The sequence below is a fragment of the Nocardia sp. CA-135953 genome, assembly GCF_050955735.1.
Classification (GTDB): Bacteria; Actinomycetota; Actinomycetes; order Mycobacteriales; family Mycobacteriaceae; genus Nocardia.
Map to the genome: position 1 here is coordinate 1,257,603 of NZ_CP192082.1, position 457,440 is coordinate 1,715,042.

Annotated in this window: 423 protein-coding genes, 3 tRNA genes, 12 pseudogenes and 1 riboswitch (2 of these 439 running past the window's edge); of the genes and pseudogenes, 220 read left to right on the plus strand and 218 right to left on the minus strand. The window is 66.0% G+C overall.

What is annotated here, in order from left to right:
• Nucleotides 1-1,002: the 5' portion of an amino acid permease gene (locus tag ACQPXH_RS05655; RefSeq protein ID WP_433601266.1), read on the minus strand. 534 nt of this gene lie to the left of the window's left edge; the window shows 1,002 of its 1,536 coding nt (coding positions 1-1,002); the start codon lies at nt 1,000-1,002; its stop codon lies off the left edge, out of view.
• 233 nt (nt 1,003-1,235) lie between these two features.
• On the opposite strand from ACQPXH_RS05655, the gene ACQPXH_RS05660 reads away from it, so the two are divergent.
• Nucleotides 1,236-1,889 carry a TetR/AcrR family transcriptional regulator gene (locus ACQPXH_RS05660; RefSeq protein WP_433601267.1) on the plus strand — a complete coding sequence of 218 codons (654 nt, stop codon included), beginning with the start codon at nt 1,236-1,238 and terminating at the stop codon, nt 1,887-1,889.
• A 117-nt stretch (nt 1,890-2,006) separates the two neighbouring features.
• Here ACQPXH_RS05660 and ACQPXH_RS05665 read toward each other — a convergent pair whose 3' ends face one another.
• From ACQPXH_RS05665 to ACQPXH_RS05695, 7 genes are all read right to left on the minus strand, one after another.
• Nucleotides 2,007-3,431, minus strand: coding sequence for a TerD family protein (locus ACQPXH_RS05665; RefSeq protein WP_433603319.1), 1,425 nt, complete (start codon nt 3,429-3,431; stop codon nt 2,007-2,009).
• A 63-nt stretch (nt 3,432-3,494) separates the two neighbouring features.
• On the minus strand, nt 3,495-4,025 hold the full coding sequence (locus ACQPXH_RS05670) for a hypothetical protein (protein ID WP_433601268.1): 531 nt from the start codon (nt 4,023-4,025) through the stop codon (nt 3,495-3,497).
• Nucleotides 4,026-4,104: 79 nt separating this feature from the next.
• The gene (locus tag ACQPXH_RS05675) at nt 4,105-4,905 is read right to left on the minus strand and encodes a family 1 encapsulin nanocompartment shell protein (RefSeq protein ID WP_063036943.1); all 801 of its coding nucleotides are present in this window, start codon (nt 4,903-4,905) and stop codon (nt 4,105-4,107) included.
• On the minus strand, nt 4,902-5,930 hold the full coding sequence (locus tag ACQPXH_RS05680; RefSeq protein ID WP_433601269.1) for a Dyp-type peroxidase: 1,029 nt from the start codon (nt 5,928-5,930) through the stop codon (nt 4,902-4,904). The genes ACQPXH_RS05675 and ACQPXH_RS05680 overlap by 4 nt, the downstream gene beginning before the upstream one ends.
• A gap of 60 nt (nt 5,931-5,990) precedes the next feature.
• Complete coding sequence (locus ACQPXH_RS05685; protein WP_040695490.1) at nt 5,991-6,317, minus strand: cupin domain-containing protein; 327 nt, start codon at nt 6,315-6,317, stop codon at nt 5,991-5,993.
• Nucleotides 6,318-6,470: 153 nt separating this feature from the next.
• Complete coding sequence (locus tag ACQPXH_RS05690; protein WP_433601270.1) at nt 6,471-7,019, minus strand: dihydrofolate reductase; 549 nt, start codon at nt 7,017-7,019, stop codon at nt 6,471-6,473.
• Entirely contained in the window at nt 7,016-7,822 is an 807-nt protein-coding gene (locus tag ACQPXH_RS05695) for a thymidylate synthase (RefSeq protein WP_433601271.1), read from the minus strand. Before ACQPXH_RS05695 ends, ACQPXH_RS05690 begins: the two co-directional genes overlap by 4 nt.
• Nucleotides 7,823-7,864: 42 nt before the next feature.
• Here ACQPXH_RS05695 and cobF point away from each other — a divergent pair, with 42 nt between their 5' ends.
• The gene (cobF, locus tag ACQPXH_RS05700; protein ID WP_433601272.1) at nt 7,865-8,605 is read left to right on the plus strand and encodes a precorrin-6A synthase (deacetylating); all 741 of its coding nucleotides are present in this window, start codon (nt 7,865-7,867) and stop codon (nt 8,603-8,605) included.
• Here the strand turns inward: cobF and ACQPXH_RS05705 are convergent.
• Nucleotides 8,581-9,549, minus strand: a complete 969-nt coding sequence (locus ACQPXH_RS05705) for an Lrp/AsnC family transcriptional regulator (RefSeq protein ID WP_433601273.1) — start codon at nt 9,547-9,549, stop codon at nt 8,581-8,583. The two genes, cobF and ACQPXH_RS05705, sit on opposite strands and share 25 nt — an antisense overlap.
• A gap of 135 nt (nt 9,550-9,684) precedes the next feature.
• Here ACQPXH_RS05705 and ACQPXH_RS05710 point away from each other — a divergent pair, with 135 nt between their 5' ends.
• Together ACQPXH_RS05710 and ACQPXH_RS05715 are read left to right on the plus strand one after the other, a co-directional pair.
• Complete coding sequence (locus ACQPXH_RS05710) at nt 9,685-10,548, plus strand: NAD(P)H-binding protein (protein WP_433601274.1); 864 nt, start codon at nt 9,685-9,687, stop codon at nt 10,546-10,548.
• Nucleotides 10,549-10,750: 202 nt separating this feature from the next.
• Entirely contained in the window at nt 10,751-11,620 is an 870-nt protein-coding gene (locus ACQPXH_RS05715; protein WP_433601275.1) for an Fpg/Nei family DNA glycosylase, read from the plus strand.
• Nucleotide 11,621: 1 nt separating this feature from the next.
• Here ACQPXH_RS05715 and ACQPXH_RS05720 read toward each other — a convergent pair whose 3' ends face one another.
• From ACQPXH_RS05720 to ACQPXH_RS05735, 4 genes are all read right to left on the minus strand, one after another.
• Nucleotides 11,622-13,127: a carboxylesterase/lipase family protein gene (locus ACQPXH_RS05720; RefSeq protein ID WP_433601276.1), complete on the minus strand. Its 1,506-nt coding sequence runs from the start codon at nt 13,125-13,127 to the stop codon at nt 11,622-11,624.
• A gap of 14 nt (nt 13,128-13,141) precedes the next feature.
• Nucleotides 13,142-14,572: a dihydrolipoyl dehydrogenase family protein gene (locus ACQPXH_RS05725; RefSeq protein WP_433601277.1), complete on the minus strand. Its 1,431-nt coding sequence runs from the start codon at nt 14,570-14,572 to the stop codon at nt 13,142-13,144.
• Complete coding sequence (locus ACQPXH_RS05730; RefSeq protein ID WP_433601278.1) at nt 14,569-14,814, minus strand: DUF2630 family protein; 246 nt, start codon at nt 14,812-14,814, stop codon at nt 14,569-14,571. Before ACQPXH_RS05730 ends, ACQPXH_RS05725 begins: the two co-directional genes overlap by 4 nt.
• A gap of 505 nt (nt 14,815-15,319) precedes the next feature.
• Complete coding sequence (locus tag ACQPXH_RS05735; RefSeq protein ID WP_433601279.1) at nt 15,320-16,738, minus strand: PLP-dependent aminotransferase family protein; 1,419 nt, start codon at nt 16,736-16,738, stop codon at nt 15,320-15,322.
• A gap of 126 nt (nt 16,739-16,864) precedes the next feature.
• Here ACQPXH_RS05735 and ACQPXH_RS05740 point away from each other — a divergent pair, with 126 nt between their 5' ends.
• Complete coding sequence (locus tag ACQPXH_RS05740) at nt 16,865-17,497, plus strand: pyridoxamine 5'-phosphate oxidase family protein (protein WP_433601280.1); 633 nt, start codon at nt 16,865-16,867, stop codon at nt 17,495-17,497.
• Nucleotides 17,498-17,569: 72 nt separating this feature from the next.
• On the opposite strand, the gene ACQPXH_RS05745 is transcribed toward ACQPXH_RS05740, so the two are convergent.
• From ACQPXH_RS05745 to ACQPXH_RS05760, 4 genes are all read right to left on the minus strand, one after another.
• Nucleotides 17,570-18,511, minus strand: a complete 942-nt coding sequence (locus ACQPXH_RS05745; protein WP_433601281.1) for a sigma-70 family RNA polymerase sigma factor — start codon at nt 18,509-18,511, stop codon at nt 17,570-17,572.
• A 10-nt stretch (nt 18,512-18,521) separates the two neighbouring features.
• The gene (locus ACQPXH_RS05750; protein ID WP_433601282.1) at nt 18,522-19,712 is read right to left on the minus strand and encodes an NAD(P)/FAD-dependent oxidoreductase; all 1,191 of its coding nucleotides are present in this window, start codon (nt 19,710-19,712) and stop codon (nt 18,522-18,524) included.
• 232 nt (nt 19,713-19,944) lie between these two features.
• Entirely contained in the window at nt 19,945-21,495 is a 1,551-nt protein-coding gene (locus ACQPXH_RS05755) for a hypothetical protein (RefSeq protein WP_433601283.1), read from the minus strand.
• Nucleotides 21,496-21,497: 2 nt separating this feature from the next.
• The gene (locus ACQPXH_RS05760; protein ID WP_433601284.1) at nt 21,498-22,271 is read right to left on the minus strand and encodes a crotonase/enoyl-CoA hydratase family protein; all 774 of its coding nucleotides are present in this window, start codon (nt 22,269-22,271) and stop codon (nt 21,498-21,500) included.
• Nucleotides 22,272-22,325: 54 nt separating this feature from the next.
• On the opposite strand from ACQPXH_RS05760, the gene ACQPXH_RS05765 reads away from it, so the two are divergent.
• The 5 genes from ACQPXH_RS05765 to ACQPXH_RS05785 all read left to right on the plus strand — a co-directional run bounded on the left by ACQPXH_RS05765 (nt 22,326) and on the right by ACQPXH_RS05785 (nt 26,313).
• Nucleotides 22,326-22,955, plus strand: a complete 630-nt coding sequence (locus tag ACQPXH_RS05765) for a TetR/AcrR family transcriptional regulator (RefSeq protein ID WP_433601285.1) — start codon at nt 22,326-22,328, stop codon at nt 22,953-22,955.
• Nucleotides 22,942-24,561 (plus strand): acyl-CoA dehydrogenase family protein, encoded by a 1,620-nt coding sequence (locus ACQPXH_RS05770; RefSeq protein ID WP_433601286.1) that lies wholly within the window; start codon nt 22,942-22,944, stop codon nt 24,559-24,561. The genes ACQPXH_RS05765 and ACQPXH_RS05770 overlap by 14 nt, the downstream gene beginning before the upstream one ends.
• A gap of 161 nt (nt 24,562-24,722) precedes the next feature.
• A complete protein-coding gene (locus tag ACQPXH_RS05775; protein WP_433601287.1) occupies nt 24,723-24,905 on the plus strand; it encodes a hypothetical protein in 183 nt (60 codons plus the stop codon).
• 222 nt (nt 24,906-25,127) lie between these two features.
• On the plus strand, nt 25,128-25,808 hold the full coding sequence (locus ACQPXH_RS05780; RefSeq protein ID WP_433601288.1) for a nucleoside/nucleotide kinase family protein: 681 nt from the start codon (nt 25,128-25,130) through the stop codon (nt 25,806-25,808).
• Between the two features lie 82 nt (nt 25,809-25,890).
• Entirely contained in the window at nt 25,891-26,313 is a 423-nt protein-coding gene (locus ACQPXH_RS05785; protein ID WP_433524767.1) for an SRPBCC family protein, read from the plus strand.
• A 3-nt stretch (nt 26,314-26,316) separates the two neighbouring features.
• Here the strand turns inward: ACQPXH_RS05785 and pgi are convergent, their stop codons facing one another.
• On the minus strand, nt 26,317-27,990 hold the full coding sequence (pgi, locus tag ACQPXH_RS05790; RefSeq protein ID WP_433601289.1) for a glucose-6-phosphate isomerase: 1,674 nt from the start codon (nt 27,988-27,990) through the stop codon (nt 26,317-26,319).
• Between the two features lie 195 nt (nt 27,991-28,185).
• Between pgi and ACQPXH_RS05795 the strand changes: the two genes are divergently transcribed.
• Nucleotides 28,186-29,640 (plus strand): NAD-dependent succinate-semialdehyde dehydrogenase, encoded by a 1,455-nt coding sequence (locus ACQPXH_RS05795; protein ID WP_433601290.1) that lies wholly within the window; start codon nt 28,186-28,188, stop codon nt 29,638-29,640.
• A 118-nt stretch (nt 29,641-29,758) separates the two neighbouring features.
• Here the strand turns inward: ACQPXH_RS05795 and ACQPXH_RS05800 are convergent, their stop codons facing one another.
• Entirely contained in the window at nt 29,759-30,049 is a 291-nt protein-coding gene (locus tag ACQPXH_RS05800; protein ID WP_433601291.1) for a chorismate mutase, read from the minus strand.
• Between the two features lie 380 nt (nt 30,050-30,429).
• On the opposite strand from ACQPXH_RS05800, the gene pcrA reads away from it, so the two are divergent.
• The 3 genes from pcrA to ACQPXH_RS05815 all read left to right on the plus strand — a co-directional run bounded on the left by pcrA (nt 30,430) and on the right by ACQPXH_RS05815 (nt 34,040).
• The gene (pcrA, locus tag ACQPXH_RS05805) at nt 30,430-33,057 is read left to right on the plus strand and encodes a DNA helicase PcrA (protein WP_433601292.1); all 2,628 of its coding nucleotides are present in this window, start codon (nt 30,430-30,432) and stop codon (nt 33,055-33,057) included.
• 52 nt (nt 33,058-33,109) lie between these two features.
• Nucleotides 33,110-33,535: a hypothetical protein gene (locus ACQPXH_RS05810; protein WP_433601293.1), complete on the plus strand. Its 426-nt coding sequence runs from the start codon at nt 33,110-33,112 to the stop codon at nt 33,533-33,535.
• 265 nt (nt 33,536-33,800) lie between these two features.
• A complete protein-coding gene (locus tag ACQPXH_RS05815) occupies nt 33,801-34,040 on the plus strand; it encodes a hypothetical protein (protein WP_433601294.1) in 240 nt (79 codons plus the stop codon).
• A 159-nt stretch (nt 34,041-34,199) separates the two neighbouring features.
• Here the strand turns inward: ACQPXH_RS05815 and ACQPXH_RS05820 are convergent.
• Both ACQPXH_RS05820 and ACQPXH_RS05825 read right to left on the minus strand, forming a co-directional pair.
• Nucleotides 34,200-34,916 (minus strand): annotated as a pseudogene (locus ACQPXH_RS05820) (M23 family metallopeptidase); the annotation flags it as partial.
• Between the two features lie 1,389 nt (nt 34,917-36,305).
• Nucleotides 36,306-37,388: a M23 family metallopeptidase gene (locus tag ACQPXH_RS05825; RefSeq protein ID WP_433601295.1), complete on the minus strand. Its 1,083-nt coding sequence runs from the start codon at nt 37,386-37,388 to the stop codon at nt 36,306-36,308.
• A 712-nt stretch (nt 37,389-38,100) separates the two neighbouring features.
• Between ACQPXH_RS05825 and sucC the strand changes: the two genes are divergently transcribed.
• The gene (gene sucC, locus ACQPXH_RS05830) at nt 38,101-39,267 is read left to right on the plus strand and encodes an ADP-forming succinate--CoA ligase subunit beta (RefSeq protein WP_433601296.1); all 1,167 of its coding nucleotides are present in this window, start codon (nt 38,101-38,103) and stop codon (nt 39,265-39,267) included.
• Between the two features lie 11 nt (nt 39,268-39,278).
• Nucleotides 39,279-40,193: a succinate--CoA ligase subunit alpha gene (sucD, locus tag ACQPXH_RS05835; RefSeq protein WP_433601297.1), complete on the plus strand. Its 915-nt coding sequence runs from the start codon at nt 39,279-39,281 to the stop codon at nt 40,191-40,193.
• Between the two features lie 56 nt (nt 40,194-40,249).
• Here the strand turns inward: sucD and ACQPXH_RS05840 are convergent, their stop codons facing one another.
• Nucleotides 40,250-41,191 (minus strand): undecaprenyl-diphosphate phosphatase, encoded by a 942-nt coding sequence (locus ACQPXH_RS05840; RefSeq protein WP_433601298.1) that lies wholly within the window; start codon nt 41,189-41,191, stop codon nt 40,250-40,252.
• 325 nt (nt 41,192-41,516) lie between these two features.
• Between ACQPXH_RS05840 and ACQPXH_RS05845 the strand changes: the two genes are divergently transcribed.
• From ACQPXH_RS05845 to purH, 5 genes are all read left to right on the plus strand, one after another.
• Entirely contained in the window at nt 41,517-41,699 is a 183-nt protein-coding gene (locus ACQPXH_RS05845) for a hypothetical protein (RefSeq protein WP_433601299.1), read from the plus strand.
• A gap of 321 nt (nt 41,700-42,020) precedes the next feature.
• Nucleotides 42,021-43,088 carry a DUF5336 domain-containing protein gene (locus tag ACQPXH_RS05850; RefSeq protein ID WP_433601300.1) on the plus strand — a complete coding sequence of 356 codons (1,068 nt, stop codon included), beginning with the start codon at nt 42,021-42,023 and terminating at the stop codon, nt 43,086-43,088.
• Nucleotides 43,089-43,171: 83 nt separating this feature from the next.
• Nucleotides 43,172-44,725 (plus strand): cell division protein PerM, encoded by a 1,554-nt coding sequence (locus ACQPXH_RS05855; protein WP_433601301.1) that lies wholly within the window; start codon nt 43,172-43,174, stop codon nt 44,723-44,725.
• 116 nt (nt 44,726-44,841) lie between these two features.
• Nucleotides 44,842-45,474 carry a phosphoribosylglycinamide formyltransferase gene (gene purN, locus ACQPXH_RS05860; protein WP_433601302.1) on the plus strand — a complete coding sequence of 211 codons (633 nt, stop codon included), beginning with the start codon at nt 44,842-44,844 and terminating at the stop codon, nt 45,472-45,474.
• Complete coding sequence (gene purH / locus ACQPXH_RS05865; RefSeq protein WP_433601303.1) at nt 45,471-47,045, plus strand: bifunctional phosphoribosylaminoimidazolecarboxamide formyltransferase/IMP cyclohydrolase; 1,575 nt, start codon at nt 45,471-45,473, stop codon at nt 47,043-47,045. The genes purN and purH overlap by 4 nt, the downstream gene beginning before the upstream one ends.
• A gap of 561 nt (nt 47,046-47,606) precedes the next feature.
• On the opposite strand, the gene ACQPXH_RS05870 is transcribed toward purH, so the two are convergent.
• Nucleotides 47,607-48,065 (minus strand): hypothetical protein, encoded by a 459-nt coding sequence (locus ACQPXH_RS05870; RefSeq protein ID WP_433601304.1) that lies wholly within the window; start codon nt 48,063-48,065, stop codon nt 47,607-47,609.
• Nucleotides 48,066-48,264: 199 nt separating this feature from the next.
• On the opposite strand from ACQPXH_RS05870, the pseudogene ACQPXH_RS05875 reads away from it, so the two are divergent.
• A pseudogene (locus tag ACQPXH_RS05875) lies at nt 48,265-48,426 on the plus strand (LysM peptidoglycan-binding domain-containing protein); the annotation flags it as partial.
• A 72-nt stretch (nt 48,427-48,498) separates the two neighbouring features.
• Here the strand turns inward: ACQPXH_RS05875 and rpsR are convergent.
• The 4 genes from rpsR to rpmB are packed head-to-tail and all read right to left on the minus strand — an operon-like array spanning nt 48,499 to nt 49,545.
• Nucleotides 48,499-48,753, minus strand: coding sequence for a 30S ribosomal protein S18 (gene rpsR, locus ACQPXH_RS05880; protein WP_355176510.1), 255 nt, complete (start codon nt 48,751-48,753; stop codon nt 48,499-48,501).
• 33 nt (nt 48,754-48,786) lie between these two features.
• Nucleotides 48,787-49,092: a 30S ribosomal protein S14 gene (rpsN, locus tag ACQPXH_RS05885; RefSeq protein WP_433601305.1), complete on the minus strand. Its 306-nt coding sequence runs from the start codon at nt 49,090-49,092 to the stop codon at nt 48,787-48,789.
• The gene (gene rpmG, locus ACQPXH_RS05890; RefSeq protein ID WP_387293449.1) at nt 49,092-49,262 is read right to left on the minus strand and encodes a 50S ribosomal protein L33; all 171 of its coding nucleotides are present in this window, start codon (nt 49,260-49,262) and stop codon (nt 49,092-49,094) included. The genes rpsN and rpmG overlap by 1 nt, the downstream gene beginning before the upstream one ends.
• Nucleotides 49,263-49,272: 10 nt before the next feature.
• Nucleotides 49,273-49,545, minus strand: coding sequence for a 50S ribosomal protein L28 (gene rpmB, locus ACQPXH_RS05895; RefSeq protein ID WP_433601306.1), 273 nt, complete (start codon nt 49,543-49,545; stop codon nt 49,273-49,275).
• Nucleotides 49,546-49,647: 102 nt separating this feature from the next.
• Here rpmB and mrf point away from each other — a divergent pair, with 102 nt between their 5' ends.
• Genes mrf through rpmF form a run of 3 tightly spaced genes read left to right on the plus strand, consistent with a single transcriptional unit; the run spans nt 49,648 to nt 51,414 of the window.
• Nucleotides 49,648-50,967 carry a ribosome hibernation factor-recruiting GTPase MRF gene (mrf, locus tag ACQPXH_RS05900; RefSeq protein ID WP_433601307.1) on the plus strand — a complete coding sequence of 440 codons (1,320 nt, stop codon included), beginning with the start codon at nt 49,648-49,650 and terminating at the stop codon, nt 50,965-50,967.
• Nucleotides 50,964-51,239 carry a type B 50S ribosomal protein L31 gene (locus tag ACQPXH_RS05905; RefSeq protein WP_063036839.1) on the plus strand — a complete coding sequence of 92 codons (276 nt, stop codon included), beginning with the start codon at nt 50,964-50,966 and terminating at the stop codon, nt 51,237-51,239. The genes mrf and ACQPXH_RS05905 overlap by 4 nt, the downstream gene beginning before the upstream one ends.
• Before the next feature lies 1 nt (nt 51,240).
• Nucleotides 51,241-51,414: a 50S ribosomal protein L32 gene (gene rpmF / locus ACQPXH_RS05910; RefSeq protein WP_433601308.1), complete on the plus strand. Its 174-nt coding sequence runs from the start codon at nt 51,241-51,243 to the stop codon at nt 51,412-51,414.
• 440 nt (nt 51,415-51,854) lie between these two features.
• On the opposite strand, the gene ACQPXH_RS05915 is transcribed toward rpmF, so the two are convergent.
• The 6 genes from ACQPXH_RS05915 to ACQPXH_RS05940 form a co-directional block, all read right to left on the minus strand.
• Complete coding sequence (locus ACQPXH_RS05915; RefSeq protein WP_433601309.1) at nt 51,855-52,880, minus strand: glycoside hydrolase domain-containing protein; 1,026 nt, start codon at nt 52,878-52,880, stop codon at nt 51,855-51,857.
• Nucleotides 52,881-53,032: 152 nt separating this feature from the next.
• Complete coding sequence (locus tag ACQPXH_RS05920) at nt 53,033-53,869, minus strand: MHYT domain-containing protein (RefSeq protein ID WP_433601310.1); 837 nt, start codon at nt 53,867-53,869, stop codon at nt 53,033-53,035.
• A complete protein-coding gene (locus ACQPXH_RS05925; protein ID WP_433603320.1) occupies nt 53,862-54,479 on the minus strand; it encodes a GTP-binding protein in 618 nt (205 codons plus the stop codon). Before ACQPXH_RS05925 ends, ACQPXH_RS05920 begins: the two co-directional genes overlap by 8 nt.
• A gap of 28 nt (nt 54,480-54,507) precedes the next feature.
• Nucleotides 54,508-54,882, minus strand: coding sequence for a DUF742 domain-containing protein (locus ACQPXH_RS05930; protein WP_040695427.1), 375 nt, complete (start codon nt 54,880-54,882; stop codon nt 54,508-54,510).
• A gap of 7 nt (nt 54,883-54,889) precedes the next feature.
• The gene (locus tag ACQPXH_RS05935) at nt 54,890-55,297 is read right to left on the minus strand and encodes a roadblock/LC7 domain-containing protein (protein ID WP_040695425.1); all 408 of its coding nucleotides are present in this window, start codon (nt 55,295-55,297) and stop codon (nt 54,890-54,892) included.
• Complete coding sequence (locus ACQPXH_RS05940) at nt 55,294-58,086, minus strand: ATP-binding protein (RefSeq protein ID WP_433601311.1); 2,793 nt, start codon at nt 58,084-58,086, stop codon at nt 55,294-55,296. The genes ACQPXH_RS05935 and ACQPXH_RS05940 overlap by 4 nt, the downstream gene beginning before the upstream one ends.
• A gap of 358 nt (nt 58,087-58,444) precedes the next feature.
• Here ACQPXH_RS05940 and ACQPXH_RS05945 point away from each other — a divergent pair, with 358 nt between their 5' ends.
• From ACQPXH_RS05945 to ACQPXH_RS05985, 9 genes are all read left to right on the plus strand, one after another.
• Complete coding sequence (locus tag ACQPXH_RS05945; RefSeq protein ID WP_433601312.1) at nt 58,445-59,131, plus strand: response regulator transcription factor; 687 nt, start codon at nt 58,445-58,447, stop codon at nt 59,129-59,131.
• 15 nt (nt 59,132-59,146) lie between these two features.
• Complete coding sequence (locus ACQPXH_RS05950; protein ID WP_433601313.1) at nt 59,147-60,619, plus strand: ATP-binding protein; 1,473 nt, start codon at nt 59,147-59,149, stop codon at nt 60,617-60,619.
• A gap of 128 nt (nt 60,620-60,747) precedes the next feature.
• Complete coding sequence (locus ACQPXH_RS05955) at nt 60,748-62,166, plus strand: trypsin-like peptidase domain-containing protein (RefSeq protein WP_433601314.1); 1,419 nt, start codon at nt 60,748-60,750, stop codon at nt 62,164-62,166.
• Nucleotides 62,167-62,246: 80 nt separating this feature from the next.
• Entirely contained in the window at nt 62,247-62,741 is a 495-nt protein-coding gene (locus ACQPXH_RS05960) for a MogA/MoaB family molybdenum cofactor biosynthesis protein (RefSeq protein WP_433601315.1), read from the plus strand.
• On the plus strand, nt 62,741-62,926 hold the full coding sequence (locus ACQPXH_RS05965) for a hypothetical protein (protein WP_083898204.1): 186 nt from the start codon (nt 62,741-62,743) through the stop codon (nt 62,924-62,926). The genes ACQPXH_RS05960 and ACQPXH_RS05965 overlap by 1 nt, the downstream gene beginning before the upstream one ends.
• Before the next feature lie 505 nt (nt 62,927-63,431).
• A complete protein-coding gene (locus ACQPXH_RS05970; RefSeq protein WP_433601316.1) occupies nt 63,432-64,106 on the plus strand; it encodes an MspA family porin in 675 nt (224 codons plus the stop codon).
• Nucleotides 64,107-64,168: 62 nt separating this feature from the next.
• A complete protein-coding gene (locus tag ACQPXH_RS05975; protein ID WP_433601317.1) occupies nt 64,169-64,840 on the plus strand; it encodes an MspA family porin in 672 nt (223 codons plus the stop codon).
• 309 nt (nt 64,841-65,149) lie between these two features.
• Complete coding sequence (locus tag ACQPXH_RS05980; RefSeq protein WP_433601318.1) at nt 65,150-65,824, plus strand: MspA family porin; 675 nt, start codon at nt 65,150-65,152, stop codon at nt 65,822-65,824.
• A gap of 75 nt (nt 65,825-65,899) precedes the next feature.
• Nucleotides 65,900-66,571: an MspA family porin gene (locus ACQPXH_RS05985; RefSeq protein ID WP_433601319.1), complete on the plus strand. Its 672-nt coding sequence runs from the start codon at nt 65,900-65,902 to the stop codon at nt 66,569-66,571.
• Between the two features lie 133 nt (nt 66,572-66,704).
• Here the strand turns inward: ACQPXH_RS05985 and mscL are convergent, their stop codons facing one another.
• The 4 genes from mscL to ACQPXH_RS06005 all read right to left on the minus strand — a co-directional run bounded on the left by mscL (nt 66,705) and on the right by ACQPXH_RS06005 (nt 68,999).
• The gene (mscL, locus tag ACQPXH_RS05990; protein WP_433601320.1) at nt 66,705-67,112 is read right to left on the minus strand and encodes a large conductance mechanosensitive channel protein MscL; all 408 of its coding nucleotides are present in this window, start codon (nt 67,110-67,112) and stop codon (nt 66,705-66,707) included.
• A gap of 110 nt (nt 67,113-67,222) precedes the next feature.
• Nucleotides 67,223-67,936, minus strand: coding sequence for an SAF domain-containing protein (locus ACQPXH_RS05995; RefSeq protein ID WP_433601321.1), 714 nt, complete (start codon nt 67,934-67,936; stop codon nt 67,223-67,225).
• Between the two features lie 110 nt (nt 67,937-68,046).
• Nucleotides 68,047-68,343, minus strand: coding sequence for an FmdB family zinc ribbon protein (locus tag ACQPXH_RS06000; protein ID WP_433603321.1), 297 nt, complete (start codon nt 68,341-68,343; stop codon nt 68,047-68,049).
• Nucleotides 68,344-68,411: 68 nt separating this feature from the next.
• Nucleotides 68,412-68,999: a 5-formyltetrahydrofolate cyclo-ligase gene (locus ACQPXH_RS06005; RefSeq protein ID WP_433603322.1), complete on the minus strand. Its 588-nt coding sequence runs from the start codon at nt 68,997-68,999 to the stop codon at nt 68,412-68,414.
• Nucleotides 69,000-69,085: 86 nt separating this feature from the next.
• Here ACQPXH_RS06005 and ACQPXH_RS06010 point away from each other — a divergent pair, with 86 nt between their 5' ends.
• The 12 genes and pseudogenes from ACQPXH_RS06010 (at nt 69,086) to ACQPXH_RS06065 (ending at nt 77,680) form a co-directional block, all read left to right on the plus strand.
• Nucleotides 69,086-70,042 carry a UTP--glucose-1-phosphate uridylyltransferase gene (locus ACQPXH_RS06010; RefSeq protein ID WP_433601322.1) on the plus strand — a complete coding sequence of 319 codons (957 nt, stop codon included), beginning with the start codon at nt 69,086-69,088 and terminating at the stop codon, nt 70,040-70,042.
• A gap of 201 nt (nt 70,043-70,243) precedes the next feature.
• Nucleotides 70,244-71,503 carry a molybdotransferase-like divisome protein Glp gene (gene glp, locus ACQPXH_RS06015; RefSeq protein WP_433601323.1) on the plus strand — a complete coding sequence of 420 codons (1,260 nt, stop codon included), beginning with the start codon at nt 70,244-70,246 and terminating at the stop codon, nt 71,501-71,503.
• A 12-nt stretch (nt 71,504-71,515) separates the two neighbouring features.
• Entirely contained in the window at nt 71,516-72,166 is a 651-nt protein-coding gene (locus tag ACQPXH_RS06020) for a GNAT family N-acetyltransferase (protein WP_433601324.1), read from the plus strand.
• A 328-nt stretch (nt 72,167-72,494) separates the two neighbouring features.
• Nucleotides 72,495-73,568: a divisome protein SepX/GlpR gene (gene sepX, locus ACQPXH_RS06025; RefSeq protein ID WP_433601325.1), complete on the plus strand. Its 1,074-nt coding sequence runs from the start codon at nt 72,495-72,497 to the stop codon at nt 73,566-73,568.
• An 85-nt stretch (nt 73,569-73,653) separates the two neighbouring features.
• Nucleotides 73,654-73,726: transfer RNA gene (locus ACQPXH_RS06030), tRNA-Ala, on the plus strand.
• 440 nt (nt 73,727-74,166) lie between these two features.
• The gene (locus tag ACQPXH_RS06035) at nt 74,167-74,517 is read left to right on the plus strand and encodes a WXG100 family type VII secretion target (RefSeq protein WP_433601326.1); all 351 of its coding nucleotides are present in this window, start codon (nt 74,167-74,169) and stop codon (nt 74,515-74,517) included.
• A 15-nt stretch (nt 74,518-74,532) separates the two neighbouring features.
• Nucleotides 74,533-74,820, plus strand: a pseudogene (locus ACQPXH_RS06040) (WXG100 family type VII secretion target); the annotation flags it as partial.
• Between the two features lies 1 nt (nt 74,821).
• On the plus strand, nt 74,822-75,784 hold the full coding sequence (locus ACQPXH_RS06045) for a polymorphic toxin type 37 domain-containing protein (RefSeq protein ID WP_433601327.1): 963 nt from the start codon (nt 74,822-74,824) through the stop codon (nt 75,782-75,784).
• Nucleotides 75,774-76,073 carry a polymorphic toxin type 37 domain-containing protein gene (locus ACQPXH_RS06050; protein WP_433603324.1) on the plus strand — a complete coding sequence of 100 codons (300 nt, stop codon included), beginning with the start codon at nt 75,774-75,776 and terminating at the stop codon, nt 76,071-76,073. The genes ACQPXH_RS06045 and ACQPXH_RS06050 overlap by 11 nt, the downstream gene beginning before the upstream one ends.
• Nucleotides 76,070-76,378 (plus strand): hypothetical protein, encoded by a 309-nt coding sequence (locus ACQPXH_RS06055; RefSeq protein ID WP_433601328.1) that lies wholly within the window; start codon nt 76,070-76,072, stop codon nt 76,376-76,378. The genes ACQPXH_RS06050 and ACQPXH_RS06055 overlap by 4 nt, the downstream gene beginning before the upstream one ends.
• Before the next feature lie 467 nt (nt 76,379-76,845).
• The gene (locus ACQPXH_RS06060; RefSeq protein ID WP_433601329.1) at nt 76,846-77,154 is read left to right on the plus strand and encodes a hypothetical protein; all 309 of its coding nucleotides are present in this window, start codon (nt 76,846-76,848) and stop codon (nt 77,152-77,154) included.
• A complete protein-coding gene (locus tag ACQPXH_RS06065; protein ID WP_433601330.1) occupies nt 77,141-77,680 on the plus strand; it encodes a type II toxin-antitoxin system RelE family toxin in 540 nt (179 codons plus the stop codon). The genes ACQPXH_RS06060 and ACQPXH_RS06065 overlap by 14 nt, the downstream gene beginning before the upstream one ends.
• A 491-nt stretch (nt 77,681-78,171) precedes the next feature.
• Here the strand turns inward: ACQPXH_RS06065 and ACQPXH_RS06070 are convergent, their stop codons facing one another.
• A complete protein-coding gene (locus tag ACQPXH_RS06070; RefSeq protein ID WP_433601331.1) occupies nt 78,172-78,519 on the minus strand; it encodes an alpha/beta fold hydrolase in 348 nt (115 codons plus the stop codon).
• A 63-nt stretch (nt 78,520-78,582) separates the two neighbouring features.
• Here ACQPXH_RS06070 and ACQPXH_RS06075 point away from each other — a divergent pair, with 63 nt between their 5' ends.
• On the plus strand, nt 78,583-79,125 hold the full coding sequence (locus ACQPXH_RS06075) for a helix-turn-helix domain-containing protein (protein ID WP_433601332.1): 543 nt from the start codon (nt 78,583-78,585) through the stop codon (nt 79,123-79,125).
• A gap of 24 nt (nt 79,126-79,149) precedes the next feature.
• Here ACQPXH_RS06075 and ACQPXH_RS06080 read toward each other — a convergent pair whose 3' ends face one another.
• Entirely contained in the window at nt 79,150-80,676 is a 1,527-nt protein-coding gene (locus ACQPXH_RS06080; protein ID WP_433601333.1) for a plasmid pRiA4b ORF-3 family protein, read from the minus strand.
• A gap of 129 nt (nt 80,677-80,805) precedes the next feature.
• Nucleotides 80,806-81,234, minus strand: a complete 429-nt coding sequence (locus tag ACQPXH_RS06085; protein ID WP_433601334.1) for a DUF7711 family protein — start codon at nt 81,232-81,234, stop codon at nt 80,806-80,808.
• 130 nt (nt 81,235-81,364) lie between these two features.
• Here ACQPXH_RS06085 and ACQPXH_RS06090 point away from each other — a divergent pair.
• Nucleotides 81,365-81,505: pseudogene (locus tag ACQPXH_RS06090) on the plus strand (IS701 family transposase); the annotation flags it as partial.
• A 4-nt stretch (nt 81,506-81,509) separates the two neighbouring features.
• On the opposite strand, the gene ACQPXH_RS06095 reads toward ACQPXH_RS06090, so the two are convergent.
• Both ACQPXH_RS06095 and ACQPXH_RS06100 read right to left on the minus strand, forming a co-directional pair.
• A complete protein-coding gene (locus ACQPXH_RS06095) occupies nt 81,510-82,211 on the minus strand; it encodes a class I SAM-dependent methyltransferase (protein WP_433601335.1) in 702 nt (233 codons plus the stop codon).
• A gap of 433 nt (nt 82,212-82,644) precedes the next feature.
• Entirely contained in the window at nt 82,645-83,268 is a 624-nt protein-coding gene (locus tag ACQPXH_RS06100; RefSeq protein WP_433601336.1) for an antibiotic biosynthesis monooxygenase, read from the minus strand.
• 246 nt (nt 83,269-83,514) lie between these two features.
• Here ACQPXH_RS06100 and ACQPXH_RS06105 point away from each other — a divergent pair, with 246 nt between their 5' ends.
• Entirely contained in the window at nt 83,515-83,826 is a 312-nt protein-coding gene (locus ACQPXH_RS06105) for a hypothetical protein (protein WP_433601337.1), read from the plus strand.
• An 11-nt stretch (nt 83,827-83,837) separates the two neighbouring features.
• Here ACQPXH_RS06105 and ACQPXH_RS06110 read toward each other — a convergent pair whose 3' ends face one another.
• The gene (locus ACQPXH_RS06110; RefSeq protein WP_433601338.1) at nt 83,838-84,113 is read right to left on the minus strand and encodes a hypothetical protein; all 276 of its coding nucleotides are present in this window, start codon (nt 84,111-84,113) and stop codon (nt 83,838-83,840) included.
• Between the two features lie 20 nt (nt 84,114-84,133).
• Between ACQPXH_RS06110 and ACQPXH_RS06115 the strand changes: the two genes are divergently transcribed.
• A complete protein-coding gene (locus ACQPXH_RS06115) occupies nt 84,134-84,571 on the plus strand; it encodes a GNAT family N-acetyltransferase (RefSeq protein WP_433601339.1) in 438 nt (145 codons plus the stop codon).
• Here the strand turns inward: ACQPXH_RS06115 and ACQPXH_RS06120 are convergent.
• The gene (locus ACQPXH_RS06120; RefSeq protein WP_433601340.1) at nt 84,568-85,818 is read right to left on the minus strand and encodes a KasA/KasB family beta-ketoacyl-ACP synthase; all 1,251 of its coding nucleotides are present in this window, start codon (nt 85,816-85,818) and stop codon (nt 84,568-84,570) included. The genes ACQPXH_RS06115 and ACQPXH_RS06120 overlap by 4 nt on opposite strands.
• A 456-nt stretch (nt 85,819-86,274) precedes the next feature.
• On the opposite strand from ACQPXH_RS06120, the gene ACQPXH_RS06125 reads away from it, so the two are divergent.
• A complete protein-coding gene (locus tag ACQPXH_RS06125) occupies nt 86,275-86,946 on the plus strand; it encodes a hypothetical protein (protein WP_433601341.1) in 672 nt (223 codons plus the stop codon).
• A 9-nt stretch (nt 86,947-86,955) separates the two neighbouring features.
• Here ACQPXH_RS06125 and ACQPXH_RS06130 read toward each other — a convergent pair whose 3' ends face one another.
• The gene (locus tag ACQPXH_RS06130) at nt 86,956-87,696 is read right to left on the minus strand and encodes a uracil-DNA glycosylase (protein WP_433601342.1); all 741 of its coding nucleotides are present in this window, start codon (nt 87,694-87,696) and stop codon (nt 86,956-86,958) included.
• A 174-nt stretch (nt 87,697-87,870) separates the two neighbouring features.
• On the opposite strand from ACQPXH_RS06130, the gene ACQPXH_RS06135 reads away from it, so the two are divergent.
• From ACQPXH_RS06135 to ACQPXH_RS06165, 7 genes and pseudogenes are all read left to right on the plus strand, one after another.
• A complete protein-coding gene (locus ACQPXH_RS06135; RefSeq protein ID WP_433601343.1) occupies nt 87,871-88,314 on the plus strand; it encodes a GyrI-like domain-containing protein in 444 nt (147 codons plus the stop codon).
• Nucleotides 88,311-88,745: an effector binding domain-containing protein gene (locus tag ACQPXH_RS06140; protein WP_433601344.1), complete on the plus strand. Its 435-nt coding sequence runs from the start codon at nt 88,311-88,313 to the stop codon at nt 88,743-88,745. The genes ACQPXH_RS06135 and ACQPXH_RS06140 overlap by 4 nt, the downstream gene beginning before the upstream one ends.
• A 256-nt stretch (nt 88,746-89,001) precedes the next feature.
• Nucleotides 89,002-89,766, plus strand: a complete 765-nt coding sequence (locus ACQPXH_RS06145; RefSeq protein ID WP_433601345.1) for a hypothetical protein — start codon at nt 89,002-89,004, stop codon at nt 89,764-89,766.
• A complete protein-coding gene (locus ACQPXH_RS06150) occupies nt 89,763-91,910 on the plus strand; it encodes an Rv1355c family protein (RefSeq protein WP_433601346.1) in 2,148 nt (715 codons plus the stop codon). The genes ACQPXH_RS06145 and ACQPXH_RS06150 overlap by 4 nt, the downstream gene beginning before the upstream one ends.
• Before the next feature lie 43 nt (nt 91,911-91,953).
• Complete coding sequence (locus ACQPXH_RS06155) at nt 91,954-93,795, plus strand: putative bifunctional diguanylate cyclase/phosphodiesterase (protein WP_433603325.1); 1,842 nt, start codon at nt 91,954-91,956, stop codon at nt 93,793-93,795.
• A 127-nt stretch (nt 93,796-93,922) separates the two neighbouring features.
• The gene (locus tag ACQPXH_RS06160; protein ID WP_433601347.1) at nt 93,923-95,050 is read left to right on the plus strand and encodes a glycosyltransferase; all 1,128 of its coding nucleotides are present in this window, start codon (nt 93,923-93,925) and stop codon (nt 95,048-95,050) included.
• 58 nt (nt 95,051-95,108) lie between these two features.
• Nucleotides 95,109-95,309, plus strand: a pseudogene (locus ACQPXH_RS06165) (SDR family oxidoreductase); the annotation flags it as partial.
• Here the strand turns inward: ACQPXH_RS06165 and soxR are convergent.
• The gene (soxR, locus tag ACQPXH_RS06170; RefSeq protein ID WP_433601348.1) at nt 95,278-95,763 is read right to left on the minus strand and encodes a redox-sensitive transcriptional activator SoxR; all 486 of its coding nucleotides are present in this window, start codon (nt 95,761-95,763) and stop codon (nt 95,278-95,280) included. The pseudogene ACQPXH_RS06165 and the gene soxR overlap by 32 nt on opposite strands.
• 109 nt (nt 95,764-95,872) lie before the next feature.
• Between soxR and arcA the strand changes: the two genes are divergently transcribed.
• A complete protein-coding gene (gene arcA / locus ACQPXH_RS06175; RefSeq protein ID WP_433601349.1) occupies nt 95,873-97,171 on the plus strand; it encodes an arginine deiminase in 1,299 nt (432 codons plus the stop codon).
• Between the two features lie 7 nt (nt 97,172-97,178).
• On the plus strand, nt 97,179-97,538 hold the full coding sequence (locus tag ACQPXH_RS06180; protein WP_433601350.1) for a GntR family transcriptional regulator: 360 nt from the start codon (nt 97,179-97,181) through the stop codon (nt 97,536-97,538).
• Nucleotides 97,539-97,541: 3 nt separating this feature from the next.
• Here ACQPXH_RS06180 and ACQPXH_RS06185 read toward each other — a convergent pair whose 3' ends face one another.
• On the minus strand, nt 97,542-99,143 hold the full coding sequence (locus ACQPXH_RS06185; protein ID WP_433601351.1) for a dolichyl-phosphate-mannose--protein mannosyltransferase: 1,602 nt from the start codon (nt 99,141-99,143) through the stop codon (nt 97,542-97,544).
• A gap of 233 nt (nt 99,144-99,376) precedes the next feature.
• Here ACQPXH_RS06185 and rsmI point away from each other — a divergent pair, with 233 nt between their 5' ends.
• Nucleotides 99,377-100,234 (plus strand): 16S rRNA (cytidine(1402)-2'-O)-methyltransferase, encoded by an 858-nt coding sequence (gene rsmI / locus ACQPXH_RS06190; protein ID WP_433601352.1) that lies wholly within the window; start codon nt 99,377-99,379, stop codon nt 100,232-100,234.
• Between the two features lie 87 nt (nt 100,235-100,321).
• Nucleotides 100,322-101,074 (plus strand): isocitrate lyase/PEP mutase family protein, encoded by a 753-nt coding sequence (locus ACQPXH_RS06195; protein WP_433601353.1) that lies wholly within the window; start codon nt 100,322-100,324, stop codon nt 101,072-101,074.
• 220 nt (nt 101,075-101,294) lie between these two features.
• Here ACQPXH_RS06195 and metG read toward each other — a convergent pair whose 3' ends face one another.
• Nucleotides 101,295-102,854, minus strand: a complete 1,560-nt coding sequence (metG, locus tag ACQPXH_RS06200; RefSeq protein ID WP_433601354.1) for a methionine--tRNA ligase — start codon at nt 102,852-102,854, stop codon at nt 101,295-101,297.
• A 184-nt stretch (nt 102,855-103,038) separates the two neighbouring features.
• Between metG and ACQPXH_RS06205 the strand changes: the two genes are divergently transcribed.
• From ACQPXH_RS06205 to rsmA, 3 genes are all read left to right on the plus strand, one after another.
• Nucleotides 103,039-103,866, plus strand: coding sequence for a TatD family hydrolase (locus ACQPXH_RS06205; protein WP_433601355.1), 828 nt, complete (start codon nt 103,039-103,041; stop codon nt 103,864-103,866).
• Nucleotides 103,867-104,071: 205 nt separating this feature from the next.
• Nucleotides 104,072-105,199 (plus strand): transglycosylase family protein, encoded by a 1,128-nt coding sequence (locus ACQPXH_RS06210; RefSeq protein ID WP_433601356.1) that lies wholly within the window; start codon nt 104,072-104,074, stop codon nt 105,197-105,199.
• Nucleotides 105,200-105,230: 31 nt separating this feature from the next.
• Entirely contained in the window at nt 105,231-106,112 is an 882-nt protein-coding gene (rsmA, locus tag ACQPXH_RS06215) for a 16S rRNA (adenine(1518)-N(6)/adenine(1519)-N(6))-dimethyltransferase RsmA (RefSeq protein ID WP_433601357.1), read from the plus strand.
• 494 nt (nt 106,113-106,606) lie between these two features.
• On the opposite strand, the gene ACQPXH_RS06220 is transcribed toward rsmA, so the two are convergent.
• Both ACQPXH_RS06220 and ACQPXH_RS06225 read right to left on the minus strand, forming a co-directional pair.
• Nucleotides 106,607-107,503: a hypothetical protein gene (locus ACQPXH_RS06220; protein ID WP_433601358.1), complete on the minus strand. Its 897-nt coding sequence runs from the start codon at nt 107,501-107,503 to the stop codon at nt 106,607-106,609.
• Nucleotides 107,503-107,709 carry a heavy-metal-associated domain-containing protein gene (locus ACQPXH_RS06225; protein WP_063036709.1) on the minus strand — a complete coding sequence of 69 codons (207 nt, stop codon included), beginning with the start codon at nt 107,707-107,709 and terminating at the stop codon, nt 107,503-107,505. Before ACQPXH_RS06225 ends, ACQPXH_RS06220 begins: the two co-directional genes overlap by 1 nt.
• A gap of 811 nt (nt 107,710-108,520) precedes the next feature.
• Between ACQPXH_RS06225 and ACQPXH_RS06230 the strand changes: the two genes are divergently transcribed.
• Nucleotides 108,521-109,456: a 4-(cytidine 5'-diphospho)-2-C-methyl-D-erythritol kinase gene (locus ACQPXH_RS06230; protein ID WP_433603326.1), complete on the plus strand. Its 936-nt coding sequence runs from the start codon at nt 108,521-108,523 to the stop codon at nt 109,454-109,456.
• Nucleotides 109,457-109,468: 12 nt separating this feature from the next.
• Here ACQPXH_RS06230 and ACQPXH_RS06235 read toward each other — a convergent pair whose 3' ends face one another.
• Nucleotides 109,469-110,317 carry an LLM class flavin-dependent oxidoreductase gene (locus tag ACQPXH_RS06235; RefSeq protein ID WP_433601359.1) on the minus strand — a complete coding sequence of 283 codons (849 nt, stop codon included), beginning with the start codon at nt 110,315-110,317 and terminating at the stop codon, nt 109,469-109,471.
• 465 nt (nt 110,318-110,782) lie between these two features.
• On the opposite strand from ACQPXH_RS06235, the gene ACQPXH_RS06240 reads away from it, so the two are divergent.
• The gene (locus ACQPXH_RS06240; protein WP_433601360.1) at nt 110,783-112,573 is read left to right on the plus strand and encodes an ABC-F family ATP-binding cassette domain-containing protein; all 1,791 of its coding nucleotides are present in this window, start codon (nt 110,783-110,785) and stop codon (nt 112,571-112,573) included.
• A gap of 100 nt (nt 112,574-112,673) precedes the next feature.
• Here the strand turns inward: ACQPXH_RS06240 and ACQPXH_RS06245 are convergent, their stop codons facing one another.
• Nucleotides 112,674-113,594: an Abi-alpha family protein gene (locus ACQPXH_RS06245; protein ID WP_433601361.1), complete on the minus strand. Its 921-nt coding sequence runs from the start codon at nt 113,592-113,594 to the stop codon at nt 112,674-112,676.
• Nucleotides 113,585-114,907, minus strand: coding sequence for a hypothetical protein (locus ACQPXH_RS06250; protein WP_433601362.1), 1,323 nt, complete (start codon nt 114,905-114,907; stop codon nt 113,585-113,587). The genes ACQPXH_RS06245 and ACQPXH_RS06250 overlap by 10 nt, the downstream gene beginning before the upstream one ends.
• Before the next feature lie 330 nt (nt 114,908-115,237).
• Here ACQPXH_RS06250 and ACQPXH_RS06255 point away from each other — a divergent pair, with 330 nt between their 5' ends.
• Nucleotides 115,238-116,116, plus strand: a complete 879-nt coding sequence (locus ACQPXH_RS06255; protein ID WP_433601363.1) for an Abi-alpha family protein — start codon at nt 115,238-115,240, stop codon at nt 116,114-116,116.
• Nucleotides 116,117-116,215: 99 nt separating this feature from the next.
• The gene (locus ACQPXH_RS06260; protein WP_433601364.1) at nt 116,216-116,770 is read left to right on the plus strand and encodes a nuclear transport factor 2 family protein; all 555 of its coding nucleotides are present in this window, start codon (nt 116,216-116,218) and stop codon (nt 116,768-116,770) included.
• 10 nt (nt 116,771-116,780) lie between these two features.
• Here the strand turns inward: ACQPXH_RS06260 and ACQPXH_RS06265 are convergent, their stop codons facing one another.
• The gene (locus tag ACQPXH_RS06265) at nt 116,781-118,424 is read right to left on the minus strand and encodes a peptide chain release factor 3 (RefSeq protein ID WP_433601365.1); all 1,644 of its coding nucleotides are present in this window, start codon (nt 118,422-118,424) and stop codon (nt 116,781-116,783) included.
• A gap of 301 nt (nt 118,425-118,725) precedes the next feature.
• Here ACQPXH_RS06265 and ACQPXH_RS06270 point away from each other — a divergent pair, with 301 nt between their 5' ends.
• Both ACQPXH_RS06270 and pth read left to right on the plus strand, forming a co-directional pair.
• Entirely contained in the window at nt 118,726-119,325 is a 600-nt protein-coding gene (locus tag ACQPXH_RS06270) for a 50S ribosomal protein L25/general stress protein Ctc (protein ID WP_433601366.1), read from the plus strand.
• Nucleotides 119,326-119,349: 24 nt separating this feature from the next.
• Nucleotides 119,350-119,931 (plus strand): aminoacyl-tRNA hydrolase, encoded by a 582-nt coding sequence (gene pth, locus ACQPXH_RS06275; protein WP_387293381.1) that lies wholly within the window; start codon nt 119,350-119,352, stop codon nt 119,929-119,931.
• Nucleotides 119,932-119,949: 18 nt separating this feature from the next.
• On the opposite strand, the gene ACQPXH_RS06280 is transcribed toward pth, so the two are convergent.
• Both ACQPXH_RS06280 and ACQPXH_RS06285 read right to left on the minus strand, forming a co-directional pair.
• Nucleotides 119,950-121,587 carry a fatty acyl-AMP ligase gene (locus ACQPXH_RS06280; RefSeq protein WP_433601367.1) on the minus strand — a complete coding sequence of 546 codons (1,638 nt, stop codon included), beginning with the start codon at nt 121,585-121,587 and terminating at the stop codon, nt 119,950-119,952.
• Nucleotides 121,588-121,711: 124 nt separating this feature from the next.
• Entirely contained in the window at nt 121,712-122,392 is a 681-nt protein-coding gene (locus ACQPXH_RS06285; RefSeq protein ID WP_433603327.1) for a lysophospholipid acyltransferase family protein, read from the minus strand.
• A gap of 115 nt (nt 122,393-122,507) precedes the next feature.
• Between ACQPXH_RS06285 and ACQPXH_RS06290 the strand changes: the two genes are divergently transcribed.
• Nucleotides 122,508-123,086 (plus strand): TetR/AcrR family transcriptional regulator, encoded by a 579-nt coding sequence (locus ACQPXH_RS06290; protein ID WP_433601368.1) that lies wholly within the window; start codon nt 122,508-122,510, stop codon nt 123,084-123,086.
• A 117-nt stretch (nt 123,087-123,203) separates the two neighbouring features.
• On the opposite strand, the gene ACQPXH_RS06295 is transcribed toward ACQPXH_RS06290, so the two are convergent.
• Entirely contained in the window at nt 123,204-124,121 is a 918-nt protein-coding gene (locus ACQPXH_RS06295; protein WP_433601369.1) for a ribonuclease Z, read from the minus strand.
• Nucleotides 124,121-125,299 (minus strand): aminotransferase class V-fold PLP-dependent enzyme, encoded by a 1,179-nt coding sequence (locus tag ACQPXH_RS06300; RefSeq protein ID WP_433603328.1) that lies wholly within the window; start codon nt 125,297-125,299, stop codon nt 124,121-124,123. The genes ACQPXH_RS06295 and ACQPXH_RS06300 overlap by 1 nt, the downstream gene beginning before the upstream one ends.
• A gap of 267 nt (nt 125,300-125,566) precedes the next feature.
• Here ACQPXH_RS06300 and egtA point away from each other — a divergent pair, with 267 nt between their 5' ends.
• From egtA to egtD, 4 genes are read left to right on the plus strand one after another with little or no spacing between them, the layout of a single operon-like run.
• Nucleotides 125,567-126,898 carry an ergothioneine biosynthesis glutamate--cysteine ligase EgtA gene (gene egtA / locus ACQPXH_RS06305; RefSeq protein WP_433601370.1) on the plus strand — a complete coding sequence of 444 codons (1,332 nt, stop codon included), beginning with the start codon at nt 125,567-125,569 and terminating at the stop codon, nt 126,896-126,898.
• Between the two features lie 47 nt (nt 126,899-126,945).
• Complete coding sequence (egtB, locus tag ACQPXH_RS06310; protein WP_433601371.1) at nt 126,946-128,289, plus strand: ergothioneine biosynthesis protein EgtB; 1,344 nt, start codon at nt 126,946-126,948, stop codon at nt 128,287-128,289.
• A gap of 28 nt (nt 128,290-128,317) precedes the next feature.
• Nucleotides 128,318-129,151, plus strand: a complete 834-nt coding sequence (gene egtC, locus ACQPXH_RS06315) for an ergothioneine biosynthesis protein EgtC (RefSeq protein ID WP_433601372.1) — start codon at nt 128,318-128,320, stop codon at nt 129,149-129,151.
• Nucleotides 129,148-130,119 (plus strand): L-histidine N(alpha)-methyltransferase, encoded by a 972-nt coding sequence (egtD, locus tag ACQPXH_RS06320; protein WP_433601373.1) that lies wholly within the window; start codon nt 129,148-129,150, stop codon nt 130,117-130,119. Before egtC ends, egtD begins: the two co-directional genes overlap by 4 nt.
• Here the strand turns inward: egtD and ACQPXH_RS06325 are convergent.
• The 6 genes from ACQPXH_RS06325 to ACQPXH_RS06350 form a co-directional block, all read right to left on the minus strand.
• On the minus strand, nt 130,116-130,766 hold the full coding sequence (locus ACQPXH_RS06325; protein WP_433601374.1) for a DUF2461 domain-containing protein: 651 nt from the start codon (nt 130,764-130,766) through the stop codon (nt 130,116-130,118). The two genes, egtD and ACQPXH_RS06325, sit on opposite strands and share 4 nt — an antisense overlap.
• A gap of 36 nt (nt 130,767-130,802) precedes the next feature.
• Nucleotides 130,803-131,366, minus strand: coding sequence for a hypothetical protein (locus ACQPXH_RS06330; RefSeq protein ID WP_433601375.1), 564 nt, complete (start codon nt 131,364-131,366; stop codon nt 130,803-130,805).
• A 27-nt stretch (nt 131,367-131,393) separates the two neighbouring features.
• On the minus strand, nt 131,394-131,654 hold the full coding sequence (locus tag ACQPXH_RS06335; RefSeq protein WP_433601376.1) for a hypothetical protein: 261 nt from the start codon (nt 131,652-131,654) through the stop codon (nt 131,394-131,396).
• A 282-nt stretch (nt 131,655-131,936) separates the two neighbouring features.
• Nucleotides 131,937-132,917 carry a ribose-phosphate diphosphokinase gene (locus ACQPXH_RS06340; protein WP_433601377.1) on the minus strand — a complete coding sequence of 327 codons (981 nt, stop codon included), beginning with the start codon at nt 132,915-132,917 and terminating at the stop codon, nt 131,937-131,939.
• Nucleotides 132,914-134,404, minus strand: coding sequence for a bifunctional UDP-N-acetylglucosamine diphosphorylase/glucosamine-1-phosphate N-acetyltransferase GlmU (glmU, locus tag ACQPXH_RS06345; RefSeq protein ID WP_433601378.1), 1,491 nt, complete (start codon nt 134,402-134,404; stop codon nt 132,914-132,916). The genes ACQPXH_RS06340 and glmU overlap by 4 nt, the downstream gene beginning before the upstream one ends.
• 116 nt (nt 134,405-134,520) lie before the next feature.
• A tRNA-Gln gene (locus ACQPXH_RS06350) sits at nt 134,521-134,591 on the minus strand.
• A 304-nt stretch (nt 134,592-134,895) separates the two neighbouring features.
• On the opposite strand from ACQPXH_RS06350, the gene ACQPXH_RS06355 reads away from it, so the two are divergent.
• From ACQPXH_RS06355 to ACQPXH_RS06375, 5 genes are all read left to right on the plus strand, one after another.
• Nucleotides 134,896-135,510: a TetR/AcrR family transcriptional regulator gene (locus ACQPXH_RS06355; protein WP_433601379.1), complete on the plus strand. Its 615-nt coding sequence runs from the start codon at nt 134,896-134,898 to the stop codon at nt 135,508-135,510.
• A 180-nt stretch (nt 135,511-135,690) separates the two neighbouring features.
• On the plus strand, nt 135,691-136,338 hold the full coding sequence (locus ACQPXH_RS06360) for a TetR family transcriptional regulator (RefSeq protein WP_433601380.1): 648 nt from the start codon (nt 135,691-135,693) through the stop codon (nt 136,336-136,338).
• A gap of 146 nt (nt 136,339-136,484) precedes the next feature.
• The gene (gene mfd / locus ACQPXH_RS06365) at nt 136,485-140,099 is read left to right on the plus strand and encodes a transcription-repair coupling factor (protein WP_433601381.1); all 3,615 of its coding nucleotides are present in this window, start codon (nt 136,485-136,487) and stop codon (nt 140,097-140,099) included.
• 188 nt (nt 140,100-140,287) lie between these two features.
• Nucleotides 140,288-140,920 (plus strand): MazG family protein, encoded by a 633-nt coding sequence (locus ACQPXH_RS06370; protein WP_433603329.1) that lies wholly within the window; start codon nt 140,288-140,290, stop codon nt 140,918-140,920.
• Nucleotides 140,921-141,126: 206 nt separating this feature from the next.
• On the plus strand, nt 141,127-142,077 hold the full coding sequence (locus tag ACQPXH_RS06375) for a phosphodiesterase (protein WP_433601382.1): 951 nt from the start codon (nt 141,127-141,129) through the stop codon (nt 142,075-142,077).
• Here ACQPXH_RS06375 and ACQPXH_RS06380 read toward each other — a convergent pair.
• The gene (locus tag ACQPXH_RS06380) at nt 142,028-143,479 is read right to left on the minus strand and encodes a stealth family protein (RefSeq protein WP_433603330.1); all 1,452 of its coding nucleotides are present in this window, start codon (nt 143,477-143,479) and stop codon (nt 142,028-142,030) included. The two genes, ACQPXH_RS06375 and ACQPXH_RS06380, sit on opposite strands and share 50 nt — an antisense overlap.
• 668 nt (nt 143,480-144,147) lie before the next feature.
• Here ACQPXH_RS06380 and ACQPXH_RS06385 point away from each other — a divergent pair.
• Together ACQPXH_RS06385 and ACQPXH_RS06390 are read left to right on the plus strand one after the other, a co-directional pair.
• Nucleotides 144,148-144,624, plus strand: a complete 477-nt coding sequence (locus ACQPXH_RS06385; protein WP_433601383.1) for a pyridoxamine 5'-phosphate oxidase family protein — start codon at nt 144,148-144,150, stop codon at nt 144,622-144,624.
• A 119-nt stretch (nt 144,625-144,743) separates the two neighbouring features.
• Complete coding sequence (locus tag ACQPXH_RS06390; RefSeq protein ID WP_063036655.1) at nt 144,744-145,319, plus strand: TerD family protein; 576 nt, start codon at nt 144,744-144,746, stop codon at nt 145,317-145,319.
• Here the strand turns inward: ACQPXH_RS06390 and ACQPXH_RS06395 are convergent.
• The 6 genes from ACQPXH_RS06395 to ACQPXH_RS06420 all read right to left on the minus strand — a co-directional run bounded on the left by ACQPXH_RS06395 (nt 145,301) and on the right by ACQPXH_RS06420 (nt 152,614).
• The gene (locus ACQPXH_RS06395) at nt 145,301-146,218 is read right to left on the minus strand and encodes a putative PEP-binding protein (RefSeq protein WP_433601384.1); all 918 of its coding nucleotides are present in this window, start codon (nt 146,216-146,218) and stop codon (nt 145,301-145,303) included. The genes ACQPXH_RS06390 and ACQPXH_RS06395 overlap by 19 nt on opposite strands.
• 45 nt (nt 146,219-146,263) lie before the next feature.
• Nucleotides 146,264-147,691 (minus strand): MATE family efflux transporter, encoded by a 1,428-nt coding sequence (locus tag ACQPXH_RS06400; protein WP_433601385.1) that lies wholly within the window; start codon nt 147,689-147,691, stop codon nt 146,264-146,266.
• 151 nt (nt 147,692-147,842) lie between these two features.
• Nucleotides 147,843-148,874 (minus strand): PLP-dependent cysteine synthase family protein, encoded by a 1,032-nt coding sequence (locus ACQPXH_RS06405; RefSeq protein WP_433601386.1) that lies wholly within the window; start codon nt 148,872-148,874, stop codon nt 147,843-147,845.
• 53 nt (nt 148,875-148,927) lie between these two features.
• On the minus strand, nt 148,928-150,286 hold the full coding sequence (locus ACQPXH_RS06410; RefSeq protein ID WP_433603331.1) for an alanine racemase: 1,359 nt from the start codon (nt 150,284-150,286) through the stop codon (nt 148,928-148,930).
• 152 nt (nt 150,287-150,438) lie between these two features.
• Nucleotides 150,439-151,449 carry an ornithine cyclodeaminase family protein gene (locus ACQPXH_RS06415; RefSeq protein ID WP_433601387.1) on the minus strand — a complete coding sequence of 337 codons (1,011 nt, stop codon included), beginning with the start codon at nt 151,447-151,449 and terminating at the stop codon, nt 150,439-150,441.
• Nucleotides 151,421-152,614: a TauD/TfdA family dioxygenase gene (locus tag ACQPXH_RS06420; RefSeq protein ID WP_433601388.1), complete on the minus strand. Its 1,194-nt coding sequence runs from the start codon at nt 152,612-152,614 to the stop codon at nt 151,421-151,423. The genes ACQPXH_RS06415 and ACQPXH_RS06420 overlap by 29 nt, the downstream gene beginning before the upstream one ends.
• Nucleotides 152,615-152,928: 314 nt before the next feature.
• Between ACQPXH_RS06420 and ACQPXH_RS06425 the strand changes: the two genes are divergently transcribed.
• The 5 genes from ACQPXH_RS06425 to ACQPXH_RS06445 all read left to right on the plus strand — a co-directional run bounded on the left by ACQPXH_RS06425 (nt 152,929) and on the right by ACQPXH_RS06445 (nt 157,905).
• Nucleotides 152,929-154,446, plus strand: a complete 1,518-nt coding sequence (locus tag ACQPXH_RS06425; RefSeq protein ID WP_433601389.1) for an ABC transporter substrate-binding protein — start codon at nt 152,929-152,931, stop codon at nt 154,444-154,446.
• Nucleotides 154,446-155,369 (plus strand): ABC transporter permease, encoded by a 924-nt coding sequence (locus ACQPXH_RS06430; RefSeq protein WP_433603333.1) that lies wholly within the window; start codon nt 154,446-154,448, stop codon nt 155,367-155,369. Before ACQPXH_RS06425 ends, ACQPXH_RS06430 begins: the two co-directional genes overlap by 1 nt.
• On the plus strand, nt 155,366-156,277 hold the full coding sequence (locus tag ACQPXH_RS06435; protein WP_433601390.1) for an ABC transporter permease: 912 nt from the start codon (nt 155,366-155,368) through the stop codon (nt 156,275-156,277). Before ACQPXH_RS06430 ends, ACQPXH_RS06435 begins: the two co-directional genes overlap by 4 nt.
• Nucleotides 156,274-157,041 (plus strand): ATP-binding cassette domain-containing protein, encoded by a 768-nt coding sequence (locus tag ACQPXH_RS06440; protein WP_433601391.1) that lies wholly within the window; start codon nt 156,274-156,276, stop codon nt 157,039-157,041. Before ACQPXH_RS06435 ends, ACQPXH_RS06440 begins: the two co-directional genes overlap by 4 nt.
• 66 nt (nt 157,042-157,107) lie before the next feature.
• Nucleotides 157,108-157,905, plus strand: coding sequence for an ATP-binding cassette domain-containing protein (locus ACQPXH_RS06445; RefSeq protein ID WP_433601392.1), 798 nt, complete (start codon nt 157,108-157,110; stop codon nt 157,903-157,905).
• A 75-nt stretch (nt 157,906-157,980) separates the two neighbouring features.
• On the opposite strand, the gene ACQPXH_RS06450 is transcribed toward ACQPXH_RS06445, so the two are convergent.
• The gene (locus ACQPXH_RS06450; RefSeq protein ID WP_433601393.1) at nt 157,981-158,310 is read right to left on the minus strand and encodes a helix-turn-helix domain-containing protein; all 330 of its coding nucleotides are present in this window, start codon (nt 158,308-158,310) and stop codon (nt 157,981-157,983) included.
• A gap of 291 nt (nt 158,311-158,601) precedes the next feature.
• Here ACQPXH_RS06450 and ACQPXH_RS06455 point away from each other — a divergent pair, with 291 nt between their 5' ends.
• From ACQPXH_RS06455 to ACQPXH_RS06475, 5 genes are all read left to right on the plus strand, one after another.
• Nucleotides 158,602-159,327 (plus strand): lytic transglycosylase domain-containing protein, encoded by a 726-nt coding sequence (locus ACQPXH_RS06455; protein ID WP_433601394.1) that lies wholly within the window; start codon nt 158,602-158,604, stop codon nt 159,325-159,327.
• Nucleotides 159,328-159,484: 157 nt separating this feature from the next.
• Nucleotides 159,485-160,771, plus strand: coding sequence for a phosphopyruvate hydratase (gene eno / locus ACQPXH_RS06460; protein ID WP_433601395.1), 1,287 nt, complete (start codon nt 159,485-159,487; stop codon nt 160,769-160,771).
• Nucleotides 160,772-160,788: 17 nt separating this feature from the next.
• Nucleotides 160,789-161,433, plus strand: a complete 645-nt coding sequence (locus tag ACQPXH_RS06465; RefSeq protein ID WP_433601396.1) for an FtsB family cell division protein — start codon at nt 160,789-160,791, stop codon at nt 161,431-161,433.
• Complete coding sequence (locus ACQPXH_RS06470) at nt 161,430-161,960, plus strand: DUF501 domain-containing protein (protein ID WP_433601397.1); 531 nt, start codon at nt 161,430-161,432, stop codon at nt 161,958-161,960. Before ACQPXH_RS06465 ends, ACQPXH_RS06470 begins: the two co-directional genes overlap by 4 nt.
• Before the next feature lie 177 nt (nt 161,961-162,137).
• Complete coding sequence (locus ACQPXH_RS06475) at nt 162,138-163,085, plus strand: exopolyphosphatase (RefSeq protein ID WP_433601398.1); 948 nt, start codon at nt 162,138-162,140, stop codon at nt 163,083-163,085.
• A gap of 6 nt (nt 163,086-163,091) precedes the next feature.
• On the opposite strand, the gene ACQPXH_RS06480 is transcribed toward ACQPXH_RS06475, so the two are convergent.
• A complete protein-coding gene (locus ACQPXH_RS06480) occupies nt 163,092-163,904 on the minus strand; it encodes a neutral zinc metallopeptidase (RefSeq protein ID WP_433601399.1) in 813 nt (270 codons plus the stop codon).
• A gap of 311 nt (nt 163,905-164,215) precedes the next feature.
• Between ACQPXH_RS06480 and ACQPXH_RS06485 the strand changes: the two genes are divergently transcribed.
• The 6 genes and pseudogenes from ACQPXH_RS06485 to ACQPXH_RS06510 all read left to right on the plus strand — a co-directional run bounded on the left by ACQPXH_RS06485 (nt 164,216) and on the right by ACQPXH_RS06510 (nt 185,800).
• A complete protein-coding gene (locus ACQPXH_RS06485; RefSeq protein WP_433601400.1) occupies nt 164,216-165,682 on the plus strand; it encodes a peptide MFS transporter in 1,467 nt (488 codons plus the stop codon).
• Nucleotides 165,683-165,755: 73 nt separating this feature from the next.
• Nucleotides 165,756-165,947, plus strand: a pseudogene (locus ACQPXH_RS06490) (amino acid permease C-terminal domain-containing protein); the annotation flags it as partial.
• A gap of 98 nt (nt 165,948-166,045) precedes the next feature.
• A tRNA-Leu gene (locus tag ACQPXH_RS06495) sits at nt 166,046-166,119 on the plus strand.
• 234 nt (nt 166,120-166,353) lie between these two features.
• Nucleotides 166,354-166,911 (plus strand): TetR/AcrR family transcriptional regulator, encoded by a 558-nt coding sequence (locus tag ACQPXH_RS06500; protein WP_433601401.1) that lies wholly within the window; start codon nt 166,354-166,356, stop codon nt 166,909-166,911.
• A 366-nt stretch (nt 166,912-167,277) separates the two neighbouring features.
• Complete coding sequence (locus ACQPXH_RS06505) at nt 167,278-167,586, plus strand: hypothetical protein (RefSeq protein WP_433601402.1); 309 nt, start codon at nt 167,278-167,280, stop codon at nt 167,584-167,586.
• Between the two features lie 34 nt (nt 167,587-167,620).
• Nucleotides 167,621-185,800, plus strand: coding sequence for an amino acid adenylation domain-containing protein (locus ACQPXH_RS06510; RefSeq protein ID WP_433601403.1), 18,180 nt, complete (start codon nt 167,621-167,623; stop codon nt 185,798-185,800).
• Between the two features lie 15 nt (nt 185,801-185,815).
• Here the strand turns inward: ACQPXH_RS06510 and ACQPXH_RS06515 are convergent, their stop codons facing one another.
• From ACQPXH_RS06515 to ACQPXH_RS06530, 4 genes are all read right to left on the minus strand, one after another.
• Nucleotides 185,816-186,214, minus strand: coding sequence for a hypothetical protein (locus ACQPXH_RS06515; protein ID WP_433601404.1), 399 nt, complete (start codon nt 186,212-186,214; stop codon nt 185,816-185,818).
• 454 nt (nt 186,215-186,668) lie between these two features.
• Complete coding sequence (locus ACQPXH_RS06520; protein ID WP_433601405.1) at nt 186,669-187,916, minus strand: hypothetical protein; 1,248 nt, start codon at nt 187,914-187,916, stop codon at nt 186,669-186,671.
• Nucleotides 187,917-187,923: 7 nt separating this feature from the next.
• The gene (locus ACQPXH_RS06525; RefSeq protein WP_433601406.1) at nt 187,924-189,717 is read right to left on the minus strand and encodes a hypothetical protein; all 1,794 of its coding nucleotides are present in this window, start codon (nt 189,715-189,717) and stop codon (nt 187,924-187,926) included.
• A gap of 62 nt (nt 189,718-189,779) precedes the next feature.
• The gene (locus tag ACQPXH_RS06530; protein WP_433601407.1) at nt 189,780-190,823 is read right to left on the minus strand and encodes a DUF2235 domain-containing protein; all 1,044 of its coding nucleotides are present in this window, start codon (nt 190,821-190,823) and stop codon (nt 189,780-189,782) included.
• Between the two features lie 550 nt (nt 190,824-191,373).
• On the opposite strand from ACQPXH_RS06530, the gene ACQPXH_RS06535 reads away from it, so the two are divergent.
• The 3 genes from ACQPXH_RS06535 to ACQPXH_RS06545 all read left to right on the plus strand — a co-directional run bounded on the left by ACQPXH_RS06535 (nt 191,374) and on the right by ACQPXH_RS06545 (nt 192,669).
• Complete coding sequence (locus ACQPXH_RS06535) at nt 191,374-191,937, plus strand: hypothetical protein (RefSeq protein ID WP_433601408.1); 564 nt, start codon at nt 191,374-191,376, stop codon at nt 191,935-191,937.
• A gap of 87 nt (nt 191,938-192,024) precedes the next feature.
• Nucleotides 192,025-192,366, plus strand: coding sequence for a hypothetical protein (locus ACQPXH_RS06540; RefSeq protein WP_433601409.1), 342 nt, complete (start codon nt 192,025-192,027; stop codon nt 192,364-192,366).
• Nucleotides 192,367-192,519: 153 nt separating this feature from the next.
• Entirely contained in the window at nt 192,520-192,669 is a 150-nt protein-coding gene (locus ACQPXH_RS06545) for a hypothetical protein (protein WP_433601410.1), read from the plus strand.
• A 287-nt stretch (nt 192,670-192,956) separates the two neighbouring features.
• Here ACQPXH_RS06545 and ACQPXH_RS06550 read toward each other — a convergent pair whose 3' ends face one another.
• A complete protein-coding gene (locus ACQPXH_RS06550) occupies nt 192,957-193,136 on the minus strand; it encodes a hypothetical protein (RefSeq protein ID WP_433601411.1) in 180 nt (59 codons plus the stop codon).
• On the opposite strand from ACQPXH_RS06550, the gene ACQPXH_RS06555 reads away from it, so the two are divergent.
• Nucleotides 193,135-193,587, plus strand: coding sequence for a hypothetical protein (locus tag ACQPXH_RS06555; protein WP_433601412.1), 453 nt, complete (start codon nt 193,135-193,137; stop codon nt 193,585-193,587). The two genes, ACQPXH_RS06550 and ACQPXH_RS06555, sit on opposite strands and share 2 nt — an antisense overlap.
• A 271-nt stretch (nt 193,588-193,858) precedes the next feature.
• Here the strand turns inward: ACQPXH_RS06555 and ACQPXH_RS06560 are convergent, their stop codons facing one another.
• Nucleotides 193,859-194,191, minus strand: coding sequence for a hypothetical protein (locus tag ACQPXH_RS06560; protein WP_433601413.1), 333 nt, complete (start codon nt 194,189-194,191; stop codon nt 193,859-193,861).
• A 412-nt stretch (nt 194,192-194,603) separates the two neighbouring features.
• Between ACQPXH_RS06560 and ACQPXH_RS06565 the strand changes: the two genes are divergently transcribed.
• From ACQPXH_RS06565 to ACQPXH_RS06575, 3 genes are read left to right on the plus strand one after another with little or no spacing between them, the layout of a single operon-like run.
• The gene (locus tag ACQPXH_RS06565; protein ID WP_433601414.1) at nt 194,604-195,653 is read left to right on the plus strand and encodes a helix-turn-helix domain-containing protein; all 1,050 of its coding nucleotides are present in this window, start codon (nt 194,604-194,606) and stop codon (nt 195,651-195,653) included.
• Nucleotides 195,650-197,089: a pyridoxal phosphate-dependent aminotransferase gene (locus ACQPXH_RS06570; protein WP_433601415.1), complete on the plus strand. Its 1,440-nt coding sequence runs from the start codon at nt 195,650-195,652 to the stop codon at nt 197,087-197,089. Before ACQPXH_RS06565 ends, ACQPXH_RS06570 begins: the two co-directional genes overlap by 4 nt.
• A complete protein-coding gene (locus ACQPXH_RS06575; RefSeq protein ID WP_433601416.1) occupies nt 197,086-198,015 on the plus strand; it encodes a hypothetical protein in 930 nt (309 codons plus the stop codon). Before ACQPXH_RS06570 ends, ACQPXH_RS06575 begins: the two co-directional genes overlap by 4 nt.
• On the opposite strand, the gene ACQPXH_RS06580 is transcribed toward ACQPXH_RS06575, so the two are convergent.
• From ACQPXH_RS06580 to ACQPXH_RS06595, 4 genes are all read right to left on the minus strand, one after another.
• The gene (locus ACQPXH_RS06580; RefSeq protein ID WP_433601417.1) at nt 197,999-198,148 is read right to left on the minus strand and encodes a hypothetical protein; all 150 of its coding nucleotides are present in this window, start codon (nt 198,146-198,148) and stop codon (nt 197,999-198,001) included. The two genes, ACQPXH_RS06575 and ACQPXH_RS06580, sit on opposite strands and share 17 nt — an antisense overlap.
• Nucleotides 198,149-198,250: 102 nt before the next feature.
• Nucleotides 198,251-199,402, minus strand: a complete 1,152-nt coding sequence (locus ACQPXH_RS06585) for a permease (RefSeq protein ID WP_433601418.1) — start codon at nt 199,400-199,402, stop codon at nt 198,251-198,253.
• 32 nt (nt 199,403-199,434) lie between these two features.
• A complete protein-coding gene (locus ACQPXH_RS06590; protein ID WP_433601419.1) occupies nt 199,435-200,559 on the minus strand; it encodes a metallophosphoesterase in 1,125 nt (374 codons plus the stop codon).
• A 116-nt stretch (nt 200,560-200,675) separates the two neighbouring features.
• The gene (locus ACQPXH_RS06595) at nt 200,676-201,596 is read right to left on the minus strand and encodes an esterase/lipase family protein (RefSeq protein ID WP_433601420.1); all 921 of its coding nucleotides are present in this window, start codon (nt 201,594-201,596) and stop codon (nt 200,676-200,678) included.
• A gap of 182 nt (nt 201,597-201,778) precedes the next feature.
• On the opposite strand from ACQPXH_RS06595, the gene ACQPXH_RS06600 reads away from it, so the two are divergent.
• Together ACQPXH_RS06600 and ACQPXH_RS06605 are read left to right on the plus strand one after the other, a co-directional pair.
• On the plus strand, nt 201,779-203,002 hold the full coding sequence (locus ACQPXH_RS06600; RefSeq protein WP_433601421.1) for a lipase family protein: 1,224 nt from the start codon (nt 201,779-201,781) through the stop codon (nt 203,000-203,002).
• A 115-nt stretch (nt 203,003-203,117) separates the two neighbouring features.
• On the plus strand, nt 203,118-205,139 hold the full coding sequence (locus ACQPXH_RS06605; RefSeq protein ID WP_433601422.1) for an ArnT family glycosyltransferase: 2,022 nt from the start codon (nt 203,118-203,120) through the stop codon (nt 205,137-205,139).
• Between the two features lie 199 nt (nt 205,140-205,338).
• Here the strand turns inward: ACQPXH_RS06605 and ACQPXH_RS06610 are convergent, their stop codons facing one another.
• Complete coding sequence (locus ACQPXH_RS06610) at nt 205,339-205,782, minus strand: hypothetical protein (protein WP_433601423.1); 444 nt, start codon at nt 205,780-205,782, stop codon at nt 205,339-205,341.
• Between the two features lie 9 nt (nt 205,783-205,791).
• Nucleotides 205,792-206,454 (minus strand): DJ-1/PfpI family protein, encoded by a 663-nt coding sequence (locus tag ACQPXH_RS06615; protein WP_433601424.1) that lies wholly within the window; start codon nt 206,452-206,454, stop codon nt 205,792-205,794.
• Nucleotides 206,455-206,632: 178 nt separating this feature from the next.
• Here ACQPXH_RS06615 and ACQPXH_RS06620 point away from each other — a divergent pair, with 178 nt between their 5' ends.
• Together ACQPXH_RS06620 and ACQPXH_RS06625 are read left to right on the plus strand one after the other, a co-directional pair.
• The gene (locus tag ACQPXH_RS06620) at nt 206,633-207,577 is read left to right on the plus strand and encodes a GlxA family transcriptional regulator (protein ID WP_433603334.1); all 945 of its coding nucleotides are present in this window, start codon (nt 206,633-206,635) and stop codon (nt 207,575-207,577) included.
• Between the two features lie 133 nt (nt 207,578-207,710).
• A complete protein-coding gene (locus ACQPXH_RS06625; protein WP_433601425.1) occupies nt 207,711-208,043 on the plus strand; it encodes a hypothetical protein in 333 nt (110 codons plus the stop codon).
• A gap of 92 nt (nt 208,044-208,135) precedes the next feature.
• Here the strand turns inward: ACQPXH_RS06625 and ACQPXH_RS06630 are convergent, their stop codons facing one another.
• The 4 genes from ACQPXH_RS06630 to ACQPXH_RS06645 form a co-directional block, all read right to left on the minus strand.
• Entirely contained in the window at nt 208,136-208,678 is a 543-nt protein-coding gene (locus tag ACQPXH_RS06630) for a hypothetical protein (RefSeq protein WP_433601426.1), read from the minus strand.
• 219 nt (nt 208,679-208,897) lie between these two features.
• Entirely contained in the window at nt 208,898-209,548 is a 651-nt protein-coding gene (locus tag ACQPXH_RS06635) for a DUF305 domain-containing protein (protein ID WP_433601427.1), read from the minus strand.
• A gap of 80 nt (nt 209,549-209,628) precedes the next feature.
• On the minus strand, nt 209,629-210,033 hold the full coding sequence (locus tag ACQPXH_RS06640) for a DUF6153 family protein (RefSeq protein ID WP_433601428.1): 405 nt from the start codon (nt 210,031-210,033) through the stop codon (nt 209,629-209,631).
• 65 nt (nt 210,034-210,098) lie between these two features.
• A complete protein-coding gene (locus ACQPXH_RS06645; protein ID WP_433601429.1) occupies nt 210,099-210,677 on the minus strand; it encodes an AMIN-like domain-containing (lipo)protein in 579 nt (192 codons plus the stop codon).
• 128 nt (nt 210,678-210,805) lie between these two features.
• Between ACQPXH_RS06645 and ACQPXH_RS06650 the strand changes: the two genes are divergently transcribed.
• Nucleotides 210,806-211,954 carry a methyltransferase gene (locus ACQPXH_RS06650; RefSeq protein ID WP_433601430.1) on the plus strand — a complete coding sequence of 383 codons (1,149 nt, stop codon included), beginning with the start codon at nt 210,806-210,808 and terminating at the stop codon, nt 211,952-211,954.
• Between the two features lie 194 nt (nt 211,955-212,148).
• Nucleotides 212,149-212,994: a Bax inhibitor-1/YccA family protein gene (locus tag ACQPXH_RS06655; protein WP_387296224.1), complete on the plus strand. Its 846-nt coding sequence runs from the start codon at nt 212,149-212,151 to the stop codon at nt 212,992-212,994.
• A 58-nt stretch (nt 212,995-213,052) separates the two neighbouring features.
• On the opposite strand, the gene ACQPXH_RS06660 is transcribed toward ACQPXH_RS06655, so the two are convergent.
• The 3 genes from ACQPXH_RS06660 to ACQPXH_RS06670 all read right to left on the minus strand — a co-directional run bounded on the left by ACQPXH_RS06660 (nt 213,053) and on the right by ACQPXH_RS06670 (nt 216,027).
• Nucleotides 213,053-214,273, minus strand: a complete 1,221-nt coding sequence (locus ACQPXH_RS06660) for an acetyl-CoA C-acetyltransferase (RefSeq protein ID WP_433601431.1) — start codon at nt 214,271-214,273, stop codon at nt 213,053-213,055.
• A gap of 69 nt (nt 214,274-214,342) precedes the next feature.
• Nucleotides 214,343-215,233, minus strand: a complete 891-nt coding sequence (locus ACQPXH_RS06665; protein ID WP_433601432.1) for an SGNH/GDSL hydrolase family protein — start codon at nt 215,231-215,233, stop codon at nt 214,343-214,345.
• 320 nt (nt 215,234-215,553) lie between these two features.
• On the minus strand, nt 215,554-216,027 hold the full coding sequence (locus tag ACQPXH_RS06670) for a hypothetical protein (protein ID WP_433601433.1): 474 nt from the start codon (nt 216,025-216,027) through the stop codon (nt 215,554-215,556).
• A 95-nt stretch (nt 216,028-216,122) separates the two neighbouring features.
• On the opposite strand from ACQPXH_RS06670, the gene ACQPXH_RS06675 reads away from it, so the two are divergent.
• Nucleotides 216,123-217,505: a cystathionine beta-synthase gene (locus ACQPXH_RS06675; protein WP_433601434.1), complete on the plus strand. Its 1,383-nt coding sequence runs from the start codon at nt 216,123-216,125 to the stop codon at nt 217,503-217,505.
• 102 nt (nt 217,506-217,607) lie between these two features.
• Here ACQPXH_RS06675 and ACQPXH_RS06680 read toward each other — a convergent pair whose 3' ends face one another.
• Entirely contained in the window at nt 217,608-218,081 is a 474-nt protein-coding gene (locus ACQPXH_RS06680) for a DUF4254 domain-containing protein (RefSeq protein WP_433601435.1), read from the minus strand.
• Between the two features lie 449 nt (nt 218,082-218,530).
• Entirely contained in the window at nt 218,531-219,706 is a 1,176-nt protein-coding gene (locus ACQPXH_RS06685) for an acyl-CoA dehydrogenase family protein (protein WP_433601436.1), read from the minus strand.
• Between the two features lie 101 nt (nt 219,707-219,807).
• On the opposite strand from ACQPXH_RS06685, the gene ACQPXH_RS06690 reads away from it, so the two are divergent.
• Nucleotides 219,808-220,983 (plus strand): cystathionine gamma-synthase, encoded by a 1,176-nt coding sequence (locus ACQPXH_RS06690; protein WP_433601437.1) that lies wholly within the window; start codon nt 219,808-219,810, stop codon nt 220,981-220,983.
• Nucleotides 220,984-221,057: 74 nt separating this feature from the next.
• Here ACQPXH_RS06690 and greA read toward each other — a convergent pair whose 3' ends face one another.
• Nucleotides 221,058-221,552 carry a transcription elongation factor GreA gene (greA, locus tag ACQPXH_RS06695; RefSeq protein WP_040695247.1) on the minus strand — a complete coding sequence of 165 codons (495 nt, stop codon included), beginning with the start codon at nt 221,550-221,552 and terminating at the stop codon, nt 221,058-221,060.
• 297 nt (nt 221,553-221,849) lie between these two features.
• On the minus strand, nt 221,850-222,290 hold the full coding sequence (locus tag ACQPXH_RS06700; RefSeq protein WP_433601438.1) for a DUF4307 domain-containing protein: 441 nt from the start codon (nt 222,288-222,290) through the stop codon (nt 221,850-221,852).
• Nucleotides 222,291-222,432: 142 nt separating this feature from the next.
• On the opposite strand from ACQPXH_RS06700, the gene mca reads away from it, so the two are divergent.
• The 3 genes from mca (at nt 222,433) to ACQPXH_RS06715 (ending at nt 224,409) form a co-directional block, all read left to right on the plus strand.
• Complete coding sequence (mca, locus tag ACQPXH_RS06705; protein ID WP_433603335.1) at nt 222,433-223,299, plus strand: mycothiol conjugate amidase Mca; 867 nt, start codon at nt 222,433-222,435, stop codon at nt 223,297-223,299.
• Nucleotides 223,299-223,568, plus strand: coding sequence for a hypothetical protein (locus ACQPXH_RS06710; protein ID WP_433603336.1), 270 nt, complete (start codon nt 223,299-223,301; stop codon nt 223,566-223,568). Before mca ends, ACQPXH_RS06710 begins: the two co-directional genes overlap by 1 nt.
• A gap of 274 nt (nt 223,569-223,842) precedes the next feature.
• The gene (locus ACQPXH_RS06715; RefSeq protein ID WP_387296200.1) at nt 223,843-224,409 is read left to right on the plus strand and encodes a TIGR03086 family metal-binding protein; all 567 of its coding nucleotides are present in this window, start codon (nt 223,843-223,845) and stop codon (nt 224,407-224,409) included.
• A 21-nt stretch (nt 224,410-224,430) separates the two neighbouring features.
• Here ACQPXH_RS06715 and ACQPXH_RS06720 read toward each other — a convergent pair whose 3' ends face one another.
• Nucleotides 224,431-224,607 (minus strand): hypothetical protein, encoded by a 177-nt coding sequence (locus tag ACQPXH_RS06720; protein WP_433601440.1) that lies wholly within the window; start codon nt 224,605-224,607, stop codon nt 224,431-224,433.
• Between the two features lie 439 nt (nt 224,608-225,046).
• Here ACQPXH_RS06720 and ACQPXH_RS06725 point away from each other — a divergent pair, with 439 nt between their 5' ends.
• The gene (locus ACQPXH_RS06725) at nt 225,047-227,110 is read left to right on the plus strand and encodes a thioredoxin domain-containing protein (RefSeq protein ID WP_433601441.1); all 2,064 of its coding nucleotides are present in this window, start codon (nt 225,047-225,049) and stop codon (nt 227,108-227,110) included.
• A gap of 127 nt (nt 227,111-227,237) precedes the next feature.
• Nucleotides 227,238-227,384, plus strand: a pseudogene (locus tag ACQPXH_RS06730) (hypothetical protein); the annotation flags it as partial.
• Here ACQPXH_RS06730 and ACQPXH_RS06735 read toward each other — a convergent pair.
• From ACQPXH_RS06735 to trhA, 3 genes are all read right to left on the minus strand, one after another.
• A complete protein-coding gene (locus ACQPXH_RS06735; protein WP_433601442.1) occupies nt 227,372-228,952 on the minus strand; it encodes an adenylate/guanylate cyclase domain-containing protein in 1,581 nt (526 codons plus the stop codon). The pseudogene ACQPXH_RS06730 and the gene ACQPXH_RS06735 overlap by 13 nt on opposite strands.
• Entirely contained in the window at nt 228,949-229,191 is a 243-nt protein-coding gene (locus tag ACQPXH_RS06740; protein ID WP_433601443.1) for a hypothetical protein, read from the minus strand. The genes ACQPXH_RS06735 and ACQPXH_RS06740 overlap by 4 nt, the downstream gene beginning before the upstream one ends.
• A gap of 97 nt (nt 229,192-229,288) precedes the next feature.
• Nucleotides 229,289-229,978 carry a PAQR family membrane homeostasis protein TrhA gene (gene trhA, locus ACQPXH_RS06745; protein WP_433603337.1) on the minus strand — a complete coding sequence of 230 codons (690 nt, stop codon included), beginning with the start codon at nt 229,976-229,978 and terminating at the stop codon, nt 229,289-229,291.
• 122 nt (nt 229,979-230,100) lie between these two features.
• Between trhA and ACQPXH_RS06750 the strand changes: the two genes are divergently transcribed.
• The 3 genes from ACQPXH_RS06750 to ACQPXH_RS06760 are packed head-to-tail and all read left to right on the plus strand — an operon-like array spanning nt 230,101 to nt 231,532.
• Nucleotides 230,101-230,889, plus strand: a complete 789-nt coding sequence (locus tag ACQPXH_RS06750; protein ID WP_433601444.1) for an isoprenyl transferase — start codon at nt 230,101-230,103, stop codon at nt 230,887-230,889.
• 29 nt (nt 230,890-230,918) lie between these two features.
• Complete coding sequence (locus ACQPXH_RS06755) at nt 230,919-231,287, plus strand: hypothetical protein (RefSeq protein ID WP_433601445.1); 369 nt, start codon at nt 230,919-230,921, stop codon at nt 231,285-231,287.
• The gene (locus tag ACQPXH_RS06760) at nt 231,284-231,532 is read left to right on the plus strand and encodes a hypothetical protein (protein ID WP_433601446.1); all 249 of its coding nucleotides are present in this window, start codon (nt 231,284-231,286) and stop codon (nt 231,530-231,532) included. The genes ACQPXH_RS06755 and ACQPXH_RS06760 overlap by 4 nt, the downstream gene beginning before the upstream one ends.
• A 3-nt stretch (nt 231,533-231,535) precedes the next feature.
• Here the strand turns inward: ACQPXH_RS06760 and coaA are convergent, their stop codons facing one another.
• Nucleotides 231,536-232,468, minus strand: coding sequence for a type I pantothenate kinase (gene coaA / locus ACQPXH_RS06765; RefSeq protein WP_433601447.1), 933 nt, complete (start codon nt 232,466-232,468; stop codon nt 231,536-231,538).
• 177 nt (nt 232,469-232,645) lie between these two features.
• Between coaA and ACQPXH_RS06770 the strand changes: the two genes are divergently transcribed.
• Complete coding sequence (locus tag ACQPXH_RS06770; RefSeq protein WP_433601448.1) at nt 232,646-233,842, plus strand: DUF885 domain-containing protein; 1,197 nt, start codon at nt 232,646-232,648, stop codon at nt 233,840-233,842.
• 51 nt (nt 233,843-233,893) lie between these two features.
• Here the strand turns inward: ACQPXH_RS06770 and ACQPXH_RS06775 are convergent, their stop codons facing one another.
• Nucleotides 233,894-234,334, minus strand: coding sequence for a nitroreductase family deazaflavin-dependent oxidoreductase (locus tag ACQPXH_RS06775; protein ID WP_433601449.1), 441 nt, complete (start codon nt 234,332-234,334; stop codon nt 233,894-233,896).
• A 137-nt stretch (nt 234,335-234,471) separates the two neighbouring features.
• A riboswitch (ZMP/ZTP riboswitch) is annotated at nt 234,472-234,556 on the plus strand.
• Between the two features lie 114 nt (nt 234,557-234,670).
• Here ACQPXH_RS06775 and glyA point away from each other — a divergent pair.
• On the plus strand, nt 234,671-235,966 hold the full coding sequence (glyA, locus tag ACQPXH_RS06780) for a serine hydroxymethyltransferase (RefSeq protein ID WP_433603338.1): 1,296 nt from the start codon (nt 234,671-234,673) through the stop codon (nt 235,964-235,966).
• A gap of 794 nt (nt 235,967-236,760) precedes the next feature.
• Here the strand turns inward: glyA and ACQPXH_RS06785 are convergent.
• The 3 genes from ACQPXH_RS06785 to ACQPXH_RS06795 form a co-directional block, all read right to left on the minus strand.
• Nucleotides 236,761-237,498 (minus strand): ESX secretion-associated protein EspG, encoded by a 738-nt coding sequence (locus tag ACQPXH_RS06785; RefSeq protein WP_433601450.1) that lies wholly within the window; start codon nt 237,496-237,498, stop codon nt 236,761-236,763.
• Entirely contained in the window at nt 237,498-239,279 is a 1,782-nt protein-coding gene (locus ACQPXH_RS06790) for a hypothetical protein (RefSeq protein WP_433601451.1), read from the minus strand. The genes ACQPXH_RS06785 and ACQPXH_RS06790 overlap by 1 nt, the downstream gene beginning before the upstream one ends.
• Nucleotides 239,280-239,414: 135 nt before the next feature.
• A complete protein-coding gene (locus ACQPXH_RS06795; RefSeq protein WP_433601452.1) occupies nt 239,415-240,608 on the minus strand; it encodes an FAD-dependent monooxygenase in 1,194 nt (397 codons plus the stop codon).
• A 112-nt stretch (nt 240,609-240,720) separates the two neighbouring features.
• Between ACQPXH_RS06795 and ACQPXH_RS06800 the strand changes: the two genes are divergently transcribed.
• Both ACQPXH_RS06800 and ACQPXH_RS06805 read left to right on the plus strand, forming a co-directional pair.
• A complete protein-coding gene (locus tag ACQPXH_RS06800; protein WP_433601453.1) occupies nt 240,721-241,467 on the plus strand; it encodes a TetR/AcrR family transcriptional regulator in 747 nt (248 codons plus the stop codon).
• Between the two features lie 17 nt (nt 241,468-241,484).
• Complete coding sequence (locus ACQPXH_RS06805; RefSeq protein WP_433601454.1) at nt 241,485-241,904, plus strand: limonene-1,2-epoxide hydrolase family protein; 420 nt, start codon at nt 241,485-241,487, stop codon at nt 241,902-241,904.
• A gap of 2 nt (nt 241,905-241,906) precedes the next feature.
• On the opposite strand, the gene ACQPXH_RS06810 is transcribed toward ACQPXH_RS06805, so the two are convergent.
• Nucleotides 241,907-242,179: a hypothetical protein gene (locus ACQPXH_RS06810; protein WP_433601455.1), complete on the minus strand. Its 273-nt coding sequence runs from the start codon at nt 242,177-242,179 to the stop codon at nt 241,907-241,909.
• 281 nt (nt 242,180-242,460) lie between these two features.
• On the opposite strand from ACQPXH_RS06810, the gene ACQPXH_RS06815 reads away from it, so the two are divergent.
• From ACQPXH_RS06815 to ACQPXH_RS06825, 3 genes are all read left to right on the plus strand, one after another.
• A complete protein-coding gene (locus tag ACQPXH_RS06815) occupies nt 242,461-243,855 on the plus strand; it encodes a PhoH family protein (protein ID WP_433601456.1) in 1,395 nt (464 codons plus the stop codon).
• Between the two features lie 156 nt (nt 243,856-244,011).
• Nucleotides 244,012-244,548: an LGFP repeat-containing protein gene (locus ACQPXH_RS06820; protein WP_433601457.1), complete on the plus strand. Its 537-nt coding sequence runs from the start codon at nt 244,012-244,014 to the stop codon at nt 244,546-244,548.
• A gap of 148 nt (nt 244,549-244,696) precedes the next feature.
• Nucleotides 244,697-245,566, plus strand: coding sequence for an acyl-ACP desaturase (locus tag ACQPXH_RS06825; protein WP_433601458.1), 870 nt, complete (start codon nt 244,697-244,699; stop codon nt 245,564-245,566).
• A gap of 45 nt (nt 245,567-245,611) precedes the next feature.
• On the opposite strand, the gene ACQPXH_RS06830 is transcribed toward ACQPXH_RS06825, so the two are convergent.
• From ACQPXH_RS06830 to glpX, 3 genes are all read right to left on the minus strand, one after another.
• Nucleotides 245,612-247,018, minus strand: a complete 1,407-nt coding sequence (locus ACQPXH_RS06830) for a class II fumarate hydratase (protein WP_433601459.1) — start codon at nt 247,016-247,018, stop codon at nt 245,612-245,614.
• A gap of 190 nt (nt 247,019-247,208) precedes the next feature.
• A complete protein-coding gene (locus tag ACQPXH_RS06835) occupies nt 247,209-247,772 on the minus strand; it encodes a YbhB/YbcL family Raf kinase inhibitor-like protein (RefSeq protein WP_433601460.1) in 564 nt (187 codons plus the stop codon).
• Nucleotides 247,773-247,886: 114 nt separating this feature from the next.
• Complete coding sequence (gene glpX, locus ACQPXH_RS06840) at nt 247,887-248,930, minus strand: class II fructose-bisphosphatase (protein ID WP_433601461.1); 1,044 nt, start codon at nt 248,928-248,930, stop codon at nt 247,887-247,889.
• A 134-nt stretch (nt 248,931-249,064) separates the two neighbouring features.
• Here glpX and ACQPXH_RS06845 point away from each other — a divergent pair, with 134 nt between their 5' ends.
• A complete protein-coding gene (locus tag ACQPXH_RS06845; protein ID WP_433601462.1) occupies nt 249,065-249,631 on the plus strand; it encodes a DUF4245 domain-containing protein in 567 nt (188 codons plus the stop codon).
• Here ACQPXH_RS06845 and ACQPXH_RS06850 read toward each other — a convergent pair whose 3' ends face one another.
• From ACQPXH_RS06850 to ACQPXH_RS06870, 5 genes are read right to left on the minus strand one after another with little or no spacing between them, the layout of a single operon-like run.
• Nucleotides 249,632-250,024, minus strand: a complete 393-nt coding sequence (locus tag ACQPXH_RS06850) for a type II toxin-antitoxin system VapC family toxin (RefSeq protein ID WP_433601463.1) — start codon at nt 250,022-250,024, stop codon at nt 249,632-249,634. It lies immediately after the preceding gene.
• Nucleotides 250,024-250,323 (minus strand): type II toxin-antitoxin system Phd/YefM family antitoxin, encoded by a 300-nt coding sequence (locus ACQPXH_RS06855; RefSeq protein WP_433601464.1) that lies wholly within the window; start codon nt 250,321-250,323, stop codon nt 250,024-250,026. Before ACQPXH_RS06855 ends, ACQPXH_RS06850 begins: the two co-directional genes overlap by 1 nt.
• Nucleotides 250,324-250,372: 49 nt before the next feature.
• Nucleotides 250,373-250,615, minus strand: a complete 243-nt coding sequence (locus ACQPXH_RS06860) for an exodeoxyribonuclease VII small subunit (protein WP_433601465.1) — start codon at nt 250,613-250,615, stop codon at nt 250,373-250,375.
• A 2-nt stretch (nt 250,616-250,617) separates the two neighbouring features.
• A complete protein-coding gene (gene xseA, locus ACQPXH_RS06865; RefSeq protein WP_433601466.1) occupies nt 250,618-251,991 on the minus strand; it encodes an exodeoxyribonuclease VII large subunit in 1,374 nt (457 codons plus the stop codon).
• Nucleotides 251,992-252,014: 23 nt separating this feature from the next.
• Nucleotides 252,015-252,638, minus strand: a complete 624-nt coding sequence (locus ACQPXH_RS06870) for a lipid droplet-associated protein (RefSeq protein ID WP_433601467.1) — start codon at nt 252,636-252,638, stop codon at nt 252,015-252,017.
• 219 nt (nt 252,639-252,857) lie between these two features.
• Here ACQPXH_RS06870 and ACQPXH_RS06875 point away from each other — a divergent pair, with 219 nt between their 5' ends.
• Nucleotides 252,858-253,868, plus strand: a complete 1,011-nt coding sequence (locus ACQPXH_RS06875) for a 4-hydroxy-3-methylbut-2-enyl diphosphate reductase (protein ID WP_433601468.1) — start codon at nt 252,858-252,860, stop codon at nt 253,866-253,868.
• A gap of 103 nt (nt 253,869-253,971) precedes the next feature.
• On the opposite strand, the gene ACQPXH_RS06880 is transcribed toward ACQPXH_RS06875, so the two are convergent.
• Both ACQPXH_RS06880 and ACQPXH_RS06885 read right to left on the minus strand, forming a co-directional pair.
• On the minus strand, nt 253,972-254,943 hold the full coding sequence (locus ACQPXH_RS06880) for a DUF6542 domain-containing protein (protein ID WP_433601469.1): 972 nt from the start codon (nt 254,941-254,943) through the stop codon (nt 253,972-253,974).
• A 56-nt stretch (nt 254,944-254,999) separates the two neighbouring features.
• Nucleotides 255,000-256,157 (minus strand): DNA recombination protein RmuC, encoded by a 1,158-nt coding sequence (locus ACQPXH_RS06885; RefSeq protein WP_433601470.1) that lies wholly within the window; start codon nt 256,155-256,157, stop codon nt 255,000-255,002.
• 255 nt (nt 256,158-256,412) lie between these two features.
• On the opposite strand from ACQPXH_RS06885, the gene ACQPXH_RS06890 reads away from it, so the two are divergent.
• Both ACQPXH_RS06890 and ACQPXH_RS06895 read left to right on the plus strand, forming a co-directional pair.
• Nucleotides 256,413-257,594, plus strand: coding sequence for an exonuclease SbcCD subunit D (locus ACQPXH_RS06890; protein WP_433601471.1), 1,182 nt, complete (start codon nt 256,413-256,415; stop codon nt 257,592-257,594).
• A gap of 214 nt (nt 257,595-257,808) precedes the next feature.
• Nucleotides 257,809-261,111, plus strand: a complete 3,303-nt coding sequence (locus ACQPXH_RS06895) for an AAA family ATPase (RefSeq protein ID WP_433601472.1) — start codon at nt 257,809-257,811, stop codon at nt 261,109-261,111.
• 302 nt (nt 261,112-261,413) lie between these two features.
• Here ACQPXH_RS06895 and ACQPXH_RS06900 read toward each other — a convergent pair whose 3' ends face one another.
• Complete coding sequence (locus ACQPXH_RS06900; RefSeq protein WP_433601473.1) at nt 261,414-261,683, minus strand: hypothetical protein; 270 nt, start codon at nt 261,681-261,683, stop codon at nt 261,414-261,416.
• Nucleotides 261,684-261,814: 131 nt separating this feature from the next.
• Between ACQPXH_RS06900 and ACQPXH_RS06905 the strand changes: the two genes are divergently transcribed.
• Nucleotides 261,815-263,440, plus strand: a complete 1,626-nt coding sequence (locus ACQPXH_RS06905; RefSeq protein ID WP_433601474.1) for a DNA-3-methyladenine glycosylase 2 family protein — start codon at nt 261,815-261,817, stop codon at nt 263,438-263,440.
• Entirely contained in the window at nt 263,437-263,955 is a 519-nt protein-coding gene (locus tag ACQPXH_RS06910) for a methylated-DNA--[protein]-cysteine S-methyltransferase (protein WP_433601475.1), read from the plus strand. Before ACQPXH_RS06905 ends, ACQPXH_RS06910 begins: the two co-directional genes overlap by 4 nt.
• Nucleotides 263,956-263,964: 9 nt before the next feature.
• Here ACQPXH_RS06910 and ACQPXH_RS06915 read toward each other — a convergent pair whose 3' ends face one another.
• The 3 genes from ACQPXH_RS06915 to ACQPXH_RS06925 all read right to left on the minus strand — a co-directional run bounded on the left by ACQPXH_RS06915 (nt 263,965) and on the right by ACQPXH_RS06925 (nt 266,754).
• Nucleotides 263,965-264,162 (minus strand): YbdD/YjiX family protein, encoded by a 198-nt coding sequence (locus ACQPXH_RS06915; RefSeq protein WP_433601476.1) that lies wholly within the window; start codon nt 264,160-264,162, stop codon nt 263,965-263,967.
• Nucleotides 264,163-264,224: 62 nt separating this feature from the next.
• Nucleotides 264,225-266,537, minus strand: coding sequence for a carbon starvation CstA family protein (locus ACQPXH_RS06920; RefSeq protein WP_433601477.1), 2,313 nt, complete (start codon nt 266,535-266,537; stop codon nt 264,225-264,227).
• A 4-nt stretch (nt 266,538-266,541) separates the two neighbouring features.
• A complete protein-coding gene (locus ACQPXH_RS06925; protein WP_433601478.1) occupies nt 266,542-266,754 on the minus strand; it encodes a hypothetical protein in 213 nt (70 codons plus the stop codon).
• Here ACQPXH_RS06925 and ACQPXH_RS06930 point away from each other — a divergent pair.
• From ACQPXH_RS06930 to ACQPXH_RS06940, 3 genes are read left to right on the plus strand one after another with little or no spacing between them, the layout of a single operon-like run.
• Nucleotides 266,741-268,033, plus strand: a complete 1,293-nt coding sequence (locus ACQPXH_RS06930; RefSeq protein WP_433601479.1) for an ABC transporter substrate-binding protein — start codon at nt 266,741-266,743, stop codon at nt 268,031-268,033. The genes ACQPXH_RS06925 and ACQPXH_RS06930 overlap by 14 nt on opposite strands.
• Entirely contained in the window at nt 268,030-268,956 is a 927-nt protein-coding gene (locus ACQPXH_RS06935; protein WP_433601480.1) for a carbohydrate ABC transporter permease, read from the plus strand. The genes ACQPXH_RS06930 and ACQPXH_RS06935 overlap by 4 nt, the downstream gene beginning before the upstream one ends.
• 29 nt (nt 268,957-268,985) lie before the next feature.
• Nucleotides 268,986-269,858, plus strand: coding sequence for a carbohydrate ABC transporter permease (locus tag ACQPXH_RS06940; protein WP_433603339.1), 873 nt, complete (start codon nt 268,986-268,988; stop codon nt 269,856-269,858).
• A 28-nt stretch (nt 269,859-269,886) separates the two neighbouring features.
• On the opposite strand, the gene ACQPXH_RS06945 is transcribed toward ACQPXH_RS06940, so the two are convergent.
• Both ACQPXH_RS06945 and ACQPXH_RS06950 read right to left on the minus strand, forming a co-directional pair.
• Nucleotides 269,887-270,315: a VOC family protein gene (locus ACQPXH_RS06945; RefSeq protein ID WP_433601481.1), complete on the minus strand. Its 429-nt coding sequence runs from the start codon at nt 270,313-270,315 to the stop codon at nt 269,887-269,889.
• A gap of 10 nt (nt 270,316-270,325) precedes the next feature.
• A complete protein-coding gene (locus ACQPXH_RS06950) occupies nt 270,326-271,162 on the minus strand; it encodes a helix-turn-helix domain-containing protein (RefSeq protein WP_433601482.1) in 837 nt (278 codons plus the stop codon).
• 177 nt (nt 271,163-271,339) lie between these two features.
• Here ACQPXH_RS06950 and ACQPXH_RS06955 point away from each other — a divergent pair, with 177 nt between their 5' ends.
• The gene (locus tag ACQPXH_RS06955) at nt 271,340-272,263 is read left to right on the plus strand and encodes a quinone oxidoreductase family protein (RefSeq protein WP_433603340.1); all 924 of its coding nucleotides are present in this window, start codon (nt 271,340-271,342) and stop codon (nt 272,261-272,263) included.
• 166 nt (nt 272,264-272,429) lie between these two features.
• Nucleotides 272,430-273,524 carry a redox-regulated ATPase YchF gene (ychF, locus tag ACQPXH_RS06960; protein ID WP_433601483.1) on the plus strand — a complete coding sequence of 365 codons (1,095 nt, stop codon included), beginning with the start codon at nt 272,430-272,432 and terminating at the stop codon, nt 273,522-273,524.
• Nucleotides 273,525-274,633: 1,109 nt separating this feature from the next.
• Here ychF and ACQPXH_RS06965 read toward each other — a convergent pair.
• From ACQPXH_RS06965 to ACQPXH_RS06985, 5 genes are all read right to left on the minus strand, one after another.
• Nucleotides 274,634-276,655: a protein kinase domain-containing protein gene (locus ACQPXH_RS06965; RefSeq protein ID WP_433601484.1), complete on the minus strand. Its 2,022-nt coding sequence runs from the start codon at nt 276,653-276,655 to the stop codon at nt 274,634-274,636.
• Nucleotides 276,656-276,900: 245 nt separating this feature from the next.
• Nucleotides 276,901-277,383, minus strand: coding sequence for a hypothetical protein (locus ACQPXH_RS06970; protein WP_433601485.1), 483 nt, complete (start codon nt 277,381-277,383; stop codon nt 276,901-276,903).
• 281 nt (nt 277,384-277,664) lie between these two features.
• Nucleotides 277,665-278,228 carry a hypothetical protein gene (locus tag ACQPXH_RS06975; protein WP_433601486.1) on the minus strand — a complete coding sequence of 188 codons (564 nt, stop codon included), beginning with the start codon at nt 278,226-278,228 and terminating at the stop codon, nt 277,665-277,667.
• Between the two features lie 304 nt (nt 278,229-278,532).
• Nucleotides 278,533-279,141 (minus strand): hypothetical protein, encoded by a 609-nt coding sequence (locus ACQPXH_RS06980; protein ID WP_433601487.1) that lies wholly within the window; start codon nt 279,139-279,141, stop codon nt 278,533-278,535.
• A gap of 46 nt (nt 279,142-279,187) precedes the next feature.
• Nucleotides 279,188-279,667: a MarR family winged helix-turn-helix transcriptional regulator gene (locus ACQPXH_RS06985; protein WP_433601488.1), complete on the minus strand. Its 480-nt coding sequence runs from the start codon at nt 279,665-279,667 to the stop codon at nt 279,188-279,190.
• A 74-nt stretch (nt 279,668-279,741) separates the two neighbouring features.
• Between ACQPXH_RS06985 and ACQPXH_RS06990 the strand changes: the two genes are divergently transcribed.
• Complete coding sequence (locus ACQPXH_RS06990) at nt 279,742-281,199, plus strand: MFS transporter (RefSeq protein WP_433601489.1); 1,458 nt, start codon at nt 279,742-279,744, stop codon at nt 281,197-281,199.
• An 83-nt stretch (nt 281,200-281,282) separates the two neighbouring features.
• Here the strand turns inward: ACQPXH_RS06990 and ACQPXH_RS06995 are convergent, their stop codons facing one another.
• Entirely contained in the window at nt 281,283-282,011 is a 729-nt protein-coding gene (locus tag ACQPXH_RS06995; protein WP_433601490.1) for a helix-turn-helix domain-containing protein, read from the minus strand.
• 250 nt (nt 282,012-282,261) lie between these two features.
• On the opposite strand from ACQPXH_RS06995, the gene ACQPXH_RS07000 reads away from it, so the two are divergent.
• The gene (locus tag ACQPXH_RS07000; protein WP_433601491.1) at nt 282,262-282,402 is read left to right on the plus strand and encodes a hypothetical protein; all 141 of its coding nucleotides are present in this window, start codon (nt 282,262-282,264) and stop codon (nt 282,400-282,402) included.
• A gap of 9 nt (nt 282,403-282,411) precedes the next feature.
• On the opposite strand, the gene ACQPXH_RS07005 is transcribed toward ACQPXH_RS07000, so the two are convergent.
• The 4 genes from ACQPXH_RS07005 to ACQPXH_RS07020 are packed head-to-tail and all read right to left on the minus strand — an operon-like array spanning nt 282,412 to nt 285,986.
• A complete protein-coding gene (locus tag ACQPXH_RS07005; protein ID WP_433603341.1) occupies nt 282,412-283,365 on the minus strand; it encodes a glycine betaine ABC transporter substrate-binding protein in 954 nt (317 codons plus the stop codon).
• Between the two features lie 8 nt (nt 283,366-283,373).
• A complete protein-coding gene (locus ACQPXH_RS07010; RefSeq protein ID WP_433601492.1) occupies nt 283,374-284,153 on the minus strand; it encodes an ABC transporter permease in 780 nt (259 codons plus the stop codon).
• Complete coding sequence (locus tag ACQPXH_RS07015) at nt 284,150-285,313, minus strand: ABC transporter ATP-binding protein (RefSeq protein WP_433603342.1); 1,164 nt, start codon at nt 285,311-285,313, stop codon at nt 284,150-284,152. Before ACQPXH_RS07015 ends, ACQPXH_RS07010 begins: the two co-directional genes overlap by 4 nt.
• 22 nt (nt 285,314-285,335) lie before the next feature.
• The gene (locus ACQPXH_RS07020; protein ID WP_433603343.1) at nt 285,336-285,986 is read right to left on the minus strand and encodes an ABC transporter permease; all 651 of its coding nucleotides are present in this window, start codon (nt 285,984-285,986) and stop codon (nt 285,336-285,338) included.
• Nucleotides 285,987-286,194: 208 nt separating this feature from the next.
• On the opposite strand from ACQPXH_RS07020, the gene ACQPXH_RS07025 reads away from it, so the two are divergent.
• The 3 genes from ACQPXH_RS07025 (at nt 286,195) to ACQPXH_RS07035 (ending at nt 289,051) form a co-directional block, all read left to right on the plus strand.
• Nucleotides 286,195-286,800, plus strand: a complete 606-nt coding sequence (locus tag ACQPXH_RS07025; protein ID WP_433601493.1) for a CHAP domain-containing protein — start codon at nt 286,195-286,197, stop codon at nt 286,798-286,800.
• 236 nt (nt 286,801-287,036) lie between these two features.
• Nucleotides 287,037-288,164 carry a hypothetical protein gene (locus ACQPXH_RS07030; protein ID WP_433601494.1) on the plus strand — a complete coding sequence of 376 codons (1,128 nt, stop codon included), beginning with the start codon at nt 287,037-287,039 and terminating at the stop codon, nt 288,162-288,164.
• A 179-nt stretch (nt 288,165-288,343) separates the two neighbouring features.
• The gene (locus ACQPXH_RS07035; protein WP_433601495.1) at nt 288,344-289,051 is read left to right on the plus strand and encodes a DUF1906 domain-containing protein; all 708 of its coding nucleotides are present in this window, start codon (nt 288,344-288,346) and stop codon (nt 289,049-289,051) included.
• 76 nt (nt 289,052-289,127) lie between these two features.
• On the opposite strand, the gene ACQPXH_RS07040 is transcribed toward ACQPXH_RS07035, so the two are convergent.
• Together ACQPXH_RS07040 and ACQPXH_RS07045 are read right to left on the minus strand one after the other, a co-directional pair.
• A complete protein-coding gene (locus tag ACQPXH_RS07040) occupies nt 289,128-289,505 on the minus strand; it encodes a hypothetical protein (RefSeq protein ID WP_433601496.1) in 378 nt (125 codons plus the stop codon).
• 208 nt (nt 289,506-289,713) lie between these two features.
• Nucleotides 289,714-290,508, minus strand: coding sequence for an Rv1157c family protein (locus tag ACQPXH_RS07045; RefSeq protein WP_433601497.1), 795 nt, complete (start codon nt 290,506-290,508; stop codon nt 289,714-289,716).
• Nucleotides 290,509-290,845: 337 nt separating this feature from the next.
• On the opposite strand from ACQPXH_RS07045, the gene ACQPXH_RS07050 reads away from it, so the two are divergent.
• Nucleotides 290,846-292,072: a mannosyltransferase gene (locus ACQPXH_RS07050; RefSeq protein WP_433601498.1), complete on the plus strand. Its 1,227-nt coding sequence runs from the start codon at nt 290,846-290,848 to the stop codon at nt 292,070-292,072.
• Here the strand turns inward: ACQPXH_RS07050 and ACQPXH_RS07055 are convergent.
• A complete protein-coding gene (locus tag ACQPXH_RS07055) occupies nt 292,011-292,307 on the minus strand; it encodes a 4a-hydroxytetrahydrobiopterin dehydratase (protein ID WP_387296031.1) in 297 nt (98 codons plus the stop codon). The genes ACQPXH_RS07050 and ACQPXH_RS07055 overlap by 62 nt on opposite strands.
• A 63-nt stretch (nt 292,308-292,370) precedes the next feature.
• On the minus strand, nt 292,371-292,514 hold the full coding sequence (locus ACQPXH_RS07060; RefSeq protein ID WP_433603711.1) for a hypothetical protein: 144 nt from the start codon (nt 292,512-292,514) through the stop codon (nt 292,371-292,373).
• A gap of 329 nt (nt 292,515-292,843) precedes the next feature.
• On the opposite strand from ACQPXH_RS07060, the gene typA reads away from it, so the two are divergent.
• The 5 genes from typA (at nt 292,844) to ACQPXH_RS07085 (ending at nt 298,125) form a co-directional block, all read left to right on the plus strand.
• Nucleotides 292,844-294,742 carry a translational GTPase TypA gene (gene typA, locus ACQPXH_RS07065; RefSeq protein WP_433601499.1) on the plus strand — a complete coding sequence of 633 codons (1,899 nt, stop codon included), beginning with the start codon at nt 292,844-292,846 and terminating at the stop codon, nt 294,740-294,742.
• Nucleotides 294,743-294,752: 10 nt separating this feature from the next.
• The gene (locus tag ACQPXH_RS07070; RefSeq protein WP_433601500.1) at nt 294,753-296,522 is read left to right on the plus strand and encodes an ABC transporter family substrate-binding protein; all 1,770 of its coding nucleotides are present in this window, start codon (nt 294,753-294,755) and stop codon (nt 296,520-296,522) included.
• A complete protein-coding gene (gene mshB, locus ACQPXH_RS07075) occupies nt 296,519-297,391 on the plus strand; it encodes an N-acetyl-1-D-myo-inositol-2-amino-2-deoxy-alpha-D-glucopyranoside deacetylase (protein WP_433603344.1) in 873 nt (290 codons plus the stop codon). The genes ACQPXH_RS07070 and mshB overlap by 4 nt, the downstream gene beginning before the upstream one ends.
• 159 nt (nt 297,392-297,550) lie before the next feature.
• On the plus strand, nt 297,551-297,709 hold the full coding sequence (locus tag ACQPXH_RS07080) for a hypothetical protein (RefSeq protein ID WP_433601501.1): 159 nt from the start codon (nt 297,551-297,553) through the stop codon (nt 297,707-297,709).
• Nucleotides 297,706-298,125, plus strand: a complete 420-nt coding sequence (locus tag ACQPXH_RS07085; protein ID WP_433601502.1) for a hypothetical protein — start codon at nt 297,706-297,708, stop codon at nt 298,123-298,125. Before ACQPXH_RS07080 ends, ACQPXH_RS07085 begins: the two co-directional genes overlap by 4 nt.
• Nucleotides 298,126-298,172: 47 nt before the next feature.
• Here ACQPXH_RS07085 and ACQPXH_RS07090 read toward each other — a convergent pair whose 3' ends face one another.
• From ACQPXH_RS07090 to ACQPXH_RS07100, 3 genes are all read right to left on the minus strand, one after another.
• On the minus strand, nt 298,173-300,011 hold the full coding sequence (locus ACQPXH_RS07090) for an APC family permease (RefSeq protein ID WP_433603345.1): 1,839 nt from the start codon (nt 300,009-300,011) through the stop codon (nt 298,173-298,175).
• A 469-nt stretch (nt 300,012-300,480) separates the two neighbouring features.
• The gene (locus tag ACQPXH_RS07095) at nt 300,481-302,028 is read right to left on the minus strand and encodes a PH domain-containing protein (RefSeq protein ID WP_433603346.1); all 1,548 of its coding nucleotides are present in this window, start codon (nt 302,026-302,028) and stop codon (nt 300,481-300,483) included.
• A 62-nt stretch (nt 302,029-302,090) separates the two neighbouring features.
• The gene (locus tag ACQPXH_RS07100) at nt 302,091-302,588 is read right to left on the minus strand and encodes a PH domain-containing protein (RefSeq protein WP_433601503.1); all 498 of its coding nucleotides are present in this window, start codon (nt 302,586-302,588) and stop codon (nt 302,091-302,093) included.
• A gap of 164 nt (nt 302,589-302,752) precedes the next feature.
• On the opposite strand from ACQPXH_RS07100, the gene ACQPXH_RS07105 reads away from it, so the two are divergent.
• From ACQPXH_RS07105 to dapC, 3 genes are all read left to right on the plus strand, one after another.
• On the plus strand, nt 302,753-305,356 hold the full coding sequence (locus ACQPXH_RS07105; RefSeq protein ID WP_433601504.1) for a bifunctional FO biosynthesis protein CofGH: 2,604 nt from the start codon (nt 302,753-302,755) through the stop codon (nt 305,354-305,356).
• Nucleotides 305,357-305,546: 190 nt separating this feature from the next.
• On the plus strand, nt 305,547-305,870 hold the full coding sequence (gene fdxA, locus ACQPXH_RS07110) for a ferredoxin (protein WP_433601505.1): 324 nt from the start codon (nt 305,547-305,549) through the stop codon (nt 305,868-305,870).
• A gap of 49 nt (nt 305,871-305,919) precedes the next feature.
• Entirely contained in the window at nt 305,920-307,038 is a 1,119-nt protein-coding gene (dapC, locus tag ACQPXH_RS07115; RefSeq protein ID WP_433603347.1) for a succinyldiaminopimelate transaminase, read from the plus strand.
• 174 nt (nt 307,039-307,212) lie between these two features.
• On the opposite strand, the gene ACQPXH_RS07120 is transcribed toward dapC, so the two are convergent.
• From ACQPXH_RS07120 to ACQPXH_RS07165, 10 genes are all read right to left on the minus strand, one after another.
• Nucleotides 307,213-307,530, minus strand: a complete 318-nt coding sequence (locus tag ACQPXH_RS07120; protein ID WP_433601506.1) for a hypothetical protein — start codon at nt 307,528-307,530, stop codon at nt 307,213-307,215.
• The gene (locus tag ACQPXH_RS07125) at nt 307,530-308,882 is read right to left on the minus strand and encodes a hypothetical protein (RefSeq protein WP_433601507.1); all 1,353 of its coding nucleotides are present in this window, start codon (nt 308,880-308,882) and stop codon (nt 307,530-307,532) included. Before ACQPXH_RS07125 ends, ACQPXH_RS07120 begins: the two co-directional genes overlap by 1 nt.
• A 3-nt stretch (nt 308,883-308,885) precedes the next feature.
• Nucleotides 308,886-309,185 carry a WXG100 family type VII secretion target gene (locus ACQPXH_RS07130; RefSeq protein ID WP_433601508.1) on the minus strand — a complete coding sequence of 100 codons (300 nt, stop codon included), beginning with the start codon at nt 309,183-309,185 and terminating at the stop codon, nt 308,886-308,888.
• Nucleotides 309,182-309,520 carry a WXG100 family type VII secretion target gene (locus tag ACQPXH_RS07135; protein ID WP_433601509.1) on the minus strand — a complete coding sequence of 113 codons (339 nt, stop codon included), beginning with the start codon at nt 309,518-309,520 and terminating at the stop codon, nt 309,182-309,184. The genes ACQPXH_RS07130 and ACQPXH_RS07135 overlap by 4 nt, the downstream gene beginning before the upstream one ends.
• A gap of 97 nt (nt 309,521-309,617) precedes the next feature.
• On the minus strand, nt 309,618-310,433 hold the full coding sequence (locus ACQPXH_RS07140; protein WP_433601510.1) for an ESX secretion-associated protein EspG: 816 nt from the start codon (nt 310,431-310,433) through the stop codon (nt 309,618-309,620).
• A gap of 62 nt (nt 310,434-310,495) precedes the next feature.
• Nucleotides 310,496-311,803 (minus strand): hypothetical protein, encoded by a 1,308-nt coding sequence (locus tag ACQPXH_RS07145; protein ID WP_433601511.1) that lies wholly within the window; start codon nt 311,801-311,803, stop codon nt 310,496-310,498.
• Nucleotides 311,804-311,868: 65 nt separating this feature from the next.
• Nucleotides 311,869-312,243: a hypothetical protein gene (locus ACQPXH_RS07150; protein WP_433601512.1), complete on the minus strand. Its 375-nt coding sequence runs from the start codon at nt 312,241-312,243 to the stop codon at nt 311,869-311,871.
• Between the two features lie 18 nt (nt 312,244-312,261).
• Nucleotides 312,262-312,789 (minus strand): DUF3558 domain-containing protein, encoded by a 528-nt coding sequence (locus tag ACQPXH_RS07155; protein ID WP_433603348.1) that lies wholly within the window; start codon nt 312,787-312,789, stop codon nt 312,262-312,264.
• A 255-nt stretch (nt 312,790-313,044) separates the two neighbouring features.
• The gene (locus tag ACQPXH_RS07160; RefSeq protein WP_433601513.1) at nt 313,045-313,251 is read right to left on the minus strand and encodes a DUF397 domain-containing protein; all 207 of its coding nucleotides are present in this window, start codon (nt 313,249-313,251) and stop codon (nt 313,045-313,047) included.
• Nucleotides 313,248-314,135 carry a helix-turn-helix domain-containing protein gene (locus ACQPXH_RS07165; protein WP_433601514.1) on the minus strand — a complete coding sequence of 296 codons (888 nt, stop codon included), beginning with the start codon at nt 314,133-314,135 and terminating at the stop codon, nt 313,248-313,250. Before ACQPXH_RS07165 ends, ACQPXH_RS07160 begins: the two co-directional genes overlap by 4 nt.
• A 339-nt stretch (nt 314,136-314,474) precedes the next feature.
• On the opposite strand from ACQPXH_RS07165, the gene ACQPXH_RS07170 reads away from it, so the two are divergent.
• The 3 genes from ACQPXH_RS07170 (at nt 314,475) to ACQPXH_RS07180 (ending at nt 316,502) form a co-directional block, all read left to right on the plus strand.
• Entirely contained in the window at nt 314,475-314,852 is a 378-nt protein-coding gene (locus ACQPXH_RS07170; protein WP_433601515.1) for a hypothetical protein, read from the plus strand.
• Nucleotides 314,849-315,205 (plus strand): hypothetical protein, encoded by a 357-nt coding sequence (locus ACQPXH_RS07175; RefSeq protein WP_433601516.1) that lies wholly within the window; start codon nt 314,849-314,851, stop codon nt 315,203-315,205. The genes ACQPXH_RS07170 and ACQPXH_RS07175 overlap by 4 nt, the downstream gene beginning before the upstream one ends.
• A gap of 337 nt (nt 315,206-315,542) precedes the next feature.
• Nucleotides 315,543-316,502, plus strand: coding sequence for an NAD-dependent epimerase/dehydratase family protein (locus ACQPXH_RS07180; protein ID WP_433601517.1), 960 nt, complete (start codon nt 315,543-315,545; stop codon nt 316,500-316,502).
• Between the two features lie 396 nt (nt 316,503-316,898).
• Here the strand turns inward: ACQPXH_RS07180 and ACQPXH_RS07185 are convergent, their stop codons facing one another.
• Nucleotides 316,899-318,326, minus strand: a complete 1,428-nt coding sequence (locus ACQPXH_RS07185; protein ID WP_433601518.1) for an acyl-CoA synthetase — start codon at nt 318,324-318,326, stop codon at nt 316,899-316,901.
• 131 nt (nt 318,327-318,457) lie between these two features.
• Here ACQPXH_RS07185 and ACQPXH_RS07190 point away from each other — a divergent pair, with 131 nt between their 5' ends.
• Nucleotides 318,458-319,303, plus strand: coding sequence for an oxygenase MpaB family protein (locus ACQPXH_RS07190; RefSeq protein WP_433601519.1), 846 nt, complete (start codon nt 318,458-318,460; stop codon nt 319,301-319,303).
• Nucleotides 319,304-319,343: 40 nt separating this feature from the next.
• Here the strand turns inward: ACQPXH_RS07190 and ACQPXH_RS07195 are convergent, their stop codons facing one another.
• Nucleotides 319,344-319,973, minus strand: coding sequence for a TetR/AcrR family transcriptional regulator (locus tag ACQPXH_RS07195; protein ID WP_433601520.1), 630 nt, complete (start codon nt 319,971-319,973; stop codon nt 319,344-319,346).
• 187 nt (nt 319,974-320,160) lie between these two features.
• On the opposite strand from ACQPXH_RS07195, the gene ACQPXH_RS07200 reads away from it, so the two are divergent.
• Complete coding sequence (locus tag ACQPXH_RS07200) at nt 320,161-321,045, plus strand: oxygenase MpaB family protein (protein WP_433601521.1); 885 nt, start codon at nt 320,161-320,163, stop codon at nt 321,043-321,045.
• A 103-nt stretch (nt 321,046-321,148) separates the two neighbouring features.
• A complete protein-coding gene (locus ACQPXH_RS07205; RefSeq protein WP_433601522.1) occupies nt 321,149-322,021 on the plus strand; it encodes an oxygenase MpaB family protein in 873 nt (290 codons plus the stop codon).
• A gap of 13 nt (nt 322,022-322,034) precedes the next feature.
• Here the strand turns inward: ACQPXH_RS07205 and ACQPXH_RS07210 are convergent, their stop codons facing one another.
• Both ACQPXH_RS07210 and pruA read right to left on the minus strand, forming a co-directional pair.
• Entirely contained in the window at nt 322,035-322,976 is a 942-nt protein-coding gene (locus tag ACQPXH_RS07210; RefSeq protein WP_433601523.1) for a proline dehydrogenase family protein, read from the minus strand.
• Entirely contained in the window at nt 322,973-324,610 is a 1,638-nt protein-coding gene (pruA, locus tag ACQPXH_RS07215; protein ID WP_433601524.1) for an L-glutamate gamma-semialdehyde dehydrogenase, read from the minus strand. The genes ACQPXH_RS07210 and pruA overlap by 4 nt, the downstream gene beginning before the upstream one ends.
• Nucleotides 324,611-324,731: 121 nt before the next feature.
• Between pruA and ACQPXH_RS07220 the strand changes: the two genes are divergently transcribed.
• Nucleotides 324,732-325,121 (plus strand): PPOX class F420-dependent oxidoreductase, encoded by a 390-nt coding sequence (locus ACQPXH_RS07220; RefSeq protein WP_433601525.1) that lies wholly within the window; start codon nt 324,732-324,734, stop codon nt 325,119-325,121.
• Nucleotides 325,122-325,204: 83 nt separating this feature from the next.
• Here ACQPXH_RS07220 and dapD read toward each other — a convergent pair whose 3' ends face one another.
• Nucleotides 325,205-326,152 (minus strand): 2,3,4,5-tetrahydropyridine-2,6-dicarboxylate N-succinyltransferase, encoded by a 948-nt coding sequence (gene dapD / locus ACQPXH_RS07225; protein ID WP_433601526.1) that lies wholly within the window; start codon nt 326,150-326,152, stop codon nt 325,205-325,207.
• A gap of 275 nt (nt 326,153-326,427) precedes the next feature.
• Here dapD and dapE point away from each other — a divergent pair, with 275 nt between their 5' ends.
• The 8 genes from dapE (at nt 326,428) to ACQPXH_RS07265 (ending at nt 333,877) form a co-directional block, all read left to right on the plus strand.
• Nucleotides 326,428-327,528: a succinyl-diaminopimelate desuccinylase gene (gene dapE / locus ACQPXH_RS07230; RefSeq protein WP_433603349.1), complete on the plus strand. Its 1,101-nt coding sequence runs from the start codon at nt 326,428-326,430 to the stop codon at nt 327,526-327,528.
• 10 nt (nt 327,529-327,538) lie between these two features.
• Nucleotides 327,539-328,345, plus strand: coding sequence for a TIGR00730 family Rossman fold protein (locus tag ACQPXH_RS07235; protein WP_433601527.1), 807 nt, complete (start codon nt 327,539-327,541; stop codon nt 328,343-328,345).
• Nucleotides 328,339-328,941 carry a TIGR00730 family Rossman fold protein gene (locus ACQPXH_RS07240; protein WP_433601528.1) on the plus strand — a complete coding sequence of 201 codons (603 nt, stop codon included), beginning with the start codon at nt 328,339-328,341 and terminating at the stop codon, nt 328,939-328,941. Before ACQPXH_RS07235 ends, ACQPXH_RS07240 begins: the two co-directional genes overlap by 7 nt.
• Nucleotides 328,942-328,945: 4 nt before the next feature.
• Nucleotides 328,946-330,715 carry a long-chain-acyl-CoA synthetase gene (locus ACQPXH_RS07245; protein WP_433601529.1) on the plus strand — a complete coding sequence of 590 codons (1,770 nt, stop codon included), beginning with the start codon at nt 328,946-328,948 and terminating at the stop codon, nt 330,713-330,715.
• Nucleotides 330,716-330,964: 249 nt separating this feature from the next.
• Nucleotides 330,965-331,849, plus strand: a complete 885-nt coding sequence (folP, locus tag ACQPXH_RS07250; protein WP_433601530.1) for a dihydropteroate synthase — start codon at nt 330,965-330,967, stop codon at nt 331,847-331,849.
• Complete coding sequence (locus tag ACQPXH_RS07255; protein ID WP_433601531.1) at nt 331,846-332,787, plus strand: glucosyl-3-phosphoglycerate synthase; 942 nt, start codon at nt 331,846-331,848, stop codon at nt 332,785-332,787. Before folP ends, ACQPXH_RS07255 begins: the two co-directional genes overlap by 4 nt.
• 352 nt (nt 332,788-333,139) lie before the next feature.
• A complete protein-coding gene (locus tag ACQPXH_RS07260) occupies nt 333,140-333,391 on the plus strand; it encodes an acyl carrier protein (protein ID WP_433601532.1) in 252 nt (83 codons plus the stop codon).
• A gap of 42 nt (nt 333,392-333,433) precedes the next feature.
• A complete protein-coding gene (locus ACQPXH_RS07265; RefSeq protein WP_433601533.1) occupies nt 333,434-333,877 on the plus strand; it encodes an SRPBCC family protein in 444 nt (147 codons plus the stop codon).
• A 191-nt stretch (nt 333,878-334,068) separates the two neighbouring features.
• On the opposite strand, the pseudogene ACQPXH_RS07270 reads toward ACQPXH_RS07265, so the two are convergent.
• Nucleotides 334,069-334,236 (minus strand): annotated as a pseudogene (locus ACQPXH_RS07270) (DUF397 domain-containing protein); the annotation flags it as partial.
• A gap of 941 nt (nt 334,237-335,177) precedes the next feature.
• Here ACQPXH_RS07270 and ACQPXH_RS07275 point away from each other — a divergent pair.
• Both ACQPXH_RS07275 and ACQPXH_RS07280 read left to right on the plus strand, forming a co-directional pair.
• Nucleotides 335,178-335,747, plus strand: coding sequence for a Uma2 family endonuclease (locus ACQPXH_RS07275; protein ID WP_433601534.1), 570 nt, complete (start codon nt 335,178-335,180; stop codon nt 335,745-335,747).
• Nucleotides 335,748-335,761: 14 nt separating this feature from the next.
• Nucleotides 335,762-335,941 carry a hypothetical protein gene (locus ACQPXH_RS07280; protein WP_433601535.1) on the plus strand — a complete coding sequence of 60 codons (180 nt, stop codon included), beginning with the start codon at nt 335,762-335,764 and terminating at the stop codon, nt 335,939-335,941.
• Between the two features lie 207 nt (nt 335,942-336,148).
• Here the strand turns inward: ACQPXH_RS07280 and ACQPXH_RS07285 are convergent, their stop codons facing one another.
• The 5 genes from ACQPXH_RS07285 to sigE all read right to left on the minus strand — a co-directional run bounded on the left by ACQPXH_RS07285 (nt 336,149) and on the right by sigE (nt 340,520).
• Nucleotides 336,149-337,003 carry a hypothetical protein gene (locus ACQPXH_RS07285; RefSeq protein ID WP_433601536.1) on the minus strand — a complete coding sequence of 285 codons (855 nt, stop codon included), beginning with the start codon at nt 337,001-337,003 and terminating at the stop codon, nt 336,149-336,151.
• Between the two features lie 368 nt (nt 337,004-337,371).
• Nucleotides 337,372-337,788 (minus strand): Sec-independent protein translocase protein TatB, encoded by a 417-nt coding sequence (tatB, locus tag ACQPXH_RS07290; RefSeq protein WP_433601537.1) that lies wholly within the window; start codon nt 337,786-337,788, stop codon nt 337,372-337,374.
• Between the two features lie 55 nt (nt 337,789-337,843).
• Nucleotides 337,844-339,430 (minus strand): trypsin-like peptidase domain-containing protein, encoded by a 1,587-nt coding sequence (locus tag ACQPXH_RS07295; protein ID WP_433601538.1) that lies wholly within the window; start codon nt 339,428-339,430, stop codon nt 337,844-337,846.
• Between the two features lie 10 nt (nt 339,431-339,440).
• Nucleotides 339,441-339,827: a hypothetical protein gene (locus ACQPXH_RS07300; RefSeq protein WP_433601539.1), complete on the minus strand. Its 387-nt coding sequence runs from the start codon at nt 339,825-339,827 to the stop codon at nt 339,441-339,443.
• Nucleotides 339,828-339,917: 90 nt separating this feature from the next.
• Nucleotides 339,918-340,520: an RNA polymerase sigma factor SigE gene (gene sigE, locus ACQPXH_RS07305; RefSeq protein WP_433603350.1), complete on the minus strand. Its 603-nt coding sequence runs from the start codon at nt 340,518-340,520 to the stop codon at nt 339,918-339,920.
• Nucleotides 340,521-340,985: 465 nt separating this feature from the next.
• On the opposite strand from sigE, the gene ACQPXH_RS07310 reads away from it, so the two are divergent.
• The 3 genes from ACQPXH_RS07310 (at nt 340,986) to ACQPXH_RS07320 (ending at nt 342,282) form a co-directional block, all read left to right on the plus strand.
• The gene (locus ACQPXH_RS07310; RefSeq protein ID WP_433601540.1) at nt 340,986-341,618 is read left to right on the plus strand and encodes an O-methyltransferase; all 633 of its coding nucleotides are present in this window, start codon (nt 340,986-340,988) and stop codon (nt 341,616-341,618) included.
• 121 nt (nt 341,619-341,739) lie between these two features.
• Nucleotides 341,740-341,997 (plus strand): hypothetical protein, encoded by a 258-nt coding sequence (locus ACQPXH_RS07315; RefSeq protein ID WP_433601541.1) that lies wholly within the window; start codon nt 341,740-341,742, stop codon nt 341,995-341,997.
• A 90-nt stretch (nt 341,998-342,087) separates the two neighbouring features.
• Nucleotides 342,088-342,282: a hypothetical protein gene (locus tag ACQPXH_RS07320; protein ID WP_040695099.1), complete on the plus strand. Its 195-nt coding sequence runs from the start codon at nt 342,088-342,090 to the stop codon at nt 342,280-342,282.
• Here the strand turns inward: ACQPXH_RS07320 and glgC are convergent, their stop codons facing one another.
• Entirely contained in the window at nt 342,283-343,497 is a 1,215-nt protein-coding gene (gene glgC / locus ACQPXH_RS07325; protein ID WP_433601542.1) for a glucose-1-phosphate adenylyltransferase, read from the minus strand. It abuts the gene before it with no gap.
• A 137-nt stretch (nt 343,498-343,634) separates the two neighbouring features.
• On the opposite strand from glgC, the gene glgA reads away from it, so the two are divergent.
• The gene (gene glgA / locus ACQPXH_RS07330) at nt 343,635-344,792 is read left to right on the plus strand and encodes a glycogen synthase (protein ID WP_433603351.1); all 1,158 of its coding nucleotides are present in this window, start codon (nt 343,635-343,637) and stop codon (nt 344,790-344,792) included.
• Here glgA and ACQPXH_RS07335 read toward each other — a convergent pair.
• The 9 genes and pseudogenes from ACQPXH_RS07335 to ACQPXH_RS07375 form a co-directional block, all read right to left on the minus strand.
• Complete coding sequence (locus tag ACQPXH_RS07335) at nt 344,768-345,628, minus strand: putative RNA methyltransferase (RefSeq protein ID WP_433601543.1); 861 nt, start codon at nt 345,626-345,628, stop codon at nt 344,768-344,770. The two genes, glgA and ACQPXH_RS07335, sit on opposite strands and share 25 nt — an antisense overlap.
• Nucleotides 345,615-345,782 (minus strand): DUF3117 domain-containing protein, encoded by a 168-nt coding sequence (locus ACQPXH_RS07340; RefSeq protein ID WP_011211259.1) that lies wholly within the window; start codon nt 345,780-345,782, stop codon nt 345,615-345,617. The genes ACQPXH_RS07335 and ACQPXH_RS07340 overlap by 14 nt, the downstream gene beginning before the upstream one ends.
• Nucleotides 345,783-345,965: 183 nt before the next feature.
• Nucleotides 345,966-346,544, minus strand: a pseudogene (locus ACQPXH_RS07345) (DNA-3-methyladenine glycosylase I); the annotation flags it as partial.
• 286 nt (nt 346,545-346,830) lie between these two features.
• Nucleotides 346,831-347,110, minus strand: a pseudogene (locus ACQPXH_RS07350) (DivIVA domain-containing protein); the annotation flags it as partial.
• Nucleotides 347,111-347,258: 148 nt separating this feature from the next.
• Nucleotides 347,259-348,395 (minus strand): Mrp/NBP35 family ATP-binding protein, encoded by a 1,137-nt coding sequence (locus ACQPXH_RS07355; protein WP_433601544.1) that lies wholly within the window; start codon nt 348,393-348,395, stop codon nt 347,259-347,261.
• A 20-nt stretch (nt 348,396-348,415) separates the two neighbouring features.
• The gene (locus tag ACQPXH_RS07360; RefSeq protein ID WP_433601545.1) at nt 348,416-349,279 is read right to left on the minus strand and encodes a lytic transglycosylase domain-containing protein; all 864 of its coding nucleotides are present in this window, start codon (nt 349,277-349,279) and stop codon (nt 348,416-348,418) included.
• Between the two features lie 140 nt (nt 349,280-349,419).
• Nucleotides 349,420-350,934 carry a lytic murein transglycosylase gene (locus ACQPXH_RS07365; protein ID WP_433601546.1) on the minus strand — a complete coding sequence of 505 codons (1,515 nt, stop codon included), beginning with the start codon at nt 350,932-350,934 and terminating at the stop codon, nt 349,420-349,422.
• 118 nt (nt 350,935-351,052) lie between these two features.
• A complete protein-coding gene (locus ACQPXH_RS07370) occupies nt 351,053-351,646 on the minus strand; it encodes a DUF1003 domain-containing protein (RefSeq protein ID WP_433601547.1) in 594 nt (197 codons plus the stop codon).
• Nucleotides 351,636-352,943: a magnesium transporter MgtE N-terminal domain-containing protein gene (locus ACQPXH_RS07375; RefSeq protein WP_433601548.1), complete on the minus strand. Its 1,308-nt coding sequence runs from the start codon at nt 352,941-352,943 to the stop codon at nt 351,636-351,638. Before ACQPXH_RS07375 ends, ACQPXH_RS07370 begins: the two co-directional genes overlap by 11 nt.
• A gap of 64 nt (nt 352,944-353,007) precedes the next feature.
• On the opposite strand from ACQPXH_RS07375, the gene ACQPXH_RS07380 reads away from it, so the two are divergent.
• The 3 genes from ACQPXH_RS07380 to ACQPXH_RS07390 are packed head-to-tail and all read left to right on the plus strand — an operon-like array spanning nt 353,008 to nt 355,054.
• Entirely contained in the window at nt 353,008-353,964 is a 957-nt protein-coding gene (locus tag ACQPXH_RS07380; protein ID WP_433601549.1) for an HpcH/HpaI aldolase/citrate lyase family protein, read from the plus strand.
• A gap of 12 nt (nt 353,965-353,976) precedes the next feature.
• Nucleotides 353,977-354,468, plus strand: a complete 492-nt coding sequence (locus tag ACQPXH_RS07385) for a general stress protein (protein WP_063047186.1) — start codon at nt 353,977-353,979, stop codon at nt 354,466-354,468.
• A 4-nt stretch (nt 354,469-354,472) separates the two neighbouring features.
• Nucleotides 354,473-355,054, plus strand: coding sequence for a suppressor of fused domain protein (locus tag ACQPXH_RS07390; protein ID WP_433601550.1), 582 nt, complete (start codon nt 354,473-354,475; stop codon nt 355,052-355,054).
• Between the two features lie 3 nt (nt 355,055-355,057).
• Here ACQPXH_RS07390 and ACQPXH_RS07395 read toward each other — a convergent pair whose 3' ends face one another.
• Complete coding sequence (locus ACQPXH_RS07395; protein WP_433601551.1) at nt 355,058-356,134, minus strand: magnesium and cobalt transport protein CorA; 1,077 nt, start codon at nt 356,132-356,134, stop codon at nt 355,058-355,060.
• Between the two features lie 62 nt (nt 356,135-356,196).
• Between ACQPXH_RS07395 and ACQPXH_RS07400 the strand changes: the two genes are divergently transcribed.
• From ACQPXH_RS07400 to ACQPXH_RS07415, 4 genes are all read left to right on the plus strand, one after another.
• Nucleotides 356,197-357,051: a PHP domain-containing protein gene (locus ACQPXH_RS07400; RefSeq protein WP_433601552.1), complete on the plus strand. Its 855-nt coding sequence runs from the start codon at nt 356,197-356,199 to the stop codon at nt 357,049-357,051.
• Nucleotides 357,048-357,314: a hypothetical protein gene (locus tag ACQPXH_RS07405; protein ID WP_433601553.1), complete on the plus strand. Its 267-nt coding sequence runs from the start codon at nt 357,048-357,050 to the stop codon at nt 357,312-357,314. Before ACQPXH_RS07400 ends, ACQPXH_RS07405 begins: the two co-directional genes overlap by 4 nt.
• 51 nt (nt 357,315-357,365) lie before the next feature.
• Nucleotides 357,366-358,937, plus strand: coding sequence for an FAD-binding protein (locus tag ACQPXH_RS07410; RefSeq protein WP_433601554.1), 1,572 nt, complete (start codon nt 357,366-357,368; stop codon nt 358,935-358,937).
• A gap of 438 nt (nt 358,938-359,375) precedes the next feature.
• Nucleotides 359,376-360,572 (plus strand): NAD(P)-dependent malic enzyme, encoded by a 1,197-nt coding sequence (locus ACQPXH_RS07415; RefSeq protein ID WP_433601555.1) that lies wholly within the window; start codon nt 359,376-359,378, stop codon nt 360,570-360,572.
• A gap of 66 nt (nt 360,573-360,638) precedes the next feature.
• Here ACQPXH_RS07415 and ACQPXH_RS07420 read toward each other — a convergent pair whose 3' ends face one another.
• Together ACQPXH_RS07420 and ACQPXH_RS07425 are read right to left on the minus strand one after the other, a co-directional pair.
• On the minus strand, nt 360,639-361,055 hold the full coding sequence (locus tag ACQPXH_RS07420) for a CBS domain-containing protein (protein WP_433603352.1): 417 nt from the start codon (nt 361,053-361,055) through the stop codon (nt 360,639-360,641).
• Between the two features lie 151 nt (nt 361,056-361,206).
• Entirely contained in the window at nt 361,207-361,842 is a 636-nt protein-coding gene (locus tag ACQPXH_RS07425) for a maleylpyruvate isomerase family mycothiol-dependent enzyme (protein WP_433601556.1), read from the minus strand.
• Between the two features lie 90 nt (nt 361,843-361,932).
• Between ACQPXH_RS07425 and ACQPXH_RS07430 the strand changes: the two genes are divergently transcribed.
• On the plus strand, nt 361,933-362,370 hold the full coding sequence (locus tag ACQPXH_RS07430) for a MarR family winged helix-turn-helix transcriptional regulator (RefSeq protein WP_433601557.1): 438 nt from the start codon (nt 361,933-361,935) through the stop codon (nt 362,368-362,370).
• Nucleotides 362,371-362,373: 3 nt separating this feature from the next.
• On the opposite strand, the gene ACQPXH_RS07435 is transcribed toward ACQPXH_RS07430, so the two are convergent.
• Genes ACQPXH_RS07435 through ACQPXH_RS07450 form a run of 4 tightly spaced genes read right to left on the minus strand, consistent with a single transcriptional unit; the run spans nt 362,374 to nt 365,844 of the window.
• Nucleotides 362,374-363,090, minus strand: a complete 717-nt coding sequence (locus ACQPXH_RS07435) for an ABC transporter permease (protein ID WP_433601558.1) — start codon at nt 363,088-363,090, stop codon at nt 362,374-362,376.
• A complete protein-coding gene (locus ACQPXH_RS07440; protein WP_433601559.1) occupies nt 363,087-363,749 on the minus strand; it encodes an ABC transporter permease in 663 nt (220 codons plus the stop codon). Before ACQPXH_RS07440 ends, ACQPXH_RS07435 begins: the two co-directional genes overlap by 4 nt.
• Nucleotides 363,746-364,942 (minus strand): ABC transporter ATP-binding protein, encoded by a 1,197-nt coding sequence (locus ACQPXH_RS07445; protein WP_433601560.1) that lies wholly within the window; start codon nt 364,940-364,942, stop codon nt 363,746-363,748. The genes ACQPXH_RS07440 and ACQPXH_RS07445 overlap by 4 nt, the downstream gene beginning before the upstream one ends.
• Entirely contained in the window at nt 364,903-365,844 is a 942-nt protein-coding gene (locus tag ACQPXH_RS07450) for an ABC transporter substrate-binding protein (protein WP_433603353.1), read from the minus strand. The genes ACQPXH_RS07445 and ACQPXH_RS07450 overlap by 40 nt, the downstream gene beginning before the upstream one ends.
• 186 nt (nt 365,845-366,030) lie before the next feature.
• Between ACQPXH_RS07450 and ACQPXH_RS07455 the strand changes: the two genes are divergently transcribed.
• From ACQPXH_RS07455 to ACQPXH_RS07465, 3 genes are all read left to right on the plus strand, one after another.
• Nucleotides 366,031-366,969, plus strand: a complete 939-nt coding sequence (locus tag ACQPXH_RS07455; RefSeq protein WP_433601561.1) for a glycine betaine ABC transporter substrate-binding protein — start codon at nt 366,031-366,033, stop codon at nt 366,967-366,969.
• Between the two features lie 218 nt (nt 366,970-367,187).
• Nucleotides 367,188-367,880, plus strand: coding sequence for a PadR family transcriptional regulator (locus ACQPXH_RS07460; protein WP_433601562.1), 693 nt, complete (start codon nt 367,188-367,190; stop codon nt 367,878-367,880).
• A gap of 57 nt (nt 367,881-367,937) precedes the next feature.
• Nucleotides 367,938-369,419 carry a DHA2 family efflux MFS transporter permease subunit gene (locus ACQPXH_RS07465; protein ID WP_433601563.1) on the plus strand — a complete coding sequence of 494 codons (1,482 nt, stop codon included), beginning with the start codon at nt 367,938-367,940 and terminating at the stop codon, nt 369,417-369,419.
• A gap of 43 nt (nt 369,420-369,462) precedes the next feature.
• On the opposite strand, the gene ACQPXH_RS07470 is transcribed toward ACQPXH_RS07465, so the two are convergent.
• From ACQPXH_RS07470 to ACQPXH_RS07500, 7 genes are all read right to left on the minus strand, one after another.
• Nucleotides 369,463-370,089 (minus strand): Uma2 family endonuclease, encoded by a 627-nt coding sequence (locus tag ACQPXH_RS07470; protein ID WP_433601564.1) that lies wholly within the window; start codon nt 370,087-370,089, stop codon nt 369,463-369,465.
• A gap of 109 nt (nt 370,090-370,198) precedes the next feature.
• A complete protein-coding gene (locus ACQPXH_RS07475; RefSeq protein ID WP_433601565.1) occupies nt 370,199-372,058 on the minus strand; it encodes a molybdopterin-dependent oxidoreductase in 1,860 nt (619 codons plus the stop codon).
• Complete coding sequence (locus tag ACQPXH_RS07480) at nt 372,051-372,344, minus strand: hypothetical protein (protein WP_433601566.1); 294 nt, start codon at nt 372,342-372,344, stop codon at nt 372,051-372,053. The genes ACQPXH_RS07475 and ACQPXH_RS07480 overlap by 8 nt, the downstream gene beginning before the upstream one ends.
• Before the next feature lie 46 nt (nt 372,345-372,390).
• Entirely contained in the window at nt 372,391-374,181 is a 1,791-nt protein-coding gene (locus ACQPXH_RS07485) for an AMP-dependent synthetase/ligase (protein WP_433601567.1), read from the minus strand.
• A gap of 80 nt (nt 374,182-374,261) precedes the next feature.
• On the minus strand, nt 374,262-375,188 hold the full coding sequence (locus ACQPXH_RS07490; RefSeq protein ID WP_433601568.1) for an alpha/beta hydrolase: 927 nt from the start codon (nt 375,186-375,188) through the stop codon (nt 374,262-374,264).
• A 27-nt stretch (nt 375,189-375,215) separates the two neighbouring features.
• On the minus strand, nt 375,216-376,010 hold the full coding sequence (locus tag ACQPXH_RS07495) for an SDR family NAD(P)-dependent oxidoreductase (protein WP_433603354.1): 795 nt from the start codon (nt 376,008-376,010) through the stop codon (nt 375,216-375,218).
• Between the two features lie 86 nt (nt 376,011-376,096).
• Nucleotides 376,097-377,626 (minus strand): flavin-containing monooxygenase, encoded by a 1,530-nt coding sequence (locus ACQPXH_RS07500; RefSeq protein WP_433601569.1) that lies wholly within the window; start codon nt 377,624-377,626, stop codon nt 376,097-376,099.
• Between the two features lie 68 nt (nt 377,627-377,694).
• Here ACQPXH_RS07500 and ACQPXH_RS07505 point away from each other — a divergent pair, with 68 nt between their 5' ends.
• A complete protein-coding gene (locus ACQPXH_RS07505; protein WP_433601570.1) occupies nt 377,695-378,330 on the plus strand; it encodes a TetR/AcrR family transcriptional regulator in 636 nt (211 codons plus the stop codon).
• 297 nt (nt 378,331-378,627) lie between these two features.
• Nucleotides 378,628-380,265, plus strand: a complete 1,638-nt coding sequence (locus ACQPXH_RS07510; RefSeq protein ID WP_433601571.1) for an alkaline phosphatase D family protein — start codon at nt 378,628-378,630, stop codon at nt 380,263-380,265.
• Between the two features lie 80 nt (nt 380,266-380,345).
• Here ACQPXH_RS07510 and ACQPXH_RS07515 read toward each other — a convergent pair whose 3' ends face one another.
• The 6 genes from ACQPXH_RS07515 to ACQPXH_RS07540 form a co-directional block, all read right to left on the minus strand.
• Entirely contained in the window at nt 380,346-384,068 is a 3,723-nt protein-coding gene (locus ACQPXH_RS07515) for a multifunctional oxoglutarate decarboxylase/oxoglutarate dehydrogenase thiamine pyrophosphate-binding subunit/dihydrolipoyllysine-residue succinyltransferase subunit (protein WP_433601572.1), read from the minus strand.
• A 166-nt stretch (nt 384,069-384,234) separates the two neighbouring features.
• Nucleotides 384,235-388,068 (minus strand): ABC transporter ATP-binding protein, encoded by a 3,834-nt coding sequence (locus ACQPXH_RS07520; protein ID WP_433603355.1) that lies wholly within the window; start codon nt 388,066-388,068, stop codon nt 384,235-384,237.
• A gap of 102 nt (nt 388,069-388,170) precedes the next feature.
• Nucleotides 388,171-388,953: an ABC transporter permease gene (locus ACQPXH_RS07525; protein ID WP_433601573.1), complete on the minus strand. Its 783-nt coding sequence runs from the start codon at nt 388,951-388,953 to the stop codon at nt 388,171-388,173.
• The gene (locus ACQPXH_RS07530; protein ID WP_433601574.1) at nt 388,950-389,924 is read right to left on the minus strand and encodes an ABC transporter ATP-binding protein; all 975 of its coding nucleotides are present in this window, start codon (nt 389,922-389,924) and stop codon (nt 388,950-388,952) included. Before ACQPXH_RS07530 ends, ACQPXH_RS07525 begins: the two co-directional genes overlap by 4 nt.
• A complete protein-coding gene (locus ACQPXH_RS07535; RefSeq protein ID WP_433601575.1) occupies nt 389,921-390,652 on the minus strand; it encodes a hypothetical protein in 732 nt (243 codons plus the stop codon). The genes ACQPXH_RS07530 and ACQPXH_RS07535 overlap by 4 nt, the downstream gene beginning before the upstream one ends.
• A 155-nt stretch (nt 390,653-390,807) precedes the next feature.
• Nucleotides 390,808-391,833: a glutathione S-transferase family protein gene (locus ACQPXH_RS07540; protein WP_433601576.1), complete on the minus strand. Its 1,026-nt coding sequence runs from the start codon at nt 391,831-391,833 to the stop codon at nt 390,808-390,810.
• Between the two features lie 101 nt (nt 391,834-391,934).
• On the opposite strand from ACQPXH_RS07540, the gene ACQPXH_RS07545 reads away from it, so the two are divergent.
• Together ACQPXH_RS07545 and ACQPXH_RS07550 are read left to right on the plus strand one after the other, a co-directional pair.
• Nucleotides 391,935-392,729: an enoyl-CoA hydratase/isomerase family protein gene (locus ACQPXH_RS07545; protein ID WP_433601577.1), complete on the plus strand. Its 795-nt coding sequence runs from the start codon at nt 391,935-391,937 to the stop codon at nt 392,727-392,729.
• A 150-nt stretch (nt 392,730-392,879) separates the two neighbouring features.
• The gene (locus ACQPXH_RS07550; RefSeq protein ID WP_433601578.1) at nt 392,880-394,163 is read left to right on the plus strand and encodes a class I adenylate-forming enzyme family protein; all 1,284 of its coding nucleotides are present in this window, start codon (nt 392,880-392,882) and stop codon (nt 394,161-394,163) included.
• 1 nt (nt 394,164) lies between these two features.
• Here the strand turns inward: ACQPXH_RS07550 and ACQPXH_RS07555 are convergent, their stop codons facing one another.
• On the minus strand, nt 394,165-394,911 hold the full coding sequence (locus tag ACQPXH_RS07555; RefSeq protein WP_433601579.1) for a tyrosine-protein phosphatase: 747 nt from the start codon (nt 394,909-394,911) through the stop codon (nt 394,165-394,167).
• Nucleotides 394,912-395,330: 419 nt separating this feature from the next.
• On the opposite strand from ACQPXH_RS07555, the gene ACQPXH_RS07560 reads away from it, so the two are divergent.
• Nucleotides 395,331-395,810 carry a TetR family transcriptional regulator gene (locus ACQPXH_RS07560; protein WP_433601580.1) on the plus strand — a complete coding sequence of 160 codons (480 nt, stop codon included), beginning with the start codon at nt 395,331-395,333 and terminating at the stop codon, nt 395,808-395,810.
• A 39-nt stretch (nt 395,811-395,849) separates the two neighbouring features.
• A complete protein-coding gene (locus ACQPXH_RS07565) occupies nt 395,850-397,037 on the plus strand; it encodes an amino acid deaminase/aldolase (RefSeq protein ID WP_433601581.1) in 1,188 nt (395 codons plus the stop codon).
• A gap of 120 nt (nt 397,038-397,157) precedes the next feature.
• Here ACQPXH_RS07565 and ACQPXH_RS07570 read toward each other — a convergent pair whose 3' ends face one another.
• Complete coding sequence (locus tag ACQPXH_RS07570; RefSeq protein WP_433603356.1) at nt 397,158-400,550, minus strand: AAA domain-containing protein; 3,393 nt, start codon at nt 400,548-400,550, stop codon at nt 397,158-397,160.
• A 233-nt stretch (nt 400,551-400,783) separates the two neighbouring features.
• Entirely contained in the window at nt 400,784-402,577 is a 1,794-nt protein-coding gene (locus ACQPXH_RS07575) for a DEAD/DEAH box helicase (protein ID WP_433601582.1), read from the minus strand.
• A gap of 62 nt (nt 402,578-402,639) precedes the next feature.
• Here ACQPXH_RS07575 and ACQPXH_RS07580 point away from each other — a divergent pair, with 62 nt between their 5' ends.
• Nucleotides 402,640-403,491, plus strand: coding sequence for a carbon-nitrogen hydrolase family protein (locus tag ACQPXH_RS07580; RefSeq protein ID WP_433601583.1), 852 nt, complete (start codon nt 402,640-402,642; stop codon nt 403,489-403,491).
• Nucleotides 403,492-403,502: 11 nt separating this feature from the next.
• Nucleotides 403,503-404,126, plus strand: coding sequence for a phosphoribosyltransferase (locus tag ACQPXH_RS07585; RefSeq protein ID WP_433601584.1), 624 nt, complete (start codon nt 403,503-403,505; stop codon nt 404,124-404,126).
• Between the two features lie 48 nt (nt 404,127-404,174).
• Here ACQPXH_RS07585 and ACQPXH_RS07590 read toward each other — a convergent pair whose 3' ends face one another.
• The 4 genes from ACQPXH_RS07590 to ACQPXH_RS07605 are packed head-to-tail and all read right to left on the minus strand — an operon-like array spanning nt 404,175 to nt 407,458.
• Nucleotides 404,175-405,044, minus strand: a complete 870-nt coding sequence (locus tag ACQPXH_RS07590) for an ESX secretion-associated protein EspG (protein WP_433601585.1) — start codon at nt 405,042-405,044, stop codon at nt 404,175-404,177.
• Nucleotides 405,026-406,318: a WXG100 family type VII secretion target gene (locus ACQPXH_RS07595; RefSeq protein WP_433601586.1), complete on the minus strand. Its 1,293-nt coding sequence runs from the start codon at nt 406,316-406,318 to the stop codon at nt 405,026-405,028. Before ACQPXH_RS07595 ends, ACQPXH_RS07590 begins: the two co-directional genes overlap by 19 nt.
• The gene (locus tag ACQPXH_RS07600; RefSeq protein ID WP_433601587.1) at nt 406,311-406,688 is read right to left on the minus strand and encodes a hypothetical protein; all 378 of its coding nucleotides are present in this window, start codon (nt 406,686-406,688) and stop codon (nt 406,311-406,313) included. The genes ACQPXH_RS07595 and ACQPXH_RS07600 overlap by 8 nt, the downstream gene beginning before the upstream one ends.
• A gap of 47 nt (nt 406,689-406,735) precedes the next feature.
• Entirely contained in the window at nt 406,736-407,458 is a 723-nt protein-coding gene (locus tag ACQPXH_RS07605; RefSeq protein ID WP_433601588.1) for an alpha/beta hydrolase, read from the minus strand.
• 146 nt (nt 407,459-407,604) lie between these two features.
• Here ACQPXH_RS07605 and ACQPXH_RS07610 point away from each other — a divergent pair, with 146 nt between their 5' ends.
• Nucleotides 407,605-408,495: an SMP-30/gluconolactonase/LRE family protein gene (locus tag ACQPXH_RS07610; protein ID WP_433601589.1), complete on the plus strand. Its 891-nt coding sequence runs from the start codon at nt 407,605-407,607 to the stop codon at nt 408,493-408,495.
• 9 nt (nt 408,496-408,504) lie between these two features.
• Here the strand turns inward: ACQPXH_RS07610 and ACQPXH_RS07615 are convergent, their stop codons facing one another.
• Nucleotides 408,505-408,834 (minus strand): MmcQ/YjbR family DNA-binding protein, encoded by a 330-nt coding sequence (locus ACQPXH_RS07615; protein WP_433601590.1) that lies wholly within the window; start codon nt 408,832-408,834, stop codon nt 408,505-408,507.
• A 78-nt stretch (nt 408,835-408,912) separates the two neighbouring features.
• Here ACQPXH_RS07615 and ACQPXH_RS07620 point away from each other — a divergent pair, with 78 nt between their 5' ends.
• Nucleotides 408,913-409,167: a hypothetical protein gene (locus ACQPXH_RS07620; RefSeq protein WP_433601591.1), complete on the plus strand. Its 255-nt coding sequence runs from the start codon at nt 408,913-408,915 to the stop codon at nt 409,165-409,167.
• Here the strand turns inward: ACQPXH_RS07620 and ACQPXH_RS07625 are convergent.
• Nucleotides 409,135-409,890 carry a hypothetical protein gene (locus ACQPXH_RS07625; RefSeq protein ID WP_433601592.1) on the minus strand — a complete coding sequence of 252 codons (756 nt, stop codon included), beginning with the start codon at nt 409,888-409,890 and terminating at the stop codon, nt 409,135-409,137. The two genes, ACQPXH_RS07620 and ACQPXH_RS07625, sit on opposite strands and share 33 nt — an antisense overlap.
• A gap of 220 nt (nt 409,891-410,110) precedes the next feature.
• Between ACQPXH_RS07625 and ACQPXH_RS07630 the strand changes: the two genes are divergently transcribed.
• Together ACQPXH_RS07630 and ACQPXH_RS07635 are read left to right on the plus strand one after the other, a co-directional pair.
• Nucleotides 410,111-411,283, plus strand: coding sequence for an acyl-CoA dehydrogenase family protein (locus ACQPXH_RS07630; protein ID WP_433601593.1), 1,173 nt, complete (start codon nt 410,111-410,113; stop codon nt 411,281-411,283).
• A 9-nt stretch (nt 411,284-411,292) separates the two neighbouring features.
• Nucleotides 411,293-412,414, plus strand: coding sequence for an acyl-CoA dehydrogenase family protein (locus ACQPXH_RS07635; RefSeq protein WP_433601594.1), 1,122 nt, complete (start codon nt 411,293-411,295; stop codon nt 412,412-412,414).
• Between the two features lie 51 nt (nt 412,415-412,465).
• Here the strand turns inward: ACQPXH_RS07635 and ACQPXH_RS07640 are convergent, their stop codons facing one another.
• A complete protein-coding gene (locus ACQPXH_RS07640; RefSeq protein ID WP_433601595.1) occupies nt 412,466-412,936 on the minus strand; it encodes a hypothetical protein in 471 nt (156 codons plus the stop codon).
• 227 nt (nt 412,937-413,163) lie between these two features.
• On the opposite strand from ACQPXH_RS07640, the gene ACQPXH_RS07645 reads away from it, so the two are divergent.
• Nucleotides 413,164-413,505: a hypothetical protein gene (locus tag ACQPXH_RS07645; RefSeq protein WP_433601596.1), complete on the plus strand. Its 342-nt coding sequence runs from the start codon at nt 413,164-413,166 to the stop codon at nt 413,503-413,505.
• Between the two features lie 65 nt (nt 413,506-413,570).
• Nucleotides 413,571-414,428 (plus strand): GNAT family N-acetyltransferase, encoded by an 858-nt coding sequence (locus ACQPXH_RS07650; RefSeq protein ID WP_433601597.1) that lies wholly within the window; start codon nt 413,571-413,573, stop codon nt 414,426-414,428.
• A 71-nt stretch (nt 414,429-414,499) separates the two neighbouring features.
• Here the strand turns inward: ACQPXH_RS07650 and ACQPXH_RS07655 are convergent, their stop codons facing one another.
• From ACQPXH_RS07655 to ACQPXH_RS07670, 4 genes are all read right to left on the minus strand, one after another.
• The gene (locus ACQPXH_RS07655) at nt 414,500-415,408 is read right to left on the minus strand and encodes a hydroxymethylglutaryl-CoA lyase (RefSeq protein ID WP_433601598.1); all 909 of its coding nucleotides are present in this window, start codon (nt 415,406-415,408) and stop codon (nt 414,500-414,502) included.
• A gap of 222 nt (nt 415,409-415,630) precedes the next feature.
• A complete protein-coding gene (locus tag ACQPXH_RS07660) occupies nt 415,631-416,839 on the minus strand; it encodes a CaiB/BaiF CoA transferase family protein (RefSeq protein WP_433601599.1) in 1,209 nt (402 codons plus the stop codon).
• A 133-nt stretch (nt 416,840-416,972) separates the two neighbouring features.
• Nucleotides 416,973-417,902: a TauD/TfdA dioxygenase family protein gene (locus ACQPXH_RS07665; protein ID WP_433603357.1), complete on the minus strand. Its 930-nt coding sequence runs from the start codon at nt 417,900-417,902 to the stop codon at nt 416,973-416,975.
• Between the two features lie 234 nt (nt 417,903-418,136).
• Nucleotides 418,137-418,907 (minus strand): deoxyribonuclease IV, encoded by a 771-nt coding sequence (locus tag ACQPXH_RS07670; protein WP_433601600.1) that lies wholly within the window; start codon nt 418,905-418,907, stop codon nt 418,137-418,139.
• A 130-nt stretch (nt 418,908-419,037) separates the two neighbouring features.
• Here ACQPXH_RS07670 and ACQPXH_RS07675 point away from each other — a divergent pair, with 130 nt between their 5' ends.
• The 5 genes and pseudogenes from ACQPXH_RS07675 to ACQPXH_RS07695 all read left to right on the plus strand — a co-directional run bounded on the left by ACQPXH_RS07675 (nt 419,038) and on the right by ACQPXH_RS07695 (nt 424,768).
• Nucleotides 419,038-420,231 (plus strand): protein kinase domain-containing protein, encoded by a 1,194-nt coding sequence (locus ACQPXH_RS07675; protein ID WP_433601601.1) that lies wholly within the window; start codon nt 419,038-419,040, stop codon nt 420,229-420,231.
• 164 nt (nt 420,232-420,395) lie between these two features.
• On the plus strand, nt 420,396-422,234 hold the full coding sequence (locus ACQPXH_RS07680) for a serine/threonine protein kinase (RefSeq protein ID WP_433601602.1): 1,839 nt from the start codon (nt 420,396-420,398) through the stop codon (nt 422,232-422,234).
• A 120-nt stretch (nt 422,235-422,354) separates the two neighbouring features.
• Nucleotides 422,355-422,459, plus strand: a pseudogene (locus tag ACQPXH_RS07685) (hypothetical protein); the annotation flags it as partial.
• 292 nt (nt 422,460-422,751) lie between these two features.
• On the plus strand, nt 422,752-424,107 hold the full coding sequence (locus tag ACQPXH_RS07690) for a cytochrome P450 (RefSeq protein ID WP_433601603.1): 1,356 nt from the start codon (nt 422,752-422,754) through the stop codon (nt 424,105-424,107).
• Between the two features lie 79 nt (nt 424,108-424,186).
• The gene (locus ACQPXH_RS07695) at nt 424,187-424,768 is read left to right on the plus strand and encodes a TerD family protein (protein WP_063045919.1); all 582 of its coding nucleotides are present in this window, start codon (nt 424,187-424,189) and stop codon (nt 424,766-424,768) included.
• A gap of 43 nt (nt 424,769-424,811) precedes the next feature.
• On the opposite strand, the gene ACQPXH_RS07700 is transcribed toward ACQPXH_RS07695, so the two are convergent.
• From ACQPXH_RS07700 to ACQPXH_RS07735, 8 genes are all read right to left on the minus strand, one after another.
• On the minus strand, nt 424,812-425,297 hold the full coding sequence (locus ACQPXH_RS07700; protein WP_063045920.1) for a glutathione peroxidase: 486 nt from the start codon (nt 425,295-425,297) through the stop codon (nt 424,812-424,814).
• Entirely contained in the window at nt 425,294-426,520 is a 1,227-nt protein-coding gene (locus ACQPXH_RS07705) for a cytochrome P450 (protein ID WP_433601604.1), read from the minus strand. Before ACQPXH_RS07705 ends, ACQPXH_RS07700 begins: the two co-directional genes overlap by 4 nt.
• A gap of 26 nt (nt 426,521-426,546) precedes the next feature.
• Nucleotides 426,547-428,142 carry a succinic semialdehyde dehydrogenase gene (locus ACQPXH_RS07710; protein ID WP_433601605.1) on the minus strand — a complete coding sequence of 532 codons (1,596 nt, stop codon included), beginning with the start codon at nt 428,140-428,142 and terminating at the stop codon, nt 426,547-426,549.
• A 234-nt stretch (nt 428,143-428,376) separates the two neighbouring features.
• On the minus strand, nt 428,377-429,621 hold the full coding sequence (locus tag ACQPXH_RS07715) for a hypothetical protein (RefSeq protein WP_433601606.1): 1,245 nt from the start codon (nt 429,619-429,621) through the stop codon (nt 428,377-428,379).
• The gene (locus tag ACQPXH_RS07720; RefSeq protein WP_433601607.1) at nt 429,615-430,166 is read right to left on the minus strand and encodes a nuclear transport factor 2 family protein; all 552 of its coding nucleotides are present in this window, start codon (nt 430,164-430,166) and stop codon (nt 429,615-429,617) included. The genes ACQPXH_RS07715 and ACQPXH_RS07720 overlap by 7 nt, the downstream gene beginning before the upstream one ends.
• A complete protein-coding gene (locus ACQPXH_RS07725) occupies nt 430,166-430,432 on the minus strand; it encodes a ferredoxin (RefSeq protein ID WP_433601608.1) in 267 nt (88 codons plus the stop codon). Before ACQPXH_RS07725 ends, ACQPXH_RS07720 begins: the two co-directional genes overlap by 1 nt.
• Nucleotides 430,429-431,280, minus strand: coding sequence for an SDR family oxidoreductase (locus ACQPXH_RS07730; protein WP_433601609.1), 852 nt, complete (start codon nt 431,278-431,280; stop codon nt 430,429-430,431). Before ACQPXH_RS07730 ends, ACQPXH_RS07725 begins: the two co-directional genes overlap by 4 nt.
• A complete protein-coding gene (locus tag ACQPXH_RS07735; RefSeq protein ID WP_433601610.1) occupies nt 431,280-432,485 on the minus strand; it encodes a cytochrome P450 in 1,206 nt (401 codons plus the stop codon). Before ACQPXH_RS07735 ends, ACQPXH_RS07730 begins: the two co-directional genes overlap by 1 nt.
• A gap of 290 nt (nt 432,486-432,775) precedes the next feature.
• Between ACQPXH_RS07735 and ACQPXH_RS07740 the strand changes: the two genes are divergently transcribed.
• The 9 genes from ACQPXH_RS07740 (at nt 432,776) to ACQPXH_RS07780 (ending at nt 442,479) form a co-directional block, all read left to right on the plus strand.
• Nucleotides 432,776-434,245, plus strand: a complete 1,470-nt coding sequence (locus ACQPXH_RS07740) for an aldehyde dehydrogenase (protein ID WP_433601611.1) — start codon at nt 432,776-432,778, stop codon at nt 434,243-434,245.
• 29 nt (nt 434,246-434,274) lie between these two features.
• Complete coding sequence (locus tag ACQPXH_RS07745) at nt 434,275-435,027, plus strand: SDR family oxidoreductase (protein ID WP_433601612.1); 753 nt, start codon at nt 434,275-434,277, stop codon at nt 435,025-435,027.
• A complete protein-coding gene (locus ACQPXH_RS07750; RefSeq protein ID WP_433601613.1) occupies nt 435,024-435,896 on the plus strand; it encodes an NAD(P)-dependent oxidoreductase in 873 nt (290 codons plus the stop codon). Before ACQPXH_RS07745 ends, ACQPXH_RS07750 begins: the two co-directional genes overlap by 4 nt.
• Nucleotides 435,897-435,993: 97 nt before the next feature.
• A complete protein-coding gene (locus tag ACQPXH_RS07755) occupies nt 435,994-436,383 on the plus strand; it encodes a carboxymuconolactone decarboxylase family protein (protein ID WP_433603358.1) in 390 nt (129 codons plus the stop codon).
• A gap of 12 nt (nt 436,384-436,395) precedes the next feature.
• On the plus strand, nt 436,396-437,862 hold the full coding sequence (locus ACQPXH_RS07760) for an FAD-dependent oxidoreductase (protein ID WP_433601614.1): 1,467 nt from the start codon (nt 436,396-436,398) through the stop codon (nt 437,860-437,862).
• Nucleotides 437,863-437,873: 11 nt separating this feature from the next.
• Nucleotides 437,874-438,452, plus strand: coding sequence for a TetR/AcrR family transcriptional regulator (locus tag ACQPXH_RS07765; protein WP_433601615.1), 579 nt, complete (start codon nt 437,874-437,876; stop codon nt 438,450-438,452).
• A gap of 226 nt (nt 438,453-438,678) precedes the next feature.
• Complete coding sequence (locus ACQPXH_RS07770) at nt 438,679-439,104, plus strand: acyl-CoA thioesterase (RefSeq protein ID WP_433601616.1); 426 nt, start codon at nt 438,679-438,681, stop codon at nt 439,102-439,104.
• A gap of 73 nt (nt 439,105-439,177) precedes the next feature.
• The gene (locus ACQPXH_RS07775) at nt 439,178-439,951 is read left to right on the plus strand and encodes an ABC transporter ATP-binding protein (protein ID WP_433601617.1); all 774 of its coding nucleotides are present in this window, start codon (nt 439,178-439,180) and stop codon (nt 439,949-439,951) included.
• Nucleotides 439,951-442,479 (plus strand): ABC transporter permease, encoded by a 2,529-nt coding sequence (locus ACQPXH_RS07780; RefSeq protein ID WP_433601618.1) that lies wholly within the window; start codon nt 439,951-439,953, stop codon nt 442,477-442,479. Before ACQPXH_RS07775 ends, ACQPXH_RS07780 begins: the two co-directional genes overlap by 1 nt.
• Before the next feature lie 153 nt (nt 442,480-442,632).
• Here ACQPXH_RS07780 and ACQPXH_RS07785 read toward each other — a convergent pair.
• A pseudogene (locus ACQPXH_RS07785) lies at nt 442,633-442,920 on the minus strand (ADP-ribosylglycohydrolase family protein); the annotation flags it as partial.
• Here ACQPXH_RS07785 and ACQPXH_RS07790 point away from each other — a divergent pair.
• Nucleotides 442,835-443,143, plus strand: a complete 309-nt coding sequence (locus tag ACQPXH_RS07790) for a phosphatase PAP2 family protein (protein WP_433601619.1) — start codon at nt 442,835-442,837, stop codon at nt 443,141-443,143. The pseudogene ACQPXH_RS07785 and the gene ACQPXH_RS07790 sit on opposite strands and share 86 nt — an antisense overlap.
• Here the strand turns inward: ACQPXH_RS07790 and ACQPXH_RS07795 are convergent.
• From ACQPXH_RS07795 to ACQPXH_RS07810, 4 genes are all read right to left on the minus strand, one after another.
• Nucleotides 443,084-444,244 (minus strand): VWA domain-containing protein, encoded by a 1,161-nt coding sequence (locus ACQPXH_RS07795; protein WP_433601620.1) that lies wholly within the window; start codon nt 444,242-444,244, stop codon nt 443,084-443,086. The genes ACQPXH_RS07790 and ACQPXH_RS07795 overlap by 60 nt on opposite strands.
• A gap of 304 nt (nt 444,245-444,548) precedes the next feature.
• Complete coding sequence (locus ACQPXH_RS07800; protein ID WP_433603359.1) at nt 444,549-446,951, minus strand: DUF5682 family protein; 2,403 nt, start codon at nt 446,949-446,951, stop codon at nt 444,549-444,551.
• Nucleotides 446,952-447,071: 120 nt separating this feature from the next.
• A complete protein-coding gene (locus ACQPXH_RS07805) occupies nt 447,072-448,172 on the minus strand; it encodes an ATP-binding protein (RefSeq protein WP_433601621.1) in 1,101 nt (366 codons plus the stop codon).
• Nucleotides 448,169-451,051 (minus strand): DUF5691 domain-containing protein, encoded by a 2,883-nt coding sequence (locus ACQPXH_RS07810; protein ID WP_433601622.1) that lies wholly within the window; start codon nt 451,049-451,051, stop codon nt 448,169-448,171. Before ACQPXH_RS07810 ends, ACQPXH_RS07805 begins: the two co-directional genes overlap by 4 nt.
• Nucleotides 451,052-451,502: 451 nt before the next feature.
• Between ACQPXH_RS07810 and ACQPXH_RS07815 the strand changes: the two genes are divergently transcribed.
• The 4 genes from ACQPXH_RS07815 (at nt 451,503) to ACQPXH_RS07830 (ending at nt 455,747) form a co-directional block, all read left to right on the plus strand.
• Complete coding sequence (locus tag ACQPXH_RS07815) at nt 451,503-453,929, plus strand: AAA family ATPase (protein WP_433601623.1); 2,427 nt, start codon at nt 451,503-451,505, stop codon at nt 453,927-453,929.
• Between the two features lie 316 nt (nt 453,930-454,245).
• Entirely contained in the window at nt 454,246-454,695 is a 450-nt protein-coding gene (locus ACQPXH_RS07820) for a hypothetical protein (RefSeq protein ID WP_433601624.1), read from the plus strand.
• A 354-nt stretch (nt 454,696-455,049) separates the two neighbouring features.
• Nucleotides 455,050-455,439: a YchJ family protein gene (locus tag ACQPXH_RS07825; protein WP_433601625.1), complete on the plus strand. Its 390-nt coding sequence runs from the start codon at nt 455,050-455,052 to the stop codon at nt 455,437-455,439.
• Between the two features lie 17 nt (nt 455,440-455,456).
• Nucleotides 455,457-455,747: a SelT/SelW/SelH family protein gene (locus ACQPXH_RS07830; protein WP_433601626.1), complete on the plus strand. Its 291-nt coding sequence runs from the start codon at nt 455,457-455,459 to the stop codon at nt 455,745-455,747.
• 29 nt (nt 455,748-455,776) lie between these two features.
• Here the strand turns inward: ACQPXH_RS07830 and ACQPXH_RS07835 are convergent, their stop codons facing one another.
• Nucleotides 455,777-456,004, minus strand: coding sequence for an FmdB family zinc ribbon protein (locus ACQPXH_RS07835; protein ID WP_433601627.1), 228 nt, complete (start codon nt 456,002-456,004; stop codon nt 455,777-455,779).
• Between the two features lie 152 nt (nt 456,005-456,156).
• Here ACQPXH_RS07835 and ACQPXH_RS07840 point away from each other — a divergent pair, with 152 nt between their 5' ends.
• A protein-coding gene (locus tag ACQPXH_RS07840) for a carboxylesterase/lipase family protein (RefSeq protein ID WP_433601628.1) crosses the window boundary here: on the plus strand, nt 456,157-457,440 show its 5' portion. It continues 297 nt past the right edge of the window; the window shows 1,284 of its 1,581 coding nt (coding positions 1-1,284); the start codon lies at nt 456,157-456,159; the stop codon falls past the right edge of the window.

Below are 457,440 nucleotides of genomic sequence, written 5' to 3' on the forward strand. Positions count from 1 at the left end.
CAAGGTGCACACCGTAATCGCCACTGCGACGCATCCGAGCAGCACCTTGCCCGCCGGGCTGTCCAACTTCGAGGTGAGCACATAGGCCAGGCCCTCGGTGCCCAACGAACCGTCATCCAGACTCGGCGCTGCCATCAATGCACCGAGCAGCAGCAGTCCACCGCCGAGCGCGGAGACCGAGAGCGCGGTCAGAATGGTGCGCGGCGCGACCCGGCGTGGATTCTTGGTCTCCTCGGAAAGCTCTCCGGCGGAATCGAATCCGACCATCACATAGGCAGCCATCAAACCGGAGACGAGGAACGCCGCCCAATACGACCCGGGTGCGGCCTGATCGGTTTGCAGCACCACACCCGGCCCGCGCTCGGTGTGGGTGAAGAACAGCGCGATGATCGCCAGCACGCCGATGATCTCCACGGTGACGCCGATCGAATTGATCCGCGCCATCAGATCGATGCCGATCACATTGATCACCGTGGTGAGCACCAGCAGGATGCTGCCGAGCAGTACCGCATTGGTGGCGCCGGAGGTCGAGGTGAGCGCGGTGTCGTCGCCGACGATCTGGAATCCGCTCCATATCGATGGGAGCACCACCTGTAGCGCGATCGCGGCGGCAGCGGCCGTGACAATCTGCGCGATCACCATCATCCACCCGGCGAACCAGCCGACGACCTCGCCGCCGAGCCGACGCGACCACTGGTAGATACAGCCCGAAATCGGATAGCGCGCAGCCAGTTCGGCGAAGTTCAGCGCGACCAGGAACTGTCCGGCGAACACGATCGGCCAGGTCCAGAAGAATGCGGCACCACCGAACGAATAGCCGAAGCCGAAGAACTGGAAGATCGTGGTGAGGATCGAGACGAAGGAGAATCCGGCCGCGAATGAGGCGTAGCGGCCGAGTTTGCGGTGTAGCGTCGGCTGATAGCCGAAGCCGGCCAGGTCGGCATTGTCCTGGTCGGCGGGCGGTGGGAGGACGAGGGCGGGGGAATCGACTTTGGTGGCCATGGGGGGATCCTTCGCGAGCGGCCAATACCTATCGCATGACAGTTTTGCGCTCGCGATCGCGTTTTCGGTGTCCCTCGTGTATCGCTACCGGTAACGCCGGTAACTTCTGCGTTGCCTGGATTTCTATCGAGTGACAGAAACCTCACGACTGGGCAATCGCGCCGGAAACAGCAGACCGGTGTGATCGCTATGGCGGCGGTCGGCCGGATCGGACGCGGTGTCAGAATGGCGTCGTGGCAAATCTCGGTCCCGGCCGTCCCCGTCTCGACCAGCGCCCCCGGCGCGGTCGGACGCCACGCGCGGAGATCCTCGACGCCGCCGGAGAATTGTTCACCACCAATGGTTACGCCAATACCTCCACGCGGACGGTCGCCGATGCGGTCGGTATCCGGCAGGCCTCGCTCTACCACCACTTCGCGTCCAAGGACGACATCCTCGACGCACTGCTCGCCGAAACCATCGCAGGCCCCTTGGATCTCGCCGAACGCATACGTGAGGTGCCGAAGCCCGCGCACACCCGGTTGTACGCGCTGGCCTGGTTCGACGTGCGCCAGCTGTGCGCGGCGCATTGGAATCTCGGTGCGCTCTACCTACTTCCGGAATTACGCACCGAACGCTTCGCCGCCTTTCGATTGCGCCGCGACGAATTGCGCAGGCACTACGAGACTTTGGCCGCGGCGGTCGCTGCCGAGGCAGGCGTGCCTGGGGCCGAGGCCCTGCCGTTCCGGCTCGTGGAGACGGTGATCAACATCCGCTCCGACGAGGGCAGCGCACCCGCCCACGCCGAACGCACCATTCCCGACGCGATCATGCGCATGCTCGGCTGGCGCGGCGATCTGGACGGCCTCCGCGCCGATGCCACCGAACTTCTCCAGCGTTTGGCCTGAACCGCCCGCACGTCACGACTTTCCGTCGACCGCCACCCATTCCATCCCTCAGCCATGGACCGGGTCGACGCTCTGGTCGAGGAAGATCGACGGACCGGTCGGCCGCGGCAGGCGACCCTAGCCCTTACCGCGTGTGGCTTTGAATTCGAAACCCCAGTTGTACATGCGCGCGATTTCGCGCACACCGCCGCCCGGATGCCCCGAGGGCGGCCGGACGAAGGTGCCGTCGCGACGAACGATCAACTCGCCGTTGACATTCTCGATATGGGCGAGGATCACATCGCGCGAGTTGTCCTGGCAGCCACCGATGATCATTTCGATCGGCGGCGAGTTCAGCGGATACAGCGTCGCGGTGGACTGCACGCCCTGGAAGTTGTTCGCACCCTCGTAGATCGAGGCGAAGACCAGAATCCGGCGAAACTGCGCGGTGTAGTCGAGATTGATATCGAGATTCTCACCGGTCGCGCTGCTGCCGGTCCGGTCGTCCTGATCGAGCCGGATGAACGGCGGGCGATCCAGCGCGCCGAACGAACGGTCCAGGGCACGAACGGATCCGATCCGGCCGTCGGCCAGTTCGAAGAAACAGCACAGATCGAGGTCGAGGGCGTTGGCGCGCTTGCGGCCGAACAGACCACCGCCGCCGGTCTGGGCGGTGACCCAATTCAGGTTGACCCGCATGGTGCCCGAGGTCGCACCGTGCTTGGTCAGCGAGACCGTCGGCGCGTCCTTCGTCAGCGAAACCTTGCTGAGATCGACCGGCGCGCCGGAAGCGCCAGCAGTTGGGGCGAATTGGTTGGACGCGGTCGGCGGCGCATAAGGCTGCGATGGTTGGTTCGGCGGCGCATAAGGCTGCGGCGTTTGGTTCGGTGGAACAGGGTTCTGCGCGTAGGACTGCGGTGTCGGGCTCGCCGGATACGGCTGCGCCGGATTCGGCGGATATCCGGGCGGATACTGCGGAGATGTCGCGGAATGCTGCGCCGGCGAAGGTGTGTGCTGTTGTGGTGCAGGCGGCGTCTGCCCAGCCCCAGGATCATCAACCGAAATCCCGAAATCGGTAGCCAGCCCGGCCAACCCGGTCGCATACCCCTGACCAACCGCCCGGAACTTCCACGCCCCCTGCCGTCGATACAACTCCCCGAGCACGAACGCGGTCTCGGTACTCGCCCCCGTGCTGTCGAATCGCGCAGCCTCCGCGCCGCTCACCGCATCGAGCACCCGCACATAAAGCCCTTGGAACTGCCCGAATGTGCCACCATCCGCGGATGCCGCGATCACAATCGTGTCGATCTGCGATTCGACCTGCGCCAGATTCACCGACAACGTGTCGATGACCGTCGGTCCCGGGCGCTTCCCTTCGTGCCGCACCGCGCCGGACGGATGACTCGGCTGGTTGTAGAAGACGAAGTCGTTATCCGACCGCACCTTCCCGGAGACGAGTAACAGCGCGGACGCATCCGCATCCGGAACCCCTGGACCTGACTGCCACCCCAGCTCGACGCGGACTGAAGACATCGGCACCGCAACATTGGCGCCCTTCATCATCGACACATCTGCCAAGGTATACGACCCGGGTGCGCCCTGTCTCGGTCACCGCGGCCTCGGCGATCAGCGGGCGGGCGGCGCGATCTGCCAATGTTGTTGCAGCGCACCGGCGATCTCCGGCAGCACCGTGACCGGCACGCGCTTGCGTCGCAACATGGCCCGAATCTCGTTGACCTGTTCGCGTTTGCGCATGTCGTACGCCCCGGCGACGGGCCGCCGCACCGGCGGGATGGACAGCAGTACCAGTTCGCCGTGCCGTTCGTCGCCGCCGATCAGATCCAGTGCCAGCGACCAGCGGGCCCGCTCGTCGAGTGCGAACCGTCCGGCCACCACCCGCTCCCAGTCGATACTGGATTCCCGCCAGGGCGTGCGCTGGTAGATCGCCCCTTCGGTGAGCACGACGACATCGCGCCCGAACAGCGCGACCAGCAGCGCGATTCCGGCGACCGCACCGGCGAGCAGACCGGTGAAGATCCGGTTGACCCCGAATCCGGTCACGATCGCACCGCAAACCAGCACGGTGACCGCGATCCCGAGCATCCCGTACAGCATTGCCCGCCCGGTCGGAACCACACCCGCGCGCACCATCGTCATCTCGACCCTCCTGCATACCGCACCTCAACCTAGTCGGTCGGTTTGCTGCCGGCTTCCCGATGCGGGCGGGTCCCAGATATCAGGACGCCAGTGCGACGGCCGCCTCGCCGGTGTAGACGAGGAACTGCAGACTCTGCTGGAAGTAGAGCTGCACCGATTGCGCGTCATGGGTCTGGTAGCCGATGGACAAGTCCTGGCCCAGTTGCAGATCGAAATCGCCGCCGCGCGTGGTCAGTACGAACGCACCATCGATGGCCGGGGCCCAGATGATCTCGCCCTCCGGGATGAGGCGTTCGATATGGGTGCGGATCGGGTGACCGTGATCGGAGGTCTCGCTGACCGCCGTGTACAGGTCAGCGCTCAACAGCACCGAATACGGACCGTCGACGCCCGCCAACCGCAGTGCGCTCAGTGCCTGCGCGACGGACTCCGGCACCAGTCGCGGATCGCTGGGCAGCGTAATCGGCGAATTGGACGAACTCGCCCGAATACCGGTGATATTCGCGGCCTGATAGCCCTCGAAAATGGCCCGGTCCTCGGCGAACGCGATCTTGCGCGCGGCCTCTTTCACCGCATCCAGATCGGTGTCCTGCGCACCGCGCTCGACATCGTCGAGCTCCTCGCGCGACAACGTGAACGGCACCCGCAATTCGACCAGCGGCGCGACCACTCGCTGCCGAGCCTGCACTCCCTCATCCGGTGCGGTGATGACGGTAGTGCGGCCGAGGCCGACCGCGGAGTAGTCGGTGCCGTGCGGCCCGGACAGGTCGACCACCCGGCGACCGGCGATATGACGCTTGAAGGTGCGCGTCGCCTCTTGCTCGATGGCTGTCCATGCCTCGGCGGTGATCGGCGCGAGTTCGCGATGGAGGTTGTTCATGATTGCATGCTCCTTTTCAACGTGCCGATACCCAGAGAACCGTTACCGCCAACGCGATTCGGCGATAAAGATTCCGCGAGCGCTGTCGTGGCGACCTCGGGTGCGTCGGGGAGGTCGTCGAAGAAGTCGAGGGGCGGTGCGAAGAACAACGTGCCGGTCACCGCGATGGAGAAGTCAAGGATCCGGTCATAGGCCGCCTCCTCCGTTCCGATGAACATTCGGGTGAGCATGGTTTCGGTGATGCTCGGCGTGGCCGCGTAGGCGACGTAATAGGTGCCGAATTCGCCGTCCTTGACGCTGCCGAAGGGCATATTGGCGCGCAGGATCTTTCGCTCGGTGCCGTCGTCGTCGGTGACAGTGTTCACCGCGACATGCGAATTCGCGGGCTTGTCCGCATCGGAGAGCTCGAAATCGTCGAGTTTGGTGCGTCCGATCACCCGCTCCTGCTCCTCGATCGACAGTGCCCGCCATTCCGCCATGGGGTGCAGGTACTTCTGCACGATGACATAACTGCCGCCCGTGAAGTCCGGATCCTCATCGCCGACGAAGGCCGCGCTGAAGGCCGCCGAGCCCTCCGGGTTCTCCGTGCCGTCCACGAAGCCGAGTAGATCGCGCTGTTCGAAATACCGGAACCCGACGGTCTGATCGACGATGGTGACCGCGCCGTCGAGCCGGTCACCGATCGTCATCGCCAATTCGAAGCAGGCGTCCTGGAATTCGGATTTGATGTGGAAGAGCAGATCGCCCGGCGTGGTCGGCGCGCTGTGGTGCTCGCCGACGAATTCGGGCAGCACATGCAGTTCGGCCGGTCGTGGACCCGCGAAGAGGCGATCCCACGCCTCGGACCCGATCGACGCGACGCAGGTGAGCCCGGCGCCGGGCAGCCGGAAGCCGACCGAACGACGTAACCCGGGGAGATCGGCGAGCAGGTCGCGCACCGCCGCTTCGCCACCCTCGTCGATTGTGGCGACGAGGAAGATGGCGGCCGGTGTGAGCGGTTCGAGGATCGGCTGCGGCTCACCCATGCGCTCCACCCTAGAGGGCGGCCCCGACAAACCGGCCACGCGGTGCGGCCCCGTCGGCTCCTACTTGGCCACTGTCAGCAGGAATGCGACATCGTCCACGGCCTTGACGCTGTGCCGTGCCTTGGGCACGACCAGCAGGTCGCCGGCCGACCCTTTCCACTCGTTGGTGCCGCTGATCAAGGTCAGTGTGCCGCTGAGCACCAGCAGCGTGGACTCGCCTGCATTATCGTGTTCGGCCAGGCTCTGTCCCGCCGACAGACCGACCACGGTCTGCCGCAGCGCATTGGCATGACCGCCGTAGATGGTTTGCGAACTGCGCCCGCTCGTGGCGGTGCTGGCCAACTTGAGCTGTTGGCGCGCGACCGCAGTCAGCGATTTCTTGTCCATGGACCACCTTCCGCAGATGCAATCAGCCGGATCAGGGCTGGTGACACGGGCTGATATCCAGGAGTATGCCCGAATGGCGGGGGACGTGTGTCCGGTTTGGTCGCTGTGGCGGCATGCGGCGTGTTCGCTGCCGATCGGTGCTCGAAAGTCGAACTACTTGCGGGTGTAGCGACGAATCCGGAAACGCAGGCCGGTCTTCGATTCGTGCCACGGGTCCGTATCGTCGGCGTGCCATTCGGGCCCGATGGTGGGTGCGTAGGCGTCGCCATCGACGGCGGCATCCACCTCGGTGACGAGCAGGTCGGTCGCGAAAACCATGGCGGCTCGGTAGATTTCGCCGCCGCCGATGATCCAGACGTCCTCCGGCGCGGTCACGGCCATAGCTTCGGACAGCGATGCGGCGCGTTCGGCACCCGTCCCCGACCAGTCCGGCCGCCGGGTCACCACGATATTGCGGCGACCGTCGAGCGGGCGGAATCGAGGCGGCAGGGAATCCCAGGTGCGCCGGCCCATGATGACCGGATGCCCTACGGTGACGGCCTTGAAATTCGCCATATCCTCGGGCACACGCCAGGGGATGGTGTTCTCGAAGCCGATCACCCCGTCCGGAGTCTGCGCCCAGATCAGACCGATGGTGCGGTCGCGCCCTCCCGTAGCCCGACCACCACCCACCACCGAATCGCTGTGCGATGCCGCATTCATACGGCAACCGGCGCCTTGATCGCCGGATGGTGTTGGTAGCCGACCACTTCCACATCTTCGTAGACGTAATCGAACAGCGTGGGCGCGGGCCGCAGGTTCAATGTAGGGAACGGGTAGGGCTGCCTGGTCAGCTGCTCGGTGACCTGCTCGACATGGTTGTCGTAGATATGGCAGTCCCCGCCGGTCCAGATGAATTCACCGGGTTCCAGCTCGGTCTGCTGTGCGACCATGTGCGTGAGCAGGGCATAGCTGGCGATATTGAACGGCACGCCGAGGAAAAGGTCCGCGCTGCGCTGGTAGAGCTGGCAGGACAGCTTTCCGTCGGCCACATAGAACTGGAAGAACGCGTGGCACGGCGCCAATGCCATCTTGTCGAGGTCGGCCACATTCCACGCCGAGACGATGATGCGCCGGGAATCCGGATTGGTGCGCAGGGTGTGCAGTACTTCGGCGATCTGGTCGATGTGGGTGCCGTTGGGGGTGGGCCATGATCGCCACTGCACGCCGTAGATCGGGCCGAGTTCGCCGTGGCGATCCGCCCATTCGTCCCAGATGGAGACGCCGTGTTCGCGCAGCCAGGCCACATTCGAATCGCCGCGCAGGAACCAGAGCAATTCGTAGACGATCGACTTCAGATGCACCTTTTTGGTGGTGATCAGCGGAAAGCCCGCGGCGAGGTCGTAGCGCAGCTGATGGCCGAAGACGCTGCGGGTGCCGGTGCCGGTGCGATCCGCCTTCGCGGTGCCGGACTCCAGGACCAAGCGCAGCAGGTCCTCGTACTGGGTATCAGCATTGTTGGCCACGCCTGGCGAGCTTACCCATGTCGTGCCTGGCAAGCTCGAGCCATGCGCAAGCTCTACGTGATCGGCATCGGTGCCGGGGATCCGGACCAGGTGACGGTCCAGGCGATCAAGGCAATGCGGCAGGTCGAAGTGTTCTTCGTGATCGGCAAAGGGGCCGAGAAACAGGAACTGGTCGACGTGCGCACGTCGATCCTCACCGAACACCTCGATCGCCCGTATCGCATCGTGGAGATCGCCGATCCGCCGCGTGACCGGGATCCCGCCGACTACCAGGGCGTTGTCGAGGATTGGCACGATCGCCGTTCGGCGCTGCTGGAGCATGAGTTCGTGCAGGTCGACGGTGTCGGCGGCATCCTCGTCTGGGGCGATCCCTCGCTCTACGACAGCACGCTGCGCATGATCGAGCGGGTGCTCGCTCGGGGCGCGGAGAGCTTCGATTACGAGGTGATTCCTGGCGTCACCAGCGTGCAGGCCTTGGCCGCTCGGCATCGGATGGTGCTGCATCGCATCGGCGAGCCGGTGCACATCACCACCGGGCGTCGGTTGCGCGAGGACGGACTCAGCGGCTCGACCCTGGTGATGCTGGACGGTGACTGTTCGTTCAAGGAGGTGCCCGGCGACGACGTGCACATCTGGTGGGGCGCGTATCTGGGGATGCCCGACGAGACGTTGATCGAAGGACCGCTGCGTACGGTCGAGCGGGAGATCGTCGAGCGGCGCACTCGGTTACGTGCCGAAAAGGGTTGGATCATGGACGTCTATCTCCTGCGTCCGGGCTCCTGATGCGCGACGGCCTTCACGGTCGCGAGGACGGGTGTGGTCTCCAAGGTGTGAATGGCCTCGAATGCGCCGAGGCGTTGGACGAGGTAGTGGTGTAAGGCCTCCGGGTCCGAGCACATGGCTTGGGCGACAAGGTTTGTCGGGCCGGTGGTGGCGGCGACGAAGGCCAATTCCTCGTGCTCGGACAATGCGGTCGCGACGCGATCGAGCTGCGACGGTGCCACCGACATCCACAGCAGCGCTTGGGTGGTGGCGCCGAAGCGCGTGTCGTCGAGTTCGACATCGAAGAAGATCGCCTGTGCCGCTTGTAGTTCCGTGAGCCGTCGAGTGACGGTGGCCGGTGACCAGCCGGTCGCCGTGGCGAGCTGGGACAAGGTAGCTCGGCCGTCTTGTTGCAGGGCGTTCAGTAGCGCGACATCGGTGTCTGCGAGGCCACGCCGGGGTGTGGGCCCGGATTGGTTCGGCTCCAGTTGTTTTCGTTGTTGTTCGCTCAGTGCGGTGATGTGGCCGCGCCATGCGGTAGGTCCGCCGAGATAGGTGTGCAGAACGTAGTGCGCGGAGACGGCGGTAATGCCCGCGGCACGGGGGAGGTCCCGCAGCAGTATCGAGCGAGCGGTGTCACCGCGCGGAATATTCACTACCAGAAGGATTTCCGTGCCGCCGGAGATGAGTTTGACCCATGACGTGTCGGGGCGGCGAGCCAGCGAATTCGCTAGGTTCTGGCCGCTGGCCGTCGTAGTGGTGAGGCGCACCAGCCACTGGGTATGTGCGGCGTGGCTCGGATCCGCGAGGCCGACCACCCGCAGTCCGGCGGTGGCGCGTAAGCGTTGGTAGCGGCGGGTGACGGTCTGGGTCGAGACGTCCAGGACCGCCGCGATCTTGCTGAACGGTGCGCGGCCATCGATGTGCATGGCATGGATCAGGCCGCGGTCAACGTCATCGAGCATGGAAATATCTTTCACATTTGCGCTTGATATGGAAAGTATTCGCTGATCTTCGTTTGTTGATGGTGCATTTCCGCGCGTCTGCCGAAGGTGGACTTTGCCTCGGGCTGCTCGGCCCGGCAGACGAAGGAGAAGTCGATGATTCTGGTGACCGGAGCGACCGGAACTGTAGGCCGCGAGTTGGTCGGCCAGCTGCTGGCGCAGGGTGTTCCGATGCGGGCGGTGACCCGGCGGCCCGAACTCGCCGGACTACCCGACGGCATCGAGGTGGTACGCGCGGACCTGGGCGATCCCGATAGCCTCACCGATGCGTTGCGTGGTGTCGATCGGGTGTTCTTGTTGTCCAGCGGCCCCGAAATCCCGACGCACGACGCGAATCTCGCGCAAGCCGCAGCCCGTGCGGGCGTTCGGCACATCGTCAAGATGTCATCCGGCCGCACCGGTGACGACACCGCGACCGATCCGATTCCCACCTGGCACCGCGCCGGAGAACAGGCGGTCCGCGACAGCGGAGTCCCGTGGACCATGGTGCGCCCCTTGGGGTTCATGGCAAACGCGCTGCACTGGGCTGGTTCGATTCGCGATCACGGAGCGGTCTACGCCCCGTTCGGCCAGGGGCGCATTGCCGTAGTCGACCCGCACGACATCGCCGCCGTCGCCGCTGCGGCGCTCACCACCGACAGCCACGAGGGCAAGATCTACCCCCTGAGCGGCCCGCAGCCACTGTCCCCCGGCGAGCAAACCGAAATCCTCGCGGACGTACTGGGCCGCCCACTGCGCTACGTCGAAGTGGAACCCGCCGCCGCCCGCCAGTCGATCATCGACCACGGCGTCCCCGACGAGGTAGCCGACGCGATCATGGCCTTGCGCGCTACAGCCCTGGAAGCGTTCACCTCGGTAGTACACCCCACCGTCGAGCGCATCACCGGAACCCCACCCCGGACTTTCCGCACCTGGGCCGAGAACCACCGCCCCCACTTCGTCCCCGCGACCGCTGCCTAGCGCCGCTCTTCTTGCTGCTAGCAGTCGCGCGCTGGCCCTCGCGTAGCGAACTAAGCGTCGCTCGTCGCTCGCTGCCCGGCGTCGAGCGCCCGGCGATCAAGATCAGGTGGAATCTGTGGAGGCATCGCGAGAAGCCCTCGCCACCATGTCCACCTGATCTTGATCCGTCCGTGTGTCGGTGGGGCCGGGTAACCTGAGGGTCGTGCCCGAGCTACCGGAAGTGGAGGCGTTGGCGCAGTTCCTGCGTGAGCACGCGGTCGGCGCTGTGGTGGGGCGTGTCGATGTGGCGGCCTTGAGTGCGGTCAAGACGTTCGATCCGCCGGTTACGGCGCTGTCCGGGCGCGATGTGTCCGGGGCGGGGCGGTGGGGGAAATTCCTCGGGATGGAGTGCGACGGGCTCTGGTTGATCACCCATCTGTCGCGCGGCGGGTGGTTGCGATGGATCGATGAGCCGAGCCGGACACCACCCAAACCGGGCGGCAAGAGCCCGCTCGCGCTGCGGGTGAACTTCTTCACCCAGGAGGGCATGACGCCCGCATTCGACCTGACCGAGGCGGGCACCAAGAAGCGGCTCGCGGTGTACATCGTCGACGATCCGAAACTCGTGCCCGGCATCTCGCGCCTCGGCCCGGACGCACTCGAGGTGACCGAGGAGCAATTCGGCGAAATCCTGCACGGCGCATCGCAGCGCATCAAGACCGCGATCGTCGACCAGACGCTGCTCGCCGGAATCGGCAACGCATACTCCGACGAGATCCTGCACACCGCCGAGATCTCACCCTTCGCCAACACCAAAACCATGTCGGCGGAGACCATTTCGGTGCTGTACGAGGCGATGCGTTCGGTGCTCGCCGACGCCGTGCAGCGCTCGGTCGGCCAGGACGCCGCCCGCCTCAAGGGCGAAAAGCGTTCCGGCATGCGGGTACACGCCCGCACCGGCCTGCCCTGCCCGGTCTGCGGCGACACCGTCCGTGAGGTCGCATACGCCGAGCGTTCCTTCCAGTACTGCCCGACCTGCCAGACCGGTGGAAAGGTGCTCGCGGACCGCCGCATGTCGCGCCTGCTGAAGTAGATCAGATCAACGTAGGCACCCGGATGCCTTGCCAGGCAATACGTTTGGCCTTGTCCGGATCATTCTCCAGCCGGGTGACCTCATCGATGATCAGCGTTGTGCGCCGGTCCTCGGTATAGGCGGGCCACGAGGGGAGTGGCCGCCCGGTCCGCGCGAATGCGAGCCAATGGTCCTGGAACCGCCGAGTGACCGACTGCATCCCGCGCCGCCCGCCCGCCGCCGTGAAGGCCCGGCCGACCAGCGAATTGGCGGCACCGAAGACCGGAATCAGCTCCGTGGCATGGGTCGCGCCGATCCCCGCCAAACGCAGTGCGCGCGGGGCGAAGTCGTAACGGTAGGAATAGGTCGGTGCGTAGCGACTGTGACCAGCCGCCACGGTGACAGACGGCCGCCAGAACACATAATCCCCACCGGCACGAACGGCGACCTTCGCAGCCGGATAGCCCGGATAGGCTGCTACGACACGGGATTCGAGTTCCGAACCACCGTCACGGGTGAGCAGGGCATGCAAGCGTCCCGGAGTGGTCGGCAGTTCGTCGGCGAACTTCGCGAACAATGTGCCCTCATCGCGATTGGTACCGATGATGAGCGGAACCTTGTGTGCGGCACCGCTGGTAATCGCATCGATCGGGGACTGCGGCAGGTAGTCGTCGTCCACGACCGGCGCGATCGGGAACAATCCGGGCCGCTCCCGCAGCACCGTATTGCTGGTTTTGTCGACCGCGTGCCGAATGTCGTTGGCACCGGCGGTGATCAGTGCCTCAGCCGCGGTATCGGGTGTCGCGCCGAGCGCTTCTATGCATCGGCGAGCGAAAGCACGACCATCTTCGGCACCCATACCCCAATCGGCGGGCGGACTCTGTGCGATGCCGCGATGGAACAGCCCCTTCGCCGCGGGCGTGGCCAGTAGGGAGAGCACCGCATGGGCACCGGCGGATTCGCCGAAAATGGTGACATTGCCGGGATCTCCGCCGAACGCTGCGATATTGCGCTGCACCCACTCCAGCGCCGCGACCTGATCGCGCAGTCCGAGGTTGCTGTCGAAAGCTCGCTCGGGCGTGCTGAATTCACCGAAATCGACATAGCCGAACGCACCGAGTCGGTAGTTCAGCGACACCACGATCACATCGCCGCCGACCACCAGTCGCGCACCGGAATACAGCCCGAGCGCCGAGGTGCCGATCAGATATCCGCCGCCGTGAATGAACACCATGACCGGCCGGGGTGTCGACGATGGTTCGACGGGTGCGACGACATTGAGTGTCAGAGCGTCTTCACTGGTCGGCTGATACCGGCGCGGCCCGATCCTGGCACCGGACCGATGCTGCGTCGCGGCGAACCCGAATGCGGTGGCCTCGCGGACACCGGTCCATGGCGTCACCGGCTGCGGTGCGCGAAATCGCAGGTCGCCGACCGGTGGGGCGGCATAGGGCAGGGAGCGCCAGCGCAGGACGCGACGGCCGCGGTAACCGCGGACAACTCCCTCGGCGGTCGTGATATCGGACATCTTTCCGATGGTAACTACGAGCGGCGGGCCTCCAACAGACGCAACCAGAGCTCGCTCACCGTCGGATAGGCTGGCACTGCGTGCCAGAGCGTCGCCAGTGGCACCTTGCCGACCACGGCGACGGTCGCCGCGTGGATCAGCTCGCCGACCTCCGGTCCGACGAAAGTGGCTCCGAGCAGCGTGTCGGTGGCGGTATCGATAACGATCTTCGCCCGCCCCGCGTAATCGTCGCGTGCGAGCGCCGATCCGGCGACCGCGATATCGAGCTCCACGGTTTCCACCGCATATCCGGCTTTACGCGCCGCCGCCTCGGTCTGCCCGACCGACGCGACTTCCGGGGCGGTGAATACCACCTGCGGCACCTGCCCGTGGTCGGCCGTCGCCGCGTATCGCGCATCCGCCAGCGCGCGCCCCTCGGCCCGCGCGGCAATGACATCACCACACACCCTGGCGTGGTACTTCCCCATATGTGTCAGCGCCGCCCGGTGATTCACATCGCCGACCGCATAAAGCCAGTCGCCGTCGACGCCGCGCACCGTCAACCGGTCGTCCACCTCGACATAGCCGTCCGTCAGCCCGACCGAGCCCAGTCCGAGCTCCGCCGTCGCCGGTCCGCGCCCGGCGGCGACCAAGATCTCGTCGGCCTCGATCTCGCCTTCGTCGGTCTCGACGGTCACTACACCGCCGTGAATCCAGCCCTCGCCGGAGTCCTTCGCATCGGCGCGCACCACCCGTGTGGGTCGGGTGCCGAACAGAACCCGAACCCCGGCATCGGACAGCGCAGCAGCAACGCGTTCCCCCGCGAACGGTTCGGCATTGCCCAGCAACGCATTGCCGCGGACAAGCATGGTGATCTCACTCGCGCCGAGCGCGGCAAGCCAGGTAGCGGCCTCACACGCGACCACACCACCGCCGATGATCACCACCCGGCGCGGAATTTCGTGCAGATTGGTCGCATCCCGGGAAATCCACGGCAGCGCATCGCGCAATCCGGGCACATCGGGAACCGCGGCCTTGGTGCCGGTGGCCAGCACCACCGCGTGCCGGGCGCGCAGCTGTCGGCCGCCGACCTCGACCAGTCGCTCACCCGCGAGCCGTCCCGTCCCGCGGATCACCTCGATGCGATTGTCATTGGCCCAGTCGACCTGCGAGCTGTCGTCGTGCTTGTGCGTGAAGGCATCGCGCCGCTTCAACACCGCGTCGACATCGAGCCCGCTCGCGGTGATTCCGGCCATCGCCTTGGCGCCGGACAGCACGTGAGCCGGTCGCAGCAGCGCCTTACTCGGCATACATGCCCAATACGAACATTCACCGCCGACAAGTTCCCGTTCCACGATCACGGCGGTGCGCTCGCTGCCCGCGATGGCGTAGGCGGCGGCGTTCTCGCCCGCCGGCCCACCACCGATCACGATGACGTCGTATTCGGCGGCGGAATCGGAGGTCACTGGAGATAACCCTCGACCTGACGGGCCGGATTCTCCTGCGCCTCCTCGGGCGTGGCCCCGGCGTCGATGCGCGCACGGCGCTGCCGCAGCAGATCCCAGGCCTGATCGAGCATTACTTCGAGTGCGGCGAGCTGCTGCCGCTCAGCTACCGGATCGACCGCACCCGCCGTCGCCCTTGACCGCAAATCATGCTCGCGGTCGACCAGATTTTTGATACGCGCCAGGATGTCCTGTTCGGTCATGGGGACCATGCTACGACCGCGTCGGCGCGGTCACGGTCCTTCGGGAATCGGCCCGGGGCTGATCGGCGCCGGAGCGGCGGGTTCCGCAACATATTTCCGCTCGGGAGGGCGTCCAACGCGGCGTGCTGGATCGTCAGAAGCCCTGCGGTTCGTCGCCACGTCCATGTCACGCTCGAAGTGCATGGCTCCGGTCAAGTCGCGATCGCCCAACTGTGCCGTGCGTTGCGGTGTCGTCTGCGGCCGACGGCTGCCACTTCGTGCCATATCGCCACCACCGCCGACGGATTCGACCGCCCGGGTTGGGAGGTGGTTCATCGACCGCACGGGCGCGATCGCCGCCATCGGAGACGGACTCGGCCGGGTGTGCAAGGCGGAGTATTCCAGCAGTTCAGGGTGGAGCAGGTTCATGCAAGAGTCGTTGGTCAACGATCCCCGGGTTCGCGATGAGTACGCCCGGCGGCTACTGTGTGTGGTTCGCGCCGAGGACGCACCGACCACCAGATGGCTAGGTATGCAACGTTGGGCGCTCGGGCCGCGTAAGGCATTCTCCAGCAATCGGAATCGCGGTGCGCAGCTCGGTCCAGGTCAGTGCCGTGTAGCCGAGGGCGATGCCGAAGGTGTGCGGGCCGACTGCCGATGCGAGTGGATGTTGTTGCGCCACAAGGTGATGGCGGGACAGTCCGTCCAGCGCCACACCGCGTGTTCGGCCCGCGGCCACGGCACGGCGTTCGGCTTCGGCCGAATCCAGTGGCACTACTACGTGTGAACCGGCATCGTCGCCGAGTACTTCGAGTCCGCGGCGGCGAAGCTCGTCCACCACCAGGGTTCGGCGTGGGGGTACTGCGCGGCGCAGGCGGCGCAGGTGTCTGGCGAGATCGCCGTGCTCTGCGAATGCGGCGAGTACTCGCTGCCCCGCGGGGCTCGGGCCGGTGCCGGTTCGTTCGCGGTGCGCGACAACGGCTTCGGTGATATCCGGGGCAGCGACAAGCCAGCCGATCCCCAAAGTTGGCGAGAGGATCTTGCTCGTGGTGCCGAGATGGATGACGACGTCCGGAGCCATTGCGGCCAGCAGCGGCAAAGGAGCGGTGTCGTAACGTAATTCGCCATCGTAGTCGTCCTCGATGATGAGTAGCCCAGCGCGCCTGGCGAATTCGACGAGTTGGACGCGCCGTGCGGCTTGCATGCGCGTGCCGAGTGGAAATTGATGTGCCGGAGTGCAATACACGGCCTTTATGCCGTGGGGCAGTCGGTCGACTCGCAGGCCGTCGGTATCGATCGGCACCGGCAGCACCCGGACACCGGCGGCGACGAATGCACCCGCGGCACGCTGATAGCCCGGATCTTCCATGGCAATGGCGTCGCCGGGCCGCAGTAGGGCGGCCGCGAGTTCGCCTACGGCCGAACTGGTTCCGGCCGTAGCGAGCACCACGGACTTGCTACCCGCACCGAGGCCGCGGTGGCGCAGCAGGTGTTCGGCGATGGCCGCGCGGTATTCCGGTTCGCCGCCGCGATTCTTGCGGATGATGGGGGAGTCGTCGGCGGCCGCGCGCCAGGCGCGTCGCCAGGCCGCCTGGTCGAGGGCCTCGATGCACGGCGCACCTGGCCCGAGATCCAGGAGGTCCGGCGCGTGCTCGGCGGTGCTGTGTGTGCTCGGTCGTGCGGGCGGTTCGGCGGGGGCGGTGGTCAGGTAGGTGCCCGAGCCGCGCCGACCCGCGATCCAGCCCTCGGCGTGCAGTTGGTCGTAGGCCGCGGCGACCACCGTGCGGCTCACGCCGAGGCGCTGGGCCAGCGCTCGCGACGAGGGAAGTCGATCATCCGCGCGCAGGAGTCCGTTGCTCGCCGCGGCGCGCAAGCCCTCCGCGACTTGAACCGATAATGGCTGCTCAGCATCGCGGTCGAGGACGAGCGGAAGTTCATCCAGCATCGCGTACCTCCCGAATTGGGCTGTTCGAATTTCCATGAATTGGCTATTTCAGAATGCCACTTCGGGCTCCACGCTAGAGGCATGACGAACTCTCGGCCGCGGCTTTCGCCTACCCCACGTACCACCTTGACACGTTCCAAGGAGCGTGGCCGGACGGACCGTGCCGAACTGGACGCGGTCCTCGACGCGGGCCTGGTCTGCCACCTCGGCGTGCTGCTCGGCGACAGTCCGGTGGTGCTCCCGACCGTCTACGGCCGCGACGGCGACACGCTGTACCTGCACGGCTCGACCGGAGCCGGAAACCTGCGGGCCGCACTGACCGGCGATATCTCCATCGCCGTCACCCTGGTCGACGGCATCGTCTACGCCCGCTCGGCCATGCACTTCTCCGCCAACTTCCGCTCGGCCGTAGTGCGCGGCCGCGCCGTCGAACTCATCGATCCCGACGAGCGCATGCACGCGCTGCGGGTCATCGTCGAACATTCCGCCCCGGGTGCGTGGGATCGCGTGCGGCAGCCGAACAAAAAGGAAATGGCCGCCACCATGGTCCTCTCGCTCGACCTGACCGAGGCATCGGTGAAGGTCCGAACCGGCGGCCCGAAGGACGATGCCGCCGATATCGAAACCGGCGGCGTCTGGGCAGGTGTCCTGCCCATGCGTCAGGTTTGGGACGCCCCGATCTCCTCGGACGATCTGGAGCCGGGCATCGAGGTACCACAGGACGTACTCGATCGAACCGATATCGTCCCCGCCCGTTGACCCAACCGGCTCAGTGAAGTCGGCGCGGACCGGAATCGACGATGAACGTGAGATTGATTGTCGGACAGTCGGTTACCACGATTCGATCAGCGGGATGTCGTGCTTGTGCCGCTGCCATTCCGCGGTGAGGCGACCGAGTCGGTCCGGGGAGGCGATGCCGCGCACGCCTGCGATCTTGTCGTCACGGATCTCCAGGATCACGACGCCCAGGACCCGGTCGTCGAGGGTGGCGAGCATGGCCGGGCAGCCGTTGACCACGACGGCATGGATCGAGGGCGAGCCACCGGCGAGTCTTCGCTTGGCCGGAGTCGGTTTGAAGCCCGCCCGCACCGCTCTCGCGATCCGCTCCGGGGTCGAGTACCGGATCAGCTTCTCGGCGAGCCCCAGCCCGGCGCCATCGGAGATGCCGGTCGCATCGTCGGTCAGCAGCGCCACCAGCCGTTCGGTCCGGCCCGAGGAGGCGGCATCGACGAACGCCTCGACGATTCGGCGCGCCGAGGCACGGTCGATGTCATTGCCGTTGCCGGCGGCGGCAATTCGACGCCGCGCGCGGTGGATGTGTTGCTGACTCCCGGACTCGGTGATGCCGAGAACCTCGGCTATCTCGGCGTGGCTGTACGCGAAGGCCTCGCGCAGTACGTAAGCGGCCCGTTCGACCGGCGACAGCCGCTCCATGAGGGTCAGCACCGCCAGGGTCACCGATTCGCGCTGCTCGACGGTGTCGGCCGGGCCGAGCATCGGGTCGCCGTCGAGGAGCGGTTCGGGCATCCAGGTGCCGACCGCGCGTTCGCGCCGCACCTTCGCCGAACGGAGCCGGTCGAGCGCCAGGTTGGTGACGATCTTGGTCAGCCATGCCTCGGGCACCTCGACGTACCCCCGGTCGGTGGCCTGCCACCGCAGGAACGCGTCCTGCACCGTGTCCTCGGCGTCGGCGGCCGAGCCGAGCAGACGGTAGGCGAGCGAGGCCAGTCGATTCCGGCTGGCCTCGAAACGCGCCACGGTGGCAGTGTCCATGAGCGCGACTCTATGCGGCGACCACGTCGCGCGAGTGCGCTCCGGTGGTGGCCAAGCGGTACCTGTGACTCGGCATTCCGAAGGTCGGGTGGCTCAGGCTCCAAGCGGAAGTGTCCAGGATTGCCTTCTTGACGCGCGCGGCCGTGCGGCCGCACAGGGCCCACGACTTCGATCGCGCGTCACCGTCGACCAGCTGGAAGATCGCGTCCTCGCGGCCGAGGCTGATGTGGTTGCCGACATACGACAGCGGCGTCGTCGAGATCTTGCGCCCGGTCAGGTCTCCGATGATCGCGGCAGTCGCCTGCATGCTGGTGAATCCCGCGGAAGCACACGACATCGGCAACGGCCGACCGTTCTCGCCGATGACGAAGGCGCTGTCACCGGCAACGTAGACATCCGGGTGCGAGACCGACCGCATCTGACGGTCGACCGAGATCTGGCCGTTGGCTTCCACCTCGAGGCCGCTGGCGGCGGCAATCGGATGGACCGCGAAGCCGGCGGCCCACACGGTCGCGTCGGAATCGAAAACGGTGCCGTCGGCGGCGAGTGCCGCCGCCTCCTCGACGCGCTCGATGGTGGTGTGCTCATGGACCGTGATACCGAACCGGTCGAAGGTACGCAGCAGGTGACGGCGGGCCTTCGTGCCCAGCCAGCCGCCCAGTTCGCCGCTGGTGGCGAGGCTGACCCGAAGTCCCGGACGGGATTCGGCGAGCTCGGTGGCGGCCTCGATCGCGGTCAGATTGCCCCCGACTACCAGCACCTGCCCGTCCTCGCCCAGCTCGTCCAGGCGTGCGCGCAGCCGCAGCGCGGACGGCCGCGCGGCCACGTGGAAGGCATGCTTTTCGACGCCAGGGACGCCGTGGTCGGCGGCGGTGCTGCCGAGCGCGTAGAGCAGGGTGTCGTATTCGAGCCGGTCGATGCCCTCGCCGTCGGCGAGTGTGACAGTCCGGTGCTCGACGTCGACGTTGGTCACCCGCGCCAGCCGTAACCGGATGCCGGTGCCCGCGAACACCTCCGTCAGCGGCCGGTGGCGCAGATCCTGCCCGGCGGCGAGCTGATGCAGGCGCAGCCGCTCCACGAAATCGGGTTCGGCGTTGACGACGGTGATCTCGAAGTCGTCGCGGTGGAGTTGGCGCGCCAGGTATCCGGCGGAGAAGGCTCCGGCGTATCCGGCCCCGAGGACGACGATGCGGTGCTTCATGATTCGCTCCTAATCAGGTTCGCGTGTTTCCTGAACGAGACAGCCCCCGAATTCCTGACAGCACTATTCAGTGACGTGGATCACCCCGAGAATCGCTCAGCGGAACTCCATTCCGAACCACGCCGGCCCGAGCAGGTTCTCGACCGCATCGACGAAACCGGTCAAGACATGCCTGGTCTCGCATACAACTCGATGACCGTCGAGGACTACCCTCTGGTGACCGCCGCGGCGGTCACCAGAGGGTGATCGGGATGCCGACGGAGGTTGCGGATTCGTTGGCGAGGGTGCGGAGGGTTTCGGAGGTCTCGATGTGGGCGGGGTCGAGGCTGACGACGGCGAGGGTATAGGTGTCGGCGATGCGGCAGAGATAGCCGGATAGGCGGGTGCGGGGGAGGAGGTCCGCGGTGAGGCCGGGATGGATGGCTCGGGCGGCGACGCCGGTGCAGCGATGTGGGCCGAGGGTGCGCAGGGAGTCGGGGAGCGTTCCGATGTTGGAGCACAGGATGTCTCGTTCACCGGCGCCCCTGGACAAGGCGTAGGCCCAGCGATCCGGCATAACCTGCAGCAGTTCCTCCGGCATCCCGCCGGGGCTGGACATGCGCCGCTCGTAGGCGATTCGGGCCTTCTCGCGAATCGCGGCCGGAGTGTCGGTGCGCCCGATGGTGATCTCGGTCATCGCGAGGTCATTGTCGACGCGCGGCTCGTCGCGGGTGTCGACCGGAAGGCTGGCATCGATCGTCTCGCCGGGAAATCCACTGGCCCACAACATCTTCGCGATCAGGGCGATGAACAGGCTATTGGCCGTACCGCCTCGCGCCGCAGCCGCCGACTCCCAGTCGGCCTCGGGGCACTGCAGTACGACGCTGAGGGCCGGCGCGCTCGCAGCCCCTACGCGTCCAGCGACCGACCCGCGTCGACGGGTCGATACCCGGTGTCCGCGAGCAGATGCCGTCTGGGCGGGACGTTCGGGGATTCCGCGACGAAGCGCGCGAAACGTGCCGCGCACAACGATCGACCATTGCCGCCGAGCATCGGACCAATCCGATGCCGCAGCTCGGGTTCCCCGGCCCAGCGAGGCATTCGCGCGCGCGGCGGACCGGTTTGGCTCCCATGTAGTGGATGTCGACGCAGGTCTCGACATCGTCATCGAGCCGCCCGCATCAGATCGGCCCGGCCGCGTCGGATAAGCAAACTCGTCGGCGGGCCGGTCGGTATCCGACTTTTCATCTGGCCCAGTGGATTTCGTTGACATCGCGCCGATCGTCGACGGCGCCGAATTCATACCTGACCCGGTATCCGGGGAACGCATAGCCGGCACCGACGACGTGGTCAGGCTCGGGCCGCCGAGCGCATCATCGACCGCGAGTACAAGCGCTCTCCCGTCGGCAAGCGCATGCGAACAGGTCAGCGACACGATCGATCCGCCGTCATCCAGGTCGGCGGTCGACAATCGCCAACCCGGACCATATTCGGGATCGAGATTCGCGCCCTGCCCATCGGCCCACTCGAGCAGATCCCGGGTAGCGATGGTGCCGTCGGTGAACTCGAGCCGATACGCCCGAGTGTTCGCCCGCCAACCGCGACGCGCACCGGGGACCGAAGGCCGAATCACTCTGCGCCCCAACGGCCCGACCCGCAGCGCCGCGTGCACCTGCCGCAGTAACTCAGGATCGACGCGATCGGCCGTGCGCCACAAACCCTGGAGCGCGATCGGGGTGCCGAGCCCGCGATGCGTGCGCAGGAAGATCTCGTCGACGACGCTCAACCGTTGGGCGGCAGCCATTGTCAGGAGCGCACTCCGTGACGGCCCGCACCGGCGGCGAACCGTTGCGCGCCGTCCAGGGCTCCGTCGGCCAGCGCCTTCAGGCCGTGTCGGTACTCGTTGAGCAGTGCGGCCTCTTCGTCCATACCGTCCTGCTCCAGCAGCGACATGCGGTCCGAGCGCAGGCAGGTCTGCGGCAGTGCGGCCAGTTCGGCGGCGAGTTGTTCAGCGGCACTGCGGGATTCACCATTCGGCACCACCCGATTGATCAGCCCGATCTGCAATGCCTCCGTCGCGGCGACGGCACGACCGGTGAGCACCATATCCATCGCGCGCCCGGTGCCGATGATGCGCGGCAACCGAATCGTGCCGCCATCGATCAGCGGCACACCCCAGCGGCGACAGAACACGCCGAAGGTGCTGTCCTGCTCGGCAACTCGCATATCGCACCACAGCGCCAACTCCAGTCCGCCCGCGACCGCGTATCCGGAAATCGCGGCGATCACCGGTTTGGACAGCCGCATTCGGGTCGGACCCATGGGACCGTCACCGTCCTCGGTGACTCGATTGGAGCGCTCGGTGCCGAGCGCCTTCAGGTCCGCGCCCGCGCAGAAGGTGCCGCCGTCGCCCCACAGCACGGCGACCGCCGCATCCGGATCGGCATCGAATTCGCGGAATGCGTCGACCAGGGCCGCGGCGGTCGGACCGTCGACGGCATTGCGTGCCTGGGGGCGGTGCAGGATCACCGTGGTCACGGGCCCGTTGCGTTCGATTCGCACAGTCACGAGGACGACCATACGCCGTCGGAAGTACCCTTGTGTGAAGAAATGAATTTGTGGTTCACTTCTTGTATGGCCTACCGCAGAACCCCTGCTGTGCAGGCCCGCCTCGATGCCAAGGCGGGCCTGATCGTGCAGGCAGCGACCAAGGTGCTGTCCCACGCGGGCTACGCCGGACTGTCCATGGCGGCCGTCGCCGCCGAGGCGGGCGTGGCCACCGGAACGGTCTACAAGAACTTCAGCGGCAAGGCCGACCTGGTGAGCGCGGTATTCCGGAAGGTGGTCGCGCACGAAGTGGCCGCAGTGGTTACCGCAAGCGCCTCGGGAACAGCCGTCGAGCGGGTGACCGCGGCAGTGGAAACCTTCGCGGGCCGGGCGCTGAAGAATCCGAAACTCGCCTACGTCCTGCTCGTCGAACCCGTCGATACCGTGGTCGATGCCGAGCGTCTGCGCTTCCGTCGCGCGTTTGCCGATGCCTTCGAATCCGCTGTCGCGGAGGGTGTTTCGCGCGGCGAAGTGCCCGCGCAGGATGCCAAGACCAGCGCGGCCGCGCTCGTCGGTGCGATCGGAGAGGTCCTTGTCGGCCCGCTGGCCGATGCCCCGCACAGCGAATCCGTTGTGCCCGAGCTCATCAGTTTCGCGTTACGCGCACTCGGTGCGCGCGATGAATCCGACTCAGGAGTGTCCGATGCCGACGCATGAAGTCTTCAACCAGGTTCCCGACATCGTGCCCTTCGATGTCGCGCAGAACCCGGCCCTGCTCGAGGGACTGCACCGCGAGGGCGCGGGCTGGGCCGAACCCGAAGTGCGTGAACTCGGCAGGCTCGCAGGCGGATTCGAAGCGCAGGGGTGGGGCCGCCTCGCCAACGAATACCCGCCCGTCCTGCATACGCACGACCGCTACGGCAATCGCATCGATGAGGTCGAATTCCATCCGTACTGGCACGAGCTGATGAAAGTCGCTGTCGCGCACGGACTCCACGGCTCGGCCTGGCTCGACGACCGGCCCGGCACTCATGCCGCCCGGGCGGCCAAGTTCTACACCTGGGGTGTCGCCGACGCCGGGCATATGTGTCCGATCTCGATGACCTACGCCGTCGTGCCCGCGTTGCGCCACAATGCCGAACTCGCGGCCAGGTACGAGCCGCTACTCGGTTCCCGCACATACGATTTCGGCCTGCGCGAACCGTCGACCAAGGCCGGTCTCATCGCGGGCATGTCGATGACCGAGAAGCAGGGCGGCTCCGATGTCCGCGCCAACACCACTACCGCAACACCGCAACCCGACGGCAGCTACCGCATCGTCGGCCACAAGTGGTTCACCTCGGCGCCCATGTCGGATATGTTCCTCACCCTGGCTCAGGCGCCCGGCGGTCTGTCCTGCTTCCTGCTGCCGCGCGTCCTTCCGGACGACACTCGCAACCCCATCCGGATCCAACGCCTCAAGGACAAGCTCGGCAACAAATCGAACGCGTCCTCGGAGATCGAATACGAGAACGCCACCGGCTGGCTGGTCGGCGCGGAAGGGGCCGGCGTCAAGACCATCATCGAAATGGTCAATATGACCCGCCTGGACTGCGTCATCGGCTCCGCCACCGGCATGCGCGTGGGCGCCGTCTACGCCGCGCATCACGCGCGGCACCGAGAAGCGTTCGGGGCCAAGCTGATCGATCAACCCGCGATGCGCAATGTGCTCGCCGACCTGGTGATCGAATCCGATGCTGCCACCACGGTCATGATGCGCCTGGCCGGTGCGACCGACCGTGCGAGCACCGACCCCGCTGAGGCCGCGCTGCGCCGAATCGCCCTGGCGGTCACCAAGTATTGGGTCTGCAAGCGTGCCCCCGCGCATGCGGCCGAGGCCCTGGAATGCTTCGGCGGTAATGGTTATGCCGAGGAATCCGGTATGCCGCGCCTCTACCGTGAGGCCCCGCTCATGTCCATCTGGGAAGGCTCCGGCAATGTGGCGGCGCTGGATGCCTTGCGCGCCATGGGCCGTCAGCCCGAAACGGTGGAGGCCTTCTTCAACGAAGTTTCGCCGGCCGCTGGCGCCGACCCGCGACTCGACGATGCCATCGCCCGCCTCGGCAGGGAACTGTCCGATCTCGACGAAATCGAATACCGCGCCCGCCGCGTCGTCGAACTCATGGCCCTGGTCCTACAGGGCGCGCAACTCGTCCGGCACGGCCACCCCGCAGTCGCCGACGCCTTCTGCGCCACCCGCCTCGGCGACGACTGGGGCATCGCCTTCGGCACCCTCCCCACCGGCGTGAACACCACCGACATCATCGCCCGCGCCCTCACCTGACCCGTTTGTTCGCGGGATTCGCACTCCTCGTCGGCACCTACGAAGGGTGCGAAATCTCGCGATCAGTGCGCGAGGACGGCAGGCTGGGCGCGGCACTGCCGGGATGAGACGCCGTTGTTGCGCCCGGCGGCAGCCTGCACATCCTCGATATCGGCGGCGAGGTGACCCCGGACGACGGCCTGATGCCCCGGCTGCTGCCGCACAACCACCATGCCCATGACAACCTCGGCGACGGCATCCCCCAACTCCTGCGCACCGTCGGCTTCGACTGCACCGTGGTGGCCTCCCAGCGCCACCGTCGCCTCGGCCGCGTCACCTTCTACCGCGGCACCCGCCCGAAGTAGCGCCGCGTCCAGCTGGCTTCTAGGCGTCGAGATCCGTCGAGCGCAGTCACATGGCGGTACTGCGGGGCGTGTCGTGCCGCGTTTCGACTGCGCTCCGCGAGCGAGCCGAACCTGATGTGCGGCAGCCTATACCGAAGTCCGGCAGCGACTTCGATAGCCGACTTGTATAGCCACGCGCCCAAATTCGCAGCGGACCGACTCATGCTGAGTACTGTGATTTCGATGACACGGACTTCCGTCGAAATGCCGTTGCGCTCGCTGGTCGAGCACCTTCGGATCCGGGCGGCGGGGTGCGCCCGACGGTACGTACTCGGCATCACCGGTCCGCCGGGTGCGGGTAAATCCACGCTCTCCAAGGCAATTCGCGATGACCTGAACAACCGATCCGGTGCCCGAATCGCCGAGATCGCGCCGATGGACGGTTTCCACCTGCCCAACGCCGTACTGCGCGCGACGGCGAATCTGGAGCGCAAGGGCGAACCGCACACCTTCGACGTGGCCGCCTTCCTGGAAACCCTGCGCCGCCTGCGCGATACCCCACTCGGCGAGCCGGTGCCGTGGCCGACCTTCGACCGGGCCATCGAGGAACCGACCCCGGCCGGTGTCGTCTTCGATCGGCAGGAGATCGCCATCACCGAGGGCAACTACCTGCTGCTGTCCGAGGGCGCCTGGTCGGGCGTTCGCGAATTCCTCGACGAGGTCTGGTACCTGGACGTGGCCCGCGAGGTGCTCGAACAACGCCTGCTGCGCCGCCACATTCGCGGCGGCCGCACCCCTGACGCCGCGAAAATCAAGGTGTACGACAGTGATCTACCCAATGCCGATCTGATCGCCGATACCAGGCACGGAGCCGACCTCGTCCTGCGTCAGCGCGGCGGCCGCTACTACGCCGCCGAGCGGTGATGTGCGCCGCGTCGCCGAATCACACTGGAGGTGACATGATCTCGCTCGACAAATCGTGTCGAGGCAGCCGGGAGCAAGCGGAATGTGGGAGTACGAATACAGCGCGGAGACTGCGGTCGCACCGGAGGCGCTGTGGCGGTGCTGGTCGGATGTGGAGTCCTGGCCCGAATGGAACGAGGGGCTCGACGAAATCGAAATCGACGGCCCGTTCGAGGTCGGCACTTCGTTCACCATGACGCTCCCCGGCGGCGATACCGTGCGCATGCGCCTGGTGGAAATCGAACCAGGCGAACTGTTCACCGATGAAATGGACGGTGGCGATTTCACCGTCGTCACCGAGCACCGCCTGGAGCCGGTGGGCGAGGGGTGGACCCGCGTCGTCTACCGGACCGAGATCATCGGCGACGCCGCCGATACCGTCGGCCCCGAAATCGGTCCGGAGATCACCGCCGACTTCCCGGATGTCGTCGCCGCCCTGATCAAGACGGCGCAGGCGCTGGGCTGAGGCTCAGCGGTTGTCGCGATACCAGCCGATCAGGGCGTCGGTGGACGAGTCCCCTTGCGACTGCGGCTCTTCCGGCGACGTCAGCAGGGGGGCCAGCGCGAGCGCCTGCTGCTTGCCGAGTTCCACGCCCCACTGGTCGAAGCTGTCGATGCCCCAGATGGTGCCCTCGACGAATACCTGATGCTCGTAGAGCGCGATCAACTGGCCGACCACCGAGGGGGTCAGCTGCGGCGCGAGAATGGTGGTGCTCGGCCGATTGCCCGGCATCACCTTGTGCGGCACCACCTTCGGATCGGTGCCTTCGTCACCGTAGCGATCGCTTGCGGGTCGCTCGAAAGGATCAGCGATCTCCTCGGCAGTCTTGCCGAAGGCGAGCACCTTGGTCTGCGCGAACAGGTTGCTCATCAGGATGTCGTGCATGCTGCCGGTGCCATCGAGGGTGGGCAGATCAGCGGTGGGCTGGGCGAATCCGATGAAATCGGCCGGAATCAGCCGAGTGCCCTGGTGCAGCAGCTGGTAGAAGGCGTGCTGGCCGTTGGTTCCCGGTTCGCCCCAGAAGATTTCGCCGGTCGAGGTGGTCACCGGGGTGCCGTCGGCGCGCACCGATTTGCCGTTGGACTCCATGGTCAGCTGCTGCAGATAGGCCGGAAAGCGCGACAGATCGTTCGAATAGGGCAGCACCGCACGCGATTCCGCGCCGAAGAAGTTCGAGTACCAGATGCCGAGCAGGCCGAGCAGTACCGGACCGTTGCGGTCCAGCGGCTCGGTCGCGAAATGCCGGTCGACGGTGTGCATTCCGGCCAGGAATTCGGCGAAGCGCTCCTTGCCGATCGTCGCCATCACCGAAAGACCGATGGCCGAATCCACCGAATACCGACCGCCGACCCAATCCCAGAAGCCGAACATATTCGCGGTGTCGATGCCGAATTCGGCGACCCGCTCGGCATTCGTCGAGACGGCGACGAAATGCTTGGCGACGGCATCCTCGCCGAGCGCGGCGACCAGCCAGCGCCGGGCGGCGGTGGCATTGGTCAGTGTCTCCAGCGTCGAAAACGTCTTGGAGGCAACAATGAACAGCGTGCCGGCCGGATCGAGTCCGTCGAGTTTCGCGAGCAGATCGGCCGGGTCGACATTCGAGACGAATCGGGCGCCGATCCCGGCATCGGCATAGTGCCGCAGCGCGCGGTGCACCATATCCGGGCCGAGATCCGAACCGCCGATGCCGATATTCACCACGGTCTTGATGCGCTCGCCGGTCGCGCCGCGCCACGCACCCGAGCGCACCGCGTCGGTGAATTCGCCCATCCGCCGCAGCACCTCGTGCACCTCGGCGCCCGCATCCACGCCGTCCACGATGACCGATTCGCCCTCGGGTAGGCGCAGCGCGATATGTTCGACCGCGCGGTCCTCCGAGGTGTTGATGTGGTCGCCGCGGTACATCGCGTCGCGCCGTTGGGCCACCCCGGCCTCATCCGCCAATTCGACCAGCAGATGCAGGGTTTCCCGGGTGACGCGGTGCTTGCTGTAATCGATGTGCAGGTCCCCGACCTGGACGATCAGCTCGCGGCCTCGGTCGGGATCCTCGGCGAAGAATTCACGCAGGTGTCGTCCGGCGACGGCGCCATGGTGCTCGTGCAGTTTCCGCCAGGATGCCGATGCGGTGATGTCGCTGCTCACGTCCGCGAGGTTACAAGCACTCGATCGGGCGCGCAGGCAGGGACCGCATACTTTCGCCGATGTTGTCCTGACGGCTACCCCGTGGCGATCATTCGCGTGTCGCTCGGACGGGGTGCGGCCCGCTCGAATAGGCCGGCGAATTTCGGATCGATGAGTCGAGGGTGATGCGCGAGCGCGCGGCATAGGCTGGGGTACATGGTGTCCGAACGCGAAGTACTCCGATCCGTGCCGACGCAGCTGTGGATCGGCGGTCCCGTCGACGCCACCGGGGGCGGCACCTTCCCGGTGCACAATCCGGCCGACGGGCAGGTGCTGGTCGAAGTCGCCGACGCCACGCCGGAAGATGCCGTGCGCGCGCTCGACGCGGCCGTCGCGGTGCAGGCCGAGTGGGCAGCGACACCGTCGCGGGAGCGCGGCGAGATCCTGCGCCGGGTTTTCGACCAGCTGACCGCGCGCGCCGAGGAATTCGCGCTGCTGATGACGCTGGAGATGGGCAAGGCGCTGCCGGAAAGCCGCAACGAGGTGCGCTACGGCGCCGAATTCTTCCGCTGGTTCAGCGAGGAGGCGGTGCGGGCGCACGGACGCTACTTGCACGCGCCGTCCGGCACCGGACGGATCATGGTGCACAAGCAGCCGGTCGGGCCGTGCCTGGCCATCACGCCGTGGAACTTCCCGCTCGCCATGGGCACCCGCAAGATCGGACCAGCGCTGGCCGCGGGCTGCACGATGATCGTCAAGCCCGCATCGGCAACACCGCTGACCATGCTGGCGCTGGCCGAATTATGCAGTGCGGCGGGGCTGCCGGACGGGGTGCTCTCGGTGATCACCTCCAGCCGTTCCGGCGCTGTCACCCAGCCGTTGCTCGACGATCCACGCCTGCGCAAGCTCACCTTCACCGGGTCCACCGAGGTCGGCAAGAAGCTGGTGGAGAAGTCGGCGAACGGGCTGCTGCGCACCTCGATGGAACTCGGCGGCAACGCACCGTTCGTGGTCTTCGACGATGCCGATATCGACGCCGCCGTACAGGGCGCGATGCTGGCCAAACTGCGCAATGGCGGCGAGGCGTGCACCGCGGCCAACCGCTTCCACGTGCAGAACGGCGTGCTCGAGGAGTTCACCACCAAACTCGTCGAGGCGATGTCGAATACGGTCACCCTCGGGCCGGGAACCGATCCGAACACCACACTCGGCCCGCTGATCAACGAGGAGCAGCTCGATACCGTCAGCGAACTTGTCGATGACGCGGTGGCGGTCGGTGCCCGGGTCCGTCTCGGTGGCAAGGCGCCCGGCGGCCCCGGCTGGTTCTATCCCGCGACCATCCTCAGCGAGGTACCCGCGAATGCTCGGATCTTGCGCGAGGAGGTCTTCGGCCCCGTCGCCCCCATCGTCGGCTTCGACACCGAGGAAGAGGGCCTCGCCGCCGCCAACAACACCGAATTCGGCCTGGTGAGTTACGTTTACACCCGCGATCTCGACCGTGCCCTGCGCATTGCCGAGGGCATCGAATCCGGCATGGTCGGCATCAACCGCGGCGTAATTTCCGATCCCGCAGCACCTTTCGGTGGCGTCAAGGCCTCCGGCTTCGGCCGCGAAGGCGGTATCGAGGGTATCGAGGAGTACTTGTCCACCAAGTACATCGCCCTCACCTGACCCGCAGACATGAAACGACCGCCCCGGGGTGAAATACACCCGGGGCGGCCTTGTGGAAGGCGGCGATCTTGCGAACGCCGCGTGGTCCGATCGGTCCGCTGGTGGCGGCCGGAGGCTGTCAGTGGCCGAGTCGGCCGCGACCGAGGCGCAGCAGCAGCATGGCGAGGGTGTGACCCTCCTGGCCGAGTTCGCTGAAGCGCTCGAGCACCTTCATCTCACGACTGTGTACGAGGCGGGTGCCGCCGGAGGCCATGCGCGTGCGACCGATGATCCGGGAGATCTCGGTGCGGCGCTTGACGGCGGCCAGGATTTCCGCGTCGAGCTGGTCGATCTCCTTGCGGAGCTTGTGGATCTCGGCCTCGGTGTGGGGCAGAGCCGAATCGGACCCGGTCGTGGCGGGGGTGCTCATCATTCATCTCCTCGTGTCAGAACATGGATCGGCTGGTGAGCCGAGCTCGTTACCGATCGGTTCTTTCACCGTGTAAAACAAACCTGGTAGGTCTTGCAATCCTCCCCCCGGGCAGCGCGCTCAGGTACAAAGCCCGCGATCACGATATCCGGCCGTCAGCCGAATCGGATACTTCGCGGCGGTCGCGCAGGTCATGTGGGCCAGTGTGCCACGGGGCCGAAGCAATGCCAAACACCTCATTTTGTGAATCTCCCGAGTAAGGCTTGCACGTTGCGACGCCCGTGTCGACCCAGGGCGGTTCACTTGCCGTTCGCTGAACGGACACCGATGTCGACCGGGACTTCATCTCTGTCGGTGCCCGCCGGTAGCGTGGATGGGCGATGGACATCACGGTGGCTCCCAAGACGCAGGCCGGGCGGACTCGGCACCAGGATTCAGCCCAGAAACCGCAGGTCGACGCTGCTCGCACCGAAGAGATGGGCGAGTCCGCCGTGCCCACCGCTACGGGGGTCCCGCATCCGGCCGTCGATGACGCGTCGCGGCGTGTCGTGGACGACAAGTACCGTGTCGAACAAGAAAAGCGTCGCGCCGAACGTGAGCAACGTCGCGCGGAGGAGGCCGAGCGGCTGCTCGACGGTCTCAACCCGCAGCAGCGCGCCGCGGTCGTGCACACCGGTGCGCCGCTGCTGATCGTCGCGGGCGCGGGTTCGGGCAAGACCGCCGTGCTCACCCGGCGCATCGCCTACTTGCTGGCTGCTCGTGGCGTAACCCCTGGCCAGGTCCTGGCCATCACCTTCACCAATAAGGCCGCCGCCGAAATGCGAGAGCGGGTGAGCGGGCTGGTCGGCCCGCGCGCGAACAACATGTGGGTCTCGACCTTCCACTCCAGCTGCGTCCGCATCCTGCGCATGCAGGCCGCGCTGCTGCCCGGCCTGAATTCCAATTTCTCCATCTACGACGCCGACGATTCCCGGCGGTTGCTCACCATGATCAGCCGGGACTTCGATATCGACGTCAAGAAGTATTCGGCGCGGTTGCTGGCCACTGCCATCTCGAATTTGAAGAACGAGCTCATCGGGCCGGAGCAGGCAACCGCCGATGCCGAAACCGACGAAACCGAACTGCCCGGACTCGTCGCCCGCGTGTACACCGAATATCAGCGCCGGTTGCGTTCGGCGAACGCATTCGACTTCGACGATCTGATCGGCGAAACGGTGGCGCTGCTGCAGAACCATCCGCAGGTCGCCGAGTACTACCGTCGCCGGTTCCGGCATGTGCTGGTCGACGAGTACCAGGACACCAACCACGCCCAATACATCCTGGTTCGCGAGTTGGTCGGGCATCACGCGCAAGAGCAGGCCGAAGACGCGGTCGAGCCGAGCGAACTGTGCGTTGTCGGCGACGCGGACCAGTCCATCTACGCATTCCGCGGCGCGACCATCCGCAATATCGAGGAATTCGAACGCGACTTCCCGGACGCGGAAACCATTCTGCTCGAACAGAACTACCGCTCCACCCAGAACATTCTGTCTGCCGCCAATGCGGTGATATCGCGCAATGAGAAGCGCCGGGACAAGCGGCTGTGGACCGATTCCGGTGAGGGCGATCTGATCACCGGCTATGTCGCCGACAACGAGCACGACGAGGCCTCGTTCGTGGCGCGCGAGATCGACCGTCTGGTGGACGCGGGCGATGCCAACTACAGCGATGTCGCGGTCTTCTACCGCACCAACAACAACTCCCGCGCGCTGGAAGAAATCTTCATTCGCATGGGACTGCCCTACAAGGTGGTCGGCGGCGTGCGCTTCTACGAGCGCAAGGAGGTGCGCGATATCGTCGCGTATCTGCGCGTGCTCGACAATCCGGAGGACACGGTGAGCCTGCGCCGCATCCTCAACACCCCGCGCCGCGGCATCGGCGACCGAGCCGAGGCCTGCGTTGCGGTGCATGCCGAACAGCGCGGCCTCGGTTTCGCCGAGGCACTGCGCGATGCGGCCGATGGCAAAGTGGCACTGCTCAATACGCGGGCGCAGCGCGCGATCGCCGGATTCCTCGACCTGCTCGAAGATGTGCGGGCGGCCGGTACACAGGCGGATCAGGACTTCCCCGACCTCGGCAACATGGTCGAAGCGGTACTCGACCGCACCGGCTACCGGGCCGAGTTGGAGGGCTCCGACGATCCCCAGGACGGTGCCCGGCTCGACAACCTCAACGAATTGGTGAGCGTCGCACGGGAATTCAGCTCCGAGGCCTACAACAACGCCGAAGCCGCCCGGGAAGAGGGACTGGTGCCGGAGGTGGCCGAGGGCGAACCCGACCCGGGCTCGCTCGCCGCCTTCTTGGAACGCGTGTCGCTGGTGGCCGATAGCGATCAGCTGCCCGAGGAGGGCACCGGCGTGGTCACGATGATGACGCTGCACACCGCCAAGGGCCTGGAATTCCCGGTGGTCTTCGTGACCGGTTGGGAGGACGGGCAGTTTCCGCATATGCGCGCCCTCGGCGATCCGACCGAACTCGCCGAGGAACGCCGCCTCGCCTACGTCGGCATCACCCGGGCGCGGCAACGGCTCTATGTCACCCGCGCGGTGGTGCGCTCCGGCTGGGGGCAGCCGGTCTCGAATCCGGAATCCCGATTCCTGCAAGAGATTCCGGCCCACCTCGTCGACTGGAAGCGGTTGGAGCCGAAGGGTTCGCCACTCACTCGGGGCATCCGCCGCCGCGGCGACGACGACGGCCTGGAACACGACTGGACTCGCGACGGCTGGAATCAGCCGCGACCGGGCGTCAGCGACCGCGCCCCACGCCGCCCCGCACCCGGCGGTGCAAGCCGCAACAATGCCAATCTCGTACTGGCGATTGGCGATCGAGTCAGCGACGACAAGTACGGCCTCGGCCGAGTGGTAGCCGCCGAAGGCTTCGGCCCCTTGGCGACCGTCACCATCGACTTCGGCACCGCAGGCAAGATCCGCCTCATCCCGCAATACAGCCGCACCCTGGTCAAGCTCTGATAGGGGCCTTGGACCCTGATCTATCGATGATGCTGTCGGTAGCGTGCGCGACATGGAAACCGTCGCGCAATACCTGCTGTGGTTGCTTCCGATGCTGTGGCTCGGCATGGTGCTGGCCATCTCGTTCCTGGAAGCGCCGCTGAAGTTCCGGGCGCCGGGCATCACCGTGCCACTCGGCCTCGGCATCGGACGGCTGGTATTCCGCGCGCTGAATATCGTGGAGACCGTCCTCGCCGCCCTGTTGATCGTGGCGGCCCTGGTCGTCGCACCCAGCGGTGCCGTTCGGATCTGGCTCGGCATCGCCGCCGCGATCCTCGCAATCCAACTCCTCGCGGTCCGGCCACCGCTGACCCGCCGCTCGGACCGCGTGCTCGCGGGCGCAGAGGTGCCGCGCTCGCACGCTCACTATTGGTACGTCGGGTTGGAGGTAGTCAAGGTCGTGGGTTTGATCGGACTGGCAATCGCTGCCGTGCCGTAGGCCTGACTTCAGTGCCTGCCCCGTTCCGTGTCGGAGCGGGCTAATAAGTGGGCTGTGTCGGGCGGGGATACGAGGTGACTGCTATTGGTGGCATCGAAGCCATTGGACCGGCAATCGCTGCCGTGCCGTAGGCCCGACTTCAGTGCCTGTCGCGTTCCGTGTCGGAGCGGCCACAAAACGGGCTGTGTCGGGCGGGGATACGAGGTGACTGCTATTGGTGGCATCGAAGCCATCGGACCGGCAATCGCTGCCGCGCCTGACTTCAGTGCCTGCTCGTTCCGCGTCGGAGCGGGCAGATAAGTGGGCGGTATCGGTCCAGGAGACGCAGGTCACTGCCGTCGGCGGACAACTCCGTGTCGCCGAAACCAGCAGCGACCACCACACCAACAAGCGCGACATCACCAACACCCTCATCACCACAGCGCCCCCTCCACCAGCTGGGCAGATGTTCACCATGCGCTGGTGGAGTGGTCTCTCGACCGATGCCGCCGTCAGCGCATGGTGAACATCTGACCAATGCCAGATCTGGGTTGTGAGGGTGGCGAGCGGGGGTGGGGGGCACAATGCTGGCTGGTGCGGCTATCTCGTCGAAGGGGCTCGGAGTATGTCGAAGGCGCTCCTGGTGCGTGTTTGGGGTGAGGGGCTGGGGGCTGTTGGTGCGGGGTCAGTCGCGTTCCTGGCCGAGGCTGATGCCGCGGGTGGCGAGCCAGGGGAGAGGGTCGATGCGGTCGGTGCCGTTGAGCCAGACTTCGAAGTGGCAGTGTGGGCCGGTGGATTCGCCGCGGTTGCCGACGGTGGCGATCTCGTCGCCCGCGATGACGTGCTGGCCTACCGAGACCAGTGCGGTGTTGATGTGGCCGTACACCGTGACGGTGCCGTCGTCGCCGCGCATCCGTACCCACATGCCGAAACCCGCTGCCGGGCCGGCGTCGATAACGGTGCCGTCCTCGACCGCGTAGATCGGTGTGCCGATGGGTGCGGCGACGTCGACACCGGGATGCAGCACGCCCCAGCGCTCGCCGTATCCGGAAGTGAATGTGCCCGAAGCGAACTTCGTGAACAGCGGCCGCAGCTTCGCCTCCACCTCCGCCGCCAGATCCTGCGCGAACTTATCGCCGTTCTCCAGCACATCGGAGAACTGCCCGAGGTTCGTCGGAGTGGCCGTGTCGAGCAACTCTGGTGTTGTCGGCAGGTCACCGCTCACCGGCTCCAACGCCTGCTGCTGTCCGACGGCCTCCAATTCCGCTGTCTGCGGCGACTTTTCACTACCCGCCGCCAAATTCTGCCCCGCCGCCACAATCGCCCCCGCCGCCACCGCGATAACCGCAGCCCGCCCCTTCAACGCCCGCGGCGGCGCAGGCACCCGATGTGCACCACCCCGCCGCTTCCGCCGCCCGGCCGAATCGGCAGGAGCACCCGCCCGCTCCTCGACATCCCGAGCACCGCCCACACCCCCGAAATCGCTACCACCCCGAGCCCCACCGCGATTCCGCAAAGCGTCGTCGCGCCGAGCGCCATCGCGATGTTGGAGCGCGATCCCATCCTGGTCCACGCCCTCATCGAGGCCGCCATCGAACCCGCGCCAGTCGGCGAGGCCGCCATCGAACCCGCGCCAGTCGGCATTGCCCGCACTGTAAAGCAGACTGTCGCCGTAATCGTGGTTTGCGTTGTAGTTCTGGCCTGCGTCGTGTTCTTGGCGGACGCCGGCACTCAGGCTTGTCTCCTGACTCCCGCCTACGCCTTCGCCCTGGCTTTCGCCGTGGTGGTGGATAGCGCGGCCGTTCCGGTCCAGGCTCGTATCGCGGTCGCCGTGGAGCTGGCGCCAGCCGCGATTACCCATCCCGTCCAGGCTGGTGCCGTAACCCGGGCTTGCGTCGTACAGTCGTGTGCTGTGTTCTTGGCGTGCGCTGTGGTGTTGGCTTGTGCCGTCGCTCTGGCTTGCGGCGTCGCCGATCCAGGTCAAGTCCTGATGGTGGTCACCGACGGGCTCGTGCCAGCTGCCGTGGTCCAGGCTGGTGCCGTGATCCTGGCATGCGTGGCCTGGACTTGCGCTGTGATCTTGGCTTGCCCCGTAATCTCGGTTGGCGCCACCGTTCCAGGTCAAATTCTGATCGTGGTCGCCGACGGGCTCGTGCCAGCTGCCGTTGCCCATGCCGTAGTTCAGGCTGTCGCCGTAATCGAGGTTTGCGTTGATCTGGTCGGCGCCCTGATCCTGGCCTGTGCTGTAGTCCTGCCCAGCGTGATACTGGCTGCCGCTGTAGCTCTGCCGCGCACGCTCCTGCCACGCTGCGTAATTCCATCCCCCGCTGTAGCTCTGAATACCACTGTCGAACACTGAATCCGCTTGCGACCATTGATCATTCAGCTGCCAGGATTCGTCGTCGTTCGACTGCCCTGAAGATTGCCAAGAATTATCCAGATAATACTGAACCGGTACTCTTCGCTCATCGGAGCCCGATAGCCACTCTCGCGTCATCGCGGTAACCGCATCACACCACTGGCGCGCCCGAATTGTCCTGAATGCGAGGAAGGTTCGAAAGTTCCTGGTCTTCGGGTGTCGTGGACAGCGCTCGGGGTGTTCGCAACGCGCATGGAGATGTCAATCCTCCGGTCACAACTACGGAAAGGGAACGGGTCCAACGACGGTAACGAATCGATAGCGGTACCGCAACCAGTCGTTCGGTGAATCCTATTGCTGCACTTTGAATTCGACTCCAAGCGCGCAGAGATACACCGACTCCGAAGAGAGCCCCCTCGCCCGGAAGGTGAATCAGTCGCGCTGCGGGCCCAAGCTGATGCCGCGTGTCGCCAACCACGGCAGCGGATCGACCTTGTCGACACCGTTCAACCACACTTCGAAATGGCAGTGCGGGCCGGTGGAGAAACCACGGTTGCCGATGGTGGCGATCTGATCACCGGCCAGCACGCGCTGACCCTGCGACACCGTCGCGGTGTCGATGTGACCGTAGATGGTGACGGTGCCGTCATCATGCAGCAATCGCACCCACATACCGAATCCGGATGCCGGACCTGCTTCGATCACGGTGGCGTCGGCGACGGCGTAGATCGGCGTGCCGATCGGGCCCGCGATATCGACGCCGAGATGCTGTACGCCCCAGCGGGCGCCGAATCCGGAGGTGAAATTGCCTGCCGCGAATTTGGTGAACAGCGGGCGGAGTTTCGAGGCCTCCTGCGCCGCCAGATCGTCGGCGAACTTCTGCCCCTTTTGCAGCATGTCGCCGAACTGATTGAGATTGGTCGGCGCCGAAACATTGAGCACCTGAGGCGAATCCGGCGAAGTATTCGGTTCGGCCACGCTGACCGACTGCGCCGCGATTTCGTGAATCTGTCCGGCGGCCTCGTAATCGACGGCCTGCGAAGGCTGTTCGGGCGAGGCGAAGGCGGCCTGTCCGGCGGCGACCACCGCACCCGCGGCGACGGCGACGACCGCGGCGCGGCCCTTGAGCGAGGCCGGGGGGGCGGGCATCCGATGCGCGCCACCATTACCGCGGTTCGCCCGGCGGCCCGGGATCACAGTGGGCCGGGCCGGCCCTTCCGGATCCTCGGATTCCCAGGAAGAGTCGCTGCCATCCCACGATTCGCCATCCCAGGACTCGTCGGCGTCCCAGGACCCGTCCGCCTCCGGCGTCCATGACGCCTCGGAGTCGGCGTGCCAGGTCTCGTTGCCCTCGGGAGTCCTGGAATCTTCGGACGCCCACGCACCGCCATCGGCCCAGGAATCGCCCTGTGCCCAAGCCTGCGACTGTCCCCACGAATCGACTTGTGGCGACGGGCCGGCCTGCGACTGTCCCCAAGCGGAATCGGATTGTGCCCAAGAATCGTTCGCACTCAACGAGCTGTCCTCGTGTCCGCCGGTCGCATATCGATGCCCACCGGTACGCCGCGGCGAAGTCCCGAAGGGATCTACCGCAGCACTGGAATGTCCACCGAATCCCTCGTCGTCATCGGATCGGTAACGATGTCCGGAGCGAGCGCGATTTTCGGTTGCGAAGGTCGAGCGATGGTTCATCGGTGGTGCCACATCATCATCATCGAGCGAGAGATCACGGTGTCGAACTGCCTGGTCATAGGCGTTAAGGAACGGCTCTCCGTCTGCGGAGTGCTGTGCTGCGTCAAGCTTGCCGTCCTCCTAGTCGTGACCGTGTTGTGACATCGACCGCATTGACGGTAACGAAACGATTGCGCGGTCCGCAAGCGCTACGTGGCATCCGTCCAAACATGTGAGATTGATCACGGTAACGCACCGGAATACCTCACTGCGATCGGGGCACGCGGGTGAGGCGGAGTGACGACGAACCGTAGTAGAAGGCCGTCGGTCAACCGGTTCGGCGGTTCTACCTGCCGCGCCATCAGCAACCTACTCGCGAGTAGCCTTGGCCAGGCGTTTTCCTGCCCTGGGCAGCACCCCGTGACCTGCGCCACTTAGGATGAACGTGGCCGTTTGGCCCCTCCATGTGACTGGTTAAAGTCCGACCCGACCCGCTTCCGACGTCGGGCCGCCAACAAAGACGTTGTCATCACAACGCAGACGAGACGGTGAGTACATGGATCTCTTCGAATATCAGGCGAAGGAGCTCTTCGTTAAGCACGGAGTGCCTTCGTCCGAGGGCCGCGTCACGGACACGGCCGAGGACGCCCGCGCCATCGCGGCGGAAATCGGCAAGCCGGTGATGATCAAGGCCCAGGTGAAGGCCGGTGGCCGCGGCAAGGCGGGTGGCGTCAAGTTCGCCGCCACTCCGGACGACGCGCTCACGCACGCGCAGAACATCATCGGCCTGGATATCAAGGGCCACATTACCAAGAAGATCCTTGTCGCCGAAGCCAAGGACATCGCGGAGGAGTACTACATCTCCTTCCTCCTGGACCGCTCCAACCGCACCTACCTGGCCATGTGCTCGGTCGAAGGTGGTATGGAGATCGAAGAGGTCGCCGCGACCAAGCCCGAGCGCCTCGCCAGGGTGGCCGTCGACGCCGTCAAGGGTGTCGACCTCGCGTTCGCCCGTTCGATCGCCGAGCAGGGCCACCTGCCCGCCGACGTGCTCGACGCCGCGGCCGTGACCATCCAGAAGCTCTGGGAGGTGTTCATCGGCGAGGATGCCACCCTGGTGGAGGTCAACCCGCTGGTGCGCACCCCTGACAACGATATCCTCGCGCTCGACGGCAAGGTCACCCTGGACGAGAACGCCGAATTCCGCCACGCGGACCACGAGGCCTTCGCGGACAAGGACGCGACTGATCCGCTGGAGCTCAAGGCCAAGGAGAACGACCTCAACTACGTCAAGCTCGACGGTGAGGTCGGCATCATCGGCAACGGTGCGGGTCTGGTCATGTCCACCCTCGACGTGGTCGCCTACGCGGGCGAGAACCACGACGGCGTCAAGCCCGCCAACTTCCTCGACATCGGTGGTGGCGCCTCGGCCGAGGTCATGGCCGCCGGCCTCGATGTCATCCTGGGTGATGCCCAGGTCAAGAGCGTGTTCGTCAATGTTTTCGGTGGTATCACCGCCTGTGACGCGGTCGCCAAAGGCATCGTGAAGGCGCTGGAAATCCTTGGTGCCGAGGCGAACAAGCCGCTGGTCGTCCGTCTCGACGGCAACAAGGTGGACGAGGGTCGCAAGATTCTCGTCGACGCCGCGCATCCGCTGATCACACTTGCGCAGACAATGGACGAAGGCGCCGACAAGGCCGCCGAACTGGCAGCGGCCAAGTAAGGAAACCGGAAATGTCTATCTTCCTCAACAAGGATTCCAAGGTCATCGTCCAGGGCATCACCGGCGGTGAGGGCACCAAGCACACCGCGCTGATGCTCAAGGCCGGCACCCAGGTCGTGGGCGGCGTCAACGCGCGCAAGGCGGGCACCACCGTCGCGCACACCGACAAGGACGGCAACGCGGTCCAGCTGCCGGTGTTCGGCAGCGTCGCCGAGGCGATCAAGGAGACCGGCGCCGACGTCTCCATCGCCTTCGTGCCGCCGAAGTTCGCCAAGGACGCCATCATCGAGGCCATCGACGCGGAGATCCCGCTGCTCGTGGTCATCACCGAGGGCATTCCGGTGCAGGACACCGCGTACGCGTGGGCCTACAACGTGGAGAAGGGCAACAAGACCCGGATCATCGGCCCGAACTGCCCCGGCATCATCACACCCGGCGAGTCGTTGGTCGGCATCACCCCGGCCAACATCACCGGCAAGGGCCCGGTCGGTCTGGTGTCGAAGTCCGGCACCCTGACCTACCAGATGATGTACGAGCTGCGTGACTTCGGCTTCTCCACCGCCATCGGCATCGGCGGCGACCCGGTCATCGGCACCACCCACATCGACGCCATCGAGGCGTTCGAGAAGGATCCCGAGACCAAGCTGATCGTGATGATCGGTGAGATCGGCGGCGACGCCGAGGAGCGGGCCGCGGCCTACATCAAGGCCAATGTCACCAAGCCGGTCGTCGGCTACGTCGCGGGCTTCACCGCTCCCGAGGGCAAGACCATGGGCCACGCGGGCGCCATCGTGTCCGGTTCGGCCGGTACCGCCCAGGCGAAGAAGGATGCGCTCGAGGCCGCCGGTGTGAAGGTCGGCAAGACGCCGTCCGAGACCGCCGCGCTGGCGCGGGAGATCCTGGAGAAGGCAAGCGTCACCGCCTGATTCGCTGATCGAACGAAGGCCGCCATCCCGATTGGGTGGCGGCCTTCGGCGATGTATCAGAAGAAGTGGACTACCGAAGCGATTCCGAAAACGAGGCTGTACACCGCGAACGGCAGCAGTGAATTCGATTTGAAGTAGCGCTCCAGGAAGCGGACCGCCAGATACGCCGCGCCGCCCGCGACGATCGATCCGACCAGTACCTGGCCGAGGATTCCGTCGCCCTGCGGACCGGCCAGCGTCGGCAGCTTCAGTACGCCAGCCGCCAGAATGACCGGAGTGGCAAGCAGGAAGGCGAATTTCGCCGCGTCCTCGTGGTCCAAACCGCGCAGCAGGCCGCCGACCATTGTCATGCCGGAGCGGCTGATGCCCGCGAACAGTGCGCCTGCCTGCGAGACACCGATGATCAACGCGTCCTTGACCGACAGATCGCCGAGGCCGGTCGGCTCCTCCGCCGTCGCAACGAAATATCCCTCTTCGATGGCCTTGGTCCGTGCCTCGGACTCGGCGAAGCGGCGGCCGTAGTCGGACAGCGTCGGCTGGCTGCGGCGACGCATCACCTCACCGGTGATCAGCACGACTCCGTTCAACGTCAGAAACAGGCCCGCCGCAAGGGGTTTCGCGAACAACGTGCGCAATGGATGTTCCAGCAGCAACCCGAGAACGCCGACCGGCACGGTCGCCAGGACCACCAGCCACGCCAGGCGCTGTGTCGAGGTTTCGATCCGGCGGGTGCGCAGTGTGGTCAGGAAGCCGGCCACGATCTCGACCCAGTCGCGCCAATAGAACACCAGCAGCGCGATCGCGGTCGCCACGTGCAGTCCGACCACGAAGGCGAGATACGGTGTGCCGGAATCGGAATCGCCCTGGGTGACCAGATCACTCCAGGACCCACCCAGCCACGCGGGCACCAAAACGGAATGACCCAGGCTGGAAATCGGGAACAGTTCGGTTATGCCTTGCAGTGCGCCGATTACAACGGCTTGGGTGTAGGTGAGCATCGCCTGACAGCTTGGCACGCCCGACCCACCACGACACCGCCCTGAAACAGACCTGTGTCCGTTTTGGAATGCTTGTCGCCGTGGGGATCTCACGGCCTATACAGCGATCGAGCAGTGCTCGGGCGACCGGGTGTGCGCGGACAAAGCGGCGCTGCCATGCTGTGCGGCGTGGAGGTGCTGGTGCTGGGCCCAGTGCAGTTGTGGGCCGGCGAGGCGAGTGTCGGCAGATGATTCCAGTGCTCGCGGGGATTCAGCCGCGCCAGGTGATGCGGCCGCACTGGACTCTGGTCATCGCCAAGGGACCAACCAGGACAAGGCACAGACAATGACCATCAATCGCATCCGCCCCAGCCGCATCGCGGCCATCGCCGCCCTCACCGTCGCCGCCCTCACCGTCGCCGCCCTCACCGTCGCCGGCTTCATCGGCGGCATCGCCCCCGCCGTCGCAGGCCCGTTCGGCACCGGATCGGCCCAGGCCCAGCCGGGCAACCTCGGCCCTTTCGAATAGGAACACCAGTGCCTCGCCCGCGGCAACGAGGGCATTCGGACCGGCGAATGGCAGGACTTCGACCGCGTCGGCAGTGACGGCGCCTGGTATGTCGTGCGCCGCTAGTCACTCGGGGCGCACTGGAGGGAAGTGCGTTCCCATCGGAGGTGGTAGCGCAGAATTGTTATCGGTCGGCGCAGATTTAGAAAGGACCAGCGTATACGCCGTTTTTCGGTCGCCCGCCCAGTTGGTCGAGGGTGACCCGGGCAAGCGAGTGCAGTAGCGTCAGGTAAAGATCCAGCCGTTCAGAGGACGTACGACTCGACCTAGGAGACGACCACCATGTCATACCCGACCGGGGGCTCCGGGTACAACGCACCCGCGACGCCGCCCGCACCTTCCAGCTCTGGCCAATCGGCTGGTACCGGCACCGAGTCCACCGCGAAGGGCCTGCCGTACTTCTTGGTGGTCGGCGTCGCCGCGCTCGGTGTGATCAACTTCCTGCTCGGCTTCCTCCCGTTCTTCGGTCAGAAGCCGCGGGAAGTGCGAGGTGTCACGGTCGAAGGTAATGACACGCTCAGTCTCTTCCAGTACTTCGGCGCGGCGGGACTGCTGGCCATCCTGCTGCTCGGCGGCCTGCTCGCCGGACTTTCGTTGCTGCCCAAGCAGAATTGGACCGGCGCCGCGGCCGCGGCATCGGCAGCCGGTTTCCTCGGCACGCTGTTCCTGTCCTTCACCACGCCCGACGATCTGAACGTCGAGCTGAAGTGGGGCGCGTATGTGCTGCTATTCCTCGCGCTCGTGCAGACGGCCGTCGCCGTCGTCGCCGTGCTCTTCGAATCCGGCATCCTGACCCCGCCCGCACCCAAGCCCGCCACCCCGCAGGCCCCGCCGAGTGGTTTCGGCTCCGGCGGTTACGGGCAACCGGGAGCGTTCGGACAGGGTCAGCCCTCGGCCTTCGGGCAGGGGCAGCCGAGCCAGTACGGTCAGGGGCAGCCGGGTCAGTTCGGCCAGAGCCAGCCGGGTCAGTTCGGCCAGGGCGCCCCGCAGTACCAGTCGCAGCAGCCCTACGGTCAGAGTCAGCCGAGCCAGCCGACCTACGGTCAGGGCCAGCAGCCGTCCTACGGCCAGCAGCCGCCCGCCTATGGTCAGCAGCCCGGATACGGTGCGGCGCAGCAGGGTTTCCCCTACGGTTCGTCGCCCGCCGCGCAGCCGCGCCCGGATGAGAGTGCCACCCAGCACTTCGGGACCCCGCAGTCCGGACAGCAGTACGGCACACCGGGTTTCGGTCAGGGCCAGCAGGGACAGCAGGGTCAGCAGGGTCAGCAGAACCAGCCGTTCGGCGGGGAATCCGGTTCGGACCCCTCCTCGGACGCCACCCACGCATTCCGTCCGGACGAGAACAAGTAGTTCGCCGGCTCTCCCGGCGCGCCACAGAACGGGTCGGCGCGCCTGACCCGCTCGCGCCGGGGGAGCTGCCACGCTGAATTTCCATGAGCTCCTCGAGATCTTCTCCTGTCCGCCGGACCGCCGAGTCCCGCGGCGCGCCGGAACGTCCGGCGCGGAGCGACCGATCGACGCCGCGCACATCCGCGGACGTATTCGACGAGGCCGGATTTCTATCGCTGACCCCCGAGCGCGCCCGCGTGCTGCTCCTGGTCGCGGCCCGGCCGACGACCTACGCGCTCGTCGCGGTCGTCGTCCTCATGCTGGCTGCCCTGCTGTCCTCGGGTAGTAACCTGGCCGGCACCTCGGGTGCGATCGCCGCGGGTTGGCTTGCGGCACACCAGGTTCCGCTGGTGATCGGCAAAACCTCACTCGAACTCCTACCGCTGCTGCCGACCGGACTGCTGGTCTGGGCGACCGGTCGCGATTGCGCCCGCGCGGTCGAGCCGGACAGTTCGCGGGCGGATCTCGGCTGGATCGTCGGTGCGGCGCTGTCCGGACCACTGCTGGTCACTGCCGTCTGTCTGGCGGTCGCCGAGGACGCCTCCGGTGTCGTGGCATTGCAGCCGCCGAATACGCTCGCCGCCTTCGGCTGGGTCGGCGCCGTGCATCTGATCGCCGCGGTCGGTGGCATCGCGAGCCGGAGTCGGCGTCGGCTGTTCACCCTGCTGCGGTTGCCGGACTGGGCGATCGCGGGCGCATTCGGCGCGGGTCGAACAGTCCTGCGCCTGCTGACCTGCGCCACGGCGGTCGTCATCGTGTCCTTCCTCGCGCACTGGTCGCGTATCGGTGACACCTTTCACACCGCGGGCAATGCGGCGGGTGTGCTCGGGCTGATCCTGCTCTCGCTGGCATATCTGCCGAATGTGGTGATCGCGACGGTCGGTGTGCTCGTCGGCTCCGGCGCGCAGTTCGGGGATGCATCGATCGGTGTGTTTTCCGTTGTCGGCGGCCCGATTCCGGCCATTCCGCTGATGGCGGCGGTGCCGACCGGCCCCGCCGAAGGCTGGTGGCCGGTGCTGCTGTTGCTTCCGGCCGCGGTGGGTGTGCTCGGCGGGCTCGATATCGGACGGACCTCCCACGACCGCGCGGCCGCGCCCTGGGCGACGCTGACCTCAGCCGGGGTGGCGACCGTGACGTTGGTACTGCTCGGCGTGGTGGCGGGCGGCGATCTCGGAACGTTCGGGCAGTTCGGGCTCGACCTGCCGATCTTCGCGCTGGTGGCCTTCGGCTGGTTGGCAGTAACCGGATATGCGGGTCTGGTGTTCGCGCGTTGGGTCGTCGTTCCCATCGGCGCGCCGGTGACCGGGTACGACGACGAGTACACGGATTACGAAGACGACTACTACGAAGACGACTACTACGAAGACCGCGATCACTACGACGATCATTACGAGGACGCGCACTACGACGAATACGACGACGAATACGAGGACTACGCCGGTCCCGACTTCGAAGTGGAACTCGACGGCGAACTGGTCGACGAGCAGCCCGCCATCGCCACGTCGCGCGCCGCGGGCAGTAATACCTTCCCCGACATCGTCGATGCCGAAGTGGTCGAGGCGGACCTGCCGGAAAGTGACCGGATGGACGGTCGTTAGGCTTACCTGGCGATGTAATACCGCCTCAGCCCTTTCGACCGACATGCAGGAGTAGACCGCTGAGTTTGCCCACCCCGCCGGCTGCCGACCCCCAGCCGTCCTCGAATGCCCCGTGGGTGCCATCCGCGACCCCGGCAACCGTCGTCGTGCTGGCCTCTGGCACCGGTTCCCTGCTGCGCGCCCTCATCGAGGCCGCCGCCGCTCCGGAGTATCCGGCGACCGTCGTCGCCGTCGGCGTGGACCGTGTCTGCCAGGCCACCGAACACGCGGCCGCCGCGGGGATTCCGGCCTTTCGGATGGCCGTGCGGGATTTCCCGGATCGCGCCGCCTGGGATGTCGCGCTGACCGATGCGGTCGCCGCCTTTGAACCCGATCTGGTGGTCTCGGCCGGATTCATGAAGATCCTCGGCCCGGTCTTCCTGGCTCGCTACGGCGGCCGGATCATCAATACCCACCCCGCGTTGCTGCCCGCATTCCCTGGCGCGCACGGGGTCCGCGACGCGCTCGCCTACGGGGTGAAGGTCACCGGTTCGACCGTGCACCTGGTCGATTCCGGCATCGATACCGGACCGATCCTGGCCCAGGAGGCGGTGCCGGTGCTCGACGATGACGACGAGGTCACGCTGCACGAGCGCATCAAGGTTGTCGAGCGACGGTTGCTGGCGGAGGTTGTCGCCGCCGTCGCCACCAGAGGCATTGTCTCCGACGGACGAAAGGCAGTAATTCCAGATGAGCGGGTACTTCGGTGAGTGAGCGTAAGGGGATTCACAGGGCGCTGATCAGCGTCTACGACAAGACGGGACTGATCGAGCTCGCGACCGGACTGAACGCCGCCGGTATCGAACTGGTTTCGACCGGTTCGACGGCTGGCAAGATCGCCGACGCGGGCATCCCGGTGACCAAGGTCGAGGATCTGACCGGATTCCCGGAGACCCTGGACGGGCGGGTCAAGACCCTGCACCCGCGGGTGCACGCGGGCATCCTCGCCGATACCCGCAAGGCCGAACACGTCGACCAGTTGGTCGAGCTCGGCGTCGAGGCCTTCCAGCTCGTGGTGGTGAATCTGTACCCGTTCACGCAGACCGTGGCCAGCGGTGCGAGCAATGACGAATGCGTCGAGCAGATCGATATCGGCGGTCCGTCCATGGTGCGCGCGGCCGCCAAGAACCATCCGTCGGTCGCCGTGGTCGTCGACAGCGGCGACTACGACGACGTACTCGCCGCGGTGCGGGCGGGCGGTTTCACACTGCCCGAGCGGACCGCGTTGGCGGCCAAGGCTTTCCAGCACACCGCAAGCTATGACATCGCGGTCGCGAGCTGGATGACCAGCGTGCTCGCCCCGGTCGGCGAGTCGAATGAGGCTGCCGCACAGCAGTTCCCGAGCTGGATCGGCGGATCATGGGAGCGCGCCTCGGTGCTGCGCTACGGCGAGAACCCGCATCAGGCCGCCGCGCTGTACACCCAGAACGACGGCAGCCGGGGCCTCGCGCAGGCAAAGCAGTTGCACGGCAAGGAAATGTCGTATAACAACTACACCGATGCCGACGCCGCTTGGCGCGCCGCCTACGACCATTCGGCGCCGGCGGTCGCGATTATCAAGCACGCCAACCCCTGTGGCATCGCGATCGGCGCGGATCTCGCCGAGGCGCACCGCAAGGCGCACGCGTGCGATCCGGTGAGCGCCTATGGCGGTGTGATCGCGGCCAACGGTGAGATCACCGTGGAGATGGCCGAACAGGTCGCCGATATCTTCACCGAGGTGATCGTCGCGCCGTCGTATGCCGACGGCGCCGTGGAGGTGTTGCAGCGCAAGAAGAATGTGCGCATCCTGGTCGCCGAGCCGCCACGGCGCGCCGGTGCGGAACTGCGCCCGATCAGCGGCGGCGCACTGCTGCAGAGCCGAGACATCCTCGACGCCCCGGGCGACAACCCACAGAACTGGACCCTGGTGGCGGGTGAATCGGCCGATGCGGAAACCCTCGCCGATCTCGAATTCGCCTGGCGCGCCTGCCGTGCCGTGAAGTCCAATGCGATCCTGCTCGCCCACGACGGCGCCTCGGTCGGCGTCGGCATGGGCCAGGTGAACCGGGTCGATGCGGTCGGTCTCGCGGTGCAGCGCGCCGGTGACCGCGCCAAGGGTTCGGTCGCCGCGTCGGATGCGTTCTTCCCGTTCTCCGACGGCCCGCAGCAGCTCATCCAGGCCGGTATCCGGGCCATCGTGCAGCCCGGCGGCTCGGTTCGCGACCAGGACACCATCGACCTGGCCCGGGAAGCGGGAGTCACCCTCTACCTGACGGGATCTCGCCACTTCGCGCACTGAGTTATCCCTGAAGAGGGCGGGAGCCACCGGCTCCCGCCCTCTTTGCGTGTCATAGGTCAACTGCCGGGCAGAGCCGGACGCCCTGCTGCACCTGCACTTCTCGGACACCTTCGGATTTCGACTCGAGAGCTTACGTCATCCGGAAACCACTGCGCCGGAACGCTATTCGAAGCAAGGCATCAGCGTCTGATCGAATACGCGGCGCGCTATCAGGTCGAGATCGCCGCCGGACATCAGGTGAAGAATGCGGCCTTCACGCTCACCTATTACGTGACCGGCGGGCCGGCCGCCATCGGCAATGTTTCCGCACCACTGGCCTACGAGCTCTGGGACCCAACACTTTTCGTGGACGGCACCCGGCTGACTCCGGACCAGAATGCGAGCAATTTCGGCTCCGGTCTACACGTATGGTGCGACGACCCGACCGCACAAACTCCGGCCCGGATAGTCGCATCGATCACGAATGCCATTGCGCGTCATGGCGCAAAAGACTTGGGGTCCAGCCAAATCCGCAACCTACCTGGAATTCGCGGCCCTCGCGGACGCGGTCGCCGAACGCGTCTAGGCCGCGCTGAGGACCTGCCGGCTGCCGAGTGGAGCCTGCAACGGCACCTCGAGGGTACCGAAAACCGCGATCATGGTGCACATTCGGCCGACGGCATCGGCGCGCGTACCGGAGCGCAGTTCCACGGTGACCGTCGAATCGGTCTCGGTCACCCCGGCATCCACGCCGTAGCACTCCGGCGATCCGGTCTCGAAGTTGACCGCGATCCGATCATCAGCCACCCGTGACCAGGATGTGAACGGAATCGGATGCGCGCCGACGATCGTCGGATCGGCGACGAACATCCGGCCCGCGTCGGCGGGTGTACCTTCGGTCGGCGTACTCTTCGCCGCACTAGTTGTCGTTGTCTTCCCTTGTGCCCCAACGTTATCGGAGCCACCGCATGCGGTGACGGCGAGGCCGACGAACAATGCGACGGCGACTGCGGCGGGCCGAACTCTCGACATCCGATACATACCGACCACCCTAATCCACGCGCCGAAGCATCGAGACGAACCGGGCCAGCAAACCAGGGGGACGATTGTGTCAGTTTGTGCGACAAGATGATAGAGCGATGAAGCCCACACAGTGAACATTCGGCTAAGCCTGCGCGCAATACCTCCGCGCCGCTCGCCCGCACAGTACATTCGGGGGCCGATGCGCGCCCATCGGCACGCACCGAGTCGGAATGCTTACACGGTCGAGCCGGGCGACACCCTGTGGGCGATCGCCGAGCGCTTCTACGGCGACGGCAATCGCTACCAAGAGATCGCCGACGCCAGCGGCATCGACAACCCGGATGCCATCAATCCCGGCCAGGTGCTCACCATCCCGTGACGATCACCGTGACGTGCTGACGACGAAGGGCCCCGATGCTGATTCAGCTTCGGGGCCCTTCCGCGTCGGTGTCTACCGGCTGGTGAACGGCAGAAGTGCCATCTCGCGGGCGTTCTTCACCGCGACGGCGACTTGGCGTTGCTGCTGCGGTGTGAGTCCGGTGACCCGGCGGCTGCGGATCTTGCCGCGGTCGGAGATGAAGGTGCGCAGCAGGTTGATGTCCTTGTAATCGACCGTCTCGACGCCCGCCGCGATCAGCGGGTTCTTCTTCGGGCGACGGGCCTGCTCGGCGCGAACCTTCTTCGAGGGTGCTCGCTTGACTGCCATGTGACGGGTTTCCTTCTCGAGATCAGTGGTTGTCTACCAGCTCGATTTGTGCAGACCGGGGAGTTCACCCCGATGGGCCATCTCGCGTACACGTACGCGGGAGAGTCCGAACTTCCGGAGATGACCGCGCGGTCGTCCGTCCGCGGCGTCCCGATTGCGCAATCGTACCGGACTGGCATCGCGGGGCAGTCGCTGTAGCGCCGACTGTGCCGCTGCGCGGGCATCCTCGGAGGTGGTCGGCTTGCGGATCAGTTCCTTGAGCTCAGCGCGCCGCGCCGCATGGCGGGCGACGATCTCCTTACGCTGTTCGTTGCGGGCGATCTTCGACTTCTTGGCCATCAGCGCTCCTCGCGGAACTCGACGTGGCTGCGCACTACCGGATCGTATTTGCGCAACACCATGCGGTCCGGATCGTTGCGCCGGTTCTTTCGTGTGACGTACGTATATCCCGTTCCCGCAGTGGATTTCAACTTGATGATCGGCCGGATCTCGGTCGATTTCGATGCCATGGTGCTCCCGTCAGATCTTGTCGCCCCGGGCTCGGCTGTATCTTTTCGACCGCTTCGCTTCGCTCCCGCGGATGCGGGCGACGACCGCCTCGATCCCGTCCCGGTCGATGGTCTTGATGCCCTTGGTGGAGACGTTCAGCGTGATGCGCCGGTCCTCGCTGGGCAGGTAATAGGTCTTGCGCTGGATATTGGGATTCCAGCGCCGGCTCGTCCGCTTGTGTGAGTGCGATACGGACTTGCCGAATCCCGGCTTGCGCCCGGTGACCTGGCAGTGGGCCGACATACGGACTCCTTCCAGTATTTGACAATCATTTTCGACAACGACTGCTCGACAATGTACCGTTGCCGGACAGTAAATGAAAATCGTTATCGAAAGGGGTGTTGCGTGGAACCCGCCCTACTCCCACCCGGGAGGCAGTCCGACCGGAGAACGCCCGTCGTTGTGCTCGCCGGATGCTCCGGCGCGGCCGCGGCGGGTGTGGCACGACTGGCCACCGCACTGCGCGAGACACCGGGCACCGTCACCATCCGCCACGACCTGAGCGGACTCGGCGAAGGCATCGTGCATCGCACGGTGCGCGTCGGCGAGCAGGAGACCTCGACCGTGCTCGAATTGGCGCACGGCTGCGTCTCCTGCACCCTGCGCATCGATCTGCTACCGCTGCTGTGCGCGCTCGCCGCCCGCGAATCGGTGGATCGTATTGTGCTGGAACTGGATCCGGCCTTCGAGGCGGAAGCGGTATGTCAGGCGATCGAGAATATCGTCGTCACCGGTGTGGTCGGACGTGTCGACGGCCCGGCCGGCCGCGACGTGCGAGTCGAAGCCGTGCTCACCTGTGTGGACGCGCGAACCTGGTTGGCCGATGCCACCGGCGAGGACACCCTCGCCGAGCGCGGAACGGCAACCGCCGACGATGGCCGGACCGTGGCCCAGGTGGCGGTCGGTCAGGTCGATTTCGCGGATGCCGTTGTGGCACACGGCAGTACCGGCGATCCCGTCGATCGGGCCCGACTCGCCGCGGTGCTGTCCCGGCTCGTGCCCGATGCGCCGGTGGCCTGGATCAACGATATCGATCTGCTCGACTCCGCCGATGTCGAGGCATTGCTCGCACGTATTCCGGCCCATTCGCGGCGTGGCCGCGTCTTCGATGCCCATGCGCCGCTGTTGCGCGGCCAGCCGCCGCTCGGCGCCGAATACGGTGTCGCCCTTGTCGAATTCGCCGCGAGCCGCCCGTTCCATCCGGCCCGCCTGCACGAAGCCCTCGACGTACTCTTCGACGGCGTCGTGACCGCACGTGGACGGATGTGGCTGGCCACTCAGCCCAACGAGGTGGTGTGGCTGGAATCGGCCGGCGGCGGATTGCGCGTCGGCGGCGCGGGACCGTGGCTGGCCGCCATGAGTCCGAGCGAGCTGGATCAGGCCGATCCCATGCGCCGGGCCATGGCCGCGCTGCGCTGGGACGAGCAGTTCGGCGACCGCGATATTTCGCTGGTCATCCTGGCCCATGACGCGGACCCGGCCGAGATCCGGCAGGCCCTGCACTGGGCACTGGTCGAGGACGACGAACTGCGCCTGGTCGAACGTGCACCCGAGCGGGTCGCGCAGTGGGAGGACCCCTTCGGCGAATGGCATGCCGACCCCTGCGAACCCACCGGCCTGCCGATCGACGGCCAGGCGAAAAGCCCGAGAGGAGAGGCGAAATGAAGACCGGCATACATCCGGACTACCACCCTGTGGTGTTCGAGGATTCGAGTACCGGAAAGCGGTTCCTGACCAGGTCCACCGCCACCAGCGCGCGCACCGTCGAGTGGGAAGACGGCAACACCTACCCGCTGCTGGTCGTGGACGTCACCTCCGACTCGCACCCGTTCTGGACCGGCGCGCACCGTGTGCTGGATACCCAGGGTCGGGTGGAGAAGTTCGAGCGCAAATACGGCAGGCGTGCCTCGTCCCGGCCCTCACGAGGGGAGGGCTGATATGGCGGTGCCCAAGCGCAGGATGTCGCGGTCGAATACCCGCAGCCGTCGCTCGCAGTGGAAGGCGACCCCGCCGGACCTGGTGCCGCTCAGTGTCGGTGGGGTCGTACATCAGGTGCCGCGCCGTTTGGTGCAGGCGGTGCGGCGTGGGCTCATCGATCCGGAACGGATCTGATCCACGCTCGAACGACGGCCTCTCGGCAGATGATTCTGCCGAGACTGATTCTGCCGAGACGCGGCTTGTCGAGCACCGCGTTTACGGTCATGCGAACTCCTTCGCACGAACCCGGTATGTGCAAGCTGACGATAACTCGCACGCTGCTGGCACGGCACGGGTCGATGGTCGATCGACCGGAATGGCCGATGCCGGTCTCGGATCGGGACCATTCGAGAATCTGGCAATCTAATAGCTACTCGAGTCGAGCATGTCACATGGAAGTTTTCCGAATCTGTGATTGCAGCACGATAGCTCATTGATCAATTACGTACTGTGAGTTGGTTTTTCGTGTCCGTAAAAGTCCTGGCGCAGTGATGATTTCGTGCTCTCGCGCCGGTACCCTCATCCGAGAGGGCGGGTTCTCGGAACCCCGGTTCACCGGATCTCCGGGAACCCGCTCATCGCCAAACTTTCGGCCTCTCTGCCGATTTCCCCACTTCCCGGCCACCGGACAGACCTGGTAAGTCCGGCAATAGGGACTCCAGCCGGGCCAGTTGCTCACCTACGAAGTCGGCCGGACCCTCGATCAGCGAGAGCGGCCACGGCCAATGCGGACCGTCCGACCGCTTCACCTCTTCCACCAGATCAGCTGTGGTGGCTTCGAGTTCGCTGATCTCCGTGCGCAATTCGCCGACTTGCGTTCGCAAATCGGCAGATTCGTCCTCCAGCTCCTTGATCCGCTGTAAGGCGGCCGCCACACCGTCCACCAGCGTGCGATAACGGCCCTCCGCATCGGTACCGAGTTGCGGCCAACCGGACAGCTCCGGACCACGCAGCTGGATCTGGATATCGCGCAGCACTGCCTCTTGTTCCGGCGTCACGTCCGGTTCCTCCTGTACGAAGTCCCACTGACCGAAATCGATTGTCTCGGCTTCGTTTACATCGCAGAGCACGCCCCCGACGACCACCTGCCGCAATGTCTGATGGATATTGCGCCTGGTCTCCACATGGGTGCCCGACCAGGCATCGGTCTGCCACGACCAAGCCGCGACGCCCGCGTCCAATGCCCGGCTGATCGACCAGAACCCGCCGTAGATACCCACATTCGCGGCGCCGAGCACGGTGGCCGCGCCTTCGAGATAGGCGTTGATCGCCACCTGATCCTGCGGTGTCGAATCGAAATCCGCGGAGAAGTAGATCGGCCGATCCGACCGCCCGCCACAGCGCAGCACCTGCGCCGAACCCGAACGGGCATCGACGATTCCGGCGCCGTAGCCGTCCAGCATCCTGGCCGCCGTGGTCTCCCAGTTCGACACGATGGAGATACCGTTCGCCCGCAGGTCGTCGGCCTCGGCCGGGGTCAACTGCTTGCCGGGCAGGGTCGGACCGCCCTCGGAGAGGTAGCGCACGACGAAATCGAAACCGGCCGCTCGTATGGCCGCGCCGCCGGGACGACCCGCCGCGTAGTCCAGCCCCAAACGCATATCTCTCACTGTAGGGGGTGTCGTGGGCCGAAATCGGCGGCATTGCCGAACCCGCCGTCGATGCCGGGCATGCCATCGGTCTGGACCACCTACTTGCGGTCACCGACGCCGATGCCGCCACCCCAAGGCCCGACCAGCGAGCTGGGGTCGCCTCAGCGCACCGACTGGAGGTCGGACCGGAGCCGGTCCGACCGCAGCTCGGACCGGCGCTTGGCCTCGAGCGCCGCGGCCGTCTCGCGCCGGTCCGGTGCGATGAGCACCGCGCTGATCGGGACCGTCAGCGCGAGCGATCCGACGACGAACATCGGAAAGACGAATTCGAACAGCGTGAGTCCGTCCGGAGCCTTCGCGGTGGTATCGATGCTCGCGTCGATGGCCGCGGCCCCGGCGTAATACATGCCGGCCACACCGACGGCGAACAGCAGCACCGTGGCCGCCCGCGCGAGCAGACCGTGCAGCGCCTGGAACGACCACAGCGTGCCTACACCGGTGAGCACCGCGACCGCCATCGCGACCGCCGCGAGCCACGGGGAGATATCGATCGAACCCTGGATGCGAATGGACCCGAGCCCCAGATACAGGGTGAGACCGATGCCGAATCCCATGACCAGCCCGCCCGGGATGAGCCGGGCCAGTTGCAGCCGACGGCCGATGATGATCAGCGCGACGAATACCGCGACGAACGAGGTCACCATCGCCGCGATCATCTTGCCGACGTCGAAGCGCGCCGCGGTACCCGAAAAGTCCAGGCCGAGCAGCGCGACCGAGGTCGACAACCAGACCCCGACGCCGCCGAGCGCCACCGCGGCCGAGGTCACCCACACCAACCGGAACCGCGACGATCGCGCCGCGTGTAGTACGCAGGCCAGCCCGACCACGGCGCCGAGCACCGAAACACCGAAGGAGAGTGCGGCGACCCAGTACCCCATGGCGAACTGGTCCACCACTGCGCCGTTGTCCGCCGCGGCGAACAACCGGACGTCATGCATGTCGAGCGGATCCTTCCAATTCGAGCGCCTTCAGTTGGGCGATCGCGTATTCGGTGACGGCCGCCAGCGCCTGGCGGACCTCCATGGCATTGCGCGCGTCGATATCCACGATCGGCACTCCCTCACGCACCGAAAGCGCCTCGCGCAGTTCGGCGATCGGGAAGCGGGGGGCGTCCGGGAAGCGGTTGACCGCGATCAGGAACGGCAGCTTGCGCGCCTCGAAGAAGTCGACGGCGGCGAAGCTGTCCTCCAGCCGTCGGGTGTCGATGAGCACCACCGCGCCGATGGCGCCGCGGATCAGGTCGTCCCACATGAACCAGAAGCGGCGCTGACCCGGCGTGCCGAACAGGTAGAGCACCAGGTTGCCCGGCAGGATGATGCGGCCGAAATCCATTGCGACCGTGGTGGTTTCCTTGTCCGGGGTATCGGCGAGATCGTCGATGCCGTCGGAAAAACGGGTCACCATGGCCTCGGTGCGTAGGGGAACGATCTCCGATACCGCGCCGACGAAGGTCGTCTTACCCGCCCCGAAGCCGCCCGCGACCACGATCTTGGTCGAGGCGACGCGGGTGTCGGCATCGGCGGATCCGGTGTTGCCGGATCCGCCGATGCCGGGCTGCCCGTAATTTCCGCCTTGCCTATAGGGCACGGAGTCCACGCAAAGTCCTCTCCATAAGGGAACGGCGCTCGTCGAAGCTCGCTTCGTCGGTCAGTGTCGAATGCACGCGCAGCGCGCCGTCGACGACGAGGTCACCGACCATGACCCGGACCATGCCGAGCGGTCGATCCAGATGGGCGGCGATCTCGGCGACCGACAGCCGATGTGTGCCCAGCCGCAGGATCTCGGTGCGCAGATCGCCCGCCGGCCAATCGAGATGCGCAGTGTACGACAGGGTTTCGATAACCGCTTCGAGCGGTAGGTCGACCGCGGGTTCGGTACGCCCGGAGGTCAGGGCATACGGTCTGACGCGGGTGGTCGGCCGGTTCGGTCCGTGGCCGAATGGACTCGACATCGTTGGATCAGACGGCTGTCCGGGCGGTGGCCGTGACCACCGTGCCCACACGGTCGACGAGCAGGGCCATTTCGTAGCCGATCCGACCGATATCGTGCGACTTGTTGGCGAGCACGGCCAGGTGCGACCCGTTGCCGACGCTCATCACCAACAGGTAGCCGCGCTGCATCTCCACGATCGACTGCATCACCTTGCCGCCGTCGAACAACGATGCCGCTCCGGTGGCGAGGCTGGCCAGCCCCGCGGTGACCGCGGAGAGTTGTTCGGCGCGGTCCGCGGGCAGATTCGGGCTGGTCGCCTGCAGCAGGCCGTCCGCCGTCACCAGCACCGCGTGCGACACTCCGGGCACATCCTTGGTGAAGCGGGCAACCAGCCAGTTGAGGTTCTCGTCCGTGGTGCTGTTCGGGTTGGTCATACAAGCCCTCCGTCGTTGTACTGCGCTTCGGCCCGCCCGCTGCGGACCCCACTGAGATGCCTGGTCAAGTTGTTCCGGATCTCCTCCGGATCGCGAACGCCGGGTTCCTCGACCGGCGCGAGGCCGCCGGGCACCAGTTGCGCTCCGGGCCTGCGGATCGGCAGCCCACCGACGGTGCGTGCCTCGGCGGTCGGATGGCTGGCCTGCTCGGCGGCCGTCCAGCCCGCGTCGGCAGGGGAGGTCCATGCCGAAGGCGATGGTTGTGCGGTGGCAGGCTCGACCAACCACTCCGAGACCATCCGCTGATAGATCGGGGTGGGCGATTCGCCCTGCACCGGCTGTAGTCGGGTCGAGGTGTTGGTCGCGGCGTCGGCCGAGACCGGCTGTAGTCGGGTCGAGGTCGACTCGGGTTCCGTTGCGGCGGTGGGCGTTCTGGTCGGCAGCGGCGGCAGCAGGACGGCGGTCTGATGTGGCTCGACGGGCTCGCGGGAGACGATCGGGTTCGATCCGGTGTCGACCGGCTCGTCCGGATGTTCGGCCCACAGATCGGTGACCGCGCCGAGGGGCACCTGCGGTTCCACGTCGATGACCGAATTCGGCCCGGTGGCAGGCTCATCCGTCGGGGTCCGCGGCCCGAACGGCGCGATGCGGGACCGGTCGTCCTCGCCGCGGCGGCTGCTCGGACTCTCCGCGAATACGTCGACCGAGGTTTCGGTGTGATCATCGCCGGGTATCGGTACATCAGGCGCGTCGGCGACGCGCATGGTCGGACGACGTTGTGGCAGACCGGAACTGGTGACCGCGAACCGCGACGGTTCACGCTGTGGCAGGCTCGGCACCGGTACCAAAGTGCGCGGCGGCTGTTGTTGCGAGGGCGCGGGCAACGCGGCCATGACCTGCGCTTCGATGGCCCGCTGGTTTGGATCGGTCGCATCGAGCGGGGGTGCGACCAGTGCACCGGGCAGGTGCACGCTCGCGGTGATGCCTGGCTGCTGCGCCATGGTCGAGGTGCGGCGCAGGTTCACCGTGATCGTGTGCCGCTTGGCGAGGCGGCCGACGACGAAAAGGCCCATGCGGCGGGCGGTTTCGACGGTGACCTCACCACCGGAGGCCAGCCGGTCGTTGGTGAGCTGCAGATCCTCGAGTGACATGCCGAGGCCGCGGTCGGTGATCTCGATCAGGTAGCCGCCGTCGACCGCGCGCGCCACCATCACCGCGACCGGTGTGGTCGGCGGGGAGTACCGTAGCGCGTTATCGATCAGCTCGGCCAGCAGATGTTCGATATCGACAGCGGGTTCACCGGCGACGATGCCGTCGGGCACCGCGCCGATCTCGACCCGCTGGTAGTCCTCCACCTGGGAGACCGCACTCCAGAGCATGTCCGATAGCGGCACCGGATGTAGTTGACCGCGGCGCAGCGCGGTACCGGCGAGCACCAGCAGGTTGTCGCCGTTGCGGCGCATGCGGGTGGCGAGGTGGTCGAGGCGGAACAGGCTCTGTAGCCGCTCGGCATTGTCCTCGTCGTGTTCGAGATCCTCGATCAGCGACAACTGCTGTTCGACGAGGGATTGACTACGGCGGGAAAGGGTTTCGAACATATTCCCGATCTGCAGTCGCAGTCGGGCCTGATCGCCGGCGAGATTGAGCGCCTGCTCGTGGATTTCGTCGACGGCGCGGGCCAGCTGGCCGACCTCGTCGGTGGTGTGCACGCCGACCGGGGTGATCTCCGGGGTAGCGCCACCGCTGCGCACCACCGCGAGTTCGTCGGGCAGCTTGACGTGCGCGACCTCGAGCGCGTCCCGGCGCAGCCTGCGCACCGGGACGACCAGGGTGCGCGCGACGGCGAGGGCCAGCGCAAGACCGGCCAGCAGCATGCCGATGACTATCGTGGTCTCGCGCAGCGCACCGGTCTGCGCCTCGGTGGTCCGATGCGCCAGCGCCTTATCGATGGTGTCGGCGAGGGAATTGGTGGTCTTCTCGTAGGTGTCCGAGCTGACCTGTAGTGAATCCAGTACGGCCGGATTCGTTGTCGGATCCCCGCCGTTCTGACTGAATGCGCCGAGGCGGACGCCGACCGCGTCCAGCAGTGGCCGCATATTCGGCGCATTGTCCAGCAGGATGATGCCGTAGGTATTGACCATGGTCATCTCGGCGCCGGCCGAGATGAGCACCTTCGCGCGCACGCTCGGATTGCGGCCGGCATCGGGGGAGCCGATCAACATACGCTGCTGGGTGAGTACCCGCCGGGCGTTCTGGATCGCGCCGATCTGCAGGAAGTAGCGCTGGATGACGAGGTCCTCGACCGAGGGCGACAGCGCAAACGCATTGCCGATGCGAACCGCGATCTCGTCGGCCTGCTCGCCGACCATCATCGGCGATCCGTTGCGAAGGCCATTGCGCATGGTGGTGCCGGTGGCGACGGCCGAGGCCAATTCGGAGGTGACCCGGGTACTCACCTTGGTGGTGCGCATTCCGGCCTCGAGATCGGCGAGCGCCTGATCGAATTTCGTCAATGCCGCGTCGGTCGCCGGATCCGCGGTGTTACCCCAGGAGGCGGTCGCCGCGACCGCGAGTTGTTCGGTGGCCGTGCCGAACTTGACGATCGGGCGAATGATGATGACCTGTTCGGTTGCCGCGTCCAACTGGGCCATGGTGCGCAGTTCGTTGTTGATGCGGAGCACGGCGAAGACGGTGGCCAGCAGCACGGGCAGCACCAGCACGATGCCAACCTTGCGAGTGACCGACCAGTTGGACAGACTGAATTGCCAGGACCGCGGTGCAGCTTCCATCCGCTTCCGTTGCCTCCGCTTCACGAGCTTGCACGTGTGCCCCCGGATGGCGCGTGGCTGTTCGGTTTTGATTCAACCCGCTGAGAACCAACTGGAGGTCTTCTTTTTACCGCAGGGAACATACCGCGCAGAGTGACTAACGGCAATCTGGGGCAGTCACGCTGTAATTCATTCGAATATGGCTACTCAGAACGGCTTTCGTCGCCCAAAACGGTTGCCGGATTCCGTCGAGATCTGTACGTGATCACAAACCTGCTGGTCGCTCGTCCAGCCCCTAGTGGGCGGCATCGATGCCGGCGCGGCGTGTCGGGTGGCGCCCTCTCAGTCGACTCTCAGTCGATGCGGTCAAACTGGGGGCATGCGCATTCTGGTAGTCGACGACGATCGTGCCGTCCGGGAATCGCTGCGCCGGTCACTGACCTTCAACGGCTACTCCGTCGATCTCGCGGTCGACGGCGTGGACGCACTGGAGAAAGCAACGGTGCAGCGACCGGACGCACTCGTGCTCGATGTGATGATGCCCCGGATGGATGGGCTCGAAGTTTGCCGACGCTTGCGCAGCACCGGGGACGATCTGCCGATTCTGGTTTTGACGGCGCGGGATTCGGTTTCCGAACGGGTAGCCGGACTCGATGCCGGTGCCGATGACTACTTGCCGAAACCTTTCGCACTAGAGGAATTGCTGGCCCGATTGCGCGCGTTGTTGCGTCGCCGGGCCACCGATCCCGGCGACGTTTCCGAGACCATGACGTTTGCCGATCTGTCGCTGGATCCGGTGACCCGCGAGGTGACCCGAGGCGACCGCTCGATCAGCCTGACCCGCACCGAGTTCGCACTGCTGGAAATGCTGATGGCTAATCCGCGCCGGGTGCTGACCCGCAGCCGGATTCTCGAGGAAGTCTGGGGCTACGACTTCCCGACCTCCGGTAATGCGCTCGAGGTCTATATCGGCTACCTGCGCCGCAAGACCGAGGCCGAGGGCGAGACCCGGCTCATCCACACGGTGCGCGGTGTCGGCTACGTACTGCGCGAAACACCCCCGTAGGCGAGTCGACACCCCATGGCCAGAACCAATCCCAAGCGGCAGGTGGTCGCCGCGCTCGGCGCATATCCCTCGGAACCGCCGGATATGCGCCCGCCCATGCCCCTGACCAGGTCGGTCTCCCTACGCTGGCGGGTCACCCTGCTGGCCGCCTCGGTGGTCGCCATCGCCGTGGCCGTCACCTCCATCGCCGCCTATGCCATGGTGGCCCGCGCACTGAACGCCGATGTGGACGCTCAGCTCCAGGCACGCGCGAACACCATGATCAACAATAATTTCGACAGTTTGGGTTTCCAGTCGATCGTGCTGGCCGGCCTGTACTCGAATGATGTCGGAGTGGCGTTGATATACGCGAAAGACAAGGCGTATATGCCGCCGCAGCAAACGATTCCGCCGGTCGGCGCCCAGGAACTCGCGGTCGCGAACGGTGAGCTGCCCTCGTCACTGCGCACCGTGAGTAATCAGCGGGTGCTCGCCAAGCCGACGCATTCCGGCGCGACGCTGGTCATCTCGCAGCGACTGCAGCCGACCCGCCAGGTATTGGACCGGCTCGCTTGGTTGCTGTTCGTCGTGGGCGGTTGTGGTGTTGTGCTGGCAGCGGCAGCGGGTACCGCGGTCGGTCGCACCGGGCTGCGCCCGATCGGACGGCTCACCGCGGCGACCGAACGGGTCGCCCGCACCGATGATCTGACACCGATTCCGGTAACGGGTGACGATGAACTCGCCAGGCTCACAGAGAGCTTCAACACAATGTTGTGCGCACTCGCCGAATCGCGGGATAGGCAACGCCGATTGGTCGCCGACGCCGGACATGAATTGCGCACGCCGCTGACTTCGCTGCGCACCAATATGGAATTGCTGATCGCCTCCAGTCGCCCTGGCGCACCGCGGATTCCGGAACAGGACATGGCCGAACTGCGCGCGGATGTGATGGCTCAGATCGAAGAATTGTCGACGTTGGTCGGCGATCTCGTCGACCTGGCCCGCGAGGACGCACCCGAAACCGTTTACGAGCGAGTGGATCTCGGCGAGGTGGCCGAGCGCGCGCTCGAGCGGGCCCGGCGCCGCCGCGGTTCCATCGAGTTCGCCGCGCAGCTGCAGCCTTGGTTCGTATACGGCCACGAGGCGGGCCTGGAGCGGGCGATTCTGAATGTCCTCGACAATGCCGCGAAGTGGAGTCCGGCGGGCGTGCAGGTGAAGGTCACCATGCGGGAAACCGGTCGCGGCTTGCTCGAGCTCGATGTCGACGACGCCGGACCGGGGATCCCCGCCGCCGAGCGCGAGCTGGTGTTCGACCGTTTCTATCGGACGACGGCGTCGCGTTCCATGCCGGGCTCGGGGCTCGGCCTGGCGATCGTCAAACAGGTGGTGACCAAGCACGGCGGCACGATCACCATCGAGACCTCCGAGCGCGGCGGCGCCTTGGTCCGGATCGTGTTGCCGGGTGCGGCGAGCATGCTCGACGGTGTGGTCGACTCCGTAACCGATTGACGCTGTTGGAGACTAAGGTGATGGCCGGGCCTTACCCGGTCCATCCGCAATATTCGGAAAACTGAAAGCAGCGTCTCAGTCCGCTCTCAGTCGTCGTCGCCAAGCTGGTCGAAGACGTAAGGAGAAAAATGACCGAGGATTCCAAGGAAGGCTTGACGCCGCAGCCGGATAACGCCGCGTCCGGTCCGCATCCGACCCAGGAGATCCCGGTCGCACCACCGGGCCAGACCTATGCGCAATCCGGATACGGGTCCCAGACACCGTCACCGCGTCCGACGATCTGGCAGCAACGCATGCCGCCCAACCCGACTCAGCAATTCCCCGGTCCCGAAGCGGGTCCGGAATACGCTCAGCCGTCCTACGCCCCGCCCATCCCGCCCGGCGGGCCGTATCCCGGCGCCGTATTCGCCGCCGAGCCGCAGCCCGAACCCGCACGCCGCCCGGTCCGCACCGGTCTCGTCGTCGGCGCGGTCGCGCTCGCGCTCGTCAGCGGTGGTATCGGTGGCGCGGTCGGCTCGCTGGTCACCCGCGCCGATAACGGCCACGCCACGGTCACCAATGCCCTGGACGCGCCCAAGCCCAATGTCAGCAATGTCGCCAACGCACCGGCCGGCTCCACCCAGGCGGTGGCACAGAAGGTGCTGCCGAGCGTGGTGATGATCAAGGTCGCCAGCAATCGCGCACAGGGCGAGGGCTCCGGTGTGGTGCTGTCCTCCGACGGTCTGATCCTCACCAATAACCATGTCGCCTCCGGCGGTGGCGCCAACGCCAAGATGGAGGTCGCCTTCGCCGACGGCACCACCGCACCGGCCACCCTGGTCGGCGCCGATCCGGTCTCCGATCTGGCCGTGATCAAGGTGCAGGGCAAGGACGGACTGACCCCGATCGAACTGGGCAGTTCGTCGAATCTCGCCGTGGGCCAGCCGGTCATCGCCATCGGCTCGCCGCTCGGGCTGGCGGGCACGGTGACCACGGGCATCGTCTCGGCGCTCAACCGTCCGGTCTCCACCAATGGTGAGGGCACCCCGAGCCAGGTGCAGCCGGTCATCGATGCGATCCAGACCGACGCCGCGATCAACCCTGGCAACTCCGGTGGCGCGCTGGTCGACGCCAACGGCAAGCTCATCGGCATCAATACCGCCATCGCCAGCCTCGGCGGCAGCGAGGCGACCGGTCAGCAGGGCGGTTCCATCGGCCTGGGCTTCGCCATCCCGGTCGATCAGGCCCGCCGGGTCGCCGATGAACTCATCAAGACCGGTCACGCCACCTACGCCCAGATCGGCATCAAACTACGCCCGCAGGACACCGCCGCACGGGTGCTCGAGGCGACCCCGGACGGTCCGGCCGCCAAGGCAGGTATTCCGGCCGGCGCCATCATCACCAAGGTCGACAGCCGGACCATCGACTCGGGTGACGCACTCATCGCCGCCGTCCGTTCCCATCAGCCAGGAGACAAGGTGAAGGTCACCTACACCGATGAACAGGGCAACAATCCCAAGACAGTCGACGTGACGCTGTCCGGTGCGGCCGCGGACGGCGGCCGATGATGCGAGTCCTGCCCGGCGGATTGTCGGTACGACCGGGAGCCGACGCCCACCTCGTCGATCTGGACGCTACGGTTACCAACATGGAAATCGATGCTCCTGTCGCGGGGCGTGCTCTGGTGGTGGTCGTCGACGATCGAACGGCGCATGGAGGTGTGGATTCGCTCGGGCCGTTGGTCACCGAGCTGCTCACCGAGGCGGGTTTCCTGGTGGACGCTTCGGTATCGGTGCAGGCCGACGAGGTCGAGATCCGCAATGCGCTCAACACCGCGGTGATCGGCGGTGTCGACCTGGTCATCTCCGTCGGCGGAACCGGCATGTCCCCGCGCGATGTCACGCCCGAGGCCACCTCGCAGGTGCTCGACCGGGAATTGACCGGGATCAGCGAGGCGCTGCGTTCCTCGGGCCGGGTCGCCGGTTCGCTCGACGCCGGTCTCTCGCGCGGTCTGGCCGGCATCTCCGGCAGCACATTGGTGGTAAACCTGCCGGGCAGCCGGGCCGCGGTCCGCGACGGCATGGCAACCCTCGGTCCGCTCGCCAGCCGAGTGATCGGCGAGCTGTCCGGATTGGCGGAATAATTACCGCTGCGGACTCCTCCGACGACCCTCGTCCGGCGACACGCCGGGCGAGGGACGCGGCGCGTCTGGCAAAAATTTTCGGTGAGGTCCTCCCGGAGACAACCGGCGACGAGCGCGGCGACGAGACCGAATCGTTATCCGACGACTGGCTCCGGTCGCAGGTTCCTCCCCATCACGGCTCGTGACTCATCTACGGTCCAGCCACGTACCATCGCTCGCGCTCGCGCCTTCATCCATTGCGAATTCCTCACGCTGAAGTTTGCTTTATCTTCAAGTACGATGCTGTCCCGTAGTTACCATCGGCATCGTTGCGACTGCGGCCACCATTTGCGGTCGTTTGGGTCGCACTTACTTCCTGTTTATGCACGTCAAGCAATATGAGCATTTGAGATGGTGTGATCTAGATCACATTGATCTTAACGAAAACTTACGTTGCCAGACCGTTACTGGTCGGTTTAATCTCGCCACGAGCCACCCACGCTGCTGGACCTCGCGGGCCCGGGTGCGGCACGTACGTTTGTCGACTCGGCGGAACCCGGCTCGGTTCCGATGCCAGCACTGACCGTTGCGCCGAAATAACAGCCGGTTACATACCGGCAACAATCGGGGCACAAACTGAGCTGGGCCTGAGAGGACCAACGTCCAGCCTCGATGGTCGAGGTTGACTGTTAGAACCTGATGAGGGGAAGTATGAGCGAGAACCGCACCAACGGTCTGCGCCGCGGTGCCCGGATCGCGGGCGTCGGCGCTGCCGCGGCCGTGGCCATGGGCCTGCTTTCGACCGGTGCTGCCAATGCCGATACCTTCGTGCCGTTGCCGGACGGCCAGAAGAGTGGCCCCGATGTGACACTCACCCGTACCGGTGAGCATGCCCTGATTTCGCCTTCGTTGGCGGCCAACGGTGCCGGCCGTGTGGTCTGGGTTTCGGGCAACGCCGTCGCGGATGTGAACGTTACGCCGGAAGGCACTGTCGGCCCGAACAACGGCGCCTCCGGAGCGCCGGGTACCAATAACTCCTCGACCCATGGCGCTTCGCAGCTGAGCACCGGCTATATCGTCGGCTGCCAGGTCAGCATCGCCAGCGACGCCATCTCGGCCGGTCTCTCCGGCGGTATCAACCTCTCGGGCGGTTCGCTCGGCGGGTCGATCGGCCTGAACCTCGGCCCCGGCGAGGTCAAGTTCGTGCAGATCGACTACAAGGACATTCTGAAGCCGGGTACCTACTCGGTCGAGTACCAGGATGCCGAGATCGAGATCCAGGGCTGCGCGGGCTACGCCCAGGCGCGTGCCTACACCGTCGTCGAGATCATCGGTGACCACTACTCGAAGACCACCCTCTACGGGCAGCCGTTCAGCATCGGCTGACGTCGGTCAATCCACGAATATTCTTCTCGCTCAAGCGAATCAACCCTCGAGGGATTATCAGCATGATCAACCGTAAGAACGTGGCACGGGTGGCCGGTGTCGGCGCCGCTGCCACTGTCGCTCTTGGCCTGTTCTCCACCGGCGCCGCGAACGCCGATACCTTTGTTCCGCTGCCGGGTGGCTCGATCACCAAGACGCTGTCCGACGGCACCGTGGTCACCATCAGCCTGACCGGCGAATCCGCCAACATCAACCCGTCCATGGGCTCGACCCCGCTGCACCGCAACGCGTGGGTTTCGGGTAGCGCTCAGGTCTCCGTATCCGGTGACGGCGGCGGCTCTATCTTCCCGGGCTACACCGTCGGCTGCCAGGTGAACATCTCCGGTGGCGGCGCCACCGGTGGTATCGAGGGCACCGCGGACTGGAGTGATGGTCAAAATGTCACCGGTGGTATCGGCGCGACCAGCGGCGCCAACCTCACCCTTGGCCCCGGCCAGTCGCAGTCGTTCTACGTGCTCGACCTCGAGCAGGCCGACGACTTCGGCAACGAGGCGCACAAGAAGCGCAACAAGTTCAAGAACGGCAGCGGCTCGGTCACCTGGGCCGACGAGACCATCGGTCTGACCGGCTGCGCCGGTTACGCCCAGGCTCGTGCCTTCATCAGCGTCGAGGTGGAGACCGACAACGTCATCACCTGGACCACGCTGTGGGGCCAGCCGTTCAGCCTCGGCTGATCGACAGGGGCAGCGCACCCTGAAAACGCAAACGGGCTCGTCGCATTCGCGGCGGGCCCGTTTTCGTTGTGAAATCCCCTGGCACCCAGCCAAATTCGCAGAGCGTAGCGGATCGAGCGGTAACATGTGCGAAATCTCACAGAAATACGGTGCAAACCACTAATATTGGGCGCACCCAAGATCGTCCACCGACGAGATTGTCGGCAAACCGCTTGATGGCCAATGTCTTTCCAGCGAGCGTTGTCCGCATGAAAGGGTTTTCGTCCTCGGTACCCCGAGGCCGACCGCTAGAATCCGATGAGGGGAAGTATGAGCAAGAACCGCACCAGCGGTCTGCGTCGAGGTGTCCGCGTCGCGGCTGCCGTTGTCGCCGCCGCTGCTGGGATGGGCATGCTTTCGACCGGCGCTGCCAACGCCGACGTTTTTGTGCCGTTGCCGGACGGCCAGAAGCTGGGCCCGGGTGTGACCGTCAGCCGGACGGGTGAACACGCCTTGATTTCACCGTCTTTGGCCGCGAATGGCGCGGGCCGAGTCGTGTGGGTCTCGGGCAACGCCATTGCCGATGTTTCCGTCACGCCCGAGGGCACCATCGGCCCGAACAACGGCGCCTCCGGGGCGCCGGGTACCAATAACTCCTCCACGCACGGCGCTTCGCAGCTGAGCACCGGCTATATCGTCGGCTGCCAGGTGAGCATCGCCGATAACGCGATCTCGGCCGGGGTTTCCGGCGGTATCAACCTCTCGGGCGGTTCGCTCGGCGGGTCGATCGGCCTGAACCTCGGCCCGGGCGATGTCAAGTTCGTTCAGATCGATTACAAGGACATTCTGAAGCCGGGTCGCTACTCGGTCGAGTATCAGGATGCGGAGATCGAGATCCAGGGCTGCGCGGGCTATGCCCAGGCGCGTGCCTACACCGTTGTCGAGATCATCGGCGACAACTACTCCAAGGTCACCCTGTACGGAGCGCCGTTCAGCATCGGCTGACCGCGGTGGGATCTGTCGAATCTCTACTCGCCGAATCGAATTCATCGAACTCAATCGCTAGGGGTAGTACCAATCATGATCGATCGTAAGTTTGTGGCGCGCGTGGCCGGGCTCGGCGGCGCCGCCGCGCTGGCACTCGGCCTGTTGTCCACCGGTGCGGCGAATGCCGACACCTTTATTCCGCTACCGGGCGGTCAAATCGTCAAAACGCTTTCCGACGGAACGGTTCTCACCATTCGGCTGGTCGGCGAATCGGCCGATATCAATCCGTCCATGGGCGCGACACCCGTGCACCGCAATGCATGGGTGTCCGGTAGCGCGCAGGTCGATGTGACCGACGGCTGGAACGGCGCGATCTATCCGGGTTATGTCGTTGCCTGCCAGGTGAATATCGATGGCGGCGGCGTCGACGGCGGCGTCGCCGGTGGTCTGGACTGGAGCGACAGCCAGAACGTCAAGCCGAAGGTGAGCGCCAATAGCGGTGCCAACCTGAGTCTCGGTCCCGGCCAGGCACAGTCGTTCTATGTGCTCGACCTCGAGCAGGCCGACGACTTCGGTAACGAGGCGCACAAGAAGCGCAACAAGTTCAAGAACGGCAGCGGCTCGGTCACCTGGGCCGACGAGACCATCGGTCTCAGCGGTTGTGGTGGCTACGCGCAGGCGCGAGCCTTTGTCAGCGTCGAGGTGGAGACGGACAACGTCATCACCTGGACGACGTTGTGGGGTCAGCCGTTCAGTCTCGGCTGAGTCCTCCGCTCGAAATGTGAACGGGCCCGTCGCATCTGCGACGGGCCCGTTTGCCTTGTGGCGCAGGCAATTACCGTATGTGATTGTGGCGCAATCGAATTCCTGACCATGTTGTCGGGCAGGGGAATTCGACTCAGAATTCGTGACGTCCACCCGCGCTGCGCTGGCTGTCGGAGAGCAGGTCGCGGATCTCGATCAGCACCTCGGAATCGCTGAGCTCGGTGTCCGAGGTGGTGCCGAACCGCTTCTTCGCATGCAGTGCGGGCAGCACCAGCACGAAGTACAGCACCGCCGCGATGACCACGAAGTTGATGGCCGCGGTGATCAGCGGACCCACCTGGACGAAGGTCGCCGGTTTGTCGGCAATCAACTGGAAACCGAGGCCGAGGTCGTCCCGTTCGCCAAAGATGGCGAGAATCGGGTTGATGATGCCATTGGTGAAGGCGGTGACGATCGCGACGAACGCGGTACCGATCACCACGGCTACTGCCAGGTCGACGACGTTTCCGCGGAGTAGGAAATCCTTGAAACCCTTGAGCATTGCCGATATCTCCTCTTCGGGTGGGAGCTGACTCGTTGTGCTCGGCGGTTCGGGCTGCCGTACCGACCGATGCTAGTTGACCTTGATGGCAAATTCTCGGCGAACTGCGGTCAATGAAAAACCACGGTCAGCGCGGTGCGCAGCGAGGCGGCAGCAACCGCGGTGGCGTGCTCCGCGTCCATCGCGACCAGCACCACGCGCTCGGGCGCGCCGCGCCGGTCACCGGGACCGGATACCAGTACGACCGCCGCGTCGATCGCGAGCAGCCGGGCCGGCCGGGTGCCGGGACCACTCTGCTCCTCGGCCCCGATGACATCCACTCGGTCACCCGCACGCAGGATCTCCGTGACCGCGGAATCGGCCGGCCGGATGGGCACGATGCGGGCATCACCCGCGCCGGTGGCGACCGCCGCCAGTCGCGGTCCAACGATGCGCAGATCGGTGAATACCTCGCCGGTGCGCATCCCGCCGGTCAGCGTCGCGCCGACCAAAACGGCGATATCGGCGACCGCGCCCGCGGGCAGTGTGGCGGATTCGCGAGGTGTAGACCGCAGATCGGTCGCCTCGAGCAGATGGCCCGGCGGCAGATCGCGTCCGGCGACCACGACCTCGGTGCGGGCATTGCTGGGATCGCCGCGCAGGAAAAGGACGATCGCGACTGCGGTGAGTGCTGCCGCCAGCAGACGTCGGGCGAGTAGTGCGTCCGCCCAGGGGGGTCGGTGCCGACTCGCTCTATTCCAGATCGCCGAACGCAACGAGTCGCCGCGGCCGAGGTCGGCGAAGGATCGGGTCTTGCCCGACGGAATGATGCCCAGGGGAGCCATGCCCGGAGCCTATGGTCACCGGTACTGCGACTCGCCCGGGAAAGGCGTGCCCTGTGGATAACGACAGCCCTGGGGACAACTCCTACAGGGCTGCTTCTATCAGGGCGAACTCAGCTGGCGACGGCCGTGCTGGTCGTGCTGGTGCTGCTGGACGAACCGGAATCCGAACTCGACGCGGAGTTGCCCGCACCGCTGTCCGACTTCGCGGCGTCGCTGGCGGTCGAGGAGCCGCCGCGGCTGTCGGTGCGGTAGAAACCGCTGCCCTTGAACACGATGCCGACCGAGTTGAAAAGCTTGCGCAGCTTGCCCGAGCACTCCGAGCAGACGCTCAGCGCCTCATCGGCGAAGGACTGAACGATGTCGAAGCGGTTGTCACACTGGGTGCACGCATATGAATAAGTTGGCACAGCATCCTCCGCAGGTTCGTCAATCTGGCACTCTACAGCCGACAGTGCCAACACCGCTAATCGGCATTTCATTCCGCATCCTCATCGCCACCCAATCGAAGCAGTCCGCCGTGCGGTGTCAGGGCCCAGCCGATGCGCAGATCGTGCGGTTCCTCGGGGAGCCGGTCGAGCAGTTCGTCGTCGCGGACCACTGCGATCAGCCGCGCCGTCGACCGGGCCGCGGGCAAAGTCCGGTCGTAGTACCCGGCGCCGCGGCCGAGCCGAACACCGCGGCGGTCCACCGCCAGCGCGGGAACCAGGATCAGCTCCGCCAGCGCGATCGCATCGGCAAGCACCTCGCCAACGGGTTCCAGCAGTCCGAATCTGGCGCGCCGCAGGTCATCGATGCCGGTGAACTCGGCCCATTGCAGCGGTCCCGGCGGTCCGGTGACCGGCAGCAGCACCCGCGCGCCTGCCGTACGCAGAGCCGTCAGCATCGCCGTCGATCCGGGTTCCCCGCGTACCGGCACATACGCGCACACCCATTCGGGGACGTCCAGCTCGGCGACACTGTGGGCCAGCTCACGCGCCTCGTTTTCCTGGTCGGCGCTGGTCATCGCGGCCCGTCGCGCACCTATTTCGGCCCGCCAGGCATGTTTGTCGCGCTCGCCGGGCATCTCCACGGTGATCACCTTAAGCTCACCGGGACCCGAGTCGGCGTGATGGCCGCTTCGGGCCGGTGACGGATGGATAGGGTAGGCGTATGACAGCAAAGGCCGGACAATCCGCGAATGGCGCGGTCGTGTCGTGTTTCCGCACGGCCGTCGTGCCCGCGGCCGGACTCGGGACGCGGTTCCTGCCCGCGACCAAGACCGTGCCCAAGGAGTTGCTGCCGGTGGTGGACACTCCTGGCATCGAACTAGTCGCGTCGGAAGCCGCCGATTCCGGTGCGGAGCGGCTGGTCATCGTGACCTCGCCGGGTAAAGACGGCGTGGTCGCACACTTCGTCGAGGACTTGGTGCTGGAGGGCACGCTCGCCGAGCGTGGCAAGTTCCAGCTGTTGGAGAAGGTGCGCAAGGCGCCCGCGCTGCTGGATGTCACCTCGGTGGTCCAGGATGAGCCGCTCGGCCTCGGCCACGCCGTCGCCCAGGCCGAGAGCGCCCTCGATGACGACGAGGACGCCATCGCCGTACTCCTGCCCGACGACCTGGTGCTGCCGTGCGGCGTGCTCGATGTGATGAGCCGGGTCCGGCGCAAGCGCGGCGGAACTGTGTTGTGCGCCATCGACGTTCCCAAGGATCAGGTCAGCGCCTACGGTGTCTTCGACGTCGCGCCGGTACCCGATGCGGTGAACCCGAATGTGCTGCGTGTCAACGGAATGGTGGAGAAACCCGCGCTCGCGGACGCACCGTCGACCTACGCGGCCGCGGGCCGATATCTATTGGACCGCGCCATCTTCGACGCACTGCGCCGGATCGAACCGGGCACCGGCGGCGAGCTACAACTCACCGACGCGATCGCACTGCTCATCGAGGAGGGCCATCCGGTCCATGTGGTGGTCCACCGTGGGTCGCGCCACGATTTGGGCAACCCGGGCGGTTATCTTCGTGCTGCGGTCGATTTCGCTTTGGAACGAGAGGAATACGGCCCCGCCCTGCGGGAGTGGCTGCAGCATCGGCTCAGTGCGGACTGGGACCCACAGCTGACGACCTACGACTGATAGGCGCGGACGTCGGGTTTCGCCGATAGTGGACCGTCGGGTACGAATGATGGTTCATCTGCGGTGTGAGCGACGGGCTCGGAGGCGGCAGCTTGCGTAACCGCGCAGAGCCCCAAGAACACCGCGGATCGGGCAGAGCCGCGCGGGTTCGCTTGCGCGGTCGCGGAATCGGGTCGGTGCGGAGAGATCAGGAAGGGCTGGATGCGCTCGGTTGAGGATCAGCAGATCAAGGTGACGGCTGCGGCGGTCGCGCCCCGGCCGGTCCGGGTCGCGATCTCCGAGGCGCAAGGCCTGCTGTGTGCCGAGGATGTGGTCACCGAGCGGCCGCTGCCCGGCTTCGATCAGGCCGCGATCGACGGATATGCGGTGCGCAGCGTCGACGTGTCCGCCGCGGGCACCGATATTCGCGACGAGGACGGCGAACTCGTCGATCTGACGCTGCCGGTGGTCGGCGAGGTGGTCGCCGGTTCCAAGCAGCCGATCCGATTGCAGCCGCGCCAGACCGTGCGGGTCGACACCGGTGCGCCGCTGCCGACGCTGGCCGATGCCGTGCTGCCCTTGGATTTCACCGATGGCGGCCGGGCCCGGATCAAGGTGTACGAGCCGGTGCGCTCCGGTGACTATGTCCGGCGCATCGGTGACGATGTGCAGCCCGGCGATGTCGCGGTGCGCGCGGGCACCATCATCGGTGCGCCGCAGGTCGGTCTGCTCGCCGCGGTCGGCCAGGACAAGGTGCTGGTGCATCCGCGCCCGCGGCTGTCGGTGATCTCGGTGGGCGGCGAGTTGATCGACATCGACCGGACGCCGGGGCCGGGGCAGGTCTACGACGTGAATTCCTATGCGCTGGCCGCCGCCGCGCGCGAGGCGGGCGCGGATGTGAACCGGGTCGGCATCGTGAGTTCGGATCCGCGGCGGCTGCGCGATGTGGTGGAGGGCCAGCTGGTTCGCTCCGAGGTCGTGGTGATCGCGGGCGCCATCGGCGGGTGGGCATCGGAGCAGATCCGCGAGGCGCTCGAGGGGCTCGGTGAACTCGAAATCGCAAGGGTCGCCATGCATCCCGGCTCCGTGCAGGGTTTCGGTCGGCTCGGGCGCGACGAGGTACCGACTTTTTTGCTGCCGTCGAATCCCGTTGGCGCACTGGTGGTTTTCGAGGTCATGGTGCGACCGTTGGTCCGAATCGCGTTGGGGCGCAGACATCCCATGCGCCGGATCATCCGAGCCAGAACGATCACCCCGATCACTTCCATGGCCGGACGCAAGGGTTATCTGCGCGCGCAACTCATGCGCGATGAGGCCACCGGCGACTACCTGGTGCAGCCGCTGGGCGGCGGCACCGGCGGTTCGTCGCATCTGCTCGCCACGCTGGCCGAGGCGAACAGTCTGATCGTGATCGACCCGGACGACACCGAGATCAGAGCCGGTGACGAGGTCCGGGTCGCATTTCTCGCACAGCGTGGCTGAGGTGTGGAGACGATGAATGTGTTCCAGGTCACGCAGCATCCCGGCTGGCCCGCGCGTCTGGGACCGCTGCACGTCGCGGCCGGTGAGGTGACATTGCGTCCGGTGCGGTTGCGCGATGCGGCGGCATGGAGCCGGATCCGGTTGCGCGACAGGGCGCATCTGGAGCCGTGGGAGCCGACCGGGCGCGGTGCCTGGGAGGCACGCAACCACGTGTCGAACTGGCCGTCGCTGTGGTCGAGTCTGAAGGCCGAGGCCAGGCGCGGTGCGATGATTCCGCTGGTGATCGAGGTCGACGGTGCGTTCAGCGGTCAGCTGACCGTCGGCAATATCGTGCGCGGTGCTTTGCGTTCGGCGTGGATCGGCTATTGGGTGGCCAAGGATTTGGGCGGTCAGGGCGTGGCGACGGCCGCGTTGGCGCTCGGGCTGGACCACTGCTTCGGGCCGGTCGGATTACATCGGGTCGAGGCGACGGTGCGGCCGGAAAACCTGGCCAGTCAAGCGGTTCTGCGCAATGTGGGGTTCCGCGAGGAGGGGCTGCTGAAGCGGTACCTCGATGTGGACGGGGCCTGGCGCGATCACCTGCTGGTCGGCATCACCGTCGAGGAGGTGGCGGGGACCGTCGTCGATCGACTTGTGCGCGATGGCCGGGCCACGCTGCCCTGAAATACCGGTACGTCCGTACTGTTTTCGACGCGCCCGGCTGACCTCGGCGCGCGGCGAAAATGGTGGAACTGTGACAGGTGTGGCGTATGTGCACGGCGCGCCTGACCGAACTTGGTGCGCCACGGAATTAACCTACGGACGTCGGAGGTGCGTCCCGCGCCACCGGCAAATCAGCCTGTGAGGCAGTGCCGAACACGCCTCACGGCGGCCGGACGTTCCGTCCGTCCGAGGCGTTTTGCGGCGAGCGAACGCACCGCGACGGGGCGCGGTGCGACCCGGTCGAAAGGCCGAGCGGACGATGCGGCGGGGACGGAGGTGCAGAGGCGAGATGCCGAATTCGATCCTATGGATCGGCCTGGTCGTGCTCTGGGTCTTTGTGCTGTTCCCGATCCTCGCCGACCGGCACCCCAGGATCAGGCAGACGACCGACGCGGCGTTGGCGACCCGCGTATTGCACCGCGGAGGTTCGAAGCGGCGCACGAAGAGTGGCCCGGCCGCGGGACATGACAGTGATCCGGACTACCGCCCGACCCGAGTGCAGAGAAAGCTTTCCCACAGCGATGATGCGGAGGACCGGATGACCCCACCGGCCGACGAGCAGGTCACCGAGGACGACAATCCCGCGGACAGCCCGCCCGAAGCCGAGCCGGCGGTATCCGATGCCGAAATCGAGGACACGGATAACGAATTCGACGGTGCGGACAGTGAATTCGAGAACGAAGCCGACGAACTCGACGCCACCGATTCCGATGATGCCGAAATCGCAACGGCCCGAACGGCTGCGAAGCAACCGGCGACCGCCGATGATGACCGGGTGGCTTTAGCGCACACCGAATCGACCGGTGCCCGAATCCCCCCGGCCCGGACGGCGGCGCCCGCCCGATTCGATGAATCCGACTCCGACGACTCGGATTTCGTGCCGACCCGGCGCGGCCGCGGCGGCTTCGACCCGGAGGCTGACGCCATCGCGCGCGCGACCCGCTACACCTTCCGTCAGCGCGCGGTGCTCGGCCTCGTCCTGGCCGCCCTCGCCTTCGGTGGCCTCTCGGTGGCTCTGAGCCCCATGTTCTGGTGGGGCTGCGGCGGCTCCGCGCTCGTCCTGGTTACCTACCTGGCGTACCTGCGCAAGCAGGTCCGCATGGAGGAGGAAATCCGCCGCCGTCGCCTGGCCCGCCTGGCCCGCAGCCGCGGCGAGCACATCGAGGCCGAACACGAGGCCGAGCAGCGCGCCCAACAGCGCGTCATGGACCGCGACACCGCCCGCGCCCTGCGCCGCCGCTCCGCCCTCATCGAGGTGGACGACGAAGACCCCACGTTCGACCACCTCGAAACCTTCGACCCCGCCACCGCCCGCGCCCTGCGCCGCGGCACCGGCGACATGCGCCGCGCCGCAGGCGCCTGACCCATCCGCCCAGGTCACCCACACGATTCGGAGTCTGCCCACCCCGCCTGATACAGTGTCACAGCGCGGTTCCCCGGAGCCGCACGGGGCTATAGCGCAGTTGGTAGCGCGTCTCGTTCGCATCGAGAAGGTCAGGGGTTCGATTCCCCTTAGCTCCACCCGCTGGCGAAGCCGCAGGTCATCGACTTGCGGCTTCGCTGTTCTGTGGCATTGCGAGGACACCTTGCGGAGATTCGGCCATCTGCGAGCGTCGGGTTTGTCTCCGAGCGATCCAGGGCTGTCGACGCTCGACATACTCCGAACTCGCGGTCCATGTCGCGATGTAGGCGCGCGCTCAGCCGATTACCGGGTGTTCGGTATGAGCCCGGCCGGATGCGGCCGTGCCGCAACGTGGTTCGACAATCAGCGTGGAGACCGCATCAATCCCGCACCCGACCAGGCGCTGACCAGGCAGCGCCGTTTCCTGCCGCTCCAGGGCTCCCGGTGGGCTATACCGTAGGAGGAGACCTCTTGTTGTGCCGCGCGGATGGTGGGTATGGGCGACGCGGTAGATTGTGGCGATGAGAGGCGAGTTCGGACCGGCTGAATAGCGGTAACGATGTCAGCGTGGCTGTGGGCCGGGGGGGAAGAGAATATGGCAACGAACGACCAGCCGCTGAGCGTTGTTCCCGACGCGGTGATGGCAGTCGGTAGGCATGCGCTTGATGTTGCGCAGCAGTTGAAGGCGGGATCGTTGGCGTTGGACCGTGAGGTTCAGGCGTTGTTCGGTACCTGGAAGGGGAGCGCTGCCGATGCCTATCGTGAAGGGTGGGACGACATGCAGGACGGTGCGATGAAGGCATGGGACGCGCTCACCGACCTGGCTTCGAAGCTCGGCGTCAGTGTGTCGAGGCTGCAGGAGCAGGACAACTCCAACGCGGCGCCGATCAGCTCGCTGCAGTTGGACTGACGGCATGACCTCTGATTCGAGTTCGACCTCGATCACATCGACCAGGTGACCACCCGCGCCCGTGGCTTCAAGGAGTTCTTCGCGGACCATCTCGATGAATTGGACCGCACCGTCGAGGGCCTAATGCGGAGCGGGCAGTGGACGGGCGCGGCCGCAGCGGCCTACGCCGAGGAGCACCAGGTCTGGGTGGCCGCGGCACGTGAGCTGCTCGATGGGCTGGCTCAGATGGAACAGGCCGGCAGGACGGCACACGAGTCCTACTCGGACGCGGCGGCCGTGAACCTGCGCATGTCGGGGGGATGACGTGGCTGTTGTTGCGCCGCAGTCGTATTACACAGCCGCGGAGGAATGCTACAAGCTGTCGAGGGAGTTCCAATCCGCGTACAACCCGTTGCAGACGGTGCTGCTCGACACCAGCGGGATGGCCGGTAGTTGCCAGGCGGTGAAGGCATGGTCGCAGGCATACGATGAGCGCGCGGGTTCCTTCACCACCGCTGCGACCAACTTTGCCAGGGCGCTGCAGCATTTCGGTGACATTCTGATCGCGTCGGGCTACAACTGGGAATGCTCCAACTACACGGCAAACCGAGATCCGGACAAGGGGACCGGTCCGGCGTGTCCGCGCACTATCCCCTCCGAATTGCCTTACGGCGCAGGCATTGTCGTCGGTGTGGCTTCCTCGCGGAACAACGGCCCCGGACTCGAGACCGAGTTCCCGGAGCTGTACGCCAAGGTCGTCGCCAAGCTCGCGGGTGACAAAGTGCCCGACGGCGACACCGACAAGCTCGACCGCGCGGCCCAGGCGTGGAAAGCCTTTGCCGACAACAACACGATCTTCGCCGCCGGAGCTCGGCTGCGAGTCGTCGCCGACGGACTCGGCAAGTTCGACGCACCCGACATCCCGAACCTGACAGACCATCTCAGAACACTCGCGAAGAACGCGGACGACATCAAGCTGGCCGCCGACGACCTGGCGAAATCGACAACCAGCCACCATGCCGCTGTCGTCGCGGTTCGCGCGGATATCAATACCCAGGTGGCCGCAACGCTCGTCGTCGCGTCTGTCGTGATCGCCGTAACCGCCGTGGCAATCCGCAATCCTCGAGCGGCGGCAGTCGAGGGTCCCGCTCTGGAAACCGCCGCGTCCGCCATCGCCGGCGCCGTCGGATCGTTCTTCACAGCCGTGGCCGGGATAAAGTTCAGCGCCGCAGCACTTGCCGTGGGCGCCCTCGCCACCATCACCGGCCTGACCATCCATCGCGGGTGACTCGACATTCAACGCGAACTACAAGCCTCCGGCCAATGCCTACGATCCCAACGGTTCCAAAGCGCCGGGTCGTCCCGGCGAGGCGGAAGGATTCGTACCGCCCAAAGGCGGCGACCGGTGGGTGCCGAATCCGAGTCCCAAGGGTCCTCGCTTCGGCTGGGAAGATGCCGATGGAAACGTCTGGGTGCCGACCGGGCAGGGAAGCGTCGCACATGGCGGACCCCACTGGGATGTGCAGGGCAAGGACGGCAATTACGAGAACGTGTATCCAGGAGGCAAACGGCGATGAGCGACACTGAGATCGCGCTAGAGGCAACCGGCGTCGTATACGGGTCGTCGTACGACGAAGCGGCATTTTTCGAGTGGCTCGACAAGATTCCTGCCGTGCGGTCCTACAAAGGTGAGCTGCGAACGCTCTACATCAACGTCGATGCCGCGGCCGATGACGAATCCGTATACGAACTGGTATCCCTGTTCCATCGATACCACGTCGAGATGTCGCAGCTGCGGGTGTTCGATACGGAGCAGATCGGTGAATGGTTTCGTAAGCCCAAGAGTTACTGGTATCAGTCCGTCTTCGGCACGTCGAGCTAGCCGCCTGGAACGCGAGCGAACGCGCTCTCATAGCCGCATACCGAGCGAACAACCCAAGCTGATGCCTGGGTTCGCCTGGTGATATCCGATGTGCCAGCGGTTCGCCGGGCGCCGTTAGATCGGTCAACCCAGTAGGTCAAGCTGTGATTTTCACTTGTCGAACGCCTACCGGCATGATACGAATCGCTGGCCCTTCGACCGTCAAAGTGTTCGGGTTGTGAAGCGTTAGCCCCGCTCGTTGTTGTGTGACATTGCGCGAAACCCTGGTGGCGGTTCGGTCATCAATGAGCGCCGTTTGCGTCCGGCCGATCCTGGGCCTCGAGGGGCAATCCACTCCTGGGGGACACCCAGCGGTACCGGTACGGAACACGTTGTGTCTGGAGCCCGGTCGTACAAGGACGGCGGAGGTGGTTCCCGGCAGGCGACACGGCATCGAGAATCTAGCTAGAATTCTGTACAGTTACGGCATGTCCATCCTGCGCAACACTCATGAGCTCAGCGTTTCCGACGCCGCGCAGCGAGGCGTCGCTGGACTGGTAGCGGATGCCGAAGGTGGTACCGATCTGGTGGTCACCCGCCATCACCGGCCGGTTGCCGCCGTGGTCAGCATGAATCGGCTCGCCGAGCTGGATCGCGCGGAGTCCGACCTACGTGACCTCGCGCTGGTGCTCGCCCGGGCCGCGACCGACAGCGGGAACCGAACGTCACTGGACGATGTGCTCGGCGCCTTCGGTCACACGAGGGAGTCCCTCGCCGAACTCGATGACCACGAGTAAGTCGATGGTCGAAGTCCTCTTCACCGATGCGGCAATCGACGACCTTCGAAAACTCGGTCCCGACGCCGTGCCCAAAGTCCTCAAAAAGGTGCTCCTGCTGCTGGATTCACCGCAAGCCGGCTATCCACTCGGCGGCGAATTGACCGGGTTCCGCAAGCTTGTTGTCGGCCACAACACCTGGCGGATCGTGTACCGGGTCATCGATCAGCAGACCATCGAGATCTGCGAGATCTGGGCAATCGGAGCACGCGCCGATTCCGAGGTCTACGCGGAAGCAACTGCCCGCATCGTCGCGGCCGCCGGTCGGCTACCAGAATTCAGCAAGCTCGGCGCAGTGGTCGAGCGACTCGGCCGCAGTGCCGAATCGCTCGGCATTCCACCGACACCGATGCGCGAACCTGTCCCCGATTGGCTCGCACAGCGATTGATCCACACGGTCGGCATGGCTCCCGCCGAGGTCGCGGCACTCGATCTCGAACAGGCTGTCGACCGCTGGGCGGAATACACCTCGCGGCCATCAACGTAACCCGGCCGGACACGATCCTGCCCCAGGGGCCACCCGTCGACCCTGGGGCATGTCTGTCACCGTGTGCCAGCGGCCCGTTCGCCTGCCGAGCGGCACTATTCCAATCTCTGGCCCATCGACCGTCAAAGTGTTCGGGTTGTGGAGCGTTAGGCCCACTATTAAGGAAGCCGCAGGTTATCGACCTGCGGCTTTTCTTTTGCCTGCGAGCAATATCGCCGAGTTGGCAGCTGAGCTGTGGAAACAGTCCTGAGTGGTGGTTTCGAACCCCCGAGGGGTTGTGAATTCAGAACTTGATGTGGCTGTTGTGGTCCTTGATGTGTACTGGTGGTGTTGGCCTCGTTATGGATCTGACCGCTCAGGTGGGCAGGGCGCGCCAGCTTGGCTGTCGCTGCCGTTGGGTGTGTCGCCGGTCTTCCGTTCTTTCTCTTTGGCGATGTTGATGATCGCCCGGCTGAGTCTCTGCAAGTCGGGAGGGTTCTTGAGCTCGCTGGTTACGACGATGCGGTGTTTGCGTTGGCGCGACGGACGATCAGCCCACCCATGCTGTGGCCCACCAGGATCACCCGTCCCGGCTCGAGCGCCTGGACCAACGCCACCAAGGTGGCCGCCATGTCGTCGATGGTCTGCGGTTCGGCGGCGCTGCCACTGCGGCCGCGACCGGCCCTGTCGTAGGCGACGGTATGCGCGATGTCCCCCAGTAACGGCACCACTCGATCCCAGAGCGTGCGCCCGGCGCCCCCACCGGATTCGAACACCACCCAGGTGTCCCCGGTGCCGGACTGTTCGAAGTAGATCTCGGTGCCGTTCACCATCATTCGACGCCCAGGAACATCCCGCATCGCGGTCGACCTTCCGTTCAATACCAATTTTGGGAACGGTACCATATGTGGGATAGTTGCGGCATGGACCCGACCGAATTGCTGCTCCACCCGGTGCGATTGCGCATCATCCACGCACTGTCCGGCGGCCGATTGCGCACCGCAGGACAGTTGTGCGACCGCATGCCCGATGTGCCCCGGACCAGCGTCTACCGGCAGCTCGGCCTGCTCACCGACGGCGGAATGCTCGAGATCGGTGACGAGCGACGCGTGCGCGGCGCAGTGGAACGCTCCTACCGATTGCGACCCGACCGCCCGACCGTCTCCCCCGAGGCGAGCAGCGCGATGACCCTGCACGATCACCGCCAAGGGTTCGCGGCCGCCATGGCCGTCCTGATCGCCGAGTTCAACGCCTACCTCGATCAGGCCGACGCCGACCCCGTCGCCGACTCGGTCGGATACCGCCAAGGCACGCTCTGGCTCAGCCCCGAGGAACTCGGCACCATGCTCACCGGCTTCCGCGACCTCGTCGGACCCCTCGCGGCGAACCAGCCCGGGCCGGGCCGCAGACCGTACCTGATCAGCCCGATCCTTTTCCCAGGCGAGAAACCAGTATCGCCGAGCTGACAGTGCTACCGCACGTTCGACCGCTCAGGACCTCCAATGGTCAAGGCCATCCCAGCCGGACGGCGGCGTCAGCGCCGGGTGCGCTCGGCCGAGATAGCTGAGATACGCAGCGTGCAGCCACGCTTCGACGGTGCCCGATAGGAATTCCAGGTCGGCGAAACACACGGAGCCGTTCGCCGTCTTTCCCCAGCAGCGCGCCCGAAGTTCGAACGCGTCATCATCCTCGATCAACCCGGTGACGATCACCGGTTGCCCCAACAGTGTTGCGGGAACAGGGAGGTCGATCTCCGCTTCCAGCACGGTCCAGAACGCGGTCAACTCCTCCGCCTCACCGTAGGCGTCGGTCAGAATTATCTCGATGTCATCCCGCAATCGCGCGTCGATCTGCCGGACCTCGTCATCCAAACGGGCGAGCCGAGTGTTGATATCGGCCTGGTCGAAGCGAATCCAGGCGGGCTCGTCCTCGCCGCAATCCTCGACCGGGGAGTCTCCACGTCCATCCACACAGACCGGGTAGGTCGAGGCCGGATCCGGCTCGACAGTCTTCTCCAGCGTGATCTCATGCTGCCAGTTGTCACCGAAGTCATAGACATAGGAGATCGACTTGCGCGCACGAGCCAGCGCCGTGGCCACGGTGATCTCGTCCTCGTCATACTCGGCGTCGAAATACGGGTCGCCGTACCGGCGGCGGCCGATGGTGAACGCATGGAGGTGCTCGTCATCCCAGGAGAATGCGATCTGGATGATCTCGTGCAGATCACCCAGTGTCGCCGATGCGGGTACGAGTACCCGACGCCAGCACGCCGGCCGCGCATATCGCAGACTGATCTTCAACTGACAGACCACCTCGGCCCCGATCTCCGTGCCGGATCGCCCAGGCGGCGAAGAGTCCGAGCCGCCGACCCGCGACAGTGCCCAGTGACCGAGTGGAGTGATTCGCCACTGTTCCCCCTCGTTATGCGCAGCGCCGAAGGCTTCGAGCACCTCGAGCGCCACCTCCGCCGGATCCCGCATGCCGCACCCATGCAAAAAGATCTTGTGCAGACGACGATTCGAACCGATGACTGCGTATGTGATCGCCCTCAGCAGATCCGAACCGCCCGATGGCGGATCGGTGGTGAGCACCGACAGCACCAGCCGACCGATCTCCAGGGACTCCGTACCATCGCCGTCGTCGGCGAACGTGTCCGCCAGCACCGCCGCCAATCCCCGCGACCAGCCATCGAGTATCTCGTCATCAGCAGCACGATCCCAGCCTGTCCGAACCTGCCCTGCCACGGCCCGGCCGCCGCTGATCGACAACAGGCCGACACCGAGCGCTGCGGTCCACGGACAATGCAACGCTGGCACGTCTGCCGCGCTCCGAACCCACTGCGGCACCTCAACACCCAACATCTGGCCTGCGAGAGGAACATCAGCCCGGCGCAAGACGTGTTTGGCCGTCACCGACCGCCCCGCACTGACCCAGTCGGCCAACGCCAAACCGTTCCGCACCGCAGCGCACTGCCTGGCCGACACCGCGAGAGCACGGCTTTCCTCACGCCGATCCACCCGAGGCAGTCTAGCCACTGCCTCACTGCCGGCCGACTCGATCCCGCCGCCGCTCTCCTCGTCGAGGCGGTGCACGATCTCCAATAGATCGAGATAGCCGCCAGCCGCCTCCCAGAGGTGATCCTCGGGCTAGCGGCCACCCTCTCGATGCTCGAAACGCCAATCACGGTCCCAATACGTCCGATGGACGGCACGGAGTCGAGCCAATGCCCTATCCCGCTCCACCTCCGTGCGGCGCCGCAGTTCCGCCGGGCTCGCGATCACCGGGGCAGGTCCGCGAACGGTCTGTCGCGCAGGGCATCCAGTACGGCCTCGTCGATACCGTCGAGCGGACCAGAACCGGACCGGCTCGCGGACACCGGACCGACACGCGGCACGCAACTCATCGAGGAAATCCACGCGGGCACGAGCAGGCCGGGCGAGCGCATAGCGGCCCCACGCCGACCTCAGCTGCGACTCGCCAAAGGAGCCAACAGCATCTCGACCTCGGAGCAAAACCGTTGCAGCGACAGGGGATCGGGCACCGCGCCGCTCTACCGAGCCGCCGCGAATCGCCACTAACCGCAGGCAGGCATCGCGCCGCGCACGGGATGCTGCAGGCCACAGACCCGCGACTAGTCACAAGGATCAAGATCTGTCCTGATACTGCAACGACACCTACGTGAGTTGGTTCTGGTAGATCTGGTGTGTGGTGTTGGATCGTGTTGTGGCGGAGTTGGATTCGTTTGATGTGGCGGGGTTGGGGGGCCGGTTCGCGCGGTCTGAGCCGCGGGCTCGGGTGCTTGAATACGTTTCGGGGCTGTTGGCGGGTTCGGAACGTAAGAACGGGAGGATCAGCCCAGTCGGGCGCACAGCAGCCAGGCGGGTACCGACTTGCGGCCACTGGGTTCGTCGCGGATGCCCTCGAATCGGAACCTCGGGCCGTCGGCAGGGCCGAAGTCGCCGACCGGCAGGTTGCCGTGGATTCGTGCCGGCCTGATCTCATCGACCACCCAGTACTTCTCCACCGCCTCGCGGAGCTCGTCGGCGGTGACCGGCGCCGGCCCCGGCACGGGTACTTCGGGTAGGGCGGTCCGGTCGAACACCAGCGCGAAATAAGACGCGCCCGGCGCGGCGGCGCGCGCGATCGACTGCTGGTAGCCCGCCCGCGACTCGACCGGGATCGAGTGGAACAGCGTGCTGTCGACGATCGTGTCGAAGCGACCGTCGTAGCCGGTGAAGGAGGTGACGTCGGCGACCTCGAAGGCGGCGTTGGCCAGGCCGCGCCTGGTCGCCTCGGCGCGGGCCAGCTCGATCGCGGTCGGCGACAGATCCAGCCCCACGGTGGTGTAGCCCCGCTCGGCCAGATACAGCGAGATCGCCGCCTCCCCGCATCCGACATCGAGGACATCGCCATGGAATTTGCCCTGCTCGATCAGCGTGGCGAGTTCCGGCTGGGGTTCCCCGATACTCCACGGCGGTTTGACGCCCGGCCCGAACGGGCCACCCGTGCCTCGGTAGACGGCTTCGAACTCGAAATCCTCCGGCCCAGTCATAGCATATGAGTATCAGTGACCTTGCTGCCTGTCAATGTCGTCCCGCCAGTCCGAGGTGAATCACCGCGCTGGATGTCTTGCGTCGGCATTCGTTTCGAATGGGATTGCGCGTGGTGATCGCTTCGCGCTGATGTTGCGAAACGATATCGAGCCGATCGGCACAGCACTGTTGAACAGTGGATCCGGGGTCATCCTGAACCGCTCGGTAATCTCGATGGTGCGATTGCGATTCGATGGGGCTCATCTACACATCGGGCACTACGGGAACACCGAAAGGTGTTCTCCGCGAACGTATGACGCCGCATCAGCTGTTGTCCATCGCAAAGTGTACAAGCGTGAACTCCGGGCGCTCTACAAAGCTTGATGCCCAGGGCAACGGTGTAGCGGCGACGGCTCCCGACCGATCATTCGGTCGAGAGCCGCAGCCGTGCGTTTACACCAATTCGGGGACGCGGAGGTGGGCGATGGCCAACTCGCACTCGCACATGTCGACCACCTGCATACCGGCTTGGCGGGTGATTCGCTCGCGCAGGGCGGTTGCGTCTTCGCGGTTGCGTTCCATGGCGTCGGCGGTATCGAAGGTGACGCAGGAGACGCCACGGCCGGATGCGCGCTCGACGAGGAGGCTCGCGCTGCAGAACCCCTCGAGGGATTCCATTTCGGGTAGGGCCTGGGATTTGTAGGTCTCGATCGCAGCGTCCTGTCGATCCGGGTTCGTCTTGATCCAGACAACGCGGGCGCAGGCGCCCTGCTGTGCGCGGTGGTCACGATGTAGGGCGGCGATTTCCCATTGCTCGATCTGGGTGCCACCGCTGCCGAATGCCGCGGCTGCGCGATCTCGAATGGGGCGAACGCGGTCGGCGCTGCGGGCCATCGCATCCTCGGTTTCCCATGAGGTAGTGACGATGCACCGGCCGGACTGGCGATCGACCAGCAACGATAGTCCGACACAGCCGCGTATGTCTTCCAAAGCCGGCATTACCTCGTCACGTACGTGCGCAATCCCGGCATCGATAGCGGAGGGTTGCGCCTGAATAGTGGTAGAACGTGCGTACACGAGCGACTCCCTCGGTGTTCAGGGCAGCGCCCCGGTGGCGCCACCGACATGTTCACACTGCCCCGCTGCGGCGCTCATGGCAATAGGCTCAGCACACTTCACGCAACGTTTGTTGAGGGCAGGAGATTGCCGCTGTGGCTTCAGGAGTTTGCGGTAGCTGGATGCGGGGTACTTCCGGCTCTGAACGATTTCCGGGCAATCGGCGACCGTGGCAGTCAGTGAACCTGTCCGGCAAGAGGAATTATTATGTGGGACAAGAAGTTCGACCACATCACCACGAATCGACAGTTCGAGAGCGACGAATGGGACAGCGGCACAGTCGCTTTCGCTGAGATCGCGGATAACCTGGTTCGAAGTCTGCTCGACACCGGACTGCAGCTCAACAAGATCGGTATCGAATTCGACCGGGAGCCGGCCGCATCCGCGCAGGCGGATCGGACCCGCGATGCGATCAGCGACATCATCGACGACCTCGACCACATCATCCGCGATGCCGGTCGGGCGGTTATCGCGGTGACTTCGACGCTGCCGAGGACGGGGATATCGCGGTACAGATGAACAAACGCACGTCAGTTGCCGGTGCCGCATACGCCGTCATGCCGGACCCGGTCGAACCGGATGTGCTCGCCGAGCCGCAGGCTGTCACCGGGACACCCGTACGCCCTGGCGATGACCTTCTCGATGACCGTGCGCGGCAATAGGCGACGCAGCGCGAACATGGCTGGTGCGTTGCTGCCGACCGCATACAGCGGCCGCGGCCGCCGGTCCTCGACGGCGGAGACGATGGTGGCGTCAACCCGTTGTGGCGTAATGCCTTTGGCCTGCTGCTGGTCGAGAGCGGTCATGAAATGGGTGAAATCGCTGTGTGCGGGGAGTTCTGGAGTTGGATTCGGGCGGCAGTCCCGATAATCGTCGACATGATCGGTGCTCTGCTGATTACCAAACTGCTGCTGCTCTGGGTGATGCGCCACTGTTCCCGGGCGAGGCCATCGAGCGGGCCGAGCGGGACCTCACCGCGACGAGCGGTTTCGTCGGCTCGCTCGCCATGATCGACGGTAAGCCCGCCGGCGGCGCGAGCCTGCGCCTCAGCGACGGCGTTGCCCAATTATGCGGTGCGGCAACCCTTCCCGAATTCCGCCGCCGCGGCGTGCAGGGCGCACGGCTATCGATGCGCCTCGCCGCCGCGGCGGCCGCGGGTTGTGACCTCGCGGTGGTTACGACACTGCCGGGTTCGAAGTCGCAGCAGAACGTGCAGAAGCTCGGTTTCCAGCTGCTCTATCCGCGTGCCGTTCTCGTCCGCTAGTACCGGCCGAAGGCGAGCGCGACATTGTGCCCGCCGAAACCGAACGAGTTGTTGATCGCGTACTCGATCTCCTGGTTGCGCGCCTCGCCGTGCACCACATCCAGATCGATCTCCGGATCCTGGTTCTCCAGGTTCAGCGTCGGTGGCACGACTCCGTCGCGGATGCTGAGCACGGTCAGAATCGATTCCAGTGCGCCCACCGCGCCGATCGAATGTCCCAGTGCCGACTTCGGCGCGTACACCGAAGCGTGGTTGCCCACGGCCTTGTTGATCGCGTTCGCCTCGGCGGTGTCACCGATGGGAGTCGCGGTCGCATGCGCGTTGATGTGGGTGATGTCCTTCGGGGTGAGGCCTGCGAGCTGCATGGCCCTGGTCATCGCGCGTGCCGCGCCATCGCCATCGGGGGCGGGAGCGACCAAATGGTAACCGTCGGAAGTGATTCCGGCACCGAGCAGGCGCGCGTGGATCGTCGCGCCACGAGCCTTGGCGTGCTCCTCGGTCTCGAGGACCATCAGCGCACCGGCCTCACCGAAGACGAAACCGTCACGATCCTTGTCGAACGGACGCGAGGCGCCCTTCGGGTCGTCGTTGCGGGTACTCATCGCGCGCATCATGGTGAAGGCCGCGATCGGGAGTACATCGATGTATCCCTCGACGCCGCCGGTGACGACCATATCGGCGTCACCCATCGCAATCATGCGCCACGCGTTGACAATCGCTTCCGACCCGGACGAGCACGCCGAAACCGGCGTGATCACGCCTGCCTTGGCCTTCAATTCGAGACCGACGACCGCCGACGGGCCGTTCGGCATGATCATCTGCACGGCCAGTGGCGAAATCTTGCGGTAGCCACCGTTCTTCAGCTTGGTGTTCGCATCGGTGATCGCATCGGCGCCGCCGAGCCCGGTACCGATCGCCACACCCAGACGTTCCGGATCCACCTCCGGACTGCCCGCATTGCGCCATACCTCGCGTCCGAGAACCGTCGCGAGCTGTTCTACGTAGGCCATCCGACGCTGTTCGACCCGCGTCAGCAGGGTTTCGGGGCGAACCTTCAGGTGACCGCCGATGCGGACGGGGAGGTCGTACTCCTCGATGAAGGGATCCTCCAGCACGTCGATTCCGCTCTCGCCGTTGAGGAGTCCCTTCCAGGTCGCGTCGACATCACCCGCGATGGAGGTGGTCGCCGCGAGACTCGTCACGACGACATTCGGGAATCGCCCGTCGGCAGCAAAGAGGTTTCGCACGAGAATCGCTCCTGGTTTCTCTTCCGATAACGCGGTTTTCGGTGTCCTGGCGAGTGCCTTAGCTGAAGTGGACAGGCGTTCGACAGGCTACGGCGGCCGGACATCGTTGTCGCGCGGCATCGTCGCAGACGTTCTATTATGCCGCCGCATGCACCGAAATGCACTGCTGAGCTGGTATTTTCGCTGGACATCGTTCCCGGAAGAGCATACCGGCGCGGATTGATCACGGTATGCCCGTCGTTACGAACCTTCGGCCCGGCGCTTGTAGGAAACCTCCAAAGTCGCAGGAACCGCGTGCCTCCGAGGGCAGTCCGGGCGTAGCTTGCCGGTCCATTGACCGGTTCTCTCCGGCCCATTATGTCGCCTTACCGGCGCATCTGTGCAATCTTGTTATTGCACAACGGCATTGAAAGGGTCGCCCCAGCGGCACCGGTGAAGGGGTGTGGCGAGAGCATGGTGTCGTCGAACACAGCCGAGTCCGGCGGCAATGCCGCCGCGTTGCACGTCAGCAGGCGCGTGAGTCGCTCGGCCGATCCGCTGTGGCCGGGCATGCTCCCGTCCGGGCCCGCACCACGTGTCCTCCCGCCGACGCGCCCACACCGTCGGAAGCGGCGTCGGCCGCGTCGGCCCTGGCTGGTCGGCAGTGCCGCGATCTTCGCGACGCTGGCGGCGGTGGCATTGGTGCTCGTATACACGGCCGAGGCGAGTAATACCAGGCAGTCGGCGGCCACGATCACCGATCGGGTGCTCGGCGGCGGACCGAACTGCGAGCCGACGCGCACCGAACAGTTGGTGCGCGGCAACGGAACCGGGTCGATCGAATCCGGGCCGGATGTGATCTTGGCCTTCCAATATGCCTATTACGTGACCCGCTCGGCCTCGGATGCCCGGGCACTGACCACAGCGGATGCGGCGGTGTCCTCGGTCGCATTGATCGACGCGGGCATCAAATCGATTCCGCCCGGCACCCAGCATTGCGTCATGATCATCCCCATGCTCGACGGTCGCTTCGACGTTGTCATCACCGAGTTCCGACTGGATGCGACCGTGCGCACCTATCGGCAGTTCGTCACCGTCGCGCCCCACGAGGGCGGCACCGCCATTACCAAGATCACCGCGCCGTCCTGAGTTCTGCGCTCAGCTCCGGCGGCCGGGAAGCCCCGCAGCGGTCGCCGCAGTGGCGAGGACTGTTTCGAGCATCTCGGGAGTGAGCCGACCGGTGAAGGTGTTCTGCTGGCTGACGTGGTAGCAGCCGAACAGGTGCAGCGGCGCATGATCATCGACGGTCGGCGGCAGCACAACGTGAGCGCCGTGCCCGAATTTGGGGCGCGGACGCGGTACGGTCCAGCCGGAGGCGGCAAGTACCGGAAGCAGTGCCTGCCAGCCGAACGCGCCGAGTACGACCACCGCCCGCAATGTCGGGGTGAGCAGGCCCAATTCGGTCTTCAACCAGTGACTGCAGCGGTCCCGCTCGTCGGGCGTCGGTTTATTGTCGGGCGGCGCGCAGTGCACCGGCGCGGTGACCCGAGCCCCGATCAGCCGCAGTCCGTCATCGCGGTGCACCGCCGTGGGTTGATTGGTCAACCCGACGTTGTACATGGCGGCGTAGAGGAAATCGCCGCTGCGGTCGCCGGTGAACATTCGCCCGGTTCTGTTGCCGCCGTGAGCGGCTGGGGCGAGCCCGACGATCAGCAGCCGGGCGTCATCGGGACCGTAGCCGGGAACCGCCCTGCCCCAATAGGTTTCGTCACGGTACGCGGCGCGCTTTTCCCTGGCCGCTCGTTCTCGCCAAGCGACCAGCCGCGGGCAGGCGAAGCAATCCGCGACCGCGGTATCGAGTTCGGCGATGGTCTCGCACACAATCACATGATGCCGCATGCACCGATAGCCACTGGTTTGCGTACAGGTCGCACGACCAGTTCGAGGCGGCGGGAAGGTGTGCACAACGACCCGGACGTGTGAGCCGGACCATGCGGTCGAGTTGATAGCATGGCCTTTCTGGCCGACCGGATGCGGGCAACGCCCCCGGGTTCACCTCGAAAGAGTCTTTCCATGCAGTTTGAAATCGTCGAGCGAGACGAGACGTGGGTTGCCGGGCTCCCGGTGCGCAGCCCGAAACGTGCGCTCGGGGAACTGCGGGACCACGACCTAGAGGCCGCGTGGGCGGCGGTACTGCATCAAGAACTCGGCGGTCAACTGGCCAGCGCCTACACCGACTACTCCGGTGAACTCGGCACCTACAACACCCAGATCGTCGGCTATGAGTGCGCATCCTTCCGTGAGGTCACCCGCGGCCACCTGGTGGCGCGGCTACCGCGCGGCACCTATGCCAGGTTCTCCTCGGTCGGTAACTTTCCGCAGGTGATGACGGACCTGTGGACGCAGATCGCCTATGCCGAGGAACACAACCAGATAAAACGCACGTATACCGGCGATTTCGAGTGTTATCCGCATGCCTACAAGATCGATCTCTACCTGGCGGTCGAGGCGCGATGACATACGCGATCGTGGTGCGCCCCGAGGCCATCTACGGCGGTCTGGTCGTGCCGCGGGTACGTCCGAGCTTCAAGGTCAGCAATAGCGACCTGATCGAATTCCTCAAGGATCGGCTGCGTGACCGCACGGGAGCCGACCAGCCTATGTACACCGTGTACGTGCCGGATCCGGCCGGAAACTACAACGCCGTCGTGTGTTTCGAGTACCCCGATCCGAGTGCGGTTCCGGTTGGTGACGTACTCGTCAAGGTGCCCAAGGGTGTCTACGCTCGGTTCGAGCCGAACGGGGATTACCACGATCCGGTCGAGGATGTGTGGGCCCAGGTCGACGATGCGACGGCATCTGCCGAGATCACCCGTGCGTACCGGGAGGAAATCGAGATCTGGCGTGGGCCTGAGTCGGTCGAACTGTTCATCTCCATCCTGGTTTGAGATTGCCATGCATTAGCTGTGTCAGTACCGACTGGTCTCCATGATCTATCCGATGGCGTGTTCGAGCGGTCTGACCTGCGGTAATTTCGGGACTGGCAATCAGTTTCCGGAAGATTAACCAGATATCTGGTCAATTCTTGTTGTATGACGGATACTGCCCTAGGCAAACTCAACCGATCGGCGAGTCGTCTGGCGAGTCGGTCAGGCCGGCTCGATGACCGTGCAGATGTGCGGTAGCAAACGGAGTAGGAAAACCATGACTGTCGAAACAATCGCAGTCGGCCCGGGGGGCACGCGCGATGCCGAGGTGTTGCGGTTTCGCGACATGCATTCCGGATATGTCTTTCATGTCGCCACTCCGCAGGTTCATCCTGATCTGTGGCGTCGTTATCTGCGCGGTGCGCTGCAGGTTTACCGGCATTACGGTGTTGATCACGCTTTGGAATACGACAGCGTTGTCGACGGCCGTTCGACGTCGTTGTTCTTCGCCGCCGTGGATCCGTCCGGCGCGGTCTTCGCGGGATTGCGGGCGCAGGGGCCCTACGGTGCGGCCGACGAAGTGCACGCACTGCGCGCCTGGGCCGGTCGACCCGGTGCCGCCGAGTTGCGCGCGATGGTTGCCGATCGGATACCGGAAGGTGTGGTCGAGGTGAAAGCCGTCTGGGTCTCGCGAGCGGCGGAGCATCGTGCCGCGCTCGCGGCAGCGGTCTCCCGCTGTGTCGTGCACGCCGCCCGGCTGCTCGATGCCAGATTCGCTTTCGTCACCACTGCCACGCGAAATATCGGTCTGTACCGCACGAGTGGTGGGTATGTCGCCGATCGGATACCGGCGGTGCCCTATCCTGACGACCGCTATCGGACCATTCCGATGTGGTGGGATGCCCGGACATATCGGTCATTAGCCACCAAATTGCAGAGTTCGTTGACTGCGCTGGAGTGTGCGGCACTCGATGCCTGGCTGTCGCCGCACGGTCGAGCGCCCTCGGGTGGATCAGGGATCGGAGGATCGGCGCAGGCATGAACGGTGAGCTCACCGCGGACCACCGCCCGCTGATTCTCGATGAAAATGCCGAAGACGACGCACGGATCCTCGGGCAATTACGGAAATCGCCGCAGGTCCGCATTCTCGATCTGCGTGATGTGCTGCGCGCCGAACTCGTCAAGGTGCGTCGGCCGCCTGCGGATCTAGGTCGGCCAGAAACCGACCGATGGGTCTATTATCCGTGGCGGTGCACACTCGTCGGATTGCCCGGTGAAAAGACATTTCGGGCGATTCGCTTGGACCGCAACCAGAACAAACTCACCCGCGTCGAACAGGAACGTTGCGCCGGTCTCGCGATCGGGGTCGTCGGACAGAGCGTCGGGCACGCGGTTGCTTATACATTGGCACTGGAAGGCACCTGTGGCCTATTGCGCCTGGCCGATTTCGACGATATCGAGCTGTCGAATCTGAATCGGGTGCCCGGCGGGATCTTCGATATCGGTGTGAACAAATCCATCGTGACCGCGCGCCGGATCGCCGAACTCGATCCGTATCTGCCGGTCGAGGTCGCCACCGCCGGCGTGGACGAGGACACCGTCGACGCATTCCTGCACGGGCTGTCGCTGGTTGTCGAGGAATGCGATTCACTCGATATCAAGTTCGCTGTCCGGGAAGGTGCACGCCGACACCGCCTTCCGCTGTTGATGGATACCAGCGATCGCGGCCTGCTCGATGTCGAGCGCTATGACCTGGAACCGGACCGTCCGATGTTCCACGGTCTGCTCGGCGCGACCGTCGGCGCGGATCTGCGCGGGTTGTCCACCAAAGACAAGGCGCCGCACGTCATGCGGATTCTCGACCCCAAGGAGCTATCGGCGCGGATGGCGGCGAGTCTGGTCGAGATCGACCAAACCGTGACGACCTGGCCGCAACTCGGCGGTGACGTTCAGCTCGGCGCGGCAATCGTGGCGGCGGCGGTGCGCCGGGTCGGGCTCGGACAGAAGCTGTCCTCGGGCCGGACCCGGTTCGATCTGGAGCGTGGTCTCGACGAGCTGGCCGAACCGGAGCCGGTGTGTGAGAAGGTGTCCGACGAGTTTCCGGTGCCCGAAGTCGGGGTACCGGATCCGGACGGGTCCGCGGTCGAGAAGGTCCTCGAATCCGCGCAACGGGCGCCGTCGGGCGGCAATACCCAACCGTGGTGCCTGCGCGTCGATGGCGACGAGCTACGCATCGATCTCGTCCGAACCCGCTCGTCCGCAATGGATATCGGCTATCGCGCCAGCGCGGTATCGATCGGCGCGGCGCTCTACAACGCCCGTGCCGCGGCTGCCGCGCACGGCATACTCGGCGCGCACGAGTTCGTCGAGAACGACTCGACCCCGTTTTCCGCGGTGCTACACCTCGGCAACGGCACCGATTCCGCACTGGCCGCGGACTATCCGGCCACGCTGACCCGCGAGACGAATCGACACCTCGGCGCGGGCGTGCCGCTGGCCGATCATGTCCTGCCTGCCCTGGACGCGGCCGCCACCGATGCGGTGGTCCATGCCATCACCGCACCCGATGAGCTCGCCGCCGCGGCCGCCCTGCTCGGCGAATCCGATCGCATTCGCTATTTGACCCCGCGCCTGCATCAGGAGATGTTCGGCGAACTGCGTTGGCCCGGCCAGGATCCGCGCACCGGGATCGATATCCGGAGTATGGAATTGGCCGCCGACGAGCAGGCCAAGATCCGGATCGGAGAGCGCTCGGATGTCATGGATCGGCTGCGCGAATGGTCCGGCGGTACCGCGCTCGGCGAGTACAGCCGCGATCGCGTGCTGTCGAGTTCGGCGCTGGTCGCGATAACTTTTCCGCGTCGATCCGGAGCAGAGTCGGTATCACTTGCCGACTACGCCCGCGGCGGCGCGGCCGTGCAGCGGGTCTGGATCGCGGCGCAACGGCTCGGTCTTGCGGTGCAACCGGTCTCGCCCCTGTTCCTTTATGCGCGGCACCCCGACGAGCTGAAAGGGATTTCACCGGATTTCGCGGATACACTTACGACACTTCAGGGCCGTTTCCTGGACCTGCTGGGAGTGCCTGGGCATGAGATCATGGCATTGGTGCTTCGCCTGAGCTATGCGGCAGCAGCCACGGTCCGCAGCAGGCGGCTTCCAGTGCCGGGCGCGGGCAACCGCAGCTAGCGCGATCGGAGATAGGGTGCCTCGGCGAACGCTCGACTCATTGGTGACCCAGGTCGCCTCCGAGTTGATGGGCGTCGACGCCACAACGATGGTGGCGGCGAGTGAACGCGTGCTGGCCAGGCTGGTCGAGCATTTCGATGTCGACTTCAGCTACCTACGCCATACCGATCGAGAGCAGCGGGCGACCGTGCTCATCGCGGAGTGGCCGCACCGTGGTGACATACCGGATCCGGACCCGCTGAAGATCGTGCATTTCGAGCACGCCGACTCGGTATTCCGGGAATTGGAACACGCCACCGAGCCGATCATTGTGCGGCCGTCCCAACAATCCGCCGATTATCAGGAGACGATCCGGCGTTCGTCGGGTATTCCGCAGGTCGCGATGGCCGCGGTGCCGCTGTTGTCGCGTGGCGAGTCGACCGGCGTGCTGGGATTCATCAAACAGGGCGATCGCGACTGGAGCACCCGGGAACTGAACGTGCTCAAGGCGATCGCCGCACTCTTCGCCCAGTTGCAGGCGCGCGTCGTGGCCGAGGAACGATTACGATATATCGCCCTGCACGACGATCTGACCGGGTTGGCCAACCGGCGGGCGCTACTCGAACATATGGAGGAGCGGCTCAGACAGGGCAGTCCCGGCCCGGTGGCCGCCTTCTTCCTCGATCTCGACCGGCTCAAAGCGCTCAACGATTTTCTCGGACATACCGCGGGGGACAACTTCATTCGCACGCTCTCCTCGCGACTGCGGGAGAATCTCGATCCCAATGACATGATCGCCCGACTCGGTGGCGACGAATTCGTCATCGTGCCGGCCAAACCGATGGATGCGGTGGCGGCCGAATTGGAGGCGACGCGGATTCAGCAGCTTATCGGACGGCGGGTGACCGTCGGCGGGGAATCGGTCAGCCGCGGCGCCAGCGTCGGTGTCGCGGTGGGTATTCCGGGGGAGACCACGGTCGCGGATGTGCTGCGCCGGGCCGATCACGCACTGCTGTCGGCGAAATCGGGCGGCGGCAACGGTGTCGCGGTATTCACCGACGCCATGCGCGCGCAGTTCGAACTGCAGGACGATGTGGAGCTGAATCTGCGCGGCGCGGTTTCGGACGGCTCGCTGCTGCTGCACTATCAGCCCGAGGTCGATCTGCGCACCGGCCGGGTGGTGGCGCTGGAGGCGCTGGTGCGCTGGTTGCATCCGACCAGGGGCCTGCTGCCGCCCGGTGCGTTCGTCACGGTCGCCGAGGCCACCAATCTCGCGGGTGAGCTGGGGCGCTGGGTGATTCGCTCGGCGTGTGCGCAATTCGCCGAATGGCGCAGGCGGGGGCTGGCGGCGAATGTGGTGATGCGGATAAATGTTTCGCCAGTTCAGCTGGTCAGCCTGGATTTCGTGGAGCGGATCGAGGATATGCTACGGCTGTTCGGGATCGATGGCAGTTCGGTCTGCCTGGAGATCACCGAACATGTGGTCGTGCAGGATCTGGCGCGCACCCAGGTCACGCTGCGCGGACTGAAGCGAATGGGTGTGCAGATCGCCATCGATGATTTCGGCACCGGATACAGCTCACTGTCGCATCTGAAGGCGCTTCCGGTCGACGCGGTGAAGATCGACCGCGGCTTCGTGCAGCGTCTCGGCGCGAGCACCGACGATCTGGCGATCGTGAAATCCATTATCGGGTTGGCCGGGTCGTTCGGGCTCGGTGTGGTCGGGGAAGGCGTCGAGACGTCGGTGGCCGCGCGAACCCTGGTCGGGCTGGGTTGCTATCGGGCGCAAGGGTTTCTGATCGCGCGGCCGATGCCCGCCGACGAGGTCGAGGCGCATCTGGCCGTCGGGCGCATCCCGCTGGATCTCGATCTGCCCAGGGCGGGCCGGGGTACCACGCGCGCGTGACCGGCGTCGGTCCCGCGTGTCGGACTGCCGCGCCGTCGCACCCGTTAGCAGGTTCTTTCACGGGTGTTCATGCGGTGTTGGGCGCACCGGTTCCGGGGGGAACCCGATTCGCTGCACGATCGGCGATGTGCGCATCGTGCAGCTGGCGAACTTCTACGGTCCGCGGTCGGGTGGGCTGCGCACCGCTTTGCACCACCTGGGCGAGGGGTACGTGGCCGCCGGGCACGAGGTGGTGCTCATCGTGCCCGGACCGCGCCGGGCCGAGGAGATCCTGCCGACCGGTGCGGTGCGGATCACCCTGCCCGCTTTGGCGATTCCATGGACCGGCGGCTATCGGGCGGCGGATCCGCGCCGGGTGGCGGATGTGCTGGCCGGGTTGCGGCCGGACGTGCTCGAGGTGTCGGACCGGCTGACGCTGCGTGGATTCGGACGCTGGGCCCGCACCCGCGACGTGGCGAGCGTAATGATCTCGCATGAGCGCCTGGACCGACTGCTCGGCCAGGTCATGCCCCGCCCGGTGGCGCGCCGGTGCGCCGATATCGCCAATCGGCGCACTGCGGACGACTACGACATCGTGGTCTGCACAACAGAATTCGCGCGTGCGGAGTTCCTGCGCATCGACGCCCCCAATGCCGAACTGGTGCCGCTCGGGGTGGATCTGGAGCTGTTCAGCCCGCGCCGCCGTGACTACCGCCTGCGCGCCGATCTCGGCGTGCCGGGACATCCGCTGCTTGTGCACTGCGGCAGATTGTCGGTGGAGAAGCGGGTGGATCGCAGTATCGAAGCCATCGGCGCACTGCGCAAGGCGGGGATCGAGGCCCGGCTGGTCGTGGCGGGGGAGGGACCGCGGCGCGAAGCCCTGGAGCGTCGGGCCCGTTCCTTGCCGACGTTGACCGGCGGTCTGCCCGCGGTGCACTTCACCGGATTCATCACCGACCGGGCAATGGTGGCGAAACTACTGGCCACCGCCGATGTTTCGCTGGCACCAGGACCGCACGAAACCTTCGGACTCGCCGCATTGGAGGCATTGGCCGCGGGTACGCCGGTCGTCGCCAGCCGATCCTCGGCGCTCGCCGATATCGTCACCGCCGAATGCGGCGCCGTCGCCGACGATCGCCCCTCCGCCTTCGCCCAGGCCGTCACCGATGTGCTCGCGATGCCCACCGCCGGTCGTCGGAAGGCGGCACGCAGCCGGGCCGAGCAGTTCACCTGGCCGCAGGCGGTGGCAGGGATGCTTGCGGTACTCGGCCGGTAGCCTGCTGTCCCGATTCGAACTCCGCGACCCGCTCCGGCCGCATGAACGTCGGAGCGCGTTCACCGAGCATGCCGCCTCGCCGGAACATGTTGCTGCGGCGATCCTGCGCGGTATCGAGCGCAATCGGTTCCTCGTCTACACATCCTTCGATATCCGCTTCGGCTATTGGTGGGCGCGCAAATTCGCCTACCCCTACGAATTCGTGGTTCGCCGCACCAGCGATCGGTTCAACAGGCTGCTGGTTTCGATGGGCAATTGAGCGTCACATCGAGTACGCGGGCGCCCGGCCCCTGTTCGCCGAGGCGGTCGTGTTCGTTGACCAGTCGGCAGCTGCCGAGCGACAGGCAGCCGCAGCCGATGCAGCCGGTCAGGTTGTCGCGCAGGCGAGTCAGCTGGGTGATGCGGTCGTCGAGGTCGGCCTGCCACGCAGTGGACAGGGTCTCCCAGTCGCGCCGGGTCGGGGTGCGGCCTTCGGGGAGTTTGTCCAGTGCGGAGCGGATTTCGCTCAATGGAATGCCGACCCGCTGGGAGATACGGATGAAGGCGACGCGGCGCAGCGTTTCGCGGGCGTATCTGCGTTGATTTCCACTTGTGCGACGACTCGAAATGAGACCCTCGCGTTCGTAGAAGTGCAACGCGGATACCGCTACTCCGCTACGCTCGGACAGCTGCCCGGGGGTCAGCTCCTTCGCTCGCCAATCGGTTGTCGACATCACGCTCCTCCATTCACCTAAACCATACTTCAGGTTAGGGTGTGCTGGGGTCGGAATCGGAGACACCCAATTGCGTGCTCTTACGCCCTCGGCGAACTACGGTCGGAGCATGGGAGCAGACGCGGTGCGGGCGGGGCACGATGGCGGTGCGGACGATGAGTTGGACGGGGTCGGCGATCCGGGCGGTCGGCTGGCGGTCAGCTCGGAGGTCGGGACCTTGCGCACGGTGCTGCTGCACCGGCCAGGCGACGAATTGCGGCGGCTGACCCCGCGCAATAACGATCAATTGCTCTTCGACGGCATTCCCTGGGTCGAGCGGGCCCAGCAGGAGCACGACATGTTTTCCGGGGTGCTGCGCGAACGCGGCGTCGAGGTGCTGCTGCTCGCCGATCTGCTCGCCGAAACCCTCTCGGTCAGCGGGGCGGCCCGCATCCAGGGCATTTCCGGCGCGGTCGACGCACGCAAACTCGGACATATGCTGGCCGACGAGCTCGCGGCCTTCCTGCGCGGCGTCCGGGCCAGGGATCTGGCCAACATCCTGATGGCCGGGATGACCTTCGACGAACTGCCCTTCGAGGGCGACAACACCTCGCTGGTGCGGCGCATGCACCACGGTGCGGATTTCGTCATCGATCCGCTGCCGAATCTGCTGTTCACCAGGGATTCGTCATTCTGGGTCGGTCCGAGGGTGGCGATCACCTCACTCGCCCTGCCTGCCCGGATTCGCGAGACCTCACTGACCGATCTCATCTACGCATTCCATCCGCGCTTCCTCGGCGTGCGGCGGGCCTACGAATCGCATACCGCGCCGATCGAGGGCGGTGACGTGCTGTTGCTCGCGCCCGGCGTGGTCGCGGTCGGGGTCGGCGAGCGCACCTCGCCCGCGGGCGCGGAAGCGTTGGCGCGCAGCCTGTTCGACGACGACCTGGCCCATACGGTGCTGGTCGTCCCGATCGCCCAGAGTCGCGCGACCATGCACCTGGACACGGTGTGCACCATGGTCGACACCGATGCCGTCGTGATGTATCCGGCGGTCCGGGATTCGCTGTGCGCGTTCACGATTCATCGCGAGGACGATTACGGCGGACGCAACGATCAAGCTCGGGTGAGCATGCGCGGCCCCGAACCGTTCCTGCCCGCCGCCGCGGATGCGATGGGCATCGGCAAGCTGCGGGTCATCGATACCGGACTCGATGTGGTCACCGCCGAACGCGAGCAATGGGACGACGGCAACAACACGCTGGCGCTCGCGCCCGGCGTGGTCGTCGCATACGAGCGCAACGATATGACCAATGCGCGGCTCGAGGATGCGGGCATCGAGGTGCTGCGCATCCCGGGTTCCGAATTGGGTTCCGGCCGTGGCGGACCGCGGTGCATGTCCTGCCCGCTGTCCCGAGATGACGTGTGAGCGTGCGATGTTCACCATTACCGTGACCCATGATTCGTCGATTCCGCCCTACGAGCAGCTGCGGCTGGGTGTCATCGCACAGGTGCGCTCCGGGGAGTTGACCGCGGGAACGAAGATCCCGACGGTGCGAGCGCTGGCCGCGCAACTCGGGCTGGCGCCGAATACGGTCGCTCGTGCCTATCGGGAACTCGAGGCCGACGGGATCGTCGAAACCCGAGGCAGGCAAGGATCTTTCATCGCGTCCTCGGGTGACCCGACCAAGGATCTGGCAGGGCGCGCCGCGACCGATTACGTCGCCACCATTCGACGGCTCGGCCTCGATGACGAGGCGGCCCTGAAGTACGTCGAGGCGGCGCTGGAGAGTTAGTCCTCAGCGCCAACTGGGCAGCCAGAGATGGTCGTGCCAGTTGCCGGGTGTAATCGGCAGCGCGGTCAGAATCGGCCAGAGCCAGATGAAATCGGCGATCACCAGGCCGAGGTAGATGCAGACCGCGAGCAGTCCGAGGCTGCGCCGTTCACTGGGCACCGCGGGCAGATAGGTGCCGGCCGGACTTCGCGGTATGTGTACCGATCGGGCCGGGCCGAGAATATCGCCGCACACCAGCGCGATCCCCATAACCAGGAACGGGGCCAGCGGCACGGCGTAAAAGTAGTACATCTGCCGATCGAGGGTGAAGAACCAGGGAATGAGTCCGGCGCCGTATCCGGTCAGCACCGCCGCATAACGCCAGTCTCGACGGACCACAGTGCGCCACAGCATCCAGCCCAGCACCGGGAATGCGATCCACCAGATCGCCGGGGTGCCGATCAGCATCACGGCCTTCACGCACTGCGTTTGACCGCACCCGGTGACACCGCTGTCGGCGTAGTAGTAGAGCATCGGCCGCAGCCCCATCGGCCAGGTCCACGGCTTGGATTCCCAGGGGTGATGGTTACCGGCCGAATTGGTCAGGCCCTCGTGGAACCGCAGCGTTTCGCCGCTGTAGTACCACAGCGAGCGCAGCGCATTCGGCAGCCACGACCACGGACCGTCGCGACCGACCTGATTGCCGACCGCATAGCGGAACGCACCGTCCTCACTGGCGAACCAGGCCCAGTAGCTGGCCAGATACACTCCGAGCGGAATCAGCACCAACGAGTACAGCGCGGGCCCGACATCACGCACGGCCGTGCCGACCCAGGGGCGCCGCACACCGTAGGCGCGCCGCGCGGACACATCGAAATAGACGCTCATGAGCCCGAACGCGAGGATGAAGTACATCCCGGACCACTTTGTGCCGCAGGAGAGACCGAGCAGTACGCCGGCGCCGAAGCGCCACCAGCGCACTCCTAGCCGCGGCCCCCATTCGCTCGCACCGATCCGACCTTCGTAGTCCGCCTTGGCGATTCGGGCGCGCACCTCGTCGCGGTCCACGATCAGACAGCCGAATGCGGCGGTGACCAGCACCCCCATGAAGATATCGAGCATGCCGATGCGCGAGGAGACGAAGGTGAGTCCGTCGGCGATCAGCAGAATGCCCGCGATCGCGCCGACCATGGTGGACCGCGCCATCCGGCGCACGATCCGGATGACCAGCAGCACCAGGATGGTGCCCGCCAGTGCCGAACTGAATCGCCAGCCCCAGCCGTTGTAGCCGAACATCCACTCGCCCACCGCGATCAGCTGTTTGCCGATCGGGGGATGCACCACCAACCCGTATGCGGGATTGTCCTCGACGCCGCCGCCGGTAAGGATCTGCCAGGCCTGTGGCGCGTAATGCTTCTCGTCGAAGACCGGGGTGTAGGCGTCGGTCGGATAGTCCAGCAGGATGAACCGCGTCAACGCCGCGATCGCGGTGAGTACCGCGGTGACCACCCACCCCTGGAGCTTGTCGAGCGGCCCGAAGTCGGGCGATGGACGCAGGGGCGCGGGGCTCGACCAAGAGGGCACGGCCCCGGCTACGGTCGCGCGCTGGTCGGTCACCTGGGTCACGCCCCGATCGTATGCTGTGCGTGCCACCGTGACCCGCACCGGTGAGCGCGCCGCCGCGCGAATCACACCCTGAGCTGTATTCACGGATTTTTCCATGAGTGCCGCCATTCGATGCGGAGATCCACGGGGTGCGGCGCGGATGGGGATGGTAGGGCGGTGGCAGTCCGCGGCGTGGTCGGCGGCACCGGGCCGATACGCTGCCTTGGGACTACGCGGTCGAGGGAAGGAGCGCGGTGGCGGACCAGGTGGGCCGATTGGTGCTCGCGGCGACGCCGATGGGCGAGATCGGCGACGCCTCACAGCGGCTACGCGAGGCGCTCGGATCCGCCGAGATCATCGCGGCCGAGGACACCCGGCGCACTCGCTCGCTCGCCAAGGCCTTGGAGGTGGAGATCACCGGGCGGGTTCTGCGGTTCGACGACCACGTGGAATCCGCCAAGATTCCCGCGCTGCTCGATGAGATCGAGGGCGGCAGCACGGTGCTGCTGGTGACCGATGCGGGCATGCCGTCGGTGAGTGATCCGGGCTATCGCATGGTGGTGGCCTGCGTCGAGCGTCAGCTGCCGGTCACCTGCCTGCCGGGACCATCTGCGGTGACCACCGCACTTGCACTGTCCGCGCTCCCGGTGGAGCGCTTCTGTTTCGACGGATTCGCGCCGCGTAAATCCGGCCAGCGTCGAGAGTGGTTGCGCACCTTGCTTACCGAGCCGCGCGCCTGCGTGTTCTTCGAGGCGCCGCACCGGCTCGCCGACTGCTTGGCCGACGCGGTCGAGGTGCTCGGTCCCGACCGGCGGGCCGCGGTCTGCCGGGAACTGACCAAGACCTACGAGGAGGTCGTACGCGGCGACCTCGGCGAACTAGCCGCCTGGGCGGTCGATGGGGCGCGCGGTGAAATCACCGTCGTCCTCGAGGGCGCACAACCCGTCGCGGCCGATCCCGCCGATCTGGTCGACGAGGTCGAATCGCTGACCGCCGAAGGTATTCGCCTCAAGGACGCCTGCGCCCAAGTGGCCGCCGAGACCGGCGTTTCCCGCCGCGAACTGTACGACGCGGTGTTGACGGCACGCCGCAACGGCGGTGACAGTTCCTAACGCGACTCGCCATCGCCGACACTCCCGGGCGGCCGGATGGGGAGTGTCATAGTGCTATCGATCACGGGCGCGACGATGATCGGTGTCATGACCTCTTTGGAAAGCAAGGCGAAGGCGTTTCTCGAATTGCATGTCCCGGGCGATCCCGGTGTCTTTCCGACGGTGTGGGACGCGTGGTCGGCGAATGTCGCTGTCGCGGCGGGGTTTTCGGCGCTCACCCTCGGTAGTCATCCGGTCGCCGATTCGGTCGGGCGCAGCGATAAGGAAGGGATGACATTCGCGGAACTGTTGACCCGCGTCCGGCAGATCACCGGCGCGGTCGATGTGCCGGTCTCCGTGGATATCGAATCCGGTTACGGCCTCGGGCCCGCGCAGTTGATCGAGGGACTGCTGGAAGCGGGTGCGATCGGCCTCAATGTCGAGGACACGGTGCACAGCGAGGGCGGCCGGTTGCGCACGCCCGAGGAGCATGCCGATTTCGTGCATGGTTTGCGGCAATTCGCCGACGCGGCCGGCGTACATGTAGTCATCAATGCGCGCACCGACCTGTTCATGCGCGAGGACGGTGACGCGAGCGACCGCGTCGATCGCGCCATCGCGCGCCTGCGGCTGGCCGCCGCGGCGGGTGCGGATTCGCTGTTCCCGGCGGGCCGGCACTCCGATACCGATATGCGCAGGCTGACCAGCGAATTGCCGCTGCCCATCAGCGCTGTCGGGCTGCCCGATAAGTCGGATAAGGCCGTCTTCGCCGAGCAGGGCGTCGGCCGCATCACCTTCGGCCCCATGCTGCAGTGGGCGCTGACCGCCGAGATCAATCGGCTGCTCGACCGCTGGAAGTAGCCTTCCCCGGAGATCCGGCTGAACCTGAAGCGCTACCGCTTCATCGAGCGGTAGCGCCTCGGTAATGCGGTGATCGTCGCGTAATCGGCGGTGCCATTGAGTTCGGTCAGCAGATCGTCCGGGCACAGCTGGTATGTCACCCCAATAGCGGCGCGTCGTGTTATCCCAGATGCGGTAGCCGCCCGGAACGCCTCGCGCGCTACGTATCGCCTTCTGCTGATTACTTCTTCGGCTCCACGTAGCGCGGGTAGACCGCTTCGGGCTCGGGCAGCGGGGTGCCCGGGACCAGCGGGGTCGCGATATCAGCGAAGATACGGTTCTGGCTGGCAAGCAGATCCAGGATCTTGCCCGCCGACTCCGGCATCACCGGCTGCACCAGAATCGCCACGATACGCAGCAGTTCGATGGTCACGTACAGCACGGTCGCCTCGCGGGCCAGCGAATCCTCGGTACCGGTCTTGGCCAGCGCCCACGGCGCCTCCGCGGAGAAATAGCGGTTGGCCTCACCGAGCGTCAGCCAGATCGCCTCCAGCGCCAAATGCATTTGCTGGGCATCGAATTCGGTGCGGCACCGCTCCAGCAGACCGTTGGCGCGGTCGAGCAGGGCGCGATCGGCCTCGGTGAATTCGCCCGGCGTCGGCACCACAGCGCCGCAGTCGCGGGCGACCAACTTCAGGCTGCGCTGCACCAGATTGCCGAATTCATTGGCCAGATCGGTATTGATCCGCCCGACGATCGCCTCGTGGCTGTAGCTGCCGTCCTGGCCGTAGGAGATCTCGCGCAGCAGGAAGAAGCGAACAGCGTCCACGCCGTACTCGTCGACCAGCGCGAGCGGGTCGACCACATTGCCGACCGACTTGGACATCTTCTCGCCCTTGTTGTACAGGAACCCGTGCACGAAAACGCGTTTCGGCAATTCGATCCCGGCCGACATCAGGAACGCGGGCCAGTACACGGTGTGGAACCGGGTGATGTCCTTACCGATGATATGCACGTCAGCGGGCCAGAACCGCTGGAACGCAACGGATTCCGTATCCGGGAAGCCGACGCCGGTGATGTAGTTGGTGAGCGCGTCCACCCATACGTACATCACATGATCGGGATGGCCGGGCACCGGAACGCCCCAGTCGAAGGTGGTTCGTGAAATCGACAGGTCCTTCAGACCCGCCTTCACATAACTCACCATCTCGTTGCGAGCCGTTGCGGGCGCGATGAATTCGGGATGTTCGTCGTAGAGCGTGAGCAGCTTGTCCTGGTAGTTCGACAGCCGGAAGAAGTAGTTCGACTCCTCGGTCCAGGTGACCGGCGTCTTCGATTCGGTCGAGATCCGGGTGCCGTCCTCGAGCAGCGTCGTTTCTTCCTCGGTGTAGAACGCCTCGTCGCGCACCGAGTACCAACCCGAATAGTTGTCCAGGTAGATATCGCCGTTGGCGAGCATCCGCTCCCAGATCGCCGCGCTGGCCACCTGGTGGTCGTCATCGGTGGTGCGGATGAAGCGGTCGTAGGAGATGTCGAGCGTCTTGTCCATCGCCTCGAACACATCCGAGTTGCGCGCGGCGAGTTCCTCCACCGGCACCCCCTCGGCGACCGCGGTCTGCTGCATCTTCTGCCCGTGCTCATCGGTACCGGTCATGAAGAAGACGTCGTAACCGTCGAGCCGCTTGAAGCGGGCGAGGGCGTCGGACGAGATGTACTCGTACGCGTGCCCGATGTGCGGCGCACCGTTCGGGTATGCGATGGCCGTTGTGATGTAGAAGGCGGGGCGGTCAGCTGCGCTCATACCCGCGCCTCGCTGACGCTCGGCTCCGGTATGACCGCACCGGCGGCTGTGTTGATCGATCGCTCGCTTCGCTCGCTCATGGTGCATCTACTGTAATGCGCGTGGATTCCGACGCTCACGTGAATATCCCTGAAGGCGATTACCGCCGTCACGCGCCCGTGTCCGGTTCGGCCGGAGTTCGCCGATGAGTGCCGAACGGGCCGCGCCCGAGCTGCCGGAACCGCTCGTGCCGCTGGTCGACGCGCATACGCATCTGGATGCCTGCGGGGCGACGGATGCGGAGTCGACGGCGGTGATCGTGGATCGCGCGGCCTCGGTCGGGGTCGGCCAGGTGGTCACCGTCGCCGATGATCTGGCCGCGGCGCAATGGGCCGTACAGGCTGCGAACTGGGATCGGCGGGTGTTCGCCGCCGTGGCGCTGCATCCGACGCGGGCGAATGCGCTCGACGATGCGGCCAAGGCCGAACTGGAGCGGTTGGCCGCCGACCCGCGCGTGGTCGCGATCGGCGAAACCGGCCTGGATTACTACTGGCCGGGCAAGTTGGAGGGCTGCGCCGATATCGAGGATCAGGTCGAGGGCTTCCGCTGGCATATCGACCTGGCCAAACGTCTGGGTAAACCGCTGATGATCCACAACCGCGAGGCCGACCACGATCTGCTGACGGTATTGCTGGACGAGGGCGCTCCGGAAACCGTGATCTTCCATTGCTTTTCCTCGGACACCAACATGGCGATGTCGTGTGTGGCCGAGGGGTACATCCTCAGCTTCTCCGGCACGGTGAGTTTCAAGAACGCGCACGAATTGCGCGAGGCCGCCAAGGTGGTGCCCGATGACCAGATCTTGGTCGAAACAGATGCGCCATATCTCACGCCGCATCCATTCCGTGGCGCACCCAACGAATCGTATTGCCTTCCCTACACCGTGCGCGCCCTAGCTGAATTACGCGACCAGGATCCGGTGGCCCTCGCCGAAATCACCACCGCCAACGCCCGCCGTATCTACGGCATCTGAATTCGCGATCAGGTGGAATCGCGAGTGTCTCGCAGTTTCACCTGATCTTGTTTCACATTTGGGCCGGCAAGTGTGTCCTAGGTCACTTTGGTCGGCACGTGTTGTGATTTACCTGCGGCGTCGATATTCGTTTGTGATATTGATAGCCGCTGCTCGTAACACTACGGTTGTCGACCGCTGACCCCTTCGTTATCGTGCTGTGACCATGTCTCCATTCACGAGGATCAACCAGTCCCGCTCGCCGCTGCTGTACGCGGCGGTTGCGGCGTTACTGGTGACGCTGATCGTGGGTGCCGCGATGGCAATCGTGAACCGTAAGACGGTCACGGTCGTCGTGGACGGTGAGCAGATGACCCAGACCACCATGTCGCGCAACGTCAGCGGGGTGTTGAAGGCCGCGGGGTTCGATGTGAACGACCGCGACCTGGTCCGGCCCGCGCTGGCCGCGGCGATCACCGATGGCGCGACCATCACCTACAACCGGGCACGCGAGATCGCGATATCGCTGGACGGCAAGCCCGAGAAGGTGTGGTCGACCGGTCTGACCGCGGGCGATGTGGTGGACCAACTGCACCTGCCCCGCGAGGTATTCGTTTCCCCGGCCCGCAACGAGAAGCTGCCGCTCGAGGGCGCCGCGCTGCAGATCGCCAGCCCACATGCGGTATCGCTGCTCGACGGCATCGGCAATCCGGTCGATGTTCGACTGGCCGCGCCGACCGTCGGTGAGTTCCTCACCGCGGCGGGCATTCCGCTGATCGAGCAGGACACCGTCGAGCCTGCGGCGACCACGCCGCTCACCGATGGGCTGCGGATCGTGGTGACCCGCCAGCGCGTCGAGAACAAGGTCGAGACGGTGCCGCTGGATCCGCCGGAGAATGTGATCGAAGATCCGACCCTGAATATGAGCCGGACCGTGGTGGAGAGTCAGGGCGCGCCCGGCGTGCAGGACGTGACGTTCGCGGTCACCATGGTCAACGGCCAGGAGGTCAGTCGGCGGCCGATCGCTTCCGATGTGAAGGTGACGGCTCAGCCGAAGACCGTCCGCAAGGGGGCCAAGCCCGGTACCGAGGTGCCGTCGGTGCGCGACGGCGATATCTGGGATGCACTGGCCCGCTGCGAGTCCACCGGTAACTGGGGCATCAATACCGGCAACGGCTACTACGGCGGCATCCAATTCGACCAGGGCACTTGGGAACGTCAGGGCGGTCTCAAGTACGCTCCGCGCGCCGACCTGGCCACCCGCGAAGAACAGATCGCCATCGCCGAGGTCACCCGCGCCCGCCAGGGTTGGGGCGCCTGGCCGGCCTGCACCAGCCGCCTGGGCATCGGCTGATCACAGCGGGCGGGTTGATACGTTGTCGGACGTGTCCGAACCCGATATTTCCGCCCGTGGGAGTGCCGCGCTGCTCGGGCCCGCCGAGGTGCGGGCACTGGCCGAGCGACTCGGCGTGCGGCCGACCAAGCAGCTCGGACAGAACTTCGTGCACGACGCCAATACGGTGCGGCGGATTGTCGCGGCGGCCGGGGTCGGGCGCGGGGATGCGGTGCTCGAGGTCGGGCCAGGGCTCGGTTCCCTGACCCTGGCGCTGCTCGATGTGGTGGATTCGGTCATCGCCGTCGAGATCGATCCCGTACTGGCGAAACATCTTCCGGTGACCGTCGCCGATCGCGCGCCGGAATTGGCCGGGCAGTTGACCGTCGTGGAAGCCGATGCGCTGCGGGTTCGTGCGGACAGACTGCCTGCGGCGCCGTCGGCGCTGGTGGCGAATCTGCCCTACAACGTCGCCGTGCCGGTACTGCTGCACCTGCTCGCCGAGTTGCCCAGTATCACAACCTCATTGGTGATGGTGCAGGCCGAGGTCGCGGACCGTCTCGCCGCCGAGCCCGGCAGTCGCGTCTACGGTGTCCCGAGCGTCAAGGCGGGCTTCTTCGGCACCGTGCGCCGCGCGGGCGCGGTGGGCACCCAGGTGTTCTGGCCGGTGCCCAGGGTCGACTCCGGCCTGGTCCGCATCGAGCGCTACGCCGAACCGCCGTGGCCGATGGACGAAACACACCGCCGCCGCGTCTTCGAGGTAGTCGACGCCGCCTTCGCCCAGCGCCGCAAGACTCTCCGCGCCGCCCTCGGCAACTGGGCCGGTTCCCCCGCCGAAGCCGAACGCCGCCTCGTCGCCGCCGGAATCGATCCGACCGCCCGCGGCGAAACCCTGGACACCGCAGCCTTCGTCCGCCTCGCCGCCCAGGTGTGAGCCCGCATCCTGGTGTCGCCTGACTGCTGTCGGACTGCACCCGCTGCGGTGACATCGCCGACACTGCGGCTATCGTCCGGTCTGCCGCCCAGGGGTGGCCCGGAGCGCGTGTGATGGTTCAACCCGCGTGTATCTCGTTGCGGGTGAAGGTGATCGGTTGGCTGCGTAGGCCGTGTAGGACGGTGTCGGCCATGCGCTCGGGCGCTTCGGCCGGGACGATATCGGCGCAATGGCGAACGACTGCCGGACCGGTCGGTTTCTGTGGCGAGTGAGGCGGGACCATGCACCGCGTTATGCACTCGGTTCGCTTGCTGGGGCGACGCCGCGAGCGAAACGGATTGTGGATAACCAACCTTTGCCTTGTTGGTCGCGGAACCCGGATTCATGTGCTGCGGCAATTGATTCAGGCGTGTCGCCACACTCCGCGTGCCGGATGGAAGCGCAGGTCATCGCCCCGAATGCAAGCTCGAGCATGCGGTGGTCGGCGCATGTGGTCAGTGGTGACCGCCACCCGAATGGTGTCCGCCATCGGATGTGGATGGCGCTGTGGATGATTCGACGCGCGCGGTGAACTCGGCGGTATGTACGACACCGCTGTGGGAGAAGTCTAGATACAACCGAAACGCGCCCGCACTCGGGGGCTGGGCATGGAAGCCGACCTCTGGGCCGGCTGGGGTGCGGCCGACTTCGCCCTGTGGATGGACGTGCAGGTAGGCAAGGTCGTTGGCGCGCAAGGCCACCAGATGCGCGTACGCGCCGAGATACGGCTCGAGGTCTGTCACCGGCGCGCCGTCGCGCGTCACGGTGAAACGAAGTTCGCTGTCCGCGGTGCTCGGATCGCCGGACATGCGCACGTGGTAACCGTCCACCGTTGCCGACCGGGTCTCGGGTGGAAGTGGTTGGAGTTCAGCCGGTCCCGCGACCGTGACGGTGCGGCTCAGGACCAGATTGCCGGGCCCCTGCTCGGGTACGAAATCGGCGAAGACGCGATAGGTGCCGGGCGCTGTCCAATGCCAATCGATCGACCAGGTGCCCGTGTCGTCCATTGTCGGGTGCACGTGCCGATATCCGGTGGTATCCGAGCGGACCACGATCAGGTGCAGCTTCTTGTCGTGCTGGGTGGTGAATCGGGTGACCGGCCCTCCGTCCGGTCCGGTGATCCGAAAACGCAGGGCCCCGGCTCGATTCGGGTCAGTGGGTGCGCTCAGGTCGGTCAGGGTGTAGCCGGATCGCGAACCCGACAGCCCGGTGTCTTGTTCGGTGTGCGCCATCGCGCCGTGGTTCGGTGCCGACCCGGTCGGATCGCCCACCAGGGCGCCTATACCGAGTGCGACACCGAACAGTGCGACGAGACCGCCGCCGACCGCGGCGAATCTCAGCCGGGCCTGCATCAGACGGCGACTTCGTACCCCGCCTCGTCGACGGCGGCGACGATATCGGCGTCGGCGAGCGGTGCGGTGCTGTCCACCCGGACCGCACCGCTGGCGAGGTCGACGTCCACGCTGGTCACGCCATCGATCTTGCCGATCTCCGTCTTGACCGAGCTGACGCAGTGTCCGCAGGTCATCCCCGTGACGGTGTAGGTGCTCGTGGCCATCTCCGACTCCTTCGCTCACATTCGATGATACGGTGCGGGGGTATGCCCGACGCAAATCAACATACCCCTAGAGGGTATTGAGCGCAAGGTGAGTTACCCCGTGGTTCCGGCGATCAGTCGCCGCAGAGGTCCGGATAGTTCCCGAATCGAACGGCGGAAGACCAACCGTGCATGGCCATTTCGGCAACTCGCTCCAATTCCGCGGCGCTCGCGCCATCCCGCCCGCCTGCGATATGCCCTGCACAACGGTGCCGACATATCGCGCGAGCGTGGCCGCATCGGCCGCCGGCGGCAATGAAGCCGCATCGATATCCGCCTGGATGCGCGCGGCGAAGGTCGCCGCATTCCGGTTGCGAAGCGCGCGCGGCATGTCGGCGATCTCGGTGCTTGTGGTATCGAGGCGCTGCGACTGTTCTGGGCGCGCGGTTACGAGGCGACCTCGATCGGCGATCCGACCGCGGCGAGGGGCATCGGCGCGCCGAGCCTGTACGCCCGCATTCGGCGATAAGGCGACACTGTTCAACGAGGTGGTGCAGGTCTTCGGCATGCGCTATGGCAGCTCATCTCGCGCGCCGAGGAGCCGACCGTCGAGGCGACGGTTCGCCGCATCTTGTGCAGGCGGCGACGGAGTACACCCGGCCCGATTGCCCGCACTTATCACCAGGCAGCCTGGATCACGGGCAGCCTGCAGCACCGGGCAGTTGGATCGATGCCACCGGCGGGGCGCTGTTGTAACCGTCCGACACATGGGCGGTGAATGTCTCATCTCGAGCTGAGCACCTGTCGTACCCACGGGATAGGCTTGAGCACCGTGTTGTCAGTTGTGCCAAGTCCCGTCATCGTGCGCGCGCCGTCCAAGGTGAACCTCCACCTAGGCGTCGGTGACGTGCGCGCGGACGGCTATCACGATCTGACCACGGTGTTCCAAGCCCTCTCACTCAGCGACGATCTGGAACTCGCACCGGCCGCCTCGCTCGCCGTGCGGGTCAGCGGCGAGGGCGCCGACGATGTGCCGACCGATCGCACCAATCTGGTGTGGAAGGCCGCCGTGCGCGTCGCCCATCTGGCCGGCCGCGCACCGCTGGTGGAAATCGCCATCGACAAGGGCATTCCGGTGGCCGGTGGCATGGCAGGCGGCAGTGCGGATGCCGCCGCGGCGCTGGTGGGCCTGAACGAACTCTGGGATGTCGGGCTGACCCGCGACGAATTGTTCGCGGTCGCAGCCGAACTCGGCAGCGATGTGCCGTTCGCGCTGCACGGCGGAACGGCGCTCGGCACCGGTCGCGGTGAGCGGCTGCTTCCGGTGTTGTCCCGCAATACCTTTCACTGGGTACTCGCGCTGGCCAAGGGCGGATTGTCCACGCCCGCGGTCTTCACCGAACTCGACCGACTACGCGAGAACGGCACCCCGCCCCGGCTCGGCGAGCCGCAGGCGCTGATGCAAGCACTGGCCTCCGGTGACCCGAAACAGCTTGCGCCCCTGCTGGGTAACGATCTGCAGGCGGCCGCGCTGTCGCTGAAGCCCGAGCTACGACGGACATTGCGTGCGGGCGTCGGTGCCGGGGCGCTTGCCGGGCTGGTCTCCGGCTCCGGCCCGACCTGCGCATTCCTGTGTGACAGCGAGGACGGCGCGGTGGCGGTTGCGGCCGAACTCGCGGGGGCCGGTGTGTGCCGTAGCGTGCGCACGGCCAGCGGACCGGTACCCGGCGCTCGCGTCATCAGCAGCGACACGCCGGGCAAGCGCTGACGGTCTCGCCGGCTATGCGATGACGTCGGCGAGGCGGTCCACTTGGTCGGCGTCGCGGCCGTAGCAGTAGAGCATGACCTCATCCGCACCCAGATCCTCGAATTGGCTGATGGCCGTGCGGATCTCGTCGGGTGTGGTGAGCATTCCGGCGAGCATGAACTCGGCGCGACCGGTGAATTCGTAGTAGGCGCCCATCGAGGCGCGGGCGTCTTCGATCAGGTCGGGTGTGCCGAGCGCGACATTGACCTGGGCGACAATGCGGGGCTCGCCCTCGCGGCCGTGTTCCTTCCAGGAGCGGCGGGCGGTGTCGAACAGGCCACCGGCCCACGACGGTGCCGCGGCGGCGAGAAAGCCGCCACCCCAACGGCCGACGCGATCGATGGCGGCGGGCTGGAAACCACCGAAGAGCAGTTCGGGTCCCTCGGGACGCAGCGGCGCGGGACCGATCGGTCCGCAGTCGGTGCCGTACGGTCGGCCGGACCACAGGCGGCGCATGATCTCGAGTTGTTCGTCCATGCGACGGCCGCGGGAGCGCAGCTCGGTGCCGGAGGCGATGTGATCGTCCGCGCGACCGCCGACGCCGAGACCGAGCACCAGGCGGCCGCCGGACATGCGATCGAGGGTGGCGGCCTGCTTGGCGAGCAGCGACGGCTCGCGCAGCGGCGCGATGAGCACCTCGGTCTGCACCTTGATGCGGCTGGTGGCGCCGGCGATCATGCCGAGGGCGACCAGTGGTTCGGGATTGTCGTAGACGAGCCGGTCGAGCAGAGCGAGCGTCGAGAACGGACCCGCATCGGCGCGGCGGGCCCAGTCGAGCAGCGCGGCGGGATCGGAAATGGGCAGACCGAGTCCGACGTGCATGAGCAACCTCCAGGGGGTAGTTGAAACCGTGTCGCCGCACTCACCTCGATCGCGAGGCGGGGCTCCCATTCTGCGGCTGTATCTCAGGAGCGCCGTAATACCGTTCGTAACGAACGTTATTCGCTACGGCTGACTCTGAACGAACGCCGTTCGCCGCGCAACGGCCGGTCGCCATAGCCGATGAGGTAGTGGTTTCTGTTCGAGCTCGAGGCGCGGCCCGAACTGTCGCGGCCAAAGGTCACCGCGGCGAGTCTCCGAATCCCCGATTGGGGTTGCACCTTTGCCGACTGCGCTGATCAGGATCGGACGAGCCGTCGGAGCGGAGAGCACGGGTGCGGCGTGCGATGGTCCCGCCGTGACACCTGGATGGACGCTCGGGCGTTCGGTGGGGCGGCGGGTGGTTGGGGATGCTCGGTACGCTTGCTCGGGGCGAGTACTCGCCCGGCGCATGACTCGGAAGGATCCATGTCCAACCTGATCAATCTCGAACAGGTCTCCAAGAGCTTCGGTATCAAACCGCTCCTGGACAACGTTTCGCTCGGCATTCACGCGGGCGAGCGGATCGGTGTCGTCGGCCTGAACGGCGGCGGCAAGACCACCCTGTTGGAGGTGCTGACCGGTCTCGAGCCGCCCGACAGCGGCCGGGTGAGCCGGGTCGGCGGGCTGCGCATCGCGGTGGTGACCCAACGCGGTGTACTTCCCGTGGGCGCGACCGTCGGATCCGTGGTGTTGGCGGGACTGGCCGATGACGCGATGACCGACAATATGGCCGAACACGAGTGGGCTTCGAATCCGCGCATCCGTTCGGTGATGGCGGGCATCGGGATCGAGGGCCTCGGTCTGGATACTTCGGTCGACAATCTCTCCGGTGGCGAGCGCCGCCGCGTCGCACTGGCCGCCGCGCTGGTTCGCGACCTCGATCTGCTCGTCCTGGACGAGCCGACCAACCACCTCGATGTCGAGGGCGTGCAGTGGCTGGCGCAACATCTGCTGGAGCGGCGCAGCGCGTTGGTGGTCGTGACCCACGATCGCTGGTTCCTCGACACCGTGGCAACCGACACCTGGGAGGTCGTCGGCGGCAAGGTCGAAAGCTACGAAGGCGGTTACGGCGACTGGATTTTCGCGCGCGCCGAGCGGGCGCGGCAGGCCGATGCCTCCGAGGCCAGGCGCGCGAATCTGGCGCGCAAGGAGTTGGCCTGGTTGCGGCGCGGCGCGAAGGCCCGCACCTCCAAGCCGCGTTACCGGGTGGAGGCGGCCGAGGCGCTGATCGCCGATGTGCCGCCGCCGCGCGACAGCGTCTCGCTGGCCGCATTCGCGCGAAAGCGCCTGGGCCGCGTCGTCATCGAACTCGAGGACACCACCCTCACCACCCCGGACGGCCGCGAGTTGGTGCGCGACTTGACCTGGCGCTTGGCGCCGGGGGAGCGGGTCGGCCTGGTCGGTGTGAACGGCTCCGGCAAGACGACCCTGCTACGCACGCTGGCCGGTGCCGTCGAACCCGCCGCGGGTAAACGCATTCAAGGTCAGACGGTCCAGATCGGTTGGCTACGTCAGGAACTCGACGACCTACCCACCGATCTGCGGGTGCTGGAGGCAGTGCAGCAGATCGCGCAGCGAATCATGCTGGGCGATAAGGAAATCTCCGCGGGCCAGCTCGCCGAGCGCCTCGGCTTCACCCCGGCCCGTCAGCGCACCCCGGTCGGTGACCTATCCGGTGGCGAGCGCCGCAGGCTACAACTGACCCGGATCCTGATGTCCGAACCGAATGTCCTGCTGCTCGACGAGCCGACCAACGACCTGGACATCGACACCCTGCAACAACTGGAAGACCTGCTCGACAATTGGGCGGGCACGCTGGTCGTGATCAGCCACGACCGCTATCTGATCGAGCGCATCTGCGACTCCACCTGGGCCCTGTTCGGCGATGGAAAGCTCACAAATCTGCCCGGCGGCATCGACGAATACCTGAAAAAGCGTGCCGCATCGAGTTCGGCCGCAACGCGATCCGCCGACGCCAAGCCCGCCGAAACCCCTGCGACCGACTCCGCCGCTTACCGCGCCGCGCGCAAGGAGCTGGCCAAACTAGAGCGCGCCATCGACAAGCTCACCGAACGCGAGCACCGTCTGCACACCGCCCTCGCCGATGCCGCCACCGATCCGGACAAACTGATCACCCTGGGCACAGAACTGAAACAGGTCCTTGCCGAAAAAGAAACCGCCGAGGAGCGCTGGCTCGCGTTGGCCGACGGCACCTGACCCGCCCGGTACTCAAACGGCGGTTCACCTCGCTGAAGGTAGTTTTATGGTGACTTTGCACCTCACCTGCGACCACCATTCGACTACGGTCGGCGGCGGACTAACTTGTGCCGGATACGCGCCCGTCTTGGACGACGATCGGCAGGCAGGTCTGCACGAAGTCCGCGCCGAAGCCCGTGAGGGCGATGCTGCGGTAATAGACCTTCGTACCGAAACCGGAGCGCTTCAGCACTTCTCGAACGGGTGATTGGGCTTCGAGGAGTTGGTAGCGGTTCGGATTGCCCACCGGTTCCTTGACGAATTCGATCAGTCCGAGGCGGCGCAGGTTCGGCAGATACTGCTGGATGCGGTTGGGGAAGCGCAGACCCGCATGCTCACCGATCAGGTTGAGTCCGGAGATGATTCGCTCGACGCCGATGCCGCGCGGTCGTCCGGCGCGGATATCGATCGAGGGCTGTGGGCCGTCGAGGTGCAGGAAGCGCAGGATGCGCGCCTCATCGGGGGTCAGCTCCTCGAGCATGCGCGCGAAGGCCGGGTGGGTTTCGTGGTGTTCGCCCTGCGTGCTCGCCGACAGCCGCAGCAGCGCGGCCCCCTGCTCACGCAAAGTGGGAACGGCATCGGTCGTGGGCTGTTCGGGTGTAGCGGGCAGACGCAACGCGCGCCGCACCGCGTCGCGAACCTCGGCCTCCGCCTCGGCGAGCACCTCGCGCGGGGGAGTTCCCGCGATACTGCCGCGCACCACGGTGGCCCCTACGCCGAGGGCGGTGTCGATACCCCACGCGGTCACCTCGGCGGCTGCGCTCACCGCGACCCTGGCGACCCCGGTGGTCGCGCGGACGGTCTTGCGCACCGAGCTGACCTGCCGCTTCGGCTCGACCGCGCCAACGGGCAGGCGCGCGATCTCCGTCGATTGCCCGGATGTCGACGACTCGGAAGTTCTTGCGGTTTCGGCAACTTCGGACTGCTCGGAGCCCTGCCCGGCGGCCCGCAGATCGTCGCCGCCTGCTTCCGTCATAGCCATGTTGTCGCCACTCCCGTTCCGAAGATCAGGATGTGAGCGTATCCGGCGAAGAGCCCCAACACGCCGCCATGCAGAAAAAGGAGCCATTCATCCTGTTTGATGGCCGATCGCAGCATATCCACGAAGTCGGGGGGCGACAGCGCCGACATCTGTTTGGCGATGTAGTCGTTGATTTGTCTGCCCTGCTGGACGTTGAAGTCCGGATCCGCGAAGGCGATCGGCGCGATGGACATCGCCTCGGTGGTCAGCGTCGACTGCAGCGAGTCGTACTCCCGGCTGCCGAGCACGAACTTCACCGCGGGCCGCGCCGGTCCGAGCGCCCGGTCCGCGGCCGGGCGCAGCGTGTCCTCGAGCATCTGCATGGTCCGGTCCGAGCGCGGGCCGTTCAGCAACTCGTCACCGATGTTGGCGACGGTCATCACCTGACTGGAGACCAATTCCGCATAGCCGTCGGTGATTTCGAGCTGCCGCTTGATCAGCAGCCCCTGCCGCCACGGGCACCACCACTTCGGGTACGCGGGCGCGAAGATCATATTCAGGCCGATCCAGTTGACCACCCAGCCGATGATGACACCGCCGATCGGCAGCACCACCAGCGACGACCAGCCGGTCACATGCAAAACGGCGACCAGCACCACACCCATCGGCGCGCCGAAGTAGAAACCGAAGTTCTGCATGAACCGCAGTTCCTTGGCGCCGAGCACCTGGAAAAGGGTGTTGAGCAGATGCGGACGCGCCTGGAAATAACGGATGACCATCTGCTTGACGTCGAGCAGCTGATCGATATTGGCGCCCAATTCCTCGGTCAGCTCGCGCAGAATATCGGGGAGCTGCTGGCGGACCCGCGCGTGAATCATCTCGCGCACACCGGTCGGCAGGTTGTACCAGAGTTGTGGATGTTCGCGGCGCAGGATTTCTTCGACTATGTCCTTGATCTGCGCGTCGGCGATAGTGGCGAGATGTTCGGCGAGTTTGTCCGGCTCCAGCTCGCGATAGAAGTCGGCGACGCTACCGAGTTTCGCCAGCCCCTTGTCGACCGCGATGCTCGCCATTTTGTCCGCGCGCGAGGGCACAATGCCCTGCCAGCCCATTCGGCCGTCGTAGCTCAGCAGCGGCAGCACCTGAATTCGCTTGGGCAGGAAGGGAAACAGTGCGCGCAATCCGGGTAAACGAATACCGTGGAAGGCAACCGGCTTGAACAACATCAGGATGCCGGTCCAGTTGGTGATGTATCCGATGATGCCAGTGAAGAGGGGGATAGTCACTAACTCCAGGAGGACCGTCGGGTGCACCCCGAAAACACTCTCCAACACGACACCCTCCTGCCGATATACCGGTGACCGCCGCCTCACCGGCAACCCAAACTAGCACCCAGTCGGCAGACGGACCCTACTGTGAGGCCAGACGCCGGTCCATCGCGAGTGTCCCGGGCCACAGCAGATTGTCTGAGACATCAGTCACACTGTGTGTCCAGAATGTCGTAGTGTCAACCGGCGGCGGAGACAATGGCGACAATCACGCGTCCGGCAGCAGGGGTCGGCGTGTTTGCTGGCCCACTCGGCTCCCGGTAAGTCATACCTGGAAGGCTGGCGGGCAATAATCTGTGGGCGTATTCGTTCACTTGGCAATACATCGGAGAGAACGTGACAGACGACAGGACCGGACAGGACGTAGCCCGGGCCGGTTCCCGCTCGGTGGAGCGCAGCTCGGATGTCGAACAGCGGCAGATCAGCAATGAGGCGCGGCTGATTCGCGGTGTGTTCCGAGCGGCCGGGCTCGCGGCGGGCACCGTGGTTCGCGGCAGTCAGTGGGCCGTCGAGACGACCTATGAGGTGACCAAGGAGATTACCCAGGCCGCCCTCGACGGTGAGTCGTCTGCGGATATCGCCGAGCGCACCGGAAATGCGTTGCGCTCCATCGCGCGCAGCGCGCTCGGCGTCACCGAGGGGTCGGTGCGCGAAATCGTCAGCTACGTACCGACTTCCAATGGCACGCCGCAGCCCGCGGCGATCGGCATCGGCGCGCCGCCGCACTCGGCCAGTAGCGAAGAGTTGCGTCGCCGCGGCGATGCGCTGCTCGCCCGCTCGGCCGATGTCTACTTCACCGAGGACGTGCACCCGGCCTATGACCGGATCCTCGACGAGCTGGCTCCGGACGAGGCGCGCATTCTGCGATTCATGGCATTGAACGGTCCGCAGCCGTCGGTCGATGTGCGCACCAACCGTCCGCTCGGCATCGGCTCGGAGTTGGTGACCGGTGATCTCACCTCGGTTCCGGAACAGGCCGGTGTCCGTTATCCGGACCGCGCCCGTACCTATCTGATCAATCTCAACCGTCTCGGCCTGACCCAGGTTTCCGATGACCCGGTGGTGCTCAGCCGCTACATGGTGCTCGAGGTGCAGCCGGTGGTCGAGGCGGCGCTGAAGAAGGCCGGGCGCGCCCCCAAGATCGTGCGCAAGAGTCTGCGGCTGACCGAGTTCGGCAGCGATTTCTGCAACACCTGCTTCACCATCGGGAACTGACCCGCCGGTAGACCGCCGGTTTCGGCTCGAAGTGATAGCAATCTGATACAAATCTCCCAATCTCCGTAGCGCGGCGACTTCGAATGGGATTGTTGAGTTATGGACCAGGAAGCTGTGTCAGCGATCAGTCGCCTGAAGTTCAGGTATCTGCGCACCCTCGACACCAAGTCGTGGGACGAATTCGCGGACACCATGATCCCGGAGGCGACCGCGACCTACAGCGAATACCTGCAGTTCGAGTCGCGGGATGCGTTCCTGGCGTTCATGCGCAACACGCTCGGTCCGCACGTCATCACCGAGCACCGATGCGACCATCCGGAGATCGATGTCGACGGCGATAACGCTACCGGCACTTGGTATCTCGCCGATACCGTGCTGATACCGGCGCACAACATGCTGTTGCGCGGAGCGGCTTTCTACACCGATCGCTACGTCCGCTGCAATGACGGTCGCTGGCGCATCGCGCATACCGGATACGAGCGCACCTATGAGGTGGTCCTCTCGCTCAGCGATCTGCCGAGCCTGCGCCTGACATCGAGTCGATGGGGGCTGATCACGCGCGAGGACGGCATCGCGTCGGTCGAGCGCGAGCCCGGCGCCACCCCGCTGCGCCGCGAGACCGCACCGGAGGCTGCCGAGCCCGAGGCCGGATGAACGGCAATCCCTAATCCGCCGCCGCGACCAGCGGCTCGAGCGTGAGTTTCGGATGCTCCTTCTCGATGTACTGCAACCGCCACTTATCGCTGAACAGCGCCAGCAGCGCCCCGTCGGAGCGGGTGAACACCTCGACCCCGCGCTGTCGATCGAGTTCGGCCATCGACTCGGCATCGGTGCGCCGGGCCAGCGTGTAGGGCAGGTGCTCCATATGTGTTTCGACATTGAACTCCGCGAGCATCCGCGCCGTGACCACCTCGAACTGCATCGGACCGACCGCCGCGAGCACGGGTGCGGCATCGCCGCGCGCGTCATTGCGCAGCACCTGCACCACACCTTCGGAATCGAGCTGGTCGATGGCCTTGCGGAACTGCTTGTACTTACCCGCACTCTGCGCCCGCAGCACCGCGAAATGCTCCGGCGCGAAAGACGGGATCGGCGGGAACTCGACCTTCTTGTCCACGAACAGCGTGTGCCCCGGTGCCAGCGCGGTGGCATTCACGAGGCCGACCACGTCACCCGGGTAGGCGGTGTCGACGGTCGAGCGCTCCCGTCCGAAAACGGTGAGCGCGTATTTGGTCGCGAACGGCCGACCGGTCTGCGCGTGCGTGACGACCATCCCGCGCTCGAATTCGCCGGAGACGATCCGCATGAAGGCGAGCCGATCCCGGTGTGCCGCATCCATTCCGGCCTGCACCTTGAATACGACCGCGCTGAACGGATCGGTGGTGTTGCGCGGCGTGCCGCCGATATCGGCGCGCGAACCGGGCGGGGGCGCCAGCGCGACCAGCGTCTCCAACAGTTGCCGCACACCGAAATTCAGCATCGCGGAGGCGTAGATGACGGGGGAGGTCTGCCCGGCCAGGAACATTTCCTGATCGTGGTCCTGCCCGGTGGCCGAGAGCAGTTCGCTCTCCTCGGCAGCGGTCGTCCACGCCTCACCCTCGCGGGTCGCGGCCGATTCCGGAGCTATCGATTCCTCCGGCGCGATGGTCGCGCCACCCGCGGTCCGCGTGAAGTGGATGTATTCGACGGCCGCACCCTCGGGACCGCGACGTAGCAGACCGCGGAAGTCACCGGCGATGCCGACCGGCAAGAACAGCGGCGTCGGGGTGAGGCCGATCCGCTCGCTGATCTCGTCGAGCAGTTCCAGCGGCGCGCGGCCCGGGCGGTCCCACTTGTTGATCACGGTGACGACCGGGATGCCGCGATGGCGACACACCTGGAACAACTTCAGTGTCTGCGGCTCCAGACCCTTGGCGGCGTCGATGAGCATGACGGCGGCGTCGACGGCGGTGAGCACGCGGTAGGTGTCCTCGGAGAAATCCGAGTGGCCGGGGGTGTCGACCAGGTTGATGACGTTATCGATATCGGAGCCCGCGGCGCGGTAGTTGAACTGCAGCGCGGTCGAACTCACCGAGATGCCGCGCGCCTTCTCCATCTCCATCCAGTCCGACACGGTGGATTTGCGTCCGGCCTTGCCGTGGATCGCGCCCGCCTCGGAGATCATCCTGGCGTGCAACGCCAGCGCCTCGGTGAGCGTCGACTTGCCCGCGTCGGGATGGGAGATCACCGCGAATGTGCGTCGCCTGGCGACCTCGGCGGGCAACCCACGCGGGGCGGGCGTGACGACACCCTGAGTGGAGGCGGTCAACTGCAACAACCTTTCTTCGCGGCCGATCGGCAACCGCTCCAGCGTACGCGACCGGGGTGACGACAATCCGGCCAGTCCGACCACCCGATTCAGCTGGACATAAACACTTGCGCTATGGTGTTCGGGTTGTCTCGGCGAGGGTGACCGCAGACGTAATGCGTTCACCGTGATCGACGCGGCTCGGCTCTGGGCCGTCCTCGTTCGGTCTTCGCCCGACGAGTAGACCAACCATTTGCCAGGGGGAAGCAGTCCCTGGCGCACTGTTGACAGCCCGGAAGAGCCGTAGGGAGTAGATCCAGTCATGTCCGACGCCAACCTTCTCGAAGCCGCCGTCCGCACGGAGTTCGGCAAGGGCGCCGCCCGCCGCACCCGTCGCGCGGGCAACGTTCCCGCCGTGCTGTACGGCCACGCCGCCGACCCGCAGCACCTCTCGCTCAACGCCCAGGCCTTCGCCGCCATCCTGCGCGAGCACGGCACCAATGCGGTGCTGAACCTCGTCATCGACGGCAAGAAGCAGCTCGCGCTGACCAAATCCGTTGTGGTGCACCCGATTCGCCGTTACATCGAGCACGCCGACCTGCTGATCGTCAAGCGCGGCGAGAAGGTCACCGCCGATGTGAACGTCACGCTGACCGGTGAGGCGGGCGCGGGCACCCTGGTCACCCAGGAATCCACCACGCTGTCCATCGAGGCCGACGCGCTGAACATTCCGGAGGCAATCGAGGTCTCGATCGAGGGCGCCGAGGTCGGCACCCAGATCACCGCGGGCGCGATCGACCTGCCGAAGGGTGTCTCGCTGGCCGGTGACCCGGAGGCCCTGATCGTCAACATCATCGCCGCCCCGGCCGCCGAGGCCCCCGCAGGGGAAGAGGGCGAAGCCGAGGCCGAGAGCGCCGAGTAAGAACTCCCCGGATCGGTTATCCGAATGACCGAATCCTCGACCGGGCCCGCGCTCGTGGTCGGACTTGGCAACCCAGGTTCGGAGTACGAGCGCACCCGGCACAATATCGGCTTTCTGGTCGCCGACGTGCTCGCGCAGCGCGTCGGCGGCCGTTTTGCCGTGCACAAGAAGTCCGGTGCGGATCTATTGCAGGCCAGGCTGGACGGGCGTCAGGTATTGATCGCCAAGCCGCGCTCGTTCATGAATCTGTCCGGGCGCTCGGTCGCGGCGCTGGCGAAGTTCTTCTCGGTGCCGCCGACCGAGGTGATCGTCGTGCACGACGAATTGGATCTGCCGTTCGGTCAGGTCCGGCTCAAGCGCGGCGGCGGTGAGGGCGGGCACAACGGATTGCGGTCGGTCTCCAGTGCTCTGACCACCAAGGACTATCTGCGCACCCGCATCGGCATCGGCCGCCCGCCGGGTCGCCAGGACCCGGCGGACTACGTGCTCAAACCGTTTTCGTCGGTGGAGCGCAAGGAAGTGCCGGTGATCGTCGAGCAGGCCGCCGACGCGGTCGAACTGCTACTGCGGGTCGGGCTCGAACCGGCCCAGAACCAACTGCACTAGGACGAATTCGACTGCGGCTCAGCGCAGATGGATCGCGGTGGCGGAGCGGCGCAGCTTGCCCGAGGAGGTTTTCGGGAGGGCGCCGGGGCCGAGCACTGCGACGGTGCGCGGGCGGGCACCGACTTCGGAGAACACCGCGTGCACGATTTCGCGTTCGATGCGCTTGACCTCATCGGCATTCTGGTGGTCATTGCTTTCCACCACGACGGCGAAGCTTTCGCGTTTCTCACCAGCGTCCAGGCGGACCGCGACGGCATTGCCGGGACGCACCCCCGCCACGCGCATGGCGGCACGCTCGATGTCGGTCGGGTAGATATTGCGACCGCCCATGATGATGACGTCCTTGATCCGGCCACACACCACGATCAGACCCTCATCGGTGAAGTAGCCGATATCGCCGGTGTCGAGCCAGCCGTCCGCATCCTGTGCCGGGCGGAACCCGTTGACCGTGACATAGCCGGAAGTGACCGCGGGACCGCGGAGTTCGATCACGCCGACGGAACGCGTCGGCAGCGGCTGCCGCTCCGCATCGACGACCCGACCCTCGAGATTGTCGACCAGATAGCCGAGTGTGGGCATGCGGCGGACATTGCCGTGGTGATCGTGGGCAGGCACGGCCTTGCCCAGCGCCTCGAGCAGATCGGCATCGATGATGTCGAGGACCTGTCCGTGTCCGGGATCCGGCACCGATACGGCCAGTGTGGTTTCGGCCATGCCGTAGACCGGAGTGAGCGCCATCGGGTTGAGCCGGAAGCGTTTGCCTGCCGCGGCAAGGTTCTCCATGGTGTCCGGATCGACGGGTTCGGCGCCGTTCCACATGTATCGGACGCTGCTGAGATCGTAGGCACCGTCCTCGGCCTGCTTGAGCCGGCGCGCCAGCAGTGAGTACGCGAAATTCGGTGCTGCCGTGACGGTGCCGCGATACTTGTCGATCAGCTCGGCCCACAGCAGCGGACGCATCAGGAAGTCGATCGGGGTCACGCAGACCACTTCGGCACCGAATTGCATGGGGACACTGAGGAATCCGACCATCCCCATATCGTGGAACAGGGGCAGCCAGCTGATCATCACATCCTCGTCGAGCTGGAACTTCACCCGATCGAACATGGCGTAGGCGTTGGTATAGAAGTTACCGTGCGTGATCCGCACCGCCTTCGGCGATCCGGTCGAACCGGATGTCAACTGCTGCAACGCGATATCGGTCTCGACTGTCGGTACCGGATCGGTCTCCGGGTACTCGCGCAGCTGATCGATCCGTACCACGGTGATACCGCGCTCGCGCAGCAGTGGTTCGGCGGCCTCGAAGGGCGCGCCGAGCACCACCGCGCGCGCGTCGATCATCGATAGCACGGTCTCGGTATCGCGGGCCCAGACCACCAGATCCGTGCGCGGCGTCGGCTGGTGCAACATGGTGATCGACGCGCCGCGCATCCAGATGCCCTGACAGACCGGTGCGATATCGACCGGCATCCCGGCCAGCACGCCTACCGCGTCACCGTGTCCGATGCCGGCTTCGGCGAGTCCGCCCGCCATCCGTCGTGCGATTCGATGGATCTCACCCCAGGTCTGCCGAAACGGCGCGTTGGGCTCCCCGGTCACCAATCCGCGACTCGAGGTTTGTGCCGTTGCGTACATCTCGTCGGTGAACCTGCTCAAAGTCCAACTCCCTTGTCACCCCGATGCGGTGGCCGGACATGGGTGAACCGGCCTGCTCCCCAACTATCCCGCCAATTCGTCCCCGCGTTAACCATTCCGAGGACACGCCCGTGTCGCGGTGGCGTTATGGGCGATTCGAGAAAGTCGCCGCGTAGCGATCGACGTAGTCCCGGCCGGATCGAGCGGCCAATTCCCGCATCAGTTCGTCGGTCGCGGCGCGGACCTGACCGGTGTCAGGTGCCGGGTGGTTCGGGGTGGGCTGCGGGTAATGGCGCGGCGTGCCGAAGCTGATGTGCACCTTGCCGAAGCGCGGCAGTCGGTGGCCGCGCGGATTCACCTTGTCGGTGCCCGACAGCACGGCCGGGATGACCGGAGCGCCGGTGGCCATGGCGACGCGCAGTGCGCCGGTGCGGCCGCGGTAGATGCAGCCGTCCGGGGAGCGGGTGCCTTCCGGATGGATGGCCCAGACGTCGCCGGATTCGAGGATTTTCGTCGCGGCGGTCAGTGCGTCCGCGGCGGCGGTGCCGCCGGTGCGGTTCACCGGGACCTGACCCGCGACGGTGAAGAACCAGCGTTGGAACCGGCCCTTCAATCCGGTCCCGGTGAAGTACTCCTGCTTGGCCAGGAAGGTGACCCGGCGCGGCAGCGCCAGCGCGAGATACATCGAGTCGAGCATCGCGACATGGTTGGCCGCGATGATTACCGGTCCGGTGCGGGGTACGTGCCGCAGCCCTTCCACCTCGGGGCGGCCGAGCAGCCGCAGCGGGGGGCCGACCAGAACGTACTTGAACAACCGGTACCACACATGAGCCTCCGAGAGAGTTGTCGTAGACACTGTCTACCGCACGAGTGTAGACAGTGTCTACGATTGTCGAAAGGGTATTTCGTCCTCTGTGACGCAGTCGACCAGGAGGAAATCGATGAGCGCGGTAGACAATGTCTCCATGGGTGCGAGCGAGCCGTTGCGGGAACGACTCGTCGGCGCCGGGGTCGACATGCTAGAGGAGGTCGGCGCGGCCCAGCTGGGTCTGCGTGCGATCACCCGCGCGGCCGGGGTCTCCCACGGTGCGCCGCGCAGGCATTTTCCGACGCACCGCGCACTGCTGGCCGCCATCGCCGCGCGCGGTTTCGCCGATCTCATCGAGCGGTTCGCCAAGGCGACGGCGGGGACGACCACGCCGCGCGAGCAGCTGCAGGTCATGGCCGCCGAATACGTCGAATTCGCGGGGGAGCGCCCCGAGATGTTCACCCTGATGTTCCGACACGACCTGCTCGAGGGTTCCGGCGAGAATCTGCGCGCGATCACCCTGCCGTTGTTCGAACGCTTTGCCGCGCTGGTCGAGGCCGCCGCCCCGAATTCCGACAACCCCGCGATCAACCTGTGGACCAACCTCCACGGCATCGCCGCCCTCCAGGCCAACCGCAGCCTCCGCCTGGTGGCCCCCACCGCCGACCTCCGCACCCTGGTAGCCCGCACAATCCAGCTGCACCTGACCTGACGCGCCCACCCTCATCGCGCGCAGTCGAATGGCTGCTGAAGACCCCACCCCGAACGACCATTCGACTACGCTCGACAAAGACGCTCGAGAATGCAACCACAGCCGGTGGACTGGGGTTCAATGTCGCGGCGGGAGAGGGATTCTCGCTAGATCGGTGGCGATGACTGTCTCGCCCGTGAAGTGCAGGGCCGCCTCGGCGAGGTGGGCGTCGAGGTCGCGGTAGCGCTGGGAGAAGTGGGTCAGGACCAGGGTGCGCACACCGGCTTCGGCGGCGACTCGGGCGGCTTGGCCCGCGGTCAGGTGGCCGTACTCCTCGGCGAGTCGCACATCGACATCCAGGAAGGTTGCCTCGATCACCAGCATGTCCACGCCCGAGGCGAGGGACAGCACGCCCTGGCACAGGCGGGTGTCCATCACGAATGCGAAGCTCTGGCCCGGCCTCGGCTCGCTGACATCGGCCAACGTGATTGTGCGCCCGTCGAATTCGATACTGCCCGTGCGCTGTAGCTGTCCGACCGCCGGGCCGTGCAGGCCGAATACGGCGAGCCGCTCCGGCAGGATGCGCACACCGCTCGGTTCGGTGAGCCGGTAGCCGAATGTGTCGACCGGATGCGATAGCGCGACCGCCTCGAGGGCGAACGGTGCACCAGGCGCGTCCAGTGCACCCGGATCGGCGATCGGATGCGCGCGGAGCTCGACGGTGCGATAGAACGAGCTGGCATTGCTCAGGCGATCGAAGAACGGCTCACCCGAGGCGGGGTAGTACACATCGACCGGATGGGCGACCTTGTCCAGATTGATCCGCTGGATGATGCCGGGTAGTCCGAGGCAGTGGTCACCGTGGAAATGCGTCACCGCGATCCGGGTGATATCGGTGACCGATACGCCCGCGTACGTCATCTGTCGCTGGGTGCCCTCGCCCGGATCGAAGAGAATGCCCTCCTCGCCCCAGCGCAGCAGATACCCATTGTGGTTGCGCTGCTTGGTCGGTACCTGACTCGCGGTGCCGAGGACGACCAGTTCGCGAGGTGACATCAGAGTGTCGCGACCGCGCCGACGAACCGGTCCAGCTCCTCGAAACTCACGAAGCAGTGCGGCGAGGCACGCACCACCGAATCCAGGCCACGGGCGGTCATATCCAGCAGCGTAGAGCTGGCATGGCTCGCCGTCACCGTAATATTCTGTGCCGCAAGGCGATCGCGAACCTCGACGGCGGATTTCCCTTCGACGGTGAACGAAACGATGCCGCTGTGCCGAATCCCGATGTCGCGCACCGTGACTCCGTCGATCTCCGGCAGCGATTTGCGCAGATGTTCCGCGCGGACCGCGATCGCGTCGTAGACGTCCTCCGGCCCGAGCTCGAGCAGATACCGCACAGCCGCACCGAGTCCGAGTCGCGCCGCGACATCGCATTCCCAGAATTCGAAGCGACTCGCATCGGGCACCAAGGCGTACTCCTGCGGAGCAGTCCACTGCGCGCTGTGCAGATCCAGCCGCTGCGGCTCCATCGACGCGGCCAATTCCGGTCGCACATAAAGGAATCCGGTGCCGCGCGGCCCGCGCAGCCATTTGCGGCCGGTCACCGAGAGGGCGTCGACATCGAGTTCGGCCACATCGATCGGCAGCTGCCCGGCCGACTGGCAGGCATCGAGCAGTACCAACGCGCCGACCGAATGCGCGATCCGGGTGGCGTCGGCGGCCGGGTTGACCAGACCGCCATTGGTCGGGGCGTGCAATACCGACACCAGCTTGACCCGTTCGTCGACCACACCGGCCAGTGCGTCGAGGTCGATCTGGCCGCTGCTGTCGCTGGGAATCCGTTCGACCACCGCGCCCGTCGCCTTGGCCCGCTGCAACGCCGCGATGGCATTGCTCGCATAGTCGGCGCCGGAGATGAGGATGCGATCGCCGGGCGCGAGTGGGACCGAGTAGAAGAAGTCGGCCCACGCGCGGGTCGCGCTGTCGCTGAGCGCGATGCCGGTCGGATCGGCGTTGACGAGTCGGCCGATATCGGTTTTCACCGCGGCGAGATCGTCGAGTCGCTCGTTCGCCGCGCGGTAGCCACCGATTTCGGCCTCGCGTCGCAGATGTGCCACAACGGTATCGACGACGACTCGGGGTGGTAACGAAGAGCCCGCGCTGTCGAGGAAGACCAGATCGGATCCGGCGCCGTAGGCCGGTATGTCGGCGCGTACGCGATTCTCGTCGAGCATGGCCTCGACAGTATCGCCGAATCGGGGCATTGGGCCGTCGTACGAGTCGACGCAGGTCCGGGCCACCGCGCGCGAGTCCTCCGCTGTGCATGGCCACGAATTCAGATTCTTGTCACATTTTTTGTCGGTGCCCCTCGCTACCCTGGTTTGGGTCGGTGCATCGGAATACGACCGGCAGCCACGGCGATACAGAACTACCTGAACAACGACCGGCAGCGCCTACGCAGCACAGCTGTGGTTACCCGGTTTCACATGGTGGAGGTTGGTATGGCGGTCACGCTCGAACATCCGGAGCGGGTGATAGCGCTCGCGCACGGCGAACTGTCCTCGCGGGCCGCGGCGGAGGCCTATATCGCGAAAATCTGCTTCAAGCTGGGGCCACCGACGCTCATCGGCGCCGAACTGGAATGGCTCACCGTGCAGGGTGAGTGTTCGCCGTCCGGCCCGTCGGCCGCCCCCCGCCCGCAACTGGCTGCATTCGCAGATGCGCTCGGACCCTATGCACCGCGGTCCATCGCCCCCGATTCACCGGCACTTCCGCTGCCAGGGGGCAGCCGGGTAACCATCGAACCCGGCGGTCAGATCGAACTCTCCAGTGCCCCGTTCGCCGCTGCCGCGCAGCTGTGCGAGGGTTTGCACGCCGATGCTCGGATGCTGCGGGATCTGCTCGAATCCCGATCCATCCGCACCGTCTCCGCCGCCGCCGATGCGGACCGCCGCCCGAAACGGGTCCTGCGGTTACCGCGCTATCGCGCCATGGAAGAGTCCTTCAGCGGTATCGGCCCCTTCGGCAAATTGATGATGTGCAATACCGCCGCGACGCAGGTCAGCGTCGATGCCGGTGCGGACCGCGCCGAGGTCACCGCGCGGTGGAATGCGCTGTACACGATCGGTCCCGCGTTACTCGCCGCCTTCGCCTGCTCGCCCGAATTACACGGGGCACCGGTGGGTGCCTGGGCATCCCAGCGCATGCGGACCTGGTTGCGTCTGGACCACGCGCGCACCCGTCCCGCGGTGGAGTCCTGGCCGGATCCGATCGTCGGCTATGCGCGCTGGGCCCTGGATGTCCCGCTGCTCTGCGTTCGCCGCCCCGATGGCGTATCCGGCAACGGCGGCGACATCGGTTGGTCAGCGCCGCCGGAAGCGACCTTTGCGGACTGGTTGTCCGGTGCGCTGGACGACGAGATCGGCCGGCGTCCCGATGTCGGGGATCTCGACTATCACCTGACCACGCTGTTCCCGCCGGTACGGGCCTCCGGACACCTCGAGGTCCGGTATCTGGACGCTCAGCCCGATAACGACTGGACCGTCCCGATCCATATCTTCGACGCCCTGCTTTCGGCTCCGTCGGTTGTCGCCGAGGCGACGGCGCTCGCCGCGCCACTCGCGGGCCGATGGCTCGACGCGGCGCGCTGCGGGTTGGTTGATCCGGAGATCCGTGCCGTCGCGGTCGATTTGCTGACCCTGGCGGCGGCACATGCGGCGAGTCCGGTGGCGGCCCGTGAGATCGAATCCGCCGCCGAACGATGTCGCAGCGGTCGCACCCCGACCGATGAACTCGTTTCGCGTAGTGCGGATCAGCCCGAGGACCATCCGTGACGCGCCGCACCTCGAATCGCCGACCACAACGAGTTCGGGAGATACCCATGGTGACCATTCAGCACCCCGCAACGGACAATTCCGGCACCGAACAATTGCGTGACCGGATCGCCGAAGTGCTCACCCGCGCAAGGGATCGCACCATCGGCCTCACCACCCTCGATGAAGCAGAGCTGGTCGCCCAGCATTCGCGACTGATGAGCCCGCTCGTCTGGGACCTCGCCCATATCGGCAACCAGGAAGAGCTCTGGCTGGTGCGCGATGTCGGCCGCCGCGACGCGGTGCGCGCTGATATCGACGAGCTGTACGACGCCTTCAAACACGCTCGCGCCAACCGCCCCGAATTGCCGCTGCTCGACCCCGCCCAGGCCCGTGGCTACGTCGGCACCGTGCGCGACAGGGTGTGGGACGTATTGGAAACCAGCGCTCTACACGGTGATCCGCTGGTCGACGGTGGCTTCGCATTCGGCATGATCGCCCAGCACGAGCAGCAGCACGACGAAACCATGCTCGCTACCCATCAATTGCGCACCGGTCCCGCGGTGCTGTCCGCGCCGGCCGCACCGACGGCGGCTGCTCCGGTCGGTGGCGAAGTCGTCATTCCCGCAGGCCAATTCGTCATGGGCACCTCGACCGACCCATGGGCGCTGGACAATGAGCGTCCGGCGCATCCGGTGCACGTGCCCGCCTTCGCCATCGATGTCGCACCGATAACCAATGCCCAGTACCAGGCCTTCATCGCCGATGGCGGCTACGAGCGGCCCGAGCTGTGGTCCGAACACGGTTGGGCGCACCGGCAGCAGGCGGGCCTGGTGGCGCCGCAGTTCTGGGAGTGCGATCCGGCCGGGCACTGGTGGCGTCGGGGATTCGGCGTGATGACGCCGGTGCGTCCGCAGCAGCCGGTGGTGCACGTCTGCTGGTTCGAGGCCGAGGCGTATGCCGCCTGGGCAGGCAAGCGTCTGCCCACCGAGGCCGAATGGGAGAAGGCGGCGCGCTTCGATCCGGAGACCGGCACGTCCCGCCGCTACCCGTGGGGTGATGCCGAACCCGATTCCGCCACCGCGAATCTCGGCCAGCGGCATCTGGAACCCGCCGAGGTCGGTGCGTATCCGGTCGGCGCCTCCCCGGCCGGTGTGCATCAGCTCATCGGTGACGTATGGGAGTGGACCGCATCGGGTTTCGAGGCTTATCCGGGCTTCCGCGCCTTCCCCTACGCCGAATACTCCGATGTGTTCTTCGGCGGCGACTACCGAGTCCTGCGCGGCGGCTCCTTCGGCACCGATCCGGTCGCTTGCCGCGGCACCTTCCGCAACTGGGACCACCCCATCCGCCGCCAGATCTTCTCCGGCTTCCGCCTGGCCCGCGACCTGCGAAAAGGCGAGGGCGAGTGAGGGTATCGACGGCGGAAGGGCGGCGCTGATGTGTCGTCAACTCGGTTATGTCGGCCCGCCGGTGCGCGTGGGCGACATGTTGACGCTCGGTTCGCATTCCCTGCGGACCCAGGCGTGGGCGCCCAAGGATATGCGCGGGGGCGGGACGATCAATGCGGATGGGTTCGGGGTGGCCTGGTGGCGTGACGACGATGGCGTGACCGTCAGCCGGTATCGCAACTCAGCGCCCATCTGGACCGATCCGGCGGTGGAAGAGGTCCTGCCGCAATTGGAGTCGTGGTCGGTCTTGGCGGCGGTTCGCTCGGCGACCGTGGGTATGCCGGTCGAGCGGAATGCCTGTGCACCGTTCACGCACGGCCGGTGGGCATTCAGCCATAACGGCATGGTGCCGGATTGGCGGCGGGCCCTCAGCGCGGTCGCCGCGGAATTCGGCTCCACCGCAACCGAACTCGATGCGGGGCCGCTGTTCGAGCCGGTGCGGTTGCTGGAGGCCGAATCCGCGACCGATGCGGCGACGCTCTGGGTGATCCTGCGCAGTCTGCTCTCGACCGACACTCCCGACGGTTCGTGGGCGGCGGCGCCTGCGGCATTGAGTCTGCTGGTCTCGGCCGTACTGGCTCAATCCCCTGGCGCCCGACTGAATTTCCTGCTCGGTGATGGCAGGCAGCTGTGGGCGACCACCGTCTACCACTCGCTGTGCGCTCTGGTGACCGATGATTTCGCCATCCTGTCCTCGGAGCCCTTCGACGACGACCCGCGCTGGCAGCCGATTCCGGATCGCCAGCTGGTCAGCGCCCGCCCAGGCGCGCTGTCCGTCGCACCGCTATCAGACGTTCCAAGCACGAAAGGTTCGCTCCTATGACCGCACCCACGCTGGAGATCTACCTATCCGATGACGACCTCACCTCGGCGTTGCGCGCGGATGCCATGCTCGGCCTCACCGCGGATCCGAAGTGGTTGCCACCCAAGTGGTTCTACGACGCCCGAGGCAGTGAACTGTTCGAGAAGATCACCGAACTGCCCGAGTACTACCCGACTCGCACCGAACGCGCACTACTGGAGCGGGTAGTCGGCGAGATCGCCCGCACCGCGCAGGCCGAGGTCCTGGTCGAACTCGGCTCGGGTTCGGCCGCCAAGACGCGGCTGCTGCTTTCCGCTTCGACCGCCGAGGGACCGCTGAAAACCTATGTTCCGCAGGATGTCTCGTCCTCGGCGCTGCGGGCGGCCGCCGCGGAGATCGCTGCCGAGTTTCCGGGCCTCGCAGTGCACGGTGTGGTCAGCGATTTCACCGACACCCTGCACAATCTGCCGCGCGGCGGTCGCCGCATGATCGCCTTCCTCGGCGGCACCATCGGCAACCTGGTCCCCGCCGAACGGGCCGAATTCCTGTCCAGCATCCACGAGGTGCTGGAGCCGGGCGAGCAGCTGCTGCTCGGCGCGGGCCTGGTGATCGACCCCGCCGTACTGGTCCCCGCCTATGACGACGCGGCCGGTGTCACCGCAGAATTCAACCGAAATGTCTTGCATGTCTTGAACAGTCGCCTCGACGCCGACTTCGAGCCGGACAAGTTCGCCCACGTCGCCGTCTGGGATACCGAAGACCAGTGGATCGAAATGCGACTGGAGGCCACCGAAGATATGACCGTGCAGGTCCGCGAACTGGACCTCACTGTCCAGTTCGCGCGCGGCGAGCAGATGCGCACCGAAATCTCGGCCAAATTCCGTATCGACGGATTGGACGCCGAACTGGCCGCGGCGGGATTCGAGACCGAACAGGTCTGGACCGATCCGGACGATCGCTTCGCCCTCGTCCTCGCCGCTCGCCGTTAGGCCCGAGCGGGCGCTCCACCGACCACCGCGCCCAGCCAGTCGATGAAGGGCCGCATCGTCTCCCAGGCGGTGCGGACTTCCTTCGCGGCGCGGGGTTTGTCCAACCATGCCGGTGCGCCGTATTCCTTACTGCAGGTCAGCGATTTGTGTCGCAGCAGATCGATGCGCGGATGGTCGGCGTCGTACCCCTTCGGCTTGGTCTTGAGCTGCTCGCCGCCGATGGTGAATCCGGCCTTGGTGAGCTTCGCCAGGATGGCCTCCAGTTCCGGGCCGCGGACCTCGTCATCGATGGTTGTGCGCAACTGGGCGATCTGCGCGGGCGAGCCCGCATAGAATCCGCCACCGACGAAGAGTCCGGCAGCGCTGATCTGCACATACCAGCCCGTACCCGGCGCGACGCCGACCACCGCGCCCTGCGCCGTCTTGTAGGGCACCTTGTCCTTGGAGAAGCGCACGTCGCGGTACGGTCGAAAAATCTTGGCGGTCCCGAAGTCCGCCTCCAACTCCGCGGTGAGCGCGACCATCGGCGCCTTGACCGAATCCTCGTAGACGTCCTTGTGCGCGGTCCAGAAGGCCTTCGAGTTATCGGCTTCCAAATCCTCGTAGAAGTCCAGCCCCGCGAGTGGGAACCCACCGAATCGACTCATGCCGACAACGCTAGTCCTACCCAGTCCAGCGCACGGTCAGTCGGAGTCCGGGATCATGCTGCCGCTGAAGACGGCATAGATCAGGATGAGCCCGATGACCAGGGAAATGGCGGATACGAAGGCGGCCCATTTGCCGAGGGATTCGCCCTTTTTGTGGCCGATGATGCCGAGAATGATGCCGACCGGGCCGAATAGGTAGGGGCAGAACAGCAATGAGATGCCGGCACAGACGAACCCGATGATCGACAGGGTCTGCGAACCCGATCGCGGTCCCGGCGTGCTGTGCGGCCGCGGGGCATAGGGGGGATTGCCACCGTTCGGGGTCTCCGGTGTGGCGTCGTTGATCGGCGGATAGACGGTGCCGGGCTGGTCCTGGTCGTACCGTGCCGCGGCATTGTCATTCCACGGTTCCGGTTGCGCGGGGTCACTCGACGGCTGCGGTTGTGCGACGAGATCAGGCGCGGTTTCGGCGTCCGCCCGCTGGGCCGGTGTCTGCGCGGCGGGTTCGACGGGTTGCGCGGATTCGCGCGGCTCGGATTCGCCGACCGGCTTCTCGGGCGACGAATCGCTCCGCTCGGGTCCCTGCTGCGGCGTGCTCATCGAACTCTCCTGTCGGCGGGGAGCGGGCTATAGGTCGGTATCGTCGACGATCTCCATCGCGGCGACCTCGGCGGGGCGCTCGTCCTCCTCGGCGAGCTCGGCTGCCTTACGATGACGGGTCCACTCCTGTTGGAGTTCATCGCCGATGCCGAGTCGGCCGTCATCCTCGCTTTCGTGATAGCGAATGCGCAGGTCATCAGGCGGATCCTCGACATTTCGCCGGTATGCGCGGATCTCGTCTTCCTGGTCGTCGTCCCCCATGTCCTGATCGAGCGGGTCACGGTCCATACCCCCAGTATCCCCCTCGACTTCGGGGACAAACGGGATCGGACGCGTGCGAATCCGTCAGCTGAGGGCCCCGAGGAACCCCATGACGGCGACGGCCAGGACGACCGCGATCGCCGGCACCGCGCCGTTGGCGATGGCCGCCCATTTGCCGAGCGATTCGCCATCCGACATGGCGCGCCCTATTCGGCATCCTTACCCGCTATGGGTACCGCGCCGAAGCGGGCCTACAAACAGAAACGTCGCGGCGCGGACCTGGGTCCGAGCCGCGACGAAGTGTGAAAACTATGCGTTGCCGTTGAAAAGTCCGGTGACCGAACCGTTCTCGAAGACCTCGCGAATCGTGCGAGCCAGCAGCGGCGCGATCGACAGCACGGTCAGCTGCGGGAACTTCTTCTCCTCGTCGATCGGCAGCGTATTGGTGACAACGACCTCCTTGGCGCCACAGGTGGCCAGGCGCTCGGCGGCCGGATCGCTCAGCACGCCGTGCGTCGCGGCGATGACCACATCACCGGCGCCCGCCGCCTCGAGCACCTTGACCGCGCCGGCGATGGTGCCACCGGTGTCGATCATGTCGTCGATCAGGATGCAGGTGCGGCCCTCGACCTCACCGACCACGCGGTTGGCCTTGATCTGGTTCGGCACCAGCGGGTCGCGGGTCTTGTGGATGAACGCCAGCGGCGAGCCGCCCAGCGAGTCGGCCCACTTCTCCGCGACGCGCACGCGACCGGAATCGGGGGAGACCACGGTGATGTGCTCGAGGCTGTAGTTGTTGCGCACGTACTCGGCCAGCTGCAGCTGGGCGTGCATGTGATCGACCGGGCCGTCGAAGAAGCCCTGGATCTGATCGGTGTGCAGGTCGACGGTGATGATGCGGTCCGCGCCCGCGGTCTTGAGCAGGTCGGCGACCAAGCGGGCGGAGATGGGCTCGCGGCCGCGGTGCTTCTTGTCCTGACGGGCGTACGGGTAGAACGGCAGCACCGCGGTGATCCGCTTGGCCGAACCGCGCTTGAGCGCGTCGATCATGATGAGCTGTTCCATCAGCCACTGGTTCAGCGGAGCCGGAAAGCTCTGCAGCACAAAGGCATCCGAGCCGCGCACGGACTCCTCGAACCGGACGAAGATCTCGCCGTTGGCGAAGTCGCGCGCGGTCTGCGGGGTGACGTGGACGTCGAGTTCCTTGGCCACCTGCTCGGCCAGCTCAGGATGAGCGCGTCCCGAGAAGAGCATCAGGTTCTTCTGGTTGTCGATCCATGACGCGGTCACTGCTGTTTGCCATCCTTTTGCTCGATTGCCTGGCCCGACATCTCTTTGGTCGCGATGGCTTCTGCCGCCGCCCGTGCCGCGTCCGTACCCGGACGGTTGCGCTGCACCCAGCCCTCAATGTTTTTCTGTGGCCCACCTGAAACCGCGAGTGCCCCCGGCGGAACGCTTCTACGCAGCACAGTACCCGCCGCCGTATAAGCGCCGTCACCCACCGTCACCGGTGCGACGAACATGGTGTCGCTGCCGGTCCGCACATGCGAGCCCACCACGGTGTGGTGCTTTTTCACACCGTCGTAATTGACGAAAACGCTGGAGGCGCCGATGTTGCTGTGCTCACCGATGGTGGCGTCGCCGACATAAGTGAGGTGCGGCACTTTGGAGTGCGCGCCGATCGATGCGTTCTTGGTTTCGACGAATGCGCCGAGCTTTCCGGAATCGCCGACAACGGTGCCCGGGCGAAGATAGCTGAACGGCCCGATATTCGCACCGGGACCGATCACGGCCTGATCACCGTGGGTGCGAACGACGTGCGCGCCGTTGCCGACGATGACATCGGTGAGCGTGCAATCCGGTCCGATCACAGCGTCCTCACCGATGACGGTGCCGCCGAGTAACTGCACACCCGGTCGGATTTCGGCGTCCCTGGCGATTTTCACGTTCGCGTCCACCCAGGTGGTCGCGGGATCGATGATCGTGACTCCCGAGCGCATATGCCGTTCGAGGATGTATCGGTTGAGGGTGCGTGCGGCCTGCGACATCTGCACCCGGTCGTTGACGCCGGTGACCTTGGCCGAGTCGAGCAGCCGTGCGCCGTGCACCGGATGTCCGGCCTCGCGAGCCAGCCGCAGCACATCGGTCAGGTACAGCTCATGCTGGGCATTGGCGGTGGAAAGACGTCCGATCATGGTGCGCAGCACGGTCGCGTCGAAGGCGTAGACACCGGAGTTGACCTCGGTGATCGCCGATTGCGCCGGGGTAGCGTCGGCATGTTCGACGATTTCGGTGACCTGGCCGTCGGCATTGCGGACGATGCGGCCGTAGCCGTTCGGGTCGTCGGGTTCGAAGGTCAGCACCGTGACCGCCGAACGTTCGGCGTAGCTGCGGTGTTCGTCGAGCAGCGCGGACAGGGTGTGCCCGTCCAGCAGCGGCACGTCGGCGGAGGTGACCAGCAGGTCACCGGTGAAATCCTCGGGAACCGCCGCGAGCGCGCACTGCACCGCGTGGCCGGTTCCGAGCTGTTCTTCCTGAATGGCGGTGGTGATGTCGCGGCCGAGGTCGGCGGCGACGGCGGCGACCGCGGCGCCGACTTGTTCCCGATCGTGTCCTACCACGGTGATGAGGAACGCGGGGTCGATCTCGTTGGCCGCATGCAGCGCGTGCGCGAGCATGCTTCGACCGGCCAGCGAATGCAGCACTTTAGGAGTCTTCGACCGCATTCGCGTTCCGGCACCGGCTGCGAGAACGACGACGGCGGTCTGCTGTGGCATGGATCTCCCTCGGCTGCCTGTCATCGTGCTTGGGGCTGTCGTCGTGCTTGGTCAGCGCTGTCGTCGTGCTTGTTCAGCGATGTGCGCGGCCAACGATAAGCCATCGTGCCGGTGTGCTCCGCCGCCAGGACTCGAACCTGAACTATCTGAACCAAAATCAGAGGTGCTGCCATTACACTACGGCGGATTGTCACACCGGCGGATCTGCGAAACCCGCCGCTGCGCCAGCGGCACGGCATGAATCCTCGCATGAAGACCTCCGGTTAGTCGAACTGCTTCGCGGAATTCGTGGGTACCCGTTGCCGCGACGAGTTCACACCGGTCGCGTTATCTGGGCGAACGCCGAAATCGGCACCTCGATTGTCGACTTCGGCGGGGCGACGCGCACGCGGGCGGGGCTGTCTGGAACAGTTGTCGGCAAAAGTTCGGGTCATGCGCAGGGAGGCGGGGCGTTGTCTTCGGGTGAACCGCAACGAGTGTCCCGGCCGCGGATGACGGGTACTCAGCGGCGGCAGCAGTTGATCGAGATCGGTCGCGCAATATTCGCCGAGCGCGGCTACGACGCGACCTCGATCGAGGAGATCGCACAGCGGGCGCAGGTCTCCAAACCCGTGGTGTACGAACACTTCGGCGGCAAGGAGGGGCTCTACGCCGTGGTCGTGGACCGCGAGATGTCGATGCTGCTGGACATGATCACCTCCTCGCTCACCCAGAATCGGTCCAGAATTCGGCTCGAACAGGTCGCGCTGGCACTGCTGACCTATATCGAGGAACGCACCGATGGATTCCGAATCCTGGTGCGCGACCAGCCCGCTGCTACCGCGGAGGGCCGCTACTCGAGCCTGCTCAACGAGGCCACCAATCAGGTCGCGCATATCCTCGCCGGCGATTTCGAGCGCCGCGGTTTCGATACCAGTCTGACCGGTTTGTATGCGCAGGCACTGGTGGGCATGGTCTCGACCGCCGCGACCTGGTGGCTGGACGAGCGCAAACCGTCGAAAGAGGTCGTCGCGGCACATCTGGTGAACCTGTGCTGGAACGGCCTCAGTCATTTGGAAGCCCGACCGCAGCTGAGCTCGGAATGGCGTGCCGGTAAGGGAGATTGACCGCATTGGTAGCCAGCAAATTGCGCTGTATGCCCGCCCGAATGCTCGAATTCGCTGGCGCGCGCTCACCTGGTGGTACGGTTCACCCATCCTCAGGGTGCTGTTCGAGCGGTAAGTCGGTCTACTTCGGGATGTCGGTCTACTTCGGGATGGCTGGTTTAAGGATGACAGGCGGATCTGATGGCTAGGCAAGCGCGCGCGGAGATCACCCGCGATTCCGTCCTGGCGGGCGCTGCCGATGTCTTTCTGCGCTTGGGATATGCGAATGCGAGCCTGAGCGAGATCATCGCGCAGTCGAACGTGACCAAGGGCGCCTTGTACTTTCACTTCGGATCGAAGGAAGAGCTAGCGCGCGCCGTGGTCGACCAGGGCAATGAGCGTCTGGTCAGTTCGTGCCAGGGTTTCTTCGATGCGAGGGTGCCCGCGCTCGAGGCATGTATCGGGATCACCTATGTCGTCGCGGACCTGTCCATGAACGATCCGATGGTCGGCGCGATGCTCAAGCTGACCCATCAGATCGGCGACTACCGCGGCGCCCAGGGCGACAATATCGCCAAGAACTGGGGCGATACCTACCGTGTGCTATCCGAGCGGGCCATCGCTCAGGGCGACCTCGAGGCCGATCTGGACGCCGAGGTGATCGGGCTGTTACTGCAGGAAATGACCGCGGGCGTGCATATCACGGCGGTCGGCACCGATTCGATCGATCAGATGGCGACCAGGATGGAACGGGCCTGGTACTTCCTGCTCCCGGCGATCGTGCCCCCGGAGAAGCTCTCGTACTTCCGGGAATTCGCCGCCCGCCGCCTACGCCGCTACGTGCCGTAAACGTGTCACAGCACGTTGGTAGGTTGTGACGTGTCGACCGATTTCGTGAGCACATAGGAAACTCATCCCGGCAAAGACTCGGGGAGTCGGGGGAGCCTAGACTCGGTTGGCCGTCCTAAAACCTCGCCTGAGCTCAGGAGTGTTCGATGTCCACCCACCGTCCACCTCTTGCCGGACTGGCCGCGGTGGCCGGGGCCGATTCGGCCTTGCGGACCGTCGCTGACCTGGTCGGGAAGTCGCCGGTCGAGTTGGTCGGGCCCTCGGCGGTGCGGCCGTTCGTCGCGGCGACGATCGCGGCCCAGCGGCCGCTGGTGGTGGTGACGGCGACCGGGCGCGAAGCCGACGATCTGACGGTCGAGCTGGAGGAGATCCTCGGCGCGGCGATCGCGCAGTTCCCGTCCTGGGAGACGCTGCCGCATGAGCGGCTGTCGCCGGGGGCCGACACGGTGGGGCGCAGGCTGGAGGTGCTGCGGCGGCTGGCGCATCCGGAGGATCCGGTGTTTCCGGAAGCGCTGCGGGTCGTGGTGACGACCGTTCGCTCCCTGATGCAGCCGATGGCCGCGAGCCTCGGTGATATCGAACCGATCGTGCTGCGTGTCGGCGCGGAGTTCGATTTCGACGAATTGCTCCTGCGCCTGATCGAATTCGCCTACACCCGCGTCGATATGGTCGGCAAGCGCGGTGAGTTCGCCGTGCGCGGCGGCATCCTCGATTTGTTCCCGCCCACCGCCGATCATCCGGTGCGCGTGGAGTTCTGGGGCGACGAGGTGACCGAGCTGCGGCCCTTCGCGGTCGCCGACCAGCGCTCACTGACCGATTTGACGGTGGATGTGGTCGTCGCGCCGCCGTGTCGGGAACTGTTGCTCACCCAGGCTGTACGCGCGCGCGCCGCCGAGGTCGCGGTGGCGAATGCCGCCGATGCGGCGCTGGTCGAGATGTTGGAGAAGCTTTCCGAAGGTATTCCGGTCGAGGGCATGGAGGCGCTGCTGCCGGTGCTGCAGCCCGGCGAGTTGCGGCTGCTCACCGAGGTTTTGCCGGAGGGCACCCAGCTGCTGCTGTGCGATCCGGAGAAGATCCGCACGCGCGCAGCCGATCTGGTGCGCACCGGTGAGGAGTTCCTGGAGGCATCGTGGACCGCCGCCTCGTTCGGCGGTGCCGCGCCGTTGGGTGGGCACGGACTCGATCTGGCCGCCTCCGGTTACCGCGCGCTGCCCGAAATCCATGCCAGCGCAAACGCACACGGTCTGCCGTGGTGGAGTCTGAGCCCGCTGACCTCCGGTGATCCCGCCGAGGTCGTGCTGCCGGTGCTGGCCGGGCCTGCGGCGCGCGGATCCGACGAATTGGTCGCGACGATCTTCGCCTCGCTGCGCGCGCACGTGCTGACCGGTGGACGCGCGGTCGTGGTCGTGGCGGGTCACGGTACGGCGCAACGCATTCTGGAACGCCTCTCGGATGCCGATGTGCCCGCGGCCGCTGTGACAGCCGGTGCCGAGCCGACGCCCGGACTGGTCGGTGTGCTATGCGGTTCGCTGCACGACGGGTTGGTCTTCGATGACGCCGGTCTGGTTGTCGTCGCCGAATCCGACCTCACCGGCAACCGGGTCACCGCACCGGCGGAGGGGAAGCGGCTACCGGCCAAGCGCCGCAATCAAGTCGACCCGCTGGCGCTGAACGCCGGCGATATGGTGGTGCACGATCAGCACGGCATCGGCCGGTTCATCGAGATGATCGAACGCACCGTCGGCGGGGCGCGACGGGAATACCTGGTTATCGAATATGCGCCCGGTAAGCGCGGTCAGCCCGGTGATCGGCTGTTCGTGCCGATGGAATCGCTGGATCAGCTTTCGCGCTATGTCGGCGGTGAGATGCCGAGTCTGTCCAAGCTCGGCGGATCCGACTGGGCGAATACGAAACGCAAGGCGCGCAAGGCGGTTCGCGAGATCGCCGGTGAGCTCGTGCAGTTGTACGCGGCGCGCCAGGCCGCGCCCGGACATGCGTTCGGACCGGACAGTCCGTGGCAGAAGGAGATGGAGGACGCGTTCGCGTTCACCGAGACCGTCGACCAGATGACCGCCATCGCCGAGGTGAAGGCAGATATGGAGAAGGCGGTCCCGATGGACCGCGTGGTCTGTGGTGATGTCGGCTACGGCAAGACCGAGATCGCCGTGCGCGCCGCTTTCAAGGCGGTGCAGGACGGCAAGCAGGTCGTCGTGCTGGTGCCGACAACCCTGCTGGCGCAACAGCATCTGCAGACCTTCACCGATCGTGTCGGTGGATTCCCGGTGACCGTGAAGGGCCTGTCCCGCTTCACTGATCCGGCCGAATCCCGCGCAGTGCTCGAGGGGATGGCGGACGGCGCCGTCGATATCGTGGTCGGTACGCACCGGCTGTTGCAGACTGGTGTGCGGTGGAAGGATCTCGGCCTGGTCGTCGTGGACGAGGAACAGCGTTTCGGTGTCGAGCACAAGGAGCACATCAAGGCGCTGCGCACGCACGTCGACGTGTTGACCATGTCCGCGACGCCGATTCCGCGCACCCTGGAGATGAGCCTGGCGGGCATTCGCGAGATGTCGACCATCCTCACCCCGCCCGAGGAGCGGCATCCGGTGCTCACCTATGTCGGTGGGTACAACGACAAGCAGGTCACCGCGGCCATTCGGCGTGAGTTGCTGCGCGACGGCCAGGTCTTCTATGTGCACAACCGGGTTTCATCTATCGACAAGGCCGCCAAGCGGATTCGGGATCTGGTGCCCGAGGCGCGGGTGGTGGTCGCGCACGGTCAGATGAACGAGGACATGCTCGAACAGACCGTGCAGGGATTCTGGGAGCGTGAATTCGATGTGCTGGTCTGTACCACCATCATCGAGACCGGGCTCGATATTTCCAATGCGAATACGTTGATCGTGGAACGCGCGGACGCCCTCGGTCTTTCGCAGCTGCACCAGTTGCGTGGGCGCGTCGGCCGCAGTCGTGAACGCGGATACGCCTACTTTCTCTACCCGCCGGAGAAGCCGCTCACCGAGACGGCCTACGACCGGCTCGCCACCATTTCACAGAACTCGGATCTCGGCGCGGGTATGGCAGTGGCCATGAAGGACCTCGAAATCCGTGGCGCCGGAAATGTGCTGGGCGCCGAGCAGTCCGGGCATGTGGCCGGTGTCGGCTTCGATCTGTATGTGCGGCTGGTCGGTGAGGCGGTGGAGGCTTATCGGGCCGCCGCTGACGGAAAGCCGATCACGACCGAGGAGGTCAAGGAGGTCCGCATCGACCTCCCGGTGGACGCGCACATTCCGCCCGACTACATCACCAGCGATCGGCTCCGGTTGGAGGCCTACCGCAAACTCGCGGCGGCGCAAGATGATCCGGGGTTGGAGTCGGTTGTCGAGGAGCTCGTCGACCGGTACGGGCCGCTGCCCGTCGAGGTCGGCAGGTTGGTGTCGGTGGCGAAACTGCGTCTGCTGGCTCGCGAATACGATGTCACCGAAATCGCCGTCACCGGAACCACGTTGAAGGTTTCGCCGATGAGCCTGCCCGATTCCAAGCAGATGCGATTGAAGCGCCTGTACCCGAGCGCGGGCTATCGCGCGGCGAGTGGGGTGGTGCAGTTGCCGCTGCCCCGGGTGCAGGACAGTGTCGGTGCCGACCGGGTGCGCGATGTCGTCCTGTTGCAATTCGTCGCCGACCTGTTGCTGCAGTTGGATGGCAAGCCGAAGGGCTTCGTAGAGCTGCGGGTCGCCACCGAAGCCACGGCGGCTCGATGAGTTCGGACCGCGATGAAGCCGTTCTGCGGGCCGCCCGGCATGCGGCGGCGGAGGCGGGACGGGCCAATGGTGCCCATGAGCACGCAGTGCCGGAAGCGATCGCCGATGATCCCGAGCGGGCGGCGGCCGAATCCGGCCGAACCGATGCCGCCCTGGTGGCGGCGGGGTTAGGCGACGCCGTCGAGGTGATGGACCGGCTGTGGAACTTCGGCGGCTGGGAGGTGACGCAAACCCACGACTCGCTGCGCCCCTACCTGCTCGAGGAAACCTACGAACTACTCGACGCCATCCAGCACAACGACGCCGAAACCATCAAGGAAGAACTCGGCGACCTGCTGCTGCAGGTCCTGTTCCACTCTCGAATCGCCCAGGCCGCAGGCGAATTCACCGTCGACGATGTCGCCGCCGCACTGGTCGCCAAACTTGTCAACCGCAGCCCGCACCTCGTCGACGAACCGATCGACCCGTCGGCCACCGTCGCGGAAAAGATCGCCGCCCAGGAAAAAGCCTGGGAGGAACGCAAGTCCGCCGAAAAATCTCGCCGCTCCTGCCTCGACGGCATAGCCATGGCCCAACCCGCCTTGGCCTTGGCCGAGAAGATCCGCTTTCGCGGCCTCAAAGCAGGCCTGCCCGAAGACCTGGTCCCCGACGATCTCCGCACCGTCCACCTGGGCGGTGAAGACAGCGCCGAAGAACGCCTACGCAAGGCCACCTTGTCCTTCGCATCGGAAATCCGCGCCACCGAGGACGCCGCCGAGGACGCCCGCGGCGAACGTTTCCCGTTGTCGGCCGCCGATTGGCGCAAGTACTGGTCGCGGTAGCCGGGCGTCGGGGCGATCAACGCGGTGGCGATGAATTACGCGTGATGGCTCGGCTTGCGGCAGGCCCCCGATGACACCGAACTCTCACCTTCCCGCAAGCAGTTCGTCACCGTGGGGCAGGCAGTCTGTCAGTAGGTCTTCGCTATCCTGGCGATGGAACCCGAAGCCAATGGCGGGCGAATCCGCCGGGGAGGACGTTCGGTCCGGTGCCCACCAGCAGAGTCGCGGAGCACCCGCGACCGAATCATGTGCTGTTCCATTTCAGCGATACCCATTTGATCGCCGGCGACGGCGACTTGTACGGCGATGTGGACGCGGATCTGCGTCTTCGACAGTTGCTCGACCAGGCCGCGGCCAGCCGCATCCGCCCGACGGCGATCGTCTTCACCGGTGACCTCACCGATCGGGGCGAGCCGGATGCATACGAGAAGCTCCGCGCCATCGTGGAGCCGTTCGCGCGCCGATTGCGCGCGCCGGTCGTGTGGGTCACCGGCAATCACGACGATCGCGGTGAGCTGCGCCGGACCCTGCTCGGCGAGCGCCCGTCGACCAAGCCGCTGGATCGGGTGCACATGATCGACGGCCTGCGCATCATCGCCCTGGACACCAGCGTCCCCGGCCACCACTACGGCGAAATCCGCGACGAACAGCTGGCCTGGCTGCGATCGGTACTCGCCGAACCCGCACCGTTCGGGACGATTCTGGCGATGCACCACCCGCCGGTGCCGTGCGTGCTCGATTTGGCGGTCACTGTCGAACTGCGTGATCAGCGCAGGCTGGCCGATGTGCTCGACGGCACCGACGTGCGCGCGATTCTTGCTGGGCACCTGCACTTTTCGACCAGTGCCACCTTCGCGGGCATCCCGGTCTCGGTCGCCTCGGCGACCTGCTACAGCCAGGATCTGGCCGTCGCCGAGGGCGGCCTGCGCGGCCGCGACGGCGCGCAGGCCTTCAACTACGTGCACATCTACCCGGACACCATTGTTCACTCGGTGGTCCCGATCGATCGCGGCCCGACCGTCGGCTCCCCGTCCACTCCGGAAGAAGCGGCGCGCAAGCTGGCCGAGGAGGGCATCGTGATCCCGCCCGCCGCGCGCATCCCGCGGGTCATGCGGCGCCGGGCGCAGACTCCGGAAGACGACGAGGCCGTGCACTGACCCGCTCCCACGGCGCGGGGGCTGGGAAATAGGTGGACAGGAATTCCGACACCGCCCGCACCCGATCGGCCTCCGGGACCTCCGGAAAACTGCCGTCGTTGAGGCAGAAGAAGTCGACATCACGGTTTGCCGCCAGTGCGTCGAGCAGTGCGAGCCCGCGTCGACTCGTGGTGTCGACGTAGCGCGTCCGCGCCATCTCCTGCGGCACCGCGCGCCCGGTGAGCATGGCGTAGTAGTGGTACAGCGAATTCGTCACCGAAATATCGGTGGCCGCACGGAATCTGCTCGCCCTGGTCCGCGCGAAGTCGGTCGCGAACTCCCGCTCCATCTCGAGTAATACGCTGCGCCGCAACGGAACCGGGGTGTGTTCCAGGTGCCGGGTGATGACATGTCCGAACCGCCCGGCCAGCAATTCCCGGTTTTTCCGTGCCGCATTCTCGAAACCACTGCGCCGCTCGTTGTTTCGGCCCGGCCCGATCCGGGTGCCTGCCTCGATGAACCGGCTCACCCCGGCCGGGCTGAAGAACATCGACGGACGCACCGGCCGGGCGAAGAACATATCGTCGTTCGAGTACAGGAAATGCTCACTGAGCCCGTCGATATGCTGCAGTTGGCATTCCACCGCATGGGAATTGAAGGTGGGCAGTTCGCTGGTATCGCTGAAGTGGTCGACCGCGCGCACCACCGTTACCCGCGGATGTTCGTCGAGCCATTCCGGCACCGTGGAATCGGTCGCGACGAAGATCCGCCGAATCCACGGCGCGTTCTTGTACACCGAGCGCAGTGCGTACTTCAGTTCGTCGATCTGACGGATCCGAGCATCCGCGTCGTCACCCTCGCCGACCACGACCTGGGCCAGCATTCCCGCACGGCGGGCACGGAATTCGGGATCAGTGCCATCGACCCAGGAGAACACCAGATCGATATCGAAGCCGACATCGGTCGGCTGTGGCGCGAACATATCCGTCAATGTCGGCCAATTGCGATCGAACAGGCGAACTTCCGTGTGCTCGACATCGGCGAGGTCGAAGACATTGCGGGTGAACACATTCGGCCGCGGGCATGCGACGGTGTCGCAGTGGTACTCCCACAGCTCCAGATCCACGTAATGCGCCGGATCGGCATCGCGACCGAGCCGGAAGACATTGTGCTGCACCTCGGCACACGCGAATCCCGCGGCGATCGCGGTGGCCGTCACCCGACCCACCATCGTCCGGTGCGCGGCATCCGCGGCCAGTGCCAGCCGATGTCCGCCATCACGAATCAGCAGGAACGGCACCTCCGCGGCGGCCAACTCGCCGCGCAGATAGCCCAGGTCGTCCAGCATCGCGGGCGAGACGACGAGATTGCCCGCCGTCGGCCACGCCACCATATCGACCGCGCCGGAATTCCTTGCCCCCATATCAACCATGTGCCTGCTTCCCACGTCCGTATGTGTGCCGAAATGTCCCGTGGTGCCGCGCTACAACCCGGGCATCGCCGCGGACGACGTCGATGGACGTCGCCTGCGGTTGCCGTGCCCGGCGCGGCCGAATTCAGAAATTCGGGACGATGCCGTAGTGCAGGAACGAAGTGATCAGCCGGGTCTCAGACGATCGGTACACCATGTCGTTCTCACCTCACTCACGGCTGGACGCCAGTGCGTCTTCTTGGGTAGTGCTGTCGGTGCGGCAGGGCGCGGCGGCCGAGCGATACCGAGAGCAGCACGCGGGCCGGACAGACATCGGCCGGCGAATGGAGAAGCCCTGCTGAACAGGGTCTGTCAGCAATGATGCATCGACTGTGCCGACCCGTCAATCCAGACGCCCGAGGGGTGTCCCGGACAGAGGGCTGGCTTAGTTGTCTCATTGAAATTAGGGTAGCCTTACCGCATAATCCCGCGCGAGGAGATGGCCCGCCACTGCGCCGGGGCGCTGTCCATCACCCGGCGACGTCGTGTCGGTGTCCTGAGAGGTGCCTGTGAGCACTTCGGACAAAGGTCGCAGCGCCAGCGAATAAGGGCCACAGCACCTTAGACTGCAGGCAACGTGGCACAGCCCGCCGCGTTGCAGCGATCAAGAGGTGACGAACATGGCAGCCGGAGCGAGCCCCGTGCAACGTCAAGACCACTCTACGGCCGATCATCCCGAACTGGACGTACTCCCGGAATGGCCCGAGGAGACGATCGCGGTGCTGGTCACCACCGACCCGGCGCCGCATGCGATTCCGGTGTCCTGGCCGGTGCGCGCGGATGATCGGCGGATTCTGCTCAGCCTGAAATTCGATCGCGGTTCGCTGGCGCGCTTGCGCGAACGGCCCGATGTCGCACTGTTGATTCTCGGCGGTGGCAATGTCGCGCTGTGCGCGCGCGGGCAGGCGCGGGTTATCGCCGAGGAAATGCCCGGTGCGACAGACTATGTCGCGGTCCAGATCGATGTCGAAGTCATCGATGACCACCGGCAGTCGGCCTTCGCGGTGGCGCACGGAATCGAGCGCACCGTCCTGGACGCGAGCGAATTGCATGCGCTCGAAGGGCGCGTGCAGACACTGCGCGCATGGAGCCGCTAGCGACTGGTTGCGGGTCGCTCGAAATGATCGGCATCGAGAACTGAACCGGCACAAGGCGTCCGGTACAGAGTAATAATCGTGATGAAAGACGGCGCGAACGCGTCGAACGGAAGGGGATCATGAGCGTCACATTGGCCAAAGGCGGAAATGTCTCGCTGTCGAAGCAGGCCGCCAACCTCACCAAGGTTGCGGTGGGGCTCGGTTGGGATGTGCGAACGACCACCGGGGCCGATTACGACCTCGATGCGAGTGCGCTCGCCACCGGGCCGAATCAGCGCGTGCTGTCCGATCAGCACTTCGTGTTCTACAACAATCTGCGCTCGCCCGAGGGCACGATCGAACATACCGGTGACAATCTCACCGGTGAGGGCGAAGGCGATGACGAGGTGATCAATGTCGATCTGGCGGCGACGCCGCCGACGATCACCAATATCTTCTTCCCGGTCTCCATTCACGATGCCGATGCGCGCGGACAGTCGTTCGGCCAGATCCGCAACGCCTACATCCGCGTGGTCGACGCGAACACCGGCGCCGAGTTGGCCCGGTATGACCTCACCGAGGATGCGTCCACCGAAACCGCCATGGTGTTCGGGGAGTTGTACCGGTACGGCAACGAATGGAAGTTCCGTGCCATCGGTCAGGGCTATGCCTCCGGGCTCGCGGGTATCGCCCGCGATTACGGCGTCAACGTCTGATGGGCGTGCGGGTGGTCGGGATCGGACCCGGCCGCCCGCTCCGCCTCGTATACCGCGATCGCGGCACGCGTCTTGCGCTTGATCGCTTGCAGCACATCGAGATCCGGCAGGTCGGCGAACTGCTCACCCAGCACGTCGGGCAGATCGGAGTAGTGCAGCACGCATTCGTCGACGCCGAGGTTCGCGCAGGCCGCGAGCAGGTCCGGATGCAGATAACCCGCGACCGCGGTCCGCACGCCCGCGGCGGCGGCCACCATGGTGACGCGCTCGATCGCGCGCAGCAGCGGCGGAACCGGGCGAACGGGGCGTAGGCTGGCGCGCGCCTGGCCGAGCAGCAGCGAGGACAGATCGTTGCAGCCGATCACCACCCGGGACACCCCGGTGGTCACGACCCGGTCGACCTCGAGCAGCAGCGACGGGATCTCGATCATGGTGGCGACCGGGCAGTCGCCGATCACGGCCCTGGCTTGCTCGATGGCCCACTGCAATTCGTCGACATAGGTGACGAAGGGGAAAAGCACGCCGATGTCCGCGCCCTCGTCGCGCACCTGTGCAATGCCCTCGAGTTCGGCGACGAATGCGTCGGGAAAACGACGCGCTCGGCGAATACCGCGCAGGCCGAGCAGTTTATGCGGCTCGTCGATGATCTCTTCGACGCCGTCGAGGATATTGCATTCGGCGGTATCGGCTTCCATGGTGCGATACCAGATCGTCGTTCCGCTCGCCCGCTTCGCAATATGTCGCAGATACGGCACGAGATAGCTCGAAACCGATTCGGGTGTCGGATATTTCCCGGCCGCGCGGAACACGTACTCGCCGCGCACCATCCCGACCCCGTCGAAGTGGTCGAGCAGTTCAGCGGAGATCCGCTCACAACTCAATGCCAGGCTCTGCCGCATTCCCCGCACGCTATCAGGTTGCTGCACAACATTTTCCGCCGCCCGTTAGGTCCGGATTTCACGAGGTCGGGAAGGGATGGGCGGGGATTGCGGGAGAGGGTGTGGGTGGGTGGAAGCGGCGGTGTCGAGCAGAGCGAAGTAGCGGCGCAGCATGAGGGCGGCCGTGCCGGCCAGACCAGCGGTCAGACCCCACCAGACGCCCGCGGCGCCGAGGCCGACCGGGAAGGCCAGCAGCAGGGCCGTTGGCAGACCGACGAGCCAGTAGCCGACCAGGGACAGACGGAAGCCCGCCTTGGTTTCCTGCAGACCGCGCAGCAGGCCGGTGCCGATGTTCTGTGCGGCATCGAAGAATTGGAGGACGATGCCGATGAGCAGCAGTGAGCGGGCCAGTTCGATCGTCGCGGTGTCGCCGGGTTCGAGGAAGGGGCTCAGCACGAGTTTCGGCGCGGCGATATAGACCACGCCGGTCACCGCGGCGACGATGCCCGCATGCTGTAGCGCCAACCAGGCCAGCGCACGGGCATGGCTGTATTCGTCACGCGCGACGGCATGGCTGACCAAGATGGACGCGCCGTGCGACAGGCCGATCGCGACCTGGAAGACGATGTAGATGATCTGGTAGACCACATTGTGCGCGGCCAGCGCGGCCGGTCCGATACTGCCCATCACCAGGGCGAGCACGGAGAACATGCCCGCTTCCGAACCGTAGGTGAGCGCGATCGGCGTGCCGAGTTCGATCTCGGCCCAGATTGTCGGCAGGTGCACCGGCCACGGACGCAGCGGCAGGGTGGCGCCGAGTGTCGCATCGGCGCGCACCATCGCGAAGAAGACGCCGAAGGTGATCAGGAAGACCAGAGAGGTCGCGACGCCGATGCCGGTCAATCCCAGTGCGGGCAGTCCGACCCAGCCGTGCATAAAGGTAAGGGCCAGTACCAGGTTCAGCGCCACCGAGCCGAGGGTGACCAGCAGCAGGGCCTGCGGACGCTGCATACCGACGGTGTACTGCCGCAGTACTTGGAACCACAGGCAGGGCAGCAGTCCTGGCGCGAGTGCGAGCATGAGCGGTCGCGCGTCGGCGAGTACGCCCGCGTCCTGGCCGAGCCATTGCAGCGCCCAGCCGAGTCCGATCAGCACGGCGCCGCCGAGGATTCCGGCGAAGGTGGCGATCAGGAAACTCGAGCGGACGATATCGCGGACCTCCTCGTCCGCGGATTCACCACGCTTATCCGCCGCACTCGTCGAGGACGCGATCTGATTCCCCGTCCCGGTGATCAGACCGACGCACATCGTGCGAATCTGGTTGAACAGCACCATCGCCAGCCCGCCTGCGGCGACCTCGCGCACACCGAGCGTGCCCATCAGTGCGATATTGGTAGTCGATACCGCGATCTGTGCGAGTTGAGTGAGTGCGATCGGTGCCGCCAGCGCGGTGAGCTGTCGTCCATCGGCACGGAAGGTGGACAGATTCAGCATCGCACCTCCACCGGTGGAATCCCGAAATCGATCGCCATGCGCCTCGTCCCAACTCTCCGCTGAGCCTCATTTTGGTTAGGTAACCCTAACAAAGTGATCATTTCAGACGTGGTGGGTGTCGCGCAACGGTGATCGAAAGCGCGCGTGTGCTTCATCGCGCCTCGACAAGTTGGGCGTGGCGGGCGGGAGTGTAGCGGTCGAGCATGGCGTGCACATCGCGTTCGGTGGCGGCGTCGAGAAGGTCGCGTTCGCGCATCCACTCGTCGTCGAAGACCGTGTCGAGATACTTCTCGCCGCCGTCGCAGACGATGGTGACCACGGTCGAGCCGGGCGGGAACTCCTCGAGACGGGTGAGCGCGGCGTGTACCGAGCCGCCCGCAGAGCCGCCGATCATCAGGCCCAGCTTGGCCGCGACCGCGCGAGCGGTGGCGAAGGCCGCGACATCGGAAACCTTGATGCCCTCGTCGAGCAGCGAATAGTCCACGGCGGTGCCGATGGTGGCGCCGGGAGGGGTGCCGGTACCGGACTGCCAGTACGGCCCGCCCGGTCCGCCGAAGGCGATGGATCCGACCGGCTCCACGCCGATCACCCGTGGTGTGCAGCCGAGTTGGCGCAGTCGGGTCGCGGTGCCGAACAGCGAACCGCCGGTGCCCACCGCGGAGAGCAGGATATCGACGCGCTCCACGTCTTCCAGCAATTCTTCGGCCACGGCGTAGTAGCCGACCGCGTTCGCGTCGTTGTTGTGCTGTTCGGTGAAGTATGCGTCGGACTGTCCGGCCGCCATCGCCTCGGCCAGGTCTTCCCGCGCCGAGGTGGCCAGGTTGTCGTCACCGTCATCGGCGACGAACACCAATTCCGCGCCCATTGCTCGCATCGCGCGCAGCTTGTCCTTACATGCGTGGTGATCGACCACTGCGGTGAAGCGATACCCACGTTCGGCGGCTACTACCGCGAGGCCGAGCCCGGTATTCCCGGATGTCGACTCGATAATATGCCCGCCACCGCCCAGCAAACCTCGACGCTCGGCATCGTCGATCATCGCGCGCGCCATCCTGATCTTGGCCGCACCCGTCGGATTGAACTGCTCGAGTTTGAGCAGCACCCGGGTGCCGGTCGTGGTGGTCGCCAGTTCGAATAGCGGGGTGCGACCGATCAGATCCGTCACGCGCGTGACGAGCGGCATGGAGGTCTCCTCGTTCGGGGCCGTAAGGGTATTGGTCGAATGGGGGTGCCGGGTCATCCGGCATCGAGCGTCCAGCGGAGTCGATCGCCGGTGTCGTGCAGCACCACCTTCGGCGGAATCGGCAGTTCGTGAAAGGCCGATTCATTCGAATCCATTTGGTAACCAGCGGTATTCGGATAGATCAGCAGATCGCCGACCTCGGCTCGTCTCGGTAACGGGACGCGCCGCCAGCTGAGCATGTCGGACTCCAGACAGCTGGCCGCGCCGACGCAGGTCGGGGTGAGCTCGCCGGGGCGCGGCGGCCACAGTATCGGATCGGGAAGGTATTCACTGTCGAACCACTGCTCGGACAGGCTCAGGCTGGTGCCGTCCACGGTGAGCAGTTGGTAGGGGTGACCTTCGACGTGGCGGGTCTTGCTGCCCTGCACCCGGAAGACGCTGGATCCGGCGCGGTCGAGCAGTGCCCGGCCGGGTTCGACGGCGAGCCGGATATCGTTGTCGCGCAACCGTTGCGCGAGTGCGTTGTGCTCGAGGACGGCGGTGAGCATGGCCGGGCCGGGCGCCGGGAAGTGGTACGGATAGTACGAATCGAACGACTTCGCCGCGTGGAACCACAGACCGTTCGCGTGATCGGTAAACTCCGACCAGGCGCTCGCGGGCACATAATCGACACCGAATCCACCGCCGATGGAGATGGTGCAGGCCGGGTGGCCCAGTGTGCGCGCATCAAGGCAGCGGGTGATCAATTCGCCGGCCTGTTCGGCGCGTGCGACGGCATCGTAGCCGGACAGGTGGAAGCTGAAGCCCCGCAGGCGAATCGATTCGTCGCCGACGGTGCCGGACGCGCCGATCACCGAAATCGCGCGGTCCAATTCCGCTGCGGTCATGCCGAATCGGCTCGCGGATCCATTGGGCAGCACGCGAAGTAGTACGCGGGCCGCGGTGGTGGGGATAGTGAATGCGGCCAACCTGTCGAGCTCGTCGAGACTGTCCACGGCGATCAATGCGCGGTGCCGCACGGCAAGCCACAGCAGATCGTCGGATTTGGCGGGGCCGGTGACCATCAGCTCGTCACCGCGAACACCCTGTGACAGCGCGGCATTCAGCTCACCCACACTGGAAACATCAATGCCCGCGCCATATTCGGCGCAAGCACGAGCAACACAGGCCGCCTTGTTGGCCTTTTTGCCGAAGTAGACGACCCCGTCCACACCGGCTTGCTCGAATACCTGCTGAAATCCGTTGATATTCAGCGCGACTCGTGACGGATACATCACATGGAAAGGCCCACCGATCGCAAAGGCGATATCGCCGAGCAGGTTCGGATCGGCGAGCAGCCTGCGCTCCCAGTCGTCGGTGTGTGCGGGCAGGGCGGGTGCGCAAATGCTCAGCAGGCCCCGCACTGCCGCCAGTACGGCGGGATCGGGGGCAGTCTCGGTACCCGACCGATCATCGCCGAGTTCGACCTTGTCGCGGGTCGAGCCGTCGCCGAACAGCAGCGTGCTGTCGGGTTCGGCGGTGCCGGGGGTGCGCACTTTCTTGTCGAACTCGACGGCGCCGATGTCTAGTCCCACAGGGGCACCTCCATGCCGCGGCCCTCGGCAATGGCTCGTTCGGCGAGTGCGTGGGCGACGGCGATATCGGTCAGCACCAACCCGCTGTTGTAGACGAAGATCCGCTCGTCGTCCGAGCGCCGGGCGATCGCGCGACGGCTCAGGATCTGTGGCAGTTCGGCGTCGACGGTGCGCAACCTGCCGTCGGGACCGGCCATATCGGTGCCGGTCAGCGCCATTTGCTCGGCGCTGGTGGCGATTACGCGATCGGCGTCGACCAGCGTGGACGGCGCCAAACCGTAGCCGACGAGAACCACGGTGGATCCCGGTGCGAGATCCTCGGATTCGATCCCGACCTCGGTGCCGGGTCCGGCCGTCGCCAGCACCACATCGGCGGTACCGGCGGCCGCGCGGGGATCCTCGACGGTCTCCAGCAACGCGTGCGGGTTGTATTCGGCGAGGTAATCGCGCACCGCCGCCAGACCCTCCGGATGGGTGCCGTAGAGCATCAGCTTGCGCAGCTGCGGATTGGCGGCGAGCAAGTGCGGCAGGGCATTTCGTCCCTGGGTGCCGGTGCCGATCAGCAGCACGCTCTCCGCGCCGCGGCGTGCGGTCTCGCGCACCAGCAGGGCGGACACCGCCGGGGTGCGCAGTGCGCCGACCCTGGCGCAGTCCATCATGGCGATCGGCGCACCGGTGCTGTCGTCGTAGAGCGTGATGGTCGTGTAGTAGCGCTTGGTGCTGCGGTCGTGGCCGGGATCGAATTTGTAGGAGGTCTTCATCGCGACCACCCGGCGCCGGCCGTCGCGCCCGAGCATGGCGTAGGCCACCGACCAGCCGTCCGGATTCGCGACGCTGAGTTTGCGCGGATTATCCGAATCACCCGCGGCGAAGGCGAGATACGCTTCCTCGACGGCGCGCACCACATCGGCGGGCGTGATGGGCACATCGGCGAGATCGCTGCGGCTCAGCACACGCAGTGGTGTGCTCCGGTCACGAGTGCTCAACGGTTCCTCGATCATGTTGTGTCGTATCCAGCCTTACTGCGGTCCGGGTGGTAATCCGGGCCGGTACACCGTCGATCGCGAGCGGGTTGCCCGCCGCTCGGAACGGGGCGACGATCCGTTGCCCATAACCATTTTCGTCGGCCTCGGCGGCCCGCCGTCGGCGTTCGGGCAGGCGGACATTGACGCGCTTGAGCCAGCGGTCGGTGCCGTCGTAGCGCGCGCTGAACGGTACTCGGCCGTGCACGGCCACGTCATTGTCCACCAGCAATAGCTCGCCGGGGGTCAGCGCGGTGGTGATGCAGACGCGTTCGAGCTCCGCGGTGAGGCGCGCGTAGGCCAGCCGGAATTCGGTATCGGCATCATCGAGCGGGGTATATGCCGGATCGTAGCGAAGCGTCGAATTCGCTGTGTCGTCGACTGATTCGGCGCTCCACAGTGTCGGCAACGGGAGTGCTGAGTAGCGCTCGTGACCGGTGCCGTAGGAGACGTCGGGCAGGATCGGCAGGGTCGGCGTGCCGAGTAGTCGGCGCTCGTCATCGGACAGCTCGGTCCGGCGCACCGAGGAGACGGTGGTGCCGACGCCGTCCGGATTGCGCAGACACGCCAGCATCAACAGGTTTGCCCGGTCCGGGTGGAAGGCGTCCTCGGTGTGCGGGCTGAGCAGGGTTCTGCTACTCGCGCCCGACTGTTCGTGTTCGTGACCGGGCGAGGGCACGATGTTGTTGACCAGCCGCCCGCCCTGCTGGCCCTGCCAGCCGAACGGTTCACCCGCGCTGCGGGCGAGCAGCAGCATTGCGATATCGAGTTCGAATGAGATTGCGCGGCAGTCTGTTTCGCCACTCCAGCGGGCCGCTTCGACCCAGCTCGGCGGGGTCGGGCCGCATTCGGCATCGCTCAACGGCAGTTTGCCGACGATGGTGGCACCGGCCGCGGTGGCGGGCGGTCGCACGGCGACACGTACCGCATCGGGCAACTCGCCGACACGCGCATCGATTTGCTCGAGCAATGCCGGATCGGTCAGCGTGCGCGCGAGGTCGGCGGTGCTATCGGGCCAGGAGTCGACTGTTGTGCATATCTCGCGAGCGAGAGTGCGCACCGCATGTCCGGCGCTGGTCGGCAGCTCGCGCCGTTCGATATCTAGCGGGTGAAGCGTCTTACGTTCGGAGAGAACGCCTTTCACCAGTGATCCCTTCTTCGCATCGGGTCGAAAAGCGGGGGTATGACGATTCGATCTGCGAAGCTAGTGGCTCCGACCGCGTTAAGCAAGCCTTACCTAAGCGAGTCGTAAAATGGCGAACGCGTATGTCTGAGGTCGAAGCCTGCCGCAGCTAGATGTAGCAAATTTGCGGCATTGTCTTCGGGGTGGTGACTGGTAGCTGTGGGGCGGCAAAACTCAACGGCCGGAACTCTATTAGGCTAGCCTGTCCTAGCTGGATTCGCCAGGGTTTGCGGGTCGCGCGCGGGTAACTCGTTGAGGTTCGAGGAGGCAGCACCATGGAATGGAATCGACGACAACTCCTGCGATCGGGACTCGGCGTCGGCGCGGTGCTGTTGGTCGCCGCATGTTCGGACGGCGGCAATTCGGACGGCCCCGCGCGGCGCGGTGGCACCCTGCGAGTCGGTGCGCTCGGCAGCGCGGCGCGAATCGAACGCGATCCGCATGCGAATCTCAGCAATGACAGCGACTTCCTCGTCACCTCGCTGGTGTACGACGCGCTCACGGTGCCGGGTGCGAACCCGAATGTCGCTGCGCGCCTTTCCAGTCGGTGGGAAGCGGACCCGTTGCGGCGCCGCTGGAGTTTCACCATCGCCGACGGCGCGACCTTCCACGACGGAACCCCGGTCACCTCCGATGATGTGGTGTGGTCGCTGCGTCGACTGCGAACAGTCGGCGGCGCGTCGAAAATGCCTGCCGCTGTCGAGGACATCACCGCGGACGGTCCGAACCGGGTGGTCATCGCGCTGCCCGAACCGAATTCGCAACTGCCGCTACTGGTTCGGTTGATGACCTTCACCGTCAAGAAGGACACCACCGATTTCACCAAGGCCATCGGCACCGGGCCGTTCCGGTTGGAGTCCTATCAGGGTGGCAATGCCCGGCTGGTGCGCAACGACCGGTGGTACGGCCCGGCGCCACTGCTGGATGCCATCGAGGTCACCATGTTCGACAGCGTGACGGCACTGGGCAATGCGGTGCTCGGCGGGCAGATCGATCTGGCCTCGAATGTCGGTGCGATCGCGGGACGCACCGCCGAGGGCCGTGGTGATCTGCGAGTGGTGCGGCGGTCGAACGACACCATGGTCGGGGTCGCGATGCGGACCTCCGACGGCCCCTTCGCCGATGCTCGGGTGCGCGAGGCGATCCGGTTGGGCGTAGATCGCAAGGCGCTGGTGAATCAGGTGCATTCGGGGTACGGCACCGTCGCGAATGACATCCTCGGTACCGGTGATCCGTTGTACGACAACACCATTGCGCAGCGCAGCCGCGATGTGGACCGGGCCAAGACGCTGCTGCGCGATGCCGGATTCGATACCGGGCGCAACTACCAGTTCCACACCAAGGCCGAAGCCCCTGGCGAGGTCGAATCGGCGAAGGTGATCGCCACCCAGCTGGCCGATATCGGGCTGCGCCTCGATGTCGTGATGCAGGAGTCGAACACTTTCTACGACCAGACCTGGTTGAAGGCGCCGTTTTACACGGTCTCCTGGGGCACCAATGACTCCACACTGTTCTTCGCGACCAAGCTGATGTCCTCGACATCCAATCGCAACGAAACCGCCTTCAAGGATGTCGAATTCGATGCGGCAACCGCGAAAGCATCTGCCGCGCCCAATGACTCGGAATACTCGGCCGCCTGCCGTGACGTGCAGCGGATCCAATACGCCCGCGGCGGTTATCTGGTGTGGGGCATCGCCGACGGCATCGATATCGCGACTTCCCGGGTGCGCGATGTGCCGACCCTGGGCGGCTTCGCCAGGGTGCAGTTGGAGCGGGCCTGGCTCGCGGAGTGATGTCCTTCGCCCGACTCCTCATCCGGCGTGTCCTGCTGCTGGTCGCGCTGCTGGCGACGGTGTTCGCGGCCGTCGATCTGCTGCCGGGCAATTCCGCCCGCGCGGTGCTCGGCCGCGACGCCACCGCAGAGCAGATCGCGGCGAAGGAACACGAACTCGGCCTGGACCGGCCGCTGCCGGTGCGGTTCGTCGAGTGGATATCCGGTGTGGCGACCGGTGATTTCGGTCGCACCGCGCGCGGGCGATCGATCAATGAGCTGCTGGCCGACAAGTTCCCGCCGACACTGCTGCTCGGCGGACTCGCCTTCCTGGTGACCGTGGTCGCGTCGCTGCTGCTCGGCGGCTGGTGGGCGACGCGGCGGGGCGCGGCCACCCGGTTCCTGCAGCCGACTACCACAGCGGCGGCCGCGATTCCGGAGTTCGTCATCGCGACCGTGTTGATCCTGGTGTTCTCCTTGGGCGCCGGTTGGTTGCCTGCCGTCACGATCACTGGGCGTTCCGGATTTCCGGCCAGTCCGGACATGCTTGTGCTGCCGGTGCTCGCACTGGCGATACCGCAGACCGGCTGGAACACCCGGGTGGTGCGCGCGGCCCTGCTCGACTCCGCGTGCTCGCCGCATGTGGAAACCGCGGTGCTGGACGGGCTTTCGACCGCCACCGTGCTGACCAGGCATGTGCTGCCTTTCGCACTGCCGACGATTGTGGCGAGTTTCGCGACCACGGTCGGCATGCTGCTCGGTGGTGCGCTGGTGGTGGAGACCATCTTCAACTACCCAGGACTCGGTGCGGTGCTCGCTGGGTCGGTCGCCGATCGCGACACCTCGCTGATCGCCGCGGTGGTCGCGCTGACCGGGATCGTCATCATGGCGATGCTGGCCATGGCAGACGGGATTCGGGCCTGGGCATTGCGAGGGCGGATATGACCGGCGCGCAGCGGATTCCGGTGGCTCGGATCGGGAGGTCGCGGGTGCGGAGATTCCTCACCGCATTGCCCGCACTGCTGGTGGTTATCACTGCTGCGCTCGGGCCGAGCCTGGCGACTCGGCCCGCCGAGGAGGCTGTCGGGATACCGTTCGGGCGGCCGGGTGCGGACACCTTATTGGGCACGGACCGACTCGGGCGGGATGTGCTGGCGCAGTTGCTCTACGGTGGTTGGGGCCTGCTGTTGCTGGCGGGTGTGATCGCGGTCGCGGTGACCGGGTTGTCGTGCCTGCTCGGCGCGGTCGCGGCACTGCGTCCTCGGGTCGGTGCGTTGATCGAGGGCGTTGCCGATTTCGCGATTCTGCTTCCCGCGGTTCTCGGAATCTTGCTGGTGCTGACGGCCTGGCCGGATGCGGGCGTCTACGGATTGGTCGTGGTGGCTCTGCTCTTCGGCACTCCGTACTGTGCAAGAGTTTTCGCGGCCGCTGCGGCGGGAGTCGCTGCCAGCGGCTATGTCGAGGCCGCCCAAGCGAGCGGTGAAACTCTGCCGCACTTGGTATTTCGTGAGGTGATTCCGAATCTGCGCGAGGTCTTGGCCGCCCAACTCGGTCTTCGCTTCGTAGAGGGCGTATATGTGGTGAGCACCGCATCGTTCCTCCAACTGCCGACCACGCTCGGCGCGAGCAACTGGGCGGTCATGGTGCGCGAGAACTCCTCGGGCCTGCTCCTGAACCCCTGGTCCGTGCTGGCGCCGAGCCTGGCGATCGCGGTGGTCGCGGTCAGTGTGAATCTCGCGGTGACCTCGTTCGATCAGCACCGGCCGCGGCGATGGGCACGCGGTTCCGAGTCGCTGGGGCCGACCGGGGCGGAGTCACCGGTCGCAGGCAATGCGTTGGAGGAGCGGGGATGAATGCGTCTGTCGTCGTCGATGCGCTGACCGTATGCGGATCGAATGGTCAGGAGTTGTTCGAGCCCATTAGCTTCAGCGTCGCCGCGGGTAAGGTCACCGCCCTGACCGGTCCGTCGGGATCGGGCAAGACCACGTTGATGCGGGCACTGCTCGGGCATCTGCCAACGGGAGCCCGACGATCCGCGGGATCGGTCGTGGTCGCGGGGCAGGACGTATTCGCATTGAATCCTGCTGCACTGCGAAGGTTCCGGCGTGACCGCATCGCCTATGTCGGGCAGGATCCCGGTTCCGCCCTCAATCCGTTGATGCGTGTGCGTTCCCTGCTCGACGAGGTTCGCCACCCCGCTGCCGCGGTGGCCGAAACGCTGGAGTTGGTCGGTCTGTCCGACGAACACCTGCGCCGCAGGCCCGGCGAACTTTCCGGCGGTCAGCAGCGCAGAGTGGCCCTTGCGCGTGCGCTGGTGCGCCACACCGGAATTCTGGTTCTCGACGAGCCCCTCGCCGGCCTGCACGGTTCCCTGCGCACCGAAATCGCCCGTCTGCTGGCCGATATCGCCGCTCAGCGCTCTGTCGCGATCTTGCTGTCCGGGCACGACACCGCGACCATTCATACGATCGCGGATGACGTGGTCGAGTTGGGTGCGGTGCCTATCGATGTAATCGGCCGCACACCCGTGCCGACTCGTTCGGGTATGTCGAATTCACCGCAATCGAACGGGGGTGCCGCATCGGTCGTGCGCGTGGCGGTGGTTCCGGAGCCGTGACTCGGTCGAAGGGCCGACACCGGGGACTCGGCTCCGCGGCCCAGCGAGGGACAGGGTGCGGTAGCTGTGCGCTCCAGGACAGTCGAGTTGGTTGCGGAACCCGTCCTGCGCGGTCAGGACATCGGGGCCTCGATAGACGGGCACGAAATATTGGCGGGCATCGATTTCGTGCTGCCGGGCGGCGCGGCACTGGCCATCGTCGGGGCGTCAGGAGCTGGAAAGACCACTCTCGCGCGGGTTGTCGCCGGTCTGCACCGGGAAGCGACCGGATCGCTCGAACTTCGAAGTGCGTCGATCCCGATCGGACTCCGTCGACGAGCTCGCAACGGCCGCAACGGTATTCAGCTGGTCACGCAGAACCCGCGGTCCGCGCTCAATCCCCGTCGTACCGTCGCCCAGACGCTCGGCCGTCCGCTGCGCCGAATCGGCGGGGTATCGAAGCGAGCACTGGCGCAGCGCATAACCGACTTACTCGACTCGGTCGAACTCGCACCGGAGCTCGCCATCCGCTACCCGCACGAACTCTCCGGCGGCCAACGCCAGCGGGTGGCACTCGCCCGAGCGCTCGCGGCCGAACCCGCCGTCCTGATCTGTGACGAGGTCACCTCGGCCCTGGACCACAACACCACTGTCTCGATCATGCTCTTGCTGGACCGCATCCGCGCCGAATCCGGCACCGGTCTACTCATCATCACCCACGACATGACCCTGGTCGCCGGCCACTGCTCCCACCTCGTCGTCCTCGACCACGGCCGCATTGTCGAATCCGGGGCGGCGACAACGGTTCTCACCAGCCCGGCGCAGACCGCGACCCGCGAACTCCTCGGCTACAGCGTGTCTCCCAGCCCGGTTGAGGGCTGGTGAACATCGTCCTCCTCGGACGTCCTCGACTCACGCCGCCAACGCGCGACCACAATCCACGGCAGCCTCTTCGAATACCTACTGGCACACCTGGTCACGCCACTCCGATCCGGTGATAGCCAGGGTCGCGTCGGCGGTGGTGTCGACCACGAATACCCGCCCGGCCTGCTCGGATTTCTTCCACCGGTTGAAATAGTCGATCAGATCGAATCCCGACCACGGCACCGCCGCATCGGATCGGCGAGCAGTCGATGCCGACTTCACCGCATGAAGACATTGATCGAACACAAACCGCGCCGCACCCGCATGGCGTGACGGCACCGCTCGCTGCTCGACCGTGGGGTCCATGCAGAACCGGAATGATGTATGCCGTGCCACCGCCGCAGCATCCCACCAGCCACCGACCACAACGCCCTACCCGCGGCGCGGCCGGACCGGCCTCGACAACAGTCACCAGCGTTCGGTTGCCGAAAACTGCCGCAGCACCAGGCGTTTCCCGCACACAACTTGTGCGTGACGCGCGGTAGTTCTGCGACGACGGATCGGCGGCTGCGTTATCGGCGATCTGCTCGGTAATCTCGGATCACGGAGCGCGTGACCACCGGGCATGCGGGGTCTGCAGGGGAGGGCTACATGGCACTTGGCTTGCCGCGACGCGTGCATCGCGGGGGTGGTCGTTCGGATCCGGATGATGGAGGAATGCTCGCGAAGCTGATCGGCGTGTTGGTCGCCGCAATGGTGATCCTTGTACTCGCCGGTTGCGGTGCCGAACGCAATCTTCCGCCCATTCCCGAGGGCATCCCGCCCGGTCCCGGTACGCCGCTGCCGCTGATCGATCTGGATGCGCCCGGCCGCACCGCCGTGCAGTTGCGCGACTGGGCCGATGAGCAATCCGACAAACTCGGCATTCCGAGCGTCTCGCTGGAGGCGTACGGCTATGCCGCGGCGATCATGGGCCGGTCCCGGCCGGACTGCGGGATCGCCTGGACCACCATCGCGGGGATCGCCAGTGTGGAGAGTAAGCACGGCACCCATCGCGGTTCGGAGGTCGATGCGGATGGCACGGTGCGCCCGCCGATCATCGGCATACCGCTGGACGGTGCGCCGGGTGTGGCACTGGTCAAGGACACCGACGGCGGCAAGCTCGACGGCGACCCGGAGTTCGACAGGGCGCTGGGCCCACTGCAATTCATCCCGGAGACCTGGAAGCGCTGGGGTGTCGACGCCAATGGCGACGGTGTCGCCGATCCGCAGAATATCGATGACGCCGCTCTCACCGCGGCCCGCTACCTCTGCGCGAGCGGTGGCGATCTGACCTCCGAGCGCGGCTGGCAGCAGGCTCTGCTGACCTACAACCAGTCGAAGACCTATCTATTGACCGTCCGCGATCGCGCCGCCGCGTACAGCGTCGGGCGCCGGGCATGAGCACCCCTGGAGGAAACGACGGGCGGGTTATCGCGACAGCGCGAAGCGATTCGTCGGAGTGCCGGTTACTGCGCAATGCCCGAGGACGCTAGGCTCGCAAGCGCACGGCCCTTCCCGTCAGACCTACCGTGCCAACAGCCGAAGGAGTGTCGTTTTCGTGGCCATCATCGAACAGGTCGGAGCTCGCGAGATCCTGGATTCCCGCGGAAACCCCACTGTCGAGGTCGAGATCGCCCTCGACGACGGCACCCTGACCCGGGCTGCCGTGCCCTCCGGTGCCTCCACCGGTGAGCACGAGGCCGTCGAACTGCGCGACGGCGGCGAGCGCTACGGCGGCAAGGGTGTACAGAAGGCCGTCGAGGGTGTGCTCGACGAGATCGCGCCCGCCGTCATCGGCCTGGACGCGGTCGAGCAGCGCACCGTCGACCAGGTCCTGCTGGATCTGGACGGTACCCCGGACAAGTCCCGCCTCGGTGCGAACGCCCTGCTCGGCGTTTCGCTCGCGGTGGCCCGCGCCGCCGCCGAATCCTCGGGCCTCGAGCTGTTCCGCTACCTGGGCGGCCCGAACGCGCACGTCCTCCCGGTGCCGATGATGAACATCCTCAACGGCGGCGCACACGCGGACAGCGGCGTCGACGTCCAGGAATTCATGGTCGCCCCGATCGGCGCGACCACCTTCAAGGAGTCGCTGCGCTGGGGTGCCGAGGTGTACCACGCGCTGAAGGCGGTGCTGAAGTCCAAGGGCCTGTCCACCGGTCTCGGTGACGAGGGTGGTTTCGCGCCGTCCGTCGCGGGCACCAAGGAAGCGCTCGACCTGATCGGTGTCGCGATCGCGAAGACCGGCCTGAAGCTTGGCACCGATGTCGCGCTCGCGCTCGATGTCGCCGCCACCGAGTTCTACACCGCGGGCAGCGGTTACAAGTTCGAAGGCAGTGTCCGCTCGGCGGCTGACATGGCGCAGTTCTACGCCGACCTGCTTGCCGCCTACCCGCTGGTCTCCATCGAGGACCCGCTGTCGGAGGACGACTGGGACGGCTGGGTCGCGCTGACCGACCAGATCGGTGACAAGGTGCAGCTGGTCGGCGACGACCTGTTCGTCACCAACCCGGAGCGCCTGGAGGAGGGCATCACCAAGGGCGCGGCCAATGCGCTGTTGGTGAAGGTCAACCAGATCGGCACGCTCACCGAGACTTTGGATGCCGTCGAGCTCGCGCACCGCAACGGCTACAAGACGATGATGAGCCACCGCTCCGGCGAGACCGAGGACACCACGATCGCCGACCTGGCCGTCGCGGTCGGCAGCGGTCAGATCAAGACCGGCGCTCCGGCGCGCAGCGAGCGTGTCGCCAAGTACAACCAGCTGCTGCGCATCGAGGATGCGCTCGGCGATTCCGCACGGTACGCGGGTGACGTCGCGTTCCCGCGGTTCGCGTTCGAAGGCTAGTCAGCTAGGGGAGCGGTATGACAGAGCGACGTGCGCGTGGATCCAGTCCGGCTGGACGCGGGAACCGCCGCACGTCGCGCTCTGCCAGATCGCGCCCGTCCGCCGAATCGCCGGCGGCCGCACCGAAGCGGACGACCCGCAGGCGGTCCGAATCCGCCGACAAGGCCAAGCCGCAGAAGATAGGGCTGCGCTCCGGCGGGCACGAGGACAAGCACGATCGCACCATCCTCGGGTTGTCCACCGGTAAGGCGGTCATCCTGGCCGTCGTCGTGTGCGCACTCGCGCTGACCTTGGCCGTTCCGCTGCGCACCTATTTCGCCCAGCGCGCCGAGGCAGCGCACCTGGCGCAGGAGCGCATCGAACTCGAGGCCGATCTCGCCAAGTTGCGGGATCGTCGTGCGCAGCAACAGGATCCGGCCTACGTGCGTTCCGAGGCCAGAGACCGGTTGCGGCTGGTCATGCCGGGGGAGACGCCCTATATCGTCCAGGTGCCGGGTATCGAAGCGCCCGCGCCGCCCGCCGCACCGACCCAGTCGAAGGCGCCCGAGCCTTGGTACACCGACCTGTGGCGCAGTATTTCGCAACCGCAGCAGGCCCCGGCGCCCGTGGCCGCACCAACCGGGCCGCCTGCGCCGCAGCCAGCACCGGAAGGACCGAGGTGACCGCACCGAACGACCGCGATCTCGAGATCATCGCCAAGCAGCTCGGACGCGAACCGCGCGGCGTACTCGCCGTCGCCTACCGCACCCCGGACGGGCTGCCCGCGGTGGTCAAGACCGCGCCGCGGCTGCCCGACGGCACTCCCTTCCCGACCCTCTACTACCTGACCGATCCCCGCCTCACCGCGGAGGCGAGCAGGCAGGAATCCGCGGGCGTCATGCGGGAAATGACCGAACGCCTCGCCACCGACCCGGAATTGGCCGCCGCCTACCGCGCTGCCCACGAGAGCTATCTGGCCGAGCGCGATGAAATCGAATCGCTCGGTACCGATTTCACCGGCGGCGGCATGCCCGAACGAGTGAAATGCCTGCACGTCCTGATCGCCCACGCCCTCGCCAAGGGCCCAGGCGTCAACCCCTTCGGCGATGAAGCAGTCGCCTTGGCCGCCGACCACGGCCTCCGCGGCACCGCTCTCCCCGCCGACTGGCCGAAATACGAGCCGCCACACACCCCGACCGACGGGCGATGACGTGCGCGCGGCGCTTGAACTGACCACGGGCGCTCGAAAGAATGTGCGCGCTGTGCTCAGCGCTGGCGCTGCTATGAGCGCACGCGCCGAGGCGGGCGGCGCATGAACTTGGATGACTGGACGCGCCGTTGCGCGCGAGTGGGAATTGGCCGGGGCTGAAATGAGCGGAGCTGAGCAATGAGCGATCGGGTAGCGGCAGTCGACTGCGGGACGAATTCGATTCGACTATTGATCGCCGAGGTGCTCGGCGATGGGCGGTTGGCGGATGTGCACCGGGAGATGCGCATTGTGCGGCTGGGGCAAGGGGTGGATGCGACGGGGGCGCTTGCGCCGGAGGCGATCGAGCGCACCAGGGTCGCGCTCGCCGATTATGCCGCGCTGATGCGGGAGGCGGGGGTCGGTCGGGTGCGGATGGTCGCGACCTCCGCGACGCGCGATGCCGCCAACCGCGAGGACTTCTTCGCCATGGCCCGTGCCGAACTCGGCACCGTGGTGGCGGGTGCGGAGGCCGAGGTGATCACCGGTGACGAGGAGGCGCGGCTTTCCTTCACCGGTGCGGTCGGCGAATTGGCGAGCGAGACAGGGCCTTTCGTTGTCGTCGATCTCGGCGGCGGTTCCACCGAACTCGTCGTCGGCGACAGCGATGGTGTCCGTGCCGCGTTCTCCGCCGATATCGGCTGCGTCCGCATTACCGAGCGATGCCTGCCAGGTAACCCGCCGACCGCCGAACAGGTCGCCGCCGCACGGGAATTCGCCACCGAACGACTGGATGAGGCCTTCGCCAAGGTCCCCGTCGAGGGCGCGCACACCTGGGTCGGCGTTGCGGGCACCATGACCACGATCGCCGCCGTAGCCCTCGATCTGCCCGAATACGATTCGGAGCGAGTCCATCTCACCAGCCTCACCCTGGACCAGGTGCGCGAGGTCTGCGATCGCCTGATCGGCATGAACCACGACGAACGCGCCGCCCTCGGGCCCATACATCCCGGCCGCGTCGATGTGATCGGCGGCGGCGCCGTCATCACCGAGGTGCTCGCCTACGAACTGTCCCGCCGCGCCGACATTTCCGCCCTCATCGTCAGCGAACACGACATCCTCGACGGCATCGCCCTTTCCATAGCCTGAGCCCGGTTACTCCACTTCGTCGAGCGCGGCAGCCCAGGTATTGCACGATGACGTCGAAGCGCTGCGGTAACCGGATTCGACCCAGCGCCGGCTGTTCACGCCGGTGCCGTGGGTCGGATCCTCCTCGGTATCGGATTGGATATCGATCAAATCGACGGCCTCGGCCGGGGTCAGCATGCCACCGGCCTGAGCTGCCGCCAGCATCACACCGGCCAGGCACTGGGCCTGGAGTTCGATGCGTCGGCTGAGTTCCAGGCCGAGCGGTGACTTCTCGCCCGCCGCATCGATATCCCGATCGGCGCTGCGCAGGATGCCGGTGGAGGACTGCAGGTGGTGCCCGTATTCGTGCATCACGACGAACATCAGGTATTGCCCGAGTTGTGAACCCCAACCCCGATGGATGGGATCGTCGGTCGGCCAGTACACAGTGCCGCCACAATAGAACGCGGGATCGGTGGACTGGACCTGTTTCGAGCAGCCGGTCGTCATATTGTCGACCACCACGAGTTGCAGCGGCGCGAGGCCCAGGCCCGCGGCGCGCAGGGCCGGATCCCAGGTCTTCGTCAAGCAGTCCAGCTCGGTCTGCACGAATTGCCGCTGGCCCGCAGCGCTCATCTCGATCGGCGGCAGCTGACACCGCAGTGCGGGCAAGCGTAGCTCGGCGTGCAGCGTATTGGCTGTCAGCGGAGGTTCCGGCAGCGCCGCGACGACGGGCTCGGCGTCCACCGCGGATACCGACGCGCACCCGGTGCCCAGCAGCGACACCAGCGCGCCGATCACGGCGAGCAGCAGCGCCGCATGGGCGCTCGAGCGCTTCATCAGGTTCCCCCGTCCAGCCAACAAACGAGGTTTCCCCGTCCAGCGAGGCGAACTTTACCGGGAAATTCTCCGGTTTTCTCGGCGAGTGCTGTGCGCCGCCGAGCGCGGCCGACGAATAGTCGACATAGCCCCGAATTCGCTGGACAGGCGTGCTGGAGCGGTATTTCCAAGACGGACGTGCCGCTTGGCGGATCGCTCCGGCGCCAGTTCTGGCATGCCCGGCTATATCGGCCCCGGCTATATCGGCGGTGAGCAGGGGAAACTTTGTTCAGGATGCCGGAAATTCCCTACCCATATGGGAGGGTCTGAGCATGTCCGACGCAGCAATGGCCGAGCAACCGGTTGGGGAGCGGACCCTGTTCGGCCACCCCATCGGGTTGGCCAATCTCTTCGGAGTCGAACTCTGGGAGCGCTTCTCGTTCTACGGAATGCTCACCATCCTCGGGTACTACCTGTACTACTCGACGACCGAGGGCGGACTCGGTCTGTCGCAGAGCACCGGCGTCGGGATCGTCGGCGCGTACGGCGGGCTGGTGTATCTGTCCACGGTGCTCGGCGGGTGGATCGCCGACCGGTTGATCGGCATGGAGCGCACCGTCTTCTACGGCGGCATCGTGGTGGTGGCCGGGCATATCGCGCTGGCGATTCTGCCCGGACTGAGCGGTGTCGGAGTCGGCCTGGTGCTGGTCGCGCTCGGCAGCGGCGGACTGAAGGCCAATGCGTCCTCGCTGCTCGGCACCCTCTACCGGCCGGGTGATCCGCGCTTCGACGGCGGCTTCACGCTGTTCTATCTGGGCATCAACCTGGGGGCGTTCGTCGGTCCGCTGCTCACCGGTCTGCTGCAACGGAATTGGGGTTTTCACTACGGTTTCGGTGCGGCCGCCGTCGGCATGGCGTTGGGTCTGACGCAGTACGTGGTGTTCCGGCGCAACCTCGGCACCGCCGGTAGGCATGTGCCCAACCCGTTGCCGCGCAACGCCTTCGGGCCGATCCTCGGCATCGTGGCCGGTACGGCCATCGTGGTCGGGCTGGCATTGATCACCGGGCTGGTGAGCCTGGACAACCTCTCCGAGGTCACCACCGGCGTCATCATCGCGGCCTCGCTCGCCTATTTCGTACTCATGCTGACCAGCGCCGAGGTGACGCCCGTCGAGCGCAGCCGGGTCCGCGCCTTCATTCCACTGTTCATCGCGAATGCGGTCTTCTGGTCGCTGTTCCAGCAGATCTTCACGGTCCTCGCGGTGTACTCCGATGAGCGGATGAAGTGGGCCATCTTCGGCTGGACCGCACCGTCGAACTGGATCGGTTCGGTCGAGCCGGTGTGGATCATCTGCCTGTCGCCGCTGTTCGCGCTGATGTGGACCGAGCTGGGCAATCGCGGGCCGAGTACGCCGCACAAATTCGCCCTCGGCGTCATCGGTATGGGGCTGGCGTTCTGGTTGTTCGTGCTGTTCTCGGGGAGCAGCGGCAAATCGGTGCCTGCGCTGGCGGTACTGCTCATCATGGGCGCATTCGCCGTCTCCGAGCTGCTGCTTTCCCCGATCGGCCTCTCGGTCACCACGCAGTTGGCGCCCGAGGCGTTCCGGGCCCAGATGATGGCGCTGTACTTCTTCTCCGTTGGCATCGGAACCTCGATGTCCGGTACTTTGGCTCGGTTCTATGACGCGGACCACGAATTCGCGTACTTCGGCATAACCGGTGCGGTAGCGATCTGTGCCGGTCTGATCGTCGCCGCACTCACACCATGGGTGAGCCGACATATGGCCGGTGTGCACTAGGGAAATCAGCGGAGAACCCGTTGACGACAGCAAGGAGACAGTATTGGCGACCCCAGGAACCCGATGGGGCGGCCTCGCCGTACTCGCCTGCCTGTGGCTGATGCTCAACCTCTCGGTCGAAACCTGGCTGCGCTTCCTCGTCTGCATGGCCGTCGGCCTGATCGTCTACTTCGCCTACGGCCGCCGCCACTCCGTCCTCGCCGACCCGTCGGATGCGAATTCCTCCGACGGCACCGCATCGGTAGCCGCCCACGACGGCACATGACCGCGAAACGGCGGCATTACTCTGGCCACCACCGGAGATGCACTAGCCTGCAGAACAGAATTCCGGTACGGCAGTACGAGTCGGTACGCTGACCGGGCGCCCCTATAGCCCAATTGGCAGAGGCAGCAGACTTAAAATCTGCAAAGTGTCGGTTCGAGTCCGACTGGGGGCACGATCGAACTCCAGCATTGACGCAGTTCCGGGCGCGTTTCGGTGGTGTCGCCACATAGCACTATTGAACCGACCAGCCGCCGTCGGAGCCGCAGGATCTGGCCGTTGATGTTCTCGCTGTCGTCGCTGAGCAGCCAGGTGAGTCGACAACTTCTGTGCGGTGGTTCGCACAGGAAGGCCGATTCCAGGTCTGTGCGCTATGCGCGGTGCGGCAGGCAGTCACGGCGGAAGACGGGTGGAGGCGCCGTCGGGCAAGGGGTGTGCTGCGGCGGTTCTGGCCGCTACCGCTGAACTTCTCGTCGAACAAGGCTACGACTCGGTCACGATGCAGGCCATCGCCGCGCGGGTGGGCGCGGCCGAGCAGACGCTGTGCCGGGTGTGGGGCTCCAAGGCCGAAGTCGTGGCCGACGCGGTCTTGCAGGGTGTCTTCGTGATGACCGCCAGTCCGGTGCCCAATGCCGGTGATCTGCGCCGAGACCTCGCCGCGTGGCTCGACGGCATCGCAGACTACGTGCGACAGCCCGGCGTCGGCTCGGTCGTTCGCGCGCTGGCCACCGCATCGACCGCCGCCCCTGACCAAAGCGACGCATTCGATCGCATTCTTACCGAACCGGTCAATAAGCTGATCATCGAACATCTGCACGCCGCGCAGAGCGCTGGTGATCTGGCTGTGCGCGTATCGGCAGGGACGATCGGCGATCTGATCGTGGGCTACCTCACCCTGGCTTCGATCGGGCGAGCGCCCCTCGATGAAAAACGTATTCGCGAACTGGTTGCGGTGCTCATACCCTGAATTCACGGCGAACCGACAACGCAATTGCCGTCATGTGCGGCGGAAAGGACGCTTTGCTCACAAATGCGGCAAATCGGGCGTGGTGTCGGATTACAGCGGCGAATCGTCGTATTGTGCAGGTGGATTGCTTGCTAGTTGCTAGACCGTGCGGACGTGTTCTGGTGAAGGAATTCGTATCCGGGAATTAGATCGATCCGGATGCAATCGGTTGACGTGTCCGTTGCGAATCCCTGAGGACAGTTGATTTCGAGTAGAGGTGTCCGGTATGTCCACAGTCGGTATATCGGTGGTTCGGGGGGTTGTTCCGGCGGCGGGGCAGCCCGGGATTGTTTTGCATTCGGTACAGCGACCTCTGTGCGGAGCGCTGTGATTACTGGTGTCCTGGATGGTGTGGCCGACGAGTCGGGTAACGATGCCGGAGGCGGCGACGATGCCATCGAGTACCGGATGGTATCCGAGCGGCGGGCGATCGAATCGCTGCGGGCGGCGGTGAAGTGCGCGCCGTCTTCGCAGGTCCCGGATCATTTGGCGCTGGCTGCGCTGGCCAGGGAGGAAAGCGGGCTCGACATGATCGAGACCGCGCGCGTGTTGGAGATCGTGTACGGCCAGACCTTGTTCGTGCTCGTCGGTCCGGCGCGCGACACCGTATCGGCAGCCGGTGCTCGCGCTTATTGAGTTCCTGAAATGAACGATATAAGCGGAGGTCTAAATGGGCCAGTCGACGAGTGGTATGGATGGCAGTCCGAACCGGTCTGAATCATGGCGAACCGGCTCATTCCGCTCTTCCGGAAACCTGGGTTCGGGTAACGGTTCCGGCACGATTTCCAACGGCGATGGATACGCACGACCGTCGTCGTCCGGCGTTCTTCCGCTGACTGCTGCACAGCGGGGAATATGGTTTGCTCAGCATCTTGCGGAGTCATCGCCGATATCTGTTGCCCAATACGTCGAGATCGCGGGCGAGTTGGACGTGGAATTGCTTGCCGAGGCATGTCGAACCGCCAGTCGCGAGTTCGGATCCGGACATATGCGCCTGATCGAGGTCGACGCAGAGCCATGCCAGTTCGTCGACCAGGAACATGGAGCTCAGGTGTCGGTCATGGACTTGCGCCGACATTCCGATCCGGTTGCGACTGCGCACCGAATTATGGCTCAGGATTATTCTGCTCCGCTGGACTTGCTGCACGACGACCTCATGACGAGCATTGTGTTCCAGGTCGGCGCGGACCACTTCCTGTGGTATCAGCGCGCGCACCATATCGCGCTCGACGGATTCGCCGCGGTGACGATGCTGCACCGGATCACCGAGTTGTACAACGCTTGGGTGAAGTTCGAGGAGGCGGCTCCCTGCGCGGCGCAGGACCTGGGAGCCGTCGTCGAGCAGGATCTGGCGTACCGGGGCTCGGAACGTCTCGACAACGACCGCAGATACTGGCTGGAGCACTTGGCAGGGGCGCCTCCCGTCGTCAGCCTGGCCGGTCGCGTGGGCAAGCCCACCATTCATCCGGCGCTGGTCAGCGCAGAGCTGCCGGACGCCACCGCACAGCTGCTGGAACGCGTCGCGGTCGAACACGGTCCGAGCGCGACTCCGACCATCGTCGCGGCATTCGCCGCGTATCTCGCGCGGATGACCGGAAGCGATGAAGTATTGCTGAGCCTGCCGGTCTCGGGTCGGCACTCTGCCGTGCTGCGCCGTTCCGGGGGGATGGTGGCAAACGTGGTCCCGCTGCGAGTGCGGGTCGCGGGCCGCACCGTCGGTGAACTGATCGCGGCTGTGCTGGGCGAGCTGACGAGTGCTCTTCGGCGGCAGCGCTACCGCCAGGAGGACATATTCCACGATATGGGGATTGCGCGCGACGAGGCGGCATCCTTCGGACCGGCCGTGAACCTCATGATGATCGAGAACGAGGTTGTGCTCGGCGATACGACAGGCCGCCTGCATGTTCTCACCTCAGGCCCGACCGCCGACCTTTTCGTCAATATCTACGCGGGCGCGGGCAAGGGCAGTACACATATCGACTTCCAGGGGAATCCGAATTCCTACGGCCCTGAGGAACTCGCCGGTCACCACCGTCGGTTCCTCATGTTCCTGCACGAGTTCCTCGCCGGGGGAGCGGAATGTCCGGTGAGCAGACTGCCGCTGCTCGAAGTAGGGGAACGGTCTGCGCTGCTGCCGGTGCGGGGGCCGAGCGGGGTCGAAACACGGCTGCTTCCTGAGCTGTTGAGCGAGAGCGCGCACCGGAATCGAAGCGCATGCGCGATCGCCTCGGCCGGGCAGACGATGACCTACGGCGAGCTGGACACCAGATCTTCGCAGCTGGCCCGGCATCTCATAGCTCTGGGTTGTGGGCCGGACACGGCGGTCGCGATCATGCTGCGACGCTCGGTCGAATCGGTCGTGGCCACGTGGGCGGTCGCGAAATGCGGGGCCGCGTTCGTCCAGTTGGCTCCCGAGTACCCGTCGAAGCGGATCGCGCATATGGTCGCCGACAGCGGCGCAGCCGTGGCGATCACGGTCGATGCCCTGCGCGGGCGGCTCCCGCAGGAGATACACCATGTGGTTCTGGACGACCCCGTGACCAGGTGGGAATCCGACACCGCGGGCGGCCCGATTTCCGACGATGATCGTATCCGGCCACTACGGCCTTCTCATGTCGCCTATATGACGTATACCTCGGGATCCACCGGAACCCCGAAAGGTGTCCAGGTCACCCACACCGGCCTCGCGAATCTCGTTGCCGACCGCGCCGCCACGTACGCCATCGACACGGCATCCCGCGTGTCCTATGCCCTCTCGCCCAGTTTCGACGCCTCCCTCGAGCAGTTTCTGACCTGCTTCTCGACCGGATCGACGCTGGTGATCGTGCCGCCCGAGGTGACCGGCGGTGAGCCGCTCACGCAACTGCTGGCCGATGAGCACGTGACCCACCTGACGCTGACACCCGCGATGTTGGCAACCGTGGACCCGGGTGCGACGACCGACTTGCGGGTGGTCGTGGTCGGTGGTGACGTGTGTCCACCGCACGTCATCGAGCGGTGGACCGCATTGTCCATGTACAACGAATACGGTCCCACCGAGACCACGGTGACCGCCGTCGGCGCCATGCTGCGCCCCGGCCGCGCGCACACGGTCGGTGGCCCGATTCGTGGCTTCTCGGCGATGGTGCTGGACCGAACGCTGCAACCGGTGCCCAAGGGCAGCGCGGGCGAGCTGTATCTCGCCGGGCCGGGATTGGCCCGTGGATACAGCCATCTGTCCGGCGAAACCGCCGCCCGGTTCGTCGCCGATCCGTACGGCGACGTCGGCGAGCGGATGTACCGCACCGGCGACATCGCGCGCTGGACCGGCGAAGACGGCGAAATGACGCTGGAAATGCTGGGGCGCAGCGACTTCCAGGTCAAGATCCGCGGATACCGGATCGAACCGGGTGAAATCGACGCCGCGCTCGCTACCCACCAGGACGTGGATCTTTGCGTCACGGTGCCGGTGCAGAACAAAGCCGGTACGACCGTGCTGGCGTCCTATGTCGTCCCCGTCAGCGGCCGTCGGATCGATCCGCCCGAACTCCAGCGCTTCGCCCGCGATTCGCTGCCGCCGCATCTGGTCCCGGCGGTGATCCTCGCGTTGGACAGCCTCCCGGTGAACGCCTTCGGCAAGGTCGATCGCCGCGCTCTGCCGAAGCCCGAATTCGGGACCGCGCCGGTCGGCCGGGCGCCGGCGACGGGCCGGGAAAACATGATCGCAAGGCTGTTCGCCGAGGTGCTCGGCGTGCCTCGGGTCGGGGCGGACGACAGCTTCTTCGCCCTCGGCGGCGACAGCATTCTGTCGATCCGGCTGGTGGCGCGGGCCAAGGTCGAGGGACTGAGTTTCTCCACACAGGATGTGTTCGTGCACAAGACCGTCGCGGGCCTGGCGGCCACGGCGACCGAAGGCGGCGATATCCCCGAGCTGGCCGAGTTGCCCGGTGACGGCGTCGGACCGATGCCGTTGTCGCCGATCATGCACGCAATGCTCGAGCGGGGTCATTACGACCGATTTGCGCAGGCGGCGCTCGTGCAGCTGCCCGAGGGGGTCGATCGAGCGGGTCTCGTGCGCGCATTGGGATCCCTACTGGACCGCCACGACATGCTGCGCGCGGTACTGCGCGGGGGCGATTCGGATGATCGGTACGTAGAGGTACTCGATCGGGAAGCGGTCGACCCGGACGCCGCGCTCGTCGATGTTCGGCTCGATCGACGTGCGGCCGCCGAAGTCGACCGGCACCTGCACAAAGCCGCGGATCGCCTCGACCCGGGCAACGGTGTGCTCGTTCAGGCCGTCTGGATTCAGGATCGCAATGGCTCGGGACCCGACCTGATGTGGCTGGTGATCCACCATCTCGCCGTCGACGCGGTGTCGTGGCGCATCATCCTCGCCGACCTCGCGCAGGCCTGGTCGCGGGTTTCCGGCGACGAACCGCATTTCGGCCCGGTCACCACCTCGTTCCGGCGATGGGTGCACGGCTTGGTCGAGCAGACGCCGGCCAGGCGCTCGACGGAACTCGACCTGTGGAAAGACGTACTCGAGCGCGGCGACCAGCTACTCGGATCGCGCCGTCTGATCCCGGATCGTGATGTCGGGGCCACCGCGGGGCGGGTACGTCAGCGCATCCCAGCAGCCGTTGCCGAGACGGTTCTCACCACCATTCCGGACCGCTTCCACTGCAGTGCCAACGATCCGCTGCTGGCGGCCCTGGTACTGGCACTCGGTGAGTGGCGGCGCAGGCGCGGTACGGCGGCGGCCGACGGAGAGTTGATCTCGCTGGAGGGACACGGACGTGAGGAGCGGGCCGTACCCGGCGCCGATCTCAGCGCCACCGTGGGCTGGTTCACCACCCGCTGTCCGGTCCGGATCGAATGCGGGAATATCGACCTCGATGATGCGCTGACCGGCGGCAAGAGTGCGGGACTTGCGATAAAGCTGGTGAAGGAGCAGCTGCGCGCGGTGCCCGGCAACGGCATCGGCTATCAGATGCTGCGCCATCTCGATTCCCGGGGCAGCGCCGAGCTCGCAGACCTGCCCGAACCGCAGATCAGTTTCAACTATCTCGGGCGGGTGGGCCTCGGTGAACGCTCGGGGCCCTGGGCACCCACCACCGAATTCACCGCACTGACCGCGACCAGCGATCCGGATATGGCGCTGGCCGCCGTGCTCGATATCAATGCGATCGCCGAGCAAGGTCGCGACGGGCTCGAAATCGACGCGACCTGGGAGTTCGCCTCACGAGTATTGAGTGGCGACGAGGTCGACGAACTCGCCGGGCTGTGGGCTCGAGCCCTGGGGGCGCTGGCCGAGCACGTCCGATCCGACACCACACCCGGCTTCACTCCATCCGACTTCCCGCTCAGCGCGGTATCGCAGGACGATATCGACCACTGGTTGCGGGAATACCCGTCGATGAGCGATGTGTGGCCACTCACCGCCCTGCAGTCCGGGCTGCTGTTCCACTCGGTCTACGACCGGGACGGCGACGACGGCTACATCGTGCAGGCGGCGCTGACGTTCGCCGGGCAGGTGGATGGGCAGCGGATGCGGCGGTCCGCGCAGGCGCTCATCGACCGGCACGACAGCTTGCGGACCGCATTCGTCGAGAGTGCCGATGGGCCACGTCAGATCGTGTTGCGCGACATCGAGGTCGACTGGGACGAGTCGAGTATCACCGATGTCGACCAGCAGGCGGCAGCACTTCGTCTACTCGCGACGGCGGCTGCGGCTCCGTTCGACCCGGCGCGACCGCCGCTGATGCGTTTCCACCTGGTGCGCACCGGCGTCGATATGTTCCAACTGCTGGTGACCAACCACCACCTCGTGCTGGACGGCTGGTCGATGCCCCTGCTGATCCACGAATTGCTCGCGCTGTACACATCCGATTGCGATACCGCCGAGCTCGCGCCGCCTCGTTCGTACCGAGAGTATCTGCAGTGGCTCCAGGCCCAGGATCGCGACGCCGCAATCGCCGCGTGGCGCGAGATGCTCGCGGGAATCGACAGTCCGACGCGGGTCACCAGCGGACCGGATCGGACCGTCACGGCGCAGGTCGGCGAAGTCGGCTTGAACCTGGACGCCGCGACCAGCGCCGCGATTCTCGATCTGGGCCGCTCACACGGCATCACCGCCAACACGGCCCTACAGGTGGCGTGGGCATTGCTGGTGGCCGTCCTGACCGGACGGTCGGACGTGGTGTTCGGCAATACGCTCTCGCACCGCCCGCCGCAGATTCCCGATATCGAGCGCATGGTCGGGCTCCTCGTCAACACGCTGCCCGTCCGAGTCCGGCTCGAGCCCGATGAAACCGTCGGCGACCTGCTCGTCCGCGTGCAATCCGAGCAGGCCGCAATGCTGGATCACCAACACATCGGTCTGGCGGAGCTGCAGCGGGCCACCGGCATCACCGATATGTTCGACACCGCGACGGTGCTCGAGTCTTATCCGCTCGACCGGGAACTGTTGGCGCGCAATCTATCCGACGCCGGACTGCGGCTCGTCGAGATCGACGCACACGATGCCACGCCGTATCCGTTGAGTTTGCAAGTGACCCCGCCGCGGTCGAGTCGCGACGGACGACCGGACGCCGACGAGACCTACACGGTCACGCTGAAATTCGCCACCGACCGATTCGATTCCGACGAGGCCCGCATGCTGCTCGAACGATTCGAGTTGCTGCTCGTGCAGATCATCCGCGATCCCGCCCGGAAGGTCGCCGCGATCTCCTGCTGCTGGGATTCCGAACGCGCGGAACTGCTTTCGGCCGTCAGCGCGGAGCCGGCCGCGCAGCTCGTGCTGCGCGATATCCTGTCGGGGACCGCGCGCAGGTATCCGGATGCCGTGGCTGTCCGGTGCGGTGACAGCATGTGGACCTACCGTGAGCTGGACCGGCGCGCCGAGGGGTTCGCTCGTCTGCTGGCCGGCCATGGTGCGCGCGCCGAGTCGATCGTCGCATTGGCCGCTCCCCGTTCGGCCGAACTGGTCATCGCGATCTGGGCGGTGGCGAAAACAGGTGCCGCCTTCCTGCCTTTGGATCCCAGCAATCCCGCCGCGCGGGTCGGGGAGCTGCTATCCGACTCGCGGATCACGCTGGGCGTGACGACCAGCGCTGTGGCACCGCGGCTTCCGGATACTGTCGACTGGTTGCTGCTGGACGCTTCGGCTTCGGACGCTGATGCCGGTGTACCTCGTCCGGTCGGGGCCGAGAAGCTGTCGGCCGACAATGCGGCATACGTGATCTACACGTCCGGATCGACCGGCAAACCGAAGGCGGTCCACCTCAGCCATCGAGGTCTTGCCGACCTGGTCGCGGCGCAGGTCGACGCGTTCGGTGTGGGTACGGATTCGGTGGTGTTGCAGGTCGCGTCGCCGGGATTCGACGCTTGCCTGTCGGAGTTGCTGTTGGCGCACAATAGCGGCGCGTGTCTGGTGGTGGCGCCGCCGGAGGTGTACGCGGGGACCGACCTCGCGGAATTGCTTCGGTCGCAGCAGGTTTCGCACGCGATCATCACCCCGTCCGTGCTGAACACCATGGATCCGTCCCGGACGCCGTCGTTGACGTCGCTCGCGGTCGTCGGCGAAGCGACCGGGCCGGACACCGTGCAACGGTGGGGCCGGGGGCGACGGCTGATGAATCATTACGGACCGACCGAGTGCACGATCTGGGCGACGGGGTCGGATGCCCTCGCACCCGGCGAGCCGGTGACGATCGGTGGCCCGATCCGAGGCGCGTCCGCGATGGTTCTCGACACGTGGCTGCGGCCGGTGCCGGTCGGTGTCGCGGGCGAACTCTATATCGGTGGGCCCGGACTGGCCCGCGGGTACGTCGATCGACCGGGCGTGACCGCGTCGCGCTTTGTCGCGGATCCGCGATCCCCCCGCGGCGAGCGGATCTATCGCACCGGTGATTCCGTGCGCTGGGTGCGCGGACGCACGGGGTTGGCATTGGAATACCTGGGCCGCGGCGATCAACAGATCAAGATTCACGGCCTGCGGATCGAGCCGGGAGAAATCGATGCCCACCTGGCCCGCCACCCGGACGTGGCGAGCGTCGCCACCGTTGCGGTGCAAGGGCCTGCCGGCGAACCGGTTCTGATGTCCTATGTCGTCGCAGCGCCGGGCGCTGCCGTCGATGTGGCGGCACTCGGCGACGATCTCGCGGGCAGGCTACCCCGTTATCTGAATCCCGCGGCGATCGTGCAGCTCGCGGAGATGCCGTGCACGCCTACCGGAAAGATCGATCGGAAAGCGTTGCGGCAGCGCGCCTTCGAATCCGACGCCGCAGCAGGCAGGCCGCCGGCGACGCATACGGAGCAGGTTGTGGCGCAACTGTTCGCCGATGTGCTCCATCTCGACACGGTGTCCGCCGATAGCAACTTCTTCGCGCTCGGCGGGGACAGCATCGTCTCGATGCGGCTGGTGGCGCTGGCGAGATCCGCCGGGCTCACGCTCACGCCGCGAGACGTATTCGAAGGCAAGACAGTTGCCGCCCTCGCCGCAACAGCGGACGGCGACGCGGCTGCGGTGACCATCGAGGAACCCGCTCGACGCTCGACGGCGGATCGAACCCCCGATCATCCGCTCGTCGTGCTGACAGAACAGGACATCGATCGGCTGGAACGGCAGTACCGGGGGCTGTCCGACGTGTGGCCGTTGTCTCCCATGCAGTCCGGGATGCACTTCGACTCGACGTTCGACCCGGATGCCGGGGACAACTACACCGTTCAGACGATGATCGGATTGTCCGGCGCGGTCGACGGTGAGCGGCTGCGCCGCGCTGCCCAGGCCGTGGTCGACCGGCACGATATCCTGCGGGCCGCCTTTGTGGAGACGGCGGCAGGGCCATGCCAGATCGTGCTGGACCATGCTGAAATCCCGTTCCGGGAGATCGATCTCGCCGGTAGTGGCGACGCGGAGTCGCCCGCCGACCCGCAATCCATTGCGGCAGCGGACGCGGCGGCCGGATTCGACCTGTCGGACCCTCCGCTCCTGCGCCTGACGCTGATCCGTCTCGATGCCGGGTCGTTCCGGCTGCTTGTCACGAATCACCATGTGATCCTGGACGGCTGGTCGATGCCGTTGCTGATGCGAGAACTGCTCGACTACTACGGATCTCCCGCGCATATCGACTCCGCCGGTCCCGCTCCCTCCTACCGCGATTATCTGTCCTGGTTGGGTCGCCAGGACAGCGCCGCATCCAAAGCGGCATGGGCGCAGGCCTTTTCGGATGTCGAAGCACCCACTCGGGTGTCCCGCGAAGCCACGGCGGGCTCCGTATCCGCCGCCGAGGTCGCGGCCGAACTCACGGGGGATCGTTTCGCCGAACTCCGTCGAGTGGCGGCGGAGACGGCCGTCACCGTCAATTCGGCGGTGGCCGCGGCCTGGGCGCTGAATCTGCGCGTATCGACCGGTGAGAGCGATGTGATCTTCGGCGCCGCGGTGTCGGGCCGGCCTCCGGAGTTGCCGCTGGTCGATCAGACGCTCGGTATGTTCCTGACTACGGTTCCAGTGCGAGTCCCGCTCGAACCTACGATGACGGTGCGCGAGTTACTGACCGGCATTCAGGCGCGGCACGCTCGCATGCTCGAGCATCACCATATCGGCCTACCCGAGATCCACCGCAGTGTCGGCCTGCCCGAGCTCTTCGACACCGCTATAACCTTCCAGTCGTTCCCCGTCGACCGGACGGCGCTGCAGGAACTCGTCGATTCGGCGGGTCTGCGGGTGGACGAACTCAGCGGTGTGGACGCGGCGCCGTACCCGCTGAGTCTGATCGTGGAACCGAAGCAGTCCGCGGACGGCGAGGCGCAGGGGCTGCGGATCATCCTCCGATTCCACGAACGCGCATTCGAGACCGCCGCGGCGCGCCGCATCCTCGACCGTTTCGTCGAGCTGCTGTGCCGGATCGCCGCGAACCCGGACGTGCGGCTGGGCGAGCTGGCGCTGGACGAGGAACCGGGGCCCTCGTGGCCGGTTTCGGCTACGGACGAAGCGATTCCGGACACGTTGGATCGCATACTGGCGGCTTCCGCTGCCGCCGAACTCGACGCGATCGCCGTCCGGTGTGGTACCGCCGCCATGACCTACCGGCAGCTCGACGAGCGATCCACGCGTCTGGCTCGGATCCTGCTGCGCCACGGCGCCAGGCGGGGACAGATCGTCGCCTCCGTGCTGCCGCGATCCCTTGCGGCGACGGTCACCGTGTGGGCCGTGGCCAAGACCGGCGCCGCCTTGCTGCCGATCGATCCGATCCTGCCGGCGGAGCGCATCGAATATCTGCTGTCGGACTCGAAAACTGTTCTCGGACTGACCGATACGTCAACCAGGAAGCATCTTCCCGAGGGTGTCGACTGGCTGATCCTCGATGCGGAGCAGACGCTGCGCGCCGTGGACTCGGTCCCTGCCGCGCCGATCAGCGATGCCGAACGCGCAGGGCCGATTCGGCGGGATCAGACCGCGTATGTGAGCTACACCTCCGGGTCGACCGGAACGCCCAAGGGTGTTCTCGTCAGCCATCGCGGCTTGGCGGATATCGTCGCGGCGCAGCGGCGGATACTCGACGTCGACCCGATGTCGGTGGTACTGCAGGTCGCCTCGCCCAGCTTCGACGCTTCGATCTTCGAGCTGTTGATGGCGCATGGCTCGGGCGGGCGGCTCGTCATCTCGCCCGCCGATGTCTACGCCGGTCCCGAACTCGCGAATCTGATTCGGCGAGAGGGTATTTCGCATGCCATAGTTACCCCGTCGGCGCTGGCGACAGTACCGAGCGATGGTCTCGACGGGTTGCGCGTGCTGGCAGCGGCTGGTGAGCCGGTCGGGCCGGAACTAGTCGATCGGTGGGCGCCGCATCGCGCCATGCTCAATGTCTACGGGCCGACGGAATGCACTATCTGGGCTACCTCCGGCGCGGCTCTGGCATCGGGTACCGCGGTCACGATCGGCAAGCCGGTCGGCCCGGTCGCGGCCGTGGTCCTGGATACCTGGTTGCGGCCCGTGCCGGTCGGCGTCTCGGGCGAGCTGTACCTGTTCGGCGCCGGCCTGGCCGATGGGTACGTCGCCAGGATGGGGCTGACTGCGGCGCGGTTCGTCGCATGCTCGTTCGGGGAGCCGGGTCAGCGCATGTACGCGACCGGTGACATGGTGCGCCGCACCGCCGACGGTGAGATGGAGTTCTTGGGGCGCAACGATTTTCAGGTGAAGGTGCGCGGCACCAGGATCGAGCTGGGGGAGATCGACGCGGTGCTGGGCGCGCGGGCGGATGTGGCATACGCCGTCACCGTGCCGCGCAGCGATGAGGGGCGACCGGTGCTGCTGGTGTCCTATGTCGCGCCCGCGACCGGGGCGCGGGTATCGGGCGCGCAGTTGCGTGCGGCGCTGGCCGAGGCGTTGCCCCGGTACATGGTGCCGTCCGCGGTGGTGGTGCTGGACGAGGTGCCGCTGACCGCGAACGGGAAGCTGGATCGCGAGCGGTTGCCCGAACCGGTTGCGGTCGTGCGCGAATTCCGGGCCCCATCGCCGGGGTTCGAAGAGTTGGTCGCGCGGACATTCGAGCAGGTACTCGACGTGAACCGGGTGGGAGTCGACGACGACTTCTTCGCGTTGGGCGGCGATTCGCTGAGCGCCTCGCTGGTGGTGGCGCGTATAGGTGCGGCCATGGACGTGCGCGTGCCGGTGCGGTCGGTGTTCGAGGCGCCGACCGTCGCCGAACTGGCCGCGCTTGCAGGGACACTCAGTGGTAAGGGCCGGTTGCCCCTGCTGCCCGGCGTGCACCAGGGCCCCGTGCCGCTGTCGCTGGCGCAGCAGCGGATGTGGTTCCTGAACCGGTTCGACCCGGACTCGGCGGCGTACAACATTCCGGTGATGCTGCGGCTGTCGGGACGGTTGGACACCGCGGCGCTGGCATCCGCGCTCGCGGATGTGATGGCACGTCACGAGGTATTGCGGACCATATATCCGGAAGTCTCCGGTGAGCCGCGCCAGATCGTTCTCGACGAGTTCGCGCTGCCGGTGCAGCCGGTGTGCGTGCCTGCGGATTCGGTCCCGGATGTGGTGGGCGAGTTCGTGCGGCGCGGATTCGATGTGACCGCCCGGGTGCCGATGCGCGTGGGATTGTTCGAGATCGACAGTGACACCGGAGAATTCCTGCTGGTGCTGGTGGTCCATCACATTGCCGGCGATGGTCAATCGATGGGACCGCTGGCCCGTGACGTGATGGCGGCGTATGCCGCGCGACTGGCCGGGCACGCGCCGGAATGGGAGCCGCTCGCGGTGCAGTACGCGGATTTCGCGTCGTGGCAACGGCAGATGCTCGGTGCCCCCGACGATCCGGCCTCGTTGATGTCCACGCAGCTGCAGTTCTGGCGCTCGACGCTCGCGGGCGCACCGGACCGGCTGGAACTTCCGGCGGACCGACCACGCCCGGCCGTCGCCTCGCTGTCCGGAGGCCGGGTACCGGTGCGGATCGATGCGCGGCTGCACGAGCGGCTGCTCGCGCTGGCGCGGTCGCGCGGGTCGTCGCTGTTCATGGTGATGCATTCGGCGCTGGCAACGGTATTGGGGCGGCTCGGTGGCAGCGATGATGTAGTGATCGGCACCCCGGTCGCGGGGCGCGGCGAGCCCGGCCTGGACGATCTGGTGGGGATGTTCGTGAACACCCTCGCATTGCGGACCCGGGTGGATCCCGGCGAGCCGTTCACCGAGTTGCTGATGCGCACTCGCGAGACGGACCTGCTTGCGTTCGAGCACGCGGACGTGCCGTTCGAGCGGGTCGTGGAGGAGTTGAGCCCGCAGCGGTCGGCGGCGCGGCATCCGTTGTTCCAGGTGGCCCTGGCGTTCCAGAACGTGTCGACGGTCGATGTGGAGCTGCCCGGCGTCCGGGTGGCTCTTGCGGATGTGGACACCGGGGCGACCCAGTTCGACCTGCAACTGATGCTTTCCGATTCGTCCGGCAATGCGGGTGTGGCACAAGGCATCTCGGGAATGATGACCTATGCGCGGGATCTGTTCGACGAGGCGACCGCCGCGGCGATCGTCCGACGGTTGGTGCGGGTGCTGGAAGCCGTCGCCGACGATCCGGCCGTTGTGATCGGCGATATCGACTGGCTGGAAGCCGAGGAGCGCTCGGCGCTCACGTCGCGGGTGGGGGCACACGCCGTCCCACCGGAGCCGTCCGGATTGTTGCCGGAGGTGTTCGCCTCGGCCGTCCGGGACAACGGCGACGGCAGCGCCGTTGCCGCGGGGGCGGCCACGTTGTCGTATGCGCAGCTGGACGAGCGGTCCAGTCGGCTGGCGAGGGTACTGATCCGCCGTGGCGCCGGACCGGAGAGTTCGGTGCTGGTCGCGGCAGCGCGGTCGATGGAGTCCGTCGTCGCGTGGTGGGCGGTGGTCAAGACGGGCGCGGCGTACGTACCGGTGGACCCTGGCTATCCCGCGAGCCGGATCGAGCAGATGGTCTCGGATTCTGGTGCGACGCTGGGAGTTACGGTGTCGTCGGCGCGCGCCCAGGTGCCCGATGCGGTGCACTGGCTCGTGCTCGACGACCCGGCCGTTGCCGCGCACATCGACGCGGCGGGCAGCGGCCCGATCGGCGATGACGAGCGGACGCGGCCGCTGCGCGCTTCGGATGTCGCCTACGTGGTCTTCACCTCCGGATCCACCGGAGTGCCGAAGGGCGTCGCCGTCACCCATTCGGGCATTGCCGATTTCATCTCGAGCCGGCGCGCCGACCCCGAGCTTCGGCACACATCCAGGGTGTTGCATTTCGCGTCGCCGTCGTTCGACGCCGCACTGATGGAGATCCTGATCGCGGTGAGCCGGGCCGGTGCACTGGTCGTCGCGCCGACGGGGATCTACGGCGGCGGTGAACTGGCCGAGTTCCTGCGCGTGCAGCGGGTCACCCACGCCTTCCTGACCCCGGCCGCGCTCGCTTCGGTGGATCCGGCCGGGCTGAACGACTTGCGGCTGGTGATGTCCGGCGGTGAGGAGGTCCCGGCGGATCTGGTGAGCCGATGGGCGGGCACCGACCTCGCAGGCGCTCGGAAATTCCAGGTGCTGTACGGTCCGACCGAGGCCACGATCGTCGCCACGGCGACGAGGGCACCGCGACCGGATGGCCGGCCGACGATCGGTGTCCCGCTGCCGGGAATGCAGGCGCTGGTCCTGGACACCCGGTTGCAGCCGGTGCCGGTAGGGGTGGCCGGAGAGCTATATCTGGCGGGTCAGGCGCTGGCGCGCGGGTACCTGAACAGGGCGGCGACGAATGCGGCGCGGTTCGTGGCGCATCCGTTCGGGGAACCGGGACGTCGCATGTACCGCACGGGTGATGTGGTGCGCTGGAATACCGACGGCGCCCTGGAGTTCCTGGGGCGCAACGATTCCCAGGTGAAAGTCCGTGGTTATCGGGTCGAGCTCGGCGAGATCGACGCGGCACTGAGCGCGCGGGCGGAGGTGGCCTACGCGGTCACGGTGCCGTGGCGTGCCGGCACCGGCCCGGCGCAGTTGGTGTCCTATGCGGTACCCGAAAACGGGGCGAGCCTCTCGGGCGAAGAGCTGCGGGCCGCGTTGGCCGAGGTGTTGCCGTCATATCTGGTGCCCGCCGCGGTGATGATCATCGACGCCATCCCCCTGTCGCCGAATGGCAAGCTCGACCGCGCGGCCTTGCCCGCACCCGTCGTCCAAGCCAAGCAATTCCGGGCCCCGGCGTCGCCGGTGGAGGAAATAGTGGCCGGGGTATTCGCCGAAGTCCTCGGCATCGACGGTCCGCTAGGCGTCGACGACGACTTTTTCGAACTGGGCGGCAATAGTCTGGTGGCCACCCGCCTGGCCGCGCGGATCGGCGCCGCACTCGACGCGACCATACCGGTATCGATGATTTTCGAGGCGTCGACGGTCGCGCGGTTGGCCGCGCGCGCCGAATCGCGGGCCGACACCGGCCGGGTGGCGTTGACGGTCCAGCCACGGCCGCAGCGAATTCCGCTGTCGTACGCACAGCAGCGGATGTGGTTCCTGAACCGGCTGGAGCCCGGCACGGCCGCCTACAGCATTCCGATCGTGCTTCGGCTGTCCGGAAAGCTGGATCTCGACGCGCTGCGCGCGGCCGTCGAGGATGTGCTGAACCGGCACGAGGTACTGCGGACCGTGTATCCGTATGCCGAGGGCGAGCCGTCGCAGGTCGTCCTTCCCACCGCCGAGGCAATAGCGCCGATCGCGGTGACCTCGATCGCGGAACCTGAACTGGCCGAGGCGCTGTCGGCGTTCCTGTCGGGGGTGTTCGATGTGACGGTCGATGCGCCGGTGCGGGTGCGGTTGTTCGAGCTCGGGCCGAACGAGTGGGTCCTGGCCGTAGTGGTGCACCACATTTCCTGCGACGGGTCGTCGCTGGGCCCGATGGCGCGGGACATGATGACCGCGTACGCGGCGCACCTGCTCGGCGAGACACCGAACCAGCCGCCGCTGCCGGTGCAGTACGCCGACTACGCGATCTGGCAGCGGACGGTGCTCGGGGCCGAAGACGATTCCCAATCGCTGCTACGTGCCCAGATCGACTACTGGACACTCGAATTGGCGGAGCTCCCGGTTTTGCTGGAGCTGCCGACCGACCGACCGCGTCCGCCCGTGCAGACCTACGCGGGCGCGAGCGTGCCGTTGACCGTCGGTGCCGATCTGCACGCGGGATTGCAGCAGATCGCGCGAGCACACAACACGACCCTGTTCATGGTCTTCCACGCCGCGCTGGCGGCCACGCTGGCCCGGTTGGCCGGTACGGACGATATCGCGATCGGCAGTCCCTATGCCGGACGCGGCGAGCCCGAACTCGACGATCTGGTCGGGATGTTCGTCAACACCCTGGTGCTGCGGACCCGGCTGACCCCGGGGATGACGTTCACCGAACTGCTCGAGCAGGTGCGTGCGACCGATCTGGCCGCGTTCGGGCACGCCGATGTCCCGTTCGAGCGGCTGGTGCAGGAACTGAATCCGGTGCGCTCGCACGCCCACCATCCACTGTTCCAGGTGATGCTGGGATTTCAGAATGTCGGCGGGGCCGAGTTCGAACTGCCGGGCCTCTCGGCGTCGGCCATCACGGCCGACACCGACACCGCACTGTTCGACCTGCAGATCTCGGTGTCGGATTCCTACGACGCCACCGGTGCCCCGGCCGGCATCCGCGGCGCGGTGACCTACGCCAGCGACCTCTTCGACGCGACGACGGTGACCACGATGGTCGATCGCCTGCTGCGGCTACTCGGCACACTGGTCACCGATCCGGCACAGCCGGTGCACGAGGTGGATCTGCTCGCCGCCGATGAGCGGGAAGCCGTTCTGACGCAGTGGAATTCGACCGATCGCGGAATTCCTCCCGGCGAGACGCTCGCCTCGCTCTTCACCGACTCCGTGCAGGCGCATGCGGACCGGCCCGCGGTGACATTCGGCGAAAAGTCGCTGACCTATGCGGAATTCGCGTCTGGCGTATACCGATTGGCGCGGTGGTTGATCTCGCGTGGCGTGGGCCCGGAATCGTTGGTGGCGCTGCGGATGCGGCGTTCACTGGACCAGGTCACCGCCATGTACGCGGTGCACGCCGCGGGCGGTGGGTACCTGCCGATCGATCCGGACCAACCGGGCGACCGCATCGAGTACATGCTGTCGATCGCCGCGCCGGTGCTGGAGCTGTCGTCCCTCGATGAGCTGGAGCTGTCCGGATTCGATGACGCGCCGGTCACCGACACCGATCGGCTCGCACCATTGCGACCGCACAACATCGCGTACGTGCTCTTCACTTCGGGATCGACCGGGCGACCGAAAGGTGTTGCGGTATTGCACGGTTCGGTGGTGAACCAGCTGCGGTGGGTCAACGAGATCTACGAACTGACGCCGAATGACGTGGTGCTGCAGAAGTCTCCGGCCACCTTCGACATGTCGGTGTGGGAGCTGTTCGCGACACTGGCGATGGGGGCGCGGATGGTGATCGCGCGCGCCGACGGGCATGCCGACCCGGCCTACCTCGCCGAAACCATTGCCACCGAGCGGGTCACGATCGCCGCGTTCGTGCCGTCGATGCTGGCGGTATTCGCGGACGCGGTGTCCGCGGAGTCGCTGGCGTCCGTGCGAACGTTCCTGGTTGGCGGTGAGGCATTCGGCCCCGAGGTGGCGGCCGCGGTGCGGCGCGTAGTGCCCGGAATCGAGTTGCACAATCTGTACGGGCCGACCGAGTTCACCGTGTGTGCGACCGCGCACAAGGTGACCGAAGCCGACCGCGGGAGCATGCCGATGGGCACACCGGTGTGGAATGCGCGGGCATATGTACTCGACAACCGGTTACATCCGGTACCGCCCGGTGTCGCCGGGGAGCTGTACTTGGCGGGCGACCAGCTCGCGCGCGGCTATCGGTCACGTCCGGGCCTCACCGCGGAACGGTTCGTTTCGGACCCGTACGGTGACGGCCGGCGCTTGTACCGCACCGGCGATTTGGTGCGCTGGCGCCATAACGGCGAATTGGAATACCTGGGCCGCACCGATTTCCAAGTGAAGCTGCGCGGCCTGCGCATCGAACTCGGTGAAATCGAGGCAGTACTCGCCGAGCACCAGAGCGTCGCCCGGGCGATCGCTGTGCTGCACTCCACCGGTGCGGTGGACCACCTCTTCGGTTACCTGGTGCCCGCCGCCGGCGCCACGGTCGATACCACGGCCGTTATGGCGCACGCGGCAGCCGAACTGCCCGACTACATGGTGCCCACCACGGTGATGGTGCTCGACACGGTGCCCCTCACCGCGTCGGGCAAGCTGGACCGCGCGCGGCTACCGGAGCCGGTGCTCGCGGTAGGGGAGTTCAGGGAGCCCTCGTCGTGGCTGGAAGCGGAGGTTGCCCGGGCCTTCGCGGCGGTGCTCGGCATGGACCGGGTTGGCGCCGATGACGACTTCTACGCATTGGGCGGTAACTCGCTGAAGTCGGTGCAAGTGGTGAGCGAGCTGCGCAAGGAACTCGACTACGAGGTTCCGATCAGCTGGATGCTGTCGGATCCCTGCCCGGCCGACCTGGCAAAGCGGATCGAATCCGGTATGCACTCCGGGCCCACGGTCGATCGGAGCGTCGGCTTCGACGTGTTGCTGCCGATCCGGACCGGCGGTGCGCGACCACCACTGTTCTGTATCCACCCGGCAGTGGGACTGTCGTGGTGTTACCGCACACTCGACCGGTACCTGTCCGACGGTCGGCCGATCTACGGCATTCAGGCGCCACAGATCGGCGGCGAGGTGCCCGGTCCGGCGTCGATCGAGGAAATGGCCGAACGCTACTTCGACGAGATTCGCGCGGTTCAGCCACACGGCCCCTATCACCTCCTCGGCTGGTCGCTGGGTGGTGCGATCGCCCACGCGATTGCTGTCGAGATGCGCGCCGCCGGTGAACAGGTTGCGCTACTGGCACTGTTGGACGCCGAGGTGGGCGGTGTCGACGAGTCGACGATCTCCACCGTCACGGCCGGAGAACTGATCAGCAATCTCGGCCCGGTCATGGGCGTCGATTTCGTGCGCGCCGATGCGACCGCCGAGGAGGCCGCCGACCTGATCGAACGGCATCTGGGCGGCAGCCTCGGCATCGACGCCGCAAGGATCGAGCGTCTGACCGAGGCCTACAACCTGGCGGTCCGGGCGGCCGGCGACTGGCGGCCCGCGGTCTTGGACAGCGACATGCTCTACTTCACCGCGACACGTGAAAGGCGATCCGATGCCGCGGGTCACGAGGGATGGGCGCAGGTGGTCCGCGGGCGGATTTCGACTTTCGACATCGATGCGACCCATCTCGCGATGACCGAACCGGGCGCGATTGCCCAGATCGCCCGGATTCTCAACACACGACTGGATCGATGACCGTGCTTATCTCGGCTAGGTGGTGGGCGCGCCGGATCCATCGGTCCGGCCGTCTTGCGGGACGGGCGTGGTGATACCGACTATCGCCCCGAGCGACGCCCCGAGCGCCCCGCCGAGCACGGCGGCAGGTCCGGCTACGACGGCGACACCAACGGCCGCGCCGAGGATCGGGCCGACAACCAATCCGGTCGGCATGAACGGGATGCCGACGACGAACCCGGCGGCCGCGCCGGCCATTGCGGCGGCTATCGCGACTGGCGCGGACACGCCCGCGGCGATGCCTGCACCAATTGCCGCGCCGACTCCCGCGTCGACGGCGGTGGCGGTGCACCGGCCGGGATCTACGGGGACGCGTTCGCAGAACTCCTGGATCGGCTGCTGATCCACGGCTGGCGGCGCGTCCGGCGCGTCCACCGTCTGGATTCGGGTCCACGATGGGATAGCAGGCGCCTGCGCGGTGGCATCCGGGGATGCGTTCGCTACTCCGGTGCCGAGGACAACCGCAAGTGGCAATATGCTCGCAATCAATATCGGACGTGATCCACGCCAACGACCGGCTTCCGGCATTCCGCACCTCCTGGACGTCTACCACTTGGTTTGTCGACCTCGAGCATTTGTCGCACGTTGCGGCGCAGACAGCTTAAGCGGCCGACGCGGCGGGATCAGGGATAACTGTCAAGTCCCGTGTGTCCCCGCAAATCTGCGGCTATGTCCAGGTGTCCTCGGCGTTTGTGCCGCCCGCAACGCCCCAGGTCGGCAACTCCGGCTGCACCGGTTACCTTTTCGTGATGCCGGCCGATCGCGGCTCGCATCCCCCGTAGCCACTAGCCACCATCTCGACGACGCGATCAGCTACCAGGCATGAGGATCAGGCGGTGAGCGTTACCTCGGACCACAGGTCACCGTTCACGGCGATCTTGCCGGGGACGGCGTCGGGAGCCGTGTCGGCTCGGATGACGGTGTGATCGTGACTCACCAGCGAATCGACCAGCGATTTCTTCGGAATGGTCTTCGCCCAGCGCTTGACAAGTCCGAACGGAATCATCGCGTAACCCTCTGTCCGCCAATCTTGTTCGACGAAACGCCGGGGCGTGGCATTGTGCGAACCGTGATGTCCGACCTTGTAGAAGGCCAGACGGGACACGAGATCGACATTGCGCGGATCGGACAGGACATGCTCCCATGCGCCCTGCTGCGCGTCCCCCGGGAATAGCAATCGGGTTCCGGCGATATCCAGCACGAAGAAGACACTGGTGTTGTTGACCGCGTTCTCGAGAATCGAGGCGGCGCGCAGCAGTCGATCGTCATCGTCGATGAGATCGTCCAGGTCCAGATCCGCCTTCGCCTGAAGCAAGCGCTCCAGCAGGGTATTCCGCGCGATATAGCGCGGGTTGAAAAGCGGCGTCGGCCTGCCGTCGCTCGTCGCGGACGCGCCAGCGCGTACCAGGGGCCACGATTGCTTCGCAGGCGGATCCATGCGCTTCAGGAATCGGGCATCGCGCGGCGGCCCGAGGATATGTGCGACGAGCCCGACGCGATCAACGGCGATCGTATTCTCGGTTTCGTCCTTGCTCGGCAGGTACCGCACCCGATGGGGTGCGGCGAATCCGCTGAAATTGCGGCCGAGGAGCCGATCGGTCGCGGCGGCATTGCCCTGCGAGTTCACCGCGAACGCCTGTGCCTGTTCGACGCGGGCCGACATACGACCCCCGTTGCCGCGCCGCTCGATCAGCGCGAGCAGACCGTTCGCGGCATCGACCTGCCCGCTGCGGATCCGTCGCGCGTCTTCGTCGTCGGGGTCCTCGACGAATGGCACCCACACCTCGTCCACGGTCACCTGTTCCCATTCCCGGCAGGCGAATCCGGTGATGTGATCGGCGTGGTGATGGGTGGCGACCACGATGTCCAGATGCGGTCGGCGGTGCGGATCGGCCTCGGTGAGGTCGGCGATAATGGCCTGCACGGAGTCGCGGATCGGGCGTGCCCGGCCCTGGCTGTGCACGCCGCAGTCGACCAGCATGCGCCAGGTTTCGTTCTTGCGCCGCACCGTCACGGTGAAGGCGTCGCCGAATCCGACGTTGTACATCCGGACGGCAATTGTTGTCGGCGTCGACATTTTGTACCTACTCATCCGTCAGCGCGTGGATTGCCGCGAAATCGAGGCGGTGGATTGCGTGCTCGGCAGTCCATGCGCTCAGCGCGTCGTCGGCTTCCAGTCGGTCGAACCATTCCCGCATCGCGGCCAGCCGCAGCTTGCCCGCCCGGTGGAATGCGATGGCAGTGTCGTCAGCCGCCGACGACTCGTCGCTGAACGGCAGCGGCTTGGCGATCACATAGTCCACGCTGCCGTCGGCGCTGACGACGAGCGCGGTCCCGGCACGGATCACCGGTTGTTGCTTCCCCTGGCCCGCATCCTCGAGATCCGTGCGACGCTGCAGCAGCTGGATGGCCAATTCGGGACGCGGTAACCGATCGCCTGCCATGCGGTACGAGACGTGGATTCCCTCGCAGCTGATTTTGAAGTTCGGATCCAGTCCGATTCGGGCGGCGTTGGCTTCGGCCCATCCGATGAGCTCCTGGGCGACCTGCTCGAAAACGGAGTGGCGGGTCGAAGAACTGTCCCGGCCGGAGGCACCGTTGCCGTCGAGCACTGCGGGAGTTCGCAATTCGCCCGGAATGCCGATCGGGTCGAGATCCTTCGAAGCGGACAGGATGACCCTGGACAAATCCACCGGGTGATCGCCGTCGCCGAGGTTCATCGGATTGTCCGGTCGTTGCCAGACCAGCGCTTCATCGGTCAGCGAGGTGACGCTTACCGGCCAGATGCCGCGCCGCCGCAGCGCCTCCACGAGGGTGCTGCGCAGGTGTTGCCGATCCTCCGGATAAAGTCCGCGATCCGCGGTGACGATCGCTCGGACGACATCGCCGAATGTGACGTCCAGTACCGGGAGATAGTCGAAACTCCGCACGACCATCCCGAGCATCCGGTCCGCGGTCTTGACCGCCTCGTCGGCGATCCGAGATACCAGATCCGGGTGCAGGCGACCGGGCGGCAGCACTCCGGTGCCGCCACTGGCGATCCGAAGCAGATCCGCGATGGCGCTCTGGTAGGAGTCTCGGTACGCGTCGAATACCGCGGCCACGAAACACGCACCGCGTTCGTGCGGCTCCTGTGCCGCACGAAATCGCTCGGGTGTGCGGTTGAGGTCCTTTATCGCCGAACGCAATGCCGCGCCGCGTCCGGTGGACTCACCGAACTCCCGGGCCAGGTCCAGCAGCCCCGCGCTCTTTTCGAGCTCTCCCGATGTGGTCGCGATCGCGTCGAGTACCACGTCTCGGTGGGAGAAGTGCTGGAACAGCGCGATCAAGTCGGCGACGGCCTCGTGCCAGGCGAAGACATCCCGGTTGGTGGATTCGTTGTACAGTCGCCGGATTCGATGCACGATCGCATGCGTCACCTCGTGCGCGATGATGTCGCTCGACAGGCAGGTGAAGATGACCTGGCCGGGGAGATTGGCGCCCGGATTCTCGGCATCGGCTTGGTAATAGCCGAACAGCAAGGCGCGCCGCCGCGGATCGAAATAGGCGTTCCGCCCTTCGAAGGCGTGCGGGACCAGACGCAGGATCTGGTCGCGGTGCCACCGGAATCGGCGTCCCATGAACCGTTCGAATCGCTCGATGACGCTCATCGCGACCGCATAGACGATCTGTTGGTGCGCACGGGGATCGGTTTCGGTCGGTCGAATTCCGTCCTGTGCCAAGACAAATGGTTCGTCGAGGTCGACCGGGTCATACCACGCATTGCGGCTGGCGTCGAAGTCGACCACCTGCACGAGTGTGCCGTCGGGGCCCGGTCCCCGGATGTGCTCGAATGGGATATCCAGCGTGAGGAATTGGCCGGACAGCCGCGTCGACATCGGGTCGAATGCGAAGGTACGCAGCCTGCGCCGGGCCGGCGGACAGATTCCGCTCCCGTACTCTACTGAATTCGCAGTTTCGTCCATTGCTCGTCTTCCCACATGACATCCCGGGGGATTCGTTTTCCATACGCTGTGTCGATCTCGCACCGTGACCGCACGCTCGCGTGCACCCGAGCACCCGCCGGAACCCGCCGTCGGCGGTAGGTGAGCAGGGCCCAGATCCAGCCCATCCGGTGCACGCTGCCGTTCGCATGCTCGGGGCTTATCGCGCAGGTGTCCAGGTACGCACCGGCGCGCAGCAGCAATCCGGCCTCGAACGCACCGTCGGTGATCCACTTGAGCGCGATTTCGGCCAGCTTCGGATCGTCCTCGAAGGTCCCGCCGACATCGGAGTGGACACCGGCGAACCATGCCTCGGTCAGCACCGGCCGGTTCCCCTTCGGAGTGACCAGATATTCCTCGTACGGACGGCGCTTCTCATCGATCGAAACGGCGTGGTGTGCCTTCGCCACATTGGGCACCTGCCTGGTGAAGGGCCATTTCAGTGCCCAGCGCAGCAGGCCGGCCGCCTTGACCGTGTCCCACACGCCGAGGAATTCGATGGGAATCGAGAAGTCGCCGTCCGCGGATTTCGAGCAGAAGGTGCGCGCGTATCGGCGCAGTTCCGGCCAGTTCGTGGTCTTGCGGGTGTAGGCGCTGACGACGTACTGGACGAGATTCTCACTACCCGGACGGAGGAGGCCGGGCTCGTGCAGTAATCCGGCCAGCGCTCGCGCGGTATACGCGCCGCGGCTGAATCCGAATATGAACACGCGATCGCCCGGCTGCCAGTGCTCTATCAGATAGGAGTAGGCCTCGGCGAGATTCGAACGCAGCCCGCTGCCGACCGCCGAGCCGAGCACTCGCGAGAACCACCGGGCCGGTGGCGACCATGCGCCCTGAGCGCTGAAAGTACCGACACCCGGGTCGTAGTAGGCGATCTGTTTCGCGGCATCGCTCAGGTCCAGCATCTCGAACAGGCGAACCACATTGGTGCTGCCGGTGGCGCGGAGCTGATTGCCTGTTCCGTCGAGACAGATGACGATGTTCTTACCGGTGGACACGCAACGAGTGTGGGCCCGTCGAGCCGCGAAATATCGAGTAGTGCGGTACCCGAATTCGCCTCGATCGGCGATCGATTTTCCGCGTTCGGTAGCGCTGTGGCCGGGCGCCTATCGGCAGCCCGGCCCTCTCGTGTCCGCTGCCGTCGCGGGCGCTATCTGGACAGTTCCGTTTCGCCGCGGACGACATGCGACCCTGCGAGCTCGACCTACCGGCTTCCCCGACGCCGCCGCCCGCCTGGCCTGCGAACTGGTGAACGTCGTCGACGGCGGCGACCACAGCATCCTGACCGGCCGAGTGCACTCGACCGACGTCAGCAATCGAATGCCTTTTGTCCAGTGGACCAGGCTGTTCAATCAGCCGACCCCCGGTCATCGAGATGGCGGGCACTTAGATCTGCGCCACGTCCGGGGTCGAGGCTCGGTGGTTCCCGCTTCTTCTATCAATTGTGTGGAAGCTCCTGCGGTACTCCTGGGCTTCGGCAATGATGAGACCCGTTGGTATTGGAGTTCTTCCCAGCAACACCCACACTTTCTGGAAGGGAGCTCGAATATGGCAGCACAGGACGTAGCGGAAAAGCGGTCGGTGGAAGGCGTCCACGCCGGCGACGAGATCGATGTGGCCAGGCGGGATGCGGAAATGGCGCAGATCCAGTGCCAGGCCTTCTGCAATGAGGCGCGCACAGACGCGCAGAACGCCCGCCAGGCCGCGAGCCAGGCTGCGGCTCTGGCGCGTCAGGTGCAGGGGCAGTCGCGGCAGGTGAACAATCAGGCCCAGATCGCGCACCAGAGCGCGATCCAGGCGGTTCAGCAGTCGCAGCAGGCTCGTCATCAGGCGCAGCAGGCCACACATCAGGCGCAGCAGGCCCAGAGTGAGGCGGATCGGGCGCAGAGCCAGGCGCAGCAGGCCGAAAGTCTGGCGCAGCAAGCTCAAGGGGAGGCCAATCAGCTGCAGCAGCGGGCGGTCGGTGCGCAAGGCCAGGCCGATGAGGCCACCCAGTTGGCGCAGCGGGCCGAGGATCTGGCGGCGCGGGCGGAGGACCGGGCCAATCAGGCCGACATGCAGCTGAACCATCTGCGGCAGCAGGCCAGGCATCTGCAGATGCTCAGCCGCTGACCAGGTGTAGACCCAGGTAATACCGGCGACCGGCCACACCGAGCAAGTGGTGTGGCCGGTCCCCCCGGCTCACCTACACTGGCCCGCATGTCTGTGCCACGGATGCTCGCATTGTCCGCGTTCGCCCTGCTCACGCCCCTCGCGGGCGCGGCGTGCTCGTCCGAAGGGGCCGGGTACAAGTCCGAGTGTCAGGTCAGCGGTTGTACGGTCACCTTCACGCGTGGCGTGAATGCCAAGGCCAGTGTGCTCGGCATCGAAGCGGAACTCGTTGCGGTGAAGGGCAATACGGCCACGCTGAAGGTGGCCGGTCAGCAGGTCGATATTCCGGTCGGGCAGACCCAGTCCACCAACGGTTTCAGCGCGACGGTGCAAGACGTCACCGATGACAAGGTCGTGGTTCGGATCAATACCGGCGTCAACGGCAATTGATCCTCAGCCGCTGGTGACTTCGCCGATCGCTTGATCGAGGATGGGAAGGCCGAGGGCTGGTTCGTCCTCGGTGTCGACGCTCTGCGGTAGCGGCAGATTTCGCCGGACAGATCTGGGATCGCGGAAGCGGACTATCGTCGAACCATGGGCGTTATGGGTGAACTGTTCCCCGGGCAGAAGCTGGCCGATGAGGGCAGCGAGGACAGCGACGGTCAGGTGCACCGACCGAGCGTCGAGATCGATCTCGACGCCGGCGTGGTGCGGCTCGGTCTTGCCGCGAAGACGACTCAGGAAGCCGAATAGGACTGTGCCGCAGGTCAATTCCGCGTCGGCAACTCGCATCGGCCCGGCCCGCGGACCTCGGCTCCGCCGATGGTTCGAATGACCGGTTCCCCAACCACCGCCGACTTGCGTTCCCACTGGAGGTGAGTCGCGTCACTGCTCGACACCTAAGCTGAGTTCATGGAGCAGAACTCCCCCCGAGCCATCACATCTCGACGCGGGATCGCTCTGCCGGGACCGACGCAAGGCCGCGCCGCGGAGTTGTCCGATCTCCGGGCGCGGCTGGGACCGCTCCGATCTCACTGGGGCTACATGTTGGCGATGGTCGGTGGTGCCACCACCTTCATCCTGATGTTCCAATCGTGGATCACCGCACAGGGGCCGGACGGCAGGGTCGCCGCCAACGCGTTCGGCCGGCTCGAAATAACCACGAACGCGATGAACGTCTGGTCGAAAGCGGCGCCGAAAACCCCGCCGGTCACCGGCATGTGGGCCATCCTCGCCAGCGCCGCCATCATCGCCGCGCTCTGTGCCATCGTGCTGAATATCCGCCTTCGCAACGAACTGCTCGCCCGCCTTACGGCGATTTCGCTGGCGTGTGCCGCACTTTTTGTCATCCTGTGCTTGATCTACCTCAATGGCAAAGGTGCCGAACTCAAGGCGATGACCGGTCGCACCTATGATCTGGGCGGTCAGATCGGACAGATATTGAACTGGGCTACCGGTCGAGGCAAACTGGCCATTCCGGGCACCAGTACCGCCAGCTACGCATCCGCCAGCCTTACCCACTGGGGATTTCTCGCCGTGGTGACCTCGCTCGGTTCGACCATGGCGGCCATCGCACAATGGCTGCTCCTGCGTAGTGCGACCGACAATCCGGTGCGCCTGTCGTGGCGGATGCCCATTGTCGTTTCCCGAGCACCGTCGAACCCCGACTGACGCAATTCGCTGACGGGCGAATGCCTTCCGCAGCGCCGCCGCCGCGTCGAGTCGGGCGCGCAAGCTGTCGTCGAAGGGATCCGGACGAATTCGTGGCCATCTGCACCCACCAACCGCTGGTCGAATGCCCCGACTTCACGCGGGTGTTCGGTTCGGTGCCGTAGTCTTCGGCGTTCCGGCTCGTGAAACAGGGCCCGGCGAGCGGTGCTCGCCGGACCCTGTTTCGGCGCGACGTCAGGTGGCGCCGACCCCTCCGCGGCGCCAACTGCCGTTACGCGGCCGGTGTGGTCGGTACCGCGATGCGGCAGTTGGCGCCGGCTTGCCGCCGGTCTCGTTCGACGATGCGGGCGTGCAGCAGCACGACCGCCTGAGCCAATTCGAGGCCGAGATCAGCGGCCCGGATGGCGGCAATCTCCATGGCGAGCACGTAGTCTTCGGGATCCGGATCGCTCAGGGTCTCGTCGAGCACCATGCCGGTCATGGCCTGCTCCCGTGTCAGCGGTCGGCCGGGCAGCCAGCTCAGGACCCAGCCGCTGCCGGTGTAGCGGGCGGTTTCGGGGGTGATGTCGCTGGTGATCAACCAGTCGGTAAGCCTCAATGTCATGACCCCTCCCTTGGTCGATCGAAACCATCTGTCCCAGAGCGAGCCCGAATCAGATGTGATGCTGACAACAATGCTATGGATCGCCACGTGTGGATGTCAACTAAGCATAAAAGCTATCTGAAGATATTTCTCAATCAATATTGCTTGGACATAAGCAAATTCGGCCATGTATATCTGTAATCCCCTCCGTGAGAGCAGCTTTGAGTACCGCTACGCGCGTTAGAGGTCGTAGATATCGGAGTGGTCTTGCGCAATATCCGCCCGCCCGTGCGGTTTCCAGCGATCGACCAGAAAACTTTCATCGTCGCTATCGCGGCCTCGCGGCGTAACGTAGCTATGATGACGTCGGATGACACATCGTGAGCATTGAAAAATCCGAGCAAGAATCCGAGCATAGGGATGGAGGCGCCGCATGGCTGGCTCAGGGCCGGACGATGAGCAGGTCGGGGATCTGGTCCGTCGGCTCCGCACGGAACGCGGGTTCACCCAGGCCGCACTCGCGGCCAAGACAGGTTGTTCGCGCAGCCTGATCCAGCAGATCGAGAACGGGACTCGGGTGCCACCGCTACCGCTGCGCGAACGTCTCAGCCTGGCGCTCGGCCAGGAATTGCCCTCGACCGACGGTATCGCGGACGATCTCGCCGGCGGCGGATATCACGATCTGCGCATGCGCTTCAATGTCCTGCTCGGCAAGGACCCTGAACTCGTCGAGCGGGCGCTCGGCATCGCGGGCAGCCTGATCGATGCGACCTCCGCGCGCGAGGAGATCGAACCGCTGCGCATGATCGCGGATCGACAGCTGGAGCGGGCCGAGGAAATCCTGGCGCAGATCCCCTCGCGCAGCGCGACCGTCTGGGAATGGAATACCGTCAGCGACTGGTTGATGATCCTCGAGCAGGCCAAGGCATCGGTCCGTGCGATCCACACCGCTGATCTGGGCACCATCGGCGGCGATGTGGGCGACGACTATCACGCCGCGATTCTGCGCCTGGCCGATACGACCCATCCGCCCCGAATCGATGTGCGACGCATGTATGTCCTCGACACGATCGAGGATGTGTGGCCCTACGACGACAAATTGTGGAAACAGGCGCGTGCCGGGGTGGAGAGCGTGCTGGTCAAGCGCGAGCACGCGCGCAATGCGCAGAGCATGCTCATCGTCGACGAAAAGTACGTCGCCGTGGGTGAATACGACTATTCCCGGCAGGCGCGCGTGGCTACTCGGTTCTCGGCGTTGAAGCACGATGTCGCATTCGCGGTGCGCCGGTTCGAGCGTCTCTATGAGCTCAAGGCCGCCGGTTCGGGCATTGTCGTCAACGATATCGTCGCGGCACCGGAACTGGCCGGCTACGAGCGCCTCACCGAGGGCGATTGCCGCGGTCTGTTCCGTGCGGCGCTGGAACAGAGTTGGCGCGAGATGACCGCGCCCGGGGAGCCGTCTTTCGAAAGTGAGGTGTCGTGACTCGGCAGGCTGACAACGATCGGCTGCCTTGGCGGACACCGGCACCCAGTCTCGCCGCTCGCACCAATCGCTCCGAGGAGCGCAAGCGGGAAGTGCGTCGGCATCTGGGTGTGCGGCCGCAGTTCGCGGGGACGGGCGACCGGACGTATTCGGATGTCCTGGACGCCTACCACGGCGAGACCGGTCTACCGCTGGCCGAAAGTGCCATCGCCGCACTGGATCTGGCATGGCGCGAACTGATGCATACCCGACCCCCGGACGAATACGCAGACGGCACGCTGTATCACAAGCGACAGCCGCTGGTATTGCGAGAGTTGGCGGCGCACAAGCTGTTCGGGCGATTGACCGAGCCGGTCGACGGGATACCCGGAGTCCGGGTGTCTCCGGAGGAGGTTATTGTCTGCCCGTACTCGAGCACCATGCTGCTGGAGGAGGCGGTCGCGACGCTGGCCCGCCCCGGTGGTGTGATCGTGTATCCGGAAGGCCTGTACAAGAGCTCGGGCATTCACGTAGAGAAGTACGGTCTGCGGATGGAGGCCTGCCCGGTCTCGCCGGACGACTCCTTCAAGATCGATCCGGACCTGCTTGCGTCGTGCCTGGACTACTTCGCCGACCGTGACGAACTGTGTGGCGTACTGCTCACGCTGCCCGGAAATCCGGTGTTCACCGACTATTCGGCCGAGGAGTTTCTGGCGATCGGCCGGGTGCTTGTTGCCAGTGGGGTACCCGTCATCTGCGATATGGCCTTCGATTGCATGGTGGAACAGCACATTCCGATCGCCGCGGTGCAGATCACGACCGACGGCGGTACGCGTCGGCTGTACGACCAGGTGTTGACCATTACCGGGAACTCCAAGGGCTATAACGCCTTCGGACCGTGCAAGCTGGGCGCGGCCTGCTCGGGTGATGCCGAATGGCTGGCCAGGATTCGCGAGCGGCTGACCATTTCGTTCCAGCGTGAGTCGACGCATCTGGCGCGGGCGATTGTCGAGCACACGCCCGAGAGTTACTTCGCGCAGAACCGCGTGCGGATGCTCGATCAGCTGGATCGCGCGCACGGCCACATCGATGCGATCAACGCTCGTTTCAATGCGAAACTCATTCGGCCGCTGGGCAGTCGGCAGGGCATGTTCCTCACCGTGGTCTTCGATGATGCGGTCCTCGACCAGGCAGGCGTCGAAACCAGTGCGGAGATAGAGGATCTGCTGCTCGCCGGTGCTGGAATCGACAGTGTCGCGCTGGATCGGACCGGCTCCGAGCGACTCGGTGTCCGATTCAATGTGCTCGCGCCGCGCAAGGCGCCAGGGCACGAGTCGGCGGATCTGGTCGACGAATTGTTCGACCGACTCGAACAGCTCCTGTATGAGATCCGGAATGGGCTGAGCTATCCCAAAGTGCTGGCCGGGTGCGGTCTGCCGGTCATCGGACAACAATGATTGTCGGAGTTCTACGGGAGACCGCTGCTGAGGAGCGGCGCGTCGCGCTGATACCGGACGATGTGCGGGGGCTGGCGGGCGTGCGGGTCATTGTGGAGCACGATGCGGGGCGGTCTGTCGGGTTCGACGACGCGGACTACGTGGCGGCCGGGGCTCAGGTGGGCGAGCGTGCGGAGATCTTCGCACGTTGTGATGTCGTCGTGTGGGTGAAACCTCCGGCATACCAGCTCGATTCGGTGCGGCCGGGTACGACCCTCATCGGATTCCAGGACCCGCTGCATCGCCACGACGTGATCGCGGAGCTGCGCGCACGCGGCATCGAATCCGTCGGTTATGAAACCGTTCCGCACTCCCGCCCCGATATCGATGCACTCTCCGCGATGAGCCGGATAGCGGGCGAAGTCGCCTACGAGCAAGGGCGACAACTCCTTTCGACCGAGGGGCCGGTGCGCGCCCTGATCCTCGGCTGCGGTCAGGCCGGACTCGCCGCCATCGCCACGGCGGCCGCCCACGGCGACGAGCCGACCGCATCGGGCAACCGCGAGGAACAGGAGTCCACCGCAATCCGGCACGGCGCCAAGGCATTCCTGCCGAATCCGGACGGGCTTCTCACCCACCTCGCCGCCGACCCGCCCGCCCTCATCATCTGCGCCGCCGTGCACCGCGGCTCCCGCGGCCCTCTGCTGCTGGACGCCATCGCACTCGACACACTCCACACCGGGACGGTGATCGTCGACCTCGTCGCTAAATCCGGCGGCAATTGCGTTGCCACCGTCCCGGATCGCACCGTAACCCTCCCGAACGGCGTCATCGTCACGCATCGGTCCAACTATCCGACCCTGCGTCCGGTGGAAGCGAGTCACGCGTACAGCGCCGCCACCGGCGCCTTGCTGAAAAGTCGTACTGCGTTCAGCACGGAATGGTGATCGGGTCGGTGCATTTGGCCGCCGCGTCGACGAGTGAGCACGGCTGGGGTGCCCGAGTCGGACGTTGGTCGCCGGTGATCGCGGTGTAGACGGCGTTGTGCGCCTGGGCGAGTCGGTCCTGCATACCGGGCATATCGGTGGCCTGGAGTCCGCCGAAGGCGATCCGTGATTCGTGCCTGAACTGGCCGATGGCAAATCGGGGTCCCTCACCTCGAACATGCCTGGCGCCGCTACGTCAGTGATCGTGCTCGGTCTCGGGAGAGCCGCCCATCATGCGCAGCATCGGGATTCCGCCGGTGCGTACGAAGATCGTGACCAAGGCTGCGGCTAGGACGAGGAAGGCGATATTGAGCCAGGTGGTGTAGTTCCACCGGATTCCTTCCGCCATCACCATTGCGTTGCGCTCGGCCGGGATGAGATTTGTTGCGCCGAAGAGAATTTCGACGACATAACCGGCGCCGACCATGGCGGTGTAGAAAGTGCCGAGCAGGATGAGGGTCATGCAGGTGCCGTAGTACTTGCGGTAGATATTGAGGATCGGGAGGATCAGCAGATCGGCGTAGATGAAGGCGATCACGCCGCCGAAGCTGATGCCACCGTTCCACAGCACCGCGGCCAGCGGGACATTGCCGATCGAGCAGACGAAGGACCCGATCGCCACCAGCGGCCCGACGATCGGGCCCCAAATGGCCGACAGCAGTGGATGATCGGTGAGGAAGAAGTTCTGCCAGAAGGTCTCCGGCACCCATGCGCCGATCGCGCCCGCGATCAGCAGCCCGATGACGAGATCGCGCAGAATCGCGGCCCATTCCATCACGAAAACATGGGAGACCGCGGTGAGCCCCGGCCGCGACAGCAGCCTTCGCATGAAGGAGCCTTCGGCGACGACCGCCATATCCATGGCGGCATGGCCTTCCATCGATCCGGCGAGTCCACGGTCGGCTTGGCGACGGGCCTCCTCGACGAGCTTGGACCGCACGAACAATCGGAACAGCACCGCGAGCAGCACGATCATAATGGGCCCGCCGACGAATTCGGCCGCGGTGAACTGCCAGCCCATCAGCAGCGCCAGGATGACGCCGAGTTCGATGACGAGATTGGTCGAACCGATTTCGAACGCCATCGCGGCGGTGAAATTCGCCCCCTTGCGGAACAGCGAACGAGCCAGTGCCACAGCTGCATACGAGCACGACGAGGAGGCCGCACCGAGCCCGGCGGCAATGGCGAGGGTGCGCGGCCGATCATCGCCCATCAGCCGCAGAATGGTCGACTTGCGCACCACCGCCTGCACGACGGCCGACAGCGCGAAGCCGAGAACAAGAGCCCAGAGGATCTCCCAGGTCATCGACCCGGCCAGGGATAGCGCGTGCCAGATAGCGTCCACCACGCGAACCTATACCCCCACGGGGCAAGTCTCGTTCATGCGCTGCGCAAGACGAGGACGGTGACTTCGCTGGGTGCGAAGACCCGGAATTGCGGACCCCAGAACCCGGTGCCACGGCTGGCGTAGAGCTGGGTGTGCTCGCCGTGGCGGCTGAGACCGGCGACCACGGGTTGTTCGAGGCGGACCAGATAATGGAACGGCCAGATCTGGCCGCCGTGGGTGTGACCGGAGATCTGCAGCGCCACCCCGGCCGCGGCGGCCTCGATGACCTGCCTGGGTTGATGGGCCAGCAGGACGACCGGTGCGTCCGGGTCCGCGCCCGCGAGGGCGGCCGGGAGGTCGGGCCCGTGCCCGGGCAGGCCGACGCCGGTGGGGTCGTCGATGCCGGCGAGCACCAGCCGGTCACCGCCGCGGGTGATCGTCTCGTGTCGGTTGTGCAGCGGCTGCCAGCCGATCGAGGTCATATGCTCGATCCAGCCCGCCGCGTCCCCGAAGTATTCGTGATTGCCGGTGATGTAGAACCTGCCCAGCGGAGCCTCGATCTTGCCGAGCGGATCGACCTGCGGATGCCGCTTCTCGACCGAGCCATCCGCGAGATCGCCTGCGTGGCAAGCGATATCGGGCTGCTGGGCGTTCACCACATCGACGACCTTTTCCGACCACCGCAACCGGTCCAATGCGGCGTAGTGGGTATCGGTGATGACCACCATGCGCAGCCCGTCGAGCGCCGGTCCGAGTCCGCGGATCGCGACATCCAGGGTGCGCACCCGAGGCACCCGGCGCGCCTCGATCACACCCGAGACCGACAGCGCGGCGGCGATCACGAATACCCCGGCGGCGACGATCCTGGATCGCGCCGGATCGTCCACCCCGCTCACGGCCAAGCCGAGCCCGACCACATTGCCGATCACCGACCAGCTGAAGACCACCCACATCAGCCCGAGCAGTGTGTCGCCGACGATGGACGCCGCATCGTGCTGTTTCGGACCATGACCGAGAAACATCGCCGCGGGCAGGCAAACGAAACCGGCGAGGAAAACCGCCGAGCCGAGCCAGAACAGCGCCCCGTCGGTTGTAGCGCCGACCAAGGTCCACCACGGCACGATGAACAGCAGGGCGGGAATCGCCAGAAATAGGACGATACGCGGAACGTATTTCACGAAAGTTCATTCCTCGCGTGGACGGTGCGGCGCACGGTCCCACCACCGGAGCACCATGGGCGTTATCGACGATAACAGCGTTGACGCAAGTGCGTCGCACCTGCAATTCGCGCACGTCAGCCCTGGCAGGCGGGACCGCTGTACGCCGGATCGAGGGCCTTCTGCACGAAGTAGCCGACGGTGGGGGATTCCGGCAGCGCGCCATGGTCGAACTCGTCGTCCGGGCACAGATCCTGCACCCAGACATTGTCGACGGTGGCCCCGATTCCGGCTTTGAGAAAGGTGGTCTCGGGCGGCGTGACGACCCGATCGACACGGCTGGCGATAACCGTGTACTCGACTCCCGGCTCGGTATCGCCCCCCGCATTGAGGCTGCGCAGGAATTCACTATCGATCAGCTGTTGCGCCGCGGCCGTGCCCAGGTATCTCGCGATCAGGTCGAGGATCGGTGCCTGCGCACTTCCGGTCGGCAGCAGAAAGCCGAGCCCTTCGGCAGTGGTGCCGTGATTGGTCGCCGCGATGGTGACCAGATGGTCCACCTTGTTATCTGCCGGATTCTGCTGATTCGCACCGCCGTCGAACCGCATGAATTGCCGCACCAGCGGACCGCCCTGGGAATGCGCGACGATATCCACCTTCGGTGTACCGGTGGCCGCTCGCACCTCGTCGACGAATCGCGCGATTTCCCTGGCCGAGTTGCGCATATCCGCGGTGCCGTAGACCCCGGGTTGTGCACCTCGCATACTGGAGATCGCGCGCCCGTAACTCAGCGAGAATACGCAGTAGCCCTGCGCTTTCAGCTGCGGTGCGAGCACATCCCACGAGTTCTGATTCCCCCATGTGCCGTGAACCAGGACAACGGGTTGTGGATGCGCCGCCGACGGGCGGCAGGTCCAATCGTTCGCACCGGCCGGTGGCACGCTTCCGTCCGGATGTGCATCGTCGGCGTGCGCCGGGGTGCACAAGCCGAACAGTGTGCCGATGAGTACCGCGGGCACGATAATCGGTAGGAGAATACGCGAACTTTTCGCAAACACCGCAAACGCTCCTTCGCTCACAAATCGGGACCTGCAAACGAAACACGCCATCGGCTCGGTGATCTGGGCCGAAACGGCTGACAATTGCCTGGTTAATAACATGCCAGCGAATGTGGAGCAAATATGCTCGGTCGGCTGGCGAGTCGCGGAAATAGAAGTCGGCGGGTGTCACGATGGTCCGTGTGGTTGTTCGAGAGGAACCCGAATTCATGCGCAGCACACCGCGTTCGGTAATCGCACTGCTCGCCGCGACACTGCTCGTAACCCCTGCCTGCGGGTCCGATAATGCACCGGCGGCGGTACGCGGCGAAGTTGTCAGCAGCACGCCGGTCACGCGGCTGTCGGCGGAACAGACAACGACCTATCTGGCCAGCGCGAATATCGGCACCCCCGCGCGCAATGGCGTCGACGCCTATCGTGTCGTCTACCGAACCGTCACTGCGGAGGGTGCTCCGACCACGGCGAGCGGCCTTGTCGTGCTGCCGCGCACCGAGTCTCGACGGCTGCGCGTCGTCACGTATGAGCACGGCACGTTGGTGCTGAAAAGCGATGCGCCCTCGGTGAACGACACGCGTGCCGATCGGGCCCGCACCATCATGTTCGCCGCGGCGGGCTATGCGGCCGTCGCGCCCGACTACCTCGGCCTCGGCGAAGGCCCGGGCGCGCATCCCTACACTCATGCGCCCTCGGAGGTCAGCGCCTCGGTCGATCTGCTGCGCGCCGCCCGCACCATGGCCGCCGGACAGCAGCACGACCTCGACGCCGATGTCCTGGTCACCGGTTTCTCCCAGGGCGGCCAGGCCGCGACGGCACTGGGCAGAGCGCTACAGGGCGGTGACGCCCCCGGCTTCGGGCTGGCCGCCCTGGCGCCGATCAGCGGCCCCTACGACGTTCAGCACGTCGAGACACCCGGCGCCATCGAGGGCCGGGTCCTCCCGGCGGTCGCGGTCTTCTATCTCGCCTACTGGATCACCGCGATGAACCGGATCTACCACCTCTACGACCGGCCTGCCGACGCCTTCCAGGAACCGATTGCCGATCGCATCGAACAACTCTTCGACGGACAGCAGAACGAGATCACCATCGGCACCGCCCTCCCCGTGCGTCCCGAACTCTTGCTGACGCCGAAGTTCCTTGCCCTGGCGCAAGATCCGACCGGAACCGCGCGCGAAGCGGTGGCCGCCAGCGACGGCACCTGCGACTGGACGCCGCGCGTTCCGGTGCACCTATACGCCGCCGCCGGCGATCGAAATGTGCTCTACGCCAATGCCGAACACTGTCTGCAAGCCATGCGCACCGACCAGGCCACCCTCACCGATCTCGGCGATATCGACCACTCCGCCACCGCGCGCGTCGCGCTCCCGCAGATCCTCGACTGGTTCCAACGCGAAATTCCGGCGACCTGAACAGCTACCGCACCCAGCGGTCCAAATCCCATGGTCACAGGGTTGGGGGCAGGCTCACAGCGGACTGACAGGAAACGCAAAGGGGGTCCACCGGGACGGCTGTGATACTCCCCAGGTGACAGTGACCAGTGCTCCGGCGTCCCTGCCCGAAACGACCCCACCCGATACGACGCCACCCCATACGATCCCGCCCGCGCCCGCGACAGCGTTGCCGCCGATCAGACGATGGGAGCGCATCGGGCTGGCGGTGCTGCTGATCGCGACCGCGGTGGCCTATCTGTGGAATATCACCGTCAATGCCATGGGTAACAGCTTCTATGCCGCGGCGGCCTGGTCGGGCTCGCTGGACTGGAAGGCGCTGCTGTTCGGCTCGCTGGATCCCGGGAACTTCATCACGGTCGACAAGCCGCCGGTATCGCAGTGGGTAATGGGACTTTCCGGTCAGCTGTTCGGTTTCAGCAGTGCGAGCATGCTGATACCGCAGGCTCTCATGGCCGTCGCGACGGTCGCTCTGATGTACGGCGCGGTGACCAGAGCGGCGCAGAGCCGTGGCGCGGGACTGCTCGCCGGCGCCGTCTTCGCGGTCACACCGGTGGTGGCGTTGATGTTCCGGTTCAACAATCCCGATGCGGTGATGGTCCTGCTGATGACGGCGGGTGCTTACTGCACGATCCGAGCGCTGCGGCAGGCGAGTGTGCGGTGGCTGATGCTGGCCGGTGTCGCGCTCGGCTTCGCATTCCTGGCGAAGATGCTCGAGGGATTGATGGTTTTGCCCGCATTGGGCATCGCCTATCTGATCGTCGCGCCGACCGAGTTGCGTACGCGGCTGTGGCATCTGCTGGCCGCGGCGGGCGCGCTGGTCCTCTCCTCCGGCTGGTACGTGGTGCTGACCATCCTGTGGCCGGAATCCTCGCGGCCGTATCTGGCCGGATCCACGAATAACACCTTCATGGATCTAGTGCTCGGCTACAACGGCTTCGCCCGTTTCCTCGGGCGCAACCACAAGGGCGGCAACCGCTTCGAGCTGCCACCCGGCTACGAAATGCCGCACAATGCCGGAGGCGGGCAGGGCTTCGGCGGGTTCGGTTCGGGTCCGAACCGGCTGTTCACCGGCGAAATCGCCTACGAGATCTCCTGGTTGCTGCCCGCGGCGATCCTCGCCGTCGTCTTGGTACTCGCATCCCGGTGGCGCGCACCACGCACCGATCTGGTTCGTGGCGCGGCATTGACCTTCGGCCTGTGGCTGATCATCGACGGCATCGCCTTCTCGACCATGAAGGGCGGCATGCACGCCTACTACACCTTGGCGATCGGGCCCGCCGTGGCGGGAATGTTCGCACTCGGTGTGCACGAAATGTGGCGTCGCCGCGCCGACGCATTCGGTCGAATCGGATCCGCCGCACTCATTCTCACCGCTGGTGTGTGGGCATTCGTTGTCCTGCAGCGGAATTCGGATTGGCAGCCATGGCTGCGCTGGACGATCATCGTGATCTCGGTGCTCGCTGCGATCGGTCTGCTCATCGCATCGCTTCCGGCGGCCGGACGACGTCGGGTGCGGGACCGGGTGACCTCCGTGCTGGTTGTCGCGGGCGTCATCGCCGGTCTCGGTGGTTCGACGGCATACGCGGTGACGACGCTGCCGCAGTCGCATACCGGCGGCGGCCCGACGGTCGGTCCGGCCAAGGCACGCAAGCCCGATTCCCAACAGCAATCCCAGGTGGGCCGGATCATGGGCGGTAACTTCGCGGAACCGCAAGTGGTGAACATGCTGAGCGACACCACGACCCGCTGGTCGGCGGCCGTGGACCGCTCCTCGACCGCGGCCACCCTCGAATTGGCCAGCCGCACAGCGGTTATCGCGATCGGCGGCTTCACCTCCGAGGATCCGGTGCCCACCCTCGATCAGTTCCAGGAAATGGTACGCACCCGCCAGGTCCGCTATTACCTGGCACAGGAAGTGCAACTGCCCGAATCCTGGCGCGTGCGCAGCCAGGGTGATGCCACGACACCGGCCCCGGAAGACGAGCCGTGGCGACCCATCGGCCACAAGGACATCGGCGACTGGGTCGTCGCGCACTACCAGGCCGTCCACATCGGCAATGTCGCGGTCTACGACCTGGCCGCGACACCGAACTGAGGGTGCCCGCCGGAAACCGCCGCGCCCACGGGCCGGCGGGGTTTCGATCAGCGTCTCGAACGATCGGCTTGCGCGAATTACGCGAGGTGAACATTGTCGAGACTGATTCGAACGGGTATCGCCGCGCTCGCCGAATCCGGCACTGTCACTGGAAAGGTCGTACCCGTACCGGAAACACACTGCCGCACTGAATCTTTGGTCACGCCCCGGTCGTCGAGCCGGGGCGGACGATCATCAGGACGGTGACCACGGCCCACAGGAGGTTGAAGATGCCGGTGAGCATGGCCAATTGGGCGGTGGCGGGGACGGTCTGCGGCAAGGCGGCGAGGATACGGGATTGGTCGGGCAGGATCGCCAGCGCGAGGATTCCGGCGGCCACGCCGGTCAGGGCAATGGATACGGTGAGCCAGATATCGCTGAGGACACCGAGGCCGGCGGCGGTGGCCAGCCCGAAGACCGGAACGGCGAGGCCGATGGTGGCGTAGACGCGGCAGATGCGGTGCAGGTTGCGTGCGATGGCCAAGCGGTGTGGGTCGGTCTGGACCTGGCGGACGGTGGCCGGGAACATGCTGGCCGCCACCGTTACCGGGCCGATGGCGATAATTGCCGCCAGGACATGCAGGGAGAGTAGAAGTTTCGTCACGGGCGGCGCTCAGATGGCGATGGCGGGGATGTGGCCCGTATTCCGCCAGACCGTGCCGCGGCGCTCGTGGGCGATGAGCTTCTCCACCGCATTCGCGATGCGCGGCCCGAATTCGCGTTCCACCAAATACAGGCCGAGGTCGAGGCCGGACGTGACGCTGGCCCCAGAGATCAGATCGGCGTCGTCGACCACGCGGGCATCGATGGCATCGACGCCCGTGGCCGCGAGGGTGTCCATTGCGAGGCGATGTGTTGTCGCGGAACGCCCTTTGATCAGGCCCGCCATTGCGAGGAGCAGTGACCCGCCGCATACCGTGGCGACGGTCGTATCCGTGCGCTCGACTGCTGCTCGCAGTAGGGCGGGCAGATCGGTACCGAGGCTGCGGGCGAGGATCATCGGAATGGTGTCCGGCCGTTGATCATTCGGCCCATCGGGCAGCCTGCCTGCCGCGCCGGGGACCACGACGAGGTCCGCACGATGCGGATCCAAGCGGGCGGTGGCTGCGAGCGAGATCGCGGGGATGCCGCTCGGCACCTGGCGCGCGCCCTCGGCGGAGACCAATTCGATCCTCGATTCGCGGTCGGTGAGGAGACGTCCGGCATCGAGCACCTCGAACGGTGCGATGACATCCAGCGGATCGAATCCGTCGAATAATACGAACTGGGCGAGCACCGTGTCAGCTCCTTCATCTTGTCGGTGCTGCCGACGGTAATGATCGCCGAGCGGTGCGGGAACTGGCGGAATTGCCATATGTCAACGGATTCTAGCCAGCTGCTCTGATCTGCAAGGATTGGAAATGCTGCAGGTCACATCCATTGGCTGGAACCTCGCGATCGCCTACGGTAGCCGCATGCATACCGTGGCCGTGCTCGCGCTGGACCAGGTCCTGCCCTTCGACCTGTCCACGCCGATCGAATCCTTCACCCGTGGCCGCCTACCCGACGGCCGCCCCGCCTACCGGGTTCGCGTCTGCGCGGCCACGCCGACGGTCGAGACCGAACTGTTCACCATCAAGGCGCGTTGGGGGCTGGAGGCTTTGGCCGAGGCCGACACGATCGTGCTTCCCGGCTGCGCGGACCCCACTGTCGCGGTCCCGGACGATGTCATCGAGGCACTGCGCGCGGCGGCGGCCAACGGCACCCGCATCGCCTCGATCTGCGTCGGCGCGTTCATCCTCGCCGCCACCGGTCTGCTCGACGGGCTGCGTGCCACCACACACTGGATCGCCGCCCCGGCCCTCGCCGCCCGCTATCCGGCCATCGATGTCGACCCCGATGTGCTCTACGTCGACAACGGACAATTCCTCACCTCCGCCGGTGCGGCCGCCGGAATCGACCTGTGCCTGCACATGATTCGCCGCGATCACGGTTCCGCGGTGGCCGCCGACGCCGCCCGCCTCGCGGTCATGCCATTGGAACGCGAAGGGGGACAGGCGCAATTCATCGTGCACGACCAGCCGCCGACCCCGCAGGGTGCGTCGATGGAACCGCTGCTGCGCTGGCTGGAGGAGCACGCCGCGAACGCGCTCACCCTGGAAGATGTTGCGGCCCAGGCGGGTGTGAGTTCACGTACCCTCAACCGCCGATTCCGCGAACAGACCGGCACCACACCGCTGCAGTGGCTGCACCGCGCCCGCATCCGCCAGGCCCAATACCTGCTCGAAGCCACCGACCATCCGGTCGACCGCATCGCCACCCAGGTCGGCTTCGGTTCGCCCACCGCCTTCCGCGACCGCTTCAAACGGGTGGTCGGCACCAGCCCGCACACCTACCGCACCGCCTTCCGGAGTCGCTGACCTCATGAGGTTGCCATCCGTCTGCTCCTGCCGTCGGCCAGCCCGCCTGCCTGTTTCGGATCGTCACATCGGGGGCACCTAATAGGCATCAGGCATAAGCACCCAGCCTGACAGCGAAATGTGAGGTACCACCATGACAGCGGAAGGGCCGTGGGAGATTCCCCCGCTCGACGACGCTCCGGATATTGCCCGCGCGACCGAGCCGCCGCCGGGAATCACCTTGGCGGACGCCAGAAATTGGCCCGGGTTCGTCCTGCTGATCATCGGCGGACTCGTCGCCATCGTCGCCGCGGTGATCGGGGCGGTCGGCTTTCCGGGCACCGCGTTCATCTTCGCGCTCGTCGCCATCGCCGCCTCGCTGACCGGTATCGCCCTCGTGCTCTTCGAGCGGCGCGGCCGCCGTCCACAGCCGCGCGCCCCGGAGCAGCCCACCCCCTGGCAGCCGACCGTCCCGCCCGGTGCTTGATTCATCCCCGGCGCAGGGCCTTCGCAACCATGGCCGCCGTCGGCATCTTGCTGCTCGCACCGACAGCGTGAGTGGAAGTGAATTAGACTGCGTCAGTAGGCTTTACAGGCGTCTTCGGCGACATTCTTGGTGGCGTTGAACTTATCGATCGCGGCATTGAGAGTATCGGTCGGCGCGCGCCGGTCGAGGGTGTCGGCCAGGGCGTTGGTGTCGTCGCGGTAGCTGCGCAGCGGGCCGGCGACGGCCAACGGCACATCGGAGGTCACCTTCGAGTCGATGGTCCGGGCGTTATTGCGCAGCGCGGTGACGGCGTCATCGGCCTTGGCGTTGGTCTCCGGGTCGTTGACGCCTTTGCTGTTGCTCGCGTCGATGTAGTCGTTGAAGGTGTGGATCGAGCTGGTGTTCGCGCTGGTGAAGGTGTCGCAGGCGGTGCCGGCCGCACGCTGTGCCGCCGCCGCGCGGGAGGAGGATGCGGCCACCGACGACGCCGTGACCTCGGAGGCGTAAGCGGCCAGTTCGGTCTGGTTGACCTGCGCGCTGCCGTTGATCTGCTTCGAGCACGCGCCGATGGTCAGGACTCCCACCGCCGTCGCTGCTGCCGCGGCGACGAGGCCCGTCCGCTCTAGTCGTCGCATGTCGGTTCCCCTCTTCCCCTCCGAACATCCGGCCGCTGGAGGCGCGTAGGAAGCCGGACGTAAAGACCGTACTTGTTCGCGACCGTCGACGTCAGCCGACCGAACCGATATCGATGACCAACCGATACCGAACGGCCGAGAAAGCACTGGTCAGGAACCGCATGGCCGGTGCGGAGCACACCGGAACGTGAGGCTCGATGTGTGCTCCGCGACACGATGTCAGCGCTGGCCGAGCAGCCCGCGCATGGTGCCGATTTCGGCCTGCTGGGCGGCGACGATGGCGGTGGCGAGAGCCTTCGCGTCCGGATTGACGCCGCCGGCGAGTTCGGTGTTCGCCATCGTGATCGCGCCGGTGTGGTGCTCGATCATCAGCTCCAGCCACTGCCGGTCGAAGTCGGCGCCGGAAGCCGCTGCCAGCGCGTTCATCTGCTCGTTCGACATCATGCCCGGCATTGTCGTGCCGGGCATGTTCATGGTGGTCGTCATCTCCGTGTTGTGCCCGCCATGGCCGGAGCTGGTGGGCGCGGGCTTGCCGAAGCTCTCCAGCAATGCGGTGATCTGCTCCATCTCCGGTGACTGTGCCTTCTCGATATCCGCGGCGAGCGCACGCACCTGCTCGTTCTGGGTGCGGCTCGGCACCAGCCGCGCCATCTCGACCGCCTGCGCGTGGTGCGGGTACATCATCTGCAGGAAGGTCACGTCCGCGTCGTTGAAATCGGTTCGGGCAGCGGGCTTTCCGGAGCTCGCCGACGCGGAGCCGTGATCCATACCCGGCATGGAGTCGTCATTGCCACAACCTCCGGTGAAAAGCGCTGCGGCGGTGGTCGTCGCGGCGATGGCGACGGTGATTCGGCTACGGGTGCTGAACATGTCTGTGCTCCTGAGGAATTGGAATGAACGGTTTCGGGCAGGTCGCAGCCGCGTCCGTGGTACGGGCGCGGCGGGGTCTGTCAGATCCGCAGAATCGACAATTCGGCCAGGGACAGCACGGTCCACGGTGGTGCGCGTTCGCGTATCGGCCGCCAGTGGCGCGGTTCCGACATACCGCCACCCGGTCGATCGAAGGTGATCCAGTAGAGCAGGACGAGCATCAGGGCGACCGCGACGGCGGTCAGGATGAAAACGCAGGCGTGCATGCCGCCGTGTGCGTGGCCGCAACCGTCATCGGTGCAGTCCGGTTCGGCGGCAGCGTTGTGGTCGACGGGCAGCGCCATGGTCGCCATCGTGTGGTGATCATGGGCTGGAGCGACCGCGAAAACTCCGGCGTGCATGGCGACAATGCCTGCGAGCAGCACCGATACGCCGAGCACCCGGACGAGTCCGGTGGTGCGCGAAGGCGGCTGCGGTTCGACCACAGCGTCATTCTAGAGAGCCCCCCGCCTCGCCCCCGCTGATACCCCCTGGCCGTATCGGGCACCGACTAGGCGTTCGCGATATCGATGACCAGCCGAGTGGGATTGGTCAGGGTGCTGACCTCGAAGGCCGGGCGATCGGTATTCACCCCGATGAACGATTGGGTGGTGCCCTCGAAGACCCCGCTCCGGTACACCCCCGCGACTACCGGCGCACTGGGATCGGTGGCCGGATCGGGGCCCGAATACGGCGTCACACCATTGTCGAACGGATACGCCGACCCGGTGATCTGCACCTCCAGAATCGAGCGGCCCGCGACATCGACTACCTTGCCGCTGGCGTCCTGGATGGCCTGCTCGGTGTATTGCACGATCCAGCCGGGCGTGCCCGCGCCGCCGAGTTCGTAGACCACGCGATCGAAGCCCGCATGGTGCCCGATCCGGATGCCGGACACGGTCAAGCCCGCGTCGGTGGACGGAGTCCCGCGCTTGGGTCCCGCATCGCGCGGTGCGGTGTCGGGCGCATCGGTGAATGTGCCGGTCGTGATCGGCGCGGTGGTCGTGGTGTTCGAGCTGGACCCGCCGTCGCCGCAGCCGACGAGCACCGCCGCCGCGGCGGCGACCAACAGCACCATCCTGTTACGCATGTGGCTGATGGTATTAGCCGCGGTTCGTGCCGTCGGGGATTTGCGATGACCCGGTGTTCGGCACCGGAGTGTCGCCGACATGCCGGGGTGGACGCGATCCATCGGCAACGATCTAGCACACTTGAGGTGTGGGAGATGTCGAGGACGTACTTGGCCGGCTGCGGCGGTACCCGGATGTGGAGGCGCTCAACCTCTACGCCGTCGATGCCGCCGACCGGCTGATTCTCGACGTCGCCGCCGATGCCATCGATGCCGCTGGCAGCGGCCGGATCGCGGTGATCGGCGACGCCTACGGCGCGCTCACCCTCGGCGCGATCGCCGGACACCATCTGCGCGATATCCGTGTCCATCAGGACCTGCTCACCGGTGAACTCGCGTTGGCCAACAATGCGCGCGCGCTCGGTCTCGCGGATCGCTATACCGCACACCCGCTTTCCAGAGAATTGCTCGCCGACGCCGAGGTCGTGCTGCTGCGACTACCCCGCATGCTCGCCGGACTGACCGAGGTCGCCGACGCCATCGCCCGCTACGCGGATCCGGAGGTGACCGTAATCGCGGGCGGACGCGACAAATATCTGACCAAGTCCATGAACGATGTACTGGCCGAATCGTTCTTGCGGGTGCGTGCGAGCCGGGGTCGGCAGAAGTCCCGCACGCTATTGGTGAGCGGGCCGAAACCCGTTGCCGCGCCGCCGTTTCCGGTGCGCGAGCGGATCGACGATATCGATATCGACGTGGTCGCGCACGGCGCGGTGTTCTCCGGCGCCGAATTGGATATCGGAACCCGATTCCTGTTGCAGCACTTCAAGTGGATGAAGCCCGATGCCCGCGATGCCATCGATCTCGGTTGCGGCACCGGCATTCTGGCCGTCGCGCTGGCCAAGGCGCGGCCCGGCATCCGGGTGGTCGGCACCGATCAGTCGGCCGCCGCGGTGGCGTCGGCGCGGGCGACCGCGGCGGTCAACGAGGTCGCCGATCGGGTGACCGTGGTACGCGACGACGCCATGTCCCGCGCCGCCGACAACAGCGCCGATCTGGTGCTGTGCAATCCGCCGTTCCATGTCGGCGCCGCCGTGCACACCGGATCGGCGATCAAGATGTTCGCCGAAACCGGTCGGGTGCTGCGTCCCGGCGGCGAACTGTGGACGGTTTACAACTCACATCTGAACTATCGCGGCGTGGTTCAGCGGATGGTCGGCCAGACCGAGGTGATCGGCCGCAATCGGAAATTCACGGTGACGCGATCCGTGCGTGGACTGCGCGACGTTCAGCGGTAGTAGAGTCCGAATTGTCCGTACCGAAGGGTCGCTCGGGAACTCGGCCGGGTCGATACACGTTGGACAACCTAGTTGGATATCGAGCGACCGGCTCGCATGAGGCGGCTCGGGACTGATCTTTTCGAGCGACCTGCGAGCAGTCGCTAGCGGCCGGCCACGGCGACGTGAGCCACAACTCCAGAAAGGCATCGACGTTGCGTACCACTAGCAATCCGGTTTTCAGACAGCTGCCTCGGCAAGAGGGCAGTGGCTATGCCAACTTCGGATCAGGGGTGGCGGGCGCGGGCCAGATGACCCAGCAGGCCGGTCAGTACCCGCAGTACCCGCAGTATCAACAGGCCCCGGCCACCCGGGCCATGACCATCGACGATGTGGTCACAAAGACCGCCATCACCCTCGGTGTGCTCGCGCTCTCGGCGATCATCTCCTACGGCCTGACCAACGCGAACACCTCGCTGGCGCCGCTGTTCGTCATCGGCGGTGGTCTGATCGGCTTCGTGCTGGTGCTGGTCGCGACCTTCGCCAGGAAGATGGACAACCCGGTCGTCGTGCTCTCGTACGCGGTCTTCGAGGGTCTGTTCGTCGGCGCGCTGTCGTTCATGTTCACCAATATCGAATTCGGCGGCGTCGGCGGCAGTGCCATGATCGCGCAGGCGGTGCTCGGCACCTTCGGCGTGTTCGCTGGCATGCTCGTGGTCTACAAGACCGGCGCGATCCGCGTGACCCCGCGCTTCACCCGAATGATCTTCGGCGCGATGATCGGCATCTTGGTTCTGATCGTCGGCAACCTGATCGCCAGCTTCTTCATCGACGGCGGCCTCGGCCTGCGTGACGGCGGCCCGCTCGCCATCGTCTTCAGCCTGGTCGTGATCGCGGTCGCCGCCTTCAGCTTCCTGCTCGACTTCGACGCCGCCGACCAACTCATCCGCGCCCAGGCCCCGGAGAAGGCCGCCTGGGGCGTGGCCCTCGGCCTGACCGTAACCCTGGTCTGGCTCTACATCGAAATCCTGCGCCTGCTGAGCTACTTCAACAACGACTAGTCCACCGACACGAAGGCGGCCACCGGAATCCCGGTGGCCGCCTTTGCGTGCGCGGAAACTAGCTCAGGCGCTCGATCACCATGGCCATGCCCTGGCCGCCGCCGACGCACATGGTCTCCAGGCCGAACTGCTTGTCGTGGGTCTGGAGGTTGTTGATGAGGGTGGCGGTGATGCGGGCGCCGGTCATGCCGAACGGGTGGCCGAGGGCGATGGCGCCACCGGACACATTCAGCTTGTCGAGGTCCATGTTCAGCTCGCGGGCGGAACCGAGGACCTGGACAGCGAACGCCTCGTTGATCTCGTACAGGTCGAGGTCGTCGATGGTCATCTTGGCGGTCTTCAGGGTCTTGCGGACCGCCTCGATCGGGCCGAGGCCCATGATCTCGGGGGACAGGCCGGAGACGCCGGTGGCGACAATGCGCGCCAGCGGGGTCAGGCCCAGTTCCTTGGCCTTGGTGTCGCTCATGACGACCAGCGCGGCCGCACCGTCGTTGAGCGGACAGGCGTTACCGGCGGTAATGGTGCCGTCCGGGCGGAACACCGGCTTCAGCTGCGAGATCTTCTCGTAGGTTGTGCCTGCGCGAGGGCCGTCGTCGGTGGTGACGATGGTGCCGTCGGGCAGGGTCACCGGGGTGATCTCCCGTTCGAAGAAGCCGGCCTTGATGGCCTCCTCGGCGCGGTTCTGCGAGCGCACGCCCCAATGGTCCTGATCTTCACGGGTGATGCCGGTGTACTGGGCGACGTTCTCGGCGGTCTGGCCCATGGCGATGTAGACGTCGGGCAGGATGCCCGCCGAACGCGGATCGGTCCACCGGTCGGCGCCGCCTTCGGCGCGCTCGGCGGTGCGGGCCTCGGCCTCGGCGAACTCCGGGTTGTGGGTGTCCGGCCAGCCGTCGGCAGTGCCCTTCGGGAACCGCGACACGGTCTCGACACCGGCGGAGATGAACACGTCGCCCTCACCGGCCTTGATGGCGTGGAAGGCCATCCGGGTGGTCTGCAGCGAGGAGGAGCAGTAGCGGTTCAAGGTGACGCCGGGCAGGGTGTCGTAGCCGAGTTGCACGGCCACGTTGCGGGCCATGTTGAAACCGCCCTCACCGGCGGGCTGGCCGCAGCCCAGGATCAGATCGTCGATTTGGATGGGGTCGAGGCCGGGAATCTTGTCCAAGGCCGCGCGGACCATCTGGGCCGCGAGGTCATCCGGCCGCATGCTCACCAGCGAGCCCTTTCCGGCGCGGCCGATCGGCGAGCGAGCGTAGGAAACGATGACGGCCTCGGGCATGAGGACTCCTTTGTCGGACGGTCATGGTGCGTGCGGACGGTGTCCGAAACGCGGTCTTCGAACCGTTTGTTACTTGTGCGTTCGAATCGAATCTACGTCCCGTCCTGTTGGGCGGGAACGTGGGGTCGCCGCCTCGAGTGCCTCGATCAGGACCGGGAGCAGCAGCGCGGCCGCCCGTCCGTAACCCGCCGCCGAGGGGTGGAATCCGTCCTCGGAAAACAGCTGCTCGGGTGCGGCACGGAACTCCGAGGCGAGCCGGTCACCCATTGCCACCGGGATGCCACCGGCCATCGTGGTCGCGACCGATTGAGCCCGGGCCAAGCGGATGCTCCAGTTACGCACCACCGTCCGCAGCGGCTGCGGAATCGCCACGACCGTGCCGAGATTCGGACAGGTGCCGACCACCACGATGCTGTCGGCACGGCGCAGGCGGGCCACCGCGGCGGCGAGCCGGTGCGCGGAGGCGCGGATGGAGTGCTTCTTGGTGACGTCGTTGGCGCCGATGAGGATGACCGCGGCATCCGGCGGCCGCCCGGCGACGAACATCGCGTCGACCTGTCCGGCCAGCCCTTTCGAGGTCGCACCGGATATGGCCTTGGTACTCAACCGGATTCGCTGTCCGGTGGTCTCGGCGAGGCCGCGGGCGATGCGCACGCCGAGGACCTCCTCGGGTGATACGCAGCCGACCCCGGCCGCGGTCGAATCGCCGAAGATCATCAGATGCACGTCGGCATGCAGACCGGTGCGCCACGGTTGCGGCGCAAGGCAGCCCGCGGTGTAGATGCCGTCGGCCTCGGGCGGTTTCGAGGTATCGCGCCCGATGACCCCGCGCGCGACCCCGGCCTGTGCCATGAGCAGTCGATACGTCGCCCACCATGCGGTCCCGGCGCCGGAACCGGCCAATACAGTCGCGGCACCCGTCACTGCCGCCGTCTTCCATACTCCCCCGCCTCCCCGCATCCTTTGCCGGTCGTTGGGAGTCACGGCAGTTGCGTTTCGGGCCGACGGTTCAGTGCGCCACAGCATCTGGGCGTAGCTCCCCCGCCTCCCCGGGCCTTTTGCCGACCGGTCGGTGGTGCCGCGGGTTTCGTCGCGGGCCGACGGTTCAGTGCGCCACAGCCTCTGGGCGTACCCGATAAGTTACCCATGTACCTACGAAATCAGTTGTTGCGGTTCGAGGCAACACGAGATGAGCCACACGCGGAATTCTGCGTCGACGGCATGACCTGATCGCCCTGCGGTACAGACGATCAACGCTGGCAGCGAAGTCGTGGCGCGGCTCAGGCCGGCGGTTCGCCGGGAACTTCGAACCACCCGTGCGCGGCGACGCTCGCGGTGTCGGTGCTGACGGTGACCTCGACGCGTCCCGGACCGGTGTCCTGGAACAGGGCGTACTGAATGCTGCCGTAGAGGCCGGTGACCACGTTGTTGTCGTAGCTGCCCGTCGCGCCGGTGTTCAGATTGCGCCACGCGACGGTGGTGCGGACCTCACACAGCGGAGCCAGCGGATAGTCGCCGGGTCCGAGACCCACCGCCGGATCCGCGCGCACATTGAGAACGGCCCGGCCCGGCCACTGCGCACTGGTGTCGGCCCAGGTGCGGATGGTCGTCCAGCAGAGGCCGCCGTGCGCCAGCGTCGGCACCTGTGGGAACTGAACGGTCGCGGCCGCTGCGGGGGCGGCCCCGACGACTCCGGCGGCCACTGCCGCTCCGGCCAGAACTGTCGCGGCGCGAGCGATGTTCGGCTGCTTCATATTTGCGATCCTAGGCAAGTGATCGCCGTCATGTGCGATTTGTCGGGCTGGACGCGCGCGCACGGATACCGACCCCTTCTGCAACGATAGGGGGCATGCGCATCGCTGATCATGTCGTTGACCTCATCGGCAATACGCCGCTGGTTCGATTGAACTCGGTGGTGGGCCCCAACGCAGGCATAGTCGCGGCCAAGATCGAATATCTGAATCCGGGCGGTAGCTCCAAGGACCGCATCGCCGTGAAGATGATCGAGGCGGCCGAGGCCTCCGGCGCGCTGCGGCCGGGCGGCACCATTGTCGAGCCGACCTCCGGCAATACCGGTGTCGGGCTCGCGCTGGTCGCGCAGCAGCGCGGCTACCAGTGCGTATTCGTCTGCCCGGACAAGGTGAGCGAGGACAAGCGCAACGTGCTGCGCGCCTATGGCGCCGAAGTCGTGGTGTGCCCGACCGCGGTGCCCCCGGACCACCCGGACAGCTACTACAGCGTCTCCGACCGGCTGGTCCGCGAGATCGACGGCGCGTGGAAGCCGGACCAGTACTCCAACCCGGGCGGCCCGGACAGCCACTACGAGACCACCGGCCCGGAGATCTGGCGCGATACCGACGGCAAGGTCACCCATTTCGTGGCCGGTGTCGGTACCGGCGGCACCATCACCGGCGCCGGTCGGTATCTGAAGGAAGTCTCCGGCGGCAAGGTGCAGATCGTCGGCGCAGATCCCGAGGGTTCGGTGTACTCCGGCGGCACCGGTCGGCCGTATCTGGTCGAGGGCGTCGGTGAGGACTTCTGGCCGTCGGCCTATGACCCGGCCGTGCCGGACGAGATCATCGCCGTCTCCGATGCCGACTCCTTCGATATGACCCGCAGGCTCGCGCGCGAGGAGGGCCTGCTGGTCGGCGGCTCCTGCGGTATGGCGGTGATCGCCGCCATCGATGTCGCCCGGCGCGATCCGGATGCGATCGTGGTCGTACTACTGCCCGACGGCGGCCGCGGCTACCTGTCCAAGATCTTCAACGACCAGTGGATGAGCTCCTACGGCTTCCTACGGGATCGGATGGACGGCGCGGCGGAGCCGCTGGTCGGCGATGTGCTGCGCGGCAAGTCGGGTGCGCTGCCGGATCTGGTGCACACCCACCCGTCGGAGACCCTGCGCGATGCGATCGAGATCCTGCGCGAGTACGGGGTTTCGCAGATGCCGGTCGTCGGTGCCGAGCCGCCGGTGATGGCGGGCGAGGTCGCGGGCAGCGTGACCGAGCGTGATTTGCTGTCGGCGGTCTTCGAAGGCCGTGCGCAGCTGACGGATTCGGTCGCTCAGCACATGAGCCCGTCGTTCCCGCTGATCGGCTCGGGCGAGCCCATTTCGGCCGCGACCAAGGCCCTCTCCGACTCCGACGCCCTGATGGTCGTAGAAGACGGCAAACCCGTAGGCGTAATCACCCGCCACGACCTACTCGGCTTCCTCAGCACCGGCTCCATCTGAGCTGACTCGAGATCAGGTGGAATCCATGGCGGTATCGGTCCCCAGAAGTCCGCGCCGCCAGCGCTACCTGATCTCGAGCGAATCTCGCGGAGTCGAGTTCGGTTATGCGGATCGGCGGGGGCGCGAATTGACTTGGGCGGCACCGATAATGAGGTCGCTCCACTGATCGGCGAGCAGCGCGAGGCGGTACCAGGCCGCGTGCACGCGATCGTCGGTGACTTTCTCGGCGGTATGCAGTAGGTGGCTGGCGTGCACGTAGGCGGCGGCCATTCGATCCATGGTCGCGCCGATGGATTCGGCGCGGATGTGTGCGGTCGAGCGCCGCTGCGGCACTCGGGTGATCACCCAGGTATCGATGGCGGAGACGAGTTCGGCTCGGCGGCAATCGATTCCGGCGGTGGCGAGCGGATCGCCGTGCCGCTGCCGGTGTAGGTCGGCGAGTGCGTGTGCCAGCGGAATGAGCGGATGATCCTGCCCCGGCTCGGCCGGATGTCCGCCGAAGGCGGCGACCAATTCGCGTTGATCCGGCAGCGCTCGCGCGCCCTCGATGATCGGGCCGCTACTACGCACGAACATGGCTGGCTCCCAACGGGCTCGAGAGCAACCGGCAGGCGGGGTGGGATGAGAGCGCGTGCATCGTGTACCTCCACGGACATTTCGATGCGATAAAGCTTGCGCCTCGTCCCTTGCCGATTCGGTGACATCAAGATGGCACCACGATGACAGGCAGTAACAATGTTCTCTACACGGTGCAATTCGCGTTGTGAAAGGAGGCCGACCAGTCGGCAGTGGTGAATATACCGGTCGCGCACCAGAATTCGCGGCATCTGGGTGTAGCGCCCGGTCAGCACACAGCGTCAGTCCAGACCAACTCGAGCGCCCCCCAACTGCCGCACCCTCTTTCGGAACTCAGAACGTCATCACCGGTCATAGCCGCTGTCATCGAGTTGGACGAGTGGTCACCATGTGCTGATGGCGGCAAGTGTCGAGAAGGCCGGCCATCAGCGCATTCTCATGTCATAGGGTTATCGGAGGGCATTCGAGTTGGTTAGGGCTTTTCCTAGTACTAGTTGGTGCACTTCGGCTGTGCCTTCGTATGTGAGGACGGACTCTAGGTTGTTCGCGTGCCGGAGCACCGGATAGTCCAGGGTGATGCCGTTGGCGCCGAGGATGGTTCGGCATTCGCGGGCGATGGCGATGGCCTCCCGGGTGCTGTTCAACTTGCCCGCGCTGATCTGTTCGGCCAGCACTTCGCCGCGATCCTTCAATCTGCCGACCTGCAGCGCGAGCAGCTGGCCCTTGCCGTACTCGAGCGCCATATCGGCGAGCTTCGCCTGGGTCAGCTGGTAGGCGGCCAGCGGCTTGTCGAATACCTCTCTGGTCCGCGCGTACTCGATGGTCGCGGCCAGACAGTCGCGTGCCGCGCCGAGCGCGCCGAAGATAATGCCGAACCGGGCCTCGCTCAGACACGCGAGCGGGGAACTGAGGCCGCGCGACTGCGGCAGCACCGCATCGGTGGGCAGCCGCACGTCGTCGAAGTCCAACTCAGCGGTCACCGACGCGCGCAACGACAACTTGTGATGCATCTCTCGCGCGGTGAATCCGGGCGCGTCCGCCGGGACCAGGAAGCCGCGCACCACCTGCCTGCCCTCGTCCTCGGTCTGCGCCCACACCACCGCGATATCGGCCACCGATCCGTTGGTGATCCACATTTTGGAGCCGTTGAGCACCCAGTCGGTGCCGTCGCGCTTGGCCCTGGTCCGCATGCCAGCGGGATTCGAGCCGAAATCCGGTTCGGTGAGTCCGAAACAGCCGAGCGCGCGCCCGGCCGCCATATCCGGCAGCCACTGCTGCTTGTGCTCCTCGGAACCGAACTTGTGGATCGCGGTCATGGCCAGTGAACCCTGCACCGAAACCATGCTCCGCACACCCGAATCGACCGCCTCGAGCTCCTGGCAGGCCAGACCGTAGGCGGTCGCCGAAAGGCCCGCGCATCCGTAGCCCTCGAGGTGCATACCGAGCAACCCGATATTGCCGAGTTCCGGCGCAAGCTCACGGGCCGGAAACGTCCCTGCCTCGAACCATTCCGCGATCTGCGGCCGCAACCGATGATTCGCGAACGTGCGGACCGTATCGCGGATCTCGCGCTCGTCCTCGGTCAGCAGGGCATCGATCGCGAATAGTTCATCAACGCTCAGCATGAGTTCAACCTACCGCCGTCGCCGCCGCGAAAGCCGGGATCGGGTCACTACAGATGATCCGGCCGATAGCCCGCCGATCGCCCGGGTTTAGGCTGACCCCCATGAGCGAGCGCAGCGAGCGAACAACGAACAGAGCTGAGCTGGGATTCTCCACCAGAGCCGTGCACGCCGGATACGAACCCGAAGCGCGGACCGGTGCGGTGAACGTGCCCATCTACGCGAGTTCCACCTTCGCCCAGGACGGGGTGGGCGGGTTGCGCGAAGGCTACGAATACGGCCGCACCGGCAACCCGACCAGGACCGCACTCGAGGCGAACCTCGCCGCGCTCGAATCGGGCCGCTACGGACGCGCATTCGCCTCCGGCATGGCCGCCACCGACTGTGCGCTGCGGGCGACGCTGCGCCCCGGTGACCACATCGTCATCCCCGACGACGCCTACGGCGGTACCTTCCGGCTGATCGACAAGGTCTTCAGCCAGTGGGGCATCGAGCATTCGCCCGCGCATGTATTCAATGTCGACGAGATGCGCGCAGCGATCCGCCCGAACACCAAGCTGATCTGGGTCGAAACCCCCACCAACCCGCTGCTGAGCATCGGTGATATTCCGGCGCTCGCCGAGGTCGCGCACGTCGCGGGCGCGAAACTGGTGGTGGACAACACCTTTGCCACGCCCTACCTGCAGCAGCCGCTGCTGCTCGGCGCCGATATCGTCACGCATTCGACCACCAAATACCTCGGTGGACACTCCGATGTCGTGGGTGGTGCATTGATCACCAACGATCCAGAACTCGATGCGGCATTCGCCTTCCTACAGAACGGTGCGGGTGCGGTGCCCGGCCCGTTCGACGCATACCTCACCCTGCGCGGCACCAAGACCCTCGCGGTGCGGATGGATCGGCACTGCGACAACGCCGAGACCATTGCCGAATTCCTGACCAGGCATCCGGCCATTTCACAGGTCATCTACCCAGGCCTGGCCGAGCATCCGGGCCACGCCATCGCCGATAAGCAGATGAAGCGTTTCGGCGGCATGATCTCGGTGCGGCTCGACGGCGGCAAAGATGCGGCGCACGAGTTCTGCTCGCGCACCAAGATCTTCACCCTCGCCGAATCACTCGGCGGCGTGGAATCGCTGATCGAACACCCGGCCGCCATGACGCATGCCTCCACCGCGGGCTCGCAGCTCGAAGTGCCGGACGATCTGGTCCGGCTCTCGGTCGGCATCGAGGACGTCAGCGATCTGCTGGCCGACGTCGAACAGGCACTGGCGAACTAGAGATATGGAAAACGAAGACCGGCCGCATCCGAACTTTCCGGATGCGGCCGTTCTTCATGGCTTCAGGCCTGAGATCAGCTGTGGTACGGCTCGGCGCTGACCAGCGTGACCTTCATGGTCTTGCCGTTGGGCAGCGTGTACTCACGGGTGTCGCCGACCTTCGCATCGATGAGCGCGCCACCCAGCGGCGAATTCGGCGAGTAGGTCTCGAGCTTGGAATCGTTGAGACCCTCTTCGCGGGTCGCGATGAGGAAGGTCTCGGTGTCGGATTCGTCACCGTCGTAGTAGACCTTGACGACCGAACCCGGCAATGCGACGCCGGACTTGGTGGGCGCGACGCCGACCTTGGCGTTGTTCAGCAGCTCCTGCAGCTGCCGGATGCGCGCTTCCTGCTGACCCTGCTCTTCACGCGCGGCGTGATATCCGCCGTTTTCCTTGAGGTCGCCCTCTTCGCGGCGCTCGTTGATCTCGGCGGCGATGACCGGACGATTGGCGATGAGCGCGTCGAGTTCACCCTTGAGCCTGTCGTGCGACTCCGGGGTCAGCCAAGTCACTTGCGTCTCAGTCATCTCGATCACTCCCTAGTAGTTGTTCCCGGCCGAGGCCGGGTTCCCTGATCCGCTGCAGTGCCCACAGGGGGCGGGCACGCACCAGCCGACGGCTAGTGCCATCCTGGGGAAGTTCATCGAACCCCGACAGGCCTCAGGTCCGGCAAACTCACGCACCCGGAACTGACAACGCTGGCCGCCAATGCAGCAAACACGGCTCCGAGCCCCGGAACCGTGTATCACGCCATTCTAGCATGAATCACAAACATGCAGGTCGGCGTTCATTTTGTGGACGCCTCGGTTGTCTATTGCCCAGAATCAGCCCGCGCGCAGATACTTCGGCACGTCATCACTGCAGCCGTAAATGCTGCTCGACACCGGCCGGGCGGAAGCGCGCACGGTGGTCGTCAGCTCGATGGTGCCGCTGCCGGACGGCTCGATCAGCACCTCGCGGCGGCCCAATTCGGACCCGTCCCTGGCCATCGCGCGGACGAAACACACCACCGGCTGCTGCGGATCCTTGCGGGTGACCTTGAGATGGACCGAGATGGTCGAGTCGTCGACGACGGTGTATCCGAGCTGTTCGGCGTCGATATCCTCCGGGCCGTACTTCTGAAAGCCGACGTAGGCGACCCCGAGACCCGCGGCGAGCACGACCGCGCCGAGGGCGAACGGAATCCAGCGGCGCGTCGGGCGTGGCGTGGTTCCGTACCGGTCGGCACGTCGTTCGATCGGCGTGTCACCGGGCGTTTCACTCATGCCGTCTCACTCCGGGGGGTACGTCGGAACAAAAGTCTGTCGAATGGAACTATAGGGACAGGCAGATCGGACCCCGGCGGCGGAGAGTACGAGGTATGACGGTGGTTGATGAGGTGAACGAGACGTGAGTGGCTTTCGGCTCATGGCGGTTCATGCGCACCCCGACGACGAATCCAGCAAGGGTGCCGCGACGACCGCACGGTATGCCGACGAGGGCCACGATGTCCTCATCGTCACGCTGACCGGCGGCGAACGCGGCAGCATCCTCAACCCTGCGATGGACACCCCTGGCGTCTTGGAGCGGATCAATGAGATCCGGCGCGAGGAGATGGAGGCCGCGGCCGCCGCGCTCGGTGTGCGCCAGACCTGGCTCGGTTTCCTCGACTCCGGCCTGCCCGAGGGCGATCCGCTGCCGCCGCTACCCGAGGGCTGCTTCGCGCTGGTCCCGCTGGACGAAGCCGTCGAGGCGCTGGTCCGCGTGGTGCGCGAATTCAAGCCGCATGTGATGACCACCTATGACGAGAACGGCGGCTACCCGCATCCCGATCACATCCGCTGCCACGAGGTGTCGATGGCCGCGTTCGAGGCGGCGGGCGATCCGGATCGTTTTCCGGATGCGGGCGAGCCGTGGCAGCCGCTGAAGATCTACTACGACCACGGTTTCACCATGGCACGCCTGGATGTTTTCGCCGCCGAATACGAGCGGATCGGTGAGCCGTTTCCGCTGCAGGAATGGTTGGAACGCACGCGCGCCTACCGGCAGGGCCGTCCAGACGGCATGACCAGGGTGACCACCCAGATCGAGTGCGCCAAGTACTTCCCGCAGCGCGATGACGCCCTGCGCGCGCACGCCACCCAGATCGATCCCAACGGCGCGTTCTTCGCGATCCCGATGGAAATGCAGCAGCGGCTGTGGCCGACCGAGGAGTTCGAACTGGCCAAGTCCAGGGTCGACTCCACGCGGCCGGAGACCGATCTGTTCGCAGGTATCGAAGACGAGCACCGGTGATGTTGGTTCTGCTCGCGCAATCTCCCGGCACGCCCACCGGACCCGAATTCGGCAAGGCGTCGCCGCTCGGACTGGTGATCATCCTGGTGTTGCTCGCCGGGACCGTCCTGCTGGTGCGGTCGATGAACCGGCATATAAAAGGCCTGCCCGCGACCTTCGAGCCCGAACACCCGGAACCGGATCAGGCGGCCGACGAGGGCACCGAACCCGGTATCGCCCGGCTCGACAACAAGGACGTCGAGTCCGACGAGGGGCCTGATAAAACCTGATTTCGCAGCGGCCGTCCAAGAAGCTCGGGCGGCCGCTGTCACATTCGCCGCTCCTGTTTCGTCATCGGTTGGTCGCGGCGCGATCCACGGGCCGCAGGTGCTTTCGAGCACAGCTGCGAAGTGAGGAAATACCAATGATATTCGAGGATCTGCGCGCTGAACTATCCGGCCGGGTGCTGGCGCTGGATTCCGTGATCTGGGCGGCGTTGGATCGAGTTTGGATGTCACCCGGTTGTGCTAACTCTTCTGCTGACGCTTCGAGCGAAGGATGCCCATGGACAATGTGATCGGACAGATCGACCGCGCACTGGATATGACGGGTGCGATCGTGATCGCCGCCGTCGACGGCGACCGGCTCGCGGCGCCGACGCCGTGTCAGGATTGGGATGTGCATGCGGTGCTCAATCACGCCGTCGGCAATATGCACCGGTTCGCGGCCGGGGTGAGCGGGACCGATGCGGGCGCCGGACTCGAGGACGACTGGCTCGGCATCGATCCGCAGGGCGCGTTCGCCGCGGCCGCCGAGGTGGACCGCGCCGCCTGGCATCGCCCCGACGCCCTGACCGGCACCGTGCGCATCGCACTCGGCGAGCTCCCCGGTCCGGCGGCCGCCATGGTCCACCTCACCGAAGTCGTCGCGCACGGCGTCGATATCGCGGTGGCCATCGATCGCCCCGACCTCGCCGATGACGAATTGTGCGCCGAACTGCTGACCACCATGCACGCCATGGGCGGACTCGATGGGTTCCGCAAGCCGGGGATGTTCGACGAGGAGGTCACGGTACCGGCGGACGCGCCCGCGCACCGTCGACTGCTCGGCTATCTCGGACGAGCCTGGTAACTGCTTGCCGCGCAATAGATCTCAGGCGCGACGCACGGGATGACGCAGGATCGTGCGGGTATTCGCGCCGGGATTCTTGCGCGGATCCGAGAGGTGGATCTCGTGATGGCGGCCGTTCATGAGCAACCCCTCGACGGTCATGAACGCTTCCATCCTGGCCAGCGTCTCCGGTTCAGCGGCATACGGTCCGATATGCATGACCTGGATTGACTCCCCCTCGGTAGCCGCTCGAACGTCGCCCCGGACACCATCTCAGCGGTGACCACCTCGGGCATGCGGATCATCGGCTTCCACTGCCACTGCCACTGCCACTGCCACTGCCACTGCCACTGCCACTGCCACTGCTCGCGCGGCACGGACAGCGGCGGTTCATCGGAGTTCACCCACCACTTGTGGACTCCGCTCAGCGGGTTCCGGAACCGGGGTTGCGCTTGGGAGTTCAGCGCTGAATGAGCAAGACCCCCCGAGCGGATTCCGGAGGCCTCGTTCTTATGGAAAGCGTACCGATAGGTCTATTTCGGCAGGCGCGATTCCGGCGGCCTGGGAGTTCCGCCTGCGTGACCATTGCGAGTGTGATGGCCGGTGTGAATCGGGTACCTCCTCGAGTGGCCGGTTCGAGCGGACGTGAGAGGCTGAGATGGTGAACCTGCTGGGTAGCGCGACCTCACCGTATCTGCGACAGCATGCGGATAATCCGGTGCACTGGCGGGAGTGGGATCCCGCGGCCTTGGCGGCGGCGCGGGCGCGGGATGTGCCGATCCTGCTGTCCGTCGGGTACGCGAGTTGCCACTGGTGCCATGTGATGGCGCACGAGTCGTTCGAGGACGAACGGACGGCGGCGCAGATGAACGACAACTTCGTGTGTATCAAGGTGGATCGTGAAGAGCGTCCGGATCTGGACGCGGTCTATATGAATGCCACGGTGGCGATGACCGGTCAGGGTGGCTGGCCGATGACGTGCTTCCTCACGCCGGATGGCGAGCCGTTCTACTGCGGTACCTACTACCCGAAGGTGCCGCGCGGTGGGATGCCGTCGTTCACCCAGCTGCTCACGGCCGTTACCGATACCTGGAATACCCGGCGCGACGAGGTGGACAAGGCTTCCGCGCAGGTGGCCGACGCGCTGCGGGCACAGGCCGCCGGGCTGCCCGATGCGGATGTGACGATTTCGGCCGAACTGCTCGATCATGCCGTCGCGGCGGTGCTGCGCGATGAAGACCACAAGCACGGCGGATTCGGTGGCGCGCCGAAGTTTCCGCCGTCGGCGCTGTTGGCGGGCCTGCTGCGCAGTTGGGAGCGCACCGGCGACGCCGCGACCCTTGATGTGGTGAATCGGACGGCCGAGGCCATGGCGCGCGGCGGCATCTACGACCAGTTGCGCGGCGGGTTCGCGCGCTACTCTGTCGATGCCGCCTGGCTGGTGCCGCATTTCGAGAAGATGCTCTACGACAATGCGCAATTGCTGCGCGCCTATGCGCATCTCGCCCGCCGAAACCCTGAGCGAGGGTCGTTGGCGCACCGGGTTACTCGCGAGACGGTGCAGTTCATTCTCGACGACCTCGGTACGGACCACGGTGGGTTCGCGTCGGCGCTGGATGCCGACACCCACCTGGAGCCGGGCGGTCCGGGTGTCGAAGGTGCGACCTACGTCTGGACACCCGCCGAGCTGATCGGCGAACTCGGTCCTATCGAAGGCGCTTGGGCCGCAGAGGTTTTCGGGGTAACAACGGCCGGGAATTTCGAACAGGGCACCTCGGTGCTCACCCTGTATACCGATCCGGATGCGCTGTCCGACAACGGGACTGCCCGCGAACGCTTCGAACGTGCCCGCGCCACACTGCGCGCGGCCCGTGCCCGACGTCCACAGCCGGACCGCGATGACAAAGTGGTGACCGCCTGGAACGGAATGGCGATTACGGCACTCGCCGAGGCGGGTTCCGCACTGCGGCAAGATGATTGGGTGGAAGCCGCTGCTCGTTGTGCCCGCTTCCTGCTTGCCGAGCACGTGGTCGACGGCCGGGTGCGCCGCGCCTCGCTCGGTGGCGTGGTCGGCACGTCGCCAGGCGTCTTGGAGGACTACGCCTGGCTGGTCACCGGCCTGCTGGCCCTACACCAGGCCACCGGTGGACTCGACTGGCTCGAACACGCACAACGACTGCTGGACAAGGCCATTCGACATTTCGCCGACGGTACTGCGCCCGGCAGTTGGTTCGACACCGCCGACGACGCCGAACCCCTCGTCGCCCGCCCCCGCGATCCCATCGACGGTGCAACCCCCGCAGGCGCATCCGCCTTTGCCGAAGCCCTCCTCACCGCCGCCGCCACCAGCGCCCCGGAGCAGACACTGCGCTACCGCGAACTGGCCGATCAGACCCTCCGACGCGGCGCAGTAGTCCTCGCCCGCGTCCCACGCTCGGCCGGCCAATGGCTCACCGTCGCCGAACCCGCTCTCCGCGGCCCCCTCCAAGTAGCCATCGCCCTACCCGACACCGCGACCGCGGCAACGGATTTGATCGCCACTGCCCGCGCCGAAGCCCCCGGCGGCACCGTCATCATCGCCGCGCCCACCAACTCGGTCCCCCTCCTGACCGACCGCACCCCGGTCAACGGCGCCCCCTCCGCCTACGTCTGCCGAGGCTCCGTCTGCGACCTCCCCGTAACGACCCCACCCGAACTACGCGCCTCCCTGCGCCGCCCGTAGCCCGCCAACTGGTGTCGAGTGTCGTAATGCGCCTACGCCGGAGGGGCTGGTTGCGGCAGAGTTGGTGGGTGACCTTGCGTAGTCAGCTTTGTTCATCGGTGGTCGGTCCGGGGTGGGGAAGACCACCGTGGCGTTCGAGGTTCATGCGCGGCTTTCGGCGGCGCGGGTGCGATCAGGGTTTCTGCGCCGGGGGGAGGGGATTCGATGTCGTCCTCGCCGGTGGGTTGGACTGAACCAGCCGAAGGCGCTTCGATCCAGCGATCAGAGATTCTGCGAGGAAGATTCGGTTGTCGCCGTTCGTACTTCGGCGATCGCGCTGACGGCGGCCGCATCGGTATCGGGTTCCATTCCTTTGGAAGTCGGGGCGGCCTCCAGGTCGGTCCAGCAGGCGGTGAGCTCGGGCATTCCTCGCAGCAGAATATTGTCGTAGAGAACCCATTTGGCGCGCTCGTGCTCGGCCGCCGCCTCGATGATCGCACCGCTCACCAGGATTCGGCGCGGCACCTCCTTCGCCTCGGTGGTCAGCCGGGCGGCCTCATTGACCGCATCGCCGATTACCGTGTACTCCAACCGCGTATCGGAGCCGATATCACCGGCGAACACCCGCCCACGCGCGACGCCGATGCCGATATCGAGTTCGCCGGTGGCCGTGACCTCGTCGCGAATGCGTCGCGCGGCCCGCAGCGCAGGTGTCGCATTGTCGCGCAATGCGATGGGCGCACCGAAGATACACAGCGCCGCATCGCCCTCGAACTTGTTGACCAGCCCGTTGTTCTCCTCGGTCGCCGCAACCACGATCGCGAGCAGTCGATTGAGCTTGGCCACGAAATCGTGCGGCGTCAGACCGCTGGACAGCCCGACGGATCCGGTGACATCGACGAACAGCGCCGACACCTCGCGCACATCGCCGGTCAGATCGACCCCGCCCGCCAAAGCCCGCTCGGCGACTTCCGTGCCGACGTGACGGCCGAAGACAACCCGCATCCGCTCACGTTCACACAGGTTGGCGGCGAGTTCATTGACCGAATTCTCCAGCCGCCCGATCTCGCTGGTGCTGCCGACAGGAACCCGAACATCGAACTCGCCCTTGGTGATCCGATCGAGCGCCCGGCGCAGCGTGCGCATCGGCGTCGCGACCGAACGGGCCAGGATCGCGGTCGCCAGCACACCGGATCCGATGCCGACAATGGAGAGGTAGATGGCGGCGCGGACGCGGTCCGGTGCCTCGGAGGCCGGGTCGGCGAGCACCGTGATCAGCATGAGCAGCGGCATCGCACCCGCCACCGCCCAAGTCATCACGACCCGCATCAGCACCGAGGAACTCCAGTGCGCGGCGGGGCCGAGCACCCCGGACACCACCGGAATGGTCGGGCGGATCAGCCGGTCGACGATCAGGAAGGTGAATCCGGCCGATTGCAACGCGCCCAGGGTGAACAGGGCCGTGGTCACCGCCGCGCTGTTGTGCTCGGACAGATGCGAGAGCATCGAGGCCGCCACGATCACGCCGGGCAGCCATATCGCCAGCGCTCGGGTGGTGATCGCGATCGGTAGGCGCAGCAGTCGTCGCGCCTCGTCGACGGTCGGCTTGCGCTCGTCATCCAGCCACCCGAAATACACGGTTCGATCGCGCACGGCGAGCCCGACCCCGGCCAGGAACCCCACCACCGGATATATCGACGCCAGCCCGATGGTGCGCCGCCAGTCGTCCCCGATCCGGCCGAAAAATCCACTGAGCCACAGCTCGGTCACGATCACCCCGAGGCCACCGAGATTCGCGGCGATCACCACCGCCGCCAGTCCCCACCGCGCCTTCAGCGCCCAAACAACCAGCTTGGTGATCACGGTGCCCTGACATCCGGAGCGGAGCCCGCCTGCGCCGGCGCGTGCGTGCGCACCGAAACCTCGACGCGCACGGGTGTCCCCGATCCGGGCAGCCACCAATTCCAGGTTCCGCACAGTTTCATCAGCGCGGGCACCATGATCGACCGCACGAGTGCCGCATCGATCGCGCCCCAGCGGTAGCCGATACCCCGCTCGCGCCCCGCCTGCTGTCTACCGGTCTCGATCGTCTGCTGTGTCATATCGCCCCGCCATTTTCCGGATCCGCATCCGTCCCCGACTCTATTGCCGCAAAGGGCAATTCGGCATGCCCACGATGTTCCGGCGGCCCGGACGCACTCAGCGCAGCACGACAGACCAGATCGCGGCGTAGTGGCACAGGGCGGCGAGCACCGTCGCGGCGTGGAAGAACTCGTCGTGGCCGAAGATGGCGGGCCACGGGTTCGGCCATTTGGTCGCGTAGAGGATCGCGCCACCGCTGTAGACCAGGCCGCCGACGAGCAGCAGAATCAGCGGTGCGATGCCGATATTCGTATTGAGCTGCCCGGCCACCGGCACAATTGCCCAACCCAGCAGCAGATACAGCGGCACTCCGACCCAGCGGGGAGCGGTCGGCCACAACAGTTTCAGGGCCACACCGGCCAGCGCGCCGAGCCACACGACCAGCAGCAGTATCTGCCCCGTTCGTCCCGGCAGGCCCAGTAATGCGAACGGCGTATAGCTGCCCGCGATGAACAGGAAGATCATCGAATGATCGGCCCGCTTCATCCGGATGCGAGCCTTCGCGGTGGCCCAGGTCACCCGGTGGTAGACGGCGCTGATGCCGAACAACCCGCACACCGTCAGCCCGTAGACCAGAGTGGACCAGCCTGCCGTCGCCGAGACGCTCGCGGCCTTCGAGACGAGAACGAGCACCGCGATAGCCGCGATGCCGACCGCCCAGGTGTGGATCCAGCCCCGCATCCGTGGCTTGAGCAGTGTTGACGTGCCCGGGATCGCGACCGGGGTCGCATCGGTCGCGCCGACCATTTCGGACACGAGTTACCTCCTAGTGATACTAGCCAGTAACCTACGGTACCGTAAGTTGCGTCGTATCGTCACTGTACCCGGAACCACAGTCGATGCCGGGATCGCGCCGCTGAGGCGTAGGGTTGGTCGCCGTGGAGCTTCCGAGTCAGGTGCGTGGCTTTCCATACCGCATCTACGAGGCGCGGCTGTCCAAGCAGCTGGCCGGCAAACAACATCCTCGGCACGTCGCGGTGATGTGCGATGGTAATCGGCGCTGGGCCAGAGAGAACGGTTTCACCGATGTGACCCACGGGCATCGGGTCGGCGCGCTGAAAATCGCCGAACTGGTCGGCTGGTGCGCGGACGAGGGCATCGAGATGGTGACCGTCTATCTGCTGTCCACCGAGAATCTGCAGCGCGATCCCGACGAACTGGAGACCCTGTTCGAGGTGATCACCGATGTCGTCGAGGAGCTGTCCGCTCCGGAACAGAACTGGAGTGTGCGTATCGTCGGCACGCTCGACGGCTTTCCGGAGCTGGTCGCGAAACGGCTGCGCACCGCCGCCGAACGCACCATCGGGCGTGACGGTGTGCACGTGAATGTCGCGGTCGGCTACGGCGGTCGGCAAGAGATCGCGGATGCGGTCCGCAAGTTGGTCCGTCAGGAGATTGCGGCGGGGGAGACCGGGGAGGACCTGGTCCAGTCGATCACCGTGAACTCCATCGGCCAGCACCTCTACACCTCCGGTCAGCCGGATCCCGACTTGGTTATCCGAACCTCTGGTGAGCAGCGTCTTTCCGGGTTTTTGCTGTGGCAGAGCGCATACTCGGAAATATGGTTCACCGAGGCCTACTGGCCGGAATTCCGACGGGTGGACTTTCTGCGCGCCTTGCGCGACTACGCCGCTCGACACCGCCGCTTCGGTATCTGACGCAACGACATTCGCGTCCCGTCCGGTTTGTGGACGAGTCGATGAATGCCGTGCCCGGGCCGAAGGGGGAGCAGATGTCCTACTTCGGCTATACGGAATTCGGTCGGCGCTTCCTGGAATACGCGGCCTCCGAACAGCGCATCTCGGGTGCATTCGCCCAGCTGACCGGCGCCGCCTTCGATTTCGGCCCGATCGGCGTCGGGCCAGCCAAATTGGCGAAGGCCGCCGCGCAGGTGCGACTGGGGGAGCCGAAACTGCAACGGTACGTCGACGAGGTCATCTCCTTCGAGCTGGTCATTCCGCTCGATGTCGATCTGCTGCTCGATCTCGCCGTCGACCGGCACCGCTTCCACATCGACGGCAATATCCACCTGCACTTGACATCCACCTGCACTTGACCGTGCGCACCGCGGCGCCACTGCGGGTCGTCATCGATATCGCCGAACCGCGCCCGAGCGATGTTCGCATCAATGTGGCCACCGCCACCAAACGCGGACAGTTGCTGCGCATCCTGGCCAGCGTCGACCACGAGATCCGGCGCTTCGTCGCGCGCTATCTCGCCACCGAAATCCGCAAACCGCATATCGCCGCGGTGCGCGATATCGATGTCGCTGCCCGGCTGGACGCGGCCTGGAAGCTGTGACGGCTAGAGCTTGCGCAATCGCAGCCGATTGATGCTGTGATCGGCGTCCTTGCGCAGCACCAGCGTCGCGCGCGGACGGGTGGGCAGAATGTTGTCCACCAGATTCGGCCGGTTGGTGGAGTTCCAGATCTCCTTCGCGGCGACCGTCGCCTGGTCGTCGGTGAAGCCCGCGTAGTGGTGGAAATGCGCGTTCGGATCGGCGAAGGCGGTCTCGCGCAGCGTGAGAAACCGTTGCACATACCAGTTCTCGATGTCCTCGATGCGTGCGTCGACGTAGATCGAGAAGTCGAACAGGTCCGAGACCATCAACCGCGGACCGGTCTGCAGCACATTGAGACCCTCCACGATGAGAATGTCGGGTTGAGTCACACAGTGGAACTTGCCTGGCACGATGTCGTAGGAGATGTGTGAATACACCGGCGCACATACTTCGGCCGCACCGGATTTCACCTCGGTGACAAAGCGCAGTAGTTTGCGGCGGTCATAACTTTCCGGAAACCCCTTGCGATGCATGATGCCGCGCCGGTTCAGTTCCGCGGTGGGATATAGGAATCCGTCGGTTGTGACCAAATCCACACGCGGATGGTGGTCCCACCGCGCGAGCAGCGCCTGCAGTACGCGTGCGGTGGTGGATTTTCCGACCGCGACACTGCCCGCGACACCGATCACGAATGGCACCTGCTGGTCCGGATGGGTCTCCCCGAGAAAGGTCGCGGTCGCGGCGAATAGCCGCTGACGTGCGGCGACCTGCAGGTGGATGAGGCGAGCGAGCGGGAGGTAGACCTCGGCGACCTCTTCCAGATCGATCTGTTCGCCGAGGCCGCGAAGTCCGATCAGTTCTACCTCGGTGAGCACCAGGGGAGTCGACTTACGCAGGGTCCGCCACTGTTTCCGGTCGAATTCCACATAGGGACTCGGCTCGCTCATTCGTGCCACTTACCCGACACTCCGTTCAGGCAAACACGCATACGTGGCGCGCCGACTGTATGAGATTCGGTCCAGCTCTCGCATAGCCGAATTCTGCTCTGCGTCAACATCGTGTGAGAAGCGGGGTGCCGATACCGGGTGGTAACCGGTCGATGACATGGCCTTCAGCGGCTAATGTCGGCGGACATGGAAGCGCATCCCCTCGTGACCGAGTACCTGCGGCTCGGCTTGGCATTCGACCGACTGGAGGAAGGTTTCGTCGACGCCTATACCGGCGATCCGGCGTTGCGTCGCGAGGTGGAGAACGCGCCCGCTCCCGAGCCGCGCGAGTTGGCGCGGCGGGCGGCGGCATTGCGTGCGGAACTGTCCGGGGCCGGATTGCCGCCGCAGCGCAGCGAATTCCTCGATGTGCATCTGCGCGCGCTGGAATGCTCCGGTCGCAAGTTCGCCGGGGACGACATCGGGTTCGTCGACGAGGTGCGCGCGTACTTCGATGTCGATATCGCACCCGGTGATGTCGAGGGCTACCGCGACGCGCACCGGCAGATGGACGAGGTGCTGCCCGGTGACGGCCCGCTCGCCGAACGGGTGAAGGCCTTCCGCAAGGCCGACGAGATTCCGCCGGAGCGGTTGAGTGTCTGCGTCGAGGCGTTCTCGAGTGCGTTGCGGGAACGGGTGCGCGAGCGGTATCCGTTGCCCGACCATGAGCACGTCACCTATGAGGTGGTGGGGGATAAGCCCTGGTCCGGCTTCAATTACTACCTGGGCAACTACCACTCCCGGGTGGCGATCAACTCCGATCTCGAGCAGCATATGGCGCATCTGCCCGGTCTCATCGCGCATGAGGCCTATCCGGGACACCACACCGAGCACTGCCGTAAAGAGGCAGGTCTGGTAGCGAACGGGCAGGCCGAGCAGACGCTGTTCCTGGTGAATACCCCGCAGTGCCTCATGGCGGAGGGGCTGGCGGATCTGGCGCTGCGCTCGATCGTCGGGTCCGGCTGGGGCAAATGGGCGCAGGAAATCTACGCCGATCTGGGTTTGCGTTTCGAAGGTGAACGCGCCGAACAGCTTTCGAATGCCTCGGCCGAATTGCTCGGGGTCAGGCAGGATGCCGCGCTGCTGCTGCACGATCGGCGCCGCGACGCCGACGAGGTCGCCGAATTCCTGCAGCGCTGGGGCCTGACCACTCAGGAACGTGCCCGCCAATCCCTGCGCTTCCTGTCCTCGCCCCTCTGGCGCGCCTACATCAGCACCTACGTCGAGGGCTATCGCCTGCTCGGCAGTTGGCTGGACCGCGCCGTCGACGCCGACGACCGTGCCGACCGCTTCCGCCGACTGCTCGACGAGCCCCTCACTCCGGGAGCCCTTCGCACTATGTGACTCCGGATGACGGCGCAGCCGCCGCGGCACATGGTGGTGAGAGATACATCATCAAGCGGCGGTGAAGGTGATGCGCACCGAGATGGGGTCGGATTCCAGTGCCTTGATCGTCCATGCCGTGGCCGATTCGGCAGCGCTGCCCTTGGCGAAACTGCGGGCGCGGGCGACCACATCGTCATCTGGGACGAAGGCCGCGGTGCCGGCGTACCAGCGGCTGCCCTGACGCAGCCGGACCTGCGGATTCGCGGCGATATTTCGCGCCCAGCCGGCGCGGTGGCCATGCTGGGAGATCAGCCACGCGCCGTCGTCGTCGATCGAAACGGTGACCGGCACAAGGCGCGGCTGACCCGACTTGGCGCCGATGGTCTCCAACTCGGCGATCATCGAGGAACGGATGCCACCGCCGGATTCGTCATCAGTGCGTTGGAGGGCGCTGTCATTCAATCCCGCGCGCTGAAATCCACTCGTCCGCTCGACGACGCGGAGGTGCACCTCACCGCCCTATTACGGTCCGCCGTCCCAGGGGTTGACGGGTCCGGGGCTCGACGGGGCCGGGGCTCGACGGGTCCGGGGGCTCGACGGGGCCGGGGCTCGACGGGTTCGGGCCCGTCGCCGACTCCCGGATAAGATGATGGGACCGCGACTGGCGCACTCGAGGTGGAAACAACCACCGGGAAGCACCCTCGCCCCGCACCGCGCGCCTGGGTGCCGGGCTCATTGGCCTTGGGGTGCGCACTCCGGGGCACCCGGACCACGGAGGTTGCGATGCACACCGAGACCCAGAACCCCCTGATCGGCGCGGCGCGGTCGGCCAATAGACTCGGCCAGGTGACGCAGACGACCGCCTCTGTCAATACCCGATCCCTCGGTGAGCTCGATCCGGAGCTCGCTGCCGCGATGGCAGGCGAACTCGCCCGCGAACGCGACACCCTCGAGATGATCGCCTCGGAGAACTTCGTGCCGCGCGCGGTGTTGCAGGCGCAGGGCAGCGTGCTCACCAACAAGTACGCCGAGGGCTACCCGGGCCGTCGCTACTACGGTGGCTGCGAGCACGTCGATGTCGTCGAGACCCTCGCCCGCGATCGTGCCAAGGAACTGTTCGGCGCCGAATTCGCCAATGTGCAGCCGCATTCCGGCGCGCAGGCGAATGCCGCGGTGCTGATGGCGCTGATGGAGCCGGGCGACCGGCTGCTCGGCCTCGACCTCGCGCACGGCGGTCACCTCACCCACGGCATGCGACTGAACTTCTCCGGCAAGCTCTACGAGGTGCACTCCTACGGGGTCAGCAAGGAAGACCACCGCATCGATATGGAGGAGTTGCGCAAGACCGCGCTCAGTTCGCGTCCGAAGGTGATCGTCGCCGGTTGGTCGGCCTACCCGAGGCACCAGGACTTCGCGGCGTTCCGGGAGATCGCCGATGAGGTCGGCGCGAAGCTGTGGGTCGATATGGCGCACTTCGCCGGTCTGGTCGCCGCCGGTCTGCACCCCTCGCCGGTGCCCTACGCCGATGTGGTGTCCTCCACCGTGCACAAGACGCTGGGCGGTCCGCGCTCCGGCTTGATCCTGGCCAAGCAGGAGTACGCCAAGAAGCTCAACAGTTCGGTGTTCCCAGGGCAGCAGGGTGGCCCGCTCATGCACGTGATCGCCGCCAAGGCCGTCGCGTTCAAGATCGCGGCGGGCGCCGAGTTCAAGGAGCGCCAGGAGCGCACCCTGTCCGGTGCGAAGATTCTGGCCGAGCGGCTCGGCGGCGCGGATGTCAAGGACAAGGGCATCAGCGTCCTCACCGGCGGCACCGATGTGCACCTGGTGCTCGTCGACCTGCGCAACTCCGAGATCGACGGTCAGCAGGGTGAGGATCTGCTGCACGAAATCGGAATCACGGTGAACCGCAATGCCGTTCCGTTCGACCCGCGTCCGCCGATGGTCACCTCCGGCCTGCGCATCGGCACCGCCGCTCTGGCCACCCGTGGTTTCGGCGATGCCGAGTTCACCGAGGTCGCCGACATCATCGCCACCGCACTGGCAGGCGGCTCCGATGTCGACGCCCTGCGCGCCCGCGTCACCAAGCTGGCCCGTGACCTGCCACTCTACGACGGCCTGGAGGACTGGCACCTGCTCGGCTGAGCCGCTTATTCGCCTGGGAAATCCAGCTGCGCGCCAACGGTATTCGTTGGTGCGCGGAGGTTCCCAGGCGAATTCTTTTGTAGCTGAGGTCGAAAGCCGCTCCGTCGCCGGGCTTCTGGGCGTTTCCTATCGTGCCCGCATTGAGGACGCCGCAGTGGCAGCTGGTCGTGCTCATCGGTTGCCGGACCGTGCATCGGTCCGATGAGATGCTTACCCGCCCGGGCTGGTAGCGAGAAAGTCGGCGGTCGCAACAACCCGGCGTGCAATGGTTCAGAGAGGCAGGGGGTGGCCGGGTTCCAGGATGCGGACGGTGATGCCGGGGCCAGGTCAGCGGTGGCATCGCGATAGAGGTCGGGGCGGGTAGTTCCGCAGTGCCCCCAGATCGCAGTGGGCGTGGCTGATCACGATGCCCGCTTGTGCGGCACCTCGATGGCCTAGTGTTCGTCGAGTTCGCCTCGGCCGCAGCATATTTCGGGGTGGACCGGACTGCGGCCACCCGCACGGCGGCGGCTCGTGTCGTCGAATCGGATCAGGTTCCACGACAACCGGATTCAGAGCTGAATACCCTTTCGGACCGATCGGCGAGCGTCCCCCGGATCTCGCCGATGGCGACCGCGACGTAGCGCGCAGTTGGCCGTCGTCATCGCGGCGCCGCAGGTATTCGTGTCGCTGTCGGTGAGCAGATTGCCTCGACATCGTAGAGCGGGTGGGGCTGTGCCCTCGGTCATCTCGGCGGTGGTGGCGACGATTCCCACGAAAGCGTCGCTGACTGGATCTTTCCGCGCCCGCGAGTTCTATTGGTCGACGCGGGCTTTCGCTCGGACGATGGACTCGTCCAGGTAGCGGGTGATGTCGGCGCTGGTGGCGGGGCGGATCATGCGGGCGCGGTTGGCGGGGACTTCGCAGTAGCGGCCGGCCTTGGTGTCGATCCAGCGGAGTTTTCCGGTGCGCAGGGGTTCGGCATTGCGCGGGCCGACCAGGACGGTGGCGGTGCCGCTGGTGTCGCAGGGTTGGCGCCAGAAGCGGCGGTAGCGGTCCTGGATCGCGCGGGCGGGGGAGTTGCCGAAAGGGTCGGGGCGGTCGTCGTTGAGATCGTCGAGGAGGTAGCTCTTTTCGGCCGCGGTGCCGGGTGGTGGATCGGGGAGCAGGCGGATCAATTCGGTGGCGAGTTGGTCGACGCGCACGCGGCGCAGCCGTACTTTGCCGCCATCCGGAGCCGCAGCCTGCAGCGCGATGACCCCCGGTCCGGTGCGGGTGGCGCAGCCGATGGCGCGCAGTTCGAGCGCGCCGCGGGTGTTATCGATGCCGAACAGCTCGATGCGCCACTCGGGTTTGGCGAGCACCCCGATGGCCCGCTGCAGCGACGCATTGTCCTCACGGTGCAGTTCCGCGCGGAATTGTCGCTGGTAGGCCCGATATTCGTGGAGGCCGGCGAAGCGGCTGGTGAAGCGGAACGGAAAGGGCATGCGATCCAGGCCGGTGCCGAACCAGGCCGCCGCGAATTGCTCGGCGGACAAGGTCCACTGCGTCATCATTGCGCCCCGAGTACGGGCGGCACGGTCTTCTCCATTTCGCCGATGAGCTCCTCGCCGTGCTCCTCGGTGCGCAGATACTTCGCCGACTTGTGTTCACCGTCCTCGCCCCGACGGGTACGCGCGCCAGGCGGAAGCATCCCGGAGTATCCCGTGGTAGCTGGCGCACCCACCCGGCTCGGCGTGCTCGGCTGAGCAGCCGTCGCTCCCGGTGTGGTGCCCGGCACCGACCTGCCAGGACTCGGAGTCTCGCCGGTGTTCGGCGCACCGCCGGGATTGGGCGCACCGCCGGGATTGGGCGCGCCACCGAGACTGGATGCGCCACCGAGACTGGATGCGCCACCGAGACTGGATGCGCCACCGAGACTGGATGCGCCACCGAGACTGGATGCACCGCCGGGATTGGGCGCACCGCCGGGATTGGACGCGCCACCAGGACCGGACGCGCCACCGAGACTGGGGGAAGCGCCCGTCGAGGTCGAGGTTCCCGGCCCGATCCCGCCGGATGTGACTGTGGTCGGTGACTGCGTACCGGCCGCCGAGGGGATGGCCGAAGTTGCGGATGTATGGGTAGCGGACGCGGGCGCGGTCGATGAGTCGTTGTTCTGACTCGACGAAATAGATTGCGGGGCAACAGCTTCGGCTCGAGCGGACCCATCAGCCTTATCTGTGCCCCCGCTATTGTTCGGATCTCCGGCCTTACCGGTGTCCGCTGCTTTACCCGTATCCCCGGCGCCGCTGGTCTCTTCCGCTTTGCTGGAATTCTCGGCCCCGCTGCTGCCCTCCGCTTTACCTGTATCCGCAGCCTCGCTGTTCCCCTCCGTCGTACCTGTATTCCCGGCTTTGCCGGAATCCCCAGTTCGACCGGTGCCGTCCGGTGTGCCTGCGTGTCCTGCTGTGCCGGAATCTCCAGTTCGGCTGGTGCCGTCCGGTGTGCCTGCGTGTCCTGCTGTGCCGGAATCTCCAGTTCGGCTGGTGCCGTCCGGTGTGCCTGCGTGTCCTGCTGTGCCGGAATCTCCAGTTCGGCTGGTGCCGTCCGATGTGCCTGCGTGTCCTGCTGTGCCGGAATCTCCAGTTCGGCTGGTGCCGTCCGATGTGCCTGTGTGTCCTGCTCTGCCGGAATCTCCAGTTCGGCTGGTGCCGTCCGATGTGCCTGTGTGTCCTGCTCTGCCGGAATCCCCCTGGCCGGTGCCCTCCGCCGGGCTCGTATCCCCGGCATTCCCGGAGTTCCCACCCGGCAAAGCCCCCAGCACTCCCGAAAACCCCGACTCCCCAGAAATTGGATTGACCGGCGGCGGCAACGTAGGAATCAACGGCGCTGTACTCCCATAGGGTTGGATATAAAACGTGCTCATATCGTCCCGAGCCTGCTCCTCCTGCGAATTCCGCAGCTCGGGCCCCCGCGCACTATCCGAACTATCCACCACTGGTGGCACCGCCACCTTGAACCGGCCCGCCGCGCTCACCGCCGCCGACAGCGGTGTCGACTGCTGATCCAGTGACGCGCCCAGCTCACCGACGCGCGCGGCATACTCCCGAATGCCGCGCACCGCCCGGTCGGCCGCCGCGCCCTCCCAATGTTGATCCGCTGCTTGCTGAATCGCGGTTTCGAACTGCTGTCCGGCCTTGGTCACCGCTGCCGCGATGGTGGCCCAGGCATCGAACGCACCGTCCAGTCCGCCCGGATTCATCTGGTCGGCCGCCTGTTTGATCTCCGCGTGCGAAAAGTTCTGCGCGTTCTCGGGATTGGTGATCGCGCGGCCGTCCATCTGTGCTGTCATGGCCGAGCCAGCCCCTTCCGTCAGTGCCGTCTGACCTTATAGACGCACTCGAGCCCACCCGGGTTCCATCGAAACACAGCCGATCTCGCCGCGCCAGACCATTCGGTCCGCTGCAGGGCGCCGGTGCTACCGATGTCAGTTCGCATTGGCGGCCGCGACCAGCGCTGGGTAGTCCGGCAGCTCGATGGTCTTGACGTTTTCGGTCATTTTCACCATCTTGTCGAACATCCACGAGTGCAGGAACCAGTTGCGGAACTTGATGCCGAGCGCGGTCTTCGGTGCGAAGAAGCGGCCCGCGTTGCTGTAGTCCGCGAGTTTGCCGAGCGAGTGCATGAGCCCGTCGTAGCGTGCGAAGGCAATCCGGTAATCGCCGTCGGCGAGCGCGAGTTCACCGGCCATGATGTAGGCGCCCTGCACTGCGAGGCCGGTTCCGAAGCCGCCCAGGGTGTTTCCGTAGCCGGCATCGCCGACCAACGCGACCCGGCCCCGGCTGTAACTCTTCATCTTGCGCACCATGCTGATCGAGTCGAGGAAGAAGTCGTCGAACTCCGCCATTTCGGCGAGCATGCGCGGCGCCTCCCAGCCGACCTCGGCAAAGGTCTGCTCGATGATGTGCCGCTGCGCCTCGATGTCGTCGCGGGCGTAGTCGAGTTCGGGCGAGGCGAAGATGTAGAGCTGCTGTGCCTTCGAGCCTCCGGTGATGACGCATTTGCCCGGCTCGTTGTAGCCGTAGGCCGTCACCCGCTCGGGTGTGCCCTCGGACTTGGTCGCCCACGGGCTCGCGCCGGCGACGCAATAGTAGTGGCCGAGGTGCTTGACGAATTCCTTTTCCGGTCCGAACGCCAGACGCCGTACCCGCGAATGGATGCCGTCGGCGCCGAAGACCAGATCGAAGCCGCGCGGCGCGCCCTTCTCGAATTCGACCCACACACCGTCGTCGGTCTCGGTCAGTGCGCTGATCGAGTCGCCGAATACGTATTCGCAGTCCTGGTAGGTCTTTTCGTACATGATCCGCGCCAGATCCCCGCGCAGGATCTCTACGTCGCCGCCGGTGAAATCGCCGGAGATGAGCGCCTGCTGCTCGCCCTTGCCGTCGACGATCGCGATATCGGTGGTGCCGGTGCGGTGTGCGTAGACCTCGTCCAGGATGCCCATCCGCTCGAGCACCTTGTGGTGGGTCTCGCCGGTGAAATCGACGGCCTGGCCGCCCGGTCGCAACTGGGGTGCCCGCTCGACCACCGTGACGGCGAAGCCATAGCGGCTCAGCCAGTAGGCGAGCGCGGGGCCGGCGATGCTCGCGCCGGAGATGAGAACGGTCTTGTTGCGCATGATGTCTCCCGAGGTCATTATCTGCGTCCGGCGGAATTAGTATCCGCCGGACGCAAATTAGAGTATGGTGGACGCAGTTACTTGTCAACATGCAATGCGTAAGGATGTGGAAATGCCTGCACCGACCACCGTCGAACTGCTCTGGGGCACCCAGCAGCGGCCCAAGCGCGGACCCAAGCCCGCGCTGTCACTGGAGAAGATCGTCGCGGAGGCCATCGCCCTCGCCGATGCCGAAGGACTGGCGAACCTGTCCATGCAGCGCCTGGCCGAACGCCTCGGCTTCACCAAGATGTCGCTGTACCGGTATGTGCCGGGCAAGGAACAGCTGACCGCGCTGATGGTGGATGCCGCGATGGGCGATCCGCCGGATGTCAATGCGGCGCACGAGAATTCGAATGAGCAGCGGTGGCGAGCCGGACTGCGCCGCTGGGCCGAGACGATCTTCGAGCGCTACAGCGCGCACCCCTGGTCGATCAGCCTGACCATCGGCGTGCGTGCGGTCGGCCCCAATGAAATGGGCTGGATGAATGCCGCGCTGACCGCCCTCGACGGCACCGGGTTGACCGGGCCGGAGCGGCTGGACACCATTGTGCTGCTCAACGGGCACATCCGCAGCCTCGTGCAGCAGGTGACGACCGGGGACCGGCAGGAAACGGCGCAGCAGATCGCGGGCCAGTTCGCCGAGATGATGGCCGCCGCGGGCGACCGGTTTCCCCTGGTCTCCGCCGCCTTCGCGGAGGAGGCCGCCGCGACCGGTGCGCCGCCCGCGAACGAGGGCCCGGGCGATGCGCTGAACTTCGGCATCGACCGAATTCTCGATGGTCTGGGTGTCCTCATCACCGACCGCCGCCGACTCTAGCGGCTTAGGCTCAGTGCATGACCGACGAACTGGAACTGAAGCAGGACGCGATCACCACGGTGCGGGAATTCTTCGCCGCACTCGAGATCGGCGCGGTGGAGGAGGCACTGGACCTCCTGCACCCCGATGTCGTCTGGAAGAACACTTCACTGCCGACGGTCGGCGGCGGCCTCACGCGCAAGATCCTGCGCGGGCTGAACCGCGACACCATCGGCTTCGCCGCCGACATGCATCACATCGCCGCCGACGGCGACTTCGTGCTGACCGACCGCACCGATATCCTGCGCGTCGGCCCGCTGCGGATCGCGTTCTGGGTCTGCGGCACTTTCGAACTGCGCGACGGCCGAATCATCCTGTGGGACGACCACTTCAGCTGGGAGAACTTCCTGCGCGGCACCGCCGTCGGACTCTTGCGCGCCGCGCTGCCGCAACGCTGAGGTCAGGTGTGCTCGGCGAGGTATTCGAGGTAATAGGGTCGCAGGACCTCGGCGATCTTGCCATCGCCCGCGTGGATGTAGTCGTCGATCATCGGCAGCACGTACTTGATATCGGCCTCGCTCTCGCCGAGATTGCCCGCGGCGGCCTCGGCGGCCGGAATCGACTTCAGCAGCCGCCACAGATATTTGATGTCGCCGCGTCGCGCCGCGAGCCGGACCGCACGGTCGTGCAGCTCCTTGGACGACAGCTTCTCCAACTCCTCGTTACCGGCCATACCTGCGACTCTATCCCCTGCGCCAATGCGGGGTTAACGACAAATTCACGGACACGCCTACCTGTGCCCGAGCGGAGACCGGGCAGTCGGCGGTAGCGTCGTTGGTGCGGGCCGCGTCGGTGTGGCTCGTACGGGAGGTCCTGAACCGTGACTGAGCTACTCAGTACGAGGGGGCCGGCACCCGGCCCTCTGGGCATCTGACGCAAGTCGGATCCCATCAGGACGGACCGGTCCAGCGAGATCGTTCGTGCGGGTGCCGCGCGAACACAAAGGAGCCCACCGTGACTGCTGCACGCTCCGTTCCCGCTCCCTCGGCGCACTCCAGCTCCGCGAAAGGCGAAGCCGCCGCGAAGGGGGCCCGCCCCTCGCATTCCCAGAATTCCGGTGCGAAATCCTTCGTCATCGACACCTCGGTTCTATTGTCGGATCCCTGGGCTTTCACCAGGTTCGGCGAAAACGATGTCGTATTACCGCTGGTCGTGATCAGCGAACTCGAAGGTAAGCGCCACCATCACGAACTGGGCTGGTTCGCGCGGGAAGCCCTGCGCAACCTCGATGATCTGCGTCTGCAACACGGCAGGCTGGATCAGCAGGTGCCGATCGGCACCGAGGGCGGAACGCTGCAGGTGGAACTCAACCACACCGACCCCGCGGTACTCCCGGTCGGATTCCGCACCGATACCAATGACTCCCGCATCCTGGCCTGTGCGCTCAATCTGGCGGCCGAGGGCCGTCAGGTGGTGCTGGTGTCCAAGGACATTCCCTTGCGCGTCAAGGCGAGTGCGGTGGGTTTGCACGCCGACGAATACCACGCCCAGGACGTGGTGACCTCCGGCTGGGCCGGAATGGCGGAGATCGATGTCTCCAAAACACAGATCGATCAGCTCTACACCGAGGCCGTGCTCGATCTGGACGAGGCGCGGGAACTGCCGTGCCACACCGGAATCCGGTTGCTCGGGGCTAGCTCCAGCGCCCTTGGCCGGGTCACGCCGGACAAGCGGGTGCAGTTGGTGCGTGAACGCGAGGCGTTCGGACTGCACGGCCGCTCGGCCGAACAGCGCATCGCACTGGATCTGCTGTTGGACGAGAGCGTCGGCATCGTCTCGCTCGGCGGCCGGGCCGGCACCGGCAAGTCGGCGCTGGCTCTGACGGCCGGTTTGGAGGCGGTGCTCGAGCGTCGCACACAACGCAAGGTGGTGGTGTTCCGTCCGCTGTACGCGGTCGGTGGGCAGGATCTCGGCTATCTGCCGGGTTCGGAGAGCGAGAAGATGGGCCCGTGGGCGCAGGCGGTCTTCGACACGCTCGACGGGTTGGCCAGTCGTGAGGTGATGGAGGAGGTGCTCAGCCGCGACATGTTGGAAGTCTTGCCGCTCACCCATATTCGCGGTCGCTCGCTACACGATTCGTTCGTGATCGTGGACGAGGCGCAGTCGCTGGAGCGCAATGTGCTGCTGACGGTGCTCAGCCGACTGGGCACCGGATCGCGCGTCGTGCTCACCCACGATGTGGCCCAGCGCGACAACCTACGGGTCGGTCGGCACGACGGTGTCGCCGCGGTGATCGAAAAGCTCAAGGGGCATCCGCTTTTCGCGCACATCACGCTGACCCGTAGCGAACGGTCGCCGATCGCGGCGCTGGTGACCGAGATGTTGGAGGAGTACGGCCCGAGTGCATAGCTGGTAGCAGCAACTACCCAGGGTGTGTTTCCTATCACAATCGAGCGGGTAGTATCCGCGTGATACCTGTTCAGCGACGGCCCGGCGAGTCTCACATCGATTCGCCGGGCCGTTGCCGAGCATCGGCTCAGGCTACGCGCGACGAGAGGGATGGAAATGCACCACTTCGCTCGACGAACGGCTGGATTCACCGCGGTCACCGCGGCCGTGGCACTGCTGCTGGCCACCGGCTGCGGCAATGACGACGACAAGGACAAGAACACCGCCGCATCCATGACGACCACCTCGGCGGCCGCCCACGGCGAGGAGCACATGTCCGGCGCGGCGGAGGAGACCAAGATCGCCACCGAGGGCGGCGACATCACCGTCTCCGGCATCATCTTCGACAAGTACGTGCAGTCCGGCGGCCCGACCGGTCCGCTCGGCGCTCCGCTGAAGTCGCAGGAGGACGCCCCCGACGACGGCAAGTGGCAGGACTTCACCGGCGGCGCGATCGTCTGGAGCAAGGACAGCGGCGCGCACATCGTCTGGGGCGAAATCCGCAAGGCGTGGGAGGACAACGACGGCCCCGACGGCAAGATCGGGTACCCGACCAGCGACGAGAAGGACATCCCCGGCGGCAAGCAGAGCGATTTCGTCGGCGGCACCATCACCTGGGTGGACGGCAATACGACCGTCACGCCGAAGTCCTGATCCGCCCGGCGTCCGGGCGCTCACGTGCCATTATTGGTGAGTGCCTCGCGGTTCGCTCGAAAGAGCTGGTGCTTGTACGCTCGGACGCCGGTACCGATTCCTATTCGTAGATCCCCGCATCGCGGGGCCCAGCCGCTAGGTTGTGCTAGTGCAAACTCTCTTGACCGATCGCGAACTGCTCGCGTCCCTCGCCGATGAGGTGGAACTGAATCTGCGCCGCCACATCGCCGCCGCCGACGGCTGGCAGCCGCACGACTACGTGCCGTGGGACGACGGCCGCAACTTCGGCTTCCTCGGCGGAATCGATTGGGAGCCCGAGCAATCCGAGTTGAGCGAGACCGCCGAGCTGGCGCTGACGGTCAGCGTGCTCGTCGCGGACAATCTGCCCTCGTACCACCGTGAGGTCGGCAAGTACCTGCGCACCGGATCGTGGTGGCGCTGGGTCGGCCGGTGGACGGCCGAGGAGAACCGGCACGAGATCATGATCCGCAACTACCTCATGGTCACCCGGTCGGTCGACCCGGTGCAGTTGGAGCGGATGCGGATGGACCATATGACGAAGGGTTTCCGGCGTCCCGCACTGCACCTGCTCGACGTGCTCGCCACCTGCGCGTTCGAGGAGGCGGCCGCCGCCATCCGGCATCGCAACACCGCCGCGCTCGGGGAGAACAAGATGGTCACCGCCATCGCCGAGCGCATTGCCATCGACGATGAACTGCAGTCGATCTTCTTCGCGGACCTGATCACCGCGGCGTTCGGTGTAGCACCGGATCAGACGATGCGCGCCATCGCCGACAGCGTCGCGCGGTTCGAGGTGCCGTCGGTGGCGTTGCCCGATGGGCGCAGCAGCGATGATGTGCTCGCCGAGGCGGGCATCTACGACCGCGCCAAGGAGAACGAACTGGTCTTCGGCCCGCTGCTGGAGCGGTGGGAGTTCTTCACCCGCACCGGTCTCGGTGCGGACGGTGAGAAGGCGCGTGCGGAACTCGCGGGCCTGCGGGTCGGCTCGCCGGCCTGAGTCTCGAATCCGGTCGGCGCACGACTTGTGCGCCGACCGGTTTTTTTACTTTTCGTCCTCGACCCTGGCCATCGACAGCACATCCAAGCGGCGATCGAGTTCTTCCAGGGTGAGCTTCTCATCGAGCAGACCGCGATCGATCACGGTCTGACGGATGGTCTTCTTTTCCTTCAGTGCCTCTTTCGCGACCGCGGCCGCTTCTTCGTATCCGATGGCGGAATTCAGCGGCGTCACAATCGAGGGTGACGATTCGGCGAGGGTGCGCAGATGATCCTCGTTGGCGATCAGACCGCGGATGCACTTATCGGCGAACAGTCGGGACACATTGGCGAGCAGCCGAATCGACTCGAGCAGATTGCGCGCCATCACCGGGATGTAGACGTTCAACTCGAACGCGCCGCTCGCACCGGAGAACGCGACCGCCGCGTCGTTGCCGATCACCTGCGCGGCGACCTGGGTAACCGCCTCGGGCAGTACCGGATTCACCTTACCGGGCATGATCGAACTACCGGGCTGCAGATCCGGCAGCCGGAGTTCGCCGAGACCGGTCAGCGGGCCCGAACCCATCCAGCGAATATCGTTGGCGATCTTGGTGAGGCTCACCGCGACGGTGCGCACTGCGCCGGACGCCTCCACCAGACCGTCGCGGGCGGCCTGCGCCTCGAAGTGATCCTGCGCTTCGGACAGTGCGTCGAGATCGGTCGACAGCACCAGTTCCGCAACGACTTTCGCGCCGAAATCCGCGGGCGCGTTGAGGCCCGTGCCGACCGCGGTACCACCGATGGGCAGCTCACCTAGCCGGGGCAGCACGGCCATGATGCGTTCCATACCCGCCGCGACCTGGCGGGTATAGCCGCCGAACTCCTGGCCGAGGGTCACCGGCACGGCGTCCATGAGGTGGGTGCGCCCGGACTTCACGACGGTGCGCCATTCGGCCGACTTGTCCAGCAGCGCCAGCCGCAGATGCTCCAGCGCCGGGATCAGATCCTTGATGGCGGCCTCGGTGGCGGCGAGATGGGTCGCGGTGGGGAAGGTGTCGTTCGACGACTGCGACATGTTCACGTCATCGTTCGGGTGCACGGTCACGCCGTTGCCCTTCGCGATGGAGGCGATCACCTCGTTGGCGTTCATATTCGAGCTGGTGCCCGAGCCGGTCTGGAAGACGTCGATCGGGAATTGCTCGTCGTGCAGACCCTCGGCGATCTCGTTCGCGGCGGCGATAATGGCTTCCGCCTTGACCGGATCGAGCAGCCCGAGATCCTTGTTCACCTTGGCGCACGCGGCCTTGAGCAGGCCGAGCGCCCGGATCTGCGCCCGCTCCAACCCACGCCCGCTGATCGGAAAGTTCTCCACGGCCCGCTGCGTCTGCGCCCGCCACAACGCATCCACGGGAACCCGAACTTCCCCCATCGTGTCGTGCTCGATCCGGAACTGCGTCTCCTCGGTCGTCATAATCCCGACCCTATGCCGCACACGCCACTCGTGGGGCTACCACCCCTGACCCAATTCGCACACCGCCCCGCCCCGCTCCGCGAACACCCCGAAACCGCTCCCATCCCCCCCGGCCGATCAAGATCAGGTGGCATCAACCGAGTAGCCCCGCCACCAGTTCCACCTGATCTTGATTAGGGCGTCTGAGTGGTCACGGTCGTTCGTAGAATGCGTCGATCCGAGCATGGGCGAGTGCCTTGGCGGCGGAGAAGATGTGGCGCGGTTTCGATTTCGCGGCGGGCTTGCCGCCGATGGTGGTTATCGGCTCGGTCAGGGCGAAGAGTTGGAAGACGTAGCGGTGCGGTCCGTGGCCTTTGATCGGGGCCGGACCTTGGTAGCCGCGGCCGAAACTGGAGCGGAGGATGCTGACACCCGGCGCGGGAGCGTCGGCGCGCAGTCCGTCTCGGGGCAGTTCGGCGCGGGTCGATTCCAGCAGGGCCACGCAATGGACGAATGGCAATCCTGTTGGTGCGTCCGGGTCTTCGACGACCAGGAGGAGTTGCGCCGTACCGTCGGGCGCGGTCCACGCCAGCGCGGGGGATGCGTCTCGGCCACCGATCCGCTTGGACGCGTGCACTTTTGGCAGTGGCGACTCGTGGGTGAAATCCGGGCTGGTGAGTTCGAAGGTCGCGTCGGTGGCGAGGTTCGGCAGATGCCAGGCCAGGCCCTGCTCTCCGGCACGGCGGTTCTTCAACAGCTTCCCGACAATTGACACCGGATCTCCTTGGTCTGCTGGGGATTCCGGAGTTTACCGTGGTGGAAAGAGCGCCGCACATGGCGCAAAACGAGCCCGATCCGAAGTGAACCGGGCTCGATGCCTTCGAGAAGATCAGGGCAGCGGCGGCGCCGCATCCTCGTCGCCGACGAAATCGACCGAGGAGTATTCGCGGAGCTTGGTGAGGCGATGGTAGGCGTCGATCATGCGGACGGTGCCGGACTTGGAGCGCATGACGATGGACTCGGTGGAGGCGCCGCCGGGGTAGTAGCGGACGCCGCGTAGTAGGTCACCGTCGGTGACGCCGGTGGCGCAGAAGAAGACATTGTCGCCCGCGACCAGGTCATTGGTGGTGAGGATGCGGCCGAGGTCGTGACCCGCGTCGATGGCCTTCTGACGTTCCGCGTCGTCCTTGGGGGCGAGCATGCCCTGGAGCTCACCGCCCATACACCGCATCGCGGCGGCGGCGATGATGCCTTCGGGGGTGCCGCCGATGCCGACCAGGATGTCGGTGCCGGAGTCGGGGCGGGCGCAGGCGATGGCGCCCGCGACGTCACCGTCGGAGATCAGGCGGATGCGTGCGCCCGCGTCGCGGACCTCCTGGATCAGGTCCGCGTGGCGCGGCCGGTCCAGGATGCAGACGGTGAGATCGGACTTCGACAGGCCCTTGGCCTTGGCCACCCGGCTGATGTTTTCGCCAATCGGGGCCGAGATATCGATCACGCCCGCCGCGTCGGGGCCGACCGCGATCTTGTGCATGTAGAACACCGCGGACGGGTCGAACATCGCACCCCGCTCGGCGACCGCGAGCACCGCTATGGCGCCGGGCGAACCCTTCGACATCAGCGTGGTGCCGTCGATCGGGTCGACCGCGAAGTCGACCTCGGGACCGGTGCCGTCGCCGACCAGCTCACCGTTGTAGAGCATGGGCGCTTCGTCCTTCTCGCCCTCACCGATGACCACGATGCCGCGCATGGAAACGGAGCTGACCAGCTGCCGCATGGCGTCGACGGCCGCACCGTCGCCACCTTCCTTATCGCCGCGGCCGACCCAACGGCCCGCGGCCATCGCACCGGCCTCGGTGACCCGGACCAGTTCGAGCGCGAGGTTGCGGTCCGGCGCCTCGCGGCGGCTGGGTGCGGGCGAAGATGCCGTCATTACGGTGTGCCTCCTACGGTCGTTGCTACCGCTGATTCTCTCAGAAGCGTGACCGTTCTCGATCAGGTACTACCGTTCCAGATCTGGGACCACCTGTGCATGAGTGCCCCGGACCGCGCGTGGATACTGGGAGCGTGTCGTACCAAAAGCCGCGAATTCTCAACGACTACCGGGATCTGTTCTGGTCACTGATCCCGTTGGTGCTGATCGCCGTGGTCTTCGCGGGGCTCGCCAGCCAGTGCAGCTTCGCGGGGAAAGGACCGACAGAGGGGCAGATTCCGCACTTCGACGTGACGGCCGCACTGGCCAACGACGCGAAGACCATGCCCTTCCCGATCCGCAATCCGAGCCTGCCCGAACATTGGACTCCGAACTCCGGTAGCCGCGACACGATCACCACCACCGGCGGCGGGCCGGTCAGCACTGTTGGTTTCATCACACCGCAGGGCACGTACATGCGGATGAGCCAGAGCAGCGCGACCGAGGAGGCGCTATCGCGCTTCGTGCTCGGTTCCCGCTACGGCACCGGCACCGAGCAGGTCGGCGACCAGAAGTGGGTCGTCTACGCCGAACAGGGTTCCGAGACGGCGTGGATCGCCGACTTCGGCCAGTCCCGAGTGCTCATCACCGGCGCGGGGAACCAGGCCGCGTTCACCACGTTGGCCGCGGCCATCGGCGCAGGCCAGCCGCTCACGCGCTAGTCAGAGCGGCGCTGCCCATGTCAAACCGGCGGCCTCTGCCGCGGCGCCGAGGCGCTTGTCATACGTGACGAATGCGATCAGATCGGTGGCTAGTTCCAGTGCGGTGGCCAAGTGCAGCGCATCGAGGCTCCGGACTGTTGCGGGTGATACCGCTGCGGCATCGGCCCGTACGATCTCATCCATTTCGAGCCTGTCCACGCGAGCTAGGACGGCCGGTACGTGAATGAGGTCGGCCGGTTCCGCCACACGCACCGCGCGGACCAGTTCGACTTCCACCAGCGAGGAAGCAACCCAGGGCTCTTCGGGGCGATCATCGAGCCAACTCGCGAGTCCGGCGGATTCCGATTCCAGATGGACCAACTTCACCAGAGCGCTGGTGTCCAGATAGATCATCAGTAGCGCTCGTCGTCGCGCAGAGCCTGCAGTGCCGCGCTCGCGCTGCCCTCCGTATCGATCGGTGCATCGTTCAGCCGTCGGCGTACCTCGGCAAGCAGATCCGCACGACCCCTGGTGGCCGGGCGCATCCGGCGCTCGATGAGCAACCGCGCCCGAACGTCTCGCTCGGGATCGACAGGGACGATCCGGCCGATGATGGTGCCGCGCTCGGTGATATCGATGGTTTCCCCCGCTTTGACCAGCGCCATACATCGAGCTGTGTGATGCGAGAGTTCGCGGATGGGGATAGCGGTCATCAGCCCATTGTGACACAAATTTGTTACACAACGGTGGCGCGGCGGATGGTCACCCGTCGGTTTCGAGGTCGGTGCGAGAGAGGGCGTTTTCGACCCGCTGACGCGCGCCCGCCAGATGTTCCTCGCAGCGGGTGGCCAACGCCTCCCCGCGCTCCCACAGTGCGAGGGATTCGTCCAGGTCGAGGCCGCCCTGTTCGAGCATCTTGACGACGTTGACCAGTTCGTCGCGGGCACGTTCGTAGCCGAAGGTGGAGATCTCGGCCAGCTCGTCGTCCTTGCCGGGGTCGGCCAAGGTCAGTTCCTCCCTGTGTCGGTCTCGCCCAATGCTCGGGTGCCCAGTGCTCGGGTGCCCAATGCTCGGGTGCCCAGTGCGGCGGCGGAGATCGCACCGTCGGCGACCCGGATCCGCAGCTGACTACCCGCGGGCGCATCCTCGATCGAGCGGACCACATGCCGCTCCTTACCGCTGACGCGCTGGACGACAGCGTAGCCACGGGCCAGCGTCGCGGCCGGTCCCACCGCGGTGAGTTTCTCCCGCAGGTGCCGGGTTGCGGTGGTTTCGGTGCTGATCAGATGGTCGGCGGTGCGGCGGGCGGCGGTGCGCAGGCGTTCGATCTCGTCATGGCGGCGGTCGAGTTCACGCAGCGGATCCGCCAGCACCGGCCGGGAACGCAACTGGGCCAGCGCCCTGGTTTCGCGGTCGACCCAGCCGCGCAGTGCTGCGGCGGCGCGGGCGCGCATATCGCGGACCCCGGCCAGTTCGGCGGCCGCGTCGGGCACGATGCGCTTGGCGGCGTCGGTGGGGGTGGCGGCGCGCAGGTCGGCGACCAGATCGCACAGTGGATTATCGGGTTCGTGACCGATCGCACTGACGATCGGCGTGGTCGCGGCGACGATCGCACGGCACAGCGTCTCATCGGAGAAGGGCAGCAGATCCTCGACGCTGCCGCCACCGCGGGCCAGCACGATGATCTCGACGGCCGGATCGCGATCGAGTCCGGCCAGCGCCTGCACCATTTGCGGTACCGCGGTCGGGCCCTGCACCGCGGTATTGCGTATTTCGAAACGCACTGCGGGCCAACGATTTCGGGCCACTGTCAGGACATCGCGCTCGGCGGCGCTTGCCCGGCCGGTGATCAGTCCGATTGTCTTGGGCAGGAACGGGATCGGCCGCTTCAGCCGGGGATCGAATAGACCCTCCGCAGCGAGCAGTGCCTTCAACCGTTCGATGCGGGCCAGCAGTTCGCCGATGCCAACCGGGCGAATCTCCATGGCGCGCAACGAAATCGTGCCGCGTCCGGTGAAGTACGCGAGTTTGCCGTACACCACCACCCGGCTGCCCTCTTGCAGCGGCACGGCGGAGCGGCGGATGAGATCCGGATGACAGGTCACCGACAGCGACATATCGGCGGCGGTATCGCGCAACACCAGGAATGCGGTGCTGGTGCCGGGACGCAGATTGATCTGGGTGATCTGGCCCTCCACCCAGATGCTGCCGAGCCGGTCGATCCACTGCGCGACCTTGATGGCCACCGAACGCACCGGCCACGGCTGTTCGGCGGAGTTGGCGGGAGCCGCTCGGTCGGGTTGGCCGGCGGATTCCCGGCCAACCGTCGACGAAGACGCGAGGGGTTCGGGCCCACCCGTCTCCCTGCCACCACTCCCCATCGAATCGCTCCGCGATGCTGAACTCATTGAGCCCGCACGGTGGCGATCCGGTTTGTCAGCATGGTCACGAACGGCGCCCTGGCACGCGTCTGCTGTTCGTACTCGAGCAGGGCGTTCAGATCATCGACAGTCAGCATGCGCAGGCGGGCGCGCAGCTGGGCCAGGGTCATATTGGCGTAGTCGTAGCGGGTGGCCACCTCGGGCTCGACGACCTCTGGTTCGGGCTCGGGCTGGGGTTCCGGGACCGCGGGAACCTCGGTCTCCGGGACGGCGATGGTCTGTACCGGGACGGCGTGACCATTGGTCTCACCGGCGCGGGCGGCATCGGCGGCGAAGTCGGTCGGTTCGTCGTCGTACAGGTCGAAACTGCTGGTGCGGGCGGGATCGGTGAGCTCCGGCTCGGTGTCCTCGTCGAAGGTGGCCCAGTCGGGCTGCTCGACGGGGGCGTTCGTGAGACGGTCGAATACGCTGTCGCCCTTGAGGGCGAGGCTGGTCACGAACTGCTGGACGTGCATGGTGGTCTGCAGCATCTGGCTGATCGCGGTGATCGGGAAATTCATTGCGGCAGTTGGTAGCCGACGGGTTTCTTCGATGGCGTATACGGCCGCGCCGGCGGCGACCCGGGCCAGGAACGGTGGTCGAAACATGCTCCTAGCCTGCCCGATACGGGATGCTATGCAAAGCACTGGTGTCACAGACACGGAATCTACTTTAGGCGCGCGCGGGGGCCCTGCGTGGTTACGCAGGCTGCCTGACCACGCGCGCCGGGGGTAGTGCATCATCCGGCGGTTTCGCCCGGTGCGAGTGTGTCGAGAACGACGCGACCGCGCGTCCACTACTCATCGGCCGCACGTAAGCTGAGGGGCATGTCTTCGGCCATCCCTTTGAACGTCGGAATCGCCAGCACGGCCGGTTCCGGATCCGCCGATGCCGACGGTGGTCAGCGTGTGCTGCTAGCCGAACCGCGTGGCTACTGCGCCGGTGTGGACCGCGCGGTCGAGACGGTGGAGAAGGCGCTCGAGAAGCACGGCGCCCCGATCTACGTGCGCAAGGAGATCGTGCACAACCGTCATGTGGTGGAGACGCTGCGTGAGCAGGGTGTGATCTTCGTCGACGAAACCGACGAGGTGCCCGAGGGTGCGCTGGTCGTATTCTCCGCGCACGGCGTCTCACCCGCGGTGCACGAGGCGGCGGCGGCGCGCAATCTGCGCACGATCGATGCCACCTGCCCGCTGGTGACCAAGGTGCATCAGGAGGCCAAGCGCTTCGCCCGCGACGACTACGACATTCTGCTGATCGGTCACGAGGGGCACGAGGAGGTCGAGGGCACCGCGGGCGAGGCCCCCGAACATGTACAGCTCGTCGACGGTCCGGACGCGGTCGACCGGGTCACCGTGCGCGACGAGTCCAAGGTGATCTGGCTCTCCCAGACCACGCTCAGCGTCGACGAGACCATGGAGACAGTGCAGCGGCTGCGCCAGCGTTTCCCCGCACTGCAGGATCCGCCGAGCGATGACATCTGCTACGCCACCCAGAACCGTCAGGTGGCGGTGAAGGCGATGGCGCCGGAATGCGATTTGGTGATCGTGGTCGGCTCGCGCAATTCGTCGAATTCGGTGCGCCTGGTCGAGGTTGCGCTCGGCGCCGGCGCGAAGGCCTCCTACCTGGTGGACTACGCCCGCGAGGTCGACCCGGCGTGGCTGGCGGGTGTGCGCACGGTCGGCATCACCTCGGGTGCGTCCGTGCCCGACATCCTGGTGCGCGGTGTGCTGGATATGTTGGCGGAGCACGGGTTCGGTGAGGTGCAGCCGGTGACCACCGCCAATGAGACGTTGGTATTCGCACTGCCGAGGGAGCTGCGGACGTCGCGGCGCTGAGCAGCGCCAACTGTTTTCGCCCGTCGCCAGTTTGCGTTGTCGAGGGTAGTCGAATGGTGGCTGTGGGTGAAGTTCAGAGCCGCCATTCGACTACCCTCGATGGCTAGAGGCTTTCTGGCCTGCGTCGCTCGGTCCGGCTCGAATCGCGTTCGCGATAGCGCACATTGGGCTGTGGATGGGGCGGTGCCTCGCCTCGCCTTCTTGCCGGGGTGCGGCTCGGATCGCCCTCTGCCCGAGGGGCCGCCGATCGGGCGGCCCGTGTCGTGTCGCCTTCGCCTCGAGCGGCTGACACCGATCGTGCGGCGCGTGTCGGTTCGGCCTCGCCCCGAGCCGCTGCCGCAGTGGGACGGGTGCTCGGTCGGCGCTCGCGGCTCGGGCGTTCGTCACCCCGGGCGCCCTTTGCGCCGCCGACGCGCGGTGGGGTGTCCGCTACTTCCGAACTACCGCGCCGACTCGGTCGCGGCAGATGCAGATCGGTATCGAGGTCGGAGGTATCGACCTGGGGACGGCGGGTGCGGCGGCGCGCGGCATCGGCGATCGAGCCGCCGTCGGCGCGCTCCGACCTGGTGCGTTTGGCCGCGTTGCTGCGGCCCCAACTGGTGCCGCGACGGGGTTCGTCGGCGCGGCCGGCGGCTTCCTCACGCCTGTGCAGCAGGATCCGCCCGGCGCCGATCGCCAGCACCAGCACGGTGGCCAGCGCCATGATCGGGAACCGGTTGACCAGCGGGATCGCAAGATTCAGCAGGATGTCCTTCAGGCCCGTCGAAGCGCCATCGGTGAGCTGCTGATAAGCCAGCGGCACCGCGACGAACAGCAACAGTGGTGGCAGCACCATCGCCGTGAAGAGCCCGCGATAGCGAACGGCGAGCACCGCCGCGACGCAGCCGAGGACGTATAACGTGTTGAACGTCGCGGTCAGCTCGTTATTCTCGCCGTGGGCATCGATCAGGAACCCCAAAAACGTGCACGCCACCGCGATCAGAACCGCCGCCCCTGCCGGAATCCCCGGCACCGAGGGCAGGATCGAACGATGCGGCGCGGGCACCCGGGTTCGCACACGTTGGGAAGCAGCCACCCCATGACACTAACCGCCGCCGCGTTCGGCGGCGTTACGGCACGGCCGTCGCAGGGCTAATCGTCGGCGTCGGCGAAGTCGACCGCCCGCGGCGATGAATCGACCCGATGGATTGCCGGCACCTCCTGCTCGGCTATTTCAAGATCGTGGAGTTTGCGGGCGGTGACCATCACCCGCGACTCGACCGAGGCGACGGTGTAGTTGAAAGCGTCTACGGCCTTACCGAGTTGCGCGCCGAGGCGGTCCAGATGTCGGCCGGTCATGCCGAGCCGGTTGTAGAGTTCGCGACCCAATTGCTGAACGGTAGCCATATCGCGGGACAGTGCTTCCTGACGCCAGCCGAAGGCGACCGTGCGCAACAAGGCGATCAAAGTCGTCGGAGTAGCGAGGATCACGTTGCGGCCGAACGCGTGCTCGAGCAAGCCGGAATCGGTGGTGAGTGCGGCATCGAGGAATGGATCCCCCGGCACGAACAGCACCACGAACTCCGGCGCGGGATCGAAGGACAGCCAATAGGCCTTATCGGCCAGCTGATCGATATGGGCACGCAGATGTTTGGCATGGCGGCCGAGCAGTTCGGCGCGCTCGTCCGGATCGTCGGTCATGGTGGCGTCGAGGTAGGCGGTGAACGGCACCTTGGCGTCGACCACGATCTGCCTGCCGCCTGCGAGATTGACCACGAGGTCCGGCCGCACCATGCCGGTGCGTTCGGTGGCCCCGTCGCTGCGCGCCGCCCGGCTCACCTGGGTGTCGAAATCGCAGTGCCGGGTCATGCCCGCCAGTTCCACCACCCGCTCCAATTGGATCTCGCCCCAGCGACCGCGCACCTGCGGTGCGCGCAGTGCGGCGACAAGCTGACTTGTTTGGCTGGTGAGCTGATGTGACGTGCGCTGCATCCCCGCGACCTGTTCGCGCAGACTCGAATAGGCGTTGATCCGGTGATGTTCGACCTGCTGGATGTGCTGGTTCAGCGTGCCGACTGCCTCGCGCAGCGGATCCACCATCGCTCCGATGGCGTGCGAATGTCGGCGTGCCGCATCCTCATTCGCCGCGGTGAGCGATTGCCGCAGTAGCCGCTCATTGTCGGTGGCGGCGGCCAGTCTCGCCTCAGCGGCCGTCGCGCGCTGCCCGGCGCGCGCGGCATGCCCGAGCCAGCCGAGCCCCACCCCGGCGGCGAACACCAGCATCAGTGCGACGAGCGTCGGTGCGGTCATAGCGCAGATAGTGCCCCATGGCACCGACAAGTTCGAAACCCGCGAGCTATCGGACAGCAGTTCGTCGACGAATGCCTGGAGCCGCAGATTCGTACCAGGCAGCGGGTCACCGAGCGGCAAGCAGCAAACAGGACGTTCGGATCTTGCGTCCACGCATCACCGACCACCCCGGAGCGAGCGGCCGCGAACACGCCGCGCCGAAGGCGCGGCCAAATTCTTGAGTGTTGTCGGTGCGATCGCCTACGGTTTCGCGGCATGCGGATGTTGCACACCTCGGACTGGCACATCGGGCGCACGTTCCATGGGGTCGATCTGCTCGCCGATCAGGCCGCCGCGCTCGCGGCCATCGCCGAATTGGTGGCCGCGGAATCCGTTGATGTCGTCGTACTGCCGGGGGACGTGTACGACCGATCCATTCCGAGCGCCGACGCGATCGCGGTGTGTATCCAGGGATTCGAGGCCATCCGTGCGGCCGGGGCGCAGATCGTCGCGACCTCCGGCAATCACGATTCACCGACGCGGCTCGGTGCCGGTGCGAGTTTCGCGGCCGCGGGCGGGTTGCATTTGCGCACGACGGTCGCCGCTGTCGATCAGCCCGTGCTGGTGTCCGACGAGCACGGCGTGATCGCCTTTTACGGCATTCCATACCTCGAGCCGGAAATCACTCGCGCCGAACTCGGTGTGCCGCAAGCGCGTTCGCATGCCGACATCCTGGACGCGGCAATGTGCCGAATCCGGTCCGATATCGCCGAGCGTCCCGGCACCCGCACCGTGGTACTCGCCCATGCCTTCGTGGTCGGTGCCGAGGCGACCGGTTCCGAGCGTTCGATTTCGGTCGGCGGCGTGGAGACGGTGCCGCTGTCGGCATTCGACGGCATCGACTACGTGGCGCTCGGGCATCTGCATTCACCGCAGACGCTCTCGGAATCGGTGCGCTATTCCGGTTCCCCGCTGCCGTATTCGTTCGCCGAGGCCTCGCACCGCAAGGCGGTATGGCTCGTCGACCTGGACGCAACCGGCCTGCATTCGGTGCGGCGCCGCGACCTCCCGCTCGTGCGCGGCCTGAGTCGTCTCAGCGGTACGCTCGACGAATTGCTCAGCGATGCAGCCTATTCCGAGGCCGAGGGGCACTATGTCTCGGCGACGCTGACCGACTACGCCCGCCCCGTCGACGCCATGCGCAAGCTGCGCGAACGCTTCCCGCATGCGGTGCACGTGGAATGGTCGCGCCCGGATGGAAGCCCGGAACTGCGCTACCGTGAACGCGTGCACGGTCGCCGCGACACCGAAATAGCGCAGAGCTTCCTCACCGACGTTCGCGGCGAACCCACCCCGGGTGAAATGGCCTGGCTGGAACGGGCACTCGCCGCGGCGATACGCGAACCCGACCGGGAGGTGCCGGTAGCGGTCACGCTTGCCGGGGAACTGTCCGCATGAGCGGCCGTCGTGGCTCGATGAGACCGGTCACCAGCGGATACCGCTTCGGAGAATCCGTGCCAGGCATGCCGAACACCCTTCGCGGCATGGGATATCACAACAGCTCTGCCTCGAGCGTGGGTTCTTCCAGCGGGCGCAGTGGATGCCCCCGGGTGCCCCGGAGGGCGCTGCGCGTGGTGTCCGCGACGTCGACCGCACTCGGCAGGGGCGCTGAATGAGGCTGCATCGGCTGGAGATGACCGCATTCGGCCCGTTCGCCGAGACCACGGTTGTCGACTTCGACGCGCTCGGCGCGGACGGGCTGTTTCTGCTGCACGGGCAGACCGGAGCCGGAAAGACGACGGTGCTGGACGCGATCGCATTCGCGTTGTACGGCAGCGTGCCCGGCGCACGTGGCGAGAGTAAGCGCCTGCATTCCGATCATGCCGACGAGCAGACGCCGCCCCGGGTCGTGCTGGAGGCGACGCTGGGTGGGCGACGAGTGCGGTTGACGCGCTCGCCGGAATTCCAGCGGCCGAGCAAACGGGCCAAAAGCGGCTGGGTCAAGGAGAATGCCGCAGCGACGCTGGAATGGTTGGACGGGCGCGGCGCGAATCTCGCTCGCCTGACCGATATCGGCGACGAGATCATTCGCCTGCTCGGCATGAGCGCGGACCAGTTCTTCCAGGTCGTGCTGTTGCCCCAGGGTGATTTCGCGCGATTTCTGCGCGCGGAGAACGAGGAGCGCGAGAAGCTTCTCGAAAAGCTCTTCGACACCGAACGTTTCGGCAGTGCCGAGCAGTGGTTGGCAGACAAGCGCCGGGCCTCGACCGCGGACGTGGAGTCGCGCGAGCAAGGCATCGATCGGTTGATCGCACAGGTCGCGGTGACGGCGGGGGAGACGGCAGCCGAAACCGTCGGGCCTCTCGAGGCAGTCGGCTGGTCGCAAGATCTGCTCGCGACCGCGCGTGCGGCACTCATCGCGACCGCAGCGGAAGCCGAACGGTGTCAACAGGAATCGGCGCGCATCAGGTCCCGCGCCGAGGAGCAACGCCGCCTGCACGAACTGCGCCGCCGTGTGGCCGCGGCCCGCGAGCGGCTCGATGAGTACGCAGCGGCCGCCGACCGCCGCGCCGAGCTGCAGGCCGAACTCGAATCGGCCCGCCGTGCCGCCCCGGTCGCCGAGGCCATCGATGCGGCCCGCGCCGCGGTAATGCACGCCAGGCGCAAGTCGGACGAAACCCACCGCATCGCAGCACGATTGGCCGCACTGCTCGCCGAACCCGCTGGCACCGATGTCGTGGGTAATGACCTGATCACGGTCGAGCGCGCGGCGGACGGAAAGCCGATCGTCGTCGCCGACGCGGATGTCGATGCGGCCATTCGACGGTGGAGTGCCCAGATCGGCGCGCTCGACGAGGTGAGCGCCGATGCGACGACCGCCACCCGGCTCACCTCCGAACTGGCCACGCTGCGCGATGAGGACACCGCACTCACCCGCCGCGTGGACAAGCTGACGCGAATGCGTCGGCAACTACCCGAATCGATCGCAACCATCGAGGCCCGGCTGCGCGAAACCACTGAGGCCGCGGCCGAACTGCCCACCTTGACCGCCGAATGCGAACGCCTGCAGGCCGCGGCGATGGCAGCGGTCGAACTCGCCGGTCGCAGAACAAGTCTCGATCACGCCCGGATCGAATTGGAGTCGGCCCGCGCGGCGCACCTCGATGCCAAGGAACGCGTACTCGACCTGCGCGAGCGCAGGCTGGCCGGGATGGCTGCCGAACTCGCCGGGCAACTGCTCGACGGCGAGCCGTGCACGGTATGCGGCTCGGCCGACCATCCAGCACCGGCTCGCGCCGCAGTCGGCGCGGTATCGAAGGACGCCGAGGATGCGGCGGCCACCGCCGAGCGCGCGGCCGAGGACACCCGCGACCGGGTGCTGGCGCGAATCACCGATCTGGAACGCGAAATCGACGCGCTGGTCACCCGCGGCGGCGATGCCGACCGCGTCGAACTGGCCGCCGCCCTGCGCGCCGCGACCGACCGCTACGAAGACGCCGCCGAACTCGCCACCTTGTCCGACAGCCTCACCGCCGAACTGTCCCGCCTGCGCACCGACGAATCGCGCCTGCACGACGAACTCCGCGAATCCGACACCCGCCGCAGCACCGTCACGACCCGCATCGCCGCCGCCGCCGCGCGCCTCACCGAACTCACCGACCGCCTGCGCACCGCCGCGGGCGCCGACGAAACTATCGACCGCCGCCGCGCCCGACTCGACACGCTGATCGGTGACGCCACCGCCCTCCGCGACGCACGCAATGACGAGTCAGCCGCAGTCGAGCAGGTCACCGCGGTCGCCGACCGGATCGAAAGCCTTGCGCTGGCAGCAGGTTTCGTCATCGAGCAGGCTGAGAACTCCGTCGCAACCGGACCGGGGGCAACGCCCGGTCTGGCGGCTGGTTCGAAGGTTTCGCGGGTCGCCGATCCGCGCGGCGTTGCCAATGGTATTGCGGGCGCCGATGCCGATGCCGATGCCGATGCCGATGGCACTGGCGCGGTCTCCGATTCGACTGAGAGGCGCGTCGATAATGCGGAGACCACCAGGGGTGCAGTCGGTTCGAGGTCAGCCGAGGATGGCACGCAACCGCGCGACGACGTGGCCTTATTGACGGCATACGCGCGGGTAGTCACCGCGGCGTCGCGAACCACCCAGCGGCAGAATGACATCGAAGCGGAATTGGTCGCCGCGGATCGGTCTCGCGCGCATGCCGAGGCCGTCCTCGCGGAGCCGGAGATCCAAGCCGCCGCCGCGACCGAACCCGGCGATCTCGCGGAGTTGGAGTCCGCCGTGGCTGTCGCGCAGGTCCAGCTGAACGCGGCTGTCGCCGCGCATGCGGAGGCCGCCCGGCGGGTGAACCTGCTGGAGGATTTGGGTGGTCAGCTGTGGGCCGCGGTCGATCGGATCGCCCCGGTACAGCGCGCCCACGAGGAACTGGCCGCACTCGCGGAGGTCGTCGCGGGCCGGGGCGAGAACAACCGTCGAATGTCGTTGCGCTCCTACGTACTTGCCGCTCGGCTCGAGGAGGTGGCATTGGCGGGTTCGGTTCGGCTGCGTCGAATGTCGGGCGGTCGCTACGAATTCGTGCACTCCGACAAGGCGGGCCCGCGCGGCCGCCGCGGCGGGCTCGGCCTCGATATCCGCGACGACTACACCGGTGCCGTCCGGCCCGCCAAAACCCTCTCTGGTGGCGAATCCTTCATGGCCGCACTGTCATTGGCGCTCGGCCTCGCCGACACGGTGGCGGCCGAATCCGGCGGCGTGGTGCTCGACACCATCTTCATCGACGAGGGTTTCGGCGGGCTCGATGCCGACTCCCTCGACGCGGTCATGGGCGTTCTCGACGAACTGCGCGCGGGCGGGCGCGTGGTCGGTGTGGTCAGCCACGTCGACGAAATGCGCCAGCGTATTCCGAGCCGCCTGCACGTCATCCGCGGTCGAGCGGGCTCCCGACTCCGCACCACCGTGGCCTGACCGCACATGCCGATCATTGCGTGGCAAGCGTGAGAACAGCGCTGGTCGGACCGGCAGCGGTCAAGCTCACGGCCGTCGTTCGGTTGCGTCCGAACTCGGCAGTACCTCCCGCGAAGAGCCCCAATGTCGACCCGCCGCAATCGTGCTCCGGCGGTGTGAATCCCGGCGGCGCCCGTGCAAGACCCTCGACTGCCTGGACGCCCGCCGGAAGATCGCCCGGTTCGGTCGATCCCACGTTGGTTCGAACATGCTCTCCCGAGCACTCGCGGACCGGTCCGGGACCGACGGGCAGCGATCTGACCTCAGGGTCCGTCGAGCCAGTAGAGGTTGCGCAGGACGATGGTCGTCGACTGGATGAGTTCCTGCAGCAGATTGTGGTCGAGCATAGTGCCGATGGGTTCGGCGAGTAGATCCCTGGTCAGCCCGGGGACCGGCTCGTGGCCGCAGGCACGGGCGTACTTCTCATCCGAGAGGCGCGCCCGAACGCGCCGGACTCGGCGGTCTTCCGCGAGTCCCGGTCGTAGCGCACCGTGACGTGGCCGTCGATGGTGCTGTCCCAACGGCAGGACCATCGACCGAATTCGAGGGCCGGACGCACCGCGTCGACCCCCGCCACCCGGCCCGGGGTCGGCACATCGACCGGTCGGTCTCGTCGGGGTTTGTGGCGGATTTCCGCTAGCGTCAGGTGTGGGTTGCTGCCATTGTGGATTGGGTGACGATCACGGCTTTGGATTTCGAACGCTGCTATCGGGCGGTATCGACCCGGGACTCCCGATTCGACGGCCAGTTCTTCACCGTGGTGCGAACGACCGGAATCTATTGCCGCCCTTCTTGCCCAGCGATAACGCCGAAGCCGACGAATGTGACCTTCCTGCCGACGGCCGCCGCCGCACAGCAGGCCGGATACCGGGCCTGCCGCCGCTGCCTGCCCGATGCCGCACCCGGATCACCGCTGTGGAATACCCGCGCCGATCTGGCCGCACGGGCGATGCGACTCATCGGCGACGGCGTGATCGAGCGCGGCGGCGTGCCGGCACTGGCCGCCACGCTTGGCTATTCGCAGCGCCAGGTGACCCGAGTGCTCACCACCGAACTGGGCGCCGGTCCGCTGGCGCTGGCCAGGGCGCATCGCGCGCACACCGCGCGGCTGCTGATCCAGACCACCAATATGCCGATGTCCGATATCGCCTTCGCGGCCGGATTCGCCAGCATTCGGCAGTTCAACGACACCGTCCGCGAGGTATTCGCGGTCAGTCCGACCATCATGCGCACCGAGGCGCAGCGGGTGACCCGCTCCGGCCACCTGGTGCCCGCCACCAATGGATCGCTGACGCTGCGGCTGCCTTTCCGCGAGCCGCTGGACCGCGGCTGGCTCGAATGGTTCCTCTCCTCGCACGTCGTGCCGGGCATGGAGCTATGGGAGGACCGCGCCTACACCCGGTCCCTGCGAACCCCGCACGGACATGCGACCACGCGACTGAATTTCCAACGCGATCACGTGCGCGCCGAACTTTCCCTGCACGACATGCGCGACCTCGCACCGACCGTCGCACGGCTGCGGCATCTGCTGGACCTGGACGCGGACCCGGTCGGCATCGATGAGGCGCTCGGCGTGGGGCCCGCCGATACCGAGGTCATCGAGACGTCGGGACGAGACCTCCCGGACGCCGGTGCGGCACCGGCCGACCATCCCTTCGATGTCGGTGCGGCCACTGCCCGCCGTGGCCGAGCCCGCCCGCCGTTCACTCCCGGTATCCGCGTGCCCGGCGCACTCGATGGTCCAGAGTTATTGCTGCGCACCATGATCGGTCAGCAGATTTCGGTATCGGCCGCCGCGACCCACACCGCTCGACTGGTCGAGGCGCTCGGCGAGCCGATCGACGGACCGGTCGCGCGGCTGTTCCCGATACCGGCCGCGATCGCCGAACGTGGTGCCGAGGTATTGACCGGCCCGGCGCGGCGGATCCGCTCGATTATCCGCGCGGCCTCGGCTCTCGCCTCCGGCGATCTGGTGCTGCACCAGGGCCGCACCGCCACCGATCTGCGCCGCGACCTGTTGGCACTGGAAGGGGTCGGACCGTGGACCGCCGACTATGTGACCATGCGACTGCTCGCCGATCCGGATGTGCTGCTCGACACCGATCTCGTTGTCCGCCAAGGCGCCACCCTGCTCGGGGTCGATCTCACCGATACCGCGCGCTGGACCCCGTGGCGTTCGTATCTGTCCATGCACCTATGGAAGGCCGCGCTCGCCGGTCGCAAGGCCACACCGCCGAAAGCAACCGCGACGCGGGCCGTCGCCGCACCGAAAGCGAAAACCCGATCGTGACAACCGATTTCGCGACCTCCGCTACTCCGATCGGCCCGTTCACCGCACTTGTCGATGCGGACGGTGCCGTGCTCGCCTCCGGCTGGACCGACGACGCCGAGAGCTTGCGGCAGTTGATCCACCCGAGTCTGCGGCCCAGCGAGCTACGCGGGCGTGCCGACCTCGGCGAGGTGACCCGCGCGGTCACCGCCTACCATCGCGGCGAGTTGACCGCGATCGACGTGATCGAGGTGCGTCAGCAATCCGGCGAATTCCTCATGCACGCATGGGAAGTGCTGCGCGAGATCCCGGCGGGCGATCCGGTCACCTATACCGAATACGCCGCCATCTCCGGGCGACCGGACGCCACCCGCGCCGCCGCCAATGCCTGCGCCCGCAATGCCGCGGCGCTTTTCGTGCCGTGCCACCGGGTTCTGCGCATCGGGGGAGCGCTCGGCGGGTTCCGTTGGGGGCTGCCGGTCAAGCGCTGGCTATTGGATCACGAGCGTAGCGAAGCTCAGTTGACCATCGAATAGTCGGATCGTTCAGCAACAACGATGCTGCGGATTGTTATCCGCATCCGCGTGCCGACGCCGCCAATACTCGCGCTCCGACGGAATCTCGCAACCAGGGTGATTGCGCTGCAGATGGTCCACATAGCGCTGGTAATCCTGGCCGCCGAGCACCGCATTGAACCAGGAACCGAAGGCGCGAACCTTTGCCGCACCGGCACTTCCGACCACCCGCAGACGCCGAATGACGGCCGATCGTGATGACCGGCCGTCATTCGGCTGCGCTGCTGCGGTCAATGCGCTGGTGTTTCCGCCGTAGCGCCCTTGGTATGGGCGGCGCCAGGTGCCCGGACCCGCCCAGATTCGATCAGGGCATCCCATTCCTTCTGCACCGCTTTCTCTTCCGCGGTGGCGATGAAGCCGCGCGGTGCGAAGATCTTCGACGGTTCGTCCGGCGTCTCGCTGCTCGGTCCGCCGCCCGCCCGCCAGGCACGCAAGCAGACCACCACACCGACCACCGCGACGACCAACACCAGCACCGCGAAGATGATCGACAGCGTGCCCTGGATGAACGTGTTGCGCACGACCTTGTCCATATCGTCGGCGGTCTTGGCCGGTGCCAACAACTTTCCGGCATCGCGGGCGGCACTGTAGTTATCGTGCTGCTTCCAGTAGCCGATCTTCGGATCGGCGGAGAAGATCTTCTGCCAGGACGCCGTCATCGTCACGATCAAATCCCAGATCAGCGGCAGCGCGGGAATCCACGCCCACTTCACCAGACCCTTCTTGATCAGAATGGTCAGCACGACGGTGAGCGCGATCGCGGCCAGCAGCTGGTTGGAGATGCCGAACAGCGGGTAGAGCGTGTAGATGCCGCCGAGCGGATCAGTGACACCCATCAGCAGCACCGAACCCCAAGCCGCGACCACAATGGCCGAGCACAGCCAAGCACCGGGCCGCCACGACGGATCCTTGAACTTCTTCGCCGGACCGCCGAGATTACCGAGCGAATCCGAGAGCATGAAGCGTGCGACGCGGGTACCGGCGTCGATGGTGGTGAGGATGAACAGCGCCTCGAACATGATCGCGAAGTGGTACCAGAACGCCTTCAGCCCGGAGCCGCCGAGGAATCCGGACATCACCTGAGACATCCCGATCGCCAGCGTCGGCGCGCCACCGGTGCGCGAGATGACACTGGTCTCGCCGACATCCTTGGCGGTCTGGGTCAACTCACCCGCGGTGATCGGATCACCGCTCAAACCAAGGGAATTGGTGTAGGCGGCGGCCTTCTCGGCGGTACCGCCGGTGAGACCCGCGCTCGCGTTCATGGCGAAGTACAGGTGCTGGTCGATGATGCTCGCGGTGATCATCGCCATGACCGCGACGAACGACTCCATCAGCATGCCGCCGTAGCCGATCATCCGCGCATGCGACTGCTTCTCCAGCAGTTTGGGCGTGGTGCCGGAGGAAACCAAGGCATGGAATCCGGACAGCGCACCACATGCGATGGTGATGAAAAGGAACGGGAACAGGCTGCCCGCGAAGGACGGACCGTTGCTGTTGTGCGCGAACTGCGACACCGCAGGCGCCTGCAGCACCGGCATGGTGAACACGATGCCGAGCGCCAGCAGGCCGATGGTGCCGATCTTCATGAACGTCGACAGGTAATCGCGCGGTGCGAGCAGCAACCACACCGGCAGTACCGAGGCGATGAAACCGTAGACGATCAGCAGCCAGGCGATGGTGGTGCCGGACAGCGTGAACAGGTCACGGCCCCAACCGGATTCGGAGACCCAACGGCCGGAGATGATCACGAACAGCAGCAGTGCGAAACCGATGACCGATACCTCACCGACCCGGCCCGGTCGCACGAAGCGCAGGTACAGCCCCATGAACAGGGCGATCGGGATGGTCATGCCGATGGAGAACACACCCCACGGGCTGCCGCCGTGCAATGCGCCGTCCGGACCCTTGACCGCCGCCAGCGCCTGCACGACCACGATGCCGAGCACCGCGAGCAAGATCATCATGATCACCAGCACGGCAATGATCGCGGCGACACCGCCGATCGGTCCGAGTTCGTCGCGAGCCATCTGCCCGAGGCTGCGCCCACGGCGCTTCGACGAGGCCCACAGCACCAGGTAATCCTGCACCGCGCCGGCGAGGACGACGCCGACGATGATCCAGATGGTGCCCGGCAGATAACCCATCTGCGCCGCCAGCACCGGTCCGACCAGTGGACCGGCGCCCGCGATGGCGGCGAAGTGGTGCCCGAAGAGCACCCGCCGGTCCATCGGCATGTAGTCCTTGCCGTTCTCCAATTCCTCAGCGGGCGTGGCCACATCGTCGCGCGGCTTGGTGATCCGGTATTCGATCAGCCTGGCGTAGAACTGATAAGCGGTCACGTAGGTACAGATCGCCGCGACCACGATCCACACCGCGTTCACGTTCTCACCGCGGGAGATGGCGAGGACGGCCCAGGCTATCGCTCCGACGACCGCGATCGCCCCGAAGATCGCCTTCTTCCGTGGCGTGATCGGGGAGTGATCGACCACCCCGACGGGCGGCAGATCGGGATCCGTCCGCAAATATTCGATTGTCGCCATCCGCTTACTCTCCTGAAAAACGCGCAGGATCCTGCTCAAACATCTGACAACGTATCCGATTGATGATGTCGATCGGGCTCGTTTCCGATCGGCTTAGGACAACGTTAAGTTTTGTACGTGTGTCGGCCATCACGTCGGTGTTGCCGAACGTATGCTGCCATGCGATTCCGCCAAGCTCCACACCCGCCTGGAGGAGGGCCTCGTTGCGCAGGCGCACGCTGCTCGTCTCGGTGCTGGCCGCGCCGCTGCTCGCCACCACCGGCTGCGGATCCGATGACGACGCGCTGACCTTCTTCTTTCAGGCCAGGCCGGAGGAGGCGCGGGTCCGGCTGAAGATCATCGACGAGTTCCAGCGCCGGTATCCGGAGATCCGGATCCGCACCATCATGTCCGGGCCGGATCCGCTGCAGCAGATGCTGACCTACTGTGCGGGCGGCAAATGTCCCGACGTCATGATGGCGTGGGAGTTGCTTTATGCCGGACTCGCCGAACGGGGGGTGCTGCTGGATCTGCGCACGCTGCTCGATCGGGAGCCCGAATACGTTGCCGCACTGCGTGCCGACAGTTATCCGGCGCTCTACGACACCTTCACCTATGGCGGTGGGCAGTACGCGCTGCCGGAACAGTGGTCGGGGGTGTTTCTCTACTACAATCGGGAGTTGTTCGCCGAAGCCGGTGTGACCGCGCCGCCCCGGTGGCGGGATGCCTGGTCCTTCGCCGAATTCCTCGATGCCGCAAGGGCGCTCACGCGGCACGAGTCATCCGAGCGGAACCGGCAGTGGGGGTTTGCCGACGCGTGGGTGCCGTATTTCTCGGCCGCGTGTTTCGGTATGAACAATGGGGCGCAGTGGTTCTCGCCGTCGGTGGATCCGACCAGGACCGATCTGGGTGATCCACGGTTCGCCGAGGGATTCCAGTTCTATGCCGATCTCGCTGTTCGCCACCGGGTCGCCCCGAAAGTCGCCGACCAGCAGTCGGTTTCGGCGCCGGATCTGTTCCGTCGTGGACGCGCGGCGATGGCGATGGGTGGGCATTGGCTGTATTCCGAGTTCGCCGGACAGGATGGTTTGCCCATTGATGTGACGGTGTTGCCGGTCGGGCCGCATGGTGGCCCGGGCGCGATTACGGATGTGGGGAGCACGGGGCTGTCGATCGCCGCGGACAGTCCGCGCATCGAACAAGCTTGGGAATTCGTCAAATTCGCGACCGGGCCGGTGGGACAGGCCATTATCGCCGCCTCCGGACTCTTCGTGCCGGTGCTGAAATCCGCGATGGGCTCTGCTGGATTCGGGGAGGCGCATCGCGAGATACGCAACCTCCAGGTGTTCACGGAGGGGCCGGAGAATTCGCGGCCGCTGCCGGTTACTCCGGTGTGGGGCAAGGTTTCCGCGCTGCTCGAGCGCGGTGGCAACCGAGTGCTGCGCGGTGCCGCAACCGCTGAATCGGTGAGCGCGTCCCTGACAGCCGATATCAATACCCTTCTGGAATCCTCATGAAACTGATCGGTAGCCGGATGTGTGCGCCTCACGAGCGAGGGCGGCTCGAGCGGCGGCGTGCGCGGGCGGGCTGGGTTTTCGTGGCACCGAATCTGGCGGCGGTGCTGGTGTTCTTGCTGCTTCCGCTCGGAGTTTCGTTGTATCTGAGTCTGCACTCGTGGGACTTGTTCAGTGCGCCACGGTTCGTGGGGATATCGAACTATCGGCGGCTGTTCGTGTCGGATCCGTTATTCCTCATCGCATTACGCAATACTGCGGTGTTCACCCTGTTGACGCTGGTGCCGACGGTGGTGATCGGGCTCGCGGTCGCGGCGGTGCTCAATCGAAAGTTGGCCGGTATCGGCATCTTTCGAACCATCGCATTTCTCCCGCTGGTCGCCTCGACCGTGGCCATGGCGGTGGTGTGGCGCTTTATCTTCACCACCGATGACGGGCTGCTCAACATTATGCTCGGCTGGATCGGCGTCGATCCGGTGCCGTGGCTGACCGACCCGGACTGGGCGCTGGTCTCGCTGAGCATCGTGACCGTATGGAAGAGTGTGCCCTTCGCGACTGTCATCCTGCTGGCAGCGATGCAGGGCGTGCCCGAGACACTGTACGAGGCGGCGCGCATCGATGGCGCGGGAGCGTTGCGGCGATTCTGGTCGGTGACACTGCCGTTGATTCGCGGGCCACTGTCGTTCGTCTTCGTCATCACCATCATCAACTCGGTACAGGCCTTCGATCAGGCCTATGCCTTGACCGGCGGCAACGGCGGGCCCGAGACCGGGACCTATCTGCTCGGAATCATGTTGTTCCAGAACGCCTTCGGGTTCTACGAGGTCGGCTATGCGGCGGCGCTGGCCTGGGTGATCTTCGCGATCCTGCTGGTGCTGACGCTATTGCAGCTGCGATTCGCGCGCCGGGCGGAGGTGCAGTTGTGAATGCGTACGAGGCGGTTCGGTCGCTTCCGATGCGGATCGGTGTGCGGGCGTGCAGTACCGGCCGGGTGGAGCGGGCCATTCTGCGCCGGACGGTACGTGGCGTCCTTATCTACGTGGCGCTGGTCGGGGTCGCTTGGTGTGCGCTGTTTCCGATCTTGTGGGCATTGTCGGGTTCGTTGAAGCGCGATGGCGAGATCACCGAGCCGACACTGGTTCCCGCGCGTCCGCAGTGGTCCAACTACGGGAAGGTCTTCGACGTATTGCCGCTGGGGCGGATGCTGCTCAATACCGCGTTCTATGCGTTATGTGTCACGGCGGGGCAGGTCTTCTTCTGCTCGCTGGCCGGATATGCGTTCGCGCGCTTGCGATTTCGCGGACGCGATGTACTTTTTCTGGCCTACCTCGGCACGCTGATGGTGCCGTTGACGGTTACCGTGATTCCGCAATTCCTGATCATGCGCGCCTTCGGCTGGGTGGACACGCCGTGGGCGATGATCGTTCCCGGCCTGTTCGGCAGCGCATTCGGCACCTATCTGATGCGCCAGTTCTTCCGAACCTTGCCCGCCGAACTCGAGGAGGCGGCGATCGTCGACGGGTGCACGACCTGGCAGGTGTTCTGGCGAGTCCTGTTGCCGCACACTCGTCCTGGGCTCATGGTGCTGGGGGTGCTGACCTGGATCACGGTCTGGAACGACTTCCTGTGGCCGCTGATCATGATCCAGCGCAACGACATCGCCACCGCCACATTGGGTTTGGTGCGGCTACAAGGCCAGTACCACACGCAATGGCCGATTCTCATGGCCGCGGCGGTGGTCATCCTGCTGCCGCTGGTGGTCGTCTACGCGATCGCGCAGCGGGCGTTCGTGCGCGGTATCGCGGCATCGGGTCTGGGCGGGCGTTGACGGCCGCGCTGAATGGCGGCCGTCGTTGTCACTCGCCCCAATAGGTACCGAAGCTCCAGAGGTTGCCCTCCGGATCCCGGACGGTGAAGCCGCGCGAACCGTAGTCCTCATCGCGCAGGCCGCGCACCACCTCCGCGCCCGCCGCGACCGCGCGGTCGTGCAGGGCGTCGGGTTGCTCGCAGACGAGGTAGATCGAATCGGTGCCCGGCCCGCGCGCACAGAACGGGTTGTCGCCCTTGCCGATCGAACTGAACATAATTCCGCCGCCGAGCGGCCAGCGCAACTGACCGTGCTCGATGAACGACGGATCGTCCTCCCGCGCGTAGAGCGCAACCTCCTCGAAGCCGAATGCGTTGGTCAGGAAGGCCACTGCCGCGCGAGCGTCGGTGAAATTGAGGCACGGCCATACGGCGGTGCGAGTTGCTGTGGTCTGTGGTGAATCCGTTGGTGTTGTCATGGATCCAGCCTCACCCGCCGGACCCCGCCGGGTCTTGGACAGATGGAATCTCCTCCGCGAGCCATGCGGTGGGGCTGCAACCGGCGAGTTCCGCGAAGTCCCGGTTGAAGTGAGCCTGGTCGTAATATCCGCAGGTCGCGGCCACCTGCGCGATCGTCACATAGGACGGCGTGTGTCCGATCATTCGCCTGGCGCGTTCGAAACGGGCGATCCGAGCGGCGAGCTTGGGGCCGAGTCCGAATTCGGCGCCGAAGCGTCGGGCCAGATGTTGACGGCTCCAACCGATCTCCTCGGCGAGCGGGCCGATCCGCGCCGCACCGTCCGATTCGACCAAAGTGCGCCAGGCCCAAGTCAATTCGGGCGCCACCAGGCGATCGTGACAGACCAGCCTCGTCAATACCCGATCGCAGGCGGCGAACCGCTCCGGCCACGACGACAGCTCCTGCGATTCCTCCCACAGCTGCCGGCCGACCGGCCCCGCCACCTCGGCGCATTCCACCGAGGTGTTCCACAGCGCACTCGCGGGCATCCCGAACAGGGCACGGCTCCCGAGCGGCGTCAACTCGATCCCGATCCCCTCCTGATAACCGTTGTGCGAGATAACCGCCGAACTGGCCTGCAACCCACTCAGCACACACCGGTAATCCTCCGGCGACTGCCGCGAATCCGTCTGCGCCACAACGTCGATACTCGGCCCGATCGACACGATGAACGTCATATGGCGCGACGGCAGCCCCCGATGCAAACCGGGTGCGAACCCGCTCAGTCGATACCCGAGGTACCCATCGATGAACGCCGCGAGCGCAGGTGCCGGACGTGCCGTCACCACTTCGGTGGTCGGCTGCATACCCGGAACGCTACGCCGCCGATCGGCTATCGCAAGGCGAGTCGGCGGCGACATAGATGTCGGCGGCTTTCACCCGTTCGGCCGCTGTGGTGAGATATCGCACTCGGCGCGGTAAATAGGTTGGGGTTGTCGCGGCGTCGGGCTACCTTTAGCCCTCCTTAGGAGTTCGGAGGTGTGATGCGGCGGGTGCAATACCAGCGCAGCGGTGGTCCGGAGGTACTCGAGGTGGTGTCGGCCGAGGTGCCGACGCCGGGCCCCGGGGAACTGCTGGTCCGGGTCGAAGCGGTTGGTGTGACACTGCCGGTGGTTCGCAAGGTGCGTGAGCCGCGGGAGCCGATCGCGCTGGGTGGCGAGGTAGCGGGCGAGGTGGTCGCGGTCGGTGAGGGCGTGACCAGCTGTGTGCCCGGCTACCGTGTCACCGGTCTGGTCTTCGGCCACGGTTATGCCGACTACGCGCTGCTCTCCGCCGCGATGGCCTCGCCGATTCCCGACGGCGCTTCAGCCGTCGATGCGGTCGCGCTGGTCCGCAGCGGTTTGGTCGCACTCGGTGCGCTGGATGCCGCGAATCCCAAGTCGGACGAGTCTGCCCTGATCACGGCCGCCGCCAGCGGTGTCGGCCACCTTGCCCTGCAATTGGCGCGGGTACGCGGTGCTTCGCGCGTGGTAGCGGCCGTCTCCGACCTCGCCAAGGCCGACTTCCTCCGCGGGCTCGGCGCTGACGAAGTCGTCGCCTACGACCAGGAATCCTGGGGCGAGCCCGTCGACTACGTCCTCGACGCCGTCGGCGGCGAGCTCCTCACCCCTGCCATCGCGGCACTGGCCCCCGGCGGCCGACTTGTCGCATACAGCTCGGGCGGCGGCACCATCCAGGCATACGACCTGCTCGTCGGTGCGAAATCAGTCGTCGGCTTCCAAATGGCCCGCATCGCCCGCAACTCCCCGGACCTGTACGAACACTGGCGCCAAGAACTCTGGCAATACTTCGCATCCGGCCTACTCCGCCCCGTCGTCCACGCGGAATTCCCGCTGGAAGACGCCGCCGAGGCGCACGCCGTCATCGAGAACCGCTCGAATCTCGGCAAGGTCATCCTGATTCCCTGACGCAATCGGCATGGTGCGTAACGAATGAGAAGGCCGCTCGCTCGGCCGCTGCCGAAGGGTTGCGTCCTGCCGCGTAGACTCTGTTCCTCGTGAGCGAGTGTGCGAGCGAACCATCCAACACAGCGTCTGAGACGTACGCGGCTGCCGAGCGTAGCGAGGTAGCCGCGTGAGTCTCACCCTCGGAATCGTCGGCCTGCCCAACGTCGGAAAGTCGACGCTGTTCAATGCGCTGACCAAGAACGACGTGCTGGCCGCGAACTATCCGTTCGCGACCATCGAGCCGAACGTCGGGGTGGTTCCACTGCCCGACCCGCGACTGGACAAGCTGGCCGAGGTCTTCGGCTCCCAGCGCATCCTGCCCGCCACCGTGTCGTTCGTCGACATCGCGGGCATCGTGAAGGGCGCATCCGAGGGCGCCGGACTCGGCAACAAGTTCCTCGCCAATATCCGCGAGGCCGATGCCATCTGTCAGGTGGTGCGGGTCTTCGCCGACGATGATGTGGTGCACGTCGACGGGCGCGTCGACCCGCTCGCCGATATCGAGGTGATCGAAACCGAGCTGATCATCGCCGATATGCAGACGCTGGAGAAGGCGATCCCGCGGCTGGAGAAGGAAGCCAAGGTCAAAAAGGACCGCAAGCCGCTGCTCGACGCGGCCAAGGCCGCCCAGGAAGTTCTCGACAGCGGTAAAACCCTCTTCTCCGCCCGCGCCCAACTGGACGGCGAACTGCTGAAAGAACTTTCGCTGCTCACCACCAAGCCGTTCCTCTACGTCTTCAATGCCGACGAGTCGGTGCTCACCGACAAGGCGAGGGTTACCGAGCTGAAAGCCGCTGTCGCACCGGCGGATTCGGTCTTCCTCGACGCCAAAGTCGAAGCCGAACTCCTCGAACTCGACGACGAATCCGCCCTCGAACTCCTCGAATCCATCGGCCAGACCGAGCCCGGCCTGCACGCCCTGGCCCGCACCGGCTTCCACACCCTAGGCCTGCAGACCTACCTCACCGCGGGGCCGAAAGAGGCGCGCGCCTGGACAATCCACCAGGGCGACACCGCCCCCAAGGCCGCCGGTGTAATCCACACCGACTTCGAACGCGGTTTCATCAAGGCAGAAGTAGTCGCCTACGACGACCTCATCGCCGCCGGCTCCATGGCCGCCGCCAAGGCCGCGGGCAAGGTCCGCATGGAAGGCAAGGACTACGTCATGAGCGATGGCGACGTAGTCGAGTTCCGCAGCGGATTAGCGTCTGGGAAGAAGTAGGGCAGCGCGCGCTGCTGTAGAGGTTGTGTTGAGCCCTGCCTCGGGCTGGGCTCAGCTGGCTCGTCAGCGAGTGGTGCTCCCCGAGCTCGTCGCATGGCATGCGGAAGAGTGCCTGATCGTTCGCTGCTGACGCGTGGGCGCCTCTGCAGTGCTGTGACAGCCTGATTGGTCAAGTTTCGAAGCGATGCGGCTTCCTCCAGTCAAGGAGTTCATCAATTCACGCTCCGACGCAACCGCACCGCCTCCATTCGTTGACGCCAAACACACCAATGCTGCCACCAAGACTGCCGATGCAGCCATCTCTGCCGCTGCCCCGGGGGAGGTAAGGGAGCGGAATTCTCCTCGCCCTTCCACCATACATCGTGGCCATATAGGATATCTTTCGCCCAATATTGTTCCGTCTCATGGTAAATGAGATTGTCGCCCAAAAATTCTAGCCCGATAAATCTCTCGTTTATCCTGGCAATAGCCTCGTCTTCGCTGAGGTCATAAATGTTCGTCATCTCAGTCGCTACCGACTGGAAATAACTTGCCGATCGCGCGTCTACGCGGAATGCAAATCTGCCCACCACGGCATCTCCTCCCAAGGTCATTCTTTCTTCAATCCTTGCCACAGTAGCGCCAGGGCCCTGTCTGTATGCCAACTCGTCTGCTGACCGCTCCCGATCGGAGTCTCGCCACGTTTGAATTCCCGAAGATTACTGAGGCGGGGCCAGTTCAGCTGAGCATTTGGGCTCGAGAGTAGGATCGTGCTGGTCGGGGATGGGTTTGGTCGGTGTGAAATATCGACGATCGGGCGGTTTGAATAGAGGAGTACTCGCGATCCGTCATCGGATTGGAGGATTGATCATGCTTCGTATTTCGCTATTGGTCGCAACTGGTGCTGCAGGGATTGGCGCGGTGCTTTTTCCGATGAGTGCGCAGGCTGGTCCGGATGATCCTGGGACGCCCTGTGGGGACCAGATGGTTATGAATACGCATCAGGAGTGCGTGCAGATCGGCAGCTTTTGTACGTTGTCGGATGGGATGATCATCGGGAATATCGGGCCCGATGGGCGGTGTGTTATTCCCGGTACGAATATTTGAGGTCGTTGTGAAAGTTGTCGAGGCTAGCGGCCTCTGGGGTATTTGGTTACCACGGTGCCGTCGGTGTCGGCGGCCAGATAGGCGCCACCGTAATCGTCGGTCAGGTAGACCATGACTGTCGGCTTGTCGTTGTTGAAGGTCCAGGCCGGGTCGACGATTACGTAGCGGAGGGTGGGGGTGGGGATGCCGAGGCTTTCGTCGGCGGTGCGGAACAGGTCGGGGAGGATGTCCCAGTTGATCGAGCTCAGCTTGACGGTGGCTTTGTCCGAGAGTGGGCCGCCTGCGCCCTTTCGGGTGGCTGTTCCGTCGCGGTAGACGAAGTTGTCGTAGAGGCTGGGGTTGTTCTTGACCGGGGCGCCGACGTCGGCATAGGTCGGATAGAACGTTGCTTCATTGAATACATCGCTGCCGGAGACCTTTTCGAGTGCGGCGATGGCCTGGCGGATGCTGGTCGGGGTCAGGAGGTCGACAGGTTTGCCGCTCCCGGGGGCTCCGGACGGGATCGCGGAACGACTTGTCGTGGGGAATTCGTTAGTCGCGGGTGGATTGCCAGGAGTGGCCTGGTTGCCGGTCGAATCGGGGCGCAAGGCGACAATCGCTAACGTGGCGACGATGGCGGCGATGACCGCGGCGGTCGCGAGACCGATGAAGATCCCACGTGAGCGTGGTTTGTGTGCAGGGGGATTCGTGGAGCCGTATGGGTGCGGCGAGGGCGTCGTGCCGGGTGCCCTGCCGCTGGATCCGTGGAACTCGCCGACTGAGCCAGGCGTATTGAAGGCGACGTGTGCATTGCCCGCGCCTGGTGTGTCGAATCCGCTGGGAGTGCCGATTCCGCCGAGTCCATAGGCCGCGCCTGGTGTGCTGAAGCCGGGTCCACGGGCCGCGCCGGAAGTACTGAATCCGCCCAGCGCATCGGCCGCACTCGTGGTACCGAACCCACTCGGCCCGCTGAACGGGCCTGGATCGCTGCCTGCGCCTTGCCCGCTGAACGGGCCTGGATCGCTGCCTGCGCCTTGCCCGCTGAACGGGCCTGGATCGCTGCCTGCGCCTTGCCCGCTGAACGCGCCTGGATCGCTGCCTGCGCCTTGCCCGCTGAACGCGCCTGGATCGCTGCCTGCGCCTTGCCCGCCGAAGCCCCCTGGACCACTGCCTGCACCCGACCCATCGAAGGCCCCCGGACCACCCGCACCCGACCCATCGAAAACCCCTGCCGCACTGCCGAACCCACCCGCCGCAACCGCCTGCGCAAGCATCAGATCCACCTGCTCAGCCGTCGGCCGATGACCCGGATCAGGCACCAACAGCGCCGTCAAAACCGCCGTCAACACTCCGGCCCGCTGCGGCGGTGGCACTTCGCCTCTGATCACGGCAGCGAGCGTGGCGACGGTCGACTCACGCCGCATCGGGTGAAATCCCTCTACCGCGAAATAGAGCAGCAAACCGAGTGACCACAGATCAGAGGCGGTATGCCCCTCCTGACCACTGAGTCGTTCCGGCGCAACATAGTCCAGTGAGCCGACCACGCTGCCGGTGGAGGTCAAACCGTTCATTCCGTTGATGGCGGCGATACCGAAATCGGTCAGGACCGGTGAACCGTCTTCGCGCAGCAGCACATTCGCGGGTTTGATATCGCGGTGCAGTACGCCCACCTGATGCGCGGCACGGAGGGCGGCCAGGATGCCACGGCCGAGGTGCGCCACTTGTAAAGGCGGCATCGGTCCGCTCGCCAGGTGATCGGCGAGACTTTGTCCGCGAACCAGTTCCATGACAATCCATGGATGCGCCACTTCGGGTGAATCCACGATGTGGTGGATGGCGACGACATTCGGATGACCGATCCGGGCCAGCGCCCTGGCCTCCCGCAGCACCCGCTCGCGGTGCACGCCGGGCGAGCCTGCGCCATCGGTCTCGGCCCGCACCTCCTTGAGCGCGACCTCGCGATGCAGCGCGAGGTCATACGCGCGCCACACCGTCCCCATACCGCCGCTACCGAGCGGCTCGAGCAACTCGAAACGCCCGTCGACCACTGCACGCTCGGAAATCACGGCGCAAGCCTATGGTATCGGCGCGCCCATGCGACATACGTGTTTCACATACATCAGCCGACGGGGATGAGGCGGTCCAGTCCGGCGAGGATGTTGTCGCGCAGGTTGGGCCAGGCGGGCGCGCACGAGGCGCCGCCTGGGAGGGCGTTCGCCCCTTGGCCGACAACCGATTTCGATACGAGAAGATCCGGGCTCGATACAAGAGCCTGCAGCTGAACTCCTTTGCCGCATCGGCCTGAATCGCGCTACTTCCCGGTGTCGACCAACTGGTCGAAGAAGGCGCGGTAGCTGCGCAGCGCAAGCCGCAGATCCTCGGTATCGCCGTCCTCCTCGCGCGACCACAGCCGTTCCAGCGACTGCTTGCGCTCGGCCAACGTGGCGGACAGCTGCTGAACTGTCGCCATGACCAGATCGTCGGCCTGTGTCACCGCATCGTGCGGGCTGTCCACGAAACTGCCCTGCAACTGCCGCCATGCCGTGCGCAGGCGCTCGACATCGGCCGCACCGAAGAGTGGCTGATCGCCGACTTCCTGCTGCCCTGCGGTCGTGCGCTGGTCTGCGGTCGCACTCTCGTTTACGGTCGCGCCCTCGCCTGTCACGCGTTCGGCGTTGCCGGCGCGCTGGTCTGCGGCTGCGCTCTCGTTTACGGTCGCGCCCTCGCCTGTCACGCGTTCGGCGTTGCCGGTGCTCTGGTCTGTGGCTGTGCGTTCGGCCGCACTCGTGCTCATGCCCGCCGCCATCCGCTCGGCTGCGCTCCTGCTCCCGCCTTCCGCCGTTATCCCGCCTCCCGCCGTGCGCTCGTCCGCCGCCGCCGTGCTCTCGTCTGCACTCTCCCTCCCAGCCGAGCCCGCAGCCGGTGTAGCCCCGCCCCCGCTCGCCTCAGCCTCCGAAATCGGCACCGACCCATACGAAGCAGCCGAATCGCCCTCGGTCCCGGTGCGTGTTCCGGTCGGCGAACCCCCTTCCGGCACTTCGTTTTCCAGACTCCGCTCCCGACCCTGTTCCGTGCTCATCGCTTTGCATCCTTCTTCTCGTTCGGCGCGCCGCCGAGCAGGTCCTCGAACAACTCGCGGTACTGCACCACCGCGAATCGCATGTCCTCGGTGGAGATTCGGGTATCGGAGCGCCGGATCGCGATCTCGTGTGCGGCGCGATAGTGGCCGACTGTCGCCGCATGCTCGACGGACAGATCGGCGAGCTGCTGGTCATATCCTTCGGTGGGGTAGCCGCGCTCGGCCATGATGTCGGCCACCAGCACATCGGCTGCTGTCACCGCATCGGCCGGAGCATCGACGAAGCGCTCCTGCATCCGCGCCCACTCGGTCCGATACCGCTGCTTCTCCTGGTCCGACAGCTCCCGGATCTCGAGTTCGGCATGGCGCCGCTCCCGCTCGGTCAGCTCACGGTCGGTGGCTTTGCGGCTGTCCAGCTCTTCCCTGGTCCGGTCGTATTCGGGCCCGAACTTCTCGCGCAGCCGCTTTCTCCGCAACATCGGCCAAGCCGCGACCAGCAACCCGGCCACGACCAGAACCACCACCACGACGACCACTATTGCGATCACTGCAGAAGACACGCGATCCTCCTAGCTCGAGACGGTCGTGTCATCCACGTAATGCCTCGCCGACGGCCATCCAAACCTCAGGAACGCACGTCAACCGGCTCGGGCGCGGGCGTCGTTTCGCGCGTCGCGTCGCCGCGACTATTCAGCCAGGCGCCGACGAACATCGGTGCGCCCCGAGGGCCTGCCGTCAGCGAGATCATCCCCGCGCAGCTGAGGCCGAAGGCGTGCACGAGGAACATCGCCGCCCGCTGCGGTCGCCGGTCCGACCTGACTCACCGCGCGGTAGTAGAGGACATATGCGAGGGCGGTGGGCGGGTCAGGGCTCCACGGGTTCGAGCGTGGCACCGGTGAATGTCACGAAATCCGGCCCCTCGGTGAAACTTTCGGAAGTTTCCTCGCCGATGTAGAGGTCCAGATGCCGTGGGCCGCCGAGTCCCGGCGTGAATTCGTCGCCGATCGTCCACGTTGCGGCGCTGAACTTGCCACATACATTGTCGGGCCTTGCGTTCCCGCAACCGGTGAGCCGCAATCGAGTTCCCGGCTCGATGCTATCGGCGGCCGCACTCTCGAACGGATGCAGCGCCTCACCTCGGGTGTCCCGTGGTTCGGTGTCGACCCAGAATCCGACATCGTAGGACCAGTTCAGATATTGCCCCGCGTGCCCGCCGCTGGTGATCCGGCCGGTGCCCTCATCACGCACCACGTCGATGAAATCCTCTGGTAGCGAGCCTATTTCGACATTGGCGTCGGTGCATTCGAGATCGCTGCAGCCGCGTACGGTTTCCAGCGGCCCGGAGTGATAGGACTCGACCGCGGTGTAGTACACCGTCACCGTCCAGCCGTTCCATTCGTCGGCCTCGGTATCGAGGCCGCAGCCGACGGCCACGAACAGTGACGCCGCGACCACCCCGAACCCGAACCTCACGGCAGCGATATTGCCCGACGCACCGGGTCCCGTGCCACTCGGTGGCCTACCGGGCGCGCGGACGCGGCCACGGATTCTCTTCGAGATGCTCTATCGACATATTGAACCGGGAGATGAGCCCGTTCAACTGCGCGATATCGGCGGACGTCCAGTCGGCGACGACCGCGCCGATGCCCTCCTGACTTTGCTCGCGATCGGCGGTCACCAGTTCCTGGCCCTTGGCGCTGGCCCGGATCTTGCGGGCGATGCCGCCGTCCGGATCGGGGACGCGCTCGACCAAGCCCTGCTTCAACATCGCGGCGACCTGCCGGTTGATGGTGGAGATATCGAGCTGGAAGGCCTCCGACAGCTCGCGCAGGCTGAGTGAGAAGTCCATCTCCAGTCTGGTCAGGATCAGATACGCCGACCGGTCGAGCTGGAAGCCGGGCCTGCGCAACAACGAGGTCGGGAAGTGCCGGGAGAGCAGGGTCAACTCGAAGACGAGGCGGGTGAGTTCATCGTCGTTCTCGGGACCTGATTCGGGCATGGCCACACTATGTCGGCTGAATCACGCCGATTGCAAATTGTGCATAGTACATAGGACATGTATCGTACATGTTCATGACTGTTGCAGCCGACGCGTCCTCGACCGTCACAGAGAACGACGCCCGGCGCCGTCCCACATCCGGCCTACTCATCGCACCCCTCGGCATGATCGGTATCGTCGTGTCGCTGATGCAGACGCTGGTCATTCCGATCATTCCCACGCTGCCGACGCTGCTGGACACCTCGGCGTCCAATGCGTCCTGGGTGATCACGGCGGCCCTGCTGGCCGGTGCAGTCGCGACGCCGATCAGTGGCCGACTCGGCGACTTGTTCGGCAAGCGCCGGGTGCTGTTCGCCAATCTGGTGTCGATGGTCGCCGGTTCGGTGGTGTGCGCGCTCTCCTCCACGCTGGCGCCCGAAATCATCGGGCGCTCGCTGCAGGGTGCGGCGATCGGTGCGATCCCGCTCGGCATCAGCATCATGCGTGACGAATTGCCCGCCGAGAAGGTGGGTTCCGCAATGGCGATCATGAGTGCCACGCTCGGTGTCGGCGGTGCGCTCGGCCTGCCGCTGGCGGCGGCGATCGCGCAGAATACGGACTGGCACATGCTGTTCTGGACCGCGGCCGGGCTCGGTGTCGTCTGTGCCGCACTGGTTTTCGTCTTCGTACCGGAGTCGCCGGTGCGCACATCCGCGCGTTTCGATTTCGGTGGTGCGGTCGGACTGTCGATTGCGTTGCTGGCCCTGCTGATTCCGATCACCAAGGGTGCGGACTGGGGTTGGGGCAGTGCGAGCACGCTCGGCCTGTTCGCGCTCTCCCTGGTGACCTTCCTCATCTGGGGCTACTTCGAACTGAAGCAGCGCTCGCCGCTGGTCGACCTGCGGGTCTCGGCGCGACCGCGCGTACTGTTCACCAATCTCGCTTCCATCGCGGTCGGGTTCGCGCTCTACGGCATGTCGCTGACCTTCCCGCAGCTGATGATGGCGCCGGCGCAGACCGGATACGGCTTGGGCCTGTCCATGATCAATGCCGGATTGGCGCTGGCCCCAACGGGATTCGTGATGATCCTGCTGTCGCCGGTGTCGGCTCGGCTGTCGGCGGCGCGCGGCCCGAAGGTCACGCTGGCGCTCGGTTCGGCGGTGATCGCGGTCGGTTATCTGTGTGCCGTGGTGCTGATGAACAACGTCTGGGAGCTGATGATCGCGGCGACGATCGTCGCGGGCGGTGTCGGTCTGGCCTTTGCCGCGATGCCCGCGCTGATCATGGGCGCGGTGCCGCTCACGGAGACTGCCGCGGCCAACGGCCTCAATTCGCTGATGCGCTCGATCGGTACGTCGACCTCAGCGGCGGTGATGAGCGTGGTGCTCGCCCACATGACGTTGCAGCTCGGCTCGCATGTAGTGCCCTCGCGCGACGGCTTCCACACCGCCTTCCTTATTGCCACGGCCGCCGCCCTGGTCGCCATCGTGCTCACGCTGTTCATTCCGATGCGCAAGGCAGCCGATGCCGCCGATAAGACCGGGCACGCCTGATCATCGGGTCATCAGCCCGAACGGCCACGGGGCCGATCCTCACCGGCGAGGATCGGCCCCGTTGTCGTTCGATGGCCTGCGGTTCAGTCGATCGGCACCAGGGTGTACATCCACCATGGCCGCCGCGGGAATTCGGACATGAAGACGTTCAATGTCATCCGCCGCAGTTCGCGGCGTGCCGGATCGCGCACCTGGATCCACTGCCTGGCGAGATCGGCCGGTGCGATATCGGTGAGCCACAGTTGCTCCCACTCGGGCGCCGTCCGGCAGGCGGAGATGATCTTGTCCAGCCGCTCCTGCGGCACCAGGCCCGGCGCCATCATCCGCAGCGCGTAGACCATCAGATGCGCTTCCTTGTGCCACTCGTGCACGGCCTGTCTGGCCGCCGGATTCAGCATCGTCCACTCGAGGATATTGTCGCCGGGCTCGAGCCCGGGAAATAGCCGCAGGTAAGCGGAGTTCGCGGCGACCAGATCGAAGGTGGGCACGATCTGGAACCAGGCGGGCTGGGCAAGGCTGCGCAAGGTGCGCAGATCGGTGGGCAGCGGCACGCTCGGCGCCGGCCCGAAGGTCTCCGGAAACTGGCTCGCCTGCGTGAGACTCACGATGTGGTCGCGGAAGAACACCGGTACGCCCAGCGCATCGAACAACCGGCCCAGCGTCGCCGGGGTCGGCGCGACCACGCCCTGTTCGAAATCCTTGATCACCGTCTGCGGGAATCCGGTGGCCACGGCCATCGCGGCCTGGGTGAGTCCGGCCGCCGCACGGCGCTCGCGCAGATATCGGGCGATCGAAGGGCGGGTATCCGCCATGGTGGTATGCCTCCTGATTCCCTCGGGATCAAGAGTTGATCCCCCCGTTCACATGGTCAGGTCCAGCAGCCTAACCTCGCCTCAAAAGCCATGCCACGACCTTCGATAACGCTTTCGATAACGCTGAGGTGCCAATTCCAGATACCAGCGCCGCTGCCAGTTGATCAGCCGGTAGGGCTCGATTTCGTTGTTCGCGTCGGGATCCAGGCCGATGCGCACGGTGGCGCCATCGCGAATGGCGCCATCGCGAATGGCGCTGGGAGCGTCGTCAGTATCGCGGCCGGGACCGCTGCGCCAGTGGGGTGCCTACGCCGCGATCGTCGACGGCGCGGCGGACGACACGGCGGTCGCCGAGTTGCTGCGCTACCTGGGTGGCGATCCGCAAGCCTGATCGGACCGGTCAGCGAGCAGTGACGAACCCTTCCGCCACCATCCAATCCCGCGCGACCTCAGCGGGTTCGCGCCCATCCATGTCGACCTGGCGATTCAATTCGGTGATCGCCTCATTGGTCAGCTTCTTCGATATCGGCGCCATGATGTCGGCGACCTGCGGATGCGCGTCGGCGAAGGACTTCCGCATCACCAGCGCCGCATTGTATTTCGGGAAGAAGCCCAGATCATCCTTCAGCAGGACCAGCCCGAGCGCCGGTATCCGGCCGTCGGTGGCGGCGACCGAGCCGAACCTGCACTGCGCGGCATCGGCGGTGGCCTGATAGACCACCGCATCCTGCACGATCTGCTTGTGCACCTTCCCGACATCGATCCCGTACTTACGCGCCATTCCCGGATAACCGTCTTGGCGCACATTGAATTCGGTGCCGACGCACGTCGCGGCGGCGGCCGAATCGGTGGCGATCAGCCGGGCATAGTCCGACAGTGTGACGACACCCGTCTCCTTCGCGGTGCCGGCGCTCATCACCAGCGCGTAGGTGTTGTTCATCGGGGCCATATCCGTCCACACAATGCCGTGCGCGGCCAGATCCGCGTCGCGAACCGCCTCGAACTGTCCGACCTCATCCGGAACCGGTGTCTCGTTGCCGAGATAGTTGATCCACCCGGTGCCGGTGTATTCGTAGGAGATATCGATCTGTCCGTGCAGCTGGGCATCGCGAACACTGTTGGAGCCCTGAATATTCGTCAGATCCCGGACCTGCGCACCCGCTGCGGACAGGGCGAATTCGATGAGATATCCCAGGATGTTCTGCTCGGTGAAGTCCTTGGAACCCACCGTAATCGCTACACCGTCGAGCTGGGGCACGGGACGAATACTGCCGGGGCCGACCCGCAGCGGCACCGCGCTCCCGGACTGTAATCCGCAGGCGCTCAATACGAATACGGCCGCAAGGCCCAGCATCCACGCCCTCACTTCAACCCCCTCGGCCCCAGGTACTGTTCGGCCAACGCACCGAGCCAGTCGACGAGCAGCGCCAGCGCGACCGCGAGGACGGCTCCGACCACCAGCGTGACGTTATCGCGCAACTTGTACCCGGTATCGATCAGGATGCCGAGACCACCCGCGCTCACCAGGAACGACAGTGTCGCCGTGCCGACGGCCAGCACCAGCGAGGTGCGCAGCCCGGCAAGGACATACGGGATGGCGAGCGGAAATTCGATGCGGCGCAATACCGTCAGCGCCGACATGCCCTGGCCGCGTCCGGCATCGACGACCGCGGGATCCACCTGCTGGTAGCCCAGGATCGTATTGCGCAACACCGGAAGCAACGAATAGAAGGCGATCGGCGCTACGCCGATCCAGAACCCGGTCGTGCGGGTGGCGAGGTAGAACAGCACGATCAGGCCGATCGCGGGTGCGGCGGCGCCGATATTGGCGATACCGACGAAAATCGGTGCCAGACGGCGATATCCGGGGCGCGTGAGCAGTGTGCCCAGCGGTACCGCCACCGCGACGACGATCACCACGACCGTCGCGGTGATCAGCACATGCTGCCAGGTGACGGTCGCGATATTGGAAACGCTGATACTGGCCTGCTGGGTGACGGTGAGATCGCGCCGGAATGCCCACACCAGCACACCCGCGGTGAGGACCAGCACGAGCGCCGGTTGGACCAGCAGCCGAATGCGTTCGGCCCGACGCAGTGTGGTCGGCGATGCCGTGGCCGGTGCGGTGGTCGCCGTGGTCATGTCGTCGCATCCGTCTGCGCGCCCGCGTGCGTGGCGCGCATGGCCGACAGATGGCCGACGAGCGTATCGATCGTGATCAATCCGGCGTATTCACCGCGCCGACCGGTGACGACCGCGGTGGCGGTCTGCTCGGCGAGCAAGGCCTCCAACGCATCCTGCAGTGTCGATTGCAGTGATAGCTGCTCACCGACCGAAGAACCGATATCGCGCAACGAATTCGCCTGTGCCAGTTGCTCACTCGATACCCAACGCAATGGCCGCTGCTGCGCGTCGAGAATCAGCGCCCATGGCCGATCCAGTCCGGCCAGCGCCGCGCGGAGGCTGTCGACCGAATCGGACTCCGGGGCCGTCGGGCAGCTGTCGAGTTCGACATCGCGGACCCGAGTGAGGGTGAGCTGCTTGAGCGAGGCATCAGCGCCGACGAAACCGGCCACGGTCTCATCCGCGGGATCGGCCAGGATCGCGGCCGGGGTGTCGTACTGCAGAATTCGGGATTGATTGCCCAGCACCGCGATTCGATCGCCCAGCTTCACCGCCTCGTTGAAATCGTGGGTGACGAACACGATGGTCTTACCCAATTCGGATTGCAGCCGCAGCAACTCGTCCTGCAGCAGGCCGCGGGTGATCGGATCGACCGCGCCGAACGGCTCGTCCATCAGCAGCACCGGCGGATCGGCGGCCAATGCGCGAGCCACTCCGACGCGCTGCTGCTGGCCGCCCGAGAGCTGCCTGGGATAGCGATGACGGTAGGTATCGGGATCGAGGCCGACCAGCTCTAGCATTTCGTCGGTCCGTGCGGCGACCTTCTTGCGGTCCCAGCCGATCAGACCCGGCACTGTCGCAACGTTTTTCGCGACCGTCAGATGCGGGAACAACCCGGCCTGCTGGATGGAATAGCCGATGCCCCTGCGCAATTGGTCCGGATTCACGCCGGTGACATCGCGTCCGCCGATCGTGATGGTGCCCGAGGTCGGCTCGATGAGGCGGTTGATCATCCGCATGGTGGTGGTCTTACCGCAGCCGGACGGCCCGACCAGGACGACGATTTCGCCCGCCGGGATGGTCAGCGAAACTCGGTCGACGGCCGGATCATGTTGGCCCGGATAGTGTTTGGTGACCTCGTCGAGCAGGATCTCGACGCCGGATACCGCCGATGCCATACTGTCGCCGCGGATTTCGGTTTCAGTCACGTAGTCCCCTCGAGGTGGTGAGTCGCCCGACGATGACGAAGATCCCATCGAGGATCAGCGCGAGTACGACGATCAGGATCGTCCCGACCAGCGCCTGCGGCACCGCATTCGGACTACCGAGCCGCGCCAGGCCGGAGAAGATCAGATTGCCGAGTCCGGGTCCCTTGGCATAGGCGGCAATGGCCAGAATGCCCATGATCATCTGGGTGCTGACCCGCATCCCGGTCAGGATCGACGGCCAGGCCAGCGGCAATTCGATGCGCGCGAGTACCCGGAGCCGGTTCATGCCGACCCCGCGCGCGGCGTCCACGATCGCCGGATCGACCGAGTCCAACCCGATGATGGTGTTGCGCAGAATCGGCAGCAGGGCATAGAGCACCAGCGCCGTAATGGTCGGTCCGACACCGAGTCCGAGGAACGGAATCAGCAGCCCGAGCAGCGCGAACGACGGAACGGTGAGTATGGCGCTCGCCAGCGCCGTCGCGACCGAGGATCCGAACGGGCTGCGGTAGACCAGGATGCCGATCAGCACGGCCACGATCGTCGCGAGCAGCATGGACTGCACTACCGCCGAGACATGCAAATACGAATCGGTGACCAGCTGTGCGCGCCGATGCACCACGAATGTCCACAGTGTGTCCAGGGCCTTACCTCCCCGTCGCCCGGTGTCCTCGGAGACTATCGCGCCTGCCGCTCGACCGGGACGAAATTCGCGCGGGCGGCAATTACCAACGGCCGCCATGCCTTCGAGAGACTGCCCCGCGCCCATCCGGTTGAAACCACATCTGCGGGAACCGCGGGGCGGGCCCGTTCGTCCAAATGATCAGGAGCCGAACGCTGGGAGGGGGAACATGTCGGAGCGAGAGGTGGCCGATCGGCGACGGTATCGGTGGCCGGTGCTGGGCTTGGTGGCGGTTGCACTGGTCGCGGCGGGGGTGGTCGGGGTGCGCTGGTGGCAGCATCGCGCACAACCGGCAATCGCCGGAGACCGTTCGACCACATTTCCAACGATCGACAGGTCCGGGCTGGATCCCACGCAGGGACGGATCGTCGCGGTTCTCGAACGCGAATTCAAGGCGCAGGGCGACGGTCCGAAGTACAGCGAAGGTTCCGACGAACCGTGGTGTGCCGACTTCGTCAGCTGGGTGCTGCGGGAGGCCGGGGCACCGCTGGCCAATCCGAATTCCGGATCGTGGCGGATTCCGGGTGTGTACACACTGCAGGAGTACTACCAGGGCGCGGACCGCTTCGCCCCGGCCGGTTCGGGATATCAGCCGCGCACCGGTGACGTGCTGTTCTATGCCCAGGGGAGCCCCTTCAACCAGCACACGAATTTCGTGCTCATGGCCGCGAACGGGACCGTGACGACCATCGGCGGCAACGAATTCGGCGAGGTCGCGATCCATCGTTTCGCACTGGTGGAGGTGCCGGGGGTGGTGGGATTCGGTCGTTTGTGAATAGTGTGGTAACTGAGCCGGTCTTTCCAGTGGCTATGCATTGTCGGCGGTCCTCCGCTAGCACTTACCATTGACTAGGCGGCGCCCGGCAGCGCCGTCTTTCGGTCCCTGTCCTGCTACCCCCTCATCAGCAGGACAGGGACCTCTGGGTGGGGGATGTCGGCCCGATCTCGTCGAAATCTGCGTCGCGTACCGTGTCGGTTGTCCGTTGAGAGGTGAGGGTTTCGGAAACTCTGATGCTGCCAATCGAGGAAAAGACCGACGATCCCGTGTGGATCGGCTACGCCGAGTTCGGGGAACGTTTCGTCACCCACGCGGTGACGGCCGAACGGATCGAGGCCGCCGTCTCCGCGATGACCGATCACCGCATCGCAATCGGCCCGTTCTCCCTCGGACCGGTCGGTTTGGCCGGATTCATGGCCGAGGGCAAGGTAGGCAAGCCGGTCATTCTGCGCAACGGCCCGCACGTCACCTTCGAGGTGACCGTACCGCTGACGATGTCGGTGAAGGTGCTGCTCGGCGGTCGGAAAATGCGGCTGGAGGCGGTCGCCGAAATCGATCTCACGCTGCATGCGCGCACTGCGGATCCGCTGCTCATCGTCATCGATATCCCGCCGATCACCTCGCGTGATGTCAGCTTCGTGCTGCGCGCCCAGGCCATCGATTCGGCTTGGGAGTGGTTGCTCGATCCGATCGGCGGGGTGGTGCAGCGCGAGGTCGCCAATCGGGTGAATGCGATGCTCGCCGAACCGCGGGCGCGGCGCGGGCGGGTCTTCGACGTCGAGGCCATCATCAACGGCGTCCGTTCCGAGCGCGTCGACCAGGCCGAATTCGACTGGATCGGCTACGACGAATTCGGGCATCAGTTCTTCTCCCGCATCGTGACCCGCGATCGGGTCTTCGAATTCGTCGAGCGGATGGCGGGCCGTCCCATCGAAGTCGGGCCGCTGCGCGTCGGACCGCGTGATTCCGCCACCGTCACGGTGCAGGGCAATGTTCGAACGCCGGAGCTCACGGATCGCTCGGACGAGCCGGTCTCCTTCGATCTGACCCTGCCGGTGAGCCTGGATATCACCGTCGATGTGCTCAAGGCCAACCAGTATCGCGCCGATGTCGAGATCCCACTGGTGCTGACCGTGCGGGCGGCCGATCCGCTGCTGATCGTCGTCGATGTGCCGCCACCCGCGGCCGATGACCTGCGGCTGGAGTTCAAGGCGCGCGGTATGCGGGCGGCGACGCTCGGTGTGTTGGCCGGTATCAAGAAGCAGGTCGTCGCGCAGGTCGCCGGGGTGGTGCGTGACGAACTCAGCGACAGTTCGGGCCGCACCATCGATGTCGCGGAACGACTCGACAGCATCGCTTAGAACCAACCCTTGACCAGTGTGGCAAGTGTGAATTTCTGTTTCCAGTGGGTCTGGCGGTTCCAATGTGAATATGGTGAAATGAGTGCACGTTCGAGGCTCCCGGCGCGCGAGTGAACCTTGGGGAAGGTGCGCCGGGCACGCTACCTGTCCATGTCGGGTTTGCGCGAAGGAGTCCTGCGATGCGTTCCATCTCTGTGTCTCGCCGCCAGTTGTTCGCCTACACCGCCGCGGCCGCCGCCGTCGGTGTCGCCGCGCCCCGCGCTTCGGCGGCCGGTGTGCTCGGCACCCTCGTCGACTACGCGGGAGGTGTTCCCTCCGCCGGCGCGATCCTGGATGACGGTCACCTCGGCGTCATCCGTTACGTCTCCGATCGCCGTCCGGGTGCCGAATGGATGGAGGGAAAACCATTGCGCGCCAAGGAGGTCGATCAACTGCACGCCGCCGGGCTGATGATCGTGTCGAACTACCAGTTCGGCAAGGGCTCGACCGCCGACTGGCGCGGTGGCATGGAGGCGGGCAAGAAGCATGCCGATCGCGGCATGGAACTGCATCTGGCCGCGGGAGGTCCGGAGAGCCGGCCGATCTACGCCTCCATCGACGACAACCCGACCCCGGCCGATTTCGCGACCATGATCGCGCCGTACATCCTCGGCTGGGAGTCGGTGCTCGGCAAACAGAACGTCGGCATCTACGCCAACGCGCCGACCATCGAACTGGCACGCGCCGCAGACCTGGGTTCCTGGTACTGGCAACACAACTGGGGCACCCCCAAGGGCTTCGTACACCCCGCAGCCCACCTACACCAGATCGAAATCGACAAACGCGCGATCGACGGCATCGGCGTAGATGTCAACAACATCCTCAGCCCCGAATACGGCCAGTGGTGACCGGCGGATCAAGATCAGGTGGCACTGGTGGCGGGGTTGCCCGATGCCGCCATGGATCCACCTGATCTTGATCCGTTCAGGTTTGGCAGTGGCAGGTAGGGGCGAGGCGGAGTTCGGGTTCGTCGTCGGGGACGACGCGGAGGGCGGGGCGGTTGTCAGGGGCCTCGTGGTCGCCGCGCCAGGAGAACAGGGACCAGCGGGAGATGCCGGAGAAGGCGGAGCCGAGGCTGCCGATGGAGAAGGACGAGATCACCGAGCCGAAGGATCCGACGGCCCCGATGGACAGCACCGAACCCACGCTGCCGATCGATAGGATCGAGTAGGCCGAGCCGATAGACAGGATCGAGCCTTCCGAGCGGAAAGACAGGATAGATCGACGCGAGCGCCTGCTCCGGATCGAATGACCCGGATGGATCGAGGGACCGGATCGAAGCGAATCATCGACAGTCGCCATGTGTTCGGTCTACCACAGTTCATGCGGGTCTACATAGTTACCAAACGATTCGACAGCGTGTATCGAAACGTTTGGCAACAACATATTTCGCAAGTACATGGCTAACTCGCCGGGTACGGGCTGACTGCATGTGCTCTCGCTGCCAGCCGCCGACGTCGACCTTCAGGCGTCTGAGTCCGGCGCCTGAAGGTCCGGGAGACGGGGGAGCCTATGCGACGGTGAAGAAGCCGAGCATCGGCAGGAACGAGCAGGTCCGCGGGGCGGCGTCACCGGCCTGGGTGGTCAGCGAACCGCCGACGACCGCGACGACCCGGCCCGAGCCGGTGTTGACGATCGCCGAAAGCGTGGCCGGGCCGTCGGGGTTGATATGCGCCTCATCGGTCAGCGGCTGGACGCCGGACTGACGGGTGTCGAGATTCAGCCACTGGACCGTCATCGGCGGATTCTGATCCGGCGTCGGCCCCTTGGTGCCGAGTGCGGTGAACACGAATCCGGTCTGGCCTGCCTGCGGTCCCGGCGGCGGCAGCTCGGCCGGCCCGGCGACGGCGAGCGCGGTGCCGACCGAATCGGCGCCGTCGCCGATGCAGCCCTTGCCGATGCTCGGGTAAAGGAACTGGGCGATGGCCGGGCCGCCCTGCGGGACTTCCGGGCCACCACCGCCGCTGCCGTCCAGGAAGGTGATGATCCGTTCCAGCGTGGACTTGATCTGCGGTGGCAGGTTCAGCGCATTGAGCAGCGCCCGGACCTGGTCGAGGATGGCGTTCTTCGGGGCATCCGCGATGGGCTTGGCATCGGCAGGTCCGGCGATGGCGCCGACGATGGCCGGGGCTAGCGAGGCGAGCTGATCGATCGGGACGCCCTCGGGAACCATCGGAATGGTGTTCCTCGGTGCAACGGGCGCGGGGGCCGGTGCCGCGACTGCCGTCGACGGCGCAACGAGCGACGCGCTCGCTGCGATGGCGAGCGCGGACAAGGCGATCCGCGATCCTCGGGTGCGAAGCACTTGTCTAGCCGTCCTTAACCTCGGGTACATCACAGGAGCGATGCAAAAAGCCGTCGTTTCGGGGTCACTCTAGGGACATGACCGCCGTGTTGTACAGCCGCCGTGCCCCTACTTCTGCTGTGGACGATCAGTGTTATCAGACGCTAGCGCTGTTCCCTGTTACCAGAGTGAAAGGTGATGCAAATGTTATCAGTGATAATCGGCGATTGCGGTACGCAAGTTACCGTCTCCGGGCTCGATCCGCACGCCGGGGTCGGTCCAGGGGATTGATGGGATCACTCACGGCGCCGGTTAGGCTAGTCGCAGCCTTCCCGGAACCGACTCGAAAGCCTGCGAATTGAACCGAAGTCTCCGATTGGCTGTGCCGGTGCTCGGTCTGTCCGTGTTGGCCAGGCTGCTGTGGATGCTGCTGACGAAGAACGGGATGAATCTCGTCGATCTGCACGTCTATGTCGACGGTTCGGCGGCCCTGCTCACCGACGGTCTCTACGATTTCACCTACGCCGAGAAGACCCCGGACTTCCCGCTGCCGTTCACCTATCCGCCGTTCGCGGCGCTGGTCTTCTTCCCACTGCACTATTTTCCGTTCACCATGATCGCGGTGCTCTGGCTGCTGGCCATTGTCGCCGCGCTGTTTGCGGTGGTGTGGGTCGCCTTCGAATTGATCCTCGGCGCGGAGCGGATGCGCGAGTCGCGGTGGCACACCGCCGCGGTCTGGTGGACCGCGATCGGCATCTGGATGGAGCCGGTGCGGACCACCATCGACTACGGCCAGGTCAATGTGTTCCTGGTACTCGGGGCCATGCTCGCGGTGCGCAGTTCGCGATGGTGGCTGTCCGGCGGACTGATCGGTGTGATCGCGGGAATCAAACTGACACCGGCGATTTCGGGGCTGTACTTCGTGGCGCGGCGGCGGTGGGGGACCGCGGTGTGGTCGGCGGTGGTTTTCGGTGCGACGGTCGGGGTCAGCTTCCTGATCAACCACAAAGAGGCCAAGCGCTACTTCGGCACGCTGCTCGGTGACGCGGATCGGATCGGTCCGGTGGGCTCGGTCTGGAATCAGTCCCTACGCGGTGCGCTGAGCCGTCTGCTCGGCCATGACGTCCAATCCGGGCCGTGGTGGCTGGCGGCTGTTGTCGTCGTAGCCGTTCTGGCCTTCTTCGCTTGGCGCGCACTGGGTCCCGACGATCGATTGGGCACCCTGATCGTCGTGCAACTGTTCGGGCTGATGGTTTCGCCGATCTCGTGGTCGCATCACTTCGTGTGGCTGCTGCCCACGGTGATGTGGTTGGTGTACGGGCCACTGCGACAGGCGCCCGGCGCTCGGATACTCGCCGGATATTGGTTGGTTACCACCCTCGTTGGCGTGCCGTGGGTGCTTTCGTTCGCCCAGCCGTCGATCTGGACCATCTCGCGGCCGGGGGTGCTGTCCTGGCTCGGCGCCGTTGACGTGCTCGGCGTGCTGGTGCTCTACGGCTGGGTGATCTGGTTCGGGCGCATGGTCAATCGGATTGCGCCGCAAGCCGATCTATCTCGCGAGCCAGCGACACGTCCAGCGCGGTGAGTCCGCCCGAGTCGTGGGTCGAGAGGGCGAAGGTCACCCGGCGCCAGCGGATATCGATATCCGGATGATGGTTCGCTTTCTCGGCGACTTCGGCGACCTGACCCACGAGTTCGATGCCCGCGGGAAAGCTCGCGGCCTCGATCGTGCGGGTGATGGTGTCGCCGGACCGAGTCCAGTCCGACAGTTCGGTCAAGGCTTCGGTGAGTTCTGCCTCAGTTAGTTTCGGAGCGCTCATGCCTCCACCTCGCTAGCGCTCGGCTCCAGCATGACCGCTCGGGCGGCTGTGTCGTTTGTTCGCTCACTGCGTTCGCTCATATCCGAGTTGTACCCCGACGATCGCGAAGGCATCAGGGAATCCGAATTCGTCGCTCAGGCGGCGGGCCTTCTCGAGGGCCTTCTTCAGTTCCTTACCGCAGCAACCGGCGGCTTCCAGGCGTTTCATCCGCATGATGACAACCGGGCACTTCGAGCAGCGTGTCTTCTTGCGACAGCACTTCTCTTCGGTTCGAGGCTAGAAGCCTTCTTCGCCTCGACCTTGCCCAAGATTGGTTAGCATACCCTTAGCGGAGTGCGCGGTCTGCGAGCCGCTCGGATGCCGGTACTGTGTAACTGGCCGCAATGCCCGGTGAGTTTCGATTCTCCACCTGTTTGCAGGGTGCCTGGCGGGATCGTCAGGACCCGGAGGAGGAAGCCTGCGTAACCACGCAGGGTCTCGATCGCGCCGAAATCGGATGCAGCCGGCATCTATACCAACAGCAGGAGGATTGAGGCGTGTCGTCTGCACGCGATTTTCGCAACGTCGCCATCGTGGCCCACGTCGACCACGGTAAGACGACGCTGGTCGACGCCATGCTGCGCCAGTCCGGCGCCTTCGCCGAACGCGCCGAGCTCGTCGATCGTGTGATGGACTCCGGTGACCTGGAGCGCGAGAAGGGCATCACCATTCTCGCCAAGAACACCGCGGTGCACCGGCACCACCAGGACGGTTCAGTCACCGTGATCAACGTCATCGATACCCCCGGCCACGCCGACTTCGGTGGTGAAGTCGAGCGCGGTCTGTCCATGGTCGACGGTGTCGTACTACTGGTCGACGCGTCCGAGGGGCCGCTGCCGCAGACCCGCTTCGTGCTGCGCAAGGCACTGGCCGCGAAGTTGCCGGTCATCCTGGTGGTCAACAAGACCGACCGCCCCGACGCCCGCATCGAGGAGGTCGTCGAGGAGAGCCACGATCTGCTGCTCGACCTGGCCTCCGATCTGGACGACGAGGCCGCCGAGGCCGCCGAACTCGCGTTGGACTTGCCGGTCCTCTACGCATCCGGGCGTGAGGGCAAGGCCTCCAAGGAACGTCCCGAGAACGGCAGCGCGCCGGCCGCGGAGAACCTGGACGCGCTGTTCGACGTGCTGCTGGAGAACATCCCGGCGCCCAAGGGCGATTCGACCGCGGCGTTGCAGGCGCACGTCACCAACCTCGACGCCTCGGCCTTCCTCGGTCGCCTCGCGCTGGTCCGCATCTACAGCGGTGAGCTGCGCAAGGGTCAGAATGTCGCGTGGATGCACGCCGACGGCATCAAGCAGGTCAAGATCACCGAGTTGCTGCAGACCATCGGTGTCGAGCGGCAGCCCGGTGAGGCCGCGGTGGCCGGTGACATCGTCGCCATCGCGGGCATACCGGAGATCATGATCGGCGACACCCTCGCCGATATCGACAATCCCGTCGCGCTACCGCGCATCACGGTCGACGAGCCCGCCATCTCGGTCACCATCGGGACCAATACCTCGCCGCTGGTCGGCCGGGTGCAGGGCCACAAACTGACCGCCCGCATGGTGAAGTCGCGCCTGGACTCCGAACTGGTCGGCAATGTCTCGCTGCGCGTGCTCGATATCGGCCGCCCGGATGCCTGGGAGGTGCAGGGCCGCGGTGAGCTGGCGCTGGCCATCCTGGTCGAGCAGATGCGCCGCGAGGGCTTCGAGTTGACCGTCGGCAAGCCACAGGTGGTCACCAAGCAGGTCGACGGCAAGGTGCACGAACCCTACGAAGAGCTGACTATCGACTGCCCCGACGAGTACCTCGGCGCGATCACCCAGCTGCTGGCCGCCCGCAAGGGCAAGATGGTCCAGATGAACAACCACGCCGCCGGTTGGGTGCGGATGGAGTTCATCGTTCCCTCGCGCGGCCTGATCGGCTTCCGCACCGACTTCCTCACCGAAACCCGTGGCACCGGTATCGCCAACGCGGTCTCGCACGGCTACGCACCGTGGGCCGGTGAGATCCGCGCCCGCCACACCGGTTCGCTGGTCTCCGACCGCGCGGGCTCGGTGACCCCGTTCGCCATGATCCAGCTGGCCGATCGCGGTCAGTTCTTCGTGGAGCCGGGTGCGGACACCTACGAGGGACATGTCGTCGGCATAAACCCGCGCGCCGAGGATCTCGATATCAATGTCACCCGCGAGAAGAAGCTGACCAATATGCGCAGCTCGACCGCCGATGTGATGGAGACGCTCGCCAAGCCGCTGCAGCTCGACCTGGAGGCGGCGATGGAGTTCTGTGCCGCCGACGAATGTGTCGAGGTCACGCCCGAGGTCGTGCGGGTGCGCAAGGTCATCCTCGGTGCCACCGAACGCGGGCGCGAACTGTCGCGACGGAAGGCTAGGGACCGGGCTGCGCTGTAGGCCAAGTAGAGTGCGGCACGTGAGCTCGGGGGCTATACGACGCGCGTTGCTGATCATGATGGCGGCCTCCTCCATGGTGCTCGCCGGCTGCACCGCGAATCCGCCACCACCGATCGAGAGCACCGACAGCCCGAAGACGACACCGGCCAAGCCCGGCAAGAACACCGTCGTGGTGGCCATCGACGACATCGGCATCGGGTTCAATCCGCACCTGCGTTCCGATCAGTCACCGGCTACCGCCGCGGTGAGTTCGATGGTGTTGCCGAGCCCGTTCCGGCCGGTGCCGCATCCCGGCGTGCCCGGGGCCACCGAATGGGTGCCGGACACGGCGCTGGTGGTCTCGGCCGAGGTGACCGCGCAGGAGCCGTTCACCATCACCTATACGCTGCGCAACCAGGCGAACTGGTCCGATGGCGCGCCGATCGCGGCGGAGGACTTCCGGTTCCTGTGGCAGCAGATGATCACCCAGCCGGGTGTCGTCGATCCGGCGGGTTATCGGCACATTGGCGATATCAGCTCCTCCGGCGGCGGCAAGACGGTCACCGTCACGATGACCGAGCCGTATCCGGCCTGGCGTGAGCTGTTCACGAATCTGCTGCCCTCGCATCTGATCAAAGACCAGCCCGGCGGTTTCGCCACCGGTCTGGTCGAGGGAGTTCAGGTGTCGGGCGGCAACTTCCGGATCAAATCGACCGACCGTGGACGCGACGAGATCCTGCTCGAACGCAACGATCGGTATTGGGGTACGCCCGCGGCTCCGGATCAGATTCTGTTGCGCCGCGGCGGAACTCCCGCGCAGCTGGCCGATTCGCTGCGCACCGGTGACGCGCAGATGGCGCTGGTGCACGGCGGTGTCGCCACCCAGGCGCAGCTGGCGGCGATCCCGTCGGTGCGCACCGTGATCATGCCGCAGTCGCGTGAGCTGCAGTTCGTGATCAATGGGCGCAGTGGCGATCTCAGCGATCCGCGGGTGCGGCGCGGGGTGACCGCGCTGATCGATCCGACGCTGCTGGCCACCGTCGCCGGGCAGACCGGCGGCTGGGTCGAGCCGGTGCGCGCGCAGATCCTGACACCGTCGGATCCCGGATACGCACCGACCGCGCCGCCGCGACCGCCCGCCGAGGAGGCGTTCGCACTGCTGGCTGAGGCCGGTTACGGTCGGGCGCCGGAGACGCCGCCGGTGCAGTCGCCGACCTCACCGGCACCGCAGCCCCGTTCGGTCGCGAAAAACGGTAAGGCACTTGCGATTCGGATCGGCGCGGTAACCGGTGACGCCACCGCGCTCGCCGTCGCCAATACCGCAGCGGACCAATTGCGCAGCGCCGGAATCGATGCCAGCGTGCGCAGTCTCGCGGCCGATATCCTCTACGGCAAGGAGCTCACCGAGAGCGGCGTGGACGCCATCGTCGGCTGGGAGGTCGCCGGTTCGGATCCGGCCACCGTGCTCGCATCGCGTTACGGCTGCCCGCCGGTGGATACCGGTGCCGCCAACGGGGATTCGCAGACCGCCATCGAGGCGGCCAAGAAGGCGCCGAGCAATTTGTCCGGCATCTGCGATCCCGGACTTCAGCCCGCCATTGACGAATCGTTGCGCGGTGTCGAGGTCGGCCGGGCGCTGGCCGATGCCGAGCCGCGGCTGTGGGCATCGGCGACGGTGCTGCCGATCGTGCAGGACAATGTGGTCGCCGCATCCGGCCCACGCGTGGACGGTGCGTCGTTGAACGGTGCCATTCAGGTCGGCATCTTCGGTGATGCGGCGATGTGGCGCAGGATCCCATGACCGGTGGACTGCTGCTTGTGCACGCCCATCCGGACGACGAGTCCATCAGCACCGGGGGCACCATCGCGCACTACCGCAGCTGCGGCGTGCCGGTGACGGTGGTGACCTGCACCCTCGGTGAAGAGGGTGAGGTGATCGGCGACGAATGGGCACAGCTGGCCGCCGAGCAGGCCGATCAGTTGGGCGGCTACCGGATCGCGGAGCTCAGCAAGGCGCTGACCGCGCTGAAGGCCGGACCGCCGCGGTTCCTCGGCGGTGCGGGCTGCTGGCGCGACTCCGGTATGGCGGGCACGGCGGCGGCGGAGAATCCGCGGGCCTTCGTGCATTCCGGTGCCGCTGCGGTGGAGGCGCTGACCGCGATCGTGCTGGAACTGCGGCCCGAGGTGGTGATCGGCTATGACCCGCGTGGCGGTTACGGGCATCCGGACCATATTCGGGCGCACTGGGTCACTTCGGCGGCAGTGACCGCGGCGGCCGAGCAGGGCTGGGACACCCCGAAGTTCTATTGGACGGTCACCGACGCCGATATGTTGCGCCTGCACACCGAGGCGCTGGCGCGGCGGACCGTGGAGGGGCTGCCCGGCGCACTGCCGCGCGGCTGGCGGTTGCCCGCTGCGGGAGAACTCGCGAGCGTGCCGAGTCATACGGTGACGACCACCATCGATGTATCCGATTCGCTGGCCGCCAAGCGGGCGGCATTGCGGGCGCATGCCACGCAGGTGACGGTCGCGCCGTCGGGGCGCGAGTTCGCGCTGTCCAATAGTGTTGCGCAGCCGGTACTTCCGGAGGAGCACTTCATCTTGGTCCGCGGTACACGGGGTCCGGTCGGGGCCGACGGGCGTGAGCACGACTTGTTCGCGGGCCTGTAATTCCTGATCGTTGCCTCAGGGTTGCTGTCGTTGCTGTTTTCGGCGGCGGGTACCGTCTTTGTGATTTCGGACAATCGATGTGTAGGGCTATACCGGAGAATTCCCGGTCGTCCCAAACATTCCCATCGAAGGCGAGTGATTTCGGCTTAGACTCCGATCATGTACAACTGGGATCTGCAGAACGCCATCGCTGCCTTCGTGGACAGCCTGCGCCCTGGCGCGCAGCAACAGCACGACCTCTACATGTCGGTGCTGTACGCGTTCATCGATATGCAGAGCCACCTGCTCACCCTCCTCGGTTTCCCGCCGGTCGCGTGAGGGTCGGTTTCGACAAGGCTCCGGACCGCACCTACGGCGCCCGTGACACTCTGCCCTTGGGGCCGGTAATCATCGCCGTCCTGGTCCTGGACGCTCTGATCACTCTCGCCCTCGAGGTCCTCTACCTCCCCACCTATATCAACACCGTCGCCTTCCCCCTGTCCGCAGTGCTGGCCGGTGTGGTGAACGTCCTCCTGGTGATGGGAGTCCGCTCCATCACCCACCGCGTGAGCGCGATGTTCCTCCCCGTAGCCGCCTGGACCCTCGGCTTCCTGACCTGCTCCGTAACCGGCCCCGGCGGCGACATCATGCTGGGCAGTGACTGGCGCACCCTGCTGCTCTTGTTCTGCGGATTGGTCCCGCCGCTGCTCTACATCTACATCCGATCGAACGCGGGATTGTTCAGCACCCGCTGAGTCCTGTTGTCGCTATCGGGGATCCGGCCTACGGGCGCAACGTGGACTCAGTCGAGGCGAACGGCCAGGCTGGCGATAACGGCGTCGGTGCGGGCGCGGAGGGTGGCGGCCAGGACGGGGCCGCGCGGGTTGTGCAGTGGACGGTGGTACCAGTGGGCGGCTTCTACCTGGGCCAGGAGAACGGTGACTTGGCGGCCGGTTCGGGTTCGGGCGCGGACGTAGCCGACGAGCGTGGTGATGAGACTGCGGTGCGGGCTCGGGAGGACGGTGAGGGGGACCCCTGGATCCCACTGCTTCCACTGGGCGCTGAGTCGGCGAGTAGCGGCGTGGTCGATTTCGGCTGCGACGGCGACGATTTCGCCGTCGAAGGCCTGGGCCGTGCGCAGGGCACGGGCGGTGACCTCGCTGACCGCGACGACTGGAACCACGATGAGCATCGGTTGTCGATCCGGGGATTGCGGTGGGAGGAAGGGGATTCGGCCGAGGCTGAGTTGGTCGGCGACGCTGCGGTAGTAGTTTTCGGTGCGGGCGAACAGGGTTATCAACGCGGGCACGATGATCAGCAGTAGCCACGCGCCTTCGTTGAACTTCTCGATGAGCAGCACCACGGCGGCGACGGCGGTGAGCAGCGCGCCGAAGCCGTTGAGGATGGCGCGCGGAATCCAACCGGCTCCACGTTGCTCGCGCCAGTGCCGCACCAGCCCGGTCTGGCTGATGGTGAACCCGATGAAGACGCCGACCGCGTAAACCGGTAGCACGCGGTGGGTTTCGGCATGCACGATCAGCAACACGGTGGCGGCCAGAATGGCAAGAGCCGCAACGCCATAGCGAAACACCGGGCGTTCGGATCGCAGCGCGAACAAGTGGGCGACCCGATGATCCTTCGCCAGCAGAGACAGCAACACCGGCAGTCCGCCGAAGCTGGTATTCGCGGCCAGGCACAGCGCCAGCGTGACGGCCAGACTGCTCACGTAGAACGGCCACCCGGTCCCGAATGCCGCCGCGGACAATTGCGCGAGCAGGGTGACATCGCCGCGCGGCACCGCGTGATGGCGACGGATGAGCAGCGCCAAACCGAGCAGCATCGTGCACAGCAGCAAACCGAGCGCGACCTCGGTGTGCTGGGCCCGCCGCACCGCGGGCGACCGGAACGACGGCACGGCATTGGCGATCGCCTCGACCCCGGTCAATGCCGAGCATCCGGCCGAAAATGCCTTGAGCAGCAACAGAATTCCGACGGTGTCGTACGGCACGATCGGCCCCAGATCGGCACCGATCACCGCGACCGGTGTCGCGCGGAACAGTCCGACCACGATCACCGCGAGAATCGCGATGATGAACAGAAGTGTCGGCCCCATCAGCACTTTCGCCGATTCGGCCACCCCGATCAGATTGATCACGGTGAGCAACGCCAATCCGCTCAGCGTGATCAGCAGCAGATGATCGGCCAGCACCGGAAAGGCGCTGGCCAGACCGGCCGCGCCGGCCGCGAGACTCACCGCGACGGTCAGCACATAGTCCACCACCAGACTCGCCGCGGCGAGCAGACTGGCACAGCGCCCGAGATCCTTCTTCGCCACCGCATAGGATCCGCCGCCATCCGGATGCACGGCGATAACCTGCCGATACGACAGCACCAATACCAGCAACAGTGCCGCGATCGCCAGCGACACCGGCAGTGTCCACGACACCGCCGCGGCGCCCGCCGCGACAAGAACCAGCACGATCGCCTCGGGACCGTATGCCACACTGGACAGCGCATCCAGCGATAACGCCGCCAAACCACCGATCGCGGTCAGTCGATATTTGTCGCCCCGCTGCATCCGCCGCACGCGGCGATCGGCGATGGGCAACTCCCGCGTCGGTGATACCGGGGTCTCGACCACGTTCACCATTGAACTCGGCGCGGCATCAGCAATCGGTCAGCGACACCGCGCGAGTCGGATCGGTGCGGTGGCGCTCTATTCTCGGAGCGAACGGTCTCAGACACTTAGGCGCACGCTCGGACTCGCCGAGCTGTCCGGTCGGGTCAGCGAGGTTGTCGTGGTCGATCTGGCCCCGGACGGCGACGAGCTCCGAATTCTTCAGCTGCTGCGCCCGGTGCTGCGGCTGCTCGCGTTGGCTCCGATCGGGCGCAGGTGGCCACCGCACTCCGCGACCTCCTCACCGACCCGAGCCGATCCCGCCCGGCCGCAAGCTGACTCAGGCGCGGTCCCGGCCGGGTGCCGTAAAGCCGATGAGCGCCTCGCAGAAGCTACGTGAACTCGTTCGGCGAGAGCCCGACCGGTGCTGGCCAGGTCGCCTGGGACCGGTGCGCCTCCCGGGGCGCAGGAGCCTCAGTCGGCCCGTGCGCTATCAGCGGCGACCGAGGCGGCCGGGTGTGGCCGATTCGATCAGGTCCAAGGCTTGTTCGAGTGGAATGTCGATCACGAGGTAGCGCTTCTTACCGGCTGCGGTGGCGGCAACTACGGTGGCGATGCCGGAGCGGCGCTGCCAAAAGGATTGGCGGACAGTCCAACCGATGATGCCAGGGGACTCGAGACAGTCGCGGTCGCGGTCGAGCGAGCCGGAGCGGGTGATGAGCCAGGCCGGACTGGTGTCGGTGGCGGGCAGCACCGCGTGGCCGAGGCCGCGGTAACGGTCGGCGGCCAACGCGGCGGCGACCACGGCCAGGAGTGCGGGCAGCAGCCACCACCATGGTGAAAAGTGCTCCCCGGCAAGGCAAAAGCAGAGCATCGCGACCGCGAGGAGCGCGATCGGGCTAAGCGCGCGGGTATACCGCCGGCGGCGCGCGACCGGACCGTGCGCGATCAGCGGTGCGGTGCTCACCGTCGCGCGCGGCGGGCCGGTCGGCTCCTGTTGCGGTACTGGGCCCACCGCATCGCCGGCCCGTGCGATTTCATTCGTGGCACCGGGACGTCGGGCACCTCGGGGTACGAGCAATTCCGCGAGGGTGCGTTCGATGGCGGAGCGCGGCGCCTGGGGCAGGATTTTCCGGCGCGGGCTCTGGCCGGTCATGATGGCTTCGAGTTCGGCGGCACCGGCCATGCGGAGCAGCAGCGGCTCGTTGACGGTCGCACCGCGGAAACGAGCCAGATCCAACGTGATCTGTCTGGTCGTGAACAGTCCGTGGCGCAGCTGCAATGTGCGGTCGTCATCGAGCACCCGCAGCCCGAAATACGTTGTCAGATAACGTGCGCAGGCCGCGAGGCTGACGATCACCACGATCGCGACGACCAGCAGTGCGATGGCGACGGCGATACGCGCCGTGCTACCGTCCTCGACGCTGTGCACCGCGTCCGAACTGGCCACGATCTGGTCGAACCCGTACTGAAATGCCAAACCGACAACGGGTGCGATGATCGCGAAACCGGTCAGCGACAGCGGCGCATAACGCACCCAGCTCGCTCGCCAATGACCGATCTCCCGGGCGTTCCCGGACACCGGCCGGTCTTTCCGTAGGTCGGGAAACTGTTGTCCAGCAATAGATTCCGGTGAAACGGCGGTATGGGCGAGCAGCGCCGTCCGCAACTCCGGCACCACATCCGCAGCCAACGCGTCGAGCTTGAACTTCTCACCCGAATCCGCGCGCTGCCCGGTCCCGATCGCCAACACCGCGAGCCGCAGCACCCGATGCAATAGGTCGGCTTCGATATCGACCGACCGGATCCGCGACCGCGGTACCGACAGCTTCTTGCGCTGAATCAACCCGGTCCGCAGCTCGACGTCTGTCGGCCCGACCCGATAGGTAGTGGTGAACCAGCGTGTCAGCGCGAAGCCGACAATCACTGCCAATGCGACGAGCCCCCAGACCGGATTACCGGTATTGGTGCCGAGGATCACCGACCCGATCAGCACCGGAATGAACCGCACGACCTCGTTGACGGGGTGTACCAACAACATTCGCTTGTCCAACCGCAACCACGGCTGCTCCGTCTCCGGCGTGAGATCGGCCTCATCCGAACTCACGTCGCATCCCCGCGGTGCAACGCGGCGATCTCGGTCAACCGCGTGACGGTCTGTTCGGCGACCGGCAGATCGAGCGCGGAGATCCGCACCGCGCCGGCCGAGGACGCCGTCGTGACGGTGACCGTCGCCAGCCCGAGGAATCGCTCCAGCGGCCCGCGCTCGGTATCGACGGTCTGCACCCGGGAGATGGGCGCCACCCGGCTCTCCACCGTCAACCACCCGACCCGGGTGTACACCGCCTCATCGGTCACCTCCCACCGATGCACCGCGAACCGCCACAGCGGCACCACCCCGATGCTCACCGCCGCGAGTACGAGCGCCACCGCGAAGACCACCAGTTGCGCGCCGAGATGCTCGGAATCGACCACAACCCACAAGATCAGCGCCACGATGGGAATCACCCAGCCGACCGCGGCCTGAATCGTCCACAAGAGCTTGGCCTTGGTGCTCGGACGCCAGGCCGGATCGGCCATGATCGTGCGCGGCTGCGACATGCTTGCCATGGTTCCACGTCACGGCGCGGGCGTCTCCTTCGTCGGCCCCGACCCACCTACCTGCACGGGAATAATTCGCCAGGACGTACCGGAATACTGGGTGAGACCGCACAGTTATCACCCCTCACAAGCACTGGAGGGAGACAGCTCAGGATGTGTAGCGCATGATCGAGGGCGTGACCGAGCTAGCGACCCCGAGCGTCCCGCCCGCACCGCCAACGCCGTCGGCTATGCGCCGTGCGCTGCGGCGGGCCCGTGACGGTGTGACACTGAATGTGGACGAGGCGACCGTACTGCTGCACGCACGCGGTGACGACCTCGTCGATCTGTGTCGCAGCGCTGCCCGGGTGCGCGATGCCGGACTGGAATCGGCGGGTCGGCCGAAGACCATCAGCTATTCCCGCAATGTCTTCGTCCCGCTGACCAAGCTCTGCCGCGACAAATGCCACTACTGCACCTTCGTCACAGTGCCGGGCAAGTTGCGCGCCGAGGGCAAGGGCATGTTCCTCGAGCCCGACGAAGTGCTGGAAATCGCGCGTCGCGGTGCCGAACTCGGCTGTAAAGAGGCCCTGTTCACCCTCGGTGACCGGCCCGAGGACCGCTGGCCGGAGGCCGCGCAGTGGCTCGACGAACGTGGCTACGACTCCACGCTGGACTACCTGCGCGCCGTCTCGATCATGGTGCTCGAGGAGACCGGTCTGCTGCCGCATCTGAATCCGGGCGTCATGAGCTGGGAGGAAATCTCGCGGCTCAAACCGGTGGCGCAGTCCATGGGCATGATGCTCGAGACCACCGCCACCCGCCTGTTCACCGAAAAGGGCAACTGCCACTACGGAAGTCCGGACAAGGATCCGGCAGTGCGGTTGCGCGCCATCACCGACGCCGGCCGGCTTTCGGTGCCGTACACCACCGGCATTCTGGTCGGTATCGGCGAAACGCTGACCGAGCGCGCCGAGTCGATCATGGCGATTCGCAAGCAGCACAAGGCATTCGGGCATATCCAGGAAGTGATCATCCAGAACTTCCGCGCCAAGGACGACACCGCGATGCGCGATGTCCCCGACGCCGGTATGGAGGAGTTCCGGGCCACCATCGCGGTCACCCGGCTGCTGCTCGGCCCCGACGTTCCGGTGCAGGCGCCGCCGAACCTGGTGTCGCACGAGGAATGCCAGGCACTGATCGATGCCGGCATCGATGACTGGGGCGGCGTCTCGCCGGTCACCCCCGACCACGTGAATCCGGAACGGCCCTGGCCGAACCTCGATACGCTGCGCGAAATCACCGAGGCCGCGGGCTACCAACTCGTCGAACGCACCTCGGCGCACCCGAAATACGTGCGCGCGGGCAACCCGTGGGTCGATCCGCGCATCGGCGCACATGTCGCCGCACTCACCGATGCGAAGACCGGTCTGGCGAATCCGGATGCGCTCCCGGTCGGCCTGCCCTGGCAGGAACCGGACGAGTCGTGGGAATCCGCGGGTCGTGTCGACCTCAACACCTCGATCGACACCGAAGGCCGAAATACCGAGAGCCGCAGCGATTCCGCACTCGGCCAGGATGTCGTCGGGGCCTTCGGCGACTGGGACACCATTCGCGAACAGGCTCGTGACCTCGCCGTCGCGGCACCCGAGCGACTGGATTCCGATGTACTCGTTGCACTGCGCGCCGCCGAAAACGATCCGGCCGGGCTCACCGACGCCGAGTACCTGGCGCTGGCAACGGCCGAGGGACCAGCGCTGGACGCGGTGGCCGCACTCGCCGACCAGCTGCGCCGCGACGTCAACGGCGACGATGTCACCTACGTGGTGAACCGGAATATCAACTTCACCAATATCTGCTACACCGGCTGCCGCTTCTGCGCATTCGCCCAGCGCAAGGGGGATGCCGACGCCTTCACCCTGAGCATGGACGAGGTCGCCGACCGCGCCTGGGAGGCGCATGTCGACGGTGCGACCGAAATCTGCATGCAGGGCGGTATCGATCCGGACCTCCCGGTCACCGGCTACGCCGATCTGGTGCGCGCGATCAAACAGCGGGTGCCATCGATGCATGTGCACGCGTTCAGCCCGATGGAGATCGTGAACGGCGCGTCCCGTGGCGGGCAGAGCATTCGCGACTGGCTGGTCGCGCTGAAGGAAGCCGGGCTGGACACGATTCCCGGTACGGCCGCGGAAATCCTCGACGACGAGGTGCGCTGGGTGCTCACCAAGGGCAAACTGCCGACCTCCGCATGGGTCGAGGTGATCACCACCGCACATCAGGTCGGCGTGCGTTCGAGTTCCACGATGATGTACGGCCACGTCGACAATCCGAAGCACTGGGTCGGACATCTGCGGGTGCTGCGCGGAATCCAAGACGAGACAGGCGGTTTCACCGAATTCGTCTTGCTGCCGTTCGTGCACCAGAGCGCACCGCTGTACCTCGCGGGTGCGGCGCGACCGGGTCCTACGATCCGGGACAATCGTGCGGCGCACGCCCTCGCGCGGATCATGTTGCACGGCCGCATCGATAACATTCAGACCAGCTGGGTGAAACTCGGCACGGCGGGCACCCGCATGATGCTCAACGGCGGTGCCAACGATCTGGGCGGTACCTTGATGGAGGAGACCATCTCCCGCATGGCCGGATCACAACACGGTTCCGCCAAGACCGTCGCGGAACTCACCGAGATCGCCGAGGGCATCGGCCGTCCGGTGCGCGAACGGACCACCACTTACGGGGTGCCACCACGGAAGATCTCCGCGGCGCTGCCACTGACGGTGGGCTAGTCGATACCAGGTTCCCGGTCGTCGTGCTCGGAGTATTCGCAAAGGCGCGGATGCCAGGGATATTTCATATCCAGCGAGTGGCAGACGGGGCGAAGTTGGTTAGGGCAGGCTGCCCCGGAGTAACGTTGGCTGCCGGGATAGTGTGACGCTGGGCGGAGTATCCCCGTGAGGACAGACTAGGAGAGCGGCAGTGCCGTACATCATCGCTGAACCGTGCGTTGACGTGAAGGACAAGGCATGCATCGAAGAATGCCCCGTGGATTGCATCTACGAGGGTGGTCGCATGCTGTACATCCATCCCGACGAGTGCGTGGACTGTGGTGCATGTGAGCCCGTGTGCCCGGTGGAGGCGATCTTCTACGAAGACGACACCCCGGACCAGTGGAGCGGCTACGTGAACGCCAATGTCGACTTCTTCGACGAGCTGGGTTCGCCCGGCGGCGCGACGAAGGTCGGCAGGGTGGATTACGACCCGCCGTTCATCAAAGAGCTGCCGCCGATGGCGACTGAATGAGTGATTCGCTGTTGGCGAGCGAAGGGGTAATGGGTACCGAGTGAGTTCTGTGTCACCGCGTCGCCGTCGAGCACCGGTCAGCGCGCTGCTGCCGGATTTCCCCTGGGATACCATCGCGGCGGTGAAGGCGAAGGCCGCCGCGCATCCGGACGGGATCGTCGACCTGTCGGTCGGCACCCCGGTCGATCCGGTGGACCCGGTGATCCGCGCCGCACTGAGTTCGGTCGCGCAGGTGCCCGGTTATCCGACCACGCACGGCACGTCCGAACTGCGGGGCGCGGCGGTCGACGCGCTGAAGCGGCGCTACGGGATCACCGGAATCGACCCGGCCGCGGTGCTGCCGGTGATCGGCACCAAGGAGTTGATCGCCGGACTGCCGCGGCTGCTCGGGCTCGGCGCGAACGATCTGGTCGTCATCCCGGAGGTCGCGTACCCGACCTATGAGGTGGGCGCGCTGCTGGCCGGTACCGAAGTGGTGCGAGCGGATGGCCTGACCCAGCTGGGTCCGCAATCGCCTGCCCTTATCTATGTGAATTCCCCGTCGAACCCGACCGGGAAGGTGCTCGGCGTCGAGCATCTGCGCAAGGTGGTGCAGTTCGCGCGTGAGCGCGGCGCGATCGTGGCCTCCGACGAGTGCTACCTCGGCCTGGCCTGGGAGGGGCGGGCCGTGTCGATCCTCGACCCCGAGGTTTGCGACGGCGACCACGCAGGTCTGCTCGCGGTGCATTCGCTGTCGAAGACCTCGAATCTGGCCAGCTACCGCGCCGGATTCGTCGCGGGCGATGCGGAACTCGTCGCTGAATTGCTGGAGGTGCGCAAGCATTCCGGCATGATGGTGCCGTTCCCGATTCAGGCGGCCATGATCGCCGCACTCGGTGACGACGCCCACGAGGCAGTGCAACGTGAGCGCTACCGTGCGCGTCGCGAGGTGCTGCGAAAGGCCTTGCAGGACGCCGGGTTCCGCATCGCTCACTCTGAGGCGGGCCTGTATCTGTGGTCCACCAGGGGTGAGCCGTGCCGCAGCACCCTGGCCTGGCTGGCCGAGCGCGGTATCCTCGCCGCACCGGGTGACTTCTACGGACCGGGCAGTGGCGAGTATGTCAGGATCGCATTGACGGCGACCGACGAGCGCATCGCCGCCGCCGCGCAGCGCCTGACGGCGAACTGATTTGGGTGGATCCCGGCCCGAAATCCTGAGTCGAGATGTAATTCGAAATCATCGGGCCGCTATTCTATTTGTACGAAACCCATTGGTGGCGCACTCCCGCCGCCCTGACCAGCGCGTTCAGCTATAAATTACCGCAGCCGAAGATTTTCGGGTCAATAAGTCGACCAGCATCGGTCAAGCAGATTCGGTCGATTCTAATGCGAGATATACGCCTGCCTCGGAGAACTCGAATACGTTGTCGTTGTAAAGCGCATCCTCGGAGATCTCGCCGGGCACGATCTCCTTTGTTGGCCATTTTAGATGGACAAGTTTGGCGGTGCCTGCTGTTAGTAGGCGAGCCGCGGTCTTCCTTGCCAGCGCCTCGGCCGCAGCTTCATCGAGACCGAAATCAGACCCGCGCAGTAGCCAGAGAAGTTCGTAGACACCCAAGTCGTCCTCTGCGAGGTGGTCGACCGCTTCTTGCATCAACCATTGCGCGGCTGGATCGTGCATTATTTTCCTCCCAGGGTGGGATTGCCCTGCAGTGGGACCTTTGTGGTCTTCCCGTTCTGGGAAACCTCCGCGTACGGGCCGTGTGTCAGCGGATCAGGGCGGTTGCCGTCAGTGTAGCCAGGCATTACTCGGATCTGGCGACCAAAATTATCTGGATCAACATATACGGTTCCATCGCCGCTCTTACTCGGCTTCGCAACCCAGCCCGGGGGTATCCCCTGCGCGATCTCTTCCTGACTCTTGCCCGCAAGTGATTGCGGATCGAATTTCTTTGGATCGCGGACATTGGGAAGTTCGGAGGATCCCGTACCGCTTTCGTTCGGGTTCCCACCCGCCCCGTCACTATCGATGTGCGCCCGCAGTGCGATGATCTCGACGAGACTTGTCGAGATCGCGAAGAGGCTCGGGACCTGGTTGAACGCGCTGATTGTTCCGACAGCACCGGCGACGGCTGCGGTGATACCGACGACTTTGATGAGTTTGCTGGTGGAGTAGACGGTCCTGATGGCGTTGAGCGTGTCTGCGACCGCGACGCTGACACCTCCGGCACCGGCGACGATGGAGCCGCCGAAGCTGAACAGAGCGCCCAGGACGGCGCCGGTTACGAGAAGCCCGACTGCCCACTCGAAAGTGGTGATTGCCGATGCGATACCTTTGCCGACATCGACAGTCCCGGTATGGTAGTCCGCGACTGGTGCGGCAATGTTTTGTGAGGCTGATACAACGCTCTCAGCTCCGATGCGGAGGGTGCTGAAGTAACCTTGGATCAGATCCCGATTCGTATCGTCGTCCATTCCGTGGAACAGGTCCGATATCGCGGTGATGCGAGTGGCTGCGCCAGTGACGGTTTCGTGGTTGGCGAAGATTTTCCAAGTTGTGGACGCTTTGGCGAGTTTATCGACATCTCCGTTGGGGAGTTTGCCGAATTCTTCTATGATCTGCTTGATCAACTTCTCGAAGAAATCTTCAACTCCACCGTCGTGTTTGACTCCGTTTCCGTTGTCCCGGACCGAACTCGGGATCGTGACCTTGTATTCGGTCATCGCGTGGATCTCGGGCTGTGGTGGTGCTGGATTGCTTTTGTTCTTGATCCCGTAGTTGTAACCATTCGCATACAGGATATAGCCGAAGTTCGTTAGCGCATCCGCCAGATTGGTGCATGTCTGCATCGTTTGTTGAGCGATTTCATCGTATTTTTCGCCCCACTGTTTGCATCCGGGGGCGTCGCCCGCCATGCCTACACAGTCGCCTTTGACGGCGTCGTGCACAGGTTTGTCAGCGCGCCGGAGGTCGGCGGCGAGGTCGTGGCATCTCTTCGCGGCGTCGTAGTAGACCTGCCAGTCGACGTTCATTGCTCATCCCCCGCGGAGCATCTTGCGATTGGTTTCGATTGCACTGGTGTAGTCCGCGTGGGCCTGTTTGGCGGCGTCGCTGATCTCGCGCACGCCTTCGGCGAATTCCCGTGCGCCACTGGCCCATTGGTTGTGGGCGTCGGCATATGCCTGCGCGGCGACGCCCGTCCAACCGTCGCCTTGAATTGTGGCGACCCTCTTGTCGATTTCATCAAGGTGGTCGGTGATGAATCCGGCCAGTCCGGACAGGCGGGACACGATTTCGTCGAGGTGGCTGAGGTCGACCGAGAATTTGGAGCTCACGGCAGGTCCAGGCTCGAGGTGTTGAGTCCGGCCGCGTTATTGGTGTCGACGGATTGGTAGGTATCGGCGGTGACACCGAGTTTCTCCGCCAACCCCGTCAAAGCAGACAAAATCCGGACTCCGCCGTCGCGGACGTCGGTCCAGCCGTCGGCGAACTCGTCCGCGTAGTCGCCGGTCCAGCTCCCACGCGCCAGCGAGTCCACATCCTTGGCCGCTGAATCCAGGGCCGTACGAAGTGCCTCGGCTACCTCATACACATATCTGCCGACGTCATGCACCTTTTCGGGTATGACCGAGAGCTTGCCTGACCCCGGCGACCCCCCATCGTCGCTCATGTTTGCCGATCGTACCGAACGCTGGTCGGCGATGTCGACCAGGGCGAAGAAATGGCAGACCGGGCCGAATTCGCCTTTGCGAGAGACGAATAGCGGCTCAGGTGTATTCGTAGGTGGGGTCGTTGTCTTCGCGGTATTCGCGCAGGGTTCGGTCGAGCAGGTTTTGCAGGTGGGTGGACAGTTCTGCGGTGTCGGTGGGGGTTACGTGGACGGCCGCGGTGGCGTGTACTCGGTAGCGGCCGTCGGGGTAGTCCATGATGTGGAAGTCGCGTTTGGGTGTGGGGCGGTTGTCGAATGCGCCGCCCGGGTATACCGCGATATGCGCGACTGTGGTGCGGCGGCGTTCGAAGAATCGTTGCGCCTCGGTACGGCGAGAGACGGGTGCGTCGTCGGAGAATGCGGTGAATGGCCGGTCGTCGTCGCCGTCGAGGTCGGTGCGGTTGATCTCGAAGCTTGAAGCGGTGCCGCGTGGTGCGTCGGGTAGGGCGGCGATGATGCGGCGGGCCAGGGTGTGTGCCCCGACCAGGGTCATGCGTACGGCGCCACCCCGGTCGGGATCGGATGTCGGTTCCTGGATGAGGATTGCCGCGCTGCGGGCGGAGACTGCGGCGTGGATTCGTACGAGTGCTGCCGGGGCCGCGTCCTCGCGTGGCAGCACACCCTTTGCCGCACCGGCGAATCCCGCGACTTCGATCCTGGCCTCTGGTTCCACGAGGACCCGCAGCGGGCCGTACATATCCTCGTCGAGAATCGCTCGTACCTCGGCGGCAGCGGTTTTGTAGGCGTGTTCGTAGGCCGCGGCGGTGTCTTCGGTCGGTCGGTAGCGCAGCGGGTAGGGCAGCACATCCCGGCCGATGGCGTGCCACAGCACGGTCAGCTCGAGCGCCGACAGTGACCACATCTGCTGTGTCATCCGCCGCACACCGTCATACACCCGACACCGTTATCCGTCTCGTATGTCATTGGCCCGGTACGCTATTCGCCCAGCACCGGTGGAACTGTCTTCGGGCGATGCGCCGGATCCATGCCCGTTAATTCCTCGCCGTGTTCGCGGGTCACCATCGCCTCGGCCACCGCCGATTTGCCCTTCTCCTTGTCCTCGTCGCCCTTACCTCGGGCCGCGCCGGGCATCATGGAGCCGGTACCGGACATGCCATTGCGGCCCACGCTACCGACGCCGTTGCCGCCAGCTGAGCCCACGCCGGTCACTGCGCCCGTGCCCGGAATCGAGCGACCCGGACCAGGAACCGCGCTCCCGGGACCGGGGGAAACCGTGCTCCCAGGGCCGCTGAGTCCGGGGCTGCCGAGGCCGGAGCCCGGGGTGGATCCAGGACCGAGACCAGCGGGCGTGGTCGTGGTCGACGGTGTCGTACCGAGCCCGGTCGGGGTGGTCGACGCGGAGCTGAGGCCCGGCTGATCTGCCTGTGCCGCAAGTGGATCCACGCCTGCCGGGGCCGTATCGCCAGGTTCCTCGCTCCCGCCCGTCGAGCCGCCGCCATCGGGCTTCGAGCCATCGGACGGCGACCCTGCGCCAGGACCGGGTTCCCGGCCGCTTGGCGGCGGCACCGGCGTGACGGTGCCAGGATCATGAATAGGGTTGTAGGCCAACGGAATACGAGGCTGCGAGGTATCTCCTTCCCGGATACCGGGCTGGTAGACCTTTTCGAGGACGGTATAGGTGGCCAACTCGGCGGCGTCGGAGCGGTTGCGGTCCATCTTCCAGGTGGGGCCGGGTATCCAACCGGCGACGGTACTGGCCCACCCGGTTTCCGGCTGCGGCTGCACATTCGCCTTGGTCACCTCGACCGCGGACTTCACGATTTCTACTTTGTCGGCGACGATCTTCGTGGCCGACACCATATTCTGCGCCTTCGCCACATAATCGACGATCCCGCTGGCAGCGGCCTGGCTGGCCGTCCCAGTCCACGACTCGGCTATCGCCGACAAAATTTCCGGGCCGAACTGGGTGAGGCCGGAGTCGAGTTTCTCGGCTCGGGATTTCCACATCTGTTGCAGCGTCGTCATGACACCGATGTCGATCGTCTGCGCCTTCCGATACAGCTCATCCAGATCCTCGCTCCGAACATTTCCGTACAGGGACTCCGGAATACGCGAATTATGAAACTCGCCCTCGAAATGGTGATCGGTCAGGTCTTTGATGCGGTTGCGTGCGGCAATCGACTCCGGGCTTTGGTCGCCCAAGGCGGTCGCCAATGCTGTCGCCGATTTATCGATGTCATTGGAACCGGAAATGACCGCACCGAGTGGGCCACTATTTATCATTTTGCCGACATTTATGACGATTGATTCGAAAGATGGAAGACCGAACACCCTGCACCCCCCTTGATTCAGATCCGGCCGAAGTCTTGCGCGTTGCTGGTGTCCTGCTCTTGCAGGCGGTCCAGTGAAGATTGGATGGTATCACCCATGAGGCCGAGGACCCGGATGTGGTCGCGGAGCGCGGTGTTCAGGTCGCCATCGCCCTCGGGGTCGTTCGCCTTTAAGCCGAGAAGTTTGGCAAGCTCCTTGCCGCACGCGAACTCGCCTAAGCCTGTCACGCGAGCCATCTGTTGGACGTTCTCCAGACACTCTGTATAAACGTTGATCTGGTTGTCGATTGCCGTGCGGCACCGTCTGGCGACAGAGTCATCGAGAGACAGACTCCCAGCCTTCGCTTCCTCGGAGAGATACTGCCAAAGCGTAATATCCTCTTGCATACCCATCGATGCGCCTTCATTCCTTCATTTCGGCAAGATCGGTACTAATACATCCGCTGCCGCCGCAGCGATAACACATGGACCGCGATTGTCCTTCGTTAGGACAGTCTTGTAGATAGAAATATCTATCGACTGCCCGCCCGACGGAAAGCTGAGATAACAGATCTCATCATTTCGGTCTTCCGCTCGCCGAAACTGGATCCCTTGTCGGCCGGCAATCACAATGTCGGCGAAATCGATATTGTTTCCATCTTTCTTCGACTCGTCGATGGTGTGGCTGGTAGACCACACTCCAAGTGTGTAGTCCCATCGAGAGGGTTTATCGTGCCATGAGCACAGTTTCCACCCCTCCACATTCGGCACCCCCGCAATCGTATTGCTCCGCGTCGACGGGTCCACCCCAACCTGCCGCAGAACCTCGTCACTGATCTGGGTGCACGGATCCCACAGCGCCGCAGTCGCTGCTGCCTTATCCGTGGTCGTGGCGGGTGTCGCCGTCCCCCCGTTCGTAGAGCCACACCCGGTGGCGGCGATCAACACCCCGGCCAGCATCGCCACCGCCGCTGTCGTCCGTCGTCCCACCACTGCTCCCGTCCGGCCGCCATTACTCCGTTCACAGTGTAGGACGCGCTTGACACCCATTCGGTTCCACCGGTTTTCAACATGCACAACTCGGTCGAGGGAGAACTGCTCCCGCGTACCTTTTGTCACGCCGCGCACGGAATCGCTGGGCGAGAAGTACGCGACGCGTGATTTGGTGCGCGGGAACATCCCGAAGGAAGAGCGGTGCCCGAGTGGAACGTGTGGTCAGGCTGGGTGGCCGAACTCCCCGTCGCGCACGCCCGCGGCGAAGGCGTCCCACGCCTCTGGTGCGAACACCAGCGCCGGGCCGGTCGGGTTCTTCGAATCACGGACACCGACCGCACCGTCGAGCCACGCCACCTCAACGCAGTCGGTCTGGCTGCTGCTGTGGCTGCTCTTGAACCAGTTCGCCCCGGATAGGTCAGTTTTCACGCTTCATACTCCCTTGCGACCTGCCTCAGCAGGTCTCGCGATTTCACTTCATCGTGCGATGTACTCCGAACCACCGAAGCAAGCTCAGTGTAGCTTTGCACGTCACCGGGGTTCTCCAGATACAAGTCCGCTTTGCCGGCGCCTTCGAAGTAGACCAGCGGCGGTTCCACCAGGTTGCCCTTAGGATCGAGGTCGAAGTTCAGAATCATGAAGGGGCCATGCAGGAGTCCCCACGTGCACCCGGCGCTGAACGGGTGAACCCGAATACTGACGTTCGGCAACTTACCGATCTCTGCCAGGTGCCGCAGCTGCGCCGCCATCACGCGGGGTCCGCCTATGACGCGGTGCAGTGCCGACTCGTGAAGAAGTAGCTCGAGCTGCACTGGGTCTGTCTTGCGGGTGATAATCGTCTGGCGCTTCATACGCAGCTCCACTTTGCGATCGATGTCTTCCTGACCGGGCAGTGCGCTGATCACTGCCCTCGCGTAATCGGGAGTCTGCACCAGACCCAGCACGATCTCCTGGTATGAGATCAGTTGGCGCGCAGCGGGGGTCAACTCGACGATCATGTTGAACGCCTCGTCGCTGTGGAGACCGGCGAATGCCGTATACCACGAGGTGACCCGGGCTTGCTTGGCAAGCTCGACGGCCCGTGTGGTGTCCGCACGTGAGACCTCATACAGATCACACAGCGCCTGCACATCTACCGCGCGGACCTTCTTCGTCTTGGCCGCCTCGATGCGCTGCAAAGCTGCCTGGCTCAGCTCCACCAGGGCGGCTGCTTTTGCGATGGTCAAGCCGGTCCCTTCTCGGCGCTCGCGCAGGAATCGGCCCAGCTGTCGCCTGGGCAAGGTCGAGGGTTCGGATACGTCGTCGCTGGTCATGGCCTATGCCTCCGCTGCGGAAAAGTGAGTGGATCGGTGGTGTGAAATCGAATCAATCGTGACCCAGGAGCGAATCTCATTCTGGGGCTTCGCATCAGCCAGTTTCGAATAATCGATTCTGCTCGAATCAGAGTAGCGCCTGTGGTGTGCTGTGTCAGGCATTCGGGCGACACAGCAACCCTCGAAACACACCAATCTTGCTGAACTGCAACAACATCGGCACGGCTTGGCGGCACCATCGCGGGCCAACCTCATCACCGGTGTTGATCCGTTGCTGCCCACTCATCCCGGACGCCTGACCGATCTCGCATACCGACCAGGTTCCGGGGAGGGACCCACATGACCCACACGCAAGCCACCGCGCCGTCGCCGGGCACCGGTAAGCCCAAGGCGATCGGGTTCGTTCGCGCGGATGTCTCCGGACTGCACGCGCCTCGGCATGCCAGCGAAATACGCAGGCATGCAAGCACATTGGGGTATCAATATGTGTATACGGTCCGGCCGCCGGGGGATGAGCCCGACCCGATCGGGTACCTCCTCGCTATGGCGGCCGGGCTCGATGTCGCGGTCATAGTGGTTTTCGAGCTGGCCCACGTGAACGATCAACCCGCACTGGTCTGCGATCACGGGTACGACCTGGAAACTGTTTGCCCGCAGAGCACTTGGACACGCATCGCGCGGCCCGTGTCCGATATCGAGACGGGGGCGGCGAGTTGAGCGAGGATACGATCGTCACGCCACCGGCCATTTGCGGCAGCGCCGAAATCGAGTTGGCGCACGAGCAGATGCGGCGACATCGGGCGTGCCGGATCCAGGTGTGCGCCTGGAAGTGGGTCGCGTACTACACCCTCGTCGCCTACGGCCGGATCGCGCCGCAGACATCGAGTCCGCGCGAGCGCGCGCACCGGCGCGGCATCGAATTCCCCACCGCCGCACCGTCATCGCTCGCTAATGGATCACTTTCTGCCTGCGGCACAGCGGAATTCACATTATTGCATCAGGTGCTGAATGGCCTTGCAGAAGATATGCGCGTCCATCTGGGCGATGGCCGCGAGGGGGAGCGACGGTGAGTCCGTGGCATGTGGTGTCCAGCGTGGCGGCGGTACTCGGCGGGGGTATCGTCGCGGTGGTTGCCGTCGGATGCGTATGGCCAGTCGACCGGCCATACCGCCCCGCCGCACATCGGCGCGCCCGCGCGCAGTGCCCTTTGCGTCCCGTCGAGTGGCCGAAGGCGTGGACATGCGACTTGCCGTCCCCGCCGTTGACGCTCGCCGACGCCCATCGCGCGATGCAAATGCACCGTGAACACGACTGCGCCAGAAAGCGGGCCGCGTTCGCGACACTGGTCGCGGCAGGGCACGCCACACCTGATTCGGCACGTCGATACCGTTGGTGGGAGATGCCCTCGTGAACGATCGCCCATCCACGAAGGAAGAATCCTCGCATACCGGTAACCACATCGTCGTCACCGGCGGGGTTGGATTCCTCGGCTCGTACCTGTGCCGCGCACTGCTCGAGCGCGGAGACCGGGTCACCGCGATCGATAACCTCAGCACTGGCCGTCGGGCGCGCGTCGAAAACCTCACGGCGCATCCGCATTTCGCCCTCCGCATTGCGGATGTGACCACACCCGGCGCGTTCGCCGATCTCGCCACTATCACCCATGTCGCGCATCTCGCTTGCCCCGGCAGTCCGAAAGCCACTGTCCGGCGACCGATCGATACCCTCCGAGCGGCCTCGACCGGCACCCTGGCCGCTCTCGACCTGGCCGCGAGTCGCGGCGCGCGCATCGTCGTTGCATCCGGACCCGACAGCAACGGCGACCCGCGAAACACCGGTCTGGCAGGCGATTGTCACGTGCACGCGTTGTGCGCGCGCATCGCCGAGGTCATCGCCCGCCATTATGGCGGCGCGGACGTGGGCATCGTGCGGCCCTTCGAGGTTTACGGTCCACACCAGTGGCCGGGCGACGGCCGCATCGCGGCCACAATCTGCTCCGCCGCATTACGCGATCAGACACTGCAGGTAATCGACAGTGATGTGCGATCATTCGTCTACATCGCCGACACCGTCGACGCATTGGTCGCGATGCTCGACAGCACTACGACCGGCCCGGTCGACATCGGCGGCCCGGCCGCGGTGACGACCGCCGAATTCGCCCACACCGCTACAGCTCTCGCCGGTAGCGGCTGGGTGGAGGTCGCTCCCGCCGATCTCATCGTGCCGACCGCGCACAGCCCGAACCTGGACCGCACCCACGCCGTGTTGGGCTGGCGACCGAGCACACCGCTGGACAATGGCCTGCGCCACACCCTCGACTGGATGCGCACCATCCTGCCCCCGTATCCACCGTGGGACCGCGGGTAGCGCCAATAGCCTCACACGCATGAGGGAGAGCCTTTCGTCGAATACGCCCGACCAGGCCAGCGGCAAATATTGTTCGTTACAACATATTCCACTGTGACCCGAGGACCAGCCGTTCCGCGAGGGTATTTGTTGTTCGTCATAACAATCCGGGCGCAGCGGGTGAGCGGCTTGCCGCCGTAGGAAAGAAAGTCTATCAAAAGTGGCGAAAGAAGCTTCCTGGCGACGCGCCCTCGACGCCTTCGACGCCAGCCAAGGCCCAAGAAATCATCAGAAATGCAGATCGGACCGGTTCGGGGCTGAAGAGCGATCCGTGGCATCGTTCGGCGTCGTTCCCAATTGATGAAATCAGCACGAAGGGCACGGTATCCGAGATTGTGGGAGGCGACGGGGTAACGCTCAGCCGAGCAGCTTCTTCTGCACCTTCCCCATGGCATTGCGCGGCAGCGAATCCACCACGCGTACCTCGCGGGGGCGTTTGTGCACCGAAAGCTGTTCGGCCACATGCTCGATGAGAGCCTTCTCAATGGAATCCGGTGTGGCACCGCGTAATACGACATACGCGACGATTCGCTGCCCCAGATCGGCGTCGGGGAGGCCTACCACGGCAACCTCGGCCACATCCGGATGTCCGAGCAGTACGGTCTCGACTTCGCCCGCGCCGATGCGATAACCACCGGACTTGATGAGATCGACCGATTCCCGGCCCACAATGCGGTGGAAGCCATCGGCATCGATGGCCGCGACATCACCGGTCTTGAACCAGCCGTCCTCGGTCCAGCATTCAGCTGTCGCCTCGGCCCTGTTGCGGTAACCGTCGAACAGCATCGGACCGCGAACCTGCAGGCCACCGATGCTCTCACCGTCATGCGGAACATCCGCACCGGCCTCGTCCCGCAGCCGGGTTTCGACCCCCGCGACGGGCATGCCGACCCATCCGGGACGGCGCTCCCCATCGAACCGAGTGGACAGCGTGATCATCGTTTCGCTCATCCCGTACCGCTCGATCGGCGCGTGCCCCGTGAGTTCGCGCAGCCGCTCGAATACCGGCACCGGTAGCGGCGCACTACCCGAGACGAGCAGCCGTGCTCCGGCCAATTTCCTTGCCGCATCGGGATCTTCGACAACTCGTGACCACACGGTGGGCACCCCGAAATACAGCGTGCCAGGCGCGTTCGCGTATGCCTGCGGTGTCGGCTTCCCGGTGTGGATCAGCGGGCTGCCCACCCGCAGCGGCCCGAGCACACCGAGGATCAGCCCGTGCACATGGAACAGCGGAAGACCGTGCACCAGAACATCGTTCGGCGTCCAGGCCCACGCGTCGGCGAGCGCATCGAGCCCTGCGGCAATGGCACCGCGATTGAGCACGACTCCCTTGGGCAGACCGGTGGTCCCCGAGGTGTACAGCACGAATGCCGTTGTGGCGGCATAGGGTTCGGGATATGTATGCCATGAGCGCGCGTGTACGCGAACCGGAACCACCGGCAGATCCGTCCCCTCCGGCGCCTCGCCCAACCACGCCTGTGCACCGGAGTCGGCGAGGATATGCGCCAATTCGGCGGTCCCCGAATCCGGTGGCACCGGCACCACCGTCACCCCGGCGATGAGACAGCCGACCACCGCGAGCACCGTGGTCACGGTCGGTCGCGCCAGTACCGCCACCCGATCGGCTCGCGCGATGCGCTCGGCCACCGACGTTGCCGCGCCGAGCAGATCACTGCGCGACAATGTCACCCCGTCGATGGTGACGGCATCCGGTATATCCGCTCCCCCGGCGACAGCGAGCGGATTGAGCGAACGAAGCAGCAGCGGCGGACCGAACGACATTCGCTCACGCTACTTCGACACGACACCGCACCATCGAGCTCCCCCTCGACGAGAACGTGACGGTTGACACACCCATGAGACGGTGAGAACGTTTAGGTAATTCCTTCTCAACGATGAGAACGGGGTCGATAATGACCAGCCCGTTTCGCAAACCCACGTCCACACCCGCCGAGGACGCCGTCGATATCGAGCGATACCTCGACGGTGTCGCAGCGTTCTTCGGCGGAACGGCGAATGTCATCATGCAGCTCAGCGCGCTGCCGGTCGGCTACGGCGTGCTGGAGAGCACCGTCGACAGCGGCAAGGTGATGCTGCATCCGATCAAGCGGTTGCGCACGACCCTCACCTATCTCGCGGTCGCCATGCTCGGCACCGATGACGAACGCGACCTCTATCGCGAGGCCGTGAACCTGTCGCATCATTCGGTCAAGTCGACCGCGGCGAGTCCGGTGAAGTACAACGCCTTCGATCCCGCACTGCAGCTCTGGGTGGCGGCCTGTCTCTATTGGGGCGCCTGCGATCTCTACGAGCGCATGCACAGACCGATGCACGACGCCGAGGCCTTCTACCGCTACGGGTCTCGCTTCGGCACCACGTTGCAAATGCGTCCGGAAATGTGGCCCGCCGACCGTGCCGCCTTCGACGAGTACTGGACCGAGCATCTCGCGAAGACCACCATCGATCCCCCGATCCGCGACTACTTCAACGATCTGATCGATCTGAAGATGCTCCCACGCGCCGCCCGCATACCGTTCGCCCGGTTCCAGCGCTTCGTGGTCACCGGACTGCTGCCCGAGCATCTGCGCGACCAGATGGGCATGACCTGGACCGCGGACGACGATCGGAAACTCGCCAGAATCATGCACATCACGGGCTCGATCACCGCCCGAATGCCGAAGCAGGTCAGGATGTTTCCGATCAACGCCTACCTGTGGGATATGCGCATCCGCAGGCGGTTCGGCCTGCGGCTGGTGTGATTCAGGGGGATGGCAGTCGGCGGAGCCGACGGGTGGTTAGCTACAGCTTGAACGAAACGACGACGTGGTCGCGCGCGAACTTGCGGATCGCGGCGTCGTCGTCGAGCGGAAGGACCGTTTGCGGGGTCAGCGCCAAGGACAGCGCCGTCCGCGCGATCATCTCGGCGACCGGCTCCGGATCGTATTCGGGCAACTTGCCCTCCCCCTGCAGCCGGGCGATGAATTCGGCCACATAGTCGCGGCCGAGCTCGAGCACCGGCGCACCCTTGACGGTGAGATACGGCAGCACGATTTCCGGCTCGGTCTTCAACAATCGGTCGAGCAGCTTGTTGCCGCGCAGTCCGTTCAGGAAGGCGACGAACAGCTCCACGATCTGATCCTCGGCGCCGGCATCGCGATCGACCTGCCGCTGCTGCGCCGCATCCACCTCCTCGACGAATTGCCGCGCCTGCCGCATCCCGACGGCCTGGATCAGATCGGATTTGCTGGCGAAGCGCCGGTAGAGGGTGGCCAGCGAAAGCCCACATCGCCGCGCGACTTCCACCATGCTGGTCCGCTTGATACCGAAGTCCAGGAACGCCAGCAGAGCGGCGTCCAGCACCCGCGTCTGGTTACGGTCCTCCGGGCCAGTGCTGCGCACCAGCGCCAGCAGTCTGGTCAGCGTCGCCATAACTTCCACCCCTATTCCGCTCCGATGACACGATGACACCGCTAGCATCGCATGCCGTCAGGCAGCGCCACCCACGAATGCCCCGGAAAGCGTGATTGACACCTTTGCGAGGCAATGAGAAGGTTTATATAGAACCTTCTCATCCATCCGTTTGATCGCGGATGGCCACAGAAAGGCGAGGTCACCGATGACCGAACCCCTCCGCGGTGCCGATTACCTGCCGATTCCCGACCGCGTCGGCCCCGCCGCGGTCGAGCCCATCACCCCGGAAACCGTCGAGGAGTACGTCGACGGAGTCGCGGCATTCCTGGGCGGCACCGCCAATGTGATCATGCAGCTGAGCCTGCGTCCGGTCGGTCGCGGCGTACTGGAGAGCACGGTCGACAGCGGCAAGGTCACACTGCACCCGATCAAACGGCTGCGCACCACCCTGAGCTACCTCGCGGTCGCACTGATGGGCTCCGACGCGGAACGCGCGCGGTATCGGGAGGCGGTCAATGCATCGCATCGACCGGTCCGCTCGACCTCGGCGAGTCCGGTGAAATACAACGCCTTCGATCCCACACTGCAACTCTGGGTGGCCGCCTGCCTCTACTGGGGCATCGATGACCTCTACACCCGCATGCACGGACCGATGAATCCCGATGTGGCCGAGGACTTTTATCATTACTGCGCTCGGCTCGGCACGACCCTGCAGATGCGACCGGAGATGTGGCCCGCCAATCGTGCGGAATTCCAACGGTATTGGGACGAGCACCTGCCGAAGCGGAGTATCGAACCCGCCCTGCGCGACTACTTCGACGACCTCATCGATATGAGGATGATGCCGCGTCCCGTCCAATGCGTCTTCGCCCGACTGCAGCGGTTCGTCGTAACCGGCCTGCTGCCACAGCATTTGCGCAATGAGATGCGAATGACCTGGTCCCAGCGCGATCAGCGCCGCTTCGATCGGCTGCTGCGGCTGATTTCGGCGGTGCACACCCGGCTGCCGAAGCAGGTTCGAATGTTCCCGCTGAACGCCTGTATGTTCGACGTTCGCCGCCGTATGCGACTGGGTAAACCGCTCGTATAGGGGACCGTTTGACACGCTATCGAGGTGATGAGAAGGTTAGTACCCATTCTTCTCATCACTCTTTCGATCGCCGCTGATCAACCCCTGAAAGACGAAGCCAACGATGACCTTGCCGCTACCCGTGGAGCCGCCCGATCCCGGACCGACCTGCCGCTACGGCACCGTCGAGAACTTCGCGATGGACGAATTCTGGAGCGGCGTCGCGGCCTTCCTCGGCGGAACGGCGAATGTCATCATGCAGCTCAGCCTGCGGCCGGTCGCGTACGGCGTCATGGAGAGCACGGTCGAATCCGGCCGGATCGATGTGCATCCCTGGAAGCGGACGCGCACCACGCTGACCTACCTCGCGGTGGCACTGATGGGCACCGAAGAGGATCGTGCGAACTATCGCGAGGCCGTCAACGGCTCACATCGCGCGGTGCATTCCAAGCCGGGGGCCACGGTCGAATACAACGCCTTCGACCCGAAGCTGCAACTGTGGGTCGCCGCCTGTTTGTATTGGGGCCTGGTCGATCTGGAGGAGCGGCTGCACGGCCCGATGGACGAGGACACCGCGGATGTGCTCTACCAGTATGCCGCCCGGCTCGGCACCACCCTGCAGATGCGACCGGAAATGTGGCCCCGCGACCGAAAAGCCTTCCAGGAGTATTGGAATACCACTCTCGCGACCAAGACCGTCGATGCCCGCACCCGCGCGTACTTCAACGATCTCATCGATCTGAAGATGGTCGCCTGGCCGTTGCGCATACTATTCGCGCGGCTGCAGCGGTTCTTGGTTACCAGTCTGCTGCCGCCGCACCTGCGTGCCGAGATGCGCATGGATTGGAGCGAACGTCAGGAGCGCTTCGCGAACAAACTGCTGCGCGCGATCGGCGCCGTGCACCGCATACTTCCCAAGCCCGCCAGGCTCTTTCCGATGAATCTCTGCCTGTGGGATATGCGCAGGCGGCATCGCTTCGGCAAGCCTCTCGTCTGAGCTCACCCGCCCTCTAGGACTTGCTGACCAATGCGCGCAGAAAGAACGTGAGGTTGGCCGGACGTTCGGCGAGGCGGCGGGTCAGGTAGCCGTACCACTGGCTGCCGTACGGCACATACACCCGCACGGCATTGCCCGCGGCGGCCAGCCGCAACTGCTCGGGATCGCGGATGCCATAGAGCATCTGGCACTCGAATCGGTCCGGGCCACGGCCAGTTTCGGCGGCCAGTTGTTCGGCGGCGCGGATGAGCACCGGATCGTGGGTGGCCACCATCGGGTACCCGTCACCGCCCATCAGGATTTCCAGACAGCGCAGGTAGGAATCTGTCACTTCGGCGGAGCGCTGATAGGCGACGGTATGCGGTTCCCGATATGCGCCCTTACACAATCGGATTCGTGATCCGGACAGCTCGCGACAGTCCGCCTCGGTGCGATGCAGATAGGCCTGCAATACCGCACCGAGCCAGGGGAATTCGGCGCGGACTTCACGAACCGTGGTCAGCGTGGCCTCGGTGGAGGTGTGGTCCTCCGCGTCGACGGTGACCCATACTCCGACCTGGGCCGCCTTGGTGCACAGAATGCGCAGATTCTCGGTGGCAATGGCCGGGCCGTCGGCGGGCAACGCCTGCCCGAGCGCGGAGAGTTTCACCGACACCTCGGTGCGCGCCGTGGCATCTCGGAAGCCGTTCATTGCCGCCAGATCGTTGATCAGCGAAAGATATTCCGCCAGCGTGGCATCGGCCTGTGCCCGGTCGGTGGTGTTCTCCCCGAGGAAGTCGACACTGATCAGCCGACGGCTCGCGAGCAGCTCCCGCACCACCGGAATCAACTCGTCACGGCCCGCACCTGCCACGAAGCGCCGGACGATCTCCGCGGTGACCGGCGTCCCGGTGACGATGCGCTTCATCCGCGGCGATGCGGAGGCCGCGAGAATGACCGGCCGCAGTGGATTCATGCCGACCCCATGTGCGGATACCGGTAATCACCCGGCGGCACGAAGGTCTCCTTGATCGTGCGTGGCGCGACCCAGCGCAGCAGGTTCAGCGGCGAACCCGCCTTGTCGTCGGTGCCCGAGGCGCGCGCACCGCCGAAGGGCTGCTGACCGACGACCGCGCCGGTCGGTTTGTCATTGATGTAGAAGTTGCCCGCGGCGAATCGCAATGCGGCCGAGGCCCGTTCGACGGCCTTACGGTCCTGCGCGAAGACCGCGCCGGTCAGTGCGTACGGTGCTGCCGACTCCACCTCGGCCAGTACCGCCGCGTAGGAGCCGGGTTCGGCATCGTCGTAGACGTGCACCGCGAGGATGGGACCGAAATATTCGGTGGCGAAGGCGTCGTCGTGCGGATCGTCCACCACCAGCACCGTGGGCCGGACGAACCAGCCCTCGCTGTCGTCGTATTCGCCGCCCGCCGGAATGGCGATACCCGCCGACCTGGCGCGCTCGATGGCGGCCACATTCTTGTCATAGGCGCGCCGATTGATCAGTGCCCCACCGAAATTCGTCAGATCGGCGACATCGCCGTAGCTGATTTCGCGGGTCAGTTGCAGGAAGTCGTCACCGATCGTGCGCCACACCGAGCGTGCGATGTAGGCGCGCGAAGCCGCCGAGCACTTCTGGCCCTGATATTCGTAGGCACCGCGAATCAGCGCGGTACGCAAGGCATCCGGATCGGCGGACGGGTGCGCGACGATGAAGTCCTTACCGCCGGTCTCGCCCACCAACCGTGGATACGAATGGTATCGGCCGATATTCGCCCCGACCTCGGACCACAGGAGCTGAAATGTCTTGGTGGAGCCGGTAAAATGGATGCCGGACAGCCGTGGATCGACGAGCGCGACCTCCGACAGTTCGACACCGTCGCCGGTCACCATATTGATGACGCCCGGTGGCAACCCGGCTGCCTCCAATAGTCGCATCGTGTAGAAGGCCGCGAGCGTCTGTGTCGGTGCGGGCTTCCACACCACGGTATTGCCCATCAACGCGGGCGCGGTCGGCAGATTGCCCGCGATCGCAGTGAAGTTGAAAGGCGTGATCGCGTATACGAAACCCTCCAGCGGGCGGTAGTCCATCTGGTTCCACACTCCCGCGCTCGACTGCGGCTGCTGCTGCAGAATCTGGCGCGCGAAGGCCACATTGAACCGCCAGAAGTCGACCAATTCGCATGGCGCATCGATTTCGGCCTGCTGGACCGTCTTGGATTGACCGAGCATGGTCGCGGCGGCTACCGTCTCCCGCCACGGCCCAGCCAGCAGATCCGCCGCGCGCAGGAAGACGGCGGCCCGCTCGTCGAAGGTCGTGCTGCGCCAGCCGGGCGCCGCCGCAATCGCGGCCTCGATGGCGCCATGGGCTTCCGAATGGGTGGTGTCGGTGTAGGTGCCGAGCACCTGCCGATGCCGGTGCGGGGCGACAATATCGTGTCGAGCCCCGATGCCCGGCCGATGTTTGCCGCCGATGACCAGCGGAATGTCGATGGATTCGACGGCGATCTCATTGAGCTTGGTGATCAGCAGTTCCCGCTCGGGGCTGCCCGGCGCGTAGGAATGCACCGGCTCGTTGCTGGGGACAGGGACTACCGTGACAGCGTCCATACCCCAAGGCTATCGCCGTTCCCGGGTCATCGGGCACGAGTGCGGGTCGTGTTGCCGTGAACGGGAACCGGAACACCACCGGCTTGACCTCTACTTCGGTTCAGGTTCTACGGTCGCCGGTATGAGCGCAGCACTGACCCCCGAACAGATCGACTACCTGGCCACCCAGCGCCTGGGCCGGCTCGCGACCGTGCGCCCCGACGGCTCACCCCAGAACAGCCCGGTCGGCTTCCGCTACAACGCCGAACTCGGCACCATTGATATCGCGGGCTGGAATATGGGCAAATCGTGGAAATTCCGCAATATCGCCGACAACAATCGCATCGCCTTCGTCGTCGACGACGTCGCCTCCGTCCAACCCTGGCGCGTCCGTTGCCTCGAAATCCGTGGCACCGCAGAACAATTGACCGATGTGGAGCCCTACATCTCCGGCGTCTCCCGAGAAATGATCCGAATCCACCCCACCCGGGTAATCGCCTTCGGTCTGGAGGCAGGTGTCACCTACGGGTAGGGCCTATCGCAGAACGATCGGCGTCACCCAACCCGGCGCCGATGACGCACTGCATGATCGCCGCCCGAAAGGAGGCGGACCGTTCAATCGTTGGCGTGCAGATCGGCGTTGAGTTCGATGCCGGTGCCCTTGCGCTGGACGACCTCGACGGCGCCGGTGGTGGAGTTGCGGCGGAAGAGCAGGTTGTTCTGTCCGCTGAACTCGGCGGCTTTGACCACGGTGCCGTCGGGGGTGGTGACCTTGGTGCCCGCGGTGAGGTAGAGACCGGCCTCCAGGACGCAGTCGTCGCCGAAGGGGATGCCGAGGCCGGAGTTGGCGCCGAGCAGCGAGCGCTCGCCGATGGAGATGATGGTGGTGCCGCCGCCGGACAGGGTGCCCATGGTGGAGGCGCCGCCGCCGATATCGGAGCCGTCGCCGACCATGACGCCCGCGGAGATGCGGCCCTCGACCATCGAGGCGCCGAGCGTGCCCGCGTTGAAATTCACGAAGCCCTCGTGCATGACAGTGGTGCCGGACGCCAGGTGCGCGCCGAGACGGACGCGGTCGGCGTCACCGATGCGCACACCCGACGGCACGACGTAGTCGACCATCCGTGGGAACTTGTCGATGCTGTACACGGTGACCGGGCCACGCGCACGCAGCTTGGCGCGCGTCGCCTCGAAGCCATCCACCGCGGCCGGACCGTGGTTGGTCCACACCACATTGCTGAGCAGTCCGAACTGCCCGTCCAGGCTCACCTCGTGCGGCTTGACCAGCCGATGCGAGAGCAGGTGCAGCCGCAGATACACGTCGTGTGCGTCGACGGGAGCGGCCGACAGATCGGCGATCGTAGTCTGCACCGCGATCACATCGACCCCGCGCGCCTCGTCGAATCCGAGCAGCGCCGCGTATTCCGTGGGCGCCTCGTCCAGGCGCTTCGTGCCGGTGTCACCGAACGCGCCCAATTCCGGATTCGGGTACCAGGTATCCAATACGGTCCCGTCCGCGGTCACATTGGCGATACCGACTGCTGCTGCTCCCTGAATGCTCACGCCATCAGAGGTTACCCACCCATCCGCACTCGTGGTGAGCCACGTCGACCGCGGCGGCCCGAAGCGCGGTACCGCGGACTCGCCTGGCAATCGCTCCGAGTCGGAATGACCCTGCCATCAGCACTCGGCTCGGCGAGGCCAGCGCTCGGCCGATGGTCAGCGCCGCATGACTACGCGCCGTGAGTCCGTCGACGAACCACGGGTCGGTACATATCGGCCACCGCATCGCGGCAATGGCGACGGACCCGACCGCAGTGGAACATCGCGGTCGTAGGCTGGCAGCCGTGACCCTCGACTTGCGCGCCGACCCCATCACCCTGACCGCGGCTCTCGTCGACATCCCCAGCGTCTCGCGCGACGAGGCGGTCATCGCCGACCTGGTCGAGCGGGCGCTGCGTGAGCAGACAACGGGATTCGAGGTGCTGCGGCACGGGAACGTGGTGCTCGCGCGCACCGATATGGGGCGGCCGACGCGGGTCATCCTGGCCGGTCATTTGGATACCGTGCCCATCGCCGACAACGTGCCGAGCACCTTCGTTGACGAGGCGGGGGAGCGTCAGCTCTACGGCTGCGGCACCGTCGATATGAAATCCGGTGACGCGGTCTTCCTGCATCTGGCCGCGACCGTCGCCGAGCCGGTGCACGATCTGACGCTGATCTTCTACGACTGCGAGGAGATCTCCGCGAAGTACAACGGCCTCAACCACATCGAGCGCGACCTGCCGGAGTGGCTCGTCGGCGATCTGGCCATCCTCGGCGAACCGTCCGGCGGTGTCATCGAGGCGGGCTGCCAGGGCACCCTGCGCGTCCGGCTGACGACCAAGGGCGTGCGGGCCCACTCGGCGCGGTCGTGGAAGGGCGACAATGCGATTCACCGCATGGCCCCCGTGCTGCAGCGCCTCGCCGACTACAAGGCCCGTGAGGTCGATATCGACGGCTGCGTCTATCGCGAGGGCCTGTCCGCGGTCCGCATCGGCGGTGGCATTGCGGGCAATGTCATTCCGGACGAGGCCGAGGTCGATGTGAACTTCCGCTTCGCCCCGGACCGCACCGTCAACCAGGCCACCGAGCATGTGCGCGAGGTATTCGACGGACTGGAGCTCGATTTCGAGCTCACCGACGCTGCGGCGGGCGCACTGCCCGGCCTGTCCGCACCCGCCGCCAAGGATCTGATCACCGTGGTCGGCGCCGACAGCGTGCGCGCCAAATACGGCTGGACCGATGTCGCGCGCTTCGCCGCCCGCGGCATCCCGGCGGTGAACTTCGGTCCCGGCGACCCCAATCTCGCCCATAAGCGCGACGAACACGTCCCGGTCGCCCAGATCAGCTCGGTCGCCGAGGTGCTGCGCGGCTACCTCACCGGCGTGTCCCGGTAGCGTGGGCGCCATGTCCACCGAAGCCGCCGACAACGAGATCGCAAGCACGCCGAAGTCGACACCCAAATTCCGCGGACCGATCATGTTCCGCCGCGATCGCAAACCGGGCGGCACCGCCGACCAGAACCTATTGGACCAGCACGGACCAAGCGATTGGGTGCATACCGATCCGTGGCGGGTGCTGCGCATCCAGGCCGAATTCGTCGAGGGCTTCGGTGCGCTCGCCGAACTGCCGCGCGCGGTCACCGTCTTCGGTTCGGCGCGCACGCCGGCCGGGCATCCGGAGTACCACGCCGCCATGGCCATCGGCGGCGCGCTGGCACAGGCCGGATTCGCGGTGATCACCGGCGGCGGTCCCGGCGTGATGGAGGCCGCGAACCGGGGCGCGTCGGAGGCGGGGGGATACTCGATCGGACTCGGCATCGAGTTGCCGTTCGAGCAGAGCCTCAACGAATGGGTCGACCTCGGTATCAACTTCCGCTACTTCTTCGCGCGCAAGACCATGTTCGTGAAGTACTCGCAGGCATTCATCTGCCTGCCGGGCGGATTCGGCACCCTGGACGAGCTGTTCGAGGCGCTCACCCTGGTGCAGACCCATAAAATCACCCGCTTCCCGATCATCCTGTTCGGCAGCAAGTACTGGGCCGGGCTCGTCGACTGGCTGCGCGATTCGCTCGGCGGCTCCGACAAGATCTCACCCGGCGACCTCGGCCTGCTGCATGTGACCGATAGCGTCGAGGAGGTCGTGCGGATCATCCTGGCCACCGCGGACGGGGCCACCGACACCGATGCGCTCGGGACGGAGGATCAGTGGTGAGTGGAGCCGGATATGCGGTCTGCGTCTACTGTTCGGCCAGCACCGCCGATCCGGCAATGCTCGCGCTGGCCGCCCGGGTCGGCACCGAGATCGCAAGGCGCGGTTGGCAATTGGTTTCCGGCGGCGGTCATGTCTCGATGATGGGCGCGGTCGCGACCGGCGCTCGCGCGGGCGGTGCGCACACCGTCGGGGTGATCCCGAAACATCTGGTGCACCAGGAAGTAGCCGATGTCGATGCCGACGAGCTGATCGTCACCGACACCATGCGCCAGCGCAAACAGGTCATGGAGGACCGCGCCGACGCCTTTCTCACCCTGCCCGGCGGCATCGGCACGCTGGAGGAATTCTTCGAAACCTGGACCGGCGGTTATCTGGGCCAACACGATAAGCCGGTGGTTGTGCTCGATCCCGATGGCTTCTATCGGGGTCTGTTCGACTGGCTGGACCAACTCTACGATCGGAAGTTCGTGTCCCAGCCGGCCATAGCCAGGATCACCGTGGTCGACGATCTGCCCGCGGCCTTCGCCGCGCTGAAACCGGTGCCGGCATCCGAGGTGACGCAGGAGCCGGGAATCACTCTCGACGAGGAAAACTGACGCATTGAGCACTCCCGCCCGCAAGCAGGTCAGCCTATTCGATATCGCGAAGCGGTTGCCGCTCATGGCATTCGACGCACCGTCGATGCTGCGCGGTGCGCGCGGCATGATGGTGCGGCCGGATGACAAATCCTCGGTCGGGCTGTACTTCCAGCGCGGCGCGCACCGGCATCCGGACCGGCCGTTCCTGAAATATGAGGGCGAGACCTTCAGCTACGGCGCGGCCAACGCGCAGGTGAACCGGTACGCGCGGGTGCTGGCCGACCGTGGCGTGCAGCGCGGTGACGTGGTCGGTGTGCTGATGACCAACCGTCCGGAAACCCTGTTCGTAGTGCTGGCCATCGTGAAACTCGGTGCGACGGTAGGCCTGCTGAATCACCACCAGCGCGACCAGGTGCTCGCCCACAGCTTCGGACTGCTCGACAGCGTGCTCAACGTGGTCGGCGAGGAATGCCGGGCGGCACTGGACTCGCTCGCCGAACCCCTTGCCAACGTGCTCTTTTCGCAGGATCTGCACAAGGCGGCCGAGGGTGCGGATGTGGCCGATCCACCGAGTTGCGCGCAGGTCACCGCGAAGGAACGCGCTTTCCTGATCTTCACCTCCGGCACCACGGGCCTGCCCAAGGCCAGCGTGATGACACATCTGCGCTGGACCAAGAGCATGTCCGGTCTCGGCGGCCTCGGAATTCGCCTGCGCGGCAACGACACTCTGTACTGCTGCTTGCCGCTTTATCACAACAACGCGCTGACCGTCGCGCTGTCGTCGGTGCTCGCCGCGGGCGGCGCCTTCGCACTCGGCAGGCAGTTCTCCGCCTCCCGGTTCTGGGACGAGATCATCCGAGAGCAGGCGACCGCATTCATCTACATCGGTGAACTCTGCCGCTACCTGGTCAATCAGCCGGTCAAGCCGACCGATCGGCAGCACCGGGTGCGGCTCGCCGTCGGCAACGGTCTGCGGCCGGAGCTGTGGGACGAGTTCAAGAACCGTTTCGGAATCGGCCGGATTGTCGAGTTCTACGGCGCCAGCGAGGTGAATATCGCCTTCGTCAATGCCTTCGGGGTGGATCGCACCGCGGGCTTCGGGCCACTGCCCTATGCCATCGTCGAATACGACGATGCGACCGGGAAGGCCAAGCGCGACAAGGACGGTCGGCTGCGCCGGGTGGCGGGCGGCGGGGTCGGCCTGCTGCTGGCCAAGGTCACCGATAGTTCGCCCGCCGACGGCTATACCGACAAGGCCGCCTCGGAGGCGAAGCTGGTCCGCGACGGCTTCGAGAACGGCGACGTCTGGTTCGACACCGGCGACCTGGTCCGCGATCAGGGCTGGCACCACATCGCCTTCGTGGACCGGCTCGGCGATACCTTCCGCTGGAAGGGTGAGAATGTCGCCACCACCGAGGTCGAGGGTGTGCTCACCGAATCCGACGTGATCTCGCAGGCGGTCGTCTTCGGCGTGGATGTCCCGGGCACCGACGGCAAGGCGGGTATGGCGGCGGTGACGCTGCACCCGGATGCCGATTTCGACGGTCGCGCGCTCGCCGAACTGGCCTACTCCCGGTTGCCCGGCTATGCGGTCCCGCTGTTCATCCGGGTCGTCGCCGAACTCGAGCAGACCTCCACCTTCAAGAGCCGCAAGGTCGAACTCCGCAAGCAGGGCTACGCAACCGACGCCGACAGCGAGCTGTACGTGCTCGCCGGTCGGACCAACGGCTACGTCCCGGCGTACGACGAATACGCCGCCGACGTCGCCGCGGCTCGCGCCCCCGAGAATTAGCACCCCGTCCAGATAGGTTGCGCGTATCCGCTCCGGCTCGCTCGCCGAGCGCAGTCGAAACGCGGCACGACCCGCCCCGCGGCACCGCCATAAGACTGCGCTCGACGGATCTCGATACCGCAGAAGCTAGCTGGACGCACTCGACCAGTTGCCCAGGTGCTGGGGAAATCCGTTGTTGCGCGTCTCGAGAATGCAGTGTCCGCAACCCGTTCCCTGGGGCCGGGTTACCGGACTAGGTACAGTCGGGGCATGTTCAGCCCCACCGCAGCGCCGCTCCCTACCTTGTGCGGCAAGCCGGTGGCGACGGATCGGGCGCTGGTCATGGCCATCGTCAACCGCACCCCCGACTCCTTCTACGACAAGGGCGCCACCTTCACCGACGCGGCCGCGATGGACGCGGTCGCGCGCGCGGTCGACGAGGGCACCGATCTGGTCGATATCGGCGGGGTGAAGGCCGGTCCGGGCACCGTTGTCGATGCGGCGGAAGAGGCTCGCCGGGTGGTCCCGTTCGTCGCGGCGATCCGGGAGAAGTACCCGGAGCTACTGATCAGCATCGATACTTGGCGCGCGGAGGTGGCCGAGGCCGCTGTCACGGCAGGCGCGGACCTGATCAATGACACCTGGGCGGGCGCCGATCCGGAATTGGTGCACGTGGCCGCCGATCGTGGGGTCGGCATTGTGTGCAGCCACACCGGCGGGGCGGTCCCGCGTACCCGTCCGCATCGGGTGCGCTATGCCGATGTGGTGGCAGAAGTCACGCAAACCGTGCAGAGCGCCGCAGAAGATGCGGCCGCGGCCGGGGTTCGCAAGGATTCGATTCTGATCGATCCGACCCATGATTTCGGCAAGAACACTTACCACGGGCTCGAGTTGTTGCGGGGAATGGACGTTTTTGTAAATACCGGATGGCCAGTCTTGATGGCGCTGAGCAACAAGGATTTTATCGGGGAGACTTTAGGTGTCGGTCTATCCGAACGGTTGGAGGGCACATTGGCAGCAACAGCATGGTCGGCGGCCGCCGGCGCCCGAGTCTTCCGAGTGCACGAGGTTGCCGAAACCCGGCGCGTCGTGGACATGATCGCCGCGATACAGGGCATCCGGCCCCCCGCACGAACCCTGCGAGGTCTGGCATGAATTTCCATCATCACGACAGCCCGCTCTGGGCGACGACGAATACCTGGGACACCCCGGACTGGACGGTCGAGGAACTGATCGCCGCCAAACGTGGACGCACCGTTTCCGTGGTGCTGCCCGCACTGAACGAAGAGAGCACCGTCGCCGATGTGGTGGCCAGCATTCGACCGCTGCTCGGCACCCTGGTCGACGAGCTGATCGTGCTCGATTCCGGATCGACCGATGCCACCGCCGAACGCGCGCTCGCCGCGGGCGCCGAGGTGATCAGTCGGGAACAGGCCGTCCCCGAACTCGATCCGCTGCCCGGCAAGGGCGAGGTGCTGTGGCGTTCGCTGGCGGTGACCAGCGGCGACGTCATCGCCTTCGTAGACTCCGATCTCATCGACCCGGATCCGGCCTTCGTGCCGAAGCTGCTCGGCCCGTTGCTGCTGGTCGATGATATGCATCTGGTGAAGGCCTACTACCGCAGGCCGCTGCGGCAGGCCGGTGCCGTGGACGCACACGGCGGCGGTCGCGTCACCGAACTCGTGGCCCGTCCGCTGCTTGCCGCATTGCGTCCGGAACTGTCGCAGGTGCTGCAGCCGCTCGGCGGCGAATACGCGGGTACCCGCGAACTGCTGACCTCGGTGCCGTTCGCCCCCGGCTACGGCGTGGAGATCGGTCTGCTCCTCGACACCTACGACCGCCTCGGCCTGACCGCGATCGGTCAGGTGAATCTCGGCGTGCGCACCCACCGCAACCGCCCGCTCGCCGATCTCGGCGTGATGAGCCGCCAAATCCTCGGCACCGTGCTCGGCCGCAGCGGCGTCGAGGATTCGGGTGCCGCGTTGACCCAGTTCCCGCTGATCGGCGATGCCTTCACCGCGCACAGCACGGAAGTTTCACTCGCCGACCGCCCGCCGATGAATACGCTGCGCCCGGCCTGGGCCGCGGCCTGAATCGACCACGACGAACCCCGGGTGCTCCGAGCGCCCGGGGTTCGTCGGTCATAGCGCCGCATTCGGTGTGCACCGGGCGCGCCGCAGGTTCGTGGCGATCAAGTCCGAGGATCCCGCAATCGGCGGAACGCCGTCATACTCGACTGGCTTCGCACCCGATAATCGCGATGAGCGTGCAGTCCGAATCAGCCTTGAGCGGCCCGTCTGGACAGCGCGGTAAGCGGCCACGAGGGTGCGCGCGTCCGGGTATGACGGATGGCATCGGTGACGTGGATCAGCGTGGTGAATTCATGGGAGTAGAGGCTGGTTGGGGTGCTGTGCGTCGGCGAGGTTGGTGGAGTGAGCCAGCGCGGTGACCGGCATCGACGCTGCAGAGGTGGTGCTCGAGAAGTCGTTCGTCGACGATCTGGACATCGATTCGCTGTCGCTGGTGGAGATTGCCGTGCAGTTGGAGGACAAGTATGAGGTGAAGATCCCCGACGAGGACCTGGCGAGCCTGCGAACCGTCGGCGATGCGGTCGCCTATGTCCAGAAGATGGAGGCCGAGCAGCCGCAACTCGCTGCGGAAATGGAAGCGAAATACAAGGAAGGCCAAGCGAATTGAGCAGTCCTGGGCAGTTTCGCCGCTCGTTGAGGTGGTGAGCCGGTGATTGCTGATCCACAGTTGAATCCCGCCGCGGTTGAGCTCGGCAGCTTCTTCCGACAGCCACCCAAGGCTGTATGGCGCGCGTTGACGGAGCCGGATCTACTGGAGCGGTGGCTGCTTCGACCGACCGGGTTCGCCGCCTCGGTCGGAACCCACTTCCGATTCACCATCGCGGACTCATCGATCAACCAGATCATCTGCGAGGTGCTGGCGGCCCGGCCGTGTGAGCAGTTGACCTACAGCTGGATGTATCCGCAGGCCGAGCATCCCGCCCGCTGGATTGTCGACTGGACGCTGCAGCCGCAGGGTCGTGGCACACGACTTCTGCTGACACAGACAGGTTTCGACATCGAAGATCATCGACAGAAAATGGTGCGCAACGCTACCGAGCGCAGGTGGAAACGACTCGTCCTGCCGCGACTCGGTGAGGTGATCCACCACTAACCTGAGTGCGGAGACTGCACCGACGCACCCTGACTGTCCCGCAGAATGCAAGAACTCGGCATGACCCGCGCACCTGGACCGAGCCGATCTCGAGGAATTGCGCACCACGGTATAAGTCTCCTGCGCCGGTATGCCGAGAGACATTGCGATCGGCCCTGTCCCGCAACAGGGCCGATCGCTGTCGATCGAGGCTAGGCGCCGGGCCGGTTGAATTCACCCTCTTGTACTCCCGCCATGAAGGCGTCCCATTCACCGGGGCGTGCAGGTGAGAGCGGGCCAGTCGGATTCTTGGAGTCACGGCCGCCGACATGTTCAGCTGCAAGCCAAGCGACTTCCACGCACGCTTCCTTGCCACTACTGAAGCTCGGAGATCTACTCGCGTGTTGTTCTCGTCTAGAGAGTGGTCCGGTCGGCCGAGTTGCTCCAAGGTTCGGGCATAGTCCGCCGTTTGAAGCAGCACGAGATCCATCGGACCGAGATCGACGGCGTACAGGCCACCTGGCGACTGAATCACCTAAGACAGGTCGAAATCATGAACGTACACAACACATCTGGTGCTCTGCCGATCGTCACGTTGGGCCCGGGCTCGTATCCGGATCTGGCCAAGCCCGGGACCAATGGCCGAAGCTGGCACACCTGTGGGACGCGGTACGCCACGAATTATGGATGGAGCTGATTCCCAGGTATCGGCCATCGGTCACGGCCAGGTACCTGCGGTGACTCCCGGTACGCCACCAGACGACCAGCGGCACGCCAGTGAACTGCCCTCGATTCGAGAGTGGTTGCGCGCTATCGAGAATGCCGCTGGCCCGGGCTTTCACGTCGAGCGCGAGCCGAGTCCGCCATTCGGCTGGAACCTTATCGACGGATCGGGCGCGATAGTGTCCAGCGGATCTCTGGATCGACTCGACCGGTGGCTTATCCGCCGAAACTCCGAACCTTCATCGGTGGGCCCGGCGGAGAGCCTCTGCCGCAACGGGTTCCGGGTGCGTCGGGACACCTTCCGGCCGGTCCGGCAAAGACGCTGTCCGTCGCCGTTGTGGCCCGGTTCGCAGCCGCACTGACCGAATGGGCCACTGAATCGACAAGCATCAATTCACCCGCGTCGTCCGCGATGCGACCAGACACCGCATCCTCGAAATCCCGCACCGGCTGACGAGTCGGCGAAGAAGAAGGGGGCAAAGTAGTACCGACTATCGGAGTGGGATCGGGCTGCTCCACGCCCGTGTACGCTCCAGCATTCGGGCACTGACCTATGGGAGACTGGAGGCCGGTCTCTACGGGGTGGGAGGAGGTAATGGTGACGACTGTGCATTTTCCCGATCATCTGCTGACGCTGGACGACTGGATCGCGCTGCCCGAGGACAACAGCCGTAGCTACGAGCTTGTCGAGGGGGTACTCGTCGTGTCACCGAGGCCGATGTCGAAGCATCAGCGTGCGATCTGGCGGCTGGCCGCACAGTTGGAGCCGCAACTACCAATCGGCTATGGCGTGTTGACGGAGGCCGAGGTGGTGATCGAGTCGGGCCCACCCAGCACGGTTCGAGTGCCGGACGTTATCGCGGTGTCTGCCGCTGGGATCGACGAGAATCTTCCGCGCTGGAATCCCGAGGATGTCCTGTTGGCGGTCGAGGTAGTGTCGGTCGGCTCCAAGCGGACCGATAGAGTCACCAAACTGTTCGAATATGCCGAGGTCGGTATCGAGCACTACTGGTTGGTCGACCTCGATGACCCGGTCAGCCTGACGGCATATCGATTGATCGACGGGGACTACGAACTGGTTGGCGAGAAGTCCGGGCGGGCGGTACTCGGCCTGGCCGGTGCGTCGATCACGTTGGATCTTGCGGCACTGGTCAGCGGCAGGGCGTAGATCGCTGAGTCGAGATGGATCGGGCCGTCGGTTCAGGCGCACGCACCACCGCGCTCGGCCAGGAGGGTGAGGGCGCCGACCATTCCTATGCGCTGCGCCCGAGTTCCTGTGGTGCGGCGTGCTCGACACTGTCCGGATACAACCGCTCGTTCTCCTCGGCCGCCCGCGCCCGCAGATCGGCAACGGTCGGATGAGTATGGGTTGGGCCGCGGCCGCACCAGCATCGTGCCCACCGCGACGATCACCACGACAACAAGTACGACACTCACGATCACGACGTTTCACACCAATCCAGAACCTCACGAAGCTGGAAACCCGCCGGGATACCGCCGGTGTGGAAGTAGGTTGCGAATACCTCCGCCGCATGTTCGCGTCGAGATCTTGTCGAGCAGTCGAACAACTCAGCGTCGAAAGCCGGAGATCGATCTGGGCTCGGCGTCGTGCCGATACACCGGTGTGAGCAGATCGGCATCGACCGGTTCCCCTGTGGAACGGTCGTAGCGGACGGCGACCAGCACCGAAAACAGATGTGTGGCAGCACGTTCGTGCAGGGTGGCCAATCTTGTTGCGAGCAAACGGATTGCGCCGAGCGAGCCGGGTGGGTGCAGGCCGTCGATGATCAGGGTGGTGCCGCGTCCGTCGGGACGCGGCAGACGCGCGACATAGGCGATATCGTGCGGTTCCGGACCGCCTGGCCGGTATATCCGCCGGGCCGCCCGATCTTCGATGCCGCGCCGGGCATCCCCGGCGCGTGCCACCGCGCGCCGCAGTCGTGGATCGGCCGCGATGAGCTGACGAATGCTCGGCGATAGTTCGGGCCCGCCGAGCACGATCAGTCCGTTGCGATTCAGGTCGACGGGTCGGCCAGGCAGGAAGTGTTCGACCGTTGCGGTGAAGCCGAGTTCGCAAAGTAGCTCCAGCAGTCGTTGTGCCGCACTCGGATCCGGTGCGCCGAGCACTCGGCCGCCGCGCACCTCCGGAGCGATTACCGTGAGCGATCCGTGCCCGAAAAACAGACCTTCCGGTGCGGGACCCTGGGTACTCACCTGATGGATCCGCGCGCGGGAAAGTCCCGCCGCCGCACCGATTCTGGCGAAGGTCCAGCCTTCGGCATGAAGTTCCCTGATCACCGCCCTGCGGATACGGGTTAGTTCGTTGATAGTCTGCTGGGCCGCCGCCACCCCATCGGTGGCCGCCTTGAGTCGCTCGACTTTATCTTCGATCGCGAAAACGCGCGCCACGTCATCGGCCGACATGTGCGAAGTCTAGACATCTCGACACGATCAAGCGTCTAGTCGTCTTGACGCGACAGACCCGTTGCAGCCCTTGGCAACCACGCGGAGCGCGTCTTACGAGCGCCGTTCGCCCCCCATCTCGCGCCCGAGTGGCCAAACCATATGCGCCGCAAGCACGGGATTCAACCATCCGCTGCGAGTGCATCAGGTGCCGAACGCTCCGGCCATCAGCACCCACCTCAGAGCGAGTCCTACGAGCGACCGTTCGCGGCCCGTCTCGCGTCCGAGTCGTCGAAGCGATGCGACGAAGTCGCGAGTCTCGACGGCTCGGACGCGAGACACCAGGGGGCCGCGAACGGTCGCGCCGAAGGCGCGGCAAATCAACACAGCTACGTCGCGTCGGTGTCGATCGGCGGACGTTCGTTGTGCTCCAAGGGCTTTTCGAGCTTGGGCATCGGGTAATCCGGCATGCCGCCACCGGTGCCGAGCAGGTCCTGCTTATCCGGGATCGCCTTCTCGAATTCGCGGAGCACCGAATCGTCGCCATTCAGAAGATGTTTGGTGACCATCTGGCGCGGCGACATCTGGCGCAGCTCGTTCAGATCGGCCAGCGGCTTACGCAGGTCCTCGAATTCCGGTCCGAGCTCCTGCTGCAGCTGCTGGGTCGCGCCGCTGGCGTAGTCGCGAACCTTGCGCAGGCTCTGCGTGGTCCAGCGAATCGCCCCGGGCAGTCGCTCCGGGCCGAGGATCACGAGGGCGGCGACGAGGAGGATGACCATCTCGCCCCAGCTGATGTTGCTGAACACGAGTCCAGGCTACCTGGGCCGACGTAGCCGAGCCGCCTCGGATTCCATCGGTGGCTCAGTCCGATTCCAGCGTCACCGGCACGTCCACCTGCCTGCCATCGCGGATCAACTGCACGTTCACCGTTTCGCCGATCTTGCGCTGCTGCACGGCGACCACCAGCTCGTCCGGGCCGGTCACCTCGCGATCGCCGATCTTCACGATGACGTCGTTCTCCACGATTCCGGCCTTGGCCGCCGGTCCACCGGGTTCCACATCGGCGACCGCCGCGCCGCTCATCACATCGTTTGCGACCTGCTTGCTGCGGGCACTGAGGCCGATCTTCGGGTGGTGCACCTGGCCGTCGTGGATCAGGGCCTGCGCGATACTGGTCACCATATCCACCGGAATCGCGAAGCCGAGGCCGACCGAACCGCCGGTCTCACTGCGGATCGCGGAATTGATGCCGATGACCCGGCCGTCCATGTCGACCAGTGCGCCACCGGAGTTACCCGGGTTGATCGAGGCGTCGGTCTGCACCGCGTCGATGACGGCCTTGGTGTCGCTGCCCTCACCGGAGAGCGCGACGGGACGGTGCAGGGCGCTGACGATGCCGGAGGTGACGGTCTTGCTCAGGCCGAGCGGCGAACCGATCGCAAGCACGTCGTCACCCACCTGGACGTCCTTGGACTTGCCCAGATTGGCGACCGTGAGATTCTTCACATCGACCTTGAGTACCGCCAGATCGGTCTTCGGATCGCGTCCGACGATATTCGCGGGCACCCGGCTGCCGTCGGAGAAGGTCACCTGAATCGCGGCCCGGTTCGACTTGTCCTGTGCCGCCATCGAAATCACGTGGTTGTTGGTCGCGATGTAGCCCGCACCATCGATGACCACACCGGAACCGGTGGCGCCGTTGTCACCGACTGTGACCCGGATCGAGACGACCGAGGGCAGCACCGCATTGGCCACCTTGGCGATCAGGCCGTGCGGGCGCTCGATCTCGCCGGACTGCTCCAGGCTGACCTTGCGCGAGGTCAAGGGGGACGTCGCCTCCGCGGTCAACCGGCCGACCAGGCCGCCGAGCACGCCGATGGCCAGGGCGACGGCCGCGAGCAGGGCCAGCGCCTTGGGCGCCACTCGGGAGCCGAAGAGCACTTCCCTGGCCGAGAGCTTCCGCGCCTGCGGCAACGGTGCGGGTCGCGGGGTGGCGACGGCGGGTGTGCCGAGACGTGCGGCGGCCTCGGGATCGCGCCACGGGTCGGCCGGACCGGCCACCGGTTCGCCGGTGTCGGCGGCATCGGGATCACGCTGCAGGAGTTCGGTGGAGCCTTCGGGGCGACCGAAAGCCTCCTCGAGCACCGCGTCGGGCGGGCTGTTGTGCAGTTCCGGGCCGACCTGTGGCACGCCCGAACCGGTCGACTTGGGCTGCTCACCGAACGAACCGGCTTGGCCCGAGGGGCGGCGGAACGCATGCGCCGTGTGACCGTCCACGTGGGGCCGGTAGACCGGGCGCGGTCCGAGTACGGGCGCATCCGACGGCCTCAGGGGGGTGGCAGCCGGCGGGGTGGGTGAACTCAACTTCCCCCGGGGCGCCGAATCGTTGGTATCGCCTGCGGAGGGCCGCGATTCCGACGGCCCGGAATTCGTCGATTCGGTGGTCACTCGGCAAACTCTACTTGCGCCACCAGGTTGTCCACCGGGTCGCGGTGAACGAATCGGTCAGAAATCCGAAAACCGCCTCGTTGCGGGGGTTTCCGGCGGGCGGCCGGGCGGCCGCGCTGGTTGCGCCGCCGGGCAGTTCGGCGAGCGGAATGCGGGTGAGGCTGTCGTGCAGATCGGTCGGAATCGACACCTGACCGGCCCGGCGCAGGGCGATCCGGGCCTGCTGCTGTGCGTCGACCTCCGCCGCACATTCGGGGCAGACGGAAAGATGTTGGGCGGCACGCAGATAGGCGTTCATCCGCAGTTCGCCGTCCACATAGGCCGCGACCGCCTCGCTGGCCAGATGCTCGGTGGGACGGAAACGGGGACGACCTGACGTGCTGGCGTCGCCACTCATTCGGTGCTCACCCTTCCAACCGACATCATCCACTCCTGCGCTCGACCGAACGGATATCCGGCCGTCGGGTGCGGTTCGGCTTGCGCCGGATCACCCCAGGCTCGCAGCGGCGAACCGCTGCTCACTTCCATTATGCGCAAGGTAGTCGCGCAGTGCCTGACGGCCGCGGTGGATGCGGCTGCGCACGGTGCCGAGCTTGACACCGAGGGTCGCACCGATCTCTTCGTAGGACAGACCCTCGATATCACAGAGCACGACCGCCGCGCGGAATTCCGGAGCCAGCGAATCCAGGGCGGATTGCAGGTCGGGATCCAGGCGAGAGTCGTGATAGGCCTGCTCGGGGCTCGGTCCGTCGGCGGGCACCCGGTCGTAATCCTCGGGCAGCGCCTCCATCCGGATCCGGTTACGCCTGCGCACCATGTCCAGGAAGAGGTTCGTGGTGATGCGGTGCAGCCAGCCCTCGAAGGTGCCCGGCTGGTAATTCGACAGCGAACGGAATACCCGAATGAAGGTTTCCTGGGTCAGATCGTCGGCGTCCTGCGCGTCGCCGGAAAGTCGGTAGGCCAGGCGGTACACCCGGTCGGCATGTTCGCGGACCAACTCGTCCCAGGACGGCATCGCGGAACGGTCGCCCGTCGCGTCGAAGGCCGCGGTGCCGGTCAGCTCGACTTCGGTGGCGTCCTCGTTGTGCATTTCGGCCTCCGTCGGGAGAATTTGCGCCGCTTCCGTCGGGATTGCTTGCGCTGGCAGGGTGGCGAACTCGCGCACCGCCCCAGCGCGAGCGACGGGCCCGGAGGCGGCTGCTCGCGTAACCACGGAGGGCACCGGGAGCGTCGAAAATGACCCTCTGTCCATGTGGATGGTGATACCTCCTACTCGGGACCGTGGCTGCGGATCTGGTGGCGATCCGGGTCTCGGATCGTCACGTACGGTTACAACAGACGATCGGTATGTCGTTGTTCCCGCGCCCCCGTGCCGGACGGTCGGCTGGTCTTGCTTGCCCATACTCTTTCCTGCCTCGATATGCCGCGGGTGTGGAGATCCTGAGGGACACCTGAGAATCCGCCCCCGCCCCCGACAAACAATTAATCGCACGGCCACGGGATAACGCTTCACCGATGAGCCAAACTTGCGACTTCGTGGCATAGATTCATAGGCGTGGCATCGAATCTGGAGCGAAATCTCTCCTACGTGGAGGAATCCGTCGTGGAAGACGAGGTCCTCGTCAGCGCGCGTGAGCGGGCCACTGAACTCGGTGCGTTACCCGTACCACCCTCGGTCGGCGCCCTGCTGAGCATGTATGCCCAGCTGCTCGGCGCGCGCGCAGTGGTCGAGGTGGGGACGGGCGCGGGGATCAGCGGGCTGTGGCTACTGGATGGCATGCGCGAGGACGGGACTCTGACCACCATTGATTCCGAACCCGAGCATCAGCGCGCGGCCAAGGAGGCGTTCCGCACCGCCGAGATCCTGCCCGCGCGTACCCGGTTGATCAACGGCCGAGCCCTCGATGTGCTGCCCCGACTCGCCGACGGTGCCTACGACCTGGTGTTCATCGATGCGGCCCCGCTCGAGCATCCGCAATACGTCACCGAGGCTGTGCGGCTGCTGCGCGCGGGCGGCGCGATCCTGCTGCACAATGCCCTGCTCGGCGGCCGGGTTCCGGACCAGACCCAGCGCGACCCCGCGACCCAGGCCGTGCGCGCCGCGACCAGGGCGATCGCCGAGGATCCCGAGCTCACCAGCGTGCTGATCCCGGTCGGCGACGGTCTGCTCTGCGCATCGCGGGGTTAGTAACCGCCCGGCTATTCACAAGCGTTGGGAGCGTGTGGATTTCATTCGCCGTGTGCTGATTTCATCGCCGCCGGACGGGTATTCGAGCTGATGCCAGGTTCGACGACGGCAAGGTACGCCCATGGTGTGGGAGCGCGGATCCCAGATTCTAGAAATCGGCCATTTCGGCCACACGATCAAAGAGGGACGAGCACGCGGTGGTTGTCTGCTGCCCGCTCTCGGCTTTCTGATTTTCATCATGGCGCTGGCCGTGGTGGTGCTGTTGTGGGTCAGCAATGCTGATTTCGGCACCGAGCATACAAAAGTTCCGCTGACTCCCGGCCCCTGTGAACCGTTCTGCACCGGCACCGTCGCGCCACCGGAACCCGGCCCGCGATAACCGTCGGAAACATTTCGCGCGAAATCGCCGCCGACTGGGTATCAAGGAGTAGAGGATGTCCCGGGAGCGGCGATCGGGGAGAGGTTCAGCGTGTTTCGCGACAACGATGATCGAGACCCGATCAACTGGGGCTGGTCGGCGATCTTTCTCGTGCTGGTGCTCGGTCTCGCCGTTGTGCTGATGCTATTGGTCGTCACCGCCGATTTCGGCGATAAGTCACCGGCCACGACAGTGCCGAAAACACCCGGTGCCTGCGCGCCGTTCTGTCCGTCGAATCCGACGTAGTCAGACCCAGACACCCTTGCCGACGGTCACCACACCGCCGTTGCTGACCGCGAAGCGATCCCGGTCCCGGTCCAGATCCACGCCGATGATCTCGCCCTCGCCGACGACCACGTTCTTGTCCAGAATCGCGCGCCGCACCACCGCGCCGCGCCCGATCCGGACGCCGGGCATGATCACACTGCCCTCGACTGTCGCGCCGTCGTCGACCATGACATTGGAGCTGAGCACCGAATTGCGCACGGTCGCGGCCGACAGGATGCAACCGGCGCCGACCACGCACTCCTGCGCGAGCCCGCCCTGCGCGAACTTGGCGGGCGGCAGATTCTCCGCCGCGCCGCGAATGGGCCAATGCTTGTTGTAGAGATTGAAGACCGGATGCACCGAGACCAGATCCATATGGGCCTCGTAGAACGCGTCGATGGTGCCGACATCGCGCCAGTAACCGCGATCGCGCTCGGTCGCGCCGGGTACCTCGTTATCGGCGAAGTCGTAGACCGAGGCCTCGCCCGCAGCGACCAACGCCGGGATGATGTCGCCGCCCATATCGTGATCGGAATCGGAGTTGTCGGAGTCGGCCCGGATCGAATCGACCAGCACCTTGGTGGTGAAGACGTAGTTGCCCATCGAGGCGAAGGTGACGTTCGGATCGTCCGGTGTGCCCGGCGGATGCGCGGGCTTCTCCAGGAATTGGGTGATCCGCCCGGACTCGTCGGAGTCGATGCAGCCGAACGCACTGGCCTCGCGGCGCGGCACCCGGATGCCCGCGACCGTGACGCCTGCGCCGGAATCGATGTGGTGCTGGACCATCTGCTCCGGATCCATCCGGTACACGTGATCCGCACCGAAGACCACGATGTAGTCCGGATCCTCGTCGTAGATCAGGTTGAGCGACTGCATGATCGCATCGGCGCTGCCGGTGTACCAACGCGGACCGAGCCGCTGCTGCGCCGGCACCGGCGTGATGTATTCACCCGCGAAACCGGAAAGCCGCCAGGTCTGCGAAATGTGCCGGTCCAGTGAATGCGATTTGTACTGGGTCAGCACGCACAGGCGCAGATAACCCGCGTTGACGAGATTGCTGAGTACGAAGTCGATCAGTCGATACGCACCGCCGAAGGGGACAGCTGGTTTGGCCCGATCCGCGGTGAGGGGGAACAGGCGCTTACCCTCGCCACCGGCGAGCACGATCCCGAGTACGTGCGGCTGGCTCCTCACACCTGCCAAACTACCGCGCGTCGCGGGTACAGGTGGCCCATGCGAAAGTGAACGTCTAGTTTGAAGCCGTGAGATTCGGCACGGGCGGTGTGGGTGCGGGGGCGGAAGCCGGCGATCACGACCGGCTTCGCGTTGCTATGTTGACGCGCGAATATCCCCCCGAGGTGTACGGCGGGGCAGGTGTCCATGTCACCCAGTTGACGGCGCAATTGCGGCAGTTGTGCGAGGTGACCGTGCATTGCATGGGCGTGCCACGCACGGATGCCGTAGTGCACCAACCGGATCCGATGCTCTACGCCGCCAATGCCGCGATGCAGATGCTGTCGGCCCAGCTGCGGATGGCCGATGCCGCGGGGGAGGTGCACGTGGTGCATTCGCATACCTGGTACACCGGGCTCGCCGGACATCTCGCCGCGACCCTCTACGGGATACCGCATGTATTGACCGCGCATTCGCTGGAGCCGCGGCGGCCGTGGAAGGCCGAACAGCTCGGCGGCGGCTACCGGCTGTCGTCCTGGTCGGAGCGCAATGCCGTGGAGTACGCCGACGCGATCATCGCGGTGAGCGAGGGCATGCGCCACGATGTGCTCGACGCCTATCCGACGATCGACCCGGACCGGGTTCACGTGGTGCACAACGGCATCGACGCGACCGTTTGGCATCCGGGACCGCCAGAAGGCGAAGCCCGCACGATCCTGGACGAATTGGGCGTGCGTAGCGACCTGCCGATGGTGGCCTTCGTCGGTCGCATCACCCGGCAGAAGGGGGTCGGGCATCTGCTCGCCGCCGCCCGCGAATTCGACCCGGAGATCCAGTTGGTGCTGTGCGCGGGCGCGCCGGACACCCGCGAGCTGGAAACCGAGGTCGCCGCGGCCGTCGCGGAACTCACCAAGGCACGCGGCAATGTGTTCTGGGTGCGCGAAATGCTGCCGACCGAACAGATTCGCCAAATTCTGGCCGCGGCCTCGATGTTCGTCTGCCCCTCGGTCTATGAACCGCTGGGAATCGTGAATCTCGAGGCCATGGCCTGCGCGACCGCGGTGGTCGCCTCCGATGTCGGCGGCATTCCGGAGGTGGTCGTGGACGGACAGACCGGTCGCCTTGTGCACTACGACCCGAATGCACCGGAGCAGTACGAACACGATCTGGCCGCGGCGGTCAACCAGGTCGCCGGTGATCCGGTGCTGGCCGCCGAATTCGGCGCCGCCGGACGCCACCGCGCCATCGCCGAATTCGACTGGTCGCAGATCGCCGTCCAAACCGTGGCGATCTACGACCAGGTTCGCAAGTTCTGACGTCGGAAGGTCGAGATCTGGACCGAGGCGGTCACCTCGAGCGTGTCCGGTAGGCCATCCAGGTGATTGGTCGCGTGGTGGGCGGACGGGCCCATCGCCACCACGTTGCCGATATCGGTGCGGGTGAGTTTCATCGGGTATTCGACGACGGTGCGGTCTACCGCGTCGAAGTACCCGCACATGGTGTCGGTGAGACGGCGATCCTTGTCCGGGTCGACCGTCACCATGCCGAGTGGGCCGACAAGCTCGGCCAGATGCCGTGGGGTAGGTGTGGCGACGACGAACCGGCCGTCGGCGGTGAGGACCCTGGCGACCTCGCTCGGATTACGTGGCGCGAATACCGAGACCACTCGATGCAGCGCACCGTCTCGAACCGGCAGTCCACGCCAGGCGTCGGCTAGTACCGAGGCGGCACGCGGATGGGCGCGGGCACAGCGTCGGGCCGCGGGCTTGGCCACATCCAGGGCGATCCCGATGGCCGGAACGGCATCGAGCACCGCGGCCAGGTAATAGCCGGTTCCGGCACCGACCTCGAGCACGGCGACGCCGTCGAGCACGGGATCGTCGGCCGCGACGGCCGCCGCCACCGCATCGGCGATCGGCGCGAAATGTCCCCCGACCTGGAACGCGGCACGCGCGTCCAGCATCGCCGAGGTGTCGCCGGTCATTTTCGTCGACGCACCGGTCAACAGACTGACATAACCCTGTTTGGCGATGTCGAAACTGTGCCCGTGTCCGCAGCGCAACGCCCGATCGCGCGACTCCATTTCCGAGCCGCATTCCGGACAGGCCAGCAGACCGGCCACATCAGCGAGTGTGGGATTAGCTGGTGACACTCTTCAGTTCGTCACCGAGCGCTGCCGCTTCATCCGGCGTGAGCTCAACGACCAAACGCCCGCCACCCTCGAGTGGAACCCGCATCACGATTCCACGCCCTTCCTTGGTTGCCTCGAGGGGACCATCCCCGGTGCGGGGCTTCATGGCCGCCATCCTCTGCTCCCTCCAGATCTGCGCGATATGCAGCGCACTTTCTTGGAACTCCAGTTGTCACCAACTAGTGAGCTCGCCGGCATTTGGCGAGCTACACCCGTCCCATTCTTCCCTATCGCCGGAGCGGACGGATACCTGAGTTCGAAATGTGATCGCTCGGACTGTGTCGGACCGTCCTCCCTAGACCCAGCAATCGGCCAAGTGGTCGTCGACCATTCCGGTCGCCTGCATCAGCGCGTAGGCCGTCGTCGGGCCCACGAAGCGGAACCCGCGCCGCTTCAATTCTCTTGCCAGAGTTACGGATTCGGGGGTGGTCGCGGGCACCTCGGCAATCGCGCGCGGGCGCGGGCGGGCGGCGGGTGCAAAGGACCAGATCAACTCGTCGAGTCCGATATCGAGGTCGGCGGCAACCCGGGCGTTGGCGATCGACGCTTCGATTTTGGCCCGATTGCGCACGATGCCGGAGTCGGCCAACAGCCGCGCCACATCGTCATCGCCGAACGCCGCCACCCGCTCGATCGCGAACCCGGCAAATGCGGTTCGGAAGGCCGGACGCTTGCGCAGAATGGTGATCCACGCCAGCCCCGATTGAAATGCCTCGAGGCACATGCGCTCGAACATGGCGTCATCGCCGTGCAGCGGTTTGCCCCATTCGTTGTCGTGATAGTCCCGATAAAGCTGGGAGCCCTCCGACCAAGGACAGCGGATCTTGCCGTCGGATTCGGTCGTGTCCTGTGCGGCCACAGTGATTTCGGCGGTCATTTCTGATCCAGCCCGAATGGCGTGTGCTGCTGCGCGCTCGGTGCCAGGGTTGCTGCGCCGTTCGGTGGGTCTGGGGGCGTCTGCGGCGGAGCCGCAGGTGGCTGGACAGTCGGTGCTTGCGGGGGGATCGAGCCATGCGGCGGGACAGTTGGTATCTGGGGCTGGCCGGTCGAGGCCGGTGGCTGGGCGATCGTGCCGTTCGGTTGCGGGGTCGCCGCCTGGGGCTGCTGGTGCGGCGCGCTCGGCTGCGGCTGCTTCGGGAGCTGGACGCTCGGGGTTTGGGCGCCGCGCGCCTCGGCTAGTTGGAGTTGCAACTCGTCGATTCTGGCCGCGAGCCGGGTCAGCGCCCAGTCGACTTCACCGGCCTTATATCCACGCACCACCTGCTGGAAGCGTAGGGCGCGTACATCCGCGCCGCTGATGCCTTCGGCAGGCAGCACGGTCGCCGTTGTTCCCTCGGGCAGCGGTCCGAGTTCCTCGGCTCGCCCGAAGACCGCACTGGCGAGCAGAAACAGCACCGCGGCGACCAAGCCGACGATCAGCACGTACAACAGCAGCGTGAGCATGTCCCCGAGCTTATTGGCCTCCGCCGACACCTGACATCCGCCCGCCCGCGAAAATTGGACCTCGAATAGCGAGCGCCGATGTCATCGGCCCACCGAGCTGTGCGATCGCCCGAGTCGGCACGGCGCGCTGGAGCGACCCGGCCCGCGGCTACAGGTGGCGCGTCGTATCGATTCCGAGTGACATGCCCGCGAGTCCGCGGCGGCGCACCGCGAGTTTGTCGGCTACATCGAGCAGTGCCTTCGCAGCCGGATTCTCCGGATCGCGCAATACGATCGGGGTGCCCTCGTCGCCTGCCTCGCGCAACTCCTGCTCGATCGGAATCTGGCCCAGCAGTGGCACATTCGCTCCGACGGCTCGGGTGAGGCGGTCGGCGACGGATTGGCCGCCACCGGAACCGTAGAGGTCCATCCGGGTGCCGTCGGGCAGATCGAGCCAGGACATGTTCTCGATGACGCCCGCGATCCGCTGCCGGGTCTGCAGCGCGATCGCACCGGCGCGTTCGGCGACCTCGGCGGCCGCCGGCTGCGGGGTGGTGACGACCAGGATCTCCGCATTCGGGATCAGCTGCGCGATGGAGATCGCGACATCGCCGGTGCCGGGCGGGAGGTCGAGCAGCAGCACATCGAGATCGCCCCAGAACACATCGGCGAGGAACTGCTGCAGCGCCCGGTGCAGCATCGGACCGCGCCACACCACCGGCGTATTGCCCTGGGTGAACTGCGCGATGGAGATCAGCTTCACATTGTGCGATTGCGGCGGCATGATCATCCGCTCGACCTGAGTCGGTCGCGCGTCGGTACCGAGCATCCGCGGAATCGAGTGGCCGTAGATGTCCGCGTCGAGCACACCGACCGAGAGACCCCGCGCGGCCATCGCGGCCGCGAGATTGACCGTGACACTGGACTTTCCGACGCCGCCCTTACCGGAGGCCACCGCATAGACACGGGTGAGCGAACCGGGCTGGGCGAACGGGATGACCGGATCGGCGGAGTCGCCGCGCAACTGCTTGCGCAGATTGGTGCGCTGCTCATCGCTCATCACATCGAGGTCGACTGTGACCGCGCCGACGCCCGCGACGTCGGCCACCGCCCTGGTGACCCGCTGGGTGATCTCGGTCCGCAGCGGGCAGCCCGCCGTCGTCAGGTAGACCTCGATATGGACATTGCTATCGGCACCGATCGCGATGCTCTTCACCATGCCCAGTTCGGTGATCGGTTTGCGGATCTCCGGGTCGTCGACCTTCGCGAGGGCTCCCCGCACATCCGTTTCCGTTACCACTGGCATGGCATGAATTTTACGTTGTCTCAGATTCGCGGCAGCTCGCCGGGCTTAGGTGCGACGCCGGAGGCGTAGGACCCGGCCCACGCCATCACATTCGCGACATAGGCCATGGAGTTGTTGTAGCGCAGGATCGCCCGGGTCTGCTGGGTGAGATCGCGCATATTCAACCCGCCGTCGCACAGATACCTGCCCGCGGTCAGTGCCGCGTCGAACAGATTCTGCGGATCGGCGATGCCGTCGCCGTTACCGTCGGCGCCGTAGCGCTTCCAGGTCTCCGGCAGGAACTGCATCGGGCCGATGGCGCGGTCGTATCCGCTGAGTCCATCCAGCGCGCCGCCGTCGGTGTCGTGAACGACGTGGTTGCCCGCGAGGCTGCCGTCGAGCACCGGACCGTAGACCGGTGTCAACGGATTGCCGTCCGCGTCGGCCTTACCGCCGAAGGCGTGCGTCGACTCGACCCGACCGATGCCGGCGAGCATGGACCACGGCATTCCGCAGACCGGATTCTCCGCGGCGAGTATGTTTTCGGCGTTCTGATAAGCCGCGACGGCGACGCCGGGAATGCCGAGCGGGCCGGGTGGCAGCGCGGCCGGTTGCCTACCATCGGGCAGCGCAACGGTTTTCACGATCGGCGGCGCACTCGGTGCCTGCTTTGCCATTGCGTTCGCGACGAATTCGGTCGCCGCCGGTTCCGCGGCGACCGAAAGTCTGGCCGCCTGGTCGTCTTGATCGTCCCCCGGAATGTGTTGCAGGACAGACGATGCGGTCGGATCGCCGGTGCCTGCGGACGCGGCGACGGCCACGAGTCCAGCGGGGACCAATCCGGTCAATGCGATAACGGAGCTGCGCTTGATCGTCGCAGGCGACTGCTTTCGGTGACGCCCCACTGTGCGGTGACCCTCCAATTGACTCGATAACGAGCCCTTCGTGCTGGACGAAGTAGAGGGTACCGCATTCGAGATCTCTTTGTTACTGCTTCGTTATCGGGTCTCGGTGTGGCGTCATCTGTTCGATATCAGGCCTGGTCTCAGCCGTGCGGGACCGGTGCCGGGCCGGGCAGCGGGATCACGATGCCGAACGGCAGCGTGATGCCCGGCGCGGGCGGCGGGGTGGCCGCGTCGGTCTGGGGCGGCTCCGGCGCTTCGGCCACGCCGGGCTCCGGCGTCTTCTCCGGGGTGTTCTGCTGCGTTTCGCCCAGCGATGGCGCGGGGGGCTGCGCATTGGGCCCGGGCTGGGGCGCACCGGGCTGGGCCGCACCGGGCTGGGGCGCATCAGGTTGGGGCGCATCAGGTTGGGCCGGAGTGCAATTGGCGGGTTGTTGTTGCGGCTGCTGCTTATCCGGGTGCTGCTGGTCTTGCTGCTGAGGATCCTTCGGCTCGCCGTTTTCCGCGGCACCGTAGGTCTGCGCCGGTGCAATGGGTGACCGTGCCGGATCGCCAGGGGCGGGCAGCTGCGCCGGAGCCACCTGCTGGGGATCGCACGGCGGTTTGGGTACCGGGCGCGGGCAGAAGATGCCGCAGGGGATCGGTGGCAGACCGGGGATGGTGATCATCACCTCGGTCGGCGTCGGGATGGTCACGGTATTCGGCGGCAGTTCGGGCTTGGTGGTGGTGGTGGTGGTCGTCGTCGGTGCCGTCGAGGATGCGGCCAACATGTCCGGGCCCGCCGTGATCGGCGCGGTACCGGGCGGAATGAGATCGGGGGAGATGCTGACCTGGCTCGGCGTGCCGCCGGTGCGATAGGCCGCCGACCAGCTCAGCACATTGGCGGCGTAGGCGAGCGAGTTGTTGTAGCGCAGCACCGCGCGCAGTTCTTGTTGCGGATCGCGCAGGTTCAGCCCGCCCGAGCACAGGTACTTGCCTGCGGCGAGCGAGGCGTCGAAGACGTTGTGCGGGTCGGCGATTCCGTCACCGTTGCCGTCGGCGGCGTACAGGGCCCAGGTGCCGGGCAGGAATTGCATCGGCCCGATAGCGCGCACCGCGCTGCCGTCGGCGGCCTTGATCACTTCGTTGCCCGGCAGCGTACCGTCCAGCGCGGGTCCGAAGATCGGCGTCACGGTGGTGCCCGCGGCGTCGGTGCGTCCGCCGCCCGCGTGCAGTGATTCGATCCGCCCGATCCCGGCCAGCAGGCTCCACGACAGACCGCAGCCGGGCATGGAGGATTCCAGCGCGAGTTCGGCATTGCGATAGGCCGCGAGCACGATTTCCGGGATCCCGAGCGCGCCGCCGGTCGCGGGCAGGGCGATGTCGTGCAACGGCACCGAACCCGCGAACAGCGGGGTGCCGTCAGCAAGCGGGGTCATTGCTCGAAGTTTGCGGGGAGCTTCCGGCGTTACCGGAAGGAGACCAACTGTCCGGGACAATGCGGGTTCACCGGTGTTGCCGGATGTTCCTTCGGTGGCGGATGTGCCGGTCGACGCCGCGAGCAACGCCTCGGGCGCGGTGTCGGGAGTGGTGGATTGCGTGGTGTTGGTACCCGAGCCTGTGGCCACAAGACCCGCGATGACCAGGGCCGAGACGGTTATCGGAGCAGAGATTCGCATTCCGCCACACCAATCCTCTACGTCGTGAGAGCGCCTGTCCGGGACATCCCCCGCTCATCCGCTCGGGACAACGTCGTCCAGGTTACCCGTGGGTCACAACCTTGTAGAGCATTTCCTGTCAATCGTCAGCAACTGGCGGTGAAACCTCAACTGTGCCCGGCTTTCTGCCGGAGCTTTTCTTGCGATTGGCCTTCGAAGACTTATCGGGGCTCGACTCGGAATCCGGAGACCGCGCGGCCTCGATCCGGTCCAGCACCTCCCGCATTTCCTCCAATTCCCTGCGCAAGTAGTCGCGCGTAGCAACCTCGCCGGCTGCGATTCGCAGCGCCGCGAGTTCGCGGGCAAGGAATTCGGTATCGGCCTTGGTCTGGGCGGCCCTGGTGCGATCCTCCTCCAGCGAGACGCGGTCGCGATTGTCTTGTCTGTTCTGCGCCAACAGGATCAGCGGCGCGGCATACGCGGCCTGGGTCGAGAACGCGAGATTGAGCAGGATGAACGGATACGGATCCCAGCGCAGCGCGATCACGAAGACGTTCAGCAGGATCCAGACGATCACCACAATCGTCTGGATCGCGAGGTAGCGTCCGGTGCCGAGGAATCGGGCGACCCGCTCACTGGAACGGGCCAGCGCCTCGGCGTCGTAGTCGAAGCGGAACCGCGATTCCACCGGCGTTTCCAGTCGCTGACGCGCCGGATTCTTCTCACTCGACATCGGCTACCCTCTCGTGCCCCGCGACCGCGTCGTGGGCCGAATCTTCTTGTTCGCGCCAATCTTCCGGTAGTAGATGATCGAGCACGTCGTCCACACTGACCGCGCCGAGCAGATGGTTCTCCTCGTCCACCACCGGACCGCAGACCAGGTTGTAGGTCGCGAAGTAGCGGGTCACCGCACCGAGCGGGGCATCGGGACGCAGCGGGGCCAGATCGGTATCGAGGATGCCGCCGACCAGGTGTGCCGGGGGTTCGCGCAACAGTCGCTGCAAATGCACCGAGCCGAGGAAGCGGCCCGTCGGCGTTGCGGTCGGCGGCCGCACCACGAACACCATGGTGGCCAGCGCGGGTGTCAGATCCGGATTGCGCACTCGGGCAAGCGCTTCGGCGACCGTGGTGGCCGGGGTCAGCACCACCGGTTTCGGTGTCATCAAACCACCCGCGGTATCGGGGGAGTGCTCGAGCAGCCTGCGGACGGGTTCGGACTCCTCCGGATCCATCAGCGCCAGCAGCGATTCCCGCTCAGCCTTCGGCAGTTCGCCGAGCAGGTCGGCGGCGTCGTCGGGATCCATCGCCTCGAGCACGTCGGCGGCGCGGCGCACCTCGAGGTGGCCGAGCAGATCGACCTGGTCGTCGTCGGGGAGTTCCTGCACGACGTCGGCGAGTCGCTCGTCGTCGAGCGCGATCGCCACCTCGATGCGCCGCTTCTCGGGAAGTTCACGCAGCATGTGCGCGACATCGGCGGGACGCAGGCCTTCGAACTGCTCGAGCAACTGGGTGACGTCCTGGCCCGGCCTGCCGATCTCGTACGGCGTCAGCCCGCTGACCTGCATCCAGTCCACCACGTGCACGGTCCGGCGGCGGCCGAGCCTCCGATGTCCGCGCACCGCGACCCTGCTGACCCGCCAGTCCCTGGTCCGGGTCTGTTCGATGCCGAGATCGACCACGAGCACATCGACATCGGCGAGATCCGGCAGATCCGGATCGTCAACGCGCACCGAGGAATCCACGATCTGCGCGAGTGCCAGCATCTCGCCCGGACGCTGGGTGAAGCGGCGCAGGCTCACCGTGCCGGTATTGAGCGCGACGACACCGGGTTCGATCGTGGTCACCCGCAGCATCGGTACGAATATTCGGCGCCGGGTCGGCAATTCGACAACCAGGCCGTGCACCCGGGGTTGCTGGCGGTCGTAGCGGACGGCCACGACGACGTCACGGATGCGGCCGATAGACTCGCCGTCCGGGCCGAGTACCACCAGTCCGGCGAGCCTGGCGACGTACACCCTGGTTGCTGCCATGGCTGTCAGGTTAGAGGGTTCGCTGACCGGTACTCACACCATGCCACGATCGACGGGAGTGATCATGAAGCCGCGCCGCTCGGTGCTCGCCTGCCCCGGCAGCAGCAAGAAGATGATCGATAAGGCCAAGGGCTTGCCGGTCGACGAGGTATTTCTCGATCTGGAGGATGCGGTCGCCCCCGCCGCGAAGGCCGAGGCCCGCGCGAATATCGTGGCCGCGTTGAACGACAGCGGCTGGGGCGATCAGCTGCGCGTGGTCAGGGTCAACGATTGGACCACCCAGTGGACCTACGCCGATGTGATCACCGTGGTCGAGGGCGCGGGCGCCGCGCTGGACGCGATTTTGCTGCCGAAAGTGACCGATGCCGGTCAGGTGCAGGCACTGGACCTGCTGCTCACGCAATTGGAGAAGGCCTGCGGGCTCGAGGTCGGGCGGATCGGTATCGAACCGCAGATCGAGAACGCCATGGGGCTGCGCAATATCGATGAGATCGCCGCTGCGAGCCCGCGGGTGCAGACGCTGGTTTTCGGCCCGGCCGACTTCATGGCCAGTATCAACATGCGCACCCTGGTGGTCGGCGAACAGCCCGAGGGCTATGACACCGGCGATGCCTACCACCACATTCTGATGACCATCCTGCTCGCCGCTCGCGCGCACGGCCTGCAGGCAATCGACGGCCCCTACCTGCAAATTCGGGATATCGATGGATTCCGCAGGGCGGCCGGGCGCACCGCGGCACTCGGTTTCGACGGTAAATGGGTATTGCATCCCGGACAGATCCAGGCCGCGAACGAGATCTTCAGTCCGCGCCAGGCCGATTACGATCGCGCCGAGCTGATTCTGGATGCCTACGCCTTCCACACCTCGACAAAAGGCGGTGCGCGCGGAGCGGTAATGCTCGGCGACGAAATGATCGATGAGGCCAGCGCGAAGATGGCTCAGGTGATCGCTGATAAGGGCCGAGCTGCGGGGATGATGAGGACAACGCGTTTCACACCCCCGAACCCCGGTTCGGAATAGCAGAATAGAGATATGACGAATCCCTTGGGGAACTCGAATCGCGGTCGCCAGGGCCTGCCGACGCCGCCTTCGGGCTGGCCGGTCGGCTCGTATCCGACCTATGCCGAGGCACAGAAGGCGGTCGACTTCCTGGCCGACAACGAGTTCCCTGTGCAAGACGTGACCATCGTCGGCGTGGACCTGATGCAGGTCGAACGCGTGCTGTACCGACTGACCTGGGGCAAGGTGATCGGCGGTGGCGTGGTCTCGGGCGCCTGGCTCGGCCTGTTCCTCGGCCTGCTGTTGAGCTTGTTCACCACCAGCGGCGGTTTCGCGCCGGTGCTGGTCGGCTTGGTCGGCGGCATCATCTTCGGCGTCATCTCCACCTCGATCCCCTACGCGGCGACCAGGGGACAGCGCGATTTCGCCTCCACCATGCAGTTGGTGGCGGGCCGCTATGACGTGCTGTGCGACCCGAAGTCGGCCGAGCAGGCTCGGGACATGCTGGCGCGGTTGGCGATCTGAGCGCATGGAAGTTGTAGACAAGGTGCGCACCGAGGTGCTGGATCACTTCGGTGCCACCTCGACGGGCGTCGACTCCGCGTCGGTGACCTTCCTCGGTCTGGAGCCCATCGAGATTCTGCGCATTCCCGGCGACGAGCTGGTGCACTACGTGACCATCGGCGGATCACGTCATCCCATGGGCGATCCCGGTGACCTGCACGCCGATCCGGTGCGCGGGCCGCGGGCCGAATTGGTGCTGACGCTGCGTGCCGGGGTCGGCCCGAGTTCCGGACTCGCCCGCACCCTCGGCGTGCTCGTCGCGGCGCCCGCCGTGGAAGGTGTTGTGCTGCAAGCCGATGCGCTGCTCGATCTGGGCGAGCCGATGTGGCGCGATGTGCCGTTCACCGCGGTGTTGTTGGGGGACAGCGATATTCCCGAGGTCGCGCTGCCCGAACCCGCCGAACCTGTGCGGTATTTCGCGGTGGTTCCGGTGACCGCGACCGAGGCGGCATGGGTGCGGGTGCGCGGGGCACAGGCGTTGCGTGACGCTTGGGCCGAGGCCGGGATCGATGTGCACGATCCGGCGAGAGGCGCTGCGTCGCTGTAGTTCTCAGAGCCAGTTGTTGCGGTGGAAATTGACGTAGAGCCCGGCGCAGATCGCGAGCGTGATCGCGATGACGATCCAGAAGCCCCAGGTTGCCTCCAGCCCCGGCATATGCGTGAAATTCATGCCGTAGATGCCGGCGATCATCGTCGGCACCGCCGCGATCGCGACCCATGCGGAGATCTTGCGCATGTCGGTATTCTGCTGGACACCGACCTTGGCGAGCGCCGCGGTGATCAGTGCGCTGAGTGCCTCGTCGAAATCGTTGATCCGCTCGGCCACCGCGGTGTGGTGGTCGGCGACATCGCGTAGATAACGGCGAATCTCTTTGGGCAACGGCATTGTGGTGTTGCGGCCGAGTGCCTCGAGCGCGGTGCCGAGCGGATTCACCGCGCGACGCAGCTCCACGACCTCTCGCTTGAGCTGGTAGATCGATTCGATGGTCACCGTGCTACGCGGGGTGAAGACCTCTTCCTCCATCTCGTCGATATCGTTCTCGACCGACTGCGCCACCGCCACATAGGAATCCACGACATGGTCGGCGACCGCGTGCAGCACCGCACCGGGACCGAGCATGAGCTGTTCGGGGTGATCCTCCAATTCCTTTCGGACACCGGCGAGTCCGGTGTGCTCGCCGCGCCGAACGGTCACCGTGAAATTGGGTCCGGTGAAGACCATGATGTCGCCGGTCTCGACGATCTCACTGACCGAATGGATTTCGTGTGGGACGTAGCTGACAGTGCGCAAGACGACGAACAGAGTGTCGTCGTAGCGTTCCAACTTCGGCCGCTGATGACCATGGACGACGTCCTCGACGGCCAACGGATGCAGGTCGAAGACCTTCGCGATATCGGCCATCTGGAACTCGTCCGGCTCGTGCAGTCCGACCCAGACGAATCCGGTTCCCCGGTTGCTGACCTCGGCCATCGCGTCCGCGTGGCTGAAGTGGCCGGGCAGCCGCCTGCCGTCGACGTACACGGCACAGTCGACCACCGCACGTGCGGTGGGAACCGGGATATGGGGCACTCGGGTACGTACTCGGCCCTGGCCGCGGAACGACGGTAGCGGCGGAATAGATGGCACGGGTTGATGCTACGTCGCGTGCGCGTACGTGCGCCGGGTGAGCGCACGGTATGAAAGAAGGCGTGCGCATCGACCTGCATACCCATTCGACCGCGTCCGACGGTACCGACACCCCGGCCGAACTCGTCCGTAACGCGGCCGCGGCCGGCCTGGACGTGGTCGCCATCACCGACCACGACACCACCGCCGGGTGGGCCGAGGCGGTCGACGCGCTACCGAAGGGATTGACGCTGGTGCGCGGCATGGAGATGTCGTGTATCGGGCTCGGTGAGGACGGGTGGCCGGTCCCGGTGCACCTGTTGGCTTACCTCTTCGACCCGACCGACCGGTGTTTCGCCGACGAGCGGGAACGCTTGCGCGCCGAACGCGTCGAGCGGTTGCGCGCGATGGCCGAGCGCATGCGCGACGACGGACTACCCATCGATCCGGATGCGGTCCTGGCCTCGGCCGGACCGTCGGCGGGGCGTCCGCATCTGGCGCGCGCACTCGTCGCGGCCGGTGTGGTGCCGACCGTGGACGCGGCCTTCACCGAATTGCTGGCCCCGCACGGCCCCTACTACGCGGAGAAGGCGGATACACCGCTGCGCCGGGCCGTCGAGATGATCGCGACCGCGGGCGGGGTCAGCGTGCTCGCACACACCCGCGCGCGTAAGCGTGGACGGCTGCTGGCGATCGACGATATCCGCGAGCTGGCCACGCTCGGACTCGGCGGGCTCGAGATAGATCACCCGGACCATTCCGCGGCCGATCGCGCGCTGCTGACGGAGTTGTCCGCCGAACTCGGTCTCATCACCACCGGTTCGTCGGACTATCACGGTTCCAACAAAACCATCCGGCTAGGTGAATTCACCACCGACCCCGCGCGATTCGAGGAACTCGCGGGCAAAGCGACGGGCGTGCCGGTGATCGCCTCGTGAGAGTGCTGCGCGGACTCAGCGGGATCGTCGCCGGTGGGATGTTCGTGCTGGCCCTCGTCGTTATCGGGGCTGCGATAGTAGCTGCTCGGCGCGGCTTTCCCGGACCCGGCGGCGAATCGGTGACGTGGCATGTCGCCACTTCGGCGATCGGCCTCGGCGCACAAATTTTTTCAGATCGTCATCGGGGTTTGGCAGCTTTTTCCGGATCGGTGGTCGTTTTTATAGTCGCCGGGATATTGCTGTGGACACAGTGGTGGAGCTGATATATCCGTAACGGTTGCGGCAACATGAATTGTGGTCGAACATTTTTCTTTGTGACGGAATTCGAGACGGATGTGCTCGTGCTCGGCGGCGGTCCCGCCGGGACCTGGGCCGCCATCTCCGCCGCCACCGCGGGCGCTCGGGTGACGCTCGTCGACAAGAGCCGCTGCGGAGCGAGCGGGCCGACCGCCGCCGGGACGACCTCGCTGTGGAATATCCCGCCGGGGACCGCGCGAGACGAGGCGGTGCGGCGCGCATACGCGCACGGCGGCGGGCTCGCCGATCCGGAATGGATGCTGCGCGTACTCGACGAAACGCACCGGCGGGTCGAACAGCTCGTGGCGTGGGGTTATCGGTTTCCTGGTGAGGGCAACGGCGCAACGCCATTGCGGGTATGCCTCGACGGCGCAAGCTATCTGCGTCGGATGCGCCGCAGCCTGCTCGAAGCCGGAGTCCGAATTCTCGATCACCATCCCGCCATGCAACTGCTCATCGATCGCGACGGCGCGGTCGCCGGTGCGGTTGGGATGCAGCGGCACAACGGCTTTCGGCCCTGGACCGGCCGAGCCGGGGCGGTCGTCGTCGCCACCGGCGGCTGCGCCTTCCTCTCCGGCGGCGCAGGCACCGATGTGGATACCGGCGACGGACTGCTGTTGGCCGCCGAGGCGGGCGCGCAATTGTCGGGCATGGAATTCTCCAGCGCCTACGGTCTGATACCGGATGTGCCCGCACCCCGCGACACCGCCTTCGCTCCCGGGCTGGCACTGCATTTCGCGACGCTCTACGACGAATCCGGTGCGGAGATCAGCGGTCATCGCTCGGCGGCATTCACCGCGATCGCGGATGGCCGCCGGATCTACGCCGCCCTGGATGATGTGCCATATCCGGTCCGGCGCTGGCTCTCCAGACAGGGGCTGGTCGACCACACCCGCCGGGTACCGCTGCGCGCGGTGCTGGAGGGGACGGTCCGCGGGACCGGCGGGTTGTGCATAGGCGGGACCGACTGCGCGACCACGGTGGTCGGCCTCTACGGCGCGGGCGATGTGATGACGCGAGAGCCGATCACCGGCGCGGTCAGCGGCTTCGGCGGTCAGGGCGGAGCATGGGCCATCGCCTCGGGCGTGTGGGCCGGAAAAGGGGCCGCGCGCTACGCGCGTGGGCGCGGCGTGCTGGGTCCAGTACGTGAGGTGGCCGGTGCGGGACTGAATCCGGTGGCCCGCATCGATCCGCGCGCGGTGGTCGGGTTGGTGCAGGAGCACACGCTGCCATTGCGGCGCAGCTACTGGCGCAGCGCCGGAAGTCTGCGCGACAGCATCGGCGAGCTCGACGCCATGTGGCCGGGCGCCGACTTCGATCTCGGCGGGTTCGGTGTGGACCGGTTGCGGGCCAGGCAGGCGGCGGCGCTGCTTGCGGTGGCACGCTGGACCAAATACAGTGCGCTCGCGCGCACGGAGAGTCGCGGGATGCACCGGCGCACCGATCATCCAGGCGCGGCGGCGGATTGGCGGGTGCGGCTGACCTCCGGCGGACTCGAGGCGGTGTGGGTGCGCCCCGGGGTTGCCGATACGATGCCCGAGCCCCCGGCCCGGCCGGAACTCACCGCGGCCGATCCGCTCCCGTGGTGACAGCTCACCGGATACCGCTGACGAACTGCGAGTTCCTGCTTACCCCCTGGTAATTCCCGCGACCTACCCTCGAAAGATGACGCTCGACCGGGACACGACACGCCGGTTTGGCAATGCGTCCTCCGGGCTGGCAGAATGTTGCGGATTCCCGCCTACGCCACCGCCGGGTTCGGGAACAACGGCGATCACCGCCTCGCGACGCACCGTCGCGACCCGAGGATCGCCCCGCACGTTTCGTACGGACACACCCGTCCGACCTTCGCTCTGCGGATCAGTGCCGCGCCACGTTTCGGTAGTAGATCGTCGCATTTCCGATGCTCTCGGTTCGACCCGAAATGTCCCGGTCAGCGCACTCGATGAGCGTGTGAAACAGCTAAGACCCATGTACCCGGCGGTAACCGTCCCCCCGGCTTGTCCGACCCGATCAGGAGTGAAATCGTGTCATCTGTGACTGACGCAGCGAATGCCACCGCAAGCCTTTCCGAAATCACCCAGGAAGAGATTTTCGCGGGCCACCTAGGCGGCAAGCTGTCGGTCGAACTCGCCGCGCCGCTGGACACCCAGCGCGACCTTTCCATCGCCTACACCCCGGGTGTCGCGAAGGTCAGCCTGGCCATCGCGGAAGACGAGGCGCTGTGCAAGCGCTACACCTGGACCGACCGGCTCGTCGTGGTGGTCAGTGACGGCACCGCGGTGCTCGGTCTCGGTGACATCGGCCCGCGCGGCTCGCTGCCCGTGATGGAGGGCAAGGCGGCACTGTTCAAGAAGTTCGCCGGATTGAACTCGATCCCGATCGTCCTGGACACCAAGAACGTCGACGAGATCGTGGAGACCGTCATTCGGCTGCGCCCGAGCTTCGGCGCGGTGAACCTGGAGGATATCTCGGCGCCGCGTTGCTTCGAGATCGAGCAGCGGCTCATCGAGGCCCTTGACTGCCCCGTCATGCACGACGACCAGCACGGTACCGCCATCGTGGTGCTCGCCGCCCTCAACGGCGCGGCCAAGGTGCAGGGTCGTGCCATCGAAGGCATGAAGGTCGTGGTGTCCGGTGCGGGCGCCGCCGGTGTCGCATGCACGAACATCCTGCTCGCCGCGGGTGTCAAGGACGTGACCGTGCTCGATTCCAGGGGCATCGTGAACCGCGAGCGCGGCGACCTCAACGAGGTGAAGGCCGAACTGGCGCAGCGCACCAACCCGCGCGGTCTCGCCGGTGGTGCGGCCGAGGCGCTGGACGGCGCCGATGTGTTCCTCGGACTCTCCGCGGGCACCATCGCCGAGGAACTGATCGCCTCGATGGCGCCGGAGTCGATCGTGTTCGCCATGTCGAACCCGAATCCGGAGATCCACCCCGATGTCGCGCACAAGTACGCCGCGATCGTGGCCACCGGGCGCAGCGACTTCCCGAACCAGATCAACAATGTCCTCGCGTTCCCCGGCGTCTTCAAGGGCGCGCTGGACGCGGGCGCGCGCCGCATTACCGAGGGCATGAAGATCGCGGCCGCCGATGCCATCCTCAGCGTGGTCGCCGATGAGATCGCCCCGGACAAGATCGTGCCGAGCCCGCTCGACCCGCGCGTCGCCCCGGCCGTTGCCGAGGCGGTGGCCGCCGCCGCCCGCGCGGAGGGCGTCGCCTGATTTCGACCCGGAAATACGGGGCTGCTCATTCGGATGAGCAGCCCCGTATTGCGTTGTGCGGGTTGATCAGTGCGGAACGAAGACGGCCGAGACGAATTCTGCGATTTCGGCGTCGCTGAGGTTCTTGGCGATATCGGATTCGCAGATCATGCCGACGAGTCGCTTCTTGTTGTCGATCACCGGCAGCCGTTTGATCCGATCATGCTCCATCATGTCCAGTACCTCGCGGACGTCGGCATCGGCGGATATCCAGCGCGGGGTGCCCTCGGCCAGATCCCCGGCCCGTACCTTGCTCGGATCATGGCCCATCGCAATGCATTTCACGACGATGTCGCGATCGGTGAGCATGCCGACGAGCCGGTCTTCGTTGCCGATCGGCAGCGCGCCGATATCCAGCCTGCGCATCATCTGCGCGGCCCGATCCAGCGTTTCGTCGGCGGGGATCCACTCCGCGTTTTCGTGCATGATGTCGCGCGCCTTCATAGAGCGACTGTTCACGGTACGCCTCCTGGTCTCGGATGAGTGATCCCGCAGAATTCGGCTCCGCGATCGTGCGTCGAGCATCCGCGAAGCAAACTCCTGCGGCCACGTCACATCGTGACCCATGTCACATCATTGGTCAATGCCGGGGCGGTCAGCGCAGGCGAGCGGTCATCGTTGCGACGCCGTCGCCCGCCAGCAGGTCCATTGCCGCTGCGCGGCCGGTGACCAGGAGTAACAGTGCGGTGATCGGGCCGCGGATCTCCGGTCCGCTGCCGTGGATCCAGTCGACGTCGGATGCGACAAGGCGGATGCCGTCGAGGCGGTGTTTATCCCATACCGGCCATCCGACGGTTACCGCATGGGCGGCCGCGGCTGCCGCGGCGGCTGGTTCGATCGCGATCGTGCGATCGAGCGGAATTGCGATGTCCTGACCGTGCACCATCGTGTCGAACAGGATATTGCGATAGTTGGTGAGCTTGGGCAGCGTCCGGGAACCGGCGTTGGTGTGAATCGCCGAAACAATTTCCGCGGCTGGATGTTTCGCGTAGCGCCTGGTGAGGTCATCGATGAACCGGTTGTAATTGCCACGTGCGCGCATGCCGGTGCCGAGCATGACGCCGATCGGGGGTGGCTGCGGTGTCAGCGCGATGTGTGCGGCGACCTCTCGGACTCGCCAGCCCGCGCACAATGACGGTTTTTCCCACTCGTCGGCGGAAAGGTCGGCCAGCAGGTCGGCAATCGCGCGCCGCTGCTGTTCGATCGTCTGCCAACAGGTTTCGCGGTCCATGGTGCGCTCCCGAGTTCGGACCTCTTGTAAGGTTGGTCAGATAGACTTACCAAATATAGTAAGCTTATCTGATCAACGTCAAGGAGTGGGATGGCCGACGACGATATGAATGTGGGCCTGCTGATGTTCATTGCCCACCGATCGATGGAGGACCGGATCTTCGCCGACCTCGCCGAGTCCGGATACGACGACATCACCGTCGCCCAGGGGCGGCTCGCGGCGCGCATCGGTCCCGATGGCAGCCGCCTGACCGAATTGGCCGAGCAGGCCCAGGTCACCAAGCAAACCGCCGGATTCCTGGTCGATCAGCTCGAGCGCGCCGGCTATGTGCAGCGCGTGCCGGACCCGAGCGACGGTCGGGCACGGTTGGTCGTGCTGTCCGAACGCGGGGCGAAGATGGCGGCGTACGCGAACTCCGTCGCCGATCGGATCGAGGCCGAATGGGCGACGCACCTCGGCGTGCAGCGCATGCGGCAGCTGCGCGAGACGATGGCCCGGCTGCGCGAAATCACCGATCCCTATGCCTGAGTTTTATTCCACGGTCTGCAGGATTCCGGCAGGGGTCACGGGCAGCTGAGAGGTACGACGCAGGCGACCCGTACCGGGTGCGCTGGCCCAGACCGCGAAAGCCAGCAGGCCGTCCATGACCATGGCGAGGACTGCGACCAGCAGGGCTCCCACGAGGACCCGGTCGTAGCGGTAGACGGCGATGCCGTCGAAGATGTAGCGGCCCAGACCGCCCAGGTTGACGAAGGCGGCGATGGTGGCGGTGGCGATGACCTGCAGGGTGGCCCCGCGCAGGCCGGTGAGCAGGATCGGCAGCGCGTTGGGGACCTCGACGCGGAACAGGATCTGGCGCTCGGTCATGCCCATGGCGCGTGAGGCGTCCACGACATCGGCCGCGACATTGGCGATTCCGGCGTAGGCGCCGGCCAGCAGCGGCGGAATGCCGACCGTGACGAGTGCGAGCAGCGGCGGAATCAGGCCGAGTCCGAGGCCGAGCACCAGGAAGGTCAGCAGGCCGAGGGTGGGCAGCGCGCGCATGGCATTGGCGAATCCGACCAGCAGCGCGGAACCGCGACGGGTGTGCCCGATCACCAGCCCGAGTGGGAGCGCGACGGCCGCGGAGACGACGACGGTCAGGAAGCTGTACCAGAGGTGCTCGGCGATGCGGTGTTGGATACCCGCCGGGCCGCTCCAGTTCGCGCCGTCGGTGAAGTAGTGCCAGGCATCGATGAAAAGGTTCATGCCGCAGCACCTTTCGCCATCCTGGTGTCCGCGCGTGTCCACGGCGTCGCCCAGCGCCCGACGGCGTACACCAGGCGGTCGAAGATCAAGGCCAGCGCCAGTGTCACGATGATGCCCGCGATGATCTCGTCCGGGTAGTCGCGCTGATAGCCCTGGGTGAAGAGTTTGCCGAGCCCGCCGACACCGATCAGCGCGCCGACCGAAACCATGGCGATATTGGTGACCACCACAACGCGCAGGCTGGAGACGAAAACCGGTATGGCCAAAGGCATATCGACGGTCACGGTGCGCCGCAGCGAACTGAAGCCGACGGCGTCGGCGGCGTCGATGACGGTGGGCGACACCGAATCCAGTGCCGTCGGCACCGCGATCACCAGCAGTGCCGTCGAATACACGGTGAGCGCGATGATCACATTCAGCGGATCGATGGTCGAAATCCCGGCCAGCGGCGGAATGATCACGAACAGGGCCAGTGACGGAATGGTGTACGACAGGCTGGCCGCCGTCACCGTGACGCGCCGCAGCCAGGAGATCCGGCGCACCAACGCGCCCACCGGAATCGCGATAATCAGCCCGAGCAGTAGCGGCACCAACGCGAGATACAGATGCATCTTGGTGAAACCCATGATCTCGGAGAAGTTGTCGATCAGATACTTCATGCGTTTTCGGTTTCGAAGAAATGCCGATTGCGCTCGTCGTCCTCCAACGTGCGCTGCCCGGCGAGCTGCTGGAGTACCTCCGGAGCCCGGATACCGCCGCGAGCTGCACCGGAATCGTCGACGGCGACACCGATTCCCGACGGTGAGGAGATCGCCGCGTCCAGCGCCTGCCGGAGGTCGCCGTCCGGCGGGAAGAGCGAGCCGCCCGCGGCGATGCTGTCGTGCAATGCCCGCCCGGCCCGAAGGCTCTCTACGCCGGTGACATCGATCCACCCGCGCGGAACGCCGGAATCGGTGACCACCAATACCCATTCGCCGCGGTCCAGCCGCAATTCGGCGAGTTCGGGTTCGATCGCGGTGTGAATCGCGTGCAGTGTCAGGCTATCCGCACTGCGGAACGACAGTGCTCGATAACCGCGATCACGTCCGACGAATCCCGCCACGAAATCTGTTGCGGGCGCGGCGAGTACGCGCTGTGGCTCGTCGTACTGCTGGAGGACGCCGCCCGGCCCGAACACCGCGATCCGGTCGCCGAGTTTCACCGCCTCATCGATGTCGTGGGTGACGAAGACAATGGTTTTGCGCAATTCCGCTTGCAGCCGCAGCATTTCGGCCTGCAACTCCTCGCGCACCACCGGATCGACCGCGCTGAACGGTTCGTCCATCAAAAGCACCGGCGGATCCGCGGCGAGTGCCCTGGCCACCCCGACCCGCTGCTGCTGTCCGCCGGAGAGCTGGGCCGGATACCGGTTGGCCAGCGATCGGTCCAACCCGACCCGGTCCAGCACCTCTAGTGCCGCGGCGCGGGCCGCGCGACGCCGAACTCCTTGCAGCACAGGCACGGTCGCGACATTGTCGACGACGGTGCGGTGCGGCAGGAGTCCGGCGCTCTGGATCACGTATCCGATACCGAGCCGCAGCTGGACCGGATTCACCGTCGAAATATCCGCGCCGCCAACGGTGATGGTGCCCGAACTGGGTGTGATCATCCGGTTGATCATGCGCATCGAGGTGGTCTTGCCGCAGCCCGACGGTCCGACGAAGACGGTGAACGAACCGGATTCGATGCGTAGATCGAGATCGGAGACGGCGTGCGTGCCGTCCGGATAGGTCTTGCTGATACGGCTGAATTCGATATCGGACACGCTGGCTCCTACCCGGTGGGCTTGTTCAGCCCTTGGGCGGCGACCCATTGTTGTGCTGCGGCCTTGGGCTCGGTCTTGCTGCTACCGGAGACCGCCTCGTTGAGCTTCAGCAGTTCGTCGGTGGTGAGTTTCGCGGAGACCGCGTTGAGCGCGGCGAGCGCCTTATCGGTCTTCTTGGCGGAGTTGAACAGCGGCACGACATTCTGGGCGGGGAAGTTGTGCTTCGGATCCTCCAGGACCACCAGGTTGTTCTGGGCGATCGCCGGGGAGGTGGTGAAGATATTGGCCGCGGTCACCGTGCCCTCGACCAACGCGCGCACCGTCGCGGGTCCGCCGCCGTCGGCGATCGGTACGAAATTGTTCGCCGCGATATCCAGGTTGTAGTTCTTCTTCAGACCGGGCAGACCGCCTGCGCGCTCCTGGAATTCGGCGGGCGCACCGAATTTCACCTCGGCCGAATGTGCGGCCAGATCGGCGATGCTGTGCAGGTTCCAGCGCTCCGCGGTGGCCTTGGTGACCACGACCGCGTCCGAGTCCTGGCCCGGGGCCGGTGTGCCGACGGCGAGATCGGAACCCGTGGAACCCAGCGCTTTGGTAAGGGCGGCGTCGATATCGGCTGAGCTGGCCGCGGTGGCGTTCTTGTCCAGGTACTGCAGCAGGTTGCCGTTGTACTCCGGAATCACCGAGATCGCGCACTGGCGCAGTGCCGGGATATACGCTTCGCGGCTACCGATATTGAGTTTGGTGTCGACATTGAATCCGTTGGCGCGCAATACTTCCGCGTAGATATTCGCGACCGTTTCCGATTCCGGGAAGTTCGCCGAGCCGACGGTCAGCCCGTCGCCCTCGCAATTGCCCTTGGCCGCAAGCGGATCGGAGTTGCCACAGGCGGACAGGATCATGGCGGCGGCCAATGCCGCGGCTGCAACGAGTACACGGGCGGCGCGCAGCGTCAGCCGCAGCGCGAACCGTCCGTGCCGCGCGGCATCGGGGTTGATCGTGGTTTTCACTGGAGTCCTTCCGGCATGACGGGCGGTGCGAGAAGCCGTGCTCGCACGGCCACCCGGTACATTCTGGTTGTTCATACTGCCCGCTGCACGCAGTTCCTGTTCACTACCGAAGGTTGGTGTCGCCGGATGGGGTTGGCCGCGTCGAGGCGGATGCTGGCACGGTTCGTGGTCGTCACGGCCGTCGGGCTGGCTGTTTCCTGCGGAAGCGACGATTCGGGCCCGACGATAGCGGTCGGCGCGGGCGATTCGATGGAATCAAATCTGCTTGCGCAAATTTATGCGGGCGCGTTGGCGCGGACCGGTGCGCGCACCTCGGTCACCGCCGATTTCGGTGATCGGGCGGGCTATCTGGCCGCACTGGATGCGGGCACGGTGACCGTGGTCGGCGAACACAGCGGCGAACTGCTCACCTTCCTGAATGCCGACGCGCAGGCGCGCAAACCCGAGGTGCCGACCGAGGTGGTGCCGACCGAGGTGGCGGACAAGTCCGCACCAGTTCGGCTGTCGGTGACCGAGGAATTGAACCGGTCGCTGCCGGAAGGGCTGGCGGTCTCCGATCCCGCCGACGGCACGGATATGCGAGCCCGGGTGCTGCTGACCGAAGCGGCGGGCAAGGACGTGCGGTCGATCGGTGCGCTCGCACCGAGGTGTGGCGAGATCCAGGCCGGGGTGGCACCGGTGCCCGGCGTGCTGCAAACGGCTGCGCCCGTGCGGATTGCCGGTTGCGACTTCGCCGGCACCAGGCCCTATCCCGACGCGACTGCGCTGCGAAAGGCCTTGCTGGACGGCGAAATCCAGGCCGGAATCCTGACCGGCCCGCCCGCGCTGACCCCCGGTGCGACCGATGGGCTGACGGTCCTCGCCGACAACGACTACGCGGTGCGAGCCGAGAATGTGCTCGCGATCTACCGCAAGGGTCTGCTCGATGATCGGCAGATCAAGAAGCTGAACTACGTCGCGGGTGAGCTCACGACGGACGAGTTGGCGGAGATGATCCGCAAGGTCGGCGAAGGTGCCGCTGCCGCGGAGGTGGCGCGCACCTGGTTGGACAACCACGCGCTCTAGCAAATCCCCTGGTCACGACGGCCCGAGCGGCGACGCTCGGGCCGTTTTGCTATGTCGCCGATCACATTTCGGTTCGATCCCGCGGTCTTGTGAGCGGACTGTTCCGCGCCGTATATTCCATCTGGAGTATTTGATTCGGAGTATGTCAGTGGCCCTGGCTATCGTGCTCCGGGAATTCGATCTCGCATCCGCGAGTGTTGTGCAGGAGGTGACCGAAAATGGGGCAGCACGCGCGCCCGTCGGTGACGCCGTTGGCGATCGCCGTGCTCGCGCTGCTCGACGAGCGGCCCATGCATCCCTACGAGGCGTATCAACTGCTGATCGCCCGTCGGGAGGACATCTTGGTGAAGGTGCGTCCGGGCTCGCTCTATCACACGGTGACGCGGTTGGCCGACCAAGGAATGGTGCAGGCCGAGGGGGTCGACCGGGACGGGAATCGGCCGGAGCGCACCACCTACCGGATCACCGAAAGCGGCCGGGCGGCATTGCGGTCCCGGGTGGCCGAGATCCTGCGCAATCCCGGGCGGGAGTACCCGGTGTTCCCGGTCGCGCTCGCGGAGGCGCACAACCTGCCCGCGCCGGAAGTGCTCGCACTACTGCGGGAGCGGGTCGAGCGATTGGCGCAGGACCTCGCCGATGTCGACATGATGAGCCAGTGGGCGGGCGTGCACGCCATACCGCGGCGCTACTGGATCGTGCTCTCGTACCTGCGTGCCGCCATCGCCGCCGAGATCGCGTGGGTCGACAACCTGATCTCCGAACTGGACAGCGGCGAGATGGAGTGGGACGAATTCGATCCGGCCACCGGCGTCCGCACAACCGAACATCGGCACCCCTGGTCCGACCAGGAACATTCCGAACCACCCCCGGTGCCGCGCCGCTGGAACGAGACGAGCGCGTCATCGCCCTGATGTGTATCGGTGCGCACACGCCCTCCAGAACAGACATCCGAGATAGGAACCAAATCCATGACCACACAACGCAATCCGTGGCTGGCGCTGTTCGCGCTGGTCGTCGGGTTCTTCATGATCCTGCTGGATATGACCATCGTCGCGGTCGCCAATCCGGCGATCATGACGGATCTGCAGGCCGACATCTCCCAAGTCATCTGGGTGACCAGCGCGTACTTGCTGACCTATGCGGTGCCGCTGCTGGTCACCGGTCGGCTCGGCGATCGCTACGGGCCCAAGAACCTGTACCTGATCGGTCTGGCCGTCTTCACCGCCGCCTCGCTGTGGTGCGGTCTGTCCGGATCGATCACCATGCTTATCGCTGCGCGGGCCGTGCAGGGTCTCGGCGCCGCGATGATGACGCCGCAGACCATGGCGGTGATAACCAGGACCTTCCCGCCGGACAAGCGCGGTGCGGCCATGGGTCTGTGGGGCGGTGTCGCCGGTCTGGCCACGCTGGTCGGCCCGATCCTCGGCGGTGTGCTGGTCGACGGGCTCGGTTGGGAGTGGATCTTCATCGTCAATGTTCCGGTCGGCATCGTCGCGTTCGCGCTCGCGGTCTGGCTGGTTCCTGCGCTGCCGACGCATGAGCACAAGTTCGACATCACGGGTGTGGTGCTCAGCGGTATCGGTCTGTTCCTGCTGGTCTTCGGTATCCAGGAGGGCAATACCTACGACTGGTCGCCGCGCATCTGGCTGATGATCGGCGCGGGTGTTGTTGTGCTCGCGGTGTTCCTGGTGAATCAGTCGCGCAATACCGGTGAGCCGCTGCTGCCGTTGGGGCTGTTCCGTGATCGCAACTTCGCGATGTCGAATGTGGCCATCGCGGCCATGGGCGCGGCGGTCACCTCGCTCATGGTGCCGACGTACTTCTACCTGCAGGCGGTGCGCGAAATGTCACCGACCAAGTCCGCCTTGGTATTCGCGCCGATGGCGATCGTCACCGGTGTTTTCGCACCGATCATCGGCAAGGTCTCCGACAAGCTGCACCCGCGTCTTGTGCCCACCATCGGATTCATCGGATTCTCGGTGTCGATCTTCTGGTTCTCGGCAGTGATGACACCGCATTCGTCACTGGCGTGGTTCCTGGTCTCGGCCGCGCTGGCCGGTTTCGCCAACGCCTGCATTTGGGCGCCACTGGCTTCCACCGCCACGCACAACCTGCCGATCCAGTTGGCCGGTGCGGGCGCGGGTGTCTACAACACCACCCGGCAGGTGGGTTCGGTACTCGGCAGCGCCGCGATCAGCGCCTTGGTCGCGGCCCGGATGAGCGCAAACGGGCTCGGCAGCGGCAAGGTCTCCGAAGGCAGTGCGGGCCGAGGGCCCATCCCCGAATTCGTCAAGGACGCCTTCAGCACCGCCCTCGGCCAAGCCATTCTGCTCCCCGCGGGCATCCTCCTGATCGGTGTAATCGCCTCGGCCCTCTTCATCAGCCACGGCAAGTCCGCCGCATCCGGCCCGAAGACCGACCTGGCCAAGGCCGACGCCGTCGGCGTCTGAATTCTGCGTGCCCCGTGCGCATTCCGCGCACGGGGCACACCCGTCAGCGGGCCAGACCCGTCAGCTGGGTCCAATCGATGGTGATCCGAATCGGTAGGTCGACGGTGGTGTGTGGCTCGTCCGGCGTCAACTTCGCATGAGGTCGGTACTGACCGAGGACATGGTCGAGTACGAAGATCTCGATCACGGAGACGCTGTTATCGCCAATCCGGACAATCCAATACCACGGGATACCGGCAATGGCGTACTCCGCTTTCTTCTCGACCGGGCCGATCCTCGTGGTGCCCGGCGACACGATCTCGATGACCAGCTTTACCAGGTCAGCGGGCAGCGGTCGGAGATCCGCGGGTGCACAGTCGTAAATGCCGAGATCGGGTCGCCTGATGGTTGTTCGCGGCGTTTCCCACAGCAGCACATCGAAGTCGATACTTGTGTCCAGGCATTCGTCCCGGCATTGGTCGACGTGCTCGGCGATTGCTCGGTCGACCATGTGTGCAAGTCTGAACGTCGCTGTCTGATGCGGTCGACTCGGCGCTTCCGCCCGGACTGCTTCGCCGTTCTCCACCTCGACCAGGCGGCAGAAGTCTTCGGGAAGTTCCTTCCAAATCTCCACCGTGATCGGCTCCGGCTGCAGGTTCTCTTCCCGCGCCCAATCGAATACGGCGGACATGCTGCTCCTCGGGACCGGCAACGAGTATCGGGCCGATCCTATCGTGACAAGCGCAACCGGCTGGTGAGCGCGCACCGGGCCAGAAATGTTGTCTAACGCGCTGTAATCGTCAGCCGACCTGGATGGTGGTGGAGGGGTAGCCGGTGGCGCCGTCGGGGACTACGGGGGCGCGGGCTTCGGTTTGGGTTTCGCCGGTGCCGTCGGTGGCGCGGGCGCGGATGGTGTGGGGGCCGGGGGTGGCGTTCCAGTCGTAGACCCATTGGCGCCATGTGTCGATGGACTGTTCGGTAGACAGGCGGGCGGGTTGCCATGGGCCGTCGTCGATTTGGACTTCGACGGCTCGGATGCCGCGGTGTTGGGCCCAGGCGACGCCGGCGATGGCGGTGTGGCCCGGTTGCAGTTTGGCGCGAGTACGCGGGGTGTCGATGCGGGTGCCGGTTTTGATGGGGCCGTAGGCGGACCAGCCGCGACGGGTCCAGTAGGCGGTGGCGCGGTCGAAGCGGGTGATCTCCAGTTCGGTCACCCATTTGGTGGCGGAGACGTAGCCGTACAGGCCGGGGACGACCAGCCGGGCCGGATAGCCGTGTGCGACCGGGAGGGGTTCGCCGTTCATACCGACCGCGAGCAGCGCGTCGCGGCCGTCGGTGAGTACGGCCAGCGGACTGCCCGCGGTGAAGCCGTCGATGCTGTGCGACAGGACCATATCGGCATCCGGATGCGGTCCGGCCTCGGCGAGCAGTTCGTCCAGGCGGTAGCCGCGCCAGCTCGCATTGCCGATCAGATCGCCGCCGACCGGATTCGAGACACAGGCCAGCGTCACGAGCGTGTCGACCGGTGTGCGTTTGGCGAGATCGTCCCAGCTGAGCTGGATTTCGTGATCGACCATCCCGTGGATACGCAAAGACCAATCGTCAACGGATACCTGCGGGACGATCAGCGCGGTATCGATCCGATAGAAGTCGCTATTGGACGTCAGATACGGCGTCAGCCCAGGCAATTTCAAATCCGCATCGGGTGCGAGCGAAACGGTCGGCCCACTCGGCTCCGGCAACTGAATCGCCGCCCGCTCACCGGAAACATCCCGCCGCTGTGCCCCGATCAGCCGCCCACCTACCGCACCGAGCAACGCCAGCCCACCCGTAATCGCAATGCCCCGCAACACTTGTCGCCGCTGCTGCCCCGAAGTCGCGGGTTCCTTCTCGGCCGCCGCTGCGGTCGAACGCGCCGCCGTCGCGCCGCTACTCGGCGCAAGTTCTTCCGCCGTGACCGAACTGGCCTCAGGGGTCTCCGCCGTGCCCCGGTCGACCGAGTCACGGTGGTCGGCAGTCGATTCCGGTGTCGCCGATGACGATGCTGCCGCGCTCAGCCCAACGTGCTCGGCCCGCTCACTGGGCGTGGCCGACGCGTCGGTGCTGGATGAGTCGGCTTCGGCGGCAGTGGTTTTAGGTGTTGCCGACGTTGCCGTCTGCGGCCTGACCGCGTGGTTTTTTGTGGTCACTGGGGCAGGAGAAGGCGCGGCGGGCTGGGCCGTGCGTGCAGCAGCGGCCGCGTCGTCGATAGCGGAGGTCAGGGCGCGGAGGGCGTAAATGCCTGCGGCGACGCCGATTACGGTGGGCCAGACGGTGGAGAATCCGGTGCGGCCGAAGGCGATGGCGGCAGTGAGCAGGCCGAGGGCGGCCAGGAGCCAGGATCCGCGTGGGTGCTCTGTTCGTTCGATGGCTCCGATGAATCCGGCGACCAGCACGGCCACGAGTGCCATGCAGACGAACAACAGGGTCTTGTCATTGGTGCCGAAGGTTTGGATGACCCATTCGCGCAGGCCATCCGGGGTGTGGTCGATGACGGTGGAGCCGAGAGCGTTCGGCGGCGCGCTGTCGGGGCCGATGAAGGCGGCAACGAGCTCGGACACGCCGAGTGCCAGACCAGCGGCAACAATGCCCGCCGCCACCCGAAAGCGCAGTTCAGCCATGGTCCGAGCCTACTGCCGGGTGCGGACGAGGAATATGACCATTCGGTGACGTGAACCTCGGTCCGCGGACTTGTGGCGCTGGTAGTAGCGAGCGACGCGGACCCGGTTTCCGCAACGCTCGGGTGAGCACCAGCGACGATGCGGGCAGGAACAGCAGAACACAGTCGTCGGCCTCGCAGCGCTTCAGCTTGCCGATCGACGGATCGGCGAGCAGATCGGCGGCTTCGGCCAGGATGGCGGCCGGCTTCTCGGCCGCCGCGCCGTTGCGGCGCAGGGTCGCGGTCACCGCATCGCCGCCCGCAACTCGCGGACAGCGCCTCGCAAAACCAGCGTCAGCTGTAGATCTTCTCCACCTCGGACGCGTACTGCTTCATCACCACGGCCCGCTTCAGCGACATCTTGGGTGTCAGCTCACCGGTCTCCTGAGTCCAGTCGACGGGCAGGATGCGGATCTTCTTGATCGCCTCGGCATGCGAGACCTTCTTATTGGTCTCCGCGACCGCCGCATTGATCTCCGCGACCAGCGCCGGATTCTCGATGATCTGCTCGATCGGGGTCTCGACGGGCAGGTTGTTGCGTTCCTTCCAGCCCGGCAGCGCCTCCGGATCGAGGGTGACCAGCGCGCCGACAAAGGGCTGTCCGTCGCCGACCACCATGACTTGGCTGATCAGCGGGTGGGCGCGCAGCGAATCCTCCATCAGACCAGGGGAGACGTTCTTACCGCCCGCGGTGACGATGATTTCCTTCTTGCGGCCGGTAATGGTGACGTACCCGTCGCCGTCGACGGCGCCAAGGTCACCGGTCTTGAACCAGCCGTCGGTGAACGCATCCTCGGTGGCCTCGGCATTGCCCCAATAACCGTTGAAGACAACCGATCCGCGCAGCAGCAGTTCGCCGTCTTCGGCGATCTTCACCGCATGGCCCTCGATCGGCTTGCCGACGGTCCCGACGCGAATATTGCCGGGGGTGTTCACGGTGATGGCCGCGGTGGTCTCGGTGAGGCCGTAGCCCTCGTAGATGGTGACGCCGACGCCGCGGAAGAAGTGGCCCAGGCGTGCACCGAGCGGTCCGCCGCCGGAGACGGCGGCCTCACACTGACCACCGAGCGCGACCCGCAGCTTGCTGTAGACGAGCTTGTCGAAAACCGTGTGCTTGAGCTGGAGCACCAGGCCGGGCCCACCGTTGTCGAGGGACTGGCTGTAGGCGATGGCGGTCTCGGCGGCCGCGTCGAAGATCTTGCCCTTACCGCCGTCGTGCGCCTTCTGCTTGGCGCTGTTGAACACTTTCTCGAAGACGCGCGGCACCGCGAGAATGAAGTGCGGGCGGTAGCTGCCGAACTGTTCGACCAGGGTGGACCAGTCGGCGGTGAACGCGACGATCACCTTGGCGTCGAATGCGGCCAGCGTGACGGCACGCGCGAAGACGTGCGCCAGCGGCAGGAACATCAGCGTCTTCTTGCCCTCGGCGACGTACTTGTTCAGCGCGATCCGGTCGGACTTCGACTCCGCGTACAGATTCGAGTGCGAGAGCATGACGCCCTTGGGGCGGCCGGTGGTGCCCGAGGTGTAGATCAGGGTGGCCGGGGACTTGGCGTTGACCTCGACACGGCGCGCGTGCACGGTCGCGTCGTCGAGGTCGGCGCCGCGCGCGATCAGATCGTCGACGGCGCCCTTGTCGATCTGCAGGGTCTGCTTCAGATCCGGCAGCGCACCCGCCTCGATCTCATCGATCACCTTGCGATGCTTATCGCTGTCGACCACCAGCAGCTTGGTGGCGGAGTCCTGCAGGATCCACTTGGCCTGTTCGGCGGCCGAGCTGTCGTAGATGGCGACGGTGCAACCGCCCGCGGCCCAGATGGCGAAGTCGAGCAGCACCCACTCGTAGCGGGTCGGTGCCATGATGGCGACGCGATCGCCGAGCTCGAGACCGGAGGCGATGAGACCCTTGGCGACATCGGTGACCGTCTTGGCGAACTCCGCGGCCTTGATTTCCCGCCAGCCGCCACCGTCGGTGACGTTGAACAGCACCGCGCCGGGCGACTGCTCGGCATGCCGGAAGACGTTGTCGGAATTGTTCGCATCTTCCGGGACGGTGTAGGAAGCCGGGGCTTCGAACTCTCGCATCAGTGCCCTTCCACGTGGGTTTACTCGCCAGTAATCTACGACACCTGTGACCGGGACGTCAGCTCGGCCTGCTCACAGATCTATCCTAAATCGCGGATCGAGACCGGTTGGACGGCTTCTCGCAGGAAATCCGCCAGTTCGGTCAGTGCGGCGGCCGCGGGCCCCACGAGCGCCGCCTGCAGTTGCGCGACGTGCCAGAGCCCCTTGCTCTCAGTAAACCGAACATGGATGCCTGCTGCGCGCAGTGCCGTCACTAATTCGACACATTGCGCATGCAGCAGTTCGCTGACATCGACCTGTACATACGTCGGCGGCAAACCGCGCAGTTCACCGTGCAGCGGTGCGTAGCCGGTGTCTTTTCGGTCCCCGTCGCCGAGATACGCCGCGGCGCATGCGCGCGACCACGGCCGATTGATCACCAGATCGCGGAACTTGTCCGGGACCTGATTCGGATCCACCCACGGCGCGATCAGTCCCAGCGCCGCCGGGGTGTAGCCGTGTTCTGCGATGAGCCGCTGCGCGGTGGCCAGCGACAGCCCGCCGCCCGCCGAATCACCCGACAGCGCAATCTGTTCGGGGCGGTAGCCGATATTGCCGACCAGTTCCAGGAAGGCCGATTCGGCGTCCTCGAGTCCGGCCGGGAACGGGTGCTCCGGCGCCAATCGGTAGTCGAGAACATAGACGGTGCAACCGGTTTCGTGCGCCAGCCGGGCGGCCAGTGAACGGTGCGTCGTCGGCGATCCGATGGCATAGCCGCCGCCGTGCAGGTAGAGCACTGCGCCTGCGTTCAGGTTGGGCCTTGCCGAACCCGCGGTGATTCGTTCCGCGGGTCGCCCGCCGAGGCGGAGCCGATGCACGGTCGTGCCCGATGGCAGAAACTGTGCGCGCGAACCGATATCGAGCAACAATCGCTGCACCAGCCAGGGCAGACGCGCGTTCAGTGAGACCCGGAAAATCGGACTCAGCAGTGCTCGCGCGACGGGTAGCGGAATGTCGATGTCACGCATAGGTTTTCCTCGATTCCCCGCGCCGGCTCAGGGGAGGAACGGACGGTTCACCGCGGCGGCGATGCGCTGGTAGCCGGACGCGGTGACCCGGACGAACAGGTCGAGCACCTTGGCCTCCCAGCCGATCAGCACGCGACCGTGTCCCTTGCAGACGCCCTCGGTAATGGTCTGCGCGGCCATTTCCGGCGTGTGAATGGCCAGCTTCTTGTCGAACAGCGATGCGGCGCCCTCGCTGTCGATGCCCTCGGCATAGGTGGCATTGCGGGCGACGGCGGTCTTGATGCCGCCGGGATGCACACAGGTCACCTTGACCGGATGCTTGCCGACAAGCATTTCCTGGCGCAGCGATTCGGTGAACCCGCGCACCGCGAATTTGGCTGCGTTATAAGCACTCTGGCCCGGGACCGCGATGAGGCCGAACAGGCTGGAGACATTGACGACGTGGCCGTCGCCGGATTCGATCAGCAGCGGCAGGAAGGCCTTGGTGCCGTTGACGACGCCCCAGAAGTCGACATCCATGATGCGCTCGATGTCCTTGAACTCCGAGCGGATCACCTCGCCGTGGTAGGCGATACCCGCATTGTTGTATATCTGGTGCACCTTGCCGAAGTGCGCCTGCACGGCGTCGGCGTACAGCAGTACCGCTTCGCGCTCGGTCACATTCAGCCGATCGGATTTGATTTCGGCTCCGTACGCCTCGCAGCGGCGCACCGTCTCGGCCAGGCCGTCGGTATCGATATCGGAGAGCGCGAGTTTGGCGCCACGCCTGGCCAGGTTCTCCGCGAGGGCGCGGCCGATGCCGGAACCTGCCCCGGTGATCACACAGACCTTGCCCTCGAAGTAAGCATCATTGCGCCCACCCGTCGCCCGACCACCACCCCCTACGGAATCGCTTCGCGATGCTGCATTCACTGTGCCACCACTTTCAGATCGTCTCGGGAGCTTTCGACGCTAGTCGTCTCATAGGCGGCGACGTCGAAATTCTTTGTAATCCTGCGGAATTCGAAGGTGAAATCCGGCCAGAGCGTGGTGTTGTTGCCGTGCTTGTCCAGGTACCAGCTGGCGCAGCCGCCGGTACTCCACACGCTTTTCACCAGTTTGCCCTGCAGGTTCTTGTTGTAGGTGTCCTGCACCGCGCGCTTCACCTCGACGGTGCGCAGGCCGAGGCGATCGACGGTGGCGAGAGCATCGGCGATGTAGTTGATCTGGGATTCGATCATGTACACCATCGAGGTGTGGCCGAGGCCGACGTTCGGGCCGAGCAGGAAAAACATATTGGGGAAGTTGGCGACGGCCGAACCCTTGTAACCCTGTTGGCCGACTTCATCGAATACCTCGGCCAGCGTGCGACCGTCCTTGCCCGAGATGGCGTTGTAGGTCGGCGAATCCGTGACGTGGAAGCCGGTCGCGACGATGAGTGCGTCGGTTTCGCGCTCGGTGCCGTCGTTCGTGACGATGGAATTCGCGCGCACCTCGGTGATGCCGTCGGTGACCACGTCCACATTCGGGCGGCTCAGCGCCGGGTAGTAGTCGTTGGAGATCAGCATGCGCTTGCAGCCGATACGGAAGTTGGGAGTGACCTTCTTGCGCAGCTCCGGATCGCGGATCTCCAGCTGCAGCTTGGCCTTGGCGATCAGCTCGAAGGCCTGCATCAGCGCCGGAACCTTGGCCAGGCCGACGACCTGGGTTTCGCGCGCGGCGTAGATGGCGGCGCGGGATAGTCGCTGGAAGCCCGGGATGTGCCGGAAGGCGAGACGCTCCGGCAGGGTGTACGGGCGGTCCATGCGGGGCAGCAGCCAGGGCGCGGTGCGCTGGTAGACGTCCAGGTGCGCGACTTGCGGGGCGATGGACGGCACGATCTGGATGGCCGAGGCGCCGGTGCCGATGATGGCGACGCGCTTGCCGGTCAGATCGGCGTCGTGGTTCCAGCGGGCGGAGTGGAAGATCTCGCCCTCGAAACCGTTGATGCCCTTGATATCCGGGAGCGCGGGCTCGCACAGCGCGCCGACGGCGGACACCACGGTGTCGGCGGTGAAGCTACCCTTGGTCGATTCGATATGCCACAGGTTGGTGGCGTTGTTCCAACGGGCCGCGGTCACATCGCAGTTGAACAGGTGCTTGTCGAGCACGTTGTACTCGCGCGCGACGCCCTGGATGTACTGCTGGATCTCGCCCTGCTCGGAGAACGAGCGCGACCAGTTCGGGTTCAGCGCGAACGAGTACGAGTACAGGTGCGACGGCACATCGCAGGCCGCGCCCGGGTAGGTGTTGTCGCGCCAGGTGCCGCCGACATCGCCGCCGCGTTCCAACACGAGGTAATCGTTGCGGCCCTGCTTGCTCAACCGGATTGCCAGGCCCAGACCAGCGAAACCGCTGCCGATGATGATGGTCTTGACGTGGCGGTTGCCGACAGCTTTGTCTGTAACCTTGCGACTCATATATTGCAGACTACGGCGCTATTGAGCATGAGTCAACAGTATTGAGCAGCGTTCAGTAAGATGGGCCCGTGAGTAGTCGAGGCACCGGAGGAACTGTCAAGCGCACCCGGCTCAGCCCGGATGAGCGCCGTCGACAACTGATCACGCTGGGCGCGAAGATGCTCGGGGACCGCGCCATCGAAGACATCTCGATCACCGAAATCGCTGGGGAAGCGGGGATCTCCCGCGGCCTGCTCTTCCACTACTTTCCGACCAAACAGGACTTCCAACTGGCGATAGTCCGCCATGCCAACGCCGAGCTGCTGGAGCACGTCGAACCCGACCGCACCCTCGGGGTATTCGACATGCTGCGCGATTCGATCGAGCGCTACATCGAGTACGTCGGCGAGAACCGCAATTCGTACGTATCGCTGCTGCGCGGCCCGGCGAGTGTGAGCGCCGAGGTGCTCCCACTCGTCGACCAGACCCGCAACGTCATCATCGACATCATCCTGACCGAAGTGCCCGTCGACATTCCCGACGCCGACCGCCCCCGCCTCATCCTCGCCATGCGCGGCTGGATCGCCTTCGTGGAGGAAGCCACCCTCACCTGGCTCCGCCACGAAACCATCACCCGCGAACAGCTGGTGGACCTGCTGGTCGAATCCCTACTCGCCCTGGCGCTTTCGTTGAACCCCGCACTCGCCGCCGCGCTACGAGGGTGAGCCGCCGCGCGATTCGTGTTTCGAGCACTCCTGGAAGACTGCATAAACGGCAACAACGAGGCCCGTAGCTGCGTATGTATAAACGAAGCTGAAGTCGCCACGCAATCGCATCTGGGCCGCGACTGATGTGCTGGCCGAACTGGATGCTCTCAACGCCGCCATCGGCAAACGCATTACGACACCTGTGAGAGGGTGTCCGCTACAGAGTGCCATGCTTACTTGATGCGAGCGTGCAGCATCGTCACGGTGGACTCGGCAGACCGGCCGGCGGCGGCGATGGTGGGGATACCCTGACGTATGGGTTTGTCGCGGCGGAAGCTGTTGCGGTTCGGTACCGCTGGATCGGTTGCGGTATTGGTTGGGGCGTCCGCGGCGAGCAGTGGGCGGTTTCGGGCGCCGCGATGGTTGGGGGATCCGTTCACGTTGGGGGTGGCTTCGGGGGATCCGCTGCCGGACGGGGTGGTGTTGTGGACGCGGCTGGCGCCGGATCCGTTGGCGCCGGACGGGCTCGGGGGGATGGCGCAGCATCCGGTAACCGTTGATTACGAGGTCGCGCACGACGAGCATTTCCAGGATGTGGTGGCGCGAGGAAGTGCGGTCGCGACTCGTGAACTCGCACATACCGTGCACCCGGAAGTCGGCGGACTCGAGCCGAATCGCTGGTACTTCTATCGATTTCGGGCGGGCTCGGCGATTTCGCCGGTCGGTCGAACCCGAACGGCACCTGCGCCGGGGCAGCCCACCGCGCGAATGCGATTCGCGTTCGCGTCCTGTCAATCGTGGACCTCCGGCTACTACACCGCTTATGAGCATATGAGCGCCGAAGACCTCGATTTCGTTGTGCACCTCGGGGATTACATCTATGAACGCGGCTGGAGCCGTGGTCGCGAGGGCATGTCGGTGGAGCCGTATCTGGCTGTTGAAGCGGTCGATCTCCCTGGCTACCGGCTCCGCTACGCCCAAGCCAAGGCCGAACAACCGCTGCGCGCCACACATGCCGCCTTTCCCTGGCTCGTCACCTTCGACGATCACGAGATCGACAACAACTGGTTCACCGACCACCCCGGCCTCGGTCTGGACATCTACCGCATCCCCGCCTTGTTCCGCCGCCGCAAAGCCGCAGCCTTCCAAGCGATGTACGAGCATCAGCCACTGCGCATCGCGGCCCTGCCGTCCGGCCCGAGCATGCGCATCCACCGTCGCTACAGCTTCGGTGACCTCGCCGACGTCACCATGCTCGATACCCGCCAATACCGCACCGGCGGAGCCTGCGGAAACGGCAATATCGGCGACGACTGCCCCGGCAGACTTTCGCCCGACCGCTCGATACTGGGCGCACCACAACGAGATTGGCTGCTCGACGGCCTCACCCACTCCACCGCCCGCTGGCAGATCCTCGGCAACCAGGTGGCCATGGCCGAATCCGACTACGACCCCGGCCCCGGGACCGATTTCGGCACCGACGCCTGGGACGCCTACGTTGCCGACCGCAACACCGTCCTCGCCACCGCCGCCGACCGCGACATCCACAACCTCGTCGTCATCACCGGCGACCGCCACCACAACTACGCCGCCGACCTCCGGCCCGATTACAGCACTCCCGAATCCCCAGTCGTAGCAGCCGAATTCACCGGCACATCGATAACAACCGGCGGCGACGGCGCCGACGTCGACCCCACCGGCCGCAACCTGCTGGCCGCCAACCCCGACATGAAATTCTTCAACTCCCAACGCGGCTACGTCCGAGTCCACCTCGATCACACCCTGTGGCACACCGACTTCCGCACCGTCCCCTACATCCGCCACCCCGGCGCCCCCATCCGAACCCGAGCGAGCTTCGTGGTACAAGACCGAATCCCAGGCGTCACCCCAGCTTCGCGCTCCGACCCCGATCCGGCCGCAGGCAGCGCTGGAGCGCCACCTGCCCCGCGGTAATAACTGGCTATCACGAGCAACGCCGGACCGAATCACTCTGGGGAGCGGAGATTCGGCCCGGCGTCGGGGTCAACGAGGAACTACGCGGTCGGCTCGAAGGCCTCGGCGACGATTTCGGCTTGCTCCACGGCATGCACCTTGGACGAACCCGAGGAGGGGGCCGACATGGCGCGGCGGGAGATGCGGCGGAGTTTGGTGAAACGCTCCGGGAGGAGTTCGGGGAGGTTCAGACCGAAGAAGGGCCAAGCGCCCTGGTTGGCCGGTTCCTCCTGGACCCAGGCGATATCCGTCGCATTCGGGTAACCAGCAAGCGCCTCGTTGAGGCGGAACTTGGGCAGCGGGTAGAGCTGCTCGATGCGGACGATCGCCACGTCTTCGCGCTTCTGCTTGGCCTTTTCGGCGACCAGCTCGTAGTAGAGCTTGCCGCTGGTGAGCAGGACGCGCTTGACCTTGCTGCGGTCGCCGACGCCTTGTTCGTAGGTGGGCTCGTCGAAGACCGAGCGGAACTTCGATTCGGTGAAGTCCTTCAGGTCCGAGACCACAGCCTTGTTGCGCAGCATCGACTTCGGGGTGAAGACGATCAGCGGACGGCGGATGCCGTCGAGTGCGTGGCGGCGCAGCAGGTGGAAGTAGTTCGCCGGGGTGGACGGCACGGCGACCGTCATCGAGCCCTCGGCGCACAACTGCAGGAAGCGCTCGATGCGACCGGAGGTGTGGTCCGGGCCCTGACCCTCGTGACCGTGCGGCAGCAGCAGCACGACCTCCGACAGCTGACCCCACTTGGCCTCACCGGAGGAGATGAACTCGTCGATGATGGACTGCGCGCCGTTGACGAAGTCACCGAACTGCGCTTCCCACAACACGAGTGCGTCCGGGTTGCCCAGCGAGTAGCCGTATTCGAAGCCGACGGCAGCGTATTCGCTCAGCGCCGAGTCGTGCACCGCGAACCAACCCGGGTTGGAGCTGCCGATGTTGTGCAGCGGGGTGTATTCCTCGGCCGTCTTGCGGTCGATGATCACCGAGTGACGCTGGGTGAAGGTACCGCGACGCGAGTCCTGACCGGTCAGGCGCACTGCGCGACCCTCGTCGATCAGCGTGCCGTAGGCCAGCAACTCGGCGAAGGCCCAGTCGACCTTGCCCTCGTACGCCATTTCGCGCCGCTTCTCCAGCACCGGCTTGACCCGCGGGTGCACATTGAAGCCCTCGGGGACACCGAGGAAGGCGTCGCCGATGCGCTGCAGCACGGTCTTGTCCACGGCGGTCACGACCGTCGCGGGCACCTGCTGGTCGTCCTCGACCGATTCGCTCGGCTCCGGGACGTACTTCTCCAACTCGCGAACCTCGTTGAAGACCCGCTCCAGCTGACCCTGGTAGTCACGCAGCGCGTCCTCGGCCTCTTTGAGCGAGATGTCGCCACGGCCGATCAGGCTCTCGGTGTAGGCCTTGCGCACCGAGCGCTTGGTGTCGATGACGTCGTACATGTACGGCTGGGTCATCGACGGGTCGTCGCCCTCGTTGTGGCCGCGACGCCGGTAGCAGATCATGTCGATCACGACGTCCTTGCGGAACTTCTGGCGGAAGTCGACCGCCAGACGCGCCACCCAGTCGCAGGCCTCCGGGTCGTCACCGTTCACGTGGAAGACCGGCGCGCCGATGAACTTCGCGATATCGGTGGAGTATTCGGTGGAGCGGCTGTTCTCCGGTGCGGTGGTGAAGCCGATCTGGTTGTTCACCACGATGTGGATGGTGCCGCCGACGCGGTAACCGCGCAGCCCCGACAGGTTCAGCGTCTCCGCGACCACACCCTGACCCGCGAATGCGGCATCACCGTGCAGCATCAGCGGCATGACGGAGAAGCCCTCCGGCCCGTCGCCCTTGTCCAAAAGGTCTTGCTTCGCGCGTACCAGGCCCTCGAGCACCGGGTCGACCGCCTCGAGGTGCGAGGGGTTGGCGGTCAGCGAGACCTCGATCTCGTTGTCGCCGAACATCTGCAGGTAGGTGCCGCGCGCGCCGAGGTGGTACTTCACGTCGCCGGAGCCGTGGGTGGCGGCCGGGTTCATGTTGCCCTCGAACTCGGTGAAGATCTTCGAGTACGGCTTGCCGACGATATTGGCGAGCACGTTGAGGCGACCGCGGTGCGGCATACCGATGACGACCTCGTCGAGCGAATGCTCGGCGCACTGGTCGATGGTGGCGTCCATCATCGGGATGACGGCTTCGGCGCCCTCGAGCGAGAAGCGCTTCTGCCCGACGTATTTGGTCTGCAGGAAGGTTTCGAAGGCCTCGGCCGCGTTCAACCGGTTCAGGATGTACTTCTGCTGTGCGACAGTCGGTTTGACGTGCTTCTGCTCGACCCGCTCCTGAATCCACTGCAGCTGCTCGGTTTCCAGGATGTGGGTGTACTCCACACCGACGTGGCGGCAGTAGGCATCGCGCAGCACCGAGAGCACATCGCGCAGCTTCATCCGCTCCTGGCCGTGGAAGCCCGCGACATCGAAGGTGCGGTCCAGGTCCCACAGGGTGAGGCCGTGCTGGGTGACATCGAGGTCGGGGTGGCTGCGGAACTTGTCCTTGACCAGCCGCAGCGGGTCGGTGTCGGCCATCAGGTGGCCGCGGTTGCGGTAGGCCGCGATCATCTCGAGCACGCGGGTGCTCTTGTCGACGCCGCGTTCCTTGACGTCCTTGCGCCAGCGCACCGGCTCGTAGGGCACGCCGAGGCCGTGGAAGATCTCGTCGTAGAACTCGTCGCTGATCAGCAGGTTGTGGATGGTCCGCAGGAAGTCGCCGGACTCCGCGCCCTGAATGATGCGGTGGTCGTAGGTCGAGGTCAGGGTCATCAGCTTGCCGACGCCGAGTTCGTTGATGCGCTCGTCGCTCATGCCCTGGAATTCGGCGGGGTACTCCATCGCGCCCGCGCCGATGATCGCGCCCTGGCCCGGCATCAGCCGCGGCACCGAGTGCACGGTGCCGATGGTGCCCGGGTTGGTCAGCGAGATGGTGACGCCGGTGAAGTCGTCGATGCCGAGTTTGCCGTCGCGGGCGCGGCGCACGATGTCCTCATAGGCGGTGTGGAACTGCCCGAAGGTCATGGCCTCGCAGCCCTTGATGGCCGCGACGACCAGCGAGCGGCTGCCGTCCTTGCCCGCCAAGTCGATGGCGAGACCGAGGTTGGTGTGTGCCGGAGTGACCGCGTTCGGCTTGCCGTCGATTTCGGCGAAGTGCCGGTTCAGATTCGGGAAGGACTTGACCGCCTGCACGATCGCGTAGCCGAGCAGGTGGGTGAAGGAAATCTTGCCGCCGCGGGTGCGGGCCAGGTGGTTATTGATGACCAGGCGGTTGTCGATCATCAGCTTCGCCGGAATGGCGCGCACGCTGGTCGCGGTCGGGATGGCCAGCGACGCGGACATGTTCTTGACCACGGCGGCGGCCGGGCCGCGCAGGACCTTCGCCTCGTCGGTCGCGGTGTCGGCGGCCTTCGGCGCGCCGGAAGTGGGCGCGGCGTTCGAGGTCGGTGCGGGAGTCGTCTGCGGCGCGCGGGTGGTGGGCTTCGCGGGCGCGGGAGGCTTGGGTGCGGCGGGCGCGGGCGCTGCCAGAGCCGGGGTCGCAGCGGCGGGGGCCGCAGCGGCGGGGGCCGCGTTCACCGGCGCGGGGGCCGGTGCCGGGGTGGCCACCTGCGCGGGCGCGGCCGCGGGCGCGGCGCTGTTGTTACCGGAATCACCCGGGACTTCGGGCGTGTAATCGGCGAGGAACTCGTGCCAACTCTCATCGACGGAAGATGGATCCTGTTTGTACTTTTGATACATCTCATCGACTAGCCACTGGTTCTGTCCGAACTGGGAAGTTGAGCTGCTCACAGCAGGTGTTCGCCTCATTTCGTTCTTCGCGCTGCGACGTTTGTGACGTGCCCGGCACGGGGATCAGCGGATGCGCGCCGATGCGCCCTCTGTCGAGGATAGGCCCAGCAGCAAATCAGTGAATCGACTGACCACCGGACAACCCCGATCCCAAAGATGACGACCCGTCTTCACCCGAGAATATTCCCCCCGTTTCGCTGGCCGCCGCCCAGAGCTGGGCATAGCGACCGCCGGCCGCAACCAATGTGTCGTGCGGCCCGATTTCAGCGATTCGTCCGCGTTCCACGACGGCGATCCGATCGGCTCGCGCGGCGGTGCCCAGTCGGTGCGCAACGACGACGGTGGTCCGGCCGCGCGTCAGCGATCGGCTCGCTACCAGCACCGATGCCTCGGTCTCCGGATCGAGGGTGGCGGTGGCCTCGTCGAGCAGCAGCAGATCCGGACGGACCAGTTCAGCCCTGGCGAGTGCGATCAGTTGGCGTTGGCCCGCCGACAGGCCCCGACCGCGCTCGCCGATCGGATGACGCATGCCCTGCGGTAGCGCGGCGATCATGTCGGCCGCACCGACCGCGGTGGCGGCCGCCGCGATCTCCGCTTCGGTCGCGGAAGGTTTCCCGAATGCAATGTTGCTGGCGACGTCGCCGGTGAAGAGGTGAGCTTCCTGGGGGACGATGCCGAGCCGGGCGCGGTAGTCGGTGAGGCGATAGTCGCGGATGTCTATGTCGTCGACGACGATCGAACCCGGGTTGTCGCTGGGCAGATCGTAGAGGCGGGCCAGCAACTTGACGATGGTCGATTTGCCCGCGCCGGTCGGTCCGACCAAAGCCAGCGTGGATCCGGCCGGAATCCGCAGTGACACTCCGTCGAGGGCGGGCTTCTCGGTGCTCGGATAGTGGAATCGGATGTCGTCGAGGACGACCTCGCCGCGCAGTCCGTGGTCGATCGCGATCGCCTCCGGTGGATCGGCGGCGATCGAGGACGGGGTGCGCAGCAGGTCGCCGATGCGGCGCAGGCCGACGCGCGCCTGCTGGTAGCCGTCGAAAACCTGGGACAACTGCAGGATCGGGCCGAAGAGCAGCTGCAGGTAGAGCACGAAGGCGATGAGTGTGCCCGCGGTGGTGGTGTTCTCGGCGACTTCGCGCGCGCCGAAGTACACGACCGCGGCCAGCGCCAGATCCGCCCAGGCGATGACGAAGGCGAAGTACATGGCGATCGCGCGCTGGGCGCGCATCCGGCTGGCGCGGTAGCGATCCGAATATTCGGCGAAGCGGCGGGCGGCGACCGGCTCGTGCCGGTTGGCCTGGACGGCGCGTAGACCGGCGACGTTTTCCTGGAAATCGGCGTTGACGGTCGAGACGTGTTCGCGCGAGATGGTGTAGGCGGTGGCGGAGACGCGGCGGAACAGTGCCGTCGCCACCAGCAGCGGCGGCAGCGCGATCAGCACCACCGCGGCCAGCGAGGCGTCGATGACCAATAGCGCCACTGCGATACCGACCAGGGTGAGTGCGCCGATCAGAGTGGTCGCGACGCCGGTCTGCAGGAAGGTCGAGAGTGCGTCCACATCCGTGGTCATCCGGGTCATGATGCGACCGGAAAGCTCGCGCTCGTAGTAGTCCAATCCCAGCCGTTGCAGATGGGCGTAGCTGCGCACACGGAGGCGGTAGAGGACGCGTTCGCCGCTGCGGGCGGTGCGGACGGTGGTCGCCGCGCCCACCGCGAGACCGAGCACCACCAACACCGCGCCGAGCGCTCCGGCCCGGGCGAGTGCGCCTGAATCATGTTCGCTCACACCGGAATCAATGGCATAGCGGACGATCGGCGGGAAGGCGACGCCGATGAGGGTATCCAGTGCGAGCAGGATGATTACGGTCAGAACCAGCCAGCGCACCGGACGCAACAGTCGAGCGAGCCGGAATCCGGGATCGGGTTGGCGCAGCTGTTCGTCGTCCAGGCCGGGTTCTTCGGTCGCCGGTGGCAGACGCTCGATGGTGCGGCGCAATTCTGGGGTTTCACTCAGATCGGCTGCGGCACCGGAGAATCCGCCTGGGCCGCTGGTCGGTACTGTGGTTCGGCTGAAACCGGTGGCGGTGCGCCCGGGTCCGCTGGCAGTGGCGCGCCTGAGATCGGTAGTGATGCGTCCGGGGTCGGTGGCGGCGTATCCGGAATCGGTCGTGTGTTCCCGACTGCTGGCGGTGCTACGCCCGCCACTACTGCTGATGCGTCCGGGATCGGCGGTGACGCGTCCGAAGTCGGCTGACGGTGGGGTGTCAGCGCTGCGGGCTTCGTCGGTGGCGTATGAGACCGGGCCGGGGAGCCGGATCACCCGATCCGCATGGGCCAGTGTGGATTCCCGATGCGCCAGGATGAGTGTGGTGCGTCCGCCCGCATCGGGCAGTTTCTCGAAGATGACCGCCTCGGTCACCGCGTCGACCGCGGAGGTCGCGTCATCGAGCACCAGGATCCGTGGCCGCGCCAATAGCGCTCTGGCCAAAGCGATTCGCTGCCGCTGCCCGCCGGAGAGCGTCAATCCGCGTTCGCCGACCACGGTGTCGTAGCCGTCGGTGAGTTCGGTGATGAACTCGTCGGCCGCGGCAAGCTTTGCCGCATAGCGGATTTCGGCATCGGTGGCCGCCGACCGGCCGAGTGCGATATTCGCGGCGATGGTGTCGCTGAACAGGAACGGGTCGTCGAACACCACTCCGACCGCGCCGCGTAGATCGGACGCGCGCAGGTCGGCGATATCCACCCGCTCAGTGGCTTCCGCGGATCCGAACAGGCGGATGGTGCCGGACTCCGGAGCGTAGAAGCGGGGAAGAAGCAGTGACAGCGTGGACTTTCCAGAGCCTGCGGGCCCGATGATGGCAACGGTTTCGCCGGGCCGCACGGTGAGATCGAGGTCGCGCAGGACGGGCTGCGCGGGCTCGAATCCGAACGTCAATGAATCGATTTCGATGCCAAGGGGCCCATCGGGAAGCTCGGCGGGAGCGGGCGGGTCGGCGATTTCGGGGGCGGCGTCGATGACCTGGAAGACGCGCTCGGCGGCGGCCCTGGTCAGCTGGGCCATGATCACCACCGAGGACATGGTGCGGGTGGTGACGGTCATGGTGGTGACGTATGCGGAGAAGGCGAGAAAGGTGCCGATGCCGATGACGCCGTACAGTGCGAGCAGCCCACCGACAACGATCACCGCGACCAGTCCGGCTTGCGGAATCGTGGTCACCACGGGGGCGAAGCGCGCATTGATCTTGGCGGCGCGCATGCGCTCGGCGTAGAGAACGCGCCCGCGCTCCTCCAGTACCCGCACCATCCTGGCTTCCTGCCCGAAGCCCTTGACCACCCGGACGCCGGTGACGGTCTCTTCGACATGTTGGGCGACCTCGGCGGCTCGCTGCTGCGCCGACCACGTTGCCGCGTACAGGCGGGGCCGCATCCGATACACCAGCACCGCGATCGCCGGAACCACCAGCAATGCGACGGCGGCCAGCGGCGGCGACAGCCACACCATCACCGCGGCGGCCAGCAGGAACTCCAGCAATGCCAACCCCGACAGCGGCGTCATCGCCAAAAGGCCCTGCACCAACTGCAGATCCGTGATCGAACGCGACACCACCTGTCCGGTGCGCAGCGCGTCCTGCCCGACGCCGTCCAGTCGCTGCAGCGAGGCGAGCAGACTCACACGCAGCGAGTGCTGCACGTCGAGGGAAAGCCGTCCGGCCAACATACGGCGTCCGAAGGCTGCCGAGAAGCGGCCGAATGCGACAAGGGCGAGCAGGGCCGCGATGGTCCCGATAATGGAGGTGTCACCGACTCCGGCCGCATCGACCGCCCGCTTGGTCAGCAGTGGCGCGGAGATCTCGACCAGTGCTCCGGCCGCCAATGCGATCGCGATGCCCGTGACCGTTCCCCGATGGCCCCAACACTCGGCCCACAATCTGCGCATCCAACCCATATCGCGCTCGGTCACTCCGCTGCTCACCCCGTCTTGTCGTGCTGGTACCGACGGTAATGACACGTGCCGCACCGCTGTTTGTTCCCCGCGGCCGGGGCCGGATCAGATGTCGCGCGAGCGCAGCAACCACCACGCACCGCCCGCGGCGGCGATTGTCCAGAGAATGAGGACCACCAGGGCAGCGGGGGTGGGGGCCAAGAAGTCGCTGTCTTTGAAGGATCCGACGGCGACGGTGCTGACGGTGGCGGAACCGGGCAGGACGGTGACCACTCCGGCCAAACCGATCGCCTTGGCCACGACCCAGATCAGCGGTTCGATGATCACCAGCCAGCCGAGCATCGCCACGACCGCCGTGGTGGAGGTGCGCAGCAGCAGGCCAAGGCCGGCGCCGATCAGGGACCAGCAGACCGCGGCGAGCAGCCCGCCGCCGAGGACAGCGAGTAGGCGTACTCCGAAGTCGAATTTGCCACGGCCGAAACCGAGCAGGCAGGCGAAGGCGATGAGTTCGACGACGAAGGTCGCTGCCAGGGCGCAGCCCGCGGTGACGAGGAACTTCGCGGCGACGAGCCGGTCCCGGTCGGCGGTGAACAGGGCGGTGGTCGGCATTGTCGCGTAACGGTATTCGGCTCCCGCACCGGCCGCGCCGAAGGCGCCCGCCAGCACGATCGCGACCGCGAGACCGACATAGAGCCCGATGGTCGCCGCGCCCGTGGCCGGATTGGATTTCGGATCGGCGGGTCCGGCGAGCAGTACGGTCACCGTGCTCGCGACGAGGGCGACGGCGGGAATCAGCGCGGCCAGGATTCTGCTGGCGCGCAGCGTGCTGACCTTGCGGACCTCGGAATTGACGGCCGGAACGAGGTCCGGCGGCAGAACGGCGATCATCGTGTAATCCCGTAGGGGGTCGGTTGCTGCGGTGCGATCCCGGCGTAGGGGGCGGGCTGGGGTGGGCGGGTCGGTTTGACCAACGAGGCGAGCACTCGGTCGGGATGGATCTGGTCGGCGGCGATATTGTCCACGCGCACACCGGCCGCCGTCGCCGCCGTGCGGATCTGCGCTTCGGTCGCTTCGGCGACGGCGAGGCGTCCGTCGGGGCGGATCACCGCATCGGTGAAGCCCTGTGCGGCCAACATGGTCGCGAGTGCGATCGGGGTCGATGCGGCGACGACCAGTCGATCGGGGTGTCCGCGCCGCAGCCGGGCGGGGGTGCCCTGATAGACCACCGAGCCCTCGCTCACGACAATGATGTTGTCCGCCATCGGAATCACGTTCGCGAGGCTTTCGCTGGACAACAGGGCCGAGCCACCGCGACGGGTGTGCCGCCGCAGGATGTCGGCCAGCCAGGCGCGTTCCGCCGCGTCCAGACCGGCCAAGGGCTCGTCGAGAATCAGCAGCTGCGGGTCGCCCAGCAGCGCGGTCGCCAAGGCCAGCCGGGTCTGCGATCCGTCCGACAGCTCGCCCGCCCGTGTCTTCGCCAACTCACCGAGGCCGACCAACTGGATGACCTCGTCGACCCGCGCGGCCGCTACTCCCGCGGCTGCCGCATACACCAGCAGATGATCACGTGCGCTACGAGCCGGATGCTGCCCACGTGGCTGCAACATGGCGCCGACGACAACCGCGGATCCGTCGCGCCGCCGCGAGCCCGGCCCGCCGACCGCGGCGGTTCCCGAGGTCGGCTGGTGTAGACCGAGCAGGATCCGCAGGATCGTCGATTTACCCGCACCCGCGGGGCCCACCAGGGCGGCGGTAGTACCGGACGGCACGGTGAAGCTCACGTTTTCGACCGCGGTGACCAGGTCGTAGCGCTTGGTCAAGCCGCGGACGGAGAAGGCGAGCGGTCGGCCCGCGCTCATCGTGGCGTGGTCGGCGGTTGCGGCTTGACCGGATCCAGGGCCGGCAGCGGGTCGGCGTCGATAACGAGCTGCCGATCGGCGGGCCAGGTCACCGGCGCGGGTCCGAATGCCTTGCGCGCGTTGCCGATCGTGGTCTTACCGAGTGCCCGATTGCCGACGCTGCCGATCACCGCTCCGATACCGGCCGGCACCACCTTGCCCGCCATCAATGCGGCCCGCTTGGTGATGAAACGGATGATGAATCGCTTGAGCAGCGAGTCGTTCATGCTCGACAGGCCGGGAATCCTATTGGCGAACAGCGTGCCCCAGTTCTTCGCCGAATGACCGACCGTCTTCTCGACGATCTCCATCCCGCTCTCACCGAGCACGACCGCGAGCACCAGCGCCCGCCGCGTCTCTTGGTCCTCGGGGGAGATGCCGTGCACGGCCGCGACGGCCAGCGTGAACACCGCGGACGCCTCCATGAAGAAGGTGGTCTCGGCACTGACCGCCGCGAGCGCCGCGATGGTGCCGACTCCCGGCACCGCGGCCGTCGCGCCGACCGCACCGCCACTGCCGGTGACCGCGAGCAGGTACTGGTGCTCCAGCCGCTCGATGATCTGCGCGGGATTCTCCGAGGGATGCGAACGCCGCAGCCGGTCCACGTACTTGGCGACCGCGGGCGCCTGCAGGCGGGACCCGGTATCGAGTAGCTGGACCACCGTCTTCTCGAACGTGCCTTTGAACACGGCGATATCCTCCTCTTCCGCCCGTACGCCAACGACCTTATTGCACCGGCCGCCATCAACTCGTCATGACAACGATGTACCCGGTCGGCCGGGTTCCCGATGGGGGATGGCAGCCGGCTGCGCCGGCGGGGTGGGTGTACCCGGTGTCGGTTCGATCATGCCGGTTCGCGCAGGGCAGGGACCCTTTCCGTGAGCGGTGGCGGTGGCGGCGCGGTGCCGTCGCCGAATGGCCTGCCGCCCAGCGCTTCTCGGCCGTGCGGGGTCAGCCAGTTGGTCGGCTCCGGCCCCTTGGGCACGATCTGGGTCGGGTTGATATCGGCGTGGACCACGTAGTAGTGCTCTTTGATCTGGCCGAAATCGATGGTGTCACCGAATCCGGGTGTCTGGTACAGATCGCGCGCGTAGGCCCAGAGCACCGGCATTTCGGTCAGTTTGGAGCGGTTGGTCTTGAAATGTCCGTGATAGACCGGATCGAAGCGGACCAGCGTGGTGAACAGCCGTACATCTGCCTCGGTAACGGTGTCGCCCACCAGGTAGCGCTGGTTGGCGAGCCGTTCGGACAGCCAGTCCAACCGACCGAAGAGCCGATCGTAGGCTGCCTCGTACGCCTCCTGCGTACCAGCGAATCCGCACCGATAGACGCCGTTGTTGACATCACGGAAGACGGCCAGGTTCACCTCGTCGATCTCGGCCCGTAGCTCCTGCGGGTACAGCCGCGGCGCGCCGGGGCGATGGAGTTCGGTCCATTCGGTGGAGAAGTCGAGGGTGATCTGCGCGTAGTCGTTGGTCACCACCTGTCCGGTGAGGACATCCACGACGGCGGGCACCGTGATGCCGCGCGGATAGTCCGGGAATCGCGCAAGGTAGGCGTCACGCAACCGGGCAATGCCGAGCACCGGATCCACCCCACGGGGATCCAGATCGAAGGTCCAGCTGTGCCTGTCGTGCGTCGGCCCGCACAAACCGAGTGAGATGACGTCTTCCAGTCCCAGCAGCCTGCGCACGATCAGCGTGCGGTTGGCCCACGGACAGGCCCGCGCCGCGACCAGGCGATAGCGGCCCGGCTCGACCGGATACCCGTCGCGGCCATCAGCGGTGATGCGTGTGGTGATGTAATTCGTATCCCGCTTGAACTCACTGGCTTCGACGTAGGAGCCGTTTTCCGATACCGACTTGGTCACTCGCCTAGTCTCGCAGATCGACGGCTGAAGGGATGCCCGCCGTCGGGATGGGGGAGCCCGGGGATGACAGCCGTCGGAGTGGGTGTGCCTACTCTTGCCGAATGAGTGATACCAAGGCCACCAGGCTGATCCGGGAAACCACCGATGGCGGCGCCGAGATCGCGATCCTCACCCTGGCCAATCCGCCGCTGAATCTGTTCGACCAGTCGATGCTCGACGCGCTCGTCGAGGATCTCGCCGAGCTGTCGGCCGATCCGCCGCGCGCGATGCTGCTGCGGGCCGAGGGCAAGCTGGTCTCGGGTGGTGTCGATGTGCACGTCTTCGATGGCTTGACAGTCGACCAGGGCGCCGCGTTGTGGCGCACCCTGTTCGCGCAGATCATCCATCCGCTGGAGGCGCTGCCGTGTCCGGTGGTCTTCGCCGCGCACGGCCTGACCCTGACCGCCGCCTTCGAAATGGCGCTGGCTTGCGACATCATCCTGGCCGCGCCGAAGGCGAAATTCGGGCTGGTGGAGACCGTCGTCGGCCTTACGCCGTCGATGGGCGGGCCACAGCGACTGGCCGAGCGCGCCGGTTCGGGCCGCGCCCGCGAGTTCGTGATGACCGGCGACCTCTACGACGCCGCGACCATGGCCGAATGGGGCGTGGTCAACGCCATCCATGACGATGTCGATGCCGCCGCGAAGGACTTGACGAATCGCCTGGCCCAGGGCCCGACTCGGGCGCATGCCGCGACCAAGCAGATCATCGAGGCGTGGCGATCCGGCGGTGTGGCGCACGCGGATTCGGTGACGCCGGAGGTGTCCGGTGCGCTGTTCGACACGGCGGACCTGCGCGGCGCGGTGCGCAGCTTCCTGGAGGTCGGCCCTGGGAAGGCGACCTACACCGGTCGGTGACAGCCGGGACACGTTCACCGCATAATCGGGCGCTGTCGGACGAAGTCCGCCATCAGCCCCGCGCTTGAACGAGCGTCGGCGAGTTCACCGCCTATGCCGACGAAAATGTGACTCGCGTCATATAGTCGCAAGAGCCTGCAGGCTCGAGGCGTGCGCGGAGGACCCATGTCGCAGTTCCTGGTCGAATATCCACTCAACCGTCCGCATGCTTGCGATGCGCCGCTGGCCCGCGGCGCCGACGGGGTGCTGCGCTACGGCAATCTCAACCCTGCGCTGACCGAACTACTGGATCTGCAGGTGCATGCCTTCTCGACCAGGGAGGCGGTCGTCGAGATCGGCGGCCCCCGGCTGAGTTATCGGCAACTGTGGCACTCCGCTTCCCGTATCGCGGGCGGTCTGCAGGAACACGGCATCGGCTACGGCGACCGGGTCGCCATCCACATGCCGACGGGCGCGCGCTGGGTACAGGCCTTCCTCGGGGCGCTGCTCAGCGGCGCGGTCCCGGTGCTGGTGCACGACGGCCTGCCCGATGCGGTGGCCGAGCGGGTGATGGCCGACAGCAGTACCGATTTCGTACTCGGCGGCGGCAGCGACGAACTGCCCGACGGCGCCGCCTTCATCGATGACGGTGCGGCCCTGAACGATCTGGCACTGCTCTGCTACACCAGCGGCACCGGGCCGTGTCCGGTCAACGCCACGGTCGCGCCCAAGGGCGTCGAGCTGACCAACGAAAATCTGCTCTCGGCGATCCGCTCCGTAGTCGCGGCGCTGGATCTGCCGATCGATGGACTGCGCAATCTGGTGCTGTTGCCGCTGGCGCACGCGAGCGGCTGTGTGGACCAGCTGCTGCCGACTTTCGCGGTCGGCGGCACTGTCGTACTCGCGCCGGATAGTCGCAGTCTCGCGGAAACCATTGTCTCCGAACGGATCGATATGGTTTCCGCGACACCGCGCATCTTCGCCCGCCTGCTGCCCGAACTCGTGGTGCTGCGCACCGAGGGATTGTGTACCGAGGGCATCGTCCGGGTCAGCAATGCGGGGCATCGCGGCGAACGTGCCGCCGATCCCACCGATCCCGCGGACCTGGCCGCCCCGCTGCGGGATATGTTCCCGGCCGCGCGGCGGTGGTCGGTCTGGGGCGCGACCGAAACCAGCGGCATCGGCTTGGTCGTCGACGACGACACCGATCCCGCGCCCGGCGCGGATCCGGTGCTCGGATTCCCCTTCGGCGGTACCGAATTGGCGCTCTGGGGGCCGCAGGCGCGGACCGGACACGGCGAATTGCTGTGTCGCGGACCGAATGTCACCCACCGCTACTGGAACGATCCCGAGACCACCGCGGACCGCTTCACCGGAAGTTGGTTCCACACCGGCGATCAGGTGAGCATCGACGCCGACGGTCTGGTCCGGCGTGAGCGGGCGCAGGCGGGGTGACTCACTCGAGCATGCGCTCGCGCAATCGCTCGCGCAGGTCGGCGGTGAATCCGATGGTGGTCAGGTAGGTCTCGAAGTCACCGTGGCTTTCGTGCACCGTATCCGTCGCGATGCGCAGATAGTCCTCGCGCACGCCGAGGATATCGATGGAAAGTTCGGCTCCCGCAGTGAGTTTCGGCGCCATCATGGCGCGCAGCGCGGGGACGGCGTCATTGCTGGTCATGAAGTCGGCGAGCACATCGGCCTCGCCGACCGCGACCGCGCGCAGGAGGGTCGCGATCGCCCACCCGGTGCGGTCCTTACCCGCAGCGCAATGCACCAGCACCGCGCCGTCGCCGTTGGCGATCGTCTCGGCGATGGCGATGATCGCGGCATTGGCCTCGGGCCGGGACGGGAAGTCGCGGTAGACCTCGAGCATGTGTGGAAAGGCGGCGTCGGTCTGCGCATCGTGCGGCGGCGCCTCGGTCATCCGGGAGTCGAACGGTGTGACATTCAGTCGCACGCTCTCGGGCAGATTGTCGTGGCCGATGTGCTCGATCTCGCGCGGCCCGCGCAGGTCGAAGACATCGGTGACGCCGAGTTCGCGCAGGATCGCGTGTCCGGGCAGGTCGAGGCCGCTCAGCTGGGCCGAGCGCAACAGCACGCCGGGGCGGATCCGCGCACCGTCGGAGGTGCGCAGCCCGCCGACGTCGCGGAAGTTGAACGTGCCGGTGAGATAGAACTGGTCGGCCGATGGCGAGAGAGTCACCGGTCCAGGCTAGCTACCTCGCGGTGTCGGCACGGTGTCGATCGCGGAACCGTCGGCCGTCCAGTTTGCGAGGTATTGGTGTGGGATCCGCCACAGGACACCGGAGCGGTACCGTTACGTACCGTAGTCTCATCGATGGTCATCTTTGTGTGGGGCAGACGCGAGAGTGAGGTCCTGGGAGGCGATTCCGGTGAACTCCGCTCGATCGCGGCCGGATTCCGTTTGGGTAACAAAACATTCTTCCAGTCTGGAAATACCCGACGAACCCGTTCTTAAACCCTGGAAACCCTCTACCATTGATGAATGTTGGACTGGGCATCCAGGAAATTCCCTGACGGGGGATTCGTGAGAGCCGCCTGTCGTGTTCAGCGAGTCGCGCCGACGAGGGTGCGCGAGTTCTTTCCTCGAGGGAGTCGTCGTTGAGCGTACGTGGAGAAATAGCGGTGGTCAGGCTGCGGCCGACCATCTGCGAGGCCGTCGAGAAGGCGGCCGCCTCGCTCGATTTCACCGGAGTGCGAGCGCTTCGGGTGCTGTTGCATGCCGGTGTGAGTGCGTACTGGCCGTTGGTCAAGGCGGCTCCGGCCGAGCAGGCTCGCATGTACGAGGCGACCGCGCATCAGTTGGCCGAACGGTGGGAGGCGCGGCCCGACTGTGTCGCCGACCCGCAGGCCGCGGCTCTGTTCCAAGAGATGGACTCCGAGGTCGCGAGCTTCCTGGATCTCTGCGCCGACCGTTCGGGTGCGCAGTGGTTGGAGCCGACGGATGCCATCGCGGCCTACGTGGTCTCGATGCTGCAGGGCACGGTGCTGCGCTGGCTCGCGGATTGCAATGACGAAACGATGCTGGTCGTGCTGGACGACCTGGTCAGCAGCCTGGCCGCCCGGGCCGCCGAAGACTGATTCCCACAATACTGGACGTTTGACCAGCTTGGTGGTTGAGTGGGTCCGGTGACCGACACGTCGCCGATTGTCGCACTGCATGCGGCCACGGCCGAGCTGGACCCGCCGCTGGCCGCCCTCGACCTGACCGCGCTGCGCGCCAACGCCGCTGACCTGGTCCGTCGTGCGGGTGGGGTGCCCATCCGAGTCGCGAGTAAATCGGTGCGCTGTCGCGCGGTGCTCGAAGAGGTGCTCGGCGCCGAACTCACCGCGTCCGGCGGCTTCGCGGGCATCATGTCCTATTCATTGGCGGAGGCCATCTGGCTGGTCCGCCTCGGCGCGCGCGATGTGCTGCTCGGCTATCCGACCGTCGACCGCGCGGCGCTCGCCGAACTCGGCACCGATGACACGCTGCGCCAATTCATTACGTTGATGGTCGATGATGTCGCGCAACTGGACCTGATCCGCGCCGCGGTCGGCACCGATCTGGTGCGGCCCCGGATCTGCCTCGATGTGGACGCCTCACTGCGAATCGGACCGCTGCACCTGGGGGTTCGGCGCTCGCCGGTGCGTACTCCCGAACAGGCCGCGGCGCTCGCGCGTGAGGCCGTGAACCGTGGATTCGACGTAGTCGGCGTGATGACCTATGAGGCGCAGATCGCCGGACTGCCCGACTCCAATATCGCTGTGCGCCTGGTGAAGCGGGCCTCGGCGGCCGAAATCGGCAAGCGGCGCAGACGGGTTCTGGACGCGGTGCGCTCGGTGGTCGGCAAGCTGGAGATCGTCAACAGCGGTGGCTCCGGATCTGTCGAGGTCAGCGTCACCGATCCGGATGTCACCGAGGTGACCGCGGGCTCCGGGCTGTACGTGCCGACGCTGTTCGATCACTACCGCGCCTTCACCCCGCGCCCAGCGCTGTTCTTCGCCACATCGGTATTGCGCAAGCCGACCCCGTCCATCGCAACGGTTTTCGCGGGCGGGTACATCGCCTCCGGACCGGCTGGGGCGGCGCGGGTGCCCAAGCCGACGTGGCCCACCGGCTTGAAGCTGCTCGGCACCGAGGGCGCGGGCGAAGTGCAGACGCCGCTCTCGGGGGCCGCCGAACTGCGGATCGGCGATCGAGTGTGGTTCCGGCATGCCAAGGCCGGGGAGTTGTGCGAGCGGTTCGACCACGTCCACTTGGTCGATGCGGCCGGCACGCGGACAACGGTGCCCACCTATCGCGGTGAAGGCAACTGCTTCGGCTGAGCCGGCTGCCAATTGCGAATTGCGCGGGAACGCAATTTCAAGATCGAATTCCACTAAAAGAACCAACCGGTTCGGACTGAATATTTCGGTCAGAAACCGAGCAAATGCTGAAAGAAATATTCAGCTGAGTCGCAGGAATGTCGCCAGATCCGATAGATCGTCCGGCGCACTCGGCAGATATTCGGTGAGCAATGGTGACCGAATGATGACAGCCTTCCACATGGCCCGACACAGCGTCGCCTGAACCAGACTGCGCGACAGCAGGAATCGCATACCATAGGGCGCGTCGGCGGGGCTGGAGGTGGTCATCGACATGAGCACCACCGCCGCCTCCCGACCGCGGAATCGCTCGGCGGTGCCGACCAGCACATCCTCGATCTTGGCCCGGGCCAGCAGCGTTCGGATCAGTCCGACCTGGGCGCTGTAGGGCGCGACCACGAGGATGTCGTGCGGATGCAGCCGTCGTGTCATCGCACCGGTCATCCACGAGACCCCGAGCAGGGCACGCACCCGGCGGACCACCTCGCGGGCCTCGGCCATCGATTCGGTCGAATCGCCGCTGTGTGCCACCAGCACCGTCTCCACGCCGGGTTCGATGCCCTCCAACTGCCGCGCAAGCGTGACGGTTTCGTTGGAGCGCAGCCGGTTGTCGTAGTACAGCCGGGAGATCGGATCGCAGATACACGGGTGCATCCGCCAGGTGCGGTCCAGGAAGTAGCCGCGGTCGGCGGGCAGGGTGTCGCGGCCCTCGGTGAGCCATCCGAGCACGGATTCGTCGACCGGTTCCGGATGCGAGCTGCGCGCCGCCGAGGGCGCCGGATCACCGACCAGCAGCAGCTTGCGCGCACTCACCGCGACGGCGACGGTATCGGCGAGTGGGAAGCGGCCCGCGTCGGCGATCACCAGCAGGTCGAGACTGTCGCCGGGCACCACCTCGTCATCGGCGAAATCGGCCGGTACACCGCCGACTACGCAGCCGTTGACCGCATTGTCCAGGAACCGCGGATAACGCGTGCCGTCGATCACCGACCACTCCGGCGCCACCGCCTCGACATCCTTCTTGGCCAGCAGTTCCGGTAGCACGCCCATCGCGACGATCATGTCGAGCAGGCTCTCCACCGTCGAATGCGTCTGCGCGACAATGCCGATGCGCCACTTGTGCCGCGTGACCAGACGTTCGATCGCCCTGGCGACGGTGGAGGTCTTGCCGGTGCCCGACGGGCCCTGCACCGCGAGGTAGGAATCGTCGAGGTCGCGCAGCGCGGCCGTGATGGCCGCCGCATGGTCACCGTGCACATCCGGTAGCCGCTCGGCACGCCGCAGGCGCGGGGGTCGGCGGGCGAGGATATCGAAGACCGCGCCCGCCGGGATCTCCGGTAGCGCCATCAGCAGTTGCTGTGCGGCGTATTCGACCGCGGTCTCGATATTCTCGTCCCAGGCGGGCAGGCCCGGGGCGATCGCGGTCGGCAGCTCGTCGTAGGGTTCGCAGCCGTGTGGTAGCAGTTCCTCCAGCCGCACGGTGTCGTCGAAGTTCGCGTCCACCGAGCAGCCGAGCACGGTCGCGGTGGCGGTCGCGCGGCGGCCGACGGCGGTGATCATCCCGGCGGCGACCGGCTGATCGTAGAAGGTGTAAACGGTGGCGCCCGGCGTCAGCACCGAGCCGGTCGCGGCCCCGCCCGCGGTATCGCGGCCGCCCCAGCCGATGCCGATCCGTCCGGTCAGCGTGAGGTATCTGCGCATGGTCGGCTGGTGTGGGCTGCGATGCCATTTGGTGTCGACCGTGCCCCAATCGGCCACCAATACCCCTGGCGCGTCGGCCCATTCGTCGACCGGATGACTGAGCCGGTCGGCATGCGCCCACCACAGCGGTTGCCGTTCGCGCCGGTGATAGCCGAGCGCCGCCGCCATCAATGCCGCGGGATGGCGTGGCTCGCCCTGTGCCGCCGCGAATTCCGCGAGCGCCGCCTCGATCGACGACGGCCGCGACGGCGGCAGCGGATCGGGCTCCTCCGGACTCGGCACCAGGCACCACGAACTCGCCCGATCCAGGAGCACCGCATCCGAGCCAACGCGCCGTTCGGCGACCCGATCCAGCAGCCAGTCGCGTAGCCGCAGCACGGTGACGCAATCGCGTTCCTGGCCTGCGGCATTCGGCAGTAGCCGCCGCAGTCGACTCAGCCGATAGGAGCGTTCCCCGATCAGCAGGGCATTGCGCACGATCGGATACAGATCGACGAGCACACCCGCGTGCAGCAGATCCTCGACGATCTCCTCACCGACCCCGTACCGACCGGTCCATCGCAGCAGCGCCGAGCGCACGCCGGAGGTGTAGTGGTACACACGCATATCCGGATACATCCGCAACCTTTGCGCGACGAAGTCGAGCACCTCGGCCAAAGCGCGCCGCTGCCCGGCCTCCTCGTCGGCGATATCGGTCATCGCCTGGAACGGTGCGCGCGCCGCGCCGAAAGGGGCGCGGAAGGCCAGCTGGACCGTGCCGTCGCCGCCCACCTCGATACCGAGCAGCCGACCCGATGAGTCCTCCTCGATGGTCAATGCGAGATCCTCCGGCGAGGGCGGCGGCAACGCGCCGAGCGCGATCGCGTCGACCAGCCTGTGGGTCGGCCGACCGGAATCTTCTCGAGCCAGCTGGATTTCGGCTTGGCGATGCAATGCGTCGAAGGTGCGCGGCGTGAGGCCGGGCACGGTCGCGGTGCTGCTCGCCAGCCGGTCGATGGTGCTCACCCCGGCCTCGCGCAATCTGGCCCGCGCGGTGCGCGGCATACCGGCGACCAGCAGCAGGTCGCGTGCCGCCGCGATCGCGCTGGTGCATGTCGGGCAGCGGCCGCAGGCGAGATAGCGCGGATCGCCCCACTGCACAGGCAGCAACTCGCTCAGTTTGTCATCGATGATCCGTTCCACCCGACCGCGCCGAGCCAGATACACCGGCAGCAGGTCGGTGAGCGCGAGGGTCTCGCTGTTCTCGTCCAGGTGCAAACGAACCAGGGGAGCGGTGAGTGCGCCGCTGCGGTCCAAAGCGTCGGCGCAGGCGGCGAGTTCGAGTGCCGCGGCGATCCGATCCGGTGGTCCCGCCGCGGTGCCGTGCACGGTATAGCGCACCCGATGACCGGCCCGAATCAGAAAATCGCTGGTACAGACGAGTTTTCCGTCGAAGAAGGTGGCGCCGTGGATTACGTGCGCACCGGCCCGCAGTGCCGCGACCGTCTCGGCATTGGCGGCCCGCAACGCGGCGATATAGCTTTCGGGCTCGGCCACCGGATCGTGCGCGGCGCAATGGATCTCCACCATCCGACTGCCGAACCGATCACGGAAGTCCGCGAGCCTGCGTGCGCGCGCATCGTCGAATGCGCTGCGCTGCGCATGATCCGGCGCCACATCCGCCGTGCCCGCGATGGTGCCCAGTTCGGTATCGAGGGCACGCAGCAACTCGAATTCACACTGCGCCGCGCGCACCAGGTCGACGGCGGAACAGACGACACGATCACCGAACACGATCAAACGCGGCCTCCTGTGTCTTCGCCGGACACGGACGGCAACACTGTAGCTAGCCGCGTTGCCTGTGTTGAACTCGGTGTCCGCGGGGCCCTGCGTGGTTACGCGAGCTTCCGCCTTCGGGCCCGTCGCTCCCACCGGTGTTGAACTCGGTGTCCGCGGGCCCCTGCGTGGTTACGCGAGCTTCCGCCTCCGGGCCTGTCGCTCCCACCGGCGGCTTAACCCTCCCCGGTTCAGGAGCGTGGCTTACGCCGTTCGGGTCGCTTGCCGCCGTCGCGATCGCGACGTGGTCCGGCGCGGAACGGACGTCCGTTCGGCGGGCCGGAATCGAGTTGCAGCTGGATGAGCTGGCCGCTGATCCTGGTGCGCCGCAATGCTTCCAGCGTCTCCGAGGACAGGTCGGCCGGCAGTTCGACCAGGCTGTGGTCCGGACGGATGCTGATATGGCCGAAATCGCTGCGGCGCAGTCCGCCCTCATTGGCGATCGCGCCGACGATCGCGCCGGGTACCACCCGGTGCCGCTTGCCGACGCTGATTCGGTAGGTCGCCAATTCGGCTCCGGTCCCGCGATGATGCGAAGGGCCGCGATCCTCACCCTCGAACCGGCGGGCGGGCCGATCCCCGCGCGGCATGCGTTCGCGCTGCGGCCGTTCGACCGGCTCCGGCTCGGGCTCCATGAAGAAGTTGTCGCCGTCGTAGCCGCTGACCGCCAATGCCGCCGCGATATCCACCAGCGGAATGTTGTGCTCGCGCTCGTAGTCCTCGACGAGCTTGCGGAACAGCGCCAGGTTCGTCGAGCTGAGATTCTCGGTGATCGAATCGCCGAATTTGGCGACGCGCTGGGTGTTCACATCATCGACGCTGGGCAGCTGCATTTCGGTGAGCGGATGCCGGGTGGCGCGCTCGATCGACTTGAGCAGATGACGTTCCCGCGGCGCGACGAACAGCAGTGCCTGACCGCTGCGCCCGGCGCGGCCGGTGCGGCCGATGCGGTGCACATACGACTCGGTGTCGTGCGGAATGTCGTAGTTGACCACATGCGAGATCCGGTCCACATCGAGACCGCGCGCGGCGACATCGGTAGCGACCAGGATGTCGAGTGCACCGGACTTCAGCTGGCCGATGGTGCGCTCACGCTGGTTCTGCGCGATATCGCCGTTGATCGCCGCGGCGGAGAACCCGCGCGAGCGCAGCTTTTCGGCCAGTTCCTCGGTGGCCTGCTTGGTGCGCACGAACAGGATCATCGCCTCGAACGACTCGACCTCGAGGATCCGGGTGAGTGCGTCGAGCTTGCGCTGATGGGAGACCTGCACCCAGCGCTGGGTGATGTTGGTATTGGTCGAGGTCTTCGACTTGACGGTGATCTCGACCGGTTCGCGCAGATACTTCTTGGAGATGCTGCGGATCGCCGAGGGCATGGTCGCCGAGAACAGCGCGACCTGCTTCTCGCGCGGGGTATCGGCGAGAATGCGCTCGACATCCTCCTGGAACCCCATCTTCAGCATCTCGTCGGCCTCGTCGAGCACCAGATACCGCAGCTGCGACAAGTCGAGCGTGCCCTTCTCCAGATGATCGATCACCCGGCCCGGCGTACCGACCACGACGTGCGCGCCGCGACGCAGGCCGGAGAGCTGGACGCCGTAGGCCTGTCCGCCGTAGATCGGCAGCACATGCAGTCCGGGGATGTGGGTGGCGTAGCGGCCGAATGCCTCGGCGACCTGGATCGCGAGTTCGCGCGTCGGGGCCAGCACGAGGGCGCGCGGAAGTTTGCCGGTCGCCTCGATACCCATGAGGATCGGGATGGCGAATGCGGCGGTTTTGCCGGTGCCGGTTTGGGCCAGCCCGACCACGTCGGCGCCTTCGAGCAGCGGTGGAATGGTTGCCGCCTGGATGGGAGACGGCGACTCATAGCCCACATCGGCGATGGCCGCGAGGACGCGGTCATCGATGCCGAGATCGGCGAAGGTCGGGCCGTCGTTGTCCCTGTCGTTGTCGCCAGGAACGCTGTCGACCTGATTGGTACTCATTGACCAGCAGTTTACTGCCTCCCGGTGGTCGTCCCGGCCACCGGGCCAATACGGTGAGATGTATGCAACCCGAAAACGTGTCCGTGCATCACGATCCGGAGTCGTCGGCAGTGGCTGTGGCGGTGGTCCAATTCGCGCCGGGAACCGATCCGTCCGGCAATCTCGAAACCCTGCGCGCGCACGTTCGCGCCGCCTCGGAACGGGGTGCGAAGGTAGTGGTCGCGCCCGAATACTCGATGTTTGCCGTGACCCGGCTCGACGAGCGGGTCGTGGCCGTCGCCGAGCCGCTGACCGGGCCGTTCGTCACCGGCCTCGGTGAAATCGCGCGCGAATTCGGGGTGTATCTGGTCGCCGGTACGGTCGAGCAGGTGGCGGCGGCCGGGCGGATCCGCAATACCCTCGTCGTCCTCGGACCCGACGCGACCCTGGTGACGAAATACCGCAAGGTGCATCTCTACGACGCGTTCGGATATCTCGAATCCGATGTCGTCGAGCCGGGTGCGATCGAGGCCCCGGCGACCTTCACGGTCGGTGCTGTGACATTCGGCATGCAGACCTGTTTCGATCTTCGCTTTCCGGAAGGCTGCCGTCGCGTCGCGGCCGCCGGAGCCCAGGTGCTGGTACTGCCCGCGCAGTGGATTCCCGGTCCGGCGAAGGTGGATCAATGGACGACGCTGCTGCGCGCGCGTGCCATCGAGAACACCATCTATGTGGCCGCCGCCGATCAATGCGCACCGCGCGGTGCGGGCGCATCGATGATCATCGATCCGACCGGTGTCGTCCTCGCCGAACTCGGCGACGAACCCGGTGTACTCACCGCGACCATCGACCTCGAACAGCTGGCTGCGGTCCGCCGGACCAACCCCAGCCTGGCATTGCGGCGATTCGCGATTACCGAGCGCGCACCGGAGTAGCGTTAATTCGGATGATCTACTCCGATCGGACAGCGGCCGGTCGCGCGCTGGGTTTGGAACTCGGCCACCTGCGTGCGATGCAACCGCTGGTGCTCGGACTGCCTCGCGGCGGAGTTCCGGTGGCGGCCGCGGTGTGCGAGGTCATCGGGGGCGATCTCGACATCATGCTGGTCCGCAAGCTCGGTGTGCCGTGGCAGCCGGAGCTGGCGATGGGCGCGATCGGTGAGGAGGGGATCCGGGTGCTCAATCAGGATGTGTTGTCGCACACCGGGATAACGACGCGGCAGCTCGCCCAGATCGAGGATGTGGAACGCGCCGAACTCGAGCGTCGACGCGAGATGTGGCGCGGTGATGCCAAGCCGATCCCGATCTCCGGCCGCACGACGGTGATCGTGGACGACGGCATGGCGACCGGGGCGACGGTGGCCGTCGCCTGTCGGGTCGCCCAGCTGCACCAGCCGACGCGGATCGTGGTCGCGGTGCCGGTGTCGTCGACCGAGGCGTTGCGCCGGGTGGCCGCCGAGGCGGATGAGGTGGTCTGCCCTTGGGTGCCGCGCTCGCTCGGCGGTGTGGGGATGGCGTACCAGGACTTCCATCAACTGGACGACGACGAGGTCACCACGCTCCTTGCATGAGATGCCTCGTCGTCCGGGGTCAGGACTGGACTTCGGTGATGCCCTTTCTCACCAGCGTTCGGCCAAGGCGAGGGTGCGTTCGGCCGCGGTGACCATCGGCCGCAGCTGTGCGGTGAATCGCTGCGCGGTGACCGGCACGATATCGACATCGACGCCGGTGCGCACCGAGTATCTGCCGTCGCCGATCACGTCGATCCAGCACAGCACGCCGAACGGATGCAGCTCGCCGTCGGCTCGGCGCACCGACACCACGATCTGGCCGATGCCGTCGCGAGATTGCCTGAGCAGCTTGCGAATCCGGGTCGGCGTGGTGGGTCCGGACACCGGTACGGTCACGAGATCCCGGCTGTCCTCGGTGACACGGGCCAGCGGCGCGGTCAATTGCGGTGTGGCGCCGGGCGAATTCTCCGGTAGCACCGAAGTAATCCGTGCGGGAAGGTTCTTCACGCGATCGACGAACAGCCGGATATCGCCGCCGCGATCGGTGGTCGCACCCGCACGTTGCGCTGCGACCACCGCGATATCCCCGGTGATCGCACCGAGTACGCGCACCGGACGCGATTCGGCCGCGATGCCGGGCTGGGCGACTACCGGACCGGTCTGTTCGACCAAACCCGTCGCCTCGACCGTTCCGTTCGGCCCGCCATCGACCGCCGACGGCTCTGCCGTACCACGCTCACCGAAGACCTCGATGCGCACGCTCGGGCGTGCGAGCACCCGCAGTGCCCCCTCCAGATCGGCGTCGAGAGTCTCGTCGCACCAACGGTTCAGGGCGGGGAGTTGCGCGGCGCGCTCGGCGGTATCGCGAGCCGAGAGGCGGACGGCGAGTGGGTAGGGGATGCGGTCGCCATCGGTGCGGGCCCAGGCCATGGCGAACTGGTCCGGGGTCAGCGTCCAGTTCACTCCAGTTCGGTCCATTCGCCGACGACCGGGGGCGTCGTCGGATCCATATCGCCGATCAACTCACCGCCGTCATCGGCCGGTTCCAGGAAGGTCAGATCGTCGTCGAAGAAGTGGTAGTCGTCGTACTCGTCCTCTTCGCGGGCCTGGGCGCGGGCCGCGGCCGCGCTGGTGCTCGTGCCGGAGCGCGGGCTGTCACCCGCGACCATGGCGCCGCCCATGAGTCCGCCGACCGCGCCCGCGCCGACGCCGTTGATGGCATCGCCACTCGCATCGCGTTTGCGCTCATCGCGTTTGCGTTCGTCGTCGGCGTTCGAGGTGCCGGAAACGGTCGGGGCGATCACCGAGGTGGACGCGGCGGTGGTCACCGGTGCGGTGGTACCCGGCCGCATCGGGCGATCCGGTGTGGTCGTCGGTGTGGTGGCTGCGGCGGGTGTGGTCGATGCGGGGGAATCCGCTATCGGCACAACGGGTTTGGCGGCGGCAGGTGCGGTGTCAGCTGCGGTGCTCATCGGAGTGACGGTGGTCGGCGCGCCAGCCGGTTGAGTCGTCGCGGCAGGCTCGACGGTGGTGTGCGATATGGCCGGCACCGGCGCGGTCGTCGAAACCGTTGGGGTGGTGAGGGTTTGCGTACCGGTGTCGAAGACGGGCGTTGTGGCGACCTGCGCGGCCGATGTTGTTTCGGAAGACTGCGGCACGTCGGCGGTGACCGCATCCGGGAAGGCGGGCACACCGGAACCGGTCGAGATGAACACATTCGTGTAGATGCCGTCCATCGCCTGCACCACATCCTGACGGGTGCCATCGGCGGTTTTCTGGGTAGCGGTGTTCTCGGTCGCCTTGGCCGGATCCAACAGTGCGCCGGCCAGATCCGTTGTCTGGCTGGATGGTTCGACAACGGCCGCGCGCAGTGCCTCGGCGGCATCGCCCGCTTGGCCGAGCCGCTGACCGACCGCGGCCATGACATCCGCGAGCTGCTGTCCCTGCCGCTCGAATTCGCGTACCGCATCGGCGGCAGCATCCGCCGCGGCACCGCGCCAGCCATCGGCCATCGCGGCCCGAATCTCACTGTGCGCCTGCTCGACTGCGGTGGCGAGTCCGGTCGAACTGCCTTGCCACGCTTGCTGCCCGGCCGCGAGGACAACCGGATTCATCAGCTGGACACCGTCGTGAATTTCCCGATGCGACAGGTTGTCGAAAATTTCGACGGCTTGCGCGTAGTTGGGGTCCGTATAACTGGGGTCGGCATACCGAATGGGCGTCTTCTCACCGGAGTGCGGCATCTTACGCATGCGCGGCTCCCGCCACCTCGACCCGACCGACCGCGGCTGCCAGATCCGTATCGGACTGGGTGTACGCCGCTCCGGCCGCGCGGAAGGTCTGCGCGAGCGCCCGCGCGGCGTCGGCGTATGCGCGCAATCGGGTGATCGCGCCGTCGGCTTTGTCCTCGAAGCCGCGCCGCAGCGCCGAACCGGAATCGAAGCCACCGAAGCCGGGAAGTGAAGTGGCCCCGCCCAATACGGCGATCTGGGCATCGACCTCATCGGCGAGTTGTTCATAGCGCTCGGCGCACTGTTCGTGTGCACCCTCGGCGACCAGTACCCCATCTATCCAGAGCTGGCCATCGTCGATCGCTTGATTCAGAGTTGTCACGTCCGACATCTCGCCGCCCCCTTCCTCGTCGTGCTGCCCGCGCAGCCGTGATCAACTCACCGGTGCGCCAACCCCACGACGACACCCTGCATCCAGTCCGCGATGTCGGCAGCGACCCGCGCGTGCACCGGCTCGTGCAACAGGTCGTGCCCGGCGTCGGCGTACTCACGCAAACTTACCCAATCGTGGCGGCGAGTCCAGACCCTCATCGAATCGATCGGCGCCCGTCGGTCCTCGATGCCGTGCACCGCGAGGATGGGCAGGGTGCTCGGCAACGGCGTGCCGGGTGCACCGGGTGCGCCGCCACCGAGGGCTCGCTTCGGCACTCCCGACAGCACCAATCCGATCAGTTCGATCGGCGGCAGGCTCGGGTGCAGCGGGTACTTGGCCTCGAGACCGTGCAAGTCGTCGACGGCACTGGTCTGATCCGGCACCGCCGCACCGAGGATGCCAAGGGCGGTGACGGCACCCAGTGAGTGGCCCATCAGGATCAGCGGCGTACCCGGTAGTTCCGCGCGGACCAGCTCGATCAGCTGCATCGCATCGGCCACCAGTTCCACCAGCGTGCCGGGATTATTCGGATCACCCTCGCTCAACCCGTGCCCCGCGGTGTCCAGCGCCCACACCTCGATCCCGGCGGATTTCGGGGTGCGGGCGAAGCGGTGGTAATGGCCGCTGTGCTGGCCCATTCCGGGCAAGAGCACTGCAGCTGCGACCGGGTTGTCAACCGGCCACCGCCGGTAATGCATCCGGCCGCGCGCCCCGTCGAAGAATGGCATCTGTAAATACTGACAACTCGCTGAGATGCAGTCGAGTTCCTGACATAACTACTGGTGAGTTCATAACTGACAAAGTGGCTAGACTCCCGGCCGAGGGTCGGGCAAGAGAGTCGAGGTTCGCTTTGAGGAAGCCCTATCGTCCGAACGTGCGAGTGTGGGTCATCGCATTTGCGCTGAGTTCTGCCGGTGTGGATGCCTCGGTCGCCATGGCCGAGCCCCAGCTGGGTGCGATCGCCGCATGCGCGCAGGCCCAGGCGGCGACGGCCGTGCCCGCCGGTCTGCCGGTGCTCGACTGGTCGGAGAATGTGGGGTACGACGCGCAGGGCCATCTGTGGGTATCGCGGCTGTACCGCAATGAGGTGCAGCGCTATGACAGCGCCGGCCGGTCGACCGCGACGGTGCCGGTCGAATTCCCGGGCGCGATTCGGCTCGGACCGGACGGACTGCTCTATGTCGTCTTCGGCGATTCACCGACGAGTGTGGTGCGTCCAGGTGGTGTGGTGCGCTTCGATCCCAACGATCCCCGGCCCTCGGTATTCGCCTCCGGACTCACCATGCCCAACGGTGCCGCCTTCGATACGCAGGGCAACCTGTACGTCGCCTCCAGCCTCGGCGTGGTCCGGATCCGTCCGGACGGCGGCGTCGATGCGGACTGGACCGCGCGGGCGAAGTACACCGGCGCCAATGGGATTGTGGTGCGGGATGGTTCGATCTACCTCAGCATGAACGGCAATCCGCTCGGTCGGATCGTGCGCTTCCCGATCGAAGACCCGGACCGCGTCGCCGTGATCGCCGACTTGACGGTGTCACCCGGAATTCCGGATTTCGCAGACGACTTCGTCATCGATGACACGGGTGTGCTCTATGTGACCACCTTGACCGGCCAGCTGGTTCGGGTCGATCCGAGCGCGAATACCGCGTGCGCGGTGCTGACCGGCGAACCGATGACGTCGGTGGTCGCCGTGCCCGGCCGCTCCGACGAACTCATCGCCGGCACCGAGAGCGGCGCGATCCTGCGGATTCGGCTGTCGCGCTGAGCGAATCTGTCAGTCCTCGATGAGTTCGGCGGGCGCGGCCTGACGCCAGGAATCAAGCAGGATGTCGTACAGTTCGTCGATATCTTCCACGGCGCAGAGCCGGGCCCGGACCCAGGACGAGGACGCCTCGTGCGGCGGAACCCAGAACTTGTCCGGTTCGGCGGCGATGAGTTCCGCGCGATCGTGTCTGGGGCAGCGGATGGCGACCGAGGTCTGATCGTCGGGGATGGTGACGAACATTTTGCCCGCCACATCGAAGGTGGGATGGTTCCAGCGTTCCTTCTCCACGGTCTTGGGAAAGGACAACGCGATGCGGCGCACGTCGTCGGCGTCGAGCACGGTTCAGCCTCCGGTTCGGAAATCGGACTCCTATCGTGCACATCGCTTCGTCGGCCATCAAGTGATGGCGTCGGTTATGTGGGACGCGATCGTGCGGCCGACCAGAAGGCGGTACCGACGGGCGTCTACGCGGGCGGTTCCGCACTCATGCTGCGACTCGCCGAGCGCGACAACACCATTGCGCACTGGCCCGAGGGCAATACCGGAAACCACGTCGTGCCGATGGAACTGCCGGATGAGCACGTCGCCGATATCGGGCGTTCTTCATCCGGGCGTTCTTCGGCAAGGTGGCTCGAGCGCTCAGTTGTTCTGGTGCGCGATTTCGTCCCGTGATACGGAGTCGGCATGGTTCGGGGCGGCCGGCGCCACGGGGTCCTGAGTCGAGGCGGGCTGTGCCGGTGCGGAGCTCTCGGGCGCCGGCGCCGGCGGCAGCACCGGAAGATCCGGAACGTAGAACATCCCGACCGTCGGCGTCATCACGCAGTGCGCGAACGGGTAGTCGATCATGCCCCACATCGAGGCGATGATGGTGCCAGGACCGCTGGTCACGGTCTTCGACAGCGTCGGCATGTTGTATTCGGTCCGGTCGTCGAGCGTGGTGAGGCCGCTCGCGCCGGTATTGACGTTCAGCCAGGCCACGACGAGCCCGGAGGACAGCGGTGCGCCCGAATGCGCGGGCGTCGCGCTGAACCGCAGAGTGCCGGGCAGCGGGTCCGCGGCGCCATTGGGGTTGGAGCCGTCGGTGGAGGCCGCCGCGATGATCGTGGTGACCGGGCCGATGCTGCCGCAGCCGAAGGTCGGCGCGGCATAGGCGAACGGGGTGAAGGCGGCCGAGACATTGCGCAGCTCGGCGATATCCACCAGCTTCGTGAACTGGCTGAGCGCTCCGACGCCCGCCTGCGCGGCCGGATCGGATCCGGCATCGGTGGTGAGCTGTTCGAGTCCGGTATCGACGGTGGATGGCTCGGCGACCGCCGTACCGGTGAGGGCGAGGACCGCACCGACGCCGACAGAGGTCACTGCCGCGGCGGCGCGTGCGATGGATCTGCCGTTCACTCGTTCTCCTCGATACCGGACACCGGGATAGCTCCGCCCCACGAGCAGCCAACGTACCAGTTCGTCGCTTACGCCGCCCAGGGACTCACAACCAAGCGCACCGGCCGCTGAGGGGCGGCGCGCGACACATCGCCGATCTGCCCTTGTGACCCACTCGACAGTGCGAGATTACCGGGGGGTAGGTTTGACGCGGACGTACGAGACACACCGGGAGATGTGTATGAAACTAAGTCTGACGCCCGACGAGGTGGGCTTCCGCGACGAGCTGCGGAACTTCTACCGGACAGAGATCCCCGCAGACATCCGTGACCGCGTCGAATACGGCCACGAACTGTCCCGCGAGGACATCGTCACTTCGCAGAAAGTCCTCAACGACCACGGTCTGGCCGTGCCGAACTGGCCGGTCGAGTGGGGCGGCAAGGACTGGACGCCGATTCAGCGCCACATCTGGCAGGACGAAATGCAGCTGGCATCGGTGCCCGAGCCGCTGACGTTCAATGCCCAGATGGTCGGCCCGGTGATCGCGCAATTCGGCTCGCAGGAGATCAAGGAGCGCTTCCTGCCGCCGACGGCCGCGCTGGATATCTGGTGGTGCCAGGGCTTCTCCGAGCCCGACGCCGGATCCGACCTGGCCTCGCTGCGCACTACCGCGGTTCGCGACGGTGACTCCTACATCGTCAACGGCCAGAAGATCTGGACCACGCTCGGCCAGTACGCGGACTGGATCTTCTGCCTGGTCCGCACCGATCCGAACGCGTCGAAGAAGCAGGCGGGCATCTCCTTCCTGCTGTTCGACGTGAAGTCTCCCGGCGTCACCATCCGCCCGATCAAGTTGATCGACGGTGGCTACGAGGTCAACGAGGTCTTCTTCGAGAATGTGCGGGTGCCCGCCGATCAGCTGGTCGGCGAGGAGAACCAAGGCTGGAGCTACGCGAAATTCCTGCTCGGCAACGAGCGCACCGGCATCACCGGTGTCGGTCGTACCAAGGTCAAGCTCGGTGTCGCGAAGGAGTACGCGCGCCAGACCAAGTCGGGTTCGGGCACCCTGCTCGAGGATCCCGTCTTCGCCGCGCGCATCGCCGAACTGGAGAACGAACTGCTCGCACTGGAACTGACCCAGTTGCGCGTGGTCTCGAACTCCTCGGACGGTAAGCCGAATCCGGCCTCGTCGGTGCTCAAGCTGCGCGGTTCCGAACTGCAGCAGGCCACGACCGAGCTGCTGCTCGATATCGCGGGCCAGGATGCACTCCCGGTCGCCGCCGCCGATATCGCCTCGCCCGGTTGGGCACAGCGCAGCGGCCCCGGCTATCTGAACTACCGCAAGACCACCATCTACGGAGGCTCCAGCGAGGTGCAGCGCACCATCATCGCCTCCACGATCCTCGGATTGTGAGGCGCCGCCATGGATTTCGAACTCACCGATGAACAGGTCATGCTGCGCGACACGGTTCGCGACCTGCTCGCCCGCAACTACGATCCCGAGACCCGCCTGAAGGTCACCGACACCGAACTCGGCTGGAGCCGCGATGTCTGGAACCAGTTGGCCGAACTCGGCGTGCTCGGCCTGAGCTTCACCGAGGAGGATGGCGGCGTCGGCGCCGGTCCGGTGGAGACCATGGTCGTCCTCGAGGAGATCGGGCGCAGGCTCGCACCCGAACCGCTGCTGGATGCGGTGCTGGTGCCGGGCGGTCTGGTCGCGCGGGTCGGCAGTGCCGAACAGCGGCAGCGGATTCTGCCCGAGGTGACCGGCGGTACCGAACTGCTGGCGTTCGCGCATGCCGAGCCCGGCGTGCGCTGGCCGTCCACCGAACTCGCGACCACCGCTGTGCGGCAGGGCGATTCGTGGGTGCTGACGGGTCTGAAGAATCCGGTTCCGCACGGTGACAGCGCCGATGAACTGGTGGTCAGCGCGGTGCTGCCGACCGGCGGCATCGGACTGTTCCTGGTGGATGCGGCCGGAGTGCAGCGCAAGGCGTACCGGACGCTCGACGGTCAGCGCGGCGCGCAGATCGAATTCGACAAGACCCCAGGCGAATTGCTCGGTGACAATATCGACGCCGCCGAGGCGGTGCAGATCACGATCGGGCACGCCCAGGCCGCGCTGTGCGCGGAGTCCATCGGTGCGATGGAGGAAGCGCTGCGGCTGACGACGGATTACCTGAAGACGCGCAAGCAGTTCGGCGTCACGCTGTCGAAGTTCCAGACGCTGACCCACCGGGCGGCGAATATGTACGTTTCGCTGGAACTGGCGCGCAGCATGAGCCTCTACGCGAATGCGTCGCTGGCCGATGGCGCCGACGACCCTGTCGTCGCGTCGCGGGCGCGACTGCAGGTCGGCCGGTCGGCTCGGCATATCGGCCAGGAGGCGATCCAGATGCACGGCGGCATCGGCGTCACCGCGGAGTACCCGGTGAGCCATTACGTCGCTCGGCTCACCGCGATCGAGCGCACGCTCGGCGGCGGGCTGGAGCATTTGCGGGTGCTCAGTGCGCGGGTCGGTGACTACGACCTGCCGCAGCTGTAGGGTCCGGCAGTTCCGAACGGCGGCGCGTACGAGGTACGCGCCGCCGTTTTGCTATTCGTCGTCGCTGACGCCCGGCGAGGTGGTCGTCGGCACGCGGCGCGTCGTCGGCGACTCTTCGACGGTCGGGTCGACGGCAGGATGCGACTGGGTGGTCGGCGGCAGCTCGCTCTCGGTGGTGAAAGCGGGCGTCGGCACGGCGTACGACGGGGAAGTCTCTGTTTCTCGGGTCGTGGATTCCGGCCGGGCCGACGGTGGAACGGTGAAATCGACCGACTTACGCGGCGGTCCCGGGCGCGCGACCTGCCAGCTCGGCGACGGCGGGATGAACACCTTCGGCGCCGCCGAGGTGCTGGTGCCGTAGCGCACGGCCGGGACGGAGTCGTCATTGGCGGATTTGATCGGCGGGGGCGCGACGTAGGTGTCGTGCTTGCCGATTCCGCAGGCGCCGATGAGAACGAGTCCGAGAGCGACCGCGCCCGCGGCGATTACCGGACCGGCGATCTTGGCCCTGCTGCTCTCCATCGGTAACACTCCTCGTCCGTTCGAGTGGAGTTCACAATAATCGAGGCCGGTCGACCCGGCCAGACGAGCACACGCTGGACACATGCGGTGCCAGCGTGAATTAAACAGTAGTGACTCAGATATCGAATTGATCTCTTCGGCGTGTCGCGGGCACGTGTCGTGGTCGAATCACGTTCCGGGGCCGTAGCGTTCGTGATCAAAGTTACGCGTGAGACGCCAGTACCCAGATGAGAGAAGCGCGGTGGAAATCGGGCGACGGCAACACTCTGATCGGCGTCATCGAGGAGTTGATGATGGGAGCCTACTCGACAACTCCGTTGCGAGCGTCCGCCACGGCCGACGAATCGGCCGCCCCGGAAGCTTCGCAGCAAGTCGTGTCGAACCCGCCGGTGCCCACCCTGTCCACGATTTTGTCGCGGATAACGGCCTGGCTGATTTTCATCGGCGGCATCGTCGGAGCCGTGCTCGGCATCGCCGGACTGCACGTCGAAATCACTGTCGCCGGACTGATTCTGGCGTGCACAGCTGGTCTGGTGCTGCTGAAGCTACGCGCGGATCGAACCAGCTGAACCGTGCCGCGGCGGCGCGGATAATCGAGAGCGCGCAGGGCTTTCGGGCTCTAGCGTAATCCGGTATGAGGATCGAGATCACCGCCGATGCCGCACGGTTCCGGTCGCTGACCGAGCCGTTTCTGCTGCGTGATCCGTTGCGGCACACGGTGATCACCACCGGGATCGCCAACCACCTGACCGGCATGCAGGTCGACGCCGACTGCTCGCGGTTCCTGTCCGTCCACGACGACGACGCGTCGGTCATCGGCGTTGCCATGCGCGCGGCCGGACGCGGCGTGTATCTCGGTGAGCTGCCCGCGGGAAGTATTGTGCCCGTTGCCGATGCGATGGCCGAGGTCGCTGCGGACGCGGGCGGGGTCGAGGGCGCGACCGACGATGCGACCGAATTTGCCGAGCGCTGGGGCAAACGGCACGGTGTCGGCTATCGGAAGGTGTACGCGACGCGCCTCTACCGGCTCGCGGATCTGAACCTTCCGAAGGCCGCCGGATCAGCCCGTCGCGCAACCGATTCCGATGTCGGCCTGTGTGCCGAATGGGTCGAAGCCATGCGCCTCGAATCCGGTATGCCGCCGCCGACCCTGACCACCATCGCCATCCGGATTCGCATCGCGACCGGTCGCTGGTGGCTGTGGGAACGCGACGGCGAGCCCGTCTCCCTTGCCGCACACCAGGTCCCGGTCTTCGGCTGGTCCCGAATCGGACCCGTCTACACACCACCGGCCCACCGCGGCAACGGCTACGCCGGCATCCTCACCGCCCACCTATCCCGCACCCTGCGCTGGAACAACCTGAACGTCTGCCTCTTCGCCGACATCGCCAACTCCACCGCGAACCACATCTACCGCACCATCGGCTTCGAACCCGTCCGCGATTTCGTGCACTACCAATTCACCTCGGCCACAACCGCACTGAGCAAGTAGCGGGTGGCGCACAGACATTGGTGACCGCGCAGGGGCTATAGCTTTGCGAGTACGCACTGCTCGTGCGGCGGTCAGGGGACGGGGGTGACCCATTCGAAGGCGGAGGCTTCGGAGCGGGTGCCTTCGGCGGTGCGGGAGCGGTTGGGTTCGTCGAGGTCGGTGAGTAGGGCTTCGGTGAGGGTTACCAGGGTGGCCAGGATCGCTGGGGTGAACCAGGTGGGGCGGGTGGCGAAGAGGATGTCTTCGGTGGCGGTGTTGCCGCTGGCGCCGGGGGCGAAGGGGCAGCCGCCGAGGCCGCCGAGAGAGCCGTCGACCATGGTCGCTCCGGCCTGCAGGGCGGCCAGGGTATTGGCGACGCCCATGCCCCAGGTGTCGTGACCGTGGAAGACGATGCGGCGGTGCGGGGTTCGGTCACGCACCGCCGAGATCAGCTCCGATACCTGGGGCGGGTGTGCCTGGCCCAGGGTGTCAGCGATGACGATGTCGCGAGCGCCCTCCGTGCGCGGGTCGTTGGCAATGGCCAGCACTCGCTCGGGATCGACGGGACCGTCGAAGGGGCAGGTGAAGCTGGTGGCGAGGCAGAGCTGGATTTCGCCGCCCGCCTCCCGCGCCAACCGAACGGCATCCGGCATCGCGGCGACACTGTCTTCGGTGCTGCGGCCGATATTGGCCTTATTGTGCGCGTCCGATGCGGAGAAGCAGTACTGGAAGTTGCGCACGCCCGCGGCGGCGGCCTTCTCCACATGGCGCGGCGTGGCCACCCAGACCCAACAGTGTTGCAGCTCTTCGGGGCTCAGCGCGGCAATGAGTTCCATGGTGTTGGCCATCGGCGGCACCAGATCGGGACGTGCCATCGACCCGATCTCCAGTGCGGGCACGCCCACGGCGAGCAGTCGGCGCACGATGTCCACCTTGCGCTCGACCGGCAGCACCTTTCCGGTCAACTGCAGCCCGTCGCGCAAGGTCACATCGCGCAGCATCACTCCTCCTCCCGGGCATCCCGGGTCGGCGGCGCCTGACGCACCTGCATCGGCACGCACATCACCCCACCGCAGGGCTTTTCATTCGTGGCCGGGGTGGGATGCACCGTCGGACGCGCGTGTCCGGGCGCACTCACTTCGCGCGCACTGCGCCCCGGCGGTCGACGCCTGCCGTATACCCGTCGCGTCATTCCGCCTCCACTCCATTGATACCGGCGCGCATCACGCCTCCGATCCGGCGATATCGGCATCGCTCATTCCGAGCAGTTCCGACAGCACCTCGCGCGTGTGCTCGCCCAGGTCCGGTCCGACATTGCGGATCGGCAGGGACTTTCCACCGATCACCGGCACGATGCCGGGAAAGCCGACCGTCTTCGGTTGCGGCGCACCGACATCCACCAGGAACGGCTGAATCATATTGCGCGCCTTGTATTGCTCGTCGTGGACGATATCGGCGGCGGTGTAGATGGGGCCGCACGGAATGGCCGCCGCCTCCAACAGTTTCAACGCCTCGTCGCGGGTGTGCCGCACGGTCCATTCGGCAATGGACGCGTCGAGCCGTTCGCGATTGCGCCAGCGTCCGGCATTGTCCCGCAGTTCCGGATCGGCGGCCAGATCGGGACGGCCGATCACCTCCATATAGCGCTGGAAGATGGCATCCCCGTTGCCGCCGATGATGATGCTCGCACCGTCGCTGGTCGGGTAGGCATTACTCGGCGCGATGCCTTCCATCCGCCCGCCGACCCGCTCGCGGTTGATGCCGTAGGCAAGATAGTCGGGCACCAGCGATTCCATCACCGACAGGATCGCCTCGTTCAGCGCTACATCGATGACGCGTTCGCCAAGCGGTATCGACTCGTTGGTGCGTTGCCGCTGGAACAGCGCCATCACCGTGCCGAACGCCGCGTAGATCCCCGCGATCGAATCACCGATGGACACGCCGACCCGAACCGGCGGCCGATCCGGATCACCGACGAGTTCGCGCAGGCCGCCGACCGCCTCGGCGACCGCCGCGAAACCGGGCCGCGCGGCCAGCGGCCCGGTTTGCCCATAAGCCGAAATCCGGGTGATCACCAGATCCGGATTGACTTCGTTCAGCACCTCCGGACCGAGGCCCCACTTCTCGAGCATGCCCGGCCGGAAATTCTCCAGCAGCACATCGCAGTGCCGGAGCAGATCCAGGACGATGCCCCGACCTGCCTCGGTGCGCAGATCCAGCGTGATCGACTTCTTGTTCCGGTTGATGGTGCGGAACAGCATCGAGGTATCGCCGCCGTAGAGTCGCCAGTTGCGCAGCTCGTCGCCGGCCTTCGGGCGCTCCACTTTGATCACCTCGGCACCGAAATCGCCGAGGATGCGACCAGCGGTCGGCGCGGCGATGTAATTGCCGAGTTCCAGGACGCGAACCCCGTCCAGCGGGCTGATACTCATGGCATCAGTCTGTACTATCGTGCCGCCTGGCAACGGCCCGACCTCGTACCTCGGCGAATGCCGGTACCGCAACCGCACGGCCCCTCAACTGCCGCAGCACAATCGGCGTACTGCGGCAGCCGTGCGATCGTCGTCACACTTCGAGCGGGGAAGCTTCCTCGATGATCGAGTAGTGCTCGGCATTGCCGTGGTGTGGGGTGCTCGCGAGGCCGTCGACGCCGACCGGGATATCGCCGGCGAGGGTGATCCGGGTCAGCTTGCGCGGCTGGTTGTCGTAGTCGTCGACGGCGTAGTGCTGGGTGGCGCGGTTATCCCAAATCGCGACGTCACCGGGCTGCCAGTTCCAGCGAGTGGTGTTCTCCAGCCGGGTCACGCGGTCCTGGAACAGGCGGAACAGGGCCTGGGACTCGCTGGTGGAGACCCCGACGAAGCGCTTGACGAAGTGCCCGACCAGCAGGGCGCGCTCACCGGTCTCCGGGTGCACCCGCACCACCGGGTGCTCGGTCTCGTAGTAGTCGGACTGGAACTCGGCGCGGTAGGCGTCGGTGTTCGGGTTGCTCCGGTCGACGTCGGTGGCGGCGTAGTCGTGGAGATTGGTGTGCACCGCCCGCAGGCTCTCGGCCAGGCGCTTGAGCGGCTCCGGCAGCGAATCGTAGGCGGCGACAGTGGAGGCCCAGGTGGTGGAGCCGCCGTAGGTCGGCAGGGTGACCGCGCGCAGGATGGAGGCCTTCGGGATCCGGTCGACGAAGGTGACGTCGGTGTGCCAGCTATTGGCGCGGCCGTACTCCGAGTCGATGGCCAGGCTCTTGACGCCGTACGAGGTGACTGTCGGATGCGGGGTGGTGGGAGTGCCGAGCTGTTGCGCGAACTCGTACTGCCCGTCCTCGGTCAAATGGTCCTGGCCGCGGAAGAAGATGACCTTGTGCTCGAGCAGCGCGCGCCGGATCACCGCGACGGTTGCCGCGTCCACATCGCCGCCGAGCCGGACATTGTCGACCTGGGCGCCGATGCGGGCGCCGATTTTGGTCACGGTGGCGGTTGTCTGGGCGTAGTCGACCGTCATGAGATCACCTTCGCTGGGTTGAATCGGTTGATGCGCCATCGAGCACATCACCGAAACACCCAGGCCGACCAGGGTTTTCGTCGCCATGATCCCAACCCCACACCCGTGCGTTCTCGAGCGTTTGTCGAGAGTAGTCGAATGGCAGTTGCCGGCGGCGTTTCCGGCCACCATTCGACTGCCCTCGGTGAGCTGTCCGGTTGGGTCTGCTGACACGTGGACAGGGCTGCGGGCGGCTCAGCCGATGTGGTCTCGCAGGTATGCGAGGTCCTCGGCGACTCCTTCGCCTGGCGTCTCCAGAACCACTGGGGCGTCGGCCGTTCGGCATACCTCGGCGAGCAACTCCGGATCGATCGTTCCGTCCGCGAAGTTGGCATGACGGTCCGCGCCCGAATTGAATTCGTCGCGTGAGGAGTTCAGGTGCACCAGGTCGATGCGGCCGGTGATGCCCTTGATCCGCTCGACGACGCCGACCAGATCCTCACCGCCCGCCCAGGCGTGGCAGGTGTCCAGGCAGAAGCCCGCGCCGAAATCGCCGACCGCGTCCCAGAGCCGGGCGATCGAATCGAAATGCCGGGCCATGGCGTGGTTGCCGCCCGCGGTGTTCTCGATCAGGATCGGCACCGCGAAGCCGCCCTTGTCCTGCTGACGTTCGAACAGCTTGCGCCAGTTATCGATTCCGGTCTCGAGTTCGCCGTCGGAGCGGACATGTCCGCCGTGCACCACCAGGCCGAATGCGCCGATATCGGCGGCCGCCTCGGCCTGCTGCGCGACCGCGTTGCGCGACGGCATGCGCAGGCGATTGTTCAGGCTGGCCACATTGATCTGATAGGACGAGTGCACGACCACATCGATCGGACTGGCGAGGATCTGCTCGGTCCGCGGATGCGGGGTCGGTTTGTCCCAACTCTGCGGGTCGACGACGAACAGCTGGATGACATCGGCGCCGAGTTTTTCACCGAAGCCGATCGGATCGCTGTCGAGCCGGACGTGTGCTCCAATGCGCATGGGGCCGAGCCTAACGAGTGCCACCGACAACGTCTTCGTCCACCGCAACGAAGATGTTGCGTCCGGGCCCTGCGAACAGATACATCGGTAGGATCCAGGTGCTCGACCCGATACGGGGGGTGAATCCACTGTGCTGCGAACTGGCGATGTTTTCGCTGGATACACGATCAAACGTGTGCTCGGCCAGGGCGGTATGGGCACCGTCTACCTGGCCCAGCATCCGCGCCTGCCGCGCCTGACCGCGCTGAAACTACTGAAGCGCGAACTGTATACCGATGCCGAGATCCGGCGCCGCTTCGAGCGGGAGGCCGATCTGGTCGCCCAGCTCGACCATCCGAATATCGTCACCGTCTACGACCGTGGCGCCGAGGATCAGCAGCTGTGGATCTCGATGCAATTCGTGCCCGGCGCGGATGCGTCCTGTGCGGATGTCAATGTGCTCGCGCCGGGTCGCGCGGTGCAGATCGTCGCAGATACCGCGGCCGCGCTGGATTTCGCACACGGCAACGGCGTGCTGCACCGCGATGTGAAACCGGCCAACATCCTGCTGGCCAAGGCGCCGATCGGACAGCCGGAACGGGTGCTGCTCACCGACTTCGGCATCGCGGCCATGCGCGATGGCGAGTCCACGCTGAGTTCGGCCGGAACCATAACCGCCACACTGGCATACGCCGCGCCGGAACAACTGACCGGTACGCCGGACTACCTGGCCGACCAGTATTCACTGGCCTGTTCGCTGTTCTGGATGCTGACCGGTGTCGGACCGTTCCAAGGGGCGAATCCCATGGCCGTCGTCAACGGGCATCTGTACGGGGCGATACCGTCGCTGCGCCGGCATCGCCCCGACGTGCCGCCCGCGCTGGACGCGGTGCTGGCGCGGGCCATGGCCAAACGGCCCGCGGACCGGTTCGGCAGCTGTATCGAATTCGCAGTGGCGGCTCGGCGGGCGCTGGTGTCGTCCGCGCCGCACCCGCCTCGAGCGAACGGTTCGTATCGCCCGCCGATGGGCGTGGGTCCCGAATCGCGTCCCGGCACCGAACCTCCTCGCGATGCCGGTCCGGCCCGGAACCCGGTGCCGTCTGGAAACGCGGTGCCGTCTGGAAACGCGGTGCCCCCCAACAGTTCCGAACGGGTCGGCAGCAGCAGAACCGCCCGGCCGACCGAGCCGACCAGCCGCAGTGCCCCCGAGTCCCCGAGAACGTCCCAGCCGCGCTTGCCGCTGCCGCCGCGCCGTTCGCCGCGACCCGGCACCATCGCCCTGCCCGATATCCCACGTCGTCCCGGCAGAACGCCGCCCGGACCAACGCCGCGCCCTCCGCCGTAGCCGGAAACAACGTCGATACCGATAAGTCGACGATAACCAGGGCTTAAGCGAATCCTGCTAAGGTTTCGATGTTTTCCGTGGTCAGGAGGTCCTGATCGCGCATTCTTATGCTGTACGTCCGTTCATCGGTGGGTCCCGGTGGGCGGACGGGAAGTGGAGCAGACATGCTGGCCAGCGGTGACGTATTCGCCGGCTATGTCATCGATCGGCAACTGGGTCGCGGTGGCATGGGTTCGGTGTACCTGGCAAAACATCCGCGACTGCCGCGGATGACGGCGCTGAAGCTGCTGAATCGAGAGATGTTCTTCGATAAGGAGGTGCGGGCGCGGTTCGAGCGGGAGGCGGATCTGGTTGCGCAGCTCGATCACCCGAATATCGTCACCGTCTACGACCGCGGCCTCGAGGACGAGCAGCTGTGGATCTCGATGCAGTACATCGACGGCATCGACGCCGCATCGGTCGATCCCAAGTCGCTGCCGCCGGAGCGCGCGGTCCAGATCATCAAGGAGACCGCCGACGCGCTCGACTACGCGCACGGTATGGGCGTACTGCACCGTGATGTGAAGCCCGCGAATATCCTGCTCGCCCGCTCCGGCGGCGGGCGCGGTGAGCGGGTCTACCTGACCGACTTCGGTATCGCGCGACTGCGTGACGACACCGGCCATCTCACCCAGACCGGCACCTTCACCGCGACTCTGGCCTATGCCTCGCCCGAACAGCTGACCGGCGCTTCGCTCGATCACCGCTCGGATCAGTATTCGCTGGCCTGCTCGCTGTTCTGGCTGTTCACCGGGTCCGGTCCGTTCGCCGCGACCAATCCGGCGGCAGTGATCCAGGGACATCTGCAGGGCACGCCCCCGGCATTGAGCAGTGTCCGTCCCGGACTGCCGTTCCAACTGGACGGGGTGCTGGCGAAGGCCATGGCAAAGCGACCCGATGAGCGGTTCGCCTCGTGCTCGGAGTTCGCGCAAGCCGCCAAGCAGGCGTTCACCAGTCCGAGCGTCCCGGCGATGCCGGTGGTCGGCCCGCGTCCGGGTGCCGGACCGGCGATTCCGGTGACGGGTGCGCCCCGGCCGGTCACCGGGCAGCCGATGCCCGTGACCGGTACCCCGCATCCGGTGACGAACGGTCCGTACCCGCAGACCGCCGGACCGTATCCGCAGACCAGCGGCCCGTACCCGCAGACGAGCGCTCCGCACACCGTGCAGCCGCAGCCGTTGGCGCCGACGACCGTCAATCCCGCTGCGCAGAGCACCCCGCGTCCGCAGCCGGTGCAGACCGCGCAACCGCATCCGAGCAATCCTTACAACCAACAGCCGCTCGGATTCGCGCCCCGGCCGCCGATGAGCGGGCCGCGCCCGCCCGCACCGCCGCAGCGCAAATCGAATGTCGGGCTGATCGTCGCACTGTGCGTCGGTCTGGTGATCCTGTTGGTGATCGTGCTCGCGATCATCGGCGTGGTATCGAACGGTGGTTCGTCCAACTCCAGTGGCGGCAGCACGACGACCTCGTCGAGTAACTCCAACGGTGGTGGCAGCGGCTCGGTGGACGCGACCGCGGCCGCGATCAGCAAAGAGTTCCCGCGCATGGTGCCTGCCAGCGAGTCCGATTCGGTCGGCTACAACGGCGCGAAATGCAGTGCCCACAAGACCGGCGACCTGACGCTGCCCACGCCGGGCACGCCGGACTTCGGCGCCTGGGCCGCGCAGTGGGATTGCTACGGCGGCGGTGACAACGACGACCCGTTCTACACGATCTACGTCTACAAGAACGCCTCCGATGTGCAGAAGGCGCTGAGCAATCTGCCTTCCGACGCCACCAAGTCGACCGATTCCAACGGTGGCAAGACCTACACGAACTACAAGTTCGTCAACGATGGGCCCAAGATCGTCACCGCGTTCACCGGCGACAGCAAGCGCGCCCAATTCCTCATGTACGCCGACGGTTTGGCGGGTGCTCAGGACAAGGTCCTGCGCTGGTGGCGCTCGGCCCCACTGAACTGACAGCCCAACCGGGCGCGAAAAATGGCTCGCGCCCGGGTTCCGTTCGGCCCGTACAGTTCCGTGCATGTTCGGCCACACCATCGCTCTGGAGTCCGCGGTCGCGGACGCGATGACGGCTGCCCTGGCGAAACCATCGACCTGACAGTCGAATTGGGCCGCCCGGTCCCGCTGGAGCCGGGCCTCGACTTCGCCATCCGCGAGGGCGGCCCCACCGTCGGCGCGGGCACGTCCAGCCCTGCCCGGGTTGGGCATGCGCGAGCATCACGCATGCCCAACACCTGGCCGGGAGCTGCCGCATCGGCAGACCGCATGGCCCGCGATTACGGCGAGGTCGATCGCTGTCGGACGAACAAGAGGCTCGGCACTGCGAGTGTCGGGCTTTTTGTCGCGGCAACACGCTTTCTCCCAGGCACAGGGGGCGAAATCGGGCGCTGAGCCTTGCCTGCCCACACCCATCGTAGTACTGTCCAGACACGTGTCCATCACATGTGTGGACAGATATCCCAGGAGGATTTTCATGACTCTGGTCAAGCCGCTGCGGGTTTCCGGAGGCGATCACGAGCATGGGCATCTCGAGGAATTCCGCGTCGATCCATTGGCTTTGATGCACCGGGTACGGGCGGAGTGCGGGGATGTCGGCGCATTCGATCTCGCCGGGCGTCATGTGATTCTGCTGTCCGGCGCCGAGGCCAATGAGTTCTTCTTCCGGTCCGGCGACGAGGATCTCGATCAGGCCGCCGCGTATCCGTTCATGAAGCCCATTTTCGGCGAGGGCGTGGTGTTCGACGCCAGTCCGGAGCGGCGCAAGGAGATGCTGCACAACCAGGCTTTGCGTGCGGAACAAATGCGCGGGCATGCGGCGACCATCGGGCGCGAGGTCGAGCGCATGCTGGCGAACTGGGGTGACGAGGGTCGGATCGACCTGCTCGACTTCTTCGCCGAGCTGACCATCTACACCTCATCGGCCTGCCTGATCGGCAAGCGCTTCCGCGATGAACTCGATGAACGCTTCGCCCACCTCTACCACGATCTGGAGCGCGGCACCGACGCGCTGGCCTATGTGGATCCGTATGCGCCGATCGAAAGTTTCCGGCGCCGTGACGCCGCCCGCGCCGAACTGGTCGAATTGGTGCAGGGCATCATGGATGGCCGCGCCGCGAATCCGCCCGCGAACAAGGAAGATCGGGACATGCTCGACATCCTGATCTCGATCAAGGACGAGCAGGGGCAGCCGCGATTCAGCGCGAGCGAGGTCACCGGGATGTTCATCTCGATGATGTTCGCGGGCCATCACACCACTTCGGGTACCGCGGCGTGGTCGGTCATCGAATTGCTCAGGCATCCGGCGGAATTGCGTCGCGTCGTCGATGAACTCGACGAGTTGTACGCCGACGGCTCCGATATCAGTTTCGGCGCGCTGCGTCGGATTCCGAATCTGGAAGCGGTGATCAAGGAGACACTGCGCCTGCATCCGCCGCTGATCATTCTGATGCGGGTGGCGCAGGGCGCATTCGAGGTGTGCGGACATCGCATCGCACCGGGCGATCTGGTCGCGGCGACTCCGGCCATCTCCAACCGAATTCCGGAGGACTTTCCGAATCCGGATCTGTTCGACCCGAACCGCTATATCGATCCGAATCAGGCGGATATCGTCAACCGCTGGACCTGGATCCCCTTCGGGGCCGGCAGACATCGCTGTGTCGGTGCGGCCTTCGCGCTCATGCAGCTCAAGGCGATTTTCTCGATACTGCTGCGGGACTGGGAATTCGAAATGGCACAACCATCCGACAGCTACCGCAACGACCACAGCAAGATGGTGGTGCAGCTGCAACAGCCCTGTGCGGTGCGCTACCGCAGGCGGCGAAAGGTCTAGGCAAACGCCCAGTTACGAGAGTGTGAGCGGGAAGATTCTGGGCCCCATGGACTTCCGAATTCGCTTGTAGGGTGAAGACATGATCACGCTCAAAAAGGAAGATGGCGCCGCTGATCTCAACGGCATCACCAAGCTGACGGTCGGGGTGAGCTGGGACCCGTCGGGGGGCACCAGCGGCGGCGCGGTCGGATTATTGCGCCGCAAGCGCGGTGTGGACCTGGATCTGATCGCCATCCTCATGCAAGGCGCCGAGCCGGTGCGTTTCGCCGGACTCGACTCCCTCGACCCGCTCGGCAACGGCTCGGTCCAGCACACCGGCGACGAACAGACCGGCGCGGCCTCCGGCGACGACGAATCGGTGCACGTCACCTTCGCGAATGTGCCCGAGGCCATCGACGCGATCATTTTCGTGGCCGCGGCCTTCAAGAAGGGCTCCTCGTTCGAGAAGGCCAACAACATCAGCTTCAAGGTCTACGACGCGACCGGCGGCAGCGCCCAGCAGGTGGCCGATATCTGGCCGTCGCTGCTCGGCACGGATAATGCCAATGCCGTGGCCAAGGCTTTCCGCAACGGCGGAAGCTGGCAGCTCGAGGTGCTCAATCGCAAGGGCAAGATCAAGCAGGGCGATAAGCAGGCCCTGCTGCGCTTCGCGATGGCGTGAGCAAGCGGGCCGGAGCTCGGACGCCGAGCTCCGGCCGCTATTGCTACAGAACCGATTCGACGGCGGAGACCACCGCGGCGTCGTCGGGGGTGGTGCGCGGCCGGAACCGGCCGACCACCGCACCCTCGCGATCGATCAGGAATTTCTCGAAGTTCCACTGGATATCGCCGGCTGTGCCCTCGGCATCTGCGGCTTCCACCAGTGCCTGGTAGAGCGGATGCCGCTCGTCACCGTTGACATCGGTCTTCTCCAGCAGCGGAAAGTCGACGCCATAGGTGGTCGAGCAGAATTCCGCGATCTCCTCGGCGGTACCCGGCTCCTGGCCCATGAACTGGTTACACGGCACGCCGACCACGCTGAAACCGCGGTCACCGTACGTTTTCTGAAGTTCGACGAGTCCGGTGTACTGCGGCGTCAGCCCACACTTGGAGGCCACATTGACCAGCAGTACCGCCTTATCTCCGACCAATTCGCCCAGTGTTGCCGGGTCGCCGGAGAGGGTACGTAGGGGAATGTTGCGGATATTCATTCGTATCGCACCTGCCAGTTCTTGATTCCGTTGATCCACCCCGATCGTAACCGTACCGGATCGGCGACCTGGCTGATCTGCGGCATGACATCGGCGATCGCGTTGAACATCAGGTCGATCTCCAGTCGCGCCAGATTCGCCCCGACGCAATAATGCGCACCGGTGCCGCCGAATGCGACGTGCGGATTGGGATCGCGCAATACGTCGAAGGTGAACGGATTCTCGAAGGCGTCCTCGTCGAAGTCGGCCGAACTGTAGAAGATTCCCAGTCGCTGACCCTGCTCGATCTGCTGTCCACCGAGTTCGGTGTCCTGGGCCGCAGTGCGCTGGAAGGCATTCACCGGGGTCGCCCACCGGACGATCTCGTCGGGTGCGGTGCGTGGCCGTTGCGCCCGATACAGTTCCCACTGCTCCGGATGGTCCACGAAGGCCTTCATGCCGTGGGTGATGGCATTGCGGGTGGTCTCATTGCCCGCGATGGCGAGCAGGATGACGAAGAATCCGAATTCGTCCGAACCGAGCGCTTCGCCGTCGACATCGGCGTGCACCAATTGGCTGACGATATCGTCGACCGGACAGGCGCGGCGCTCTTCGGCCATATTCCAGGCGTAGCCGAGGATTTCGGTGAAGGCGGTGGCGGCGTCGCCGTACTCCGGATCGTCGTAGTTCAGCGTCTGGTTGGACCATTCGAACAGCTTGTGGCGGTCGGCGTTCGGCACGCCGAGCAGTTCCGCGATGGCCTGCAGTGGCAGTTCGCAGGCGACCTGCTCGACGAAGTCGCCGCCGCCGGTTCGCTTGGCCTCGTGCACGATTCGCGCCGCGCGTTCGGTGAGTGCGGCGCGCAGACCCTCCACCGCACGCGGGGTGAATCCCTTGGAGACGATCCGGCGGGTCTTGGCATGCTTGGGCGCATCCATGTTCACCAGCAGCGCACCGGTGAGTTCGATCTGCTCCGGTGTGACATCGTCGGGCAGCCGGATGATCGCGCCCTTCTGCGCGGAGGAATAGATTTCCGGGTTACGCGAAATCTCCTTCACATCTTCGTGTTTGCTGACCACCCAGTAGCCGCCGTCGCGGAACCCGCCGGAGGTCGCATCCGGCTGCGCGCACCACCACACCGGGGCGGTGCGGCGCAGGGTCGCGAATTCCTCGACCGGCATGCGGTTTTCCCACAGCCCGGGATCGGTGAAATCGAAGCCTGCCGGGAACCCGGGCGCTGCCATAGCTACCTCCTGGGGTGAAAAGTGTTTCAGCGCAGCCTGAGCCGGCGCATGAGTCGTAGGGTCGTCAGCGTGGTCTTCAACTGCTTCTGGTAGGGCAGGCCCGCGCGGGCGGCCATCACCTGGCGCTTCTGCACGCCGATATTCACGGTGTCGGTGTATTTGAGCAGGCCCTGATCGCCGTGCCTGGTGCCGACGCCGGATTGCTTGACACCACCGGACGGGGTGCCCTTGGCGGCGTAGGTGGTCACGAAGCCGTCGTTGATATTGATATTCCCGGCCTCGAGCTGCGCGCCGATTCGGTTGGCGCGGGCCAGGTCTCGGCTCCAGACGCTGGCGTTGAGGCCGTAGGTGGTGTCGTTGGCGAGCCGGATGGCCTCCTGCTCGTCGGTGAACCGGTAGACACTCACCACCGGACCGAAGGTCTCCGCGGTCGCGTGCGTCATCTCGGGGGTGACTTCGGTGAGCACGGTGGGTTCATAGAAGGCCGGGCCGATATCCGGTCGCGCCTTGCCGCCGGTCAGCACGGTCGCGCCCTTCGCGCGCGCGTCCTCGACGTGCGCCGCGACCCGCTCCAAATGCTGCACCGAGACCAGCGAGCCGAATTCCGGTGTGAAGTCGTATGCGGCGCCGATCTTGGCGTTCAATTCGTCTGCCGCCGTGACCAATCGGCGCACGAACTCGTCGTACAACCTGTCCTGCACATAGATCCGCTCGATGTGCATACAGGCCTGGCCCGAATTCGCGAAGACCGCGAATGCCGCACCGGGAATCACTTCGTCGAGATTCGCATCGTCCAGCACGATCATCGGGTTCTTGCCGCCGAGTTCGAGGCTGCAGCCGATCAGATTTCGGCCCGCGCCTGCGCCGACCACCCGCCCGGTCGCGGTCGAGCCGGTGAACATGACGAAGTCGGCATTGTCGATCAAGGCCGGACCCACATCGGGACCCTCGCCGCAGACGACCTGGAACAGCCCCTTCGGCAGACCGGCCTTGTACAGCAGTTCCACCCCGAACAGCACACAGAGCGCGGTCTTGTTATCGGGCTTGACTACGACGCCATTGCCCGCCATCAGCGCGGGCATCGAATCCGAGAGCGCGATGGCGAATGGGAAATTCCACGGCGCGATGACCGCGACGACGCCCTTGGGGCGGTGCTGCTCGGTCGAGGTGGTGATCAGCGGCACCGGGCCGCCGCGCCGCTTGGGCTTCAGCACCCGCCGTGCGGTCTCGAGGTAGTGGCTGATGACCATCGGCACATCGCAGGATTCCTCGAAGGCCATGCGGCGGGTTTTACCGCAGCCGATCTGGATCAGGTCGGCGATGGTTTCGTATTCGGCGAGTATCAGGTCGTGTGCGCGTGCGAAGACCTCGAGCCGGCGCCGCAGCGGCCAAGCGGCCCATTCCTGCTGGGCCGCGCGGGCGGTCGCGTAGGCGGCGGCGACGTCCTCGGGGGTCGACTGCGGTAATTCACCGACCGCGGCGCCGGTGTAGACCTCGACCATCGAATACGGATCGGCGGTGCCGGAGGCCGCGACCATTGCGGTCAGCCCGCCGATCAGCGCTTCGGTGATCCGGGCCGGCAGCGCCGGTGCGGAATCCTTCTTGGCTTCGGTTGTATTCATCGGACCTTCTCCCTGCTGACGGCAGATGCCCTCGAATTAGAACACGTTCTCATCATGGCTGTCAGGGGCTCGCTGGCGATGACCTGGTCGAATACATGCCGAGACATGGTTCAATCCGCCTGATGATCCGGTGCGCGGCTCGCCGCGTACTCCCGCGCCCAACGGGTAATCGGGCATCGCGTCGACCGCATGCTCGAAGAGATCGGCGAAATTGTGGGACATGGCAATTCACTCTCAGCGAATGACGGTGAGCGGCAGCGGAATACCGCGGTCGGTGAAGGTGAAGGCGGCGCCGGTGCTGATCCGGGTGATGGCCACCTCGGTCGCCTCCTTGAACGGCGCTGCGGCGAGGGCTATCTCAGCGGTCCAGCCGTGCTGGTCGGAAGTGGTCGAGTGCACGTCGAACCGTGGATTCACGCCGCGCACCATGGCCGCCAACGGTGCTGGATGGTCGGGGTCGATCATCGATGGCCAGGTGCGGTCGGTGTCGGCATCGCTGTGCCACGGCACGCGCAGTCGTACCGCATCGTCGGTGACGGATACGTCGATGCCGGTGTACGGCAAGGGATTCCATGCCGGATGCAGGAGCAGAACCTCGGCCAGCGCGGCCGGATCGTCGCCGAGCCCGAGTGCGTTGCGAATTCGCTCGGAGGTGAGTCCGGCGATGCCGGTGAATTGTTTGCGGCCGATATCGGTTGCGGTGTCGGCGGACCGAGCGCGCACGGCGGTCATGAAGCCGATGGTGAGCAGATGGTGTTGCAGACAGACCTCGTCGGCCATGCGCACCAGCGCAGATTTGGAGAAGTCGGCGAACCGCAGATCACTGAGCAGCGGACCGGCGTAATCGCTTTGGCCGGGATCGTCCTTATCGATGGGGGACAGTTCCAGTAGTGCGGCTCGGGAGTTGGCCACCACCTCGGCATTCGGCGGTGTGGGCGGTGGGATATGTGCCGGGTCGATGACGACGGTCCACGCGCACACCGGCTTTCGGTCCGCCGGATGACGCGGCGGCCGGTGGATCGGCCGCACCTGGGCATGCGGATTGGTGGCGAGGGCGGTCGCGTCGAAGGTCGGATCCTCGATGTCGTGGCACATGGACACCACGAACTCCTCGCCGAGCGGCTCCACATCCGCCAGGGCGCCACAGTGGTCCAGCCAGAATTCGCCGTGATCGCGATCCTCGACGCGGAAACGGAAGTCCATGAACTGCGGCGGCGCACCGATATCGAGTTGCAGGCCCTTGAAGATCGTCGGCACATCATCGCCCTCGAAATCGAGCGCCCGGCGCATCCGGCGGGTATAGACCGGACTGGCGAGCTGCCACTCCTCGATGGCGACCGCCGCCATGCCCTCCCGCCCGAATGCCCCGATGGAATGCGCCATTCCGGACCGGTCGATCAGATGACCGCACAGCAGCAGTTCGGGCACCAGCGTCGCCAGCTGGGCCCGCGACAACCGGTCGAAGCTCGAAATCACCACAGCGGAACCGGTGCTTCGCCGATCCGATACCAGCCCGGCAGCGTCTTTCCGGAGACCGACCGCTGGATTCGCTTCTGCATTCCTGTCGTCAGTGCGTTGTTCTGGATCATCTCCACGAACAACTGCGAGACATTGCCGAAGTCGAAGAAGTCACGCTGCCAGGACCATTGGTAGTCGCCGCCGTAGCGGAACCAGCTGCCGCCGATGCCCTCCGGACTGTAGTTGCGACCGTCGGATCGCTTGTTGTCGCTGATCTGCTTCCAGAAGCCGATGACATCACCGCTGCGCGCATCGATGACGAACTGTTGGTACGGATAGGACCAGCCCTCCAGCCCATCCATCTCCTGACCGAGTGCGAGTTCCCGGATCTGGGCCCGCCCCACTGCCATGAATTCCTGGGTCGGACCGTAATTCCAGCCGTAGGTGGCGTCCTCGGTGTACATCTCGGCGAGCGGCTTCCAGTCGCCCTTTTCCTCGCAGCGCTGATTCTCCAGCACCCAGCGCCGGACCATCTCGTCGAGTTCGGTGCGGTCGAAATCTGGCATTACCGTGTTCCTTTCGCAGTGTTTGCCCGCCCCGCCGGCTCCGCAGGCTCCGCCGGCTGCCATCCCCCAGATTCGTCCTCGCGGATCGACAGCGCTCGGGTGGGGCAGTAGCGCACCGCGCGCTCGATATCCGCGCGGGCTTCGGGACCCGGTGTCGGGTCGAGGATCTCGACCTTGCCGCGCTTGGGCACGGTGAAGGCCGCGGGCGCTTCGTCCTGGCAGACGGCGTGCCCCTGGCACAGATCCAGATCGACGACGATCCTCACGGTCGGCTCCTGCCCTCGGCGGTCGGTAATGGACCCAGCGGTAATGGACCCAGCGGGGATGGACGCAGCGGGAATGGACGCAGCGGGGCCTCGGGCTGGACCTCGACCAGCACGAGATGCGCCCCGCGCGGTGCGGAGACCACGGCGATGACCGCGGCGGCCAGATCGCTCGCACGCAGCATGTACGGGTGACGGGCGAAACCCCAGGCCTTCCAGTCCTCCAGCATCGGCCCGACCACCTCGGGAGTGGAATTCATGCCCATGCCGGTCAGTGTCGGCCCCGGGCGCACCAGTGATGCGCGAACTCCGCTGCCCTCCAGCTCCATTCGCATCTGCTGAACCATTGCCTCGAGCCCGGCCTTGGCAGCACTGTAGGCGCCGGTGCGCGGGCGGGGCTCCTCGGCGCAGTCGGAGCTGATCAAGACGAAATCGCCGCGCTGCCTGCGCATCATGCCCGGCAGTACCCGGTGCACCAGCCGGTGCGCGCCGACCAGATGCACCTGCACCTGCTGCAGGAACCGATCCGGTTCCATCTCGTGCACCAGCGAGAATTCGATATCGCCCGCGCCGGAGACCAGGATTTCGGTGGGTCCGAGGGTGTCTTCGGCCGCGGCGACGAAATCGTCGACGGATGCCGCGTCGGTGACATCGAGCTGGTGGGCGAAGGCTTCGCCGCCGTTGGCGCGGATTTTGGCCGCCAGCGCCTCGCATTGATCCACCCGGCGCGCGCCGAGCGCGACTGGGTGTCCGAGTTCGGCGAGCGCTTCGGCCGTCGCGGCGCCGATACCGGAGGATGCTCCGGCCACAATCGCCGGTCGGCGCACCGGATTCGGTTCGAACCGTGGCATTATTCGGCCTCCACGATGACGGGCAGGTTGGCGAATCCGCGGACATTGGTCGAGTGCACGCGCTTGATCCCGGCGTCGACGACGTCGTAAGAGCGCACGCGCGAAGCGAATTCGCGCAACGCGACGTTGGCCTCCAGCCGGGCGAGGTGGGCGCCGAGGCAGAAGTGCACGCCCGCACCGAAACTCGCGAGTCCGGACTTGTCGGTGCGCCCGATGCGGTAGCTGTCGCCGTCGGCGAAGACCTCCGGATCCCGATTGGCCGAACCGATCAGCAATAGCACCTTCGCGCCCTTCGGGATGGTGCGGCCGTGCTGGTCGATATCCACCGCGGCACAGCGCGCGACCATCTGGCTGGAGGTGTCGTAGCGCAGCGTCTCCTCGACCCAGTCGGTGACCAGCTCGGGTTCCGCGACGACCTTGGCGTATTCGCTCGGATTGCGTGCGCTCCAATAGAGCGCATTGCCGAGCAGTTTGGTGGTGGTCTCGTTACCGGCCACCACCATCAGGAACATGAAGCCGATGATCTCCTCGTCGGACAGGGTGTCGCCGTCGATTTCGGCATCCAGTAGCGCCGAGGTGAGATCCGCTGTCGGAGCACGCCTTCGCGCGGCGACCATTTCCGCGTAATAGGTGAGCAGCGTGATCGATGCCTGCGCGGCGGCCATCGGGACATCCAGGACGCCGTCCTCGCGGTGCACCACCAGATCGGCCAGCCTGCGGATCTGGGCGCGGTCGGCCTCGGGCACGCCCATCAGTTCGGAGATGACATCCATCGGGAGTTTCCCCGCGACCTCATCGATCCAGTCGAACTCGCCGGTCGCGAGTGCCGGTTCCAGGTAGGACAGCGTCAGGTCCGTGATCCGGTCTTCCATCTCGGCCACCCGCTTGGGGGTGAAGCCCTTGTAGACCAGGCGGCGCATGCGCATATGCCGCGGATCGTCCATGGCCAGGAACGACATCACCCGGCTCGCGTGCGGACCCCACGCCGCCGGATCCAGCGAGACCCCGTTGGCGCTGGACAGGCGGACGCTGTCACGGAAGGCCGCGGTCACATCCGCGTGCCGGGACAGCGCCCAGAAATCCAGGTCGGCGTTGTAGTAGAGCGGCGCCTCGGTGCGCAGCCGCTCATAGGTGGGGTACGGGTCCTCGTGGAATGCGTAGTCGTAGGGGTCGAAGGTCAGGGGCTCCAGTGAGGCGGCCGTCATCGCGATAACCCGGAATTCGAGAACCGGTTCTCATTGGTGAACGGTGTCGCGTCATCAATGGGAGACACATAGCTGGACATGTGTCTGGACGGTACCACCGGCATGCCGGAATCGACAGAGGTTTCCCTGAACAATCTGGGTGAGGTTCGGGTTTGTCCCGAATGGCGGATGGTCGTTTTCGTCGGGGCGGTCAGGCTGGTTCTGGACCATGAATATGAAACGAGTTCTTGCGTACGGGAGCGGACCGAGACTATATTCCGTACACCTGTCCAGACAGTATCGGAGCCTTTATGAGCAGCCTCCTGCCCGCCGACGGTTCGCGCCTGCTGATCGGCGGCAAACTGGTCACCGGCGGGGACGGCGTCTTCGCCACGGTGAACCCGGCGACCGAAGCGGTCATCGGTCAGGCCGCGAATGCGAACGGCGCGGATATGGACGCGGCCATCGCGGCCGCGCGCACGGCATTCGACGACACCGACTGGTCGCGCGATCACGCCTTCCGCGCCCGCTGCCTCGAACAGTTGCGCACCGCATTGCAGGCCGATGTCGACGAACTGCGCGAGATCACCGTCGCGGAGGCGGGCGCGCCGACCATGCTGACCAGAGGGCCACAACTCGAAGGCCCGGTCGCAGATCTGTCATTTTCCGCATCGCTGGCCGAAACCTACAGCTGGGAAACCGATCTCGGCACTGCGACACCGATGGGCATCGAGAGCCATCGGGTGTTGCGCCGCGAGGCGGTCGGCGTTGTCGGTGCCATTACACCGTGGAACTTCCCGCACCAGATCAATTTCGCCAAACTGGGTCCCGCGCTCGCGGCCGGAAATACCGTGGTACTCAAGCCCGCACCGGATACCCCGTGGTGTGCGGCGGCCGTCGGCGCGATCATTGCCGAGCAGACCGATATTCCGCCCGGCGTCGTCAATATCGTGACCTCCACCGATCACGGTCTCGGCGCGCAGCTCACCACCGATCCGCGCGTCGACATGATCAGCTTCACCGGCTCGACGCAGACCGGTAGATCGGTGATGACCGGCGCGGCGACGACGTTGAAGAAGACCTTCCTCGAACTCGGCGGCAAATCGGCATTCATCGTGCTCGACGACGCGAATATCGCGGGAGCCTGTTCGGTGGCGGCGTTTTCGGTGGCCGTGCATGCGGGACAAGGGTGTGCCCTCACCACCCGGCTGCTGGTGCCGCGCGCGGCATACGACGAAGCGATCCAGGCCGCGGCGGCCACCCTGTCGGGCATCGTTCCTGGTGATCCGGCCGATGCGCGCACCGTCTGCGGACCGCTGATCTCCGAGCGCCAGCGGGCAAGAGTCGAGCGGTATCTGGAGATCGCGCGTGCCGAGGGCGGCCGGATCGTGATCGGCGGCGGCCGACCGGCGGGCCGCGAGCGCGGATATTTCATCGAACCGACATTGATCGCGGATGTGCCGAATACCGCGACGGTCGCCCGCGAGGAGATCTTCGGACCTGTGCTCGTGGTGATCCCGCACGACGGCGACCACGATGCGATCCGGATCGCCAACGACTCCCCGTACGGACTCTCCGGCTCGGTCTGGGGCACCGACCCGGACCGAATTCGGCACGTCACCAATGGCGTTCGCACCGGCACGATCGGTGTCAACGGCGGCGTCTGGTACTCGGCCGACGCACCGTTCGGCGGCTTCAAACAATCCGGCATCGGCCGGGAAATGGGCCTCGCCGGATTCGAGGAATACCTGGAAACCAAGCTCGTCGCGACCGCCGGATAGACCACAAACAGCCGCAAGGAGCTGATTTCATGACTCGATTCCCGGGAAAGACAGCCATCGTCACCGGCGCCGCCCGAGGTATCGGCGCGACATACGCCAAGGCGCTGGCGAACGAAGGCGCCAATGTCGTTGTCGCCGACCTGAATGCCGAGCGCGGTAAGGCCGTAGCCGCCGAGATCACCGCCGGTGGTGGCAGCGCCGTCTTCGGCGAGGTCGATGTTGCCGATCCGGAATCGGCCACCGCCCTCGCCGAATTGACCGTCCGCGAATTCGGGGCGATCGACCATCTGGTGAACAATGCCGCCATCTACGGCGATATGAAACTCAACCTGCTGCTCAGCGTGCCCTGGGACTACTACAAGAAGTTCATGAGCGTGAATATGGACGGTGCGCTGAATATGACCCGCGCGGTGTGGCAGCACATGGTCGAGGCGGGCGGCGGATCGATCGTCAACCAATCCTCCACTGCCGCATGGACCTACTCCAGCTTCTACGGCTTGGCCAAGGTCGGCATCAACGGCCTGACCCAGCAGCTCGCCTTCGAACTCGGCGGTTCCAAGATTCGCATCAATGCCATCGCGCCCGGTCCCATCGATACCGAAGCCACCAAAACCGTGACACCGAGCGTCATTGTCGACGACATGGTGAAACGGTTGCCGCTCCAGCGCATGGGAACACCGGATGACCTGGTCGGCGCCTGCCTGTATCTGCTCTCGGACGAGGCCAGCTGGGTCACCGGACAGATCTTCAATGTCGACGGCGGACAAGTGTTCCGGTCATGAGTAGCGAATTGCCGGTCGGCTTCATCGGTTTGGGCAATATGGGCGCACCGATGGCAAAGAGCCTGCTGTCCTGGCCCGGTGGACTCACCGTCTGCGATGTGCGCCCCGATGCGGTACAACCGCTCACCGAAGCCGGTGCCGCATCGGCTGTTTCGGCTGCGGAAATCGCCGAGAAGGCGGCCGTGATTTCGGTGACCGTACTGGACGACGCACAGGTGCGAGCGGTGGTCACCGGACCGGAGGGGGTGTTGCGGACGGCCGCCCCGGGCACCGTTATCGCCGTGCACTCCACCATCAGCGACCGGACCGCCGAAGAGTTGGCTGGCGAATGCGCCGAGTACGGAGTCGAATTGGTGGACGCGCCGATCAGCGGCGGTGCGGCCGGCGCTACGCGCGGCAAGCTCGCGGTCATGGTCGGCGGCAGTGATATGGCATTCGAGCGGGTGCGCGGACCCTTCGGCTGCTTCGCCGATCTGGTCGTGCACGCCGGGCCGGTCGGCGCGGGCACCCGAATGAAGCTGGCGCGCAACCTCTTGCATTTCATCGCATTCACCGCGGCCACCGAGGCACAGCGGCTCGCCGAGGCGGCGGATCTGGATATCACCGTGCTGGGCAACGTCGTCCGGCATTCCGACGCGGTCACCGGCGGTCCCGGCGCGATCATGCTGCGCGACCGCACCGCACCGATCGAACCGAATGATTTCTGGCTGCCGATCCTGAGTCACGTGCGCGATCTCGGCGAAAAGGATCTCAGCCTGGCCTTGGATCTCGGCGCGCGACTCGGCGTCGAACTGCCGCTTGCGGAATTGGCTCTCGACCGCCTCGGGTCCGGGCTCGGCGTGCCGGAGGAAAGGAAATCCAATGAGTGAAGCATCGCGTAGCGATTCGACGGGGGGTGGCGGTCGGGTGCCGGGTGGGCGCGACAACGGATCTGCTGATTCGGTACGTCAGCGCGGGCTGGCCAAGATGGCCGAGGTCTACGGCACCGAATTCCAGGACTACCCCAGCGACCATTTCGCGGTCACGGCCGATCATCTCTTCGCCGAAATCTGGTCGCGTCCTGGACTCACCATTCGGGACCGCCGACTGATCCTGCTCGGGGCGCTCGCCGCCGGGGGCGCGATGGATACGGCGGGTATCCAGATCGGCGCGGCGCTGCGCAACGAGGAGTTGACCGAGGCGCAGCTGCACGAGATCGCGCTGTTCCTCTGCTATTACGTCGGCTGGCCGACCGGCACCAAACTCGACCTGCTGGTGGGAACGATTGTCGCCCAACAGAAAAAGGCGGCACGCAAGCAGTCGGAACAGGTGGCGGAGTCCGAATCGTCGGGGTCGTCCCAAGACGCGAATAAGTAAGGAACGCGAAACATGTCTGATGCCGCAAAGATCCGGCCGCTGCGGGCCGCCGCGATCGCCGCATGGGATTTCGAGGCGGATGTCGTCGTCGCCGGATACGGCATCGCCGGTGTCTGCGCCGCCATCGAGGCCGCACGCGCGGGGGCCGACGTGCTGATCCTGGAACGTACCGGCGGCTGGGGCGGTGCGGCGGCCATGGCGGGCGGATTCATCTACCTCGGTGGCGGCACCCCCTTGCAGCAAGCGCTCGGCTTCGAGGACACGCCGGAGAACATGGAGACATTCCTGCAGGCCGCGCTCGGTCCCGGACAGGATCGGGCGAAGATCGCGGACTACTGCCAGAACAGCGTCGAGCACTACCACTGGCTGGTCTCCAACGGGGTGCCGTTCAAGGAGGAGTTCTGGGGTGAGCCCGGCTGGGAACCGCCGCACGACGAGGGACTGATGTACTCCGGCGGCGAGAATGCCGCGCCGTTCAACGCCATCGCGAAACCCGCGCCGCGCGGCCATGTTCCGCAAATGGCGGATAAGAAGATCGGCGCCAAGAGCGGCGGCTACATGCTGATGAAGCCGCTGGCCGATACCGCCGAAAGTCTCGGTGTCGGCATCGAATACGACATCAGGATCCGGCGGCTGGTGATCGACGAGACCGATCGGGTGGTCGGCGTCCTCGCGACACGCTTCGGCAAGGAGGTCGCGATCCGCGCCGAACGCGGGGTGGTGCTCGCCACCGGCAGTTTCGCTTACCACCAGCAGATGATCGAAGGCTATGCGCCGCGGCTGATCGGGCGGCCCGCCGCCGCCATCGAAGAGCACGACGGCATCGGCATTCTGGTCGCGCAGGCGCTGGGTGCGGAGTTGGCGCATATGGATGCCACCGAGGTGGCGTTCTTCGGAGATCCGCAGCTGTTGGCGCGCGGCATTCTGGTCAACGGGCGTGGTCAGCGCTATATCCCGGAGGACACCTATCCGGGCCGGATCGGACAGGCGACGCTGATCCAGCAGGACAATCAGGCGTTTCTGGTCATCGATGAGGAGTCGCTCGAGGCGGCGCTGGCCACCGTGACATCCACGCCGTTCTTCCGGCAGCCGCCGACCTGGGCGGCCGAGACCGTCGCGGAGCTGGAATCCGATATGGGTCTGCCGGAGCGCGCGTTGCAGGGCACCGTCGAGTGCTACAACCTGCACGCCGCCGACGGCAAGGATCCATTGCTCGGGAAGAAGCCGGAGTGGGTCAAACCGATCGGCACCCCGCTCGCCGCTTTCGACATGCGGGGCTTCACCGCGGGTTTCACCCTCGGCGGGCTGCGCACCGATCTGGACTCGCGAGTGCTGCACGTCTCCGGTGAACCGATTCCCGGCCTATTCGCCGCGGGCCGCTGCACCTCCGGGCTCTGTGCCGGCGGCTATGTCAGCGGTGCTTCCCTCGGTGACGGCAGCTTCTATGGCCGGCGCGCCGGTCGCGCCGCCGCAAAGTAGGATCTAGACACATGTCCGAAGGTGAGTCCATCATCCTGGAGGCGACCCGGCGTCGCCTCACCGAGAAGCAGGCCGACACCGTCGACAAGCTGACCAAGGCCGCAGTGGAAGTGCTTGCGCGCGAAGGCTTCGCGGGGATGACCATCCGCATGGTCGCCGCGGCGGCCGGCGTCGGCACCGCCACGGCGTATACCTACTTCTCCTCGAAGGAACATCTCGTCGCCGAGATCTTCTGGCGTCGCCTCTTCGCCAGTTCGGCTCCGGTCAGCGATGACCCGGACCCCACCGTCCGGGTCGTCGCCGAACTCCGCAATATCGCCATGCTCGTCGCCGACGAACAAGAACTCGCGGGCGCCGTCACCAGCGCCCTGCTCGGCCGCGATCCCGACGTCGCCCACCTCCGTGCGCGGATCGGCATGGAAATCCGCAAACGGCTGATCCGCGCCCTCGGCCCCGACGCCGACCAGGACGTAGTCGAATCCCTCGAACTCGTCTACGCGGGCGCACTCGTCCGCGCGGGCATGGGCTACGCCTCCTACTCCGAAATAGCCGACCGCATCGAGAAGTCGGCGCTGCTGATTCTGAAGTAGCTCTTCCTTGTTCACGACGGAACCTCGGCGTCCGTGGCGATCCCCTGGCCTGCTCGGTGTTGCCCGTCGGCGAGTAGGGCAACTGGCCAAGTGATTCCGAGGCCACCGGCCACGGCATCATGATCCCGCACGCCGCGCAGCTCGATGCTGACATCCTCGACTTCATCAGGGCGTGAGGGCCGGGCCGGTAGCGGCGGATGTCGTACCCCGCCGCTACCGTGAGCCAATGGGATTCGCGCTCTCGATCACCGTGTCGCCTGAGGACATCGATGGCAACGGACATATGAACCAGGCCGTCTATCTGCAATATGCGGAACGGGCGCGCTGGGCCTGCCTGCGGGAGGGCGGTCTATCCCAGGAGAAGTTGCGGGACGCCGGGGTCGGGCCGATCTCGCTGCAGGTCACGCTCGAATTCAAACAGGAACTCTTCGTGGGCGACGAGGTCACTGTCACTTGCGATTTCGCCTGGGATGGCAAAACCCACCGGACCATCCAGGAGATCCGCAAGGCCGATGGCACGGTCTCCGCCGAGATCGTCGGCGTCGGTGGTCTGCTCGATCTCGCCGAACGGCGTTTGGTGCCGGACGCCGCGCGCTACTTCCGCGACCTCGCGCAGGATCCGACGGTCTTCGGTCTGGGCCGGTCGGCGTAGTTCTGAGGTTTCCTCGAGACTTGGGGGAGGTCCCTGATGGCGCGGGCGCGCGATACCGGACAGACTGGGTTCCATGACTTCGCAAGCCCTAGGTGCCGACCTCGAGAAATCGGCTGCCGCCACTGTCGCGGCGCGCGCCATCGACCTGGTGAAGGTCTACGGCCACGGAGATACGCAAGTCAAGGCACTGGACGGGGTTTCAGCCGAATTCGTGAAGGGGGAGTTCACCGCGATCATGGGGCCCTCCGGATCTGGCAAATCGACCCTGATGCACTGCCTGGCCGGCCTGGACAGTGCCAGCACCGGAACCGTGCGGATCGGTGATACCGATCTCGCCGGGCTCTCCGATAAGCAGATGACCCGGCTGCGGCGCGATCGCATCGGCTTCGTCTTCCAGGCATTCAACCTGGTGCCGACGCTGACCGCGCAGGAGAACATCACCCTGCCGCTGGATATCGCGGGCCGCAAGCCCGACCAGGACTGGCTGGATACGGTAATCAAGCGGCTCGGGCTCACCGATCGACTCACCCACCGGCCGAGCGAACTGTCCGGCGGGCAGCAGCAGCGGGTGGCGTGCGCGCGGGCGCTGGCCGGTAAGCCGGAGATCATCTTCGGTGACGAGCCGACCGGTAATCTCGATTCGCGCGCCTCGGAGGAGGTGCTCTCGATCCTGCGCGCGGCGGTGGACGAATTCGGGCAGACGGTCGTCATCGTCACCCATGAGCCACACGCGGCGGGATATGCCGACCGGGTGGTGTTCCTCGCGGACGGTCGCATTGTCGACGAGTTGCGCGATCCCACCGCTGAATCGGTGCTCGACAAGATGAAGTCGCTGGAGCAGGTCTGATGAGCGGCAAACCGATGCGCAAGGTGGTCTTGCGCAATCTCGCCGCGCACAAGGTGCGACTGGCACTGACCCTGCTGTCGGTGGTGCTCGGAACCGCATTCATCGCAGGCTCATTCGTCTTCACCGATACCCTCCAGCGGACCTTCGACGGGATCTTCGCCAATCAGGCCAAGGGCGTCGATGTGCGGGTGAGTCCGCAAAAACAACAGGCACAGGGCATTCCGCTCAGCGTGGTCGACCAGATCTCGAAGATGGACGGGGTGCGGGCGGTCGCGCCGAGCGTCAACGGACCGCTGGTGCTGCTGTATCCGGACGGTAAGAAGGCCGTACAGACCGGTGGCGCACCGACTTTCGGCCAATCCTACATTCCGCCGGATAAGGCGGTCGCCGAACCGGATAAGTTCGTGCAGGGCGTCCCGCCCGCGCACGAGGGCGAAATCGCACTCAATACCGGCGGCGCCGAACGCGCCGGTCTGCATGTCGGCGACAAGACCAAGGTGCTGGTTCCCTCGCACGGCAACCCGATCGACGTCACACTCACCGGAATCTACGAAGTCCCTTCGGACACCGGCGGTTTCATCGGCGTGCTCTTCGACGACGCGCAGGCCCGCCAGCTGTTCACCGACGGCTCGCATGTCGCGTATATCGATATCGCGGCCGTCGGTATACCGGGTGACGACCTACGCGACAAGATCGCGAACGTGCTGGTGGATTACAAGGTGCAGAACGGCGATCAGGTGCGTGCCGATCTGAAGAAGGAAGTCTCCAACGCGCTCAACTTCATCAATTACTTCCTACTCGCCTTCGGCGCGATCGCACTGATCGTCGGCACCTTCATCATCTACAACACCTTCTCGATGATCGTGGCCCAGCGGTTGCGTGAGCTGGCGCTGCTGCGTGCGGTCGGCGCGAGTCGACAACAGGTCGGCCGATCCGTGGTGGCGGAGGCACTGGTCATCGGATTGGTCGGCAGCGCAATCGGTTTGGTGGGCGGCATCGGTCTGGCCTTCGGGCTTTCGGCACTGCTCAATGCGTTCGATCTCGGCCTGCCGACCGGATCGTTGACGGTGCTGCCGCGCACCGTGATCGTCGGACTGCTCGTCGGACTGCTGGTGACGGTGGTCAGCGCCTATGCACCCGCGCGTCGCGCCGCCAAGATTCCGCCGGTGGAGGCCATGCGCGAGGAGTTCGCCTCGGCCGGTGAATCGCTGCGGCTGCGGACCGGTTTCGGCAGTGCGCTGGCCGTCGCGGGTGTGGTGCTAGTGGTGCTCGGTGCGCAGAAGACCGGCGGCCATGCCGCACTGACGGTCGGGATCGGCGCGCTCGGCCTGATCTTCGCGGTACTGCTCGCGGCGCCCGCATTGTCGCGGCCGGTGGTTGGGGGTCTCGGGGTGCTGCTGCGGCCGTTCGGCCCGATCGGCCGGATGTCGCGCAATAATGCCGCGCGCAACCCACGACGTACTGCCGCAACGGCTTTCGCGCTCACCCTCGGTTTGATGCTGGTGACCGCGATCGGCATGCTCGGCGCGTCGGCGAAGGCCAGCGTGAGCGTGCTCGTCGACAAGGGCGTGAAGGCCGACTATGTGCTGGCCGGACCGCAGATGATCGGGGTGCCGCTCGGTGCGGGTGACGCCGTGCGCAAATCGGTGCCCGGGGTGGCCGATGTGGTCGGCCTGCGCGGTGTCGCGTTCAAGGTCGGCGATGAGCAGCTGGCCGGCACCGAATTCGACGGCTCGCCCGACCGTGTCATCAACTACGACATGATCAAGGGCACCAACACGCTGGGCGATCACGATGTCATGGTGTCGCAGGACGAGGCCGATAAGCGCGGCTGGAAGGTCGGCGATCAGGTCAGCGTGACGAGCCTGGGGTTCAAGAAGATTCCGGTCCAGGTGGTCGGCATCTACAAGAAGACGCCGCTGCTCGGTCCGCTGGTGGTGTCGCCGGTCATGTACGACGAGGTGATGCCGACCAACTTCCGGACCAACCTGTTCATGTTCGTCAAGGCCCAGCCTGGTGCCGATCTGGCTCAGATGCGCACCGATCTGGAGAATGCGACCGAGCAGTTCGTCGTGGTCCAGGTGCAGGATCGGGAGGAGTTCAAGGGCGCCCAGGGCAAGCAGATCAATACGCTGCTCGCCATCCTGTACGGGCTGCTCGCGTTGGCGGTGGTGATCGCGATTCTCGGCATCGTCAATACCCTCGCGCTGTCGGTGGTGGAGCGGCGTCGCGAGATCGGCATGTTGCGCGCGGTCGGCATGCAGCGGGCTCAGGTACGCCGAAGCATCTATCTGGAATCCATGCTGATAGCGGTATTCGGCGCGATCGTCGGGATGCTGCTCGGCCTCGGTCTCGGTGTCGGCTTCCTGCGAACCCTGCGTGACCTGGGCATAGATGAGATCGCCATCCCATGGAATCAACTGGTGCTGGTGCTCATCAGCTCGGCCGTGGTCGGTGTTCTCGCCGCGCTGTGGCCGGGAATTCGTGCCGCCCGCACCCCACCCCTGGCCGCCATCGCTGACCTGTAGGTCTATTTCGGAAAATAGCGGGCACTTCGCCGTCGGCGCAGCATAGGCGTCGGTCGGCGGAGTGTGCCCGAATTCGCCGCAGAAGTCCGCGGCCGAATGCTCGATGACCGGACCGGCATCGAGCATGGTGCGCCACTCGTCCGCGACGGCACGGCGGCCGTAGCGAGCTCCGAGGATGCTGCCGCAGATCGCTCCGGTGGAGTCGCTGTCGCCGAAGTGATCGACCGCTGACAAGATTCCGTTGCGGAAGATGTGTCCCGGTGTGCCGCCGACCTTTCGGCGGCGAGTGCGGCGAATACCCCGATAGGCCAGGGCTTCCGGGTCGATCCAGCCCGAGGCTATCCTTGCATGTGGGGTGGGCCCTGCTGCGGCCTTCGCCGTGGTTGCGGCGACCCGGAGTTCCTGGCGGTGGCTGGCGCTGGCACATCCGGTGCTCACCACGGTGGTCGTGGTCGGGACCGGTAATCACCACTGGCTCAACGCGATCGTCGCGGTGGTGCCGCTCGGATTGTCAGCGCTGCTGCATCCACTGGTGCCTGCCGCGGCGACGGCGTGGGGTGCGATGGGACCGGTGGGACCGCAGCCGGTGCCGACGCGCTGGCACTCAACTGGTTCCGGCATTTCGGCTGGCCCAGGCTTGAATATCGCCCCGGTCGAGGGCTAGCGCGAGCAGGTCGGGGAACTTGTCCGGGGTGCAAGCGAAGGCCGGTATGCCGAGGGCGGCGAGAGCGGCGGCGTTGTCGTGGTCGAAGGCGGGAGCGCCGTCGTCGGAGAGGGCGAGCAGGACGACCACCTGGGCGCCGGAGTCCCGCATGGCATTGACGCGGCGCAGCATCTCTTCGCGGATGCCGCCCTCATAGAGGTCGGAGATGAGGACGAACAAGGTGTCCGCGGGGCGGGTGATGAGCAATTGCGAATAGGCGATGGCGCGATTGATGTCCGTGCCGCCGCCGAGTTGGGTGCCGAAGAGGACCTCGACCGGATCGGTGAGTTGTTCGGTCAGGTCGACGACTTCGGTATCGAAAACGACCAGCGACGTTTTCAGCGACCGCATCGAGGCCAGGACCGCGCCGAACACCGAGGCGTAGACCACGCTGGAGGCCATCGAACCGGATTGATCGATGGCGAGGACGACATCCCGGTGCACCGCCTGCGCCTTGCGGCCGTAGCCGACCAGACGTTCGGGCACGACGGTCCGGTGTTCGGGAAGGTAGTTGGCGAGATTCTTGCGGATAGTGCGGTCCCAGTCGATATCCCGCAGCCGAGGTCGGGTCACGCGGGCGGCGCGGTTCAATGCGCCGGATACCGCCGCGACGGTATGTGCGGCAATGCGCTGTTCGATTTCGCGGACCACCTTCTCGACCACCATTCGCGCTGTCGCCTTGGTGGTTTCGGGCATCACCCGATTCAGGCTCAGCAGGGTGCCGACCAGGTGCACGTCCGGTTCGACCGCTTCGAGGAGTTCCGGTTCCAGCAGGAGCTGGGTCAGATTGAGCCGATCGACGGCGTCGCGCTGCATGACCTCGACGACGGCGGACGGGAAGTAGGTGCGAATATCGCCGAGCCAGCGGGCCACCTTCGGTGCGGAGCCGCCGAGTCCGGCCGAGCGCTTACCGGAGCTCTGGTCGTCGGTGTTGTAGACCGCGCCCAAGGCTCGATCCATGGCCTCGTCATCCGCGGAACCCAAGCCGCCGAGGGGTTGTTCGGCGGCGGTGCCGAGCACCAGACGCCAACGCCTGGACTGGGTTTCATCGATCGCATTCATCCGGTCACTCCGGGAGATAGGTGACGGCGGAATGCCACCACATCGTGGTTCTGGTTGGTCCACATCGTCGTTCTGGTCGGTCGAGGGCCCGAGCGCGGTGCTGAAGGAGCGCGTCGGGCGGCTGCTGGGCTGTCCTGGCAGCCGCATTGCACAATGCGGTGCGGCGAGCTGATCGCGTCGTAATGCCCGACGAGTGGGCAGAATCGCTCGCGATGCGGATGGCGACGATCTTCGGCTCGGTATGGAAGGCCTTGCGGTCGTCGGTGCATCGCTGCGAGTTGATCCGGTGCTAGGCGCGTCGGGCTCATACCGGCACTCCGAGGATGTCCGCGACCGTACGCATGGCGACCAGCCCTCGTTCCACATCGAAGGTCGTGTCCGCGCCGGTACACGATGTGCCGGAGCCACCGTCGCGCACCGCCTGGCCGATGGCGCGGCGCTCGCCGGATCCGAATGCGCCGAAGGTGCGGCGTAGCAGCGGCAGGATCTCGACGAACATGTCGTCGCCGAGACCGCGGAGCCAATTGTCGATGAGCCGCAACAACTCTCGGTCGTGGACCAGCAGCAGGCCGCGACCTCCGAGGAAGCCGTCGATCCAGGCAGCCTTGGCGGCGGCGGTATTGCCGATCGACAGGGCGGCGGAAAGCCTACGCGCGGAATCGGATTCGTCGATGCGTCCGGCATCGGCGAGCAGTCGGACGGCACGACCGACCAGCGCGCCGTGCACATCGTCACGGTCGGCGAGGCGGTGCAGAGCGGCCAGCCATTCGCCGGTGGCCCAGTCGTTGTCGCGCGTGTGAATGGCGGTGTGCGCGGCATCGAGCTGGCTGCGGAGTTGTTCGGCGGCATCGGTATCGAGGCCGGTGACCGCACCGGGCAGCCCCGCGCAGATCCGCACGAGCAGGCCGTCCGCGACGTGGGCGAGAGCTTCGGTGTCGGTGCCGCGGACGTCGCCGTAGCGCAGCGTGCGGGTCAGGCCGGGGAGCGCGGCCAGCAGATGGGTTACGTCGTGGTCGAGTGCCGCGGCCGATTCCAGGCGGCTGATCAGACCGTTGGTGGCGTCGCCGAGATCGGCGAGCAGCGCGACCTCGAGTGCGGCGGTGAGGTCGCCGACGGTGCTGCCCGCACGGCCCGCGGTGTCGAGGATTTTGGCTTCCGCCGCGGTGCGGATGGTGGTGCCCCAGCGGGAGGCCTCGACGATCGAAACCGCGAATTCGGGTCGCCACCGCAGCGTCCAGGATTCGCGGAAGGTGCCGGTGCTGCGTACCTCGCCGGTTGTCGGCGTGCCCCAGTCGATTCCGAGTACCCGCAGCCGGTGCAGCAGTCGGGAGCGTTCGACCTCGCGCTCCTTGCGCAGGTCGAGATCGAGGTTGCGGGACAGGGCTTCCTGCTTCAGCCGCAGTGTGCGGATCCGGGCACGCAGATCGGCATCCAGCGGGACGGTCGGCGTGCCATCGGGAACTGCGCCGAGTGCCTCGCCGACCACCAGTTCGGACGCGACGAGCCGCACCATCGTCTCATCGCCCGCGCACATCACCGACCGCACCGCCTCGGTGACCTCCGACAGCCCCGCCAGCGGCCGAGCCCGCAGCACCGCGAGCGTGTCGGCGAGCCGGACGGATTCGATGATATGCGCACTGGAAACCGGCAGATCGTGCGCGCGCAACACCCCCGCCACCTTGGTCAGCCAGCGCGCGACCGGCTGTTCGGTCTCGGTGAACAGGTGGTGATACCAGCCCGGCGAGGTGATTCCGGCACCGTATCCTGATGTCGTCGCCAGGCGGGAATGCGTCCACGGCACCCAGGTCACGGTTGCCTTCACCTTGGGAAGCCCCTTGAGCAACTTGGCATCCGCCGTCGCAGGCCCCAACTTCCCCGTCAATGCCGGTGCATGCCATGCCCCACACACCACCGCAAGCCGCTGTGCCCCTTCCTTCAACGCCTTCCGCATCGTCTGCCGCATATGCGCCTCGCGCCGCAAGGTGTGCGCGTCGATCCCGATGGCTTGGCGCTCAACGTCTTCGAGCTCGATCGCCTCGTCGACAATGTCACCGGTCCGCGAGTTGGCCGACTCGGCATGTGCGGCGGGCCGGGGTTGGTCGTCGGGCTCGAACGTCTTGCTGCTCGGGTCTCCACCCGCCGGAATGCCGGGTATCTCGTGCGGCTGTCGGCCGGGCGAAGTGTCTTCGATTGCGTCCGTGGCAGGTCCGATCGCGAACATGCCTCGTTCAGCGGCTTCTCGCAGTGCACCCATTGCCTCGGTGATCGCTTCGAAAGCGTCGGCGTCGGCAACGGATTCGACCACTGCGTCCCACCAGCGTTCGGCATCGTCGTAGCCGGCCGCGGCGGCCAATTCGGCGAGTGGATCGATGCGGTCACCCGGTTCGTCTTCGGTGGCGAGGACGGTGGTCGCGGGAAGGTCGCAGAACTTCACCGGCACTGCGTGTTCCGCCGCATGCCGCAGCGCCTGCCATTCGGGGGAGAACACCGCGTACGGCCAGAATGCGGCCTTGGCGGGCTGGTCCGGCACATAGGCCAGCAGCGCGACGGGCGGTGACATTCCCTCGGCCGCAACGTATCCGACCAATGGGTCGGCATCGGCCGGGCCCTCGATCAGGATCGCGTCGGGGCGAAACCGCTCGAGCGCGGTGCGCAAAGATCTGGCCGAACCCGGGCCGTGGTGCCGGATGCCGAACACCCGGGTCACCGGACCGGTCTGGGCGGCGTTCTGCTGGTCGTCCCCACGGTCGTCGGCCGTGTTTGTCTTGCTCACCGTGTCACTCCCGGTTGAACATGCGGTGTGGTCGGATCAGTCGGCGGTGCCGCCTCATCCGTGCACCTCGCGGCAAGCGCGGTAGAAGTCGGACCATTCGGGGCGTTCGCGGACAACGGCTTCCAGATACTCGGTCCAGATGACGGCGTCGGCCACCGGATCCTTGATGACCGAGCCGAGGACCGCGCCCGCGATATCGGACGCGCGCAAGGTGCCGTCGCCGAAGTGTGTCGACAGGGCGATGCCGTTGGTGATCACCGAGATCGCTTCGGCGGTGGACAAGGTGCCGGAGGGCGTCTTGAGTTTGGTGCGGCCGTCGGCGGTCATGCCGGAACGCAGCTCGCGGAAGACGCGCACGACCCGGCGGACTTCCTCGGCCGCGGCGGGAACCGCCGGAAGTTCGAGGGCGGCGCCGAGTTGTTCGACGCGGCGGGTCACGATCGCGACCTCCTCGTCCTCACTGGCGGGCAGCGGCAGCACAACGGTATTGAAGCGGCGACGCAGAGCAGAGGACAGATCGTTGACGCCGCGGTCGCGGTCATTGGCGGTGGCAATGACATTGAAGCCCTTGGCGGCCTGCACCTCCATCCCGAGTTCCGGTACCGGCAGGGTCTTTTCGGACAGCACGGTGATCAGCGCGTCCTGGACATCGGACGGAATGCGGGTGAGTTCCTCGATCCGGGCGATGGCGCCGCGACGCATCGCGGTCATGACCGGGGACGGCACCAGCGCACCCTCGCTCGGCCCCTCCGCGAGCAGCCGCGCATAGTTCCAGCCGTAGCGGATCGCTTCTTCGGCGGTACCCGAGGTGCCCTGTACGAGCAGGGTCGACGCACCGCTGATCGCGGCCGAAAGATGTTCCGATACCCAGGTTTTCGCGGTGCCGGGCACGCCGAGCAGCAGCAGCGCCCGATCGGTCGCCAGCGTCGCGACCGCCACCTCCATCAGCCGTCGCGGCCCGACGTACTTGGGGCTGATCACGGTGCCGTCGTCGAGCGTGCCGCCGAGCAGATAGGTGACGACCGCCCACGGCGACAATTGCCATGACGGCGGCCGCGGCCGATCATCGATCGCGGCCAGTGCCCGCAGTTCCTCGGCATAAGCCTGTTCGGCGTGCGGACGCAAGAGCTCCGGCTTCGAATCGGTTGTGGTCACTGCAACTCCTCGAGCATCATCGAGCGGTGGTTGAGGTCATGGGCGAGCTGATCGAAGGCTCGCTCCCAATTGGGATCGGTGCATCGGCGCGCCAGCGCGGTGGCGGTACGCGCCGCGCTCACGGGCAGGTGCACGGCCGCCGCGGACAGCAGCGACCGATGCGCGCTCGGACCGGTGCCGTGCGCTTCGGGGCGTTTGGCCGCGGCACGTGCGCGTTCGAACAACAACAGCATCAGGTGTTGGGCAAGGGGTTCCGGCCACGGATGGCCCATGGCGGGCAGCAGCGCCTCGAGCTCCGAGAGCCACGCGCCGTCCAATTGCAGCAGATGCCGGGCGCGATCGGTGAGTGGCAGCAGCGCGAACAATTCGCGGCGTCGAAGCATGGCCAGATCGGTCGGCACCCCGGCATCGAACAGCGCCCGCGCCCAGGCTGAATCATGTTGTGCCAGTGTGGCGTCCACCCAACCGTCGAACAGTGGCTGCCGGAAGCGGTCACTGATCCTGGCCCGGGTGGCCTTATCGGGTGCGCCGAGTTCGGACTCCCAGTGCGGCAACGGTGTCGCCGCCACGAGTTGCCGCAGCCGACCCGCGCGCAGGTCCGGTGCGCCGTCCCAGCGATAGGTGAACTCCACCGCGCGGTCGTTGATGCCGTCCCTGCGGTCGGCATCGTCGAGCTCCTCCGGAATGCGGACAACCAGATTCGGATGCAGCAGCAGATGTTCGACCGTGACCCATGCGCTCGCGCGCCGGGTCATGCGCTGCGTGAATGCCGAATCCGATAGCAGCGGAAGCAGTCCGGTCGCGATTCGCCGGACATCCGATCGTCGATCGTCCAACGCGGTCTCGAGCAGCGGTTCGTCATCGGCCGAAATCCCATCGGAGAGTACGGCCAAGAGTTCGGCCTTCAGCGGGCCGGATTCCTTCGGCCAGGACGCGGTCAGCGCCGCACGTGCGGCTGCGGCATCTCGTCGGCGCAGTTGGGCGAGCCATTCCCGGCGCTCGGGCGGTTGGCCGAACTGCCAGCTCTGCGCCGTCGGCGCATCGGAAGGCCCTTGCCGCACCAGGTCGCGCCAGTCCGGATGCTGGTCGGACAGCCAGCGGCCGCGGGTTCCGGCCAGTTGCAAAAGCGGTTCGCGCAGTTCGGTATTCGCCTTCGCCTGCGCGAGCAGCAGCGCGCACAGTGCATCCGGGGCGCGATAGTCGAACGGTGCTGCGGCCGCGAACCATTCGGGCAGGAAGGGGGACCGCTCCCGCAACAGGCGAGCGAGTCGGGATGCCGCGGCGCGGGGCAGAAGTCGCCGCGCGTCATCCGCGGCGGTTTCGGGCTTGGTCGCCGTACTGACGGATACGCCACCACGCGCGAAAGCGCCACGTAGCGCGGCAGATTCGAGAAGCACAAATGCCGGATCGGTGCGCAACCGGGTCGCCGCGGCGGCCACCGGAGCCTCGAGCCGCACGGGATCCGCCGCCCTGCGGGCCGTGCCGAGCAGCGCCACCGAGGTCAGCTCCTGCGACACCGGCGCAGCAGGCGCATTCGACATCGCACGCGTGCCGAACTCCGCACTGTCGACATCGACGACCTCACCCGCGGTGAATACCGAGATCGGCACCAATCCGGCCACGCCCCATTCGGCGGCCAGCGTCACCGGGTGCCCACCGGACACCGCGAGCAGTCGCCACGGCTGCTCGGTAGCCGCAACCGGCAGCGCGGTGCCGTTGGATTCGGTTATGTACCAGCCATTTTCGGTCCACACCGGCACGACATCGGTGAGCAGCAGCGGTCGCGATCGCAACCACGGATCGCCCGCGAGTTCCCCGGCATGCCCGGTCAACACGGCGGCGATCGTCCCGTCGGCAACCGGCAGCGTGGTGAACGGTTCGGCCGCACCGTGCCGTTCGCCCCAGAGTGCCCGCAGCGGCGCGCCAGCTGGGTAATAGTGCAGATCCGCTTCGGCCATCATGCCGGGCAGCGGTACCTCCGCCGCGAAGCTCGGCGTGCCGAAGGAATGTTCGAGCAGCAGCGCCCAGCGTCGAGTCCGCCTGCCGTACAACCATGTTCGGCGCGTGTAGAGCCGCTCCTCCTCGCTGGTCCGGATGCCGAGTACCTGCCACTGATCCCGGACAGCGGGTTCGGCGCGCACGGATTCGGCGGATGTCGGATAGCCGATATGGGTGCGGACGCAGGCCCGCAGCTCCGGCGACAATTCGTCGAGTCGGCGGTGCGCGGCGATCAGCAGATGCAGCCTCGCGTATTCGGCGAGTACGACCTCTGGCCAGTCCGCCCTGGTCACCACGGTGGTCGGCAGCTGGCGCAACGTGGCGGCGACGCCGGGGGCCTGCGCGTCGACCATTCGGGCCGCGATCGCCTCGAAGGCGCGAAACGAGCGATCGGTCTGAGCCAGCCCGGTGCGCACCTGATCGCCGAGCCAGATATCCAGTTCCTCCAGCCCCGCCGTCACCCGGACCCGCCGCTGTTCGGCGGTCGCCGGATTGGCCGTGCGGGCCCGTGAGTCGGTGGCGGGCTCGGCCGCGCGAACCGCGCGGGCGTTGATCCATTCCGCCGCGAAGTCCGCGATCGGTGCTTCGGCGACCGCGCCGCCCGACCAGGCGAGCAAGAGCGACAATGCGTGCTTGCACGGGAACTTGCGGCTCGGACACGAGCACTTGTACGCCGGACCCGCCAGCGCCACAACTGTCTGATACGGCTTGGCGCCGCTGCCCTGACACAGGCCCCACAGCGCGGTGTCCGACTGCCCGGTGCCGCGCCAGCGTCCGGCGAGCTTGCGCGCGGCGGATAGCGAGCTCGCATCGGGTGCGAGCGCGCTGACCTGTTCCACGGTCCACGGCGCGGTCATATGTATGGCTCCCGCCTGGTTCATCCGGCGGCCCCGGATCGACTGTATGTCATGTCTTCCCCCATTGCTCGGTTGCCGAATTTCTACCGCAGCCCACCGACAAGTTAGGTGGTGAGCGGCTATTTTTCTGGAATACGCTGCGGGGACGACGGATTCGGCGATAACTGTATCTTGCGCTGGTTGCCCGATTCTGGCATCCTGTCCTGTTCGGCTCCGACCGAGCCACCCAAATCGGGTGACACACCATCGAGCTGCCCGCCGGGGTTGGCGAGGGGTGGACATCGAGCGGGGCCCAGCCTGTTCGATGGCCATACCATCCCCGCGGGCAGATTCGCTTTTCCCCTTCCGGTCGCGCGAAACGGTGCCGCAGTGGGCGAATTCGACGCCATCGGGTAGCGTCTCGTTCAGCTTTCAACAGTGATACCCGTGCGGGGTTGGAGGACGTGCCGCGGTTTGTGGTCGAGGGGGTTTACGCATGCGTACAGATCCCGGAACCGATACTGCGGCGGTACCGCGCCTGACCGAAGTGGTATCCCGACGGCTCGCGGCCGATCCTGCGGTCACCCCCGACGTCGCGCACACCGTGCTCCGCGCCCTCGGTGGCGGCGAGTCGGATGATCTGACAACCGAATTCGATGGCTCCGGCATCTTCCTGCGTGCGATCCGGGTACGCGGCTTCCGCGGTATCGGACCCGAAGCGACACTGCAGTTGCCGCCGGGGCCGGGTCTCACATTGGTGGTGGGCCGCAACGGAAGTGGCAAGTCGAGCTTCGCCGAGGCCGCCGAGCTGGTGCTCACCGGTAGTAATCGTCGCTGGGACGGCCGGTCGGCGGCATGGCGCGAGGGCTGGCGGAATCTGCACGACGGCGGCTCGGCGCGCATCGAACTCGAATTGCTCACCACCGGAGCCGATCCCGAGCTGACCATTGCCAAAGAGTGGTCACCGCAGGCGGATCTGGGCCAGGCGCACTGGACCGAACAGCGATCCGACACCGCGTCAACGGATTTCGACGGCAACCGCTGGGCCGGTCTGCTGGAGTTGTATCGCCCTTTCCTGTCCTACAGCGAACTCGGCGCACTCGTCGACGGCAAACCGAGCGATCTGTTCGACGCGCTGCACCGGCTGCTCGGCCTCGACGAATTGACCGTGGCACAGGAGCGGATCCGCACCCGCCGACTGGAACTCGAACGCGCCGTAAGGGATTCGCGCCAGGCACGCATCGAACTAATGACCGCGCTCGGTATGGTGGCCGACGACCGTGCGGTGCGGATGGCGGCGCTGCTGCGCCCGGACCGCCCCGATCTCAGAGCCATCGGTCGCGAGGTACTCGGCACGGTCGAGAATCCGGTCGGGCCGGATGGGCTGCGGGCAATCGTGCGACTGGTCTTGCCCTCGGGTGCCGAAGTCGAAGCGATCGCCGCTCGCCTCGAAGAGTGCCGCACGGTGCTCGCGCGCGATTCGACCGCCGATGCCGAGGCCGATCTGCGGGTGCTGGACTTGCTGCGGCGGGCGCGTGATCATGTCGGTGCCAGCGGGGAATGTGCGTGTCCGGTCTGTGGGCGTGGGGAATTGGACGCGACGTGGTTGCGCGGCGCGGACGCCTCGATTGCCGAGCTGACTTCCCGAGTCGACGCACTCGCGAGCGCGCGGGCCGCACTGCGACAGGCCGTCCGCGACGCCCGCGCACTCCCGGAACATATCCCCCCGGAACTCGATTTCGATCCGCGCAATCCGCCCACCGTCGACACCACCGCGGTGCGTCGCGCCTGGACCGACTGGGCGGCGCTGACCGGCGCCGATTACTCGCCTGACCTACCCGATCGACTGCGCGGTGCGCACACTCGCCTGGTCGACGAACTCGAGTTGCTGCAACAGGGCACCCGCAAAGAACTGAACCGCCTCGACGAGGTGTGGGCGCCGCTGGTGCCCCGCATCAGCGGCTGGCTGGAGGGTGCCCGCGCGATCATCGCGAACGGCAGCGAACTGCGTACACTCAAGCGCGCCGAGGATTGGCTCAAATCCGCGACGGCCGGATTGCGCGGCGAGCGGATGGCGCCGCTGGAGACCACGGCGCGCTGGGTCTGGCGCACACTGCGTCAGCAGAGCAATGTCGAGCTCGGTGCGATTCGATTGCAGGGCAACGCCGGAACCGCGCGGCGGGTGCTGCTCGATGTCACCGTCGACGAGGTGGACGGCGCCGCGCTCGGGGTGATGAGTCAGGGGGAGCTGCACGCCCTCGGGCTTTCGCTGTTCCTGCCGCGAGCGACGGTGGAGGACAGCCCCTTTCGCTTCGTCATGATCGATGACCCGGTGCAGGCCATGGATCCGGCCAAGGTGGACGGACTGGCCAGGGTGCTCGAGGTCATGGCATGGACGCGGCAGGTCATCGTCTTCACCCATGACGAGCGGCTGGCCGAGGCGGTGCGGCGCATGCAACTCGACGCCAGCGTGCTCGAAGTGCAGCGCCGCGAACGCTCGGTGGTGGAAGTGCGGGTATCGAGCGACCCGATCCGCCGCTACCTCGACGACGCCCGCTCCCTGGTCCGCACCCCCCAACTCCCCCCGGCGATCGCCGACGAACTGGTAGCCACCTGTTGCCGCTCCGCCGTGGAAGCGGCCAGCCTGGCCAGAGCCCGGCGCAATCTGCTCGCCGACGGCATGGACCACCGCGACGTCGAACGCCACATCGAAGGCGCACAAACAACTCGCGCAATGGTCGCGCTCGCGGTCATGGGTATCGGCGGCCGAGTAGACGACCTGAACAAACACCTCGCCAGGGAAGGCAGATGGGTCGTCGACGCCTTACGCGACGCCACCGCGGGAGCCCACGTACCCATCGGCCGCAGCATGCGCGACCTGATCGCGGACACCGAGAAGTTCGTCGGCTGGCTACGCCGATGAACGGGTGCTACGCATCGATAGCTCGGGGGTGGCGGTGAGCGCCGCGCGTGATGACGCTGGCACGTGGGACCACGCGGACGATGGTCGGGCGCGGGAAAGTGATCCCTTGGGTGGCGCGGAGTTACCAGGTATCGAGGGTCGAGCAGACGGTGCTGGTCGGGAGGGGGTTGGCGGCTCGCAGGGGAGTTCGGTCGGGCACGGCGGAAAGCGTTGGGCGGGAAGGCAAGTCGGGGTACCGGACGAATCGGCTGGGAAGAGCGGCGCGGCTCGGCAGGGTCGGACGACTCGGGGGGCTCGGCGGCCGAAGGTGGGGGCGGTGCGGCGAGGGGGTGCGCGCAAGCAGGGGGTGGCGGGGAAACCGCATCCACCGCGGCCCACGGTGGCCGAGCGGTTCGATGCGGTCGATCGGCTGCTCGACGGGTCGGTGACCGATGCCGACGGGCTGTGGTCGCGGGCGACGGTGTGGATTCTGCGGCTCGCGCTCGAACAATCCGTCGACGAGTTGTGGTTGCGGGTGGCACCGGAATTGGCGCGCTGCCCGATGCGCGCCCAACTGCTCGCCCTGCGGGTATTCGCGGGCGACGCCACCGCCGCGCAGGTCGCGACGGTATGGGCAGCCCTGTCCCGCGCCGCCCACCACCACGATTACGAACTCGCCCCGAGCATTACCGAACTACGCCGCTGGCGCGAGCAAACCGCGGCCATCGCCACCTCACTCGCCACAGCCGCCACCGGCTGGATGGATCGAGAAGTCAGGACTGACTGAACAGTCCGATGATTCCGGCCAGCAGCGAAAGGCCCTCCGAGGCAATGGCGGAACCGGTTCCCAACATGTTCAACACATTCAGCAGTCCCATGGCGGGCTCCTTGGTCGGTGTCGACAATTCCGCTTATCCACACCGTGATTCGTCGCCCCCCAGTTGCCGGATCGCCCATGTCACTGCGCCTTTACGCGACACTCCGCACAACACGCCGCCCCGAGCTTCCTCGAACGCATGGATCAAGATCAGGTGGAAGCGGCGCGGGCATCGACCGACCCAGCCTCCTCCGCCAGTGCCCTGATCTCGATCAGGGCACCCGGAGCGCACAGTGATCCGCACGGCGAGCAAGATTCGGAGTCATGGACGATTCACAGCCGTGCCCGTGTAAGCGTGGGGAGCCGTTCGGTGCCTGCTGTGGACCGGTGCTGGCAGGGGAGCGGCCTGCGGCGACGGCCGAGGCGCTGATGCGTTCGCGCTACACCGCATTCGCGGTCGGCGATACCGAATACCTACTGCGGTCCTGGCATCCGCGCACGCGACCGAAGGCGCTCGACCTGGATCCAGCCCAGCGCTGGCTGTTCCTGGAGATCGTGCGCACCGAACGCGGCGGACCGTTCGACGACTCCGGCACCGTGGAATTCATCGCCCACTACAAGGCCGAAGGCCGACGTGGATCTCTGCACGAGGTCAGCACATTCGCCCGGGTGGACGGCGCCTGGGCCTACCTCGACGGCATCATCGAACCGTGACCGGTAGCGTGCAACCCATGCCACGTGTCGCGATCGAATACTGCACGCAATGCCGCTGGTTGCTGCGCGCGAGCTGGATGGCACAGGAATTGCTGAGCACCTTCGCCACCGAACTCGGTGAGGTGGCGCTGATCCCCGGCACGGGCGGCGTGTTCCGCATCACCATCGACGGCGACCAGATCTGGGAGCGCAAAGCGGACGGCGGATTCCCGGATATCGCCGTACTCAAGCAGCGCGTGCGCGACCGCGTCGCACCGGACCGTGACCTCGGCCACGTCGACAAGCGAGACCGACCCGACCCAGTGTGATGCCGACCACGCCGATCATCGCGCCGGATTCATGAGCAGCAGCCGCCACCGCAGCACCCGCCACCTGCGGGCCGCGGCGCGGGCGCGGGTGACGCCGCGCCGCCGCCACCCCTGCTGACCGTCGCAAATGTGGTCAGCAGCTTGACCGTGTCGTCGTGGCCGTTGGGGCAGGCCGCCGGATTCGACGCCTCCGCCATCGGACGGTCGACCTCGAAAGTGTCGCCACAGCTGCGGCACCGGAAGCTATAACTCGGCATCGGCCCAGCGTAGCGCCAAGGGTGAGAGGTGCGTGCCACCTATCCCACCGTCGAACTGGACGTACTCTCGATAAGAGATCGCTAGGTGCTTGGACCCGGCCGGAGCAAACGCGCAGCGCACCCGCCCGGGGCGTAGGCAGGAGGTGCGGAAGATGACCACGCAGCAGTTCGATATCGAACCTGGCTCCGAGGTCGGCGACACCGAGCCGGTCGCCCAGACGACCCGGGGGCGCGTGAGTGGACGCTGGGATGGACCGGTCGCGGTGTGGCGCAGCATTCCGTACGCATCCGCGCCGACCGGTCCGAACCGGTTCCGGCCGCCAGTGCCGCCGCAGCCGTGGGATGGCATCCGCGAGTGCACGACCTTCGGCGAGATCGCCCCGCAGACAATGGGCAATATGGTCCCGGTCGACTCCGACCTGCGGACCGGGGAGGACTGTCTGTGGCTCAATGTGTGGTCGCCGCGCAGTTCCGCTGATACCGGTGCGCCCCGCCCGGTTCTGGTGTGGCTGCACGGCGGCGCGTACTGCCTCGGCACCGCGGCCCAGGAGATCTACGACGGCCGCAAGTTGGCCGAAGCCGGTGACGTGGTCGTGGTGACGGTCAATTACCGCCTCGGCGCCCTCGGCTTCCTCGACTTGTCCTCGCTCTCCGACGATTTCACGCCGAACCTCGGTCTGCACGACCAGATCGCCGCACTGGAATGGGTTCGCGACAATATCGCCGCATTCGGCGGCGATCCGGGCAACGTGACGCTATTCGGTGAATCGTCCGGCGCCGGCTGCGTGACCGCACTGCTGACTTCCCCGCCTGCGGTCGGACTGTTCCATCAGGCGATCGCGCAAAGTCCGCCCGCGACAACGGTTTTCGGCCAGGAGCGGGCTGCCGCTGTGGCCCAGCGCTTTCTGGAACTGATCGAATTGCCGCATTCGCGCGCAAGCGAATTGCTGGAATGCCCGATCGACCGGATCGTGACGGCCGCCGGCATACTGCTGGACGAGATTCCGATGAAGGAGCCGGGCCGACTGGCCGCCGCGCCGGTCGTCGACGGCTATCTGGTCCCGACCTATCCCATCGACCGCTTCCAACAGGGCCGTTCGCATCGCGTGCCGCTGATCATCGGCACCAATAAGGACGAGGCTTCGCTGTTCCGCGTCCTCCGCTCGCCGATCATGCCGGTGACCCCGGATGCGGTGAACGCCATGCTGCGCGATGTGGCCGCCAATCATCCGCAGATGTCGCCAGAGCGCATCGCCGAAATCACCTCGGCCTATCCGGATCTCGCGAAAATCCGTGGCGCGCTTGCCATATCTACAGACGCGGCCTTCCGCATGCCGGCCCACTGGGTCGCCGACGGCCACGCCCAGCATTCACCGACCTGGATGTACCGCTTCGACCACGCCACCCCCATGCTGAAGGCCGCCCGCGTCGGCGCC

What these genes read in the sequence shown, in the direction of transcription:
- ACQPXH_RS05665 (WP_433603319.1), bottom strand. Translation starts at nt 3,431, where the DNA reads ATGATGAAGGGCGCCAATGTTGCGGTGCCGATGTCTTCAGTCCGCGTC.
- ACQPXH_RS05670 (WP_433601268.1), bottom strand. Translation starts at nt 4,025, where the DNA reads ATGACGATGGTGCGCGCGGGTGTGGTTCCGACCGGGCGGGCAATGCTG.
- ACQPXH_RS05675 (WP_063036943.1), bottom strand. Translation starts at nt 4,905, where the DNA reads ATGAACAACCTCCATCGCGAACTCGCGCCGATCACCGCCGAGGCATGG.
- ACQPXH_RS05680 (WP_433601269.1), bottom strand. Translation starts at nt 5,930, where the DNA reads ATGGGTGAGCCGCAGCCGATCCTCGAACCGCTCACACCGGCCGCCATC.
- ACQPXH_RS05685 (WP_040695490.1), bottom strand. Translation starts at nt 6,317, where the DNA reads ATGGACAAGAAATCGCTGACTGCGGTCGCGCGCCAACAGCTCAAGTTG.
- ACQPXH_RS05690 (WP_433601270.1), bottom strand. Translation starts at nt 7,019, where the DNA reads ATGAATGCGGCATCGCACAGCGATTCGGTGGTGGGTGGTGGTCGGGCT.
- cobF (WP_433601272.1), top strand. Translation starts at nt 7,865, where the DNA reads ATGCGCAAGCTCTACGTGATCGGCATCGGTGCCGGGGATCCGGACCAG.
- ACQPXH_RS05705 (WP_433601273.1), bottom strand. Translation starts at nt 9,549, where the DNA reads ATGCTCGATGACGTTGACCGCGGCCTGATCCATGCCATGCACATCGAT.
- ACQPXH_RS05710 (WP_433601274.1), top strand. Translation starts at nt 9,685, where the DNA reads ATGATTCTGGTGACCGGAGCGACCGGAACTGTAGGCCGCGAGTTGGTC.
- ACQPXH_RS05720 (WP_433601276.1), bottom strand. Translation starts at nt 13,127, where the DNA reads ATGTCCGATATCACGACCGCCGAGGGAGTTGTCCGCGGTTACCGCGGC.
- ACQPXH_RS05730 (WP_433601278.1), bottom strand. Translation starts at nt 14,814, where the DNA reads ATGACCGAACAGGACATCCTGGCGCGTATCAAAAATCTGGTCGACCGC.
- ACQPXH_RS05735 (WP_433601279.1), bottom strand. Translation starts at nt 16,738, where the DNA reads ATGCTGGATGAACTTCCGCTCGTCCTCGACCGCGATGCTGAGCAGCCA.
- ACQPXH_RS05745 (WP_433601281.1), bottom strand. Translation starts at nt 18,511, where the DNA reads ATGGACACTGCCACCGTGGCGCGTTTCGAGGCCAGCCGGAATCGACTG.
- ACQPXH_RS05750 (WP_433601282.1), bottom strand. Translation starts at nt 19,712, where the DNA reads ATGAAGCACCGCATCGTCGTCCTCGGGGCCGGATACGCCGGAGCCTTC.
- ACQPXH_RS05755 (WP_433601283.1), bottom strand. Translation starts at nt 21,495, where the DNA reads ATGGCTGCCGCCCAACGGTTGAGCGTCGTCGACGAGATCTTCCTGCGC.
- ACQPXH_RS05760 (WP_433601284.1), bottom strand. Translation starts at nt 22,271, where the DNA reads ATGGTCGTCCTCGTGACTGTGCGAATCGAACGCAACGGGCCCGTGACC.
- ACQPXH_RS05765 (WP_433601285.1), top strand. Translation starts at nt 22,326, where the DNA reads ATGGCCTACCGCAGAACCCCTGCTGTGCAGGCCCGCCTCGATGCCAAG.
- ACQPXH_RS05770 (WP_433601286.1), top strand. Translation starts at nt 22,942, where the DNA reads ATGCCGACGCATGAAGTCTTCAACCAGGTTCCCGACATCGTGCCCTTC.
- ACQPXH_RS05780 (WP_433601288.1), top strand. Translation starts at nt 25,128, where the DNA reads ATGACACGGACTTCCGTCGAAATGCCGTTGCGCTCGCTGGTCGAGCAC.
- ACQPXH_RS05785 (WP_433524767.1), top strand. Translation starts at nt 25,891, where the DNA reads ATGTGGGAGTACGAATACAGCGCGGAGACTGCGGTCGCACCGGAGGCG.
- ACQPXH_RS05795 (WP_433601290.1), top strand. Translation starts at nt 28,186, where the DNA reads ATGGTGTCCGAACGCGAAGTACTCCGATCCGTGCCGACGCAGCTGTGG.
- ACQPXH_RS05800 (WP_433601291.1), bottom strand. Translation starts at nt 30,049, where the DNA reads ATGAGCACCCCCGCCACGACCGGGTCCGATTCGGCTCTGCCCCACACC.
- pcrA (WP_433601292.1), top strand. Translation starts at nt 30,430, where the DNA reads ATGGACATCACGGTGGCTCCCAAGACGCAGGCCGGGCGGACTCGGCAC.
- ACQPXH_RS05810 (WP_433601293.1), top strand. Translation starts at nt 33,110, where the DNA reads ATGGAAACCGTCGCGCAATACCTGCTGTGGTTGCTTCCGATGCTGTGG.
- sucC (WP_433601296.1), top strand. Translation starts at nt 38,101, where the DNA reads ATGGATCTCTTCGAATATCAGGCGAAGGAGCTCTTCGTTAAGCACGGA.
- sucD (WP_433601297.1), top strand. Translation starts at nt 39,279, where the DNA reads ATGTCTATCTTCCTCAACAAGGATTCCAAGGTCATCGTCCAGGGCATC.
- ACQPXH_RS05840 (WP_433601298.1), bottom strand. Translation starts at nt 41,191, where the DNA reads ATGCTCACCTACACCCAAGCCGTTGTAATCGGCGCACTGCAAGGCATA.
- ACQPXH_RS05845 (WP_433601299.1), top strand. Translation starts at nt 41,517, where the DNA reads ATGACCATCAATCGCATCCGCCCCAGCCGCATCGCGGCCATCGCCGCC.
- ACQPXH_RS05850 (WP_433601300.1), top strand. Translation starts at nt 42,021, where the DNA reads ATGTCATACCCGACCGGGGGCTCCGGGTACAACGCACCCGCGACGCCG.
- ACQPXH_RS05855 (WP_433601301.1), top strand. Translation starts at nt 43,172, where the DNA reads ATGAGCTCCTCGAGATCTTCTCCTGTCCGCCGGACCGCCGAGTCCCGC.
- ACQPXH_RS05870 (WP_433601304.1), bottom strand. Translation starts at nt 48,065, where the DNA reads ATGTATCGGATGTCGAGAGTTCGGCCCGCCGCAGTCGCCGTCGCATTG.
- rpsR (WP_355176510.1), bottom strand. Translation starts at nt 48,753, where the DNA reads ATGGCAGTCAAGCGAGCACCCTCGAAGAAGGTTCGCGCCGAGCAGGCC.
- rpsN (WP_433601305.1), bottom strand. Translation starts at nt 49,092, where the DNA reads ATGGCCAAGAAGTCGAAGATCGCCCGCAACGAACAGCGTAAGGAGATC.
- rpmG (WP_387293449.1), bottom strand. Translation starts at nt 49,262, where the DNA reads ATGGCATCGAAATCGACCGAGATCCGGCCGATCATCAAGTTGAAATCC.
- rpmB (WP_433601306.1), bottom strand. Translation starts at nt 49,545, where the DNA reads ATGTCGGCCCACTGCCAGGTCACCGGGCGCAAGCCGGGATTCGGCAAG.
- ACQPXH_RS05905 (WP_063036839.1), top strand. Translation starts at nt 50,964, where the DNA reads ATGAAGACCGGCATACATCCGGACTACCACCCTGTGGTGTTCGAGGAT.
- rpmF (WP_433601308.1), top strand. Translation starts at nt 51,241, where the DNA reads ATGGCGGTGCCCAAGCGCAGGATGTCGCGGTCGAATACCCGCAGCCGT.
- ACQPXH_RS05915 (WP_433601309.1), bottom strand. Translation starts at nt 52,880, where the DNA reads ATGCGTTTGGGGCTGGACTACGCGGCGGGTCGTCCCGGCGGCGCGGCC.
- ACQPXH_RS05920 (WP_433601310.1), bottom strand. Translation starts at nt 53,869, where the DNA reads ATGCATGACGTCCGGTTGTTCGCCGCGGCGGACAACGGCGCAGTGGTG.
- ACQPXH_RS05930 (WP_040695427.1), bottom strand. Translation starts at nt 54,882, where the DNA reads ATGTCGAGTCCATTCGGCCACGGACCGAACCGGCCGACCACCCGCGTC.
- ACQPXH_RS05935 (WP_040695425.1), bottom strand. Translation starts at nt 55,297, where the DNA reads ATGACCAACCCGAACAGCACCACGGACGAGAACCTCAACTGGCTGGTT.
- ACQPXH_RS05940 (WP_433601311.1), bottom strand. Translation starts at nt 58,086, where the DNA reads ATGGAAGCTGCACCGCGGTCCTGGCAATTCAGTCTGTCCAACTGGTCG.
- ACQPXH_RS05945 (WP_433601312.1), top strand. Translation starts at nt 58,445, where the DNA reads ATGCGCATTCTGGTAGTCGACGACGATCGTGCCGTCCGGGAATCGCTG.
- ACQPXH_RS05950 (WP_433601313.1), top strand. Translation starts at nt 59,147, where the DNA reads ATGGCCAGAACCAATCCCAAGCGGCAGGTGGTCGCCGCGCTCGGCGCA.
- ACQPXH_RS05955 (WP_433601314.1), top strand. Translation starts at nt 60,748, where the DNA reads ATGACCGAGGATTCCAAGGAAGGCTTGACGCCGCAGCCGGATAACGCC.
- ACQPXH_RS05960 (WP_433601315.1), top strand. Translation starts at nt 62,247, where the DNA reads ATGGAAATCGATGCTCCTGTCGCGGGGCGTGCTCTGGTGGTGGTCGTC.
- ACQPXH_RS05970 (WP_433601316.1), top strand. Translation starts at nt 63,432, where the DNA reads ATGAGCGAGAACCGCACCAACGGTCTGCGCCGCGGTGCCCGGATCGCG.
- ACQPXH_RS05975 (WP_433601317.1), top strand. Translation starts at nt 64,169, where the DNA reads ATGATCAACCGTAAGAACGTGGCACGGGTGGCCGGTGTCGGCGCCGCT.
- ACQPXH_RS05980 (WP_433601318.1), top strand. Translation starts at nt 65,150, where the DNA reads ATGAGCAAGAACCGCACCAGCGGTCTGCGTCGAGGTGTCCGCGTCGCG.
- ACQPXH_RS05985 (WP_433601319.1), top strand. Translation starts at nt 65,900, where the DNA reads ATGATCGATCGTAAGTTTGTGGCGCGCGTGGCCGGGCTCGGCGGCGCC.
- mscL (WP_433601320.1), bottom strand. Translation starts at nt 67,112, where the DNA reads ATGCTCAAGGGTTTCAAGGATTTCCTACTCCGCGGAAACGTCGTCGAC.
- ACQPXH_RS05995 (WP_433601321.1), bottom strand. Translation starts at nt 67,936, where the DNA reads ATGGCTCCCCTGGGCATCATTCCGTCGGGCAAGACCCGATCCTTCGCC.
- ACQPXH_RS06005 (WP_433603322.1), bottom strand. Translation starts at nt 68,999, where the DNA reads ATGCCCGGCGAGCGCGACAAACATGCCTGGCGGGCCGAAATAGGTGCG.
- ACQPXH_RS06010 (WP_433601322.1), top strand. Translation starts at nt 69,086, where the DNA reads ATGACAGCAAAGGCCGGACAATCCGCGAATGGCGCGGTCGTGTCGTGT.
- glp (WP_433601323.1), top strand. Translation starts at nt 70,244, where the DNA reads ATGCGCTCGGTTGAGGATCAGCAGATCAAGGTGACGGCTGCGGCGGTC.
- ACQPXH_RS06020 (WP_433601324.1), top strand. Translation starts at nt 71,516, where the DNA reads ATGAATGTGTTCCAGGTCACGCAGCATCCCGGCTGGCCCGCGCGTCTG.
- sepX (WP_433601325.1), top strand. Translation starts at nt 72,495, where the DNA reads ATGCCGAATTCGATCCTATGGATCGGCCTGGTCGTGCTCTGGGTCTTT.
- ACQPXH_RS06035 (WP_433601326.1), top strand. Translation starts at nt 74,167, where the DNA reads ATGTCAGCGTGGCTGTGGGCCGGGGGGGAAGAGAATATGGCAACGAAC.
- ACQPXH_RS06055 (WP_433601328.1), top strand. Translation starts at nt 76,070, where the DNA reads ATGAGCGACACTGAGATCGCGCTAGAGGCAACCGGCGTCGTATACGGG.
- ACQPXH_RS06060 (WP_433601329.1), top strand. Translation starts at nt 76,846, where the DNA reads ATGTCCATCCTGCGCAACACTCATGAGCTCAGCGTTTCCGACGCCGCG.
- ACQPXH_RS06065 (WP_433601330.1), top strand. Translation starts at nt 77,141, where the DNA reads ATGACCACGAGTAAGTCGATGGTCGAAGTCCTCTTCACCGATGCGGCA.
- ACQPXH_RS06070 (WP_433601331.1), bottom strand. Translation starts at nt 78,519, where the DNA reads ATGCGGGATGTTCCTGGGCGTCGAATGATGGTGAACGGCACCGAGATC.
- ACQPXH_RS06075 (WP_433601332.1), top strand. Translation starts at nt 78,583, where the DNA reads ATGGACCCGACCGAATTGCTGCTCCACCCGGTGCGATTGCGCATCATC.
- ACQPXH_RS06095 (WP_433601335.1), bottom strand. Translation starts at nt 82,211, where the DNA reads ATGACTGGGCCGGAGGATTTCGAGTTCGAAGCCGTCTACCGAGGCACG.
- ACQPXH_RS06105 (WP_433601337.1), top strand. Translation starts at nt 83,515, where the DNA reads ATGTGGGACAAGAAGTTCGACCACATCACCACGAATCGACAGTTCGAG.
- ACQPXH_RS06110 (WP_433601338.1), bottom strand. Translation starts at nt 84,113, where the DNA reads ATGACCGCTCTCGACCAGCAGCAGGCCAAAGGCATTACGCCACAACGG.
- ACQPXH_RS06130 (WP_433601342.1), bottom strand. Translation starts at nt 87,696, where the DNA reads ATGCGGCATCATGTGATTGTGTGCGAGACCATCGCCGAACTCGATACC.
- ACQPXH_RS06135 (WP_433601343.1), top strand. Translation starts at nt 87,871, where the DNA reads ATGCAGTTTGAAATCGTCGAGCGAGACGAGACGTGGGTTGCCGGGCTC.
- ACQPXH_RS06140 (WP_433601344.1), top strand. Translation starts at nt 88,311, where the DNA reads ATGACATACGCGATCGTGGTGCGCCCCGAGGCCATCTACGGCGGTCTG.
- ACQPXH_RS06145 (WP_433601345.1), top strand. Translation starts at nt 89,002, where the DNA reads ATGACTGTCGAAACAATCGCAGTCGGCCCGGGGGGCACGCGCGATGCC.
- ACQPXH_RS06150 (WP_433601346.1), top strand. Translation starts at nt 89,763, where the DNA reads ATGAACGGTGAGCTCACCGCGGACCACCGCCCGCTGATTCTCGATGAA.
- soxR (WP_433601348.1), bottom strand. Translation starts at nt 95,763, where the DNA reads ATGTCGACAACCGATTGGCGAGCGAAGGAGCTGACCCCCGGGCAGCTG.
- arcA (WP_433601349.1), top strand. Translation starts at nt 95,873, where the DNA reads ATGGGAGCAGACGCGGTGCGGGCGGGGCACGATGGCGGTGCGGACGAT.
- ACQPXH_RS06180 (WP_433601350.1), top strand. Translation starts at nt 97,179, where the DNA reads ATGTTCACCATTACCGTGACCCATGATTCGTCGATTCCGCCCTACGAG.
- ACQPXH_RS06195 (WP_433601353.1), top strand. Translation starts at nt 100,322, where the DNA reads ATGACCTCTTTGGAAAGCAAGGCGAAGGCGTTTCTCGAATTGCATGTC.
- metG (WP_433601354.1), bottom strand. Translation starts at nt 102,854, where the DNA reads ATGAGCGCAGCTGACCGCCCCGCCTTCTACATCACAACGGCCATCGCA.
- ACQPXH_RS06205 (WP_433601355.1), top strand. Translation starts at nt 103,039, where the DNA reads ATGAGTGCCGAACGGGCCGCGCCCGAGCTGCCGGAACCGCTCGTGCCG.
- ACQPXH_RS06210 (WP_433601356.1), top strand. Translation starts at nt 104,072, where the DNA reads ATGTCTCCATTCACGAGGATCAACCAGTCCCGCTCGCCGCTGCTGTAC.
- ACQPXH_RS06220 (WP_433601358.1), bottom strand. Translation starts at nt 107,503, where the DNA reads ATGCAGGCCCGGCTGAGATTCGCCGCGGTCGGCGGCGGTCTCGTCGCA.
- ACQPXH_RS06225 (WP_063036709.1), bottom strand. Translation starts at nt 107,709, where the DNA reads ATGGCCACGAGCACCTACACCGTCACGGGGATGACCTGCGGACACTGC.
- ACQPXH_RS06235 (WP_433601359.1), bottom strand. Translation starts at nt 110,317, where the DNA reads ATGCACGTCGGACTCGGTCTGCCCATTTCCGATCCCGCCGCGCTGCTC.
- ACQPXH_RS06240 (WP_433601360.1), top strand. Translation starts at nt 110,783, where the DNA reads ATGTCCAACCTGATCAATCTCGAACAGGTCTCCAAGAGCTTCGGTATC.
- ACQPXH_RS06245 (WP_433601361.1), bottom strand. Translation starts at nt 113,594, where the DNA reads ATGGCTATGACGGAAGCAGGCGGCGACGATCTGCGGGCCGCCGGGCAG.
- ACQPXH_RS06260 (WP_433601364.1), top strand. Translation starts at nt 116,216, where the DNA reads ATGGACCAGGAAGCTGTGTCAGCGATCAGTCGCCTGAAGTTCAGGTAT.
- ACQPXH_RS06270 (WP_433601366.1), top strand. Translation starts at nt 118,726, where the DNA reads ATGTCCGACGCCAACCTTCTCGAAGCCGCCGTCCGCACGGAGTTCGGC.
- pth (WP_387293381.1), top strand. Translation starts at nt 119,350, where the DNA reads ATGACCGAATCCTCGACCGGGCCCGCGCTCGTGGTCGGACTTGGCAAC.
- ACQPXH_RS06290 (WP_433601368.1), top strand. Translation starts at nt 122,508, where the DNA reads ATGAGCGCGGTAGACAATGTCTCCATGGGTGCGAGCGAGCCGTTGCGG.
- ACQPXH_RS06295 (WP_433601369.1), bottom strand. Translation starts at nt 124,121, where the DNA reads ATGTCACCTCGCGAACTGGTCGTCCTCGGCACCGCGAGTCAGGTACCG.
- ACQPXH_RS06300 (WP_433603328.1), bottom strand. Translation starts at nt 125,299, where the DNA reads ATGCTCGACGAGAATCGCGTACGCGCCGACATACCGGCCTACGGCGCC.
- egtA (WP_433601370.1), top strand. Translation starts at nt 125,567, where the DNA reads ATGGCGGTCACGCTCGAACATCCGGAGCGGGTGATAGCGCTCGCGCAC.
- egtB (WP_433601371.1), top strand. Translation starts at nt 126,946, where the DNA reads ATGGTGACCATTCAGCACCCCGCAACGGACAATTCCGGCACCGAACAA.
- egtC (WP_433601372.1), top strand. Translation starts at nt 128,318, where the DNA reads ATGTGTCGTCAACTCGGTTATGTCGGCCCGCCGGTGCGCGTGGGCGAC.
- egtD (WP_433601373.1), top strand. Translation starts at nt 129,148, where the DNA reads ATGACCGCACCCACGCTGGAGATCTACCTATCCGATGACGACCTCACC.
- ACQPXH_RS06325 (WP_433601374.1), bottom strand. Translation starts at nt 130,766, where the DNA reads ATGAGTCGATTCGGTGGGTTCCCACTCGCGGGGCTGGACTTCTACGAG.
- ACQPXH_RS06330 (WP_433601375.1), bottom strand. Translation starts at nt 131,366, where the DNA reads ATGAGCACGCCGCAGCAGGGACCCGAGCGGAGCGATTCGTCGCCCGAG.
- ACQPXH_RS06335 (WP_433601376.1), bottom strand. Translation starts at nt 131,654, where the DNA reads ATGGACCGTGACCCGCTCGATCAGGACATGGGGGACGACGACCAGGAA.
- glmU (WP_433601378.1), bottom strand. Translation starts at nt 134,404, where the DNA reads ATGCCACAGCAGACCGCCGTCGTCGTTCTCGCAGCCGGTGCCGGAACG.
- ACQPXH_RS06355 (WP_433601379.1), top strand. Translation starts at nt 134,896, where the DNA reads ATGACGGGTACTCAGCGGCGGCAGCAGTTGATCGAGATCGGTCGCGCA.
- ACQPXH_RS06360 (WP_433601380.1), top strand. Translation starts at nt 135,691, where the DNA reads ATGGCTAGGCAAGCGCGCGCGGAGATCACCCGCGATTCCGTCCTGGCG.
- mfd (WP_433601381.1), top strand. Translation starts at nt 136,485, where the DNA reads ATGTCCACCCACCGTCCACCTCTTGCCGGACTGGCCGCGGTGGCCGGG.
- ACQPXH_RS06370 (WP_433603329.1), top strand. Translation starts at nt 140,288, where the DNA reads ATGGACCGGCTGTGGAACTTCGGCGGCTGGGAGGTGACGCAAACCCAC.
- ACQPXH_RS06380 (WP_433603330.1), bottom strand. Translation starts at nt 143,479, where the DNA reads ATGGGGGCAAGGAATTCCGGCGCGGTCGATATGGTGGCGTGGCCGACG.
- ACQPXH_RS06385 (WP_433601383.1), top strand. Translation starts at nt 144,148, where the DNA reads ATGGCAGCCGGAGCGAGCCCCGTGCAACGTCAAGACCACTCTACGGCC.
- ACQPXH_RS06390 (WP_063036655.1), top strand. Translation starts at nt 144,744, where the DNA reads ATGAGCGTCACATTGGCCAAAGGCGGAAATGTCTCGCTGTCGAAGCAG.
- ACQPXH_RS06395 (WP_433601384.1), bottom strand. Translation starts at nt 146,218, where the DNA reads ATGCGGCAGAGCCTGGCATTGAGTTGTGAGCGGATCTCCGCTGAACTG.
- ACQPXH_RS06400 (WP_433601385.1), bottom strand. Translation starts at nt 147,691, where the DNA reads ATGCTGAATCTGTCCACCTTCCGTGCCGATGGACGACAGCTCACCGCG.
- ACQPXH_RS06405 (WP_433601386.1), bottom strand. Translation starts at nt 148,874, where the DNA reads ATGCCGCTCGTCACGCGCGTGACGGATCTGATCGGTCGCACCCCGCTA.
- ACQPXH_RS06415 (WP_433601387.1), bottom strand. Translation starts at nt 151,449, where the DNA reads ATGATCGAGGAACCGTTGAGCACTCGTGACCGGAGCACACCACTGCGT.
- ACQPXH_RS06425 (WP_433601389.1), top strand. Translation starts at nt 152,929, where the DNA reads ATGGAATGGAATCGACGACAACTCCTGCGATCGGGACTCGGCGTCGGC.
- ACQPXH_RS06430 (WP_433603333.1), top strand. Translation starts at nt 154,446, where the DNA reads ATGTCCTTCGCCCGACTCCTCATCCGGCGTGTCCTGCTGCTGGTCGCG.
- ACQPXH_RS06435 (WP_433601390.1), top strand. Translation starts at nt 155,366, where the DNA reads ATGACCGGCGCGCAGCGGATTCCGGTGGCTCGGATCGGGAGGTCGCGG.
- ACQPXH_RS06440 (WP_433601391.1), top strand. Translation starts at nt 156,274, where the DNA reads ATGAATGCGTCTGTCGTCGTCGATGCGCTGACCGTATGCGGATCGAAT.
- ACQPXH_RS06455 (WP_433601394.1), top strand. Translation starts at nt 158,602, where the DNA reads ATGCTCGCGAAGCTGATCGGCGTGTTGGTCGCCGCAATGGTGATCCTT.
- ACQPXH_RS06465 (WP_433601396.1), top strand. Translation starts at nt 160,789, where the DNA reads ATGACAGAGCGACGTGCGCGTGGATCCAGTCCGGCTGGACGCGGGAAC.
- ACQPXH_RS06475 (WP_433601398.1), top strand. Translation starts at nt 162,138, where the DNA reads ATGAGCGATCGGGTAGCGGCAGTCGACTGCGGGACGAATTCGATTCGA.
- ACQPXH_RS06480 (WP_433601399.1), bottom strand. Translation starts at nt 163,904, where the DNA reads ATGAAGCGCTCGAGCGCCCATGCGGCGCTGCTGCTCGCCGTGATCGGC.
- ACQPXH_RS06485 (WP_433601400.1), top strand. Translation starts at nt 164,216, where the DNA reads ATGTCCGACGCAGCAATGGCCGAGCAACCGGTTGGGGAGCGGACCCTG.
- ACQPXH_RS06510 (WP_433601403.1), top strand. Translation starts at nt 167,621, where the DNA reads ATGGGCCAGTCGACGAGTGGTATGGATGGCAGTCCGAACCGGTCTGAA.
- ACQPXH_RS06520 (WP_433601405.1), bottom strand. Translation starts at nt 187,916, where the DNA reads ATGTCGACGCCGACAACAATTGCCGTCCGGATGTACAACGTCGGATTC.
- ACQPXH_RS06525 (WP_433601406.1), bottom strand. Translation starts at nt 189,717, where the DNA reads ATGTCGACGCGGCTGTCCGGCCAATTCCTCACGCTGGATATCCCATTC.
- ACQPXH_RS06535 (WP_433601408.1), top strand. Translation starts at nt 191,374, where the DNA reads ATGGCAGCACAGGACGTAGCGGAAAAGCGGTCGGTGGAAGGCGTCCAC.
- ACQPXH_RS06540 (WP_433601409.1), top strand. Translation starts at nt 192,025, where the DNA reads ATGTCTGTGCCACGGATGCTCGCATTGTCCGCGTTCGCCCTGCTCACG.
- ACQPXH_RS06545 (WP_433601410.1), top strand. Translation starts at nt 192,520, where the DNA reads ATGGGTGAACTGTTCCCCGGGCAGAAGCTGGCCGATGAGGGCAGCGAG.
- ACQPXH_RS06555 (WP_433601412.1), top strand. Translation starts at nt 193,135, where the DNA reads ATGTGGGCCATCCTCGCCAGCGCCGCCATCATCGCCGCGCTCTGTGCC.
- ACQPXH_RS06550 (WP_433601411.1), bottom strand. Translation starts at nt 193,136, where the DNA reads ATGCCGGTGACCGGCGGGGTTTTCGGCGCCGCTTTCGACCAGACGTTC.
- ACQPXH_RS06560 (WP_433601413.1), bottom strand. Translation starts at nt 194,191, where the DNA reads ATGACATTGAGGCTTACCGACTGGTTGATCACCAGCGACATCACCCCC.
- ACQPXH_RS06565 (WP_433601414.1), top strand. Translation starts at nt 194,604, where the DNA reads ATGGCTGGCTCAGGGCCGGACGATGAGCAGGTCGGGGATCTGGTCCGT.
- ACQPXH_RS06575 (WP_433601416.1), top strand. Translation starts at nt 197,086, where the DNA reads ATGATTGTCGGAGTTCTACGGGAGACCGCTGCTGAGGAGCGGCGCGTC.
- ACQPXH_RS06580 (WP_433601417.1), bottom strand. Translation starts at nt 198,148, where the DNA reads ATGCCCGGTATGCAGGACCGACTCGCCCAGGCGCACAACGCCGTCTAC.
- ACQPXH_RS06620 (WP_433603334.1), top strand. Translation starts at nt 206,633, where the DNA reads ATGCATACCGTGGCCGTGCTCGCGCTGGACCAGGTCCTGCCCTTCGAC.
- ACQPXH_RS06625 (WP_433601425.1), top strand. Translation starts at nt 207,711, where the DNA reads ATGACAGCGGAAGGGCCGTGGGAGATTCCCCCGCTCGACGACGCTCCG.
- ACQPXH_RS06630 (WP_433601426.1), bottom strand. Translation starts at nt 208,678, where the DNA reads ATGCGACGACTAGAGCGGACGGGCCTCGTCGCCGCGGCAGCAGCGACG.
- ACQPXH_RS06635 (WP_433601427.1), bottom strand. Translation starts at nt 209,548, where the DNA reads ATGTTCAGCACCCGTAGCCGAATCACCGTCGCCATCGCCGCGACGACC.
- ACQPXH_RS06645 (WP_433601429.1), bottom strand. Translation starts at nt 210,677, where the DNA reads ATGCGTAACAGGATGGTGCTGTTGGTCGCCGCCGCGGCGGCGGTGCTC.
- ACQPXH_RS06660 (WP_433601431.1), bottom strand. Translation starts at nt 214,273, where the DNA reads ATGCCCGAGGCCGTCATCGTTTCCTACGCTCGCTCGCCGATCGGCCGC.
- ACQPXH_RS06665 (WP_433601432.1), bottom strand. Translation starts at nt 215,233, where the DNA reads ATGCGGGGAGGCGGGGGAGTATGGAAGACGGCGGCAGTGACGGGTGCC.
- ACQPXH_RS06670 (WP_433601433.1), bottom strand. Translation starts at nt 216,027, where the DNA reads ATGAAGCAGCCGAACATCGCTCGCGCCGCGACAGTTCTGGCCGGAGCG.
- ACQPXH_RS06675 (WP_433601434.1), top strand. Translation starts at nt 216,123, where the DNA reads ATGCGCATCGCTGATCATGTCGTTGACCTCATCGGCAATACGCCGCTG.
- ACQPXH_RS06680 (WP_433601435.1), bottom strand. Translation starts at nt 218,081, where the DNA reads ATGTTCGTGCGTAGTAGCGGCCCGATCATCGAGGGCGCGCGAGCGCTG.
- ACQPXH_RS06685 (WP_433601436.1), bottom strand. Translation starts at nt 219,706, where the DNA reads ATGCTGAGCGTTGATGAACTATTCGCGATCGATGCCCTGCTGACCGAG.
- ACQPXH_RS06690 (WP_433601437.1), top strand. Translation starts at nt 219,808, where the DNA reads ATGAGCGAGCGCAGCGAGCGAACAACGAACAGAGCTGAGCTGGGATTC.
- greA (WP_040695247.1), bottom strand. Translation starts at nt 221,552, where the DNA reads ATGACTGAGACGCAAGTGACTTGGCTGACCCCGGAGTCGCACGACAGG.
- ACQPXH_RS06700 (WP_433601438.1), bottom strand. Translation starts at nt 222,290, where the DNA reads ATGAGTGAAACGCCCGGTGACACGCCGATCGAACGACGTGCCGACCGG.
- mca (WP_433603335.1), top strand. Translation starts at nt 222,433, where the DNA reads ATGGCGGTTCATGCGCACCCCGACGACGAATCCAGCAAGGGTGCCGCG.
- ACQPXH_RS06710 (WP_433603336.1), top strand. Translation starts at nt 223,299, where the DNA reads ATGTTGGTTCTGCTCGCGCAATCTCCCGGCACGCCCACCGGACCCGAA.
- ACQPXH_RS06715 (WP_387296200.1), top strand. Translation starts at nt 223,843, where the DNA reads ATGGACAATGTGATCGGACAGATCGACCGCGCACTGGATATGACGGGT.
- ACQPXH_RS06720 (WP_433601440.1), bottom strand. Translation starts at nt 224,607, where the DNA reads ATGCATATCGGACCGTATGCCGCTGAACCGGAGACGCTGGCCAGGATG.
- ACQPXH_RS06725 (WP_433601441.1), top strand. Translation starts at nt 225,047, where the DNA reads ATGGTGAACCTGCTGGGTAGCGCGACCTCACCGTATCTGCGACAGCAT.
- ACQPXH_RS06740 (WP_433601443.1), bottom strand. Translation starts at nt 229,191, where the DNA reads ATGACACAGCAGACGATCGAGACCGGTAGACAGCAGGCGGGGCGCGAG.
- trhA (WP_433603337.1), bottom strand. Translation starts at nt 229,978, where the DNA reads ATGGTCGGCGCGACCGATGCGACCCCGGTCGCGATCCCGGGCACGTCA.
- ACQPXH_RS06770 (WP_433601448.1), top strand. Translation starts at nt 232,646, where the DNA reads ATGGAAGCGCATCCCCTCGTGACCGAGTACCTGCGGCTCGGCTTGGCA.
- ACQPXH_RS06785 (WP_433601450.1), bottom strand. Translation starts at nt 237,498, where the DNA reads ATGACGCAGTGGACCTTGTCCGCCGAGCAATTCGCGGCGGCCTGGTTC.
- ACQPXH_RS06790 (WP_433601451.1), bottom strand. Translation starts at nt 239,279, where the DNA reads ATGACAGCACAGATGGACGGCCGCGCGATCACCAATCCCGAGAACGCG.
- ACQPXH_RS06795 (WP_433601452.1), bottom strand. Translation starts at nt 240,608, where the DNA reads ATGCGCAACAAGACCGTTCTCATCTCCGGCGCGAGCATCGCCGGCCCC.
- ACQPXH_RS06800 (WP_433601453.1), top strand. Translation starts at nt 240,721, where the DNA reads ATGCCTGCACCGACCACCGTCGAACTGCTCTGGGGCACCCAGCAGCGG.
- ACQPXH_RS06805 (WP_433601454.1), top strand. Translation starts at nt 241,485, where the DNA reads ATGACCGACGAACTGGAACTGAAGCAGGACGCGATCACCACGGTGCGG.
- ACQPXH_RS06810 (WP_433601455.1), bottom strand. Translation starts at nt 242,179, where the DNA reads ATGGCCGGTAACGAGGAGTTGGAGAAGCTGTCGTCCAAGGAGCTGCAC.
- ACQPXH_RS06820 (WP_433601457.1), top strand. Translation starts at nt 244,012, where the DNA reads ATGCACCACTTCGCTCGACGAACGGCTGGATTCACCGCGGTCACCGCG.
- ACQPXH_RS06830 (WP_433601459.1), bottom strand. Translation starts at nt 247,018, where the DNA reads ATGACGACCGAGGAGACGCAGTTCCGGATCGAGCACGACACGATGGGG.
- glpX (WP_433601461.1), bottom strand. Translation starts at nt 248,930, where the DNA reads ATGACGGCATCTTCGCCCGCACCCAGCCGCCGCGAGGCGCCGGACCGC.
- ACQPXH_RS06850 (WP_433601463.1), bottom strand. Translation starts at nt 250,024, where the DNA reads ATGATCTATCTGGACACCAGCGCTCTGGTGAAGTTGGTCCATCTGGAA.
- ACQPXH_RS06855 (WP_433601464.1), bottom strand. Translation starts at nt 250,323, where the DNA reads ATGACCGCTATCCCCATCCGCGAACTCTCGCATCACACAGCTCGATGT.
- xseA (WP_433601466.1), bottom strand. Translation starts at nt 251,991, where the DNA reads ATGGGGAGTGGTGGCAGGGAGACGGGTGGGCCCGAACCCCTCGCGTCT.
- ACQPXH_RS06870 (WP_433601467.1), bottom strand. Translation starts at nt 252,638, where the DNA reads ATGTTTCGACCACCGTTCCTGGCCCGGGTCGCCGCCGGCGCGGCCGTA.
- ACQPXH_RS06875 (WP_433601468.1), top strand. Translation starts at nt 252,858, where the DNA reads ATGTCTTCGGCCATCCCTTTGAACGTCGGAATCGCCAGCACGGCCGGT.
- ACQPXH_RS06885 (WP_433601470.1), bottom strand. Translation starts at nt 256,157, where the DNA reads ATGACCGCACCGACGCTCGTCGCACTGATGCTGGTGTTCGCCGCCGGG.
- ACQPXH_RS06890 (WP_433601471.1), top strand. Translation starts at nt 256,413, where the DNA reads ATGCGGATGTTGCACACCTCGGACTGGCACATCGGGCGCACGTTCCAT.
- ACQPXH_RS06895 (WP_433601472.1), top strand. Translation starts at nt 257,809, where the DNA reads ATGAGGCTGCATCGGCTGGAGATGACCGCATTCGGCCCGTTCGCCGAG.
- ACQPXH_RS06900 (WP_433601473.1), bottom strand. Translation starts at nt 261,683, where the DNA reads ATGGTCCTGCCGTTGGGACAGCACCATCGACGGCCACGTCACGGTGCG.
- ACQPXH_RS06920 (WP_433601477.1), bottom strand. Translation starts at nt 266,537, where the DNA reads ATGGCGACAATCGAATATTTGCGGACGGATCCCGATCTGCCGCCCGTC.
- ACQPXH_RS06935 (WP_433601480.1), top strand. Translation starts at nt 268,030, where the DNA reads ATGAAACTGATCGGTAGCCGGATGTGTGCGCCTCACGAGCGAGGGCGG.
- ACQPXH_RS06940 (WP_433603339.1), top strand. Translation starts at nt 268,986, where the DNA reads ATGCGGATCGGTGTGCGGGCGTGCAGTACCGGCCGGGTGGAGCGGGCC.
- ACQPXH_RS06945 (WP_433601481.1), bottom strand. Translation starts at nt 270,315, where the DNA reads ATGACAACACCAACGGATTCACCACAGACCACAGCAACTCGCACCGCC.
- ACQPXH_RS06950 (WP_433601482.1), bottom strand. Translation starts at nt 271,162, where the DNA reads ATGCAGCCGACCACCGAAGTGGTGACGGCACGTCCGGCACCTGCGCTC.
- ACQPXH_RS06955 (WP_433603340.1), top strand. Translation starts at nt 271,340, where the DNA reads ATGCGGCGGGTGCAATACCAGCGCAGCGGTGGTCCGGAGGTACTCGAG.
- ACQPXH_RS06970 (WP_433601485.1), bottom strand. Translation starts at nt 277,383, where the DNA reads ATGAGCACGAGTGCGGCCGAACGCACAGCCACAGACCAGAGCACCGGC.
- ACQPXH_RS06985 (WP_433601488.1), bottom strand. Translation starts at nt 279,667, where the DNA reads ATGCCCGAATCAGGTCCCGAGAACGACGATGAACTCACCCGCCTCGTC.
- ACQPXH_RS06990 (WP_433601489.1), top strand. Translation starts at nt 279,742, where the DNA reads ATGACTGTTGCAGCCGACGCGTCCTCGACCGTCACAGAGAACGACGCC.
- ACQPXH_RS06995 (WP_433601490.1), bottom strand. Translation starts at nt 282,011, where the DNA reads ATGGCGGATACCCGCCCTTCGATCGCCCGATATCTGCGCGAGCGCCGT.
- ACQPXH_RS07000 (WP_433601491.1), top strand. Translation starts at nt 282,262, where the DNA reads ATGGCGCTGGGAGCGTCGTCAGTATCGCGGCCGGGACCGCTGCGCCAG.
- ACQPXH_RS07005 (WP_433603341.1), bottom strand. Translation starts at nt 283,365, where the DNA reads ATGCTGGGCCTTGCGGCCGTATTCGTATTGAGCGCCTGCGGATTACAG.
- ACQPXH_RS07010 (WP_433601492.1), bottom strand. Translation starts at nt 284,153, where the DNA reads ATGACCACGGCGACCACCGCACCGGCCACGGCATCGCCGACCACACTG.
- ACQPXH_RS07015 (WP_433603342.1), bottom strand. Translation starts at nt 285,313, where the DNA reads ATGGCATCGGCGGTATCCGGCGTCGAGATCCTGCTCGACGAGGTCACC.
- ACQPXH_RS07025 (WP_433601493.1), top strand. Translation starts at nt 286,195, where the DNA reads ATGTCGGAGCGAGAGGTGGCCGATCGGCGACGGTATCGGTGGCCGGTG.
- ACQPXH_RS07030 (WP_433601494.1), top strand. Translation starts at nt 287,037, where the DNA reads ATGCTGCCAATCGAGGAAAAGACCGACGATCCCGTGTGGATCGGCTAC.
- ACQPXH_RS07035 (WP_433601495.1), top strand. Translation starts at nt 288,344, where the DNA reads ATGCGTTCCATCTCTGTGTCTCGCCGCCAGTTGTTCGCCTACACCGCC.
- ACQPXH_RS07040 (WP_433601496.1), bottom strand. Translation starts at nt 289,505, where the DNA reads ATGGCGACTGTCGATGATTCGCTTCGATCCGGTCCCTCGATCCATCCG.
- ACQPXH_RS07055 (WP_387296031.1), bottom strand. Translation starts at nt 292,307, where the DNA reads ATGAGCGCTCCGAAACTAACTGAGGCAGAACTCACCGAAGCCTTGACC.
- ACQPXH_RS07060 (WP_433603711.1), bottom strand. Translation starts at nt 292,514, where the DNA reads ATGAAACGCCTGGAAGCCGCCGGTTGCTGCGGTAAGGAACTGAAGAAG.
- mshB (WP_433603344.1), top strand. Translation starts at nt 296,519, where the DNA reads ATGACCGGTGGACTGCTGCTTGTGCACGCCCATCCGGACGACGAGTCC.
- ACQPXH_RS07080 (WP_433601501.1), top strand. Translation starts at nt 297,551, where the DNA reads ATGTACAACTGGGATCTGCAGAACGCCATCGCTGCCTTCGTGGACAGC.
- ACQPXH_RS07095 (WP_433603346.1), bottom strand. Translation starts at nt 302,028, where the DNA reads ATGTTGTTGGTACACCCCGTCAACGAGGTCGTGCGGTTCATTCCGGTG.
- ACQPXH_RS07100 (WP_433601503.1), bottom strand. Translation starts at nt 302,588, where the DNA reads ATGTCGCAGCCGCGCACGATCATGGCCGATCCGGCCTGGCGTCCGAGC.
- ACQPXH_RS07105 (WP_433601504.1), top strand. Translation starts at nt 302,753, where the DNA reads ATGATCGAGGGCGTGACCGAGCTAGCGACCCCGAGCGTCCCGCCCGCA.
- ACQPXH_RS07120 (WP_433601506.1), bottom strand. Translation starts at nt 307,530, where the DNA reads ATGCACGATCCAGCCGCGCAATGGTTGATGCAAGAAGCGGTCGACCAC.
- ACQPXH_RS07125 (WP_433601507.1), bottom strand. Translation starts at nt 308,882, where the DNA reads ATGAACGTCGACTGGCAGGTCTACTACGACGCCGCGAAGAGATGCCAC.
- ACQPXH_RS07135 (WP_433601509.1), bottom strand. Translation starts at nt 309,520, where the DNA reads ATGAGCGACGATGGGGGGTCGCCGGGGTCAGGCAAGCTCTCGGTCATA.
- ACQPXH_RS07140 (WP_433601510.1), bottom strand. Translation starts at nt 310,433, where the DNA reads ATGACACAGCAGATGTGGTCACTGTCGGCGCTCGAGCTGACCGTGCTG.
- ACQPXH_RS07145 (WP_433601511.1), bottom strand. Translation starts at nt 311,803, where the DNA reads ATGATAAATAGTGGCCCACTCGGTGCGGTCATTTCCGGTTCCAATGAC.
- ACQPXH_RS07150 (WP_433601512.1), bottom strand. Translation starts at nt 312,243, where the DNA reads ATGGGTATGCAAGAGGATATTACGCTTTGGCAGTATCTCTCCGAGGAA.
- ACQPXH_RS07155 (WP_433603348.1), bottom strand. Translation starts at nt 312,789, where the DNA reads ATGCTGGCCGGGGTGTTGATCGCCGCCACCGGGTGTGGCTCTACGAAC.
- ACQPXH_RS07165 (WP_433601514.1), bottom strand. Translation starts at nt 314,135, where the DNA reads ATGACCAGCGACGACGTATCCGAACCCTCGACCTTGCCCAGGCGACAG.
- ACQPXH_RS07170 (WP_433601515.1), top strand. Translation starts at nt 314,475, where the DNA reads ATGACCCACACGCAAGCCACCGCGCCGTCGCCGGGCACCGGTAAGCCC.
- ACQPXH_RS07185 (WP_433601518.1), bottom strand. Translation starts at nt 318,326, where the DNA reads ATGTCGTTCGGTCCGCCGCTGCTGCTTCGTTCGCTCAATCCGCTCGCT.
- ACQPXH_RS07190 (WP_433601519.1), top strand. Translation starts at nt 318,458, where the DNA reads ATGACCAGCCCGTTTCGCAAACCCACGTCCACACCCGCCGAGGACGCC.
- ACQPXH_RS07195 (WP_433601520.1), bottom strand. Translation starts at nt 319,973, where the DNA reads ATGGCGACGCTGACCAGACTGCTGGCGCTGGTGCGCAGCACTGGCCCG.
- ACQPXH_RS07200 (WP_433601521.1), top strand. Translation starts at nt 320,161, where the DNA reads ATGACCGAACCCCTCCGCGGTGCCGATTACCTGCCGATTCCCGACCGC.
- ACQPXH_RS07205 (WP_433601522.1), top strand. Translation starts at nt 321,149, where the DNA reads ATGACCTTGCCGCTACCCGTGGAGCCGCCCGATCCCGGACCGACCTGC.
- ACQPXH_RS07210 (WP_433601523.1), bottom strand. Translation starts at nt 322,976, where the DNA reads ATGAATCCACTGCGGCCGGTCATTCTCGCGGCCTCCGCATCGCCGCGG.
- pruA (WP_433601524.1), bottom strand. Translation starts at nt 324,610, where the DNA reads ATGGACGCTGTCACGGTAGTCCCTGTCCCCAGCAACGAGCCGGTGCAT.
- ACQPXH_RS07220 (WP_433601525.1), top strand. Translation starts at nt 324,732, where the DNA reads ATGAGCGCAGCACTGACCCCCGAACAGATCGACTACCTGGCCACCCAG.
- ACQPXH_RS07235 (WP_433601527.1), top strand. Translation starts at nt 327,539, where the DNA reads ATGTCCACCGAAGCCGCCGACAACGAGATCGCAAGCACGCCGAAGTCG.
- folP (WP_433601530.1), top strand. Translation starts at nt 330,965, where the DNA reads ATGTTCAGCCCCACCGCAGCGCCGCTCCCTACCTTGTGCGGCAAGCCG.
- ACQPXH_RS07255 (WP_433601531.1), top strand. Translation starts at nt 331,846, where the DNA reads ATGAATTTCCATCATCACGACAGCCCGCTCTGGGCGACGACGAATACC.
- ACQPXH_RS07280 (WP_433601535.1), top strand. Translation starts at nt 335,762, where the DNA reads ATGGATCGGGCCGTCGGTTCAGGCGCACGCACCACCGCGCTCGGCCAG.
- ACQPXH_RS07285 (WP_433601536.1), bottom strand. Translation starts at nt 337,003, where the DNA reads ATGTCGGCCGATGACGTGGCGCGCGTTTTCGCGATCGAAGATAAAGTC.
- ACQPXH_RS07300 (WP_433601539.1), bottom strand. Translation starts at nt 339,827, where the DNA reads ATGAGTGGCGACGCCAGCACGTCAGGTCGTCCCCGTTTCCGTCCCACC.
- sigE (WP_433603350.1), bottom strand. Translation starts at nt 340,520, where the DNA reads ATGCACAACGAGGACGCCACCGAAGTCGAGCTGACCGGCACCGCGGCC.
- ACQPXH_RS07315 (WP_433601541.1), top strand. Translation starts at nt 341,740, where the DNA reads ATGGTGTGGGAGCGCGGATCCCAGATTCTAGAAATCGGCCATTTCGGC.
- glgA (WP_433603351.1), top strand. Translation starts at nt 343,635, where the DNA reads ATGTTGACGCGCGAATATCCCCCCGAGGTGTACGGCGGGGCAGGTGTC.
- ACQPXH_RS07340 (WP_011211259.1), bottom strand. Translation starts at nt 345,782, where the DNA reads ATGGCGGCCATGAAGCCCCGCACCGGGGATGGTCCCCTCGAGGCAACC.
- ACQPXH_RS07355 (WP_433601544.1), bottom strand. Translation starts at nt 348,395, where the DNA reads ATGCCAGTGGTAACGGAAACGGATGTGCGGGGAGCCCTCGCGAAGGTC.
- ACQPXH_RS07365 (WP_433601546.1), bottom strand. Translation starts at nt 350,934, where the DNA reads ATGCGAATCTCTGCTCCGATAACCGTCTCGGCCCTGGTCATCGCGGGT.
- ACQPXH_RS07370 (WP_433601547.1), bottom strand. Translation starts at nt 351,646, where the DNA reads ATGTCGAGTGAGAAGAATCCGGCGCGTCAGCGACTGGAAACGCCGGTG.
- ACQPXH_RS07375 (WP_433601548.1), bottom strand. Translation starts at nt 352,943, where the DNA reads ATGGCAGCAACCAGGGTGTACGTCGCCAGGCTCGCCGGACTGGTGGTA.
- ACQPXH_RS07380 (WP_433601549.1), top strand. Translation starts at nt 353,008, where the DNA reads ATGAAGCCGCGCCGCTCGGTGCTCGCCTGCCCCGGCAGCAGCAAGAAG.
- ACQPXH_RS07385 (WP_063047186.1), top strand. Translation starts at nt 353,977, where the DNA reads ATGACGAATCCCTTGGGGAACTCGAATCGCGGTCGCCAGGGCCTGCCG.
- ACQPXH_RS07390 (WP_433601550.1), top strand. Translation starts at nt 354,473, where the DNA reads ATGGAAGTTGTAGACAAGGTGCGCACCGAGGTGCTGGATCACTTCGGT.
- ACQPXH_RS07420 (WP_433603352.1), bottom strand. Translation starts at nt 361,055, where the DNA reads ATGAAGGCGCGCGACATCATGCACGAAAACGCGGAGTGGATCCCCGCC.
- ACQPXH_RS07425 (WP_433601556.1), bottom strand. Translation starts at nt 361,842, where the DNA reads ATGGACCGCGAAACCTGTTGGCAGACGATCGAACAGCAGCGGCGCGCG.
- ACQPXH_RS07430 (WP_433601557.1), top strand. Translation starts at nt 361,933, where the DNA reads ATGGCCGACGACGATATGAATGTGGGCCTGCTGATGTTCATTGCCCAC.
- ACQPXH_RS07435 (WP_433601558.1), bottom strand. Translation starts at nt 363,090, where the DNA reads ATGAACCTTTTCATCGATGCCTGGCACTACTTCACCGACGGCGCGAAC.
- ACQPXH_RS07440 (WP_433601559.1), bottom strand. Translation starts at nt 363,749, where the DNA reads ATGAAGTATCTGATCGACAACTTCTCCGAGATCATGGGTTTCACCAAG.
- ACQPXH_RS07445 (WP_433601560.1), bottom strand. Translation starts at nt 364,942, where the DNA reads ATGGGTCGCCGCCCAAGGGCTGAACAAGCCCACCGGGTAGGAGCCAGC.
- ACQPXH_RS07455 (WP_433601561.1), top strand. Translation starts at nt 366,031, where the DNA reads ATGGGGTTGGCCGCGTCGAGGCGGATGCTGGCACGGTTCGTGGTCGTC.
- ACQPXH_RS07460 (WP_433601562.1), top strand. Translation starts at nt 367,188, where the DNA reads ATGGGGCAGCACGCGCGCCCGTCGGTGACGCCGTTGGCGATCGCCGTG.
- ACQPXH_RS07465 (WP_433601563.1), top strand. Translation starts at nt 367,938, where the DNA reads ATGACCACACAACGCAATCCGTGGCTGGCGCTGTTCGCGCTGGTCGTC.
- ACQPXH_RS07470 (WP_433601564.1), bottom strand. Translation starts at nt 370,089, where the DNA reads ATGTCCGCCGTATTCGATTGGGCGCGGGAAGAGAACCTGCAGCCGGAG.
- ACQPXH_RS07475 (WP_433601565.1), bottom strand. Translation starts at nt 372,058, where the DNA reads ATGGCTGAACTGCGCTTTCGGGTGGCGGCGGGCATTGTTGCCGCTGGT.
- ACQPXH_RS07485 (WP_433601567.1), bottom strand. Translation starts at nt 374,181, where the DNA reads ATGCGAGAGTTCGAAGCCCCGGCTTCCTACACCGTCCCGGAAGATGCG.
- ACQPXH_RS07490 (WP_433601568.1), bottom strand. Translation starts at nt 375,188, where the DNA reads ATGCGTGACATCGACATTCCGCTACCCGTCGCGCGAGCACTGCTGAGT.
- ACQPXH_RS07500 (WP_433601569.1), bottom strand. Translation starts at nt 377,626, where the DNA reads ATGAGTCGCAAGGTTACAGACAAAGCTGTCGGCAACCGCCACGTCAAG.
- ACQPXH_RS07510 (WP_433601571.1), top strand. Translation starts at nt 378,628, where the DNA reads ATGGGTTTGTCGCGGCGGAAGCTGTTGCGGTTCGGTACCGCTGGATCG.
- ACQPXH_RS07515 (WP_433601572.1), bottom strand. Translation starts at nt 384,068, where the DNA reads ATGTATCAAAAGTACAAACAGGATCCATCTTCCGTCGATGAGAGTTGG.
- ACQPXH_RS07520 (WP_433603355.1), bottom strand. Translation starts at nt 388,068, where the DNA reads ATGGGTTGGATGCGCAGATTGTGGGCCGAGTGTTGGGGCCATCGGGGA.
- ACQPXH_RS07525 (WP_433601573.1), bottom strand. Translation starts at nt 388,953, where the DNA reads ATGATCGCCGTTCTGCCGCCGGACCTCGTTCCGGCCGTCAATTCCGAG.
- ACQPXH_RS07530 (WP_433601574.1), bottom strand. Translation starts at nt 389,924, where the DNA reads ATGAGCGCGGGCCGACCGCTCGCCTTCTCCGTCCGCGGCTTGACCAAG.
- ACQPXH_RS07545 (WP_433601577.1), top strand. Translation starts at nt 391,935, where the DNA reads ATGAGTGATACCAAGGCCACCAGGCTGATCCGGGAAACCACCGATGGC.
- ACQPXH_RS07575 (WP_433601582.1), bottom strand. Translation starts at nt 402,577, where the DNA reads ATGAGTACCAATCAGGTCGACAGCGTTCCTGGCGACAACGACAGGGAC.
- ACQPXH_RS07580 (WP_433601583.1), top strand. Translation starts at nt 402,640, where the DNA reads ATGCAACCCGAAAACGTGTCCGTGCATCACGATCCGGAGTCGTCGGCA.
- ACQPXH_RS07585 (WP_433601584.1), top strand. Translation starts at nt 403,503, where the DNA reads ATGATCTACTCCGATCGGACAGCGGCCGGTCGCGCGCTGGGTTTGGAA.
- ACQPXH_RS07590 (WP_433601585.1), bottom strand. Translation starts at nt 405,044, where the DNA reads ATGGACCGAACTGGAGTGAACTGGACGCTGACCCCGGACCAGTTCGCC.
- ACQPXH_RS07595 (WP_433601586.1), bottom strand. Translation starts at nt 406,318, where the DNA reads ATGCGTAAGATGCCGCACTCCGGTGAGAAGACGCCCATTCGGTATGCC.
- ACQPXH_RS07600 (WP_433601587.1), bottom strand. Translation starts at nt 406,688, where the DNA reads ATGTCGGACGTGACAACTCTGAATCAAGCGATCGACGATGGCCAGCTC.
- ACQPXH_RS07605 (WP_433601588.1), bottom strand. Translation starts at nt 407,458, where the DNA reads ATGCCATTCTTCGACGGGGCGCGCGGCCGGATGCATTACCGGCGGTGG.
- ACQPXH_RS07630 (WP_433601593.1), top strand. Translation starts at nt 410,111, where the DNA reads ATGAAACTAAGTCTGACGCCCGACGAGGTGGGCTTCCGCGACGAGCTG.
- ACQPXH_RS07635 (WP_433601594.1), top strand. Translation starts at nt 411,293, where the DNA reads ATGGATTTCGAACTCACCGATGAACAGGTCATGCTGCGCGACACGGTT.
- ACQPXH_RS07640 (WP_433601595.1), bottom strand. Translation starts at nt 412,936, where the DNA reads ATGGAGAGCAGCAGGGCCAAGATCGCCGGTCCGGTAATCGCCGCGGGC.
- ACQPXH_RS07645 (WP_433601596.1), top strand. Translation starts at nt 413,164, where the DNA reads ATGAGAGAAGCGCGGTGGAAATCGGGCGACGGCAACACTCTGATCGGC.
- ACQPXH_RS07650 (WP_433601597.1), top strand. Translation starts at nt 413,571, where the DNA reads ATGAGGATCGAGATCACCGCCGATGCCGCACGGTTCCGGTCGCTGACC.
- ACQPXH_RS07655 (WP_433601598.1), bottom strand. Translation starts at nt 415,408, where the DNA reads ATGCTGCGCGATGTGACCTTGCGCGACGGGCTGCAGTTGACCGGAAAG.
- ACQPXH_RS07660 (WP_433601599.1), bottom strand. Translation starts at nt 416,839, where the DNA reads ATGAGTATCAGCCCGCTGGACGGGGTTCGCGTCCTGGAACTCGGCAAT.
- ACQPXH_RS07665 (WP_433603357.1), bottom strand. Translation starts at nt 417,902, where the DNA reads ATGACGGTCGACTACGCCCAGACAACCGCCACCGTGACCAAAATCGGC.
- ACQPXH_RS07670 (WP_433601600.1), bottom strand. Translation starts at nt 418,907, where the DNA reads ATGCGCATTGGAGCACACGTCCGGCTCGACAGCGATCCGATCGGCTTC.
- ACQPXH_RS07680 (WP_433601602.1), top strand. Translation starts at nt 420,396, where the DNA reads ATGCTGGCCAGCGGTGACGTATTCGCCGGCTATGTCATCGATCGGCAA.
- ACQPXH_RS07690 (WP_433601603.1), top strand. Translation starts at nt 422,752, where the DNA reads ATGACTCTGGTCAAGCCGCTGCGGGTTTCCGGAGGCGATCACGAGCAT.
- ACQPXH_RS07695 (WP_063045919.1), top strand. Translation starts at nt 424,187, where the DNA reads ATGATCACGCTCAAAAAGGAAGATGGCGCCGCTGATCTCAACGGCATC.
- ACQPXH_RS07700 (WP_063045920.1), bottom strand. Translation starts at nt 425,297, where the DNA reads ATGAATATCCGCAACATTCCCCTACGTACCCTCTCCGGCGACCCGGCA.
- ACQPXH_RS07705 (WP_433601604.1), bottom strand. Translation starts at nt 426,520, where the DNA reads ATGGCAGCGCCCGGGTTCCCGGCAGGCTTCGATTTCACCGATCCCGGG.
- ACQPXH_RS07710 (WP_433601605.1), bottom strand. Translation starts at nt 428,142, where the DNA reads ATGAATACAACCGAAGCCAAGAAGGATTCCGCACCGGCGCTGCCGGCC.
- ACQPXH_RS07720 (WP_433601607.1), bottom strand. Translation starts at nt 430,166, where the DNA reads ATGCCAGATTTCGACCGCACCGAACTCGACGAGATGGTCCGGCGCTGG.
- ACQPXH_RS07730 (WP_433601609.1), bottom strand. Translation starts at nt 431,280, where the DNA reads ATGCCACGGTTCGAACCGAATCCGGTGCGCCGACCGGCGATTGTGGCC.
- ACQPXH_RS07735 (WP_433601610.1), bottom strand. Translation starts at nt 432,485, where the DNA reads ATGACGGCCGCCTCACTGGAGCCCCTGACCTTCGACCCCTACGACTAC.
- ACQPXH_RS07740 (WP_433601611.1), top strand. Translation starts at nt 432,776, where the DNA reads ATGAGCAGCCTCCTGCCCGCCGACGGTTCGCGCCTGCTGATCGGCGGC.
- ACQPXH_RS07745 (WP_433601612.1), top strand. Translation starts at nt 434,275, where the DNA reads ATGACTCGATTCCCGGGAAAGACAGCCATCGTCACCGGCGCCGCCCGA.
- ACQPXH_RS07750 (WP_433601613.1), top strand. Translation starts at nt 435,024, where the DNA reads ATGAGTAGCGAATTGCCGGTCGGCTTCATCGGTTTGGGCAATATGGGC.
- ACQPXH_RS07755 (WP_433603358.1), top strand. Translation starts at nt 435,994, where the DNA reads ATGGCCGAGGTCTACGGCACCGAATTCCAGGACTACCCCAGCGACCAT.
- ACQPXH_RS07760 (WP_433601614.1), top strand. Translation starts at nt 436,396, where the DNA reads ATGTCTGATGCCGCAAAGATCCGGCCGCTGCGGGCCGCCGCGATCGCC.
- ACQPXH_RS07765 (WP_433601615.1), top strand. Translation starts at nt 437,874, where the DNA reads ATGTCCGAAGGTGAGTCCATCATCCTGGAGGCGACCCGGCGTCGCCTC.
- ACQPXH_RS07770 (WP_433601616.1), top strand. Translation starts at nt 438,679, where the DNA reads ATGGGATTCGCGCTCTCGATCACCGTGTCGCCTGAGGACATCGATGGC.
- ACQPXH_RS07775 (WP_433601617.1), top strand. Translation starts at nt 439,178, where the DNA reads ATGACTTCGCAAGCCCTAGGTGCCGACCTCGAGAAATCGGCTGCCGCC.
- ACQPXH_RS07780 (WP_433601618.1), top strand. Translation starts at nt 439,951, where the DNA reads ATGAGCGGCAAACCGATGCGCAAGGTGGTCTTGCGCAATCTCGCCGCG.
- ACQPXH_RS07795 (WP_433601620.1), bottom strand. Translation starts at nt 444,244, where the DNA reads ATGAATGCGATCGATGAAACCCAGTCCAGGCGTTGGCGTCTGGTGCTC.
- ACQPXH_RS07810 (WP_433601622.1), bottom strand. Translation starts at nt 451,051, where the DNA reads ATGAACCAGGCGGGAGCCATACATATGACCGCGCCGTGGACCGTGGAA.
- ACQPXH_RS07815 (WP_433601623.1), top strand. Translation starts at nt 451,503, where the DNA reads ATGCGTACAGATCCCGGAACCGATACTGCGGCGGTACCGCGCCTGACC.
- ACQPXH_RS07825 (WP_433601625.1), top strand. Translation starts at nt 455,050, where the DNA reads ATGGACGATTCACAGCCGTGCCCGTGTAAGCGTGGGGAGCCGTTCGGT.
- ACQPXH_RS07830 (WP_433601626.1), top strand. Translation starts at nt 455,457, where the DNA reads ATGCCACGTGTCGCGATCGAATACTGCACGCAATGCCGCTGGTTGCTG.
- ACQPXH_RS07835 (WP_433601627.1), bottom strand. Translation starts at nt 456,004, where the DNA reads ATGCCGAGTTATAGCTTCCGGTGCCGCAGCTGTGGCGACACTTTCGAG.